The 458168-nt window shown below is 69.0% G+C and carries 392 protein-coding genes, 6 tRNA genes, 1 pseudogene and 1 riboswitch (1 of these 400 running past the window's edge); of the genes and pseudogenes, 203 read left to right on the plus strand and 196 right to left on the minus strand.

Annotation, left to right across the window (positions count from 1 at the left end):
- Window positions 1-965 (plus strand): hypothetical protein (locus ABJF88_09015; protein MEP0547060.1); only part of this gene is annotated, 965 nt, incomplete at its 5' end.
- Window positions 966-1039: 74 nt separating this feature from the next.
- Here ABJF88_09015 and ABJF88_09020 read toward each other — a convergent pair.
- The 4 genes from ABJF88_09020 to ABJF88_09035 all read right to left on the minus strand — a co-directional run bounded on the left by ABJF88_09020 (window position 1040) and on the right by ABJF88_09035 (window position 5102).
- Window positions 1040-1756, minus strand: a complete 717-nt coding sequence (locus ABJF88_09020; protein MEP0547061.1) for a PIG-L family deacetylase — start codon at window positions 1754-1756, stop codon at window positions 1040-1042.
- Window positions 1757-1873: 117 nt separating this feature from the next.
- Window positions 1874-2092 carry a (2Fe-2S)-binding protein gene (locus ABJF88_09025; GenBank protein ID MEP0547062.1) on the minus strand — a complete coding sequence of 73 codons (219 nt, stop codon included), beginning with the start codon at window positions 2090-2092 and terminating at the stop codon, window positions 1874-1876.
- A 9-nt stretch (window positions 2093-2101) separates the two neighbouring features.
- Window positions 2102-3166 carry a hypothetical protein gene (locus tag ABJF88_09030; protein ID MEP0547063.1) on the minus strand — a complete coding sequence of 355 codons (1065 nt, stop codon included), beginning with the start codon at window positions 3164-3166 and terminating at the stop codon, window positions 2102-2104.
- A gap of 10 nt (window positions 3167-3176) precedes the next feature.
- On the minus strand, window positions 3177-5102 hold the full coding sequence (locus ABJF88_09035; protein MEP0547064.1) for a TonB-dependent receptor: 1926 nt from the start codon (window positions 5100-5102) through the stop codon (window positions 3177-3179).
- A 110-nt stretch (window positions 5103-5212) separates the two neighbouring features.
- Window positions 5213-5488, minus strand: a riboswitch (cobalamin riboswitch).
- Window positions 5489-5690: 202 nt separating this feature from the next.
- Between ABJF88_09035 and ABJF88_09040 the strand changes: the two genes are divergently transcribed.
- The 3 genes from ABJF88_09040 to ABJF88_09050 are packed head-to-tail and all read left to right on the plus strand — an operon-like array spanning window position 5691 to window position 8017.
- Complete coding sequence (locus ABJF88_09040; protein ID MEP0547065.1) at window positions 5691-6074, plus strand: response regulator transcription factor; 384 nt, start codon at window positions 5691-5693, stop codon at window positions 6072-6074.
- Window positions 6071-6901 (plus strand): alpha/beta hydrolase, encoded by an 831-nt coding sequence (locus ABJF88_09045; protein ID MEP0547066.1) that lies wholly within the window; start codon window positions 6071-6073, stop codon window positions 6899-6901. Before ABJF88_09040 ends, ABJF88_09045 begins: the two co-directional genes overlap by 4 nt.
- 18 nt (window positions 6902-6919) lie before the next feature.
- The gene (locus ABJF88_09050) at window positions 6920-8017 is read left to right on the plus strand and encodes a HAMP domain-containing sensor histidine kinase (GenBank protein ID MEP0547067.1); all 1098 of its coding nucleotides are present in this window, start codon (window positions 6920-6922) and stop codon (window positions 8015-8017) included.
- 30 nt (window positions 8018-8047) lie between these two features.
- Here the strand turns inward: ABJF88_09050 and ABJF88_09055 are convergent, their stop codons facing one another.
- The 3 genes from ABJF88_09055 to ABJF88_09065 all read right to left on the minus strand — a co-directional run bounded on the left by ABJF88_09055 (window position 8048) and on the right by ABJF88_09065 (window position 11361).
- The gene (locus ABJF88_09055; GenBank protein ID MEP0547068.1) at window positions 8048-9442 is read right to left on the minus strand and encodes an MBL fold metallo-hydrolase; all 1395 of its coding nucleotides are present in this window, start codon (window positions 9440-9442) and stop codon (window positions 8048-8050) included.
- A gap of 147 nt (window positions 9443-9589) precedes the next feature.
- Window positions 9590-9925, minus strand: a complete 336-nt coding sequence (locus ABJF88_09060) for a hypothetical protein (protein ID MEP0547069.1) — start codon at window positions 9923-9925, stop codon at window positions 9590-9592.
- A 65-nt stretch (window positions 9926-9990) separates the two neighbouring features.
- The gene (locus ABJF88_09065) at window positions 9991-11361 is read right to left on the minus strand and encodes an NAD-dependent succinate-semialdehyde dehydrogenase (protein MEP0547070.1); all 1371 of its coding nucleotides are present in this window, start codon (window positions 11359-11361) and stop codon (window positions 9991-9993) included.
- A gap of 95 nt (window positions 11362-11456) precedes the next feature.
- On the opposite strand from ABJF88_09065, the gene rnc reads away from it, so the two are divergent.
- The gene (rnc, locus tag ABJF88_09070; protein MEP0547071.1) at window positions 11457-12356 is read left to right on the plus strand and encodes a ribonuclease III; all 900 of its coding nucleotides are present in this window, start codon (window positions 11457-11459) and stop codon (window positions 12354-12356) included.
- Between the two features lie 78 nt (window positions 12357-12434).
- Window positions 12435-15323 (plus strand): aminomethyl-transferring glycine dehydrogenase, encoded by a 2889-nt coding sequence (gene gcvP / locus ABJF88_09075; GenBank protein MEP0547072.1) that lies wholly within the window; start codon window positions 12435-12437, stop codon window positions 15321-15323.
- A gap of 59 nt (window positions 15324-15382) precedes the next feature.
- Here the strand turns inward: gcvP and ABJF88_09080 are convergent, their stop codons facing one another.
- Genes ABJF88_09080 through ABJF88_09090 form a run of 3 tightly spaced genes read right to left on the minus strand, consistent with a single transcriptional unit; the run spans window position 15383 to window position 16108 of the window.
- Window positions 15383-15505 carry a hypothetical protein gene (locus ABJF88_09080; protein ID MEP0547073.1) on the minus strand — a complete coding sequence of 41 codons (123 nt, stop codon included), beginning with the start codon at window positions 15503-15505 and terminating at the stop codon, window positions 15383-15385.
- Entirely contained in the window at window positions 15481-15930 is a 450-nt protein-coding gene (locus tag ABJF88_09085; protein ID MEP0547074.1) for a hypothetical protein, read from the minus strand. Before ABJF88_09085 ends, ABJF88_09080 begins: the two co-directional genes overlap by 25 nt.
- Entirely contained in the window at window positions 15890-16108 is a 219-nt protein-coding gene (locus tag ABJF88_09090; GenBank protein MEP0547075.1) for a hypothetical protein, read from the minus strand. Before ABJF88_09090 ends, ABJF88_09085 begins: the two co-directional genes overlap by 41 nt.
- A 653-nt stretch (window positions 16109-16761) precedes the next feature.
- Between ABJF88_09090 and ABJF88_09095 the strand changes: the two genes are divergently transcribed.
- The 8 genes from ABJF88_09095 to ABJF88_09130 all read left to right on the plus strand — a co-directional run bounded on the left by ABJF88_09095 (window position 16762) and on the right by ABJF88_09130 (window position 23513).
- On the plus strand, window positions 16762-17268 hold the full coding sequence (locus tag ABJF88_09095; protein MEP0547076.1) for a CsgE family curli-type amyloid fiber assembly protein: 507 nt from the start codon (window positions 16762-16764) through the stop codon (window positions 17266-17268).
- Between the two features lie 28 nt (window positions 17269-17296).
- Entirely contained in the window at window positions 17297-17710 is a 414-nt protein-coding gene (locus ABJF88_09100) for a curli production assembly/transport component CsgF (GenBank protein ID MEP0547077.1), read from the plus strand.
- Between the two features lie 94 nt (window positions 17711-17804).
- On the plus strand, window positions 17805-19211 hold the full coding sequence (locus ABJF88_09105; protein MEP0547078.1) for a CsgG/HfaB family protein: 1407 nt from the start codon (window positions 17805-17807) through the stop codon (window positions 19209-19211).
- Between the two features lie 335 nt (window positions 19212-19546).
- Complete coding sequence (locus ABJF88_09110; GenBank protein MEP0547079.1) at window positions 19547-20527, plus strand: hypothetical protein; 981 nt, start codon at window positions 19547-19549, stop codon at window positions 20525-20527.
- A gap of 130 nt (window positions 20528-20657) precedes the next feature.
- Window positions 20658-21542 carry a hypothetical protein gene (locus ABJF88_09115; GenBank protein ID MEP0547080.1) on the plus strand — a complete coding sequence of 295 codons (885 nt, stop codon included), beginning with the start codon at window positions 20658-20660 and terminating at the stop codon, window positions 21540-21542.
- A 185-nt stretch (window positions 21543-21727) separates the two neighbouring features.
- Complete coding sequence (locus ABJF88_09120; protein MEP0547081.1) at window positions 21728-22363, plus strand: curlin repeat-containing protein; 636 nt, start codon at window positions 21728-21730, stop codon at window positions 22361-22363.
- A gap of 92 nt (window positions 22364-22455) precedes the next feature.
- Window positions 22456-22761, plus strand: coding sequence for a curli-like amyloid fiber formation chaperone CsgH (gene csgH / locus ABJF88_09125; GenBank protein MEP0547082.1), 306 nt, complete (start codon window positions 22456-22458; stop codon window positions 22759-22761).
- A 110-nt stretch (window positions 22762-22871) separates the two neighbouring features.
- Window positions 22872-23513 carry a carboxypeptidase regulatory-like domain-containing protein gene (locus ABJF88_09130; protein ID MEP0547083.1) on the plus strand — a complete coding sequence of 214 codons (642 nt, stop codon included), beginning with the start codon at window positions 22872-22874 and terminating at the stop codon, window positions 23511-23513.
- Window positions 23514-23570: 57 nt separating this feature from the next.
- On the opposite strand, the gene ABJF88_09135 is transcribed toward ABJF88_09130, so the two are convergent.
- Window positions 23571-23780: a hypothetical protein gene (locus ABJF88_09135; GenBank protein MEP0547084.1), complete on the minus strand. Its 210-nt coding sequence runs from the start codon at window positions 23778-23780 to the stop codon at window positions 23571-23573.
- Window positions 23781-24030: 250 nt separating this feature from the next.
- On the opposite strand from ABJF88_09135, the gene ABJF88_09140 reads away from it, so the two are divergent.
- Window positions 24031-24561: a DinB family protein gene (locus ABJF88_09140; GenBank protein ID MEP0547085.1), complete on the plus strand. Its 531-nt coding sequence runs from the start codon at window positions 24031-24033 to the stop codon at window positions 24559-24561.
- A gap of 9 nt (window positions 24562-24570) precedes the next feature.
- On the opposite strand, the gene rpoN is transcribed toward ABJF88_09140, so the two are convergent.
- Window positions 24571-26064 (minus strand): RNA polymerase factor sigma-54, encoded by a 1494-nt coding sequence (gene rpoN / locus ABJF88_09145; GenBank protein MEP0547086.1) that lies wholly within the window; start codon window positions 26062-26064, stop codon window positions 24571-24573.
- A 39-nt stretch (window positions 26065-26103) separates the two neighbouring features.
- Complete coding sequence (locus ABJF88_09150; GenBank protein ID MEP0547087.1) at window positions 26104-26697, minus strand: DUF3109 family protein; 594 nt, start codon at window positions 26695-26697, stop codon at window positions 26104-26106.
- Between the two features lie 283 nt (window positions 26698-26980).
- On the opposite strand from ABJF88_09150, the gene ruvB reads away from it, so the two are divergent.
- A complete protein-coding gene (gene ruvB / locus ABJF88_09155) occupies window positions 26981-28009 on the plus strand; it encodes a Holliday junction branch migration DNA helicase RuvB (protein ID MEP0547088.1) in 1029 nt (342 codons plus the stop codon).
- A gap of 78 nt (window positions 28010-28087) precedes the next feature.
- Here the strand turns inward: ruvB and ABJF88_09160 are convergent, their stop codons facing one another.
- Complete coding sequence (locus tag ABJF88_09160; protein MEP0547089.1) at window positions 28088-28282, minus strand: CsbD family protein; 195 nt, start codon at window positions 28280-28282, stop codon at window positions 28088-28090.
- Window positions 28283-28387: 105 nt separating this feature from the next.
- Entirely contained in the window at window positions 28388-29104 is a 717-nt protein-coding gene (locus ABJF88_09165; protein ID MEP0547090.1) for a hypothetical protein, read from the minus strand.
- Window positions 29105-29289: 185 nt separating this feature from the next.
- On the opposite strand from ABJF88_09165, the gene fdxA reads away from it, so the two are divergent.
- The gene (gene fdxA, locus ABJF88_09170; GenBank protein ID MEP0547091.1) at window positions 29290-29652 is read left to right on the plus strand and encodes a ferredoxin FdxA; all 363 of its coding nucleotides are present in this window, start codon (window positions 29290-29292) and stop codon (window positions 29650-29652) included.
- Between the two features lie 4 nt (window positions 29653-29656).
- Here the strand turns inward: fdxA and ABJF88_09175 are convergent, their stop codons facing one another.
- Window positions 29657-30163: a CIA30 family protein gene (locus ABJF88_09175; GenBank protein ID MEP0547092.1), complete on the minus strand. Its 507-nt coding sequence runs from the start codon at window positions 30161-30163 to the stop codon at window positions 29657-29659.
- Between the two features lie 198 nt (window positions 30164-30361).
- Between ABJF88_09175 and ABJF88_09180 the strand changes: the two genes are divergently transcribed.
- From ABJF88_09180 to ABJF88_09195, 4 genes are all read left to right on the plus strand, one after another.
- Entirely contained in the window at window positions 30362-30721 is a 360-nt protein-coding gene (locus tag ABJF88_09180) for an FKBP-type peptidyl-prolyl cis-trans isomerase (GenBank protein ID MEP0547093.1), read from the plus strand.
- A 69-nt stretch (window positions 30722-30790) separates the two neighbouring features.
- Complete coding sequence (locus ABJF88_09185) at window positions 30791-31717, plus strand: oxidoreductase (GenBank protein ID MEP0547094.1); 927 nt, start codon at window positions 30791-30793, stop codon at window positions 31715-31717.
- A 230-nt stretch (window positions 31718-31947) separates the two neighbouring features.
- Window positions 31948-32505: an ECF-type sigma factor gene (locus ABJF88_09190; GenBank protein MEP0547095.1), complete on the plus strand. Its 558-nt coding sequence runs from the start codon at window positions 31948-31950 to the stop codon at window positions 32503-32505.
- Between the two features lie 36 nt (window positions 32506-32541).
- A complete protein-coding gene (locus tag ABJF88_09195) occupies window positions 32542-35010 on the plus strand; it encodes a serine/threonine-protein kinase (protein ID MEP0547096.1) in 2469 nt (822 codons plus the stop codon).
- Window positions 35011-35167: 157 nt separating this feature from the next.
- Here the strand turns inward: ABJF88_09195 and ABJF88_09200 are convergent, their stop codons facing one another.
- Together ABJF88_09200 and ABJF88_09205 are read right to left on the minus strand one after the other, a co-directional pair.
- Window positions 35168-35641 carry a hypothetical protein gene (locus tag ABJF88_09200; GenBank protein MEP0547097.1) on the minus strand — a complete coding sequence of 158 codons (474 nt, stop codon included), beginning with the start codon at window positions 35639-35641 and terminating at the stop codon, window positions 35168-35170.
- Window positions 35642-35965: 324 nt separating this feature from the next.
- Window positions 35966-37108: an RICIN domain-containing protein gene (locus ABJF88_09205; protein ID MEP0547098.1), complete on the minus strand. Its 1143-nt coding sequence runs from the start codon at window positions 37106-37108 to the stop codon at window positions 35966-35968.
- A gap of 347 nt (window positions 37109-37455) precedes the next feature.
- Here ABJF88_09205 and ABJF88_09210 point away from each other — a divergent pair, with 347 nt between their 5' ends.
- Together ABJF88_09210 and ABJF88_09215 are read left to right on the plus strand one after the other, a co-directional pair.
- A complete protein-coding gene (locus tag ABJF88_09210; protein MEP0547099.1) occupies window positions 37456-38151 on the plus strand; it encodes an ATP-binding cassette domain-containing protein in 696 nt (231 codons plus the stop codon).
- Window positions 38144-38938 (plus strand): ABC transporter permease, encoded by a 795-nt coding sequence (locus ABJF88_09215; GenBank protein ID MEP0547100.1) that lies wholly within the window; start codon window positions 38144-38146, stop codon window positions 38936-38938. The genes ABJF88_09210 and ABJF88_09215 overlap by 8 nt, the downstream gene beginning before the upstream one ends.
- 15 nt (window positions 38939-38953) lie before the next feature.
- Here the strand turns inward: ABJF88_09215 and ABJF88_09220 are convergent, their stop codons facing one another.
- From ABJF88_09220 to metK, 4 genes are all read right to left on the minus strand, one after another.
- Entirely contained in the window at window positions 38954-40546 is a 1593-nt protein-coding gene (locus tag ABJF88_09220; protein MEP0547101.1) for an amidase, read from the minus strand.
- Window positions 40547-40681: 135 nt separating this feature from the next.
- Complete coding sequence (locus tag ABJF88_09225) at window positions 40682-41440, minus strand: creatininase family protein (GenBank protein ID MEP0547102.1); 759 nt, start codon at window positions 41438-41440, stop codon at window positions 40682-40684.
- Between the two features lie 113 nt (window positions 41441-41553).
- Complete coding sequence (locus tag ABJF88_09230) at window positions 41554-42831, minus strand: adenosylhomocysteinase (GenBank protein ID MEP0547103.1); 1278 nt, start codon at window positions 42829-42831, stop codon at window positions 41554-41556.
- A 117-nt stretch (window positions 42832-42948) separates the two neighbouring features.
- Window positions 42949-44133, minus strand: coding sequence for a methionine adenosyltransferase (metK, locus tag ABJF88_09235; GenBank protein ID MEP0547104.1), 1185 nt, complete (start codon window positions 44131-44133; stop codon window positions 42949-42951).
- Between the two features lie 229 nt (window positions 44134-44362).
- Between metK and acpP the strand changes: the two genes are divergently transcribed.
- From acpP to ABJF88_09255, 4 genes are all read left to right on the plus strand, one after another.
- Window positions 44363-44611, plus strand: coding sequence for an acyl carrier protein (gene acpP, locus ABJF88_09240; GenBank protein MEP0547105.1), 249 nt, complete (start codon window positions 44363-44365; stop codon window positions 44609-44611).
- A gap of 207 nt (window positions 44612-44818) precedes the next feature.
- Window positions 44819-46087, plus strand: a complete 1269-nt coding sequence (gene fabF / locus ABJF88_09245; GenBank protein MEP0547106.1) for a beta-ketoacyl-ACP synthase II — start codon at window positions 44819-44821, stop codon at window positions 46085-46087.
- 214 nt (window positions 46088-46301) lie between these two features.
- Complete coding sequence (locus ABJF88_09250; protein MEP0547107.1) at window positions 46302-46889, plus strand: sigma-70 family RNA polymerase sigma factor; 588 nt, start codon at window positions 46302-46304, stop codon at window positions 46887-46889.
- A gap of 46 nt (window positions 46890-46935) precedes the next feature.
- Window positions 46936-49788 (plus strand): serine/threonine-protein kinase, encoded by a 2853-nt coding sequence (locus ABJF88_09255; GenBank protein ID MEP0547108.1) that lies wholly within the window; start codon window positions 46936-46938, stop codon window positions 49786-49788.
- 1 nt (window position 49789) lies between these two features.
- Here the strand turns inward: ABJF88_09255 and ABJF88_09260 are convergent, their stop codons facing one another.
- The 4 genes from ABJF88_09260 to ABJF88_09275 all read right to left on the minus strand — a co-directional run bounded on the left by ABJF88_09260 (window position 49790) and on the right by ABJF88_09275 (window position 52197).
- A complete protein-coding gene (locus ABJF88_09260) occupies window positions 49790-50581 on the minus strand; it encodes a M12 family metallo-peptidase (GenBank protein MEP0547109.1) in 792 nt (263 codons plus the stop codon).
- A gap of 95 nt (window positions 50582-50676) precedes the next feature.
- Window positions 50677-51147 carry a GNAT family N-acetyltransferase gene (locus ABJF88_09265; protein MEP0547110.1) on the minus strand — a complete coding sequence of 157 codons (471 nt, stop codon included), beginning with the start codon at window positions 51145-51147 and terminating at the stop codon, window positions 50677-50679.
- A 187-nt stretch (window positions 51148-51334) separates the two neighbouring features.
- Entirely contained in the window at window positions 51335-51889 is a 555-nt protein-coding gene (locus ABJF88_09270) for a hypothetical protein (protein MEP0547111.1), read from the minus strand.
- A 14-nt stretch (window positions 51890-51903) separates the two neighbouring features.
- Complete coding sequence (locus tag ABJF88_09275; protein MEP0547112.1) at window positions 51904-52197, minus strand: DUF721 domain-containing protein; 294 nt, start codon at window positions 52195-52197, stop codon at window positions 51904-51906.
- A 69-nt stretch (window positions 52198-52266) separates the two neighbouring features.
- On the opposite strand from ABJF88_09275, the gene ABJF88_09280 reads away from it, so the two are divergent.
- From ABJF88_09280 to ABJF88_09290, 3 genes are all read left to right on the plus strand, one after another.
- Window positions 52267-53583, plus strand: coding sequence for a sorbosone dehydrogenase family protein (locus ABJF88_09280; protein ID MEP0547113.1), 1317 nt, complete (start codon window positions 52267-52269; stop codon window positions 53581-53583).
- Window positions 53584-53667: 84 nt separating this feature from the next.
- Complete coding sequence (locus ABJF88_09285) at window positions 53668-55086, plus strand: TolC family protein (GenBank protein MEP0547114.1); 1419 nt, start codon at window positions 53668-53670, stop codon at window positions 55084-55086.
- 64 nt (window positions 55087-55150) lie between these two features.
- Entirely contained in the window at window positions 55151-55750 is a 600-nt protein-coding gene (locus ABJF88_09290; protein ID MEP0547115.1) for an ABC transporter substrate-binding protein, read from the plus strand.
- Window positions 55751-55815: 65 nt separating this feature from the next.
- On the opposite strand, the gene ABJF88_09295 is transcribed toward ABJF88_09290, so the two are convergent.
- On the minus strand, window positions 55816-57480 hold the full coding sequence (locus ABJF88_09295; GenBank protein MEP0547116.1) for a hypothetical protein: 1665 nt from the start codon (window positions 57478-57480) through the stop codon (window positions 55816-55818).
- A 132-nt stretch (window positions 57481-57612) separates the two neighbouring features.
- Here ABJF88_09295 and ABJF88_09300 point away from each other — a divergent pair, with 132 nt between their 5' ends.
- On the plus strand, window positions 57613-59472 hold the full coding sequence (locus ABJF88_09300) for a thioredoxin-like domain-containing protein (protein MEP0547117.1): 1860 nt from the start codon (window positions 57613-57615) through the stop codon (window positions 59470-59472).
- Between the two features lie 2 nt (window positions 59473-59474).
- On the opposite strand, the gene ABJF88_09305 is transcribed toward ABJF88_09300, so the two are convergent.
- The 16 genes from ABJF88_09305 to mraZ form a co-directional block, all read right to left on the minus strand.
- Window positions 59475-60626 carry a pyridoxal phosphate-dependent aminotransferase gene (locus tag ABJF88_09305; GenBank protein ID MEP0547118.1) on the minus strand — a complete coding sequence of 384 codons (1152 nt, stop codon included), beginning with the start codon at window positions 60624-60626 and terminating at the stop codon, window positions 59475-59477.
- Between the two features lie 70 nt (window positions 60627-60696).
- On the minus strand, window positions 60697-62127 hold the full coding sequence (locus tag ABJF88_09310) for a RagB/SusD family nutrient uptake outer membrane protein (protein MEP0547119.1): 1431 nt from the start codon (window positions 62125-62127) through the stop codon (window positions 60697-60699).
- A gap of 74 nt (window positions 62128-62201) precedes the next feature.
- Entirely contained in the window at window positions 62202-65243 is a 3042-nt protein-coding gene (locus ABJF88_09315; protein MEP0547120.1) for a SusC/RagA family TonB-linked outer membrane protein, read from the minus strand.
- Between the two features lie 266 nt (window positions 65244-65509).
- Entirely contained in the window at window positions 65510-66763 is a 1254-nt protein-coding gene (gene ftsZ / locus ABJF88_09320; protein MEP0547121.1) for a cell division protein FtsZ, read from the minus strand.
- A gap of 183 nt (window positions 66764-66946) precedes the next feature.
- Entirely contained in the window at window positions 66947-68188 is a 1242-nt protein-coding gene (ftsA, locus tag ABJF88_09325; GenBank protein MEP0547122.1) for a cell division protein FtsA, read from the minus strand.
- 43 nt (window positions 68189-68231) lie between these two features.
- Entirely contained in the window at window positions 68232-68993 is a 762-nt protein-coding gene (locus ABJF88_09330; protein MEP0547123.1) for an FtsQ-type POTRA domain-containing protein, read from the minus strand.
- Between the two features lie 3 nt (window positions 68994-68996).
- Entirely contained in the window at window positions 68997-70409 is a 1413-nt protein-coding gene (gene murC / locus ABJF88_09335) for a UDP-N-acetylmuramate--L-alanine ligase (GenBank protein MEP0547124.1), read from the minus strand.
- Window positions 70406-71539, minus strand: coding sequence for an undecaprenyldiphospho-muramoylpentapeptide beta-N-acetylglucosaminyltransferase (murG, locus tag ABJF88_09340; protein ID MEP0547125.1), 1134 nt, complete (start codon window positions 71537-71539; stop codon window positions 70406-70408). The genes murC and murG overlap by 4 nt, the downstream gene beginning before the upstream one ends.
- Complete coding sequence (locus ABJF88_09345; protein ID MEP0547126.1) at window positions 71536-72699, minus strand: putative peptidoglycan glycosyltransferase FtsW; 1164 nt, start codon at window positions 72697-72699, stop codon at window positions 71536-71538. Before ABJF88_09345 ends, murG begins: the two co-directional genes overlap by 4 nt.
- Window positions 72700-72799: 100 nt before the next feature.
- The gene (gene murD, locus ABJF88_09350; GenBank protein ID MEP0547127.1) at window positions 72800-74203 is read right to left on the minus strand and encodes a UDP-N-acetylmuramoyl-L-alanine--D-glutamate ligase; all 1404 of its coding nucleotides are present in this window, start codon (window positions 74201-74203) and stop codon (window positions 72800-72802) included.
- A 70-nt stretch (window positions 74204-74273) separates the two neighbouring features.
- Window positions 74274-75428 carry a phospho-N-acetylmuramoyl-pentapeptide-transferase gene (gene mraY / locus ABJF88_09355; GenBank protein ID MEP0547128.1) on the minus strand — a complete coding sequence of 385 codons (1155 nt, stop codon included), beginning with the start codon at window positions 75426-75428 and terminating at the stop codon, window positions 74274-74276.
- Between the two features lie 48 nt (window positions 75429-75476).
- Window positions 75477-76982, minus strand: a complete 1506-nt coding sequence (locus tag ABJF88_09360; protein ID MEP0547129.1) for a UDP-N-acetylmuramoyl-L-alanyl-D-glutamate--2,6-diaminopimelate ligase — start codon at window positions 76980-76982, stop codon at window positions 75477-75479.
- Window positions 76983-76986: 4 nt separating this feature from the next.
- Window positions 76987-79074 (minus strand): penicillin-binding transpeptidase domain-containing protein, encoded by a 2088-nt coding sequence (locus ABJF88_09365; protein ID MEP0547130.1) that lies wholly within the window; start codon window positions 79072-79074, stop codon window positions 76987-76989.
- Window positions 79075-79122: 48 nt separating this feature from the next.
- On the minus strand, window positions 79123-79629 hold the full coding sequence (locus ABJF88_09370; GenBank protein ID MEP0547131.1) for a hypothetical protein: 507 nt from the start codon (window positions 79627-79629) through the stop codon (window positions 79123-79125).
- 42 nt (window positions 79630-79671) lie between these two features.
- Entirely contained in the window at window positions 79672-80679 is a 1008-nt protein-coding gene (rsmH, locus tag ABJF88_09375) for a 16S rRNA (cytosine(1402)-N(4))-methyltransferase RsmH (protein ID MEP0547132.1), read from the minus strand.
- Between the two features lie 14 nt (window positions 80680-80693).
- Window positions 80694-81146, minus strand: a complete 453-nt coding sequence (gene mraZ, locus ABJF88_09380; GenBank protein MEP0547133.1) for a division/cell wall cluster transcriptional repressor MraZ — start codon at window positions 81144-81146, stop codon at window positions 80694-80696.
- Window positions 81147-81448: 302 nt separating this feature from the next.
- On the opposite strand from mraZ, the gene ABJF88_09385 reads away from it, so the two are divergent.
- Complete coding sequence (locus tag ABJF88_09385) at window positions 81449-82096, plus strand: S24 family peptidase (protein ID MEP0547134.1); 648 nt, start codon at window positions 81449-81451, stop codon at window positions 82094-82096.
- A gap of 180 nt (window positions 82097-82276) precedes the next feature.
- Here the strand turns inward: ABJF88_09385 and ABJF88_09390 are convergent, their stop codons facing one another.
- The 8 genes from ABJF88_09390 to ABJF88_09425 all read right to left on the minus strand — a co-directional run bounded on the left by ABJF88_09390 (window position 82277) and on the right by ABJF88_09425 (window position 88116).
- On the minus strand, window positions 82277-82939 hold the full coding sequence (locus ABJF88_09390) for an ABC transporter ATP-binding protein (protein MEP0547135.1): 663 nt from the start codon (window positions 82937-82939) through the stop codon (window positions 82277-82279).
- On the minus strand, window positions 82902-84134 hold the full coding sequence (locus ABJF88_09395; GenBank protein ID MEP0547136.1) for a hypothetical protein: 1233 nt from the start codon (window positions 84132-84134) through the stop codon (window positions 82902-82904). The genes ABJF88_09390 and ABJF88_09395 overlap by 38 nt, the downstream gene beginning before the upstream one ends.
- Window positions 84134-84664 carry an NUDIX hydrolase gene (locus ABJF88_09400; GenBank protein MEP0547137.1) on the minus strand — a complete coding sequence of 177 codons (531 nt, stop codon included), beginning with the start codon at window positions 84662-84664 and terminating at the stop codon, window positions 84134-84136. The genes ABJF88_09395 and ABJF88_09400 overlap by 1 nt, the downstream gene beginning before the upstream one ends.
- 55 nt (window positions 84665-84719) lie before the next feature.
- Complete coding sequence (locus tag ABJF88_09405) at window positions 84720-85247, minus strand: dihydrofolate reductase family protein (GenBank protein ID MEP0547138.1); 528 nt, start codon at window positions 85245-85247, stop codon at window positions 84720-84722.
- Entirely contained in the window at window positions 85244-85546 is a 303-nt protein-coding gene (locus ABJF88_09410; protein MEP0547139.1) for a type II toxin-antitoxin system RelE/ParE family toxin, read from the minus strand. Before ABJF88_09410 ends, ABJF88_09405 begins: the two co-directional genes overlap by 4 nt.
- Complete coding sequence (locus tag ABJF88_09415; protein MEP0547140.1) at window positions 85539-85748, minus strand: hypothetical protein; 210 nt, start codon at window positions 85746-85748, stop codon at window positions 85539-85541. The genes ABJF88_09410 and ABJF88_09415 overlap by 8 nt, the downstream gene beginning before the upstream one ends.
- 93 nt (window positions 85749-85841) lie before the next feature.
- Window positions 85842-86270, minus strand: a complete 429-nt coding sequence (locus tag ABJF88_09420) for a hypothetical protein (GenBank protein ID MEP0547141.1) — start codon at window positions 86268-86270, stop codon at window positions 85842-85844.
- Window positions 86271-86337: 67 nt separating this feature from the next.
- A complete protein-coding gene (locus tag ABJF88_09425; GenBank protein MEP0547142.1) occupies window positions 86338-88116 on the minus strand; it encodes a CTP synthase in 1779 nt (592 codons plus the stop codon).
- A 294-nt stretch (window positions 88117-88410) separates the two neighbouring features.
- On the opposite strand from ABJF88_09425, the gene ABJF88_09430 reads away from it, so the two are divergent.
- From ABJF88_09430 to otsB, 3 genes are all read left to right on the plus strand, one after another.
- Complete coding sequence (locus ABJF88_09430) at window positions 88411-89145, plus strand: lycopene cyclase domain-containing protein (protein MEP0547143.1); 735 nt, start codon at window positions 88411-88413, stop codon at window positions 89143-89145.
- A 136-nt stretch (window positions 89146-89281) separates the two neighbouring features.
- Complete coding sequence (locus tag ABJF88_09435) at window positions 89282-90757, plus strand: trehalose-6-phosphate synthase (protein ID MEP0547144.1); 1476 nt, start codon at window positions 89282-89284, stop codon at window positions 90755-90757.
- Window positions 90754-91464, plus strand: coding sequence for a trehalose-phosphatase (gene otsB, locus ABJF88_09440; protein MEP0547145.1), 711 nt, complete (start codon window positions 90754-90756; stop codon window positions 91462-91464). The genes ABJF88_09435 and otsB overlap by 4 nt, the downstream gene beginning before the upstream one ends.
- Here the strand turns inward: otsB and ABJF88_09445 are convergent.
- The 4 genes from ABJF88_09445 to ABJF88_09460 all read right to left on the minus strand — a co-directional run bounded on the left by ABJF88_09445 (window position 91461) and on the right by ABJF88_09460 (window position 96262).
- Window positions 91461-92327, minus strand: a complete 867-nt coding sequence (locus tag ABJF88_09445) for a class I SAM-dependent methyltransferase (protein ID MEP0547146.1) — start codon at window positions 92325-92327, stop codon at window positions 91461-91463. The genes otsB and ABJF88_09445 overlap by 4 nt on opposite strands.
- A 45-nt stretch (window positions 92328-92372) precedes the next feature.
- A complete protein-coding gene (locus ABJF88_09450) occupies window positions 92373-93512 on the minus strand; it encodes a glycosyltransferase (protein ID MEP0547147.1) in 1140 nt (379 codons plus the stop codon).
- 81 nt (window positions 93513-93593) lie between these two features.
- Entirely contained in the window at window positions 93594-94052 is a 459-nt protein-coding gene (locus ABJF88_09455) for a hypothetical protein (protein ID MEP0547148.1), read from the minus strand.
- A 38-nt stretch (window positions 94053-94090) separates the two neighbouring features.
- Complete coding sequence (locus ABJF88_09460; protein MEP0547149.1) at window positions 94091-96262, minus strand: winged helix-turn-helix domain-containing protein; 2172 nt, start codon at window positions 96260-96262, stop codon at window positions 94091-94093.
- A gap of 224 nt (window positions 96263-96486) precedes the next feature.
- Between ABJF88_09460 and ABJF88_09465 the strand changes: the two genes are divergently transcribed.
- Together ABJF88_09465 and ABJF88_09470 are read left to right on the plus strand one after the other, a co-directional pair.
- Window positions 96487-98319: an FG-GAP-like repeat-containing protein gene (locus ABJF88_09465; GenBank protein ID MEP0547150.1), complete on the plus strand. Its 1833-nt coding sequence runs from the start codon at window positions 96487-96489 to the stop codon at window positions 98317-98319.
- A 78-nt stretch (window positions 98320-98397) separates the two neighbouring features.
- Window positions 98398-98910, plus strand: coding sequence for a hypothetical protein (locus ABJF88_09470; GenBank protein ID MEP0547151.1), 513 nt, complete (start codon window positions 98398-98400; stop codon window positions 98908-98910).
- Between the two features lie 10 nt (window positions 98911-98920).
- Here ABJF88_09470 and ABJF88_09475 read toward each other — a convergent pair whose 3' ends face one another.
- From ABJF88_09475 to ABJF88_09515, 9 genes are all read right to left on the minus strand, one after another.
- A complete protein-coding gene (locus tag ABJF88_09475) occupies window positions 98921-99307 on the minus strand; it encodes an NFACT RNA binding domain-containing protein (protein MEP0547152.1) in 387 nt (128 codons plus the stop codon).
- A gap of 47 nt (window positions 99308-99354) precedes the next feature.
- Window positions 99355-100866 carry a SulP family inorganic anion transporter gene (locus ABJF88_09480; protein ID MEP0547153.1) on the minus strand — a complete coding sequence of 504 codons (1512 nt, stop codon included), beginning with the start codon at window positions 100864-100866 and terminating at the stop codon, window positions 99355-99357.
- Window positions 100867-101204: 338 nt separating this feature from the next.
- Window positions 101205-102200 (minus strand): glycosyltransferase family 2 protein, encoded by a 996-nt coding sequence (locus tag ABJF88_09485; protein ID MEP0547154.1) that lies wholly within the window; start codon window positions 102198-102200, stop codon window positions 101205-101207.
- Between the two features lie 142 nt (window positions 102201-102342).
- Window positions 102343-104340 (minus strand): DNA topoisomerase (ATP-hydrolyzing) subunit B, encoded by a 1998-nt coding sequence (gyrB, locus tag ABJF88_09490; protein ID MEP0547155.1) that lies wholly within the window; start codon window positions 104338-104340, stop codon window positions 102343-102345.
- Window positions 104341-104452: 112 nt separating this feature from the next.
- Window positions 104453-104938 (minus strand): hypothetical protein, encoded by a 486-nt coding sequence (locus ABJF88_09495; GenBank protein MEP0547156.1) that lies wholly within the window; start codon window positions 104936-104938, stop codon window positions 104453-104455.
- A gap of 64 nt (window positions 104939-105002) precedes the next feature.
- Entirely contained in the window at window positions 105003-105674 is a 672-nt protein-coding gene (locus ABJF88_09500; GenBank protein MEP0547157.1) for a CBS domain-containing protein, read from the minus strand.
- A 226-nt stretch (window positions 105675-105900) separates the two neighbouring features.
- The gene (gene hflX, locus ABJF88_09505; protein MEP0547158.1) at window positions 105901-107268 is read right to left on the minus strand and encodes a GTPase HflX; all 1368 of its coding nucleotides are present in this window, start codon (window positions 107266-107268) and stop codon (window positions 105901-105903) included.
- Window positions 107269-107455: 187 nt separating this feature from the next.
- Window positions 107456-109561: a BatA domain-containing protein gene (locus tag ABJF88_09510; protein MEP0547159.1), complete on the minus strand. Its 2106-nt coding sequence runs from the start codon at window positions 109559-109561 to the stop codon at window positions 107456-107458.
- 159 nt (window positions 109562-109720) lie between these two features.
- Window positions 109721-110470, minus strand: a complete 750-nt coding sequence (locus ABJF88_09515) for a CPBP family glutamic-type intramembrane protease (GenBank protein ID MEP0547160.1) — start codon at window positions 110468-110470, stop codon at window positions 109721-109723.
- 165 nt (window positions 110471-110635) lie between these two features.
- Here ABJF88_09515 and uvrA point away from each other — a divergent pair, with 165 nt between their 5' ends.
- From uvrA to ABJF88_09545, 6 genes are all read left to right on the plus strand, one after another.
- Window positions 110636-113590 carry an excinuclease ABC subunit UvrA gene (gene uvrA / locus ABJF88_09520; protein MEP0547161.1) on the plus strand — a complete coding sequence of 985 codons (2955 nt, stop codon included), beginning with the start codon at window positions 110636-110638 and terminating at the stop codon, window positions 113588-113590.
- A 152-nt stretch (window positions 113591-113742) separates the two neighbouring features.
- Window positions 113743-114936: a glycosyltransferase gene (locus ABJF88_09525; protein ID MEP0547162.1), complete on the plus strand. Its 1194-nt coding sequence runs from the start codon at window positions 113743-113745 to the stop codon at window positions 114934-114936.
- A gap of 162 nt (window positions 114937-115098) precedes the next feature.
- Window positions 115099-116346 carry a glycosyltransferase family 1 protein gene (locus ABJF88_09530; protein MEP0547163.1) on the plus strand — a complete coding sequence of 416 codons (1248 nt, stop codon included), beginning with the start codon at window positions 115099-115101 and terminating at the stop codon, window positions 116344-116346.
- 118 nt (window positions 116347-116464) lie between these two features.
- On the plus strand, window positions 116465-118039 hold the full coding sequence (locus ABJF88_09535; GenBank protein MEP0547164.1) for a hypothetical protein: 1575 nt from the start codon (window positions 116465-116467) through the stop codon (window positions 118037-118039).
- A gap of 42 nt (window positions 118040-118081) precedes the next feature.
- Window positions 118082-118726 carry a hypothetical protein gene (locus tag ABJF88_09540; GenBank protein ID MEP0547165.1) on the plus strand — a complete coding sequence of 215 codons (645 nt, stop codon included), beginning with the start codon at window positions 118082-118084 and terminating at the stop codon, window positions 118724-118726.
- 13 nt (window positions 118727-118739) lie between these two features.
- Window positions 118740-119351: a hypothetical protein gene (locus ABJF88_09545; GenBank protein ID MEP0547166.1), complete on the plus strand. Its 612-nt coding sequence runs from the start codon at window positions 118740-118742 to the stop codon at window positions 119349-119351.
- 1 nt (window position 119352) lies between these two features.
- Here the strand turns inward: ABJF88_09545 and ABJF88_09550 are convergent, their stop codons facing one another.
- Both ABJF88_09550 and ABJF88_09555 read right to left on the minus strand, forming a co-directional pair.
- Complete coding sequence (locus tag ABJF88_09550; protein MEP0547167.1) at window positions 119353-120522, minus strand: AI-2E family transporter; 1170 nt, start codon at window positions 120520-120522, stop codon at window positions 119353-119355.
- Between the two features lies 1 nt (window position 120523).
- Entirely contained in the window at window positions 120524-121270 is a 747-nt protein-coding gene (locus ABJF88_09555; GenBank protein ID MEP0547168.1) for a phosphatase PAP2 family protein, read from the minus strand.
- A 248-nt stretch (window positions 121271-121518) separates the two neighbouring features.
- Between ABJF88_09555 and ABJF88_09560 the strand changes: the two genes are divergently transcribed.
- Window positions 121519-122298: a uracil-DNA glycosylase gene (locus ABJF88_09560; protein ID MEP0547169.1), complete on the plus strand. Its 780-nt coding sequence runs from the start codon at window positions 121519-121521 to the stop codon at window positions 122296-122298.
- Window positions 122299-122313: 15 nt separating this feature from the next.
- Window positions 122314-124935, plus strand: a complete 2622-nt coding sequence (gene dnaB, locus ABJF88_09565) for a replicative DNA helicase (GenBank protein MEP0547170.1) — start codon at window positions 122314-122316, stop codon at window positions 124933-124935.
- 97 nt (window positions 124936-125032) lie between these two features.
- Here the strand turns inward: dnaB and ABJF88_09570 are convergent, their stop codons facing one another.
- The 9 genes from ABJF88_09570 to ABJF88_09610 all read right to left on the minus strand — a co-directional run bounded on the left by ABJF88_09570 (window position 125033) and on the right by ABJF88_09610 (window position 135985).
- The gene (locus tag ABJF88_09570; protein MEP0547171.1) at window positions 125033-125641 is read right to left on the minus strand and encodes a hypothetical protein; all 609 of its coding nucleotides are present in this window, start codon (window positions 125639-125641) and stop codon (window positions 125033-125035) included.
- A 92-nt stretch (window positions 125642-125733) separates the two neighbouring features.
- Window positions 125734-128082 (minus strand): TonB-dependent receptor, encoded by a 2349-nt coding sequence (locus ABJF88_09575; GenBank protein ID MEP0547172.1) that lies wholly within the window; start codon window positions 128080-128082, stop codon window positions 125734-125736.
- A gap of 140 nt (window positions 128083-128222) precedes the next feature.
- Window positions 128223-128591: a hypothetical protein gene (locus ABJF88_09580; protein ID MEP0547173.1), complete on the minus strand. Its 369-nt coding sequence runs from the start codon at window positions 128589-128591 to the stop codon at window positions 128223-128225.
- A 97-nt stretch (window positions 128592-128688) separates the two neighbouring features.
- Window positions 128689-129498: a DNA-formamidopyrimidine glycosylase family protein gene (locus ABJF88_09585; protein MEP0547174.1), complete on the minus strand. Its 810-nt coding sequence runs from the start codon at window positions 129496-129498 to the stop codon at window positions 128689-128691.
- Window positions 129491-130600: a phosphoesterase gene (locus ABJF88_09590; GenBank protein ID MEP0547175.1), complete on the minus strand. Its 1110-nt coding sequence runs from the start codon at window positions 130598-130600 to the stop codon at window positions 129491-129493. The genes ABJF88_09585 and ABJF88_09590 overlap by 8 nt, the downstream gene beginning before the upstream one ends.
- Before the next feature lie 216 nt (window positions 130601-130816).
- Window positions 130817-132511, minus strand: coding sequence for an ATP-dependent DNA ligase (locus tag ABJF88_09595; GenBank protein ID MEP0547176.1), 1695 nt, complete (start codon window positions 132509-132511; stop codon window positions 130817-130819).
- Complete coding sequence (locus ABJF88_09600; GenBank protein MEP0547177.1) at window positions 132504-133496, minus strand: DNA-formamidopyrimidine glycosylase family protein; 993 nt, start codon at window positions 133494-133496, stop codon at window positions 132504-132506. The genes ABJF88_09595 and ABJF88_09600 overlap by 8 nt, the downstream gene beginning before the upstream one ends.
- 82 nt (window positions 133497-133578) lie before the next feature.
- Window positions 133579-134223 (minus strand): hypothetical protein, encoded by a 645-nt coding sequence (locus ABJF88_09605; GenBank protein MEP0547178.1) that lies wholly within the window; start codon window positions 134221-134223, stop codon window positions 133579-133581.
- A gap of 109 nt (window positions 134224-134332) precedes the next feature.
- Window positions 134333-135985 carry a DEAD/DEAH box helicase gene (locus ABJF88_09610; GenBank protein ID MEP0547179.1) on the minus strand — a complete coding sequence of 551 codons (1653 nt, stop codon included), beginning with the start codon at window positions 135983-135985 and terminating at the stop codon, window positions 134333-134335.
- Window positions 135986-136351: 366 nt separating this feature from the next.
- On the opposite strand from ABJF88_09610, the gene ABJF88_09615 reads away from it, so the two are divergent.
- Window positions 136352-136858 (plus strand): hypothetical protein, encoded by a 507-nt coding sequence (locus tag ABJF88_09615; protein MEP0547180.1) that lies wholly within the window; start codon window positions 136352-136354, stop codon window positions 136856-136858.
- A 63-nt stretch (window positions 136859-136921) separates the two neighbouring features.
- On the opposite strand, the gene ABJF88_09620 is transcribed toward ABJF88_09615, so the two are convergent.
- The 3 genes from ABJF88_09620 to ABJF88_09630 all read right to left on the minus strand — a co-directional run bounded on the left by ABJF88_09620 (window position 136922) and on the right by ABJF88_09630 (window position 137228).
- Window positions 136922-136995, minus strand: a tRNA-Cys gene (locus ABJF88_09620).
- Window positions 136996-137045: 50 nt separating this feature from the next.
- Window positions 137046-137119, minus strand: a tRNA-Arg gene (locus tag ABJF88_09625).
- Between the two features lie 35 nt (window positions 137120-137154).
- A tRNA-Pro gene (locus ABJF88_09630) sits at window positions 137155-137228 on the minus strand.
- Window positions 137229-137333: 105 nt separating this feature from the next.
- On the opposite strand from ABJF88_09630, the gene ABJF88_09635 reads away from it, so the two are divergent.
- Window positions 137334-137804, plus strand: coding sequence for a hypothetical protein (locus ABJF88_09635; protein ID MEP0547181.1), 471 nt, complete (start codon window positions 137334-137336; stop codon window positions 137802-137804).
- Between the two features lie 74 nt (window positions 137805-137878).
- On the opposite strand, the gene ABJF88_09640 is transcribed toward ABJF88_09635, so the two are convergent.
- The 6 genes from ABJF88_09640 to ABJF88_09665 form a co-directional block, all read right to left on the minus strand.
- On the minus strand, window positions 137879-138052 hold the full coding sequence (locus tag ABJF88_09640) for a hypothetical protein (protein MEP0547182.1): 174 nt from the start codon (window positions 138050-138052) through the stop codon (window positions 137879-137881).
- Between the two features lie 41 nt (window positions 138053-138093).
- Window positions 138094-138264 carry a 50S ribosomal protein L33 gene (rpmG, locus tag ABJF88_09645; GenBank protein MEP0547183.1) on the minus strand — a complete coding sequence of 57 codons (171 nt, stop codon included), beginning with the start codon at window positions 138262-138264 and terminating at the stop codon, window positions 138094-138096.
- 50 nt (window positions 138265-138314) lie between these two features.
- On the minus strand, window positions 138315-138551 hold the full coding sequence (rpmB, locus tag ABJF88_09650; GenBank protein ID MEP0547184.1) for a 50S ribosomal protein L28: 237 nt from the start codon (window positions 138549-138551) through the stop codon (window positions 138315-138317).
- A 139-nt stretch (window positions 138552-138690) separates the two neighbouring features.
- Window positions 138691-139929: a hypothetical protein gene (locus tag ABJF88_09655; protein MEP0547185.1), complete on the minus strand. Its 1239-nt coding sequence runs from the start codon at window positions 139927-139929 to the stop codon at window positions 138691-138693.
- Between the two features lie 161 nt (window positions 139930-140090).
- On the minus strand, window positions 140091-141023 hold the full coding sequence (locus ABJF88_09660) for a tetratricopeptide repeat protein (protein ID MEP0547186.1): 933 nt from the start codon (window positions 141021-141023) through the stop codon (window positions 140091-140093).
- A gap of 147 nt (window positions 141024-141170) precedes the next feature.
- Window positions 141171-142442, minus strand: coding sequence for an ABC transporter permease (locus tag ABJF88_09665; protein MEP0547187.1), 1272 nt, complete (start codon window positions 142440-142442; stop codon window positions 141171-141173).
- 198 nt (window positions 142443-142640) lie between these two features.
- On the opposite strand from ABJF88_09665, the gene ABJF88_09670 reads away from it, so the two are divergent.
- From ABJF88_09670 to ABJF88_09680, 3 genes are all read left to right on the plus strand, one after another.
- Entirely contained in the window at window positions 142641-143357 is a 717-nt protein-coding gene (locus ABJF88_09670) for a hypothetical protein (GenBank protein ID MEP0547188.1), read from the plus strand.
- 304 nt (window positions 143358-143661) lie between these two features.
- Window positions 143662-145695 carry a GMC family oxidoreductase N-terminal domain-containing protein gene (locus tag ABJF88_09675; protein MEP0547189.1) on the plus strand — a complete coding sequence of 678 codons (2034 nt, stop codon included), beginning with the start codon at window positions 143662-143664 and terminating at the stop codon, window positions 145693-145695.
- 107 nt (window positions 145696-145802) lie between these two features.
- A complete protein-coding gene (locus ABJF88_09680) occupies window positions 145803-146177 on the plus strand; it encodes a DUF559 domain-containing protein (protein MEP0547190.1) in 375 nt (124 codons plus the stop codon).
- A gap of 79 nt (window positions 146178-146256) precedes the next feature.
- Here the strand turns inward: ABJF88_09680 and ABJF88_09685 are convergent, their stop codons facing one another.
- From ABJF88_09685 to rplM, 14 genes are all read right to left on the minus strand, one after another.
- Window positions 146257-147921, minus strand: a complete 1665-nt coding sequence (locus ABJF88_09685) for an isovaleryl-CoA dehydrogenase (protein ID MEP0547191.1) — start codon at window positions 147919-147921, stop codon at window positions 146257-146259.
- A 60-nt stretch (window positions 147922-147981) separates the two neighbouring features.
- The gene (locus ABJF88_09690) at window positions 147982-148551 is read right to left on the minus strand and encodes a DinB family protein (GenBank protein MEP0547192.1); all 570 of its coding nucleotides are present in this window, start codon (window positions 148549-148551) and stop codon (window positions 147982-147984) included.
- Between the two features lie 89 nt (window positions 148552-148640).
- Window positions 148641-149294, minus strand: coding sequence for an SGNH/GDSL hydrolase family protein (locus ABJF88_09695; GenBank protein ID MEP0547193.1), 654 nt, complete (start codon window positions 149292-149294; stop codon window positions 148641-148643).
- Between the two features lie 47 nt (window positions 149295-149341).
- Entirely contained in the window at window positions 149342-150643 is a 1302-nt protein-coding gene (coaBC, locus tag ABJF88_09700; GenBank protein MEP0547194.1) for a bifunctional phosphopantothenoylcysteine decarboxylase/phosphopantothenate--cysteine ligase CoaBC, read from the minus strand.
- Between the two features lie 24 nt (window positions 150644-150667).
- Window positions 150668-150970 (minus strand): DNA-directed RNA polymerase subunit omega, encoded by a 303-nt coding sequence (locus ABJF88_09705; protein ID MEP0547195.1) that lies wholly within the window; start codon window positions 150968-150970, stop codon window positions 150668-150670.
- 47 nt (window positions 150971-151017) lie between these two features.
- Window positions 151018-151572: a guanylate kinase gene (gene gmk / locus ABJF88_09710; GenBank protein ID MEP0547196.1), complete on the minus strand. Its 555-nt coding sequence runs from the start codon at window positions 151570-151572 to the stop codon at window positions 151018-151020.
- A gap of 53 nt (window positions 151573-151625) precedes the next feature.
- The gene (locus tag ABJF88_09715; GenBank protein ID MEP0547197.1) at window positions 151626-152501 is read right to left on the minus strand and encodes a YicC/YloC family endoribonuclease; all 876 of its coding nucleotides are present in this window, start codon (window positions 152499-152501) and stop codon (window positions 151626-151628) included.
- A gap of 93 nt (window positions 152502-152594) precedes the next feature.
- Window positions 152595-152682: transfer RNA gene (locus ABJF88_09720), tRNA-Ser, on the minus strand.
- 92 nt (window positions 152683-152774) lie between these two features.
- On the minus strand, window positions 152775-153344 hold the full coding sequence (gene frr / locus ABJF88_09725) for a ribosome recycling factor (GenBank protein ID MEP0547198.1): 570 nt from the start codon (window positions 153342-153344) through the stop codon (window positions 152775-152777).
- On the minus strand, window positions 153341-154138 hold the full coding sequence (pyrH, locus tag ABJF88_09730) for a UMP kinase (protein MEP0547199.1): 798 nt from the start codon (window positions 154136-154138) through the stop codon (window positions 153341-153343). The genes frr and pyrH overlap by 4 nt, the downstream gene beginning before the upstream one ends.
- A gap of 142 nt (window positions 154139-154280) precedes the next feature.
- On the minus strand, window positions 154281-155117 hold the full coding sequence (gene tsf, locus ABJF88_09735) for a translation elongation factor Ts (protein ID MEP0547200.1): 837 nt from the start codon (window positions 155115-155117) through the stop codon (window positions 154281-154283).
- A 178-nt stretch (window positions 155118-155295) separates the two neighbouring features.
- Window positions 155296-156072, minus strand: a complete 777-nt coding sequence (gene rpsB, locus ABJF88_09740) for a 30S ribosomal protein S2 (protein ID MEP0547201.1) — start codon at window positions 156070-156072, stop codon at window positions 155296-155298.
- Window positions 156073-156206: 134 nt separating this feature from the next.
- On the minus strand, window positions 156207-156599 hold the full coding sequence (rpsI, locus tag ABJF88_09745; GenBank protein ID MEP0547202.1) for a 30S ribosomal protein S9: 393 nt from the start codon (window positions 156597-156599) through the stop codon (window positions 156207-156209).
- A 34-nt stretch (window positions 156600-156633) separates the two neighbouring features.
- Window positions 156634-157077, minus strand: a complete 444-nt coding sequence (gene rplM / locus ABJF88_09750; protein ID MEP0547203.1) for a 50S ribosomal protein L13 — start codon at window positions 157075-157077, stop codon at window positions 156634-156636.
- A gap of 257 nt (window positions 157078-157334) precedes the next feature.
- Between rplM and ABJF88_09755 the strand changes: the two genes are divergently transcribed.
- Window positions 157335-157976 (plus strand): sigma-70 family RNA polymerase sigma factor, encoded by a 642-nt coding sequence (locus ABJF88_09755; protein ID MEP0547204.1) that lies wholly within the window; start codon window positions 157335-157337, stop codon window positions 157974-157976.
- Between the two features lie 120 nt (window positions 157977-158096).
- Complete coding sequence (locus ABJF88_09760) at window positions 158097-159113, plus strand: hypothetical protein (protein ID MEP0547205.1); 1017 nt, start codon at window positions 158097-158099, stop codon at window positions 159111-159113.
- Window positions 159114-159194: 81 nt separating this feature from the next.
- Here the strand turns inward: ABJF88_09760 and dnaN are convergent, their stop codons facing one another.
- Window positions 159195-160331, minus strand: coding sequence for a DNA polymerase III subunit beta (gene dnaN, locus ABJF88_09765; protein MEP0547206.1), 1137 nt, complete (start codon window positions 160329-160331; stop codon window positions 159195-159197).
- A gap of 125 nt (window positions 160332-160456) precedes the next feature.
- Entirely contained in the window at window positions 160457-162031 is a 1575-nt protein-coding gene (gene dnaA / locus ABJF88_09770) for a chromosomal replication initiator protein DnaA (protein ID MEP0547207.1), read from the minus strand.
- Window positions 162032-162741: 710 nt separating this feature from the next.
- Here dnaA and ABJF88_09775 point away from each other — a divergent pair.
- From ABJF88_09775 to ABJF88_09830, 12 genes are all read left to right on the plus strand, one after another.
- Complete coding sequence (locus tag ABJF88_09775) at window positions 162742-163200, plus strand: DUF177 domain-containing protein (GenBank protein MEP0547208.1); 459 nt, start codon at window positions 162742-162744, stop codon at window positions 163198-163200.
- A 45-nt stretch (window positions 163201-163245) separates the two neighbouring features.
- Window positions 163246-163434: a 50S ribosomal protein L32 gene (rpmF, locus tag ABJF88_09780; GenBank protein ID MEP0547209.1), complete on the plus strand. Its 189-nt coding sequence runs from the start codon at window positions 163246-163248 to the stop codon at window positions 163432-163434.
- A 206-nt stretch (window positions 163435-163640) separates the two neighbouring features.
- Window positions 163641-164639, plus strand: coding sequence for a phosphate acyltransferase PlsX (plsX, locus tag ABJF88_09785; protein MEP0547210.1), 999 nt, complete (start codon window positions 163641-163643; stop codon window positions 164637-164639).
- A gap of 69 nt (window positions 164640-164708) precedes the next feature.
- Complete coding sequence (locus ABJF88_09790; protein MEP0547211.1) at window positions 164709-165728, plus strand: beta-ketoacyl-ACP synthase III; 1020 nt, start codon at window positions 164709-164711, stop codon at window positions 165726-165728.
- 12 nt (window positions 165729-165740) lie between these two features.
- Complete coding sequence (gene fabD, locus ABJF88_09795; GenBank protein ID MEP0547212.1) at window positions 165741-166682, plus strand: ACP S-malonyltransferase; 942 nt, start codon at window positions 165741-165743, stop codon at window positions 166680-166682.
- 53 nt (window positions 166683-166735) lie between these two features.
- The gene (gene fabG, locus ABJF88_09800) at window positions 166736-167485 is read left to right on the plus strand and encodes a 3-oxoacyl-[acyl-carrier-protein] reductase (protein ID MEP0547213.1); all 750 of its coding nucleotides are present in this window, start codon (window positions 166736-166738) and stop codon (window positions 167483-167485) included.
- Window positions 167486-167622: 137 nt separating this feature from the next.
- On the plus strand, window positions 167623-168060 hold the full coding sequence (locus ABJF88_09805) for a hypothetical protein (GenBank protein MEP0547214.1): 438 nt from the start codon (window positions 167623-167625) through the stop codon (window positions 168058-168060).
- A gap of 100 nt (window positions 168061-168160) precedes the next feature.
- On the plus strand, window positions 168161-169645 hold the full coding sequence (locus tag ABJF88_09810; protein MEP0547215.1) for a DEAD/DEAH box helicase: 1485 nt from the start codon (window positions 168161-168163) through the stop codon (window positions 169643-169645).
- Window positions 169646-169662: 17 nt separating this feature from the next.
- Window positions 169663-170676 carry a ChaN family lipoprotein gene (locus ABJF88_09815; GenBank protein ID MEP0547216.1) on the plus strand — a complete coding sequence of 338 codons (1014 nt, stop codon included), beginning with the start codon at window positions 169663-169665 and terminating at the stop codon, window positions 170674-170676.
- 103 nt (window positions 170677-170779) lie between these two features.
- A complete protein-coding gene (locus ABJF88_09820) occupies window positions 170780-172450 on the plus strand; it encodes a Zn-dependent hydrolase (protein ID MEP0547217.1) in 1671 nt (556 codons plus the stop codon).
- An 81-nt stretch (window positions 172451-172531) separates the two neighbouring features.
- Entirely contained in the window at window positions 172532-173071 is a 540-nt protein-coding gene (locus ABJF88_09825) for a hypothetical protein (protein MEP0547218.1), read from the plus strand.
- A gap of 191 nt (window positions 173072-173262) precedes the next feature.
- A complete protein-coding gene (locus ABJF88_09830; GenBank protein ID MEP0547219.1) occupies window positions 173263-174330 on the plus strand; it encodes an LLM class flavin-dependent oxidoreductase in 1068 nt (355 codons plus the stop codon).
- 106 nt (window positions 174331-174436) lie between these two features.
- On the opposite strand, the gene ABJF88_09835 is transcribed toward ABJF88_09830, so the two are convergent.
- On the minus strand, window positions 174437-174598 hold the full coding sequence (locus tag ABJF88_09835) for a hypothetical protein (GenBank protein ID MEP0547220.1): 162 nt from the start codon (window positions 174596-174598) through the stop codon (window positions 174437-174439).
- Between the two features lie 526 nt (window positions 174599-175124).
- Between ABJF88_09835 and ABJF88_09840 the strand changes: the two genes are divergently transcribed.
- The 9 genes from ABJF88_09840 (at window position 175125) to ABJF88_09880 (ending at window position 185905) form a co-directional block, all read left to right on the plus strand.
- Window positions 175125-179288: a two-component regulator propeller domain-containing protein gene (locus ABJF88_09840; GenBank protein MEP0547221.1), complete on the plus strand. Its 4164-nt coding sequence runs from the start codon at window positions 175125-175127 to the stop codon at window positions 179286-179288.
- Between the two features lie 376 nt (window positions 179289-179664).
- A complete protein-coding gene (locus tag ABJF88_09845) occupies window positions 179665-180042 on the plus strand; it encodes a response regulator (GenBank protein MEP0547222.1) in 378 nt (125 codons plus the stop codon).
- Window positions 180043-180084: 42 nt separating this feature from the next.
- Entirely contained in the window at window positions 180085-181155 is a 1071-nt protein-coding gene (locus ABJF88_09850) for a tetratricopeptide repeat protein (GenBank protein MEP0547223.1), read from the plus strand.
- Between the two features lie 85 nt (window positions 181156-181240).
- Window positions 181241-182344: a tetratricopeptide repeat protein gene (locus ABJF88_09855; protein MEP0547224.1), complete on the plus strand. Its 1104-nt coding sequence runs from the start codon at window positions 181241-181243 to the stop codon at window positions 182342-182344.
- Between the two features lie 70 nt (window positions 182345-182414).
- Window positions 182415-182903 (plus strand): DUF4440 domain-containing protein, encoded by a 489-nt coding sequence (locus ABJF88_09860; GenBank protein MEP0547225.1) that lies wholly within the window; start codon window positions 182415-182417, stop codon window positions 182901-182903.
- A gap of 61 nt (window positions 182904-182964) precedes the next feature.
- Window positions 182965-183636, plus strand: a complete 672-nt coding sequence (locus ABJF88_09865) for a protocatechuate 3,4-dioxygenase (GenBank protein MEP0547226.1) — start codon at window positions 182965-182967, stop codon at window positions 183634-183636.
- A gap of 65 nt (window positions 183637-183701) precedes the next feature.
- On the plus strand, window positions 183702-183983 hold the full coding sequence (locus ABJF88_09870) for a hypothetical protein (protein ID MEP0547227.1): 282 nt from the start codon (window positions 183702-183704) through the stop codon (window positions 183981-183983).
- 150 nt (window positions 183984-184133) lie between these two features.
- Window positions 184134-184529: a Rid family hydrolase gene (locus tag ABJF88_09875; GenBank protein MEP0547228.1), complete on the plus strand. Its 396-nt coding sequence runs from the start codon at window positions 184134-184136 to the stop codon at window positions 184527-184529.
- Window positions 184530-184603: 74 nt separating this feature from the next.
- Window positions 184604-185905 carry an SDR family NAD(P)-dependent oxidoreductase gene (locus tag ABJF88_09880; GenBank protein ID MEP0547229.1) on the plus strand — a complete coding sequence of 434 codons (1302 nt, stop codon included), beginning with the start codon at window positions 184604-184606 and terminating at the stop codon, window positions 185903-185905.
- A gap of 185 nt (window positions 185906-186090) precedes the next feature.
- Here ABJF88_09880 and ABJF88_09885 read toward each other — a convergent pair.
- Together ABJF88_09885 and ABJF88_09890 are read right to left on the minus strand one after the other, a co-directional pair.
- Window positions 186091-186165: transfer RNA gene (locus tag ABJF88_09885), tRNA-Val, on the minus strand.
- Window positions 186166-186206: 41 nt separating this feature from the next.
- Window positions 186207-186282, minus strand: a tRNA-Gly gene (locus tag ABJF88_09890).
- A gap of 204 nt (window positions 186283-186486) precedes the next feature.
- Here ABJF88_09890 and rpmH point away from each other — a divergent pair.
- The 5 genes from rpmH to mnmG all read left to right on the plus strand — a co-directional run bounded on the left by rpmH (window position 186487) and on the right by mnmG (window position 192548).
- The gene (gene rpmH, locus ABJF88_09895) at window positions 186487-186642 is read left to right on the plus strand and encodes a 50S ribosomal protein L34 (protein MEP0547230.1); all 156 of its coding nucleotides are present in this window, start codon (window positions 186487-186489) and stop codon (window positions 186640-186642) included.
- A gap of 20 nt (window positions 186643-186662) precedes the next feature.
- Complete coding sequence (locus ABJF88_09900; protein MEP0547231.1) at window positions 186663-187103, plus strand: ribonuclease P protein component; 441 nt, start codon at window positions 186663-186665, stop codon at window positions 187101-187103.
- Between the two features lie 111 nt (window positions 187104-187214).
- A complete protein-coding gene (yidC, locus tag ABJF88_09905; protein MEP0547232.1) occupies window positions 187215-189035 on the plus strand; it encodes a membrane protein insertase YidC in 1821 nt (606 codons plus the stop codon).
- A 75-nt stretch (window positions 189036-189110) separates the two neighbouring features.
- The gene (gene mnmE, locus ABJF88_09910) at window positions 189111-190526 is read left to right on the plus strand and encodes a tRNA uridine-5-carboxymethylaminomethyl(34) synthesis GTPase MnmE (protein MEP0547233.1); all 1416 of its coding nucleotides are present in this window, start codon (window positions 189111-189113) and stop codon (window positions 190524-190526) included.
- Window positions 190527-190613: 87 nt separating this feature from the next.
- Window positions 190614-192548, plus strand: coding sequence for a tRNA uridine-5-carboxymethylaminomethyl(34) synthesis enzyme MnmG (gene mnmG / locus ABJF88_09915; protein ID MEP0547234.1), 1935 nt, complete (start codon window positions 190614-190616; stop codon window positions 192546-192548).
- Window positions 192549-193212: 664 nt separating this feature from the next.
- On the opposite strand, the gene ABJF88_09920 is transcribed toward mnmG, so the two are convergent.
- On the minus strand, window positions 193213-193866 hold the full coding sequence (locus ABJF88_09920) for a porin family protein (GenBank protein MEP0547235.1): 654 nt from the start codon (window positions 193864-193866) through the stop codon (window positions 193213-193215).
- Between the two features lie 342 nt (window positions 193867-194208).
- On the opposite strand from ABJF88_09920, the gene ABJF88_09925 reads away from it, so the two are divergent.
- From ABJF88_09925 to ABJF88_09935, 3 genes are all read left to right on the plus strand, one after another.
- Window positions 194209-195801 carry a peptide ligase PGM1-related protein gene (locus ABJF88_09925; protein MEP0547236.1) on the plus strand — a complete coding sequence of 531 codons (1593 nt, stop codon included), beginning with the start codon at window positions 194209-194211 and terminating at the stop codon, window positions 195799-195801.
- A gap of 104 nt (window positions 195802-195905) precedes the next feature.
- Window positions 195906-197183 carry an acetyl-CoA hydrolase/transferase C-terminal domain-containing protein gene (locus ABJF88_09930; GenBank protein ID MEP0547237.1) on the plus strand — a complete coding sequence of 426 codons (1278 nt, stop codon included), beginning with the start codon at window positions 195906-195908 and terminating at the stop codon, window positions 197181-197183.
- Window positions 197184-197244: 61 nt separating this feature from the next.
- Window positions 197245-198387 carry a glycosyltransferase gene (locus ABJF88_09935; GenBank protein MEP0547238.1) on the plus strand — a complete coding sequence of 381 codons (1143 nt, stop codon included), beginning with the start codon at window positions 197245-197247 and terminating at the stop codon, window positions 198385-198387.
- Window position 198388: 1 nt separating this feature from the next.
- On the opposite strand, the gene ABJF88_09940 is transcribed toward ABJF88_09935, so the two are convergent.
- Together ABJF88_09940 and ABJF88_09945 are read right to left on the minus strand one after the other, a co-directional pair.
- Window positions 198389-199888 carry an oligosaccharide flippase family protein gene (locus tag ABJF88_09940; protein MEP0547239.1) on the minus strand — a complete coding sequence of 500 codons (1500 nt, stop codon included), beginning with the start codon at window positions 199886-199888 and terminating at the stop codon, window positions 198389-198391.
- Window positions 199889-199894: 6 nt separating this feature from the next.
- Window positions 199895-201028, minus strand: coding sequence for a glycosyltransferase (locus ABJF88_09945; protein ID MEP0547240.1), 1134 nt, complete (start codon window positions 201026-201028; stop codon window positions 199895-199897).
- A gap of 94 nt (window positions 201029-201122) precedes the next feature.
- Here ABJF88_09945 and ABJF88_09950 point away from each other — a divergent pair, with 94 nt between their 5' ends.
- The 3 genes from ABJF88_09950 to ABJF88_09960 all read left to right on the plus strand — a co-directional run bounded on the left by ABJF88_09950 (window position 201123) and on the right by ABJF88_09960 (window position 204490).
- The gene (locus ABJF88_09950) at window positions 201123-202310 is read left to right on the plus strand and encodes a CDP-glycerol glycerophosphotransferase family protein (GenBank protein ID MEP0547241.1); all 1188 of its coding nucleotides are present in this window, start codon (window positions 201123-201125) and stop codon (window positions 202308-202310) included.
- Window positions 202311-202421: 111 nt separating this feature from the next.
- Window positions 202422-203753, plus strand: coding sequence for an inositol-3-phosphate synthase (locus ABJF88_09955; GenBank protein MEP0547242.1), 1332 nt, complete (start codon window positions 202422-202424; stop codon window positions 203751-203753).
- A complete protein-coding gene (locus ABJF88_09960; GenBank protein MEP0547243.1) occupies window positions 203750-204490 on the plus strand; it encodes an NTP transferase domain-containing protein in 741 nt (246 codons plus the stop codon). The genes ABJF88_09955 and ABJF88_09960 overlap by 4 nt, the downstream gene beginning before the upstream one ends.
- A gap of 9 nt (window positions 204491-204499) precedes the next feature.
- On the opposite strand, the gene ABJF88_09965 is transcribed toward ABJF88_09960, so the two are convergent.
- Both ABJF88_09965 and ABJF88_09970 read right to left on the minus strand, forming a co-directional pair.
- On the minus strand, window positions 204500-205576 hold the full coding sequence (locus tag ABJF88_09965; GenBank protein MEP0547244.1) for a hypothetical protein: 1077 nt from the start codon (window positions 205574-205576) through the stop codon (window positions 204500-204502).
- Window positions 205577-205645: 69 nt separating this feature from the next.
- On the minus strand, window positions 205646-208132 hold the full coding sequence (locus ABJF88_09970) for an MMPL family transporter (GenBank protein ID MEP0547245.1): 2487 nt from the start codon (window positions 208130-208132) through the stop codon (window positions 205646-205648).
- 208 nt (window positions 208133-208340) lie between these two features.
- Between ABJF88_09970 and ABJF88_09975 the strand changes: the two genes are divergently transcribed.
- From ABJF88_09975 to ABJF88_09985, 3 genes are read left to right on the plus strand one after another with little or no spacing between them, the layout of a single operon-like run.
- Window positions 208341-208766, plus strand: a complete 426-nt coding sequence (locus ABJF88_09975) for a thiol-disulfide oxidoreductase DCC family protein (GenBank protein ID MEP0547246.1) — start codon at window positions 208341-208343, stop codon at window positions 208764-208766.
- On the plus strand, window positions 208763-209587 hold the full coding sequence (locus tag ABJF88_09980; GenBank protein MEP0547247.1) for a DUF4926 domain-containing protein: 825 nt from the start codon (window positions 208763-208765) through the stop codon (window positions 209585-209587). The genes ABJF88_09975 and ABJF88_09980 overlap by 4 nt, the downstream gene beginning before the upstream one ends.
- A gap of 21 nt (window positions 209588-209608) precedes the next feature.
- On the plus strand, window positions 209609-210034 hold the full coding sequence (locus tag ABJF88_09985) for a MaoC family dehydratase (protein MEP0547248.1): 426 nt from the start codon (window positions 209609-209611) through the stop codon (window positions 210032-210034).
- A gap of 73 nt (window positions 210035-210107) precedes the next feature.
- Here the strand turns inward: ABJF88_09985 and ABJF88_09990 are convergent, their stop codons facing one another.
- Together ABJF88_09990 and recF are read right to left on the minus strand one after the other, a co-directional pair.
- Window positions 210108-211607 carry a M48 family metalloprotease gene (locus ABJF88_09990; GenBank protein MEP0547249.1) on the minus strand — a complete coding sequence of 500 codons (1500 nt, stop codon included), beginning with the start codon at window positions 211605-211607 and terminating at the stop codon, window positions 210108-210110.
- A gap of 48 nt (window positions 211608-211655) precedes the next feature.
- A complete protein-coding gene (gene recF, locus ABJF88_09995) occupies window positions 211656-212813 on the minus strand; it encodes a DNA replication and repair protein RecF (protein MEP0547250.1) in 1158 nt (385 codons plus the stop codon).
- 241 nt (window positions 212814-213054) lie between these two features.
- Here recF and ABJF88_10000 point away from each other — a divergent pair, with 241 nt between their 5' ends.
- The 3 genes from ABJF88_10000 to mfd all read left to right on the plus strand — a co-directional run bounded on the left by ABJF88_10000 (window position 213055) and on the right by mfd (window position 220103).
- Window positions 213055-215685, plus strand: coding sequence for a CHAT domain-containing tetratricopeptide repeat protein (locus ABJF88_10000; protein ID MEP0547251.1), 2631 nt, complete (start codon window positions 213055-213057; stop codon window positions 215683-215685).
- Between the two features lie 7 nt (window positions 215686-215692).
- The gene (gene murQ, locus ABJF88_10005; GenBank protein MEP0547252.1) at window positions 215693-216625 is read left to right on the plus strand and encodes an N-acetylmuramic acid 6-phosphate etherase; all 933 of its coding nucleotides are present in this window, start codon (window positions 215693-215695) and stop codon (window positions 216623-216625) included.
- Between the two features lie 94 nt (window positions 216626-216719).
- Window positions 216720-220103, plus strand: coding sequence for a transcription-repair coupling factor (mfd, locus tag ABJF88_10010; protein MEP0547253.1), 3384 nt, complete (start codon window positions 216720-216722; stop codon window positions 220101-220103).
- A 5-nt stretch (window positions 220104-220108) separates the two neighbouring features.
- Here the strand turns inward: mfd and ABJF88_10015 are convergent, their stop codons facing one another.
- Window positions 220109-221107 carry a YafY family protein gene (locus ABJF88_10015; protein MEP0547254.1) on the minus strand — a complete coding sequence of 333 codons (999 nt, stop codon included), beginning with the start codon at window positions 221105-221107 and terminating at the stop codon, window positions 220109-220111.
- 260 nt (window positions 221108-221367) lie between these two features.
- On the opposite strand from ABJF88_10015, the gene ABJF88_10020 reads away from it, so the two are divergent.
- Window positions 221368-222465: an adenylate/guanylate cyclase domain-containing protein gene (locus ABJF88_10020; protein ID MEP0547255.1), complete on the plus strand. Its 1098-nt coding sequence runs from the start codon at window positions 221368-221370 to the stop codon at window positions 222463-222465.
- On the opposite strand, the gene ABJF88_10025 is transcribed toward ABJF88_10020, so the two are convergent.
- From ABJF88_10025 to ychF, 4 genes are all read right to left on the minus strand, one after another.
- Entirely contained in the window at window positions 222405-223967 is a 1563-nt protein-coding gene (locus tag ABJF88_10025) for an AbgT family transporter (GenBank protein MEP0547256.1), read from the minus strand. The two genes, ABJF88_10020 and ABJF88_10025, sit on opposite strands and share 61 nt — an antisense overlap.
- 347 nt (window positions 223968-224314) lie before the next feature.
- Window positions 224315-225226 carry a glutaminase gene (locus ABJF88_10030; GenBank protein ID MEP0547257.1) on the minus strand — a complete coding sequence of 304 codons (912 nt, stop codon included), beginning with the start codon at window positions 225224-225226 and terminating at the stop codon, window positions 224315-224317.
- 709 nt (window positions 225227-225935) lie between these two features.
- Complete coding sequence (locus ABJF88_10035; protein MEP0547258.1) at window positions 225936-226439, minus strand: hypothetical protein; 504 nt, start codon at window positions 226437-226439, stop codon at window positions 225936-225938.
- A 234-nt stretch (window positions 226440-226673) separates the two neighbouring features.
- On the minus strand, window positions 226674-227771 hold the full coding sequence (ychF, locus tag ABJF88_10040; protein ID MEP0547259.1) for a redox-regulated ATPase YchF: 1098 nt from the start codon (window positions 227769-227771) through the stop codon (window positions 226674-226676).
- Between the two features lie 127 nt (window positions 227772-227898).
- Here ychF and ABJF88_10045 point away from each other — a divergent pair, with 127 nt between their 5' ends.
- Window positions 227899-228420, plus strand: a complete 522-nt coding sequence (locus ABJF88_10045) for a hypothetical protein (protein ID MEP0547260.1) — start codon at window positions 227899-227901, stop codon at window positions 228418-228420.
- Between the two features lie 16 nt (window positions 228421-228436).
- Here ABJF88_10045 and ABJF88_10050 read toward each other — a convergent pair whose 3' ends face one another.
- Both ABJF88_10050 and nusB read right to left on the minus strand, forming a co-directional pair.
- The gene (locus tag ABJF88_10050; GenBank protein MEP0547261.1) at window positions 228437-229105 is read right to left on the minus strand and encodes a metallophosphoesterase family protein; all 669 of its coding nucleotides are present in this window, start codon (window positions 229103-229105) and stop codon (window positions 228437-228439) included.
- Window positions 229106-229153: 48 nt separating this feature from the next.
- Complete coding sequence (gene nusB / locus ABJF88_10055) at window positions 229154-229636, minus strand: transcription antitermination factor NusB (GenBank protein ID MEP0547262.1); 483 nt, start codon at window positions 229634-229636, stop codon at window positions 229154-229156.
- A gap of 166 nt (window positions 229637-229802) precedes the next feature.
- Here nusB and ABJF88_10060 point away from each other — a divergent pair, with 166 nt between their 5' ends.
- Window positions 229803-232289, plus strand: a complete 2487-nt coding sequence (locus ABJF88_10060; protein ID MEP0547263.1) for a DNA internalization-related competence protein ComEC/Rec2 — start codon at window positions 229803-229805, stop codon at window positions 232287-232289.
- Between the two features lie 160 nt (window positions 232290-232449).
- Here the strand turns inward: ABJF88_10060 and ABJF88_10065 are convergent, their stop codons facing one another.
- Window positions 232450-233310: a universal stress protein gene (locus tag ABJF88_10065; protein MEP0547264.1), complete on the minus strand. Its 861-nt coding sequence runs from the start codon at window positions 233308-233310 to the stop codon at window positions 232450-232452.
- Between the two features lie 620 nt (window positions 233311-233930).
- On the opposite strand from ABJF88_10065, the gene ABJF88_10070 reads away from it, so the two are divergent.
- From ABJF88_10070 to ABJF88_10110, 9 genes are all read left to right on the plus strand, one after another.
- Window positions 233931-234608 (plus strand): DUF4159 domain-containing protein, encoded by a 678-nt coding sequence (locus ABJF88_10070; protein ID MEP0547265.1) that lies wholly within the window; start codon window positions 233931-233933, stop codon window positions 234606-234608.
- 29 nt (window positions 234609-234637) lie between these two features.
- Window positions 234638-234964 (plus strand): DUF4359 domain-containing protein, encoded by a 327-nt coding sequence (locus ABJF88_10075; protein ID MEP0547266.1) that lies wholly within the window; start codon window positions 234638-234640, stop codon window positions 234962-234964.
- Between the two features lie 77 nt (window positions 234965-235041).
- The gene (glyA, locus tag ABJF88_10080) at window positions 235042-236352 is read left to right on the plus strand and encodes a serine hydroxymethyltransferase (protein ID MEP0547267.1); all 1311 of its coding nucleotides are present in this window, start codon (window positions 235042-235044) and stop codon (window positions 236350-236352) included.
- A gap of 225 nt (window positions 236353-236577) precedes the next feature.
- Window positions 236578-237186, plus strand: coding sequence for an orotate phosphoribosyltransferase (locus tag ABJF88_10085; protein MEP0547268.1), 609 nt, complete (start codon window positions 236578-236580; stop codon window positions 237184-237186).
- A gap of 108 nt (window positions 237187-237294) precedes the next feature.
- Window positions 237295-238221 carry a twin-arginine translocase subunit TatC gene (gene tatC / locus ABJF88_10090; GenBank protein ID MEP0547269.1) on the plus strand — a complete coding sequence of 309 codons (927 nt, stop codon included), beginning with the start codon at window positions 237295-237297 and terminating at the stop codon, window positions 238219-238221.
- Between the two features lie 87 nt (window positions 238222-238308).
- Window positions 238309-239973: a S41 family peptidase gene (locus ABJF88_10095; protein MEP0547270.1), complete on the plus strand. Its 1665-nt coding sequence runs from the start codon at window positions 238309-238311 to the stop codon at window positions 239971-239973.
- A 38-nt stretch (window positions 239974-240011) separates the two neighbouring features.
- Window positions 240012-240743, plus strand: a complete 732-nt coding sequence (locus tag ABJF88_10100) for a hypothetical protein (GenBank protein ID MEP0547271.1) — start codon at window positions 240012-240014, stop codon at window positions 240741-240743.
- Between the two features lie 95 nt (window positions 240744-240838).
- Entirely contained in the window at window positions 240839-241672 is an 834-nt protein-coding gene (locus ABJF88_10105) for a sulfite exporter TauE/SafE family protein (GenBank protein MEP0547272.1), read from the plus strand.
- A 54-nt stretch (window positions 241673-241726) separates the two neighbouring features.
- Window positions 241727-242992, plus strand: coding sequence for a glycosyltransferase family 87 protein (locus ABJF88_10110; GenBank protein ID MEP0547273.1), 1266 nt, complete (start codon window positions 241727-241729; stop codon window positions 242990-242992).
- 38 nt (window positions 242993-243030) lie between these two features.
- Here ABJF88_10110 and ABJF88_10115 read toward each other — a convergent pair whose 3' ends face one another.
- Window positions 243031-243249, minus strand: a complete 219-nt coding sequence (locus tag ABJF88_10115) for a dodecin family protein (GenBank protein MEP0547274.1) — start codon at window positions 243247-243249, stop codon at window positions 243031-243033.
- 38 nt (window positions 243250-243287) lie between these two features.
- On the opposite strand from ABJF88_10115, the gene ABJF88_10120 reads away from it, so the two are divergent.
- Window positions 243288-243995, plus strand: a complete 708-nt coding sequence (locus tag ABJF88_10120; protein ID MEP0547275.1) for a class I SAM-dependent methyltransferase — start codon at window positions 243288-243290, stop codon at window positions 243993-243995.
- Here ABJF88_10120 and ABJF88_10125 read toward each other — a convergent pair.
- Genes ABJF88_10125 through ABJF88_10135 form a run of 3 tightly spaced genes read right to left on the minus strand, consistent with a single transcriptional unit; the run spans window position 243886 to window position 245919 of the window.
- Window positions 243886-245187: a hypothetical protein gene (locus ABJF88_10125; GenBank protein MEP0547276.1), complete on the minus strand. Its 1302-nt coding sequence runs from the start codon at window positions 245185-245187 to the stop codon at window positions 243886-243888. The two genes, ABJF88_10120 and ABJF88_10125, sit on opposite strands and share 110 nt — an antisense overlap.
- Window positions 245180-245581 carry a group III truncated hemoglobin gene (locus ABJF88_10130; GenBank protein ID MEP0547277.1) on the minus strand — a complete coding sequence of 134 codons (402 nt, stop codon included), beginning with the start codon at window positions 245579-245581 and terminating at the stop codon, window positions 245180-245182. The genes ABJF88_10125 and ABJF88_10130 overlap by 8 nt, the downstream gene beginning before the upstream one ends.
- Window positions 245582-245592: 11 nt before the next feature.
- Window positions 245593-245919: a cupin domain-containing protein gene (locus ABJF88_10135; protein ID MEP0547278.1), complete on the minus strand. Its 327-nt coding sequence runs from the start codon at window positions 245917-245919 to the stop codon at window positions 245593-245595.
- A gap of 227 nt (window positions 245920-246146) precedes the next feature.
- Here ABJF88_10135 and ABJF88_10140 point away from each other — a divergent pair, with 227 nt between their 5' ends.
- A complete protein-coding gene (locus ABJF88_10140; GenBank protein ID MEP0547279.1) occupies window positions 246147-247196 on the plus strand; it encodes a methyltransferase domain-containing protein in 1050 nt (349 codons plus the stop codon).
- 68 nt (window positions 247197-247264) lie between these two features.
- Here the strand turns inward: ABJF88_10140 and ABJF88_10145 are convergent, their stop codons facing one another.
- From ABJF88_10145 to ABJF88_10155, 3 genes are all read right to left on the minus strand, one after another.
- Window positions 247265-247609, minus strand: a complete 345-nt coding sequence (locus ABJF88_10145; GenBank protein MEP0547280.1) for a hypothetical protein — start codon at window positions 247607-247609, stop codon at window positions 247265-247267.
- A gap of 188 nt (window positions 247610-247797) precedes the next feature.
- Window positions 247798-249759, minus strand: a complete 1962-nt coding sequence (locus ABJF88_10150; GenBank protein MEP0547281.1) for a hypothetical protein — start codon at window positions 249757-249759, stop codon at window positions 247798-247800.
- A 64-nt stretch (window positions 249760-249823) separates the two neighbouring features.
- Window positions 249824-250273: an Rrf2 family transcriptional regulator gene (locus tag ABJF88_10155; GenBank protein ID MEP0547282.1), complete on the minus strand. Its 450-nt coding sequence runs from the start codon at window positions 250271-250273 to the stop codon at window positions 249824-249826.
- A 381-nt stretch (window positions 250274-250654) separates the two neighbouring features.
- Between ABJF88_10155 and ABJF88_10160 the strand changes: the two genes are divergently transcribed.
- The 9 genes from ABJF88_10160 (at window position 250655) to ABJF88_10200 (ending at window position 260448) form a co-directional block, all read left to right on the plus strand.
- A complete protein-coding gene (locus ABJF88_10160) occupies window positions 250655-251095 on the plus strand; it encodes a cytochrome c (protein MEP0547283.1) in 441 nt (146 codons plus the stop codon).
- A gap of 126 nt (window positions 251096-251221) precedes the next feature.
- Window positions 251222-253126: a Sec-dependent nitrous-oxide reductase gene (gene nosZ / locus ABJF88_10165; protein ID MEP0547284.1), complete on the plus strand. Its 1905-nt coding sequence runs from the start codon at window positions 251222-251224 to the stop codon at window positions 253124-253126.
- 77 nt (window positions 253127-253203) lie between these two features.
- On the plus strand, window positions 253204-254310 hold the full coding sequence (locus tag ABJF88_10170; GenBank protein MEP0547285.1) for a nitrous oxide reductase accessory protein NosL: 1107 nt from the start codon (window positions 253204-253206) through the stop codon (window positions 254308-254310).
- 35 nt (window positions 254311-254345) lie between these two features.
- Window positions 254346-255584 carry a nitrous oxide reductase family maturation protein NosD gene (locus ABJF88_10175; protein ID MEP0547286.1) on the plus strand — a complete coding sequence of 413 codons (1239 nt, stop codon included), beginning with the start codon at window positions 254346-254348 and terminating at the stop codon, window positions 255582-255584.
- Window positions 255581-256360 carry an ABC transporter ATP-binding protein gene (locus ABJF88_10180; GenBank protein MEP0547287.1) on the plus strand — a complete coding sequence of 260 codons (780 nt, stop codon included), beginning with the start codon at window positions 255581-255583 and terminating at the stop codon, window positions 256358-256360. The genes ABJF88_10175 and ABJF88_10180 overlap by 4 nt, the downstream gene beginning before the upstream one ends.
- Window positions 256357-257163, plus strand: coding sequence for an ABC transporter permease subunit (locus ABJF88_10185; protein MEP0547288.1), 807 nt, complete (start codon window positions 256357-256359; stop codon window positions 257161-257163). Before ABJF88_10180 ends, ABJF88_10185 begins: the two co-directional genes overlap by 4 nt.
- 341 nt (window positions 257164-257504) lie before the next feature.
- Window positions 257505-257951 carry a hypothetical protein gene (locus tag ABJF88_10190; protein ID MEP0547289.1) on the plus strand — a complete coding sequence of 149 codons (447 nt, stop codon included), beginning with the start codon at window positions 257505-257507 and terminating at the stop codon, window positions 257949-257951.
- A gap of 97 nt (window positions 257952-258048) precedes the next feature.
- Window positions 258049-259227, plus strand: coding sequence for a trypsin-like peptidase domain-containing protein (locus ABJF88_10195; GenBank protein MEP0547290.1), 1179 nt, complete (start codon window positions 258049-258051; stop codon window positions 259225-259227).
- A 141-nt stretch (window positions 259228-259368) separates the two neighbouring features.
- Window positions 259369-260448, plus strand: a complete 1080-nt coding sequence (locus ABJF88_10200; GenBank protein MEP0547291.1) for a hypothetical protein — start codon at window positions 259369-259371, stop codon at window positions 260446-260448.
- Here ABJF88_10200 and ABJF88_10205 read toward each other — a convergent pair.
- Entirely contained in the window at window positions 260425-260931 is a 507-nt protein-coding gene (locus tag ABJF88_10205; protein ID MEP0547292.1) for a hypothetical protein, read from the minus strand. The genes ABJF88_10200 and ABJF88_10205 overlap by 24 nt on opposite strands.
- Window positions 260932-261048: 117 nt before the next feature.
- Window positions 261049-264582 (minus strand): NF038122 family metalloprotease, encoded by a 3534-nt coding sequence (locus ABJF88_10210; GenBank protein ID MEP0547293.1) that lies wholly within the window; start codon window positions 264580-264582, stop codon window positions 261049-261051.
- A gap of 228 nt (window positions 264583-264810) precedes the next feature.
- Here ABJF88_10210 and ABJF88_10215 point away from each other — a divergent pair, with 228 nt between their 5' ends.
- From ABJF88_10215 to ABJF88_10225, 3 genes are all read left to right on the plus strand, one after another.
- Window positions 264811-266331: a magnesium chelatase gene (locus ABJF88_10215; GenBank protein ID MEP0547294.1), complete on the plus strand. Its 1521-nt coding sequence runs from the start codon at window positions 264811-264813 to the stop codon at window positions 266329-266331.
- 76 nt (window positions 266332-266407) lie between these two features.
- Window positions 266408-268417, plus strand: a complete 2010-nt coding sequence (locus ABJF88_10220) for an FG-GAP-like repeat-containing protein (protein MEP0547295.1) — start codon at window positions 266408-266410, stop codon at window positions 268415-268417.
- An 84-nt stretch (window positions 268418-268501) separates the two neighbouring features.
- Window positions 268502-269578 carry a transporter substrate-binding domain-containing protein gene (locus ABJF88_10225; protein MEP0547296.1) on the plus strand — a complete coding sequence of 359 codons (1077 nt, stop codon included), beginning with the start codon at window positions 268502-268504 and terminating at the stop codon, window positions 269576-269578.
- A gap of 72 nt (window positions 269579-269650) precedes the next feature.
- On the opposite strand, the gene ABJF88_10230 is transcribed toward ABJF88_10225, so the two are convergent.
- A complete protein-coding gene (locus tag ABJF88_10230) occupies window positions 269651-269797 on the minus strand; it encodes a lmo0937 family membrane protein (GenBank protein MEP0547297.1) in 147 nt (48 codons plus the stop codon).
- Window positions 269798-269894: 97 nt separating this feature from the next.
- Between ABJF88_10230 and ABJF88_10235 the strand changes: the two genes are divergently transcribed.
- Complete coding sequence (locus ABJF88_10235) at window positions 269895-270380, plus strand: GNAT family N-acetyltransferase (protein ID MEP0547298.1); 486 nt, start codon at window positions 269895-269897, stop codon at window positions 270378-270380.
- Window positions 270381-270527: 147 nt separating this feature from the next.
- Here ABJF88_10235 and ABJF88_10240 read toward each other — a convergent pair whose 3' ends face one another.
- Complete coding sequence (locus tag ABJF88_10240; protein MEP0547299.1) at window positions 270528-272315, minus strand: right-handed parallel beta-helix repeat-containing protein; 1788 nt, start codon at window positions 272313-272315, stop codon at window positions 270528-270530.
- Window positions 272316-272454: 139 nt separating this feature from the next.
- On the opposite strand from ABJF88_10240, the gene ABJF88_10245 reads away from it, so the two are divergent.
- From ABJF88_10245 to ABJF88_10265, 5 genes are all read left to right on the plus strand, one after another.
- On the plus strand, window positions 272455-274653 hold the full coding sequence (locus ABJF88_10245; protein MEP0547300.1) for a carboxypeptidase regulatory-like domain-containing protein: 2199 nt from the start codon (window positions 272455-272457) through the stop codon (window positions 274651-274653).
- Window positions 274650-275483: a hypothetical protein gene (locus ABJF88_10250; protein MEP0547301.1), complete on the plus strand. Its 834-nt coding sequence runs from the start codon at window positions 274650-274652 to the stop codon at window positions 275481-275483. Before ABJF88_10245 ends, ABJF88_10250 begins: the two co-directional genes overlap by 4 nt.
- A gap of 62 nt (window positions 275484-275545) precedes the next feature.
- Complete coding sequence (locus ABJF88_10255; protein ID MEP0547302.1) at window positions 275546-276262, plus strand: glycosyltransferase family 2 protein; 717 nt, start codon at window positions 275546-275548, stop codon at window positions 276260-276262.
- A 141-nt stretch (window positions 276263-276403) separates the two neighbouring features.
- Entirely contained in the window at window positions 276404-277342 is a 939-nt protein-coding gene (locus ABJF88_10260; GenBank protein MEP0547303.1) for a branched-chain amino acid transaminase, read from the plus strand.
- Window positions 277343-277523: 181 nt separating this feature from the next.
- Window positions 277524-278426 (plus strand): hypothetical protein, encoded by a 903-nt coding sequence (locus tag ABJF88_10265; GenBank protein ID MEP0547304.1) that lies wholly within the window; start codon window positions 277524-277526, stop codon window positions 278424-278426.
- A 14-nt stretch (window positions 278427-278440) separates the two neighbouring features.
- Here the strand turns inward: ABJF88_10265 and ABJF88_10270 are convergent, their stop codons facing one another.
- From ABJF88_10270 to ruvA, 5 genes are all read right to left on the minus strand, one after another.
- Entirely contained in the window at window positions 278441-278908 is a 468-nt protein-coding gene (locus ABJF88_10270) for a MarR family transcriptional regulator (GenBank protein MEP0547305.1), read from the minus strand.
- Window positions 278909-278997: 89 nt separating this feature from the next.
- On the minus strand, window positions 278998-279774 hold the full coding sequence (locus ABJF88_10275; protein MEP0547306.1) for an IS5 family transposase: 777 nt from the start codon (window positions 279772-279774) through the stop codon (window positions 278998-279000).
- A 97-nt stretch (window positions 279775-279871) separates the two neighbouring features.
- Window positions 279872-280993, minus strand: coding sequence for an ATP-binding protein (locus tag ABJF88_10280; GenBank protein ID MEP0547307.1), 1122 nt, complete (start codon window positions 280991-280993; stop codon window positions 279872-279874).
- Between the two features lie 46 nt (window positions 280994-281039).
- Window positions 281040-281765, minus strand: coding sequence for a response regulator transcription factor (locus ABJF88_10285; GenBank protein ID MEP0547308.1), 726 nt, complete (start codon window positions 281763-281765; stop codon window positions 281040-281042).
- A 288-nt stretch (window positions 281766-282053) separates the two neighbouring features.
- Window positions 282054-282647: a Holliday junction branch migration protein RuvA gene (ruvA, locus tag ABJF88_10290; GenBank protein ID MEP0547309.1), complete on the minus strand. Its 594-nt coding sequence runs from the start codon at window positions 282645-282647 to the stop codon at window positions 282054-282056.
- A 175-nt stretch (window positions 282648-282822) separates the two neighbouring features.
- Here ruvA and ABJF88_10295 point away from each other — a divergent pair, with 175 nt between their 5' ends.
- Window positions 282823-283293, plus strand: a complete 471-nt coding sequence (locus ABJF88_10295; GenBank protein ID MEP0547310.1) for a VOC family protein — start codon at window positions 282823-282825, stop codon at window positions 283291-283293.
- A gap of 154 nt (window positions 283294-283447) precedes the next feature.
- Here the strand turns inward: ABJF88_10295 and ABJF88_10300 are convergent, their stop codons facing one another.
- Entirely contained in the window at window positions 283448-285124 is a 1677-nt protein-coding gene (locus tag ABJF88_10300) for an NAD+ synthase (protein MEP0547311.1), read from the minus strand.
- Between the two features lie 163 nt (window positions 285125-285287).
- Between ABJF88_10300 and ABJF88_10305 the strand changes: the two genes are divergently transcribed.
- From ABJF88_10305 to ABJF88_10330, 6 genes are all read left to right on the plus strand, one after another.
- Window positions 285288-285860 (plus strand): abortive infection system antitoxin AbiGi family protein, encoded by a 573-nt coding sequence (locus ABJF88_10305; protein ID MEP0547312.1) that lies wholly within the window; start codon window positions 285288-285290, stop codon window positions 285858-285860.
- A gap of 227 nt (window positions 285861-286087) precedes the next feature.
- A complete protein-coding gene (locus tag ABJF88_10310) occupies window positions 286088-286297 on the plus strand; it encodes a hypothetical protein (protein MEP0547313.1) in 210 nt (69 codons plus the stop codon).
- The gene (locus tag ABJF88_10315) at window positions 286294-286548 is read left to right on the plus strand and encodes a type II toxin-antitoxin system RelE/ParE family toxin (protein MEP0547314.1); all 255 of its coding nucleotides are present in this window, start codon (window positions 286294-286296) and stop codon (window positions 286546-286548) included. The genes ABJF88_10310 and ABJF88_10315 overlap by 4 nt, the downstream gene beginning before the upstream one ends.
- 257 nt (window positions 286549-286805) lie before the next feature.
- Entirely contained in the window at window positions 286806-287351 is a 546-nt protein-coding gene (locus tag ABJF88_10320) for a DinB family protein (GenBank protein ID MEP0547315.1), read from the plus strand.
- Window positions 287352-287412: 61 nt separating this feature from the next.
- Window positions 287413-289269 carry a Xaa-Pro dipeptidyl-peptidase gene (locus tag ABJF88_10325; GenBank protein ID MEP0547316.1) on the plus strand — a complete coding sequence of 619 codons (1857 nt, stop codon included), beginning with the start codon at window positions 287413-287415 and terminating at the stop codon, window positions 289267-289269.
- 39 nt (window positions 289270-289308) lie between these two features.
- On the plus strand, window positions 289309-289716 hold the full coding sequence (locus tag ABJF88_10330) for a hypothetical protein (GenBank protein ID MEP0547317.1): 408 nt from the start codon (window positions 289309-289311) through the stop codon (window positions 289714-289716).
- A 13-nt stretch (window positions 289717-289729) separates the two neighbouring features.
- Here the strand turns inward: ABJF88_10330 and ABJF88_10335 are convergent, their stop codons facing one another.
- Window positions 289730-291373, minus strand: coding sequence for an aspartate:alanine exchanger family transporter (locus ABJF88_10335; protein MEP0547318.1), 1644 nt, complete (start codon window positions 291371-291373; stop codon window positions 289730-289732).
- A gap of 161 nt (window positions 291374-291534) precedes the next feature.
- Between ABJF88_10335 and ABJF88_10340 the strand changes: the two genes are divergently transcribed.
- The 6 genes from ABJF88_10340 to ABJF88_10365 all read left to right on the plus strand — a co-directional run bounded on the left by ABJF88_10340 (window position 291535) and on the right by ABJF88_10365 (window position 299046).
- Window positions 291535-291921 carry a nuclear transport factor 2 family protein gene (locus ABJF88_10340; GenBank protein MEP0547319.1) on the plus strand — a complete coding sequence of 129 codons (387 nt, stop codon included), beginning with the start codon at window positions 291535-291537 and terminating at the stop codon, window positions 291919-291921.
- A complete protein-coding gene (locus tag ABJF88_10345; protein ID MEP0547320.1) occupies window positions 291918-292634 on the plus strand; it encodes a DUF2993 domain-containing protein in 717 nt (238 codons plus the stop codon). The genes ABJF88_10340 and ABJF88_10345 overlap by 4 nt, the downstream gene beginning before the upstream one ends.
- Before the next feature lie 20 nt (window positions 292635-292654).
- A complete protein-coding gene (locus ABJF88_10350) occupies window positions 292655-293593 on the plus strand; it encodes an aldo/keto reductase (GenBank protein ID MEP0547321.1) in 939 nt (312 codons plus the stop codon).
- A gap of 270 nt (window positions 293594-293863) precedes the next feature.
- Window positions 293864-295576, plus strand: a complete 1713-nt coding sequence (locus ABJF88_10355; protein MEP0547322.1) for a hypothetical protein — start codon at window positions 293864-293866, stop codon at window positions 295574-295576.
- 78 nt (window positions 295577-295654) lie between these two features.
- Window positions 295655-297202, plus strand: coding sequence for an acyl-CoA carboxylase subunit beta (locus tag ABJF88_10360; protein ID MEP0547323.1), 1548 nt, complete (start codon window positions 295655-295657; stop codon window positions 297200-297202).
- Between the two features lie 152 nt (window positions 297203-297354).
- Window positions 297355-299046 (plus strand): transglycosylase SLT domain-containing protein, encoded by a 1692-nt coding sequence (locus ABJF88_10365; protein MEP0547324.1) that lies wholly within the window; start codon window positions 297355-297357, stop codon window positions 299044-299046.
- A gap of 82 nt (window positions 299047-299128) precedes the next feature.
- Here ABJF88_10365 and ABJF88_10370 read toward each other — a convergent pair whose 3' ends face one another.
- The 12 genes from ABJF88_10370 to ABJF88_10425 all read right to left on the minus strand — a co-directional run bounded on the left by ABJF88_10370 (window position 299129) and on the right by ABJF88_10425 (window position 315051).
- Window positions 299129-301870, minus strand: a complete 2742-nt coding sequence (locus ABJF88_10370; GenBank protein ID MEP0547325.1) for a T9SS type A sorting domain-containing protein — start codon at window positions 301868-301870, stop codon at window positions 299129-299131.
- 152 nt (window positions 301871-302022) lie between these two features.
- On the minus strand, window positions 302023-304320 hold the full coding sequence (locus ABJF88_10375) for a TonB-dependent receptor (GenBank protein ID MEP0547326.1): 2298 nt from the start codon (window positions 304318-304320) through the stop codon (window positions 302023-302025).
- 239 nt (window positions 304321-304559) lie between these two features.
- Window positions 304560-304982, minus strand: a complete 423-nt coding sequence (locus ABJF88_10380) for a hypothetical protein (GenBank protein MEP0547327.1) — start codon at window positions 304980-304982, stop codon at window positions 304560-304562.
- A 79-nt stretch (window positions 304983-305061) separates the two neighbouring features.
- The gene (locus tag ABJF88_10385) at window positions 305062-306423 is read right to left on the minus strand and encodes a tetratricopeptide repeat protein (protein ID MEP0547328.1); all 1362 of its coding nucleotides are present in this window, start codon (window positions 306421-306423) and stop codon (window positions 305062-305064) included.
- A gap of 138 nt (window positions 306424-306561) precedes the next feature.
- Window positions 306562-308775 (minus strand): DUF4331 family protein, encoded by a 2214-nt coding sequence (locus tag ABJF88_10390; protein MEP0547329.1) that lies wholly within the window; start codon window positions 308773-308775, stop codon window positions 306562-306564.
- Window positions 308776-309142: 367 nt separating this feature from the next.
- A complete protein-coding gene (locus ABJF88_10395; GenBank protein ID MEP0547330.1) occupies window positions 309143-309697 on the minus strand; it encodes a hypothetical protein in 555 nt (184 codons plus the stop codon).
- Window positions 309687-310067, minus strand: coding sequence for a HEPN domain-containing protein (locus tag ABJF88_10400; GenBank protein ID MEP0547331.1), 381 nt, complete (start codon window positions 310065-310067; stop codon window positions 309687-309689). Before ABJF88_10400 ends, ABJF88_10395 begins: the two co-directional genes overlap by 11 nt.
- 12 nt (window positions 310068-310079) lie before the next feature.
- On the minus strand, window positions 310080-310790 hold the full coding sequence (locus ABJF88_10405; protein MEP0547332.1) for a succinate dehydrogenase iron-sulfur subunit: 711 nt from the start codon (window positions 310788-310790) through the stop codon (window positions 310080-310082).
- Window positions 310791-310873: 83 nt separating this feature from the next.
- A complete protein-coding gene (gene sdhA / locus ABJF88_10410; protein ID MEP0547333.1) occupies window positions 310874-312616 on the minus strand; it encodes a succinate dehydrogenase flavoprotein subunit in 1743 nt (580 codons plus the stop codon).
- A 16-nt stretch (window positions 312617-312632) separates the two neighbouring features.
- Window positions 312633-313217 carry a succinate dehydrogenase gene (locus ABJF88_10415; protein ID MEP0547334.1) on the minus strand — a complete coding sequence of 195 codons (585 nt, stop codon included), beginning with the start codon at window positions 313215-313217 and terminating at the stop codon, window positions 312633-312635.
- Window positions 313218-313291: 74 nt separating this feature from the next.
- Window positions 313292-313693: a succinate dehydrogenase, cytochrome b556 subunit gene (gene sdhC / locus ABJF88_10420; GenBank protein MEP0547335.1), complete on the minus strand. Its 402-nt coding sequence runs from the start codon at window positions 313691-313693 to the stop codon at window positions 313292-313294.
- Window positions 313694-313911: 218 nt separating this feature from the next.
- The gene (locus ABJF88_10425) at window positions 313912-315051 is read right to left on the minus strand and encodes a citrate synthase (GenBank protein ID MEP0547336.1); all 1140 of its coding nucleotides are present in this window, start codon (window positions 315049-315051) and stop codon (window positions 313912-313914) included.
- A gap of 755 nt (window positions 315052-315806) precedes the next feature.
- Between ABJF88_10425 and ABJF88_10430 the strand changes: the two genes are divergently transcribed.
- The 14 genes from ABJF88_10430 to ABJF88_10495 all read left to right on the plus strand — a co-directional run bounded on the left by ABJF88_10430 (window position 315807) and on the right by ABJF88_10495 (window position 331034).
- The gene (locus ABJF88_10430) at window positions 315807-318659 is read left to right on the plus strand and encodes an Rne/Rng family ribonuclease (protein ID MEP0547337.1); all 2853 of its coding nucleotides are present in this window, start codon (window positions 315807-315809) and stop codon (window positions 318657-318659) included.
- 22 nt (window positions 318660-318681) lie between these two features.
- Window positions 318682-318990 (plus strand): hypothetical protein, encoded by a 309-nt coding sequence (locus ABJF88_10435; GenBank protein MEP0547338.1) that lies wholly within the window; start codon window positions 318682-318684, stop codon window positions 318988-318990.
- Window positions 318991-319012: 22 nt separating this feature from the next.
- Complete coding sequence (locus ABJF88_10440; GenBank protein MEP0547339.1) at window positions 319013-319828, plus strand: MBL fold metallo-hydrolase; 816 nt, start codon at window positions 319013-319015, stop codon at window positions 319826-319828.
- A gap of 53 nt (window positions 319829-319881) precedes the next feature.
- Entirely contained in the window at window positions 319882-320310 is a 429-nt protein-coding gene (locus tag ABJF88_10445) for a type II 3-dehydroquinate dehydratase (GenBank protein MEP0547340.1), read from the plus strand.
- Between the two features lie 2 nt (window positions 320311-320312).
- On the plus strand, window positions 320313-320816 hold the full coding sequence (locus ABJF88_10450; GenBank protein ID MEP0547341.1) for a metal-dependent hydrolase: 504 nt from the start codon (window positions 320313-320315) through the stop codon (window positions 320814-320816).
- Window positions 320816-322768, plus strand: coding sequence for a murein biosynthesis integral membrane protein MurJ (murJ, locus tag ABJF88_10455; GenBank protein ID MEP0547342.1), 1953 nt, complete (start codon window positions 320816-320818; stop codon window positions 322766-322768). Before ABJF88_10450 ends, murJ begins: the two co-directional genes overlap by 1 nt.
- A 5-nt stretch (window positions 322769-322773) precedes the next feature.
- Window positions 322774-324075 carry a DUF4147 domain-containing protein gene (locus tag ABJF88_10460; GenBank protein ID MEP0547343.1) on the plus strand — a complete coding sequence of 434 codons (1302 nt, stop codon included), beginning with the start codon at window positions 322774-322776 and terminating at the stop codon, window positions 324073-324075.
- 215 nt (window positions 324076-324290) lie between these two features.
- Window positions 324291-324785, plus strand: coding sequence for a DUF4440 domain-containing protein (locus tag ABJF88_10465; GenBank protein ID MEP0547344.1), 495 nt, complete (start codon window positions 324291-324293; stop codon window positions 324783-324785).
- A gap of 245 nt (window positions 324786-325030) precedes the next feature.
- Window positions 325031-326005 carry a polysaccharide deacetylase family protein gene (locus ABJF88_10470; protein MEP0547345.1) on the plus strand — a complete coding sequence of 325 codons (975 nt, stop codon included), beginning with the start codon at window positions 325031-325033 and terminating at the stop codon, window positions 326003-326005.
- 89 nt (window positions 326006-326094) lie between these two features.
- A complete protein-coding gene (locus ABJF88_10475) occupies window positions 326095-326523 on the plus strand; it encodes a hypothetical protein (protein ID MEP0547346.1) in 429 nt (142 codons plus the stop codon).
- A gap of 76 nt (window positions 326524-326599) precedes the next feature.
- On the plus strand, window positions 326600-327070 hold the full coding sequence (locus tag ABJF88_10480) for a type I restriction enzyme HsdR N-terminal domain-containing protein (GenBank protein MEP0547347.1): 471 nt from the start codon (window positions 326600-326602) through the stop codon (window positions 327068-327070).
- A gap of 103 nt (window positions 327071-327173) precedes the next feature.
- Entirely contained in the window at window positions 327174-327635 is a 462-nt protein-coding gene (locus tag ABJF88_10485) for a copper-binding protein (protein MEP0547348.1), read from the plus strand.
- A 166-nt stretch (window positions 327636-327801) separates the two neighbouring features.
- Window positions 327802-329700 (plus strand): putative nucleotidyltransferase substrate binding domain-containing protein, encoded by a 1899-nt coding sequence (locus ABJF88_10490; protein MEP0547349.1) that lies wholly within the window; start codon window positions 327802-327804, stop codon window positions 329698-329700.
- Window positions 329701-329927: 227 nt separating this feature from the next.
- Entirely contained in the window at window positions 329928-331034 is a 1107-nt protein-coding gene (locus tag ABJF88_10495) for an ATP-binding protein (protein MEP0547350.1), read from the plus strand.
- Between the two features lie 139 nt (window positions 331035-331173).
- On the opposite strand, the gene ABJF88_10500 is transcribed toward ABJF88_10495, so the two are convergent.
- From ABJF88_10500 to ABJF88_10530, 7 genes and pseudogenes are all read right to left on the minus strand, one after another.
- Entirely contained in the window at window positions 331174-331488 is a 315-nt protein-coding gene (locus ABJF88_10500; GenBank protein ID MEP0547351.1) for a GIY-YIG nuclease family protein, read from the minus strand.
- Window positions 331489-331924: 436 nt separating this feature from the next.
- Entirely contained in the window at window positions 331925-332140 is a 216-nt protein-coding gene (locus tag ABJF88_10505) for a DUF2283 domain-containing protein (GenBank protein ID MEP0547352.1), read from the minus strand.
- Window positions 332137-332355, minus strand: a complete 219-nt coding sequence (locus ABJF88_10510) for a type II toxin-antitoxin system HicB family antitoxin (GenBank protein MEP0547353.1) — start codon at window positions 332353-332355, stop codon at window positions 332137-332139. The genes ABJF88_10505 and ABJF88_10510 overlap by 4 nt, the downstream gene beginning before the upstream one ends.
- Window positions 332355-332540, minus strand: a pseudogene (locus ABJF88_10515) (type II toxin-antitoxin system HicA family toxin). Before ABJF88_10515 ends, ABJF88_10510 begins: the two are co-directional and overlap by 1 nt.
- A gap of 206 nt (window positions 332541-332746) precedes the next feature.
- Window positions 332747-333463: a hypothetical protein gene (locus ABJF88_10520; GenBank protein MEP0547354.1), complete on the minus strand. Its 717-nt coding sequence runs from the start codon at window positions 333461-333463 to the stop codon at window positions 332747-332749.
- Between the two features lie 81 nt (window positions 333464-333544).
- On the minus strand, window positions 333545-336547 hold the full coding sequence (locus ABJF88_10525) for a vitamin B12-dependent ribonucleotide reductase (protein ID MEP0547355.1): 3003 nt from the start codon (window positions 336545-336547) through the stop codon (window positions 333545-333547).
- Window positions 336548-336980: 433 nt separating this feature from the next.
- Window positions 336981-337151 carry a hypothetical protein gene (locus ABJF88_10530; GenBank protein MEP0547356.1) on the minus strand — a complete coding sequence of 57 codons (171 nt, stop codon included), beginning with the start codon at window positions 337149-337151 and terminating at the stop codon, window positions 336981-336983.
- 207 nt (window positions 337152-337358) lie between these two features.
- Between ABJF88_10530 and ABJF88_10535 the strand changes: the two genes are divergently transcribed.
- Both ABJF88_10535 and ABJF88_10540 read left to right on the plus strand, forming a co-directional pair.
- Window positions 337359-337757 carry a hypothetical protein gene (locus ABJF88_10535; GenBank protein ID MEP0547357.1) on the plus strand — a complete coding sequence of 133 codons (399 nt, stop codon included), beginning with the start codon at window positions 337359-337361 and terminating at the stop codon, window positions 337755-337757.
- Between the two features lie 175 nt (window positions 337758-337932).
- Window positions 337933-339360, plus strand: coding sequence for an alkaline phosphatase D family protein (locus ABJF88_10540; protein MEP0547358.1), 1428 nt, complete (start codon window positions 337933-337935; stop codon window positions 339358-339360).
- A 10-nt stretch (window positions 339361-339370) separates the two neighbouring features.
- Here the strand turns inward: ABJF88_10540 and ABJF88_10545 are convergent, their stop codons facing one another.
- Window positions 339371-340465 (minus strand): mechanosensitive ion channel family protein, encoded by a 1095-nt coding sequence (locus ABJF88_10545; protein ID MEP0547359.1) that lies wholly within the window; start codon window positions 340463-340465, stop codon window positions 339371-339373.
- A 149-nt stretch (window positions 340466-340614) separates the two neighbouring features.
- Here ABJF88_10545 and ABJF88_10550 point away from each other — a divergent pair, with 149 nt between their 5' ends.
- Window positions 340615-340920, plus strand: coding sequence for a hypothetical protein (locus ABJF88_10550; protein MEP0547360.1), 306 nt, complete (start codon window positions 340615-340617; stop codon window positions 340918-340920).
- 33 nt (window positions 340921-340953) lie between these two features.
- Here ABJF88_10550 and ABJF88_10555 read toward each other — a convergent pair whose 3' ends face one another.
- From ABJF88_10555 to ABJF88_10580, 6 genes are all read right to left on the minus strand, one after another.
- Window positions 340954-343599: a serine/threonine-protein kinase gene (locus ABJF88_10555; GenBank protein MEP0547361.1), complete on the minus strand. Its 2646-nt coding sequence runs from the start codon at window positions 343597-343599 to the stop codon at window positions 340954-340956.
- 37 nt (window positions 343600-343636) lie between these two features.
- Window positions 343637-344173, minus strand: a complete 537-nt coding sequence (locus tag ABJF88_10560; GenBank protein ID MEP0547362.1) for an ECF-type sigma factor — start codon at window positions 344171-344173, stop codon at window positions 343637-343639.
- A gap of 198 nt (window positions 344174-344371) precedes the next feature.
- Window positions 344372-345484 carry an ABC transporter ATP-binding protein gene (locus tag ABJF88_10565; GenBank protein ID MEP0547363.1) on the minus strand — a complete coding sequence of 371 codons (1113 nt, stop codon included), beginning with the start codon at window positions 345482-345484 and terminating at the stop codon, window positions 344372-344374.
- A gap of 61 nt (window positions 345485-345545) precedes the next feature.
- Window positions 345546-347162, minus strand: coding sequence for an iron ABC transporter permease (locus ABJF88_10570; protein ID MEP0547364.1), 1617 nt, complete (start codon window positions 347160-347162; stop codon window positions 345546-345548).
- Between the two features lie 37 nt (window positions 347163-347199).
- Window positions 347200-348261, minus strand: a complete 1062-nt coding sequence (locus ABJF88_10575; GenBank protein MEP0547365.1) for an extracellular solute-binding protein — start codon at window positions 348259-348261, stop codon at window positions 347200-347202.
- Window positions 348262-348493: 232 nt separating this feature from the next.
- Complete coding sequence (locus tag ABJF88_10580; GenBank protein MEP0547366.1) at window positions 348494-349672, minus strand: endonuclease/exonuclease/phosphatase family protein; 1179 nt, start codon at window positions 349670-349672, stop codon at window positions 348494-348496.
- 179 nt (window positions 349673-349851) lie between these two features.
- On the opposite strand from ABJF88_10580, the gene ABJF88_10585 reads away from it, so the two are divergent.
- From ABJF88_10585 to ABJF88_10610, 6 genes are all read left to right on the plus strand, one after another.
- Window positions 349852-351459, plus strand: coding sequence for an HD domain-containing protein (locus tag ABJF88_10585; GenBank protein ID MEP0547367.1), 1608 nt, complete (start codon window positions 349852-349854; stop codon window positions 351457-351459).
- Between the two features lie 70 nt (window positions 351460-351529).
- Window positions 351530-353089, plus strand: a complete 1560-nt coding sequence (locus tag ABJF88_10590; protein MEP0547368.1) for a hypothetical protein — start codon at window positions 351530-351532, stop codon at window positions 353087-353089.
- Between the two features lie 39 nt (window positions 353090-353128).
- On the plus strand, window positions 353129-354706 hold the full coding sequence (locus ABJF88_10595; protein ID MEP0547369.1) for a hypothetical protein: 1578 nt from the start codon (window positions 353129-353131) through the stop codon (window positions 354704-354706).
- 45 nt (window positions 354707-354751) lie between these two features.
- Complete coding sequence (locus ABJF88_10600) at window positions 354752-355315, plus strand: hypothetical protein (protein ID MEP0547370.1); 564 nt, start codon at window positions 354752-354754, stop codon at window positions 355313-355315.
- Entirely contained in the window at window positions 355312-357249 is a 1938-nt protein-coding gene (locus ABJF88_10605) for a hypothetical protein (protein ID MEP0547371.1), read from the plus strand. Before ABJF88_10600 ends, ABJF88_10605 begins: the two co-directional genes overlap by 4 nt.
- Window positions 357250-357411: 162 nt before the next feature.
- Window positions 357412-358539: an ATP-dependent 6-phosphofructokinase gene (locus tag ABJF88_10610; GenBank protein ID MEP0547372.1), complete on the plus strand. Its 1128-nt coding sequence runs from the start codon at window positions 357412-357414 to the stop codon at window positions 358537-358539.
- Between the two features lie 175 nt (window positions 358540-358714).
- On the opposite strand, the gene pfp is transcribed toward ABJF88_10610, so the two are convergent.
- Window positions 358715-360028: a diphosphate--fructose-6-phosphate 1-phosphotransferase gene (gene pfp, locus ABJF88_10615; protein MEP0547373.1), complete on the minus strand. Its 1314-nt coding sequence runs from the start codon at window positions 360026-360028 to the stop codon at window positions 358715-358717.
- Window positions 360029-360229: 201 nt separating this feature from the next.
- On the opposite strand from pfp, the gene ABJF88_10620 reads away from it, so the two are divergent.
- The 4 genes from ABJF88_10620 (at window position 360230) to ABJF88_10635 (ending at window position 365014) form a co-directional block, all read left to right on the plus strand.
- Window positions 360230-361252, plus strand: a complete 1023-nt coding sequence (locus ABJF88_10620) for an NAD-dependent epimerase/dehydratase family protein (protein ID MEP0547374.1) — start codon at window positions 360230-360232, stop codon at window positions 361250-361252.
- Window positions 361253-361316: 64 nt separating this feature from the next.
- Window positions 361317-361913 (plus strand): hypothetical protein, encoded by a 597-nt coding sequence (locus ABJF88_10625; protein ID MEP0547375.1) that lies wholly within the window; start codon window positions 361317-361319, stop codon window positions 361911-361913.
- Window positions 361914-362210: 297 nt separating this feature from the next.
- Window positions 362211-362903, plus strand: a complete 693-nt coding sequence (locus tag ABJF88_10630; protein ID MEP0547376.1) for a deoxynucleoside kinase — start codon at window positions 362211-362213, stop codon at window positions 362901-362903.
- Window positions 362900-365014, plus strand: coding sequence for a hypothetical protein (locus ABJF88_10635; GenBank protein ID MEP0547377.1), 2115 nt, complete (start codon window positions 362900-362902; stop codon window positions 365012-365014). Before ABJF88_10630 ends, ABJF88_10635 begins: the two co-directional genes overlap by 4 nt.
- Window positions 365015-365389: 375 nt before the next feature.
- Here the strand turns inward: ABJF88_10635 and ABJF88_10640 are convergent, their stop codons facing one another.
- From ABJF88_10640 to ABJF88_10655, 4 genes are all read right to left on the minus strand, one after another.
- On the minus strand, window positions 365390-365911 hold the full coding sequence (locus ABJF88_10640) for a GreA/GreB family elongation factor (GenBank protein ID MEP0547378.1): 522 nt from the start codon (window positions 365909-365911) through the stop codon (window positions 365390-365392).
- A gap of 9 nt (window positions 365912-365920) precedes the next feature.
- Window positions 365921-367609, minus strand: a complete 1689-nt coding sequence (locus ABJF88_10645) for a TIGR00341 family protein (GenBank protein MEP0547379.1) — start codon at window positions 367607-367609, stop codon at window positions 365921-365923.
- 63 nt (window positions 367610-367672) lie between these two features.
- Entirely contained in the window at window positions 367673-367960 is a 288-nt protein-coding gene (locus tag ABJF88_10650; protein MEP0547380.1) for a TfoX/Sxy family protein, read from the minus strand.
- Between the two features lie 5 nt (window positions 367961-367965).
- The gene (locus tag ABJF88_10655; GenBank protein ID MEP0547381.1) at window positions 367966-368652 is read right to left on the minus strand and encodes a DNA alkylation repair protein; all 687 of its coding nucleotides are present in this window, start codon (window positions 368650-368652) and stop codon (window positions 367966-367968) included.
- Window positions 368653-368812: 160 nt separating this feature from the next.
- Here ABJF88_10655 and ABJF88_10660 point away from each other — a divergent pair, with 160 nt between their 5' ends.
- From ABJF88_10660 to dinB, 4 genes are all read left to right on the plus strand, one after another.
- A complete protein-coding gene (locus ABJF88_10660; protein MEP0547382.1) occupies window positions 368813-369655 on the plus strand; it encodes a DUF6544 family protein in 843 nt (280 codons plus the stop codon).
- A 200-nt stretch (window positions 369656-369855) separates the two neighbouring features.
- Entirely contained in the window at window positions 369856-370440 is a 585-nt protein-coding gene (locus ABJF88_10665; protein ID MEP0547383.1) for an outer membrane beta-barrel protein, read from the plus strand.
- Window positions 370441-370625: 185 nt separating this feature from the next.
- Window positions 370626-371429, plus strand: a complete 804-nt coding sequence (locus ABJF88_10670; GenBank protein MEP0547384.1) for a DMT family transporter — start codon at window positions 370626-370628, stop codon at window positions 371427-371429.
- 56 nt (window positions 371430-371485) lie between these two features.
- On the plus strand, window positions 371486-372565 hold the full coding sequence (gene dinB, locus ABJF88_10675; GenBank protein ID MEP0547385.1) for a DNA polymerase IV: 1080 nt from the start codon (window positions 371486-371488) through the stop codon (window positions 372563-372565).
- A gap of 74 nt (window positions 372566-372639) precedes the next feature.
- On the opposite strand, the gene ABJF88_10680 is transcribed toward dinB, so the two are convergent.
- Window positions 372640-372849 carry a cold shock domain-containing protein gene (locus ABJF88_10680; GenBank protein MEP0547386.1) on the minus strand — a complete coding sequence of 70 codons (210 nt, stop codon included), beginning with the start codon at window positions 372847-372849 and terminating at the stop codon, window positions 372640-372642.
- 364 nt (window positions 372850-373213) lie between these two features.
- On the opposite strand from ABJF88_10680, the gene ABJF88_10685 reads away from it, so the two are divergent.
- From ABJF88_10685 to ABJF88_10760, 16 genes are all read left to right on the plus strand, one after another.
- Window positions 373214-374227, plus strand: coding sequence for a hypothetical protein (locus tag ABJF88_10685; GenBank protein ID MEP0547387.1), 1014 nt, complete (start codon window positions 373214-373216; stop codon window positions 374225-374227).
- Between the two features lie 21 nt (window positions 374228-374248).
- Window positions 374249-374644: a hypothetical protein gene (locus ABJF88_10690; GenBank protein MEP0547388.1), complete on the plus strand. Its 396-nt coding sequence runs from the start codon at window positions 374249-374251 to the stop codon at window positions 374642-374644.
- The gene (locus tag ABJF88_10695) at window positions 374634-376166 is read left to right on the plus strand and encodes an FAD-binding protein (GenBank protein ID MEP0547389.1); all 1533 of its coding nucleotides are present in this window, start codon (window positions 374634-374636) and stop codon (window positions 376164-376166) included. The genes ABJF88_10690 and ABJF88_10695 overlap by 11 nt, the downstream gene beginning before the upstream one ends.
- Before the next feature lie 88 nt (window positions 376167-376254).
- Entirely contained in the window at window positions 376255-376662 is a 408-nt protein-coding gene (locus ABJF88_10700) for a hypothetical protein (GenBank protein MEP0547390.1), read from the plus strand.
- A 20-nt stretch (window positions 376663-376682) separates the two neighbouring features.
- Window positions 376683-377231 carry a hypothetical protein gene (locus tag ABJF88_10705; protein ID MEP0547391.1) on the plus strand — a complete coding sequence of 183 codons (549 nt, stop codon included), beginning with the start codon at window positions 376683-376685 and terminating at the stop codon, window positions 377229-377231.
- A gap of 26 nt (window positions 377232-377257) precedes the next feature.
- Window positions 377258-377518, plus strand: a complete 261-nt coding sequence (locus ABJF88_10710; protein MEP0547392.1) for a hypothetical protein — start codon at window positions 377258-377260, stop codon at window positions 377516-377518.
- 38 nt (window positions 377519-377556) lie between these two features.
- Window positions 377557-377814 carry an acyl-CoA-binding protein gene (locus ABJF88_10715; GenBank protein MEP0547393.1) on the plus strand — a complete coding sequence of 86 codons (258 nt, stop codon included), beginning with the start codon at window positions 377557-377559 and terminating at the stop codon, window positions 377812-377814.
- Window positions 377815-378038: 224 nt separating this feature from the next.
- Window positions 378039-380153 (plus strand): amino acid permease, encoded by a 2115-nt coding sequence (locus tag ABJF88_10720; protein ID MEP0547394.1) that lies wholly within the window; start codon window positions 378039-378041, stop codon window positions 380151-380153.
- Between the two features lie 66 nt (window positions 380154-380219).
- Complete coding sequence (locus tag ABJF88_10725; GenBank protein MEP0547395.1) at window positions 380220-380837, plus strand: OmpA family protein; 618 nt, start codon at window positions 380220-380222, stop codon at window positions 380835-380837.
- A gap of 60 nt (window positions 380838-380897) precedes the next feature.
- On the plus strand, window positions 380898-381764 hold the full coding sequence (locus ABJF88_10730; GenBank protein MEP0547396.1) for a TIGR02587 family membrane protein: 867 nt from the start codon (window positions 380898-380900) through the stop codon (window positions 381762-381764).
- Complete coding sequence (locus tag ABJF88_10735; GenBank protein MEP0547397.1) at window positions 381761-382135, plus strand: hypothetical protein; 375 nt, start codon at window positions 381761-381763, stop codon at window positions 382133-382135. The genes ABJF88_10730 and ABJF88_10735 overlap by 4 nt, the downstream gene beginning before the upstream one ends.
- Window positions 382136-382234: 99 nt before the next feature.
- Window positions 382235-382945, plus strand: coding sequence for a hypothetical protein (locus tag ABJF88_10740; GenBank protein MEP0547398.1), 711 nt, complete (start codon window positions 382235-382237; stop codon window positions 382943-382945).
- A gap of 87 nt (window positions 382946-383032) precedes the next feature.
- On the plus strand, window positions 383033-383527 hold the full coding sequence (locus ABJF88_10745) for an MgtC/SapB family protein (GenBank protein MEP0547399.1): 495 nt from the start codon (window positions 383033-383035) through the stop codon (window positions 383525-383527).
- On the plus strand, window positions 383524-383871 hold the full coding sequence (locus tag ABJF88_10750; protein ID MEP0547400.1) for a peptide chain release factor-like protein: 348 nt from the start codon (window positions 383524-383526) through the stop codon (window positions 383869-383871). Before ABJF88_10745 ends, ABJF88_10750 begins: the two co-directional genes overlap by 4 nt.
- A 28-nt stretch (window positions 383872-383899) precedes the next feature.
- Window positions 383900-384163, plus strand: coding sequence for a Rho termination factor N-terminal domain-containing protein (locus ABJF88_10755; GenBank protein ID MEP0547401.1), 264 nt, complete (start codon window positions 383900-383902; stop codon window positions 384161-384163).
- Window positions 384164-384229: 66 nt separating this feature from the next.
- Entirely contained in the window at window positions 384230-386578 is a 2349-nt protein-coding gene (locus ABJF88_10760) for an alpha-amylase family glycosyl hydrolase (protein MEP0547402.1), read from the plus strand.
- A gap of 54 nt (window positions 386579-386632) precedes the next feature.
- Here ABJF88_10760 and ABJF88_10765 read toward each other — a convergent pair whose 3' ends face one another.
- Window positions 386633-386914 carry a hypothetical protein gene (locus ABJF88_10765; GenBank protein MEP0547403.1) on the minus strand — a complete coding sequence of 94 codons (282 nt, stop codon included), beginning with the start codon at window positions 386912-386914 and terminating at the stop codon, window positions 386633-386635.
- A gap of 116 nt (window positions 386915-387030) precedes the next feature.
- On the opposite strand from ABJF88_10765, the gene ABJF88_10770 reads away from it, so the two are divergent.
- The 6 genes from ABJF88_10770 to ABJF88_10795 all read left to right on the plus strand — a co-directional run bounded on the left by ABJF88_10770 (window position 387031) and on the right by ABJF88_10795 (window position 392145).
- Entirely contained in the window at window positions 387031-387495 is a 465-nt protein-coding gene (locus tag ABJF88_10770) for a hypothetical protein (protein MEP0547404.1), read from the plus strand.
- Window positions 387462-388646 (plus strand): hypothetical protein, encoded by a 1185-nt coding sequence (locus ABJF88_10775; GenBank protein MEP0547405.1) that lies wholly within the window; start codon window positions 387462-387464, stop codon window positions 388644-388646. Before ABJF88_10770 ends, ABJF88_10775 begins: the two co-directional genes overlap by 34 nt.
- A 91-nt stretch (window positions 388647-388737) precedes the next feature.
- Complete coding sequence (locus ABJF88_10780; GenBank protein MEP0547406.1) at window positions 388738-390015, plus strand: glucose-6-phosphate isomerase; 1278 nt, start codon at window positions 388738-388740, stop codon at window positions 390013-390015.
- A 34-nt stretch (window positions 390016-390049) separates the two neighbouring features.
- A complete protein-coding gene (locus ABJF88_10785; protein MEP0547407.1) occupies window positions 390050-390433 on the plus strand; it encodes a hypothetical protein in 384 nt (127 codons plus the stop codon).
- Window positions 390434-390524: 91 nt separating this feature from the next.
- Window positions 390525-391418 carry an HAD family acid phosphatase gene (locus ABJF88_10790; protein ID MEP0547408.1) on the plus strand — a complete coding sequence of 298 codons (894 nt, stop codon included), beginning with the start codon at window positions 390525-390527 and terminating at the stop codon, window positions 391416-391418.
- 79 nt (window positions 391419-391497) lie between these two features.
- Entirely contained in the window at window positions 391498-392145 is a 648-nt protein-coding gene (locus ABJF88_10795; protein MEP0547409.1) for a DUF2959 domain-containing protein, read from the plus strand.
- A gap of 165 nt (window positions 392146-392310) precedes the next feature.
- Here the strand turns inward: ABJF88_10795 and ABJF88_10800 are convergent, their stop codons facing one another.
- On the minus strand, window positions 392311-392943 hold the full coding sequence (locus ABJF88_10800) for an NUDIX hydrolase (GenBank protein MEP0547410.1): 633 nt from the start codon (window positions 392941-392943) through the stop codon (window positions 392311-392313).
- A gap of 93 nt (window positions 392944-393036) precedes the next feature.
- On the opposite strand from ABJF88_10800, the gene ABJF88_10805 reads away from it, so the two are divergent.
- Window positions 393037-394512 (plus strand): FAD-dependent oxidoreductase, encoded by a 1476-nt coding sequence (locus ABJF88_10805; GenBank protein ID MEP0547411.1) that lies wholly within the window; start codon window positions 393037-393039, stop codon window positions 394510-394512.
- Window positions 394513-394732: 220 nt separating this feature from the next.
- Here ABJF88_10805 and ABJF88_10810 read toward each other — a convergent pair whose 3' ends face one another.
- Both ABJF88_10810 and ABJF88_10815 read right to left on the minus strand, forming a co-directional pair.
- On the minus strand, window positions 394733-394954 hold the full coding sequence (locus ABJF88_10810; GenBank protein ID MEP0547412.1) for a DUF433 domain-containing protein: 222 nt from the start codon (window positions 394952-394954) through the stop codon (window positions 394733-394735).
- Window positions 394955-394991: 37 nt separating this feature from the next.
- Window positions 394992-395354 carry a phosphotyrosine protein phosphatase gene (locus ABJF88_10815; GenBank protein MEP0547413.1) on the minus strand — a complete coding sequence of 121 codons (363 nt, stop codon included), beginning with the start codon at window positions 395352-395354 and terminating at the stop codon, window positions 394992-394994.
- Window positions 395355-395544: 190 nt separating this feature from the next.
- Here ABJF88_10815 and ABJF88_10820 point away from each other — a divergent pair, with 190 nt between their 5' ends.
- The gene (locus ABJF88_10820) at window positions 395545-396564 is read left to right on the plus strand and encodes a DUF2971 domain-containing protein (protein ID MEP0547414.1); all 1020 of its coding nucleotides are present in this window, start codon (window positions 395545-395547) and stop codon (window positions 396562-396564) included.
- An 88-nt stretch (window positions 396565-396652) separates the two neighbouring features.
- Here ABJF88_10820 and smc read toward each other — a convergent pair whose 3' ends face one another.
- Window positions 396653-400189, minus strand: a complete 3537-nt coding sequence (gene smc / locus ABJF88_10825) for a chromosome segregation protein SMC (GenBank protein MEP0547415.1) — start codon at window positions 400187-400189, stop codon at window positions 396653-396655.
- Between the two features lie 157 nt (window positions 400190-400346).
- Window positions 400347-401180, minus strand: coding sequence for a carboxypeptidase regulatory-like domain-containing protein (locus tag ABJF88_10830; GenBank protein ID MEP0547416.1), 834 nt, complete (start codon window positions 401178-401180; stop codon window positions 400347-400349).
- 238 nt (window positions 401181-401418) lie between these two features.
- Between ABJF88_10830 and ABJF88_10835 the strand changes: the two genes are divergently transcribed.
- The gene (locus tag ABJF88_10835; protein ID MEP0547417.1) at window positions 401419-402003 is read left to right on the plus strand and encodes a sigma-70 family RNA polymerase sigma factor; all 585 of its coding nucleotides are present in this window, start codon (window positions 401419-401421) and stop codon (window positions 402001-402003) included.
- A gap of 74 nt (window positions 402004-402077) precedes the next feature.
- Window positions 402078-404801, plus strand: coding sequence for a serine/threonine-protein kinase (locus ABJF88_10840; protein ID MEP0547418.1), 2724 nt, complete (start codon window positions 402078-402080; stop codon window positions 404799-404801).
- Window positions 404802-405325: 524 nt separating this feature from the next.
- Here ABJF88_10840 and ABJF88_10845 read toward each other — a convergent pair.
- The 4 genes from ABJF88_10845 to clpB form a co-directional block, all read right to left on the minus strand.
- On the minus strand, window positions 405326-405601 hold the full coding sequence (locus ABJF88_10845) for a hypothetical protein (protein MEP0547419.1): 276 nt from the start codon (window positions 405599-405601) through the stop codon (window positions 405326-405328).
- A 137-nt stretch (window positions 405602-405738) separates the two neighbouring features.
- Window positions 405739-406209 carry a DUF4440 domain-containing protein gene (locus ABJF88_10850; protein MEP0547420.1) on the minus strand — a complete coding sequence of 157 codons (471 nt, stop codon included), beginning with the start codon at window positions 406207-406209 and terminating at the stop codon, window positions 405739-405741.
- Between the two features lie 97 nt (window positions 406210-406306).
- Complete coding sequence (locus ABJF88_10855; protein ID MEP0547421.1) at window positions 406307-407296, minus strand: hypothetical protein; 990 nt, start codon at window positions 407294-407296, stop codon at window positions 406307-406309.
- Window positions 407297-407484: 188 nt separating this feature from the next.
- Entirely contained in the window at window positions 407485-410151 is a 2667-nt protein-coding gene (clpB, locus tag ABJF88_10860) for an ATP-dependent chaperone ClpB (GenBank protein ID MEP0547422.1), read from the minus strand.
- 342 nt (window positions 410152-410493) lie between these two features.
- Between clpB and ABJF88_10865 the strand changes: the two genes are divergently transcribed.
- Together ABJF88_10865 and ABJF88_10870 are read left to right on the plus strand one after the other, a co-directional pair.
- Window positions 410494-410832 (plus strand): cupin domain-containing protein, encoded by a 339-nt coding sequence (locus tag ABJF88_10865; protein MEP0547423.1) that lies wholly within the window; start codon window positions 410494-410496, stop codon window positions 410830-410832.
- 179 nt (window positions 410833-411011) lie between these two features.
- Window positions 411012-413588: a response regulator gene (locus tag ABJF88_10870; protein MEP0547424.1), complete on the plus strand. Its 2577-nt coding sequence runs from the start codon at window positions 411012-411014 to the stop codon at window positions 413586-413588.
- 75 nt (window positions 413589-413663) lie between these two features.
- Here the strand turns inward: ABJF88_10870 and ABJF88_10875 are convergent, their stop codons facing one another.
- Window positions 413664-414386: a hypothetical protein gene (locus tag ABJF88_10875; GenBank protein ID MEP0547425.1), complete on the minus strand. Its 723-nt coding sequence runs from the start codon at window positions 414384-414386 to the stop codon at window positions 413664-413666.
- Window positions 414387-414501: 115 nt separating this feature from the next.
- Window positions 414502-416814: a CDC48 family AAA ATPase gene (locus ABJF88_10880; GenBank protein ID MEP0547426.1), complete on the minus strand. Its 2313-nt coding sequence runs from the start codon at window positions 416812-416814 to the stop codon at window positions 414502-414504.
- A gap of 128 nt (window positions 416815-416942) precedes the next feature.
- Between ABJF88_10880 and ABJF88_10885 the strand changes: the two genes are divergently transcribed.
- Complete coding sequence (locus ABJF88_10885; GenBank protein MEP0547427.1) at window positions 416943-417878, plus strand: zinc-dependent peptidase; 936 nt, start codon at window positions 416943-416945, stop codon at window positions 417876-417878.
- A 129-nt stretch (window positions 417879-418007) separates the two neighbouring features.
- Here the strand turns inward: ABJF88_10885 and ABJF88_10890 are convergent, their stop codons facing one another.
- The 3 genes from ABJF88_10890 to ABJF88_10900 form a co-directional block, all read right to left on the minus strand.
- Window positions 418008-419939: a M1 family metallopeptidase gene (locus tag ABJF88_10890; GenBank protein MEP0547428.1), complete on the minus strand. Its 1932-nt coding sequence runs from the start codon at window positions 419937-419939 to the stop codon at window positions 418008-418010.
- Between the two features lie 105 nt (window positions 419940-420044).
- Window positions 420045-420224: a hypothetical protein gene (locus tag ABJF88_10895; GenBank protein ID MEP0547429.1), complete on the minus strand. Its 180-nt coding sequence runs from the start codon at window positions 420222-420224 to the stop codon at window positions 420045-420047.
- Window positions 420225-420312: 88 nt separating this feature from the next.
- Window positions 420313-422328, minus strand: coding sequence for a nidogen-like domain-containing protein (locus ABJF88_10900; protein ID MEP0547430.1), 2016 nt, complete (start codon window positions 422326-422328; stop codon window positions 420313-420315).
- A gap of 426 nt (window positions 422329-422754) precedes the next feature.
- On the opposite strand from ABJF88_10900, the gene ABJF88_10905 reads away from it, so the two are divergent.
- Window positions 422755-423705, plus strand: a complete 951-nt coding sequence (locus ABJF88_10905; protein MEP0547431.1) for an alpha/beta fold hydrolase — start codon at window positions 422755-422757, stop codon at window positions 423703-423705.
- A gap of 9 nt (window positions 423706-423714) precedes the next feature.
- Here the strand turns inward: ABJF88_10905 and ABJF88_10910 are convergent, their stop codons facing one another.
- The 5 genes from ABJF88_10910 to ABJF88_10930 all read right to left on the minus strand — a co-directional run bounded on the left by ABJF88_10910 (window position 423715) and on the right by ABJF88_10930 (window position 431214).
- A complete protein-coding gene (locus ABJF88_10910) occupies window positions 423715-425229 on the minus strand; it encodes a T9SS type A sorting domain-containing protein (GenBank protein MEP0547432.1) in 1515 nt (504 codons plus the stop codon).
- Between the two features lie 120 nt (window positions 425230-425349).
- A complete protein-coding gene (locus tag ABJF88_10915; GenBank protein MEP0547433.1) occupies window positions 425350-426060 on the minus strand; it encodes an ABC transporter ATP-binding protein in 711 nt (236 codons plus the stop codon).
- A gap of 52 nt (window positions 426061-426112) precedes the next feature.
- Complete coding sequence (locus ABJF88_10920; GenBank protein ID MEP0547434.1) at window positions 426113-428488, minus strand: ABC transporter permease; 2376 nt, start codon at window positions 428486-428488, stop codon at window positions 426113-426115.
- Between the two features lie 33 nt (window positions 428489-428521).
- Window positions 428522-428800: a hypothetical protein gene (locus tag ABJF88_10925; protein ID MEP0547435.1), complete on the minus strand. Its 279-nt coding sequence runs from the start codon at window positions 428798-428800 to the stop codon at window positions 428522-428524.
- 35 nt (window positions 428801-428835) lie between these two features.
- Window positions 428836-431214 carry an ABC transporter permease gene (locus ABJF88_10930; protein ID MEP0547436.1) on the minus strand — a complete coding sequence of 793 codons (2379 nt, stop codon included), beginning with the start codon at window positions 431212-431214 and terminating at the stop codon, window positions 428836-428838.
- Window positions 431215-431555: 341 nt separating this feature from the next.
- Here ABJF88_10930 and ABJF88_10935 point away from each other — a divergent pair, with 341 nt between their 5' ends.
- Complete coding sequence (locus ABJF88_10935; protein MEP0547437.1) at window positions 431556-432431, plus strand: hypothetical protein; 876 nt, start codon at window positions 431556-431558, stop codon at window positions 432429-432431.
- Window positions 432432-432534: 103 nt separating this feature from the next.
- Here the strand turns inward: ABJF88_10935 and ABJF88_10940 are convergent, their stop codons facing one another.
- Window positions 432535-434907: an ABC transporter permease gene (locus ABJF88_10940; protein MEP0547438.1), complete on the minus strand. Its 2373-nt coding sequence runs from the start codon at window positions 434905-434907 to the stop codon at window positions 432535-432537.
- A 284-nt stretch (window positions 434908-435191) separates the two neighbouring features.
- On the opposite strand from ABJF88_10940, the gene ABJF88_10945 reads away from it, so the two are divergent.
- The 4 genes from ABJF88_10945 to ABJF88_10960 all read left to right on the plus strand — a co-directional run bounded on the left by ABJF88_10945 (window position 435192) and on the right by ABJF88_10960 (window position 440050).
- Window positions 435192-437045 (plus strand): FG-GAP-like repeat-containing protein, encoded by a 1854-nt coding sequence (locus ABJF88_10945; protein MEP0547439.1) that lies wholly within the window; start codon window positions 435192-435194, stop codon window positions 437043-437045.
- 103 nt (window positions 437046-437148) lie between these two features.
- A complete protein-coding gene (locus ABJF88_10950) occupies window positions 437149-437493 on the plus strand; it encodes a PadR family transcriptional regulator (protein ID MEP0547440.1) in 345 nt (114 codons plus the stop codon).
- A gap of 3 nt (window positions 437494-437496) precedes the next feature.
- Window positions 437497-438744 carry an ABC transporter permease gene (locus ABJF88_10955; GenBank protein MEP0547441.1) on the plus strand — a complete coding sequence of 416 codons (1248 nt, stop codon included), beginning with the start codon at window positions 437497-437499 and terminating at the stop codon, window positions 438742-438744.
- A gap of 106 nt (window positions 438745-438850) precedes the next feature.
- Entirely contained in the window at window positions 438851-440050 is a 1200-nt protein-coding gene (locus ABJF88_10960) for a FlgD immunoglobulin-like domain containing protein (protein ID MEP0547442.1), read from the plus strand.
- A gap of 1 nt (window position 440051) precedes the next feature.
- On the opposite strand, the gene ABJF88_10965 is transcribed toward ABJF88_10960, so the two are convergent.
- The 6 genes from ABJF88_10965 to ABJF88_10990 form a co-directional block, all read right to left on the minus strand.
- Complete coding sequence (locus ABJF88_10965; GenBank protein MEP0547443.1) at window positions 440052-442421, minus strand: ABC transporter permease; 2370 nt, start codon at window positions 442419-442421, stop codon at window positions 440052-440054.
- Window positions 442422-442431: 10 nt separating this feature from the next.
- Complete coding sequence (locus ABJF88_10970; GenBank protein MEP0547444.1) at window positions 442432-444801, minus strand: ABC transporter permease; 2370 nt, start codon at window positions 444799-444801, stop codon at window positions 442432-442434.
- 39 nt (window positions 444802-444840) lie between these two features.
- Window positions 444841-447204: an ABC transporter permease gene (locus tag ABJF88_10975; protein MEP0547445.1), complete on the minus strand. Its 2364-nt coding sequence runs from the start codon at window positions 447202-447204 to the stop codon at window positions 444841-444843.
- Window positions 447205-447364: 160 nt separating this feature from the next.
- On the minus strand, window positions 447365-449755 hold the full coding sequence (locus ABJF88_10980; GenBank protein ID MEP0547446.1) for an ABC transporter permease: 2391 nt from the start codon (window positions 449753-449755) through the stop codon (window positions 447365-447367).
- A 38-nt stretch (window positions 449756-449793) separates the two neighbouring features.
- A complete protein-coding gene (locus ABJF88_10985) occupies window positions 449794-452199 on the minus strand; it encodes an ABC transporter permease (protein MEP0547447.1) in 2406 nt (801 codons plus the stop codon).
- Between the two features lie 153 nt (window positions 452200-452352).
- Window positions 452353-454788, minus strand: a complete 2436-nt coding sequence (locus tag ABJF88_10990) for an FtsX-like permease family protein (GenBank protein ID MEP0547448.1) — start codon at window positions 454786-454788, stop codon at window positions 452353-452355.
- A gap of 295 nt (window positions 454789-455083) precedes the next feature.
- Here ABJF88_10990 and ABJF88_10995 point away from each other — a divergent pair, with 295 nt between their 5' ends.
- Window positions 455084-455335 (plus strand): type II toxin-antitoxin system VapB family antitoxin, encoded by a 252-nt coding sequence (locus ABJF88_10995; GenBank protein MEP0547449.1) that lies wholly within the window; start codon window positions 455084-455086, stop codon window positions 455333-455335.
- Window positions 455335-455727, plus strand: coding sequence for a type II toxin-antitoxin system VapC family toxin (locus ABJF88_11000; GenBank protein ID MEP0547450.1), 393 nt, complete (start codon window positions 455335-455337; stop codon window positions 455725-455727). The genes ABJF88_10995 and ABJF88_11000 overlap by 1 nt, the downstream gene beginning before the upstream one ends.
- Window positions 455728-455739: 12 nt before the next feature.
- Here the strand turns inward: ABJF88_11000 and ABJF88_11005 are convergent, their stop codons facing one another.
- On the minus strand, window positions 455740-458168 hold the 3' portion of the coding sequence (locus ABJF88_11005; protein ID MEP0547451.1) for an ABC transporter permease. 55 nt of this gene lie beyond the right edge of the window; the window shows 2429 of its 2484 coding nt (coding positions 56-2484); its start codon lies off the right edge, out of view — the gene reads right to left on this strand; its stop codon occupies window positions 455740-455742.

Raw genomic sequence — 458168 nt, forward strand, 5'->3', positions numbered from 1 at the left:
AAGGCGGCGGCGACGGCTCGTTCGGTGTGGTCGCCGCGGAGGGCGGCGTCGAGGACGCGTTGGCGGAGGTCGAGCGAGAAGGCGCGCATGAGCGAGGAGTTGGGGTCGCCCCAACTTACATCATCCAGAACCCTGCTCTAGCTAGAGCACGACCAACCGATCGTTCCTCGCCATTGCACGGGAGGCGGTCTACATCGTGCGCTTCACCGACCGATGCCTTGAACGGGCACCCTCCACTTCACACCCTTACTCCTGTGCTCGCTGGACACTACGCCACCGCCCTCATCGCCCAACAGCGCATCAAGACGAGTGCGATCCTGTACTTCCTGATTGCGTGTCAATTCCCTGACTTTCTTTGGCTCGGCTTCCACTATCTCGGGCTCGAGCATACGGAGCCTACCGATGCCTTTGCGATGACCCTCGACACGATGCACGTCGAGATGATGTACAGCCATGACGTGCTGCCCACGTTGTTGTGGATGGCCGTGGTCGCGGGCATAGGCATAGCGATCTACCGCAACTGGAAGGTGGGCGCGGTGGGGGCAGGACTGCTCGGTGTGCACGCCGTTGCGGATTACTTCGTCGGCTTCCCTCACGGCGTGTTCGGCCCCGATTCGCCGCGAATCGGCTTCGGGCTGTACGAGACGGCACCCTATGTAGCCGTCACGCTAGAGCTCCTATTCACAGTCGCCGTCCTCGTCTGGTTTTTCCGAACGGATGCGCGCGCTGGAATCGCGTATGCAAGGACGTCCCTGGTCCTGTTTGCGGCCGTGTTCGGAGGCGGGATCGCGTTCATGTACCTCGTTGCGTCCACGACACTCGCCGAACTCCTCGGTCTCGGCGCCGTCGACGTGGGCTTCGGCACGGCGGTCCCCACGTTGATCCTGACGTACGCGGCCATGACCTTCGCCCTGTCGAAAGCCATGCGCGCGAGGAGAAGCACGGACCCACCCGCACACACGTAGCAGCCTCGAACACGTCGAAAAGAAGTCGAGGCCGATTCAGCGCGCCATCGACTGTACGCGCCGCAGGGTACCGCTCAGCCCTCGTCATGGAGGTCGGCGGTGAGGCTGTCGAGCGGGGCGTCGTGCTCCTCCTGAAATAGCACGAAGGGCACGCCGTCAGCGACCTGTCGTAGCGGCCGATGCTTCTCAATCACGTCGGCGTAGGTCTCGTAGCAGGCGAGCGCGGTTTCGGCCTGCTCGCGGTCGGCGTCGGTGAACGGCACGACGGCGCCGAGGTCGGCGCGCGGTACGCCGCGCAGCTTCATCGGGGCGTCCTCGATCTCGCCTTCGACGAGCGTGAAGAACGCGAGCCGGCGCGGGCTCCGCCCGGCGAGTTCGTCGCACACCGCGCAGTACGCCCGCTTCACGACGGCGTGCGTCACGAGGTGGTCCGGGTGCCCGCTGATGCCGTGATGCGCGTACGTCACCACGACGTCGGGCAGCACGGCCTCGATCTTCCGCTCGATGATGTGTTCGAGGTCGCGCGGGTCAAGCCCGGCGAGGCCGCCGTCGGGGAAGTCGAGGACGGTGAGCTCGATGCCGAGCACGTCGGCGACGCATTCCATCTCCTCCTCCCGCCGCGCGCCCATTTCGTCCACCGAAAGGCCGAGGTCGTGCCGGACCTTCGTCGCGCCCCCTTTCGTCAGCGTGAGGAGGTGGACGTCGTGCCCCTCGCGGACCTGCCGGGCGATGGCAGGCGCGGGTCCGAAGGACTCGTCGTCGGGATGGGGGAAGATGTAGAGAATCGTCATGGGAAGAGAGGACGGGCGAAGGAAGGGAAGAGCGAAGAGAAGGAAGAGCGGAGGAGGATCGAGCACCGACCGACGCGCCTGACCTCTTCCGCTCTTTCGGTCTTCCACGCCTCCGTCCTATCCCGGTTCGTCGGCGGCCGTCACGATCTCGTGGAAGACGGCTCGGCCGGTCCGCAGCATCCGCCGGACGTAGGGGTGGCAGAGCTTGCAGTTCTCCCCGAACGCCGCGTGCTCCTGCAGCTCCGTGACGGTCTCCGAGCCCGTTGCGTCGGCGACGGTCTTGAGTTCGGCGAACGTCACGCCGAAGCAGTAGCACCGGTCGATGTGGACGGCCATGCGGCGGCGCTAGTTGGTGGCGCGGAGGAAGGCGATGTGGCTGGGCACGACGCCGACGCCGAACCCGCGCGTCCGCGTACCGTCCGGGGCGAAAACTCCGACGCGGCCTCGGGCGGTGAACGGCGCGTCAGGATGGAGGTACGCCACGTAGAGCGCGCCGTTGATGCCGTCGTACGCGACGGCGTTGATCCCCTCGCCTATCATATTGAGCGTGGCTTCGAGCCGGTTGCGGTCCGTGTCGAACCGGTAGACCAGGCCGCCTTCGGCGTAGGCCGCGACGAGAAGGGCGGCCTCCGGCGAATAGTCGGCGTCCTGCCCCACGCTCGCCGTCCCGACCGGCGTCGGGAAGTCCACGCGAGCGACCTCGTCTCCGTTGGCGCCGTTGAGTACGACGATCGCGCCATTCGTCTGCCCCGTCGGGTTGCCCTCCGTGTCGAACGTCGTCGCACCCGTGCAGACGGCAACGATCTCGCGCTGCGCGTCGGCGAAGAGGAAGCGCGGCCCGTCGCACCCGACGTCGATGCGCTCGATCTCCTCGAAGGTATCGGCGTCGAGGACGGTCACGGTGCGACCCGCGCCGAAGTCGAAGTTGGCAACATAGAGCCGGTTGCCGACGAGCGCGAGGCCGTCGGGGTTACCGCCGAGCGTGACGCGCTCCCCCGCCGTCCCCTCCGCGAGGTCGAGCGCGACGACGCCGCCGTCGCTGAACCCCTCATCGAAGAGGGAGGTGACGAACGCGCGGTCGCCGTCGAACACGAAGTAGCGAGGGTTCGCGACATCGTACTGCCCGACCCGCTCCAACGTCTCGGCGTCGAGCACGTCGACGCCGGTGAGCGTCGCGAGGTAGAGCCGCCCGGCGTGGACAGCGATGCTCTGCACGAAGCGGTCGTTGAACGCCTCCCGCGCCCGATCCGTGGCGGGGTCATACACCGTGAGCCCGCCGTCGTCCGCGCCGAACGCCCCCTGCTCGGCGATGAACACGCCGTCCGTGAATGGGAGCGGACCCGGATCGGTCGTGGAGTCGCAGGCGGTGAGGAGAAGCGGGAGGCAGAGCAGGAGCGCGAAGCGTCGCATGGGGCGTCGTTTAGAAGGAGAGGTGGAGGCGGAGGCGGGCGTGGCGTGGCGGCATCGGGTAGCCGCGCACGACTTCGATCTCGGCGTCGAGCGCGTTCTCAACGGCGAGCGCGAGCGCGGCGGCGAACTGCGGGAAGCGGTGGTGGAGGCGGATCTGGCCGTCGAGCGTGAACGTGGCGGGCAGGTCGAGGCTGCCGTCGGAGCGGACGGGACGGGCACTCGTGAACCGCCCACCGGCATCGAGCCGGAGCTTGGTCGCCGAGCCGAGCGCGAGCGCGGCATCGGCGTGGAGCTTGAATTGATGCCGCGGGACGTAGCGGAGCTGGTGGCCCCACGTCGTCGAGCCCGGCCGCGAGCGGTCGCGGGCGTCGGTGAGCGTGTAGATCAGCCCGCCGCCGAGCACCGTGCGGCCGAGCCGAACGCCCGCCCGCCGGGCCGAGGCTTCGAGCCCGAGCGTGCGCGTCCGGCTGAGATTTTTGGGCGCGTAAAAACCACCCGCCGCTGGCTGCCACACGATCTGATCGCGGAGCCGCGACGCGAAGACGCTCACTTCAGCGCTCGCTCCGCCGCGCTCGACAGCCGCGCCGAGGTCGGCGGTCCATCCGCGTTCGGGGCGGAGGTCGGGGTCGCCGCCGGGCTGCCAGAAGCGGTCGTTGAAGGTGGGGGCGCGGAAGGCGAGACCGGCGCTCGCCTTGAGCCACAGCGGCCACGCGGCGACGGGTTGTGCGTTCACGCCGAGGCGCGGGCTGAGGGCAGCGAGCATCCGCTCGGCCCCGCCGGAGCGGAGGTAGACGTCGGCGCGGAGCGCTGGGTAAAGGAGGATGCGCCCGAGATCGCCCGTCGCGTGGACGAACGCCCCGAGCCGCGTCTCGCGCGCGTCGTCGCGCAGGTTCGGGTGCGACGCCGTCCCGACGCCGCCCGTCACCCCGCCCGCGACGACCCACGCCGGATGCACGAGCGCCCGCGCCTCGATCTCGCCCGAGCCGAGCCACGTTCGCCCCGTGTCGTCGAGCCCGAGTGCGGCGTTACGGTAGCGGAGCGACGCGCGCTGCACGAGGCCGCCCGCTCGGAGCGCGACGGGGCCGAGCCGCGAGGCCACGTCGCCCCACACGCGGAGGTGCCGGTCCCACTGCCGCTCGTCCTGCGACGCGCTGCCGACGCTGCCGGGCAGCCCGCGCTCGGCAGCGCCCACCCACGCCCCGACCTGCCCCCGCGTCGGGCCGTCCGGCGCGAGTTCGACACGAGCGTAGACGGAGTGGAGCACGCGGTCCGCGCCATCGCGGCGAGCCGTTGCCCCGTCGAGCCCGGCGTTCGGATCGAAGAAGGTGAAGTCGCCCTCGGATGTCTGCGTTTCAGCAGCGACGAGGGCGGAGACCGCCCCGCGCGTCCCGGCGGCGAGGCCGCTGAACGACCGCTCGCCCCACGCCCCGGCCATGCTCGCGAGCGTCAGCCGGTCCCGGCCGGGCCGCGCCGTGCGGAGGTCGATCACGCCGCCGACACCATCCGTCCCGTAGAGCGCCGAGCCCGCGCCGTGGAGGATCTCGACGCGCTCCAGCAGCACCGTCGGCAGCAGCCCCACATCGAGTTGGCCGAGCTGCGGATCCGCGATGCGGTGGCCGTCGAGGAGGACGAGCGTCTGGCTCGCACCCGTGCCGCGGAGGGAGAGGCTGGCCAGGCCGCCCGCCCCGTAGCGCCGGACGAAGACGGCCGAGCGTGCGTCAAGCAGGTCCGCCACGGACGAGGCCCCGACCGCTTCCACCGCCTCCGCGTCGAGCACGGTGACGCGCGCCGGGGCGAGCGCTACTGCCGTCTCCGCCCGCGTCGCGACGACACTGACGGCGGGCAGCGTGGTGTCTGCCGGGACGGAGTCCGCACGCTGCGCCGCGACGAGCGGGGTGGCGAGCAGGCTTAGAAAAAGGAGAGCGAGGAGGCGCACGAAAAAACCCGAACCTCAAAAGAGAGGGTCGGGTCGCCGGGCCGGCGGGATACGAGATCGCCGGGCGCGCTCGCAGCGCGCAGCACCTGACCCTCTGATCCCGGAGGTCGCTGGTGAGGACGCGCTCGGGCAGGTCTCCTGGCTCGCGGCGTGGAGGCGCTGCGGGAAGCAGCGGGCCTCGGTCCTCCGGCTCGGCCCGGGCCTTCCCCTCCGGCTCGCGGAAATCGCGGGTGGAAAGTGGCCCGGTGCCTCGGCACCGTCGGACGCGCCGCCTACAGTTGCGGGTACAGCTCCAGCTTCGCGCGGGCACGCCGCGCCGACTGGATTCCCTTTTCATCTGCGCCCGCACCGAAGCGATGCGCAGAACCTGAGGCGTATGGGAAAGAGCGAGCCCGAAGATAAGGCCGTCCATGCGCAGGACCAATCCCCGCGAGCGCCTCCGCTACAAAACCTAACATCCTATTGCCCCCTCATCGATCAACCGTTCGTGGATGAGAACACCCCGAAGCGTACCTTGACATCGCAGCAACACCCTCTGCCGCACTGGATCTCATTCGGTGCCCGCCCCACACTCCGCTGTCGTATCGCATGGACCGCCGCATCTTCATCGTCGAAGACCACTCGTTCGTCCGGGAGATGCAGGCTCGGCTCATCAACCTCCAGCCTGGCATGACGGTGTGCGGCACGGCCGAGAGCATCGAGGCTGCCCTCGCCGACCTCGCGGCCCTTCCCGACGGCGCCGACCTCGTCATCCTCGACCTCTCGCTCTTCGAGACCTCGGGGTTCGACCTCCTCGCCACGATCCGAGAGCGCTGGCCAAATCTGCCCTGCGTCGTGCATTCCGGCAAGCCCGCCATCGAGTTCGAAGCGGCGGCGCTCGAGGCAGGAGCGGTCGGGTACGTGGAAAAGGGGGACGCCATCTCGTTGCTCCACATCATCCGAACCACCCTCGATATCTCAGAATCCCTATGACAGCCGACCTCTCCCGGGAGCGCATCATCGCGCGCAACCACGTGACTGTCAGCGGGCGAGGCGCACAGCCCATCCTGTTCGCCCATGGGTTCGGGTGCGACCAGACCATGTGGCGCTTCGTAGCGCCGGCGTTCGAAGACGACTATCGCGTCGTCCTCTTCGACTACGTCGGCGCGGGCCGCTCCGACCTCAAGGCCTACGATGCCCATCGCTACAGCCATCTCGAGGGGTACGCCCGGGACGTCCTCGACATCTGCGAGGCCCTCGACCTGCGGGACGTCATCTTCGTCGGGCACTCGGTGAGCAGCATGATCGGGGTGCTCGCCGCGCGCAAGGCCCCGGAGCGGTTCGCCCGCCTCATCCTCGTCGGCCCCTCGCCGCACTACCTCAACGACGGGGACTACCTGGGCGGCTTCGAGCGGGCCGATCTGGAGGGGCTCTTCGACCTCATGGACAAGAACTACATCGGCTGGGCGAACTTCCTCGCACCTGTCGTGATGAAAAACGACGAGCGGCCCGAACTGACGGAGGAGCTTCAAGAGAGTTTCTGCTCGACCGACCCCGTGATCGCGCGGCGCTTCGCCGAAGCCACGTTCTTCGCCGACAACCGGGCCGACCTCCCCGGCGTGACCGTGCCCTCCCTCGTCCTCCAGTGCACCGACGATGCGATCGCGCCTGACGCGGTGGGCACGTACGTCCACCACCACATCCCCGGCAGCGCGTTCCACCACCTCGCTGCGACGGGCCACTGCCCCCACATGAGCCATCCGGACGAGACGACCGAGGCCATCCAGGCCTACCTCTCGTCGTCGCCCGCCGCCGCGTAAACCCGACCGCGCGCCCCGATGGCTAAAGCAGGCGCTACCGACCTCCTCCACACGGCGCCGTGCGGCTTCCTCGCCGTCGCCGACGACGGCAGGATCCTCTACGCGAACGTGACCCTCCTCGGGCTCGTCGAGGCCGATGCCCTGTCGGGGCAGCACGTCGATGCGATCCTGACCCCCGGGGCTCGCATCTTCTACCAGACCCACGTCTTCCCCCTCCTCAAGCTGCGCAACCGGGTGGAGGAGGTCTACCTCTCGCTGCGCACCCGCTCCGGCGACGACGTGCCCGTCCTCCTCAACGCCGTCCGCGGTATACGCGACGGGCACCCCGTCAACGACGCCGTCGTGGTCCCGATGCGGCGGCGCAACCAGTTCGAGTCCGAGCTCCTGCAGGCGAAGCACGTCGCCGAGGAGGCCAACCGGGCGCGGGCGCGGTTCCTCTCGATCCTCTCGCACGACCTCCGCGCCCCGCTCAGCGCCATCAACATGGCAGCGACGATCCTTCAAAGCGGGGCCGTCGGGCCCGTCAACGAGATCCAATCTCACGATCTCCGGCGCATCGAAGACGCGAGCAGCTACGTGCTGCGGCTGGTCACGGACTTGCTCAACTTCGCCCGGATGGAAGCGGGCCGTATCGACGTCCGCCTCCGCCCTATCGCCCTGTCCGACGTGCTGGACCGCACGCTCGGCGTGGTGGAGCCCCTCGCATCGGGTGCCGGGCTCACGTACGACGCGGACCTCCACGACCCGGCGTGCGAGATCCTCGCCGATCCCGAACGGCTCCAGCAGGTGCTCCTCAACCTCCTGACGAACGCCGTAAAGTTCACCGACGGGGGGGGCCGCATCACGCTGGCGTCCGAGCGCGTCGGCTCCACCGTCCGCCTGCACGTCCGCGATACCGGGCACGGGATCCCCCCGGACGCGATCGACCGCATTTTCGACCCCTTCGTGCAGCTCGACCGCCCCGACGCGAGCGGGCCGCGCGAGGGCGCCGGGCTCGGGCTCGCCATCAGCCGCGAACTCACGCACGCCATGAAGGGCGAGCTCACCGTGGCGAGCGTATTGGGCGCAGGGACCTCGTTCACGGTGGCCCTCCCCCTGGTCTCACCCGAAGGATGAACGCGCGGAGCGAGACGGCGCCGGGCAGCGTTACAACGTCACCGACTCACCGCGCGCCGGGATCACGACATCGCCGAAGCTCGGAGCCATTGCAGATTTGAGCTTCTCCTGCCGCTCGGGGTCGCCGTGGACGAGGAAGACGGTCTGGAGCCGGTCGCGGCTCTGGGCGCCGAGGAAGTCGAGGAGGCCGGGCTCGTCGGCGTGCGCGGAGAAGTAGTTGAGCACGGCGACCTCGGCCTTGAGCCGGTGCGGCTGGCCGAAGATCTTGACCTCCTCCCGCCGTTCGACGATCCGCTTGCCGAGTGTGTGCTCGGCTTGATAGCCGACGATCATCACCGTGCTGCGCGGGTCTTCGACGTTGTTGCGGAGGTGGTGGAGGATGCGCCCGTGCTCGGCCATCCCGCTCGCCGAGATGATGACCATCGGGACGCGCATGCCGTTGAGCGCCTTCGAGCGCTGGACGTCGCGGACGTATTCGAGCCGCTCGAAGCCGAACGGGTCGGGGTCGGTCAGGATGTAGTCGAGGAGCTTGCGGTCGTAGCACTCGGGATGCGTTTGGAAGACGCCGGTGACGTTAACCGCGAGCGGGCTATCGACGAAGACAGGGATGCGCGGAATCCGCTCCTCGTTCCACAACTGGTCGAGGGCGTAGACGAGCTCCTGCGTCCGGCCGACGGCGAAGGCGGGGATGATGACCTTGCCGCCACGCGCCGCCGTCCGGCTGACGACGTCGGCCAGGGCGTCCTTCGCCTTGCCCGCTGGCTCGTGCGTCTTTCCACCGTACGTCGACTCCGTGATCAGCCAGTCGCAGTCGAGCATCGGCTGCGGATCGCGGAGGATCGGGCGGCCGGGGTTGCCGACGTCGCCGGTGAAGCCGAGCCGTTTCTGCCGACTGCCCTCGGTGACGGTGAGCGTCATCGTCGCCGAGCCGAGGATGTGGCCGGCGTCGCGGTACTCGACCTCGCAGCCGGGGACGGGCTCGAACGGCGCGCGGTAGCCGACGCCGACGAAGAGGTTCAACACGCCCTCGGCGTCGTCTTTCGTGTAGAGCGGCTGCACGGCGGGCTCGCCCTTTTTGCGGAACCGCTTGTTGAAGAAGGCGGCGTCGCTCTCCTGGATGTGCGCGCTGTCCATCAGCATCAGCGCGCAGAGGTCGTAGGTCGCGTGCGTGGCGAAGATGCGCCCCCGGAAGCCGGCTTTGTAGAGTCCCGGCAGCATCCCCGAGTGGTCGATGTGGGCGTGGGAGAGGAGGACGGCGTCGATCTCCCGGGCCTCGGCGGGGAAGGTGCCGTTGATCTCTTTGGCCTCCGCACGACGGCCCTGGAACAGCCCGCAGTCGAGGAGCAGCTTCTCCCCACTGTCGAGCTCGACGAGGTGCATGGAGCCGGTGACGGTGCGGGCGGCGCCCCAGAAGGTGAGCTTCATCGGATGCGGGGGTCGAGGAATAGTAGACACGACACGTCGCGTCTGCGGGATTCAGGGGACGAGCGTCAATCTACACGCCCGGCCCGAAACGCAGCGCGCCCGCTCCACCGAGGCGGAACGGGCGCGGACGGTGCGCACGCGGTCTAGTTACGGCCTGATGCGCCGGGCGAGGCGCTCGGCGCGGTCGGTGGGGCTCTCCTCTACCTCGGCGTCGGGTAGGTCGAGGCGGGCGGCGGCGGCCTCGGGGTTCCGCTGCGCGAGCTCGAACGTCTCCGTCGTCACGATGGCTTCGAGGTTCTGGACGCGCTGCGTGAGCCGCTTGCGGTCGGCCTTCGCGCTCTCGAGTTCGTGGATCACCTCCTGGAGGAGCTGCTGCTGCTCGGAGGAGGGCGCGGCACGGGACGCGCCGCTGGCCCAGTTGCGCGACGCTTGCACGATGGCCCACGCGAGGATGGCGACGATGGCGACGAGAAAGGGACCCATGATCGGTGTCGGTAGTGACGGGGCTGGCTCTCATGATAACCCGGAAGGCCACACGCGTGGTACGCCTACTCGACCCAGAGCGTTTTTGCGTTGACGAACTCGCGGATGCCGAGGCCGGATAGCTCGCGCCCGTACCCGCTGTCTTTCACCCCGCCGAACGGGAGGTGCGGGTGGCTCTTCACGAGCTGGTTGACGAACGCGCAGCCGCACTCCAGCCGCCGGGCGACGGCCTCGCCCTTCGCCCGGACCTCGGTGAAGACGGCCCCGCCGAGTCCGAAGTGGGTGTCATTCGCGAGGTCCACGGCCTCGTCGAGATCGGCGGCGACGATGACGGAGGCGACGGGCCCGAAGATTTCTTCCTCGAACGCGACGGTCCCGCGCTGCACGTTCCCGAGCACGGTCGGGGCGTAGTAGAAGCCAGCCCGGTCCAGCTTCTTGCCGCCGGTGAGGATCTCGGCACCGTCCGCCACGGCGCGCTCGACCTGATCGTGGACCTCGTCGCGGAGGTCCTCCCGTGCCATCGGCCCGACATCGGTGCCGTCGTCCATCGGGTTGCCGACGGCGAGGCTCTCGAAGGCGCGGACGAACCGCTCGGTGAAGGCCTCGGCGACGGACGCCTCGACGATGAACCGCTTGGCGGCGATGCACGACTGCCCGTTGTTCTGCACGCGGGCGTTCACCCCAATCTCGACGGCGCGGTCGAGGTCGGCGTCGGCGAGGACGAGGAACGGGTCGGAGCCGCCGAGTTCGAGCACGGTCGGCTTGAGGTGCTGCCCGGCGGCGGCGGCGATCGCGCGGCCGGCCGCTTCGCTGCCCGTCAGCGTCACGCCGCGCACGCGAGCGTCGGCGATCACGTCCTCGAACCGGTCGTGCGGAACGAGGAGGTTCTGGAAGACGCCCGCGCCGAAGCCAGCCTCGCGGAAGAGGTCTTCCATCGCGTGCGCGCAGCTCTGCACGTTCGAGGCGTGCTTGAGGATGCCGACGTTGCCCGCCATCACGTTCGGCGCGGCGAAGCGGAAGGCCTGCCACAGCGGGAAATTCCACGGCATCACCGCGAGGATCAGCCCGAGTGGCTGATACGCGATCACGCTCTTCGTCGCCTCCGTCTCCACGGGTTCGTCGGCGAGTTGGGCCTCGGCGTGCTCGGCGTAGTAGCGGCAGACCCACGCGCACTTCTGCGCCTCGGCGACAGCCTGCGCGAGCGGCTTCCCCATCTCCCGCGTCATCAGTTCGCCCAACGACTGCTTCCGCTCATCGAGCAGGTCGGCGACGCGGTTCATCATCCGGGCGCGCTCGGCGAACGACGCGGCGCGATGGCGGGGGAACGTGTCAGCGGCGCGCTGGAGAATGGATTCGGTCTCCGTTTCGGAGTGGTAGGGGTAGGTGGCGAGCGTCTCGCCGGTGGCGGGATTGACGCTGGTCGCGGAGGTGGACATGAGGGGGGCGGAGTGAAATCAGAGAGGAGAGGGAGCGGCGCCTTGCGTCCGATGCCGGAAACGGAGACATTGGAGCGGCTTTCCGTCGACGAACCGTGGCACTACCCGAACCAACTCCAACTGACACGAGCGAGCGGGGCATCTTGCTCCGCCTCCGCACCATCATCGCCGCCGTGCGTGCTCGGCTCCGCGCGCTCCAGCACCGTGTCGTCCGCTCGGGCCGCCCCGCGCCGCCGCCCGACATAGCGCAGGAAGTCATGGACGCCGTGACCGCCGCGCGGCAGGCGCAGATCGAGGCGTTCGTCGGCAGGCCCATCGGCGACCTCGCGCTCTACGACCGCGCGCTCCGGCACCGCTCCGTCCTGCGCGGGCAGCCCAACAGCCACCTCCAGAGCAACGAGCGGCTAGAGTTCCTCGGCGACGCCGTGCTCGGCGTCGTCATCGCCGAGCGGCTCTACGTCGACTTCGCCGACCGCGACGAGGGCTTCCTCACGCGGACGCGCGCCAAGCTCGTCAACGGGCCCATCCTCGCCCGCTACGCCGACGCGCTCGGCCTCGGCCCGCTCCTCCTCCTCAGCCCGAACATGGCGCAGGGCGAGGGCCGGCAGAACCCTACGGTCCTCGCCGACGCCTTCGAAGCCATCCTCGGGGCGCTCTACCTCGACCTCGGCTTCGACGCCGCCCGCTCCTTCGTCTTCGACCTCATCGACGAGCACCTCGACCTCGACGAGATCGCCGAGCAGCGGAACAACTTCAAGAGCCTGCTGCTGGAGTACGTGCAGGCGCGGGGGCAGCCGCAGCCCGCTTACCACGTCGTCGCCGAGGAAGGGCCGAGCCACGAGCGCGAGTTCACGATCGAGGTCCGCGTCGAGAAGCGGAGGCTCGGATCGGGCCACGCGCGGTCGAAGAAACAGGCCGAGCAGCAGGCCGCCTGCGAGGCGCTCGACCGCCTCCGAGAAGAAGAGCGAGAGGCCGCCGACGCGGCGAAACAATAGCCCCGGCGTTTGGTTCGGCTCGATGGGGCCCGCGGGCCCCGCCGACCGACGCCCTCCCCCCGACCCTGGACCGCCGCTATGCAAGTCGTCCCCGACGCCCTCGCCCTCCGCCACCCGGACCGCTTCGAGCGCCGCCACAACGGCCCCGCGCCCGATGGCGTCGAGGCCATGCTCGACGCGCTCGGGCTGGACTCGCTCGACGCGCTCGCCACGGCCGCCGTGCCGGACAGCATCCGCACCGACCGGCCGCTCGACCTCCCCGCCCCGCTCACCGAGGCGCAGTTGCTGGAGCGCGCCCGCACGCTCGCCGAGCGGAACAGCGTCTACCGCTCGTACCTCGGGATGGGCTACCACGACACGATCACGCCGCCGGTCATCCTGCGCAACGTGTTCGAGAATCCGGGCTGGTACACGCAGTACACGCCGTATCAGGCCGAGATCGCGCAGGGCCGGCTCGAAGCCCTGCTCAACTTCCAGACCGCCGTCGCCGACCTCACCGGGCTGCCGATCGCGAACGCCTCGCTCCTCGACGAAGGCACGGCCGCCGCCGAGGCGATGAGCATGTTCTTCGGGCAAGCGCGCGGGAAGAAGACGCGGTTCTTCGTCGCCGAGAGCTGTCACCCGCAGACGATCGCCGTGGTGCAGGGCCGCGCCGAGCCGATCGGCGTCGAGGTCGTCGTCGGCGACCCGGCGGACTTCGCGTTCGGTGACGACGTATTCGGCGCCCTCCTGCAGTACCCGACGACGGAGGGCGCGGTCGAGGATTACGCCGACTTCTGCGCTGCCGCGCACGACGCCGGGGCGTACGTCGCCGTCGCCACCGACCTGCTCGCCCTCACCCTCCTCACTCCGCCCGGCGAGTTCGGCGCGGACGTGGCCGTAGGCAACTCGCAGCGCTTCGGGGTGCCGCTCGGCTATGGCGGCCCGCACGCCGCGTTCTTCGCCACGACCGACGAGTTCAAGCGGAAGATCCCCGGCCGCATCATCGGCGTCTCCGTCGATGCGAACGGCGACACCGCGCTGCGGATGGCGTTGCAGACGCGCGAGCAGCACATCCGCCGCGAGAAGGCGACCTCGAACATCTGCACGGCGCAGGTGCTCCTCGCCGTCATCGCGTCGATGTACGCGGTTTACCACGGGCCGGAGGGACTGAAAGCGATTGCCGAGCGCGTCCACGGCTTCACCAAGCTCCTCTCCCGCGGCCTCCGCCGAATCAGCCATGAGGTCGTCCACGACGACTTCTTCGACACGCTCCGCGTCCGCCCCGCCGCTGGCTTCAAGTCCGCCGACATCGCCAAGCGCGCCGCCCACGAGTTCGGCATAAACCTCCGCGCCTTCGGCGACGGCACGCTCGGCATCGCCCTCGATGAGACCGTCGGGATCGACGACGTGAACGACCTGCTGATGGCGTTCTCCGGTACCGCCGCACCCGGCTTCACGGCCGACGAACTCGTGGGCGAGATGGAATCGGGGTACGACGGCGCGCTCGCCCGGACGAGCGACTTCATGACGCACCCGAACTTCCACCGCTACCGGAGCGAGACGCAGATGCTCCGCTACCTCAAGAAGCTGGAGAACCGGGACCTCTCGCTCGCGCACTCGATGATCCCGCTCGGGAGCTGCACGATGAAGCTCAACGCGACGGCCGAGATGATCCCCGTCACGTTCCGCGGCTTCTCGAAGCTACACCCGTTCGCGCCCCTCGCGCAGGCCGCGGGCTACCACGAGATGATGGACGAGCTGCGTGAGTGGCTCAAAGAGATCACCGGCTTCTCCGACGTGAGTTTGCAGCCCAACAGCGGCGCGCAGGGCGAGCTCGCCGGGCTCATGACGATCCGCGCCTACCACCTCCACCGCGGCGACACCGACCGGACGGTCTGCCTCATCCCGTCGTCGGCGCACGGCACGAACCCCGCGAGCGCGGTGATGGCCGGGATGGACGTCGTCGTCGTCAAGTCCGACGAGAAGGGGAACGTGGATATGGACGACCTCCGCGCGAAGGCCGAGCAGCACGCTGACCGCCTCGCCGCGCTGATGATCACGTACCCGAGCACGCACGGCGTCTTCGAGCGGACGATCCGCGAGATCGCCGAGCACGTCCACGCGAATGGCGGGCTCGTCTACATGGACGGCGCGAACATGAACGCCCAGGTCGGGCTGTGCCGGCCGGGCGAGTTCGGGATGGACGTGTGCCACCTCAACCTGCACAAGACGTTCTCGATTCCGCACGGCGGCGGCGGGCCGGGGATGGGGCCGATCTGCGTCAACGACACGCTCGCCCCGTTCCTCCCGGCGCACCCCGTCGTGGACGGCGTCGGTGGGCAGGAAGGTATCGCGCCGATCTCGGCCGCACCCTACGGCAGCGCGTCGATCCTGCTGATCTCGTGGGCGTATATCGCGATGATGGGCGGCCCCGGGCTGACGCGGGCGACGGCGCTCGCCATCCTCAACGCCAACTACATGGCGAAGCGGCTCGAAGGGCATTACGACGTCCTCTTCCGCGGCCCCGTGGGCTACGTCGCCCACGAGTTCATCCTCGACCTCCGCCCGTTCTCCGACGCGGGCATCACCGCCGAGGACGTGGCGAAGCGGCTCATCGACTACGGCTTCCACGCCCCGACGATGAGTTGGCCCGTCGCCGGCACGCTGATGATCGAGCCGACCGAGAGCGAAGCGCAGGACGAGCTCGACCGGTTCTGCGAGGCGATGATCGCGATCCGCTCCGAGATTCAAGAGATCGAACTCGGCGTTGTCGACGTGGAGCAGAGCGCGCTCCGCCACGCCCCGCACACCGCCGCCGTCGTCACCGCTGACGAGTGGGACCGGCCGTACTCGCGGCAGCAGGCGGCGTACCCAGCGGCGTGGACGCGCGAGGCGAAGTTCTGGCCCGCCGTCGGCCGCGTGGACAACGCATGGGGCGACCGCAACCTCGTCTGCTCCTGCCCGCCCATCGAGGAGTATCAGTAAAGCGCAGGGTATCGAACCGACGTAGGGGCGCAGCGTGCTGCGCCCCTACTGTTTTGCCGTCAGCGCGTCTCGCGGTAGAGCGCTTCGAACACGTCGATGAAAGGCTGTCCGAGCGCGTCCGAGAACTCGCCGAGCCATCGCTGGATGTAGTTCACGTCTACCTCGTCCGCTTTGAGCAGCACGCTGCGCGCATCCTCGATGTCGCGCGGCGACGACCTTGTGGATCAGCAGATCCTCCCGCGAGGCGAAGCGCACGTCGGTGCCCGCGATGTCTACGTGCCGCGCGCCGCAGCGCCTCCTGCTCGTAGCCGGAAAAGGAAAAGATGACGTCCACGCGGATACGCGAGTCCGAGTCTTCGCAGAGCAGTACGAGCGTTTCCTCAACGAACGCCGTGTCCACGAGCGCCTGGAAACCGACGCCCGTGAGGGCGGCGAGGACGTCCGGGAGCCGGTCTGGCGCGGCCCCAATCGTCACGCCGATGTCTTGCGTGACACGCGGCTCGCCGTAGAGCAGCACGGCTTGTCCTCCGATCACCCTGTAGGGCAGGCCGACCGCTCCAAACGCCTCAGCGAGGCGGCTCAGGAGGTGGTCGAAGGTTGAAGGCATTGGCGGTTCGGAGGTCGGCCTCTATGCCTCGCAGCGAGGGCGACGGCCACACGCCGAGGGCGAGCGCTTCCTGATAGAGCGCCTCTACGATACGCCGGTTATGCTCGAAGTCCGGCGGGGTCTGGCGGATGCGCTCGCGCTCGAATGCGGCGACGCGCGCGAAGTCGGGGCGAAGCATAGCGGTGCTACGCTCGCCAAGAGAACTGGGTCCACCGACCTGTCGGGAGGGTGTCGTGTCATTCTACGGCGACCGAGGCGAAAGCGGGCGCGCCTGTACCGTCCGCAATGGGAGCCTCGTCTCACCGTGCCAGCCCCCTCTGGTTGGTCACACATGCCGCGCTGCTCCAGGCGTGGATGAGACTCAATAGGAGTCCGGTAGCGAGACTCGACCGACTCAGCTAAGCTATCCGGCGACGAATTGTTGATCGCGGCGCGTGACGCCTCATGGCTCAAAGCAGAGCCTGTAGCTTATGCTTTGGAAGCGATACACTTGCGACGGGGAGCAGGTCGGACCCTTGTGAATTCACCTAGTGCTTTACCTGAGCCGATCGGTGATAAGTCCCTCTGGGCAGCAGGCGGGGATTCCCCCCAACATAACGCACTCCCACCCCCCACTCCGGAGGGTTGACAAGTGGCTCACGAGAGCATAGTATGCGGCCCGACGTAACGCCGCAACTGCTGATTGATCCCGCGTCGGCGTCACACTCAAAAGACGACGCCGTCCTCATGATATCCGGTTCGCGCTGTGTGGTACGATTACTGATCCACATGTCGTCGCCCCTCGTATCCTGACTGCGCTCAGGCTCAACTCGGCGCAGAAGATTTCCGTTTATGAACACCTCCGCCCCCAACTCACGAACCGCTCTTCGCCCCGCCGTCGTGCGGGGGCTCGGCGGTGTCGTCATTGCGGTGCTCGTCGCGCTCGCTCCGGTCGCCGCCGCGCAGGACACCCCTGCGCCAACGGTCCCCGTCCCGTCCACGAGCGAGGCCCCGGCCGACTCGGCGGACACCGACGCCGAGCAGCGCCTCATCCCGCAGTCCTACGGCATCACCGGGCTCGTTGTGGACGAGACGCGCACGACGATCGGCCGCGACTTTTACGACACGTTCTACGAGGCGTGGACGTCGCCCGAGGGCTCGGTCAACTACACCGTCGTCGTAGAGGAGCAACCCGTCCCGGGGCGGGGGACGCGCGTGCTCGTCCGCCTCAACGATGAGGTCGCCTTTGACACGCGGTTGCAGCCGGGCTACGATCGCATCCGGGAAGCCGCGCTCGCCGCCGTAGGTTATACCCGCCGCGCGCTCTCCTCGGCCGCCCCGCTCTCGCGCGGACTCTAGACCGGCCTAACTCTCAACCTCCGTCCCGATGTTACGCTCGCTCGCTCTCGCCCTCGTGGCGCTCGCTTTCACGGCCCGCCCCGCCGCCGCCCAAGAGTTCGTCTACCAGCCGACGAATCCTGCGTTCGGCGGCTCGTACCTCAACTACTCGTGGCTCCTCAGCTCGGCGCAGGCGCAGAACCTGTACCAGAACCAGAGCAGCAGCCGCTTCCAGCGCGACCCCCTCGCCGACTTCGAGCAGAGCCTCCAGCGCCAGATCCTCAGCCAGCTCTCGCGCGAGATCGTCTCCGACCGCTTCGGCGGGATCGACTTCACGCAGGAGGGGCGCTTCGACCTCGGCGACTTCATCATCGAGATCACGCCGGGGCTCAACGGGCTCAACGTTAGCATCTTCAACGTGCTCACGGGCGACGAATCGGTGGTCACGGTCCCGAATCCGTAGCGCCCTTCTCTTCCGTCGCAAATTTTTTTGCTTTGCGTGAGCGATGCCGGTGCCGTTTTACGCATTGCCTATTGCACCCCTTTAACCAGCCTGCATGTCGCGTTTCGTTTCTCCTTTCGCGCTCCTGTTCCTGAGCCTCATCGCGCTCGGCCTGGGCGGCTGCGCGAACTATCTCGCCCCGTTCGAAACCCAGCCCGTGCGGCCTAGCGTCCAGAGCCCGCAGAACGACGAGTTGCGTGCGCTCCCGCGCCCGGCCGACAAAGTCGTCGTGGCCGTCTACCGGTTCCGCGATCAGACGGGGCAGTACAAACCGACGAATGGCGGCTCGTCGTTCTCGACGGCGGTGACGCAGGGCGCGACATCGATCCTCATCCGCTCCCTCGAAGAGTCGGGCTGGTTCATCCCGATTGAGCGCGAGGGCCTCTCGAACCTGCTCAACGAGCGGCAGATCATCCAGACCACGCGCATCCAGAACAGCGCCGCCGACGCGCCGCCTCCTGCCCTCCCGCCGCTCCTCTTCGCCGGCGTGCTGATCGAGGGCGGCATCATCGGCTACGACACGAACGTGATGACGGGCGGCCTCGGCGCGCGCTACCTCGGGATGGGCGCCTCGGGCAAGTTCCGGCAGGACCAGGTGACGGTCTACCTCCGCGCCGTTTCGACGCAGACCGGCCGCGTGCTCAAGACCGTCCACACGACGAAGACGATCCTCTCGCAGCAGCTCGACGGGAGCCTCTTCCGCTTCGTCGATACGAACAAGATTCTAGAGACCGAGGCCGGCTACACCTTCAACGAGCCGAGCGTCGTCGCCGTCACGTCGGCCATCGAAGAGGCGGTGATCGGGCTCGTGATCGAGGGCGTGCGGGACAACCTGTGGACGCTCGTCGATCCGGCTCAATTGACCGAGCAGGAGTTCCGAGCCTACGACGAGCGGGTGAACAACGCTTTCCGCGCCTACGACGCACGGGTGGCCGACAGCGGTCGGCGCGATGCGTTCGGCCGCTCGCTCACGTCATCGAACGGTCGAATCGCGGTGGGTGTGTCGGGCGGGGCGCAGCGCGCCAACAGCGACTTTGCCGACCCGCTCGTGCGACCCGCTGCCGGGCTCGACGTACGCTATGCTCTAACCCCACGTTTCAGCCTCGGCGCGAGTGTATCGGGAGGGGGCGTGGCCGCCGATCGAGCGTTCAGCCGGCTGGGTGCTGGGGCCGAGGCGGCGGCTCGCTACACCGTACTTCCTAACAGTTTTTTAACGCCGTTCCTGACGGTCGGCGCAGGCGCGCTTTTCCTGTTCGACTCCGACGTGGACGTGGACCGATCCGTCCTCCCAACCGTGAGCGCGAGCGGCGGGTTCGAGCTAGCGGTCGCGCCCGACGTGGGACTCACGATCGCCCTAAACCAGTCCTATGCGCTCATTGACGCCATCGACGACATTGAGCGCGGGACCGTCAACGACAACGTGTGGAGCCTCCGCACAGGGGCCACATTCTACTTTCGCTAACAGATTCACGAGGCGCACTCTCGACTGCGCCAAAACTCAGCTTCGGATGCGCCAAAAGCTACAGCCATGTAACCGCTTCCACGAGTAAATTATCGGCGAGTGCTCGCGGTACGATCTGCGATACTCACCGAACACAAAACGGCACCGAAGGGACCGTCTCGTTTGCAGACGAGACATGAGGAACCCCCCGGCGCCGCGGGTACCTCCGGGTAGGGAGGCACTGACAGCATATCCTACCCTTCTGGTACCTCTCTGGGTTCCTCACCCCATCTCCGCCGAGCGGCGGGCATGGATCTATAACCCAACCTTTCACTAACCTCTTAGAGGTACCACACATGAAGAAGCTCCTTCTTCTCGCAGCCTTCGGGCTGTTCGCGAGCCCCGCGTTCGCGCAAACCAACATCAGCAGTGACGTTGACCAAAGCGGTCCTTCCGATAACCAAGCTCAGGTTGACCAGGCTGGTACGAACCTGAGCAGCGATATCGATCAGACCAGTGCAGCTCCTGTGAGCGGGCAGCCCGACAAAGACTTGGTGGCCGATGTCGATCAGGACGGTACTGACTTGACGAGCGACATTGATCAGGTCGGAGCCGGTGGAGCGTTCGCCAAGGTTGACCAAGATGGTAATCTTGATTGGGCCCGCATTGACCAGAATGCTTCTTACTATGTAGACCAGCAGGCCCGAATCTTCCAGACTGGAAACGGAGCCGCGTTGAACAGAGCGGACATTGAGCAGCAGGGTTGGGGCGGCAACCAGATCGCTCGCATCGACCAGATCGGCGAAGACAACGACGCCCGAATCGACCAGGCTCACTTCGGCGTTACCTCGACCGTTGATCAGGACGGTATTTCTCACTTCGCGCGCGTTGAGGCAAATGCCCTCGCCGGTGAGCGCCCTAGCTTTGGCAACCGTGTGCAGTCCACTCAGAGTGTTGAGCAGACTGGTTCGGATGGCATCGGGCATTCCGCTCGTCAGCGCATGGGTGTCGGTGGTACGGATATGGACGGCGGTAACAGCATGCGGATTCGCCAGCTCCTCGGTGACGACAACGATGCTCGTCAGGACATGACGGCTACCGGTGCTGCGGTTGACAAGAACAACACGCAGATCATCGATCAGCTTGGGGGCACGGGTAACTACGCCTTCCAGTCGACTGCAGGTAATGGTGGTCCCTACGAAGGGAACTTCGCACGTGTCGTGCAGGACACGTGCACTGATTGCTCTGCAACGCAGCGGCAGTTTGGCTCGTTCAACGACGCTCGCACTGACCAGTCCGGCAGCAATCACGTCGCCAACGTGACGCAAAGTCAGTAAGAATGTTGGATTGGAGGCTGGGGGTGCTCCGGCACCCCCAGCCCATTTTTTCTCGCGCTGCGCTCTTTACCCCCGCCAGAGCAAGAGCGCCATCACCGAGGCAATGCGAATTACTCTCTTAGCTATAGCTATGCTGTGGCTGTGCGGTACGGCGGTCGCACAGAGCAGTGCTACTGTTTCCCAGACCGGGAACAGCAACGAAGCTACAACCACGCAGACCAACCCGAACGGCCACACCGTCGAGGCCTCCACCACACAGCACGGTGCGGGCAACACGGCAACGCAAACGCAGACGATCGCCGACCGCTTCGACGGCCCCGTCCAACTCAACGCCACGATCCAGCAGCAGCTTGGCGGTAACACCGCCACCCAAGTTCAGACGTTTGATGCAGGCGCGTCGAGCACGACGATGCACGCCGCCGTGACCCAGCAGGGCTCCGGCACGGCGTCGCAAACCCAATCTTTCAACGGCTTCCTCACGGTCAGCGACATCGGCGCCGTCATCGTGCAGGAGAGCGGCACCGGCAACAGCGCCACGCAGACGCAGGCCGGAGCCGGCTTCTTCTTTGTAAACACGGCGCTCTCCGCCGAGATCATACAGCGCGGCACCGGCGGCAACACCGCGACGCAGACGCAGCACGCACTGAGCGGCGCGTCGAACACGGTGCTGAACGCGAACATCGAGCAAACCGGGAGCGGCAACACCGCCTCCCAATCCCAGGCCGGCCTCGCCCTCTTCGGAGAAGCCGAGGTGATGGGATCGATCACGCAAGACGGCGTCGGCAACCTCGCCACGCAGGTGCAGGTGGGCGGCGTCAGCGTGTCGGCCACGGTCTTTCAGGACGGCGCGACGAACCAGTCGTACCAGACCCAGGTCGGCAGCGAGTTGAGCAGCATCGTGTCGCAAGTCGGCGATCTGAACCTGTCGGTCGTGACGCAGACGGGCAGCGGCCACGAGGCCGTCGTCACGCAAAACGGATCAAATAACAGGGCCACGATTACACAGAGCAACTGAATCCTACCCCCCGTCGCTGCTTGCGGTCGCTGCGCTCCCGGCTGCGCGCGACTGTCCCCCTCGTCGAGGGGGACAGCCCCGTGAAGCCTGAGCGCGTCAGGGACGGAGTCCCGGAGCGCGATGCGAACGGGGCGGGGGGTCCGAAAGCGAACCGGCCGCTCTGAAAGTATCAAACCTCCAAGTCCATGCGCACGCTCCTGATCGCCCTCGCCCTTTCGGTCGCGCCCACGCTCGCTGCCCACGCGCAGGATAGCGAGCAGGACGTGACGACGCTGATCGTGCAGGAAGCGGTCACGCAGGGTACAACTGCGAACCCGCTCGCGACGGATGAGGCGTTTGACGCCATCGCGGACTTCGGGCTGCTGAGCGAGGAAGGGCAGGCCCTCGCCGGGTTCTCGCTCGGTGCGCAGGGCAACCTCGCCCTCGTGCGGCAGGCCGCGTTCGACGACCTCCTCGGTGCCGGCAACGACAACGATGCCTCTATCGGGCAGGATGGGGACGGCAACCTCGCCGTGCTCCTCCAGCAGGGCGACGACAACTTCACGTCGACGCTTCAGATCGGCAGTGGGAACGTGATCGGCGTCCGGCTCCGCGGTGTGGGCAACCAGCTCGGCACGCAAGCCACGCCGGGCGTGCTGCAAGCGGGTGCAGATAACCTCTACCTCCTCGACTACACCGGCGATGGCCAGACGATCGCGCCCACGGCGCAGATCGGCGACGGCAATCAGGTCGTGCAGATCGGTGAGATCGACGTGCCTTTCGGCGTCGAGCAGCGGGGCGACGGGATGCGGATGATCATCCGCCACAACGGGGCGCAGTGATGTCCGGCCGTATCGTCCCTATCCTCTGCTTGATCGCGGCGGGCCTCCTGACGCTCCCCGTGGTCGTCTCCGCCTTCAACCGTGTGACCTCTGTGACCCGTCCCGCCTGGATCGAAGTCGTGCGCGAGGGCGATGCGCTGCTGATCCGCAGCCTCTTCGATTCATCCCGCGACACGCCGAAAGGACTCCGCTACCAGCTCGACGTGAGCAAGCGGGGCACCTCAGGCACCTCGACGACGCGGCAGGGGGGGGCGTTCGAGCCGACGCTCTACCGGACGGACACCCTCTCCACTGTCCGTGTCGGCGTGCAGGCGGGCGACACGGTCACAGCCCGGCTCGAAGTCGCGAGCCCCAACGGCCTGCTGGCCGAAGCCAATTTTCGCGAAATCATACGCTGACGCGGGATGGCGCAGCGGCTTTCTGTGGATATTTTCGCGGCCTAGTGCACCAGGGAGTCGCCCTCCTCTGCACCACTACGCTGTCCCTCCCCTGACTTCGACCCGCCCTCATGCTTCGTCGTTTCGCCGCTGCCCTCTTCGTTCTCCTCCCCCTGCTCGTCATCGTCGGCTGCGAGAATGAGCTACTCGAACCCGATCTCCGCGGCGCCATCGAAGGGCAGGTCTTCGACTTCGACACACGGGAACCGCTGAGCGGCGTGAACATCACGACGAACCCGCCGACCGGCTCCCTCATCACCGACGAAGAGGGGCGCTTCCGTCTCGACGACCTCCCCACGGGCAACTACTCGGTGGCGGGGCGGCGCAGCGGGTACGACGCGAACTCGATCACCGTCTCGGTGCTCGACGGGGAGACCCGGACGGCGATCCTCCTCCTCGAGCAAGAGACAGAGGAAGACACCACCTCGAACGGCGCGCGCTTCGACGCCTCCGTACTCAACTTCTCGAACCAATCCCGCCAAGACAGCTCGTTCGTCGTCGTCGAATACCGGGCGCGCAACACGGGCGGGACGCCGATCTCAGCGTACGAGATTTATTTCCAGCTCCTCACGACGGGCCAGACCTACTTCGAGGAGGTCAGCGGGACGAACCTCGGCGTCGGGCAGTCCGACATCGGTGAGTTCGAGCAGTACGTGGGGCGTGACACCGTCATCGCGGTCGAGATCAGCGATGTCTTTTTCGACGGGCAGTAGACCGCCGGGCCGGGACGCTGCAGGGGCTTGCCGGTCGGGAGCGGCAGCCCCCGTCCCTTATGCGCGCGTCGCGGCGAGCACGTCCTCGAGCTCTTTCGGCTTCGGCAGCGTAACCTCGTCGCCGGCGATCGTCGTTTCGAGGTAGAACCGAGCGAAGGCGGCGCGCTCGTCGTCCGAAGCGTCGGCCTCGTCGAAGGCGGCGGAGAACTCGTCCCAGTGCGCCTGCGCTACCTTGCCGGCGACGTAGTGGGCGAACAGCAGGGGCATCGCGGAAGCGGACCGAACGGCGAGAGTCGACATGGTGGTGGAGGGCTTCGAGGGAAGAGGGACGGTGGTGCGGGTCCTCATTCAACTCTTGTGCCAACGGCCCTACCTGCCCCTGGTCGCCGGGAATGGCCGATTTCTCGTCGGGCTCGGGTTCCATAACCCCCCGACTGATTGAACGATTATTCCCTCCGCGTAAGCTTATTAGCTTTGGGCTCGCTTCTCACCCGTTCTATTCTCGACCTCCGGCCCCATGAACGCTCTCGTCACGGACCTCACGGAGCTCCCCCGCCTCTTCCACTACAACGCGTGGGCGAATGCCCGCCTCGTCGACGCGCTCCGCCCTGCGAGTGACCGCGCGCTCGCAATTGCCGCGCACGGATTCACGGCCGAGCGCATCTGGCTGATGCGGTTGCGCGGCGAGACGACAGACGGGGACTCGATCTGGCCCGAGCTTTCCGTGCGCGCCTGCGCGAGCCTCGCCGCCCGCAACGCCTCGGCGCTCGCCGCCTATATCGAGGGGCTCGACAAGCCCGACCTCACGCGGAAGGTCCGCTACCGCAACAGCAAAGGCGTAGCGTACGCGACGGCTGCAGGCGACGTGCTGCGCCACCTCCTCCTCCACAGCGCGTACCACCGGGGCCAGGCCGCCGCTGCCCTGCGCGAGGACGGTGCCGAGCCGCCCGTGACGGACTTTATCGTTTTCGTCCGCGAAAGACACGAAGCGCACCCGAGCACGTCGAGTGAGGGGCAGAGTGCGCCGTCAACGCCGCGCGTGCCGTGAGCGTTTGGCTCACGCCAGCACGATCTCTTTGCGCAGCCGGGCCACCGGCACGCCGAGCTGCTCGCGGTACTTCGTCACGGTGCGGCGAGCGATCTGGAAGCCGCGGTCTTCGAGCATCGTCGCGATCTTCTGGTCCGAGAGCGGCTTCTCCTTGTCCTCGTCGGCGATGATCCGCTCGATGATGGCCTTGACCTCTTTGTTCGAGACCTCTTCGCCGCTGTCCGTCGTGAGGCCCTCGGAGAAGAAGTACTTCAGCTCGTAGACGCCCCACTCGGTCTGGACGTACTTGCCGTTGACCACGCGCGAGATCGTCGAGATGTCCATGTGGATCTTCTCGGCGACGTCCTTGAGGATCATCGGCTTGAGGTTGCCCTCGCCGCCGAGGAAGAACTCCTCCTGTAGCTCGATGATCGCGCCCATCACCTTGATCATCGTCGCGCGGCGCTGGTTGATCGAGTTGATGAACCACCGGGCCGACTCCATTCGGTTCTTGAGGAACTGCTTAGTGTCGGACACCTTGCCGTTGACCCCGCTCTTGGTGACGCCGTTTCGCTTCTTGGCGGAGAGGTCGTTCCACATCTGCTTGTAGTGGCGGTTGATCCGCAGCTCGGGCGCATTCCGCCCGTTGAGCATGATGATGAACTCGCCGTCGACGTATTCCACAGTGAAGTCCGGCGTGACGTAGTTCGTGCTCGCGGCGAACTCCCCCTCGCCCGGCTTCGGGTCGAGGCCCTGGATGATGTCGAACGCCTCTTTGAGCTCCTCCTCGCAGAGGTTCAGCTTGCGCATGATCGTGTCGAAGTGCTTCATCGTGAACGCCTTGTACGTCTCGCGGAGCACGTCGATGGCGTTCTCGCGGCCGTCGACCTCGTCGGGCATGGCTTCGAGCTGGACGAGGAGGCACTCGCGGAGGTCGCGGCTGGCGATGCCGACGGGGTCGAGCCGCTGGAGGCGGAGGAGGACCTCCTCGACGTCGTCCTCGGTCAGCATCAGTCCCTGGCTGAACATGATGTCGTCGACGATCGAATCGATGGGCCGGCGGAGGTAGCCGTCTTCGTCGATCGAACCGATGATCTGCTCGGCGATGACGTCCTGCGTCTCGTCGAAGTCGAGCATCCCGATCTGGTCGCGGAGATACTCGACCATCGAGGACTTGTACGGCATCGGGATCTCGCGCTGCTCCTCCTCGGCGGAGTGGTCCACGCGAGCTTTGTAGCCGTAGAGGTCGTCGGGGCTGTTGATGAACTCGTCCCAGTCGAACTCATCGTCGGAGTCTCCCTCGGGCTCGCGGTCGGAGTCCTCGGCCTGCGTCGGCTCGTCGGCCTCGTTCTGCCCGACCTCCTCTTCCTCGTCCTCGCCCTCTTCGAGGAGCGGGTTGATCTCCATCTCCTCCTTGATCCGCTGCTCGAGCTCGAGCGTGGGGAGCTGCAGCAGCTTGATGTACTGGATCTGCTGCGGCGAGAGCTTCTGCTGGAGGGATTGCTTTTGCTGGAGGTTGAGCATGGCGGGTGGGGCAGGTCAAAGGGCGAGCCGTGGGCGGGCTCAGGTGGCGAAGAGGACTGCGGCGCGTTCGATGCACGCGGCGCGAAAGGCGTCGTACCACTCCGCGCCATACTTGCGCGTGAGCGGGTCGCGGAGGAAGTCGTAGAGTTGGACGCCGGCTCGGCGGCCCTGCGTGACGGCAGGCGCGCAGAGGTCGATCTGCTCGTAGTTCAGCACGTCGGTCCCGCCGATCTCCTCGATGCGGATCGGGAAGAGGTGGCAGGAGATGGGTTTCTCGAAGTCGAGCCGGCCGGCGTGGTACGCCTGCTGCAGCGCGCACTTGGCGACGGGCCGCTTCGCGTCGCCCTCATAGACGACGAAGACGCACTCACGCCCTTCGACGCACGCCGTGCCGTAGCGGCCGGGCCCCTCCTCCACCCACACCCCTTCCTTTTCTATCACGCGCCGCGCTTCGGGCCGGAGGGCAGAGGCAACGACGGGGAGGGCGCGCTCGAGCTCGGAGCGCTCGTCCGGTTCGAGCGGCGCGCCGCGGTCGCCGTGGACGCAGCACGCGCCGAGGCACCGGCCGAGGTGGCAGGCGAACGGCGCGTCGAGGACGGCGTCGGAGACGAGTATTTCGTTGATAGCAAACATAGTACCAATAGACTACGGTCTGAGCCCGACCGTGTCAATGGTATCGGGGAGAGGGCCGGGGTTTTTAAACAGAATCGGGCTGTAAATGTTAGCGTTCATCATTTTGTGCTTCGGGGCATGTGAGGAGGTCAGAATCGCCGCTCCGTCATTTCACGGACGCCTCGCCAATTCCGCACACGCCACCACGGATTCGGGACCGCGCCGGCCTCCCGTGACGCGGGGCTGTCAGCCGACGGACGTACTTTGAGCCGTTCACGCCGCCGCCGCCAGCCCCGCCTCGACCATGAAGGACCGTTCCGTCGTTTCCGCTCAACCTGCGCGGGCGGAGGAGGACTTCGAGAAGAAGCTCCGCCCCCAGTCGCTCGACGAGTTCGTCGGGCAGCAGAAGATCAAAGACAACCTCCGCGTCTTCATCACCGCCGCCCTCCAGCGCGGCGAGTCGCTCGACCACGTGATGCTCTCCGGCCCGCCCGGCCTCGGGAAAACCACCTTGGCAGCGATCATCGCTGAGGAAATGGGCGCGGCTTTCAAGACGACGAGCGGCCCGGCCCTCGACAAGCCCGCGAGCATCGCCGGCATCCTCACGAACCTCGACGAGGGCGACGTCCTCTTCATCGACGAGATCCACCGGCTGAGCCCGATCATCGAGGAGTACCTCTACTCCGCGATGGAGGACTACGCCATCGACATCCTCATCGACTCCGGCCCGTCGGCGCGGAGCGTGCGGATCTCGCTCCCGCCGTTCACGCTTGTCGGCGCGACGACGCGGAAGGGGCTCCTCACCGCCCCGCTCCGCGCCCGCTTCGGGATCGACTTCCGCTACGACTACTACACGGCCGACCTCCTGCGGAAGATCATCCTCCGCTCGGCCGACATTGTGAACGTCGAGATCGAGGAGGACGGAGCGCACGAGATCGCCCGCCGCAGCCGGGGCACGCCGCGCATCGCGAACCGCCTGCTCCGCCGCGCCCGCGACTTCGCCGAGGTGGAAGGCGAGGGCCGGATCACGCGGGCGCTCGCCGACTACGCACTCAACGCGCTCGACGTGGACGAAGCCGGGCTCGACGAGATGGACAGCCGCATCCTCCTCTCCCTCATGGAGAAGTTCGAAGGCGGCCCCGTCGGCGTCTCGACCCTCGCCGTCGCCGTGAGCGAGGACCCGGGCACGATCGAAGAGGTCTACGAGCCGTACCTCATCCAGGAGGGGTTCATGGCCCGGACACCGCGCGGGCGCATCGCTACGCCGCGCGCCTACGACCACTTCGACATCCGCCCCCCGATGAAGCCCGGCGACCTCTTCCCTGAACGCTGACGGAGCGGAGTCCCAAAAACTGAAGCGCCCCGGCTCGTCTTGAGCCGGGGCGCTTTTTCGTTCGAGATGAAACGGCGCTCAGATCTTTTTGCGGAGGTTCTGGCGCGCCTCGCCGACTTTCTGCTTGGCCTTGCCTTTGGCCTCGTCGACTTGGCCTTCGGCGTGCGTCGACTTGTCGTCGGTGATGTCGCCCCAAGCCTGTTTCGCTTTGCCTTTGGCTTCGTCCATCATGCCTTCGCCCTTTTGCTGGGCGGGAGATTTCTTGTCTGCCATGAGAGGTCCTCGTGAGATGTGCGAGTGGGAAGGGAGCAGCCCCACGGAAGGGACTGTGCGTCGTATATGTCCCATCTTCCCCTTGGTCCCCGTCGCCGAACGAATTCACGATCGGCCGTCGCGGGATTCGAGGAAGTCCTTCCGCAGCGTCCGCGTGACGCGGTCGGCGGCGAACTCGGCGAGGCGGGCGAGGCCGCGCTCCATCTCCTCCACGGAGAGCCGGGCGAGCGCACGAGCCGTCACGACGTTCCCGGCCGCGGGGGGCAGCCCGAAGAGCGTGCTCGTGAGCACCTCGCGCTCGCTGAGCTTGTCCTTCCAGATCGTCTCGCGCGTCGCTCCGTCGAGCAGGACCACGTCGGCTTCGACGGCGAAGTAGGTGGCTCCCTCGTACGAGTCGGCGACGAGGCCGTAGTGGTAGACACGGATGTCGAGGACGAAGTCGGACGTGGCGGGGTCGCTGACCGGGCGGAGGTCGAGGGTGGGGGCGCTGCCGGCGAGCGCGCGCCGGGCGATGATGGCCGCTACATCGACGCGGGCCGAGGCCGAGTCGAGCCGGGCCTGCGCCTTGCGGGCCGCCTCCCACTTCTTCGTCGCCGTGCCGACGCGGACGGCCGAGCCGATGGGGTCGCGGAGGTCGACGAACGCCTCGCTCCACGGGCCGCTCGCCACACGCGGGCCGGGCGGGATCGCGGCGATGACGGCCACGCTCCGATCCGCGAAGTCGTAGCTGTGGAGCCGGTTCGAGGGCCCGCAGCCGGCGAGGACGGGGAGCACGGCGAGGGCAAGCGCGAGGGCGGCGAAAAGCCGTGGGGAGGGACGCATCGGTCGGAACCTGGAGTGGGGTCGGGTATTGTTGGGCAGGCGCGTTGTCGCTATCCTTTCAGCCGCACCGTGGTCGGCCCGGGTAACACCCCCGAAGCCAGCTCCCACAGGCTTGACTCTCCGTTCGCGGACCCGTACCCTACCCGGCGCACCGGCTCCCCTCACCTCCCATCTGCCCCGAACTCATGCCCTACGTCGTCGCTGAGCCCTGCATCAACTGCAAGTACACCGACTGCGTCGAGGTCTGCCCCGTGGACTGCTTCTACGAAGGGCCGAACTTCCTCGCCATCCACCCCGACGAGTGCATCGACTGCAACGCCTGCGTCCCGACGTGCCCCGTCGAAGCCATCTACGCCGACGACGAGCTGCCCGCGAAGTGGGAGCACTACACCGAGTGGAACGACTACCTCTCGAAGCAGTGGGCCGAGCTGGGCTACAACATCACCGAGAAGAAGGACGAACTCCCGACGGCCGCCGAGTTCTCGACGGAGCCGCAGCTCACCCAGAAGTCCGAGGAGGACATCCTCACGTGGGAAGGCTCGGCGTGACGCGTTACGATCCGTCGGCGTAGGCGGCCATCCAGTCCACCTCCAACTGGAAAGGGCCCGACACGCCGTCATAGACGAACAGCCCGACCGACCGGGCGCGGGCGGGGTCGAGCCGGCGCTCGGGCAGGGGCCGGCCGTGTGCGGAGGCGCGGAATGAGGTAAACGGCACGCGCGCCTCGTGCCAGCCCTCCCCCTCCACGACGGGCAGCGGCGCGCGGAACGCGACGGGGATGGAGCCGGCGCGCTCGCCCGTGTGCACCTCCACCTCGTACTGCCGCCCGTCCGCGCGGTAGCGCACCGCGAGCCCGTCCGCATCGCCGAGACCGAGGTCGGTCGGCCGTGTGCGGATCGACGAGAACCCGCCGCCGTTCGTGTTCGTGACGCCGCTGAAGACGAGGGTTTCGCCCGTGAACGCGGGGCTGCCTTCGGAGCGGCCGCCCATCACGCCGTCGTTGACGGTGATCCAGCGGTCAGCGGCGTCGGGGTCGGTGAAGTCGAAGAGGAGAGGCACGGGGGACGCGGGTTGAGCGACCGCCATGGCCGCGAGAAGCAGGACGCAGAACGGAGCGAAGCGAAGCATAGCGTTGGGTGACGAGTGGACGGCGTGCAACGGTGAGCGCTCGGGTTGGGTTCGGCTCGACGGGGCGTAGAGCGGTCAGCGTGGTGGTACCTTCCCGCTTTCGTCCTCTCCCGCTCCCGCCTCCTCCACATGCGCCTCCTGTTCGCCCTCTTGCTCGTCGCCCTCCTCTCCCTCGCCGCCTGCGACTCTGACGACGGCGGCGACGGTACTGCCGGGGCTTCCAGCACCGTCACCGTCGCGTACGAAGGCCGGCTCGAAGACGGCACCGTCTTCGACCAGAGCGAGCGCACCACGTTCTCCCTCACCCGCGTCATCCCCGGTTTCCGCGACGGCATCGTGGGCATGCGCGTCGGGGAGACGAAGACGTTCTCTGTCGCGCCGGAGGAGGCGTACGGCGAGGCAGGGGTGACGAACCCGAACACGGGCGAGGTCATCATCCCACCCAACGCCACGCTGATCTTCGAAGTCACCCTCCTCGGAGTCCAGTAGCCGGGCAGAGGCGACGGTTCCCCCTCGTCCGCCCCACTCGCTTTCCTCTTCACCTTCGCCCCCGGTCTCATGGCTCGCCCCTGGTCCACCTCCGACATCCCCGACCTCTCCGGCCGCACGGCCGTCGTCACCGGCGCGAACAGCGGGCTCGGCAAAGCGACCGCGCGTGAGCTGGCGCGTCACGGCGCACGCGTCGTGATGGCCTGCCGTAGCCGGGAGCGCGCCGACGAGGCCCGTGCTGACCTCCTCGCCGACGTGCCCGGCGCCGACCTCCCCATCGAGCTCCTCGACCTCGCGAGCCTCGACAGCGTCGCCGGCTTCGCCGAGCGCTTCACCGCCGAGCACGACCGGCTCGACCTGCTCTACTGCAACGCCGGCATCATGGCGATCCCGCGTGGCGAGACGGCCGACGGCTTCGAGATGCAGTTCGGCGTGAACGTGCTCGGGCACTTCGCGCTCATCGGCCGGCTGCTGCCGGTGCTGACGGCGACGGAGGGCAGCCGCGTCATCACGCTCAGCAGCATGGCCGCGTGGAGCGGGAAGATCCACTTCCACGACCTCGGCCTCGAACGCTCGTACGGCCGGTGGAAGGCGTACAACCAGAGCAAGCTCGCCGACCTCATGCTCGCCTTCGAACTCGACCGGCGCTTGCAGGACCGCGGCGCGACGACGAAGGCCCTCGCCGCCCACCCCGGCCTCTCGAACACCGACCTCCAGACGACGAGCGTGTCGAAGAACGGCTCGAAGGCGGAGGAGCTGTTCTACAGCCTCACGATGGACCGCATCGCCCAGACGCCGGATCAGGGGGCCGAGCCCCAACTCCGCGCCGGCACCGACCCGCTCGCGCGCGGCGGCGCGTTCTACGGGCCGAAGTACTTCCTGCGGGGCCACGCCGTCGAGATCAACCCGCCGCGGGCCGCGCTCGATGCGGCGGCCCGCGCCCGGCTGTGGGAAGCCTGCGAAACGCTCACCGGCGTTGCCTACCTCAGCGACTGAGCCGGCGGCGCACGCCTCGACCGCCTCGATCCGTGCTGGCGTTCTCTTCCTCTTCGGCACGGAGCCGATGAACCCTGACGAAGTTCCTCGGGTAGAGGCCTTCGGGTGGAGGCCTTCGGCCCATATGTGTTAGCTTATGGAATCCCACTCCAGACTCCGCGACCTCCTGCGATTCGGGTATCGGATTACTCCACTTCAGTCTCCGCCACCACGCCCGCCCGAATCGCAGGATGATTTCCCCCTCAACAGAAACTACCGCGCTCCTTTCGGCCGCCCGCAATGGAAGACCGCGTGCAGCCGACCTCCTGTTCGAGCGGGTGTACAACGAGCTGCGGCGGCTCGCCCAGAAGCGCATCGCGGCCGACTCACCCATGGTGACGATCTCCGCCACCGAGCTCGTGCACGAGGCCTACCTCAAGCTCGTTGACGGAAAGGATTGGGAGGACCGGGCGCACTTCATGACGATCGCGGCCCGAGCCATGCGTCAGATCCTGACCGACCGCGCGCGGGCGCGGAGCGCGCACAAGCGGGGGGGCAGCGCGCGTGCGATCACGCTTCAGGACGATCTCGTCGGCACCGCCGGGGACGTCCATGAGCAGATCCTGAATGTGGATGCCGCACTCGACCGCCTAGCGGGGCGGAGTGAGGACCTGGCCCGGCTCGTCGAACTCCGCTTCTTCGGCGGCCTCGGCGTCGGCGAGGCCGCCGAAGTGCTGGGGGTCTCGCCCCGGACGGCCGCCCGTCAGTGGGCCCGCGCCAAGGCGCACCTCCGCGCTGAACTCGCTTAGCTGAACTCGCTCAACAGCCCCACCTCCCTCAGCCCTGTGCCCCCATCCCTCGACTGGAGCGCGCTCGATACAGCGCTCGACCGTGCTCTCGATCTTGAGGGGGAGGAGCGCGCCGCCTTCCTGGCCTCGCTCGACGCGGCCACGCGCGTCGCCCTGGAGCCGCTCCTCCGTGACGCCCTCGCTGACGACCCGCTCCTCGACCACCCCGATTCCGTCCTGAACATGCTGGCGGACGACGAGGCCGATACGTCGTTGGAGGAGGGCGAGCGCGTCGGGCCGTACCTGCTCACGGGCCTCGTCGGCGAGGGCGGCATGGGCCGCGTCTTCCGCGCCCACCGAGCCGACGGGGTGTTCGACCAGACCGTCGCGGTCAAGGTGGTACGCGCATCGCTTACGCTCGCCGGGACCGACGTGGCGGCCCGGCTCCGCCGCGAACGCGCCGTCCTCGCCACGCTCGACCATCCGGGCATCGCCCGCCTCCTCGACGGGGGCCAGACGGACGACGGCGTGCCCTACCTCGTCACCGAGTTCGTCGACGGCGCGCCCATCACGACGTGGGCCGCCGAGCGCGCGCTCGACGTGAAGGCCTGCGTCCGGCTGCTGATCGAGGTGGCCCGGGCCATCGACCACGCCCACCGGCGCTTCGTCGTCCACCGCGACCTCAAGCCCTCGAACGTGCTCGTGACCGAGCGCGACGGCACGCCCCGCCCGGTCGTGCTCGACTTCGGGATTGCCAAGCTGCTCGCCGAGGCTGAGGACGAGGACGCCCACGGATTCCCGCTTACCCGGACCGGGATGCGCTTGATGACGCCCGCCTACGCTGCGCCCGAGCTCTTCGAGCCGGCCGCCACGGTGACTACGGCGGCCGACGTGTACGGCCTCGGCGCGCTGCTCTACGAGTTGCTTTCGGGCCGCCGCCCCCACGACGACGCGGGAACCTCGGGCCCGCCGACGACGGAGGCGACCCGGCCTTCGAAGGCGGTCCTGCTGCCGGCGACCACGACGGGGCTCGACACGTCGCACCGCGCGCGGGCGCTTCAGGGCGATCTCGACACGATCTGCCTGAAGGCGCTCCACCGCGACCCGACGCGGCGCTACGCCTCAGCCTCAGCCCTCGCCGACGACCTGACCCGCTTCCTCGATGGACGGCCCGTCGAGGCGCGGCCGGATTCGGTGTGGTACGTGGCCGGGCGATTTGCGCGGCGGCACCGGGCCACGGTGCTGGCCGCGACCGTGGCGCTGTTCGCGCTCGTAAGCGGGCTCGGTTTTTCGCTCGTCGCGCTGGGCAGTGAACGGGAAGCCCGGGCCGAGGCCGAGGCCTCGGCCGCTCGCGCCGATGCGGCGGCTCAGCTCCTGGGCGGTTTCTTCGCCGCCGCCGATCCCGAGCCGCTACGGGGGCGCCCCTTGACCGCCCGCGAGGCGCTCGATCAGGGCGTCGCCCGCGTTGGCGAGGTGGAGTCCGATGTGCTCCGGGCCTACCTCCTCCGCATCCTCGGCGAGACCTACGTCCAGATCGGCGACCCCGTCCTGGCCGACTCCCTCCTCCAGGCATCGCTCGGGCTCCAAGGCGAGCGGGCAACCGGCGAAGAGGTCACACACACCCGCCTCCTGCTCGCCGCCACCCGCGACGCCCTCGACGATCCCGAGACGGCCCTCGCCTTGGGAGAGCGTGTAGTGCAGGATCACCAGAACGACCCCGACCCCGACCTCGCAGCCTGGGGGCTGTGGGTCGTCGCCCGGGCCCGCATACGCCTCGGCCAGTTCGACCTGGCCCTGCAGACGGCCGAGCGCGCCGAACGGCAGACGCGCCGTGGAGCGAAGGCGGAGCGCCGGGCTTCCATACTCCGGCTCCTCGGCGAGACGTATACGGAGGCTGGGCGTCCCCAAGAGGCCCTCCCTATCCTCGAGAAAGCCTTCGCGTTGTCTAGGGACGAGCACGGGCTTGAGAGTGTCCCCACGGCAAGTGCCCGTCTGCTCCTCGCGAAGGCGAAGATGGGCGTCGGGGCCTTCCGGGAGGCCGAAGCCCTGCTCCGGGAGAGCCAGGCGTACCAGGTTCGAGTATTTGGGAGCGAGACCGTCGGCTACGTGCTGGCGAACATCGCCGAGGCCCGCTTTGGAGCAGGGGACTACTGGGGAGCCGCCGCCGTGTTGGATTCGGCCGTTACCATGATGGAGCCCCGACTGCCGCCCAACCACCGCGACATCGGGGGGTGGTTGACGCGCCAAGCGACGGCTCTCCACCGAGTCGGCGCCTACCGTGAGGCGGAGGGGGCGGCCCGGCGGGCCGTGCGGATTGCAGAAGCCCAGACGGGGCACCCGGTTGAACTAGGGGAGTCGTTGCGCCAGCTCGGCCTCGCACTGAGCGAGCAGGGGCGGAGCAGCGAAGCGGGACCCGTTCTCCGACGCGCCCTGGCGGCGTTCGAGTCGCCCGAGGCGCAGGCGGCGCTCGATGCCGAGGAGGTCGAGGCGGTGCGCACAGCGCTGGCGGCGCTGACCGAGGAGTGAGCGCGTGCCCGGGCGAGGATCGACCACATAGCAAGCGGGGGCCGAGCCGAAGCCCAGCCCCCGCAGAGGTCTCCCGCACGGTAACCCACCACGAATCTCCGCCGGGGATGAGCGAGCCGAGGAGAAATCGGCCCGCTGGACGCACCACGCACTGGGTCTAGTTTGCCTCGGCGATGGTGACGGTGTAGTCGCCGCGTCCACCTTCACTACCGCCAGCGATGATCTGGTAGAGCCCGGGCCCCACGCGAGCGGTGAACGTCGCGGTTCGGTCCTGATCGTCGTCCGGGGAAGCCACCGCGAGTTCGGCGCTCTCGGAGTTGAGGATGATCTCGGGGGCGAACGCCTCCGACGTCATCGTAACGCGGACGGTGGTCGCACCTGTCGCCTTGAAGAAGTGCAGGTCGGAACGCGAAGCCCCGTTGTTGAAGTCGTACTGGCAGTCGTCGTCCGTGATCGTCCCCGAACTGGACCCCGAATTGGAGTACAGGATGACCTCGCAACTGCTCGCCCCTGTAAACGACGACGCGGCGATCTCATCGGCCGTCGGCGTCAGGAGGCTCGTTCCCGTTTCATCGGAGTCGCTGCTGTCGCACGCCGGGAGGACGAGCACGAGCGCCGCCATGGCAATCATGCGTAGCTGGTGGATCGTAGGTAGTGTTTTACAAATCATGACGTAGGGTGGAGGGGAAGGCTGGAGTCGGTTGAGGAGCCCACGACGCCCGGACAGCGGCCCGGGCCGCAGGGCTCTACCCCAACAGCGAGATTCCGCGCGGCCGACTGCCACGGCCGGCTGATTTTTTCTCGACCGTGCGACCGCTCACGGCATGTCCGACGACCGGGACCCGATGACGGCGTGGCCCTCCGTGTCATGGCTCCAGTTGAACCAACGAACGGGGGGCCGAGCCGAAGCCCGGCCCCCCTTATCCACGGAGGAGATTCCGGAAGGCACCGCGACCTAGTAGTCGGACGCGGCCTCGCTAATCGGTCCGTGCGCGTCGAAGCGCCATAGTTGCCCCGTCACGTTCTGGCAGTCGTCCATAAAGGCCGTCCCCCCCATTTGGTCAGATCCCCGACCGTTGGCCTCGAGACACTCGTTCTCGCCCCGGAACATGGACTTCAGGCGATAGAACCCGTTGTCGGCCGACTCAACCTTCCACAGCTGTCCTGATACGTTCTGGCAGTCGTCCATATAGGCCGAGCCACCCATGTAGTCGGATTCCCTGCTGTTGCTCTCGAAGCACTCGCCCTCGCCGCGCTCGCTGCTCTTGAGGCGGTAATAGCCGTTTCCGGCGTCCTGGACCTGCCACAGTTGCCCCGTCTGGCTGCGGCAGGGCGTCATGACAGCGTTGCCGCCGAACTGACCACCGCGACCGTTGCTCTCCAGGCACTCGGCGTCCTCGTGAGACATGGACTTGAGGAGGTACCACGTGCCGGGGGTCGGTGCGCTCTCGGTAGGCGTGCCCTCGTTGGCCGCGATCTCGCTGCCGCCCGCGCCGGGTACAGATCGTACCTGTGCGCTCAGGCCATTGCCGGCCCCGCACACGTCGGCGAGCGTGATGACGATGCGGTTGACGTCGTCGGACTTGAGGTAGGGCGAGAGGTCCACCGTCTTGCTCTCTCGGAGACCAACGAGGTCGGGGACGTTCACCCCGTTGTTGATGCCCTCTTCCCCGGCGAAGACGGTGACGCGCGCGGCATCGTCCACATTCGTGAAGTCGATCGCGAACCCTTCGTCGGGACCGGGGAGCACGAACGTCTCGAAATAGGTGTAGTTGGCTTGCGCGCGGCAGGGCGTTCCGCCCGGGCCGCTCCAGCGGAGGGATTGATCGTTAGACACGTTCGACCACCCGCTATCATTCGAGGCGGGAATCTGCGACCCGCTCAAGAACCCTTCGGTGTCACCATTGGGGATAACCGTGCCGAAGTTGTGGCGGGCAGCGGTTCCTTCATGCACTTGCCAGCCCCCGCTCTGGGCGGTCGCGGTGGCCGCAGCGAGCAGGCCGACGCCGAGGCAGCTCACGACGAGGAGAGCCCTGACGAGGGAGTAGGTTGTATTGATCATGGTATTCTTGATGTGTGGGAATGCCTGCTTAGGCATAGGAGGTTGAGCAGGACCAGCCCAGCAGGCCAGCCGAGCATCCGCTAATAGCGTCGGGTGCTCACTCCGATAGCGAGATTCCGCGCAGCTGTCTGCCATACCCGGCTGATTTTTTTCGTGCGCGCGACCTCTCACGCCGTGACGGCGCCGTCGAGAACGACGCTCCCCCGCCCGCACTGATCGACACCGAGACGAGCCAGGACGGGGCACGGTACCGCGTCTACGTCACGAGGACCCGCCAGAACGCGAGGCATGCCCGAGCGCCTCGGAATCCCGGAGAGGATTGCGGAGATCGGAAAGCGGTACACTGAGCCCATTCTATTCTTCGACCTTGTCGACGCCTCGCCATGTCCCTCCCGGCCCTCCCCTCCGACCCCGTCCTCCGAACGGAGGGCCTCACACACACGGTCGGCGGGCGGGTCCTCGTGGACGGCGTGTCCGTCGAGGTCGCGCGCGGGGACGTCCTCGCCGTCGTCGGGCCGAGCGGGGCCGGGAAGTCGTCGCTCCTCCGCCTCCTCAACCGGCTCGACGAGCCGACGGCAGGGACGGTCTACCTCGACGGGGTGGACTACCGCACGCTGCCACCGCGCACGCTCCGCCAACGGGTCGGGATGGTGATGCAGGCGCCGTACCTCTTCCCCGGAACGGTCGCCGAGAACATCGGCTTCGGGCCGGAGCAGCACGGAAAGCACCTGGCGCGGGAGGACCTCGCCCGGCTGCTGGAGCGCGTCGGGCTCGGGGGATTCGAGGACCGGGATGTGGCGCGGCTCTCGGGGGGAGAGGCACAGCGCGTCTCCGTCGCCCGGACGCTCGCCAACCGGCCCGAGGTGCTCCTGCTCGACGAGCCGACCTCCGCGCTCGACGAGGAGGCCAAGGCCGATGTCGAGGAGCTGCTGGCGGACGTCGTGCGGGACCGGGCGTTGACGGCCGTCCTCGTCACACACGATCCCGGGCAGGCCGCGCGGCTGGCGGACCGCGTCCTCACGCTCGAAGCCGGTCGCGTGGTCGGAATTCAACCCGCCACGGAGGCCTCGCATGCTTAGCGGCCTCTTCGACCACGAACTCACTCTCGGGGCCGTGCAGGCCGTCGTGGCGGCCGTCCTCGCCCTCGCTGTGGCGCTCGTCGCGCGGCGGCAGAAGATCCGGCTGCTCGGCGAGACGGGCATCGCGCTCGCGCGGGGGATCGTGCAGATCGTCGTCGTCGGGGCGCTCCTCGTCGTCGTTTTTCAGGGCCCGCTGTGGACGGGCGTGCTCGTCCTCGCGGCGATGATGGGCGCGGCCGGCGCGATTGCCGGGAAGCGGGCGGAGGGAATTCCCGGCGCGTTCCGCGTCTCGTTCTATGGCATCGTCGGCGGGGCCGGGCTCGTGATCCTGCTGATGACGCTGCTCGGCGCGATCCAGCCGGAGCTGACATCGATGATCCCCGTCGGGAGCATGCTCATCGCCAACAGCATGAACACGGCGGCGCTCTCGCTGGAGCGGTTCCGGAGCGAGGTCACCGCTCACACGGGCTACGTCGAGGCCGCCCTCGCCCTCGGCGCCGACCCGAACGTGGCCGTCCGGCCGTACGCGCAGGCCGCCGTCACCGCCGGCATGATCCCCCGCCTCGACTCGCTCAGCTCGCTCGGCATCGTGTGGATTCCGGGGCTCATGGCCGGGATGATCATCGCGGGCGGGAATCCCATCTACGCGGCGGTCTACCAGTTCGTCGTGATCGCGATGATCTACGCGGCGAGTGGGCTGACAGCGCTCGTGAGCACCCTCCTGCTGCGCCCCGGCGCCTTCACCGCGGCCGAGCAGCTAGCCCTCCGTCCGAGCGGCACCCGCTGACGTGCGGCCCGCGCCTCACTCATCCGGCAGCGTCGGGAGATAGCGCGGCGGTGCACGGTGGCGCGTGGCCTGCTCGTAGGCATAGGCCAGCCGGATCAGCACCGGCTCGCTCCATCGCCGCCCGATGAACGACACGCCGACGGGCAGGCCGTGCACGAGCCCGGCCGGGACGGTCACGTTCGGATAGCCGGACACCGCCGCCGGCTGCGAACTCGACGTGATGAAGTGGTCGCCGTTGACGAGGTCGATCGGCCACGCCGGGCTGCCCGTCGGGGCGACGAGCGCGTCGAGGTCGTGGGCGTCCATCAGGCTGTCGATCCCGGCGCGGGCGCGGCCCCGGCTGCGGGCGAGCGCGCGCTGGTAGGTCGAGTCCGTGAGCGGACCCTTCGCCTGCGCCATCTCCAGAAGCTCCTGCCCGAACCACGGCATCGACGCCTCGGCGTGCGCCTCGTTGAAGGCGATCACGTCGGCGAGCGACCGCACGGGCGCCGTCGGATGGGCGGCGAGGTAGGCGTCGAGGTCGTGCTTGAAGTCGTAGAGGAGGACGGTGAACTCGTCGCCGCGGTAGCCGCCGGGGAGCCCGAGCGAGTCGACGATCACGGCCCCGGCGGCGCGCATCGCCTCGACGGCCTCGCCCGCGATCCGGTCGGTGTCCGGGCTGTCGCCGAAGTGCGACGCCCGGAGCACCCCGAGGCGGGCGCCTTCGAGCCCGGTCGCGTCGAGGAACGCGGTGTAGTCGGCGGCGCGGTGCGGGGCTGCGGCGGCCGTCGTCGTGTCGGCGGGGTCGGCGCCCGCCATCGCCGAAAGCAGGGCCGCCGCGTCGGCGACGGTCCGCGCCATCGGCCCGGCGGTGTCCTGGCTGTGCGAGAGCGGGATGATGCCTGCGCGGCTGACGAGTCCCACCGTCGGCTTGATCCCCACGAGGCCGTTCGCCGACGACGGGCACACGACCGAGCCGTCCGTCTCCGTCCCGACGCCGACGGCGGCGAGGCTCGCCGCAATCGCCGCGCCGGTGCCCGCCGACGAGCCGCAGGGCGAGCGGTCGAGCACGTAAGGGTTCTTCGTCTGCCCCCCGAGCGCGCTCCACCCCGACGACGAGTTCGTCGAGCGGAAGTTGGCCCACTCGCTGAGGTTCGTCTTGCCGAGGACGACCGCCCCGGCCGCGCGCAGCCGCTCGACGATGAACGCGTCCGCCGGGGCGATGACGCCGTCGAGCGCGAGCGCCCCGGCCGTCGTCGGCATCCGGTCGGCCGTGCCCACGTTGTCTTTGAGGAGGACGGGGATGCCGTGGAGCGGCCCGCGCACCGTCCCGGCGACCCGCTCGGCATCGAGCGCGTCGGCGAGCGCGAGGGCGTCGGAGTTGACGGCGAGGACGGAGCGGAGCGTCGGCCCGCTCCGGTCGAGGGCCTCGATCCGGGCGAGGTACGCCTCGGTGATCTGCCGCGCCGAGCAGCGCCCCTCCGTCATCGCCGCCTGCAGCTCCACGACGGAGGCCTCGTCGACGGCGCAGGCCGTTGGCTGGGCGTGCGCCGTCGGAGCGAGACCGAGCGAAAGGGCACTCAGGGCCACCGTGATGAGGAGAGAGCGGACGGCAAGGAGCGGAGGCATGGGCGGCGGCGGATACGGAGCAGAGCCGCAAGATAGCCGCTCGGCCGATGCCCGCACCGGCCGAGTAGTCCGTGTCGTAGGCCACCCGCTCGTCTGCGCGCCCTTCCATAGCTCAGGGTGCCACTCGGAGACGACTCAGAGGTACGGATCGGATGGATCCATGGCGGCAAACTCTTCGATAAACGATGCGATGCGCCCGACCACAGCTTCCACGAACGCCGCTCCTTTCTCGGGGGTCGCAGCGCGTGGATCGCCCACCCCCGTATCGGCCGTCATCCGGCGCCAGTCTCGCGGGGCCCACGCCCAGCCCTCGCTAAGTGCCTGCACGCGGAACCGTCGCTCGGCACCGCTGCCTGCTTCGGAGAGGGGCCGTACGAGGTCGGGGCAGAGGTGCTGCATGGCGCTCGTTTCCAATTCGCCCGCGTGGTCGCCGGGCTCGTCGAAATAGTCGGCGGCAGGCAGGACGCGCCACCAGTCCACAGCCGCGAGGAAGACCTCGGTCTGCGCTTGCAGCTCACGGAGAAGCGGTTTGAAGCCGTTGCCGCCGTGCGCGTTGAGGATCACGAGGCGTGGGATACCGGCCGCTTCCAGGCTGCGCACGATATCGCGCAAGACGTGGGCCTGCGTGCTCGGGCTGAGATCAATCGTCGGGCCGAGGCCGAGTTGCATCGCGTTCGCGCCATACGGTATCGCAGGCAAGACGACCACGCGCGTGCCCGACTCCCATGCACGCCGCGCCGCCTCAGCCGCGACGCCTTCGGCCAGGGTGGTGTCCGTCGCGTACGGGAGGTGGAAGTTGTGCGGCTCTGTCGCGCCCCACGGAAGCACCGCGACGGCGTAGTCAGCGTCTCGGGCCTCAGCCCACGTAACCTCGGCGAGTAGGTAAGGGCGCATACGTTGGGATGCCTTGCTAAGCCAGACAGCGGTGGGGCAGTCGCAAATATAGAAACGGGCCGCCCCGCGCGCTGCGGGACGGCCCTCGGTCGTTCAGCCTCGAACTGCTGCGATCAGGTGCCGGCGGAGTAGTCCGTGGCGTAGGCGACCTGCTCGTCGGTGAGCGTGTCGATCTTCATCCCCATCGTCTCCAGCTTAATCCCGGCGATCTCCTGGTCGAGCTCCACCGGAAGGTCGAGCACCTTGTTCGGCACGTCTTCCCCGGCCTCGTGCGCCTTGATGAGGGCGAGGTGGGCCTGGAACTGGTTGGCGAAGCTCATGTCCATCACCTCGCTCGGGTGCCCCTCGGCGGCGGCGAGGTTGACGAGCCGGCCGTCGGCGAGGACGTAGACCTTCTTCCCGTTCTCGAGGGTGTACTCGCGGTTGTCGGTGCGGATCATCCGGGTGTCCTTCGAGAGCTCGGCGAGCTCCTTCAGGTTCAGCTCCACGTCATAGTGGCCCGTATTGCAGACGATCGCGCCCTCCTTCATTGAGAGGAAGTGCTCGCCGCGGATGATGTCCTTCATGCCCGTCGCGGTCACGAAGATGTCGCCGACTTTGGCGGCCTCTTCCATCGTCATCACGCGCATGCCTTCGAGCGTGGCCTTGAGGGCGGCCGTCGCCAGGACTTCGGTGATGATGACGTTGGCGCCCATGCCCTTCGCGCGCATCGCGACGCCGCGGCCGCAGTGGCCGTAGCCCGCGACGACGAAGTTCTTGCCGGCGAGGAGCACCGACGAGGCGCGGAGGATGCCGTCGAGCGTGGACTGCCCGGTGCCGTAGACGTTGTCGAAGTCCCACTTCGTCTCGGCGTCGTTGACGGCGTAGACGGGGTAGCCGAGCTTGCCGTCGTCGGCCATCGCGCGGAGGCGGTGGACGCCGGTCGTCGTCTCCTCGGAGCCGCCGATGATGTCCTTCATCTTCTCGGGGAACGCGGAGTGGACGCGGAAGATGAGGTCGGCGCCGTCGTCGAGCGTGGTGTCCGGCGTCTTGTCGATCGTCCGGTCGATGGACCAGTAGAATTCCTCGGTGTTCTGGCCGTACCAGGCGTAGATCTCGATGCCCGCCTTGGCGAGGGCCGCGGCGACCTCGTCGTTGGTCGAGAGCGGGTTGCAGCCGCTCCACGACACCTCGGCGCCGCACGCGGCGAGCGTCTCGATGAGGACGGCGGTCTCCTTCGTCACGTGGAGGCAGCCGGTGATCTTGTAGCCCTTGAAGGGCTGCGTCTTGCTGTACTCCTCGCGGAGCCGCATGAGCACGGGCATCCGGCTCTCGGCCCACTCGATGCGCATCCGGCCGGCATCGGCGAGGGAAAGGTCTTTGACTTTGTACGCGCCTTCTTTGTGGTCCATCGGGTTCGGAGTTTGGGGTTCGGGATTCGGAAGAGAAGAGACGCGGGAGGCGGGCGCAAGTTTTAGGATTCGGCCGTCTTAACCCAATACCCAAAACCTGCGCCCGCTAACCCGTACTTACGCATGCTGCGCCGTCGCCTCTTTGAGGGCGGCGACGTGGTCGAGCGCCTCCCACGGGAAGCCGTCGCGGCCGAAGTGGCCGTAGGCGGCGGTCGGGCGGTAGATCGGGCGGAGGAGGTCGAAGCGCTCGACGATGGCGCGGGGGCGGAGGTCGAACGTCTCGCGGATGGCCTCGACGAGCGCGGCGTCGGAGATCGCCCCGGTGCCGTACGTATCGACGGTGATGGAGACGGGCTTGGCGACGCCGATGGCGTAGGCCACCTGCACGAGGACCTCCTCGGCGAGCCCGGCCGCGACGATGTTCTTCGCGACGTGGCGGGCGGCATACGTCGCCGAGCGGTCCACCTTCGAGGGGTCCTTGCCGGAGAACGCGCCGCCGCCGTGGCCGCCCTTCCCGCCGTAGGTGTCGACGATGATCTTGCGGCCGGTCAGCCCGGTGTCGCCGTGCGGCCCGCCGATGACGAAGCGGCCCGTCGGGTTGACGTGGAGGATGACGTCGTCGAGGTCGAGCTTATCGGCGGCGCCGAGATCGTCGAAGACTTGGGGGAGGATGTAGGCGCGGAGGTCCTTCTCGATCTGCTCGCGCGTGGCGTCGGGGTGGTGCTGCGTCGAGACGACGATGGTGTGGACGCGCTTGATGGTGCGGCGGTCCTCCTCGTACTCCACCGTGACCTGGCTCTTGGCGTCGGGCCGGAGGTAGGGCATGTGGTGGCCGGTCTTCCGCATGTCCGCCAGCTTCTTAACGATGCCGTGCGACGCGGCGAGCGCGAGCGGCATGTACTGGTCGGTCTCGGTCGAGGCGTAGCCGAACATCAGCCCCTGGTCGCCCGCGCCCTGGTCCTTATCCACGCCCGCGCCTTCGTCCACGCCCTGCGCGATGTCCGGGCTCTGCGCGTGGAGCGCGGTGAGCACGCCGCACGAGGCCGCGTCGAACTGGAGCGCGGGGTCGGTGTAGCCGATCTCGTGGATGGTCTGGCGGACGACCTCCTGCACGTCGACGTACGCCTCCGTCGTGACCTCACCCGCGACGACGACGAGCCCCGTCGTGCACATCGTCTCGACGGCGACCCGGCTCTTGGGGTCTTTGGCGAGGAAGGCGTCGAGGAGGGCGTCGGAGATCTGGTCGGAGACCTTGTCCGGGTGCCCTTCGGAGACGGACTCGGAGGTGAAGAGGTAGGCCATGAGTGCGGGATGCTGGGGAGGGGGTAGGAAAAGCGGCCCTGAAAATAGGCCCGCATCCCCCCGGCTCCAACTAAGCAACGCCGCCCCCGAGGCCCGGTCGTCCGTTCTAATCGGAACTTCGCACCGTGCGCGCCTTATGCGCACGACGTTGGATTGCTTTCAACGCCCCCCCACCGTAGCTTTTTACGGTTTGACACCCGCCATTCCTCCACCCTACCAGCTCCCCAACATGGCTAACGGAAACGACACCGAAGCCCGCGTCACCTCCATCATCGTCGAGAAACTCGGCGTGGACGAGAGCGAGATCACGCGCGACGCCTCCTTCACCAACGACCTCGGTGCCGACTCGCTCGACACGGTCGAGCTCATCATGGAGCTCGAGAAGGAGTTCGACATGACGATCCCGGACGAGGACGCCGAGAAGATCGCCACCGTCGGCGACGCCGTCGACTACGTCGAGGCCAACCGCACGGCCTAACCCACCCGAGGCACCGTTTCAGTGCCGCGGGGACGCGGAGAGGGCGCGACGGGAGGCCTCGCCTCCGTGCCGCCCCGTCTCCCCGTCCCCGCGCCGTATTGAGGCCCCGTCGCGCGCTGCGCTGTGCGCCACGCCATGCGTCACGCTGCGCGGACGGCCTCCGCTCCACGCCGGACTCCTCCCTACTCCCGGCCCACCTACGCCATTATGCAAGGCACACTTCCACCCGGCCGCCGCGTCGTCGTCACCGGCCTGGGCGCCCTCACCCCCATCGGCCTCACGACGGAATCCTATTGGGAGGCGATGATGCGCGGCGAGAGCGGCGCGGCGCCCATCACCTACTTCGACCCCGAGCCCTTCGCCACGCAGTTCGCGTGCGAGCTCAAGGGGTTCGACGCCGAGGATTTCATCGACAAGAAGGAGGCGCGCCGCATGGACGCCTTCTCGCAGTACGCGATCGTCTCCGCCGACCAGGCCCTCGCCGATGCCGGGCTCGACTCGGCGGCGATGTCGGACGAGGACAAGACCCGCGTCGGCGTCGTCTTCGGCTCCGGCATCGGGGGGATGAAGCTGTTCCAAGACCAGACCCTCGTCTTCGGCGCGGAGGGACCGCGCCGGCTCTCGCCGTTCTTCGTCCCCTACATGATCCTCGATATCGCACCCGGCCTCATCGCCATGCGCCACGGGTTCATGGGGCCGAACTACGCCACGGTCTCCGCCTGCGCCACGAGCAACAACGCCATCGGCGACGCCTTCATGCTCATCCGCAACGGCATGGCGAACACCGTCATCTGCGGCGGGTCCGAAGCCCCCATCACGCAGATCGGCGTCGGCGGCTTCGGCGCGATGCGCGCGCTCTCGACGCGGAACGACAGCCCGGCCACGGCCTCGCGTCCCTTCGACGCCTCGCGTGACGGGTTCGTGATCGGCGAGGGCGCAGGCGCGCTCATCCTCGAAAGCCTGGAGCAGGCGCAGGCGCGGGGCGCCAAGATCTACGCCGAGGTCACCGGCTTCGGCATGAGCGCCGACGCCTACCACCTCACCGCCCCGCACCCCGAGGGCGCGGGCGCCCGCCTCGCCATGAAGATGGCGCTCGAGACGAGCGGGCTGGAGCCCGAGGACGTGGACTACCTCAACATGCACGGCACGAGCACGCCGCTCGGCGACGTGGCCGAGACGCAGGCCATCAAGAAGGTCTTCGGCGACCACGCCTACGAAATGAGCCTCTCGTCCACGAAGTCGATGACGGGCCACCTCCTCGGCGCGGCCGGCGCCGTCGAGGCGATCGCGAGCATCCTCGCCGTGAAGCACGACCGCGTCCCGCCGACGATCAACTTCGAGGTGCCCGACGAGCGGTGCGACCTCGACTACACGTTCAACGAGCCCGCCGAGCGCACCGTCGACGTGGCGATGTCGAACGCGTTCGGCTTCGGCGGCCACAACACGACGGTCGTCTTCAAGAAGTTCGCCGAGTAGCGGCGGCCGGTTCGACGCAGAGAATGGGGGCGGCGCTCAATGCGCCGCCCCTTTTTTTGTCGCTCCCTCCCGCCGCTCCGCGCAGCACGGCCAGCCGCAGGGGCCGGATGGCCACGCACCGTTAATCGGCCGATCCCCTTGTATGGGAGCCGAACATGGCGTAACGTTCCGGTAGTAATGAGTTTCACCCGTGCTGCTACGAAGAGGCGGCCCCATGGAGCAGACCCATATGCAGGGCGAAGTCACCCGGTTATTAGAAACGCTGCGCGGCGGCAAGCGCGACGCCCTCAACGACCTGTTCCCCCTGATCTATCGCGAGCTCCACGCGATGGCCCACCGGCAGCTCGCCGCGCGACGCCCGGGCCAGACCCTCAACTCGACGGCCCTCGTCCACGAGGCCTACCTCAAGATGGTCGGCCAGTCGAACGCCGTCTGGCAGGACCGCAAGCACTTCTTCGCCGTCGCCGCCACGGCCATGCGGCACATCATCGTCGACTACGCGCGCCACCGCCGCGCGCTCAAGCGCGGCGGCAACGTCGTGCCCACGCTCCTCGACGAGGACCGGATGGGGTTGCCGGTGGACGAGCGAGCCCACGAGATCATCGCGCTCGACGACGCCCTCGCGCACCTGAGCACGCTCGACGAGCGGCTCGCCCGCATCGTCGAGCTCCGCTTCTTCGGCGGGCTCTCGGTCGAGGAGACGGCCGAGGTGATGGAGATCTCCGAGCGGACGGTGAAGCGGGACTGGCGCAAGGCGCGCGCCTTCCTCTATCAGGTGCTCAACGAAGATGCTGCCGCCTGAACCGCTGCGCCCCGCTCTGCCGCCCCCCTCTGCTTCTCCCGGTGCCATGCTCGCGATCGATCCCGCCCGCTGGCAGCGCCTTGCCCCGCTGCTCGACGAAGCGCTCGACCTCCCGTCGGACGCCCGCGCGGCCTTCCTCGACGCGGCGTGCCGGATGCCGGACGGGAGCCCCGACCTCGCCCTCCGCCTCGACCTCGAACAGCTCCTCGCCGCCGACGACGAGGCCGGCGACTTCCTCGACGACTCGGCGGCGGACTGGGCGGCGACGCTGATCGAGGATATCGAGCGGGCCACGGCCGAGCCGTCGCTCGAAGCCGGCGCGCCGGTGGGGCCGTACCGCGTCGTCCGCACGCTCGGGCAGGGCGGGATGGGGACGGTCTACCTCGCCGAGCGCGCCGACGGGCAGTTCGAGCAGCGCGTCGCGCTCAAGCTCATCCGGCCCGGCATGGGCCGCCACGAGATCCTCCGCCGCTTCCTCCAGGAGCGCCAGATCCTCGCCCGCCTCCAGCACCCCCACATCGCCCGGCTCCTCGACGGCGGCATCACGGCCGAGGGCCAGCCCTACTTCGCGATGGAGTTCGTCGACGGGCAGCCCATCACCGAATACTGCGACGAGCGCCGCCTCAACCTCGACGAGCGGCTGCGGCTGTTCCGCTCCGTCGCCGAGGCCGTCGCCTACGCCCACCGCAACCTCGTCGTCCACCGCGACATCAAGCCGTCGAACATCCTCGTCACAGCCGAGGGCGTGCCCAAGCTGCTCGACTTCGGCATCGCGAAGCTCCTCCACGAAACGGACTCCGAGGATACCCTCATCGAGACGCAGGCCGGGCTGCAGGTGATGACGCCGGAGTACGCCGCCCCGGAGCAGGTCCGCGGCGACCCCGTGACGACGGCGACGGACATTTACGCCCTCGGCGTGGCGCTCTATGAGCTCCTCACCGGCCACCGGCCGTACTACTTCGAGCGCCGCACGCCCGTCGAGATCGAGCGCGTCGTCTGCGAGCAGGACCCGATCCGCCCGAGCTCCGTCGTCGTCCTCACCCAAGACGTCCGCAAGCCCGACGGCACGGTCGAGACCGTCACGCCGGGCGAGGTCGGGACGGCGCGCGCCGAGCCCGCGAGCCGGCTCCGCCGCCGCCTCAGCGGCGACCTCGACACGATCCTGCTCAAGGCGCTGCGGAAGGAGCCGCACCGGCGCTACGCCTCGGCCGAGGTGATGGTGGAGGACCTCCGCCGCTATCAGGACGGGCACCCGGTGACGGCGCGGAAGGAGACCGTCGGCTACCGCGTGCGGAAGTTCGTCCGCCGCCACCGCCTGGGCGTGGTCGCGGTCACGGCCCTCGTCGTCTTCCTCGCGGCGGGGCTCACGGGCACGCTCATCCAGACCCGCGCGGTCGAGCGCGAGGCGGAGCGGACCGAGGCCGTGAAGGACTTCCTCCTCAGCCTCTTCGAGCTCTCCGACCCGTCGGAGCGGACGGACGGGACGATCTCCGCGCGCGAGCTGCTCGCCCAGGGCGCCGCCCGCGTCGAGGACGAACTCGCCGGGGAGCCCGTGCTCCAGGCCGAGATGATGACCGTGCTCGGCGACATCTACGTCAAGCTCGGCAACTTCGAGCAGGCGCAGTCGCTCTACGAGCGCGCCCTCGCCCTGCGTGAGCCCGTCTTCGGGACGGAGGGCGCCGAAGTCGCGGCGAGCCTCCACGCCCTCGGCGCCCTCGCCCTCGACCGCAGCGACTTCGACGAGGCCGAGCGGCAGAGCCGCGCCGCCCTCGCCATGCGGCGAGAAGCCCTCGGCGCGCGCCACCCCGACGTCGCCGTGACGATGGGCGTGCTCGCGCTCACGCTCCTGCGCAAAGGCGAGCTCGACGAGGCGGAGCCGCTCTTCCGCGAGGCCCTCACCATCAGCCGCGCCTACCACGGCGAGCACCACCGCGAGGTCGCCGCGCTCCTCAACGACTTCGTCCTCCTGCGCCGCGCCCAGGGCGAATACGCCGACGCCGAGCGCCTCGCCCGCGAATCACTCGCGCTCCACCGGATGCTCCTCGGCGACGGCCACCTCATGACGGCGACGGCGAAGAACAACCTCGCCATCGTCCTGCGCGACCAGGACAAGCTCGACGAGGCGGAGGAGCTCTACCGGCAGGTCCTCGCCTTCAACCGGGAGCGGCTCGGCGAGGAGCACCCCTACACCTCCACGGTCACGAACAACCTCGCCGCCATCCTCAAAGAGCGCGGCGCGTACAACGAGGCCGAGCTCCTCCTCCACCGCGTCCTCGCCGCCGACCTCAAGCAGTTCGGCCCGAACCACCGCTACGTCGCCCTCGTCCAGCGTCACCTCGCCGCCGTCAACCTCGCGCAGGGCGACCTCGTCGAGGCCGGGCGGCTGGCGCAGGCCTCGCTCACGCTCAACCGCGAGCTCTTCGGCGAAGCGCACCCGAGCGTCGGCGACGGCTACACCGCCCTCGCCGACATCCTGCAGGCGATGGGCCAGTTCGAGGACGCCGGCCCGCTCTACGAGCAAGGGGTCGCCGTGCTCCGCGCGACGCTCCCGCCGGATCACCCGGACATCGCCGCCGCCCTCCTCGGACAGGGCCAACTCCTGAGCACGCAGGGCCGCCTCGCAGATGCCGAGCCGCTGCTCCGCGAGAGCCTCCGCATCCGCGAGGCCAAGTTCGGCGACGCCGACGTGCGGACGGCCGAGGCCCGCACGGCGCTCGGCATCTGCCTGATGGAGTTCGGCCGTTACGAGGCCGCCCGCCCGCTCCTCGTCTCCGCCTGCGACGTGCTGCTGGAGAAGCGCGGCAGCGGCCACGCCCTCACCCGCCAGGCCCTCGCCGCCCTCAGCAAGCTCAACACGATCGACGCTCGGGCGAGGCCCTCCACCACTGCGGGCGGATGAGTCAGCGGAGGCCGGGGAGCACGGGCCACGTGCCGGGCGGGACGAAGTCTGTCGGCGTCTGCGGGCCGCGGAAGTTGGAGAGGTAGACGGCGGTCTCGCGCAATACGCGGGCGTTGTCGTGGAACGCCGAGTCGCCCAGCACCACGCCGTCGGAGGTCTGCGCGGGGCCGGAGAAGACGGGCACCAACCGGCGGTCGCGCCCGCCCGCCATGATCGTCCGCAGCGAGTCGGTGCGGAAGCCGTGACCGTAAGCGAACGGCGCCAGCTCAGGGTCCTCGTCCGAGGCGTGGCGCGCGCCCTGCAGATGCCCGACCTCGTGCGCGAGCGCGTAGCCGGGCGCCCCGAGCGCCTCCCAGTGGACGATCACGAACGCTGTGCTCGCCTCGGCCATGACGGCGGCGTTGACGGTTGTGCCCGGCCGGTCGGAGACGACCACGACGAGGTCGGCCTCATGGCGGTCGCGGAGCGTGTGCACCTCGTCGAGCACCCCGTCGTCGGTGCGGAGGAGCCGTTCGAGATCGACGAGGCGGTCGTCCGTCCATGCGTACGTGACTCCGGCGAGGTGGACGGGCACCAGACGGAGGTCGATGTCCGAGTTCGCATAGACCGCGTTCGTCTCGTCGAACGCCTGCGCGACGAGCCCCTCCACGTCGTCGACGGCGGCGCGCACGCCCGGCGTGTACGTTACGAGCACCGTGATTGCCGTGCCGGACTCCGGCGGTTCTTCCGAGCCGCTGTCACAGGAGGACAGCGCGAGAACGGCAGCGAGCGAGCAGAGGAGAGAGCGACGCATTGAGGAGCGGTGGATGGTTCTGTGTTGGGCTCGGTGTGGGACGGGGTCGTAACGATACGAGGTGCAGAACCCGTGCGTCGGCGTGCAACGAAGGCTTACGGGGTCAGCGATTTCCGGTAGACCACCTTGTCGTCGCCGGCTCGGTAGTAGTCGCGGATGCGGGCCTCTTCGACGTACCCACACTTCTGGTAAAACGACCGCGTCCGCTCGAACCCCGCCAGCCCCGACGTTTCGATGAGCAGCAGGCGAGCGCCTTGAGCCCCAAGCGTCGCCTCGACGTGGCGGACCAGCGCCGCCCCGCGCCCATCGCCCTGCCGGTCCGGGTGGACGGCGAGCATGTAGAGATTCCAGACGCCGTCAGTAAACGGCTCCGGCGCGTAGTAGGCGACGGCGGCGGGGCCGTCCTCGTCATCGGTGAGCCAGTGGTGGTCGGGGCCGAGGTCGCCGGAGAAGTGCGCGGCGAGCATGCCGCCGACCTCGTCCAACTCGTGCGGCTGGAACAGCCCGCTCGCGTCGGCGATCGCCATCAGGGCATCGGTGTCGTCAGGTCGAGCGGGCCGAATCATAGTCGTCTGGAGAAAAGCAACGCAAGCACTGTTGTCATTGCGAAAAGCGTAGCGACGAAGCAACCTCCTCCGGCCTGCTGACATCGGGAGATGGGCTGCGCCGAGACCTGCGGGGTTGCCACGCGCCCTCCGGTTGCTCGCAATGACGGTGAGGTTGAGAATCGAAGGGCAAGATCCTGCCACACGACTACATACCGTAGCCTCGCCGATACGCAGAGAACGCTGCCACAGCCTCGCCCACACCCGACACGCCGGGCCGGTGTTGGATGAGGTCTGCGAGGTGACCACTTCCCCGCATAAACGCGCTCGCGCGAATCTTCCGCCCGTCTTTCGATTTAAGCGTGAGATAGCCACTCCAGCGCGAGAACCGCGCTTCGCTCACCTCATCCCAGCTGATGCGTGTCGGGGAGCCGCCTACCAGATATCCTTCCAAGCCGTGGGCTCCCACCTTTATGCGGCGACGCCCCTCCACGATGATAGGCACTGTCAGGAGCGCGATCAGCCCCACGAACGCGACGAGAGCGATCAATTCCGATGGAGATTGTATCCCATGCGAGGCCCACAGGAACGCGATTAAACCCAGCCCGATGAGCAGGAGCGCAATCCCTACCCCCCCGACCGCGCCGGGGTAAGCCACGATGACGGAACGGCCCTCTTCCAACTCAGGTGCCTGTGCTGCCGAACGTGCGAAGAGCCAGAGAACCAGGGTGACCAAAACCCCAGTGATGATGCTACCGACCATAGTTCAAAGGAGTGTCAGCGGAAGACGATTTCTTGGATCACGTCGCGCCCGAGTTCGGCGTTGAGGCGGTCGCACCACGCGCGGCGCTGGAGGTGGAGCTGGTGCCGCCACGTCGCTGAGCGGATCTTGACGAACAGCTTGCCGTCGCGGACCCACGCCTGCTCCGTCATCCCGTTGATCTGCGGCCCGGCGAGGTGCGCCCACGTCTCGACCGCCCGCGCCTCGTCGATCTTCTCGCGGAAGCCGAGCCGGTCGATCAGCTCGCGCATCACGGCGCCGAGGGGTTGCGGAGTGTTGGAGGAGGCCATGACCGGAGAACGGGAGCGCGTGCAAGAGCGTTACGAAGCCAAAGATACCCCGCCCTCGCCCCCACCGCCATGCGTCTGCTTCCCCTCGTCGTCCTCGCCCCCCTCCTCGTAGGCTGCACGGCCGACGCGCCCCCGTCGCCCGACGCGTCCGTCCGCCCGACCGCGACGGAGCCGTCCGCGACGCCTTCCGACGATCCGCCGGACGCGATCCGCACGGAGCCGCTCGCGCCGCAGGCGTATACCCTGACGCTCGCCGACCTCCCCGAGCCCTACGCCACCGAGTCGGCGCGGAAGGGGCCGAACGTCGTGGACGTGCCCGCCGACCCCGTCCTCTTCGTGCCCGAGGGCTTCCGCGTCAACGTCTTCGCCGACGGGCTCGACCAGCCACGCTGGCTCGCGCTCACGCCCGAGGGCGACGTGCTCGTCACCGAGACGCGCGAGAACCGCATCCGACGGCTCCGCGACACCGACGGCGACGGCGCGGCCGACGACCGCTCGACGTTCGCCGATGCGGCCAACGGGCTCGACATCCCCTTCGGGATGGCGTTTGCGGATGGCTCGTTCTTCCTCGGCAACTCGGCCGAGGTCCGGCGCTATGCGTACGCGGGCGGCGCGCTCGACGGGCGCGGCGAGCGAATCGCCGAATTGCCGGGCGGCGGCTACAACCAGCACTGGACGCGGAACGTCGTCGCCAGCCCCGACGGCGAGCACCTGTTCGTCTCGATTGGCTCGGCGTCGAACGCGGACCCGGAGCCCCTCCCACGCGCGTCGGTGCAGCGGATGCGGCTCGACGGGAGCGAGCAGACGACGTTCGCCTCCGGCCTCCGCAACCCCGTCGGGCTCGCCTTCCACCCGCAGACGGGCGCGCTCTACACCACCGTCAACGAGCGCGACCGGCTCGGCGACGGCCTCGTACCGGACTACCTCACGCGCATCCAGCAGGACGAATTCTACGGCTGGCCCTACGCCTACCTCACGCCCGACAACCTCGACCCGCGCCTGACCGACGAGGGCCGAAGCCAGCGGCCCGACCTCGCCGCGCAGACCGTCACGCCGGACGTGCTCTTCGAGGCGCACTCGGCCGCGCTCGGCCTCCAGTTTTACGACGGCACGCAGTTTCCCGAGCGGTACCGGCGCGGCGCGTTCGTCGCCCACCGGGGCTCGTGGAATCGGAGTCAGGGCGTGGGCTACAAGCTCGTGTTCGTCCCCTTTGCGGACGGGCGACCGACGGGCGGCTACGAGGACTTCCTCACCGGCTTCCTCACCGACCCGAGCGGGCCGACGACGTGGGGGCGGCCCGTCGGCGTGCTCGTGCTGCCGGACGGGAGCCTGCTCTTCACCGAGGAGATGAACGGGCGGATTTACCGCGTCTCCTTCGGGGAGTAGCGCGCCGAGCGCGGAGTCGCGCGTTACTTCGCGGCGCGGAGCCTCGGCTGCTGTGCCGTCCCGCCGCCTCCGCTATCTTTCCCGATGCGCTTCCCTCCCCGCTCCATGCTCCGCCGGCTCGCTCTCCTCCTCGCTTTTGCCCCCGCCTCCCTCGCCCAGCCAGCGCCCGACACGCTCGTCGTAGACGTGGCCGAGGCGATGCGGCTCGCGCTCGACGGGAGCCCCGAGGTCGCGATCGAGCGGGCGGGGCGCGACTTCGCGGCGGCGCGGGCGAGCCAGGCGCGCGCCGCCCGCTTCCTCACCGAGTTCAACGTCACGACGGGCCACGCGATCGCCCCCGGCCTCGACCGCAACGGCTCGACGCTCCCCGGCGACGCACTCTACCTCGACCCCGGCGTCCGCAACGATTGGGAGGACCCGCGCCCCTACAACGAATTCAAGGCCGAGCTCCTCCAGCCCCTCTTCACGTGGGGCCAGCTCGGCGGAACGATCCGCGCCGCCGAAGCAGGCGTCGCCGTCGAAGACGCCGTCGTCGCGGCGAAGGCGGGCGAGGTCGCCCTCCGCACGGGCGAGCTCTACTACAACGTCCTCCTCACCGACACGCTCGCCGCGATCGCCGTCGAAACGGGAGAGGCGCTCGGCACCGCGCGGGGCGAGTTGGAGCGGCTGCTCGACGAGGGCGACCCCTCGGTCACCGACGCCGACCTCTTCCAGCTCCGCCTCTTCGAACAGGAGTACCTCCGGCGGCGCGCCGAGGTCGGGGAGCAGCAGGCGCTCGCGGGCTCCGGGCTCGGGCGACAGGTGCTGCGGCCGGGCGTCGTCGTGCGCGGCGGGACGCTGGAGCCGGTCCCGTTCGAGGTCGAGGATTTGGCGACGTATCAGGCGCTCGGCCTCGCGAGCCGGCCCGAGCTGCGGCAGGCGGCGGCGGGGCTCCGGGCGCGCGATGCGCTCGTCGACGTCGCCAAGTCAGACTACTACCCCAAGCTGTTCCTCGGGGGGACGGCGACGGGGCGCTACGCCGCAGGCCGCGTCCAGCAAGGCAATCCGTTCATCGGCGACTCGTTCCTCGGCTCCGGCCTGCGCTTCGGGCTCGGCATCCGGCAGGACCTCACGTTTTTGCAGACGCGCGCGAAGGTGGCGCAGGCCGAGGCCGAGCGCAACGAGGTCCGCTTCCAGCAGGAGGCCGCCGAGCAACTCGTCCTCTTCGAGGTCGAGCAGGCGTTCCGCCAGCTCCGCATCGCCGAGGCCGCGCTCGCGGCGCGGGACGAGACCGTCGCCATCACCGGCGAGTGGCTCCGCACCGAGCAGATCAACTTCGACCTCGCCCTCGGCGACGTCGACGACCTCATCGCCGCCGTCCGCGCCGACCTCGAAGGGCGGGCGGCGCGGCTCGACGCCGTGAAGACGTACAACGTCGCCGTGCTCCGGCTCCTCCACGCGGCCGGCGTGCTCGCCGAGCGCGTCGAGCGCGGCACGCTGTTTGAACAAGCAATCGGCGAGTGACCGACCCCGATTCCCACCACCCGGCAGGCCCCGCGCCGCCGTTCCGACAGACACCCTGACCCCGATGCTGAACAGATTGACCCCCGTCCTCCTCGCGCTTCTCGCCTTCGCGTTCGCCGCGGCCCCCGCCTCCGCGCAGTCAGGCGAGATCCAGCAGATGCTCCGCCAGCGCGACGCCGAGATCAAGTCCATCCTCGGCCCGAGCGGCACGCCCACGGCCGCGCAGCGCGAGAAGCTCCGCGACGTCGTCAACGGCGTCATCGACTTCGAGGCGATGGCGAAAGGCGCGCTTGGCCCGTTCTGGAGCGACCTCAGCGTCGCCCAGCGCACCGCCTTCGTCGACGTGTTCGGCGGCGTCGTCCGCGCCCAGTCCCTCGCCGACCTCGACCTCTACCGCGCCCGCGTGACGTACGGCGACGTAGACGTGAACGGCGCCACCGCCCTTGCCCGCACGACGGCCCGCTCCGGCGACGTGAACGCGGCGGTCGACTACGCCCTCGCGAAGAAGGGCAATGCGTGGTACGTCACCGACATCGTGATCGACGGGACCGGCACGGTCGAGGGCTACGCCACCTCGTTCCAGCGCGTGATGAAGCGGCAGGGCGCGGAAGCCGGCTACGAGAAGCTGATGACGAGCCTCCGCAAGCGCCTCGCGCGCTCGTAAACTCTCCGCTCGATATCCGACGACCCGTAGGGGCGACCGGCCGGTCGCCCCTACTTTTTTGTGGCCTACTGCTTCGTGGCGAGGTGCCAGAGGAACGACAGCTCGGGCCGCGCCACGAGGAAAGCCCCGGCGCCGAGCACGAGGGCGAGGACGAGCGGGACGCCCAGCCCGAGCACGAGCGCGCGCGGCATCGGCACCCGCGTCACACGCCCGAAGTCGTAGAGCATCCGCACGCCCGCCACGAGCTCGGCGAAGGCCCATAGCGAGAGCAGGAGCGGCACCCACCGCAGCGTCTCCGCCGACTGCGCCGCGAGCAGCACGGCCCCGACCATCAGCGCCAGCACCTGCCACCGGCTCCACACCGCGAGCGTGAGCGCCTGCGCCGGGCGGATGCGGTGGCGCTTCCCGGCGAGGAGCAGCATCCACACCATGTTGAGCACGAGCCACACCGCGTAGAACAGCCCGATCATCAGGATCGCCGCCCACGGCGTGTCGAGCACGCGCAGCACGCGCGCCTGCGTAATCGGTTGCAGCCCGCTCATCGTCGCCTCAATCACGACGGTCTGCGTCGCGGCCTCCAGCGCCACGGCACCGATGAGCCCCGCGCTGAGCACGACCGCGGCGGCCAACCCGAGGTTCGCCGCGTCCTCCGCCGCCCGGCCGCGCTGGAGCGTCTCGCGGTAGTAGGCGTGGCGTGTGAAGTAGCGCGGGACGATCTGCCGGAACCGCGGCGCCAACCACAACAGCACGGCGAGCAGGATCACGATCGCCCACCCGAGCAGCACGAACGTCGACGCCCCCTCGCGTGCGATCGGCGCGGTGCCCGCGTCGAAGGCGAAGACCCGCTGCCGCCCCGTGTAAAACCCCCGCACGACGTCGTAGGCCGGGCGCCGCGCGTCCTCGCTCGACAGCAGGCCGAACGGGGCCTCGACGCCGTCGCGCCACCGGAACACGAACACGGCGGCGGGCGCCGGCTCCAGCGAGAACAGCGCGCCAAGCCCGTCCTCGATGAACCGCGCCTGCGACGCGGGCGAGCGCGGCGTGCGGTACCCGCCCCGCACCTCGTCGTTCACCGGTGCCCCGAAGAACCCGATCCCGACGGGCGTGTCGTGCCCAGCCCGCCACCGCTCGATGAGGTCGAGCGGGTCGCGCTCGCGCGCGTCGAGGAGGACGAGGTCGACGGTCTCGTCGCAGACGTCGTCCTCGACGAAGCGGGAGACGTAGTACGTCCGAGCGCCCGCCGGGCCGTCCGAGCGGACGAGGTCGGTGAGGGTGCGGAAGTAGGCGCAGGCCTCGGGCGTGCTCGTGTCGGCGAAGCGGGCGAGACCGAAGGCGCGGGCCGAGGGGTGGCCCTGCGCGAGGGCGAGCGCCGCGCCGAGTTCGCGTTGCGCGAACGCGAGCGTGTCGGCGAGGCGGGCCGCCGGCAGGTCGGCGACGGCGAGCTCTTGGTAGACGACGAGGCCGAAGAGGTCGGCGGTGCGGAGGATGGACCCGCGCGTGACGAGGTCCGTCCGCACGGCCGTGATGCCGGCGTCGCGCATCGCCCGGAGGTCGCGCAGCGCGGCGTCGAGGCTGTCCGGTTGGCGCCACACGACGCCGCGTGCCGTCTCGCCGTCGCCGACCGTCATCCGGTCCCCTGCCGAATCGGGCTCCGCCGGGGCGGTCTGCTGCGCCGAAACGGCCGTGGCGACGAGGAGCAGCAGGACGGGGAGCAGACGAGCGAGGCGCATGAACGGTGGAAGCGAGAGAGGGGGGACGCGGCGGGGGCGAGGCCGAGCGGCTCAAGGTACGGCCTCCGACCAACTCGCCGCCGAACCATCGGTTCGCATCCCCGTCTACTCCTCTAGCCCGCCCCCACCCGTATGGCCGTCCGCGCCCCCGACTTCCCACCCGGCCTCGCCTGGTTCAACACCCCCGCGCCGCTCTCGCTCCGCGCCCTGCGCGGCCGGTTCGTCCTCCTCGATTTCTGGACGTATTGCTGTATCAACTGTCTCCACGTCCTCCCCGACCTCGACCGGCTCGAACGGAAGTGGCGCGACGAACTCGTCGTGATCGGCGTCCACTCGGCGAAGTTCGAGCACGAGCGGGGTGCGGAGGCCGTCCGCCACGCCGTCCTCCGCTACGGCATCACGCACCCCGTCGTCTCCGACCCTGACTTCGCGGTGTGGGACGCGTGGAGCGCGAAGGCGTGGCCGACGTTCTTCCTCGTCGACCCGCGCGGCTACATCGTCGCCTCCAAATCTGGCGAGGGCGTCTTCGCGCCCATCGACGCCGCGCTCGAACGCCTCGTCCCCGTGGCGGAACAGGCGGGCGACCTCGTCCGCACTCCGTTCGAGCCCGCGCCCGAGCCCGACACCACGCCCGCGTCGATGCTCCGCTTCCCCGGTAAGGTCTCGGCCGACGCCGCGCACGGCCGCCTCTTCGTCAGCGACTCGAACCACCACCGCCTCCTCGTCACTGATTCAGCGGGCCGCGTGCTCCACGCCGTCGGCTACGGCGATGCCGGGCTCGATGACGGCGCGTTCGACACTGTCGCGTTCCGGCAGCCGCAAGGGACGTGCTACGACCCCGCGACCGACCGTCTCTTCGTCGCCGACACCGGCAACCACGCGCTTCGCGTCGTGGACCTCGGCGCAGGCACGGTCACGACGCTCGCCGGCGACGGGCGGCAGGCGCGCTACGGCGCCCGCGAGGCGGACGGCACGCGCTCGCCGCTGAACTCGCCGTGGGACGTGCTGCTCCACGACGGCGTGCTCTACGTCGCGATGGCCGGGCCGCACCAGCTCTGGGCGTTCGACCCGGCGACGGGGCGGGGCGAAGTCTGGGCGGGCACCGGCGAAGAGAACCTCGTCGACGGCCCCCGGCTCCGCGCCCTCCTCGCCCAGCCGAGCGGGCTCGCGGCGGCCGATGGCTGGCTCTATTTCGTCGACAGCGAGACGAGCAGCCTGCGCCGCGTTCCGCTCAGCGGTGGTCCCGAGGGGGCGGTCGAGACGCTCGTCGGCGAAGGCCTCTTCGTGTTCGGCGACGTGGACGGGAGCTATCCCGAGGCGCGGCTCCAGCACCCGCTCGGCGTCAGCGTCCACGGCGGCGCGGTGCTCATCGCGGACACGTATAACCACAAAATCCGGCGGTACGACCCGGCCACCGGCGCGCTCACGACGTGGCTCGGCACCGGCACCCCCGGCCTCGCGGACGGCCCGCCGGGCATCGCCTCGTTCGACGAGCCGAGCGGGCTGTGCGTGCTCGGCGCCACGCTCTTCGTCGCCGACACGAACAACCACCGCCTGCGCACTGCCGACCTCCGCACCGGGAGCGTCCGCACGCTCACACTCGCCGCGCCGGTGGCCGAGCGCGCCGCGCCGGAGGAGCACGCGCCGATCTCGCTCGTGCCCGGCAACGGCGAACTCCTCGTCGAGATCGCCCTCCCGCCGGGGTTCAAGCCGAACCCGCTCGACCCCGGCGCGCTCCGTCTCACCTCCGACGACGAAGGCATCGCCCGCCCCGACACCGACCGGCCGCAGACGGCCGACTCGCCCCTCCGCCTCCCCCTCACCCTCCGCGATGGCGACACCGCACTCACGCTCGACGGCGCGGTCTACTTCTGCGCCGACGGCGGCGGGACGTGCTACCTCCACCGCATCGCCCTCCGCATCCCGCTCACCGTCGATGCCGACGCTCCCGCCGAAGCAACCGTGCGCATCGCCGTACCGCCGCCCGACTGACGCTACGGTGCGCCGAGTGCCGTTTCGACACGCTCGCGCAACGTCGCCAGCCGCTCCACGGGCTCGTTGCTGAAGACGAGCCGGACAAAGCGGTCGCCGTTCGCCTCGCCCCAATCGCGCATCGGCGTGGCCGCGACGCGCTCGGCCAGCAGCCGCTCCGACGCCTCGAACGACCCGAGCCCGAGCCGCTGCACGTCGAGAAGCTGCGACCAGCCGCCAGCCGCCGGGATCATCGCATAGCCGGCGAGCTGGTCGGTCACTGTATCGCGGCGGCGCTGCCATTCGGCGAGGCACCGGCCGAAGTCTGCTTCGGATTCGGCGAGCGCGGCGAGCGCGCCGGGCTGCGCGATGCCCGTCGGCGTGACGGCGTTGTAGATGTGGACACGGGCGATGTCGTCAATGACGGGGTGCGGGCCGGCGACCCAGCCGACGCGCCACCCGATCATCCGGTACTCCTTCGACACCGAGCCGACGGTAATCGTCCGCTCGGCCATGCCGGGCAGCCCGGCCGGCTGTGTCACCGCCCGCCCGTCGAAGACGATCCGCTCGAATGCCGCGTTGTAGAGCAGCCACACGTCGTGCGCGCGGCACACCTCGGCGACAGCCTCCCATTCTTCGTCGTCGAGGACGGCGCCGGACGGCATCGAGGGGTTCATCAGGAAGAGGACGCGCGTGCGCGGCGTGACGGCGGCGCGGAGCGCGTCGAGGTCGAGCCGCCACGTACCATCGGACTCGACGAAGGGGACGAGCCGCGTCGTGCAGCCCGCTAGGCGGGCGCGGTAGATCATCCCGGCGTACGTCGGATCGGTGAGCACGACCTCGTCGCCGGGGTCCGTGAGGGCGAGGAGGGCGTCGAGCATCCCCTCTGTCGCGCCGCACGTGATCACCACGTTCGCGGCGGTAAAGTCTGTGCCTGCGTCCCGGTTGATGCGTGCGGCTACGGCCTCACGTAACGCGACATTCCCGACGAACGGGAGGTAGCTGTTCGCCTCGTCCGTCCCGATCGCATCGCGCGTGGCGGCGACGGCGGCGGGCGGCGGGGCGAGGTCCGTGTCGAGGTTTTCGAGCCGGAGCACGGAGGCGTCGTCCCCGGCAGCGGCAGCGACGCGGTCGATCGAGAAGCCGGGGATCCCGGCGAGGCGGTGTGAGCCCATGGCGATGGTATACAAAGCGGGGCCGGGCATCACGCCCGGCCCCGCAGTTTATGCTGGAATACCCTTCAGGTTACACGTTCTCGGCGAACGGGATCGGGAACTGCAACCACACGTCGTCCCCCTCACGGTCGATGGGGAAATCGTCGTTGAGGCATCCCCCGCCGTCGAGGAGGGTGGGGTCACAATCGGCGTTGTTGTAGCGGCGAACGTCAACCCAGCGATGACCCTCACCGTAGAGCTCGTAGCGCCGCTGCCGTAGGATTTCTGCGAGCACCCCGCCGAGCGTCGCATCGTCATCTTCTGCGTCGGTACCGAAGTCGTCGAGCCCGGCTGCGCGGCGGATCACATTGATCGCCTCGACGGCCCCACCGAGGTTGCCGGTCTGCGCGAAGGCCTCGGCTTGAAGCAGGATGAGCTCGGCGTTGCGAATGATCGGGATCGGCGCGCTGATCGATTCGTAGCGGACGAAGGTGTAGGCGCTCGTGAGGCCGTCAAGCGAGACAGCAGTCGGCTCCCCTTCGCTGTTGAGGTGGAGCGCGACTTTCGGGTCCGCCCCGAACACCCGCTGATCCTCGGGGTCCGCGTCCGTGACGAAGCTCGGGTGCCCTGCGATGATCTCGCCTGCCGAGGCATCGACGGGGTAGAACATGAGGTTGCCGAGGTCGCCGGCTCCCGTTGAGTAGACGTGGTAGGCCCCCGTGAAGAGGTCACCGTCTGCATCGAAGAAGGACTCCGCGAGGAGGCCCGGGATGGAGCCGAAGTCCCCACGGTAGGCAGCGATGCGAGCGGCGAGGGCGCGGTTGAACTGGCGGAACTCGGATGCAGTATCGAGAGAGATCGAGCCCACGTTATCGACCGTCGTGGAGAACGGGAGTTCAGCGTCCCCGGCGGCAGCGAGGCTAGCCGCCCCCTCATCGAGAATGGCTGCGATGTTCGCAATCGCCGCGTCGTACGGGCTTACGATGGGGCCGAGGTCATCGAGGTCCGCGATGTCGGTGCGGACACCGTTGTTATAGGTGAGGTTGAGGTTGAGTAGGAGCTGGTATGCGATCCACGTCTGGGCGTAGCCCTGCGCCGCCGCCCGTTCCGCCTCGCTGTAGAGCGCGAAGTCCTGAGACGCTTGAGCGAGGACGTAGGCGTTCCGGATGGCGCTGTAGCGAGCCGCCCACGGGCGCGCGATGTAGAACGTGTTGTTGTCGAGTTGGAAGTCCTCCTTGCCGAGAAGCTCCGTCACGAAGCGGGGATCGGAGTTGCTGAAGCGGTAGTACTCGCGGCCGACCACGCCGACGTTGATGAGGTAGAGGCTGAGGTCGGTGCGGGTGCCGGCCTCGATGCCGACGGCGAGGTTGGCGAGCTTGTCGCGCGTGGGGTTCTCAAGGATGTCGCTAAGCGACGGGCCATTGGGGTCCTGAACGTCGTCGATGTCGAGGGCATCACAGCCCGCGAGGGCGAGGCCCAAGACGAAGACGGCCAGGAGGAGAGGAGCGTGTGTTCGGTTCATCACAGAGGAGGCTAGAGTTCGGGGTCGCGCGGCGGCCGGACCGCCCAGCCGCCGCGCACGGAGAGCGACAGGGCCTAGAGGCCGACGCTCACGTGGAAGAGGTACTGCCGCGCGCTTGGGTACGGCGTCACGTCAACGCCCGACGCGACGGGCTGTGAGCCGAAGTTGCTCACCTCAGGATCGTAGCCCGAGTAGCCCGTGATCGTGAAGAGGTTGCGCGCCGAGGCGCCGATGCGGAACGTCCGCAGGCCGAACGCGCCGGTGTACCGATCGAGCAGGCTCTTCGGGAGGTTGTAGTACAAGCCGAGCTCGCGGAGGCGGAAGTACGAGGCGTCCTCGACGAAGCGCTCGGCGCCGGGCGTGCTCGTCCGCTCCTCGAACGAGGACTCGCCGAAGTCCGGGCTCGTCCCCGTGAGGTCGTAGAGGAAGTACGTGAGGTTGATCACGTCGCCGCCCTTCTTCCAGTGGGCGAACACGTTGAGCGTGAGGTTGTCGAAGATCGTGAAGTCGTTCGAGAAGCTCATCTGGAAATCCGGGGCCACGTCGCCGAGTTGGAACTCGCCGTCGGTCCGGCCGTCGCCATCGCGGTCCGCGGTGCCGACGATCTGCGTGGGGCTCTCGCCCTCCTCGATGCGGACGACGCCGAGCGACGAGGCGAACCCGCCGCCGGCAGCGTTGAACGGCTCCACGTTCAGCTCCGTCACTTCAGAGCTGTTCGTCCAGAAGCTCGTCCGCGAGACCCACCGCACGGCGTCCACGTCGACGGGGAGCACGGTCAACCCGACTTCGAGGCCCTGGTTGACAAGCTCACCGCCATTAAAGAACTCGACGCCGAAGCCCGTCGACGGCGGGAGCGCGCGCGTGAGCAGGAGGTCGCTGACGTTCTTGCGGTAGATCGTGAACTCGAGGTTCGCGCGCCCGTCGAGCGCGCTGATGTCGAGGCCGCCCTCGATCTCGTTCGTCCGCTCGGGCAGGATGTCCGCTGCCCCAAGCGTGGCCCCGACGAGTGAGCCGACGGTGCCACCGATGTTGACGGCGTTGAACGAGGTGAACTTCGCCCCGAACGGCGCGATGTTGCCCGTCTGCCCGAACGCCACCCGGAACTTGAACTGGTCGATCTGATCGTAGCTCCAGAAGGGGAACTCGGCCACGTTCACCGCGAGCGACGCCTTCGGGTAGAAGTAGAACTTCTCGACGTCGCCGTTGAGGTTCGAACGGTCGGCGCGGAGACCGAGCGTGGCAACGACACGGTCAGCGTAGTTCGCTTCGGTTTGCCCAAAGAACGCCTGGTTCTCCTCGATAATGCGGAGCTGCCGTGTGGCCGTGAGCGAGGCGGCTTGGTTTACGTTCTGCTGCCCCGGCACGAGGCCGCGCGCGAGGAGGGAGATGCTGTTGCTGTTGTTGTTCGTCCCCGTGATCCCGGCCTGCGTCGTGAAAAAGAGCCGGTTGGCGGGCAGGTTGAACGAGTGGACGAGCGCGCCGCGATAGTTCGTGTTGAGGCTGCTCGTCTCGCCGAGAATCGAGGTACCGATGCTGTTGCCGCCACGGGCCTGCTCGAACTGAAGCTCGCGTGGGGCGAGCACCTCGCTCTCAAGCCCGTAGTAGTCGACGCCTGCCTCGACGACGGCCTGGAGCGCCTGCCGCTCGTCGCGGAGGACGTCGTAGGTAAAGCGGCCCGAAGAGAGCACGCGGTTGACGGTCTCCTCGTTCGTGAGGAGGGCGATCGTCTGAAGCGGATTCGACGAAGCCACGAGGTCGTTGACGGGGAACACCCCGTTCGCGTCCTCGCGGATATCCACGAAGCTCGGCGTCGAGAGGAGCGCGATGCCGAGCGAGGTGCCGGAGTTGTCGTTGCCCGTGATGCCGCGCGCCGTGACGGAGCGGACGTAGTTCGAGGTGACGTCTACCGACGCCCGGTTGGAGAAGCGGTGCGAGAGGTTCGCCCGCACGGACTGCTTGTCGTAGCCCGTCCGCTCGACAATCGCCCCGTCGTTCTTCACCTGGCCCGAGACGAAGAACTGCGTCCGCTCGTTGCCGCCGGAGATCGAGAGATCCGTCGTCGAGAGCACGCCGGTGTTGCCGAAGATCTCGTCCTCGTAATCGATGAACCCGCCGGGGGCGGTATACGAATCGCGGACGTTCTGGACGGCGGCTTCGTAGTCGGCGATGTCTTCCGGCGTCGTTTCGGGGTCGCTCGGGTCCGGCGGCGAGCCGGCAAACGTGGAGATGGCCTCGTCGATGGTGAAACGCCGGACGCCGAGGCGGTTGGCGATCGTCGTCGCGCCGATGGACTGGGAGAAGCGGACGTTCGTACCCGCGCCCGCGCGGCCTTTCTTCGTGCTGATGACGACGACGCCGTTCGAAGCGCGCGACCCATAGATCGCCGCCGCACTCGCGCCTTTGAGCACCTCGACGGACTCGATGTCCTCGGGGTTGATGTCGGCGATGCGGTTGACGGCGTTGTCTTGGCTGCTCGGGGCCTCGCCGCGCGAGGCCGCCGTGAGCGCGTTGATCCCGTTCGGAACCGCGTCATTGTTCACAATCACCCCGTCGACGACGTAGAGCGGCTCCGCACGCCCGGTGATCGTGGAGACGCCGCGGAGGCGGACGGAGAAGCCGCCACCGGGCGCGCCCGAGTTCGAGGTGATGACGGCGCCGGTGATCTTCCCTTGCAGCGCGCCGTCGAGCGTGGAGGGCGTGGTCACCCCCGCGAGCTCGCGCGCCGAGATCGTCTCGACGGAGTTAGCGAGGTTCTGCCGCTTGACGGACGAAGCGAGACCGGTCACGACGACCTCGTCGAGCCCGAGCAGGTCCTCCTCTAGCTGCACGTCGACGACGGCCTGCCCCTCCGGCACGGCGACCTCTTGCGTCCGGTAGCCAACGAACGTGTAGATGAGCGTGCGGTTGTTGATCGGTAGCGCGATCTGATAGCTCCCGTCGACGTTCGTGATCGTGCCGATCTGGGTGGCTTCGACGCGGATGTTGACGCCGGGTAGCGGCTCGCCGCTGTCGGCGTCCGTGACAGTACCGCTGATCTGCGTGGTCTGGGCGAACGCGGCGGGGCCTAGCAGCAAGGCCAGGAGCATCAGCCAGCGTGTGGGGTGGGAAGGCATCATCGTAGCGTGGGGTTTGGGGATGGGATAGCCACGCCAAAAGTAGGCCGCCCCCCGTTACCGAACAAGGGAATAATCCTGTACACGGACGGGGGAAGGCCCTAGTTACCTCACGTACTACGAGAAGTCACCGCTCCGAACACGAAAAGCCCCGCGCACGCCGAGGCGCACGCGGGGCAGGACAACCCTGGCGAGGTCATCCGGAGGGGACGTTGTGAGGGTACGGATCGCCCGTGCCAGCCCTGTGTCACGGGCCACCCACGCCCTCGCTAGTCCATCATCTTCCGCAAGAACGCGGGGATGTCCGTGTCATCCTTGCGGATGCGTTCGTTGCGCCGCTTGAAGTCCTCGGCCTGGAGGCGGCGGACATTTGCAGGGCGCTTCCGCGTGCTCTCCTCGTCGTCGCTCTCCGGCGCCATCGGCGGGGTGCGGCGCTCGAAGGCGGGCGTGTCGAGGTACTTCAGGTTGTCCTCGCCCTTGTAGCCCGGCGTGAGGTCGTCGGCGCCGAGCTTGACGGTGCGGCGGACGCGCTCGGCCTTGCCCCGCGCCGTGTCGAACCCGGTCGCGATGACGGTGACGCGGAGTTCGTCGCCCATGTCGGGGTCGATGACGGTGCCGAAGATGACCTCGGCCTCGTCGCCGGCGTCGCGCTGGATGACGGACGTGGCCTGCGTGGCCTCGCGGATGCCGAGGCTCTGGCCGGCCGTGATGTTCACGAGCACGTTGCGCGCCCCGGCGATCGAGACGCCGTCGAGGAGCGGGCTGGAGATGGCTTCGAGCGCGGCGCGCTCGGCGCGCTTCTCGCCCTGCGCCGTCGCCGAGCCCATGATCGCGGTGCCGCCGTCGGCCATCGTCGTCCGCACGTCCGCGAAGTCGAGGTTGATGAGGCCGTGGACCGTGATGAGGTCGGAGATGCCGCGCGTGGCGTTGTAGAGCACGTCGTCGGCCATCTCGAAGGCGGCCACGAGCGTGGTGTCGTCCTCGGCGATGTCGAGGAGCCGCTCGTTCGGGATGACGATGAGCGTGTCGACGGTCTCTTTGAGGAGGTCGAGGCCCTCGCTCGCGGACGACATCCGCTTGCGGCCCTCGCAGTCGAACGGCTTCGTGACGATGCCGACGGTGAGGATCCCCATCCGCTTGGCGATCGCGGCGACGACGGGCGCGCCGCCGGTGCCGGTGCCGCCACCCATGCCCGCGGTCACGAAGACCATGTCGGAGCCGGCAATCGCTTTCTCGATCTCGGAGCGGCTCTCCTCCGCCGCCTCCGCACCGACGAACGGGCGGGCGCCCGCGCCGAGCCCCTTCGTCAGCTCGCGGCCGACTTGGAGCTTGACGGGCGCTTTGTTCTGGCTCAGCGCCTGCGCGTCGGTGTTGATCGCGACGAACTCGACGCCGGTGATGCCTTTGCCGATCATGTTGTTGACGGCGTTACCGCCGCCGCCGCCGACGCCGACGACGGAAATCTTGGCCTTCTCTTTCGCTTCGGCGTCGAAGGCGAAACGGCTGCTAAAGTTGTTGTTCATAATGTCCCTCCGGGGAGTTTTACGCCAGGTTGTACTGCTGATCGTGTTGGTGAGTGGGGTGTGTGATGCGAGGCGTCGGGTGCCAGGGGCGACGGTGTGCCGCCCATCCCTCGGCCTTCTCCTGCGTTGTGATTACGTGGGTGTAGTGATTACGTGTGCGCAGGGGCGCAGCATGCTGCGCCCTTACAGTTCGTCGAACCAGCTCCGCATGCGGCCGGCGATTTTGGTGACGAGTGAGTCTCCGTCGCCGCCGTGACCGACGGTGAGGAGCGCGGACTCGGTGGTCTGGTGGCGGAGGCCGTAGAGCACGAGGCCCACGGCCGTGGAGTACATCGGGTCGGCGACTTCTTCGACGAGGCCGCCGGCGAGCCCGAGCGGCGTGCCGATCCGGGTCTCGACGCCGAGCACTTCGCTCGCGAGTTCGGCCGTGCCGGGGATGAGCGAGCCGCCGCCGGTGAGCACGACGCCAGCCGAGAGGTGCCGCCCGTAGCCGCTCCGCTTGATCTCGATGCCGACGATCTCCATGATCTCCTCCAGCCGAGGCTGGATGATCTGCGCGAGCGTGCTCTGCCCGATCGCCTTCTCCGGCCGCCCGCCGATGCCGGGGATCGTGATCTCCTGGTCTTCCTCGACGAGGTCGACGAGCGCGACGCCGAACTGCCGCTTCAGCCGCTCGGCCTGGTCGTCGAGGATGCCGAGGCCTTTGCGGAGGTCGTCGGTGACCTTGTTGCCGGCGACGGCGACGACGGCGGTGTGCCGGATCGTCTTGTCTTCGAAGACGGCGATGTCGGTCGTGCCGCCGCCGATGTCCACGAGCGCGACGCCGATCTCCTTCTCGTCGGGGTGGAGCACGGCGTAGGACGAGGCGAGCGGTTCGAGCACGATGTCGGCCACCTCGTACCCGGCCTTCTCGATGCAGCGGTAGACGTTCTTCGCCGCCGAGACGAGGCCTGTGATGATGTGGACGTTCGCTTCGAGCCGGATCCCGCTCATCCCGACGGGGTCGGCCACGCCGTCCTGCCCGTCGACGATGAACTCCTGCGGGATGACGTGGAGGATCCGCCGATCGGCGGGCATCGCGACGTGCTGCGTGTCTTCGAGCAGGCGGTCCACGTCGTGCTGCGTGATCTCGCCGGTGCGCGACGAGATCACGCCGCGGCTCTGGAAGCTCTGGATGTGGTCGCCCGCGATCCCGACGTAGACGCTGTGCGCCTCGACGCCGGCTGCGCGCTCGGCCTCGCCGATGGCCTCCTGCACGGCCGCCACCGTCTTGTCGATGTTCACGACGACCCCGCGGTTCAGCCCTTCGGAGAGCGCCACGCCGACGCCGAGCACGTTAATCCGGTCGAGTTCGTCAGCGGCGGCGACGACCGCGCACACCTTCGTCGTTCCGATGTCTACGCCGACTACGATGCGTTCATTCATGGTTGGATGGGTTGAGGGTCGTCGGGCGGGCGACGACGGATGATTATTCGCTGGTAACAATTTGACCGTCGAACCGGAGGTCGATCCGGCGGACGGGCGTGTCGGGGCGGGGGAGGACGGCCTGGTCCCAGAAAGCTTGGAGCTGGCCGAGCTTTTCGGCGAAGCCGCTGCGGCCGAGCGCAACGGGGATGGACGCGCCGCCGGGCGTGGGCGCCGTCGCGAGCGTGAAGCTGCCGTCCGCTGCCCGCTCGACCGACGAGACGAGCGCGTCGGTGGCGTCGGGCACGGCGGCGAGCACGGCGAGGAGGTCGAGCACGGCGGCGTCTTCGACGGGCTGCGTCGGCTGGTAGGCGGGGAAGCGGCCCTGGAAGAGGGGCACGTCGTAGGCGGCGCCCGCAGCGAGCGGCATCATGAAGCCCGCAGCGTCGAAGAAGTAGCTCGGCCGGCCGGCGCCGTCGAGCACGAGCGCGACCGGCACCCGCTCCGTCACGTCCACCGCGAGCGTGCCCGTCATCCAGCGCGTGACGCTCGCCTCGGCCACCCACGGGTGACGGCGGACGCGGTCGGCGAGGATCTCGGGGTCGAGGCTGAACAGGAACGCGGAGTCCGGCACGGCGGCGAGGTCGAGCACGGCGCTCGTGTCCGCGTGCACCGCGCCCGAGACGGTGACGGCCCGGACCGGCACTGTCGCCTGCCACCGCCATCCGACCACGCCAAGTGCGACGACGGCCCCGAGGCCGAGGAGAACGACGATCCGGCGGACGATCCGGCGGCGGCGCTGTTGCTGTTTCGTGTCGCGTGCCATCGCTCAGCCCTCCCCGTCGTTGAGGGTGGCCAGGAACGCTTCCCCGCTCTTCCAGATGTCGCCCGCGCCCATCGTGATCACGAGGTCGCCGGGCTTCACCACCTGCTGGAGGTATGTCGGCACGTCGGCTTTCTCGGGCACGAACCGCACGTCGCGGTGGCCGTAGCGCGAGGTGAGGTCGGCGAGCATCCGGCCGCTGACGCCGTCGATGGGCTCCTCGCGCGCGCCGTAGATCTCGGTCAGCACGAGCACGTCGGCGTCGAAGAACGCCCGCGCGAAGCCGTCCTGAAAGTCGCGCGTGCGCGAGTAGAGATGCGGCTGGAAGACGGCGACGACGCGGCGGTTCGGCCAGCCCTTCGCCGCGGCGTCGAGCGTCGCCTCGATCTCGGTCGGGTGGTGGGCGTAGTCGTCGATCACGATCACGTCGCCGGCCTCGCCCTTGATCTGGAAGCGCCGGTCGACGCCGGTGAAGCCGGCGAGGGCCTTTTGGATCTTCGCGAACGGGATGTCCAGTTCCAGCCCGACGCAGACGGCGGCGAGCGCGTTCTGCACGTTGTGGAGGCCGGGCACGCCGAGCGTCACCTCGCCGAGCGGCGTCGCCTCGCGGACGACGGTGAACCGCGTCACGGCCCCGTCCTGCACGAGCGACTCGGCGCGGACCTGCGCCTGCCGGCTCGTCCCGTACGTGATCACGCGGCGCTCGACGTCGCCGAGCACCTCGCGCACCTCGGCGTCGTCGAGGCAGAGGATGGCGGCGCCGAAGAAGGGGACGGAGTTGGCGAACTGGATGAAGGCGCCCTTGAGGTCGTCGAGATCCTTATAGATGTCGAGGTGGTCGGCCTCGATGTTCGTGACGACGGCGACAATCGGCGTGAGGCGGAGGAACGTGCGGTCGTACTCGTCGGCCTCGATGATGATGATGTCGCCCTCGCCGCTGACGGCGTTCGAGTCGAACACGGCGACTTTGCCGCCGACGATGATCGTCGGGTCGAACCCGCCCTCGCGCACGACGAGGCCGGTCATGCTCGTCGTCGTCGTCTTCCCGTGCGTGCCGGCGATGCCGACGCCGTACTTCGCGCGCATCAGCTCGCCGAGCATCTCGGCGCGGCGGATGAGCGGGATCCGGCGGCGCTCGGCCTCAACGGTCTCGGGGTTCTGGCCGGGCTTGACGGCGGAGGAGTAGACGACGACGTCGGCGTCGGTCACCTGCTCGGCGGCGTGGCCCTTGTGGATCGTCGCGCCGAGCGATTGGAGCCGCTCGGTGACGGGGCTCGCCTGGAGGTCGGACCCGCTCACGCGGTAGCCGCGCGCGAGGAGGACCTCGGCGATCGACGACATCCCGATCCCGCCGATGCCGACCATGTGGACGTTTTTGATCCGTCCGAAAGAGGCTTGCCTGCGCATCGCGTCGGTCATCGCGTCCCTCCGTGGGGTTGAGCGAGGGCGAGCACGGCCTCGGCGATCTCGCGCGCGGCGTCGGGCCGGCCGGTGGCGAGCGCGGCCCGCTCCATCGCGGCGAGCCGGCCGGCATCGTCGAGCAGGCCTTGCACGGTCGGCAGGAACTCGGCGGCGAGGCGGGGCTCGGGGAGGAGCACGGCGGCGCCGTTGTCGGCGAGAGCGCGGGCGTTTTTAGTCTGGTGGTCGGCCGTCACATTCGGGCTCGGGACGAGCACGGCGGGCGTGCCCGTCACGGCGAGTTCGCTGCACGTGATGGCGCCGGCACGGCAGACGGCGAGGTCGGCGGCGGCGTAGGCGTAGTCCATCCGGTCGAGGTACTGGAGCAGGCGGAGGCGCGGGTGCGCGGGCACCTGCTTTTCGAGTTCGTCGAAGTAGCGGCGGCCCGTCTGCCAGATCACCACGAGGGCTTCGTCGGCGAGGAGCGCGTCGAGGTTCGTGCGGAAGGCGTCGTTGATCGGCCCCGCACCGAGCGAGCCGCCCATCGCGAGGAGCACGCGCTGCCCGTCCGCGATCTCGAAGTGAGCGCGGGCCGCGTCGGCGTCGGCCTGCGTGAGGTCGCCGCGGACGGGGTTGCCGGTGAGGACGGCCTTCCCGGGGGGGAAAGACGAGCGTGCCGCTTCGAAGGCGATGAAGACGTGCTCGGCCCGCTTCGCCAGCAGCTTGTTCGTCGCCCCGGCGTAGGCGTTCTGCTCCTGGATCGCGAGCGGCACGCCGCGCAGCGTCGCCGCGAGGCCGACCGGCCCGGTGACGTAGCCGCCCGTGCCGACGACCACGTCGGGGTCGAAGCCGCCGATGAGCGTCCAGCTATCGCCGAGGCCTTTGGCGATTTTGAAGGGGAACGTGAGCAGCTTCGGCGAGAGCCCGCGCGGGAAGCCGACGGCGGTGACGGCGTGGATCGGATAGCCCGCCTTCGGGACCGCCTCCCACTCCATCCGGTCGCGCGTGCCGGCGAACGCGATCGCGGCGTCGGGCGCGAGGGCACGGACGGCGTCGGCGATCGCGATCGCGGGGTACACATGGCCGCCCGTCCCTCCGCATGCGAAGAGGATACGAGGGCTAGGGGCGGTGGGACGGGGGTCGCTGCTCATCGCTGGCTCGGGTCGGCGTGGCGGGAAACGTTGAGCAGCAGGCCGGCCATCACGCCGGTGGCGAGGAGCGAGGTGCCGCCGTAGGAGACGAACGGCATCGGGAGGCCGGTCACGGGCAGCAGCCCGCTCGCGACGCCCGCGTTGACGAAGCCGTAGAGCACGAGCGTCGCCGTGACGCCAACGGCGAGGAAGAGGCCGAGCGGGTCCGGCGCCTGCCGCGCGATGCGGAGGAACCCGCGGACGAGCACGATCACGAACGCGAAAAGCAGCAGCCCCGCCCCGACGAGCCCGTACTCCTCGGCGACGATCGCGAAGATGAAGTCGTTGTACGGCGCCGGGAGGAAGTCGCGTTGCACGGACTTGCCGGGGCCGACGCCGGTCAGCCCGCCCATCGCGATCGCGATCCGCGCCTGATTCGCCTGATAGCCCTCGTCCTGCGACGAGAAGACGGCGGCCTCTTCGGTGTGGTCGAACAGCTTGACGCCGAGGTACGCTTCGACGCGGGCCGCGCGGTTCGGCGAGGCCATGAGGAAGAGCGTCGCCGCGAGCATCCCGACCGCCGCCACGCCGCCGAGGTGGAGCATCCGCACGCGCCCGATCACCATCATCGCGCCGACCGCCATCGAGAGGATCGCCGCCGTCGAGAGGTCGTCGAGCCCGATGAGCGCGATCGTCGGGACGGTCCAGATCATGAGCGGGACGAAGCCGCGCTCGAACTCCTCGATGTAGGCCTGCTTCCGCGCGAGGAGCACGGCGACGTGGAGGATGAGCGCGACTTTGGCGAAGTCGGACGGCTGGAACGAGACGCCGCCGATCTCCAGCCACCGCTGCGCGCCGCCGAGCACGATCCCGCCGACCTGCACCGCCGCGAGGAGCCCGAGCGCGCCGATGAGGAACCACTTCGACGCCCGCGCCAGCCGCCGGTAGTCGAGCAGCGACACCACGCCGACGGCCGAGAGCGCGAGCCCCGTGCGGATGAGGTGCCGGAAGAGGAAGCTCTCCGTGTCGCCGCCCGACTTCGTCTCGGCCAGGAACGAGATCGCGCTGTAGACCGCAACCACGCCGAGCGCGGCCAGCCCGAGCACCGTCCACACGACGAGCTTGTCGGCGGGCCGGAGCGCGGCGGCGCGGGCTTTGATCTGAGAGGCGACGGTGGACACGGTTCGGGGTACGAGGTATGAGGTTGGGGGTGATGGAAGGTGGAGCGTGGAGTGAAGCAGAGGGTCGAGCCGGGCGGACTCCCGACTCCCGACCCCCGACTCACAACCCGTTCACGAGGCGCTTGAAGGTGTCGCCGCGGTCTTCGTAGTTCTTGTACATGTCGAACGAGGCGCAGGCGGGGCTGAGCAGGACGACGTCGCCCGGCTCGGCCATGAGGCGGGCGAACTGGATCGCCTCCTCCATCGTGTCGGCGCGGGCGGCGGCTTTGGCGAGGTCGCCGAGCTCGCGGAGCACCTTGTCCCCGCTCTCGCCGAGGCCGACGACGCCGCGGCAACGCTCGCGGACGAGGCCCTTGATGGGGCCGTAGTCGTTCCCCTTGTCCCGGCCGCCGGCGATGAGCACGATGGGCTGGTCGAAGCTCTCGAGCGCGTACCACACGGCGTTCACGTTCGTCGCCTTCGAGTCGTTGACGTACTTCACGCCGCTGACGTCGCGGACGGCTTCGAGCCGGTGCGGCACGCCCTCGAACGAAGCGAGGCTCTCGCGGACGACGTCGGACGAGATCTCCATCGCCCGGGCCGAAATCGCGGCGGCGAGCGAGTTGTAGAGATTGTGCCGTCCGCGGAGGGACAGGTCGTGAGTAGGCATGAGCACCTCTTCCATGGGATTCTGGTTGCCGTCGGCGACGGATGAAGTCAGGCGGAGAATGATGGATTCGCAGCCGTCGGGTCCGGTGCGCACGAAGGCGCCCCGGTCGAGCTCGTGCTCGATGCTGAAGGGATAGCCCGCCACGCCATGACGCGCAGCGGCACGCTCGGCGTGCTCGCGCACGAGCTCGTCGTCGTGGTTGTAGACGAGAACGTCACCGGCCCGCTGGTTCTCGAAGATTCGGAATTTGCTCTGCGCGTACTGGTCGAAGTCATGGTCGTACCGGTCCAGGTGATCGGGCGTGACGTTGAGCGAAACGCTAACACGGGGGCGGAACTGGTCGATGTGGTCGAGCTGGAAGCTGGACACCTCCAGCACGACCGTCGTCCCCTCCTCACATTCGCCGACGCGATCGGCGAAGGCGGTGCCGATGTTGCCGGCGACGACGAGGGGCCGCTGGGCTGTGCGAACCACGTGGGCGACGAGCGAGGTCGTGGTGGTCTTCCCGTTGCTCCCGGTGATGGCGACGATCGGCGCATCGCAGAACCACGACGCCACTTCGATCTCGGAGTACACCGCGAGGCCTTTTCCGAGCGCCTGCTGCACGAGGTCCGACTGCGTCGGCACGCCGGGCGAGATCGCGACGAAGTCGGCATCGAGCGCGCGCTCGGTGTGGCCGCCGTCTTCCCACGTCACGCCCGCCGCGTCGAGCGCGGCGCGGGCGTCAGCGTCGATCTCGCCGCGCTCGGTGAGAAACACCGTCGCGCCGCGCGCCGCGAGCAGCTTCGCCACGGCGAGGCCGCTGCGCGCAGCCCCGATCACGGTCACCGTTTTGTTTTGGACGTCGTGGGTCATCGTGGGGGCAACCGTAGAGACGCAGCATGCTGCGTCTGTACACGTCGCGTTTGCCTGTCGAAGGCGGAAGTCATCGGATGCGGAGAACGAGGAGGGTGGCGATCACGAGCATCGCCGTCACGATCCAGAAGCGGACGACGATCTTCGCCTCGTGGACGCCGAGCGCCTCGTAGTGGTGGTGGAGCGGGGCCATCTTGAAGACGCGCTTGCCCTCGCCCGTCGTGCGCTTGGTGTACTTGAAATAGACCGTCTGAATGATCACCGAGAGCGTCTCGACGAAGAAGATGGCGCAGAGCACGGGCAGCAGCAGCTCCTTCTTGATCATGAGGGCGAGCGTCCCGATCGCGGCGCCGAGCGCGAGCGAGCCGGTGTCGCCCATGAAGACCTGCGCGGGGTAGCCGTTGTACCAGAGGAAGCCGAAGCACGCCGCCGCCATCGCCGCGGCGAAGACCGTCAGCTCGCCCGTCTGCGGGAGGTAGATGTCGTTGACGAAGTCGGCGAGGTTCACATTCCCCGTGATGTAGCAGAGCCCGATCAGCCCGATCGCGACGAAGGCGCTCGTCCCCGTCGTCAGCCCGTCGAGCCCGTCGGTGATGTTGACGGCGTTCGAGACGGCGGTGACGATGAATACGACGATCGGGATGTAGATCAGCCAGCCGATGTCGAAGCCGACGATGGGGCTGAGGAAGTCGTAGTCGAACGTGCCGTCGGCGATGAAGGGGAGGCTCGAGAGCGTGTTCGTCTCGCGGAGCGTGGGGAGGAAGTAGAGCATCGCGCCGAGGAAGAGCCCGAGCGTCGTCTGCCCGCCGATCTTGACCCATTCGTTGACGCCCTGCTTGTTCTTCATCACGACCTTGATGTAGTCGTCGGCGAAGCCGATCGCGCCCATCCAGAGGGTCGCGAGGAGGATGAGGAGGATGTAGGGATTCGTGAGGTCGCCCCAGAGCAGCGTCGCGCCGCAGAGCGCGAGGATGATGATGACGCCGCCCATCGTCGGCGTGCCGGCCTTGTGCTCGTGGCTGACGGCGCCGGCGTCGACGCCCTCGCGGATCGTCTCGCCGAGCTGGCGGGCGCGGAGGAAGCGGATGATCTTCTTCCCCGCGAAGAGCGCGATCGCGAGGGCCGTCACCGCCGCGAGCGACGCGCGGACGGTGATGAAGTTGAAGACCTGAAAGCCGGGCGGCTCGTAGGTGACTTCCAGCCACTGAAGAAGGTGATAGAGCATGGGTCGGGGGATCGGGGGTGCGGAGGCGGCGGGCGGAGGATACCGGTGTTAGCCGCCGCCACTGGCGCGGTCGCGGAATCTTTGCCGGACGTGCTCGCGGTCGTCGAAGTCGCGCTTCTCGGTGCCGACGATCTGATAGGTCTCGTGCCCCTTCCCGGCGATCACGATCACGTCGCCCGGCGCGGCCCCGTCGACGGCGCAGCGGATGGCTTCGGCGCGGTCGGGGACGACGGCGGCGGCCTCGGGCGCGGTCATGCCTTCGCGGATCTCGGCGAGGATGGCATCGGGGTCTTCGGTGCGCGGGTTGTCGTTCGTGAGGATCACGCGGTCGGCGAGGGCCTCGGCGATGCGGCCCATGACGGGGCGCTTGGCGCGGTCGCGGTCGCCGCCGCAGCCGACGACGCAGGTGAGCGCGGCGCCGTCGGGCATCATGTCGCGCACGGTGCGGAGCACGTTCTCGAGCGCGTCCGGCGTGTGGGCGTAGTCCACGACGGCGACGGTGCCGTCGTCGGCCCTCGTCGTTTCGAGGCGGCCAGGCGGCGGCGCGGCCTCGGCAAGCGCGTCGAGCACGGCCGCTTTCTCGTAGCCGAGCGCGCGGCCCACGGCGTAGGCGGCGGCGAGGTTGTAGGCGTTGAACGCGCCGGCGACCCGGAAGCGTCGGACCTCGCCGTCGAGCCGGAGGCGGAGCCCGTCGGGCGCGTTCGCTTCGATCTCAAATGGAATGTCGGCGGCGGGACCGGGACCCGAAGCTCCGTAGGTCACGGTCCGCGCCGCCGACCCCTCCACCATCGCCCGCCAGGCCGCGTCGTCCCGGTTGACGATAGCTACGGCGTCTCCGTCGAGGCCGGCGAACAGGGATGCTTTCGCGTCGCGGTAGGCCTCGGCCGAGCCGTGGTAATCGAGGTGGTCGTGGGTGAGGTTCGTGAAGACGGCGGCGGCGAAGCGCTGGCCCCGCACGCGCTGCTGGACGAGCGCGTGGCTCGACACCTCCATCGCGCACGCGGTGCAGCCGTCGCCCGCCATCTCGCGGAGGAGCGCGTTGAGCGCGAGCGCGTCCGGCGTCGTGTGCGTCGCCGGGCGGCGCTCTTCGCCGATGCGGACCTCGACGGTGCCGAGCAGCCCGGCCTTCGCGCCGAGCGTCGTCAGCATGTCGTGGAGCAGGTACGCCGTCGTCGTCTTGCCATTCGTCCCCGTCACCCCGACGAGCTTCAGCTCGTGGCTGGGGTGATCGAAGTAGAAGCCCGCCATCTCGGCGAGGGCCGCCCGCGCGTCCGTGACGGTCACGAGGGCAGCCCCGCCGGGGGGGGGTGTTTCGGGAGGCGACGTGCAGACCACCGCCGTCGCCCCGTGTTGCACAGCCTTGTCAATGAACAGGTGCCCGTCGGCCTGCCCGCCGGCAATCGCGACGAAGCAGGTTCCGGGCTCGACGGCGCGGCTATCGTGCGCCAGGCCGTCGATCGTGATGTCAAGATTTCCCGTGGCCGTCACGAGCAGCCCCGCTTCGCGGAGAGGGGCCAGCAGGCGGCGAAGCGGAAGCGGCTCACGGCGACGCACGGGATTATTGGCAGGCCAGCCACGCGGCGCCGGGGAGGGAGGCCCCCGGCGCAGGCGACTGGTCGGTGACGACGCCCGCACCGCGAACGGTCGCGGGGACGCCGAGGGAGGCGAGCCACGCCGTCGCCTGCCGGGCGCTGAGGCCTTGGAGGTTCGGCATCGTGGGCTCGGACGTCGTGGGAGTCTGCAGATCGGCGGCGAGGCGAACCGTCCGGCGCGGGTCGAGGGGTGTTCCCGCGCTGGGGTGTTGGACGGCCACCTCCCGCCACCCGTCACCTTCCGTGGCGACGGGGAAACCATGCGTGCGAAGCTGCTGGGCGGCGATCTCCTGCGGCAGCCCGGTCACAGCCGGGACCTCCGCCACGACCCGCGCCGGGAGCGTGTCCGCCGCCGCGATCCGGCCGGCGAGCGCAGGCACGACGCCCGTCCACCGCTCCGCCACACGCGCGAAGACCGGGGCCGAGACCGTCCCGCCGTAGTTCCCATTCTTCGGGTGGTGCATGAGGACGATCATCGCCACCTCGGGCGCATCCGCCGGGAACATCCCGACGAACGTCGCGCGGTAGATCGACGTGTAGCCGCCCTGCGTCGCGAGCCGGGCCGTGCCCGTCTTCCCCGCGATCCGCAGCCCCTCGACGACGGCGCGCGGCGCGGTGCCGTCTTTCGAGACGACGCGCTCGAACATCGGCCGCAGCGTCTCGGCGGTCTCGGGGCGGAAGGCGCGGCGGATGGAGTCCTGCGGCGCGGTCCACAGCGTCCGCCCGGCCACGCTCCGCCGCTCAGCGACGAGGTAGGGGTGGACGAGGAGGCCGCCGTTCGCGAGCGCGCAGTACGCGGTGAGGATTTGCAGCGGCGTCGCGTCGACCCCGTAGCCGATGCTCATCGAGGTCTGCGTCGAGCCGCTCCAGCGCTCGGGCTTGCGGAGCGTGCCGCCCGTCTCGCCCGGCAGGTCGATCCACGTCGGCTGGCCGAAGCCGAGGTTGCGCGCGTACTGATAGAAGGTGCCGGGGTCGAGCCGCTGCCCGGTCTTGGCGAGGGCGACGTTGCTCGACTTCGCAATCGCCTCGGCAAACGTGATGGTGCCGTAGGCGTGGGAGTCGCGCATCGTCCGCCCACCGAAGACGGCCCAGCCCGCGCCCGTCTCGATCGAGTCCTCGGGCGTGACGATGCCGCTCTCGAGCGCGGCCACGGCCGTGACGAGCTTGAACGTCGAGCCCGGCTCGAGCTGGTCGGTGATGGCGTGGTTGCGGCGGGCGGCCTCGGAGAACGCGCTCGCGCGGTTGGGGTCGTAGTCGGGCACGTTCGCCATCGCGAGCACGGCGCCGGTCTTCGGGTCCATCGCGATGGCCGTGCCCCACGTCGCGTCGGCCTCTTCGACGCCGCGCACGAGTTCCTCCTGCAGGATCGACTGGAGCACGAGGTCGAGCGTGAGGACGAGCTGCTGCCCGTGCTCGGGCTCGACGACGCTGCCGCCGACGAGCGCCTTGATGAAGCCGCGGCGGTCGCGTTGCACGGCCTGCCGCCCAGCGTGCCCGCTAAGGATCGCGTCGTACTGCATCTCCAGCCCCGCCGTCCCGCGCAGGTCGGTGTCGACGTGGCCGAGCACGTGCGAACCGATGCGGTCGTAGGTGTAGCGGCGGGCGAAGCGCGGCGTGAGGATGACGCCGGGCACGCCCCACTCTTCGAGCTTCTCCTTCTGCGCTTCGCCGAGGCTCCGGTGGAGGAGGACGTACTGCCGGCTCGTGCGGCCCCGCACCTCGCTGCGCACGCTCGCCGCGCTCCGCCCGACGAGGCGGCCGTAGTCTGCGTAAAACGCCTCGGCCCGATCCGCGAAGCCCGGCGCCGTCGGGTCGAGCGCGACTTCGTAGCGGGCCGTGTTGACGGCGAGCGTCCGGCCCGCCCGGTCGAGGATCGCCCCGCGCACGGCCGGGATCGTCACGAAGCTCGACGCCTGCCGCTCGCCCTGCGCCCGCAGCTCCGGCCCGTCGCCGACGTAGATCCGCACGAGCTGCGCGGCGATCGCCACCGGCAGCAGGCACAGCAACGTCAGCACGACGTAGAGGCGGTTGAGGATGGAGGTGCGAGCGTTCACGGGGAGGAAGCGGCAGAGCGCAGCACGCTGCGTCTGTACGAGGGCGGGTTATTCGGTGGAGTTGAGGAGGATCGTCGGGCCGTACTGCGAGCCGGGTTCGAGCCCGAGCGCGGCGGCGCGGTCGAGGATCACCGACGGCGCGGTCATCCGGTCGAACTCGCCCCGGAGCCGGTTGTGTTTGAGGACGAGGCGGAGCTTCTCTTTCTGGAGCTGCTGCACCTCGGCGACGAGGTCCTGCGTGGCGTAGACGTGGCCGACGTAGAGCGTGAAGAGTGCGCACGCCGCCACGAGGAGGACGGCGAAGCGGAGCGTCGGCACGCCGTCGACGAGGCCCGGCTTGGCCTCGCGCTTCTGCTTCACCGTGTTGGCCTTGCTCGCCGAGAGGTCCGACCACGCCGGCAGCTTCGCGACGGGCACGGCCTTCGCCGGGGCCTTCGTCGAAACGCTCCGGCTGCGCCGGCGCGAGACCGACGCCGCCTGCGCGGCGCTCCGCCGGCCGCGCGACTTCTTCGTCGGGCGCGGGAGCGGGGCAGACTTGGTTCGGGAGGAAGCCATCAGGAATCGTGCGTAGGGGCGCAGCATGCTGCGCCCGGAGAATCAGGAAGAGCGAGGGTAGGAGAAGGCCGTGCCGAGCCCCGACGTTTCGGGGTCGCGCTTCGCGGCGATGCGGAGGCGGGCGCTGCGGGCGCGGGGGTTCGCCGCGATCTCGTCGTCGCTCGCCGTGATCGGCTTGCGCGTGACGAGGTCCCAGGGCGTGAGGAGGTTGCCGTAGAAGTCGCGGACGGGCTCGCCCTCGAAGTTGCCGTAGCGGAGGAACTGTTTGGCGCGGCGGTCTTCGAGCGAGTGGTACGCGATGACCGCCATTCGCCCGCCCGTCTTCAGCACCCGCAGCCCGGCGACGAGCGCGCGCTCCAGCACGGCCAACTCGTCGTTGACCGCGATGCGGAGCGCCTGGAACACCCGCGACAGCGTCTTCACTTCCTCGCGCGAGAACACGGCCGAGCGCACCGCGTCGGCGAGCTGCCCCGTCGTCTCGATCGGGCGGGCGTCGAGGATCGCGCGGACGACCTTCGAGGCGCGCGGCTCTTCGCCGTAGGCGCGGAGGATGTGGACGAGCTCGTCGGGCTCGGCGCGGTTGACGAGGTCGGCGGCGGAGAGCGGGGCGTCCGTGTCCATCCGCATGTCGAGTGGGCCGCTCGCGGCGTACGCGAACCCGCGCCCCGCCTCGTCGATCTGGTGCGACGACACGCCGAGGTCGAGCAGCACGCCGTCGACGCTCTCAATCTCTGCATCGGCGAGGAGGCGTTCGAGATCGCCGAAGTTGCCGCGGAGCGTGCGGAAGCGCGTGCCCTCGGCGTCGAGCCGGGCCGTCGCGGCTGCGAGCGCTTCGGGGTCCTGGTCGATCCCGATCACGCACCCGTCCGGACCGAGGCGGTCGAGGAGCGCCGCCGCGTGGCCCCCGCCGCCGAGCGTGCCGTCAACGTAGGTGCCCGCCGGGTCGGTCACGAGCCCGTCGACCACCTCTTTATATAGGACCGGGGCGTGGTACCCCGTCGCGTAGGGCGCGGCGTGCGCGGGATCCCGACGGTCGGCTCGGTCAGTCATGGCGGTAGCAATAGTCATGAGCGCCCCCCCATCACCTGCTGGGCGGCGGTCTTGTACGTGCTGGACTGCTCGGCGAAGTAGGCGTCGAGCTCGTCCGGGTCCCAGACTTCGAGGTGGTCCACGGTGCCGATGACGACGGCGGTGTCGGAGATGCCGGCGAAGTCGCGGAGCTCGGCGGGGATCACGATGCGGCCCTGCTTGTCGAGCGTCACGTCCTCGGCCCACATCGTGATCGTGCGGACGAAGTGGCGGGTCTCCTCGTCGGCGAACTGGTTGAGGCGATCGAACTGCTCCTCCTGCTGCTCCCACACGTCGAGGGGGTAGAGGACGACGCAGTTCTCGATGCCACGCGTGGCGGTGAACGTCTCGTTCGCTTCGGGGCTCATGACGCGCCGCATCTTCGCCGGGATCGCGAGGCGACCCTTTTCGTCGACGGAGTTTTGAGAGCGTCCTTTGAAGCGTGCCATCGTGCGCGGGGCGGTCGGGCGGCAGGGAGGGTTGTGGAGGCGTTCCCCACTTCTCCCCACCGCGCATCAAAGTAGCATGCATATATCTAAAGTCAAGCAAATACGCCCTAAATGAGCCCATTTTGTGGATAAGTAGAGGTGTAATAGAAAATCACACATATACTTTCAGGTGAAATACCCCTCCGATCTCCCGTCCCGCCGCCGAAAGGTGAAAATCATGTCACCCTGCCCTTGGTCGCTACTCAACGAGTGAAAATCATATCACCATACCCTATCTTCCGTCTGCACATACCTCCGCCCCCATGCCCCCAGTCCGTCTTACCGAGCGCCAGAACCGCGTCTTCGAACACATCCGCGCCTACTTTCGCGAGCACAGCAAGCCCCCCACGTTGAAGGAGATCGGCGACGCCCTCTCGATCCGCTCGACGAACGGGGTCTCGAAGCACCTCCACGCGCTCGAACAGAAGGGATACATCCGCCGCATCCCGAACGAAGCCCGCGGCATCGCCCTCGTCGATACCGGCGACGACCCGTTCGCCTTCGACGCCGAGGTGCCGAGCCTCCTCCTCGTCAGCCGCACCGACAGCGCGCAGCCGACGAAGCTCCGTAACCGGCCGAAGGGCGCACTTTACACCGACCCCCTCTTTCTCGGCCGCGCCGACGAGGACGCCTGCCTCCTCGGCCGCGCCGGCGACGACGGGATGAGCGACGTGGGCATCTTCAAAGGCGACTACCTCGTGATCGAAGAGCAGAAGTGGCGCCGGCTCCCCGACGGTGTCGTCGTCGCTGCGCTCGTCGGCGAGGCGCTCCTCGCCCGCACGTTCAGCTTCCTCAACGGTCGCCTCCACTTGCAGCCGGCGAACAAGTCGTACTCGAAGGAGGCGTACCCGCCGCGCGACCCGGCGTGCCACGTCATCGGCCCCGTGCTCAGCGTGATGCGGAAGCTCTGAAGCGAGCAGGCCTGAGGTCGTGCGCCGTTGCCTCCTCTCTGCCCTGCCGGGCATCTCTCCCCCAAAAGGAGAACGTGATTCCTGACCTCTTCGCCCTCTATCTGCTACCCCCGTCGCCGACTACGTCCCCTCGCCCCTCCGGGGAGAAGGACAGGGTGAGGGGCTAGTCCACCTACGGCGCTAGCCGAGGTCGAGTGTCCGATCCACGAGGGCGTCGAGCGCGTCGTGCTGGTGGCTGGAGACGACGACGATCCCGCCCGCCGCTTTGAAGCCGCGTAGCAGGTCGAGCGCCGCCGCGCTACTCGCCGTGTCGAGCCCGCGGAACGGCTCGTCCATCAGCAGCACGGCAGGCGCAGCGACGAGGGCGGCGGCCCACTGCGCCTTCCGCCGCATCCCGCTCGAGTACGTCCCGATCAGGTTCGCCCGCCGCTCGTCGAGCCGTACCGCGTCGAGGAGCGCGGCGATCCGCTCCGGCCCTGCCCCGTCCCACTGCTCCCGCGCGCGGAGCACCCACTCCAGCAGTTCCTCTGCCGAGAGGTATTCCGGCAACCCGGTCCGGTCGTGCACGACGCCGACGTGCTGCAAGTACCGGTGCGGGTGCACGTGCACGTCGAGGTCGCCGTAGCGCACCGCGCCCGAGGTCGGGTACGAGAGCGCAGTCAGCAGGCGGAGCAGCGTCGTCTTGCCCGACCCGTTCGGCCCGACGAGGCCAGTGATGGTGCCCGGCTCGAACGTGGCGGAAAGCCCGTCGAGCACGGGCGTGCCCTGCCCGTAGCGCTTCGTGACACGCTCGACTACGAGCGGCTCAGGCGAAGCGGCGGCGATAGCGAACTTCGGCGGCATAGGTGAACAACCAGGCGGTGAAAAAGGCGAGGCCGACATCGACGCCGACCCACAGCGCGACATCGGCGAGGGTGAAGTCGGCGTCGAAGAGGGCGATGACGGAGAGGGCGAGAGCGAGCGGCAGCGTCCAGCGGAGGTTGACGAAGAAGCGCGTCGCGGTCCACCCCAACGGGCTCTGCTGCGCGAGGCCGAACGCGCGAGGCCCGAGCGTTTCCGTTGCGAGCACACCGACCGCACCGTTCTTCGCCGCGAGGCCGAGTGCGAGCGCAGCGGCGATGACGCCGTCCGCTGCGTCCCGAGCGAAGAGCACCCACAGCCCGATCACGCCGAGCGCGAAGAGACGGCCGAGCGGGAGCCGGCGGTCGAGTTGGACGAGGCCGGCCCATACGTGCGGCCGGAGGCGGCGCGGTGCCCAGTAGACGGCGTCGGGGCGGACCGGCTCGCGCTGCGTCGTGCGCGGGCCGCCCGCCGTGAGCAGCTCGGTGTAGAGCGCGTTCGTGCAGTAGAAGTCGTGGTCGTACCCCGCGGCCCGGCGGGTGAGCGTCGCCGTCGCGACCCCCAGCAGCGCCGCGCCCGGCAGCCACGCGACGGCGACGAGTCCGGCATCCGCGAGTGCCGCCGTCGTCAGAATCACCGCTGCCCCGAGCGCGAACACCCGCGCCGACGCGAGCACCGTCGGCACGAGGCCGAACGGGATGTGCATGCTCGCGCGTTCTTCCTTTTCCACGAGCCGACGATACCAGCCACCCGCAAGGCCCTCCTGCCACGCCTGCGAGTCGGGGCCAATCGCCGTGTAGTGCGCGAAGGCGTACACCCCGACGCCGAGCACAACGAGCGCGACTTCGACGAGCGGCGCGCCCACTGCCCCGCCGATCTCGACGGCCAGCAGCACCGGCGGGACGAGGAACGCGGCGACGATGAAGCCCCACGGTCGCCCCTGCCGAACCAGCAGCGCGCGAGGCGACGGGTTGAGCATCTGCAGAAACGCGGCTGCCGCGTCCGGCAGCAGCACGTGCGGCGGTGCGACGGCGAAGATGCCCACCACGACGAACGCGTAGCGCAGCAGCACCTCGCGCAGCGACCCGCTGCCATCCACCGCGAACGCCGCGAAGAGGTATCCGAGCCCGCCGACGAGCAGGACCGTCCCCACCCGCCGCGCCGCGCTCCGATCCGTGGTCACATTCGGGATCGCCATCAGCGCAGGGTGCCGAGGTAGGTGATGCCATTGGGGAAGCCTGTGCGCGCGTCGGCGGGCAGTCGCTCGGCGAAGCCTTTGGGGTAGATGTTCAACCCCGGTAGCCGCTCGAACGAGACGTAGTCCACGCTACGGATGAGCTGCCGCTCGCCGAGCTCGGGGTCGGCACCCGTGCGGAGCGTGCCGCCGTCGATGGTACAGTGGAAGTAGAACGACACGGCATGGAGCGGCGGGCGGATGAAGTCGAGCACGTAGCGCAGCGGGCCGACGTGGACGCGCAGCCCGGTCTCTTCCTCGACCTCTCGCCGCAGCGCCTCAGGCAGCGCCTCGCCGAAATCGACACCGCCGCCGGGCGCGATCCAGAACGGCGGCGCCTCACCATTCGCGTTCGTGTGCATCGCCGCGTGCTCGACCAGCAGGACGGACGACGGCGCCGCCTCGTCGTCGAACAGCAGCCCGCCGACGCGGACGCGGACGCGGTTGCCGTAGGCTTCGGTGATGTGCGAGTCGGTCGAGGAGCGCGGCTCCATCGGTGGCGGGGGCGGGCGAAAGGGGAGGAAGGTACGGCGGTCCTCGCACGCCGGTTCACCCCGCCGCATACCGGAGTTGGACGACCCCGCTCGCGTACGACTGTGCCCCGACGAGCGGCAGCGCCGTGTGGGGCTGCGCACTCTCGAACAGCGGGATACCCTCGCCGAGCAACACCGGAATCACTGACAGGATGTATGCGTCGATCAGCCCCGCCGCCCGGAACGACGCGACGAGCCCACCCCCACCGACGAGCCACAGATCGCCGTCGATCCGCTCCCGCAGCGACGCCACAACCTCGGCCGGATCGCCCGACACGAACGTCACATTGGGATGCTCCCCTTCCGGCGGCGCGTACGAAAAGACGAACGAAGGCTTGCCCGGATACGGCCAGTCCCCGAAGCCGCGCACCTGCTCGTACGTCGCTCGTCCCATCACGAGCGCCCCGACGGAGGCGTAGAACTCGGCGTAGCCGTAGTCCTCACCGGACTCTGTCGCCACCGCGTCGAGCCAGCCCACGCCGCCGTCCTTGTCTGCGATGAACCCGTCGAGACTGACGGCGATGTAGAGGGCAACGTTCATCATTCCTCGCGGCGCAGCTTCTTCCCGAGGTCCTGCCGCCCGTGCAACACGGTTAGCACCTCGACGACCTCTCCGCCGACGAAATACACGATCCGATATCCGTCCCGCACGATTTCGCGGATGTGGCCCAACTCGGTTTCGGGGACCTGACGCCCCATCAGCGGGAACTCCGCGAGCGCACCGGCCGCTGCGTAGAGCCGTGCGACGAGCGACCGTGCGTACTGCGGCGACGAGCGTTCGAGGTATGCGCCCACCGCGTCGAGATCGCGGAGCGCCTGCGGCGACCACCGGACCTCAGCCACGGGCCTCTGCATCCCCGAGCCACCGGCTCAATCGCCACCCGGCCTCAGCGTGCGAGACGGATTTTCCCGCTTCGACCTCGCGCAACCCCGTCTCGATCTTTTGGAGCACATAGATCTCGTACTGAATCTCCTCGAACGAAGCATCGTCCGACAAGCGCCGGATCATATCGAGGGTCGCTTGCTTGGGCGTGGGATCAGGCATAGAGGCGAAGTAAGGTTCTAGCGTAGATACAACGAGTCGCGGCTTGTGTTCGCGAACGCTGCCATGCAGCCCGAGGTCAGCCTGCGCCACGGCTTATGCTGCCGCTGGTTGCGTGTTTGCCATCTCGATCACATGCCAAACAAGAAAAGAGAGCGCACCTGCGATGAAATAGCCGAACTGCCAACGCATGTACTTAGCTGCCTTGTCGTCGAGAAAATCTGCAGCTTTGCGGTACTCTTCCTCCAGACCCGCCACATAAGTCCTCTCCATGAGCTTCATGACGCCAGAGGCATTCACGCTTAGGGATTCATTGCGGTGCCAGATGCTACGGCATCCGAAAAAGAAGCTCAGGCCCCACAGAGCAACTGCGAAGCCAAGTGGTAGTTGAGAGACGGTTAGTGACTCCCCGCTTGTAATGCTGACTGCGAAGGCAACGGCGGAGGCAGAAGCAGCGAGCAGAAAATACACGTACTTCGTCCAAGCCTCGCGAAGTGTCTGGTGGAGGTACTTAAAGTCCTCCATCGTGTAGTCGTCAGATCCCATTGATAAGGCAGCATAACCGATAATTGAGCGGAATGCCGAGTGGCTTCTATTCCACCTTCGGCGCGGGAGCGGGCGTTCCGGCCTCGCCGTCGCCGCTGCGGAGGACTTTGGCGGAGGCGCGGCGGACCTTGCGGGTCGAGGTCGGCGGGCGCGGCGTCTCCAGCGTCCCCGCCGCCGTCGCGTGCGCCACGGCCGCGCCGACGAACGCCACGAAGAGGGGGTGCGGGTTCTGCACTGTGGACTTGTACTCCGGGTGGAACTGCACGCCGACGAACCACGGGTGCGCCACACCCTCCGGCCCCTCCTGCGGCAGCTCGATGATCTCGACCAGGTCGCGCTCGGGGTTCGTGCCGGTGAAGCACATCCCGTGCTCCTTCAGCTTGTAGCGGAGGTGGTTGTTGACCTCGAAGCGGTGGCGGTGCCGCTCCTGTACCTCGTCCGCGCCGTAGACCTCGCGTGCGAGCGAGCCCTCGGTCAGATGACAGTCGTACTGCCCGAGCCGCATCGTCCCGCCCTTCTCCGTGATCCCCTTCTGCTCCGCCATCAGGTCGATCACCGGGTGCGGCGAGTCGGGTGCGAACTCTGCCGAGTGGGCCTCGGGCCAGCCGCAGACGGTGCGGGCGAACTCGATCACGGCACATTGCATCCCGAGGCAGATCCCGAAGAACGGGACGCCGGTTTCGCGGGCGAACCGCGCCGCCTCGATCTTCCCCTGAATCCCGCGCTCGCCGAAACCGGGCGCGATGAGCACGCCCGACACATCGCCCAGCTTGTCGGCGACGTTCTTCGCCGTGATCCCTTCGGAGTGGACGGAGACGACCTCGACCTGCACACCGTGCGCCGCGCCCGCGATGATGAAGCTCTCCGAAATCGACTTGTACGCGTCCTGGTGCTCGACGTACTTCCCGACGAGCGCGACGCGGACCTTCCCCGTCGGGTCTTTGAGGCGGCGGAGGAACTCGACCCACCGGTCCATCTCCAATTCCCGCAGCGGCTCGCCGTGGGCGGCGGCCTCTTCGGCGAGGCGGAGCCGCTCGATCACGACCTGGTCGATGCCCTGCTCGCGGAGGAGGAGCGGGACTTCGTAGATGCTCTCGGCGTCCATCATCTGCACGACGGCGCGCTGCTCGACGTTGCAGAAGTTGGCGATCTTGCGGCGGATGTCGTCGTCGAGCGGATGCTCGGTGCGGCAGACGAGGGCGTCGGGCTGGAGGCCGTAGCTCTGGAGCGTCTTGACGGAGTGCTGCGTCGGCTTCGTCTTCAGCTCGCCGGCGGCGGCGAGGTAGGGGACGAGCGTGAGATGGACGAGGCACACGTTCGCCCGCCCCTCTTCGAGCGCGAACTGCCGGATGGCTTCGAGGTAGGGCAGGCTCTCGATGTCGCCCGCCGTCCCGCCGACCTCGGTGATGACGACGTCGTAGTCGCCCGTCGCGCCGAGCTTCCGCATCCACCCCTTGATCTCGTCGATGACGTGGGGGACGACCTGCACGGTCTTGCCGAGGTATGCCCCGGCGCGCTCCTTCTCGATCACGCCGGAGTAGACGCGGCCCGTCGTAACGTTGTTGGCCTGCGACATCGGCACGTCGAGGAACCGCTCGTAGTGCCCGAGGTCGAGGTCGGTCTCGGCGCCGTCGTCGGTGACGAAAACCTCGCCGTGCTCGTACGGGTTCATCGTCCCCGCGTCGACGTTGATGTAGGGGTCGAACTTCTGGATCGTGACGCGGAGGCCGCGGGCTTCGAGGATGCGGCCGAGCGAGGCGGAGAAGATGCCCTTGCCGAGGGAGGAGGTCACGCCGCCGGTGACGAAGAGGTACTTGGTCTGCACGGGAGTCCGGGTCTGGAGGCGGGGGATGTTTGCAAAAGGTACGGCCCGGCCGTGGCCCCGTCGCGCAGCCCTCGGCGAAAGCTCCGGCAAAAAGGGCGTGGCGGACCCCCCGCTTTCCTCGGGTCCTACGGGACACGTCCCTACGGACGCCGTCGGAAAGCTGTCCCCCTCGAAGGGGGACAGCCGCGCGTTGTCGTGAACGAACGAAGTGAGTGAACGCGAGCGCGGCAGGGGGTCCGCCCCGGAACCTTCCCTCGCTCTGCGCCTCTATGCTCCGCCCCACCTTCTCTGCCGATGACCTACCTCGCGTTCCACTTCGTCTTCATCCTCCCGCTCATCGCGGTCTTCGCCGTCCTCGTGGCCCGCGTGCGCCGGATGCGTGACCTCCGCCCCGATGCGCTCGCCTACATCGGGCTGATCGCGGGCGTGGCGTTCGTCTACACGATCCCGTGGGACAACTACCTCGTCTACCGCGACGTCTGGTCGTACGGCCCCGATCGCGTGCTCGCCGTCATCGGCTACGTGCCCGTGGAGGAGTACGCGTTCTTCCTGCTCCAGCCCGTGCTGACGGGGCTGTGGTACCTCCTCGTCCGCGACCGGCTCGGCCACGTCGCGGCCCCGGCGACGGGGCGGGCGAAGAGCGTTGGCGTCGCGTTCTTCCTCGCGCTCACGCTCGTCGGGGTCGCGCTCCTCATCGGCGGCGGGCACGGGCTGTACATGGGACTCATCCTCGCGTGGGCCTCGCCCGTCCTCGCCGGGATGTGGGGACTCGCCGGCGAGGCGCTGTGGGCGAACCGCCGTGCGATCACGTGGACCGTCGCCCCGATCACGCTCTGGCTGTGGATTGCCGACCGCATCGCGATCGGGCTCGGCATCTGGGACATCACCGACGCGACGCGCTCCGGCATCGACCTCGTCGGGCTCCCCATCGAAGAGGCGACGTTCTTCCTCATGACGAACCTGCTCGTGGCAAAGGGCCTCCTGCTGCTGAGCCTGCGGCAGACCGCCGCCCCACCCGTTTCGGCGTAGCCGCGACACCCCCGATCCGGCCCGATGGGATCAGATCGTGATGTTCATCGGTGAAATGCCCCTGTGAGCTTCCGCTCCTCTCCCTTCTCGTTTGTCCTCAGAGGCCCCGCCCTCTGACCCCGATCTCCGCTCCGCCATGCCGCTCCCCGTCTCCGCCGGCCCTCCGCCGTGGTCCCACTCCGACCCGGACCGCGATTCCGACCAGCCCCTCCCCGATTCTGCCGCGCCGGTTCCGACGACTGACCTCGGCCGCCTCGTCGTTGTCGCAAACCGGGCGCCGGTGCGGGAAGAGGACGGCGAGTGGCAGCCATCGATCGGCGGGCTCGCGACCGCGCTGCTGCCGGTGCTGGAGCAGCACGGCGGCGTGTGGGTCTCGATGCAGGAGGACGACGCGCCGGAGCACCAGCCCTACCCCGCCGACGAGCCGCAGTTCACGATTCGCCGCGTGCCGATGTCCGAGGACGAGCGCGCCAACTACTACGAGGGCATGGCGAACAGCGTGCTCTGGCCCGTCTCGCACTACCTCCTCCAGCACCTCGCCCTGGAGCGCGCCTTCATCGAGGACTACCGCCGCATCAACCGCCGCTTCGCCGACGCCGTGCTCGATGAGGCCGAGCCCGACGACACGATCTGGGTGCAGGACTACCACCTGATGCTGCTGCCGGGCTACGTGCGCGAGAAGCTCCCCGACGCGCGGATCGCCCACTTCTGGCACATCCCGTGGCCCGCGATGGAGGTCTTCCGCATCCTCCCGTGGGCGCGCGAGCTCGTCCGCGGCCTGCTCGGCTGCGACTTCATCGGCTTCCACGTGCAGGAGTACGTCGACAACTTCCGCGAGACGGCCCGGACCCTCCTCGGCGCCGAGCTGACGGACGGGGGCGTGCGGTGGGAAGGCCGCGAGGTCCGCGTCGAGGCGCATCCTATCGGCATCGACGTGGGGTACTTCGAGGAGACGGCGCGCTCGGAGGAGACGGCACGCCAGGCCGAGCGTCTCCGTGCGGAGTCCACGGCCGAGCTCCTCCTCGTCGGCGTGGACCGGCTCGATTACACGAAAGGCATCCCCGCCAGGCTCCAGGCCTTCGAGCTGTTCCTCGAACGGAATCCGGAGTACCGCGGGCGCGTCAGCCTCTACCAGATCGCCACCCCGAGCCGGACGGGCGTCGAGTCGTACCAGGAGCTCAAGCGCGAGGTGGACGAGGTCGTCGGCCGGATCAACGGAGCGTTCTCCGAGGGGCAGTGGGTGCCGGTCCACTACTACTACCGCTCGTTCGCGCAGGACGAGCTGTGCGCGTACTACCGCGCCGCCGACGCCGCCCTCATCACCCCGCTGCGCGACGGGATGAACCTCGTCGCCCACGAGTTCGTCGCCGCGAACGAGCGGGGTGCCCTTGTCCTCTCCGAGATGGCGGGCGCGGCCTACCTCCTCTCCGGCGCCCTCCTCGTGAACCCGTACGACGAGGACGGCCTCGCCTCGACCATCAAGTCCGCACTCGAGATGGAGCCCGAGGAGAAGCGGCTACGGATGGACGCGCTCAAAGCGCACGTCGCCGACCTCGACGTCCACCGCTGGGCCGACCGATTTCTCGCCTCGTTCGTCGCCCCGTCGTCATGACCCGACCGCCCCACCCCGACCGCCCCCTCCTCTTCCTCGACTACGACGGCACGCTCGCCCCGATCGTGGACGACCCGGCGGCGGCACGCCCCCACCCCGCCATCCCCGCGTTGCTGGCCCGGCTCCACGCGCGCTACCCCGTCGTCGTCGTCACCGGCCGCCACCTCGACGACCTCACCGGGTTCTTCGCCCCTGCCCCATCGCCGATCCGCGCCGTCGGGCTGCACGGGACGCAGGAGGGGCGCCTCGGCGAAACGCCCCGCCACACCCTCTCCGACGAAGCCGCCGCCGCCCTCGCCGCGCTGCGCGAGAAGGTCCCCGCGCTCGACGGGCTCCACGTCGAGGACAAAGGCCCCGCCTTCGCCGTCCACTACCGCGCCGTCGTCGATGAGGCGGCGGCGCTGCACCGGCTGCGTGCGTGGGCCGACGGCGTGCCCGACGCGCTCGAACCGGTGTGGGGAAAGAAGGTCGTCGAGCTCCGGCCCGTGGGAACGAGCAAGGGCGTCGCCGTGCGCCGGATCGCGGCCGAGCACCCGGACCGCACGCCGGTCTACCTCGGCGACGACGTGACGGACGAGGACGCCTTCGCCGTGCTCGACGCGCCCGCCGTCACGGTGAAAGTGGGCGAGGGCGAGACGGCCGCGCGCTACCGCCTGCCCGACGTCGACGCCGTCGTGGACTACCTTCGCGGCTTCCTCGACGGCTAGCGCGCTTGCTGATCGGGGCGGGCGTCGCCGATCCGCCCTTCGGCCGGCTTCCGGGCGACCATGAGCAGGCCGGTGCCGGTCGGGTTCTTGTCGCGGAGGTCGAGCTTGTTGAGGGCGAGGCCGGCGGGAAGCGCGGGGAGGTAATAGAACGGGAGGACGGCGCCGAAGGCGAGGCTCCGGTTCAGCAGTTGGATGGGCCACTTCACGAGGAGCCGCCACGCCGCCGAGCCGTAGCGGCCGTAGGTGTACATCCAATCGGCCACCTCCAGCCCCGCCGTCTCCAGCTTCTCCTGCAGTTCGTCCGGCGGGTAGCCGTCGCGGACGTGCTCGCCGATGAAGCTCTCGTCGCCCTCGTCCGTCACGCCCGAGCCTCCGGCGTCGCTCGGCGTGTTGACGACGGCGTAGCCGCCGGGCCGGAGCACGCGGTGGAAGTTGCGAAAGACGGCGCGGTCGTCCTCGATGTGCTCCATCACGTCGACGGAGAGCGCGAGGTCGTAGACGCCCTCTTCGGCCATCGGCTCGGTGAGGTCGAGCTGGCGGAAGGTGATGCGGGCGGCGTGCGGCGTCTGGTCGAAGAAGGTGCGGGCGCGGGCGAGGTACTCCGCCTTCACGTCCACGGCCGTGACCTCGACGCGGGGGAACGTGTCGAGGAGGAAGTAGGCGTACTGCCCGAAGCCGGTCCCGGCGTCGAGCACGCGGATCGGCCGGTCCGTCGGCATCGTCTCGATGAGGGCTTCGACCTCGCGCTGGACGTACCACGCGCGCAGGAAGACGGTATCGAGCAGCCGGTAGAAGACCTTGTTCATCCGGGGCGAGCGGGTGAACAGGCCGCCGAGACGGTCTTTTACGGGGTCGTAATCCATGATCGGTGATCCGTGGAACTCAAATAGAAACGGTCGTACTCGGGCTCACACGCCCTCGGCCAGCCCTTCGAGCGCTTCGCAGACGTGGCGCCAGTCGGTCGCAGCGCGCACGGCGCGGACGCCCTCAGCGAGGGACGCGGCCATGTCCTCCTCGAAGAACCGCACAGCGGCGGCGGCGAGCGCCCCAGCGTCCTCGGGCGGGACGACGAGCCCGGCCCGCTCGTGCGGCACCGACTCGGCGAGGCCGCCGACGTCCGTCGTGAGGACGGGGCGCTCGAAGTGGAACGCGACCTGAGCGACGCCGCTCTGCGTGGCCGAAAGGTACGGCTGCACCACGAGGTCCGCCGCGCCGAAGTAGGGCGCCACCTGCTCGCTCGGGACGTACTCGTCTTCGAACCGGACGGCGGCGTCGAGCCCGAGCCGGCGGACCTGCTCGCGGTACGGCGCCGCGTCGTCGTAGAACTCGCCGGCCACGACGAGGCAGGCGTCGGGCAGGCGTTCGAGGATGCCCGGCATGGCGTCGAGCAGGACGTGGAGCCCTTTGTAGCGGCGGACGAACCCGAAGAAAAGCAGGACGGGCGCCTCGGCCGGGAGGCCGAGCAGGGCGCGAGCCTCAACGCGCGGGACGGCCTCGCCGAAGAAGTCGTACGTCGGATGCGCCGCCTGCCGGACCGGCACGCCCGGCGCCAGCCGCTCGGCGTCGCGGCGGACGCTGTCGGAGAGGACGAGCAGCCCGTCGCAGGAGCGGAGGAAGTAGCGGCTGAGGGCGCGATCACCCGGGCGGCGCTCGTGCGGGAGCGCGTTGTGGACGACGGCCAGACGCTTCGCCCCATCGCCGAGCCGCCGCCCGATCGTCCCGAGCGCGGGCGCGAAGAACGGCATCCAGTACTGGAACACGACGGCGTCGGGCGCGAGGGCGCGGAGGTGCCGCGCCGTCCGTAGCCACGAGCGCGGCCCGATCGTGTCGATCAAGCGTGGGGCGTCGAGCGCGTCCTCCGCCGGCGTCGTCTCGTACTGCGTGCGGCCGGGGAAGAGCCGCTCCGGGTACTGCCGGGAGAACGTGACGGCGCTGACGCGGTGGCCGCGCGCCTCCAGGCTCCGCCCGAGCGACTGCGTGAAGTGCGCGATCCCGCCCCGATACGGATAGAGCGGGCCGACAAGGACGATGTGTTGAGGCTTCGACACGGACAGGGCGATGACGGGGCGCCGAAGATAACGCCCACCGGCCCCTTCGCCCGAACGGCGCGCGGGGAGGCCCCGCTCGCATCAATGCGATGGCTCCGACACGAACGCCCGCATCGTCACCCCGGGCTCCGCGAAGACACGCATCTCCGCCGACGGGCGCGCGGGCTCGACCCCGACGAACTCCGGAGAGGCGAAGATCGCCGCGAACGTCGCCTCCCGGTCCGCCCACGCCGTGGAGTCGGCGTACTCCGTCATCAGGAGGACGTCCCATCCGCGGACGGAGTCGGGCGACGCTACGAAGGCGCGATACGAGAGGACGGCGCCGCGCGTCCGCGCGAGGCGTCGCGCATTCGCCCAATTCGTTTCAATCGACTGGACGTAGTCCGCCTGCGCCCCCGGCAGCGTCCGAATGAGATCCACCGACCACACCGGCTCGGGGATCGGCGGATCGGCCACCGCGACCATCGGCCGACACGCCGAAAGCCCGCTCGCGACGAGGAGGAACACGGTTAGACTACATAGAATGAAGAGGATTCGCATGAGATACGCTCGGTTGCGCGGCGGCTGACCCGCACCGTTTACTCGAAGGGTTCGACGAGCATCAGGTCGCTCTCGACGCGGTCCACCTGCGCGAAGACGACGCGGCGGCCGTCGGCGGTAGCGGTCAGCCCCGGCTCGGCGGGCATGAACTGGCCGAGGGGGAAGGGCAGCAGGTCGGTCTCGCCCGTGGCCAAGCCGAGCCGCATCACGCGCAGCGTGCCGTCGATCCGCCGTGGGAACAGCACGCCAGCGTCCGTCACCGCCCAACTCGTCGCCGCGGTCGGGGGCAATGCATCGGTGACGAGCCGCTCGGGGCCGCCCGCGACCGGCCGCGCCCACAGCCCGGCCACACCTGGCTTCGCGTACAGCACCTCCGTCCCGTCGGTCGACTCCTCGCCGGTGAACCCGCCCGCGTCGGTCACGCGCACGGCCTCGCCCCCCTCCGCCGGCATCGTCCAGAGCTGCCACGCCCCGTCGCGGTTCGAGCCGAAGTAGAGCCGGCGCCCGTCGCGTGACCAGCGGGGCGCGACGTCGTCGGCGTCGGAAGGGGTGAGGCGGCGCGTCGGGCCGCCGGCGGGGTCGATCACGAAGAGGTCAGCCGTCGTCTCGGGACGGGCCTGAAACGCGATGCGCGTCCCGTCCGGCGACCAGCGCGGGGCTTCGACGGACGCGCCGCCGAAGTCGGTCAGCCGCGCCGGGTTCGCCCCGTCGCCGTCGGCGAGCCAGACCTCGGGCGGGCCGGAGCGGTTGGAGATGAACGCGAGCCGAGCGCCGTCCGCGCGGAGGTGCGGGTGCTTGTCCCACCACGTCGAGACGACGAGCGGCCGGGCTTCGGCGCTGTCCACATCGGCTCCCCACAGGTTGATCTCGAACGCCCACTCCTCGAACACGAGCCGCCCGTCGCCGACCTCGGGCTGGCCGGGATCGCGGGCGACGAGGCCTCGGACCCGCTCCGGCGTGCCCCCGGTCGCCGGCATCCGCCAGAGCTCGTACATCCCCGTCCGACTCGACGAGAACAGCACGTCGCGGCCGTCGTGGCTGAAGGCCGTCCCGGCGAGGCCGCGGTCGTCGTGCGTGAGCCGCTCGGGCGTGCCGTCAGGGAGGGCGAGGCGGTAGAGGTCTTCGCCACCGCCGCTCGTGCGCCGTCGGAAGAGGAGCGCGCCGCCGTCGGGCGCGAACACGGGATCGAGGTCGCCCGCCGACGTCGGCGGTGGATCGGTGAGCGGGCGGTGCGCGCCCGTGGCGAGGTCGAAGAGGGCGAGGCGGACGGGCGAGGCGGACGTGTCGCGGGTGACGAACGCGAGCGCCTGCCCGTCCGGGGCGAACGCGAGGCCCCACGGGAACGCCGGCACGTCGGTGAGGCGGCGAGGCTCGCCGCCGAGCGCGGGGACGGTGAACAGCCCGCAGCCTGCGTCGCCACAGCGGACGAACGCGACGCTCCGGCCGTCGGGTGCCCACGCCGGACTCGCGTCGCCGCCGTCGCCGTCGGTCAGTTGCAGCGGGGCGCCGTCGCCGAGGACGCGGACGAAGAGGCGGCCCCGCTCGCCCGGCTCGGCGTGGACGTAGAGCACGCGCGAGCCGTCGGGCGAGAGCGCGGGCGCGGTCTCCAGTCCGGGCGCGCTCGTGAGCGGGCGCGTGGCGGGCTCGACGGGGAAGTCGCTTCCGCCCCACACGCTGATGGCGACGAGGGCCGCGAGCGCGAGCGCGACGAAGCCCCACGCCAGCCCCATCTGCCACCGGAACGCCGGATCTGTGCCCCCGCCTGGCCCTACCGCCGCCTCCTCTTCCGGCTCGGCGGCCGGCGCAGACCGGGTCACGGAAAGGGCGAAGTCCGACGCCTCCGACGCGACGGGCACGCCATCGCCGAGGTGGTGGACCGGCGCGATCAACCGGTAGCCGACCGTCGGGATCGTCTCGATGACGCGGGGCGTGCGGGGGTCGTCGTCGAAGAGCTTGCGGAGCTGGGAGATGCAGCGGCTGAGGGCGTTCTCGGTGACGTAGACCTCGGGCCAGACGGCTTCGAGCAGTTCGTCCCGCGTGACGGGCTCGCCTGCGTGCGCCGCGAGGAGGGTCAGCACCTGCATCGGCTTCGGCTCGACGTGGACGGTCTCGCCCGGCCGCGTCATCTCGTGCGAGCGCGGCAGCACGGTCCATTCGCCGATGCGGAAGCCGTCGGCGAGGGGCGTGAGGAACGAAGCGTCGTAGGGCATCGGGCGGAGGTGCGGGCTCGGAGAAGCGTAGCGACCGGGCGGGGGATGCGTCAAGGTACTACGCCCGCCCCGGCCGGACCGGCGCTGACGGGCCCGGAACGGCGATCATCACCTCCTCATCAGGTCTCCGAAGGAAACCGTCACGCCGTCCGCAAGCGCGGGGCATCGGCGCGCAGCTAGCATGGCGCACCGGCCCTCGATCCGCCCACTCATCCCCTGCCGCCATGCGCCCCTCTCGCTACGTCCTCCTCTCGCTCGCCATCGTCCTGCTCTATCCGTGCGACGGGTACGGGCAGCCCGTGTTCACCGAAGTCACCGACGGCGACCTCGTCACGGCGGTCCGCTCGTGGGGCGCGAGTTGGGTGGACATCGACGGCGACCTCGACCTCGACCTCTTCGTGAGCCGGCAGGCGACGACGGGCGGCAACCGGCTCTACCTCAACGACGGCGGCACGCTCACCCTCGCCGACGCGGGCGCGCTCACCGACGCCGCCACGCCCGGCTCGCTCGGCCACACCTGGGCCGACTACGACAACGACGACGACCTCGACGTGTACGCTGTCGGCGGGTGGGTTAGCGGGGCCGGCCACCTCTTCCGTAACGACGGCGGCACGTTCGCCCTCGTCGACGCCGCGCCCGTCGCGCCGAGCGACGACAACCGGGGCTGGAGCGCGGCGTGGGGCGACTTCGATGCCGACGGCTTCGTGGATCTCGTCGTGGCCCACCCGGCGGGGTTCGTGGGGGTCTCCCAGCCGAACCACCTCTTCCACAACGAGAGCGGTAGCGCGTTCAGCCGCGTCGCTGACGGTCCTGTCGTCACCGGGCTCGCCCCGTACACCGTCGCCTCGTGGAGCGACTACGACCTCGACGGCGACCTCGACCTCTTCATCGGCAGCGGACCAGCGAACGGGAGCGTGGCGCCGGATTTCTTCTACGAGAACGACGGCGCCGGCGCGTTCAGCCGTCTGGAGACGGAACCGTTCGCCACCGATGCGCGCGACGGGCAGGTGGTAAACTGGATCGATGTCGATAATGACGGCGACCTCGACGTCTACATCACCAACTACACGGGGACGGCGACGAACGACTTCTACCGCAACGACGCGGGCACGTATGTCGCCGTCACCGATGACCCCCTCGCCGATGACACGGGCGGGCTCCGCCTCGCCAACACCTGGGGCGACCTCGACAACGACGGCGACCTCGACGCCTTCATCACGACCGGCGGGAACGCCGCGGACCGGCTCTACAGCAATGACGGCGATGGGACGTTCACGCGCATCGCGTCATCGCCCCTCACGACGCGCGCCGATGCCACCTCCGGCGCCACGCTCGGCGACTACGACGGCGACGGCGACCTCGACCTCGCCGTGACGACGCAGGTGAACGGCGGCGGGCCGGTGCGCCTCTACCGCAACGACACGGACACCGCCAACGGCTGGCTCAAGCTGAACCTCGTCGGGGTCGCCTCGAACCGCGCCGCGATTGGCGCGCAGGTCCGCGCTACGGCGACGATCGGCGGGAGCGCGGTGACGCAGTTCCGCGAGGTCTCGGCGCAGAACACGTTCAACGGGCAGAACGCGCTCACCGTCCACCTCGGGCTGGGCGATGCGGCGGCGGTCGAGACACTCGAAATCACGTGGCCGTCGGGCGCCGTAGATACGTTCGAAGACGTGCCGGCGAACGCCTTTTTCGAAGTAACGGAGGGCGGCGGGCTCATCGCCGTCGCGAATGAATCGGACGGCCTCGGCAGCGTGCCGTCGCTCGGGCTCGATGCGAGCTACCCGAACCCGTTCGCCGAGCGGACGATGATCCCGTACCATCTCGGGCAGGCGGGACCCGTCTCGCTCGCCGTGTACGACCTCCTCGGCCGCCGCGTCCGCACGCTCGTGGACGCCGCGCGGCCCGCCGGCTCCCACACCGCGACGTGGGATGGCCGCGACGCATCGGGCCGCCGGCTGAGCGCGGGCGTCTACCTCTACCGGCTCGAAGTCATAGATCCCGCTCGCGGGGCAGGCGAGCGGGCAGAGACGCGGCGCCTCGTGCTCGTACGCTGAGCGGCCCGGGAGCGCCGCGCCACCGCGAAGGGATGGCGGCGCGGCGCTCCACTCACTTTCTCTCCGACCCTCTCCCCCATGCTCCGCACCGCGCTCGTCGCCCTCTGTCTCTGTCTCGCTCCGCTCGCACATGCCCAAACGCCGTGCCCCTCCGCCGAGGCAGACCAGCTCGATTTCTGGGTCGGCACGTGGGACCTGACGTGGCCCGGCGGGCAAGGCGGCACGCCGGAGGGCGAGACCGGGCGCGGGACGAACACGATCACGCGCGAACTCGACGGCTGCGTCGTCCACGAGCGGTTCACGGCGGAGGGCGGGTTCGAGGGCGAGAGCGTGTCGGTGTTCACGCCGCAGGGCTGGCGGCAGACGTGGGTCGACAACCAGGGCGGCTACCTCCTCTTCACCGGCGGGATGGCGGGCGGCGCGATAGAGCTGCGCACGGCGCCGTTCACGAACCCGCAGGGGCAGGAGGTGGTCAGCCGGATGACGTGGCGCAACGTGACGGCCGACGCGCTCGACTGGCACTGGCAGCGCTCGGCGGACGGCGGCGCGACGTGGGCCGACGTGTGGGTGATCCGCTACGCCCGCCGCTGATGGCCGCGCCTCAGACCACGTCCGGGACGTAGACCTTCACCTCGTCGTGCCGCCGCAGCTGAACGGTGCCGGACTTCGCGCCGCGCGGCTTCCGCACGTCGCAGGCGCGGCACACGCTGACGGTCACTTTCCCGCCCGCCGCCCGCGCCTTCGAGTGGAACGCGGCCAGTTCCGCCGCCCGCTTCACGACCGTCTTCGGCACGTCACCCCCGCCCGGATTCCGCACGACGACGTGGCTACCGGGCACCCCACCGACGTGGAGCCAGAGGTCTTGCGGATCGGCCACGCTGAACGTCAGCCGGTCGTTGTCGCGGGCGCTCGCGCCGACGAGGATCTCGAAACCCTCGGCCTCGAAGGTCTGGTAGTCGGCGGCAGGCGGGCGTTCGGGGCGGGGCATGGGAACGTTCAGAGAGTCGGTGCTCAAAAACTACGGGGGACGCCGGATCAGTGGCCCATCGCCACGTCGAGCGCGCCGGGCTTGTCGTGGATGGCGACGCGGTCGAGGAGCGTCGCGCTCGCCGCGTTGAGGCCGACGACTTCGGCGTGCACGCCGCGCTTGCGGAAGCGGAGCACGGCCTTGTCGATGGCGGCAACCGCCGAGGCGTCCCAGATGTGGCCGTGCGTGAGGTCGATCAGCACGCGGTCCACGTCCTCCTGGAAATCGAAGTGGGCGAGGAAGCCGGTAACGGTGACGAAGAAGAGGTCGCCGTTGAGGACGTAGGTCCGGGTCCGACCGTCGTCGCTGAGCGCGTCCTCCATGAACGCGACGTTCGCCACCTTCCGCGCGAAGAGGAGCGCGCTGAGCACGACGCCGACGAACACGCCGATCGCGAGGTCGTGCGTGTAGACGACGGTGCCGACGGTCACGCCCATCACGAGCGTCTCGCTGAACGGAAGCGCCGTCACCTTCAGCGACGACCAGTCGAACGTGCCGATCGAGACCATGAACATCACGGCCACGAGCGCGCCCATCGGGATCAGCACGAGCCAGTCGGCGAGGACGAGGATGAAGAAGAGCAGGAACGCGCCCGCCGCGAACGTCGAGAGCCGGCCGCGCCCGCCCGACTTCACGTTGATGACGGACTGCCCGATCATCGCGCACCCGGCCATCCCGCCGAAGAAGCCGGTGATGACGTTCGCGATGCCCTGCCCGCGCGCCTCTTTGTTCTTATCGCTCGGCGTGTCCGTCATCTCGTCGACGATCGACGCCGTCAGCAGCGATTCGATCAGCCCGACGAGCGAGAGGGCGATGGCGACGGGGAAGATGATTCGCAGCGTTTCGAGCGAGAACGGCACGGCGGGCAGGCTGAAGAACGGCAGCGTCGTCGGCAGCGCGCCCATGTCGCCGACGCGGCTGAGCCCGCCGCCGGTCGTGAGCGAAACAAGCGTGAGCGCGATGATGGCGACGAGCGGCGAGGGCACCGCCGTCGTCACGCGCGGCAGGAGATAGATGATGGCGAGCGCGCCCGCGACGACGGCATACATCATCCACCCGGCTCCGACGAAGAGCGGGAGCTGCGCCATGAAAATGAGGATAGCGAGCGCGTTGACGAACCCGACCATCACGGGCTTCGGGACGAACTTCATGTAGCGCCCGAGCTTGAACCACCCGAAGACGATCTGTAGCACGCCCGTCAAGATCGTCGTGGCGAAGAGGTAGTCGAGCCCGTAGTCGCGGACGAGCGTGATCATGAGGAGCGCCATCGCGCCCGTCGCGGCGGAGATCATGCCCGGCCGGCCGCCGACGAACGCCGTGATGACGGCGATCGAGAACGAGGCGTAGAGCCCGACTTTGGGGTCGACGCCGGCGATGATCGAGAAGGCGATCGCCTCGGGGATGAGCGCGAGGGCCACGACGACGCCAGCGAGCAGGTCGCCGCGGACGTTCGAGAACCACTCGGCTTTGAGGGTTTTGGTGCTGGGGAGCGAGAGGCCGTAGCGGCGGTCGCCGAGGATGGTACGGAGATTCAAAAGCGTCCTATCGGTGAGGAGGGGGCTCGCCCGGCGGGCGGCGGGAAGCGACGCGAAGCAGCGGCTCGACCCGAAACAAAAAGGACTCGGACACCGCCCGAGCCCCGCGTGAAGTAGCTGACGAACGCAACATACGGGCCACATAACCGCAGGTCCCCGCCCCACGCAGGCTCCCAGCCCTGGAAGCGCTTCTCTTAATCAAATCCAGACCTACCGCCTATGCGCGGCACTCGGTTTGTCCCCCGTCTCCCCTGCACCGCCGCCTTCCCTGTCCCTGTATTGGGGCGATGGGTGTCACATCGAAACACCCTCCGCTGGACCGCTCACGCGCCAGGCTCGACGATCTCCGCTACGCGCGCCTGCGTCCGCGCCGACGGCTCGATGGCGGCGCGGAGGTGGATGTCCTCGGCCCGCTCCATGTGCGGACGGACGATCATCTCGCCGAGGAAGCCCGCGAGGAAGAGCTGCACGCCGAGGATGACGAGCATGATGCCGAGGAAGAACAACGGACGGTTCGCGATCGGCGTCCCCATGAACCACCCGACCGAGAGCCACAGCGAGATCGCGAAGCCGCCGAGGAACGAGAGCGTCCCGAACCCGCCGAAGAAGTGCATCGGCCGTCGCCCGAACCGCGTCACGAAGACGACGGTGATGAGGTCGAGGAAACCACGGATGAAGCGCTCCAGCCCGAACTTCGTGCGGCCGTGCTTGCGGGCGTGGTGCTGCACGGCCTGCTCGGCGATGCGATTGTACCCCTCCCACTTCGCGAGGAGCGGGATGTAGCGGTGTAGCTCGCCGTAGACGCGGACATGCTTGACGACCTCGGCGCGGTACGCCTTCAGCCCACAGTTGAAGTCGTGGAGCGGGATGCCGGAGACGAGGCGCGTGACGCCGTTGAAGAACCGGCTCGGGATCGTCTTCGAGAGTGGGTCGTGGCGGGTCTGCTTCCACCCGGAGACGAGGTCGGCACCGTCCTCCAGCGTACGGATCATCTGCGGGATCTCGGCCGGGTCGTCCTGTAAGTCGGCGTCGAGCGTGACGACGTAGCGCCCGCGCGCGCGCTCGAACCCGACGGCGAGCGCGGCGCTCTTGCCGTAGTTCTTGCGGAAGCGGACCCCGGCAAAGCGCGGATCGGCGCGGTGCAGCCGCTCGATCACGGCCCACGAGTCGTCCGTCGAGCCGTCGTCGATCAGCCATACCTCGAACGATCGGCCGGTCGGCTCGATTGCGGCGCGGATGCGGTCGGCGAGCTCCGGCAGCGACTCCGCTTCGTCGAGGAGCGGGATCACGAGGGAGAGATCGGGGGCGGGCTCGGGCATGGCCTAAAATAAACGCGGGGGCACGACGGCGTCGTACTCCCGCAAACCCTGTCATCGCGAGCGTAGCGAAGCAATCTCCTCCGCAGAGCTTGACCTCAGGAGATTGCCACGTCGCTTCGCTCCTCGCAATGACAATCTCGGCTCAGGTGTCGATCGTGGCGTACTTCGCGTTGCGCTCGATGAACTTGCGGCGGGGCTCGACGGCGTCGCCCATCAGCGTGGAGAAGATGCGATCGGCGGCGGCGGCGTCATCGACGGTCACGACCTGGAGCACGCGCGTCTCGGGGTTCATCGTGGTATCCCATAGCTGCTCGGGGTTCATCTCGCCGAGGCCTTTGTAGCGCTGCACCGAGACGCCACGGTTGCCACCGAAGTCGGTCATGATCTGCGCGAGTTCGGCGTCGGTCCAGCAGTAGTGCTCCTCCTTGCCCTTCTTGGCGCGGTAGAGGGGCGGCTGCGCGATGTAGACGTAGCCCTTCTCGATCAGCGGCCGGAGGTAGCGGTAGACGAGCGTGAGCAGCAGCGTGCGGATGTGTGCGCCGTCCACGTCGGCGTCCGTCATCAGCACGATCTTGTGGTAGCGGAGGTTGTCGGCGTTGAACTCGCCGTTCTCCACGCCCGTCGCGAGGCCCGTCCCGAGCGCGACGACGATGTTCTTGATTTCCTCGTTGTCGAGGATCTTGTCGAGCCGCGCTTTCTCGACGTTGAGAATCTTCCCGCGGAGCGGGAGGATCGCCTGGAAGTGACGGTCGCGGGCCTGCTTCGCCGAGCCGCCGGCGGAGTCGCCCTCGACGAGGAAGACCTCGCTTTCGGCCGGGTCCTTCGAGGCGCAGTCAGCGAGCTTGCCGGGGAGGCCGGCCCCGCCGAACGCGTTCTTGCGCTGGACGAGTTCGCGGGCCTTGCGCGCGGCGGCGCGGGCCTGCGCGGAGAGCGTCACCTTCTGGATGATCCGCTTCGCGTCGTTCGGGTGGTCGTCGAGCCACTCGGCCAGCTTCTCACCGACGAGGCTCTCGACGGCGCCCTGCACCTCGGAGTTGCCGAGCTTCGTCTTCGTCTGCCCCTCGAACTGCGGCTCCTGCACCTTCACCGAGAGCACGGCCGTGAGCCCCTCGCGGAAGTCGTCGCCGGAGAGGTCGATCTTGACGTTCTTGAGCAGGCCGTTCTTGTCGGCGTAGGTCTTGAGCGTGCGTGTGAGGGCGCGGCGGAAACCCGAGATGTGCGTCCCGCCCTCGTGCGTGTTGATGTTGTTGACGAACGAGAGGACGTTCTCGGTGTACGCCGCGTTGTAGCGCATCGCGAGCTCGATCGGCACGTCGCCGTTGTCGCCCTCGATGAAGATGGTGTTCTCGAGGATGGCCTCGCGCGTCTCGTCGAGGTACTCGACGAACTCCTTCAGGCCGCCCTCGGAGTGGTACGTCTCGTTGCCGAGCTCCTCATCCTCCTCGCGCTTGTCCTCGATCGTGATCGTGATGCCACGGTTGAGGTAGGCGAGCTCGCGCATCCGGTCGGCGAGCGTCTCGAAGCGGTACTCGCGAACGAGGAAGATCGAGTCGTCGGGCCAGAAGTGGACGTGGGTACCGGTCACCTCGTCGGGCTCCATCGGGCGGAGCTTGTTGAGCGGCGTGACGGGCGCGCCCTTCTCGTAGGTCTGCTGCCAGACGAAGCCCTCGCGGCGGATCGTCACGGTGAGCGTGTTCGAGAGCGCGTTGACGCAGCTCACGCCGACACCGTGGAGCCCGCCGGAGACCTTGTACGTGTCCTTGTCGAACTTGCCGCCCGCGTGCAGCACCGTCATCACAACCTCGACAGCGGGGCGGTTCTCCTTCTTGTGGATGCCGACGGGGATCCCGCGGCCGTTGTCCCACACCGAGATCGAGTTGTCCTCGTGGATCGTCACCGCGACGCGGTCGCAGTAGCCGGCGAGCGCCTCGTCGATGGAGTTGTCGACGACCTCGTAGACGAGGTGGTGGAGCCCGCGCACGCCGACGTCGCCGATGTACATCGCGGGGCGCTTGCGGACGGCTTCGAGCCCTTCGAGAACCTGGATATTATCGGCCTCGTACTGCCCGGCCACTCTGCCGGAGACCGGCACGCGCACCTCTTCGTCACGACCGTTCAGGTCTAGCGTTTCATCTGCCATACATCCTCGGAATCGGGGGATTCGGTTCTATCATACAGAGCCCCTAAAATACCGCCCTGCGGCACCAAAAAGGGGGCTTCGCCAATCTTTTGTCCTACCCCGGACGGCCAGATTAGTTCGGCGTTTCGAGCACCTCGGCCATCGCTTCGAGGAAGGTGGAAGTGCGGTCCAGCCAGTGCGTCAGCACACGGTCGAACCCGCTCCCGGAGGCGACGGCGAGGCGGGCCGCCTCCTGCTGCCGCAGCCGCGCCTCTTCGACGAGGGCCGGCGGTACGTCGGGATACAAGCTCAGCAGGCGCTGATGGACGACGTGGAGTTCGCGCGCGAGGCGCGCCAGCGTCAGCCGATCCTCGAACGCCTGCACGAACGCTGCCCGCTCGTCCCGCTCCACGGCGAGGCTGACGCGGAGCCGGGAAACCAAGCTGCGCAGCGTCGGCAACGCCTCACGCAGATAGTCCCGGACCGGCTGCACGTCCTCCTGTCCCGAGGGGTCGCGCCCGGCTCGCCGCTCTGCCATCGCGTGGCGAACCTCGGACGCCGTGCGAAGCGTCGAGAGCAAGGCCATCACGTGGAGCTGCTGCGTGTTGGAATCAGGCATAGGGGTAAAAAAGTAGGGGCGACCGGCCGGTCGCCCCTACGGCAAATCGAGAGAGGCGAGACCTTTACACTTCGAGGTAGCGCATGAACTCCTGCACGCGGAGCGAGAGGTCATCCTCCGTCTCCTCCTCGTTGAACACGGCCGTCACGCGGTAGCCGTTGTGCTCCAGGAGGTAGCGGATGCGCGCGGTGTCGATCACGTTCAGCTTGAGCGTCACGCGGACGAGCGCGGGGTCGCCGCCGGTTTCGAGCGGCATCTGCGCCGAGACGGAAAGCGCGCGCCCGCCGCTCTGCTCGATGAAGTGGCTGAGCTGCGTAAGCGAGTAGTCCCGCGTCGGCACGTCGAGCACGATGATGGTGCCGGGCCGCCCGGTGGCGAGCATCGCGGCGAACACCTCGAACACCGTGCTCCGGCGGACGACGCCGAGGTACTCACCATCTTCGACGACAGGCAGCACGCTCAGCCGGTGGATGACGAGGAGGTTCGCCGCCTCGAACACGTGGGCGTCCGCCCCCACGCTGACCGCGCCGAGCCCGGCGACGGTGCTCAACTCCACGCCCGGCGTCGTCAGCTCCACCACTTCCGCCTCGGCGACGAGCGCCGCGAGCCGACCTTCCGCGTCCACGACGGGCAGATGCTTCACGTCGAGCCCGGCGAAGCGGTAGACCGAGTGCCCGACCGTGTCGGTCGGGGCGAGGGGGTCGATGTCGAGGTCGATGTACTGTTGGACGGTCATGGGATCGGGAGGCGAGGTGCGCGGCACCGGAGGCTCCCCTCTAATTTGGCAAACGTCGTGCCACGACGGCTCTCTCCGCTACCGTGTTCCATCGTGCGGCGCTACGGCACGTCTCGGGTAAGCTCGCGCGAAACCGGTCAGCGTGGCAGCGACATTCCTTCCGGGTAGACGCAATAGAAACGCGAAACGTAACGGAGAGGGGTCGAAGCGTACCGTCATCGGTTTCTCACAGCGCCATGCCTGCTTCGCCGTCGGCGGCCCCGTCACCGCCGGGGGCGAGCGTGAACTGCTCGAAGCGGGCCAGCATCCGGTCCAGCTCGGGCGCGTTCTTCCGGGACGTGCGAAAGCGGAGGCGGAGCGCCGGCTGCGGCGCGTCGTCGTACTCCTGCGCGAGCACGGTCTCCTCTTCAAGCACCTCGGCCACGCGGTGGACGTAGGCCCGGCTCTTCGGCTCGGTCACCGGCAGCAGCGCCGTCCGCTCGACGTAGTCAGACTCGATGAGCCCGAGGAGCGATTCTTTTAGCTGCTCCAGCCCGATGCCACGGAGCGCCGAGACAAACACGGCGTGCTCGTACTCCGACTGGAGCGACTGGATCAGTCCGCGCTCCTCCAGCACGTCCATCTTGTTGAAGACCATCAGCGTCGGCTTGTCGCGCGCGCCGAGTTCCTTCAGCGTCTCGTTCACAACGCGGATGTGCTCCTCGAAGTTGGGATGGCTCGCGTCGACGACGTGGAGCAGCACGTCGCTCTCGCGCGTCTCATCGAGCGTGCTCTTGAAGCTCTCGATGAGCTTGTGCGGGAGCTTGCGGATGAACCCGACGGTGTCGGAGAGCAGGATCGGCTTGTTCGTGTCGAGGTAGACCTGCCGCGTCGTCGCGTCGAGCGTGGCGAAGAGGCGGTTCTCGGCGAAGACGGCGGCGTCGGAGAGCGCGTTCATCAGCGTGCTCTTGCCGGCGTTCGTGTAGCCGACGAGGGCGACGCGGGTCTGGTCGCCGCGCCCCTTCCGCTGCGTCTGACGCTGCTTGTCGATCTTGTCGAGTTGGTCCGAGAGCACAGCCATCCGGCGGCCGATGAGGCGGCGGTCCGTCTCGATCTGCGTCTCGCCCGGTCCGCGCATCCCGATGCCGCCCTTCTGACGGGAAAGGTGCGTCCACTGCCGCGTCAGCCGCGTTTTGAGGTAATCGAGCTGCGCGAGTTCGACCTGAGTCTTCGCCGTCGCCGTCTTGGCACGGCGGGCGAAGATGTCGAGGATGAGCCCCGAGCGATCGACGAGCTTGCAGCCGAGCGTCTTCTCGAGGTTGCGGAGTTGGATCGGCGAGAGGTCGTCGTCGAAGATGACCACGTCGGACTTCCGCTTCTCGACGAGGGCCTTCAGCTCCTCGACCTTGCCCTTCCCGATGAACGTCGCGTTGTGGAGCTTCGGGAGCGACTGCGTGACGCGGTCCGTGACGGTCGCGCCCGCCGTGTCGGCGAGCTGCTCGAGCTCGTCGAGCGCGTCGTCGAGCTCGGCCTGCGTGGTGTTCGGTGTGAGGACACCGACGAGGAGCGCGGTTTCGCGGGTGGTGGCGTCGTGGGGAAGCTGGGCTGCGGACAAAGGCGCGTCGGGATGGTGTGGGGGTCCGTTCTAAAGCGGAGAGGTTATATGTGCAATCGGTAAGCCGGTTGCGCAAAAGGGCTGCGGGGATGAGGAAATATCGTGCAGACCGCATGCCGACGGCGTGTCACCGGCGGCGTCCGCAAAAAGTACTACCCGCGTCCTCCCGTCGTGGACTACGTGCCGCCTACGCCGCGACGGCCTCGGGCTTCCACTGCATCGCCACGAGCATCTCGGCGAGGAGGAACGCGAGCGCGAGCGCGAGGAACACGTTCCACAGTTCGACGCCCGTCCGCTCTTCGGTGAGCTGCCGCGCCGCTGCGAGGCCGCGCCCGCCTGCCGCGTCGAGCACGCGGACCTCGGCCCCCGTCGCTTCGGCGAGCCGCCGCTGCGCCTCCTCCGGAGCCAGCACGGCGAGGTCGGACTCGCGCGCGTCGGGGTTGAACGCAACACGGCGGACCAACCGCTCGCCGTCCATCACATCGTACACGCCCGGCTCGGTCACCCCGCTGTCGATCTCCAACAGCACGCCGCCGGGCACGCTCCGCTGCTCGGGCACGAACTCGGCCCCGGCCCCGACGATGCGGAGCCCTTCGGACGCCCCGGCAACGCGGAGCGGCGCGGGCTGCCGGACTTCGAGCGATTCGCCCGCGTCGGCGTCGGCGGCGAGGTAATAGACGGCGCGGTAGAGGAGGGGTACGAAGAGGCCGCGCACGGGGAAATCGCTCCAGCGTGGGTCCGGGGCGACGGCGAAGACGAGGGCCGTGCCGGAGCCGGAGCGGATCTCTTGCAGGAACGGCGCGCCCGTGGAGAGCCCGATGAGCGTGTTCTCATCCCCCGCGCCGGGCTGATACGGCCTCGCGAGCGCGATCGTCGGACTTTCGAGCCGAGGCTGCCCCGCCGCGTCCTCGAAGATCCCCTCGAAAAGCGGGTGCTCCAGGTCGACGCGGCCGAACTGCGCCACCGGCCGCGTCCCGCCGAGTTGGCCGACGGCCGCGCCGAGCCGCCCGCCGCCGAGCGCGGTGAAGAGCGCGTCGTAGTCCGCCGCCTCCGCGCGCTCATTCGGGAAGACCATCAGCCCGCCGCCGCCCTGCACGAACCGGGCGAGCGCCGCCCGCTCCCCGCTCGCGAGGCTCTCCGGCCCCGCGAGCACGACCACGTCGAACGCATCCAAGTCCTGCGCCGCGAGCGCCGATTCCGATACCGTCGTGACCTCGAACCGCGAGCCTTCGCCGCCGAGCCCGAGGGCGAGGTCCACGAGGTCGGCCCGCTGCCCGGCGCCTTCGACGAGGAGGACGCGCCGCGTCTCGGGGACGTGGAGCACGAGGTAGCGCGTGTTGTCCCACTCGAACTCGTCGGGCTCGGTGCGGACCTCACCGCGGAGCCAGCCGCGCCGCTGCGGCGTGGCCGTGAGCCGGACCGTCGCCGGGACGTTCGGGCTGAGGTCGGCCGAGGCCTGCGCGACACGCTCGTCGTCGAGATAGAGGCTCGCCGTGTACCCGTCGATGGGGTCGGTACCGTAGTTCACGAGCGTCGCCTCCACTTCCACCGGCTGCCCGGCCTCGACGATCCGGCTGAGCACGCGGGCGTCCGTCACCGCCACGTTCGTGTGCACCCGCTCGCCAACGGGCAGGAGCGTGAGGCGCACGCCTTCAGGGGCGGGAATGCGCGTCGAGTCGAGGAACGTCGAAGCCTGCAGGTCCGACACGAGGAGCACTTCCCGGTTCAGGTTCTCCGCCCCTTCTAGCAGGGCGAAGGCTCGGCCGACGGCGTTCCCCGCCGTCCCTGCGCCCGACTCCGCTCCCAACTCTGCGACGGCGTCGAGCGCCGGTCCGGCGTTGCGGAACGGCGCGGGCCGCGTCGCTCCCTCCGCCGCTGTGCCGACGACGAACAGCTCGTCCCCCACCTCCGACGCCTCGACCACGGCCGAGGCCAGTTCCTTCGCCTGCGTCATCAGATCGCCCTGCGCGTCACGCACCGTCATCGAGAGCGAGTGGTCCACGACGAGCGCCGTCGAGGTCTGCACCTGCCCGCCGAAGACCGTCGCCCACCCGCTCTGCACCGTCGGCCGGGCGAAGGCTAGGACGAGGCAGGCGATCGCGAGGGTGCGGAGCGCGAGGAGGAGCCACTGCTTGATGCGGACGCGCCGCATCGTGCTCTTCTGCAATTCCTTGAGGAACGCGAGCGACGAGAAGTCCACCGTCCGCGGCTTGCGGAAGTTGAAGAGGTGGATGAGGATGGGGATCGCCGCCGCCGCGAGGCCGAGCAGGACGAGCGGGTTGAGGAAAGCCATAGGGGAGCGTGAACGACGGGGCGGGCGGGAAGATGCGGCCAACGGGCCCGCGATAGCAACGGGCCACGCCGCTCACTTCGTTTCTCACTATCGCTCAGCGCAGCGGTGTCACCCGGCGCATCGCCCCAACGTCCCCGGCCATCGCCGAGCCCCCGCCCGCTACAACTCGTCGACGATCTCCTTCCACGGGTTGCGGTCGAGCACCCAGCGGTAGTACGCCGCGCCGAGCCAGCCGTGGTAGAGCCCGAGCGGCCACACGTTCCGGTGCCGGAGCCAGAGCGGGGCGTAGGCCGCGCCGAGCGCCGTCGTCGCCGCGGTGAGCTTCCAGTTGGGGACGTGGACCGACCCGAACGCGACGGCCGAGAGCGGCGTGACGGCCCACGGCCCGAGCCCGGCGTCGTCGAGGTGGCGCGTGACGAAGCCCTGCACGAGCGTCTGCTGCACGATGCCCCACGCGGGGTAAAGCGCCAAGAGCGGGAGGAGGTCGGCGTCCACCGTCAGCGTCCCCTGCGCCGCGCCGACGACGACCATACCCGTAATCGCGCCCGCCGCGAGAATCGAAGTGTCGCGGAAGGCCGGACCGAGATCACGGCCCGTCAGCCCGAGATCGCCGAGGAAGCCCGGCTCCGTCGCCGCCCGGTAGCCGACGTAACTGCCCCACCCACCGGCCGCGAGCGGGATGAACACGCCCGAGGCGTCGTGCGCCGAGAACACGAGGTGGCCGACACCGGTCAGCGCGACGGCGCCCATCTCCAGCCACGCGCGGGACGAAAGCGGCGGCCTCGCCTCGGCCCGGTTGATCGGGATCGTGAGCACGAACGACGGCGCGAAAGCCGGGCGGTCGAACGCGGGCTGCGAACGGCACGGCAGCGCGAGCGCGAGCAGAAAGAGGACGAGGACGGAGCGCACGCGGCGAGGCGAAGGTAGGGGCGCAACGTACTGCGCCCGGATGGGCGTGAGGTCGAACTCGAAGGTAGCGCCGGCCGCCACTGACACAGAGGTTTCACACGCGGAGCCGCATCTTCAACCCCGCCCGCGCGTTGACGTTTGCTACGCCCACCACGCCCTCCCCCAATGCCGAAAGCGAGCAAGAGCACGAAGAAGAAAGCCCTGAAGACCGCCACGAACGGCACGGCGAAGACCACCGCAAAAGCTGTCGCGAAAGCCGCCGACCGCTTCGCCGGGCGCGACCTCGTCGTGCGCGGGGCGCGGCAGCACAACCTCAAAGGGGTCGACCTCACGATCCCGAAGCGGCAGCTCGTCGTATTCACCGGGCCGTCGGGCAGCGGGAAGTCGTCGCTCGTCTTCGATACGATCTACGCCGAGGGGCAGCGGCGCTACGTCGAGAGCCTGAGCGCGTACGCCCGGCAGTTCCTCGAACGGATGGACAAGCCGGACGTGGACCTCATCACCGGGCTCGCCCCCGCGATCGCGATTGAGCAGCAGACGGGCATCAAGAACCCGCGCTCGACGGTCGCCACGCAGACCGAGGTCTACGACTACCTCCGCCTGCTCTACGCCCGCATTGGGACGACGATCTCGCCCGTCTCCGGCCAGCCCGTCACGAAGGACAGCCCGCGCTCCGTCGCCGAGACCGTGCAGCGCGAGCTGAGCGACGGCGCGCGGTTCTACCTCTGCTTCCCCCTCCCCGAGCACAAGGGCCGCAAGAAAGCCGAGGAGCTCGAAGCGCTCCGCGCGCGCGGTTTCTTCCGCCTCCTCGCCCTCCCCACCGACAAGCAGATCGAAAGCGGCCAGCAGGCCGAGACCATCGACCTCAACGAGACCGAGCCCGCGAAGGTGACGACGCCGAAGAGCCGCCTCCTCGTGCTCGTCGACCGCCTCGCCGTGCGCGCCGGCGACGAGGCGACGACGGGCCGCATCGCCGACTCGGTCGAGCAGGCGTTCCGCGAGGGCGGCGAGCGGGCGCTCGTCGTGACCGCACCGCGCGAGGGGAGTCTGGAGATCCACCCGTTCTCGGCCCTCTTCGAACGCGACGGGATGACATTCGAGGAGCCGACACCGCAGCTCTTCAGCTTCAACTCCCCGCTCGGCGCGTGCCCGACGTGCCAGGGCTTCGGCCGCGTGCCCGGCCTCGACGAAGACCTCGTCATCCCGAACCCCGACCTCTCGATCCGGCAGGGCGCGATCGCCCCGTTCCGCACGGACCAGTGGGGCAAGCACCTTCGCGACCTCGTCCGCGAGGCGGCCCGCGTCCAGTTCCCCATCGACACGCCGTACATCCTCCTCACCGACGAGCAGCAGCGATGGGTGTGGAACGGCGAGGGCAGCTACGTCGGCATCCGCGGCTTCTTCCGCTACCTCGAGAAGAAGTCGTACAAGATGCACTACCGCATCTTCGCCGCGCGCTTCCGCGGTTACACGACGTGCCCCGATTGCCACGGCTACCGGCTCCGGCCCGCCGCGCGCTACGTCCAGATCGGCGGCCCCGACACGGGCGTGCCCGCCCACCACATCGGCGAAGTCTGCGAGTTGACCACGGCCGACGCCAAAGAGCACTTCGACGACCTCCAGCTCACCGAGTATCAGACCGCCGTCGCGGGCCGCGTGATGGAGGAAATCCGCAAGCGGCTCCGCTACCTCGTCGACGTCGGGCTCGACTACCTCACGCTCGACCGGCTCTCGCAGACGCTCTCCGGCGGCGAGTCGCAGCGGATCAACCTCGCCACGAGCCTCGGCTCGTCGCTCGTCGGCTCGCTCTACGTCCTCGACGAGCCGACCGTCGGGCTGCACCCGCGCGACAACGAGCGGCTCATCAAGATCCTCGAAGGGCTCCGCGACATCGGCAACACCGTCCTCGTCGTCGAGCACGACGAGGCGATGATGCGGCGGGCAGACCGGATCGTGGACATCGGGCCGGGCTCGGGCATCCACGGCGGCACCGTCGTCGCCGAGGGCACGTTCGACGAAGTCGTCGCCGATCCGGCCTCGCTAACCGGGCAGTACCTCTCCGGCGCGAAGTCGATTCCCGTCCCCGCGACGCGGCGGCCGGTCGATGCGGAGCGCGTGATCGCGGTCGAGAACGCGCGGCAGAACAACCTCAAGCGGCTCGACGTGGATTTCCCGCTCGGGATGATCGTGTGCGTGACGGGCGTCTCAGGCAGCGGCAAGTCGACGCTCGTGAACCAGACGCTCTACCGCGGGCTCCAGCGGCTGAAGGGCGTCGAGGTGGACGGCAAGATCGGCGCGCACGATGCCATCCGCGGGCACGAACTGATCGACAGCGTGGAGTTGGTGGACCAGAGCCCGATCGGGCGGAGCCCGCGCTCGAATCCGGTGACGTACATCAAAGCGTTCGACGCGATCCGCGCGATCCTCGCCGAAACGCACCAGGCGAAGGTGCGCGGCTACAAGCCCGGCACGTTCTCGTTCAACGTCCCCGGCGGGCGCTGCGAGGTCTGCCAGGGCGATGGCGTCGTCAAAGTCGAGATGCAGTTCCTCGCCGACCTCTACCTCGAATGCGAGGCCTGCGGCGGCAAGCGCTTCAAGCAGGACGTGCTCGAAATCCGCTGGAACGGCAAGAACGTGGACGACATGCTCTCGATGACCGTCGACGAAGCGGTCGAGTTCTTCGCCGACGAGAAGCGAATCGCGAACAAGCTGACGGTGCTCCAAGACGTGGGGCTCGGCTACCTCCAGCTCGGGCAAGCGTCGAACACGCTTTCCGGCGGCGAGGCGCAGCGCGTGAAGCTCGCCGCCCACCTCAGCCGCCCGGCGTCCGACCACACGCTCTACCTCTTCGACGAGCCCACGACGGGCCTCCACTTCGACGACATCGAGAAGCTGCTGCGGGCGTTCAACGCGCTCGTCGCCGAGGGCCACTCCATCGTCCTCATCGAGCACAACCTCGACGTGATCAAGGCCTCGGACTACGTTCTCGACCTCGGGCCGGAGGGCGGGCGGCGCGGCGGGTTCGTCGTGGTGGCCGGGACGCCGGAGGAGATCGCGGCGGTCGAGGAGAGCCACACCGGACGGTTCCTCCGCGATGAGGGGGTCGGCGCCTCGGCGTGACGCCGGGCGGCGGCGTATCACGTCTCTGCTATAACTTGGCAGAACTTCCGGCGCGTTGCGCAGGTAGATGTGTGTTGCGTTTTTTACGGCACGTGCCGCCTGACGCGGCGAAGGCCACCCACGGCCTCCTTCGACTTCCACGCCCTACCCGCATGAGGGTCTGCGACCTCACGCACGCTTACACCGACACCAGCGGCGGCATCCGTACCACGATCGATGCGAAGCGGCGCTACATCTTGGAGCACACGGACCACGAGCACGTCCTGATCGCGCCCGGCGCGCACGACGCCGTCGAGCACGGCGACCGCACGACGACGATCCGTGTGGCGGGCCCCGTCATCCCCGGCGCCGCGCCGTATCGCTTCTTTCTGCGTGCGGACAAGTTGAAGGCCGCCCTCCGCGCCGTGCAGCCGGACCTCATCGAGTTGCACACGTTTTATACGTCGCCGTGGGCGGCGTTCTCATACAGGAACGAGCGCGCGGAGCGGCCCGTCGCCGTCACCGCGTTCTATCACACCGACCTGCCATCGGCGTACGTGCAGCCCGTCGCGGCGAAGCTCGGCGCGGCGGTCGGCGAGCGGGCGAAGAGGTGGGCCGAGGCCTACGTCCGCGCCGTCTTCGATCGGTGCGACCGCGGCTTCGCCGTCTCCGACGCGCTCGTGGGCGTACTCGAACGGATGGGCGTCGCGGTCCCGCTCGCCGCCGTCCCGCTCGGCGTCGACCTCGACACCTTCCACCCGTCGCGCCGCGACCCCGCGCTGCGGGCCAAGCTGGGCGTGGCGGACGACGACCTGCTGCTCGTCTACGCCGGCCGGATGGATTCCGAAAAGCAAGTCCACGTGCTCGCCGACGCCGTCGAGCACGTGGACGCGGCGCTGCACCCACGGCTCGTGCTGGCCGGGCAAGGCCCCCACCGCGCGGCGCTCGAAGCGCGCGCGGCAACGTCGCCTCGACTGACCGTGCTACCCTACCTCGAAGACAAAGCCGCGCTCGCTCGCCTGCTCGCCTCGGCCGACGTGTACGTCACGGCCGGGCCACACGAAACGTTCGCCCTCTCCGTTGTGGAAGCGCAGGCCTCTGGTTTGCCGGTCGTCGGGGTGGAGGCGGGCGCGCTCGTGCACCGCGTGCCGCCGTCGGTCGGGCGGCTGGGTCCGGTCGGCGATGCGGTGGCGTTCGCACGCAACGTGGAAGACGTGGCGGCGCGGCGCGGCGCGCTCGCGGCAGCAGCGCGGTCCCACGTCGAGGCACGGTTTTCGTGGAGCGAAACGTTCCAGCGTCTCTTCCGGGAATACGAAGCGGCCCTATACTCTACGCGCGCGATAGCGTACGCACCGAGCACGCTATGAGCCATTCGCTCCGCCCCGGACCATGCCGAAAAGGCACTAAATGCTTCTTTCCTGTGAATATCTCCTGTGAAAAGGCGATGCCGTCCCGGCCCGTACAAACAAGCGTACCCTCTCGCACGTAGTCACCCCCGTTTCGCACGGCCCCACCTGCCCCGAGCGCTCATGCTCCTCCCTTACCACGCAGCAGCGACGAGCGGCGACAGCGCCGCTCTACCGCTCCGCGTCGCCCTCTTCACCGGCAACTACAACCACATCGCCGACGGCGTCTCGCTGACGCTGAATCGGCTCGTGGCGTTTCTGGAGGCCTACGGCGTGGAGGTGCTCGTCTTCGGGCCGACCGTGGATGAGCCGCCCATGAGCCACGCGGGCACGCTCGTCCCCCTCCCGTCGGTGCCGGCGCCGGGGCGGCCGGAGTACCGGCTCACGACGCGCTTTCCGCGCTCGGTGCAGCGGAAGCTGGAGGCGTTCAACCCCACGCTCGTCCACCTCGCCACGCCGGACTTCGCGGGCTTCCGCGCGCTGAAGTGGGCGAAGAAGCGCGGCATCCCCGTCGTCGCCTCATACCACACCCACTTCTCGTCGTACCTCAAGTACTACAGCATATCGGCGCTGGAGGGGGTGTTCTGGGAGTACGCCCGCTGGTTCTACGGCCAGTGCGAGCACGTCTACGTCCCGAGCCGCTCGATGGCCGCCGTCCTCCGCAGCCACGAGATCTCCGACGACCTCCGGCTGTGGGAGCGCGGCGTCGACACCGACCGTTTCCACCCCCGCCGCCGCGACCCCGCGTGGCGCCGCGCCCTCGGCGTCTCCGACGACGAGGTGCTCGTGACGTTCGTCGGCCGCCTGGTGTGGGAGAAGGGGCTCCACGTCTTCGCCGACGTGGCCGAGGGGCTGGCCGCGCAGGGGCTCCCCGTGCGCCCGCTCATCGTCGGCCACGGCCCGGCCCGCGCCGACCTCGAGGCGCGGCTCCCCGGCACGCTCTTCGCCGGCCACCTCGGCGGCGGCGACCTCCCCCGCGCGTATGCCTCGTCGGACATCTTCCTCTTCCCCTCGGACACGGAGACGTTCGGGAACGTGACGCTCGAAGCGATGGCCTCCGGCCTCCCGACCGTCTGCGCCGACGCGACGGGCTCGAGCGAGCTCGTGCAGCACGGGCGCACGGGCTACCTCGCCCCGCCCAACAGCTCCGCCGCGTTCCTCGACGCCACGGCCCGGCTCGTCCGCGACCCCGAGCTCCGCACGCGGATGGGCGAGCACGCCCTCGACCGCGCCGAGCACTACGGCTGGGCGGCCGTCTTGGAACGGCTGCTCTCGTACTACCACGAGGTCCTCGCCCAGCACGACACCCCGCCCGTGCCGAGTGGCGTCGAGCCTGCGCCCCTGCCTACCGTAGTCCCCGCGATCTCCTGATCGGGAGCGCTGAGCCCGTCCCTCACGTGCCGCCTCGGAGCCGGCTTTTGCGTCGCGTTTCGTAGCTTGCCAGATCCGACACCCCGTCGGGCCTCTCCCCCGCAAGCGCCCCCCTCCGATGCGACGGCTCCGTCTGCTCCCTCTCCTCGCGGCCCTGCTGCTCGCGCCCGCTGCACTCGCCCAGTCGGACTACGGCCAGACCGAGTTTGCCAACTCCGGCGCGGCCGAGGCGCAGACGCCGTTCCTGCGCGGCCTCCTCATGCTGCACAGCTTCGAGTACGAGGACGCGCGCGAGGCCTTCCAGGAAGCGCGGCGGATCGACCCGGACTTCGCGATGGCGGCGTGGGGCGAGGCGCTGACGCACAACCACCCGATCTGGCAGGAGCAGGACGCCGGCGCCGCCCGTGCCGCGCTCGCGGAGCTCGCCGAGACGCCGGAGGGTCGCCTCGCGAAAGCGCCGACGGAGCGCGAAAGGGCATACCTCCGCACGCTCGACGTGCTCTTCGGCGAGGGCTCGAAGGAGGACCGCGACTTCGCCTACGCAGACGCCCTCGCCGACCTCTCCGCTGCCTACCCCGACGACCTCGACGCCGCCGCGTTCTACGCGCTCTCCATCCTCGGCACCGCGCACGAGGGCCGCGACTTCGGGATCTACATGGACGCCGCCGCCGTCGCCGAGGAGGTGTTCGCCGCGAACCCCGAGCACCCCGGCGCGGCGCACTACCTCATCCACGCCTACGACGACCCGATCCACGCCCCCCTCGGCCTCCGCCCCGCCCGCGTCTACGACGACCTCGCGCCCGCCGCCTCGCACGCGCTCCACATGCCGAGCCACATCTACTTCGCCCTCGGGATGTGGGACGAGGGGGCCGAGATGAACGAGCGCTCGTACGCCGCCGCCGCCGCTCGTGCCGAGCGCCGCGGGGAACCCCTCAATGGGCACGGCCGCCACGCCCTTCACTGGCTCCACTACGCCTACCTCCAGCAGGGCCGCTACGACGACGCGGCCGCGCTCATCGATCGCGTCGACGCGATGGCGGCAACGGATGAAACGCAGCGCTTCGCCCACCTTCCCGTTTCGCTCCGCGCCCATTACGTCGTCGAGACCGGCGGGCAGCGCGTGGCGGTGGAGAGCGGGACGATGGACCACCACTCCTCTTCGGTCCTCGTCGGCTTCACGGAGGGCTTGGCAGCGTATTACCGCGGGGACGGGGTCGCCCTCCAGCACGCGCTAGCGACGGTGCAGGCGGCCCTCGCCGCGGAGGACACGGCGAACCGACGGACCGATCCGCTCCGCATCCTCGGCCTCGAACTGGAAGCCCTCGTCGCGCTCGATAATGGCGACGCCGATGCGGCCCGCGCACTGCTCGACGAAGCGACCGACCTCGAAGACACCATGCCCATCGACTTCGGTCCGCCTAACCCGGCGAAGCCGTCGCACGAACTCTACGGCGAGGTGCTCCTCGACCTCGGGGAGCCCGCCGACGCGCGCTACCACTTCGAAGAGACGCTCGCGCGCTACCCGCGCCGGTCCCGCGCCCTCCTCGGCCTCGCCCGCGCCGCCATGCAGTCGGGCGACGAGGCCACGGCCGCCGCCGTCTACGCCGGACTCGCCGATATCTGGCACGACGCCGACGCCGACGCGCTCGCCCTCCCCGAAGTGCAGAAGCACGCCGCGATGGACACCCCCTAGCGACTCGCTTCCCCCACGTTCTCTCACCCAGGCAGAGACGCCATGGAACCCGACTTCGACGCACGCCACGCCGACCCCTACATTCCCAACCTCAGCATCGGCTACCTATTCTCTCGGAGCTGGCCGCGCTTCAAAGACCACCTCTGGCTGCTCGTAGGCACGTTCACCCTCTACGCCCTCCTCATCGGGATCGGCTCGGACACGTGGGACGGGGACCGGACGGGAGGCGGGCTGCTCAATCTCGTCGCGTTCGTCATCACCGGTCCGCTCACGGCCGGGCTCTACTGGATGATGCTCAAGGTCCAGCGCGACGAGCCCATCGAGTTCACCGACCTCTTCGCCGGCTTCGGCGAGTTCGGCCGCGCGTTCGGGGTGTACGCGCTAACGGCGATAGCGACCTTGATCGGGTTCATCCTCCTCATCGTGCCGGGGCTCATCCTCCTCGTCGGGCTGGCGCCGGGGCTCTTCCTCGTGATGGACGACGAGCTAGGCGTGATGGACACGCTGCGGAAGGCGTGGGACATGACGATGGGGCATAAGCTGCAGTTGCTCGCGCTCGGCGTCGTGCTGTTTTTCCTCACGCTCCTCGGCATCCTCGCGTTCATCATCGGGGTGTTCTTCACCGGCGCATTCGCCAGCCTCGTCGTCGCCGCCGCGTACGACGAACTCGCACTCGCGGAACGGTAAGGCGTTCGTATCGATGCTCCGCTGGATCCCCACCTTTACAGGGCTCGTCCTCACCGGGGTCAACCTCCTCCTCGGCGGCTGCGGGCGGGAGCCGGAGCGCCCCGATGCACCGCCGGATTCCACCGCGATGGCGGGCGTCATCATGCCGGACTCCGCCGACGCGCCGCCCGCCCCGCCAATTAACCCGTTCGCCGAGCCAGCCCGGCGCGCCCTCCGCATCGAGCTCGGGCTGGACGACTACCGGACCGTCGACGGCACGTGGGCAGGGGGCGACGCCTCGTCCACGTTCACCGCGTACTTCGCGGGCGACACGCTCCGGTTCATCGAAGAGCGGCTGAGCGCGGGCGCGTACGGGAGCGAATCGAACGTGTACTACTTCGCCGACGGCGTGCCGTTCTACGCCGTGCAGGACGCGGTGCAGGTCCGGCCCGGGCTCGACGGCGCAGCGCGGCGGGATACCGTGCGCCTCCGTGTTGCGCTCACGCCCGAGGGCGACCTCCTCGCCGCCGAGGGGACGGTGAACGGCGAGCGCGAGTCGGTCGACCGCGTGCTCGCCGACGGCGTGCGACAACACGCCGAGGCGCTGCGCGCGCGGGCAGCGGCGGGCGCCCGGCCTGCACTGTAGTTCACCCCTCCGGCGGGCTCTCCTTCCGCACCTCCTCCTCGGGCAGCACCTCGGCGTCCGGCCCCTCGTCCTCCCCATTGTCGAGCCAGTCGAGGTCGGTCGTGATCGTGTCGAGGACGGCTTTGAGCAGGCCCACGACGATGGGGCCGAGCACGATGCCCGGCACGCCGAACGTGTAGACGCCCGCCACGAGCCCGACGAACATCCAGTAGAAGTTGAGGACGTACGACTTCTCGGCGGCCAGCTTCGGGCGGACGATGAGCGAGAGGAAGACGGTGCTGATCCCGAGCCCGAGCACGAGCATCGCGAGCGCCTCCCACGGCGCGTCCTGAAAGACGAGGAGGTAGCCCGCCGCCGGGAGGTAGATCGTCCACGAGCCGACGACGGGGAAGAACCCGATCACGAAGGCGAGGAGCGCGAGCACGACGGGCAGCGGCACACCGAAGACGAGGTTGAGCGCGAGCACGAGCGCGGCCTTCATCGTCTGCGTGAGGAGCGTGCCGTAGACGGCGCCGTAGAGCACGCCCTGCACGTGTGTCTCCATCCGCTCGGCGAGCGCGGCGTAGCGCGGCGGCACCTTCCCCCGGAGATACGCCACGATCGTGTCCGCCCCAGTGAGGACGTAGAACGCCGTAAACAGAAAGACCGACGTGTCGACGGCGAACTCGGAGAGCACGTCCTGCACGCCCGCCGGCATCCCCGTCGCGAGCTCGGCTGCCCGCGCGAGCCCGCGCTCGATCGACGCCTGCGCCTCGACGTTGCCGACGAACGGGAGCCGCTGCACCGCTGCGCTGATCTCGGCGGCGACCTCCGCCGTGTGCGCGGCGAGGTATTCGGCGGCGTCGCGGATTTCGAGGTAGCCGTAGACGAGGAGCGCGAGCGCCGGCACGATCAGCAGCACGAGCGTCACGACGGCCGCCAGCGCCTCCCGCCCCGTCCGCTCCGCGACCCACCGGTGCACCGGCCGGAGGTACGCCGCGAGGATCCCCCCGAGCAAGCCTGCCACCAGCATCTCGTGCACCATCCACAGAAACAGGCTCAGCATGACGAGGAACAGCGCGCCCGTCACGAGCGCGCGGCGGACGTCGAGCGCGGGCACGTCGGCGAGGGCGACGCCGGGGCGGGCCGAGGAGCGAGGGTCCGAGGGACGAGGGGTCGAGCGGTCGGCCATGTTATTCCGGTTGAGGCGAGGGGGCGGCTTCGCCCCGGCGGAGCGCGACGACGAGCACCACGGCCCACACGCTCCCGAGTACGAACGCGGCGAGCACGTCGCTCGGCCAGTGCGCCCCGAGCCGCAGCCGCGCGAGGCCCACGACGCTCGCGAGGGCGAGCACGAGGAGCACGGCGACTCCCCGCTCGACCGTGCTCTCCGACCGCTCGCTCCAGAGGTACGCGAGCAGGCCGTACGCCCCGAGCACGCTGACGACGTGGCCCGACGGGTACGAGTGCAGCCCCATCGAGGCCACGCCGTCAGCGACGAAGTCCGGCCGCGACCGGCTCCACAGAGCCCACGCGGTCTGTGTGAGGAGCTTGCTCCCGAGGTAGGCGAGCGGGAACGACAGCGCGAGGAGCGGGCGCCGCGCCCGTGCCGCGATCACGAGCGCAGCGAGGAGGAGCGCGATGAGGACGACGGAGTTGCCGGGGCTCTCCCACCAGATGCCCCCGTTGAACGACAGCGGCCCGCCGTCCACGACCCGGCGCAGCGCGGCCTCGTCCCACGCCGCCATCCACACCTCCGCCTGACTCTGCCCGATCAGCACGAGCGCCACGGCCACGCCGACGGCCAGCCCCGTCCCGAGCGCGAGCGTGCCGAGCCAGCGCGTCCACGCGCCGGGGGGTAGCGCGTCTGCGCCTTCGCGGAAACGGTGCCACGTCGTGCGAGCGCCCGCCGCGAGCGCCCAGCCGGAAATCGGAGACATAAGGAGGAGCGTGGGAGGAGAAGAGGCCTTAAAGGTAGAGCATCGCGCCCTTCCCGTGCGTGCCGCTCCGTACGCCGTGCCGCTCACCGTCCACCGCGCCGCTCGCCGAGCCGGTCCCGACGACAATTTCACCCCGCCTCACCTTGCCTGCTCCGGGCGGCCCCGTTAGATTGACCGGTCGATGGTTCGCGCCGGGGCCGCCCGACGGCCCGCGGCGCACTGCGTTATCTATTAAACGCTTACATGCCGTGCTCGAACTCCTGCGCGAGGCCCGTTCAGTCCTGAACCTCCAGCGCGCACTCGCCGGCGACTGGCTGCCATCGACGCCCTCTCTCCCCGACGACGACCGCCCTGCCGCCATGTCGCCCGACCTCTTCGGCGATCTCCCCGATCCCTCGCAAGACTCCACGCTCTCGCCCTACGACCGCGTCGAAGCCCTCATCCCCGAGGGCTCGCCGCTGCGCGGGATGGACTCGCTCGGCGAGGTCTTCGACTGGCTCAAAGGCACCGTGCTCGTCCCCATCGACGAGAGCCGCATCAACCCCGTCCTCGGCACCGGCGACCCCGAGGCCGATCTGATGATCGTCGGCGAAGCGCCGGGCGCGGACGAGGACAAGACGGGCGAGCCGTTCGTCGGCCGCGCGGGGCAACTCCTCAACAAGATCCTCGAAGCCATCAACTTCGAGCGCGAGGAGGTCTACATCACGAACATCCTCAAGAGCCGCCCGCCCGGCAACCGCGACCCGCAGCCGGACGAGGTCGTGGCGCACATCCCGATCCTCTACAAGCAGATCGCGCTCGTGCGACCGAAGGTGATCCTTGCCGTCGGCAAGAGCGCGGGGAACGGGCTGCTCGGTAAGACCTCGTCGCTGGCCTCGCTGCGCGGCAAGTTCAACGACTACTACGGCCTCCCGCTCCTCGTGACGTACCACCCGGCCGCGCTCCTGCGCAACCCGCAGTGGAAGCGCCCGACGTGGGAGGACATGAAGCTCCTCCGCACCCGCTACGACCAACTCGTTCAGGCCTAAACCCCACGCTCCCCCATGGCCGAACAGGACGGACCCCAGCAGCGCCCCATCCGCATCGAGGAAGGCGGCACGTTCCCCCTCAGCAAGTTCACGAGCCAGCGCAGCGGCGGCCGGAGCCGCGCGAATGTCGTCGCCCTCCACGAGCAGGCGGGGCGCGTCCCGCCCCAGGCCGTCGACGTCGAGCAGTCCGTCCTCGGCGCGATGCTCATCGAGCGCGAGGCGATCCCGAAGGCCATCGAGATCCTGCCTTCCGAGGCGTTCTACGACGGCCGCCACCAGCGGATCTACCAGGCCATCCTCGGCCTCTTCGAGCGCGGCAACCCCGTCGACCTCATCACGCTGACGGAAGAACTCAAGCGGCGCGGCGACTTCGAGAACATCGGCGGCTACTACCTCTCCGAGCTGACGACGCGCGTCGCGAGCGCCGCCAACGTCGAGTACCACGCCCGCATCATCGCCGAGAAGAGCCTGCTCCGGCAGATGATCGAGACGATGACGACGACCGTCGGCGAGGCCTACGACCCCGGCACCGACGCCTTCGACCTGCTCGACCGCGCCGAGCGCGACATCTTCCAGATCTCCGAGAGCCAGCTCCGCAAGGGCTCGCGCTCGATGAGCGAGGTCGTGATGGAGACGTTCAAGCAGCTCGAAGCGCTCAGCCACCGCGACGGCGGCATCACCGGCGTCCCCTCCGGCTTCCACGCGCTCGACGACATGACCGGCGGCTGGCAGAAGTCCGACCTCATCATCATCGCCGCCCGCCCCTCGATGGGGAAGTGCCTCGGCAAGGGCACGCGCGTTATGATGTTCGACGGGACGATGCAGGCGGTCGAGAACGTGCAGGCAGGCGACCTCCTCATGGGCGACGACTCGACCCCGCGCCGCGTGCTCTCGGTCGCACGGGGGCGCGAGATGATGTATTGGGTCCGCCAGAAGCACGGGATGGACTACCGCGTCAACGAGAGCCACGTCCTCTCGCTCAAGAAGAGCCGCAGCGAAGGGCGTGAGCCGCGCGGGAGCGTCACGAATCTCTCCGTCCGCGACTACCTCGCCCGCTCGGCGAAGTGGCAGAACGATCACAAGGGGTACAAAGTCGCCATCGAGTTCGCCGAGCAGCCGCTCCCCGTCGACCCGTACCTCCTTGGCATTTGGCTCGGCGATGGCAAGTCGGATAACGCACGGATCTACAACACGGACGAAGAGGTCGTCGCATACCTGTACGAATACGCCGAGGCGCAGGGCGTCGGTGTCAGCGTGAGCGATACGGACCGGCCCTGCCCCGCGTATCTCATCACGGGTGGGCGCTCGCTCGCACACCGCGAGACCTCGTTGCAGGCCGCGCTGCGCGAACTCGGCGTGCTCGGCGACAAGCACATCCCCCACGCCTACCTCGCCAACTCGACGACGAACCGGCTCCAACTCCTCGCCGGGCTCGTCGACAGCGATGGGCACTGCAACAAGGGCCACGGCGGGACCTACGAGATCACACAAAAGAGCGAGCGGCTCGCCCAGCAGATCAAGTCGCTCTGCGACACGCTCGGCTATCGGACTTCGCTGAAGTCGAAGACGGCGCGATGCCAGACCGGAGCCGAGAGCACCGTGTGGCGCGTCCGCTTCAACGGCGACGTCGATGCGATCCCCGTGCGCATCGACCGGAAGAAGGCCGAGCCGTGGACGGATCGACGGGACTGGACCGTCACCGGTGTCACCGTCGAGCCCGACGTCATGGACGACTATTACGGGTTCACGCTTGACGGCAACCATCTCTTCCTGCTCGAAGATGGGACCGTCACGCACAACACGGCCTTCAGCCTCGCGACGGCGATGAACGCGGCGACGCACCCGCAGTACGGCGTCGGCGTCGCCATCTTCTCGCTCGAGATGAGCGCGAACCAGCTCGCCCAGCGGATGCTCACGTCCGAGGCGCGGATTGACGCGCAGAAGGCGCGGACGGGGCGGCTGACCGACGAGGACTGGCCGCTCCTCGCCCGCGCCGCCGGCCGGCTCGAAGCGGCGAAGATCTTCGTCGACGACACGCCGGGGCTGGGCATCCTCGAACTCCGGGCGAAGTGCCGGCGGCTCAAGGCCGAGCACGACATCGGCCTCGTGATCGTGGACTACCTCCAGCTCATGCACGGCACGAAGGACTCGCGCAACGCCAACCGCGAGCAGGAGATCGCGCAGATCTCGCGCTCGCTCAAGGCGCTCGCGAAGGAGATCGACGTGCCGGTCATTGCCCTCGCCCAGCTCTCGCGCGCCGTGGAGACGCGCGGCGGCGACAAACGCCCCCAGCTCTCCGACCTCCGCGAGTCCGGCTCGATCGAGCAGGACGCCGACGTGGTCGCGTTCATCTACCGCGCCGAGCGCTACGGCATCACCCAAGATGAGAACGGCAACTCCACCGCGGGCCTCGGCGAGATCATCATCGGCAAGCAGCGCAACGGGCCGATCGGGAACGTCCGCCTCGCCTTCGTGAACCAGTACGCCCGCTTCGAGAACCTCACGACGTACTACGGCAACGACCCGGGCTACGCGTTCAACGCCTCGCCGCCACCGCTCCCCGGCAACCCCGGCGGCTACGGCGCGGGCTACGACGACTACGAGGAACTGCCGCCCCCCGGCGACGCGCCCTTCTGACCTCCCGCGTCCGGCGCGCTCAGCCGCCCGACGACGATACGCGAGAGCCGGTGCTGCCCCCGGACAGCGCCGGCTCTCGTGGTATCAAACCCGTAGCTCAGTCGTCGATGGAGACGGGGAACACGACGTCCACATCCGTATCGACCACGCCCGGCACGTCGGGCGCTGCCGCCGTATCGTTCTGCTTATCGGCGGGGAGGTTGGCGTCCTCCTCGTAGTGCCGGAGTTTGACGCGGAACGTCCCGCTCTCGCCCTCGCTCCCCGCGCTCACGGCAAGACTGAACGTGAGCCCGAGCGGGTCGCCGTTGGGGTCAGTGTCGAGGCCCGAGACCGCGAGGGCGTTGGCCACGTCGCCCTCCGGCACGTAGAAGAAGCGGTGCGCCTCCGGCTCCTCATCGCGGATCTCGGCGGTGATGCTCTCCGGCGGGGTCACGGTCGTGTTCTGGAGGTCGATCGCCACGTCGTAGGTCGTGCCGGCCTGGAGGTTGAGCATCTCGGCATTCTGGAGCACGCCGGCCTCGTCGAACGTCGCGTCGGCGGTAAAGGCCGCGCCCCCGCCCTGCGGGGTGAGGCTGAGGCGGACGAGCGTGATGACTTCGGCCTCGCCGCCGCCGTCGATGGGATCGGGCTCGTTGGAGTCACAGGCGGAGAAGGTCAGGAGCAGGGCGGCCGCGAAGGCCGGGAGGAAGCGGGGGAAACGGTTCATGGCGATGAGGGTTTGGGTGGTTGGTGATGCAGAAGGAGTCATAGGGGCGCAGCGTGCTGCGCTCGTACACGGCGCGATGGACATAGGGCGCGTCACGATCCGCCGAGCGGGACCTGCAGGCGCAGGACCACGTTGCGGCCGGGGTCGTGGGCGAAGTAGCGATACCGGCTGAGGTAGTCGCGGTACGCCGTGTCGAGGAGGTTCTCAACGGTGAGGGAGAAGCGGACGGGCGTGCCCGCGAGCGCGAGCGCGCCCTCGACGCCCACGCGGAAGAGCGCGTAGCCGTCGGGCGGCGGGCGGTAGTCGACAGGCACGACCTCGCCCTCGGCGCTCGTCTGCGTCGGGTAGCGGTCCTGCCGCCGCACTAGCGTCGCGCCAAACTCGACCTCCGCGCCGCGCACCGCGCCGAATGCAGGCAGCCGATACGCCGCCGAAAGCCCGAGCCGGTCGGCGGGCATCTGAAGCAGCGGCTGATCGGCGTCGGTGTCGGTGCCGTGAACGACGGCGGCCGTCGCACCGAATCGGAACCGGCCGAGCGCGTGGCTCGCCGCGCCGTCGAAGCCGAGGAGGCGCGCGTCGGTCTGCGCGTGGCGGAACTCGGGGAAGACGCCGCGCACGGTGACGACGATCTCGCCGGTCGGGTCGAGGTAGAGGTAGTCGACGATCCGCGTTGCGTAGGCGCTGAGCTCGAAGGACGTACGATTCGTCGCGTGGCGCAGCGTCGCATCGAGGCCGAGGCTCGTCTCGGGGCCGAGACCGGGCGTGCCGATCTCGAACTGCGCCGTGCCGTGGTGGATGCCGTAGCTGTAGAGCTCGTTCACGCTCGGCGGGCGCCACGCCGCCGACCCGTTCGCGGCGAGCGACCACGTCGGCGCGAACGCCCAGATCGCCCCGACCGCGCCGGAGGCGCCCGTCCACGTCCGCGTCGTCTCGACGAAGTCGCCGCGGTCGCCGGCAGCGCGGGGATACGCCCGCTGCCAGTGCCCGTCGAGCCGGCCGCCGGTTTCGAGCGTGAGCGGGCCGCGGGCCCACGTCCCGCGCGCCCACGCCCCGCCGGTGTACGAGCGGAAGTTGGGGATGAGGTAGCCGATCGCGGACCGGTTGCCCTGCGTCATCCCGCTCAACCCGACGACGCCGAACGCATCGCCGCCGAACGCACGCCCCGTCCGCGTCTGCACCTTCGTGTCGAGCGTGTGGGTGAGGAGTTCGAGGTCGAATGCGGGCCGGGCCAGCGGGTCGCGCCCGCCGATGCGGTCGGCGTCGAACTCCTTGCGGCGGTTCTGCTGGAAGCCGTACTGCACCTCGGCGCGCGCGCCTTCGCCGAGATCGACCCGGCCGCGGAGCGCGACGATGTCGTGCGCGATCTCCTGCTTCGGCGCGTCGATGGCGTAATCGAACGCGTACTCCACCGGCGGCCGGCCGGCCTCGAACACGGCGTCGAGCGCCTCGAACGTGTTGAAGTGCGCGCCGCGGTACACCCCGAGGTCGGTCCCGAAGTGGCTCGCGTGGGCTTCGAGCTCGACGGCCCCGCGCGTGTAGCCGACGGCGACCTCGGCGCTGCGCTCGAAGAACGCCGTGTTGCCGAGGACGTAGTCCGGCGTCCGGGTGTCGCCCGCGCGGCGGAGGCTGCCCTGCACGCGGACGCCGAGCCCCGGCACGGCCGTCGGGCTGCCTTCGAGTTCGAGCGAACCCGCCGCCTGCGCGCTGCTCGAGAACGCGTTGACGGTCGCCTGCCCGCCCCACCCCGGCTCGACCGGCAGCGCCTCGTCCTCGATCCGCACGACGCCGCCGATCGCGCCCGCGCCGTACTCGACGCCCGCCGCCCCGCGCACGACCTCGATCCGCGCGCCTGAGAACGGGTCGATCTCGGGAGCGTGCTCGGCGCCCCACTGCTGCCCCTCCTGCGGGATCCCATCGTTGACGACGATTACGCGGTCGGAGTGGAGTCCGCGAATCACGGGTTTTTGGATGCTTGGGCCGGTCGAAAGCGTCGTAACGCCCGGCAGCCGTTTGAGCGTCTGCCCGAGCGTTTGCCCGCGCAGGGCGTCTAGCTCCTCGGCTTCGAGCACGGCGACGGACTGCGGTGCCCGGGCGAGGGCTTCGCGCGCCCGGTCCTCCCGCACCGTCACGGCCTCCAGCGCCTCGATGGTCTCGCGCAGCACGACGTCGAGCGCAGCGTCGCCCGCCGTCAGGTCGACCACCCGCTCCGCCCGCTCGTAGCCGACGAAGCTGAACAGGACCGTGAGCGTATCGGCTGGCAAAGCGGGGAGCGCGAACTGTCCGCTCGCGTCCGTGATCGTCCCCCGGTCGAGCGCCGGGACGGCGACGTTGACGCCGGGCAGCGGTGCGCCGCCGGGGTCCGCGACGCGGCCGGTGAGCGTTTGGGCGTGCGCCGCGGGGAGCGCGGCGAGAACGAGAACAAAAAGCAGGGTACTCCGCATGGGGAATGTCCGGGGGTCCGGCACCGCGACCGCGCACTACGGCGCTGCGGAATGCCGGACGTGACCGCACGCGGACGCGCGTGCGAGATCCAGTGACCGTCGGGGCGAGCGCGGCGGCTCGCTGAGGAACGAGGGCGTTCCTACGCGACGGCCGGGGGACCCCGGATGGGGAGTAGCGCGAGGACGACCGTCGCCGGGGCGACGGGGCGCTGCGGCGCGAACGACCGATCGTTTATGAGCCCCGGCAGCGCGTTCGGCACCGGCGCGCGCCAGTGCTTCGTCGGCAGGCACAGCGCACAGGGCACGTGCTCGCCGCCGAGCCCTTCGAGCGAGACGGAGAAGACGGCGACGCCCTCGACGTGGACGTGGTCGGTCTGCGCAGCGATGTGCCGGCGGGTCTCCTCGTGCTCGAGCCCGTGCTCCGCGCGGTGCACCGCAGGGCCGACGAGCCCGCCCGCCGCGAAGGCGAGGAGCGCGAAGACGGCGCTGATGCGGTGGAAACGGCCCATGACGCGGAGCGTGAGGTTCGGGGCTACAACTCTGAAGATACGATCGTGTTGCGCGGCCCTCCGAAGGGCGTCGCGTTTTTGCCACTCGCCGCGGTCGTCACGCTTGGCAACGTGGGCAGAGGTACGTCGCCCGATCGTACGGCGGCAGGCGGACGAGCTCGACTGGGGTAGCGCACGTGACGCACGGCTTCCCCTTCCGCTGGTACACCCACCGCGGGATGCCGCGCTCGCGGAGCTCCAGCGGCGTCGTTTTCGTCCGCCCCCACGTCTCCGTCCCCTCCCACATCAGCGGGATCACGGCGTCCCAGAACCGGTCGAGTTCTTCGCGCGACACGGACGAAGCCGGCCGGCGCGGGTCGATCCCGGCGAGGAAGAGGCCCTCCGATTTGTAGATGTTGCCGACGCCCGCCATCACCCGCTGATCGAGCACGACCGGCCCGATCGGCTTCTCGCCCTCGGCGGCGACGCGGCGCGCGGCCTCGTCGCGGTCGAACGTGGAGTGCTCCGGCGTACCAGCCATCACGTCGGGGCCGAGGCTGTTGAGCCGCTCGTGCATCGCCCGTTCCTCCGGCGTCAGCAGCTCGACGGTCGGGCCGTGGAAGAACACGGCTTCGTGCGCGTCGCTGGCGAGGCGGAGGCGGACGTGCTTCTCCTCTTTCCGCAGGTCGAGCGGGCGCTCGCCGACCTGCCACGAGCCGTATTGCGCGCCGTGGCAGTGCAGCGTCTCCCCCGTCGAGAGGTTGATCAGCAGGTGTTTCCCGTGCGTTTCGATGTCGGCGATCCGCTCGCCGAGGAGCGACTGCGGCCGCTCGCCCCACCGCTTCGGCATTTTGATGTCACGGAGCGGCTCGTCGACGATGGGGTCGAGGCGGCGCTTCCACCGGATCACGGCGTGGCCTTCAGCCATCGGACTCGGGGACGTGCGCCACGGCGGGAAAGCCAAGCGCGTCGAGGAGGTCGTTGAAGACGGGCGGTGGGAGGTGGCCGCCCGAGGCCGCGTCGTGGCCGTGCCCGAAGTCATCGGCGTAGGCGTCGCCCACGTCCACCGACTGGAAGATCTCGGGGAGGATGAGGTCGGCCCGCGCCGTCCGTGTCGAGAACGCCACGAGGCCCGGCCGGTAGCCGGTGTTCGCGGCGATCACGGCGTACTTCGGGAGCCGGCCGCGCCACTGCTGCGCGATGAGCGGGTGGACCTGACAGGCGGAATCGAGCCGGACGAGCGCGAACGGCTCGGTCTCGGAGAAGACCGGCGCGGCCTTCCGCGCCTCAGCCATTTCCGCGTTGACTTCTTTGCGATACACCGCGAGCCGCTCGCTGCCCGGCCCTTCGCTGAGCGCTTTCGGTCCGTCGCCCGTCATCAGCAGGTGCAGCGGCGTCTCGGGGTCGAACGTCGAGGCGCGGCGGGCGGCATTCGTGAGCACGACGGCCTCCTTCAGCCACTTCGCCGTGTAGCGCTTTTTGGCCTCGGCGAGGCGCGGCCACGGGGCGTTGTCGCCGAGGTCGGAGAGCACGCCGATGGCGGCGATCCACAGCAGGTCGTCCACCCCGCCGGAGCGGGGCAGGCTGTCCGTCTCGGCGTCAAGCAGGTCGAAGGCGAGCCACGCCGAGCACGGGATCGGGTCCCACGCGTAGCCGGTGATGACGGCGCCCGCCGGTTCGCCCTCGGGCCGGTGGTGATCGACGTACAGCGTCGGCGCCTCGGGGAGCACGCCGGCGGCGTTCACGCCGAGGTCGGTGACGACGAGCGCGGCGGCGTCGAGCGCCCGCAGTCGGTCCTTCGCCGAATCGGAGAAGAACGCATTCTCGAACCGGCCGGACGGGACGACGTGCACGTCCTCGAACCCGAGTCGCGCGAGCCCGCGCCCGAAGAGCGCACCGGCAGCGAGCCCGTCGGCGTCGAAGTGGCAGAACACGACGAGTCGGGCGGTGCGATCGCGAGCGCTGAGCCATGCGCGAAACGTCGCGCGGGCGGCGGCGAGATGGTCGGCGAAGGTCACGGCGTCCTCCATTCTGCTGTCATTGCGAGAAGCCCGTAGTACTCCGACCGTTCCACTCCGTCATCCTGAGCGGAACGGAGTGGAGTCGAAGAACCCCAAAGGGCTCGGTGAAGCCCATCTGGTCGGGCATGGCTTCGACAGACTGCGGGGCTTCCCCGTAAAGATCCTTCGACTGCGGCCTGTGGCCTTCGCTCAGGATGACAGGGTGTGATGGGCAGCGCATCGTCATCATGCGTCGGCGAGGTGGCGGACGGCGTCGAGCGTGTCGATCTCGTCCACGGGCTTGTCTTCGCGGAGGCGGACGATGCGCGGGAAGCGGAGCGCGTAGCCGCTCTTGTGCCGCTTCGAGACCTGCACCCGGTCGAAGGCCACCTCGATCACGACGCGGGGCTCGACGAGGCGGACGCGGCCGTGCGCGAAGGTTTGCAACGTGTGTTCGCGGAACCACTCGGTGAGGGCGGCGAGTTCGGCGTCGGTCAGTCCGGAGTACGCCTTGCCGACGTTGAGGAGCGTGTCGTCGTCCTCAGCCGCGCGGACGGCAAACGTGAAGTCGGAAAGCAGCTTGTTGCGCCGCCCACTCCCGACCTCGACGGACGTGACGACGCAGTCGAGCGTGCCGAGCGCGCGCTTCACCTTCAGCCAGTCGCGTCCGCGCCGGCCGGGTTTGTACGTCGAGCCGAGCGCCTTCACCATCAGCCCCTCGTTGCCCCGCGCGCGTGCCGCGTCGAAGGCGTCGTCGAGTTGCTCGATGCCATCGAAAATCTGGACGCGGGAGCGGCGGAGCGGGCCGTCGTCCCCGAGCCCGAGGGCGTCGAGCCGGCGCTGCCGCTCTTCGTACGACACGTCGAGGAGGACGTCGCCATCGAAGAAGAGCGCGTCGTAGACGACGTAGGCGACGGGCACCTCGGCCTGCATCGCGGGGCTGACAGTCTTCCGCCCGAGCCGTTTTTGGAGCGCCTGAAACGGCCGGATCGCCGCGCCCTCCGCGTCCACGGGGACGATCTCGCCGTCGAGGATCACCCCGCCGGGCACGGCGTCGGCGAGCGGGCCGACGAGGTCGGGGAACGACGGGGTGACGGCGTCGAGCGTGCGCGAGAAGAGGGCGACGCGCGCAGCACCGTGCGCGACGCCGTGCAGCGAGGCATCGCCCCCTTCGGGCGCGACGTGGGCCTGCGCGCGGATGCCGTCGAACTTGTCCTCGACGGCGAAGCGTTCGGGGAGTTGCCGCGCCACGTCCTCGTTCGTCTCGGCCGCCGTGGCGAGCATGAACCCGAGCGGGTGAAAGAGCCGCATCGCGGCCGTGCCGAGCCGGTCGTGCCGGGCGAGGAGCGCGGTCTCGCCGAGGTCGCCGGTGAGCATGTTCGCCCGCTGCACCGCGCCGACGGTGTGGCCGTAGGCCCGGCCGAGCGCCGATTCGACGCCGCCCTCTTTCAGCCCGATCCGCAGCTCGCCCGCGAGGAGCTTGACGAGGTACTGCGCCTCGGCTGCATCGGCGCGGCGGAGGACGGCTTCGACTTTCGTCGTCTTCGCTTTCGTTCCCCGCGTGCCCGCGAGGTCGGCGAGAAACACCGCCACGTCGTCGAGCGAGAGCCGGGGCTGTGCGGGAGCGCGTTCGGCGAACGCCTCGGCGGCGACATCGCCGGGGTCGCCGAGGCGGACGAGGCGGGGCCGGAGTTCATCGCGCGTCGTGCCCGCGACGGCCGCGACGGCATTTAGCAGCGCCGCGTGGCCGACGTTGACCGTCCGTTGATCGCTGAGCGGGAACGGGCGGGCCGCGATCCACCGGGCCGCGCGGCCGAGGTCGGCGTCGTCGAGCGCGCCGAGGTACGCGCCGAGCCGGTCGGCTTTGTCGTTGCGGCCGGCGAGGGCAGCGATCGCGGCGGCGGTCGCGGCGAAGTCGTGGAACGGGGCGGACTCAGGCATCGGCGTCCTCGGGCTCGGGCTCCTCGGTCCACTCGCTGTCAGGCGGGCGGCGGTCGCGGTGCGGGTTCGGCGGGCGCAGGTCGATCGACGTGCCCTGGCAAGTCGGGCAGAAATAGATGATCCGCTTCTTCTCGACGGTCTCGCCCGTCTCGTCGTCGGTCCACTCGCGCGTGAGCTGGTGCTGCTGACGGACGTAGTCGTCGCAGCGGAGGCACGGGAGGTTCGTACGGCGGAAGACGGCGTGGCGCGTGTTGAAGTCCTTCGCGAACGGGGAGTAGCGGAGGTCGCGGTCCGCCTGCATCTCGGCCTGCTCGGCTTCGGACACCGTCCGCCCGCCCGCTTCGTAGGCGAGGCGGCAGACGCGCGGGACCTCCTCGGCGAGGCACGCGCGCTCGTCCCCGTCGAGTTCGCCGACGAGCCGCCACGGATCGATGCGGCAGGCCCACAGGATCTCGGCGCGGAGGTAGTTCCCGATCCCGGCGGCGACGCTCTGATCGAGGAGCACAGCGCCGAGCGTCCGCTCCAAGTCGGCGTCGAGGCGGAGGAGGAAGTCGGCCGCGTCGAACGGCTCGTCGAGCACGTCGGGCCCGAGGCGGCGGAGGTGCGGGAGCGCATCGTACGGATCGCCCGGTCCGATGTCGAACTTCGGCGCGGAGTAGAGCAGCGCGGCGGCATCAGCGACGACGATCCGCGCTCGCTCGCGCCGGTCGCGGGTCGCGACAGCCTCGTCGCCGGGGTCGACGACGAGCCACCTCCCCCACATCAGGAAGTGCGAGTGGAAGAAGTAGCCACCCTCGATCTCGCCGAGGAGGTGCTTCCCGTGGGCCGTCACGCGCTCGACGCGGCGGCCGACGATCTCGGCCTCGTGCGTTTTCAACCACGCCTTCGCCGCCTTCGTCCGCGCGCCGACGGCTTCGATGGGCTTACCGGCGAGGGCGGCGTGGAGGCGGTCCGCCGCGCGGCGGACTTCGGGACCTTCGGGCATGACGGGAGAGGGGCAGACCGGGAGAGGGGACGGATCGAACCGCCGAACTCGTTGCCGGTTCGGCTAACCGCCGGTGTCCAGCTTATGCTGCCCTCCGCTGCGGACGCTCTGCGAGATCGAGCAGGTGGTCAAGGGCGGCGTCGGTGATCTCGGGCGGCGTCCGCGTATTCGGGACCGAGCCGAAGATGGCGAGGAGGTCGTCCTGCGTGACGACGGCGGGGTCGTGGAGGTCGAGCAGGCGCGGCGTGCAGGCGAGGAGGGTCCCGACGGCCGCGGCACGTTCGATGCAGACGGCGTCCCATGCGTCGTCGTGGAGCCGCCCGTGGTGGAGCGTGAGCGGAACGGGCAGCGGCGGATTCCCATCGACGACGCAGTTGCTCGGCAGGCGGAGCCCCTGCGCCCGGTACCAGGCCGCCGCGTCGGCGTGCGTCTCGAACCGCTCAGCGATTTCGAGCACGGCGACGAGCCGCCAGTGCGGGAACCGGACCTCGCCCCACCGCCCCTTCGTCGTCGTGTAGACGACGGTGTCGCCGGGCCGGAGACGGGGCGCGAAGTTGCGGCCCCGACTGCTCGCCGTGATCGCGGGGACGGGGTGCTCGAAGTCGGGCTCGCGGCGACTGAGGCCGTTGACGAACGGCGGCAGGCTGTATTTCAGCACGGCTTTGCGCCCGCCGGAGGTTTTGCACAGCGGCCAGTACGAGCAGAGGTAGATACGGGCGTCGGACATGCCCGTAAGCTCGCGCCCCGCGCTGCCACCGCTGCGTCAGCGCCGCCGCGACGCGACAGCGCCCACCCCGCGCGCGGCGGAGTGGGCGCTGGACTTAATGACCTTCCGATCAGGCGAGCTCGACGGCGACGACGTGCTTGCCGAAGCGGTAGCCCTCGGTCTGCGCGAGCACTTGCGAGACGAACTGCTCGGGCACGTCGACGAACGTCTGCTTGTGCTGCACGCTGATCTTGCCGATGGCCTTGCCGGGGACGTTCGCCGTGCGCGCGAGCGCGCTCACGACCTGCGAGGGCCGCACGTTCCGGCTCAGCCCGGCGTCGATGGAGAGCCGCACCATTCCGTCCTCGTGCGAGGTCGGCTCGACGGGGCGCGGAGCGCGGTCGGGCCGCTCCTTCCATTCCTTCCGCTTGCCCTTCGGCGCGGCGTTGCGGTGCGATTGGAAATCGGCGGCGGCGATGGTTTCGGGCACGGGCGCTTTCTCGTCGGCGCGGACGAGGGCGAGGGCGGCGGCGGCCACGTCCATCGGGTCCCGGCCCTCGGCGATGAGTGCCGTCACGAGCTTCCGCTCGCGCTCGGTCGCCCCGCTGTCGAGCTGCGCGGTCACGCGCTCGACGAATTGCGCTTCACGCTGCTCGGCGATCTGCTCGGCCGTCGGGAGCGTGCTCGCCGTCATCCGCTGCTTCGTGTACGCCTCGATCTTCTGCAGCTCGCGCCGCTGGCCCGGCGTCACGAGCGAGATCGCCACGCCCGACTTGCCGGCGCGGCCCGTCCGCCCGACGCGGTGGACGTAGACCTCGGGATCGCGCGGGAGGTCGTAGTTGAATACGTGCGAGATGTGGTCGATGTCGAGCCCGCGCGCCGCCACGTCGGTGCCGACGAGGATCGAGAGGCGGCCCTGCCGGAACTTGTCGAGCACGGCCTCACGAGCCGGCTGCGACATCTCGCCGTTGATGGCTTCGGCGGCGTAGCCACGCGCCGCGAGCTGGTTGGCGAGGGTGACCGTCCCGGCCCGCGTCCGGGCGAAGACGAGCGCGCTCTCCACCGTTTCGGCTTCGAGCAGCCGCGCGAGCCCGGCCGTCTTGTCGCCGCCGTGCATCGTGTAGTAGCGCTCCTCGATCTGCGCCGCCGTCTTCTGCTTCGTGCCGACCTCGCACGTCTGCGGGTCGCGCATGTACTGCTTGGCGAGCTTGCGGACGCCGTGGGGCAGCGTGGCCGACATGCACACTGTCTGCCGGTCGGCGGGCGTGGCTTCGAGGATCGCCGCGAGGTCTTCGCTGAAGCCCATCGAGAGCATCTCGTCGGCCTCGTCGAGCACGACCACTTGGACGCCGCTGAGGTCGAGCGCGCCCTGATTGATGAGGTCGAGCAGCCGGCCCGGCGTGCCAACGACGACGTCGACGCCCTTGCGGAGCCGGTTGATCTGGCGGGTGTACGACTGGCCGCCGAAGATGGGCAGCACCTGCACGCCGAGCGTGCGGCCGTAGGTGAACACGGCGCTGGCCACCTGGGTGGCGAGCTCACGCGTCGGAACGAGCACGAGCGCCTGCACGCGACCCGTGCCGACGTCGATGCCGCTGAGGGTGGGGAGGGCGAAGGCGGCGGTTTTGCCGGTGCCCGTCTGGGCCTGCCCGATCACGTCCTGCCCACTGCGCATCACGGGGATGAGCGCGGACTGGATCGGGGTGGGTTGGGTGTAGCCGAGGTCGGCCACGGTCTGCACCACGTTGGGGTGCAGATCGAACTGCGAAAACGAAGAAGTCAAGGGGATACTCGTGGGTACGTGAGGAAACCGGGGCGCGCTCTTCCGAGCGCCGCAATGGCGTAGTCAACAGCCGACCCGTGTTCGCACGCGTGAGTCTCCCTGTTGGAACCAAAACGCCCGACTCATGCGAGCCGGGCGGCCCTGTAATAAGGTGGAGCAGCCTCATCATACCCGCCACGGCCCCCTCGGATGCAGGGCCCATATGACGACTCGTAGAAGAAACGGAGCGCTGACAGTCCCCCGCATCTGTAGCGCCTTCGTGCCAATATGCCGCAGTAGTGGCGCTTTTCCTATCCACACCTTACAGCCTGATTTTACAGGCCGATACGAACGCTACCCCACCCCACTCCCCCAACCGTTCGTCTCATGCACCCCCCCGTGATCTTCCCCAACCGCTTCCCGGTGGTCGCCACGATCGCCCTCCTCGCCTCGATCCTCACGCTTACGGCGTGCGACACGGCGGACCCCGGCCCGAACTACACCCGCGCGCTCCTGACGGAGTACGTGCAGGAGGCCATGCCCTTCGCCGACGACGCCGGCCGCGCCTGGGACGAGACCTCCGGCCCCGACGCCGTCTTTGTTCTCATGGACGCTAACGATCAGGAGGTACGACGGAGCGAGACCTTCGCCGACCTCTCGCGGGCCGACCTACCTCTCCGCTGGAGCTTCCTCCCGCGCCCCGAAGTCACCGACTTCGACGCCTCGTACTACATCGCGCTCTACGACGAGGACGAAAGCGGCCTCACGCCCGTCGCGACGACGTCGCGTTTTACCCTGCGGGAGTTCGCTGCCGCCGGGTTCGCCACGACGTACACGTTCGAGAACATGACCGACACGCTATCCTCGCGCGTCGAGATCCGCTGGGAAGAGTAGAAGCGGTGTCTAGGCTCACAAAGAGAGCCCCGGTGCTAAGCGGCACCGGGGCTCTCTTTATACTGGAGGTGACGGGCGGACTCGAACCGCCGTACGAGGCTTTGCAGGCCTCTGCCTAGCCACTCGGCCACGTCACCAGCGCCTCAAAGATACATCCCCTCTCCGCGAAGGTTCTGCGGAGACTCAGCGCGCCCGGCAGGACTCGAACCTGCGACCGGCGGTTTAGAAGACCGCTGCTCTATCCAGCTGAGCTACGGGCGCCGATGCGTACGCAGGTACGGGCCATGGCCGGAGGGTCGGGGCGGCCGGATTCGAACCGACGACTTCTGCCTCCCAAAGGCAGCGCTCTACCGGGCTGAGCTACGCCCCGAATTCCACCCGTCACACGCGACCGGCGGGCGCGCAATATACACTGCCCCCTCGCCCGGCCCCAACACGCCTCCTTCGCATTTCCGCCCGCACCCTATCTTCCGCCATGGACGCCTCGCCCCCTCCCGACCCGAAGCAATACGCGGCCGACCTCCGCCTCAACCAGATCATCTGGATCGCGCTCGTGACAGGCGTGGCGCTCATGACGGCCGTCATGGGCGGGCTCACCGTCTCCGGCTCCGTCCCGACGGTCACCGACAATGCCGCCGTCTATTTCTACCTCGCGGCTGGCTTCAGCATCGTGGCCCTCATCGTCGCGTTCTCGGTGCAGCGTCGGATGATAGACCGCCTCCCGACGAAAGGGACCTCTCAGGAGGTCGCCGGCGCCGTCCGCACAGCGGGTATCATCTCACTCGCCGTTCTCGAAGCCGCCGCCTTCGTCGCGTGCATCGCAACGTTGCTGACGGGCGAGCTGATCAACCTCCTCTTCGTGGTACCGTTCTTCGGCTTCGCCCTTGTGTTCTTTCCGACAGCAGCCCGGTTCGAAAGCCTGCTGCACATGGCGCGACGGCGGTAGCGGCGGCCGGGCATAACACAAAGGGCCAGCCCCCGACGGAGGCTGACCCTGTAGCGTGGGAGGCGCGGGTACGCTTAGGAGCGAGCGGCCTTCAGCTCGTCCTGGACCTGCGAGGCCTCGACCATCTTCTGGCGGAACTCGTAGTGACCGTTCTGCTTCTTGGACGCCAGGATCACCTTCGCCATGTTGCGGTGGCCGATATCGGCCCCGCGGTTCGTGCGCTGGTTCTTCGATACTTTTTTCGCCATCGGAGGAGTGCGTTAGTAGAGCGCGGAGAGCGCGCTCGGGGTTACTTGATCTCGCGGTGGAGCGTGTGCTTGCGGAGAACCGGGTTGTACTTCTTCAGTTCCATCCGGCCCGTGGTGTTCCGGCGGTTCTTCGTCGTGGAGTAGCGCGAAGTCCCGGGGGCCTCCGTGCACTCGAGCGTGATCTGGTGGCGGACGTCTTTGCCCTTAGCCATGGTTGCTTCTAGTTAAGCGGTGAGCGGGGGCGTTCCCGAGGGACGCGTTCTCAAACGAGCATGCCCTGCTGACGGGCTTCCTTGAGAACGGCCGAGATGCCCTTCTTGTTGATCGTCTTGATCGTCTGCGCCGACACGCGCAGCGTCACCCACCGATCTTCTTCGGGGATGTAGAAGCGCTTCTTCTGGAGGTTCACGTTGAAGCGCCGCCGCACCTTGTTGTTGGAGTGCGAGACGTGGTTGCCCGACATCGGGCCCTTGCCGGTAATCTGATCTTTGCGAGCCATCGTGGAGGTCCCGACGTAGAGTGGTTGTGCGATTGCAGAACAGAAAGGTAGCACATGGCCCGCGGCGTACGCAAACGCCGCGGGCCACGAAAAGCACAGGATCGTGCAGATTTCAGGTTAAGGCGACACGCCTCCGCCGCTAGAACAGCCCGAAGCGGACCTGCACCAGGTGGTTGTAGCGCTCGAGTTGTCCCGGTAGCCGGCCGTCTTCGACGCCGTAGAACACGTAGTCGAGCCGGAAGAACGGCGTCTCGATCCCCGTTCCGAACGTCGGATAGCCCTGGCTGATGCCCGCCCGCAGCGCGACTACGTTCGCGACGACGGCCTGCCCACCGAGGCGGAACTTCGAGAGGAACGGCTGGCTCGATTCCGAGGTGTTGGCGCTCACGTAGTCCAGCGCCGCACCGAGATCGGTGAGGATGGGGAACGTCGCGATCGTCGGCACCCAGTACGACGTGCCGACGCGGAACGTCGGCGTCCCGTCGCGGTCCTCGAAGTCAGCCAGGATCTGCTCGACTTCTTGCATGTCGTCCTCGCCCTCGCCCGTCAACTCGATGGACTCGTAGAGGTCGTAGTCGAAGCTACCGCCGACGACGTCGTAGACGGCGAGGCCGAAGTCGAGCGAGCCGGGCAGCGTGCGCACGGCGTCGGTGTACTGGAGGCCGAGGTCGAAGCTGACCGTGGAGCCGTTGATGATGTAGACCTTCTCGTTGTCGGGGTCGATAGCAAGGAAGTCTTCGTTCTTGTACCCGATGTACCGCCGCGCGTACTTCCCGGCGAGGCCAACGGATAGGTTCGTGTTCGGGATCGTCCCGCCGCCTGCAACCACGGCCATCGCGTCGAGCTGGCTGAAGACGTCGAAGATGGGGATGCCGCTCCCGTTGTCCTCGTATCGGTACTGCGAGGTATTGCTCCCGAAGAGGCCCGCGCCGACGCCGTACGGCCCGAGCGCCACCATCACCGAAGGCAGCAGTACGGCCGCGCCCCCTGCCGTCGGCTGCCGCCCACGTTCGAAGGCGTCTTGGAAGAGGTCACGGTTCTCCGGCGTTAGCGGCAGCTCCACGCCCTCGTCGAAGGCGGGCTCCACGCGGTCGCGGAAGAAGTCGAGGTCGTCGAAGAACTTCGTGCTCAGCTCGCCCCGCACGCCGAGGATCTCGATGCGTGGCCGGATGATGCCGAGTTGGGCGAAGTGCGCCGGGTTGTAGAAGAAAGCCGTTTCTGGCCCGGCAAACGCGACCCCAGCCCCGCCCATCGCGAGCACCTGGGACGACGGGACGATCGTGCGGGCGTATTGCTCGTATCGCTGCGCCTGTGCAGGCGCCCCGAGCATCGCGGCGAGGGTGAGGAGGAGGGCGAGGCGGAGCGCGGCGTTCTTCATGAGGCTGGTCGATTGGGACGGCCGGAGGCGCGGCGGGGTAGAGCGAGAGTCCATCGCGGCCCTGCTACGTGGCTTGTTTATAACAATAAAGTAGGGGCGGCGCCGTCAAATTGCGACACGCCGCCCCCGAATTATCAGCACCCGGAGGTGCAGCCTTTAGCTCAGCCCCCGCAGAAACCGTCGAAGCTGCCCTCGAACGTCGAGTAGAGATCCAGCGCTTCGTCCAGATACACCTGCATCTCGGCATTGCCACCGTTGTAAATGAGCAGGTCGAGCGAGAAGAACGCCTCGGCGATCGCGTCGAGGTTGGTGTGGATGTTCTCCTCGAACGAGACGATGTTCTCGCTGCCCGTGCAGAAGCCGACGCGGGCATCGCCCGACTCCCCGACGAGGAACCAGTCGACGGGGACCTCTGGAGACTCAAAGATGCCGAGATACGCCCCGAGTGTGAGCGCCACGGCGTTCATCGTGAGCGCCGCGTTGACACGGCGGGCGTTACCGCCGAAGTGGTCGTGGAGGTCGGCGAGCAGGGCGTCGCGGTCGTGCGCGAGCGCTCCGCCTTGCACGACCGTGCACGGGTCGAGCTCGCTGAGCCCGGCGGGGAGCACCGGCCGCGACGTCGGCGAGGCCGGGCTGTTGAGGAGGCGGACGACTTCGGCGAGGACCGGCGCGGCGCCAGCGAACTCGTCGTACCCCTCGGCGGCGCGGGGGTTGAAGGGCCGCGTCGGCTCGTCCGAATCCCACGTGCACGTGTCGGCCTGCGCACCGCGCGCCTGCCCGCCCTCGGCCTCGATCGCGTCGAGGAGGTAGCTCGTCACGGCTTCGAGATCGAGCAGGTTGAGCGCCTCGCCCTGCATGAGCGTCGAGGCGAGGTCGAGCCGGACGACGGGGTTCTCCGGCGCCTGCTCGAACGCTTGCCGGAGCAGGGTCTCGGCCCGCTCGAAATCTTGGTTGGTGCGGGCGTGGGCGGCGTCTTCGATCAGGTTCTCGACGCTGCCGCCCTCTTCGTAGGCCGCGTCGAGCACGTTGCAGCCGGCCATGACGAGCGCGGCGGCGAGGCCGGCGACGCCCAGAGCGTGGGGGATTCGTAGCATGATTCTCGGGTAAGGACGGGGGTTCGGTGACCGGAGAGCGGTCCCTCCAGGTATCGAACCCGGAGGCGGGATCCGTAGCCGCTCCCGCTCAGCCTGCCGATTTGTAACGCACTCGTGTCCCGAGCCTACGGCCGGCACCGCCCGCGCTCAGCCGCCGCGCACGGCCTGCGCCGGCTCCACGGCCGAGGCCCGTGCCGCGGGGTAGAGCGCCGCCGCCGCGCACAGCCCGACGGCCACCGCTACGATCAGCACTACGTCCCACGGGCGCACCGCGACGGGGTACGCGTCGATGATGAACGACTCGGCGCCGGCGAGTGGGACGAGGCCAAAGTGCTGCTGCGCAAGGGCGAGCCCGAGCCCGAGCACGAGCCCGAGCCCGCTACCGACGACGCCGACGAGGAGGCCTTCGAGCAAGAAGATCCGCCGGATGTCACCGCGCGACGCGCCCATCGCCTGCAACGCGCCGAGGTCGCGCCGCTTCTCGATCACGATCATCGTCAGGCTCCCGACAATGTTGAACGCAGCGACGACGATGATGAGCGCGAGCACGAACGACGCGCCCCACTTCTCCAATCGCATCACGTCGTAGAGCGAGCGCTGGAGGTCGTACCACGTCTGCACGCGGAGCCGCTCGGGATCGAGTTGCCGTTCGAGCGCGGCTTTGACCGCCTCGGCGTTTTCAAGATCGTCGAGCCGGAGTTCGATGCCGCTGACCTGGCCGGGCATGCGGAAGAGCCGCTGCGCTTCGCCGAGTTCGATGAAGACGTGGCTGGCGTCGTAGACCGGCTCCAGCTCGTAGAGCCCGCGCACGGCGAAGGGCTGGAGCGGCGGCAGCCCGAGCGGCTGCGTCAGCATGCGCTCGATGCCGGGGGCGGAGAGGAGCGCGACGCGGCTGCCCGTCGCGTCGTCGAGGCCGGGGTAGAGCCCGAGCCGCAGCCCGAGGCTCGCGCCGAGCACGATGCCCGCCTGCTCGTCCCGCCGCGCAAGGTCGAACTGGCCTGACGTGGTCGAGGCCGCCGCCCCGCTCTGCCCGAGGCTGTCGGCGAATGCGCTCGCTTCGACGCCCCGCACGACGACGACCTGCGTCTCGTCCGGTGCGCCGGCATACGTCAGGAGGGCCTTCCCCTCGACGTACGCCGCCGCCGACTCGACGTGCTCGAACCCCGCGACGACGCGCAGCAGCGAGTCCGCCTCCGTCAGCCCGCGGCCTTCCACCGACTCGATGCGGACGTGCGGGTCGAACGAGACGAGGAGGTCGCGGACGATGTCGTAAAACCCGTTCATCACGCTCAGCACGACGATCAGCGCCGTCACGCCGAGCGCGACGCCCGCCACCGAGAGCCCGCTGATGACGGAGACGAGCGTGACGCGGCGCGAGGTGGCGAGGTAGCGCCGGGCGATGAGGAAGCGGTAGTCCAACGAGATGGGGGATCGTCAACGGTAGAGACGCGACATGTCGCGTCTGCACGGCACGGCGCGTCCGTACGAAGGCCGAAGCTACGCCAAAGGCTTCCGCGCAACCGTTCTGGCCACCGCCGCGCCGGGGGCGAAACGCCGTGCCGCTCGAACAAAACGCCGTGCCGTCGGGTAGGCCCGGCACCGCTCTCCGCCCTCGGCATGCGCTGCCTCGCCTCGCTCCTTCTTTCCCTCCTCGCCCTCGCGCTGTGTGGCGGGATCGCGCAGGCACAGCCTGTGCTCGACCCTCCGGAACCCGAGGGCCCCGCCCACTACGGCACCGGCGTCGGCGCGACGATCCTGCTCACGAACTACGGGTTCGGGCTCGGCGGCGTCTACCGGCAGGCCCTCGGCGAAACCACGTCGTTCGTCGTCGAGGCCAGCATCGGGTCGGGCAAAGACGAGCGCGAGCAGGAGTTCTTCGTCGGCTTCTTCGGCGACACCGTCGTGCCGTTCAAGCGGAGCAACTTCCTCATGGCCCCGGTCTACGCCGGGCTGGAGCGGCGGCTGTTCCGCGACGCCGTCGAGGACGGCTTCCGCCCGTTCGCGCAACTCCTCGGCGGGCCGGCCCTCGGGTTCCAGTGGCCGTACTTCGACGACGAGAACGGCAACGGCCTCCGCGACACCGACGAGCGGAAGCTCGGCGTGCTCAGCGGGCTCGGCGACGGGAGCTTCCGCGTCGGCGTCGGTGGGACGCTCGCGTTCGGGGCCTACTTCGGCGAGAGCCGCCGCGCCACGCAGGGCGTCCGGATCGGCTACATGGCGGCCTATTTCTTCGAAGCCGTCGAACTGCTGGAGCCGCGGCCCGAAGTCGAGAGCCCGACGCAGCACTTCTTCGGGACGCCCGTCGTCAGCCTCCACCTCGTCCGCCTCTTCTGAGCGGGGCCATCGGACGTTGCCTTGCATTGTTGAGAAGCTCTCCACTTTGTCATCCCGAGCGGAACGGAGTGGAGCCGAGGGATCTCTGCGGACACAGTTGCGACAGTCTGCCGCGGTCTCCCCCGGAAAGATCCTTCGGCTGCGGCCTGTGGCCTCCGCTCAGGATGACACCCATTCGAGCTTCTCAACAGAGCAACGTTACCTCACCTGCTCGATGGGCGCCCGCTCACGGCACCCGTGTGAAGATGTCGTATACTGCCGACGTGGTTAACGGCGTTAACACTCCCCACGACTTCCCTTTGCCATGCCTTTCACCGACGCCCACCTGGAAGCGCTTCGCGCCGCCTGCGACGCCCTCTTCCCCTCGATCCGCCGCGCCGACGACGCCGACGGATTCTGGGCCCGCCGCGCCAGCGACCTCGACGTGGCCGAATCGTTCGCCGCGCTCATCGAGTCGCTCGGTGACGCCGAACGGAAGGAGTTCCGCCAGCTCCTCGACCTGCTGGGCTCGCGGCTCCTCGGCGCCACGTGGCTCGGCCCGCTCAAGCCGATCACCGACCTCACGCCCGAGCAGCGCGAAACGCTCCTGCAGCGGTGGGCGCTCTCGCCGCTGCCGCAGCTCCGCAAGGGCTTCGCCACGCTCAAAGGCGTCGCCGCGATGTTCTTCTACGGCGACTCGGAGCCCGGCATTCCCAATCCGAACTGGGCGGCTATCGGCTATCCCGGCCCGGTCTCGGAGCCGCCCGCGTACGTCCGGCCGATCGAGCCGCTGACGCTGGACCGCGACGTGACGCTGCGGTGCGATACCGTCGTCGTCGGCAGCGGGGCGGGCGGGGGCGTCGTTGCGGGCGAGCTGGCCGAGGCGGGGCACGACGTGATCGTGATCGAGAAGGGGCCGTACGTGGACCGCGACGAGTTCACGCACCGCGAGGCCGAGACGATGGGCCGGCTCTACGAGCAGCAGGGCGCGCTCGCGACGAAGAGCGGCTCCGTCAGCGTGCTCGCCGGGAGCTGCCTCGGCGGTGGCACGACGATCAACTGGGCCGGCTCGTTTCGCACCCCGGAATACATCCTCCGCCAGTGGGCTGACCAGCACGACGCGCCGCACTTCCGCAGCCCGGCGTTCCAGCAGAGCATCGAAACGCTGGAGCAGGCGATGCACGTCGGGGCGGACCGGGGAACGCGACACAACCCGCAGAACCAGGCGCTGTGGGACGGCTGCACGAAGCTCGGCTACCACGTCGGCGAGATTCCGCGCAACCAGCGCCCGCCCGAGAGCGAGGCCGAGTGGAAGCGGATCGGCTTCAGCCCCTTCGGCGACCGCGACGGGCTGAAGCAGGGCATGCTACCGACGTACCTCCAGCGCGCCGTCGCCCACGGCGCCCGTATCCTCGCCGACACCACCGTCGAGCGCGTGACGATAGCGAACGGCCGCGCGACGGGCGTTGTGGGGACGTACGAAGGCGTAGACGGACGGCGCGTGCGCGTGACGGTGCAGGCCGAGCGCGTCGTCGTCGCGGCGGGCTCGATCCACACGCCGGCGCTCCTGCTGCGCAGCGGCATCGAGCACCCCCACCTCGGCCGCCACCTCTTCTTCCACCCCACGGTGGCCGTCGCCGCTCGCTACCCCGACCGGATGGAGCCCTGGTACGGCCCTATGATGTCGGCCGTCTCGAATGAGTTCGCCAAGCTCGACGGCCTCTACGGCCCGAAGCTGGAGACGCCGCCGACGCACGCCGGCCTCCTCGGCCTCGCCCTGCCGTGGCGCTCCGGCGAGCAGCACAAGACGGTGATGCGGCACGCCGCCCACATCGGCTCGTTCATCGTGCTCACGCGCGACCGCGACGGCGGCCGGGTGACGACGAACAAGCAGGGCGGACCGGTGCTCCACTACAGCCTCAGCACGTTCGACCGCGACCACCTGCTGCGGGGCATCGCCGAGGCGTGCCGCATCCACCTCGCTGCCGGTGCCGAGGAGGTCTACTTCCCGCACAACACGGCGCCGACGTACCAGCGTGTCCACGGCGAGGCCGAATTGGAGCGTTTCCTCGCGGACATCCCGAACTGGGGCTGGAAGGCGAACCGCTTCCCGCTCTTCACCGCGCATCAGATGGGGACGTGCCGGATGGGCGGGGACGCGAAGCGCCACCCGATCACGCCCGAGGGCGAGGTCCGCGGCACGAAGAACCTCTACGTCGCCGACGCGAGCTGCTTCCCCGAGTCCAGCGGCGTCAACCCGATGCTCTCGGTGCAGGCGATTGCGCACTACACGGCGCAGGGGCTCAAGGCGCAGACTGCGAGCCCCGCGCCGCGCCGAAAGGCGAGCGCCGCCGTTTAAACTTGCGGCCAACGACGCCCTCCGCCCTCCCGGCACAGCGATGAAGCAAAGTCCCCCTCCTGGACAGGAGGGGACAGGGGTGGTCGACGAAATGAGGCGACACGAGCATGAATCCCGACGAGCGCCACACAAACCGTCCGGACTTGAAGCCGATACGGCGCGATCTCCGCAACAACCCGACGTCGGCCGAGCGTGCGCTGTGGCAGATGCTGAAGGGCCGACGACTCCACGACCGCAAGTTCCGGCGTCAGCACAGCGTCAGTCGATACGTGCTCGACTTCTACTGTCCCGCCGAGAAACTGGCGGTGGAACTGGATGGCGCGGTACACGACGACCCACTTCGACACGAGTACGACACGAAGAGACAGGCTGAGCTGGAAGCACTTGGCATCGCAGTGCTGCGATTCCGAAACCGCGACGTGCTGAAAACGCCGGACACCGTGCTCGCGACTATCTCCGCTCGCTTTAGAGAAGGCAGGTAATCCTCTTCGACCACCCCTGGCCCCTCCTGTCCAGGAGGGGGACTCGGGCTGCGTTCGTCGTGCTAACACCATTGGGCTGCTACACCTGTGGGCGGGAGCGCTCGATGATGGCGCGGAAGTCGGTGTCGGCGGGAAGCGTGCCGAAGGCGAGGCCGCCCCCGGCGAAGCCGTCGCCGAGCCGGGCGGCGCAGAAGGCGTCGGAGACGGCGGCGGGCGCGTGGCGGACGAGGAGCGACGCTTGGAGCGCGAGCGCGAGCCCTTCGACGAGCCGCCGGGCGCGGGCTTCGAGCGCGTGTGAATCGGCGAACGCGGCGTCGAGCCGGTCGATGTGCGCGTCGAGGGCTGGGTTGCTGCCGGAGGCGAGGCGGATCTCGGCGAGCCCCGCGGCGAGCGTTTCGGGGTCGCGCTGCACGGCGCGCAGCACGTCGAGGCACTGCACATTGCCTGAGCCTTCCCAGATCGCGTTGACCGGCACGTCGCGGTAGAGCCTCGGCATACCCGACTCTTCGACGTAGCCATTCCCGCCGAGGCATTCCATCGCCTCGGCTACGCCCGCGACGGCCCGCTTCGTCACCCAGTACTTGCCGACGGCGGTCCCGAGGCGCGTGAACTTCGCCTGCTGCTCGTCTCCAGCCTCGTCGAAGCCGCGGGCGAGGCGGAGGGCGAGGGCCGTCGCCGCTTCGGATTCGAGGCAGAGGTCGGCGAGCACGTTCTGCATGAGCGGCTGATCGATCAGCCGCTTCCCGAAGACGTGGCGGTGCGCGCAGTGGTGCGTCGCCTCGGCAACGGCCCGGCGCAGCGTCGCAGCCGAGCCGAGCGCGCAGTCGAGCCGGGTGTGGCGGACCATCTCGATGATCGTCGCCACGCCGCGCCCCTCTTCGCCGACGAGCCGCGCCCACGCCCCGTCAAATTCGACTTCGGCCGAGGCGTTCGAACGGTTGCCGAGCTTGTCTTTGAGCCGCTGGAAATGAAGCGCATTGACTTCGCCGTCCGGCGTCCAGCGCGGGAGGAGGAAGCACGAGAGCCCGCCCTCGGCCTGCGCGAGGACGAGGAACGCATCGCTCATCGGGGCCGAGCAGAACCACTTGTGGCCGGTGATTGCATATTCCTTTCCCGGCCCGCGCGCACCGATCGGCTCGGCGGCGGTGACGTTCGCGCGGACGTCGGTGCCGCCCTGCCGCTCGGTCATCGCCATGCCGAAGGTGCAGCTGCGCTTCGCGTCCGGCGGGAGGAAGCGCGGGTCGTAGTCGGTGGCGAGCACGCGCGGCTCCCACTCGGCGGCGAGGTCGGGCTGGAGCCGGAGCGAGGGGACGACGGCACACGTCATCGTGATCGGGCAGCTCGTGCCCTCGTCCGCCTGGTGACGGATCATCATGAGCGCACCGCGCGCAACGTGCGCGCCGGCCCGCTCCTCGGTCCACGGCAGACTGTGAAGCCCGTGCTCCACCCCGAGCCGCATCAGGTCGTGGTAGGCCGGGTGATACTCGACGGTGTCGAGCCGATGCCCGTAGCGGTCGTGCGTGCGGAGGACGGGCGGGTGCTCGTTCGCGAGCCGACCCCATTCCAGCACCTCGGCCGAGCCGCAACGCACGCCGAACGCATGCGCGGTTTCGTCGATCCATTCGCCCCCCTCGCGCGTGACCGCCTCGCGGAGCGGCGTGTCGTGCGCGTAGAGGTCGTAGTCTGCGAGCGGCGGCGGCTGATTGAGGACGGCGTGCTTCGGGTCGGGCGTGACGATCTGCATCGGGGCGGCGGCGAGGTCAACGGTGTGCCACCGCTACGATAGCGCGCCGCGCTCCCGCCGTCAAGCCGTGGGGAAGTCGGCGCGCTCGGTCAGCCGCTGCGCCTGTCCGAGGTGCCGCTGCTCGTGACGGACGAGCAGCGTCAGCCCCTCGCCCACGGAGAACCGCACAATGCTCGCGATGGGGGAAGCGAACTTCTCCCCGTTGAGGTCGCGTCCGTCAGCCCGGCGAATCAGGTCGAGGACGGCTGTCTGCTGGTCGAGGAATTGCTCGATCGCGTCGGCATCGGCGGAGGCGGCAGCCGTGGTGGGGCGGACTCCCTTCGGTGCTTTCAGCTTGACGCGCGACGCGGGCGAGGTGAAGTGGATAAAGCTCCGTCCGAAGAGGGAAGGTTTGTAGTCGGCCACGCCCGATCCGGCCCGCTCGATGGCTTCGTCCAACTTGCGCGCGTAGGACTTATCCACTTTCCTCAGGTGCTCGAAGCATTCGGCGACGCTCCAAACGCCGGGTTCAGGCTTCCACGTGCGCTGTGCGTCGGAGAGCGTATCGCGGAGCCGTTCGGCCTCGGCGCGAATGGCCTCAGCGTCGGCGAGCAGGAGGCGGAGGTGGGGATGCTGAAGCGCGGTGGGCATGGGGAGCGGGGTTGGGCGGAGGACGAAACGAGGACGGGGCGAGCCGTTGCCGGGTTGCACCGTCCGAGCGGTTCCGCCGAACAGATCGCTCAGCGCGCGGTGTCCGCCAACGCGTCGAGCGCGACCGGCAGCACGCGCTCGGCCCACCCGATGTACATCGCTCCCGAGGGGTGAAGCCCGTCGCCTGCTACCAGCGACGGGTCGGTGGCGGCGGTGCGCGAGTAGGGCGTAATGTCGACGAAATGCGCGCCCGTCAGCGCCGTTTCCTCGCGCGCTACCTCGTTGAAGGCGTCGATCCGCTCGCCGATTTCCTGCGGACTCCGTACGTCGTCCGCCGCAAACGGCGTCACGCTCCAGTCTGGAATCGACACGACGATGACGTGCCCGGCTTTGCCACCCGCGAAGACGGTGGCGCGACGCAACAGCGCCCGGAACTCCGTGCGGTACACGTCGAGGTTGCCGCCCCGATACTGATTGTTTACGCCGATGAGGAGCGTCACGAGGTCGTAGGGGCCCTGCGGGTCGGCCTTGTCGATGGCGGCGCTGAGTTCGTCCGTCGTCCAGCCCGTCTGCGCAATGATCTCAGGATCGCCGACGGCCGACCCGCGCGCGCGCAGCGAGTCCGCGAGCAGCACCGGCCAGCGCATCTCCGGCGGCACGGCCTCGCCGATCGTGTAGGAGTCGCCGAGGGCGAGGTAGCGGAGGGACCCGTCGGTAGGCGGTGTGAGAGCAGATTGGGTCATGCAACCGGAGCAAGCGAAGACGAAAGCCGCGAGGCAGAGGAGGCGCGTCATACGGTGCGCAGCGTCGGGACGTCCGCGAGCACGCAGTCGAGAATGGCTTCCGCAACGGCCGCCTTCGGCATCTGCGCCAGCTCCGCCGCCGAGCCGTCGCGCCCGAGCACCGTGACGCGGTTCGTGCCGGGGCCGAAGCCGGCGCCTGCCTCGTTCGCGTGGTTGAGCACGATCCAGTCGAGGTTCTTCCGTTCGAGCTTGCCGCGCGCGTGCTCGACGCCGTCATGCGTTTCGAGCGCGAAGCCGACGAGCGTCTGCCCGTCCCGCTTCTGCTCGCCGAGGGCCGCGAGGATATCCGGTGTCCGACGGAGGCGGAGCGTGAGGTCGCCGTCACCTTTCTTGACCTTCCGCTCGCTCGGCTCGACGGGCGTGTAATCGGCAACGGCGGCGGCCATCACCACGAGGTCGGCGTCGGCGTGGCGCTGCACGGCGCCGTGCATCTCGTCGGCGCTCGTCACGTTGATGCGCCGGACGCCGTCGGGCGTCGGGAGGGCCGTCGGACCGCTGATGAGCGTCACGTCGGCGCCCCGCCCCGCGGCGGCGGCGGCGAGAGCATAGCCCATCGTGCCGGTCGAGCCGTTCGTCAGGAAGCGGACGGGGTCGACGGCTTCGTGCGTCGGCCCGGCGGTGACGAGGACGCGCCACCCGGCAAGCGCGCCGGAGGCCCGGACCTCAGCGCGTTCGTCCATTGCCGTCAGCTTTGCTACGACGCGCTCGACGAGCGTAGCGGGCTCCGGCAGTCGCCCGGTCCCGACGAGCCCGCTCGCGAGTTCGCCGTGCTCGGGCTCAATCACCTCGACGCCGTCGGCACGGAGCGTCGCGAGGTTGCGCTGCGTCGCCGGGTGCAGCATCATGTCGTGGTCCATCGCCGGGGCCACGACGAGGGGGCAGCGGGCCGAGAGGGCCACGGCCGTGAGCATCGAGTCGCAGACGCCGGCGGCGAGCTTCGAGAGCGTCGTCGCCGTGGCCGGAGCGACGAGGAAGAGGTCGGCCCAGAGGCCGAGGTGGACGTGCTTCGTCCAGCTTCCGGCTTCGTTCTCGGGGAAGATCTCCGTCAGCACCTCGCGCTCGGAGAGCGTGCCAAGCGTGAGCGGCGGGATGAAGCGGGCAGCGTCCCGCGTCATCAGCACCTGCACCTCGGCGCCGGCCTTTTTCAGCAGGCGGACGAGCTCGGCCGCTTTGTACGCCGCGATCGATCCCGTGACGCCGAGGAGGATGTTCTTGCCGGACAGCGCGGAAGACGGAACGGCCGGCCGAGAAGCCTCGCCATCAATCGTCGGGTGCGCGCGCTCCTCCATCACCGCTCCTCTGATGCCCGCCCCTTACCCCTCTTCCGAGGCGGGGTTACGGTAGTAGATCTCGTCGTTGAGCATCTCTTTGATCGCCGTCTCGGTCGGCTTGGCGCGGCGCTCGTACTCGAGCGATACGCGGAGCTGATCGTCGTTCGGGCGGAGCTCGTCGGTCGGCTCCAGGCCGAAATCCTCGAAGTAGGAGAGCTTCGTGTCGAGCTCGGCCTTCGTGTGCGTCGAGACCTGGCGGGCCCGCTTCGAGAGGATCACCGTGGCCTCGTAGAGGTTGCCGATTTTATGGGCTAGCTCGGCGGTGTTGATGGTTTTGATAGCCATGCGGGGCAGGGTTAATGCGTGGTTCGGAAACGAAAGATAGCAAGACCTCAGCCGCCGAGAAACGTGCGGACTCGGTCCACGGTTTCGACGACGGCCGTTTCGAGGTCATCATTCACGACAATAGCGTCGAAGTCGGCCGCGTACATCATCTCTTGCTCGGCGCGCTCTAGCCGCATCCGCAGCGTGATCTCGCTCTCCGTCTTGCGGTTTTTCAGTCGTTCGGCGAGAGCGGCGAGCGACGGGGGCTGGATGAAGAGCGTGAGCGCGTCGGCGTCGTAGAGACGCTTGACGTTGAGCGCACCGCGCACGTCGATGTCGAGCAGGGCGACGCCTTCGGCGGCGACGCGTTCGAGCTCGCTGCGGAGCGTGCCGTAGAGGTGCCCGGCGTAGGTCTCGAACTCGATGAAGTCCCCCGCCTCGACGCGGCGTCGGAACTCGTCCTCGGTGAGGAAGAAGTAGTCCACACCATCACGCTCGCGCTCGCGCGGGGCGCGCGTTGTGGCCGAGACGGAGAACCGCGTCTGCGGCACGGCCTCGGTGAGGCGGCGCGCGATCGTGGTTTTTCCGGCTCCGCTCGGAGCGGTGAGAGCGACGATTTTCATGGGGCGGGAGTGGAGGGGACTCAGCCGGCGGGGAGGCGCAGCATGCTGCGTCGCTACACGACGTTCTGGACTTGCTCGCGGATTTTCTCCAGCTCCTCCTTCATCGTCACGGCGCGGTGCGCGATGCCGGGGTCGTTGGCTTTCGACGCGATCGTGTTGATCTCGCGGTTGAACTCCTGCGCGAGGAAGTTGAGGCGGCGGCCGACGGGCTCGGCGGCGGCGAGCGCGTCGCGGAAGAGGGCGAGGTGGGAGCGGAGGCGGACGCACTCCTCGTTCACGTCGAGCTTGTCGGCGAGGAGCGCGATCTCCAACTCCAGCCGGTCGCGGTCCAGGCGTTCGTCGCCGAGGAGGTCGGCGATGCGCTCGTGGAGCGCGGCGCGGGCCGCTTCGATGCGGGCGGGGGCGTTGGCCTCAACGGCGTCGAGTTCGGCCTCGATCGCGTCGAGCCGGGCGCGGAGGTCGGCGGCGAGCGCCTCGCCCTCCTGCCGCCGCATCGCCTGCATCGCGTCGAGCGCGTCGGTGAGCGCAGCCTGCGTCGCTTCCCAGACGCCTTCGGTCTCATCGCCTTCTCCCGTCGCCACGAGGACGTCGGGGTACTTGAGAATGTGTTCGATCCCGACCGGCTCCGTGATGCCCGCTGCCGTGCGGACTTCGTCGAGCAGACGGCGGTAGGCCGCCGCAGCGGCGACATCGACACGGAGCGGGGCGGTCCCAGCGGCGCGCTGCACCTGCACGCTCACGTTCACCTTCCCCCGGTCGAGCACGTCCTTCGCCCGATTCTGGATCTCGGCCTCATGCTCGGCGAGGCTGCGCGGAGCGCGGATCGTGACCTCGCAGTACCGGCTGTTGACGGAGCGAAGCTCGACGGTCACGTCGGCGCCTTCGGCACTCGCCGCGCCGCGTCCGAAGCCGGTCATCGAGTAGATCATAGAGCAGGACGGCAGAGGGATGGGGGAACGCGCGAGCCGGTCCGCGCGGAGCAGACCGGCTCGGGACAGCGAGGCAGAGCCTCGGCTGCTCAGCGGAGAGGGAGGGATTCGAACCCTCGGTACCGGAAACCGGCACACGCGCTTTCCAGGCGCGCCCCTTCAGCCACTCGGGCACCTCTCCGGGGAATGCAGGGACGAATATCGGGGCAGATCGCTCGGAAAACCAGCGGCATCACTGGCGCTCGGCATTCGTCACCCGTTATTCGTCGTTCGCTACACCGCCATGATGTCGGTTTCCTTCTTGGCCAGCATCTCGTCCACCTTGCCGACGTACTCGTCGGTGAGCGTCTGCAGGCGCTCCTCGCTCTCGTAGCGCATGTCCTCGCTGAGGCTCTCGGCGTCGGCGGCCTTTTTGATCTCGTCCTTCGAGGCGCGGCGGACGTTGCGGATCGCGATCTTCGCGTCCTCGCCCTGCGCACGGGCCGCCTTCGCGAGCTCCTTCCGGCGTTCCTCGGTGAGCGGCGGGATCGAGATGCGGATGAGGGAGCCGTCGTTCGTCGGGTTCAGTCCGAGGTTGGCGGCCATGATGGCCCGCTCGATCTGCGGGAGCGTGCTCTTGTCCCACGGCTGGATCACGAGGAGGTCGCTCTGCGGCGCGCTCACGCTCGCGACCTGGTTCAGCGGCATCTGCTGGCCGTAGGCGTCCACGCGGACCTCGTCCACCATGCTCGCATTCGCGCGCCCGGTGCGAATGTGGTTGAACTCGTGGGCGAGGTGCTCCAGCGACTTGTGCATGTGCTGGCGCGCGTCGGCGAGGATCTGCTTGAGGGTAGCGTCGATCATGACGTAGCGATAGGGTTCGAGGCGGGGGTGCGGAGTTCGTCGGCGTAGGTGCTCTCGTTCTCGTTCCACTGCACGAGCGTGCCCGCCGGCTCGCCGTGGATGATGCGCAGCAGCGTCCCCGGCTTGTCCATGTTGAAGATGAGAATAGGCAGGCCGGATTCTTGGCAGAGCGTGACCGCCGTGAGGTCCATCACCTTGAGGTTGCGGCGGACGACCTCCATCCCGCTGATCGTGGCGAAGCGCCGGGCATCGGGGTCCTTCTCGGGGTCAGCGGTGAACACACCGTCCACGCGCGTCCCCTTCAGCACGATCTCGGCGTCGACCTCGGCGGCGCGGAGGCTCGCGGCGGTGTCGGTCGTGAAGTATGGGTTGCCCGTGCCCGCCCCGAAGATGACCACGCGGCCCTTTTCGAGGTGGCGGATCGCGCGGCGGCGGATGAACGGCTCGGCGATCTCGTCCATCTCGATGGCGGACATCAGCCGGGTGAACACGCCCTTCTGTTCGAGCGCGTCCTGCAACGCCATCGCGTTGATCATCGTCGCGAGCATGCCCATGTAGTCGGCGTGAGCGCGCGACGAGACGGCGGAGCCTTCGGGCGAGACGCCGCGAAAGATGTTGCCGCCGCCGATGACGAGGGCGATCTCGGCCCCGGCCTCGTGCGCCTCCTTCAGCTCCTCGGCGTAGCGGTCGAGCACGGCGGGGTCGATGCCAAACTCCTTCTCACCGAGGAGCGACTCGCCGCTGAGCTTGATGAGGACGCGGCGGTAGCGGAGAGAGGACGGGGACGCAGCCATAGCCGACGGAGGGACAGGGGAAGAAGGGCGGCCGAAAAGTACGGCGCAAGCGGGGCTCGGCGCAATCGAGCGTTTCGTGCAGATACGACGTAGGGGCGACCGGCCGGTCGCCCCTACGGATGGTCGTGCTGAGTCGACAGGCTTAGCTGCCGAGGGCGTAGCGGACGTAGCGGACGATCTCGAACCCGCTCTTCTTCAGCATCTCCTCGACGGTCATCGAGGAGTCCTTGACGAAGGGCTGGTCGACGAGCACGTTGTCTTTGTAGTACCGCTCCAGCTTGCCTTGCGCGATCCGGTCGAGGATGTGGTCGGGCTTGCCCTCGTTGCGGGCGGCCTCGCGGCCGATCTCGAGCTCCTTCTGCTTGACCTCTTCGGGCACCTCGTCGCGGTTCGCAGCGACCGGGTTCATCGCGGCCACCTGCATCGCCACGTCGCGGCCGGCCTCGGCGGCATCGCCCTCGCCCTTCATCTCGACGAGCACGCCGAGTTTGGCACCGGGGTGGATGTAGGTCACGATCTGGTTGCCGTCGCCGGCTTCGAGGATGGCGAACCGGCTGACTTCGATCTTCTCGCCGATCTTGCCCGTCATGTCGGTGATGGACTCACCGATGGTACGGCCGCCTTCGAAGTCGAGCGCGCGGAGGGCGTCGAGGTCGGCGGGGCGCTCGCGGAGGATGAGCGCGGTGATGCGGTCGGCGTAGCTGGTGAACTCCTCGTTGCGGGCGACGAAGTCGGTCTCGGAGTTGACCTCGGCGATCACGCTGACGGCATGGTCATCGGTGGCGGCCGTCGTGATGACGCCTTCGGAAGCCTCGCGCTCGGCGCGGTTGTCGGCCACCTTCTGGCCCTTCTTGCGGAGGAGTTCGATGGCGGCCTCGAAGTCGCCGTTGGCTTCCTGAAGGGCCTTCTTGCAGTCCATCATCCCGACGCCGGTGGTGTCGCGGAGGCGCTTGACGTCTTTGGCGGAAATCGTGCTCATCGTAGATCGGGTGTTTTGATTCGAAAGTAGAGACGCAGCATGCTGCGTCTGTACGAGGTGCCACGTCTGTACGGGGTAGCGTGGTCGGGGGGCGATTACGCAGCGGCGGCGCAGCCGGGCCGGGGACGAGGTCCGCGATCCCATGCTGCGCCGCGAGTACGGCGAAGCGCGCGCGGGCTCAGCCCTCGGCGGCTTCGGCTTCGGCCTTCTGCGTTTCGGCTTCCTGCTGGCGCTTGTCCTGCTCGGCCTTCTGCGCCTCGCGCTCCATCTCGCCGGCGCGCGAGCCCTCGGCAATCGCGTCGGCGATCGCGCGGGTCACGACCTGGATGGACTTCATCGCGTCGTCGTTGGCAGGGATGCCGTAGTCGACGAGGTCGGGGTCGCAGTTGGTGTCGAGGAGGGCGAAGACGGGGATGTCGAGCTTGCGCGCTTCCTGGACCGCGATGTGCTCGCGGTTGGTGTCGACGACGAAGAGGGCGTTCGGGAGGCGGCCCATGTCGGCGATGCCGCCGAGCGTCTTCTCGAGCTTCTCGCGCTCGCGGGACCGCGTCAGACGCTCCTTCTTCTTAAGCTGGGAGAACGTGCCGTCCTGCTCTTCGCGGGCGAGCTGCTCCATGCGGCGGATCGAGCGGCGGATCGTCTGGAAGTTGGTGAGCATGCCGCCGAGCCACCGCTCGGTGACGTAGGGCATCCCGGCGCGCTCGGCCTCGGTCTTCACGATCTCCTGCGCCTGCTTCTTCGTGCCGACGAAGAGGATCTTCCGGCCCTTCCCGGCGATGCGCCCGGCGGCCTCGGCGGCCTCGTCGAGCATCGCCTTCGACTGCTTGAGGTCGATGATGTGGATGCCGTTGCGCTCCATGAAGATGTAGGGGGCCATCTTCGGGTTCCAACGGCTGGTGAGGTGCCCGAAGTGGGACCCCGCGCGCAACATGTCTTCGATTGACGCTTGTGCCATGTAATAAGGTTGGGTTTAAACCGCCACCGCCGTCGTCTGCGGACGGCGACCCCTGGGGCTGAGCCCCGGGAGCACCCGCCGCCGCATCGGGCAGTGTGTGTGATAGAAAAGCGAGAGGCGTCCGCGGGAGCGGCTTACCGCTTCGAGAACTGGAAGCGTTTGCGCGCCTTGGGCTGCCCGTACTTCTTGCGCTCGACCATGCGCGGGTCGCGCGTCAGAAGGCCGGCGTCGCGGAGCGGCTTGCGGAGCTCCTCGTTGTACTCGAGGAGGGCGCGGGCGATGCCGAGCTGCGTGGCCTCGGCCTGGCCGGTGAGGCCGCCGCCCTTCGCGTTCACGAGCACGTCGAACTGGCCGTCCGTGCCCGTCACCGTGAACGGCGCGCGGAGGGCGCGCTGCCGCGCCTCGGTCGGGAGGTAGGTCGCGAGCGGCTTCTTGTTGATGACGATCTCGCCGCTGCCGGGGCGGAGGTAGACGCGCGCCGTGGCGGTCTTACGCCGGCCGATCGCCTGATACTGGGTCAATGCCATGGGACTGGATTAAACGTGGTGAAGGCGGGGCGTTTTAGAGTTCGAGCGGCTGGGGGCTCTGGGCCTCGTGCGGGTGCTCGGACCCGGCGTAGACCTTGAGCTTCTTCGCCATCGCGCGGCCGAGACGGTTGTGGGGCAGCATGCCCTTCACCGCGTTCTCGATGATGAACGTCGGCTTCTTCGCGCGCATCTCGCGCGGCGTGGCCGTGGAGACGCCGCCGGGGTAGCCGCTGTGGCTGAAGTACTCCTTGTCCGTCTCCTTCTTCCCGGTGAACCGCGCCTTCTCCGCGTTCACGACGACGACGAAGTCGCCCGTGTCGAGGTGCGGCGTGTACGACGGCTTGTGCTTGCCGCGCAGAATCGCGGCCACGCGCGCGGCGAGCCGCCCGACGACTTGGTTCTGGGCGTCGACGACGTGCCACTGCTGGTCGATCTCGTTGACCTTGGCGGGGACGGTCTTGAAGCTGTTGTGGTCCATAACTGAAAGCGTAGAAACGAGGGGCCGCACGATCGCGTGCGCGACGGCGCGGCGGGAGCAGGGCAAGGTAGGGAGAGGAGCGCGTGCGGGAAAGCAAATTTAGAAAGAAGCCGCGCGCCACAATCTCCCCGCGTCCGCGCGCTTCGCCACGCGCCGCAGACCAACGGCACCCTCCCGACGCGGTTCCTGCTTAATCCTTGCTTCGTATCTTCGACCGCGCGCTTGCTCTCCCCTCTTCTTCCCTCCAGTCGCTGCCCATGCCGCTCAAGGCCACCATGCGCTCGCTGGACGAGGTCGCCGCCCACCTCCCCTTCCACGTCGATGACCTGGACGCAGCGAACGCGGCCTTCCAGCGCTGGCAGGAGACCGGGCGCGCCGAAGACCTCGAACTCGTCGAGCTCTGGACGTACTGCTACACCCGGCGTTACTTCATCGCAAAGTTCCTGCGGGATAGCGTCCACGGCCCCACAGCCCTCGACCAGCTCGTCGGCAAGGCGTTCACGAAGGCGCGGAATAATCTGGAGAACGTGCGGCAGCCCGAGCGTTTCGCGAACTGGGTCAGCGTGATCTGTCGCCACACGTTCCTCAACTTCCTCCGCCGCTACCGCGGCGAGCACGCCGTCCTCGACGAAGCGCGCCTCCCCGCTCCCCCGAGGCCCGAGCACTTCGAGCACGACCGCCGCACCACCCGCCGCGCCGTCGAGCACGCCATCGGACGCCTCCCGCCATCGCTGCAGGAGGTGGCTCGTCTGAAGTTTCTGGAGGACCGCCCGTACGAGTACATCGTCGAGGCGACGGGCCGGCCCGCAGCGTCGGTGCGGTCGTACGTCAACAAAGCCGTCGTCCGGCTCCGCGAAGACCCGGAGTTGCTCGCGCTGCTTCACGAGTTCCAGACGTAACAGAGGTTACGGGCGCCGGGCCCTCGGTGTCTATTCGTTCAATCTCCACCCTGACTCCGACTCCCCGCTCGACGGACACGCCGCTCTGCTACTCGATCGGCCCTTTGGTATCGCCTTCTCATGGAAGATCTCGAACACCTCCTCCTGAATTACGACGACTTGCCGGCGGCCGAGCGAGCGCAGGCGGACGCCTACCTCGACGCGCACCCCGGCGCAGCGTCCGTGCTCGCCGAGGGCCGTGCGCTACGTGGCCTGCTCGAACAGGCGGCTCGCGCTGGCGCGGATCTACCCGACGCCGAGTCCATCGCGCACTACGTCGCTGCACGGCACATGGCGCACCACCCCCTGCCCTCCGACCTCGCTGCCCTCGAGCAACGGATCGAAGCCGCCCTCGCTGCGCATCCCGATGTGGAGCGCCAGTTCAGCATGATGCAGGACCGGCTCAGGACGCTCACGGCGGAGGCCGAGTCGCCGCGGGCGCAGTTCGAGCGGCTCACCGGGCGGCGGCTGGGAGGGGCGCAACCGAAGGAGACCGCCAGCCCACTGCCCTTCGCCCCACTCCCGGAGCCTCCTGTAGAGCACCGCAACCCCTCCGAACGCCGCGCCCGTTCGGGCGGGTGGCGGACCTCCGTCGCGGACTACGCCGCGATCCCGTTTTTACAGCGCGTATCGCTGCCTCGACTCGCCTTCGCAGCCTCGTTCGTGCTCGTGTTGGTTTACGGTAGCCTCTTCGTCGCCAGCCGCGCGGGGCAACCGCGTACGGTCCGCCTCGCCGACCTCGGCGCCGTAGAGTCCGAGTTCGCTGGCCTCCGTCTTCGTGGCGCCGACGGCGTGATGGACCCGGCCGCCGACCGCTACGCCGCCGCGCTCGAAACGCTCCACGACGCCCGGACCTCCGTGCTCGGCCTGTTTCCGAGCTACGACGCCGAAGGGCTCGGCGACACGGTGCACCTGCTCGAAGAGACCATCACGCTGGGCGGGGAAGACTCCGCGCTCGGGCTCGAAGCGTGGTTCCTCATCGGCAAGATCCTGCTCTACGAAGGGGAGACCGACGCAGCCCGCGATGCCTTCCGGATCGTCGTTGATCGGCAGGGGCCGAGCGCGCCGGACGCGCAACGCTTCCTCGACCAACTCTGACGCGCACGCGCTTGAACAGGCGACGGGCTGCCAGCCGAGTGCTGGCAGCCCGCCGTCATTTTTTCGCAGCGGGGCACGCCGTTACGCGTACGTGTTGAGCATCACCGGCATGATGAGCATCAGCATGTCCTCGCCGTCGGCCTGCTCGGCGGGCGTCACGACGCCGGCGCGGTTCGGCGACGAGAACTCGAACACGACGTCTTCGCCGCCGACGTTCGAGAGGACTTCAGTGAGGTAGACCGAGTTGAAGCCGATCTCCATCGCCGGCCCCTCGTACTCGCAGAGCACGCGCTCCTTCGCCTCGCTCGCCCGCTCGATGTCCTCGGCCGAGATCGTGAGCTGGTTCGGCTCCATCTTCAGCCGGATCTGGTGCGTCATCGACGACGAGTAGAGCGCGACACGGCGGACGGCGTTGAGGAGCGCGTCGCGGCTCACGCTCAGCCGCTTGTCGTTCTCGACCGGGATGACGGCTTCGTAGTTCGGGTACTGCTCGTCGATCATCCGCCCCATCACTTGCACGTCGCCGAAGTCGAAGCCGACGTAGCCGCCGCCGACGCGGATCGTGCACGCCTCGTCGCCGGCCACGCGGGCGGTCAGGCTCAGCGCCTTCTCCGGCACCACGAAGTCGAGCGGCTCTTCGGCCGACATCGCATCGAGCACGAGCTTCACGAGCCGGTGGCCGTCGGTGGCGACGACGCGGCTGTGCTCGGGGCGGATCTGGAAGTAGATCCCCATCATCGCCGGGCGGAGGGCGTCTTTCGAGACGGCGAAGCCGGTCTTGCTGATGGCGCGCTTGACGAGCCCTCCAGCCGTTTCGATCTCGCGCTCGCCTTCGAGCGACGGGAGCGCCGGGTAGTCCGCGCCGTCGAAGCCGACCATCTTGTAGCGGCCCTGATCTGTCGTCAGCTCCACCTGGAAATCGCCGTCGGAGGAGAAGGTGATGGGGAGCGCCGGGAGGGCGCGCAGCGTGTCGAGCAGTCGTTTCGCGGGGACAGCCACGCGCTCGGTCGGGCCGTCGGACGCGCCGTTCGACTCGAACTGCACGTGGAGGCGCTGGACGATCGAGATCTCGAGGTCGGTCGCGGCGAGGCGGAGCGTGTCGCCCTCCTTCTCGAAGAGGACGCATTCGAGGATGGGGAGCGTGCTCTTGCTCGGGACGGCTCCGTTGACGGCGGTGAGCGCCTTCTGCAGATCGGCGCTGGAGACGGTGAACTTCATGGCGGGACTCGGAGGTGTCGGAGGACGCTAAAGATCGGGTGCGTACGGATGGGGATCTACGATTGCGGCTTGCGGATTGGTCCCGTTCAGCTCCCGGTCCAACATCCGCACCGCGCGATCCCCAATCAGCGGGTGTGGAGTTCGAGCTTGCGGCGGATCTCGTCGATGATCTCGCGGAACTTGTGGTCCGTGTCGATCTGGTTCTCGACGCTCTGGTTCGCATGGATCACCGTCGAGTGGTCGCGCCCGCCGAAGTGGAGGCCGATGGTTTTGAGCGAGTGCTTCGTGAACTGCTTCGCGAAGTACATCGCCACCTGCCGCGCCTGCACGACCTCACGCTTGCGGGTCCGGGCGCGGACGAGGTCCTCGGGGATTTTGAAGTACTCGCAGACGATCTGCTGGATCTGCTCGACGCCGAGCGAGACGCGCGTTTCTTTGATGAGGTCGCGGAGGACTTCGCGGGCGAGTTCAAGGTCGATGTCGCGGCCGTGGAGCGTGGAGTGCGCGAGGAGCCGGATCAGCGAGCCTTCGAGCTCGCGGATGTTGCTCTTCACGTTGTGCGCGACGAACTCGATCACCTCGGGGTCGACTTCAATCCCGTCATCCTCCGCCTTCCGCTGGAGGATCGCGATGCGCGTTTCGAGTTCGGGCTGCTGGACGTCGGCCGAGAGGCCCCACTGGAAGCGGGAGAGCAAGCGCTCCTCGATGCCCTCGATGTCTTTCGGCGGCCGGTCGGCGGAGAGGATGATCTGCTTGCCGGCTTGGTGGAGCGCGTTGAAGATGTGGAAGAACTCCTCCTGCGTCTTCTCCTTCCCCCCGAAGAACTGCACGTCGTCGACGATGAGCAGGTCGATCTGCCGGTAGAACAGGCTGAAGTCGGAGGCGCGGTTGTTCTGGATCGCCTGGACGAACTGCGTCGTGAACCGCTCCGACGAGACGTAGAGGACGGAGTCGCTCTTGTGGTGCTCGCGGACGTAGTTGCCGACGGCCTGGATGAGGTGGGTCTTGCCGAGCCCGACGCCGCCGTAGATCAGGAACGGGTTGAACGCGGTTGAGCCGGGCTGCTGCGCGATGGCCCACGAGGCGCTGCGCGCGAGCCGGTTGCAGTCGCCTTCGATGAAGCTGTCGAAGACGTACGAGGCGTTGAGCTGGCTGTCGACTTTGACTTTCTGAACGCCGGGGATCGCGAAGGGGTTGGCGATGGGCGGCGGTGCGGGCTGGGCGTGCGAGGGCTCGGGAGGGCGACGCGTGGTCCGGGGCCGCTGGCTCTCGGCCGAGCGCGGTGGCGGCGTCTCGCCGCCCGTAGACCGGCCGGGCTGCGCCGGGGGGGCGCCGGGGGCCGTCGGGGGTCGCGCGGGGAGTTGCATCGAGGAACCGCTGTGCTCCCCCTGCTCCTCCTTCTCGATGACGATATCGTAGTAGAGCCGCCCGCCCGGCCCGAGCACCTTCGTCACGGTCTTCCGCAGCAGGCCGAAGTAGTGCTCCTCCAACCACTCGTAGTAGAAGCGGCTGGGGAGTTGGATCGTCAGCTTCGTGATCCCGTCCTCCTGTTCCAGCCCTACGGCTTTCAGCGGCTCAAACCACGTCTTAAAGCTCTGCCGGTTGATGTTGTCCCCGATGATGGCCAGGCAAGCGCTCCACACCGCGTCCGGAGAGGCATCCGTATCGACAGGGCGGGAGGGCTCGGAGGCGTCTTTCATTCGGGGAGCAGCGCGCGGCGTGGGGAGGGGTTAGGAAACTACGTTACAGAACCTTCACAATCGGGAGAGGAGCGGAGACGCGAGCGCGTGACGGCGGAAGCAACCCGGCGCCCAAAATAGTCGGAGAGTTGGAAGCCGTGCAAGGTGGGAGACGGGCCTGCGTCGAGTTATTCACAACCGCCACCCACGGTGCAGGAGTGTGGGACGGGAGGGGGGCCCTCATGCAAGCGGCCTGATCCATTTACCAACATCTTATCCACACTACAAACAACATGCTCAAGGTGATAAATTTCAAATACTTGTATTGCTCGTGTGTATTTCAGGCGCAGGAGACCCGCCCTCCTCCTCAGAAACCCCGGGCTCGCAGCGGCGGGAGCAGCAGCGAGCGTACTGCTTGTCAACAAGTTGTTCACAAGTGCGCCCGCCCGCCCGTACGCCCCCGCCGAACAAAGAGCAAGCCCGGTTCCGATCTTCTCGCGGAGTTTGAGAACGCTACTCTCGCAGACATCCGCCCCCCTCTCTACGGTAGCCCACAAGGCCATTTGCTGTCAAGTCTCTGTTGATGTGGTTTGGTTACAGCTTTGCGCGCGGTCTCGGGCTTGCGGTCGGCAGGGGCGAAAGTGTACCTTTTCGATTCTGCCCTTTTTCCAGACGCACCGCCCCCGATGCTCGGCATCGAAACCGCTCCCCTGCCCCCCGGCCTCCACGAGATGACCCTGACGCCTTCGGCGGAAGAGGTCAACCTCGACCCCGAGATGTTCGACAGCATCACGGTAGAGATCCGGCTGGACCACGAGCAGGAGCGGGATCTCATCGCTTTCACGGCGCGGGCGACGGCGACGCTGGAGTGCGACCGGACCCTCGTGCCGTTCCAGCAGCGGGTCAAAGGTACGTACGCCGTGCTGTTCGTGCTCCCGGAACACCTCGACCGCTACACGACGGCGGAGGGGAGCGACGAGGACGTCCGCCCGCTCCCCGAACCGGGCAACGAACTCGACCTCACCGACCCCGTCCGCGACACGCTCCTCCTCGCCCTCCCGACCCGCCGCGTCGCGCCAGGCGCCGAGGACGAAGACCTGCCCGTGACGTTCGGCGCGCTCACCGACGCGGACGGCAACACGATCGACCCTCGCTGGGACGCCCTCAAGAAGCTCCGCGACTCTCAATAACGCACCCCCTGGCCGATGCCGGCCTTTGAACCATCGACCTGACCCATGGCTAATCCGAAGCGCAAGAACTCGAAGGCCCGCACCGCCAAGCGGCGCTCGCAGTACAAGATCACCTCGACGCCCGAAGTGCACGAGTGCCCCAACTGCGGCAACGCCAAGATGTACCACCGCGCCTGCCCGACCTGCGGCAGCTACCGCGGGCGCACCGTCGTCGAGCGCCCGGATTACGCGTAAGCGCCTGGCGTCTCGGCCCGGAACGGCCTGCGGTATCTCCTCCTAAACGCACGCCCCGCGCGTCGCCGACTCGTCGGACGCTCGCGCGGGGCGTGCGTTTGTCTGGGCGCGCTCCGTATCTTTACGCCCTCCCCGGCCTCGCGCCGCTCCTCCTCTCTCATCGCAACGCAGCCCTCGGGCTGTCAAGCACCCAACGTCGAGATCCAATGGCTGTTCGTGTGGCGGTTGATGCCGTGGGCGGCGATCACGCGCCCGGAGTCGTAGTCGAGGGCGCCGTTCAGGCCCTCCGAGACTCCGATGGGGACCTGCACGTCGTGCTCGTCGGCCCCGAGGAGACGATCCGTGCCGCCCTCGCCGAGCACGACGCCGACGACCTACCGCTCGACGTCCTCGACGCGCCCGAGGTGATCGGGATGGCCGAGTCGCCGGCGACGGCGGTGAAGACCAAGACCCGCTCGTCGATCCACGTCGGGCTCGGCGCGCACAAGCAGGGCGCCGTCGACGCATTCGCCTCGGCGGGCAACACGGGTGCGGTGATGGCCGCGTCGCTCTTCATCCTCGGCCGGCTACCGGGCGTGGCGCGGCCCGCGCTCCCCGGCTACTTCCCGACCACGAAGAGCTACTCGATCGTGATCGACGTGGGCGCGAACGTGGATTCGAAACCCGAGCACCTCGCGCAGTTCGCGCAGATGGGGCAGGTCTACGCCGAAGGCGTGATGCAGCGCGAGAACGCGACGGTCGGCCTGCTGAACGTGGGCGAGGAGCGCGGGAAGGGCAACGAGGCGGCGAAGGCCGCGCACGAGTTGATCGCCGCGCTCGACGGGGTGAACTTCGTCGGCAACATGGAAGGCCGCGACATCATGCACCACGCCGCCGACGTCATCGTGTGCGACGGGTTCGTTGGCAACATCGTGCTCAAGCTCGGCGAGAGCCTCACGACCGTGCTCCCCCAACTGATCGGGGCCGAGATCAAACGGCAGGGCCTCAGCGCCGAGGAGACGGACCTCATCAAGCGCGTCTTCGGGAACGTCACGAAGCCGTTCAACTACGAGGAGTACGGCGGCGTCCCGCTTCTCGGCGTGGACGGGGCGGTGCTGATCGGGCACGGTGGCTCGTCGGCCCGCGCGATCGCCGAGATGATCCGCCGCGCCGCCGCCGGGGCCCGCCACGACGTGCGCGGCGCGATCGCCGCCGCCCTCGCCTGACCCCTCCCCGCTTTACCATCCCGTAGAGGCGCAGCAGGCTGCGCCCCTACGCACGACCTCCCCACCTCTATGCCTCGCGCCGCCATCACCGCCGTCGGTCACTTCCTCCCGGAGGAGCGGATGACGAACGCCGACCTCGAGAAGCTCGTCGACACGAACGACGAGTGGATCCGGTCGCGCACCGGGATCCGTGAGCGGCGCATCCTCCGCGACCCGGAGAAAGCGACCTCGTACATGGCGACGAAGGCGGCGCAGGAGGTCCTCGACCGCCGCGGCATCAGCGCCGACGAGATCGACCTGATCCTCGTAGCGACGGTGACGCCGGACATGATCTACCCGGCGACGGCATGCCTCGTGCAGGAGCAGCTCGGCGCCTCGAAGGCGTGGGGCTTCGACCTCTCGGCGGCGTGCAGCGGCTTCCTCTTCGCCCTCAACGTCGGCGCGCGGTTCATCGAGTCCGGCAAGCACACGAAGGTGCTCGTCATCGGCGCGGACAAGATGAGCGCGATCGTCGACTACACCGACCGCACGACGTGCATCATCTTCGGCGACGGCGCGGGCGCGGTCCTCCTCGAACCGACCGAGGACGGCAACGGCATCGTCGACTCCATCGAGCACGTCGACGGCTCGGGCGGCGACTACCTCCGGCAGAAGGCGGGCGGCAGCCTCCACCCGACCACGCACGAGACGGTGGAGAACCGCGAGCACTTCCTCCACCAAGAGGGGCGGCAGGTGTTCAAGTTCGCCGTCCGCGGCATGGCCGACGTGGCGGCCGAGGTGATGGAGCGCAACGGCCTCGAAGGCGACGACATCCGCTACCTCGTCCCGCACCAAGCCAACCTCCGCATCATCGACGCGACGGCGAACCGGATGGGCGTCGACCGCGATAAGGTGATGATTAACATCGAGCGCTACGGCAACACGACGGCGGCCACGCTCCCGCTCTGCCTCTACGACTGGGAGCACGAACTCCGCCCCGGCGACAACCTCATCCTCGCGGCCTTCGGCGGCGGCTTCACGTGGGGCGCGACCTATCTCCGCTGGGCCTACGACGGCTCCGAGCACGGCGTCCCCCCGACCGACGCGTAACCCCCTCTCCCGATGGCTACTGCCTTTCTCTTCCCCGGCCAGGGCTCCCAATTCGTCGGCATGGGCGCCGATCTGTACGAGCAGTTCCCCGAGGCCCGCGCCGTGATCGACGAGGCCGACCGCCACCTCGACTTCCCGTTGAAGGAGCGGATGTTCGGGAGCGGCGGTGACGGCGACGCCGAGCAGGCCGCGCTGACGCAGACCGACGTGACGCAGCCCGCGCTCTACGTCCACAGCCTCGCCGCCTTCGCCGTGCTGGAAAAGCAGGGACACGTGCCCGATATGACGGCGGGCCACAGCCTCGGCGAGTACAGCGCGCTCGCCGCGGCCGGCGCGCTCGACGTGATCGATGGGCTCCGGCTCGTCCGCCTGCGCGGGCAGCTGATGGCGCAAGCGGGCGACGAGCGGCCCGGCACCATGAGCGCCGTGCTCGGCATCGACCCCGACGCGCTCGAACGGGTCTGCAAAGAGGTGACCGACACGGGCGAAGGCGTCGTGCAGTGCGCCAACTTCAACGCGCCGGGGCAGATCGTCATCTCCGGCGACAACGACGCCGTCGAGCGGGCCGGCGAGGCGGCGAAAGCGGCCGGGGCGAAACGCGTCATCCCCCTCACCGTCGGCGGCGCGTTCCACTCGCCGCTGATGGGCTACGCCCGCGACGGACTGGGCGAGGCGCTCGAACGCGCCGAGATCCGCGCGCCGCGCTGCCCCGTCTACCTCAACGTCACCGCGCAGCCGACGACCGACCCCGACGAGATCCGCCGGCAGTTGCTGGCCCAACTCACCGCCCCCGTCCGCTGGGCACAGACGCTCGAAGCGATGCGCGCCGACGGTGCCGACCGCTTCGTCGAAGTCGGCGCGGGGAACGTGCTCGCCGGCCTCGTCAAGCGCACCCTCGGCCGCGATGTCGAGACGGTCACGGCCGGGAAAGCCGACGAGCTACAGAACCCGTAAACCGTCACCGTAGGGAGCGCAGCGCGCTGCGCCCCTACCTGTACCCCCTCCCCATGCAACTCGATCTCTCTGGCAAAACAGCCCTCGTCACCGGCGGCACGCGTGGCATCGGCCGCGCGATTGTCGAAGCCTTCGCCGACGCGGGCGCGAAGGTAGCCTTCACGTACCGCTCCTCGTCCGACACCGCCGACGCGCTGAAGGCCGAGTTGGAAAGCCGAGGCGTCGAAGCGCTCGCCATCCAGAGCGACGCGGCGGATTTCGACGCGGCACAGGCCGCCGTGCAGTCCGTGCTCGATGCGTGGGGCTCGCTCGACGTGCTCGTCAACAACGCGGGCGTCACGCGCGACAACCTTCTGATTCGGATGAGCGAGGAGGACTGGGACGCCGTGATCGGGACGAACCTGAAGAGCGTGTTCAACCTCTGCAAAGCCGCGTACCGGCCGATGATGAAGCAGCGCGCCGGGCGGATCGTCAACGTGTCGTCGGTCGTTGGGGTGATGGGGAACGCGGGGCAGGCGAACTACGCGGCGAGCAAGGCCGGCATCATCGGGTTCACCAAAAGCCTCGCCCGCGAGCTTGGCGCGCGCGGCGTGACGGCGAACGTCGTCGCCCCCGGCTACGTCGACACCGACATGACGGACGCGCTCAGCGACGCAGCGAAAGAGGCGATGACGAACGGCATCCCGCTTAAGCGGACGGCCACGCCCGAGGACATCGCCCACGCCGTCCTCTTCCTCGCCTCCGACGCGGCGAGCTACATCACCGGCCACACCCTCCACGTCGACGGCGGCCTCGCGATGTGATGTGCCGCCCGCTCCTCATCTGCCTCGTCCTCGCAACGCTCGCTCCTGTAGCGTGGGCGCAGACGCCCCACCAACGCGCTACACCATCCCCCTCTGAACAGGCCCTCATGGGATTGGGAGGGCATTTCGGCGGTGGCTTGCTCGCAACCGGAGGGGTCGGACTCGCCGCGGCGTTCGATGATTCGTTCTCCTCCACCACGGGTATCATCATGGTGCTGACCTTGTATCCGCTTGGGGCAGCCGCAGCGAGCTACGGGGTTGGACAGGTGTCCGGGACGGAGGGGACGTTCGGCGGGACCGTGCGCGGCGCGTACATCGGGGCGGGACTTGGGCTCGTGGTCGGGGTGCCAATCAGCGCTCTTCTGCTCCGCGCAGCGTCCCCGGAAGAAACGCCGAGTTCGATCAATGAAGGAATTGGGACCACGTTCTTGGCCCTCAGCGTCGGCGCAATGATCTACATCGGCGGCACGCTCATCGGGTCGGTTCGCGGTTACAATGCGAGCGTGCAACCGACTGTAGTCCGCAACGTGGATGGCCAGATGGTGCCGGCTGCGCGGTTGACGATCGCGTTCTAGCGCCGCCTTTTCGGTGAAGCAAGCAGCGGTGCGGCGATCTCCCCGGAACCTCCGGCGTGGCGTACTTTTAGAGCACCGACCCAACCCCGGAGAACCCCGCATGGCCTACAAGGCAGTCATCGACCTGACGCAGAAGGCGCAGGACGACAAACGCAAGCAGCAAGCGAAGGAACGATTTCAGGAGCCGGAGCCCGCGCTCCCTCCGATGGACGTGAAGGACCTGCCGCCCGCCCTCCAGGACGGCGTCGAAGGCGTCGGCTGGCCGAGCCTGATGCCGGTGCAGCAGCGCGCGGTCCCGTACATGCTCGCCGGGCAGGACCTCATCGTGCAGGCCCGCACCGGCACCGGCAAGACCGGCGCGTTCCTCCTCCCCCTCCTCGAACTCCTCGACCCGCACAAGAAAGAGATGCAGGCCCTCGTGCTCGGGCCGACGCGCGAGCTCGCGCGGCAGATCCTCAGCGAGTTTGAGCGGATGAACGGCGGCCGGCCCGAAGAGGAGCGGCTCCACGCCGTGGCCGTCTACGGCGGCGTCGGCTACGGGCCCCAGGTGAGCGCGTTCAAAGAGGGCGCCCAGCTCGTCGTCGGCACGCCGGGCCGCGTGCTCGACCACCTCGACAAGGGGACGCTCCGGCTCGACGGGCTCCGCATCCTCATCCTCGACGAGGCCGACGAGATGCTCTCGATGGGGTTCTACCCCGCGATGAAGAAGCTCCAGCGCTTCCTCCCGCGCAACCGCCAGAGCTACATGTTCTCGGCGACGATGCCGTTCAAAGTGCAGCGGATGGGCGAGGAGTTCCTGCAAAAGCCCGGCTTCCTCACGCTCTCCTCCGGCCGCGTCCACGTCGACTCGATGGACCACCGCGCCTACCGCGTGAGCGCGATGGATAAGGACCGCACGCTCGTGCGCCTCATCGAGTTGGAGAACCCCGACGCGGCGATCATCTTCGCCAACACCCGGCGCGAGGTCGAGTACCTCGCCGCGTTCCTCCGCAACTTCGGCCACGACGCCGCCGAGATCTCCAGCGACCTCACGCAGAGCGCCCGCGAAGAGGTCATGGGCCGCCTCCGCAAAGGCGAACTCCGCTTCCTCGTCGCCACCGACGTGGCCGCGCGCGGGATCGACATCTCGGACCTCTCGCACGTGTTCATGTACGACGTGCCGCAGGACCGCGAGTACTACATCCACCGCGCCGGGCGGACGGCCCGCGCCGGCAAGACCGGCGTCGCCATCAGCATCGTCACCGCCGAGACCGAGCGCGTGCTCGACGAGATCGGGCGGAAGTACGACATCGAGTTTGACAAGCCGCCCGTGCCGACGGACGAACAAGTGGCCCAGCGCGTGAGCCAGCGGCTCGTCGTCTTGCTCGAAGAGGAGCTTCGCAACAAGACGCGGATGGAGCGCGAGCGGATGCAGCGGTTCGTCCCGCTCGCCCAGCGCCTCATCGCCGAAGAGGAGCCCGAACTCCTCGCGATGCTGCTCGACGAGTATTACCACGAGAGCCTCCACGCGACCGACGGGGAGGCGGAAGAGCAGGAGCGGCAGGAACGCCGCCCGAGCGACCGCGACCGCGGCTCCAGGAGATAACCCAACCGGACACCCCGATGCGCCCCCTCGGTCTGCTCGCCCTTTCGTTCGCGCTCGCCACCGCGGGCTGCGTCACGGCCCAAACCGCCGGCCCACCGCCGATGGAGTCGATGACAGCGGAATCGATGGAGGCGAAGCCGATGGATGCGGGGATGACCGACGAGATGAGCGCGGACGCGTACCGGCTCTACACCGCCGCCGGCGCTCCGTCCACGTTCGACGACCTCGTCGCCGCGATGCGCGACGCCGATGTCGTGATCCTCGGCGAGACGCACGACGACGCGACGACGCACGCCCTCCAACTCCGGCTGTTTCAGGCCGCGGCTACGCTCGACCGGCCCGTCGCCCTCTCGCTCGAGATGTTCGAACGCGACGTGCAGGGCGTGCTCGACGAGTACCTCGCCGGGACGATCCGCGAGCGCGACTTCCTCGACGCCGCCAGGCCGTGGGGCAACTACGTCACCGACTACCGTCCGCTCGTCGAGTTTGCGCGCGAGCGCGGGCTCCCGGTCGTCGCCGCGAACGCGCCGCAGCGCTACGTCAGCCGCGTCTCCCGACTCGGCCCCGACGCGCTCGACACGCTCCCGAGCGCGGTGCGCACCGTGCTGCCGCCGAATGTCGCCCCCGCTTCCGTAGCGCTCGAAGCGGAGTTCACCGCGCTCATGCAGGGGATGATGGGCCACGGCCATGGCGCCGCCCCCGACTCGACGACCTCGGACGCTGCCGCCGTCCACGGCAGCGCGCCCGACCTCACGAACCTGCTCCACGCGCAGAACCTCCGCGATGCCTCGATGGGCCACACGATCGCGACCTACCTCGACTGGCACCCGGGCCACCGCGTCGTCCACCTCAACGGGACGTTCCACAGCGAGGGCGGGCTCGGCGTGCCGGAGCACCTCCTGCGGTACCGGCCGGAGACCCGCACGCTCGTCGTCACCATGCGGCCCGACGACGCGTTCCCGGCGCTCGACCTCGCCGCGTTCCGGGGCGCCGACGGCTTCTTCGTCGTCGTCGATCCGGCCAGTCGGTAGCGAGCGGTCGGTAGCGAGCGGGCCGCGCGAGGTTGCAGCCTGCGGGGAGGGAATCGGCAGCGCGCCGTATGTTGTGCGCCTTCCTTTACCCACCCCGATGACCATGCGTTTTCTCCTGAGCCTCACCCTGCTCGCCCTCGCCCTCGGCGGCTGCGAGCTCGAAGACACCCGCCGCCCCGACGCCTCAGCGCAGCCCGCGCCCGCCGACTCGGCCGCCTCGACGGCGATGACGATGCAGCAGCGCCTCGACCAGTACACTCCCGTCCGCCTCGGGACGGACATCGAACTGACCGACGCGCAGCAGCAAATGATCCCCCTCCTCATCGACGCAGCCGAGGCGATGGACGAGGTGTTCTGGCTCGAAGCCTACGGCGACCGCGACGCGCTCCTCGCCGGCCTCGACCCGGCGGCCCGGCGCTACGCCGAGATCAACTACGGTCCGTGGGACCGGCTCGACGGCAACGAGCCGTTCCTCCCCGGTGTCGGCCCGAAACCGGCCGGGGCGAACTTCTACCCCGCCGACGTCACGAAGGACGAGCTCGAAGCCGCCGCCGCCGAGGACCCCGCCCTCCTCGACCTCTACACCCTCGTCCGCCGCGACTCCACCGGCGGACTCACCGCGATCCCGTACCACGAGGCCTTCCGCGAGCAGCACGAGCGCGCCGCCGCCAAGCTCCGCGAGGCCGCCGCCCTCGCCGACGAGCCCGGCCTCAAGCGCTACCTCACGCTCCGCGCCGACGCCCTGCTGTCCGGCGAGTACCAGCCCAGCGACCTCGCGTGGATGGACATGAAGGGCAACACGGTGGACTTCGTCGTCGGCCCGATCGAGACGTACGAGGACCAGCTCATGGGCGCGAAGGCGGCGCACTCGGCCTACGTCCTCGTCAAAGACCGCGAGTGGAGCGACCGGCTCGCCCGCTACGCCACGCTCCTGCCCCAGCTCCAGCGCGGCCTCCCCGTCCCCGACGAGTACAAGCAGGAAGAGCCCGGCACCGACGCCGACCTCGGCGCCTACGACGTGATCTACTACGCTGGCGACTCGAACGCCGGCTCCAAAACGATCGCCATCAACCTCCCCAACGACGAGGAGGTCCAGCTCCAAAAGGGCTCGCGCCGGCTCCAACTCAAGAACGCGATGCGCGCCAAGTTCGACCAGATCCTCGAGCCCATCGCCGACGCGCTCATCGTCCCCGCGCAACGCGACAACGTGACCTTCGACGCCTTCTTTGCCAACACGATGTTCCACGAGGTCGCCCACGGCCTCGGCATCAAGACCCTCATTGATGGCAGCGGGACGACGGTCCGCGAGGCGCTGAAGGAGAACGCGAGCGCGCTCGAAGAGGGCAAGGCCGACGTGCTCGGACTCTACATGGTGCAGGCGCTCCACGAGGACGGCGAGATCGGCGGCGAGCTGCTCGACAACTACACCACCTTCCTCTCGTCCATCTTCCGCTCGATCCGCTTCGGCGCCTCGTCCGCGCACGGCCGCGCGAACCTCATCCGGTTCAACTACTTCATGGAGCACGGCGCGTTCACGCGGACCGAGGACGGCCGCTACCGCGTCAACCCCGAGCGAATGGGAGAGGTCGTGGACATGCTCAGCCAGCAGATCCTCCGCTTCCAGGGCGACGGCGACTACGAAGGCGTTCAGCGGTTTGTCGCCGAGTACGCTCAGATCGGCCCCGACCTCCGCGCCGACCTCGACCGGCTCCAGGCCGCGATGATCCCCGTCGATGTGACGTTCGAGCAGGGCACGGGTGTGCTTGGACTTTAGGTCTCCCTTTCCTAACCGATATTGGCGACACTAAATCCAAACACCAACACTCATACCTCCATGTCTCGCAGTCCTGCCCACATGCGTTCCTACCCCGTTACGGGCCTCCTAGTACTGATCCTGTTTATGAGCGGGTGCGTCACCACCAAAATCCAGTCCCAGCGTGACGCCTCCTTCTCTGAAGAGATTCAGCGCGTCTATGTGTACTCCAGCGTACGCATGGATGAGGAGGAGTTGGCGGAGGCCTTTTCTCAAGCCATTGAATCAAAATTTGGCATGCGAGGTGTCGCTGTCATGGGACGGGTGAAGGACCCCTTGGCATTGGAAACCGATGACATGATCACGGAGGACGTCATTGCCTTCGCTCCCACAGTCGTCCTCGTGCTCACCCAGACCGAAGCCTCCACGGTCCGCACGACTCAAGGGGCTGGTATGGGGTTCACGCAATCCGAAGCGGCGGTGTACGATGCGAGCCTTTACCACCCGGAGACGAAGAAGCGGGTGTGGCGAGCAATGATCTCGACCAGCCGGGATTCTTTCATGACATCGCAGGATGCAGCAGCCGAGAAGATTGCCGAGAAGATCGTCAACAAGCTTATCGAAGATGGGCTGCTTGGCTAACCACGATGCCGAGAACGGAGACGTAGTGGCACCGTCCTAACAGATCGCCCCAAATAAGGACGGTTCGCCGAAATCGATTAGCGGCGGTCCTTCTTCGGAGTGGCCGCCGCTTCTCGTGGTGGGGCGAAACCGCGCCCCCCCCCTTTACTTGTTGTAACGAACATTTGTCCCGGCCCCCTACCCCCTCCCCGATGGAACTCGGTCTCTATACCTTCGCTGAAGCGACGCCCGATGCCAGCGGCCACACCATCAGCCCGGCCCAGCGCCTCCGCAACCTCCTCGAAGAGATCGAACTCGCCGACGAGGTCGGCCTCGACGTGTTCGGCGTCGGCGAGCATCACCGGCCGGAGTACGTGGCCTCGGCGCCCGCCGTTGTGCTCGCCGCGGCGGCAGCGCGGACGAAACGGATCCGCCTCACGAGCGCGGTCTCCGTCCTCTCCTCCGCCGATCCCGTCCGCGTCTTCCAGGATTTCGCCACGCTCGACCTCCTCTCCGGCGGCCGCGCCGAGATCATGGCCGGCCGCGGCTCGTTCATCGAGTCGTTCCCCCTCTTCGGCTTCGACCTCGACGACTACGACACGCTCTTCGCCGAGAACCTCGACCTCCTCCTCGCGCTCCGCGACCGTGAGCGGGTGACGTGGTCGGGCACCCACCGCGCACCGATCCGTGACCGCGGCGTCTACCCTCGCCCCGTGCAGGACCCGTTGCCGGTATGGGTCGCCGTCGGCGGGACGCCGCAGTCGGTGGCGCGGGCGGCCGGGCTCGGCCTGCCGATGGCGCTCGCCTTTATCGGTGGCGACGCGGAGCGGTTCGCGCCGCTCTTCGCGTTCTACCGCGAAGCGGCGGAGCGGGCCGGGCACGACCCCGCGCAGTTGCCCGTGAGCATCAACTCCCACGGCTTCATCGCGGACACGTCGCAGCGCGCTGCCGACCTCGCGTTTCCCGCTTTCAAAGGGACGATGGACCGGCTCGGCCGCGAGCGCGGCTGGGCTCCGATGAGCCGCCCGCAGTTCGAGGCGTCGCGGTCGATGCGCGGCGCGAACGCGGTGGGGAGCCCGCAGGAGATCGTCGACAAGGTCCTCGCCCAGCACGAGATTTTCGAGCACGACCGCTACCTCCTGCAGATGACCGTCGGCTCGCTGCCGCACCGCGACGTGCTGCGCTCGATCGAGCTCTTCGGGACCGAGGTGGCGCCGGCCGTGCGGCGGGCGCTCCGCTCGGAGCCCGCGGCGAAGCCATCCACCGAGCCCGCCCGCTGAGCCTCGGCTGACGAGCGGTCGTGCGTTCCCGACGCCTAGCCCATCGCTCGGGGTCCAACGAAAAGCGGCGGCCCCGTTGGCGAGGGGCCGCCGCTGCTGCAAGGGATCACCCCCCGTCGCCGTCGCCGATGTTGAGTTCGACGTCCGGCCCGTCGGGCACGGCGGTGTCACCGCCTCGGAACGCGAAGAAATAGAGCGCGATCGCCGCGATGATGACGAGGACGACGATTGCTACCGTCGCGACGTTGCTGCTGCTGTTGTCTGCCATGAGCGTGCCTGTGTAGAGAGGGGAAGAGAAGGCCTTTGCGATGCCGTGCTACCGTGGCGTTGGCCGCGCAATCCCCGCATAACCACGGATGCAGCCTTTGGTTCTGTCCCGCTTCTATAGCGCCCAGCGCGGAGGGCTCCGCAGTCGTGGGTTAGCCGTCGCCAAACGGTTTGGACGGCTTCGCCTGCGGGACTCTCACACCAGCGAAGGGGCCTAGCCGAAGCTCCGGCGCAGATCGCGCCGCCCGCCGTGAGGCCCCGCATTGGGCGTTTTACCGGAGGAAGGAGGGGCATGGCCAAGGCGTCGGGTGCGAGGCATCATCTGATCCCAATGGGTGTCCGCCTGTATCTTCTTGTTTATCTTCCTGCTAATGACACGGATCGCCCGACACCGCTACCTGATCGGACTGGCTGCGCTCCTTGCCGTTGCGAGCGCTCACGCCCAATCGCCACAGCCGGCGCCGCCCACGGCCGAAGCTGCGAGTGCTCCTGCCCAGCCGTTGGAAACGGGGCTACTCGGAGCGGCTGTGTCGCCCCGTTTCGAGCGGCTGACGATTGAAGACGGCCTCTCGCAAGGCCTGATCGCCGACATTTTTCAGGACCGGCGTGGATTCCTGTGGTTCGCTACCGGCGAGGGGCTCAACCGATACGACGGCCACACCGTGAAGGTGTACGAGCCCGTCCCCTTCGACACCACCTCGCTGGCCGACGGCAACCTCAGCAGCGTCCACGAGGACCGCGCCGGGGCGCTCTGGGTGGCGACGCAGTATGGCGGCCTGGCTCGCCTCGACGCGGACGAGACGTTCACGCACTTCCGCCACGACCCGGCCGACCCCCACAGCCTCAGCCACGACCACACGACGGCGGTCTTCGTAGATCGTCGCGGCATACTCTGGGTGGGGACGGAAGCGGGGCTGAACCGGATGGAGCCCGACCGGCCGGGCCGCTTCACGCAGTTCCGCCACGACCCGACCGACCCGACGAGCCTGAGCCACGACGCCGTCCGCTCGCTCTCCGAGGACGCAACAGGCGCGCTCTGGGTGGCGACGGCCGACGGCCTGAACCGGCTCGACTCCGCCACCGATCGCTTCGCCCGCTACCTCCACGACCCCGATCGCCCCGGCGAGCCCGGCCGTGCCCTCCACCGTCAGTTCGTCGACGCCCGCGCACCGACGGTCCGCTGGATCGGCTCCGACAGCGGCCTCGTCCGCTTCGACGCCGCCGACGGGAGCGCGCGCCGCTACCTCCCGAACCCCCGTGGCGGGGCCGGTCAGAACGTCGTCGTCGATGTCAGCGCTGACCCGTGGGACCCGGGCGTACTCTGGGTACCGGTCCGCGACGTGGGCCTCGCCCGCTTCGACACGACCACGGAGACGTTCACGCTCTACCCCATCGACGCCAACAACCCCCACGGCCTCGTCGAGCACGCCGGCTCCACGGTCTACACCGACCGCTCGGGGACCGTCTGGGTCGGCTCGTCCGGAGGCGGGCTGAACCGGTTCGATCCGGCCGCTATCGGCGTAACTCACATCGGTGCGGCGACGGCCGAGGCGCCGGGGCTGGTAAACCCGAACGTGTGGGGGCTCGGTGTCACCCGCGACGACACCGTCTGGGCCGGCACGAGCGGCGGCGCCCTCCACCGGTTCGACCCGGCCGCCGGGACGGTCCGCGTGTGGGCGTCAGCCAACGGGAGGCTGGACCCAGACCGCCCTTCCGACGAGGCCAACGCCTTCGCCGAAGAGCCCGACGGCACGCTGTGGATTGGGACGATCCGCGGCCTCGACCGCTACGACCCCGCCACGGGCCGGTTCGCGCGTTACCGCCACGATCCCGCCGACTCCACCAGCCTCAGCGACGACAACGTGCTGGCCCTCCACCACGACCGCGACGGCACGCTCTGGGTCGGGACGATCCGCGGCCTCAACCGGTTCGACCGCGGCACCGGCACCTTCACGCGCTACCTCCCCGACCCCGGCGACGGCACTACCCTCGGCGACGACTGGGCGGCGGCCATCTTCGAAGACCGCGCCGGCATGTTGTGGGTGGGGACGCGGAGCACGGTGAGCCGCCTCGACCGCGCCACCGGGCGGTTCACGAACTTCCGCCACGACCGCGCCGATGCCACGACGCCGACGCACGGGCCGTTCGTGTGGCTGCACGAGCGGGAACGAGAGCCGGGCGTGCTCTGGGCCGCGAGCGCCGACGGCGGCGGCCTCGACCGGATCGACACCCGCACCGGCACCGTCGCCCACTTCACGACGACATCGAGCGAGATCCCCGACAACACCGTCTACGCCGTGCTCGAAGATGCCGAGGGACGGCTGTGGCTGAGCACGAACCGCGGCCTCGCCCGCTTCGACCCGGACGAGCCGAAGCCCGGCCACACCTTCCGCCGCTTCGGGCCCGAGAGCGGGCTACCGGGTCTGGAGTTCAACCAGCACGCCGCCGCACGCGGCCCCGACGGCCGCCTCTATTTCGGCGGCGTCGATGGCCTCGTCGCCTTCCACCCGGACGACCTCGTGGGGAATCCCATCCCGCCGCCCGTGGTCCTCACCGGTCTCCGCGTGGGGAACGAGCGCGTCCGCCCCGGCCCCGGCTCGGTTCTGTCGCGCCCTCTCTCCGAGACCCAGACCGTCACGCTCGCTCACGACCAGCGCAACGTCGCGTTCGAGTTCGCCGCGCTCCACTTCAAGGCCCCCGAGCGTAACCGTTACCGCTACCGCCTCGACGGTTTCGACAGCGGCTGGGTGGAGGCCGGGACGCGCCCTGCCGCAACGTACACGAACCTCCCGCCGGGCCGATACACCTTCCACGTCATCGCCTCGAACAGCGACGGCGTCTGGAACGAGGAGGGGGCCGCCCTCGCCCTCACCGTCGTCCCGCCGCCGTGGCAGACGTGGTGGGCGTACCTCGGCTACGGGCTCCTCGCGGTCGGGCTGCTGACGGGGGCGTATCGCGCGCGCCGCCGCCGCCACGAGCTGCGGCACCGGCTGGAGATCGAGCAGATCGAGGCCGAACAGCTCCGCGAACTCGACCGCGCCCGCAGCCGCTTCTTCGCGAACGTCAGCCACGAGTTCAGGACGCCGCTCACGCTCACCCTCGGCCCGCTCGACGACATCAAAGCCGGGCTCTACGGCCCGCTTGACGCGCCGCTCGCCCAGCAGGTCGACCTCGCCCGCCGCAACGCGGGCCGCGTGCTCGACCTCATCAACCAGATCCTCGACGTCGCCCGCCTCGAATCCGGTCGTACGCCGCTCCGCGCGCGTCCGCTCGACCTCGGTGCGTTCGTCGTGGCCGTTGCGCAACCGTTTCAGGCGCTGGCTGCGCGCAAAGCGATAACCTTCGAGGTGGATCGCCCAGCCACGCCGATTGAGGTCTTCGCCGACCCGCTGCAGCTCGAGAAGGCCGTGGCTAACCTGCTCTCGAATGCGCTCAAGTTCACGCCCGAAGGCGGGACCGTCCGCGTGACGGTCGCGGCCGAGGGCGGCATGGTGCACGTGGCCGTCCGCGACAGCGGTCCCGGCATCCCGGCGGCCGACGTGGCCCACGTCCTCGACCGGTTCTACCAGGTCAACGAGTCGAGGCAGACGCAGCTCGGCACGGGCATCGGGCTGGCCCTCGCGAAGGAGGTGGTGGACCTGCACGGCGGCACGCTCGCCGTGGAGAGCGAGGAGGGCTTCGGGAGCACCTTCACCATCACGCTCCCGATTGGACACGCCCACCTCGACCCCGAGCAACTCGTAGCGGACGAGCCGTGGTCGCCGGCGGAGACGCTCCAGGAAGGATCGGCGTTCTTGGCCGTCCCTGGGGGCGATGGGCTCGCGGGCGAGGACACGCCGGCCGCAGAGCCCCCGATCGATGACGACGTGACGACGGTGCTCGTGATCGAGGACCACGCGGAGGTGCGGGCCTACGTCCGTCGCCATCTCGCATCCGCCGCGGAGGGGAGCCCCGCCTACCGCGTCCTCGAAGCGGCCGACGGTGAGGCCGGGCTGGCCCTCGCGAAAGAGTGCCTGCCGGACCTCATCGTCTCCGACGTGATGATGCCGAAGCTCGACGGGCTCGCGCTCTGCCGCGCGCTCAAAGCCGACCCCGAGACGGATTTCATCCCCGTCATCCTCCTCACGGCAAAGGCGGCACCGGAGGACAAGCTCGAAGCGCTCGGCGAGCACTGCGACGACTACCTCACGAAGCCCTTCGACCCGGCCGAACTACGGGCACGGATCGCCAACCTGATCGCCGTACGGACGCGGCTTCGCGAGCGGTTCCGGCTGGAGGGAATCACGGGGGGCGACGACGCGCCTGTCCCGCTACGCCTTCCGGCCCCCCAAGAGATGACCTCGGCCGATGACGCCTTCTTGGAGCGCGTGCGCGAGGCCGTTGAGGCCCGCCTCGGCGACGAGGCGTTCTCCGTGTCGAGTCTCGCCGAGGAGGTGGGGGTGAGCCGGGGGCACCTCCACCGGCAGCTCAAAGCCCTCGCGGGCCAGACACCCACCGACCTGATCCGCACGGCGCGGCTGGAACGGGCGGCGCATCTGCTGGACGGCCGGGCGGGGTCCGTTAGCGAGATCGCGTACGCCGTTGGGTTCAAGAGCGTCGCCTACTTCTCGGACAGCTTCGTGCGCGCCTACGGCTGCCGACCGTCGAGCTACGCCGCTCGCGAGGGGATGACCGAGGACACGACGGGGTAGCGAGGTCGTCGGGAATGTGGGGGGGCTGCTCGTCATCGGGCAGGCGCACCGGCGGTGCGCATACGCTGAGGTCACCATCTCTTCCACTCACGTCGCATGTGACGAGAATAGAAGGGGAGGCGACGCGAGTGGAACGGTGATGTGAGCGCGGCGGGCTATTTAGTGAGCGCCGCCTCGGCTTTTCTGTCGGCGGCTTACGGACCCGGGTGCAACAGCCCCGGAGCTAAGACGGATCGCACGAGCACGGTAGCTGACGAGGGTCCCCCAGCTGCCGGCTGCAGGAGGCGAGGCGCGCTGTGGTGGTCGCGCCCCGCCCCTTGCAGCGATCCCTCTTGCACTCACGACCCTGCTCTCCCCACTCACGGAGACCGCCGCCATGGCCGCTTCGCCACCGCCCATCGCCCTGCAGATCCTCGTCGTTGACGACGACGCGGACATGCGGCTCTACCTCTCGGGCTGCCTCCACAACTGCGGGCTGGCGGCCCTCACCATCACGGAGGCCAGCAGCGGGCGGGAAGCGCTGCTCCTCGCCCACACAGCCGCCTTCGACCTCATCGTCAGTGACCTGGTGATGCCGGGGCTCGACGGGCTCGCACTCTGCCGCGCCCTCAAAGCCGACGCCGCGACCGCCGCCGTCCCGTTCCTCCTCGTCAGCGGTGAGACGCGCGCGCCACCGCCCTGCGCCGACGGCTTCCTCGTGAAGCCCTTCAACGCCGCCGGGCTCCGTGCCCACGTCGAGCGCCTGCTTGCCTAGCCCGCTCGTTCAGTCCTCCCACGTACACCAACCGCTACGATCATGAACCGCTTCTTCCTCCTCGCCGCGGCGCTCCTGCTCTTCGGCGCGCCTTTCGCGCAGGCCCAACGGGTCCCCGCGACTACGACCTCCGACGACGCCCGCGTTCACTACGTCCAGGGCCTCGACGCGCTCGCGAACGCCGACTTCGCCCGCGCTCGCACCCACCTCGACGCTGCCCTCGTGGCCGACCCGGCATTCGCTATCGCCCACATGTACCGCGCCGTCGCCGGGGCGGAGGGCCGTGAGGAGCACATGCGCCAGGCGACGACCCACGGCGCGCGTGCCTCGGAGGCCGAGCGCCAGATGATCGAGTCCTATGCCGCCCATCTCGACGGCGACCACGAGCGGGAGATCGCCCTCGTCAACACGCTCGCCGAGTCCTACCCGGCCGACCCGTACCCGCCCTTCCAGGTCGGCTTCGAGCTCTACGGGATGGAGCGCTACGACGAGGCGGTCGCGGCCTTCCAGCGAGCCATTGCCGCCGACCCGAACTTCGGCGGGGCCTTTAACGGGCTCGGCTACGCCGCGATGGAGGCCGGGGACGACGCCACCGCCGAGCAAGCCTTCCGCGACTACGTCCGCGTGGCACCCAACGAGGCGAACCCGTACGACTCCTACGGCGAGTTCCTGATGAACGCCGGCCGGCTCGACGAGGCCGAGGCGCAGTTCGAGATGGCGCTCACGAAAAACCCGGCGTTCGAGGTCAGCCGCACCAACCTCATGCGCACCGGCATCATGCGGGGGAACCGGGCCTTCGAGGCGGCGGTCGCCCGCGGCGATGCGAAGGGGGTGGCGAGCCTTTACACGGAAGGAGGCATCGCCTATCCGCCCGGCGCGCCGCCCGCCCAGGGGCGCGAGGCCATCGCCGAGCTGTTCGCCGGCTACGTCGCCAACGGCGTCGACGGCGTGACGCTTGAGACGAGTGAGGTGCGCGCGATGGGCGACTACGCCCACGAAATGGGCATCGGGCGGATCAGTGTCGGCGGCGAGAAAGGGGACCCGTTCAACTACAGCGTGCTCTGGATGAAGGACGGGGACGAGTGGCGGCTCCACCGTGACATCTGGAACTAGGAACGCCGAGCAGGAGGCCGGGGCAGCCCGACCTCCGCTCGCAATGCGATCTCATCCTCTGCTTCTCATACCAACCCATACCCTCATGAAACGCCTCCTCCTGCTTTCCCTCACGCTGCTTCTCACCACGGCGACCTTCGCACAGGCGCAGCGGATGCCGATCACCACGACCTCCGACGCCGCCCGCGTCCACTACGTCCAGGGCGAGCACGCCACGGGCAACGTCGACTTCGAGCGCGCCCGCGCGCACTTCGACGCCGCCCTCGCTGCCGACCCCGGCTTCGCGATGGCGCACGTCTACCGCGCCATCCTCTCCGGCGGCGACGAGCGCGACGAGCACGTGCGCCACGCGACGGCCCACGCCGCGCAGGCTTCGGAGGCCGAGCGCCAGATGATCGAGTCCTACGCGGCCAACCTCCGCGAGGACCACGACCGCGAAGCCACGCTCCTCACGACCATTGCGGAGCGCTTCCCGAGCGACCCGATGCCGATGTTCTGGTGGGCCAACACCGAGTCCAACCGGGGCAACCACGCCGAGGCCGTCGCCGCCGCCCGGCGCGCGCTCGCCGCCGATCCGTCATTCGCCCCGGCCTACAACCTCATCGGCTATGCCGAGGTCGCACGCGGCGACCTGGCCGCCGCCGAGCAAGCCTTCCGCGACTACATCCGCCTCGCGCCCGACGAGGCGAACCCCTACGACTCGTTCGGCGAGTTCTACCTCAACCAGGGCAAGCTCGACGAGGCGGAGAAGCAGTACGAGATGGCCCTCACGAAGGACCCGGAGTTCACGAATGCCCGCGCCATGCTCGTCCGCATCGCCGTCATGCAGGCGAGCGAGGACCACATCGCGGCCCTCAACCGCCAAGACACCGACGCCTTCGTGGACTTCTTCACCGCCAGCGCCGTGGAGTCGCCGTCCGACGGCTCGCAGGCGGTCGGGCGCGAGGCGATCCGTGAGAACGTCGCCAACTTCCTCGCCGCCGGCGAGGCGTCCGTTGAGCTCGTGCCTCAGGAAATCCAGCCGATGGGCGACGGCTACGCCTACCAACGCGCCGGTGTCACGATGCGCCTCGACGGAGCCGTCGTGCAGCAGGGCATCATCAGCCGCGTCTGGGTCGAGACGGACGACGGATGGAAGATCGCCCGTGACACGTGGACTTCGGCCCCGGTATCTGCCGGCACTCGCTGACCCAACCTGATCGTGGAGGCCGGGCCCCCTCGCCCCCCTCTCTTCTCACGCCAAGTAAACCCGAAACCCCATGAACCGCTTCCTCCTGTTCCTCTTCGTCCTCACTCTGGGTGCGTGTCAGACACCCGAGACGGAGACCGTCGAGCCGACGGCCGCACCCGTCACGAACGCCTCCGACCCTGCCGACGACCGCGCGGCACTCCAGGCGATGACCGCGACCTACCAGACCGCCATCCGTGCCGGGGACCACGCCGCGATTGCAGCGCTCCACGCCGACGACGCGGTGATCCAGCCCGCGAACAGCCCTGCCGAACGAGGCCGCGCGGCGCTCGACGCCTACTTCGAGGCCACCGACAGCGAGCCCGAAGACCTCACGTTCACGACCGACGACCTCGTGATCGCGGAGTCGGGTGACTTGGCCTACGAGGTCGGCACGACGACCGGGCCGGGCGTGGCAGGCAAGTACCTCACCGTCTTCCGCCGCACGCCCGCCGGCTGGCGCATCGTGGCCGACTCGTGGAGCGACGACACCCCGCCGGCCGGCGGCTCAGACGGCTAAACCCGGTAGGGCCAAGACACATCGCGTCCCTACGCATCGTCCCGACCAAACGAGGTTCCTCATGGCTACGTCCAAGAAAATGAACCGCCGCGCGATGCTCCACGCCAGCCTCGGCGTCGGTGTCGGCGTGCTCGGCGCGGGCTTCATGCCCGGCGCGCGACCCGCGGAAGGCTGCGAGACGCCTGCCCAGACCGAAGGCCCGTTCTTCCCCACGCGCCCACCCATCGACAACGACATCGACCTCACGACGATCCGGGGCCGGGCGGACCGCGCCGAGGGCGTCGTCATCGGCATCAGCGGGCAGGTCCTCGATGAGGGCCTCCAGCCCGTCCCCGGCGCGCTCGTGGACATCTGGCAGGCTAACCGTCACGGCCGCTACGCCCACGAGGCCGACCCCAACCCGGCCCCGCTCGACCCCGCCTTCCAGGGCTCGGCCCAGCTCCGCACCGACGCCGAGGGCCGCTACCGCTTTACGACCATCATCCCCGGCGCGTACCCCGCCGCCGAGGGCTGGATGCGCCCGCCGCACATCCACTTCAAGGTGGCGCGGCGTGGCTTCCACGAACTCATCACGCAGATGTACTTCGCGGGCGAGGCGCTCAACGACGCTGACCGGCTGCTCCAGGCCGTCCCCGAGCGCGAGCGGCTCGTCGTGACACTCATGGATGGAGAACCGCACGACGTGCCGGCCAAGACGGGCGTCTTCAACATCGTGCTCCAACGTGTCGCCTGAGCGCGGTACCGACAGTGCTCAGGCAGAGCGCCACCTTTCACTGACCATGTAAAGAGGTAAATCGAATGGCAACACTCATCGCCTTTCACGAAGTCGAGGACGGAGATCACTGGGTCAACGCCTGGCACGGTGGGGCCGGTAGCCGGCAGGAGATGTTCGGCCAGATCGGCGCGACGGCCCGCATCTTTCGGGACCCGGAGCACCCCCATGTGACGGGGGTCCTCCTCGAGGTGCCGGACATGGACCGGTTCCAAGCCTTCATGGCCACCGACGAGGTCGCGCAGGCCATGAAAGAAGACCGACTGAAGGTCGAGACCGTGCGGGTGCTGGCGGAGGTCGCGCCGTAGCGGACCGGAAATGCGGCTCGCGCTTCTCCCTGCACCGGCAATGCCACGCGCGAGCCGCTCGTGGCTTTCCAGGAGCCGGCCTGATTCGGCGAACCACCGGCGGAGCTCGGTCAGAGTATCGCCGCCCACCCATTTATCAGACGAAATACCATGAGCAAACCGGACTACTTCCACCTGCGACCGGACGTCGAAAAGGCCTACGGCTACGCGCACGCCGTGCGGATCGGCGATGATATCAAGGTCTCCGGCGCGGTCAGCATGGACGACGAGGGGAATCCGACCGCCGTCGGCGACCTGGAGCAGCAGATGCGGAACGTCTACGCCGATCTGCGCAAGGTTCTGGAGCACTACGGCTGCACGTTCGCCGACGTCGTCGTCGAGAACGTCTTCACGACGGACATGGCTCGGTTTCTCGAAGCAGCCTCGTACCGAGGCACGGTCTACACCGAGCAGTTCCCGACCGGAAGCTGGCTCGAGGTGAAAGGGCTCGCCCTGCCCGAATTCCTGATCGAGATCGAGATCGAGGCACACAAGTCCGGAGCGTGAGGCGCACGTGCGCCGCTACCACTCGCCTTCTCCCTTCCACCCACCCTCCCTTTCGCACACACCCCCCCAGAACCATGAACCAGACCATCGTCATCACCGGCTGCAGCTCCGGCTTCGGCTACGACCTCGCCCTAAAGCTCGCCCGCGGCGGCGACCGCGTCTATGCTACGATGCGGGCGCCCGACGGCAAGAACGCCGAGGCCGCCCACTCCCTCAGCGACCTCGCGGGCGCCGAGAACCTCGACCTCCGCATCCTCGACCTCGACGTGACCTCCGACGCCTCCGTGGACGCCGCCGCGGCGACCGTACACGACGAATCCGGCGCGGCCGACGTCGTCGTCAACAACGCCGGGCAGATGTTTGGCGGCTTCACCGAAGCGTTCACCTCCAGCGAACTCGCGCACCAGCTCGACGTCAACGTCGTCGGCGTGCACCGCGTCCACCGGGCCTTCCTGCCCGCGATGCGGAAGGCGGGGTCGGGCCTCGTCGTCAACATCAGCTCGACGGCCGGGCGCGCGGCAATTCCGTTCTTCGGGATCTACCACGCCTCGAAGTGGGGGCTCGAGGGCTACACGCAGGCCCTCCGTGGCGAGCTCGCTTCGTCGGGCGTAGACGTCGTGATCGTGGAGCCGGGGCCGTTCGAAACGGAGTTGTTCCCGAACCTCGTAGCGCCCGAGGACGCGGACGACCGCACGGCGACCTACCCGGCCGTCGTCCACGAGACGTTCGCGGGGATGGGCGAAGCCTTCCAGGGTTTCTTCACCGACCCCGACGTCCCGACCGACCCCGCAATCGTTGTGGACGCGATTGCCGATCTCATTGCGATGGCGCCGGGTACGCGCCCGCTCCGCACGTGCCTCGGCATGGACCTCGGCGTCCGCGAACGGAACGCCGTCCTTGACCCGCTCGACGCCGGATTGCTCGAATCGATGGGCATGGCCGAGTTCGCGACGCTGGCCGTCTCGGCACCCGGCACGAACGGTCAGGACGACGGCCGCGTCACGTTCGTCTTCGAGCAGTCTGCCACGGGGCCGCGCACCTTCGCCGGGACGTTCGAAGCGTCCGGTGCGATCTCGGACACGGGCCGCACGGAGGACACCCTAGACGTGTCCAGTGCAGAGGGGGCCAATCCGATGGTGGCGACGTTCCGCCGGACGGTCACGGGCGAGAAGGGAACCCTCGTCCTCATCGGCGACGCGACGGTAAACCTCGCCAACCCGGCCACCGCCGAGGTGACGGGGTCGTGGCGCGTCGAGAGCGGGACGGGCGCCTATGCCGGCCGGGCGGGCTCGGGTGAGGTCTCCGGCACGGCCGACTTCACGCTCGACCGGCCCCACGGGACCCTCCGCTACCTCGGCGACCTGGAGCCAGCCTGAATGAGATAGGATCTCTGGGAACCCGGTCCGGGATTCATCACCGGCGTGATCCTTTCGCCCGATGACGGCCCGGCGTATCTGACCGGTCTCGGCAACGCGTTGGTCCGACTGCCCCGCTGAGTCAGGGCGATGTGCTTCCTTTCACACACATCTGGCTGCGAGAGCCCCCGCAACCCGCGCGCCTGTGGGCAGTGAGGGACTCGAACCCCCGACCCCCTCGGTGTAAACGAGGTGCTCTAAACCAACTGAGCTAACCGCCCGGAAACGGGAGTGGCGAGCGACGCGATGGTCGCTCGCCACCTGGAGCGGGAAACGGGATTCGAACCCGCGACCCTCAGCTTGGGAAGCTGATGCTCTACCAACTGAGCTATTCCCGCCTGCGAAACGGGGGCAGCACCCCCGCGAAAGGACGACCAACTTAATCGCATTCTCTGCGAAAGTCAACCCGAGCGGCCCCCTCAGCTAGCACCTTGACCTATATTTCTACGCTCTGCCCGCCCCACTGCTACGGCTCTACGCCCGGCTCGTGCGGCGGCGTGTCCAACTTAGTCTTCTGCCTCGCCCAACGCTCGAAAGTTGTCATGAAAAGAACGTATCAGCCGAGCCGCCGCAAGCGCGCCAACAAGCACGGATACCGCGCACGGATGGCCACCAAGAACGGCCGCAAGCTCCTGGCCCGACGCCGCGCCAAAGGCCGCAAGCGCCTCACCATCAGCGACGCGAAGCCGGGCAAGTAGGCCCCGGCCCGCGCGCCCCGATGCCCGCCGACGACCACGCCCGCCGGAACACCCTCCCCCGCTCCCTCCGCCTCAAGCGGCAGCGCCTCATCCGCGCGCTCTTCGACCGCGACCAGAGCGAGGTTCGGTCGGTCCGTTCGGGCGGCCTCGTCGTACGCTACCGTCTCGCACCACACGACGATGTCGGGCAGCGCGTCCCGCTCCAAGCCGGTTTCACGACCGGCCGGCAGATCGGCTCGAAGCCGGTGCGCAACCGGATCAAGCGGGTGATGCGCGAGCATTTCCGCGTCCACCGGCACGCGCTGTCCGACCTCTTCGCGTCCCGGCCCAACACGCTGACGCTGATGTTTCTCTACCGCGGGAAACCGGACGGCGCGGCGGGCGCTATCGCGCGGGACCTCCCTGCGGCGCTCCGCAAAATCGAGGGTGCCTTCGCGCACGCCGATGCACCAGCGGAGTGAGGGCGCGTGAACTTTCCGGGCGAGCGGAACAGCCATTTTGAGGGGCCGTATCGCGCCCGATTCTCCAGAGGTTTTTCGATGCGCACCACGCGCACTTGTTAGCGAGGGATTTTGAATCAGGAACCAGGGCTCGACCGCAGCACCGTCATCGGGATCGTGCTTATCACGATGATCATGGGGGTGTGGCTCGTCTATTTCAGCCCCCAGCCTCCGGCCGAACCGCCGCAAGACGCTCCGGTCGCGACTGAATCACTGGAAGCGGAGGAGCCTGCAGTCATCGGCCCGCAACAGGCGCAGCGCTTCCCGCTCGATTCCTCGTTCGCCGCGGCGTCGCAGGGGAGCGAGGAACTGGTCACGGTCTCGAACGGGCTCTATCGCGCGCAGTTTTCGACGAAGGGCGCGACGCTGCAGTCGTACAAACTCGTCGACTACGACGTCGCCGGGGAGCAGAACGAGCCCGTCGAGATGGTGTCGTCGGAGAACGGCGCGCTCGCGCTCGCCTTCACCCCGCCGCAGGGGCAGTACGTCGATACCCGCTCGCTCTACTACGAGACGCCAGGCTTCGAGGGCGACTCGCTCGTTGTCAGCGAGGAACCGCGTGAGCTTGTGTTCGAAGTGGCCGTGCCCGGCGGCACGCTCCGGCAGGTCTACACGTTTACGCCCGATTCGTACGAGGTCGGGATGCGCGTCGAAGAGGTGGGCACCGACATCCTGACCAGTTCGGGCGGGTACGAAGTGGTATGGGACGGCGGCATCCCCTTCGCCGAGGCCGGCGGAAGCCAAGAAGCGGCAGCGTCCGGAGCCTACGCCCGGAGCGGCGGCGAAGTCGAGGCCATCGACCTGATGAAGGACGCGAGCGGCTCGCAGCGGCTCAACGGGAACGTGGACTGGGTCGCCGTCAAGGACAAGTATTTCATCGCCGTCATCCTCCCCGACGAAGCGACGGAAGGGGCTGAGATCGAAGGCGAACGGTTTGGCGAGGTCGGCGACGCGGAGTTCGCCGAGGACTTCGCGATCCGCCTCCTCATGCCGCCCCCGCGCGGCGAGGCCGACACGTATCGGTTCTACATCGGCCCGATGGAGTTCGACCGGATCGGGGCGTACGACGCCGGGCTCTACGACGTGGTGGACTACGGTTTCGGCTCGTTCATCACGCGGCCGATCGCGCAGTACATCATCTCGCCCTCGTTCCGTTTTCTCGGGTCGATCCTCCCGAACTACGGGCTCGTCATCATCCTCTTCGCCTTCGCCGTGAAGATGCTGCTCTACCCGCTCACGAAGGTGTCGTACAAGAACACGGCCCGGATGCGGGAGCTGCAGCCGAAGATGGACGTCATCAAGGAGAAGTACGCTGACGACCCGCAGAAGCAGCAGGAGGCGATGATGAAGATGTACCGTGAGACGGGCGTGAACCCGCTCGCGGGCTGCCTCCCGCTTCTGCTCCAGTACCCGATCATTATCGCGCTCTGGCGCTATTTCCAGAACTCGATCGTGATCCGGCAGGAGCAGTTCCTGTGGGCGCACGACCTCTCAGCGCCGGACCCCATCCTCAACCTCCCGTTCGAAATCCCGTTCTACGGCAATTTCGTTGCGGGCTTCACGCTCATCATGGGGCTCGCGATGATCGTGCAGATGAAGGTGGCGATGCCCGCTTCGACGAGTGGGGCGCAGGCGAAGATCATGATGTACTTCCTGCCTGGCATCCTGTTCGTCGTCTTCAACCGGCTCGCTTCAGGGCTCAGCCTCTATTACCTGACGTTCAACGTGCTCAGCATCGTCCAGCAGCGGATGATCAACAAGTCGGTGGAGTCGGGCGAGGACAACGTTGAAGCGGACAAGGGAAAGGGTAAGACGGGCCGGAACGGCCGCGCTCGGCAAAACGGACAGGCTTCCGGCAAGCGCTCCCGCCGCCCGAAAGGCACGAAGCCGTAGTCACTGACGCAGGCGCCACCGAACGCCGAACGTCTTCCCTCGCTGCGCGGTGGCCTCCCCTCTCACGATGCGCCCATGCCGCGCTCCGACAGCGAAACGATAGCCGCCATCGCCACGGCGCGGGGCCGCGCTGCGCTCGCGATTGTGCGTGTCTCCGGCCCTGAAGCGGTGCCCCTCGCCGACCGGCTCTTCGACGCGAAGGACCTCCGGGAGCAAGACAGCCACACGGCACACGTCGGGTTCTTCACGACGCCCGCAGGGGATCGGATCGACCAGGTCGTCGTGACGCTGTTCCTCGCTCCCCGCTCGGCGACGGGAGAGGACGTGGTGGAAGTGACTTGCCACGGTGGCGACGTGGCCCCGCAGCTCGTCCTCCAGTCGCTGCTCGATGCAGGTGCACGTCTCGCTCGCCCTGGCGAGTTCACCGAGCGCGCGTTCCTCAACGGAAAGCTCGATCTCGCGCAGGCCGAAGCTGTTGCCGACCTGATCCACGCGCAATCGTCGCTCGCGCACCGTGTCTCGCTCAACCACTTGCAGGGGCACTACTCCGCCGCCGTCGCCGACGTCCGACAGGAGCTGCTACAAACATGCGCGCTCGTCGAACTCGAACTCGACTTCGCTGAGGAAGACGTCGAGTTCGCCGACAAGGCGCGCTTGGTGGGCTTGCTCGACCGGACGGAAACGCTACTCACGCAGTTGCTCGGCTCATACCGATACGGAGCGCTCATCCGAGACGGCGTGCGTGTCGTGATCGGCGGCCGTCCGAACGCGGGTAAGTCCACGCTCCTCAACGTCCTCGTTGGACGCGACCGGGCGATTGTCAGCCCCGAGCCCGGCACCACGCGTGACGAGATCGAAGCGGAAGCGGAGTTGGGCGGTCTGACGTTCCGGTTCGTAGACACGGCCGGCCTCCGCGATGCCGCCGACCTCATCGAGGCGGAAGGGGTGCGCCGTGCCTATTCCGCCATCGACCACAGTGACGCCCTGCTCTACGTCGTCGACTCCACTCGAGGCCTCGACGATGAAGAGCGGGCCTGGCTCGAACGTTTCACCGTGAAACACGATGAGGCGAACACCCGCTCGTCTCGGCCGAGCCTGCCCGTATTGCTGGTCAATAACAAAGAGGATCTCGCCGGTACGGTCACTGCTCTATCTAGCCCGCTCCCGACGCTCTCGCTTTCGGCCGTGAACGCGGCGAGCGACCCCGCTCTGTTGCACCCTCTCCGTTCGTGGCTGGTCAACACCGTCACAGCCGACCTCACAACTCCCGAAGCCTCTCCGGTCGTCGTCAACCAGCGCCATCGCCAGCACCTGGCGCGCGCGCTTGATGCCGTGGAGAATGCGAAGTCGGTTTTGAACTCGGGGTTCGGTGGCGACACACTCGCGCTCGACCTCCGCGCTGCCTTGGTCGAGTTGGGATCCATCACCGGGGAGATCACGAACGAGGACGTGCTGGGCACCATTTTCTCTCAGTTCTGTATTGGGAAGTGAGTTCTCGTTTCACGGTGAAACACGCCGTAGTCCTCTTTTTTAAAGTTAGGAAATTCATCTCCAATACGTCTTTAACGCTGCAACGTTATGGCTGAAATTGATTCGTATGACGTGATCGTGGTGGGCGGTGGACATGCGGGAGCGGAAGCTGCGCACGCTGCCGGCCGAATGGGGGCCCGGACGTTGCTCATTACGATGAGCATCGAAGCGCTCGGGCGCATGTCGTGTAATCCCGCCATCGGAGGGATCGGGAAAGGGCAGATCGTCCGTGAGATCGATGCGCTCGGCGGACTTATGGGACGCGTCACCGATCGTACGGGCATCCAGTTCCGGATGCTGAACCGGAGCAAAGGACCCGCGGTTTGGAGCCCGCGCGCTCAGAGTGACCGCACGGCCTACTCTCTCGCCGTCCGCGAGGAGTTGGAGTCTACCCCTGCGTTGCGCTTTCGTCAGGATATGGTGACCGATGTCCTCGTCGACGACGGACGCGTGACGGGCGTCAGAACGCAGACGGGGCAGACCTTCCATGCTCGCTCAGTCATTCTCACAAGCGGCACGTTTCTCAATGGGACTATCCACATCGGTGAACGACAGCATGGGGGGGGGCGTGCAGGGGAGCGCGCCGCTACGGGTATCAGTGCGAGCCTCGAACGACTCGGTTTCGAAGTCGGCCGTTTAAAAACGGGGACACCACCACGAGTCGACGGCCGCACGATCGACTACACCGGGCTCAGTGAGCAAAAAGGGGACGATGAACTCGTCCCCTTTTCCTACATGACGGATCGCCTCCCGGCAGAACAGCGGTCTTGCTGGCTGACCTACACGAACCCGAAGGTCCATGAACTCCTTCGCACGGGGTTCGACCAGAGTCCCATGTTCGCCGGTCGCATTCAGGGACAGGGCCCCCGATACTGCCCGTCGATCGAAGACAAAATTGACCGCTTCGCTGACAAGGACCAGCACCAACTCTTCCTAGAGCCTGAGGGGTTGAACACGTACGAGATTTACGTCAACGGTTTTTCTACTTCATTGCCGGAAGAGGTCCAGCTAGCTGCGCTTCGCCAGGTCGCAGGGATGGAGCGCGTCCATATGCTTCGGCCGGGATACGCGATCGAGTACGACTATTTCCCGCCGCATCAACTCCGCTATAGCCTCGAAACGAAGCGAGTCGAAGGGTTGTTCTTTGCAGGACAGATCAACGGAACCACGGGGTACGAGGAAGCGGCAGCGCAGGGGCTGCTCGCCGGCATCAACGCCGTTCAGCGACTGCGAGAGGCCGAGCCGATTGTGTTGCAGCGCTCTCAAGCCTACATCGGCGTGCTCGTCGATGACCTGGTCGCGAAAGGCACCGATGAACCATACCGGATGTTTACTTCGCGCGCTGAACACCGCCTGCTTCTCCGCCAGGACAATGCTGATCAACGGTTGACTCCGCTCGGCTACGAGCTTGGTCTTGCTTCGGCGTCACGGAGGGATCGACTCCAGCGCAAGCAGCAGGCTCTCGACGCTACCCTCGAAAACCTTCAAGCCACTACCGTGGCACCGCACGATGTGAACGGCTACCTGGAACACGTAGGCACGACTCCCATCGCCGAGCCCGTGCGTCTCGCGCGGCTCGTAACCCGGCCCCAGGTGCAACTTGATGCGTTGCTCCGCGCTACGGGCCACGAGACACTCGCCCCCCCCTTCGAAAGCGCCGACTCCCTCCTCCATAGCGCCGAGACGATTTTGAAGTATGCAGGATACCTTGACCGAGAATTAGAGATGGTAGAGAAGATGCACCGAATGGAATCGTGGCGCCTTCCCTCGGATGCCATCTACGATGCCATTGACAGCATCACCCTCGAAGCACGAGAGAAGCTGAAGCGCATCCGCCCCGACACCCTCGGTCAGGCCTCACGCATCAGCGGCGTCAGTCCTGCTGACATCTCTGCGCTGATGATCTTACTCAAGAGTGGCCGACTACCCTCTCCCCCCAATTCCGTTTCACGTGAAACGCCCCGCGCGACTCCTTCGAAATGAGTTCATCACCTCCATTCATTACGGCCGACCAACGGCGACAACTCGAGCATCTCTCTTCTCTGGCGCAATCGCTGAACTCGAAAATCAATCTCTACTCAGCCGCGAGTGCTCGAGCCTTTTGGGGTCGGCACATCGAGCACAGCCTCACACTTGCCACTAAGTCATTCCCCCCGCAGGCCCGGGTTGTTGACTGGGGGACAGGAGGCGGAATGCCCGGATTGCCGCTAGCCATCCTTTTCCCTCAGACCAAATTTGTGCTCGTCGACGCTGTGCGCAAGAAGATCCAAGCTGTCGAGACCATGGCACGGCGCCTAAGCCTCCAAAATGTCGAGACGTGGCACGGACGAGCAGAAGCGTGGGAGGGAAGCGCGACCCATAGTGTTTCACGTGCAACAGCGCCGCTGATAACGTTGTGGGAGTGGCACGAACGTGTTGCGACCGAGCACGCTGTCGGAAGCCTACACGTGTGGCGACCCGGATTGATCTGTTTAAAAGGTGGAGACTTACATCAGGAGATCGCCGACCTGACGAAGGTCCACGAAGGAGTAGAGATCGTTACGACGCCACTGGCGGACACAAGGGCTCGGGACGACTTCGAGGAGAAGGTCATCGTAGAGGTTTATAGACACTAGCGAGGAGCAAACCGTAAAGGATGAGTACCCTGTCAACGTAGATGAACCCCTACAAACAGGACAAACGACTGATTGTAGATGCTTCTACTTTCAGATCCGCTTACCTCTCGATTTAGCACGTTACCAAGCCCCCGATTGTATCGGACTCCAACGAGACCTTCCGTTCCAGCGAGGGAGCCTGTAATATCACTCCCTAATGTGAACCCGTACTCCGGCGATCCAAACTGATCAGATTCCTGAGACCCTTGAAGCCCATCGATCACGATGCGCTCTGACAACTCGAAGCTGATCGTCGGACCCAAATAGAAGGACAGAGACGCTTGCGATGTGAATGAGAGGGTGTACTTGATGAGAACGGGCACATCGAGGTAAGTCAGTTCCAAGCGTGCGGAAACGAGATCTCCATCGCCAGGCTCGTCGGCAATGGCGACAGCGGCACGCTCCGTGGTGAAGCCCTTCTGCGCATAAAGGAGCTCGGGCTGCACCGAAAGGCTGTGACGAAGCGGGATCGTACCGAACAGGCCAGCGGCGAAACCTACGCGAGACCCGAAATCGTCTTCAGCACGAATGTCGCCACCGATGTTAGCTACGCTCAGGCCGATACGAAACCCTACCACATCCTGAGCCTCACTGACCGAGGTGAATGCTAAGAACGCGAAGCAGAACGTCAGGAAGCGGCAAATCATAGGAGAACGGGAGGCGTGCGCTTTGCGTCATCGCCAGGGAGGAAGAGGCGAGTCGCAGACGTGGCTATGTGAGAAAACAGAGCGTGAATGGTGGATGCGCGCTTGGATAGCACAAGGGTACTGGAGAAGGCCGAAACGAGTAAGTCAAAAAAACGCACCTGACTGCGTCGCCGACGGCACACACGGCTAGCAAAATGACCGGGGGTAGCGTCTCTAAGGGGAGAAACGCTGTAGGGGATTGACCGACACCGGGAGAGGGGAGCAGAGGGCGAGGCCCAAGATGCGGAGGGACTATGTTGTTTTCATAGTGGTTTCTGCCTTTCCCACCTTGCCTTGCCGACCATGCTACGGCCTCACATCTCCCTTGAGTGCCTCAACGTCGGGGTGCAAAAACTCATTACTGAGTGGCCGCGACCCGGCTCACCGTCGGAACGGCAACGATTCGCGCAGTTGCAGGAGGCGTTCCCGAAACAGTTCCAAGAGGTCTTCCCCGATCCACACAGGGCACGGACCGTCGTCGTCATCCCAAGCCTCTCGTTGCCGCCGGAGGAGTTGAAAAAGATATCTGGGGTGAATCATTACGAAGAGCGAATGCTCTTCACGCTCATGCTGCTCCGCATGCCGCGGACGCGGCTGATCTTCATCACGAGCGAGCCCATCGCCCCCGGCATCATCGACTATTACCTCCAGCTTCTCCCCGGCGTGCCGAGCGTGCATGCGCAAGAACGACTCACCTTCTGGGCATGCCACGACGCATCGCCGATTCCGCTCGCGCAAAAAGTGCTCGACCGGCCCCGCCTGATTCAGCGGATCCGTCACGGTATCGTAGACCCCAGCGCGGCACACCTCACCTGCTTCAACGCAACGGAGAGGGAGCGAACGCTCGCTGTCCGGCTCGGCATCCCGCTATACGCCTGCGACCCCGACCTCCATCACCTCGGAACGAAGAGTGGGAGCCGCGAGGTTTTTCGGGAAGCGGGGATCCCCTTCCCCGACGGGTTCGAAAACCTCCGAGACCTAGCCGATGTGACAGACGCACTGACGGAATTGAAACGCCGGCACCCTGCACTCCGACGCGCGGTGGTAAAGCTGGACGAAGGGTTCAGCGGCGAGGGCAATGCCGTCTTCACGTACGGCGACGATGCGCCAGAGGGGGCCGCGCTCCACGCGTGGGTACAGGATCGGCTCCCAGAACGGCTTCGTTTCGAGGCCGCCAGCGAAACGATAGAACGATACGGGAGCGCCTTCGAGGAGATGGGCGGCGTCGTGGAGCTATTCGTAGAGGGTGCCGTGAAAGCCTCCCCTTCGGCGCAGTGCCGCGTGGACCCGCTGCACAAACCCGTCGTGATCTCGACGCACGACCAGGTTCTCGGCGGGCCGACGGGACAGGTTTTCCTCGGCTGCACCTTCCCCGCTGCCGAACCCTACAGGATGGAGGTTCAACACTATGGGTGCCGCGTTGCAGAAATTCTAGCGCGCCGAGGGGCCTTAGGACGCTTCAGTGTGGACTTTGTCTCTGTCGAGAGCCAAGAGGGATGGGACCATTACGCTATCGAGATCAATCTCCGCAAGGGAGGGACAACGCATCCCTACCTCATGTTGGAGTTTCTCACGGACGGGCACTACGATGCGGACACCGGGTGCTTCCTCACCCTCGACGATCAACCCCGTTACTACTACGCCTCCGACAACCTCGTGAGTGAGCGCTACCGTGGGTTGATCCCGCGCGACCTCGTCGAGATCGCGGTCTACCATGGCCTCCACTTCCACGGGGCGATGCAACAGGGCGTCGTGTTCCACCTCATCGGCGCGCTCTCGGAGTTCGGGAAGCTCGGCGTGCTGTGCATCGGCGACAGCCCGGAGACGGCCCGGCGGTACTACGACGACACGGTCCGCGTGCTCGACCTGGAGACGAGCGGGAACGCCCCGCCGTAATGGAAGGGATTCCCCGGCACAGGGCCGACGCGGAGGGACGATACTTTCCGTGCCCGTAGGGGATGCAGCACGCCCCACTTTCCCACCCGACTCTTCCGTTCGCTATGCGCATCGTTCAGGCCGCCGAAGCCGTCTCCGTCATCAAGTCCCGCGACCGCGTCTTCATCCACACCGCGGTCGCCGCGCCGCAAAGGCTAATCGAGGCCATGACGGCGCGCGCCTCGGAGCTCCGCAGCGTCGAGGTCGTCCACCTCCACACGGAAGGCCCCGCGCCCTACGCCGCGCCGGAGCTAGGGACGAGCTTCCGCACGCGGGCGTTCTTCATCGGGGCGAACGTGCGCGACGCAATCGCGAACGGCGAAGCCGACTACATCCCCGTCTTCCTCAGCGAGGTCCCGAACCTGTTCAAGCACGGCATCCTCCCCCTCGACGTGGCCCTCGTGCAGGTCTCCCCGCCGGACTCCCACGGCTTCTGCACGCTCGGCGTGTCAGTGGACGCCTCCCACGAAGCCGTGAAGCAGGCCCCGCTCGTCATCGCCGAGATCAACCCGAACATGCCGCGCACGCACGGCGACGGCTTCGTGCACGTGGACGACATCGACTACGCCGTCGAGGTGGACTACCCGCTCCCCGAGCACGCCCGGCCCGAACTGTCCGACGCCGAAATCGCCATCGGCCGCCACTGCGCCGGGCTCGTCGAGGACGGCGCCACGCTGCAGATGGGCATCGGCGCGATCCCCGACGCCGTGCTCGCCGCGCTGACGAGCCACCGCGACCTCGGCATCCACACGGAGATGTTCTCCGACGGCGTGATCGACCTCGTCGAACGCGGCGTGGTGACGGGCGCGAAGAAGCGCGTGCACCCCGGCAAGCTGGTCTCCTCGTTCCTCATGGGCACGCGCAAGCTCTACGACTTCGTCGATGACAACCCGCAGGTGGTGATGCTAGGCGCGGACTACGTCAACGACACCGCCGTCATCCGCCGCAATCCGAAGGTGACGGCCATCAACAGCGCCATCGAAGTGGATCTCACCGGGCAGGTCGTGGCCGATTCGATTGGAACGCGGATGTTCTCCGGCGTCGGTGGACAGATGGACTTCATCCGTGGCGCCTCGCTCTCGCCCGGCGGCAAGCCGATCATCGCTCTCCCCTCGACGACAAACAAGGGCCACACGCGGATCACAGCGATGCTCCACCCCGGCGGCGGCGTGGTGACGACGCGGGCGCACGTCCACTACGTCGTTACCGAGTACGGCGTGGCGAACCTCTACGGGAAGAGCCTCCGCGAGCGAGCCCGTGCGCTCATCAGCATCGCGGACCCGGCGCACCGCGAGGCGCTCGAAGAAGCTGCCATCGAGCGGTTCAAGCACCTGCCGGACTGAGGATTCATGCGGGACGGATGACGAGCGGCGTAGCTTCCGACGTCACGCCGCCCCGTCTCGCATGCACATCGCCTACGCCACTGACCAACTCTTGCCGCGCACTGCGACGGACGCAGAGCAGCTGATGGCGACGGTCTCCGCGCTCGGCCGGTGCGGCGCGGTGGTGGAGGTACTCATGCCTGCCCACGCGTGGCGCCCTCCCCCGACGCCCGAGGTTCTCGCCCAGTTTTACGAGGTCACGCCGAGCTTCGCCGTCGCGCCGATTCGGGGTGCGGTTCCCACGTTTCGCGGGCTCGAAAAGGTGGTGCACGGTGCCGCTGCGGTGCGCAGCCAATCGGCGAGTGCGGCCGACGTGCTCTACACCCGCAACCTCCCGACCGTCCACGCCGCACTGCGCTGGGGACGCGCGCCCGTCGTTTATGAGACGTACCGTCCGTGGCCGGACCAGCGCCCGCGTAGCGCCCCCTCGTTCCGCCGGATGTTCGAGCACCCGCGTTTCCTCGGTGCCGTGCTCCACTCCGACCTCGCTGCCGAGAGCTACCGGCGGATCGGCGCGACCGACGACCAGTTGCTCGTCGCGCACAACGGGTACGATCCAGCCCGGATCGAGCCCATCCTCAGCCGAGCGGAGGCGCGAGCGCAAACGGGCCTGCCTCCCGACCGGCCGACGGTCACGTATGCCGGGCACATCTCGCTCGACAAAGGGCTCGGCCTCGTGCTCGATCTCGCCGAAGCCCTGTCTGGCGTGCAATTCGTCCTCGTCGGGTCGAAGGGCGAGGGGCCGGTGGAGCGCCGCGCCGCTGCGATGGGGAATGTGACCGTTGTGGCGTGGCAGCGGTTCTCGGAGACGGTGCCGTACCTCTACGCCGCCGACGTACTCCTCATTCCCCCGACGCGCGGCCCGCTCGAAGCCGTCGGCAACACCGTGCTGCCGATGAAGACGTTCCTCTACATGGCGACGGAGCGACCCATCCTCGGCCCCGCCACGCGCGACCTCACCGAAGTGCTGGCCGACGGAGTGTCCGCCCGCCTCCTCCCCCCCGACGACGTTGGCTCCGCCATCGCTGCCCTCCGCGATCTCCTGTCGGACGACGCCCTCCAGCGCCGGCTCGCGGCGGCGGCGAGGGCGAACGTGCAGACGTGGGACGAACGCGCCGCGCGCGTGCTCGCGTTCGTCGAGGCGCGGCTGAAGACCCCAGCGTAGCTCACGGCTCGGCGGCCGGCTCCGCCGCAGGCGGCGGGCCGACGGGCGGCCCGGCCCGGCCCGGCAGCGCCCACAGCACGAGGCCATAGGCCGCCACGCTCGCTAGCCCGATTCCGATCCGCGCAGCCGGTGCGAGATCGTTGAAAGGCAGCGCAGACCCAGCCGCGAGCACCACGCCGAGCCCAACGAGCCCGGCCACATGGGGACGATACACCTCGCGGAGTTGCATCGGCACGCCGACGATCCGGCTGGCCTGCGTGACCTCTAAGGCGGCGAGCGCGAGGGCACCGAGCGCCGAGGCCGCCGCCGCCCCAGCCATCCCGAAACGGGGGATGAGGACGAAGTTCATCCCTACGTTCACGACGCCGATCGTGGCGCTGTTGATCAGGTTGAGCCGGGAGTGCCCCGTCATCACGACCACGTTCCCCGCCAGCCCGAACCCGTTGATGAGGTACGGAACGGGTAGCAACCACAGCATGAACGCCACCGTCCCGTCGTAGCCGGGGTAAAAGATGCGGAGGAGATCCGCGTGAAGCGTGGCGACGAGGAGGATGGCCGGGACGGCGAGCGTGGCGGTCCACCGCGCCGTCGAGGAGTAGACACGACCCAACGTCGCTAGATCGCCCTGCGCATAGAGCCGTGAGATCTGTGGGGCGAGCGCCCCGGAGAACGCGAGCTTGACCTGCCGGAGTTCGCGGACAACGCCCGATCCCGCCCCATACACCCCGACAGCGGCCGCGCTCGCCCCGAGCGCGCCGAGCATCAGCACGTCGATCCCGGTCAGGAATCGGTTCAGCGTCATGTTCAGATTTTGCGGGAGGGCGAACCCCAGCAGTTCGCGGTTGAGCCGGAAGCGCCGGAGCGCGCGGCCGAGCGGGCGCCATTCGAACTCTCGCCCGTAGATCCCGATCGCTGCGAGGCCGGACAGCACCTGCGACAGCACCCACGCGATCACAAGCCCCTCGACGGTCGGCAGCGTGCTGTGGATCAGGAAGGCCGCGCCGAAAAGGGTGAGCGGCTTGAGCCCGCCGGCGATGAACGCGTCGTACCGCATGATGCGGAGCCCCTGCGTAGCGGCGAGCACGACGCGCTCGAAGGCCATCAGGGGCAGCACGAGGGCCATCACGCGCACGGCTGGTGCGAGCTCGGCCCCGAAGTCGTACGTAGCCTGGAGAGCCGGAGCCCCCAGCGCCTGCGCCCCGGCCACGATCACGAGCGCGCCGCCCAGGCTGAAACCAAACGCGTTCGCGAGGGCGTCGTATAGCTTCTCTCGATCCTCTTCCGCGTAGCGTGCGACGTAGCGCACCGCCGCATCGCGGAAGCCCGACGTCAGCAGCGCCACGGCGATCTCGACGAGCGCCGCCGCCGATACGTACACCCCAAACACCTCGGCCCCGTAGAGCCGTGTAACGACGAGGAGAAACGCCGGGCCCGCGATCTTCCCCGCGATCCCGAGGAAGTTGACGAGCGCGCCCCGCTGGAGCTCCTTCTCGATGCTCATCGCCCGTCAGCGCCGGACGGCGTCGTAGTGCGCTTCCAGTTCCGCCACCTGCTTGTGGAGGTCAAACTCGCGCTCCATCTTCGCACGCCCCGCCTTGCCCATCGCACGACGAAGCTCGGCATCGTCGAGGAGGGCGATGAGCCGGTCGGCGAGGGCGGGTACGTTGCGTTCGGGCACGAGGAACCCGGTCTCGCCGTCCTCGACGAGTTGGGGGATGCCGGCGTGGACGGTGCTCAGCACGGGGAGCTCGGACGCGCTCGCCTCCCGAATCGTGATCGGGCTCCCCTCGCGGTCGTGATCGCGTGCGACGACGCTCGGTGCCATCAGCACATCGGCCGTTCGCATGAGGGCGGCGACCTCCGCCGCCGCGAGCACCCCGGGAAAATCGACGTCTGCTCCCAAGCCCGCCTCCGCGACGAATCGGTGCAGCATGGATTTCAACTCGCCCCCGCCCGCGACCGTCAGACGCGCCGCGCGCCCCTGGCGGCGCGCTTCGGCGAACGCGCGGAGGCCGTAGATCAACCCCTTCTTCTCGGTGAACCGCCCGACCATCACGACGTGAGGCGGACCAACGCTCCGCTCACCCCCCCCGTCGAACTTCGTGAGGTCGATGCCGAGGTGGTGCAGCTTCACAGCCTGAGGCCGACCGCTGAGGTCGGCGAGCAACTCCTGCAACTCCAGGCTGACGGCGAGCATGAGATCGGCCTGCTGGAAGATGGAGGGCGCGCGGAGCACGTAGCGCCAGCGCCGGGGCTCGTAGCGTTGGCTCCCGAGGAGCGCGGCCACATCGTTCCCGTGGAACGTTACGACGAGGGGGAGCTTGTGCCTCCGCGCGTAGGGCAGCGCATAGACGGCGCCGGTACCGAAGTGGGCGTGGATCAGCGCGTAGTCGTGCTGTTCGAAGTGGCGGTGGAAGGGCGGCCACGTCCCGAGCCGCTCGTAAAGCCCGCTTTGGACCGGCCCGCCGGGCGTGTGGATGCGCGCGGGGTCGTACGGGAAGCGATCCGCGTTCAGCCGCTCCTTACAGAAGACGTCAGCGACGTAGCGCGTGTGCGCGCAGACCTCGTCGTGGACGAACGTCTGCGAGTACGGGAGGAACGAGGTCGAAAAAAGGGCGAACGGCGTGGGAGGGACGGCCATAAGTTCGATCTGCCATGAGGTCTGGCGGAGCCATCAAGCTACCGCCACCAGCAAAGCCTCTCAAATGAAGGTTTGACCGCAGCCGCGCCGCCGTATGAACGTCCTCGTCTGGGCCACGACCTTCGGTGCCGACCTCTGGAGCCTCGCCCGATACCTCGACCAGCGGCCCGACTGCACCGTCCGCGTCGTCCTCGACGACCCGGCGACGTTCCGGCGCGAAGGCGTGGCGCACCTCTTCCCACTCGACCGTACGAAGCTCATCAAGCGGCGTCCGTGGCACCGATTCGTCGGGGTGCCGGGGTTCCGGCCAGACATCACGGTGATGGATAACCGCGTGCCGCTGCGTGCGCCCTCCCCCGCCGGGCTGATGCTGTGGCACGGCTTCGGCTGGCGCGGCCCGAACAACGCCGACGGGGACTTCGCATGGCTCCACCACTCCATCCGCTCGGCCTTCGGCGATGCGCGCGTTCCGAACCCGCGCTTCCGCTGGCAGTGCTTCGGGCCGTGGGATCTGGGGCACCGCACGGCCGTCAGCGGCTTCGCGCCCGAGAACTGCCGGCTCATCGGCGCCGTCAGCCATGACGACCTCCGCATCCCGCTCGACCGCGCGCTCGCGCAGCCGTTTTACCCCTTCGATCTGAAGCGCAAAACGGTCCTCCTCGCGCCGACGTGGCACTACGGCGAGGTCTTCGCCCACTGGGGCACCGACGCCGACCTCTTCGACCGTCTGCTCGCCCACCTCCACCGCCGCGAAGCGAACGTCATCCTCCGCCTCCACGACTCGTTCCGCTTCCCCCGTCCGTACCGTCGGTTTCTGGACGACCTCGCGCGGCGCTATCCGAACGTCCTCCTCAAGTTCAAAGACCGTCATCCCGACAACTTCCTCGACCTGCAGGTCGCCGACGTGCTCGTCACCAACTTCTCGTCGATCGCGAACCTGTTCTACGCCACGCTACGGCCGACCGTCCACGTCTACCCCGTCGCGAGCGCAGACGAAGCGTTCATGGAGCGGCAGTACACCGTGTTCGGCGTCCGCGAGAAGCCCGTCGAATCTGCCCGTTTCATCTGGAAGCTGCCGCCGGAGGACAACGGCGGCCTCCTCGCCCACGACTTCGACGAGATGATGACGCAGATCGACCGGGGGCTCGACGAGCCGGACTGCTGCCGCGACCGCGCGCAGGACTTCCTCGACCGGCACATGCTCGGCGCAGACGGAGGGAATGCCGAGCGCGCGTGGGCCGTGATGCAAGAGGTGGTGACCACGGCACAGGCCGCCCGGTAAGCGACGTCGTGAGGATGGGCTGAATTGCACACGCGGCGGGATACCCCTTTCGCGACACCGGTATATTCGGCCGATTTACCCCACGGCATTCTCTCTCCAACCGCTGCCTCCGTGCCCAACACCCTCCCCGCCCACGACGGCAAACTCCTCGTCCTCCTCCCCGGAATGGGCGCCGTCGCCACCACGTTCATCGCCGGCGTCGAAGCCGTGCGGCGTGGCACCGCGCAGCCCTTCGGCTCGCTCTCGCAGATGCAGACGATCCGCCTCGGCAAGCGCTCCGAGAACCGGAACCCGCTCATCCGCGACTTCCTCCCCCTCGCCCCGCTCGACGACCTCGTCTTCGCTGGGTGGGACCCGATCCCGGACGACGTGTACGACGCCGCCGTGCGCGCCGGCGTGCTCGACGACCGCGACCTCGCCGAGATGGCGGACTTCCTCCACGGCATCGAGCCGATGACCGCGGCGTTCGACCAGCAGTACGTCAAGCGGCTCGACGGTACGCACGTCAAGCAGGGCGAGACGAAGTGGGACCTCGCCGAGCAGCTCCGCGCCGACATCCGGGCGAAGAAAGAGGAGACCGGTGCCACGCGCGCCGTGATGGTGTGGTGCGGCTCGACGGAGGTCTACCTCTCCCCCGCTCCCTGCCACATGAGCCCCGAGGCCTTCGAGCAGGGCATGAAGGACAACGACCCGGCGATCGCGCCGAGCCAGCTCTACGCCTACGCCGCGATCATGGAGGACGTGCCGTACGCGAACGGCGCCCCCAACCTTTCGGCCGATTTCCCCGCGCTCGAACAGCTCGCGGAGCAGCGCGGCGTGCCGATCACGGGCAAGGACTTCAAGACCGGGCAGACGATGATGAAGACGATCCTCGCCCCCGGCCTCAAAGCCCGCATGCTCGGCGTCAACGGCTGGTTCTCGACCAACATCCTCGGCAACCGCGATGGCGAAATCCTCGACGACGTGGACTCGTTCCGCTCCAAAGAGGTCACGAAGGCCGGCGTGCTCGACACCATCTTCCAGCCCGAAACCTACCCCTCGCTCTACGGCGACCTCTACCACAAAGTCCGCATCAACTACTACCCGCCGCACGGCGACGCGAAGGAGGGCTGGGACAACATCGACATCTTCGGCTGGCTCGGCTACAAGATGCAGATCAAGGTCAACTTCCTCTGCCGCGACTCGATCCTCGCCGCGCCGATCGTGCTCGACCTCGCGCTCTTCCTCGACCTCGCGGGTCGCGCCGGCCGCTCGGGCATCCAAGAGTGGCTCTCGTTCTACTTCAAGAGCCCGCACACGCCCTCCGGCCACGTGCAGGAGCACGACCTCTTCATCCAGCACTTCCGGCTGAAGAACACGCTCCGCGTGATGGGCGGCGAAGAGCCGATCACCCACCTCTCCGAGCACTTCGAGGAGCACACCGAGATTGAGGAAGCAGAGTGACGGCCGGAGCGGGACGCACCGCCGTCGTCCTCGCCGCGGGCTTCGGCTCGCGGCTGGCGGGGACGAGCGATGCGACAGCACTCAAGCCGCTGACGCCCGTCGCCGGCGTCCCGCTCCTGCTCCGTACGTTCCGCAGCCTCGAAGCCGCGGGCTGCGACCGGATCGTCGTCGTCGTCGGGCACGGGGCAGACGAGGTGCGGGAGGCCGCCGAGTCCGTGTATGAAGGCGGCGCCGACGTGCGCTTCGTCGTCAACGAGCGCTACGACCTCGCAAATGGCGTCTCCGTCCTCGCCGCGCGTGACGAGGTGGACGGAGACTTCCTCCTCACGATGGCCGACCACGTCTTCAGCGACGACGTGATGCGGCTCGCGGGGGCGCACACGCCGCCCGCGCACGGCGCGACCCTCCTCGTGGACTACGACATCGCCGGCGTCTTCGACCTCGACGACGCGACGAAGGTGCGCGAACGAGACGGCCACATCATCTCCATCGGCAAGCAGATCACCGACTACAACTGCATCGACACCGGTCTCTTCGTTTGCTCCCCCGCGCTGATGACCGCACTCGCCGAGGTTTACGCCGAGCGCGGCGACGCCTCGCTCTCCGACGGGATCCAGCGTTTCGCCGCTGCCGGCCGGATGAGCGTACTCGACATCGGCGACGGCTTCTGGCAGGATGTGGACACCCCCGAGATGCTCGCCGAGGCAGAACGTCGACTCCGTGCGGTCGAGGGGTAGTGTGCTACCTCACTTCACGAGGAAGTAGTCGTAGACAATGCGCCCGCGCTGGTTCGTCGTGCCGCGCCCGCGGAAGACGACAACCTCGCCGCCGATGTACCGCTTGACGACGGCTTTCTGGATGCCACCGAGCTCTTCGAGCGCGGAGAACGTCTGCTGGTCGCGCTCGCGGTTGAGGATCGTCTGCCCGCCGCCATCGTAACGAACCGCGAGTTGGTTCGGCACCGCCACGCCGAGGCTCCGCCGCGTCGAGACGACCTGCAGCGATTCAGGCTTGCGGAGTTGGAAGCGGCCGTTCTTCCGCACGGCGGCGAACCCGATAACCCGGTCCTGGTAGCGCGACGCCGGCGTGATGAAGTGGCCCACCTCCATGTCGCCGCTGTGCTGCACGAACCGGTACGCGCTGCGCACGAGCTTCGTCGGGAAGTCGCTCTGGAACGTGTGGTCCATGTAGGCGGTGCCCGATACCCGTTTCGCCACGCCATCGATCGTCACGGTGCCGGCGACGCGGGCGTACGGAATGTGGATGAACATCCCGATCCGATCCGAGCCGAGCCGGAATATGCCATCGCCCCACGTCAGTCCAGACGCGATGTCGGAGAAGGTGAGGTCCACGGCGTACTCGACGCCTTCCTTCCCGGCCTCGAAATGGACGCGGTGGCGCTGCGGGAGTGCGCCTTCGGCGTAGATGTTCGGGTGGACCTGCAGCCTGCTCGTGCCGGGCGAGAATTTTAGGTCCGCCGCGTCGTACTGCTTCGGGGCGCGGTACGTCCGGCCGTCGAAACCGGAGATCGAAAACTCGGCGCCGGAGACGGGAGACATGAGGCTCCCGAGGTACGCCTGCGAGAGACTCATCGTCGCCTGCATCCCATCGTTCAAGAGGAAGGTGTACGACCACACTTCGTTGTAAGCACTGCCCTCGGCGCGGTGCGGACGGAAGTCATCCACCGTCACCGCGCGCACCCCGCCCTCCGGCACCGCGACGCGCTCGTCGACGGGTGTTGGAGCAGCTAACGGGCTTTGCGGGATCGCAAGCAAGGCAAACAGCAGACAAACCACTACACCCAATGCGTTGTACTTATTCATTCTACCCATTTTGCTTGACGAGATCTTAACAGTCATTAGCTCGGGTCTGTGTGATTTCAAATCACGTTTTCAAGGAGTCGTTGCTGGCTCAACCGCCTCACGATCTTCCATCCACTGCAGCAAGGCCGGGAGGAAGAGGAGCGCGGCGAGGAGCGTCGCGCCGATCCCGATGAGGGCGAGGAGTCCGATCGAGCGGAGGCCGGGGTGGAACGAGAGCAGGAGGCCGGAGAACCCGATCATCGTCGTGAGCGCTCCCATCGTGACATGCTCGCCGGTGGAGCGGAGGACGTAGCGGAGCGAGCCCGGCCCCTCCTCCCGATAACGGTGGACGAGGTGCACCCCGCAGTCGTTGCCGATGCCGAGCACGGCCGGGAGCACGACGAGGTTGTAGAACGTGAGGGAGACGCCGGCTAGTACCATCAGCCCGAGCATCCAGAGGACGCCGACGACGAGCGGCACGAGCGCGAGGAGCGCCCACTTGACGGAGCGGAAGACGAGGAACATGAGCAGCGCGATCAGTGCAAAGGTGATGCCGACCATCAGCGGCGCCTCGGCGAGCATCAGCCGCAGCATCTCTGCCGCGACGATCGACGTCGACCCGGCGTAGTACGTCTCTCCCTCCACCTCCACGACGCCGACCTCGTCGGAGAAGGCCATCGAGAGGCGGGCGTCTTCGGAGAGCGAGCCGCGCGGGTACACGATGACGAAGTTGCCGACCTCGCCCGACTTCGACGTGAACGTCTGCTTGAGTTCGTCGGGTACGTCGGCGAGGGCAATCGGCGCGGTCGTGCTCGCGGCGCGGCGGACGCGAGCGATCTCGCCGGTCGTGTCCGCCGCGAGGAACGGGTCGTCCGTGAGTTCGCGGATCTCGGCGATCCAGTCGAGCTTGGCGCGGGCGGCCTCCGGCGTCGTCGGAAACCGCTCCTGCAGGCTCTCGACGGCGAGGATCAGCGTGTCCTCGCCGGCCCGGCGCCGCAGTTCCACGACGAGCGGCTCCACGTCGGACGCGTCGTCCACGACGATGTACGCCGGGTTGCGACGGTTGCTCGACGGGTAGACGCCGGAGAGCCGGTCGGCGCGGTCGTAGTAGTCGCGGTACTCGGGCTCCAAACTGCTGAAGTTGTACTCGAACCGCTCCTGCGGCAGCGCGAAGAGCGACAGCACGACGGCGACGAGGCTCGCGGCGAGGATCGTCCGCGCGGCCGGGAACGGCCGCGGATCGGCCGCCACGACGGGCTCGTCGTCGTGCGCTTCGAGGCGGAGCAGCCCGAACCGCTCGCTGAGGATGAGGAGCGCCGGGAGGACGAGCAGCATCGCGAAGAGGGCGAACACGATCCCGAGGCCGCCGATGAACCCGAACTCGCTGAAGCCACGGAAGTCAGCGATCGTGAGCGCGAAGAGGGCGATCGCCGTCGTCGCGGCGCTGACGGCGACGGCCTGCCCGGTCGAGACGAACGTCATTTCGGCGGCGTCGGCGGGGCTCAGCCCGTGCCCGCGCTCTTCCGTATAGCGCGCGTAGAAGTGGATGCCGTAGTCGATTCCGAGCCCGAAGAGGACGAGCGCGAGTGTCGACGTCATCAGGTTCAGCGCGCCGAACACGGCGCCCGCGATCCCGAACGTCCACGCCAGACTCATCAGGAGGGGGATGCCGATGAGCCCCGCCGTCACCGGCAGCCGGGCGAGTTCGCTGAGTACGACGCGCCGCGTCCGTCCGCGAACCTGGAGCGCTTTGTACAGGAAGTAGAGCACGACGAAGAGCAGCACGGCGGCGGCACCGAGCCCGAAGCTGCTCTGCACGTCGTTCGTGATCGCCTCGATTTCGATCTGCTGCCGGAGGAGGCGGCCGGCCGTCGTGACCTCCATCTGCGGATCGAACTGCGCGGGCTGCACCGCTGCCACGAGCGAGTCGAGCTGCCGGTACGTGTCGCGAATGAAGCCGATGTTGGTCTGCGCGCCGCTCGGATAGAACCGGAGGGCGAGCACGGTCGAGTCGGGCGAGACGGCATACTCGCGCGGCTGCAGGTCGCGGAGGCCTTCCAACCCTCCCGCGTCCGACTCCTCTTCGTCGAGCCCGAGGTCGTCGTCGAGGTCGACGAAGAACGGATTGGCTTCGAGCCGCGCCTCCTCGGCCGTGTCTTCGAGGAAATACTGGAGCTGGTCCAATTCCTCGTCGGAGGCGAAATAGAGCGCGTTCTGCGCGAGGAATGTCGTGTCCTTCCGAAAGTCGACGCGGGTGAAGACGGGCTCGCCGCGCCACTGAAGGGCAAGGGCCTGCGGGATTAGCGCCTCGGCGAAGCGCTTGTTCGCCGCGAACGACGGGCTTTCGATGGCGACGTCGACGGGCGTTTCCGAGCCGACGGTGGCGCGGAGCCGCTCGAGCGCCTGCACGCTCACGTAGTCGTCGGGCAGCAGGTTCGCGAGGTCCGTGTCGATCTTCAGCCGCGTCGCGGACACGAGCCCGAGCGCGGCGAGCACGAGCGCGACGGCGACGACGGCGAACGGGCTCCGCACGATCGCGTGGATGAGGGGGCGGAGGGACTCGAAAAGACGTTCCACGAAGGCAGGGGCGGGATCGGGGGTGAGGGAAGCGTAACGTAGCCGACGCCGAGGCGCGCGAGGTCACATGAAACGATAGCGAACGCGAGGGTAACGGGGCACATCCGGCGCGGATTCCCCGCACGGCGCCTGCCCGCCGCGCTCCGTGAACCGGCCGCGCGGCGAAGGGTACACGGCTCCCAACGCCCTTCGCCCCCTCCGAGTCCCGATGTCCACACCCGAATCCGACCCCGCCGGCCCGATCGTGCTGTTCGACGGCGTGTGCAATCTCTGCGACGCAGCCGTCACCTTCATCATCGACCGCGACGCCGACGCCGTCTTCCGGTTCGCCTCGCTCCAATCGGAGGTCGGGCAGCGGCTGACGCAGCGATTCGGCATCGAAAACGAGGACACCGTCGTGCTCGTCGAAGACGGCCGGTGCTACGTCCGCTCGACGGCGGCGCTGCGCATCGCCCGGCGGCTCGACGGGGCGTGGCCGCTCCTCGCGGCCCTGCTCGCCATGCCGAGGCCGCTGCGGGACGCGGCGTACCGATTCATCGCGCGCCACCGCTACCGCTGGTTCGGCACCCACGACGCCTGTCGCGTCCCGACCCCCGCATTGCGCTCCCGATTCCTCGAGTACGATCTACCATGACGCACCGCTCGGACCGTGTTGTTCTGCTGCGCGACGCGCCGAAGGAAGGCGTGTGGGAGGGAGACGTCGGAACCGTCGTCCGGCGCACCGACGAGCGTATCGACGTCGAGTTCATCGACCGGGAGGGCGAAGCTGTGATCCTGTCTCTCGGACTGGAGGACGTGCAAACCGTCGCCGGCGCCCGGCTCAGTAAAATGATAGGGATAGGGATCGCTCTCGGGCTGTTGGTTCTGTGGCTCTCATTGCCCCTCCTATTCCCTGGAGACACGTTCTACCGGATTTTGTACACGTCACTCATAGCAGTCGTTGTCGTGATGCTGGCCGTCCTGTTGGTCTGGCAACCCATCCGAGCACTGCGTCGACGTCGCTTGCTACGCGACGGCCAAGAGCAGATCGACCCCTCGCTCCGCGCTTACGTCACGTCCGACCTCTCGTGGGAGAACGCCGCTATGGCTCCCGCCCCTGTCTCCGACGCGCTTTCGTCCTTCCGATTCCTCGTCGATGACGAGGGGTTCGATCCTGCTCTGATCGAACCAGACGCACAATCACTCCATTTCCGACGGCGCGAGATCGCCGTCAACGTAGGGGCCTTGCTGGGGCCGGAAGGCATAGAGGCGGGCATCCAGATCGTGCTCTTCCACTCGCCGCACTCGTACCGGCCTGTCGCGGCGAGAGTGTTCGGAAGTCTGAGCGACGAGTTGGGGGACGGGTTCCGCGGTGCCGCCTTCTTCCTCCGAATGAATCTCGACCGGCTCATCGGGGAGCTCCACGAGGAAGCCGCTTCAGCGCAGCCGGAGTATCTTTCTAAACGCGAACGCTGACCCCTTCCTCCGAGCTTATCCATGCCCAAGCACACCTACGACTCCATCCAAGTCGGCGACACGTTCGAGTGGAGCCGCACCGTCAGCGCCGACGACGTGCGCGCCTTCGCCGACGTTTCCGGCGACGACAACCCCCTCCACCTCGACCCCGAATACGCCGCCACGACGCCGTTCGGGCAGCCCATCGTCCACGGCGCGTTCCTGCTCGGGATCGTATCGAAAGTGCTCGGCCGGGACTATCCGGGCCCCGGCAGCGTCGCCGTCGCGCTCTCTGCGAAGTTCCTACGCCCCATCCCCGTCGGCTCCGAGATCAAGCTGGAAGTGAAGGTTGCCGAGAAGATCGAGCGGTACGGGCACGTCCGCGCGAAGGTGTACGTCTACAACGAAGCGGGGAAGATGGCGCTCGGCGGCGAGGCCGTGATCATCCCGCCGAAGGGCGAGGGCTAAACCGAAGAACGGAAGAGCCGAGGAGACGAAGCGGTGCTTTCCTCGTCTCCTCGGCTCATAGCCTCCCCGTCTCCTAATTCCGCGGCAGCTTCAACGCCGTGCCCGCCGGAATCGTCTCGTTGAGTTGGACGTTGTTCATAATCGCGAGCGTGTTCTCGTCGAGCCCGATGGGCGAGGGACGGCCGCGCAGGAATGACTGGAACGACCCCGCCCGATCTACCTGCACCACGTCGAGCCGGACGGGCTGGCGGTTGAGGTACTCCCGATTCGTGAGGCGCTCGAAGCTGCGGAATGTCGAGAGGAACTCGTCGCGGTACTGGCTGAAGGTGTTCGCGCCGGTGAGGCCCATGAAGCGATAGACGGTGCCGCCATACTCGATGAAGTAGGCCGCGATCGCGAGTTCGCCCTGCTGCGTGTTGGCCGTTCCGCTGATGGCGTAGGCCTGGTTGCCGTTCACCGTCGTCGCCTCCTGGCTCGACAGGTTAAAGCCTTGCTGGCCGGCGAAGGCGCGCGCCGCGGCCTGCGGCGAGTCCTCCGGCGCGAACGTGAACTCCATCACCGCCCGTCCGTTCGGCTCGGCGATCTGCACCGCCGCCGCGCCGTTCAGGACCTGCCAGCCGTTCGGGTAGTCGAACGAGAAGGCGAGGTCGGGGTGGTAGAACATCCCGTTCTCGGTGAAGCCCTGCCGTGGATTGCTGCCGAGCACGATGCCCTCGATCTGCTGGAGGTAGGGCTGGGCGTTGACTTCGGTGCCCTGCGGATCGTACTGCGCGGCGAGTTGGGGGATCGTCTGCTCGCGCTCGCCGGGATCGGGATGGGTGGAGAGGAAGGACGGGAGGCTGCCGCCGCTCTGCTCGCCGAGCCGGCTTAGCGAGCGGAAAAACTTGGCTCCTTCGGCGGCGTCGTACCCGGCGAACTCGGAATAGGCGACGCCCGCACGGTCGGCCTCGCGCTCGGCGTCGCGGCTGTAGCTGAGCGTGAGGAGCTGGAGCCCGGTGCCGCCGTAGTTGAGGATGCCCTCAGCCACGTTCCCGCCGCCGACGACCCCGCCGAGCACGGCGGCCCCGAGGAGCCCGAGCTGGCCGAGCTGGGCATTCGCCGCACGCTGCGACGAGTGCCGGGCGAGCACGTGCCCCGCCTCGTGCCCGAGCACGACAGCGAGTTGGGCCTCGTTTTCGAGAAACGCCAGCAGCCCGCGCGTGACGTAGGTGTAGCCGCCCGGGAGGGCGAACGCATTCACCACGTCACTGTCGAGCACCTGGAAATAAAACGGGGTGTTGCGGATCTCGGCGGGCGTGCTCGCCTCGCCGTAGGCGCTCGTCCGCAGCACGGCCTGCCCGATGCGGTCGACGTAGGCCGCGAGCTGCGGGTCGTCGTAGAGCCCGTACTGCGCGATGATCTGCTGGTTAGCGTCGGTGCCGAGCTGCACCTCTTCCTGCCAGCTGTACGCCCCGCGCGTCGTCTCGCCGGTGACGAGGTTCGTGGTCTGCGTGCCGCAGCCGGAGAGGGAGAAGCCGAGCGGGCTCAGCAGGAACAGCGCGAGGAGGGAGAAAACGCGGTAATGTGGGAGCATGGTCGTCGTAAGAGATGGGATCGGAGAAGGGAGGGCGAGGCGGGCTCGCTACAGCGCCGCGTGGTCGGCGGGCTCGGATATGGTACCGTGTACGACGTAGAGCGCCGCGTGCTCCGGCTCGGTGAAATCGACGGCCGCGTCGAACGGTTCGCGGCGCGCGGCGGTGACGAGGCTCTGCCCGATCGTGTCGGACTGGAGGAGACGGAGGAAGACGTCGGAGCGGTGCGGGTCAAGGTCGCCGAAGACGTCGTCGAGCAGGAGGAGCGGCGTCTCGCTCAGCCGGTCGCGGAGGTAGAAGTACTTCGCCAGCTTGAGCGCCATCCCGAACGTGCGGTGCTGGCCCTGCGAAGCGTAGGGGCGGACTTCGAAGTCGTTGAGCCGGAAGACGAGTTCGTCGCGGTGCGGGCCGGCGAGCGTTCGCCCGCGCTCGCGTTCGCGGCGGGCGAGGCGGGCGAGCACCTGCCGGAACGCCTCGGCGATGTCGGCCTCCGTCATCCCCTCCTCCAGCGCCACGGCCGTCTCGTATTCGATGCTCGGCCGCTCGCCGACGGCTTCCATGCTGGCGTAAGCCTCGGCCAGAAACGCGTCGAAGTCGTGGATGAAGCGGCGGCGGCGCTCGATGATCCGCGCGCCGAGCCCGATCAGTTCCTCGTCCCACGCCTGCTGCGAGGCGGGGTCCACGGGCGAGCGCGCGCGGCGCTGCGCGAAGAGGAGCGCGTTGCGCTGCTTCAGCGCGCGGCGGTACTTGAGCAGGTCGTCGAGGTAGACCGGCTTCGCCTGGCTCAGCGTGTTGTCGAGAAACTTGCGGCGTTCGTCCGGCCCGCCCGCCGTGAGCGCCCCGTCGGCCGGCGAGAACACGACGACGGGCAGCATCCCGACGACCTCGGACAGCCGCTCCAGCGGGGCCTTGTTGACGAAGATCCGCTTGCCCTCCTCGGGGACGTAGACGAGCCGCCCCGTCAGTTCCGGCCGCTGCTCGCCCTCGAACCGGCCCTCGACCTCGAAGAACGGGCAGCCCTGCCGGAGCGCGTGCGTGTCCTGCGACGTGAGGAAGCTCTTGCTGAGGCAGAGGTAATGGATCGCTTCGAGCAGGTTCGTCTTGCCCGACCCGTTGGGCCCGTAGATCAGGTTCACGCCGGGCGCGAACGCGACCTCCGTCTCGGAGTGGGCGCGGAAGGAGAGCAGACGGAGCGAGCGGAGGCGCATGCGGAAGGCAGGAGTCGGAGCGAGAAGCGTAGCTGATACCGCCGCTCCCGCGCCCGGTTCGGACAAGCACGAATAGCGCGCGGAGGCGGGTCACCCGGCTTGACGGGTAATGCATTTCGACGCATTTTGCGTCGGCTGAGCAGTGCATACGTCTATCGAGACGGACCACCAAGCGGCGCGATTCGGGATCACAGAGTTAAACGGAGGAGATATGCGGTGCCTGTGGCTCATCGGTTTGCTGATGTCGTTCCTACCCGCTCAGGCGCAGCCCTCCTGCGAGGCCCTCTTCGGGCGCGCCCAGCAAGCGCTCGAATCCTTCCAGCCCCGTTCGGCTGACTCCGCTGCCACGGCCACAATGCGGGCGACGTTGCAGCGGGCGCGCGCCTGCTTCGCCGCCCACCCCGCGCTCGACAGCACGGCCGCGAACCACTTCGCCCAGACCTATGGGCTCGACGTGCGGGTCCTCTGGGAGACGGGCCGCCCCGACGAGGCCGCCGCCCTAACCGAAGTGTTCCTCGGCGGTCCCCACCTGCGGGCCGACTCGGCCGGCGTCCGCTACATGCTTCAGTGGCGCGGCTTCCTCCTCGACCAGCGTGGCGACTTTGAGGCGGGAGCGCAGACCTGGGCTCAACTCCTCGACTACATGCCTTCCGCCTCTGCGTCCAAACGCACTGAGCTCTGGCTGACGCTGGCGTCGAACTATAGCTGGCTCGGCTGGTGGGACGATGCCCTCGCTATCTACCAATCGGTGCAGCAGGAACTGGGCGGCACGCCCGATCTCGGACCCGACCTGCGCGCCCACCTGGGCCGTGCGTTCTCGAATGAAGCGAAGCTGCGACTCCAGCAGCGCCACCTCCCCGGCAACCTCGCGCGCGGGCTCGACGCGGCTCGCGAAGCCACACGGTTGCTCCAGTTGGGCGAGTCGTCGCGGGAGCAGCACCACCGCGTGTTCGCCTACAACACGCTCTCCGAGGCATTTCTCGCTGATGGGCGGCTCGATTCTGCGCTCGTAGCGGCCCGGATGGCGACTGACCTCGCGGGTCGGCTGGAGCGGCCCACGCCGAGCGCCGAGATTGCCAGCTGGGAAGCTGTCGGCCGCGTCCTGTTGCGGCAGGAGCGCTACCCCGAGGCGCGGGCGGCCTTCGAGCGAGCCCTCGCTATCAGCGACGAGACGGACGTGGGCGGGACGCGCATGGCGGTGCTCGACGGCCTGACGACCACGGCCATGCACGCCGGCAACTACGAGCGCGCCGACTCCCTCTCCGCCCAAGTGCTGCACCTCGTCGAGGCAGACCGGACGGTAACGGGAAGAGGAACAGGGAAGAGCCGCGCGAACATCTGGTATCCGTACTACCTATCGCGCGTGGGCCTTCTCCTCCGCCAGCAGCGGAACGAAGAGGCGTTTCTCACCCTCGACAACGCGCGAGCACGTGGCCTCCGCGACCTCCGCCGCCGGCGGTTCAGCGAGCTTTCCCCCGCCGTCCACCCGGTGGCCGATAGTCTGGCCTCGGTACTCGCGGACCTGCATGACCAACTCGCCGAGCCGGGGCTCCGCCAGGCCGATATCGTGCGACTCCGGGGTCGTGTGAGCGATGTAGAAGCGCAGAAGACGGCGCTTTATGGCGAGGCCCCCATCTCCGAGCATCCGAGTCTCGCTCCGATCCAATCCACGCTCGCAGAGCGGGAGCAGGTGCTCGTGACCTACTACCTCGGCTCCCCGCCGCACGCTTTCGTGCTGCGCCCCGACACCCTCCTCGCCGTCCCGCTCGACCCGTCGCTCGACGCCGACCGCATCCGATCGCTGATGCAGGCGGTGAGCCCGCAGTGGAACCAGGCCGCCGGGCCGATCGAACTGGCGAACGCCTCGTTCGAGCTCGCGCCGCTGAAGACGCTCTACGACCTCCTCTTCGCCCCGATCGCGCCGCACATTCCCGAGGGCGCCGCGCTCGTCGTCGTGCCCGAGGGGCCGCTCGCGCAGTTCCCCTTCGGCCTCCTCCTGGAGCGCGACCCCGGCCGCTTCCAGTTCAGCGACGCCCCGTTCCTCCTCTGCCGCCACCCCATCTCGACGGAGCTCGCCGCGGCCCTCCTCCTCGACGAAGCGAACCCCGCGACCGCGTCCGACCTCGTCGCGTTCGGGCGCAGCGTGTTCGGCGGCATCGATCTGGAGTCGCCGCTCCGCTCGGTGTACGAGAGCGCACCGCCGCCCGACCTCCCGAGCGTGGAGCGCGAGCTGCACCACTTCGGACGCCGCTTCCCCTCTGCCCTCGTTGCCCTCGACGGCGCGGCGACGGAGTCCAGCCTGTACCGCTCGCTCGGCAGCGCGCGGCTGCTCCACCTCGCTTCCCACGCCTTCGTCGCCGAGAGCGACCCGCTCAACAGCTACATCCAGCTCACCGCCGATCCCGACAGCACGGAGGACGGGCGGCTCTACCTCTACGAGCTGCTGAGCCGACCGCTCAATGCCTCCCTCGTCGTGCTGAGCGGGTGCCGGACGGCGCGGGGGCGCGACCTCAGCGGCGAGGGCTCGCTCGGGCTCCACTACGCCGTCCGCGCCGCCGGAGCGAGCAGCAGCCTCGGCACGCTCTGGCGCGTCGACGACGCCGCAACGGTCGAGCTCATGGACCTTTTCTACGACCACCTCGCGCGCGGCGAGCGCAAAGACGTCGCCCTCCAGCGCGCGCAGATCGACTATCTTGACCAGCACGACGGGCTCCGCAACAGCCCGTTCTTCTGGGCCGCGCCCGTGCTCTACGGCAACCCCGCGCCCATCGACCTCCCCTCCTCCCCCTCTTCGTGGTGGTGGCTCGCCGGCGGAGGCCTGCTCCTCCTCGCCCTTCTGCTGCCGCGCTTGCGGCGCGCTGCCTCGCCCTGACTTCCCCATGGCCGAATCCGATCTCTTCCGCGAACTCCAATCGTTGACCACGGAAAAGCGGAACCCGCGCTCGATGCGGATCGATGCGGCCTCGACCGAGGAGATCCTCCGCATCATCAACGACGAAGACGCCGGTGTCGTCCCCGCCGTTCGCGCCGAGTTGGAGTACATCGCCGAGGCCGTCGAGATCGTGGTCGACGCGTTCAAAAAGGGCGGAAGGCTGATCTACGTCGGGGCTGGGACGAGCGGCCGGCTCGGCGTGCTCGACGCCGCCGAGTGCCCGCCGACGTTCGGCTCGCCGCCGGAACTCGTGCAGGGGCTGATCGCGGGCGGGAAGGCCGCGATGTTCCGCGCGCAGGAAGGCGCCGAGGACCACGAGTCGAACGGGCGCGAGGCGCTCATCGAAGCCGGCGTGACGGCGGACGACGTGGTGTGTGGGATCGCGGCGAGCCGGCGGACGCCGTACGTCGTCGGCGCGGTGAAGTACGCTCGTGAGATCGGGTGCAAGACCCTCTTCGTCACCTGCAACCCGCGCGACCAGTTCGACCTCCACGAGTACGTGGACGTGGCGATCTGCGCGGCGGTCGGGCCGGAAGTCATCATGGGCTCGACGCGGATGAAGAGCGGGACGGCGCAGAAGCTCGTGCTCAACATGATTACGACGGCGGCGTTCGTGCGGATGGGGAAGGTTTACGAGAACATGATGATCGACCTCCAGATGACGAACGAGAAGCTGAAGGAGCGCTCGAAGAAGATCGTCATGACGGCGACGGGCGTCGACTACGTCGAGGCGCAGCGTGCGCTCGACGCGGCGGACGGGCACGTCAAGACCGCCCTCGTGATCCTCCTCGCGGATGTGGACGCTGACGCAGCGCGGGAGCGGCTCGAACGCGCGGGCGGCTTCGTGCGTCAGGCTATCGCTGGGGAAACAGCACCTTAGCAAACGCCTCGGTTTCACGTGAAACCGATACGGACGCGCGGACCCGTCGGCGCGTGACGACGTTCATCGGAGACGCCACAGGGGCGCACATTCCGTGCGCCCCTCCCCTCTCTATTCCGCACCGCTGCCCGTGTCGCTCCTCACGCTCCGTTCGCGCGTCGCCGCCGCGCCGTTCTTCCTGCAACTCCGCAAAGAGGCCGCCGCCCTCGCCCCCGGCGACCGGCTCCGGCTCAAAGGCACCGTCGGCTCCCTCCCCGCCTTCGCCCTCGCCGACCTCGTCGAGCACGGCGCGACGCCGCTGTGCTGCCTCCTCGCCGAGCCGGAGTCGGCGGCGTACCTCCAGAGCGACCTCGAACAGCTCCTCGGCGAAGACCGCGAAGTGCTGCTGTTTCCGCCGAGCGGGCAGAAGCCGTATGACCGCGAGCAGATGGCCGAGAACGCCGCGCTGATCCAGCGCGCGGATGCGCTGCAAAGGCTCGAAGAGGGGTTCAATGGCATCGTCGTGACGAGCGTGACGGCGGTGGCCGAACTCGTCGCGCCGCCCGAGACCGTGGCGCAGGAGACGCTGACGGTGCGCGTCGGCGACGAAGTCGGGCCGGAGGCGCTGATGGAGCGGTTCATAGAGCAGGGATTCGAGGCCGTCGAGTTCGTCGCGCTCCCGGGCGAGCTCGCGCTCCGCGGTGGCATCCTCGACATCTACCCCTTCGCCGGCGACTACCCCGTCCGCATCGAGTTCTTCGGCGACGAGATCGACTCCATCCGCGAGTTCGACCCGCAGACGCAGCGCTCGGTGAGCCGGATGACATCCGCGCGCGTCGTCCCCAACCTCGGCGCAGCGGCGTACGACGACGTGGCCCACGTCGCCCTCCTCGACTACTTCCCCGATTCGACCCTCTTCGCTCTCTTCGACGAGGCTCGCCTCGACGACCGCGCCGACACGTTTCACACCGAAGCGACGGAGGCCTTCGCCACGCTCGACGACCCCGACGCGCCCGAGCCGGACCGGCTTTACCTCGCCGGCGATCAGCTCCGCGAGCGGCTCGCCCGCCGTCCGCGCCTCCTTTTCGGCACGTTCTCGCACGATGCCGAGCGGGCGCTGTCGCTCGAAGCGCAGCCGCAGCCCGACTTCAACAGCGATGTCCGCCGGCTCCGCACCCACCTCGCCGAACTGAAAGAGCGGGGCTTCGAAGCGTACATCCTCTGCGACAGCCAGGGCCAGCGCGCCCGCCTCCGCGAGCTACTCGGCGACGAAGACCACGAGCCCGACGCCGTGCTCACCGTCGAGTCGATGCACGAGGGGTTCGTCCTCCCCGAAGAGCGGCTCGCGGTCTACACCGACCACCAGGTCTTCCACCGCTACCACCGGCCGACGGCGAGGAAGCGCCGCCGCGTCAAAGGCGGCCTCTCCCTCCGCGACATCGCCGGCCTCACGCCGGGCGACTTCGTCGTCCACGTCGACTACGGCATCGGGAAGTTCGCCGGGCTCAACAAGATCACTGTCCGCGACAAAAAGCAGGAGGCCGTCCGCGTGCTGTTTCTCGGCGGCGACGAGCTGTTCGTCAACGTCAACGCGCTCCACAAGCTGCACAAGTACACCGGCAAAGAGGGCCACCAGCCGAAGCTCACGAAGCTCGGCAGCGGGCAGTGGGAGCGCGCGAAGGGCCGGACGAAGAAGCGCGTCAAAGACATCGCCCGTGACCTCGTGCAGATCTACGCGAAGCGGAAGGCGAGCTCGGGCTACGGCTTCGCGCCCGACTCGGTGTGGCAGCGCGAGATGGAGGCGTCGTTCCGGTGGGAGGACACGCCCGACCAGGCCCTCGCCGCGAGCGCGGTGAAGGAGGACATGGAGCAGCCGATCCCGATGGACCGGCTCGTCTGCGGCGACGTCGGCTTCGGCAAGACGGAGATCGCGATCCGCGCTGCGTTCAAGGCCGTGCAGGACGGCAAGCAGGTCGCCGTGCTCGTCCCGACGACGATCCTCGCGCTCCAGCACTTCGAGACGTTCACCGAGCGGCTTGCCCGGTTTCCGGTCAAAATCTCCCAGCTTTCGCGGTTCGTCCCGGCCGCCGAGCAGAAGGAGGTGCTCGCCGGGATGAAGAGCGGCGACGTGGACATCGTGATCGGGACACAGCGGCTCGCCGGCAAAAAGGTCGAGTTCAAGCGCCTCGGCCTGCTCGTAATCGACGAGGAGCAGCGGTTCGGGGTCGCGGTGAAGGAGCGGCTGCGGAAGATGCGCTCCGAAGTCGACACGCTCACGCTGACGGCCACGCCGATCCCGCGCACGCTCCAGTTCTCACTCCTCGGCGTCCGCGACCTCTCGACGATCAACACGCCGCCACCGAACCGGCAGCCCGTCGTCACCGAGATCCACACGTTCGACCGCGACCTCATCCGCGACGCGATCCTCTACGAGTTCAACCGCGGCGGGCAGGTCTTCTTCGTCCACAACCGCGTCCGCACGATCGAGGAGATGGCGATGATGATCCGCGCGATCGTGCCCGACGTGCGCGTCAAAGTCGCCCACGGGCAGATGAAGCCGACCGAGCTCGAAAACGTGATGCACGACTTCATCCAGCACAAGTTCGACGTGCTCGTCGCCACGAGCATCGTCGAGAGCGGGATCGACGTGGCAAACGCGAATACGATGATCATCGACCGCGCCGACCGCTTCGGGCTCTCCGACCTCCACCAGCTACGCGGGCGCGTCGGGCGGAGCGACCGGAAGGCGTTCTGCTACCTCATGGTGCCGTCGGTCCACACGCTCACGCGCGAGGCGCGGATGCGGCTCCAGGCCGTCGAGGAGTTCTCCGAGCTCGGCAGCGGTTTCAACATCGCCATGCGTGACCTCGACATCCGCGGCGCCGGGGCGATGCTCGGGGCCGAGCAGAGCGGGTTCATCGAGGATCTAGGCTACGAGACCTACCACCGGATTCTGGAGGAGGCCGTGCAGGAGCTCCGCCACGAGGAGTTCAGCGACCTGTTCAAGGGCGAGGCCGCCCCGCCCGCTGGCGAGTCGACGGTCGATGTGGAGGAAGACGCACTCATCCCCGGCCACTACGTCTCGAACAACACCGAGCGGATGAACCTCTACCGCCGCCTCGCCGACCTCGGCGAGCCCGACGAACTCGCCGCGTTCCGGCAGGAATTGGGCGACCGCTTCGGTCCGATCCCGCCTGAGGTGGACACCCTCCTGATGGCGGCTGAGATCAAAACGGCGGCGCAGGCCCTCCGCCTCCCCCGCGTCCAGTTCAAAAACCAGCGCCTCTTTCTCGACGTGCCCTCGCAGGACGCCGACCCGTACTTCTACGAGACGGCCTTCCACCCCCTGCTCGAACGCCTCGCCGCGCTCGACCGGCGCTACGTGCTCAAAGAGACAAAAGGCGGCCGGCTCCGCGCGATCGTGCAGGACGTCCCCGACCTCCCGACGGCGAAGCGGCTGCTGGAACAGCTCCGGCCGCTCGAAGCCATCGCCGCCTGACACGCTCACGCTTCGAGCGGGACCTCATCGTAATGCCGGGCGATGCTTTCGGCGCGCTCGCGGAGGTTGTCGCGCAGTGCCGGCGGCTCTAGGGCTTCTGCGTCGGTGCCGTAGCGGAGCAGCCAGCGCGCGATGTAATCGACGTTCTCGAAGTAGAACGTGACCTGCACGCCGTCGTCCGTCTGGATCTCTTCCTCGATCTCGGCCGGGATGCTGCGCTTCGCCCAGCGGTAGGTGCGCGGGTGGAAACGGAGGACGATCCGCTCGTTACGCGGATTCGAGCCCTTCTCCTTCAGGTACGCTTCGAGGTCGAAGTCGGCCGGCCGTTTGAACGTGTCAGTCATCATCCGCATCTTCCGAATCCGGTCCAGCCGGAAGTTGCGCACGTCTTTGCGGAGGTGGTCGTAGGCGATCAGGTTCCACGAGTCGGAGTAATACACGAGCCCGAGCGGGTCCACCTTCCGCTTCGTGAGTTCGTCGCGGCTGGCGACGTAGTACTGCATGAAGATACTCTGCTGCTTCGCCACGGCCTCGCTGAGGTCGTACCACCGCCCCTCCTCGTCGTGTCCCCCCTGCCCCGGATCGAGGTTGCGGATGTACGGCGCGATCACCGTGTTGTCCTGCAGCCGGTCGATGTAGTCGCGGACGGACTCGGGGAGGACGGAGCGGATCTTCAGGCCCACCTCGTCGGCGTCGGCGCGAAGCGAGAGGTCGGGCTGGAGCTTAGTGAAGGCCGTCCCCACGAGGAGCGTCGCCGCTTCGCGAGCGGTGAACATCAGGGGCGGGAGCTGATACCCCTCGAGGATCTCGTACCCCCCGCCTTCCGCGTACGTCAGCGGGACGCCGGACTCGCCGAGGGTGCGGAGGTCGCGGAAGATCGTGCGCCGGCTGACCACAAAGTGCTCGGCGAGGTCGCGCGAGGTCATGTTGGGGCGGTTCTGCAGAAGGAGAACCAGCGCGAACAGCCGTTCGGTTTTGTTGAGCGTGCGGTCGGCTTGGGACATGCGGCAGCGTAGGTTTCCGGGGTGGGGTGACAGAGATATGTCAACGCTTGAGCCCAGCGGCAGTTCGCCTACATCGAGCGATCACGTGCACTTTTTCGCGCGCGATGCTCGACCGCCGCCGCTCAGCAGATTGGTGCGGAAGCTCCCTCTGCAATCTCCCCGTTCGTAGACTCTACGGAACAGGACTCTCTCCCCTCCCCGTGCGGTTGCGACTCTCCCCTAAATCCCGACGCAACATCCTCCGGATCGTTCCCTTCGGAGTGATCTGGTTCGCCACGGACCAGGTGTTTCTGATCTCGAACTACGCCGCCACTGAAAGCTTCAACGATGTCCCGGACACCGCTATCAAGCTCGACATCGGGATCTACGTCTTCGCCAGCCTCGCCGTCGCCGCTGTGGGGTGCCTCGTCGGTGCCGTCGAGTTGCTCTACCTCAACCGGCGGCTGAGCACGCTGAGCCTGGGTGCGAAGCTCATCGCCAAAACGCTGTTCTACGCTGTACTCCTGACGGCGGTCATCCTCATCACCTTCCCCATTGCCGCGGCGATGGAGATGGATACGAGCCTGAGTGACCCCCGTGTCTGGGAGCGGCTCCAGGGCTTCCTCATCAGCAAGGCGAGCCTGAGCACGGGCGTGCAACTCACCGCCTCCCTCGTGGCGTCGCTGTTCTACGCTGAGATCAGCGAGCACATGGGACCGCACGTGCTGAGGAACTTCCTGACGGGCCGCTACCACACTCCCAAAGAGGAGCGGCGGGTATTCCTCTTCTCCGACATGAAGTCGTCGACACGCATCGCCGAGCGGCTTGGGCACGCCCGCTACTTCGTGCTGCTCCGGGCCTACTACGACGCTCTCGGCGACGCGATTGTCGAGCACGGCGGCGAGGTCTACCAGTACATCGGGGACGAGATCGTCGTGTCGTGGCCCGAAGAGATCGGGCTCAGCGATGGCAATTGCATCCGCTGCGTCCTGCAGATGAAGCGGGATCTGCACGAGCGAGCCGACTGGTTCGAAGAGCGCTTCGGGGTCGTCCCGGATTTCAAGGCCGGCCTGCAGGTCGGCGACGTGACGACGGGGGAAATCGGGGCGCTCAAAAAGGAGATCGTGTTCACCGGCGACGTGCTGAATCAGACCGCCCGGATCCAGGCGCTGTGCACCAAGCACGGCGTCGACGTGCTCGTGGGCGACGCGCTGAGAGCCCGCCTCGACGCCGACGACGCGTGGGCCTTCCGCTCGTTGGGGGAGCAGGTCCTGCGCGGCAAGGCACGCCCCGTGGAACTGTTTGCTTTAGAGCCGGACTACGGCGCGGGGTACGCGTACGAGGCCCCCAGCCCGAGCGGGATGCCGAGCGTCCAGTAGAGGATCAGGAACGCCGACCACACCACGAGGAACGCGATGCTGTACGGGATCATCAGCGACGTCAACGTCCCGATGCCCGTCCCCTTCACGTAGCGCTGGCAGTAGACCACGACGAGCGGGAAGTACGGCATCAGCGGCGTGATGATGTTCGACGACGAGTCGCCGACGCGGTAGGCCGCCTGCGTGAGGTCCGGCGAGATCCCGACCTGCATCAGGACGGGCACGAAGATCGGCGCGAGGAGGGCCCACTTCGCGCTCGCCGAGCCGACGAAGAGGTTCACGAACGCCGTCAGGAAGATGATGCCGACAACCGTCACGCCGCCCGGCAGCGAGAGCGCCTGCAACGCCGCCGCGCCCTTGACCGCGAGGAGCGCTCCGATGTTCGACGTGCCGAAGGCGTGGACGAAGAGGGCGCAGAAGAACGCCATCACGATGTAGTAGCCCATCCCCTGCATCGCCTTCGTCATCGCGTCCACCATGTCCTTCGAGGTGCGGAAGACGCCCGCGATCACGCCGTAGACCACGCCCGGAATCAGGAAGAGGAGGAAGATCAGCGGCACGATCGACTGCATGATCGGCGCGCGGAACGAGTTGAGCGAGCCCGTCTCGTCGCGGAACGGGGAGTCCGCCGGCAGCAGCGCGAGCGTGAGCAGGCCGAGCCCGAGCACGAGGACGGCCGTCGCCCACCAGAACGCCTTCCGCTCCCTCGTGTCGATCGTATCCATGTCCGGCGACTTCTCGGCGTCGGCATCGACCGGATTGCTGGCTTTGAGCCGCGGCTCGATGATCTTGTCGGTGATGAACCAGCCGAGCGCGACGATGAGCAGGCTGGAGGTCGCCGTGAAGAAGTAGTTGTTGAGCGGGTTGAGCAGGAGGCCCGGCGCAACCATCTGCGCGGCGGGCTGCGTAAAGCCCATCAGGAGCGGATCGAGCGCGGAGGGGACGGGGTTCGCGCTGAACCCGCCGGAGACACCCGCGAACGCCGCTGCGATCCCCGCCAGCGGATGCCGGCCGGCCGCGTAGAAGATGATCCCCCCGAGCGGGATCACGAGCACGTACCCCGCATCGATCGCGCTGTGGCTGATGAGCCCGACGAGTACGACGACCGGCGTCAGCAGCGCCGTCGAGGTTTTTCCGAGGAGGAGCTTGATGCTCGTGTTGAAGTACCCCGCCTCGTCGGCCACGCCCACCCCGAGCATCGCCACGAGCACGACGCCGAGCGGCGCGAAGCTCGTGAAGATCGTCACCATGTTCGCGAGGAACGTAGCGAGGGCCGTCCCGGTCAGCAGGTTGAGGACGCGGATCGGCTCGCCCGTGCGCGGGTCGAGGTCGGCGAACTCGACGCCCGCCAGGAGGGCCGAGAGCGCCCAGACCACGAAGAGCGAGATGAGGAACAGCATCGCCGGGTCCGGCAGCTTGTTGCCCACGGTCTCGATCCCGCCGAGCAATCGGTTGACGAACGAAGGCGGGGACGCGGAGGCGTCGGTGCGGGGCGGTTCCATCGGCGCGGGGGTTGGGTGAGGCCGCGAATGTAGCGACGGCCTTCCCACACCTGAAAGCCCCACCCGCCTGTTTCCGCTCGTCCTGTCCCGAACGACCCTTCCAAAACCGATCAGAAGCCGCTCTGCGTGGCACGCCGCGGAGGCACCGTGACGCTACCGGGGCAGGTAGGCGGCGAAGCCCGGCGTCAGCGTGAAGCGCCGGGTTCAGGCCCAGAGCCGCTGACGCGCCGCGCGGGCTTCCCAGGACCCGAATACGAATAAGACATCGAACAAGAGCAGGAACCGCATGGCGTTGAGCGCCACTTCTGCACCGTACGCTCCTTGCTTTGCTCCGTAACGCGCCCGCCTCAGAAGATCGACGTGCCGGTCTTGGTGGTCAGCAGTTCGAGAGCCATCGTGCCGGCGAGCGAGTTCCCCTTCGTTCCCAACCCGGGCGACCACACGGCCGCAACGAAGGAGCCGGGCAGCACGGCGACGATCCCACCGCCGACGCCGCTCTTCGCAGGAAGGCCCACGCGGTACGCGAAGTCGCCAGCCTCGTCGTACACGCCACAGGTGAGCATGACGGCGTTGAGGCGCTTGACTTGGCGCGGCGCCACGATCAGCACCCCGTCGGGGGAATGCCCGCCCGTGGCGAGGAACGTGAAGGCCCGGCACAGCGCGGTGGTGCTCATGGTCAGGGAGCACAGCAGGCAGTAAGCCTCCATCACGCGCTCGGGATCCTCGCGCAGCACCCCGAACGACTTCAGGAAGTAGGCGAGCGCCCGGTTGCCATCGCCGCTCGCGTATTCGGCCTCCGCCACGGCGTGGTCGTAGTCGAGCGACGGATCGGCCGCGGCCTCGCGGACGAAGGCAAGGAAGGGGTCGGTGCCGGTCGGGACCGCGTCGAGGACGGTATCGACCACCACGAGCGCGCCCGCGTTGATCATCGGGTTGCGCGGGCGGCCCCGTTCAGCTTCGAGTTGGACGAGCGAGTTAAAGGCCGTGCCGGAGGGCTCGCGCCCCACCCGCTCCCAGACCGCATCGCCGACGAGCCGCATCGCGAGGCCGAGGCTGAGCACCTTCGCGATGCTCTGGATAGAGAACGACCGGTCGGCGTCGCCGACGGCGTGCACGGCCCCGCCGACCGTGCGCAGCGTCATGCCGAAGCGCTCGCGGGGCACCGCCGCGAGGGGGGCGATGTAGTCCGCCACCCGGCCCTCAGTTAGCAGCGGGCGGCACTCCTCCTCGATCTCGGCCAGGATCCGCGCGTAGTCCATGGGCACTCGCTCACCTCCGTGTTGGGGTACGCAAGGTACCTACGCCTAGCAACGGAGTGGCGCTTCAGCCGCGCCGGGACGGAAGGGTTCTGCCGCCCGCTATGGATGGAGCACGTAGACCCGCCGACTTGTGCCTGCACCGATCAGCGCGCCCCATATCGCCGACATGGCCGAAATGCCCACCACATACTGAGCCCCGCTATCGGGGCTGAGTATCGAATCATCCCCCTCGGACAGGGCCGCTACCGCTAAGAGGCCTCCGATTCCAGCACCAAGAACTGCTCCCTTGAGGACGCCCCCAGCCCCCTCGTGCCGCGTAACCCGGACGACTTCGCTCGTCGGCACCGCGCGGCGAGCGGGCGGGCTGTGCCACGCGGTCGAGTCGGACCGAACGAACAACACCCGCCCCTCCTCGCGTGTGCCGTCGGCGAGTTCTACCGTGGCGTGGCGCCCGCGGAGTTGCTCGTCGAGGTGGTCGAAATCGCTGGGCACCGCGCGGCTAACGCTATGCGTAGCGGCGCAGCCTGAAATGAGAAGGGCTAGGAGCAGAAGGAAGCCGAGTCTCATGCAAGCGTAAGGCAGCAGAACAGAGTTGCCGTTCAGCCGCCGACGCGGCGAGACGGTGGAGCGGGCAAAGTAGAAGCTGCCGGTGAGGGAGGCAAGGTCGTGGAGCGGCAGGTCGGCCTGCGACGGCGGGTTCTGCCGCGCTTCACCCTTCCGTGAGCGGCGCCCACTCTAGCCCTTGAGGGACACGCAACGGGGCCACGTGGTAGGGGTCGAAATAGAGCCGCAGGGTGTCACTCGTCCCAACGGGCGTGAGCAGGTACGAATCCACGATGACGACGCCCTCCGGTCTTGGGGGGCCCTGAGGTGCGGGCTGTGCCGAGGAGGAGTCCGGGGCTACGGTATACATCGATGTTCGCGTCACCACTTCTAGCGGCTGACCGTCCTTCCGAAGGCGCGCGATCATCTCCGAGGAGGCCTGTATCCCTTTGAAAGGGCCGTAGCGCCCGATCCGGATGGCGTCCTCAGGCTTGCGTCCGTAGGCCTCGTTCTGCGCGGGCTCTACGTCAGCGAAGAGTTCGGCGTACTCCGTAAGTGTAAGAGGCTCCCTCGGCCAATCGAACCCGCCCTGCGACGCTGAGCACGCCGCGAGCAGAAGGAAGGCGAGGAGCAGGGATTGCTTCACGAAGTCGATCCGGACGGGAGGCATGCGGCAGAACTACTACTTCAGGGGAGTGGACGCCGCATAATACACCGGGACGGGGACTCCTCCTGCAACCCCGTCGCCTAATCCCCCCTCCCGGACATTATCCTACACCGCCGTCGCGTAAACGACGGGGTACGGCGCTTTCCGTGCGTAGTTGAACGGAGCGGCCCGATCCTCGGCCTTCCTCCTCGACAACGTTCGGTCAACGCGCTCACGCTCACCTGTTCCGCCTACCACTCAGACGTTAAAGCGAAATAGCAGCACGTCGCCGTCGGCCACGACGTACTCTTTGCCCTCGCTCCGCAGCGCGCCCGCCTCGCGCACGGCGGCCTCCGTGCCGTGCTTGTCGTAGTCGGCGAACTTGATGGTCTCGGCGCGGATGAAGCCCTTCTCGAAGTCGGTGTGGATGACGCCGGCGGCCTGTGGCGCCTTCGTCCCGCGCGCGATCGTCCACGCCCTCGACTCCTTCGGCCCGGCGGTGAAGTACGTGATGAGCCCGAGGAGGTCGTACGCCTCGCGGATCAGCCGGTGGAGGCCCGGCTCGGTCTGCCCGGCCTCGGACAGAAACTCCGCCCGCTCCTCCGGGTCGAGCTCGGCGAGCTGCGCCTCGAACTCGGCCGAGACGACGACGACGCCGGCCCCCTCGGCCGCTGCGATCTCGCGGACCGTGTCGACGTAGGCGTTCCCGTCAGGCAATTCGTGCTCGCCGACGTTCGCGGCGTAGAGCACGGGTTTGGCCGTGAGCAGAAAGACGTCGCGCAGCATCCGCGCCTCGTCGTCGTTCTGCAGTTCGAGCGTGCGTGCGGGCTTGCCGTCGCCGATGTGCTGGTGCAGACGCTGGTAAAACACGACCTCCTTCTGCGCATCTTTGTTGCCCGTCTTCGCCATCTTCTGCGAACGCTCGACCCGCTTCTCGGCCGTATCCAAATCCTTCAGCAGCAGTTCCGTCTCGATGATCTCGATGTCACGCGCCGGATCGACCGAGCCCGCGACGTGGACGACGTTCGGGTCCTCGAAGCAGCGGACGACGTGGGCGATCGCGTCGACTTCGCGGATGTGGGCGAGGAACTGGTTGCCGAGCCCCTCCCCCTTCGACGCACCGGCGACGAGGCCCGCAATGTCGACGAACTCGATCGTCGCCGGGAGCGTCTGCGCGGACTTCGCCAGCTCGGCCAGCCGGTCCAGCCGCGGGTCCGGCACGCCGACGACGCCGACGTTCGGCTCGATCGTGCAGAAGGGGTAGTTGGCGGCCTCGGCGCCGGCCTCGCTGAGCGCGTTGAACAGCGTGGACTTGCCGACGTTGGGGAGGCCGACGATGCCGACTCGGAGCGCCATGGGGATGCGGGGTGGGGAGAATAAATCGGGACGGGAATCTGCACGATGCAGCCCGCAGTCTACGGCGCGATGCGCGGCGGTGTCCCGCCCGCCGCTATCTTCAACCATTCCTCAGACACTGCCCCCTATGCCCGCCCGCTCCGCCGTTCTCGCCGCTGCGCTCGTCCTCGCCTTCGCGGCCGAGATTCCGGCGGCGCACGCCCAGTTCGCGACGCCGACGTTGCCCTTCGTCCAGGTCGGAGTGGGTGGCACGCCGGGCGTGGGCGTGCAGGCCGGGTTCGCGAGCCCCGCGCTCACCGTGCTCACGCAGGAAGCCTCGTTCTACGCCGACTACGCGCCGCGCTTCGTGGGCTCGGACGGGCGGCTGCTCGTGGCCCTCGGGCTCGGCGGGAGCGTCCGCGTCCTCCGCGTGCTCACCGTCGTGACGGACCTCGACGCGGGGCCGTACGACCTCGACGTGGGCTTCCGCTTCGGGCCGAGCTTCTTCTTCTCGTTCTTCGAGGAGACGGCGGCCAGCAAAGCGCGCTCGTTCCGCCTCTTCGCCGAGCCGTTCGCCCGCGGCTCCATCCGGTTCGACCGCCGCGTCGTCTACGTCGAGATCGGCACGCAACCGTCGCACCTCCGCGCTGGCCTGCTCCTCGGGCTGTGACGACGCGGAGCGCCCGTCACCCCACGTAGTCGACCTGCACGAAGTCGCGCTCGGGGAGGACTACGGCCGTCAGCTTGCCGAATTCTGGGTGGCTGGCGTAGACGCAGCCCGTGTCGATGCAGATCAGGTCCGGCTCGTCGACGGGCGACGGCTGCGGGGTGTGGCCGCAGACGACGGGCTTCTCCCAATCGCGGTCGCGGACGGCGAGGTGCTCGCGGGTCCAGAGGAACGTCTCGGCCGTCTCGTGCTGGAGGTTGTACGCGACGGGGTAGTACGGCTTGAGCCCGGCGTGGACGAAGCAGAAATCCGCCGTGTCGAGGTAGAGCCGGGTCCGTCGGAGGAACGCGTGGTGCGAGGCCGGGATGATGTGCTCGCCGTTCTCGTAGCTCGCGAGCGTTTCGAGCCCGCCGTTGATCCGCCACAGCTGGATGTCGCCCCGGTCGATGAAGTCGAGCATCATCTGATCGTGGTTGCCGCGCAGGAACGAGCAGCGCGGGCCGGTCTCGTCGGTGCTCGCCGTCTCCATCTCGATGAGGCGGTCGATGACGCCCTTCGAGTCCGGCCCGCGGTCGGTGTAGTCGCCGACGAAGATCAGGTGGTCGTCCAGCGTCGGCGCGAGGCGCTCCAGAAGCGCTTCGAGGGAACGGACGCAGCCGTGGATGTCACCGATGGCAATGAGGCTCATACGGGCGTAGCGAGAGGCCGGTGGAGTCGAGGATACGAAGGCCGCGCCTTACACCGACGGGGCGTGGGAAGACCCGGACGGCGGCGTGATGTCAACGAGGCCTCGGCCCGTCTTGCGCAGCCGCCCCTCGTCCTTGAGCGTCGTGAGCACCGCATCGAGGATGCCGTTGAGGAACGTCCCGCTTTGCTCGGTGCTGAACTGCTTCGCCACTTCGATGGCTTCGTTGATCGACACCTTCGGCGGGATATCCTCGAAGTAGAGCAGTTCCGTAATCGCCTGCCGCAGCGTCAACCGGTCGACCGTCGCGATGCGGTTGAGCCCCCAGTTCTTGGCATGCGCCTCGATGAGTTCGTCGGTCTCCTCCTCGTGGTCGAGCGTGGCGAGGAACAGCCGCTCGGCGAAGCGGAGCGCGGGCCCTTCGAAGTGCGGCTGGAGCAGGTGCTTGACGATGTGCCCGACGCCGTCCCCGCTCAATTCGCGGGCGTACAACGCCTGCATGACTCGGGCTCGGACTTCGCGGCGGCTGCTCATGGTTAGAGAAAGAACGGGGGGATGGATTGGAATAGCTCATGCTACGACGCATTTATCGGCTAGTGCCGCCGCAGCCTTTCAATTCGCTCAAGCTACACAAGCCCTTCCCTAGTTACGAACACGCGGGCCGCCGGGTCTATCCCGAACACACGCCGCCCCGCCCGCCATGCCGCCGCCCCCTCGCCCCGACCGACCGATCCGCTGGCGTGCTCGGCCGGCGCTCCTCGTGGCGGGCTGCTTCGCAGCGGGGATCGTAGCGGCCCGCTTCGCCCCGGCCGTCGGGTTTTGGGAATGGGTCGGGGTCGCCGGAGCCGCGGCGCTCGTGACCGTGGTCGCCACGGTGGGGAGCCGGGCGCGACTCGTGTCGCTCGCTGGGCTGATCGCGACGGTCGGTCTCGGCGTGGCGATTACGGCGCTGGGCGGGGCGCATCTCGCCGCGTGGCAGCAGCTTCCGAGCGATCACGTCGCCCACCTCGCCGCCCGTGTTGCCGACCCCGTCGTGCTCACCGGCACTGTCGCCGACCACCCCGTCGTGACCGAGCGCGGCGTCCGCTTCACGCTCGCCGCCGACTCCGCCGCGCCGACGGACGTGCTCTATCCCGTCCGAGGCCGCGTGCAGGTCTCCCTCTGGCACCCACGCCGCGACGACGAGCCTCGGATCGACTACCCGCTCGTCCGCGCCGGCTACCGCGTCGAGGTTGCCGGCGCGCTCCGCCCCCTCGCGCCCCGCCGTAATCCGGCCGACTTCGACTACGGCGCATATCTCGCCCGGCGCGGCACACACGCCACGCTCGCCGGCTACGACTCGACGACGCTCACCATACTTGCCGCCGATCCCGGCCCGCTCGACCGCACCGCGAACGCCGTCCGCGCCCACGTCGAAGTCACCCTCGCCCGCCACATCCGGGACGACGAGCCGCGCGCCGTCCTCTCCGCCCTCCTCCTCGCCGACCGCAGCGAGATCGACCGCGCCACCCGCGATGCGTTCGCGCTGACTGGGCTGATGCATCTGCTCGCGATCTCCGGCCTCCACGTCCTCCTCGTCGGGATGGCGCTCTACGCATTCCTCAAGCCGACGCTCCACCGGCTCCGCTGGTCGTGGCGGCGGGTCGAGATCGTGCGGACCGCGCTGACGCTCGGGTTGCTCGGGCTCTACGTCCTCACGACGGGCGCGCCGCCGTCGGCCGTGCGAGCCCTCGTGATGGCCGCGCTGCTCATCGTCGGGGCTGCGACGGAGCGGGCACCGAACACGCTCAACGCGCTCGGCGTGGCTGCCCTCGTGCTCCTGTTCGTGCGGCCGACGTTCCTGTTCGACGTCGGCTTCCAACTCTCGTTCGCCGCCGTCGGGGCGATCGTGACGCTGGTGCCGGTGCTCGAAAGCTGGCTACCGGCCGTGTGGACGGGAGGGAGAATCCGGCGATGGACCGTAAACATGACGCTCGTCTCGCTCGCCGCCACGCTCGGGACGATGCCGGTCCTCCTCTTCCACTTCGGCCGCGTCCCCCTCGCCGGACTCCTGCTCAACCTCGCCGCAATCCCGGCGACGACGCTCACGCTCGGCGGCGGGCTCTTCACCGTCCTCGCCTCCCCCCTCCCGCCCCTCGCCGATGTCTTCGGCGCGGCGGCTGAGGGCGGCGCTCTCGTGCTCCTCTGGCTCAGCCGGACCGGTGCCGAGTGGCTGGCGTGGACGAGCGTCGGCGGCTTCGTCCGCAACGCGTGGTTCATCAGCGCCCTCGCGGCGGGGCTCGCCGCGCTCGCCCTCTGGCCGCGGCCCCGTCCCCGCTGGCGCCTCGTCGCCGTTGCCGGCGCGCTTACGGTCATCGGTGTGTGGCAACCCGTGTGGAGCGGCGCGACGCAGCCGCGACTGGATGTGTTGTTCTTCGACGTCGGGCAGGGCGACGCCGCGCTCCTCACGCTTCCCAACGGACGCCGCGTGCTCGTCGATGCCGGGCTCCGCGACCCGTACACGGACCAGGGCGAGCGGACGATCCTCCCCCACCTCGTCCGCGAAAACATCGACCGACTCGACGCCGTGATCGTGACGCATCCGCACGCGGACCACCTCGGCGGGCTTCCGGCGATCCTGCGCGCGATCCCTACTGCACAGGTTGTCCACAACGGGCATAACTATTCCTCGGAGCTGTATGCCGAGACCGTCGCCCTCGTGGCCGAACGCGGCGTCCGCAGCCGCGCCGTCACGTCCGGCGATACGCTCGCGCTCGATCCGACAGTACGCCTCCAGATCCTTGGCCCCTCCGCCTCGCCCGGACCCGGCGACGAAGCGAACGAAGGCTCGGTCGTGCTCCGCGTGAGCTACGGTGCCACGTCGTTCCTCCTCACCGGCGACGCCGAAGCGGATGCCGAAGCCGACCTCCTCGCCCGCTACGGCGACCTGCTGCAAAGCGACGTGGTGAAAGTCGGCCACCACGGGAGCCGGACGAGCAGCACGGCCCCGTTCGTGACGGCCGTGGTCGGCGGGCAGACGCCGCTCGCCGTCGTGTCGGTCGCCGAGCGCAACGTCTACGGGCTCCCCAACGCCGAGGTGCTGGACCGCTGGGAGCACGCCGGGGCGACGGTGCTGCAAACGTCGAAAGAAGGTGCCGTCTGGCTCCGCTCCGATGGGAAGACCGTCAAGCGCTTGGACTGGCGCTGACCGCGTCGGTGCCCTGCAGCAAAGCTCAAGGAAGTGTCATCCTGAGCGAATGCGAAGGATCTTGACGCTACCCCCCTCGCTGTCTGTGCTCGTCGCGGACCCCCACGTGTCCTCCCCCTCCGAGGGGGAGGGACTCATCCTCTAGCGTTTCTGCACCGCCTCAGTGGTAGAGGAAGAGCGGGATCTCGGCGTTGTCGATCAGCCCGCTCGCCGTCGAGCCGAAGAGGAATTCTTTCAGGCCGGACTGCGAGTGGGCGCCCGCCACGATGAGGTCGGCGCGGCTGCGGGTGGCGTGGTCGAGCAGCCGACTCTTCGCCTGCCCGCCGGGCAGGCTCGTCCCCTCGACGGAGGTGAACCCGTGGGCTTGGAGGTAGGACTTCGCGAGCGAGAGCATCAGTTCGGACTCGGCCGTCGCCTCCTCCCCATCGCCCTCGCGCACGTTGACGACCTCGACGGCGAGGTGCTCCGTGTCGAACGGGCTCAGCTCGGCGAACTTCTGCATCGCGCGCGCCGCGCTCACGCTCCGGTCGTAGGCGACGAGCACGCGACGGATCGGGCGGTACTCGGACTCGACGACGAGCGTGGCGGCGGCGCCTTTCTCCACGACCTCGTCCATCGTCCGCGTTCGCTTGTCGCGCTGCGGATAAAAGAAGTGCGACTCGTGCCCGGCAATCAGCAGGTCGTGGTACTTCATGTCCTCGACGATCCGCTCGAACGGGACGCCCTCCTCGACGTGGTCGGCCCCGTGGGGGATGCCTTCGCGGTCGAGCTCCTCAGCGAAGCGGCGGAGGAGGTGGTGCGCTTGAGCGCGGGCCTCGTCCGAGAGTGCGTGTTGGAGCTTCTCTGCATAATACATCGCGCCCACGCCAGCGCCGGAAGCCTGGGAGCGGATCCCTTCGCGGTCGACGATGGCGAGGCCCGTCACCGACGCGCCGGAGCGGTGAGCGATCTCGATCGCGTAGCGGGTTGCGACGGAGGTGTCGGTGTCGAAGTCGAGGGCGACGAGGATGCGCTTGAGCATAAGGAAGAGGAGGCAAGATGTGGGCGGACGACTAAAGGTACATCGGGGGCATCAGAGACACTATGCCACCGATTGGTATAGGCTGATATAAGAGGAGCCCCTCGTTCATCCACACTGCCTAATTAAATAAAGTATTGAATAAGTAAAAAGGTATAGTAGTAGAGGCTGTGGACATGTGGACAAGCCGGTCGGAAGAGGCCGTTGTGGATAGACGTGCATAAGCGCCGAGTTATCCGCGGTACTGTCCACAAACGGCCCGCCGGCCGAAGCCGCGACAGTCCCCGTCCGGTGCGATCTCGCGACGTTGTCCACTTCTCCACGCCTGTCCACAACTAGGGGAATCCCCTACCCACACCCCGTCCACAACCCGGAGCCTGTGGACGACGGTTGGATAACCCGTGGAGAGATCGTCCTTGACAGCGTGGCGATTTTGACAGGGCGGAGCGGCGTCGGCGTTGTCCCCGACGCGTCCACGGTTGTCCACACCGTTCTCCACACGGTGGAAAAAGTCCCCGTTTTGCACACCACGCGCTGCCGAAGCCGCGTTCGGTCGGAAGGGGAAAACCCTCGCCCGATCAGTCCGTTGAACTCCGCCCCCGTCCCTCGATGCCGATTCGTTGATGCCGACTCGTTTCATGCGCACCGTGCTCTGCCTGCTCCTCGTCCTCGCGTTCGCTGCCGAGGCGCCCGCTCAGTCCAGCCGTCACGACGTCACGATCGCCCGCGTGAAGTACGGCGGCGGCGGTGACTGGTACAGCGGCGAGGGGTCGCTCCCCAACCTCCTCGCCTTCGTGCGGACGAACACGCTGCTCGACGTGGCACCCGAAGAAGACATCGTCGAACTGACGAGCGACAAGCTCTTCCAGTACCCGTACCTCTATCTCAACGGGCACGGCACGGTCCGCTTCACCGCGCGTGAGGCCGAGCGGCTTCGGCGCTACCTCGTCGGCGGCGGCTTCCTCCACATCAACGACGACTACGGGCTCGATCAGACGATCCGGCAGGAGATGAAGAAAGTCTTCCCCGAGCAGGAGTTCGTCGCCGTCCCGTTCGAGCATGAGGTCTACCACGCGCACTTCCAGTTCCCCAACGGCCTCCCCAAAGTGCACGAGCACGACGGCAAGCCGGCGCAGGGACTCGGGTTGTTCCACGAGGGGCGGCTAGTCGTGTTCTATTCGTACGAGAGCGACATCGGCGACGGGTGGGAGCCGGAGGGCGTGCATAACAACCCACCCGAGAAGCGGCAGGCGGCGCTCCGGATGGGAACGAACCTGCTCGTTTACGCGATGACACGCTAGCAACTCCCCTGCCTCTCTCCTTCTCCCCTATGCGTTTGATTCTCTTCGTTGCCCTCGTCGTCGTGCTCGCCGTCACGAACCCCGGCCCGGACGAGTTCGCCGAGTTCGCCGAAGACAACGTCGCCGAGCAGATCGGGACGATGGCGGAGGCGATGCCCGCAGGTGGACTCCTCGGCGACCTCGGAGCGATGGCGGCCGGTCGCCTCGTCCGCCGCTTCGCCGACCGCGACAACTACCTCGTCGCGAGCGTGTATACCTTAGACTTCGACGGGCGCGCGCGCGAAGGCGAGGAGTGGAAGTTCATCGGCATCGCCACCCTCTTCTTCGAGATCCAACGCCCCGCCAGCCTCGACTGATCGCGCCCCGGTCCCCAACGCGCCTGTACAGACGCGACACGCCGCGTCTCTACCTACCACTTCGCTCTTCGCTCTCCATGCACGACGACCTCCGCACGCAAGACCCCGACCTCTACTCCATCATCCAGCGCGAAATCGACCGGCAGAACGACGGGCTCGAACTCATCGCCTCGGAGAACTTCGTCTCGCTCGCCGTGCTGCAGGCGATGGGCACGCCGCTGACGAACAAGTACGCCGAAGGCCGGCCCGGCAAGCGCTACTACGGCGGGTGTGAGATCGTCGACGAGGCCGAAGTGCTCGCGCAGGAGCGAGCGAAGAAGCTCTTCGGCGCCGACTGGGTGAACGTGCAGCCGCACTCCGGCGCCACGGCCAACCACGCCATCTACCTCGCCCTCATGGAGCCCGGCGACCGCCTCCTCGGGCTCGACCTCGCCCACGGCGGCCACCTCACGCACGGCTCCCCCGTCAACTTCTCCGGCATCCTCTACGACGCCCACTTCTACGGCGTCGAGCGCGATGGCGAGCTCGCCGGACGGATCGATATGGAGAAGGTGCGGGCGAAAGCGCGCGACGTGCAGCCGAAGATGATCTCCGTCGGTGCCAGCGCTTACAGCCGTGACTTCGACTATCCGGCGTTCCGCGCGATCGCCGACGAGGTGGGCGCGATCCTGTGGGTGGACATGGCCCACACCGCCGGCCTCATCGCCGTCGACCTGCTGAGCGACCCGCTCCCCCACGCCCACGTCGTCTCGACGACGACGCACAAGACGCTGCGCGGGCCGCGCGGCGGGATGCTTCTCGTCGGGAAGGACGCCGAGAACCCGCTCGGGAAGACGTGGAAGAGCGGGAAGCCGAAGATGATGAGTGAACTGCTCGACTCGGCCGTCTTCCCCGGCGTGATCGGCGGGCCGCTGATGCACGTGATCGCGTCGAAAGCCGTTGCCTTCGGCGAGGCGCTCGAACCGTCGTTCAAAGACTACGGCCGGCGCGTGATCGCGAACGCCGCGGCGATGGCCGACGCCTTCGTCGAGCGCGGCTACGACGTCGTCAGCGGCGGCACCGACAACCACCTCCTCCTCATCGACCTGCGCAGCAAGGGGCTCACCGGCAAAGAGGCCGAGGCTCTCCTCGGTGAGGCCGACATCACCGTCAACAAGAATATGGTCCCGTTCGACCCGGAGAGCCCGTTCGTCACGAGCGGCATCCGGCTCGGCACGCCGGCCGTCACCACGCGCGGGCTCGGGCCCGACGCCGTGCGCGAGGTCGTCGGGCTCATCGACCGCGTCCTCTCGAAGCGGGAGAGTGAGGGCACGCGCGAGATGGTCCGCCGCGAGGTGTTCGTGATGAGCGAGCGGTTCCCGCTCTACGGCCACAGCGTGCTGGCGTGATTTGTGATGCGGTCCAGGCGGGAAGAGGAAGTCCTTCCCACTCGGTGTTTGGCGGCGGGCGGTGCTCCGCTGTACGTTCCATTCGGAGCCGCTCGTTTTCAGAATCTCTCGGCGTAGGCTGTTGGAACGAATGCCGGGGGGGACGGTTTTTTACGAGCGCCCCCCGCGCGTGCTTAGTTTGTGCTCTTTGTGATTCCGGCTCGGGCCGGCGTTCTCTTCCCTCCCATGGCAAACGATTTTAGCTCGGTCCCGGAATCGGCCCTCGCGCGGCTGGGGCACCAGCTCTACCAGCGGGCCCTCGTCCGGCGCGACCAGGAGCCGATCACCGACCCGCGCGGGCAGCCCATCGGCTGGCTGCTCGACACGCGCATCCCGATGCTGGAGGGAGAGATCTTCGATGAGATCGGCGAGGTCCTCGCCGAGCGGCTCCAGTCCCGCTCCGTCTTCCAGGTCGCCGGCTTCGGCTACGGCTCGTTCCCGATCGTGTGCTCCGTGCTCGGCGCGGACACCGAGGCGACGTTCCGGGGCGGGTTCATCCGCGAGCGGCGGAAGGCGTACGGCCGCCGCCGCCTCGTCGAAGGCCCCCTCGACCGCAGCGAGCCCGTCGTGCTCGTGGACGACATCCTCAACAGCGGGCGCAGCGCGGCCCGCGCGATCGCCCTCCTCCGCAGCGACGGGTTCGAAGTGCCCGGCGTGCTGACCCTCTTCAACTTCACGTGGAGCGGCGGCAAGAGCCGGCTCGAAGGCGAGGGGCTGTGGGTGGAGAGCCTGCTGGAGCTCAACCTCCGCGAGAGCGCCCGCGCCGCGGCCTCCTCCGGCGACGCACGCCGCTGAGTTATTAGGAGCGGAAGAGCGGAGGAGAGAAAGAGCGGAGGAGGTCTGAGATCGACCGCCGCCATCTTCCGATCTTCCCCCTTCCGTTCTTCCTCACCCTGGACCCCCTTGCTCGACCTCAAATCCAAGCTGACGCGCTTCCGCAAGCCCGGCCTTCCGTCCGGCGACGGAGCCCCGGCCCACGGCGTCGCCGACGGCATCGCCGCCGAGATGGGCTTCCTCGACCACCTCGAGGAAATGCGCTGGCGGATCTTCAAGGCGCTCGGCGCCCTGATCGTCACCTCCATCCTCTGCCTGTTCTTCGCCGATTGGGTGATCGACTCGCTCCTGATGGCGCCGACGCGCGTGGACTTCTTCATGTACCGGCTCTTCGGCGTGGACGCGACGGAGTTGGTGTTGCAAAACCGGACGATCACCGGGCAGTTCTTCGCCTATTTCGGGACCGTCCTCGCCGTCGGCTTCATCCTCGCGATGCCGCTCGTGCTCTACCAAGTCTGGGCGTTCGTCGAGCCGGGGCTCTACGCGCACGAGAAGCAAGGGCTGCGGTTCATCGCCGTCTTCGCCACGTTCTTCTTCGTGCTCGGCGTGTCGTTCGGCTACCTCATCCTCACGCCGCTCGCGCTCCAGTTCTTCGCGAACTTCCAGATCTCCGAGCAGATCATCAACGAGTTCGACATCACGAAGTACTTCTCGATGGTGCTGATGTGGACGTTCGGCGCGGGCGCGCTCTTCGAGATGCCCGTCGTGGTGTACTTCCTCGCCAGCCTCGGGATCGTGACGGCGGCGAAGATGCGGGCCTACCGGAAGTACGCCCTCATCATCATCCTCATCGTCGCCGCCTTCTTCACGCCGCCGGACCCGATGAGCCAGCTCATCATGGCGTTCCCCCTCCTCGGGCTCTACGAGGCGTCGATCTTCATCACCGCCGTCGTCGAGCGGCGGCGGCTGAAGGAGGAGGCGAAGCGCCGCCGCCAGGAGGAGAAGGAGGAGGCGGAGCGCGTCCGCGCGGAGGCGAAGAAGCGCCTTGACGGGTGAGCGCCGATGTCGTTTCGTGTATACGCCGGCGCGCCCCCGCCGCGTTCGTTCTGAGTCGCCGAACCTAAGAAGCCGAAGAGGTCCCGCATGAAACGCTCGCTCCGCACCGCCGCCCCTGCCGTCATCGTCGCCCTCGGGCTCGGCCTGCTCGCGGGCTTCTTCATGCCGCGCGACGACGACTTCTTCGCCCTCAAGAAGAACTTCACCATCTTTGGCAAGCTCTACGAGGAGCTCGCTACGGGCTACGTCGACGACCTCGACTCCGAGCAGCTCATGCGGACGGGCATCGACGCGATGCTCCAGACGCTCGACCCGTACACCGTCTTCATCGACGAGGCGGACAATGAGGACATCGAGATCCTCACGCGCGGGCGCTACGGCGGCGTCGGCCTCACGGTGGGGCAGCGCGGCGGGAAGACCGTCGTGCTCCAGCCCGTCGAGGGCGCGAGCGCGTTCGAGCAGGGCGTCCGCACCGGCGACGTCATTACGAACATCGCCGGCATTCCGACCGACGACCTCGAGTCGGACGAGATCCGTGACCTCCTCCGTGGCGACCCCGGCACGACGGTTGAGATCCGCGTCGAGCGCGAGGGCGAGCCAGAGCCGCTCGACTTCCGCCTCACGCGCTCCGAGGTCCAGCTCAAAAATGTCACGTACGCGGAGTACGTCGGCAATCCCGCCGACGGCGTCGGCTACGTCAAGCTCGAACGGTTCTCGCGCGACGCGGCCGAGGAAGTCGCGGCGGCGATCCAAAAGCTCTACAGCGAGGGCCCGCTGAACGCGCTCGTGCTCGACCTCCGCGGCAACCCCGGCGGCTTGCTCGAAGCGGCCGTCGACATCTCCGGCCACTTCCTCCCGCAGGGCTCCGTCATCGTCTCGACGCGTGGCCGGCAGCCCGAGAGCGAGCGGGTCTACCGTAGCCGCGCCGCCCCCGTCGCGCTCGACGTCCCCCTCGCCGTCCTCGTCGACGGCGGCAGCGCCTCGGCCTCGGAGATCGTCGCCGGTGCGATTCAGGACCACGACCGCGGCATCGTCGTCGGCGAGCGGACGTTCGGGAAGGGGCTCGTGCAGATCATCCGCGGCCTCCCGTACCACACCTCGCTCAAGATGACGACGGCGAAGTACTACACCCCGAGCGGCCGGTGCATCCAGGCCGTCGAGTACTCCCGCGACGAGGTCGGCGGCCGCGCCGTCGAAGTCGCCGACTCGCTGCGCCGCGCGTACACGACGGTCGGCGGCCGGCCGGTCTACGACGGTAAGGGGATCGAGCCGGACATCGAAGCCAGCCTCGGCGAGATGAGCGAGCTGGAGGCGGCGCTCGTCCGGCAGGCCGCGTTCTTCCTCTTCGCCAACCGCTACGCGGCCACGCACGAGGCCGAGGGCGACGCGTTCTCCGTCAGCGACGCCGACCTCCGCGCGTTCCACGACTGGCTCGCCACGCAGGACTTCACGTACCGCACGCGGGCCGAGCAGGCGCTCGACGGCCTCGCCGAGAACCTCGACGGCGCGGGCTACGACGAGACCGCCGACGAGATCGAGGAGCTCCGCCGCGAGCTGTGGGAGGAGAAGGAACTCGACTTCGAGCGGCACGCGCCCCGGTTGAAAGAGCGGCTCCGCCGCGAGATCCTCGCCCGCTACCTCGGCGAGAGCGCGCAGATCGAGGCCTCGTTCCGCGACGACTACCAGTTCAACCGCGCTAGAGAACTGCTCGCCGATGCCTCGTCGTATCGCGGCGTGCTGAGCGCCGAGTGAGGGCGGTGCCCGCCCCTCCACCGATCACGAGCGGAGCTATGCGAACCGTCTGGGTGGGGCTCGCGCTGCTGATTCTCGTCCCGGTCCTGAGCGGGTGCAAGGCGCTGCTCTACACTCCGAGCACGCACGTCGTGCCAATGTTCGAGCGGAGCGGTCAGGTTCAGGCTGCGGTCAGCCTCAAGCAGGACGCAGGCTTCGACGTTCAGGTCGCAGGTTCGCCGCTGCCCCACATCGTACTGTTTACTACCGGCACCGCCGCCCTCAACGTGCTTGATAGATACCAGCAGCGCTATGGAGAGCTTGGCGGTGGATTCTATGCCGTGATCCCGTACGAGATGACGCTCGAACTCTTGGCTGGGAAGGGGCGGGGACGGGCGAGGGGGCAGGGGGAGCAGTTGGTGTCGTCCGATGACATTTTCCCGGTGATCGAGTCCTACTCGTACGAAGCAGCGTACCGACGGACGTTTGCCCAGGTCAACATCGGCAAGCGAACCGATGGTGGAGCCCTGCTCGTGGGTGGTGCGCTCCGCTTTTCGTGGGTGCACTTCGACGATTTCGAGACGGATCCGGAAGACCTCGTCCGGGAGGTGCGCGCGGTCTACGCCGAACCGGCCCTGTTCTTTCGAGCGCGCGTGAACCGGTTCGTGGATTTGGAAGGGCAGCTCGGTTCCAGCTATGCCCTGCGAGAGGAGGAACAGGCACTGTTCGGGAAAGTGGAGCGGTACGGCAGTGTCGGCATCCGGCTTCATCTCGGGCGGCCGTCGATCTAGTCCCGCTGACGGCGGACACCGTATCTTCGCACCCGGTAGGGGCGCAGCGCGCTGCGCCCCTACGTTTTTTTCGAGCCGCATCACCTCCGTACCACATGGACCCGGTCAATATCCTGATTCTCGGCACGGCGGGGCTCGTCGGCGGGTTCGTGGCGGGGCTGCTCGGCGTGGGCGGCGGGATCATCTTCGCGCCCGTTCTGCTCTTCTTCTACCAGGCGACGGGCGTCCCGGCCGACCTCGTGGTGCCGCTCACGGCAGGGTCGAGCCTGTTCTGCACCCTCATGGCAGCGCTCTCGGGGACGTACTCACAGGTCAAGCTCGGCATGGTGCGGACCCGCGTGGTATGGATCGCGGGGCTCTTCGCCGCCGTCGCCGTTACACTGACGACCCTCTTCGTGACGACGCAGCCGTGGTACGACCAGCAGGTCTTCGGGCTCGTGTTGGCGGTGATCCTGCTGCTGGCCGTCGTGCGGATGCTGCGGAAGCGGACGACGGGTGGTGAGCCCATCGAGATGCGCGGCGAGGCGGACCGGGTGCCAGTGCCCGCGCTTGCGGTGGCAGGTGCGGCGGCGGGCACCGTAGCGAGCGCGGCGGGCGTCGGCGGTGGCATCGTGATGGTCCCGGTCTACAACCAACTCCTCCGCCTCCCGCTCAAAGAAGCCGCTGCCACCTCGATGGCGACGATCGTGCTGATCTCGCTGAGTGGCGTGGCGATTTATGTGCTCAGCGGGCTCGGCGCAGGCACGCCCACGACGGCGCTGGGCTACGTCGATTTCGGGCAGGCCGTGTGGCTGGCCCTCCCCGCGATCCTGACGGCCCGGCTGGGCGTGAAGGTCGCCTCGCGCGTCAACGTGCTGGCGATCCGCTGGGGGTTCGCGGCCCTGGCCACCGTCGTCGCGGTGCGGCTGATCTGGCGCGCGATCGGCTGATCGCTGCCACGTAGATTCCCCGCCGAACGCTCCCTCCGATATAGAACTCCGCCCGTGCGCCCGCTGCTCGCTACCTGGAAACGGTACCCGTTCATCGGCCTGCTCGCCGCGCTCAGCGTGGCGGTGATTCCGGCTTCGCTGGCGTGGACGACGGCGCGCGTCTTCGTCCTCGTCGTGACGGGCGAGATGGGATTCGTCACCGACTTCTCGTATTACTACGAAGCGGCGGAGCGCTTCGTCCGCGACCCGCTCACGCTCTACCCTGACCCGTTCGGATTCATGTACCCGCCGCTGAGCGTGCTGCTGTTCCTGCCGCTCCTCGCGCTCCCGGTGCCCGCGTCGTTCCTGCTCTCGGTCGTCGGGATCGCCGTGCTCGCGGCGGCGTGCGTCGAGCTTACGATTCGGCTCTACGAACGGGCCCGGGACGAGCGCATCGGCACCCCGCTCCGGGTGACGCTGCTGCTGATCGGGTTCGCGACGGCGCCGGTGTTCCACAACCTGAAGTACGGGCAGGTGAACGTGCTCGTGCTCTTCCTCGGCCTCGTCTTTCTGTGGCTGCTGCAGCGGGACCGCCCGCTCGCGGCGGCGCTCGTGCTCAGCGTCGGGTTCTGGCTCAAGCTGTATCCCCTCGCGCTCTGCCTCATCGGGCTCCGGCGCGGGTGGGCCGCACGCGGCGCGGTCGGACTCGTGCTCGGCATCGTCGTGGCGCCGCTCGTGCTGCTGCCGTTCGTGCCGGCGGAGCTATACCGACAGTACGTGTTCGACCTCCTCCCGTACTGGTCGGGCGTGACGAACACGCACGCGCTCAATCAGTCCATCACCGGAGTGCTGGAGCACATCCAGCTTCCGCTCGATACCTATCTCCTCTCGCGGGACACGCCGGTCGGGGGATTTGCGAACGCGGTCAATGCGGTCGTTCTCCTGGGCGGGCTCGGCGGGCTCTACGGGGCGTACTTCCTCGGGCGGCTGCGCTACGAAGTGGTGGGCGTCGCCGTCCTCGCGGTGCTGCCCGTCGTGTCGGCGCTCGGGTGGGAGCATACCTACGTCCTCGCGCTCCCGCTCTACCTCTACGCGCTGCTCGAAGTCCGGGATCGCGGGCCGGCAGCACAGGCGTTCGTCGCGCTTGCCGTATTGGTTTTTATGATCCCGAAGCCGCCGGAGCCAGCGATGGTGTGGACGTTTGCGCACTGGCCCCGCCTGCTCGTGGACGTGTTCTACGCCCGTTTCCTGATCGTCACACTCGTGCTGCTCGGCGTGGTGCCGGTGTGGATGCGGACGCGGCGCGCGACGGCCGAAACGCAGCGCGCCCCGGCAGCCTGAGCCGCCGGGGCGCGGAGCAACGGAGTCGGCAAGAGCGGTTAGCTCATGTCGCCGGAGTTGCGCACGATGAACGTGACCTTGCAGTTCGTGCGGTAGAGGTAGGAACCGTCGTCCTGCACAAAGATCTCCATATCCTTGATCCAGACGTGCTTGACGTCCTTGACGGTCTTGGCGACTTCCTTGATCGCGTTGAGCGCAGCGTCGTCGAAGCTCGTCTTCGATTCGGAGCTGATTTCGATTACTTTGGCGATAGCCATGAGGGGTGCGGGTTGAAATGAGTGAACGGAGAAAGGCGGTGAGGAGCGACGCCGGCGCAGAGCAACGGGCACGGCATCCTCGGAATAGACCTTCTACGACCGAGGCTCGCGCCGGGGTCCGCGCCGGGCTCGCCGCGCGGTGGTTCGCGTGGCTCCTCTCGCACGGCGAGGGGTTCGACCGCGACCTCTACGGCGAAAGGAAACGCGCCCTCCTCGGCGGGCTGAGCGGCACCGTCGTCGAGATCGGGCCGGGCGCGGGCGTGAACCTGCCGTACTACGCGGCCGGCGTTCGCTGGATCGGCGTCGAGCCGAACGTCCACTTCCACGAGCGACTGCGCCGGGCGGCGGAACGTCACGGAATCGAAGCCGATGTGCTCGGCGGCGTCGCCGAGCATCTCCCGGTGCCGGACGCGAGCGCCGACGCCGTCGTCTCGACCCTCGTGCTCTGTTCAGTGACGGACCTCGACGCCGCGCTCGCCGAAGTCCGGCGCGTGCTGAAGCCGGGCGGGCGGTTCGTCTTCGTCGAGCACGTCGCCGCGCCGGAGGGCTCCCTCCTCCGTCGCGTGCAGCGCATCGTCAAGCCCGCGTGGGGCGTCATCGCCGACGGCTGCCGACCGGACCGCGAGACGGGCCACGTCATCGAACGGGCCGGCTTCGCCGACGTGCAGATCGAGCGGTTCGACGCGGCGATGCCGCTGCCGGTCGTCCGTCCGCACATCGCGGGGACGGCGCGGCGGGCGGGGTAGGCCGCCGCGCGACGAGCATGCGGAGGACGGCGAGGATTGGGCCGAACGCGAGGAGCGCGGCGAGGCTCCACACCCACGCGCCGCCCCACGGCGCCGGCCACAGCGGCGTGAGCGGGACGAGCGAAGCGAGGAGGGCCGCGACGGCAAAAGCGAACGCCCGGCGTCCGCGCGTGACGCCGCCGCCCCACGTCGCCCGCGCCGCCGCGACGAGCCCGACGCTGACGAATCCGAGCAGCCCGAGGTGGAGGTAGAGAATCCGAAACGCCGGCACTGCCGTCCAGCCCGCCCCCACGAGGCTCGCCGCGCCGAGGCCGAGCGCTTTGAGCGCGAGCGCGCCCAGCGCGAACCGCCACAGCCCATCCGCCCCTCGCCACAGCGCCGCGACGAGCAGCCCGAGCCCCGCGCTCAGCAACAGCCCGCCCGCCCGCGCCAGCAACTCGACGGTTGGGGGAACGAGCGACGGCGCCATCCCGAGCGCGAACGTGAACGGCACGCCGACCGCGACGAGCCGAATCCCCCACATCGCCCGTCGATCGTCGGACTTCGCCTCCGCCGCCGCGAGGCCGAGCACGCCGAGGCCGAACCAGCCCTCGGAGAACACGTCGAGGAAAAGGTGCGTGAGCGCCGCCTTCAGGGCGTGGCTCTCGACGCCCGTCGCCTGGAGGAGCGGCAGGCCCCACGCGCCGAGCGTGGCGAAGACGAGAAAGAAGAGGGCGAGGTCGAACAGCCGGAGCGCGAGGGACGACGGGGCGCCGCGCCGCGCCCGCACGTAGAGCACGACGAAGCCGTACCACGCCAGCACGTTGAAGCCCGCTGCCATCACCGAGAGCGGCAGCCGCATTCCGCCCACGAACGCCGGCGCGTAGCCGAACAGCAGGAACGGCGGATACGCCACGAGCGCCGTCGCGAACGCCGCGCCCACGGCGATGCCTGCGCCCCGCATCGGCCGCGCGCCGAGGCTCGGGAGCCGGTGCGCGATGAGCGCCATCAGCGCCGGCGTCACCCAGCCGAAGTACATCGCGTGCGAGTGTGCGTGCCGCACGTTCCCGAGATCGAGCCCGAACACGACGCCGTGGGCGACGGCGAAGCGGAAGAACGCGCCCGTCAGCCCGGCGAGGACGAAGAACGCGAGCGCCCCGCGCCACGCCCACCGGAGCGAATACCCCTCGGCCGGGCGCTCGGCGTCACGCATCGGACCGGGCCGAGCGGGCCGATGCGTCGGACGCGCCCCAGAGCCCGAGCTTCACCTGAAAAATCGTCGCGATCTGCGTCGCCTTCGCCTTCATCGTGTCGGCGTGCGGGCCGTGGAAGTAGGCGTCGATGGTGGCGTGGAAGCGCTCGACCCAGCGCGTGAAGTGGTACTCGGTTAGCCCCTCCAGCCGGAGGTGGGCGTCGAACGGCCGGCCCCGGTACGTCCCCGTCTGAAACACGACGGACGACCAGAAGGCGTACATCTTCGGGAGATGCGCCGGCATGTCGAGCCCTTCGAAGAACCGGCCGAGCCAGAGGTCGCGGTCGATGGCATCGTAGAACGCATCGACGACGACGCGCACGTCCTGTTCGGTCTGGATGTCGGGAAGCTGCATGGCGGCGTGGCCTAGGCGCGAAGCATGACGAGGAGGAGGCGCACGTTGGCGGGCGCGTGGACGGCGTGGGGGACATTCGCCGGCAGCCGGATCGTCGCGCCGGCACCGACCGTGTGCGCTTCGCCGTCGATTGTGATGCGCGCCGTCCCATCGGTCACGACGATGAGCGCATCGAACGGCGCCGTGTGCTCGCTCAGCCCCTCGCCCTCGGCGAAGGCGAAGAGCGTGACGGAACCGGCTTTGTTCTTGAGCAGCATCCGGCTGACGATGCTACCCGGCTGGAACACGGCGAGGTCGGCGAGCGGCTGGGCGGTGGGAGTGTCGGCGAGGGCAGGCATGGATATGAACGCTTATTGAGACTTGTTGGTCCTAAATGTAGAATCGCTTCGCCCGCCGCGCAAGCGCCGATCCCGACCTCGCGCGCGCTTCACGATCCCTGTGCGCCTCGTTCACAGTCGGCACGGCAGCGTGGATATGACCGAAAGGGGAGAGCCATGCGTTGCTCCAAACGGAAACGAGGCGTATCGTAGCGCTCCTCTCCGTGCTCGTCACAACGACTAATTCTATGGAAGCCCCCACCGTCCGCACCCAGGTCAAGGACTACTACGGCCAGACGTTGCAGTCCACCGCCGACCTCCGCACGAGCGCATGCTGCACGGACGAGGCCCTGCCCGCCCACCACAAAGCCATCCTCGCCGACATCGCCGACGAAGTCCTCGCACGGTTTTACGGCTGCGGCTCGCCCCTCCCGCCTGCGCTCGACGGCTGCACCGTGCTTGACCTCGGCTGCGGGACGGGCCGCGACGCGTTCCTCGCCGCCGCGCTTGTCGGGCCGGCGGGCCGCGTGATCGGGATCGACATGACGGAGGAACAGCTCGCCGTGGCGCAGCGCTACGAGGCGGAGCAGGCCGCGCAGTTCGGCTTCGACGCGCCGAACACGTCGTTCCGGCTCGGCGACATCGAGGACCTCACCGCGGCAGGCATCGAAGACGAGAGCGTGGACGTGGTGATCTCGAACTGCGTCATCAACCTCGCGACGGACAAGCAGGCCGTGTTCGCCGAGATCTTCCGCGTGCTCAAGCCCGGCGGCGAGCTCTACTTCTCGGACGTCTTCGCCGACCGCCGCATCCCCTCCGATGTCGCGGCCGACCCCGTGCTCTACGGCGAATGCCTCGGCGGCGCGCTCTACATCGAGGACTTCCGCCGGATGATGCAGGCCGTCGGCTGTGCCGATTACCGCGTCGTCACGCAGCGCCCGCTCACCGTCGACGACCCGGCGCTTGCCGCGAAGCTCGGCAACATCCGGTTCTCGTCGGTCACGGTGCGGGCGTTCAAGCTCGCCTCGCTCGAAGACCGCTGTGAGGACTTCGGGCAGGTGGCGACCTACGACGGCACGATCCCCGAGCACCCCCACGCCTTCGCGCTCGACGATCACCACGTCTTCGAGACCGGGCGGCCGATGCTCATCTGCGGCAACTCTGCGGCGATGGTGGAGGAGACCCGCTACGGCCGCCACTTCCGCGTCGTCGGCGACCGCTCGGTCCACTACGGCCTGTTCGACTGTGCCCCGGCCCCGGCGAGCGTGGCCGGCGAGGCCTCCGGCGGGTGCTGCTAAACCGGCCGCTCGCGCGCCAGCCGCCAGTACATCAGCACGGCCATGACGAGGACGAGCGGGGCGATGCGCTACGCGAGGGCGATGCGGTCGTCCATTTCGTCGGCGATGCGCTCGGTGAGGTCGCGGTACTTCCGGGGGACGCGGAGCGCGATCTCGGTGGCGTGGTCGCCGGGGATGGTCTTCAGGAGCTCGACTTTCTCGGGCTTGATGCGGAGGCGATCGCGGAAGAGCCCCCGCGTGAAGCGCACCGACTCCAGCGCCGACGGCGCCACCTTCACGGTCTGCCGGTCGCGGTCCGTGAGGCCGAGGACGGCCGACTCTACTTCGATGATGAGGAACTCGTCGTCGAGGTACGCGAAGCCCTTGACTTCGCGCAGCCCGACGTCAGGCAGGCTGAACGGGATGCGGTTCATAAAGCGAGGGGAAGGAGCAGGAGGGGCGCACAGCAACGGACGATTTTCGGCTTGCCGAGTTGCAGCCAGGAGCGCTACATCCGTCTATAACGAACGCCAAAACATACGCATGCCGTCCTCCCTCGGTACGCTACCGAAAGAGGACGGCGTAGGGCTGCCCCCCGGACAGGGTAGGCGGGATGCAGGGGCTAGCGGACGAGGTGGAGGCGGAGGCGGAGCAGTCGGCCCGGCTCGTAGACCGGGAGCCCGGCCGAGAACGGATCGCGGCGGTACGCGAGGTGTTGGTAGTACAGCGCGTCGGTGAGGTTGACGGCTTCGAGCGCGAGCGTGACCCCGCCGACCTCGTACGTGAGCCCGGCGTCGAACCGCAGCCACGCCGGGGACGCCGTCTCGCCGACGGCACTCGCCACGCGGTTCTGCGTGGTGGCGGCCTCCGCCGAGACGGACGCGGTGAGGCCGAGCCAGCGCGGGCTCGTCGCCGTCGCGCCGACGGTGAGCGGCAGCATCTCCGCGAGCGGCTCGTCGCGGTCGAGGTTGTGGCCCCACGTCGTCGAGGCGTCGAGGGCGAGGTGCGCCCACTCGGCGCGGGCGTCGAAGCCTACGAGGAGGGCCTCCGCGTTCGCGTACGTGACGAAGCGGTCCATGCCGAGCGATGAGGGAACGAGGGTGACGGCGTCGTGAACGTACGCGGCGAAGGCGTTGAGGCGCAGCCGTCGGGTGGTGAGCGCGCTGCGGACGGCCGCCTTCACCGGCTGCGCGAGCGTGGGGTTGGCGCTCCACGAGGGCGTCCCCATCGCCCGCCGGACGCCGACGAAGAGCCGTTCCGGCGCGGGCGCTTCCGACGCGACCTCCGCTGTCAGCCCGGCCGTGGCGTTACGGCCGAGCGGCGCGGCGTAGCCCGCGCTCAGCCCGAAGGGGATCGCCCAGCGAACGGCTACGGCGTTGGGGTAGAGCACGCGGAAAAAGGCGAGGCGCTCGGCATCTCCGACGGCGGTGCGGGTGAGCCCGAGCTTCGCGCCGAACGCGAGCCGGCCGACCTCGACCTCGTGCGCGAGTGCGACGGCCGCGAGGCGGACGTCCGGGACGATGTGCTGCTGCATCGGCATCGCCATCCCATCGCCCATCGGCGGCATCGTCATGGTGTTCCACGCATCCCAGCGGCGGACGTACGCCTCATACGTCGTCGCGCCGTCGTGCCCGTCGCCGATGAGGCCGATCGTGAGGTTGGTGGCGTCGGTCTCCATCGGCATCCTTTCCGAAGCCGTGCGGAGGCCGTTGTCCATGAGGTGGCGCGTCCGGTTCACGTAGAGCTTGTGCCCGCGCCATCCGAGGTGCGCGCTCGCCATCCGGTTGTCGCGCTCGTCCATCATGAGGAAGGGGAACGGGAGGTCGCGCGTGAGCGCGAGCGACGCCCCGTAGCGCCAGTCCCCACGCTCGCCCTGTGCCGACGCCTCGGCGAGGGTGTAGGCGATATCGGCGTCGGCGTAGCCGTAGCGCGCACCGAACGAGCGGCCGGCTCCGTCGGAGTAGGACTGGGCGCGGACGAGGCGAGCCGTGGCGCGGTGGCCGGCCCGCTCCGCCGAGAGCGCGGCGTCGGTGTTCATCCCGTCGGCGCCGGTCTGGGTGAGGCCGAAGCGTAGTCGCCCCGCCTCCGACGGCCGGGCGCGCGTAAACGACACGGACCCACCGAGCCCGCCCTGCACCGTCGCCGTGCTTCGGTCCACGCGGACATCGGCTACTTCGAGCGGGTTCACGCGGGAAGCGGGCGGGTCCATCCGGTTCGGGCACGAGCTCGGATACCGCTCACCATCGACGACGACCGCCACGTCGGCCCCGGCGAATCCGTCGAGGACGAAGTCACCGCCGAGCGGGACGCCCCGGCGGACGAGGCGCAGCCCGCCCCTCCGAAGGGCATCGTGGAGCGCCGTCTTCTCCACCGCGGCGTCGGTCTCGCTCAGCCGGAGCCGCTCGACCCCGACCGAGAGCGGGGCGAGCTGGTACGTCCACCCGGCCTCTTCGAAGAGGGTGGTGTCCACGCCCGCTGCGCCGGACGCCGGGCGGACGACGAAGAGGGTGTCGTGCTGGGCTGCGGCCGGCGCGGCCACGGCGAGAAGTCCGAGGAGGGCGGCGAGGAAGCGGGGGTGAGTCATGGTGTTGGGGACATTTTTGTCCTAAATAAGAAGGGGCCGAGTCCGGTGGCACGGCGAAGGGGGATCACGCGAGGTCGGAGCGGAGCAGGGCGAGGCGGAAGTCGCCCTCGCTCATCCGCTCGGCCATCTCGGCGAGGCTCACGTGGTCGAACATCCGGTGGATGCGGTCGCGGGCCGGCGCCCACTGTTCGTGGAGCGGGCACGGCTTCCGTTCGCCGCAGCCCGGCAGTCCGAGCACGCACTCGGTAAAGATGTCCGTGCCGTCAATCGCGACGACGATCTCTTTGAGCTTGATCTGCGACGCCGGGCGGGCCAGCGCTACGCCCCCGCTTGGCCCCCGCGACGACGTGAGGACGTCGGCCTGCGCGAGGGTCTGGACGATCTTCGCGAGGAAGTGGTAGGGGATGCCGAGCGCGTCGCTGATGGAGCGGATGGGGACGTAGGCCCCGGTCCCGTCCTTCGTGAGGTAGAGGACCGAACGGATTCCGTATTCGCAGGCTTTCGAGAGCAACATGGCAGCGGGGGCAGGGGGTGGTTCATTATAAGACATTTGGGTCCTAATAGGGCAACCCCCTGTTCGTGCAGTTGTGGCGAAGGTGGGAGGGTGCCGTGTGAAGAGGGAGTGAGGTCGGTCGGGAGGGTGGATCCGGAAAGGGGGATTCTTATATTAGGACCAGTTGGTCTTTAATAGATGGCTGAGATAACCACGACGGGCTCGTCTCATCTGTTAATAGGACAAATAAATCCTTAATACGTGCCGGGCTTCCCCCTACATCCTCCACCAGAGCTACACCACCGGGCGAAGCGCCGGCTGCTGCCACCGACCGGCCGCCTCCGTGCCGTCCTTTACCGGACGGCCTCGGCCCACCCCTCCACCCACCCTCACCTTGCCCCCATGAAGTCCTCCTTCCTCCCGGTGCTCGCGCTGCTCTTCGCCCTCGGCCTCGCGGCCTGCGGCGGCTCCGACGCGCCGGACTCCGCCGCATCCCCCACGCCTGCGTCCCCAGCGGTCGAACTCCCCGTCTCCTCCGTCGACGTCGGCCCGATCGACGCGGCGCTTGCCACGGAAGGGCAGGGCATTTACGAGACGCGCTGCACGACATGCCACAAGATGGACAGCCGATACATCGGCCCCCCGCTCGGTGACGTCGCCGCGCGCCGCGAGCCGGAGTGGATCATGAACATGATCCTCGCCCCAGAGAAAATGCTCCAGAGCGACGCCGACGCGCAGGCCCTCCTCGCCGAATACAGCGTCCCGATGACGAACCAGAACCTCTCCGAAGACGAAGCCCGCGCCATCCTCGAGTACCTCCGGCAGGTCCACGAAGGCGCATAATCCGGCCTGAGGGCGCGTAACGCCCCGCCCGTTCACCCACCCGCGACTCAACCTCGCAACGCCATGAAAAACGTCAAGCCCCTCCTCCTCACGCTCGCCGTCATCGTCGGCCTCGGTGCCCTCGTGATGGCCTGCCGCACGACCGAAACCACCGCCATCGACGCCGACGTGGCGCAGGCCGTCTACGTCGCCCCCGGCGAGTACGACGAGTTCTACGGGTTCATGTCCGGCGGCTACAGCGGGCAGCTCTCCGTCTACGGCATCCCGTCCGGCCGCCTCCTCCGCGTCATCCCCGTGTTCTCGCAGGACCCGGAGAAGGCCTACGGCTACTCCGAGGAGACCAAGCCGATGCTGATGACGACGCACGGCTTCATCCCGTGGGACGACGCCCACCACCCCGAGCTCTCGATGACCGACGGCGTGCCCGACGGCCGGTGGATCTTCATCAACGGTAACAACACGCCGCGCGTCGCCCGGATCGACCTCGACAGCTTCATCACCGATGAGATCGTCGAGATCCCGAACTCGTCGGGCAACCACGCCTCGCCGTTCGTGACGCCGAACAACGAGTACGTCGTCGCCGCGACGCGCTTCGCCGTGCCCGTCCCGAACGTGGACGTGGCGCTCTCCGAGCTTTCCGAGGCCCTCAGCGGTACGCTCACGTTCATCCGCGCCGACGTCGCCGACGAGATGGAGATCGCCTTCCAGATCATCGTGCCCGGCTTCAACTATGACCTCGCGCACAGTGGCAAGGGCGTCTCCGACGGGTGGGCCTTCTTCACGAGCTACAACACCGAGAAAGCCACGACCCTCCTCGAAGTCAACGCCTCGCGCAACGACAAGGACTTCATTGCCGCCGTCAACTGGCGCCTCGCCGAGGAGTGCGTGGCGGGCGGCGCGGGCCGCGACGTGCCGGGTGCGTACTACCACAACTATATGGACGACCGCCACGTCGCCGTCTCCGAGGTGAAGGAGGGGACGCGGATGATCACGCCCGAGGACTGCCCCGGCATGGTCTTCTTCCTCCCCACGCCGAAGAGCCCCCACGGCGTCGACGTGGACCCGACAGGCGAGTACATCGTCGGCGGCGGGAAGCTGGCGACGGTGATCCCGGTCCACTCGTTCACGAAGATGATCGCGGCGATCGAGAACGAGGCGTTCGAGACGATCATCGACGGTATCCCCGTGCTCGACTACGAGGCCGTGCTCTACGGCGAGGTCGAGAACCCCGGCCTCGGCCCGCTCCACACCGAGTTCGACGGGCGCGGCAATGCCTACACGACGGCGTTCATCTCGTCCGAGATCGTGAAGTGGGACATCGAGTCCACGACGGTCCTCGACCGGATCCCCGTCTACTACAGCGTCGGCCACCTCATGATTCCGGGCGGCGACAGCCGGCAGCCCTACGGGAAGTACCTCATCGCGCTCAACAAGATCACGAAGGATCGCTACCTCCCGACCGGGCCGGAGCTCGCCCACGCCGCGCAGCTCATCGACATCAGCGGCGAGAAGATGCGGCTCCTCCTCGACTTCCCGACGATCGGCGAGCCGCACTACGCGCAGGCCATCCCCGCCGAGATGCTGATCGACGATCAGGTGCGGATCTACGAGATCGGCGAGAACACGAACCCGCACGCGGCGAAGTCCGAGGCCGAGGCCCGCATCGAGCGCGACGGCAACGAGGTCCACGTCTACATGACGATGATCCGGAGCCACTTCGCGCCCGACAACATCGAGGGCATCAAGGTCGGCGACGACGTGTACTTCCACCTCACGAACCTCGAGCAGGACTGGGACGTGCCGCACGGCTTCGCCGCGATGGGGATGCAGAACGCCGAACTCCTCGTGATGCCGGGCGAGACGCGGACGATCCGCTGGACGCCGCAGCGCGAGGGCATCATCCCGTTCTACTGCACGGACTTCTGCTCGGCGCTCCACCAGGAGATGCAGGGCTACATCCGCGTCTCCCCGGCGGGCTCCGACGTCCCGCTCGCCTACGGCACGGCCGGCGAACTGACGACGGTTCCGTAGCTGAGGCAGCCGGAGGCCGGCGGGACCCACCACCCCCGCCGGCCCTCTGCGGCTTTTCTCTCTGAATGGACAGACCCATGACTACGCGCTCCCGCCTCCTCGTCGCCTTCGCGGCCGTCCTGCTCGGGCTGCTTTACGTCCTCCCGATCTGGCGCATCACGCTCGAAGCCCCGCAGTACCCCGAGGGCATCGGGATGCTGATCTGGGTGGACACGGTGACGGGGATGAAGCCGCACGACCTCCAGAACATCAATGGGCTCAACCACTACATCGGGATGAAGGAGATCGTGCCCGACGCGATCCCCGAGCTGAAGATCATGCCGTGGATCTTCGGCTTCCTCATCGCGCTCGGCCTCGGCGCTGCCGCGACGGGGAAGCGCTGGATGCTCAACGTCTGGGTCGGGCTCTTCGCCGTCGTCGCCGTGGCGGGGATGGTGGACTTCTACCTCTGGGAGTACGACTACGGCCATGACCTCAACCCCGACGCGGCCATCAAGGTGCCGGGGATGACGTACCAGCCGCCGCTGATCGGCTCGAAGCAGATGCTCAACATCACGGCACATTCGTGGCCGGGGATGGGGATGATCGCGGCATTCGTGTCGTTGATGCTCGGAGCGTGGGTAGCGTTCATGGAGTTCCGCCGAGCCCGCACGGCGCGCACGACTGAATCCGCTGCGACGCCGTCCGTCGCGTCCGCGCTCGCCGTGTTCGCCGCCGCCACGCTCCTCGTCGGCTGCCAGGTCGATCCGCAGCCGATCCGCTACGGCGAGGACGTCTGCGCCCACTGCCGGATGACGGTCTCCGACGCCCGCTTCGGCGCGGAGCTGCTCACGACGACGGGGAAAGCCTACCCCTTCGACTCGGTCGAATGCCTCGCGAGCTACGTCCACGACCGCCCCGAGGCCGAGGCGCAGACGCACTCGCTCTGGGTCACGTCGTTCGACGCGCCCGGCGAGCTGATCCCGCTCGCCGACGCCTTCGTCGTCCACAGCCCGGCGCTCCGCAGTCCGATGGGCGGCGGCCTCGCCGCCTTCGGCCCCCAGTCCGACCAAGCCGACGCGCTCGCCCGATTCGACGGCGGCGACGTGCTCGCGTGGGCCGACGTGCTCGCGCTCGCCGACAGCCCGATGCCTCGGGGCGCGAGCACGCCCGGCGATGCGCCGCAGCACACATCCACCCACTGAACCTCCCGCGCACGGTGCGCTCCGCCACATCCCCGATGCCTCGTCTCGCCGCCCTCCTCGCCGTCGTCCTGCTCGCCTGCGCGCCTGCGTGGGCGCAGCGGACGGTCACAGTGAGTCCGGGGACCTCGGCGCATCCCATCGCCGACGCCCTCGACCGCGCCCGCCCCGGCGACCGCCTCCTGGTCGCGGCGGGCACCTACCGCGAGTCCGGGCTCGTGGTGGACAAGTCCGTCGAACTGATTGCTCAGGGTGAAGCGATCCTCGACGGCGGCGGCGAGCCGATCCTCCGCATCGAGGCGGACAGTGTGACTGTGCGCGGGTTTACGTTCCGCAACGTCGCCCCCTCGTTCGTCGAGGACCGGGCGGCCGTGCTCGTCGAGAAAGCGGCAGGCTGCGTGATCGACGGCAACCGGTTTGAGGACACGTTCTTCGGGGTCTACCTCGCCGAGACGAGCGGCTGCGTCGTCACCGGCAACACGCTCCGCGGGCGCGACGTCGGCGAGTCGAAGGCGGGCAACGGGATCCACCTGTGGTACAGCCGGCACGTCACCGTGCGCGGCAACACGATCCGCGGGCACCGCGACGGGATCTACTTCGAGTTCGTCGAGGACGGCGTGGTCGAGGACAACGTGAGCGAGGGCAACCTCCGCTACGGGCTCCACTTCATGTTCTCGGACCGGTGTCGCTACGCGCGCAACGCCTTCCTCGCGAACGGCGCGGGCGTGGCCGTGATGTACACGAAGCACGTCGAGATGGTCGAGAACCGGTTCGAGGACAACTGGGGGCCGGCATCGTTCGGGCTCCTGCTCAAAGACATCACCGACAGCACGATCAGCCGCAACGTCTTCGCGCGCAACACGGTCGGGCTCTACGCCGAGGGCTCGAACCGCGTCGAGATCGCGGAGAACACCTTCGACCGGAACGGCTGGGCCGTGAAGGTCATGGCCGACGCCTACGAGAACGTGTTCACCCGCAACAACTTCGTCGCCAACTCCTTCGATGTCGGGACGAACAGCCGGCAGAGCTACAGCACGTTCTCGGGCAACTACTGGGACGGCTACGAGGGCTACGACCTCGACCGCGACGGCGTGGGCGACGTGCCGTTCCGCCCGGTCCGCCTCTTCGCGCTCCTCGTGGAGCGGAACGAGCCGGCGCTGTTGCTGATGCGGAGCCTGTTCGTCCAACTCCTCGACGTGGCGGAGCGCGTCGCGCCCGTCCTCACCCCGGCGACGCTCGTGGACGAGCGCCCGGCCATGCGCCCCCTCCCGCTATGAACGCTTCCGCTCTCGCTCCGATGCCCGCTGCCGCGCCGGTCCCGCACATCCACCGCATGACGCCGCTCGTGGAAGTGACGGGGTTGGAAAAATCCTTCGGCGCGCTCCGCGTGCTCGACGGCGTCGACCTCCGGCTGCGGCCGGGCCGCGTCACTGCCGTCGTCGGCCCCAACGGGTCGGGGAAGACGACGCTCATCAAGTCGATCCTCGGGCTCGTCCGGCCGGACGGCGGACGCGTCGTGTTCGACGGCGAGGAGGTTGGGCGGGACGAGGCGTACCGGCGGCGGATCGGCTACATGCCGCAGGCGGCGCGCTTCCCCGAGAACCTCACCGCGCGCGAGGTTCTCACGATGCTCCGCGATCTCCGCGGCAACCCGACGGCGACGGACGACGACCTCATCGGCGCGCTACGGCTGGAGCCCGAGCTCGACAAGCCGCTGCGGACGCTCTCCGGCGGGACGCGGCAGAAGGTCAACGCCGCCGTCGCCTTCCTCTTCCGCCCCGACCTCGTCATCCTCGACGAGCCGACGGCCGGGCTCGACCCCGTCGCCTCGTCCGCGCTCAAGGACAAGGTCCGCGCCGCGCAGGCGACCGGGACCACGTTCCTCCTCACCTCCCACATCATGAGCGAGCTCGAAGAACTCGCCGACGACGTGGCGTTCCTGCTCGACGGCCGCGTCCGCTTCCAGGGCACCGCCGACGAACTCAAAGCGCGCGGCGGCCACGACCGGCTCGAACGCGCCCTCGCTCACCTCATGACCGAGAACGACCGATGACCACGCTCTTCGCCCCCGCCGTGGGCAAAGTCCTCAAGTACGAGCTCAGCGACGTCGTTCGGAGCAAGTGGATCGCGGCCTACGCCCTCTTCTTCCTCGTCGTGACGGACGCGCTGTTCCGGTTCGGCGGCGGGAGCGCGCACGTCGTGCTGAGCCTGATGAACGTGGTGCTCGTGCTGATCCCGCTCGTCAGCCTGATCTTCGGGACGATCTATCTCTACAGCGCTCGCGAGTTCACGGAGCTGATGTTGGCGCAGCCGGTCCGGCGCGGGCACCTCTTCGCCGGGCTCTACGGCGGGCTCGTCCTCCCGCTCGCGGCCGCGTTCGCGCTCGGCGTGACCCTGCCGTTCCTGTGGCACGGCGGCGCGGCCGGGGCCGCGGGCGACACGCTCGCGCTCCTCGTGCTCGTCGGCGTGCTGTTGACGGCAGCGTTCCTCGCGCTCGCCCTCCTCATCGCCGTCCGCTTCGACGACCGGATGAAGGGGCTCGCGGCGGCGCTCGTCGCGTGGCTGTTCTTCGCCGTCGTCTACGACGGGCTCGTGCTCGTCGCCGTCCACGCTTTCAGCGCGTACCCGCTCGAACGGCCGCTCCTCGCGCTCACGCTCCTCAACCCCGTCGATCTCGGGCGCGTCTTGCTGCTGCTCAACGTGGACGTTGCCGCGCTCCTCGGCTACACCGGGGCTGTGTTCGAGCAGTTCTTCGGGACCGGGCTCGGGTTCGGCGTCGCCCTCCTCGCGCTCGGGGCGTGGTGCGCCGTCCCGCTTGCGCTCGCCCATCGGCTCTTCACTCGGAAGGATTTCTGATACGGAGCGTGTGGGAGGATGGGAGTACGGGCGTGTGGGAGTAGCTCCGGCCTGGAACACGAAACCCTCCCGAACTCTCGTATCCCCGCACGTGCTCTGAACTGATCTCGCTCTGTTGAGAAGAGAAGCTCAAATGGACATCATCCTGAGCGGAGGCCGCAGGCCGCAGCCGAAGGATCGTTCCGGGGAAGCTCACAGCAGACTATCGAAACCGTGCCCGCAGAGAGCCCTCGGCTCCACTTCGTTACGCTCGGGATGACAAAGCGGAGAGCTTCTCAATAGAGCAAACTGATCTCATTTCTAACCCCGAGGGCCTCGCGCCCTCCCCATCCCCGACCGCCATGCTACGCCGACTGCTGTTCCTCCTGCCGACCCTCGCCTTCGCCTTCATCGGGTGCGTCGATACCGACGTGGAGCCCGCCGACTCCGACCTCGACATGACGGAGGGCGCCGACGAACTCGATATGCGTGAGGAGGTCATGGCCGACCAACTCGCCGAGATGCCGCCGCTCCGCCGCGCGCTCCGCGGCGATTGGCGCGACGAGATCCACACGGCGCTCCTCGATTTCGAAGGCGGCCGGTACGAAGGCGTCGTCCCCTACGGCGGCGACCGCGGCTACGAGCGCGTCGAGGGCGACCTCCGCGTGCTCGACGAGGGCGATGACTACGTCACGTTCGAGGTCGACGGCGCGCACACACTCACGGCGCGGCAGATCGACGATGACCAGATCATCATCACGGCCGAGGGCGCGGACGAGCCCGAGGGCGTAACGCTGCGCCGGCGGTAGCAGGTTGCTCGGGCCGAGCGCGCCACGTCGCGCCCCGCCGCAGAAACAGCGGGGCGCGACTCTCGTATGCCCTCGCGTTCCCCAAGCGCCCGAGCCCATGCCCCGCCCTGCGATCCGTCTGTCCACCGTCCTCCTCACCTTTCTCGTATTTGCCGGGTGCCGCCAGCCTGCGCAGTCGCAGATCCCGCCGGGCACCGACATGCCGCCGCCGCAGCGCGTCGAGCCTCCAGCTGCGCCGGGCGTGGTGACGGACGGGATCTACCAGCAGCGGCAGACGGCGATCACGCGCGCCGTCGAGCACGTCGCGCCCGCCGTCGTGTCGATCAACGTGATCGAGGTGCGGCAGGTGCGCGTCCGCGATCCGTTCTCGAACGACCCGTTTTTCGAATACTTCTTCGGGCAACGGCAGAGCCGCGTGCAGCAGCAGCAGGTGCAGGGCGTCGGCAGCGGCTTCGTGATCTCGCCCGACGGTTACATCGTCACGAACGACCACGTCGCGGGGAATGCGACGCGGATCACCGTCAGCTTCCCCGACGGGCGCGAACTCGACGGGCGGCTCGTCGGGACCGATCCTGAGAGCGACGTGGCGCTCATCAAGGTCGAGCCCGACGCGCCGCTCGCCTACCTCGCCTTCACGGAGAGCGAGAACCTCTACGTCGGCGAATGGGCGATCGCGCTCGGCAACCCGTTCGGGCTCTTCGAAGCGGCCGAGCCAACCGTGACGGTCGGCGTCATCAGCGCGGTCGGGCGGGACTTCGCGCCGCAGGAGGGCCGCGTCTTCCGCGACATGATCCAGACCGACGCCGCCATCAACCGGGGCAACTCGGGCGGCCCGCTCGTGAACGCGCTCGGCGAGGTGATCGGTGTCAACACGTTCATCTTCTCGCGCTCGGGCGGCTCGGTCGGCATCGGGTTCGCGACGCCGGCGTGGCGCGTCCGCCGCATCGTCGACGAGATCCGCGAGACGGGGCGTGTGGCGCGGCCTGCGCCGCCCGGGCTCAACGTCCGCGCGCTCAACGCCCGCGCCGCCCGGATGCTCGACCTCGACGTGGACGCCGGACTCCTCGTGATCAGCGTCGACCCGGACTCGCCCGCCGAGGCTGCCGGGATTCAGCCCTACGACGTGATCCTCGCCGTCGATGGGCAGGGCACGCCGGACTCGGCGACGGCGAGCGCGCTCCTCCGCAGCCGCCGCCCCGGCGAGACGGTCCAGCTCCGCGTGCTCCGCGACGGCGAGGAGCGCGAGGTGGCCCTCGTGCTCGCGGCGACGCCGTGACGGGCGGGAGAATAGAGGGTTGAGAATGGGGGCGGGCTCGCCGTCGCCCCGTGCCATCCGCTATCCTCTGTGCTCCCCCGCACCGACCCGCCTCCGATGCATTGCTCCCACCACCCGTCCCGACGCAGCACGAGACGCAGCATGCTGCGTCTCTACGCCCTCTCGCCGCTCCTCGCCGCCGTGCTGCTCGCCGGCTGCCTCCCGTCGTCGAACCAGCGCAAGCTGAACCGGGAGCTGTTCGCCAGCGACTCGCTCTCGCGCACGATCGCCGAGGCGGTACCCGTCGACACGCTCGCGTTCGTGCGCCGCGTCGTCCCGCCGCCGGAGGCGATCCTCGAATTCCCGACGAGCTTCGCCCTCCTCCCCGACGGCCGGATCGTCGTTGCTGAGACGCGGCGCGGCGCGCTCGTCTATTTCGACACCGAGGGCGTGTACCGCAGCGCGTTCCAGTGGGAGTCGTTCAGCTTCCCGTTCCTCGCCGGGACGCGGGGCGACACCGTCGCCGTGCTGAACCGGGGGAGCTACCGCGTGGACCTCGTCGTGGGCGACGACGTGGTGCGGAGCGTGGCGGTGCCGGAGGAGCGGAACGGGAACGCGCTCCTGACCGAGCGCGGGCTGTTCTACAAAACGGCGCCCGAGGACGAGGGCGCGCGGCTCTACCACTTCGGGCCCGACGGCGACGAGCGGGCGCGCTACGACCTCGCCGGGCCGTTCTGGCGGCACCTCGGCTTTCTCCGCTCGTGGGGCGACTCGCTCCTCGTGCTTTCCGGCTACCGCCCCGTCGTCGACGTGCTCACGCCGGAGACAGCGCCGGGTGCGGTCCTCGATACGCTCACCCTCGCCGGGTTCGACTCGCCGCAGCTTGAGCGGAGCCGGCTCTGGGCCGTCGGCGACGTGGACGAGCCGCCGCTGCTCTCGCCCGCCGCCGCCGCCGTCGGCGACCGCCTCTTCGTGCTCAACGCCCGTCCCGGCTGGGTCCACATCGATGTCTTCCGCCGTGACGCCGGGCCGGACGGGCCGCGCCTCCTCTTGGAGCGGAGCCTGATGCAGCCCGACCCCCGCGTCGACAACGACTTCTACGCCGTCGACCTCGCCGCGCGCCGCGTCGCCGGGGGCATCGAGTTCGTCGTCCTCACGACGAAGCCGGCGCCGGGACTGACGTTCCTCCGCTGGACGCCGGACGGGGACGCCGCGGCCTCACTCGATCGTGTCACCCGATAGGTAGGGATACGAGGTGTAGCCGTCGCCTTGGGAGACGTGGACGGTGACGGCATCGGCGCGGGCGTTCACGAGCGTGCGAAAGGCGTCGGCGTCGAGGTGGTAGCTCGCCTGATCTACGACGGCGCCCTCCGGTTCGGTGAACCGTGCCGGGCCTGCCGTCAAGGGCACGGTGAGGGTGTCGCCGTCCACGACGAGGAGCAGCGGAGCGTCGCCGCTGACCGCCACGCCAGTGTCCGAGCGGAACGTGAGGTTCGCCGTCGCCCCGTCGCCCTCGCGGAACGTGGTGAGCGTTGGGGGCGAGGAGGCACGTGTGGCCGGTGCAGTGCTGGGCTCGGCCGGGTCGGGCTCGCTATGGCTCATCTCAGCGGGCGTTTCGGTTTCCGCGCTGGGAGCGGGCGGATCTTCGGACGCGCCGGGCTCCGGCACGCGCGCGCACGCGGCCACGGTGAGCCCGAGCAGCAAGACGTACGATAGGAGAGGCACGGGGCGAAGGAGACGAGGGCGCATAGGGGCGGAGGGTAGATACATGGCGACGGCGACGGCCCCGAGGAGCCGCCGCCGTCTGAAATGCCGTAGGCACGTCGAAGTGCCGCGGGACTGTTAGTTCACGACGGTGATCCGTCGAGCCCCGACGAAGGCGTCGGCCTCGACCCGCAGGAGGTAGGTCCCGCTCGCCAGGCTCCGCGCGTCGAAGTCGACGGTGTGGGCGCCGGCTTCGAGCGTCTCATCGTCGAGGAGGACGGCCACGCGTTGCCCGAGCACGTTGAACACCGTCACCGTCGCCCGCGCCGCGCTCGGGAGGTCGAACCGCACCGTGGTGCGGGCCGCGAACGGGTTCGGGTAGTTCTGGTGGACGGCGAAGGCGGTCGGGAGCGTGGCGCCCGCCTCGGCCGGCGTCCCCATCTCCACGATGATGTCGACGGTGGTCAGGGCGATGCGGATGTCGGGGTTGTTCGTGAGGAACGCCACCGATTCGGTGTAGCTCCCCGGCTCCAGCCCGCGCGGCGAGACGACGAGGTCGAACGCCTCGCTGTCGCCGGGGTCGAAGCCGACCCCGTAGAGCGGCTCGCCGGCCTCGACGATCGCCCGGGTGTAGACCGGGAGGTCCGTCGGGTCCACGCCGACGACGCGGACCTCGCCGCCGCCCGGCCGCGTGAGGTAGTAGAACACGCCGTCGGGGTCCCGCGTGCTGCGGAGGAAGCCGTTGATCCGCTGCGACCCACCGAGGCGGGTGAGCGGGACCTCCACCTCCTCGCTCTCGGCGAAGAGCCGGCCGAACTGGTCGACCTGGGTGTAGAGCCGGTTATCGGTGAGGACTTCGAGCACGCCGTCCGTCACCGTGATGCCGGGGACGACGCCGCCGCGGCTCGGGGTCTCGACGGGGTAGCCCGGGAGCACCTCGCCGTCGCTATCGACGGCGTAGACGAGCGTGGACTGCCGCTGCGCGATGAAGAAGGCGTCGAGCTCGGGGCTGTAGGCGATGCTGCCCGCGGAGAAGTCCACGGTGAACGAGCGCCCCGTCGGCTCGATCGTCGCGCCGAAGGTGGCTTCGAAGACCTCGCCGCCGGAGGTGGCGTACCACAGGGTTTCGTTCTTGTCATCGTACGTGAGCCCGAGGACCTGGCCGCTGGCGCCGCTGTCTACGAACCCGTCGAGGACGGCGTCGATGGCGCTGAGGTCGGAGCGGATGACGTAGGTCGGCCCGTCGTTAGCGTCGGCGACGAGGAGGGGGCCGTCGGGGATCAGCGCGATGGCTGCGGCGGTGGAACTGGCGTCGGGAAGTACGATCGCGAAGAGCGAGTCCCCGACAGCACCGCGAGCGGCGCTCTTCGTCCCTCGCGCCGCGTTAGTCGCGCGGAGGAAGTCGGAGAGGTCCGTGGGGGCCGCGTCGGCTCCAGCCAGCGCGTCGGCGGAACGGGGGATGGGGATCGTGAAGCTGCTCAGCGCCGGCTCCAGCACGCGAACGAACGTCAGCGGGGCCTGGCCCGTGTTCTCGACGGTGAGCTCCGTGGGGGCCGTCCGGTCGGCGGGAACGGAGACCGGGGCGGGATCGTCCGTGACCGCGAGGATCGGCGGCAGCGGGTCGCCGACGGTGAGCGTGAACGGCAACGTCTCGACCACCTGGATGACCCGGTTGCCCTCGCTGTCGGTGAACCCGCGCGGGACGCCGGCCGCCGAGAACTCCAGCGAGTTCGTGACGATCTCGACCTCGCCGCGGTAGAACCCCTGCGCGAGCAGGCCGCCCTCCACGGTGACGGTGATCTCCTGCGAGGCGTCCGCGTCGAGCGAGCCGGACGAGGGCGTGACGAAGATGGGGTCGCCGCTGCCGCTGAACCCGTTTGAGGGGTCGAAGGGGAAGGGGTTGCCGTCCGTCTCGAGGGAGATGTTCACCTCGTAATCGAGGACGAGGCCACCGTCGTTCGTGAGCGTGATGAGGGGCCGGCTCTCACCCGCGTCGTCGTCGAAGTCGCCGAGGTCGCCGATCGTCTCCGACGAGAGGGCGAGGAGGGGCGGCGTGGCGCCGCCGACGGAGTACGTGAAGGGCACCTCGAAGAGGAGTACGCCGTCGATGTTGGTCTCCACGCGGAGCGTGCCGTAGAAGACGCCCGGCTGCGAAGCGCCGGCCGACAGCGTGATCGTCTCGCTGGCGCCCGGGGCGACGTCGCCGCCCGTCGAGCTCAGCACGAGGGACTGCAGGGCGTCGGCCGGGAACGACACCGCGACCTCGACCTCAGCGGAGTAGTCGAGCGTCTCGCCGGTGCTGGTGTTCGTGAGCCCGACCTCGAGGTCGACCGAGCCGCCGGGAGCGGCGTCACCGAGGTCGAGGTAGACGAGGGAGTCGGGGAGTTGGACGTCGTAGGGCACGCCGTTGACGGTGACGTCCGCAGTGACGAGCGGCACGTCAAAGGTCACCTGATAGCCCATCGTCTGGAAGGCGCGGAGGTCGTTGTCGTTGTAATCCCCGACCGTCCCGGAGGCGAAGTCCGGGTCCATGATCCCGATGTAAGGCGTGCCGAGCGAGTTGTTGCGCCAGTGCGAGGCCTGCTCGCCGTCGCCACCTTGCCGCCCGCCCGTAGCCGTCGAGAGGGGGAGCTCCTGGTTCCCATCGAAGAAGACCTGGACGACGTCGGGGCTCGGCGGGCCCGGCGTGACGACGCGCGGGGCCACTTCCCACCCGAGCCCGTCATCGAGGGGCTCGCCCGGCGTGACGGCGTCGGGGCGCACGCGGAAGAGGTCGAACACAGCGAAGCGGTTCTGCGGCGGGCCGCCCTGGCCGATGATGCTGCGGAACCCGAGGGAGTGGCCCATCTCGTGCACGGCGACGGCCTCGAAGTCGAACTGCCCGGTCGTGACGCCGTCGGTGGGGTCGAAGTCCCACGTGAACGCGGCGTTGAACCCGATCGTCGGGAACTCGCCGAAGGGGTTTGCGACGGGGTCGGGGTCGGCCTCGGCGGGGAGGTACCCGAACGCCTGCGCGATGGGGCGCGCGACGACGGCCGTCTGGAGGGCGGGGCCGGCCGTGGACGGCGTCGGGAGGGGGATGCCGTTGTAGAGGGCGGCGAGTTGAGGGTCGCTGCCGTTCTGCGCGAGGAGCGCGTCCACGATCTGGGCCGGGCCGATGCCGGCGAACGTCCGCTCCGCCGTCGTCGCACTCGCGAGGACGTTTTCGGGGAAGGGGCCCCCGCTGAACCGATTCAGGCCGAAGTCGACGTCGATCACCGTGGTGATGGGGGTCGAGATCGCGCGCTCCCACCGGGCCGCGGCGCGGCGGAAGGCGAGGAGGGCGGCGGGGAACTCGAGGATCTGGTCCGTCCCGCGGAGGAGGATGCGCATCCCCGTGATGTCGCGCTCTTCGTTCGTCGAGGTGAAGACGGTGAAGTTCGGCGAGGCGGCGGCGCGGCTGAGGGCAGCGACCTCGGTCTCCGTCGCGCTCTCGCAGACGAGGTTGCCGTCGGGGCCGGCCTTGAGGACGAACGTGCTGCCCTCGACGTGTTCGGCGGCGCTGTGACCGTTGTGGGGCGCGCTCTGCGCGAAAGCGGGCGCGCCGAAGAGTGCGAGCCCGAGGAGGACTGCGGCTACCTGAGCCAGCCGGCGGCGGAAGTCAAGCCTGGTTGGGAGAAGCGAAAGCGACATGGCGGAATCGAGCGAGTGGTAGAGGCGGGCGGGGCGGAGCCGGGCGGCCCCGATGACGTTCGTGTGAACGAGTATGCCGGGGATAATACTCCCTCGGATGCCTGCTGTCAAAACCATGTGTCTGACCTAAATGCCGGTGGCGATAGTCCGGGGCGCAGCGGACGGAACAGCCTCGGTTGCGTCGCGTGGTAGCGGTGACGTTTTCAACCCGCCTTGAAAGATTGCCGTATGGCTTCCCCTCCCGACCTCTCGACCCTCGGCGCGCTCCGTGAATCCGGCTACCGGAGCCGCTCCGTCAAAGACGAACTCCGCGGCAACCTGATCGCGAAGCTGCGCGCGGGCGAGGACGTATTCCCCGGTGTCCTCGGCTACGACCGCAGCGTGATCCCCCAGGTGCAGAACGCCCTCCTCGCCCGGCACGACATGATCCTGCTCGGCCTGCGCGGCCAGGCCAAGAGCCGGATCGTCCGCCTCCTCGCGAACCTGATGGACGAGTGGCTCCCCATCGTCGCCGGCTCCGAGATCCACGACGACCCGTTCGCGCCCGTCTCGAAGTTTGCCCGCGAGCGCGTGGCGGAGGCCGGCGACGACACGCCGATCGCGTGGGTCGACCGGCACGCCCGCTACGGCGAGAAGCTCGCTACGCCCGACACGAGCATCGCCGACCTCATCGGCGACATCGACCCGATCAAGGCGGCGACGCAGAAGCTGACGTACGCCGACGAGGAGGTGATCCACTTCGGCATCATCCCCCGCACGAACCGCGGCCTCTTCGCCATCAACGAGCTGCCGGACCTCCAGCCCCGCATCCAGGTCGGCCTCCTCAACATCATGGAGGAGCAGGACATCCAGATCCGCGGCTTCAACGTCCGCATCCCGCTCGACCTCGCGATGGTGTTCACGGCGAACCCGGAGGACTACACGAACCGCGGCAACATCATCACCCCGCTCAAGGACCGGATCGACAGCCAGATCATCACGCACTACCCGCGTACGATCGAGATCGGTGTGGCGATCACGAAGCAGGAGGCGTGGCAGGAGCGCGGCGACGACGCCGTGACGGTCCACGTCCCGCACTATTTCCGCGAGATCGTCGAGCAGATCGCCTTCGAGGCCCGGGAGAGCGAGTTCATCGACCAGAAGTCCGGCGTGTCGGCGCGGCTGACGCGGGCCGCGCTCGAAGACCTCATCTCGGCCGCCGAGCGCCGCGCGCTCCTCAGCGACGAGGCCGAGACGACGGTCCGCATCGGCGACCTCGTCGCCGTCGAGCCCGCGATCACAGGGAAGGTCGAACTCGTCTACGAGGGCGAGCAGGAGGGGGCGCAGAGCGTCGCGCAGCTCCTCATCGGCAAGGCCGTCAGCTCGATCTTTACCCGCTACTTCCCCGATCCGGCGGACAAGGAGCAGGGGCGACAGAGCTACCAGCCCGTGCTCGGGTGGTTCTCGAAGGGGAACACGCTCGACCTCGGGCCGGAGATGCCGTTCGACGCCTACGCGAAGGCGCTCGACGCCGTCGACGGGCTGCGCGAGATCGTAAAGAAGCAGACGAACCCGACGACGCCGGCCGAGACGGCGAGCGCGATGGAGTTCGTCGTCGAGGCGCTGCACCAGCAGTCGCTCATCGGGAAGGACCGCGTGGACGCGCGGCTGAAATACGCCGACATCATGGGCTCCGTCCTCGGCTCCATCGGCCGCTTCGACGACGATGACGACGACTTCGAGGACTACCGCCGCCGCTTCGGCGGGTGAGGCGGAGGCACGGTAGAATGCCCTTGCACATGAGGGGTGGCTAACCGTTCTTGGAGCACACCTTCCGCGCTCCGCTATGTCGCCTCGCCTGCTCGTCTGCGCGCTCGTCGCGTTCGCTACGACGCTCCCGGTATCGGCTCAGACCTTTACGAATGCCTCGAATCTCTTGCCCGACGGGCTGGTCAGTGGAGGCTTTGGGGGAGGGGCCGTCGTAGATGTTGACGGCGACGGGCGGACGGACCTCGCGAACACGCACACGTTGCTGCTCCAGCGCGACGGAGGCTTCGAGCCCGTCGCGTTCGACGGGGCGTTCCCGCTCGGTTCCATCCATGGGGATGTGGACGGGGACGGGCTCCTCGATGTGCTCGTGCTCGAGGCCCAGGAGCCGGAGATTTACCGGTACACCCCGGCCCACGAGGCGCTCCGGCCCTTCACAGGCCGAGGAGGGCTGAACATTTCGATCCCTCTCGTGCAGGGGTCCGTCTTGCTCGACTACGACCGCGACGGCACGCTCGACGTCCTCCTCGGCAACGATGTCGGCATCGATTTCCTGCTCCGGGGGCTCGGGGACGGGGCATTCGCCGACGTTAGTAGCGAGGCGCTCCCCCAGCTCAATCGAGGCGATTACGGGATGATGGCGGCCGATTACGACCGCGACGGGGACACCGATGTGTACGTGGGACTGTGCGCGGGGACGACGGAGAACCTCCTGTATCGGAACGACGACGGCGTTTTCAGTGAGGTCGCTCCGGCAGCCGACGTGGACGATGCGCGCGCGACGTGGGGCGTCGCATGGCTCGACTACGACAACGACGGCTGGCTCGACCTCTTCGCGAGCAACATGCCGAGCCACCTGGCAGGGACGAATGGTCTCTTCCACAACAACGCCGATGGCACCTTCACCGACGTAGCAACGGAGGCCGGCGTGGCTGGACCGACGGAAGACAACAGTTGGACCGTCACCGCGTCCGACTTCGACAACGACGGCTGGGTCGACCTCTTCGTCGTCAACGACCCGGAAGGCTCGCGGCTCTTCCGCAATAACGCGGACGGTACGTTCACCGACATCACCACGGCGGCGCGGATTCCCTCCCTCGTCGGGCTACCCGTAGCCTCGGGCGATGTGGACGGCGACGGCTGGTCGGACCTCTACATGCCCGCCGCGAGGGATAACCGGGGGCAAACCTTTGACGCGCTTCTCCTCAACGACGGCGGGACGAACGGCTGGCTCACCGTCGATCTCACCGGCGTCGCCTCCAACCGCGATGGTGTCGGCGCGCGTGTCGAGGTCGCGGCAGGCGATCTCTCGATGGTCCGCGAGATCACGGCGGGCGACGGGTTCATGGCGCAGAGCCACGGCCTCCGTGCCCACTTCGGCCTCGGCACGGCGACCACGGCTGACGTGACGATCCGCTGGCCGAGTGGCACCGTCGAGACGATCTCGGGCGTCGCCGCCAATCAGGCGATCACGGTCGTCGAAGGGCTCGGCCTCAACGGGCCACCCGCGATGTTCGGCCTCACGAGTCCGGCGAATGGAGCCGCGGTCCCGCTCGGCGAAGCGGTGACGCTCGCCTGGGACGCCGCGACCGATCCCGAGGCCGGTGCGGTGAGCTACACGGTCCATCTCGCCTCGCCCGACGGCGCGGACACGACATTTGAGACGGCGGAGCCGACGCTCACGGTGCCCGCCACGATGCTCTCGCCCGAGGGGGAATATCGATGGGCCGTGGTGGCGAGCGACGGGCACACGCCGCGCACGAGCCTCGACCCGTTCCGCTTCACGAACAATCCGGACGTGGCGAGCCAAGCCGGACCGGAGAGGGACGCGCTCTCGCTAGAGGTGTGGCCGAATCCGGCACGCACGGAAGCGACGGTAGCCTTCGAGCTAGAAACCACCGAGTCGGTGTGGCTGGAGGTCTACGATGCGCTCGGGCGGCGCGTGGAGCGGTCTGCGCTCGGTGTGCGCGGTGCGGGCGCTCACGCGGCACAACTCGATCTCGGCCGATACCCTGCCGGGATGTACGTGCTCCGGCTGTTCGGGGGCCGAGGCGAGGTGGCCACCGTGCGTATGATGCGCATGGACTGAGTCGGGAAAGCGGGGCGGAGAGAGAACGGGAGCGGGGGCGGAACGTAGGTTAGACCGGCCCCTCTCCATTCGCCCTTCTCCCCGATGCGCCTCCTCCTCGCCGCCGTGGCTTGCTGCGGCCTCGTCCTCCCTGTCGTCGCTCAGCCCACGGACTCGGTTGCTACGCCTGTTGCGCAACGCCTCGTGGCTGCCGTGCACGAGGCCCCACCGTTCGCCATCAAAAACGACGATGGGACGTGGGATGGCATCGCCGTCGAGCTGTGGCGCGAGATCGGACGGGCCGAGGGGTTCGAGGCCGCGCTCGACGAGGTGCCCGACGGCGGCGTGCTCGACGCCGTCGCGAGCGGGCGCGCCGATGTCGGGCTGACGGCCCCGGCCTCGGCCGAGGCCGAGCGCCGCGTGGACTTCACGCTCCCGTACTACACCGCCACCCTCGGCATCGCCGAACCACGGGCGGACGGCGCGTGGGCCGTCGCCAAGCGGCTGTTCTCGCCGACGTTTCTCAAGTTCGCACTCGGCATCGCCGTCCTCCTCCTCCTCGTCGGCGTCATCGCGTGGCTCGTCGAGCGGAGCGACAACGAGGACGATTTCCGGCAGAGCATCGGCGGCGTGTGGGACGGGTTCTACTGGGCGGGCGTCACGATGTCGACGATCGGCTACGGCGACAAAGCGCCGAAGACGACGGGCGGGCGGGCGCTCGCCCTCGTGTGGATGCTGATCTCGATGGCGGTGACGGCCGCGCTCACCGCCGCGCTCGTCTCCGCGCTCGGGCTGAAGTCGGGCTCGGCGTCAGCCTCGCTCCCGGCCGATGTGCGGGGGCAGACGGTCGGCGTCGTCGAGCGCACCGTCGCCGCGGACTTCCTCGACGCGGAGCGCGTGCGGGTCCGCCCGTTCCCCACGCTCGCCGCTGCGCTCGACGCGCTCGACCGCGACAGCATCGACGTGGTTGTGGACGCGACGCCGGTGTTGGAGAACGCGATCAGCGAACGGGGGATGCAGTCGCTGAAGGTGTCGGCGACGAAGGCGGAGCCGCAGCAGTGGGCCCTCGCCGTGCCCGCGGGCTCGCCGCTGCGCGAGCGCTTCAGCCGCGCCGTGCTCGAACGCATCGACGGCCCCGCGTGGCAGGCGACCCTCGACCGCTACCTGCAGGGCGCGCGATAGCGCCGGCGACGAAAAAAACGGGCGCCCCGAAGCCGGGACGCCCGCGCGGAAGACGGGGGGCGGTGGATCGGACTACACCGCCTTACGTCCCGTGACGAGGTTGTAGATCAGCACGATAAGCGCGATGACGAGCAAGAGGTGGATGAGGCTACCACCGACGCCGCCGAGGAAGCCGAGCAGCCACAGGATGATGAGGATGACGAGGATCGTCCACAACATGCGCAAACCTCCAGAGGAAGAGAAAGGAGAAGGGGATGTCGGTTCGTATGCTGCACGGAGTCCGACATTTTTGAGAGACTAACCTTTAAAGTCGCATATGCCGGTTCGTTCCGCCACGCCCGACGACGCCCCGCTCCTGCGCTCGCTCATCCTCGCGCTCGCGGCGTACGAAAAGCTCCTCCCTGAAGCCGAGGCCGGCTGTCGTGAGGACGCCCTCAGCGCCCACCTCCGGCCCGACGCTAATCCCCGGCTCGACGGCTTCATCGCCGAGACCGACGACGGCGAGCCGGCCGGCTTCGCCCTCTCCTTCCCGGTCTACTCCACGTTCCACACGAACTGGGGCGTCCACCTCGAAGACCTCTTCGTGCGGCCCGAGCACCGGGGCGCGGGGTTCGGCCTCGCCCTCATGCGGGCGGTCGCGGCGGAGGCCGTGCGGCGCGGGTGCGTGCGGATGGAGTGGGCCGTGCTCGACTGGAACGCGCCCGCCATCGCCTTTTACGAACGCCTCGGCGCGCAGGCGATGGACGAGTGGACGACGATGCGCCTCACCGGCGACGCGCTCGCTTCCCTCGCGGCCGACTGACTCCTCAGGTCCGGACGGCCCCACCCTTCCTGTCATTGCGAGCGGAGCGAAGCAATCTCCACAGGGCTAGCAGACCGGAGGAGATGGGCTGCGCCGAGCCCTGCGGGGTTGCCACGTCGCTGCGCTCCTCGCAATGACAGGGCGAGGTTAACGCACGGTGGTCACGCGCTGCGCTGCGCTGAAGCCGTCGCCGATGGCGCGGATGAGGTAGAGCCCGGCCCCAAGCCGCGACGCGTCGAACGCCAGCGCGTGGTGGCCTGCGGCGAGCGGGCCGTCGTGGAGCCGCGCTACCCGGCGACCGAGCACGTCGTAGACCGTGACCTCCACCCGCTGCGACCGACCGAGCGCGAGCGACACGCTGACCGGGCCGCGCGCCGGGTTCGGGTAGGCGCCGAGTGTGACGGCATCTGGGCCTGCAAGCTCTGACTCGGCGGCGACCGGGGCCGGGCGCTCGTAGGCCCCGAGGTCCACCGACGCGCCGACCACGCGCGCCTCGCCAGCCAGGTCGAGCGGCAACGGCTCGGCGGTGTTGCCGTCGCCGTCGAGGTCGAAGGCGTCGGACGGGAGGAAGCTCGTGAGGCCGAAGTCAATCGCCGGACTGTCGTCTCGGAGGCGGAGGTCGCCGTAGTCGTCGTCGGCCGTGCCCCACGCGCCGTCAGGGCCGGGGTCGGGCACACGCACGAAGCGCGGGTCGGCGTCGAGGAGGGCTTCGCACGTCGCCTCCGGTGGGCAGCCGCCTGCGACGAGGACGTGGCGGAGGGTGGAGGTTCCGGCCACTTCAGCGATCTCGTCGCCGTTGCCCCAGAGTACGGAGTTCCGCAGGAGGAGGTCGGACCCGCTGGAGATGCGGACGGCCCCGCCCTCAACGAGGGCCTCGTTCGCGGCGAACGTGACGTTCGTGAGGAGGTAGCCGTCGTTCCCCCCGGCCGAGAGCCCCGCCGCCTTCTCAGCCATGTTGCCGACGAACGTCACGTTCGTCGCCGTGAGGGGGCCGGAACTGTTCACGCCCGCCCCGAGGCTCAGGCCGAAGGCGCCGCCGGGCTCGGCCACGTTCCCGTAGAACCCGGCGTTGAGGAGGTGCGTGCTCCCGATGAGGACGGAGATCCCGCCTCCCCCGCGATCCGCCACGTTCCGAACGAAGGACGTCCCGACGACGGTCAGCGTGGATTGGTTGCTGTTGATCCCGCCGCCGGAGTCGGCCGTGTTCTCCACGAAGGCGGCGTCGACGACGACGGCGTCCACGCCCTCGAACAGCCACAGGCCGCCCCCGAGCGCCCCGTCGTTCCGCTCGAACGCCACCCGCTCGAACCTAGGCGTCCCCCCGCTCCCGAAGAACGCGCCGCCCCCACCGCCCTCGCCGTCGGTCTGCACGACGCGGTTCTCGATGATCCGGCAGTCGCGCACGACGAGGCTGCTGTTCTCGGCGTAGATCCCCCCGCCGCGGTTGCGTGGGCTCGCCCCGTTCCCGTTGCCGCCCGTCACGGTGAACCCGTCGAGCACCGTGCTCTCATCTACGCCGCTCGCCACGACGACGTGATAGGCGTTGTCGCTGAGATCATCGGGCACGCCGAGGTCGCCCGATAGAATCGTCACGTTCACTTCAGGGTCCCGCTCGTCGCGGGCGCCTTCAGTGCCGTCGAACCCGCCGTAGAGCGCGGTGCCGGAGACGAGCACGAACGAGGCGTCGCGGTCGACCACGCCGCCCTCGGCCGGGAGGTAGGTGCCCTCGGCCACCCACACCTCGTCGCCGGCTGCGGCCACGGCGAGCGCTTGCTGGAGGTCGGGGAAGGCGTCGGCCCACGAGGAGCCGTCGGCCGTGCCGGTGGCGTCGGCGTCCACGAAGAGGACGGAACCGATGGGTTGAGCGACGGCGGCGGGACCGCCCGCGACGGCGAGCAGCGCGGCGAGAGCACAGGCGAGGCGACGGAGCAACAAACGGTCAGAGGTCGGGTGGCGTCGCAACATACACCGGTCCTCGCACTCTCGGCAGGGCACGGCGCGGGGCCCTGCGAAGCGGATGGGGCGTGGCGAGGGCGCGTGCTATCTTTGGGGCCGCTTTTCGATCATCGCCCCGATGCGCCTCCTGCTCCCTGCTCTCCTGCTGTGCTGTGCCGCCGTGTGGGGCCCCGCCGCGTTCGGGCAGCGGGCGGCGGTGGTGGGCGTCGTCGCGGACGCCGAGAGCGGCGAGGGGCTCGCGGGCGTCAACGTGGTCGTCGAGAGCGAGGACGGGCGGCAGTTCGGGCGGGCGACGGACCGGGACGGCGGCTTCGCGTTCGCGGGCCTGCTGCCGGGGCGCTACACGCTCGCGGCGACGTTCCTCGGCTACGAACCGTTCGCGGACACGCTCGCGGTGGACTTCGGGGACCGGGTCGAGCTGGCGATCACGCTGAGCCCCGACGAGGCCGAGCTGGCGGCCGTCACTGTCGAAAGCGAGGGCCTCGCGCCGACGGCCTCGCCCGCCGGACTGATCCGCGTCCGCCCGGCCGATATCGCACTCATCCCCTCGCCCGACCTCAGCGCCGACCTCGCGAGCTTCCTCACCGTGCAGCCCGGCATCGTCACCGTCGGCGACCGCGGCGGGCAGCTCTACGTCCGCGGCGGCACGCCGACGGAGAACCTCGTGCTCGTCGACGGGATGCGGCTGTTCCAGCCGTTCCACATCGTCGGGTTCTATTCCGCGTTTCCGGCCGAGATCGTGCAGACGGCCGACGTCTACGCCGGTGGCTTCGGCGCGCGCTACGGCGGGCGGATCTCGTCGGTGATCGACGTGCAGACGCGGAATGGCGACAAGCAGCGCTTCGGCGGGGCGGCGTCGGTGGCCCCGTTCCTGACTTCGATCCGCGTCGAGGGGCCGGTCGTCCGCGACGAGGCGTCGTTCGTGGTGAGCGTGCGCGAGTCCGTCGTCGAGCGCGTGGCGGAGGAGGTCCTGGGAGAGCCGCTCCCGTACCGCTTCGGCGATGCCTTCGCCAAGTTCCACGCCTTCACCGGGCCGGCCTCGTTCGTCACCTTCTCCGGTCTCCGCACGACGGATTCGGGCGACATCAGCGGTTCCGCCGACGAGCGGACCCGCGTCGACTGGACGAACGAGGCCGCCGGCGCCCGCTTCTTCTACCTCCCGACCTCGCTCGCGGCCGCGCTCGACGTGACGGTGAACTACTCGGCCTACCGCTCGTCGTTCGAGCCCGAGCGCGCCCCGGCCCGCGACGCCGACGTGAAGAGCTTCGGCGGGACGTTCGGCCTCGCCTACTTCCTCGACCGCGCCGACGTCCGCCTCGGCTTCGGCGGGCAGACGCTGAACTTCGACTACACCTTCGACCGCGCCGGCCGCCCGGCGGCGGAGAACACGACGGAGGGCCACGCCTTCATCGAGGCCGATTTCGACCTCGGGCGCGGGGTGCGCGTCGAGCCGGGGCTGCGGATGCAGTCGTTCCCCGCGCAGCGGCGGTCCGTCTCGCTGGAGCCGCGCCTCCGCGCCTCGTGGGCGGCGAGCCCGGCGACGACGCTCAGCGCCGCGTTCGGCGTCTACCGGCAGGAGATCATCGGGCTCACGAACGAGCGCGACATCGGCGACGTGTTCCTCGCGTGGGCCTCGATCCCCCAGGGTGCGCCGACGCCGCGCGCGCTCCACGCGATCCTCGGCGTCGAGACGCGGCCCGTGGCGGGGCTGGAGCTGAGCGCCGAGGGCTACGCCAAGCAACTCGCCGACGTGCAGGTGCTCCTTGGCGACCGCGGGCTCGTGCGCTCGCACGGCGAGGTCTACGGGCTCGACCTGCGGGCGACGTGGCGCCGCGCCCCGCTCTACCTCTACGCCGGCTACGGCCTCTCCGCCTCCGAATACCGCAACGCGCGCGAGGACTACCGCCCGCCGCACGACCGCCGCCACCGCTTCAACCTCGTCGGCGAGTGGACGCGCGGGGCGTGGCGGCTGGCGGCGCGCTGGCAGCTCACGTCCGGCCGCCCGTTCACCCGCCTCCTCGGCGTTTACGACGACCTCGGGACGGTCGAGCAGAGCGGCGGCTTCGTCACCGAGCCCGGCGCGCCGACCGTCCTGACCGAAGCGGCGCCGTTCCGCGGCCTCACGCCCGCGTACTACCGGCTCGACCTCTCGCTGGAGCGGGACTTCGCCTTCCGCGCCGCCCTCCTCACGCTGCAGGCCAGCGTCATCAACGCCACCGACCGCGCCAACTTCTTCTACTACGACACCTTCCGCGCCGACCGCGTCGACCAGTTCCCGCTCATCCCCTCGCTCGGCCTCCGCGTCGAAGTCCGATGAGCGCTGACCGCCTGCGCCCCTTCCCCGCGCTCGTCCTCCTCGCTGCCCTCCTCGCCGCCGGGTGCAGCGACGCCTTCGACCCGTTCGTGGAAGCGGAGCCGGCGTTCGCGCTTTACGGCTTCCTCGACGCGCGGCGGGACACGCAGTTCGTCCGCGTACAGCCCGTCACCGACTTGGATACGAACCGCGTCACGGCCCGCGTGACCTCGACGGCGCTGGGGACGGGAGAGCGGATCGCGTGGCGGGACTCGCTCGTGCTGCTCGATGACGGGACGCTCGGGACCGTGTTCTACGCCCCGTTCCGCCCCGAGCCGGGCGTGCGGTACCGGGTCGAAGCCGCGCTGCCGGGTGTGCCCGGCGTGGGGAGCGCCGCCGAGATCACGGTTCCCGCGGAGGCGGATCTCCGCGTCCCCGCGCCGAGTGTGGTCGACGGGATCGTGACGCAGGGGCTGGTGCTGGAGGGCGACCTGCGGCCCCGCGACGTGCGCGTCACGTACACGGTGCAGCGGGTCAGCGGCGGCGAGCCCGTCCCGTTCAGCTTCGAGTACGTCTCCCGCTCGGTCCCGTCGGCGGGGGGCTTCGAGGTCGTCGTGAACCTCCTGCGCGATGCGCGGGCGATCCGCACGGTGCTCGGCGTCGAGCCGGGGGACGGGCAGAGCGTCGCCCTCGTGGACCTCCAATTGAATTACGACCTCGTCGACGAGCGCGGCGGCGTCGTGTCGAGCGGGCTGGGCGCGTTCGGCGCGGCGGCCTGCTTTGAGACCGGGTGGACGCTCGCGCCGGCGGCGGTCGAGGCCATCGGCTTCGTGGACGCGCAGGGCGGGGCGTGAGGGCATCGCGAGGAACGGCGGCCCGCTGTGCGGTAGCTTGCGGCTCCCGATCCCCCGACCCCATGCGCACGCTCGTCATCATCCCCGCCTTCAACGAGGCCCGCTCGATTGGCCGCGTCATCGGCGACATCCCCGACCACGTCGCCGAAGTCGTCGTCGTCAACAACGCGTCGACGGACGAGACGGAGCGGAACGCGGCGGCGGCCGGTGCGACCGTCCTCCGCGAAGACCGGCAGGGCTACGGCTGGGCCTGCCTCCGCGGCATCGATTACGCCCGCACCCGTACCCCCGACGTCGTCGTCTTCCTCGACGGCGACTACAGCGACCACCCCGACGAACTCGACCTCCTCCTCGCCCCGATCCGCCGCGGCGAGGCCGATTTCGTCGTCGGCTCCCGCGTGACGGGGGAGCGGGAGCCGGGCGCGATGCTGCCGCAGGCGCTCGTCGGCAACCGGCTCGCGTGCGCGCTGATGCGCTGGCTGTGGGGCGCGCGCTTCACCGACCTCGGCCCGTTCCGCGCCATTCGATTCGCCGACCTCCTCGCGCTCGGGATGCAGGACACGACGTATGGCTGGACCGTCGAGATGCAGATCAAAGCGGTGCGGGCGGGGCTGCGCTGCGCCGAGGTGCCGGTGTCGTACCGCCGCCGCATCGGCGTCTCGAAGATCACGGGCACGCTCGCCGGCACGGCGAAAGCGTCGGCCAAGATTCTGTGGACGATCGGGCGCTACGCCGTCGCCCCGGCGCCCGGGCGTCGCGTGCCGGGCGCCGGGCGCTGAAAAGGGCTGTCGGGGGTGGCGCGACGGCGACGGAGGCGTTATCCTATGGAAGCGCTTCCGAAACTTTGGGTCGCCCCGATGCTTCTGTATCTTGGCGGGCCCGGCCCCGTCCCATCGCTCATCTTACCTGACCCCGCGTACATGAAGTATAAGATCTGGTTCAACGGCGAACTCGTCGCCTACGAAGACGCGACCATCCACGTCCTTTCCCACGTCGTCCACTACGGCTCCTCCGTGTTCGAGGGGATCCGCTGTTACAACACCGAGAACGGCCCCGCCATCTTCCGCCTTCGTGAGCACATGAAGCGGCTCGTGGACTCGGCGAAGATCCACCGGATGGAGATCCCGTATTCGCTGGACGAGCTCTGCGACGCCTGCGTCGCGACCGTGGCCGAGAGCGAGCTGAAGGCGTGCTACCTCCGGCCGATCGTCTTCCGCGGGCACGGGCCGATGGGCGTGAACCCGCTGAACAACCCGGTCGAAACGGTGATCGCGGTGTGGGAGTGGGGGAAGTACCTCGGCCCCGAAGCCCTCGAGCAGGGCGTCGACGTGCAGGTGTCGTCGTGGAGCCGGAACGCGCCGAACACGACGCCGTCGTTAGCGAAGGCGGGCGCGAACTACCTCAACGCCTCGCTCATCAAGATGGAGGCGATCAAGAACGGGTATTCCGAAGGCATCGCCCTCTCCGTGGACGGCCTGCTCTCGGAGGGCAGCGGCGAGAACCTGTTCATCGTCAAGAGCGGCAAGCTCTACACGCCGCCGACCGGCCTCTCCGTGCTGCCGGGCATCACGCGGGACACCATCATCACGCTCGCGAAGGAGCGCGGCTATTCGGTCGAGGAGAAGCTGATCCCGCGCGAGGCGCTCTACATCGCCGACGAGCTGTTCTTCACCGGCACCGCCGCTGAGGTCACGCCCGTCCGCTCGGTCGATCAGATCACCGTCGGCGCGGGCCGGCGTGGGCCGATCACGGCGGAGCTGCAGGCCGCGTACCTCGACGTCGTCGAGGGCCGCTCCGAGCACACCGAGTGGCTGCAGGTCGTCGAGCCGAAGGCGAAGGCCGAAGAGATCACGGCCTGAGCGCCGCCGGCAAGCGCCGAAGGCAGCAAGCGTTTCGAGGGCGGACCGGGGCATCCCGGTCCGCCCTCCGTCGTGTCTGGCGGCGCAGCGGATCCGGCAAACGCTGTTGTTTTTTAAGGATTGAGTGGAGTAGGTTGATACTTTCCAGCGTCGCGTCGACCCTCCCCTATCCGGTACTCCCATGCTGAAGCGTGCGCTCGCCCTGCTCGTCTGCCTCCCCGTTCTCGCACTTCCGGCGCTGGCCCAGCCCGACATCGGCGCGGCCCCGCTCTACGGGACGGCCAACCTCAGCGCGGGCTTCTCCCCGGACCCGTTCGTGACGCAGGTGGTGGCCGGCGGCAACAGCCAGAACCCAATCAGCGGGACGGGCTGCGTCGGTTACCTCAACATGGTGCAGCCCGACATCGACCTCAACTACACGGCGGGGAGCTACCCGCTCACGATCTCGGCTGACTCGGCGACCGATACGGCCCTCCTCATCAACCAGCCCGACGGGACGTGGGTCTGCGACGACGACAGCGGCGACGGCTCGAACCCGAGCGTCCGGTTCACGAGCCCGCAGAGCGGCAACTACAACATCTGGGTGACGACGTACAACGCGAACGCGCAGGCCCCCGCGACCGTCCGCATCACCGAGCAGAACACGGCCGCCGTTACCCCGACCGCGACTACGTCGAGCCAGCCGAACATCGGAGCCACGCCGCTCTACGGCACGGTGAACCTCGCGGCCGGCTTCAACCCCGACCCGCAGATCACGAACGTACAGGCGGGCGGCAGCGATGCGAACCCGATCTCCGGGGCGGGGTGCGCGGGCTACATCAACGCCTCGCAGCCGGACATCGACGTGAACTACTCGGCGGGCTCGTACCCACTCTACATCTACGTGCGGGCCTCGTCCGACACGACCCTCCTCGTGAACCTCCCCGACGGCTCGTGGGTGTGCAGCGATGACGCGAGCGGGCGCGATCCGGTGATCCACCTCGCGCAGCCGCAGTCGGGCAACTACAACGTGTGGGTCGGGACGTACAGCGCGGGGACGACGCAGCAGGCCGGGATCTACCTTTCCGAAGTGGCGCCGAAGTAGCGCCACAGCGAGCGCTACACCGCCTCCGAGCTGCGGAGCTTCTCCAGCAGGTCCGAGAGCGTGCGGTGCTCCTCCTCGGTGAGGGTGGCGGTGAGGTGGCGCGTCACCTCGCCGACCGGCCGGTCAGCTTTCTTCAGTCGCTGCAACCCCTCATCGGTGATGCAGACCTCGACGATGCGGCGGTCGTGCGCGGCGCGGCGACGGTCGATGAGGCCGGCGCGTTGGAGGCGGTTGAGCAGGCGCGTCACATCGGGCGTCCGGTCCAGCAGGCGCTCGCCGATGTAGCTGCACGTGGCGCGGTCGGGGTGCCGCCCGCGCAGGATGCGGAGGACGTTGTACTGCGCCGGCGTGAGGTCGACGTCGGAGAGGGCCGCGGCGAGCTCGCCCATGAGCCACGGGTACGTCACCATCACGTTGAGCATCGCCTCTTGTGCGGGCGATTCGAAGTGGTCCTGCTTGATGAGGTCGGACAGCGTGCTCACGGCGTCGGCGTCGGATGGGGGAGGGGGCCCTGTGGAGCGCGGAAGATACATGATTGTTCCGACGACTAGTGGTTAGAAGCTGTTTGGGATTAGCGGATGCGGTTGAGCATCAGCCGCGTCATGGCGAGTTGGATCATCGCTTCGCTCGTCGCGCAGAGCCGCTCGTGATCCTTCGAGAGCCGGCGATACCCCTCCAGCCAAGCGAACGTCCGCTCTACGACCCACCGCTTCTCGAGCACGGAGAACCCCCGGCGCCCCGGCTCCCGCTCGACGACGTGCCACAGCCACCCGAACACGCGCCAGACCAACCCCGGCGGCGTGCCCCGGTAGCCCGCATCGGCGAAGACGACCTCCAGGCGCGGCACTCGCCCTTGTATCCGGTCGAGCACGCGCGGGGCGTACTGGCTGTCGTTCCCGCCGGCCTCGTGGACGAGCACCGCCAAGAGCAACCCGAGCGTGTCGGTGACGATGTGGCGCTTGCGCCCCTTGACGAGCTTGCCGCCGTCGAAGCCGCGCTCGCCCCCTTGCAGCGTCGTCTTCACCGACTGGCTGTCGATGATCACGGCCGAAGGGCTCGCCTCACGCCCTGCACGCCGGCGAGTGAGGCGTCGCATCCGCTCGTGGATGGCGGCGATCACCCCGGCGTCTCGCCAACGGCGGAAGTGGTAGTAGACGCTCTGCCAGGGCGGGAACGGCTCGGGGAGCATGCGCCACTGGCACCCGGTCTTCGTGAGGTAGAACACGGCGTCGAGGACGAGGCGGAGGTCGTGCTTGCGTCGGCGTTGGGTATCGAGCAGCGGAGCGATAGCTTCCCACTGAGCGTCCGTCAGGTCGGAGCTAAAGCGCCGCCGTGGAGGGCGGGGCATGGCTTCGGGCGTCGTGTGAGGGGGAACTCACAGGACGCCTGGCGGGCGCTCAGGGTCAAAGTCAAAACAGCTTCTTAGCGTCGCACATCGACCGACGTCACGGCGTGTCTTCGGCCGAGCCCTCGGTCGCGGCCTCGGTCACCCCGACAGCCCGCGTCTTCCCGACGGGCAGCTCGAACGAGAACGACGAGCCGTAGCCCGGCCGGCTCTCAATGCGGAGCCGGTGCCCGTGCGCTTCGAGGATGTGCTTCACGATCGCGAGGCCGAGCCCGGTGCCGCCCTGCGCCCGGCTCCGGCTCCGGTCCACGCGGTAGAAGCGCTCCGTCAGCCGAGGGATCTCCTCCGCCGGAATCCCGATCCCGTCGTCCACGACCGCGACGCGGACGGCGCCGTCCCCCGTCATGCGTGCGGTGATCTCGACGCGCCCACCGTCGCGGTTGTACTTGATGGCGTTGTCGATGAGGTTGACGAGCACCTGCCGGAGTTGGTCGCGGTCGCCCGCGACGGGGGGGAGGTCCGGCGGGAGACGTGGCACGACGGCGACGCCCTGCGCCTCGGCGATCGGCTCCAGCGCCTCGGCGACGTCTTCGATGAGGAGGCGCAGGCTGAAGGGCACGAACGTCATCCGCAGCTCGCCGCTCTCGATCCGCGAGATCGCGAGGAGGTCGCGGGAGAGGGTGTCGAGCCGGGTCGCGTTGCGCCCGATCTTCTCCACGAACCGGCGGTTGACGGCGGGGTCGTCGAGCGCGCCGCCGAGGAGCTGTTCGGCGAAGCCGGAGATGACGAAGATGGGCGTCTTCAGCTCGTGCGAGACGTTGCCGAGGAAGTCGCGGCGGTAGTTCTCCAGTTGCTCCAGCCGCTCGATCTCTTTCTGGAGGACGCGGGCGGCGCGGTAGACCTGCCACAGCAGCTCGTCGAGCTCGTCGCGGGCCTCGGCGGCGCGGATCTGGCCGAGGGCATCGAAGCGCCGTTTCCGCGCCTGCCGCAGCGTCGCCCGCGCCAGCTCCAGCCGCCGCGCCACAAGCGTGTGCACCGCGCCGTACGCCGCGAGCCCGGCCGCGAGCCCAACGATCGGTGCCGCGATCCACCCCGAGGGCTCCACCACGAAGAGGGCGAGGAGGGCCGCGACCGTCGTCGCCGTGGCGGTGAGCACCGCCGTTCGGAAAGCGAGCCGATTGAGCCGGCGCGCCGGGAGCGGGGCAGGGAGGGCGTCGGGCATAGCGGAGGGCGAGCGCAGGATGAGGCCAAGCTACGACGCCCGCTCCCTACGCCATCGACTCGTTGAGCTTGTAGCCGACGCCTTTCACGGTCTCGATGTAGTCGCTCCCAATCTTCTCCCGGATCTTGCGGACGTGCACGTCGACGGTCCGGTCCACGACGTAGACGTCCGGCCCCCAGACCTGGTTGAGCAGGTCCTCGCGCGTGAACACCTTGCCGGGGTGCGAGGCGAGGAAGTAGAGCAGCTCGAACTCCTTGCGCGGCAGGCGGAACGTCTCCTCGGCGTCGGTTCCCGGCTCGCGCGTGACGAGGTAACGGTCGCGGTCGACGACGAGGTCGTGGACGCGGAGCTGGCTCGTGGTGGCGGCCTCGGTGCGCTCGGTGCGGCGGAGGAGCGCGCGGACGTGGGAGACGAGGAGGTTCGGCGAGGTCGGCTTCGTGAGGTAGTCGTCGGCGCCGGCGTCGAGGCCGAGGATCTCGTCGCGCTCGTCGCTCCGGGCGGTGAGCATGAGGATGGGCGTGAGGCGGAGGTTCGCGTCCTCGCGCAGGCGCTGGCACGTCTCGAGCCCGTCCATCTTCGGCATCATGATGTCGAGCACGACGACGTCCGGCCGCTCGGCGCGGGCGATGCGGAGGCCTTCGGCGCCGTCCTGCGCGGTGAGCACGTCGAAGCCCTCACGCCGGAGCGCATACGAGAGCAGCTCCAGCAGGTCCTCTTCGTCGTCGACGAGGAGGATCGTACCGGAGGTGAGGTCGAACGAGGGGTCGGCCACAGCGGTGGGAGTTGGACGGCACAGAACCGCAAAGTACTCGCCGGTCCGTTCGCCCACTTTACCGCAGCGTTAAGAGAAGAGGGCGGGGAGGGGAGAAGGAGGGAAAGGAGAGAGGGGAGGGGACGAGCGCGACCGACGGCGGCTAGCTTCCGTCCACACGTCCACACGTCCACACGTCCACACGTCCACACGTCCACACGTCCACACGTCCACACGTCCACACGTCCACACGTCCACACGTCCACACGTCCACACGTCCACACGTCCACACGTCCACACGTCCACACGTCAGCGCAGCGCGAGGCGGATCAGCTCCTCGGCCGTGACGGCGCCGTCGTGGTCGCGGAGCGCGGTGCGGATGCGCTTCTCCGCGTCGGCCCGGCTGAAGCCGAGCGATTCGAGCGCGGACCGCGCGTCGGCCCGCACCGACGCCGTCTCGCCGGAGCCGCCGACGGCCGTCGCCCCCTCGAACCCGTCGAGGGTGGCGAGCCGGTCCCGCAGCTCGACGACGAGCCGCTCGGCCGTCTTCTTGCCCACGCCGGGGATGCGCGTGAGCACGCTCGCGTCGCCTTCGAGGATGTGGTCGCGGAGCGTCTCCGGCGGCATCGCCGAGAGCGCCGCGAGGGCGAGCTTCGGCCCCACGCCCGAGACGCCGACGAGGGTGCGAAAGAGCGTGCGCTCCGCCTCCGTCGCGAAGCCGAAGAGCGTGACGGCGTCCTCGCGGACGTAGTGGTGCGTGAGCAGCTTGACGTTCTTGCCCGTCGCGGGAAGCTTCTCGTACGACGAGGCGGGGATGAGCAGTTCGTACCCGAGCCCCTGCACGTCGATGACGGCGTCGGTGGGGGACTTGTGGGCGAGGGTGCCGGAAACGTACGTGATCACAGGAATCGCGGTGGAGACGCGACGCGTCGCGCCGGTCTGTACGGGAGGGAGAGTCGGGAAAAGGTACCATCGGCGGGTGACAGCGGGCAGTCATCGCAGAGCCGGTCTCGGGCTCCGAACCGTGGCTGAGGCTACGCATTCCACTCGTCCGCCCCGCTCCTCTCTCCCTTCCGCTATGCCTGCCCGCCTCGGCCACCTCCGCCTCGACGTCGACGACCTCGACCACGCCACCGCCTTTTACACCGACGTCCTCGGCCTCGCCGTGAGGGAACGCGCCACCGACGACGCGAGCCACTACGCCTTCCTCACCGACGACCTGGAGGACGGGATGCACCACCGCCTCGTCCTCCGTCAGTCCCGCGATACGTCGAAGCGTGACCTCGGCGAGACGACGCGGCTCGACCACTTCGCGTGGGAGGTCGACAGTGCCGAGGAGTGGATCGAGATCGTGGAGAACCTCGAAGCGCGCGGGCTGGAGCTGGAGTTTGGCGAGGCCGGGATCGCGTGGCAGGTCTACTTCCACGACCCCGAAGGCGTCAAGCTCGAAGTCTACCTCGACCGCCGCGACGCGCCGGGCGGACGCGCCCTCTGGCACGGCAAGCAGGAAACGCTCGACCCCGAGACGGTCCGCGAGGCAACAGGCTGACCCCCCGCCGCGCTTGCGGTCGCTCTGACTCTGCGAGTCTGTGCTCCCAGCAACACGCGGCTGTCCCCCTTGAAGGGGGACAGCTTTTCGGTCCCTGAGCGTAGGGACGCAGTCCCGTAGCGATGGATCGGAAAGCGGGGGGTCCCGACGGGGGTCAGCCCGTCGCCTCCGTCACCACGTCATCGCGCGTGCGCTTCATCACGATCGGGATGCGGCGGCCGTGGCCGAACGCCTTCGGCGAGACGCGGATGCCGGGCGCGGCCTGTCGGCGCTTGTATTCGTTCCGGTCCACCATCTTCAGAATCCGGGCGACGAGCTGCGGCGACTCACCGGTGCGGTGGACGATCTCGCGGAGGTCGAGCAGCTCCTCGATGTAGAGCTTAAGGATCACGTCGAGCACGTCATAAGGCGGGAGCGAGTCGGAGTCCTGCTGCCCCGGCCGGAGCTCGGCACTCGGCGGCTTCGTGATCGTGTTCTCGGGGATGAGCGGGCGGCCGGCGCGGGCGTTGATGAAGCGGGCGAGGGCGTAGACCTGCTGTTTGAACACGTCGGAGAGCACGGCGAGGCCGCCGCTCATGTCGCCGTAGAGCGTGGCGTAGCCGACGGCCATCTCGCTCTTGTTGCCCGTCGTGAGGAGGAGGTAGTTGAACTTGTTCGAGACCGCCATCAGCGTCACGCCGCGGCTCCGGGCTTGAATGTTCTCCTCGGCCACGCCTTCGTCCATCCCTTCGAAGAGCGGCGCGAGCATCGTCTCGAAGGCGCTCACGGCGGGGACGATCGGTATTTCGTGGAAGTCGATCCCGAGGTTGTCGGCGAGCAGGCGGGAGTCGTCCACCGAGCCCGACGACGAGTACTTCGACGGCATCGTGATCCCGACGACGCGCTCCGCGCCGAGCGCTTCGACGGCGAGCGCGCACGTCACCGCCGAGTCGATCCCGCCGCTGAGGCCGACGAGCGACTTGGCGAACGCGCCGGTCTTCTCGAAGTAGTCGCGGATGCCGAGGACGAGCGCGTCGTGGAGGTCGGCCGTCGTCTCGTGCTTCATCGGGCACGGACCGGAATCCGCCTCCGTATCCCAGATCAGTAGCGCCTCTTCGAAGCTCGGCGCGCAGAGGATGCGCGTGCCGTCGGCGGCGTGGACGCGGCTGTCGCCGTCGAACACGATCTCGGTGTTCGCGCCGACCTGATTGACGAGGACGAACGGGAGGCCATGCTCGCGGCAGCTCTCGGCGATCACCGCGTTGCGCATGGTGTGCTTGCCGAGGGCGAACGGGCTGGCCGAGATGTTGACGTAGAGCTCGGCCCCGGCCTCGGCGAGCGCGTCGATGGGGTTGGCGTCGTAGAGGTGGACCTCGGCCTGCTCCTCGTTATTCCACATGTCCTCGCAGACGTGCAGCCCGAGCCGGACGCCGCGGAAGTCGAGCGGGCGGCACACGTCGCCGGGCTCGAAGTAACGGTACTCGTCGAACACGTCGTACGTCGGGAGGAGGACTTTGTGCACCTCGCCGACCTTCCGGCCGCGGTGGAAGAGCAGCGCCGCGTTGAAGAGCCGCTTGCCGACGCGGTCCGGGTTCCGCACGGGGGCTCCGATGATGACGCCGATCTCGGCCGGCACCTCGGCGGCGATGCGTTCCACCGTCGTCTCCACGTCGTCGATGAAGGCCGAGCTTTCCAGCAAGTCGAGCGGCGGGTAGCCCACGACGCATAGCTCGGGGAAGACGGCGAGGTCGGCGCCCTGCGCGGCGGCGCGGCGGGCGAAGTCCACGATCTTCGCGTGATTCCCGGCGAGGTCGCCGACGGTGGGGTTGATCTGGCAGAGGGCGATCTTCATGGGCGCGGTCGGTTTCGCGGAGGGCTACGCCGGACACGCCGCACGCGCCGGGCCGTTCCACCTGCGCATATCACTCACGTCTCAACCATCGGAGAAAATAGCGGACGGTGTACGTTGTGAAAGCGCAAGCCTTTCACATCAGCAAGTCAACTTGGGAAATACTATGCCTGGAGACTCCAATTATTTAGCTCACTTCACGAAGGGGGGTGACGCGTGTGCCAACTTAGTATCCATACTTCAAGAACAGGTAATTCGAGCCGGGAGACTTCCCTGGACTAATCGTCCCGCCGTCTGCTTCACCGAGTGTCCCTGGTCCAGCTTGTTAAATCATGCGCGGAATTATTCCCCCTACGGTGTCGGCTTTGGGAAGCATCACGTCTTTGCCGCAGGCGGTGGACCAGCTTACTACGTTAGAGCCGATCATTTTAACGCGCAGCGGTGGGCAGAGGAAGTGTACCCCTTCATCACCCCCTTCTGGCCGGGCTACCGCCCTGATAATCTTCGGACAGACGATCACCTCGGAGGAAGAACAGTTGACTACGCGCATGAGCGAGAGTGGCGCGTCCCACACAACTTCACTTTTGACAGGAACCGGACAGCGTTTGTTATTCTTGACACGTACGAGGACATGGCTCGCTTCCCCACGGACCTGAAAGACGACATCGGGAGAGACAACTTTATACTAATGGACGTGTACAGGAAAATCGAAGAACTATGGCCTACACACGTATTGTAGAGAGGGAATCAGGAACAAGTCATGCGTCCAACAGGATATCTGAGCGGATCCGGCCGAATGTATAATTTGCCTCTACTGCCCGGTGATTCGGTCCCGGACCTACCGCTCTGAGGAAGCCACGATTGAAACGAGGATGATAGGAATGAAGCCGCTTCCCGAAGAGGGCTGGCCGTCCAGACCGGAACGCTCCGCCTCGCTCGGACGTGGGACGCAGAAACGCTAGGGCCATGACGACTACGGAAACTCAGTTCGTGACGGATGACCGAGGTGAGCGTATCGGCGTTCTCATCGGCCTCGACCGGTATCGCCAGCTTCTCGACGCGGCCGAAGAAATCGAGGCGATCCGCGCCTACGACGAAGCAAAAGCGAGCGGCGATGAGGCCATCCCGTTCGACGAGGCCGTGCGGGAAATCGAGCGCGACCGGGAAGCCGGGTGAACTACCGCGTCGAGATCCTCCGGCGTGCGGCGAAGGCCCTCGCGAAGCTGCCGGGGCGGGACTACGAGCGGGTCCGTGACGCCATCCGCGCGCTGGAGTCAGAGCCTCGCCCGCCGGGATGCAAGAAGTTGGTCGGACGGGATGGTTGGCGCCTCCGCGTCGGTCGCTACCGCGTGATCTACGAAGTCGCCGATGTGATCCGCGTGGTCACGGTGCTCGATGTCGGCCACCGCAAAGACATCTACGAGTAGCCGCCCTCGACGGATGAAGGACTCCGGGCTGGATCGACGCGCTCGGGCTGGAGCCGCTGTCCGAAGAGGGCGGCTGATACCAAAAGGTCTGAGGCCTACCGCGCCGCTACGTGCCTCGTGCCGTTCCTCGAGCGCGAAGCTCTCATTCGGCTGTTGTTGTGATTCGTCGGGCCCCACGGTTCGGAGGGCAACGGTACCTTGCGGGCGAGCCGCTGCGCTCTCCTTTCGTCTCCAATCCGACCGCCGAGGTCTTGCTCATGCATCCGTCCCGACTCTGTACCCTCCTGCTCCTCCTCATCTCCGGCGCGGCCCTGGCCCAAGATGACATGATGGTCGAGAAAGCGATCGCTGAGCCTGTCACGCGCAGCCTCGAAGGCATCCACAAGATGACGTCGGGTACCATCGTGCAGACGGCCGAGATGCTGGACGACGCGATGTACGCCTACCGGCCCACCGAGGACGTGCGCACGGCCGGGCAGATGCTCGCGCATATCGCGAATGCTCAGTACTTCTTCTGCTCGACGGCGGCCGGCGAGCCCAGCCCGAACGAGGTGAACATCGAGGAGACGGCCACGACGAAGGATGAGATCGTCTCGTCGCTCAAAGAGGCCTTCGCCTACTGCGACGGCGTCTACGCCGCCATGACCGACGCGCAGGGCGCCGAAGCGCGCAGCATGTTCGGCAACGATCTGACCACGTCGGGTGTGCTGGCCTTCAATACGACCCACAACTACGAGCACTACGGCAACCTCGTGACCTACATGCGGATGAACGGGATCGTGCCGCCGTCGTCGCAGCAGTAGCGTCGCCGAGGCGGCGCGCGGCGTAGCTTTAAGCACCGCCCCACTTTCGACCCCACTCCCGATGCGCCGACTGACCGCCCCGCTCGCTCTCTTCTTCCTGCTGATCGGCGTGCCCGATGCCGCGCACGGCCAAGCCGCGCCGCGCTTCGAGGACGGGCAGGCGCAGGTGGTGCCGGAGTTCGAGGATGCCGAGGCGTGGATCCGCGAGGAGCTGTGGGTGGAGACCGAGTTCGACTCCGACGGCGACGGGATGCCCGACCGCGTGCACGTCGCCGTGGTGCGGCCCGCGCAGACGGAGACGGAGGGACTCAAGGTGCCCGTGATCTACGCGACCAGCCCCTACTTCGCGGGCACGGCGGGGGACGAGCCCGGCCTCTTCTGGAACGTGGAGCACGAGATCGGGGCCACGCCGCCGCCGCGCAACGCCGGCCCCGAGGTGACGCTCCGCCTCCAGCCCGGCATCTCCAAGAGCGAGGTGGACCGGTGGGTGCCGCGCGGGTTCGCCGTCGTGCACTCGTCGTCGCCGGGCACGGGGCTCTCGGAGGGTTGCCCGACGGTCGGCGGGCCGAACGAGTCGCTCGCGCCGAAGGCCGTCATCGACTGGCTCAACGGGCGGGCGCAGGGCTACACGGCCGTGCGCGGCGGTGACGAGGTGACGGCTGACTGGAGCACGGGCAAGGTGGGGATGACGGGCACGTCATACAACGGCACCCTCCCCCTCGCCGCCGCGACGACGGGCGTCGAGGGCCTGGAGGCGATCATCCCGATCGCGCCGAACACGTCGTACTACCACTACTACCGCGAGAACGGCCTCGTCCGGCACCCCGGCGGCTACCTCGGCGAAGACATCGACGTGCTCTACGACTTCATCCACAGCCGCGATTCCGACCGCCGCGCCTACTGCGACGCCACCGTCCGCGACGGCGAGATGGCCGGCGGACAGGACCGCCTCAGCGGCGATTACAACGCCTTCTGGGCGGGCCGCGACTACCTCAACGAGGTGGACGGCGTCCGCGCCGCGACGCTCATGGCGCACGCGTTCAACGACTGGAACGTGATGCCCTTCCACAGCTTCCGCATTTCGGAGGCGCTCAAGGCGCGCGGCGTGCCCGTGCAGGTCTACTACCACCACGGCGGCCACGGCGGCCCGCCGCCGCTGGAGCGCATGAACCGCTGGTTCACCCGCTACCTCTACGGCGTCGAAAACGGCGTCGAGGACGACCCGAAGGCCTGGATCGTCCGCGAAGGCGACGAGCTCGATGCGCCCACGCCGTATGCCGATTACCCCAACCCCGAGGCCGCGCCGGTGATGCTCCACCCCATCGCTGGGGAGGCGAAGGACGGGCGGCACGGCGTCGGCACGCTCGCGCTCACGGCGGCCCCGCAGCAGGGCACCGCAACCGTGGTCGACAACGTCTCGTTCGGCGGGCAGGCGCTCGCGGGGGCGGAGTGGACCGAGCACCGGCTGCTCTTCGTGACGCCGCCCCTCGCCGCGCCGCTGCACCTCTCCGGCGAAGCGCGCATCCGGCTCCGTGTGGCGTCCGACAAGCCCGCCGTCAACCTCTCCGTGTGGGTGGTGTCGCTGCCGTGGACGGAGGGCCGCGGCGCGCAGGGCGGCATCGTCACGCGCGGCTGGGCCGATCCGCAGAATTACGTCACCTCTGCCGAGGGGACGCTCACCGAGAGCGCGCCGCTGGAGCCGGGCACGTTCTACGACCTCGCCTTCGACCTCCAGCCCGACGATCAGATCCTCCCGGCGGGCCAGCGCCTCGGCCTGATGGTCTTCGCCAGCGACCGCGACTTCACCCTCTGGCCCGCGCCCGGCACCGCGCTCCTCGTGGACCTCGACGCGGCCGCGCTGGAACTGCCCGTAGTGGGTGGCGCGGACGCGCTACAAGCGGCGCTGGGCGGCGAATAGGCCGGGCAACGCAAACGACGTTCACGTCTGGGGCTCGCCATGAACGACCTGCTCGATCTCGCCACGTTCCGCTCCGGCCGGTTCGCGCCGGTGCTCCCCGAAGACAGCCAGGTCAACCCCGGCTGCTACGGGGCCGAACTGGCCTACTGGCTCTGCCTCCGGCTCGCCGAGCGCGGCGTCGTCACGAGCTATCCCGACGCCGAGGATTGGGGCTGGATGCTTGGCTATGCGACGGACGCGGGCGACGAGTTCGCCCTGCTCTGCGGCAACGTGGACGGGGTGAACGACGCGTGGGTGCTCGCGCTCCGGCGTTTCGGCCGCAAGCTGTTCGGCCGCGACAAGCCGCCGTTCGCCCACGCCGAGCCGCTGATTCTCGCGTTGCGCGCCGTGCTCGACGCGGAGGAGACGATCACTGCGCTCGAATGGCAGATCCCGACGGCCTCGTGACGGGCATTCCGGCTCACACCAGGAGGACGAGCAGGAGTTGGGCGAAGAGGATCTTGGCGATCGTGGCGATCGGGAAGACCGTCGCGTAGCCGATGTTCGGCAGCTCGTTCCGGCTCTGGTCGAGGGCGTAGCTGAGCACGGCGGGCTGGGTGTGGAGCCCGGCCAGCATCCCCACCAGCAGGCCCATCGGGATGCGGAACAGCTTGTAGCCGAGCCACAGCATGAGCAGGGCGGTCGTACACGTGATGACGGCGCCCGCCGCGAAGACGGCGAGGCCGCCGCCCTGCGAGAGCGTCGAGAAGAACGCGTAGCCCGCGCGCGTCCCGACCCCGGCGAAGAAGAGCACGAGCCCGAGCTGCCGCAGTAAGAGGTTGGCGCTGTACGGGAGATACCACGCCAGCGGCCCCGTCCGCCCGAGCCGGCCGAGCACGAGCCCCGCGATGAGCGGGCCGCCCGCCAGCCCGAGCCGGAACGTGATCCCGCCCGGCAGCGGGAGGGGGATCATCCCGACAAGCAGGCCCGCGAGCAGCCCGAGGCTCAGCGTCAGCAGGTTCACCTCGCTCAGCGCCTTGTAGGAGTCGCCGAACTGCTTGCTGATGGCGGCCATGTCCTCCGGCCGCGCGACGACGCGGACGCGGTCGCCCGGCTCCAGCACGGTGTCGCCGTCGACGAGCCACTCGACGTCGCCGCGGCGGACGCGCGTGATGATGGCGTCGTAGGACTTCAGGACGCGGAGGCTCCGCACCGGCCGCCCCGTCACGCCGGATTTGGAGACGAAGATGCGGCGGAAGTCGTACTGGCTCCGGTCGGACTCGAGCCGCTCGCTCGCCGGCTCGCCGAGGTACGCGACGACGGGGCCGAAATCTTCCTCGGCCGCGACGACGCTGACGAGGTCGCCCACCCGCAACCGCGTGTCGGCCTCGACGAGCGCCTGCGCGCCGTCGCCGTGTTGGACGCGGCCGAAGCGGACGTCCCACCCCTCGCCCTCGACGAGGTCCTGCACGGTGCGGGCCGCCGCGTCCGGCCGCGTCACGCGGATCGAGTAGCTCTTCAGCGCCTGCCCCGACGGGCCTACGTCGTGGAGTGCCGCGGCCTCGGCGGCGTAGTCGACCTTCCACAGCCGCTGCGTGAAAAAGATGGCGGCGATCACCCCAACGACGCCAACGGGATACGCGATCGAATAGCCGATGACGGGCTCGTCGATCACCGCCTGCACAAGCTCCGGCGGCAGCGTCGCACGGACGTACTCCAGCAGGCCGGCGAGCGCAGGCGTGTTCGTCAAGCTCCCCGCGTAGAGCCCCGCCGCGACGGCCGCCTCCAAATCGAGCACGTACCACGCCGCGATCGTCAGCCCGAATGCGAGCGTGAGGACGCCGAGGACGAGGAGGTTGTCGCGCAGCCCCTTCCGCCGAAACGAGGCGAAGAAGCCGGGCCCGCTGCTCAGCCCGACGGCGTAGACGAAGAGGACGAGGCCGAGGAGCGTCGTGAACTCGGGCAGCTTCAGCGCGGGGTCGAGCGCGCCCACGGCGAGCCCGGCGAAGAGCACGCCCGCCACGCCGAGGCTGCTGCCCTTGACCTTCACCTGGCCGATCAGATACCCGAACGCGGCCACGACCACGAGCAGGAGCAACTGGTTGTCGATGAGCAGTTGCAGCATGGCGGCGGGGCAGGGAAAGGGAGGAGACGGCAAGGTAGAAGTGCGGCCCGTGGCGTGCGCTCCGGGGCGCGTGCAGAAGTGGAGGAAAACGAGCGGCCTCGCCTTGCCTCGCCCCGGCTGGCCCGCTACTTTGCGGCCCCTCTTCCCCAATCCCGTCGCCCATGTCCGATCCCCTCGCCCGCTGGCACCGCGTCGTCGCGAGCCAAGACCCTCGGTGGATCGCTCCCCTGCTCGCCGATGAGGTCGTGTTCCACTCGCCCGTCGTGCACACGCCGCAGGTCGGCCGGGCGATCACGGCGATGTATCTCACGGGGGCCCTCCACGTGTTCTCCGCCGGCTCGTTCCGCTACGTCCGCGAGATCATCGGCGAGCGGGACGCCGCGCTGGAGTTCGAGGTCGAGATCGACGGCATCCACATCAACGGCATCGACCTCATCACGTGGGACGCCGACGGGCAGATCGTCGATTTCAAGGTGATGATCCGCCCGCTGAAGGCCGTCAACCTCATCCACGAGAAGATGGCGGCGCTGCTGCGCGCGAGACAATGACTCGCCTTCTCCGCTCGCTCCGTCTGTCGCCCGTCCTCGCCCTCCTGCTCTGCGCGGGCTGCGTCCCCACGGGGCAAGTCGAGCGGGGGCTCGAACGCGAACTGCCGAAGCTCCTCGGCCCGGCCGACCGCTACGACGTAGAGATCGACGGGCTGCGGGCGCGTTCGGGCGAGGCCGAGCACGTCACCGTCGTCGGCGAGCGGGTGCGGGCTGAGGGCGCGCCCGTCGTGGACCGACTCGAACTCGACCTGCGCGGCGTGGTCTATGACCGGGACGAGGAGCGGCTGGAGCGCGTCGACAGCGCCCACGCGACGGCGCGGATTACGGCTCTGGATCTCGCCGACTTTCTGGAGACGCAGCGCAACGTGCGCGATGCCGAGATCACGTTTCGCGCGCCCGACGAGGCGACGATCCGCGTCCGGCCCGAGTTCGGCGGCGTGGCGCTTCCGCGCGGCGTCGCGGCTGTGGTGACAGGACGACTCGAAATTGTCGACGGCCGGGTGTATTTCGCCGTGGAAGAGGTGAAAGCGGCCGGATTCGACCTCGGCGCGGCCGTGGCGCGGCGGCTCTCCGAGTCCATCAACCCGCTCGTCGACCTGACCGATATGGCGGCGGGCCTGCGGGTCACCGACGTCCGCGTCGAAGACGGTGTCGTCCGGCTCGATGCGGCGGGCGACATCACCGGGCTGCGGCTGCGGAAAGACGATTCGTAATTCCAAAAACCCCGAACACGATGATGGACACGCTCCGGCTCGGCGACGACATCGAAGCCTCGCGCATCGCCTACGGCTGCATGACGCTCGGCGGGCTGGACCGGCAGGCAGACGCCGACGCCGCTGTCGGCGCGGCACTCGACGGCGGCATCACGCTCTTCGACCACGCCGATATCTACGGGCGCGGCCGGTCCGAAGAGGTGTTCGGCCGCGTCCTCGCCGACCGCCCCGGCCTCCGCGATCGCATCGTGCTCCAGTCGAAGTGCGGCATCCGCTTCGCCGACGACCCGGCGGGCGCACCCGCGCGGTACGACCTCAGCTACGATCACATCGTCAGCTCCGTCGAGGGGAGCCTCCGGCGGCTCGGCACCGACCGGCTCGACGTGTTCCTGCTCCACCGGCCGGACCCGCTCATGGATCCGGCCGAGGTGGCGCGCGCCTTCGCCGACCTCCACGCCGCCGGGAAAGTCCGCGCGTTCGGCGTCAGCAACTGCTCCGTCGCCCAAGTGGATCTCCTGCAGGCCGCGCTCGACCGGCCACTCGTGGCGAACCAAGTCCAGCTCAGCCTGCTCCACCTCGGGCCGATCGACGCCGGGGTCGAGGTCAACCGGCCCGGCGGGGCGACGCACGCGGCGGGGCTCGTGGAATCGTGCTGGCAGCGCGGCCTCCGCGTCCAGGCCTGGGCGCCGACGGCGGGCGGCGCGCTCTCGCGAGCGGAGCCGGACCCGGCGCACCGCGCCCTCGCCGAGCACGTCCGCGCCGTCGCCGACCGCTTCGGGGCGTCGCCCCTCGCCGTCGTCATCGCGTGGCTGCTCCGGCACCCGGCCGGGATTCAGCCTGTCGTCGGCACGACGAACCCGGACCGGATCGCGGCGGCGTGCGCGGCCACCGAGGTCACGCTCTCGCGAGACGACTGGTACGGGTTGTTCATCGCTGCGCGCGGACGGCCGCTCCCCTGAGGAGATCGTCTGTGAAGTCTGAGAAGGAGCCCCCCTCCTGGTCAGGAGGGGACAGGGGTGGTCGAAAAAGGGGTGATGCCACGCCGGGTCTACCCCCTCCCCCTCCGGGACACGTCCCTCCGGGGACTCCCCCTGTCCAGGGGGAGGACTCCCAATAAGCCTCCGTACACCTTCGCAGGCATACTCTGAAACCGCCGCGCATACGAACGAAATCCGGCTTTCGCTGCGTTGATCGGTCGTAAATTCAAGCCCCCATCGCACGCCGCCGCCATGTCCCTCGATCTCTCCGCCGCGCTCCGCCGCCACCTCCTCCAGCGCTTTCCCCCCACCCGCGACTACCCCCGCGCCGCCCTCCGCGCCGCCGGGATGCCCCCGCTCATCGGCGGCTTCCTCGACCGGACGCTCGACCGCTGGGTCGAGATCGAGCGGGCGCAGATCCACTCCGACTGGTTCGACTTCGCGATCGCCGACGTGGCCGAGGCCGAGGAGCGCTTCTTCGGCGCGCTCTCCCGCACCGCCCGCGTCCCGGCCGCGGCGTGGAAAGGCACGCTCGGCGGCACCGTCGACCTCGTCGTGCGCTACCTCACGACGCCGGCCCGCGCCCTCACCGACGCCATCTTCGAAGGCTCGGCCGACCCGCTGCCCGCCGACGCCGTCCGCGCCCGGCTCCCGATGTTCGACGCGTATCCCTACTTCGCCGACATCGGCGGGGCGTACCTCGAACGGAAGCGGACGGAGACGCTCGAACCCCCGGACCTCTTCGGCCTCCTCGACCGGATCGACCGGCGCTTCGTGAGCGAGTTCGGCCCCGACGAATGGGTCGACCTCCTCGCCCCGCTCTTCGCCCTCGCCCGGCAGGTGCCCGAGTTCGACGGCGTGCCTGCGTCCTTGCTCAAGCGGTTCTTCGAGATGAAGGGTGAGCCCGACCTCGCGATGCCGCTCGGCAAGCTCGCCGGCACGGCGCTCGACGAGGCCGCGCTCCACGCCCTCATCGCCGACGTACTCGACGAAGACCCCGTCGGCGTCGCCCCGGTCCGTACGAACGGCCACGCCCATGCCTCGGCCCCCGCTCCCGAGCCCGCTGCCGAGGAGGCAGAGGAGATCGACGACGAGCCGCTAGCGGCCGACGCGGAGGAAACGGTCGGTGAAGGGCAGGCAGAAGCCGACGAGCCCGATGCCGACGAAGTGGAAGCCGTCGAGATGAAGTCGGAGGTGCCCGAGTCGGACGAGCTAGAGTTGGAGGAGCTAGAATTGGACGAGCCGGAAGCGAGCGACGAAGCGCTCGGAGTAGCGAGCGAGGATTTAGAGCCCGAGCCCGAGGCCTACCTCGTCGAGCCCGACCTTTCCGAGCCCGACCTCCACGCGCCCGACCTCACCGAACCGGAGCTGTCGCTTGCGGACGCGGACGACGAGGCGCCCGTCGCCGACGAGCGTCTCGCCGATGAGGGCGCGGCCGAAGCGGAGGTCGAAGACGCCGTCCCCCTCTGGCAGCGCTTCGCCGCGAGCGGCGACGCGAACGTCAACGCCCAGTTCAGCGACGATCTCGCCGAGGCCCCGGCCGATGTGGACGAGCCCGAAGCGGAACCCGACGCCGCTCCGCTGTGGAAACGGTTCTTCGGCCGCCCCGACGAGCGGCCGGCCGCGCCCCCGCTGCCGGCCCGTTCCGACTCCGTATCGCCCGATCTCGTGCCGCAGGAACCTGCTCGGCCCGAGCGCCCGGCTCGCGCGTCGTCGCTGGAGGAGCTGGAGCGGCGCGTGCTCGGCGCTTCCACGTCCGGGCAGCGCACGCGCTTCGTCAAGCACCTCTTCGCCGGGGACGCCGGGAAATACGCCACCGTCCTCCACACCCTCGACGATGTCGATACGTGGACGGAGGCGTCGCAGGTCATCGCCCGCGACGTGTTCCGCCCGTTCCGCGTCAACATCTACAGCGAGCACGCCGTCGCCTTCACCGACGCCGTCGAAGCGCGGTTCAGGGCCTAGCCTACAGCGCGGTTCGGTAGCCCTTCGTTACACTCCGCGACGCGCCCCATCGCTCTCGTCATTCCAACACCCCGATCCATGTCGCACGACCTCATCGAAGACCTGCATCAGCGCCGCGCCGAGGCCCAACTCGGCGGCGGCGAGGCCCGCATCGCAAAGCAGCACGAGAAGGGGAAGCTCACCGCCCGCGAGCGGCTCGACCTCCTCCTCGACCCCGGCTCATTCCAAGAGCTCGGCGCGTTCGTCCGCCACCGCCGCACCGACTTCGGGCTGGAGAACAACCGGCCCTACGGCGACGGCGTCGTGACGGGGTGGGGGACGGTCAACGGACGGCTCGTCTACGTCTTCAGCCAGGACTTCACCGTCTTCGGCGGCTCGCTCGCCGAGGCCCACGCCGAAAAAATCCAGAAGGTGATGGAGCTCGCGCTCGAGAACGGCGCGCCCATCATCGGGCTCAACGACAGCGGCGGCGCGCGCATCCAAGAAGGCGTCGACTCGCTCGGCGGCTACGCTGACATCTTCCTCCTCAACACGCTCGCGAGCGGCGTCGTCCCGCAGATCTCCGCGATTATGGGCCCCTGCGCGGGCGGCGCAGTCTACTCGCCCGCCATCACCGACTTCGTGTTCATGGTCGAGGGGACGAGCTACATGTTCGTCACCGGCCCGAACGTCGTCAAAACAGTGACGAACGAGGAGGTCACGCAGGAAGAGCTCGGCGGCGCGGCGGCGCACGCTGAGAAGAGCGGCGTCTGCCACGTCGTCGCCCGCAACGACGCCGACTGCCTGCTCCGCATCCGCGACCTCCTCGCCTACCTCCCGCAGAACTGTGAGGACGGCGCGCCCGACCGCCCCACCGACGATCCGGCGGACCGCGAGGACGAAGCGCTCGACACACTTGTCCCGGAGAACCCGAACAAGCCCTACGACATGCACGACGTGATCACGCGCATCGTCGACGAGGGCCGTTTCTACGAGATCCACAAAGACTACGCGCAGAACCTCATCGTTGGCTTCGCCCACCTCGGGGGCCGCTCGGTCGGGATCGTGGCGAACCAGCCGGCCGTGCTCGCGGGCGTGCTCGACCTCAACACGTCGATCAAAGGCGCGCGGTTCGTGCGGTTCTGCGACGCGTTCGGGATCCCGCTCGTCGTGTTCGAGGACGTGCCCGGCTTCCTTCCGGGGACCGACCAGGAGTGGCGCGGGGTGATCCGCCACGGGGCTAAGTTGCTCTACGCGTTCTGCGAAGCCACCGTCCCCAAAGTCACCGTCATCACGCGGAAGGCCTACGGCGGGGCCTACGACGTGATGAACTCGAAGCACATCCGGGGCGACCTCAACGTCGCGTGGCCGACGGCCGAGATCGCCGTGATGGGGCCGAAAGGGGCCGTCGAGATCATTTACCGCAACCAGATCGCCGAGGCCGACGACCCGGCCGAGGCCGAGGCCCGCTTCACGGAGGAGTACCGCGAGAAGTTCGCCAACCCCTATGTCGCCGCCGGGCGCGGCTTCATCGATGACGTAATCGAGCCTAGAATGACACGAAAAACGTTGATTCGGGCGCTTAATATGCTCCGTAACAAAGTCGATACCAACCCGCGCAAGAAGCACGGAAACATTCCGTTGTAACGTGCCCGGGAGGTGGATGGGGAATACCCTGAGCCCTCTGTAACGGCGGCTCAGAGAAAAACTATAACTTTCTACGTGGGTGGACTTGAGCCGCCTCGCTTCAAGTTATAGTTTAAGGGGGTCGCTCCCGCACCCCCTTTTCCCACAGCCTTATGCCGCGCTCGATCCTCCTCCTCGCCCTGGTCTGCCTCCTGCCTCAGCTCGCGCTCGCGCAGAGTCCGGCAGACGACGCGAAGCTCTCGGCCCGCCCCGCCGAACTCCTCCCGCCGACCCCGGCCGGGCAATGGATCGAGGACAACCTCACCGAGAACGGCGCCCTCGTCGACGGCGACTCCCTCTCGGCACCGGATCTGGCCCGCCGCGTGGCCCGGCTCTACGCCAACCAGTCCGAGATGCTCGTCGCTGAGGTGGAGGGCGACATCGACCGCTACGAGGACCTCCTCGACGCGACGATGCGGGACCTCCGCCAGCTCGCCCAGCGGCCCGGCGTGCTCGAGCAGCCGCGCTTTCGCGAGCTCTACCGCTCCGTGATGACGGAGCACGAGCAGTACTACGGCCCCGACACCGACCTCGCGCTCGAGCGCGGCGACATCTTCGCGATCCGCGCCGCCATGTTCGCCGCACTCGACAGCGTCGACGAGCCGCTCCTCGAAGACGTCGAGCTCCCGACCTCGGTGATGGCGACGTTCCCGATGGAGATCAACCGCGCCGTCGAGAGCCACATCCAGTTCCTCCTCCGCAAGACGGGCCACCTCCGCGCCGTCCGCAGCCGGGCCGAGACGTACTTCCCGATGATCGAGCAGATCCTCGCCGAAGAGGGCGTGCCGGACGAGCTGAAGTACCTCGCCGTGATCGAGAGCGCGCTCAACCCCCGCGCCCACAGCTGGGCCGGCGCCTCGGGCATGTGGCAGTTCATCCCGGCGACGGGCCGCCACTCCGGCCTCACCGTCACGCGGGAGTACGACGAGCGGCTGAACCCGGAGAAGGCCACGCGCGCCGCCGCCCGCCACCTCAAAGAGCTCTACGCCATGTTCGGCGACTGGCAGCTCGCCATCTCGGGCTACAACTGCAACCCGGCCAAGATCCGCCGCGAGCTGGCCCGCGCCGAAGCCCGCCTCGGCCGGAAGGCGACGTTCTGGGACATCTACAACAACATCCCGCGCGAGACGCGCGGCTACGTCCCGGCCTTCATCGCGACGGCCCTGATCATGTCGAACCCGGACGCGTTCCACCTCCCGGACGTCGAGGCCGGCCCGCGCTACGAGTTCGACCTCGTCCCCGTCCGCGGCGGCACGACGCTCGCGACCGTCGCCGAGCACGCCGGGACCGACCTCCGCACGCTGCAGGCGCTGAACCCGGCGTACCGCCGCTCCCTCGTCCCGCAGTCCGCCGGCACGCAGATGGTCCGCATCCCCGCCGGCCACTACACCCGCCACGCGAGCCGCGTCGACCGCCTCGCGGGCCGCTCGAACACCACGGCGCCGCGCACCGTCGCCTACCACGGCAGCAACCGCCGCATCATCGCCTTCGCCTCGGCGCAGGACAACGCCCGGCTCAGCGCGTCCGGCCCGTCGGCCCCGATGATCCCCGTCAGCGAGGTGGCCGCGAACGTGCGCGGCGACCGCTCCGCCACGCCGAGCCGCTCTACGGCCTCCACGCGGTCGGCGGCCCCGACGACGCAGCGCATCCGCTACCGCGTCCGGCGCGGCGACACGCTCACCAAAATCGCCCGCCGCTACGACGTCACGCTGAGCCAACTCCGCGACTGGAACAGCATCCGGGGGTCGAAAATCCGCATCGGCCAGCAGCTGACGATCCACCAGCCCCGCAGCACGCGCGGCTAAGCACGACGGTCAGGGGAGAGGTAAACACGGCGCGGGCGCTCTCGACGGAGCGCCCGCGCTTTCTCGTGCTAAGTCGACGGACTCAGCGGACGAGGAGCACTTTCGTCGCCTGCCGCTGCCCGTCCGCGTCGAGCACGACGAAGTAGACGCCCGTCGCGAGGCGCGAGCCGTCGAGCGTCGCCCGGTGCGGACCGGCGGCCACGTCACCGTCGACGAGCGTCGCTACCCGCCGTCCGAGCACGTCGAAGACGGAGAGCCGGACCGAGCCCGCGCGCTCGACCTCGAACGGCACCGTCGCCGTCGCGGCGAACGGGTTGGGGAACGCGGACCCGAGCCGGAACGCCTGCGGGGCCGCCGGCGCGTCGCCCTCGGCGTCGACGAAGAGCCGGTCGTTCGAGACGAAACGGATCGTGGTGCCGGGGGGCGGCGTGGTGCCGTCGCCGGCGAGGTCGGCGAGGACGATCCCTTCGAGCCCGCCAACCGGGGCGACGATGCGGTTGCTGTTGCCCCGGTAGCAGAAGTCGGCGTAGAAGTTCTGGCTGCGGCAGTCGCTCCCGTCAGCCGGGTTCGGGTCGATCTGCTCGTCGCCGTCGGTCGCGGGGTCGTAGGTCGCGCCCGGCCCGCCGAAGCCATTCGCGGCGGCTTCGAAGAGGGCGTAGCCGTTCGGGCGGTCCGGCATCAGTCCGAGCACGCGGTTCGTCACGGGGAGCATGAGGGTGTCCTCGCCTGCGATCACGTCTTGCTCGGCGGGGAACGTGTCGGCCCATTCCGCGACAGGCTCGGTGCCGGTGAGGGCACGGAGGAGCGGGATCATGCGGACGTCGTCGGCCGCGTCGTCGCTCTCGCGCAGGCCGCGCCGGACGTTCCACAGCTCGAAGGGCACGCTCGTGATGAGGTTCGCGTCGGCGAGCGGGAACCAGTACGTGCCGAGGCAGGCCCCGGGCGTGGCGCACGCTTCGGTGAAGCGGATCTCGAAGTCGTCGTCGTCGACCACCTCCACGTCGCGAAGGAGGTCGGCGAGGTCGTTGTCGGGGGTCGTGAGGACGTAATCGGAGGTGCTGTTCGGATCGCGCCAGACGGTGTTGCCGGGGGCGCGCTCGTCGGCGCAGCCGGGGTCGTCGGGCGCGTCGGCGCAGACGTCCGTGACGGCGGGGTGCGCGGTCTCGACGATCCGCTGGCCTGCCTCGCCGAAGTACTCCGGGGCGAACTGGTAGATCGTGTACGAGCGGGCCTCGGAGGGGAAGCTCTGCTCCAGCCCGGCGACAGCCTGCACGCGCCAGTAGTACGTCACGACTTCGTTCGGGGTGGGCGTCGTGGCTCCGGCTTGACCGCTGCCGTTGCCGTACCACGTCGTCCGGTCGGAGAAGTCGGGCTCGGTGGCGAAGTCGACGCGGTAATACTCTGCGCCCGGCACCTCCGTCCACTGCAGGTTCGCGTTGCCGACGATGAACGCGCCGTCCTCGGGCGCGAGCAGTTCCGGCGTGGCGAGTGTGCCGGGCGGGGCGGGTTCGAGCGGGCTCGGCGCGAAGAGGTCGCCTGCGTCGTAGCGCGCCTGCACGGCGTCGGAGATCGCTTGCAGCTCCGCGACGGAGTCGAGGTTGTCCTCGCCCTGCGCGAAGAGGAGCGCGAAGTCGAACGTGCGGGATTCGCCCGGCGCGAGCGTGAAGGCAGGCGAGGCGATCGTGTGGCGGCGGTCGCCTGGCGGATTGCTGTTCCCCTCGCTATTGATGTTCAGCTCGCTCCAAAAAGCTTCGGTGACAGGGTCGCCGGGGTAAGCCCATGTGAGGACAGGGCCGCCGCCGCCGTAACCATCGCCTCCCTCCGTCAGCGGCACTCCGTCCCGCCAGCGCGCATTCATTGAGAAGTAGATCTCTTCGCCGTTGTTCGGGTCCGAATTGGGAGTGCCGGGTGCGCTTATAAAGAACATCGACACCTCGCCTCCCGAAAGAAAGTCATAGCCGAACGCAGGTGGAGAATCCCCGTAGCCGCCGCTGAGCCCTCCATTGTCGTCGTTATCAGCGTTGTAGACGAACGCCATGCTCCGCGTCGAGTCACTCCCGACGTAGTCGTCGGCGGGGTCGCCGAGGTCGGAGTCCATGAAGAGCCCGAACCGCGCGGCTTCGAATGGCTGGCTGTTCCGGTTCACGACCTCGTAGCGGTAGAACGTGTGCTGGTCGAGCCCGGCCTCCAGCGACGTGAACGCCGTCACGCGGACTTCCAGCCCGATCGGCTCCGTCAGCGAGTTGCGGTGCTCGTTCCCCACGTCGTTCATCACCCAGAACGCCGTCTGATGTCCGTAGACCTCGGGCCGGTCGCCGCCCGCGAGGTTGTAGTTCCCCTCGACGCCGTCGCCGTCGATGACGGGCGCGCCGAGGTCGACGGGCCAGTTCAACAGATCGCCCGTCGCCTCGCCCGTCGCGTCGTACAGCGCGAGGTCGAAGGGGTCGACGAGCCAGAAGCGGTCGAAGGTGGAGCAGTCGTCGGGATTCGGGAGCGAGCCGTCCTCGTCGAGGGGGCCGGGCCAGAACTCGAAATCGTTGTACGTGGCCGCTGCCACGCGCACGTCGCCGCCGATGAGACCGCCGATCCAGATCCCGGCGGCGAAGACGGGCGATGTGCCTTCGTTTTTCGGGACGAGGTAGCCGTCACCGCTGACGGTGGTATTCCCGAAGAAGAGGCTGCCGGTGTTGAAAAGGCGGGCCAGGACGTCCGAGATCGCGAGGTCGAGTTCGGCCGAGCCGGTCTCGCAGGTGCCGGGCGTTTGCGCGAGGCCGGGCGCGGCGCAGAGGCCGCAGAGGACGAGGACGAGCGTAGCGAGGCGCATGACGAAGAGCGGTGAATGAGCAGGACCCTCAACGTAAAACCCCGCCCATTAGGAAGTAGTCCAATCTTCCGTGCCCAATCCGTCCGCTCTGCCCGTGACCCGTCGCCGCGCCGGAGCGTTCAGCGCGGCGACGGGCGAGCCGGGAGCCTCGGTCAAAATCGCCAGGTGACGGAGAGTCGAGCGGTGCGGGGGATGACCGGGTGGAAGTGCACGTCCTCGACACCGTCGGCCGATTCGCCCGGCAGCCGCGATGCGTAGAAGTAGCTGACGTCGGCATCGGCGGCGTCGGTGAGGTTGAGCACGTCGAGGGCTACGGCGACGCGGCGGAATCGGTAGGCGGCTTTCACGTTCAGCAGCGTCGTCGCCTCGGCTTCGATCCGTCCGTCGGCCGTGAGCGGGCGCGGGCCGAAGTGCCGAAGCTGCACGCTCCCGAGCCACCCCGTCGCCCGGCCGACGTAGACGCCGCCGCTGACGATGCGCCCGATCGAGTTCTCGATCTCCGTGCCTTCCCCGTCGTCTTCGGTGAAGCGGGACTCGGTGAGCGCCACGTCGAGCGTGAGGTCCAGCCAGTCCGTCACGTCGTAATGGTTGGTCCACTCGGCGCCGTAGTGCTCGCTCGCGCCGCTCGGCTCAGTGCCGCCGGCGTCGCCGACGAAGACGAGTTCGGACTCCAGTCCGATGGTCCAGAGCGCGAGCGTGGACTGGAGTCCCGAGATCGCCGCCGTCCGCACGCCGACTTCGGCGCCCCGCGTCCGCACGAGCGGATCGACCCGGTCCACCGCGTCCCCCGTCGCCGGATCGACGCGGATCGTCGTGCCGCGCGCGTCGTTGCTGTGGTAGCCGAGGCCGAGGTTGACATAGACCTCGGTGTCGCGCCACGGACCGAGGGCGAGGCTGGCCTTTGGGCTGGCGATAAACGCCGTCTCCACCCCGGAGTTGACCTCGCGGTCGCTCGCCACGTCGAACCGGAACACGTCGCCGCGCACGCCGAGCGTCGTGCGCAGCCAGCCGCTCCACCGGGTCTCGTTTTCGAGGTACGCGCCCACGCTCGTCTCGGCGACTTCGTCGTCGCGCACCGTGCCGATGCGCGCGCGGCTGCGGGTGTTGAACAGCCCGACGCCGAAGATCTGGTCGTGCCGCAGCGCCGCGCCGACGGTGTTCGTGTTTTGCTGGCCGAACCACCGTGAGAACCACGCGTGCGAGACGTTCGCCCCGGCGTAGAGCCGGCGGTCGGCCTGCTCGAACTGGTCGCCGTCGGTGGGGTTGTCGAGGAAGTAGGTGAAGTTGGAGAACAGGTTGAGGTGGTAGTACGCGGCGTAGGCATTCGCCCGCGTCCGCCCGCTCCCCGGCGTCGTCTGCTGCCACGCGCCGACGAGCGTGTAGCGGCCCGTCGTCCCGCCGTTGCTCGGGTCGAGCGTGCCGAGGCGCGAGACTTGGCCGCGTTCGACGGCGCGGCGGGCGATCTGATCGGTGGCGTCCCACACGTGGTGGTAGCCCATCGCCGCGAGGGAATAGCCGTCGGACGCCGTGCCGGCGGAGTACTTCACGACGCCGCTGACGAGGCCGCTGTTCTCCGGGTTGATCCACGGCCCGTCGTAGTAGCGGCCCCGCACGGCGAAGAGCAGATCACCGCCGCCGAGCGGAGACGAGTCGGCGATCAGGCCGCCGTAGTAATCGTCGATCCCGCTCTCGGCCTTCGCGATGCCCACGTCGAGCCGTCGCGCGAGCCGGATCTGCGCGCGTCCGGCCGTAGCGAAGTCGCCTGCCGCTACGTCCTGCGGCCCCTTCGCGAAGGCGACCTCCTCGATCAGCTCGGGAATCAGCCAGTTCAAGTCGAGGTAGCCCTGTCCGTGGGCGTGCGTCGGGAGGTTGATCGGCACGCCCTCGACGGAGGCGGCGAAGTCGGTGCCGTGGTCGAGGTTGAAGCCGCGGAGGAAGAACTGGTTGGCCTTGCCCGATCCGCTGTGCTGCGTCACGATCATCCCCGGCACGGTCTCCAGCACTTCGCCGACACGGAGCAGGGGCCGCGCCGCGAGTTGCGCCTGCCCGACGCGCCCTTCCGACGCCGCCCCGGCGGTGCCAACGAGGTTCGCCGCCCGGCCTTCGACGACGACCTCGCGGAGACTCGTGCTGCGCGGGGTCAGGGCCAGGCTCGCGCGCGTGGCTTCACCGGGCCGTACCGCGACGGACTGCGCAACGGTCTCGTACCCGATGAAGCTGGCCTGGAGCACGTACGTGCCCGGAGCGACGCCGAGGAGTTCGAACCGCCCGTCCGGTCCGGTGACGGTGCCGCGCTCCGTCGGCAGCAGCGCGACGTTGACGCCTGGAAGCGGCGATCCATCGTCGGCGTCGCGGACGGTGCCTTCCACCGCGCCGGTGGGTTGGGCGTGAGTGAGAGGGGCGATGCCGACGAACAGCATCCAAAGGAAAAGTGGAGGTAGGGTCTTCATGGGGATTCTCTTCTCGCGTAGTCAGAGGGGGCAGGCCGCTCGCGGAGCGCGCCGCGTGGACGCACCGATTCCGCATCACGGACCGATCTGGGCGTGCGGTGCCGACATGCACCGCGCGACCACGGCCTCGGCGTGCCCGGACGGAGGGGTCCGAGGGCAGCCGAAACCGGGCTGAGGTCAGGCACGCCGCGTCCGCGGCCGAGACGGCGTCTCGTGATTCGGCGTGCGGCGGGGTGGTGTCAGCTCAGTGCGCGAGGAGGCAGCACTTCGACGGGAGGTGCCGTGGAGAAAAGGGCCGCCGTGGGACGGACGTCGTCCCGGTCCCGGACTGGAAGTGGGGGAAGTGCCGCGCCCGAGAACAGGCAGTGTTTGTCGAGCGAGACCGTCAGCACGGCCGGAGCGTCCGGGTCGGCGTCGCGGTCGCGCTCGTGGGTGTGTGTGCGGCCGTCGTGCTCGTGCGGTGCGTCACCGTGCGCATGGTTGCCGTGCGCGTGTCCGGAGCCGGGGTGTGCATGCGGAGACGCCGCGTACGCGGCAACCGACTCGGCCTCGTGGCGCTCGGTCACGAGGTGCACGAGCAGGCTCCACCCATGCCCGGCGGACGAGCCCGCGAGCACGAGCGCGTACCCGACGAGTACGAGCACGGCGAGTGCGCGCTGCACGGACAGGCGCGTGAGACGAAAGGAATACGTGCATCGTCGAGGCATCGTAGGAGGCGCAAAGACACGCTACGTCGGTTCGCTACTCTCCGATCGCGGCTTGCTGAACCGTCCCAGCCGCGCCGTCGAGCGATGCCAGCACGGTTTGCGCTTCCGCTGCTGCCGTCGGGCTCTCGACGCGGAGGTGGTTGGCGAGGGAGAGTTGGAGGTGGCGTGCGGCCTCTGCCCGGTCGCCGGCGGCTTCGTAGATCCGCGCCGCGCGGTAGTGCACCATCGCGTCGCCCGTGTCGAGCCGCATCGCCCGCTCGATGTACGGAATCGCCTCGCGCGAGCGCCCGTTGTGGTGGAGCGCCCACGCATACGTCTCGTTCGCGTGGAGGTGGCCGGGCCGCCGCGCCTGCTGCTGTCGCGCCATTTCGAGCGCCTGCTCGACCTCGATGCCGTTGTCGAGCATGAAGTCGGCCTCTTCCATATCCACGATCTCTCCGAAGGCGCGGACGGCGGCGAAGTCTTTGCGGACGCCGTCGAGCGCCTTGTTCGCGGCCCGCTCGTCGCCGGCGGCGGCGAGGGCCTCGGCGAGCCCTTCGAGGTACTCGGCGCGCGGGGCCATGCCGTGCGCGGTGCGGTACTGCTCGGCGGCCCGCTCGTAATCGCCCGTGGCGAGGGCGGCGTGGCCGAGCCCGGCGACGGCGTAGGCGTAGTCCGGCCGTTCCGCGAGAATGCCCTTGAAGATGAACGCGGCGGTGTCGGGCTTGGCGTCGGCGAGGTAGAGCGTGCCGAGGGTGTAGAGCGCCCACGCGCGGTCGGCGTGTCCGCTCGCGCCGGCGTCGGCAGCGAGGCGCATCGCGGCGATCGCGCCGTCGGTGTCGCCGTGGAGCTCGCGGAGGTACGAAGCGCGGGAGTATGACGCGAGGCTAGGCTTGATGGCGAGCATCGCGTCAGACGCGGCGATCGCGGCGTCGTACTCCCCGAGTTCGACGAGGGCGTCGGCGAGGATGCCGTGGGCGTACGCATTCTGCGGATGCTGCGCGATCAGCCGCTCGGCGAGGTCGCGTCCGTCCTCGAACCGGTGGAGCTTGTTGAAGAGCGTGCCCTGCAACAGGAGGGCGTGGTAGTTATTGGGTTCCTGCCGGAGCGCGGCGGCGAGGGCCTCGCGGGCGGCGGGGATGTACTCGGCCTCGCGGCCCGTCGCGTTCGCCTGCTGGAGCAGGGCCTGCGCGAGCGCGACCCGACTCTGGACGTCGCGGGGCTCGCGGCGGAGCTTCTCGCGGTAGTAGGCGATGGACGCCTCGGCGTTGATGAACTCGGACGAGGGGAGGACCTCGCGCGGGCCTTCGGGGAGATCGGCAACGGGGGCCTGCTGGGCGTCCCAGAGCGAGTAGCCGGCGAAAGCCGCTGCCGCGACGAGCGCGACGAGGAGGAGGGAGCGGAGAGGGGATTTCATCACAGAAGGGGTGCGTGCAGAAGAGTGGGTGCGTCAGGTCACAACAACGAGCGAGCCGCCGCCCCTTCGATCCGGGGGAATCAGGGGCGGCGGCTCGTCGGTCCCCGTAGCCACAGCGTGCGCTACAGGAGAGGGAGGCTACCGGATGACGGTGGCCTTTTTCGTCGAGACGGGGCGGCCGTCCACGGCGAGGCGGTAGAAGTACGTCCCGCTCGCGAAGCGGCTCGCGTCCCACTCCACCTCGTAGGTGCCCTGCGGACGCGCGTCATCGACGAGCGTGTCCACGAGCCGGCCGCGGATGTCGTAGACGGCGAGCTGCACCGTGCCGGGCGAGGAGACGTGGTACTCCACGGTCGTCCGCGCGCCGAACGGGTTCGGGTAGTTCTGGTCGAGGATGAACCCCTGCGGCACGCCGACGCCGATGCCAGGCTCGGCGTTGACCGGGAACGGCGGCGCGTCGGCCGTCACGTCGCGGACGTAGTCGAAGCCGCGCTGCGGATTCGCGAGGTACGGGAAGTCGTCGCGGAGCGCGATGTCGTTCTTCGTCGGCCCGGCCACGAACGTCAGCTCGCTCACGAGCTGCGGCGAGGCGAGGTCGGAGTAGTCCCCGGCCGTCGCGTCGTCTTCCGGCAGCCCGACGGCGGCGAGCACGAGCCCGGCCACGGCCTGCAGTTCGATCGTCGTCACGTCATCCTCGAGGCGGCGGCCGTTCGGGAAGCCGTCCATGTGCGGGATGAACTCGAGCATCTCGCTCTCGTTGAACGGCGCGGCGGTGAGGCCGAGCGCGGCGGCGCGGATGAGGCCCTGGAAGGCGTACGTGCCGAACTCCTCCGTGCCGCGGTCGGTCGTCGGCGTGGCCATGTTGAGGCGGAGCATGTCGCCGCCCCAGAGCCCGCCGTCGGGCGTCTGCGTGATCGGGAGGAAGTTGTGGATGAATGGCTTGCCCGTCGAGAGCGGCCCGCCGTCTTTGCCCGTCGCGAGCTGGTACGGGACGGCGTTCGGGACGCCGAAGTAGAAGATGGGGAAGATGTCCACGAGGCGCGGCTTGCCGGGGGCGGCGAGCGCCGTCGGGCTGCCGTCGAACGTCGGCCGCGTCGGCACGGCGAAGGCCGTCCCGCTGAGGTCCACGCCCGCTGCGGCGACTTCCCACACGCCGTCGGCGCCGTTCGTGAAGTCGAGCCCGTTGTCGCCGTCGCCGTCGAGGTCACCGACCGCGGGGTACGAGTTCGTCTGGATCTCGAGGGCGTTGCTGAGGCCGGGCACGGCCGGGCCGAACTGCCCGTTGCCCATGTAGAGCCCGAGCTCGGGGTTCGCGAAGTACGTCACGAAATCCTGCTCGTCGGCGTCGTACGGGGAGATCGAGTTCCATCGGTCCTTCTCGCCGATCGGGACGATGACCTCGTTCGTCAGCGGCATCCCGAGGCGGGAGACCTGCACCCACGGCCCGGAGTACGTCGGCGCCGAGCCGTCAGACTGGAGCGTCCGAATCTGCGGGCGGCTGGCCGAGGCCCACACGCCGATCACGAAGTTCGGGTCGAGGATGTTCTCGGCCTGATCCACGCCGAGCCCGTCTTTCTGGAGGCTGGAGATCGGGAGGCGCAGGACGATGGCGTGCGTGTTGAAGCCGGCCACCTCGTCGCGGGCGTTGTTCGGGTTCGACGGGTCGTCGCCGAAGTCGCTGCGGAAGTTGCCCACGTCGAAGACGCCGCCGAGGTCGACGAAGAACGGGTCGTCGCGCGGACCGACGAAGACGCTGCCGCCATCGGCGGCGGTGACAGCCTGCTGCGTGAGGGCCTCGTACGACGTCCCGAGCCCGACCGTCCCGTCCTCGATCGACCGGGGGCCGATGTTGACCGGGGGCACGTAGCCGTCGGTGACGACGGTCTGGAAGGAGATCCCGCCGTCCGTGCTCTTTTCCATCGTGTACGTCGCCTTCAGGTTCTCCGCGCCGAGGCGGATCTTGAAGAACGTGGACGGGTCCTCGTTCTCGAGCTCGAACGTGAAGCGGTACGTGATGTCGTCAGTGGCGCTGCCGAGCGGACCGGCGGACGTCTGGTTCTTGACGTGGATCTCGTAGCGGACGTTCTCGCCGAAGTTGTGGTAGTTCGGCCCGCCGGACGGCAGTTCGAGCGGGATGTAGTTGGCGACGATGACGACGCTGTTGGCGTCGTTGGGGTCGCGGAAGGCGTAAACGTCGGTGTTGTCCGCGAGCGGGTCGCTGGAGATCAGCGGGGCTTCGCGGTGGCTGGAGGCGTCGGTGAAGCTCGGCGCGGCGAGGCCGACGGCGAGGAGCCCGACGATGGCGGCCACGAGGGCGAGCGCAGACCGTCGAGCGGAGGTAGCGGTAGACATGGGGAGTGGGGCAAGTGAGAGGTGCGGGAGCGTTCAGAGGGAGACTCGTTCGCGCTATGTCCCAAGAAACCAGGCGCTCGGCGGCCCCACAAGACCAACCGTTGTTCAACCTCTGCTCACCCCGCGCCCGCACTGCTCAGCGACTGCTCACGCAGGCAGCCTCGTCCCCACGACCTCCGTGGCCGGTCACCGTAGTCCCTAAAAACGCCTCCGCCGCGACCGGAGACTCCGGCGCGGCGGGACGTGCAAGCAGTGAGGAAGGATTTTCGTGTCGCTCGGTGTCGAGCGTGTCCCGAAGGACGGTCTCAATATACCGCGGCGGGGCGGTCGGTTCCCGATCAGTACCGCATCGTGACGGACTTCCGCTTCAACCGTCCGCTTCCGGTGGGTAGAGGCGGGTGCGATCAGAATGCCGGCCGCTCGCATGGTACGGGTGCTCCCAGAATATCTTTACTTCGTCGAGCACTCCCAGATTCTCCAGCAAGCTTGCGATTTCGTTGCGAGCGAAGTCAAGGTCTCGTAGTCGACACGTCAGCGATGGAGAGCTGAGATTTCCGAAGCTGATGCTTCCCATCTGTCCGGCTTCCTGCGTTTGGATGAGTTCCTCGATTGCAGCAGAGATCCCTAAATACTCCTGTCGAGCGCGCGAACGGGCTGCGTGAAACTCGATCCACACCTCGTACAGTCCCGACACGACGATGATGTAGACGCCCGTCTCTAAAAGGATCTCTGTGGCACGCTCGGCGGCAAACTCTGCGAAAGCTTCCTCTCGCTCGTCGTCACCAGGCAGGATGACGCTCACGACGGTCAGGTTGTCCGTTTCAGGGCTTGGCCCGATCCCCACCAATTCCACGTCCGGGTACCGTTCGCACACCTCGTTGAACAGCTCCTCCGCAGCTTGGTATCGCTCGTCAACGATCATTTCTCAACTCCTCGTGGATAGCGGTTACAAACGCTTCAGCTTTCCGTACACCTCGGGCTGCTTGCTTGGCAGTGACGCTCTCTGCTCTGTAGTCCGCCTTGTGTCTCAACGTCATCAAATCGAGCAGCGCGCCTTGCTTGCCGGGATATACTTTGCGTCGGTTAACAAGTTCTTCGGCGAAAGCAGCCTGAACTCGGTCGTGCTTGTCCTCACCGCGACCGATGCCCAATAACGCCGCACGCGCCGCCAAGTATGCAGCGTAGTAAGCGCGACTGACCGCGGCATCGTACAGCTCCTGTTTTAATAGAAGCTGTGCTGCCCGGAAGTTTTGGAGCGCTTTTGCGAGAAGCAGAGGTTGGTCGGAAGACACGAGCGGGATCGTCTAATACCGCATCGTGACGGACTTTCGCTTGAGCGCGCTCAGCCAGCGCGTGATGTCGATCCCCTTCGGGCAGGCCTGGACGCAGTTGAAGATGGTGTAGCACTTCCACAGCCCATCCTTCGAGTCCACGATCTCCAGCCGCTCCTCGGTCCCCTGGTCGCGGGAGTCGAAGGTGTAGCGGTAGGCCTTGAGCATGGCAGCGGGGCCGAGGTAGTCGGGATCGGCCCAGGTGCTCGGGCACGAGTGCGTGCAGGCGCCGCACATGATGCACTTCGTGGCCTCCTCGATGACGGCGTGCTGCGCGGGGCTCTGCTGGCGCTCCTTCTCCGGCGGCGGCGTGTGGTTGACGAGCCACGGCATCACCGCGCGGTACTTGTCGAAGAACCGCGTCTGGTCGACGACGAGGTCTTTGATGACGGGCGCGGCGGGGAGCGGCGCGAACGAGATCGTCCCGCCCTTCGCGCCGACGAGGTCCTGCACGAGGATGGAGCAGGCGAGCTTGTTCTCGCCGTTGATCTGCATGGCGTCGGAGCCGCAGATGCCGTGGGCGCAGCTCTTGCGGAACGTCAGCGTTCCGTCCACGCTCCACTTGATGTGGTTGAGGAGGTCGAGCGCCCGGTCCATCGGGTCGGCCTCGAGCTTGTACTCCTCCCAGTGCGGCTCCGTGTCCAACTCCGGGTTGTAGCGCTGAATCTTGACGGTGAGGTCCATGTACGAGGTGGGGCTGTGTGGACGTATGGAGGTGTGGAAGCAGAGGCGCGCGACCGCACGTCCCTACTCCCACACGTCCACACTTAATACTTGCGGACTTTCGGCTCGAAGCGGGTGATGACGACGCTCTTGTAGTCGAAGCGGTAGTCGCCGTTGTCGGCCCAGTAGAGCGTGTGTTTCAGCCAGTCATCGTCGAGGCGGTCGGTGTAGTCCTCGCGGAGGTGGGCGCCGCGGCTCTCGGTCCGGTGGTGCGCGCTCGCCGCGATCGACTCGGCGTAGTCCACCATGAACCCGATCTCGACGGCGTCCATGAGGTCCGTGTTGAACTTCACCCCCTTGTCGCCGACGACGACGTTCGCGGCGCGCTTCCGAAGCTCCTTCAGGTCAGCGAGGGCCGTCGAGAGCGTCTCGTCGTTGCGGAAGACGGAGACGTTCGTCATCATCGTCTCCTGCAGGTCGGTGCGGACGGTGACGGCCTTCTCGCCCGTCGTCCGCGCGAGGAGGTCGTCGAGCATCTTCCGCGTCGTGGCCTCGGGGTTCTCGGGGAGCGGGCGCTTCTTCTTCCCGTCGCGCCCGATCTCCTCCGCCATCGCGATCCCGGCGCGGCGGCCGAACACGACGAGGTCGAGGAGGGAGTTCGTCCCGAGCCGGTTGGCGCCGTGGACGCTGACGCACGCGCACTCGCCGACGGCGTAGAAGCCGGGGACGGCGTCGTTCTCGCGGTCCGGCCCGGCGACGACCTGGCCGTCGGCGTTCGTCGGGATCCCGCCCATCGCGTAGTGGCACGTCGGCGCGACCGGGATCGGCGTCTTGATCGGGTCGACGCCGAGGTAGACGCGGCTGAACTCGGTGATCTCAGGCAGCTTGTGTTCGAGCACGTCGCGGCCGACGTGGGTCATGTCGAGCACGACGTGGTCTTTGCCGTTGATGCCACGGCCCTCGCGGATCTCTTTATAGATGCACTGCGAGACCATGTCGCGCGGGGCGAGGTCCTTCACGGTCGGCGCGTAGCGCTCCATGAAGCGCTCGCCCTTGGAGTTGCGGAGGATGCCGCCCTCGCCGCGTGCGCCCTCGGTGATGAGGATGCCGAGCCGGTAGAGCCCCGTCGGGTGGAACTGCACGAACTCCATGTCCTCGAGCGGGAAGCCCCGGCGAAGCGCGATCGCGAAGCCGTCGCCGGTGCCGGCGTGCGCGTTCGAGGTCGTCTTGAAAGCCCGGCCGTAGCCGCCCGTAGCGAAGCAGACGATCTTCGCGTGGAAGGTGTGGACCTCGCCTGTGAGGATCTCATACGCCACGATCCCGACGACGGCCCCGTCCTCGTCCTTGATGAGGTCGAGCATCTGGAACTCGTCGTAGAACTTGACCTCCTTCTCGGTGCAGCGGTCGTAGAGCGTGTGGAGGATCGTGTGGCCGGTGCGGTCGGCGGCGTGGCAGGCGCGGCGGACGGGGGCCTCGCCGAAGTTGCGCGTGTGCCCGCCGAAGCGGCGCTGCGAGATCTTGCCCTCCGCCGTGCGCGAGAACGGGACGCCATAGTGCTCGAGCTCGATGATCGTCCGGGGCGCGTCCTGGCACATCTGCTCGATGGCGTCCTGGTCGCCGAGGTAGTCCGAGCCCTTCGTCGTGTCGAAGGCGTGCCACAGCCACGAGTCCTCCTCCTCGTTGCCGAGGGCCGCGCCGATGCCGCCCTGCGCCGCGCCGGTGTGGCTACGGAGCGGGTGGAGCTTCGAGACCACGGCCACGTCGGCCCCACCTTCGCGGGCGTAGAGCGCCGCCATCAGGCCCGCGCCCCCCGCACCGACGATCACGATGTCATGGGTAAAAGTCATGGCGTTGTCCGTTCAATCAGAGGTTCAGTCCCGCGACCGTCACCGAGTACGTCCCGATGACGAAGAGCACGAGCGCGACGCCCCACGAGAGCGTGATCGCCGCGGCACGGACCATGTCGTTACGGATGTAGTCCGTGAGGATGTTGTTGAGCCCGTAGAAGCCGTGGTGGAGGGCGAAGAGGAGGAAGAGGATGTTGAAGCCCTTCCAGAGCACGGCGTAGACGGGGTCCGCGAGGCGGAGCATGAGGATGTCGTAGGGCGTCGCGCCGCTGGCCTCGGCCGGCGGGTGCGTGGGGCCGGGGATGTCCTCGCCGTCGGGCTGCTGCGTCGGGATCACTCGGTTCTGGTCCGGGACGAGCTGGCGCGCCGCCTGCTTCCGGGCGCGGACGGCCGCGTTCGCCTCGTCAGAGTAGCGCGGGAGCACGCCCTCCTCGGCCTGCTCGGCCGAGACCACGTCGTGCGAGATGCTCGCCGTCGTGCGGTCGTAGTGCTGCACCCAGAAGTGGGTGATGAGGAGGAAGACGAGGAACGTGCCGGTGATCCGGTGGAGGAACCACTGGAAGGCGCTGGACCGGGCCGACTTTCCGTATTTGCTGGGCATAGTGGGTTGGATGTTGTGGGCTCGGGGTTGGGGGTAGTCACTCACAACCTCCCACCCCAAACCTCAAACCGACGCTACGAACCGAAGTACGAGACGAGGGCCGCGATGCTGGGGTAGCCGCCGACGATGAACAGGAGGGCGGCCACGCCGCCGAGCGTCCAGAACAGCTTCTGCTGGTTCGGGCTCCACCCGAGGAAGTCGATCAGCACGATGCGCAGGCCGTTGAGCGCGTGGTACACCACGGCCCCGAGGAGCAGGAACTCGCCGACCTTGAAGATGGGCGCGTGGTACTCCGTGATGAGGGCGTTGTACGCCGCCGGGTTCGTGATCGCCTTCAGCCCCCACACGTGGATCGCGAGGTAGCCGACGAGGGCGAGGCCGGTGAGGCGGTGGAGGATCCACGCGAACATCCCCGTGCGGATCTTGTAGCGGGTGAACGCCTTGGGCCGGTACTCTTGGACGGTGGAGGTGGGCATGGCGGGTAGCAGATTGGACGGAGCAACGCGGCGAGCAGGGACCACAGCCTGCTTTCACTTATTCCTGAAAGTAGGCTCAAACGTTCCTGCCGGGGTCGAAGTTACGGCGAAAGCCGGGACCCCGGAAGGTACGCGGTAGCCGCTCGCCGCGCCACATAAAGAGAGGGTGTGCCACCGGGCTGACCGGCAGCACACCCTCCGCAGCGAGACCCCAACAGCTAGCGGTCAGCGATCGGCGTGACGGTCTTGTCGCGCGGGCCGACGTACTCGGCGCGCGGGCGGATGAGCCGGTTCTCGGACCACTGCTCGAGCAGGTGCGCCGTCCAGCCCGTGATCCGGCTGATCGCGAAGATCGGCGTGAAGAGGTCGGGCGCGATGCCGAGGAGGTAGTAGACCGAGGCGCTGAAGAAGTCCACGTTCGGGTAGAGCCCCTTCGCGTCCTGCACCTGGTCCATCATCGTCTTCGACGTCTCGTACCAGTAGCGGTCGCCCTTTTCGTCGGAGAGGTCTTCGAGCATGTCGCGGAGGATGATGGCGCGCGGGTCGTACGTTTTGTAGACGCGGTGACCGAAGCCCATGATCTTCTCCTTCGCGTCGAGCTTCTCCTGCACGTAGACGGCCGGCGTCTTCCCGCTGGACTTGATGTCCTGCAATGTCTGCATCACCTTCACGTTCGCGCCGCCGTGGAGCGGGCCTTTCAGCGCACCGATGGCGCCGGTGACGGCGGAGTACATGTCCGAGAGCGTGGAGCCGATAACGCGGGCGGTGAACGTGCTCGCGTTCAGCCCGTGCTCGGCGTGGAGGACGAGTGCGGCGTCCATGATCGCCTCGGCGGCCTGGCCGGGCTCCTCGTCGTTGAGCATGTAGAGGAAGTCGAAGGCCATGCTGCCCTCGCCCTTCGGCGCGACGGGCTCCTTGCCCTGCCGGATGCGGTCGAACGCGGCGACGATCGTCGGCATCTTCGCCGTGAGGCGGATCGCGTTACGGTAGTTGGCGTCGGCGTCCTGGGACTCGGTGTCGGCGTCGAAGTCGGCGAGCATGCTCGTGGCCGTGCGGAGGGCCGACATCGGGTTGGCGTCCTTCGGCGTGTGGTGCCGGAGGTGCTCGATGACGGCGTCGGGGACGGCGCGCTCGGCGCGGAGCTGGGCGTTGAGTTCGTCGAGCTGGTGCTGGTTGGGGAGCTCGCCGTTCCAGAGGAGGTAGGCGACCTCCTCGAACGAGGCGTTCTTCGCGAGGTCCTTGATGTCGTAGCCACGGTAGAGCAGCTCGCCCTCCTGGCCGTTGATGTACGAGAGTTCGGTATCGAGCGCGACGACGCCTTCGAGGCCGCGGGCTTTGACGGGAGCAGAGTCTGCCATGAGGGGGATCAGCGTGTATCGGTGGACGGAGGCGACAGGAGCAGGCGGCGGAGCGACGGCGGGCGATCGCTGGCACGAAAAACATCGCTTCCTGAGTGCGTGTTTTAAGGGTAGAATATACGCGGGGGGTCCTGCCGGTCCGGGGAATTATGATTAAAAGGAAGCGCTTTCGGAGCGGCCGAACCGCGTCGAGGACACCGGAGGCGGGATCGCGCGTAGATGGCGCGAAGGCGGGGCGTCACGCCGACCGCTCGCGGTTGCGGACGGGCCTGCCGCGGGCGTAGCTTCCCGTGCTATCTCCCCCGAACAGATCGGCGGGAGATGACCCTTTTCCCGCGCTGCGTACGCGCCGCGCCGGACGTTCGGTTGAGCGCCCCGGCCCCCGCAGCCCCGCGCCGAGCCCGACGGCTGACCATCGCCGTGCTGGTTGCACCTCGGCAGGCCCTGGCGCACCACCCTCTTTTGCTCTGCTGAAGCTCCTCTCGTTTTGCTGACGCACCGCGTTTTTCAACTGTTCGCACGCCTGATCGGGACCGCGCTGGCCCGGCTCAGCCGCCTCGGCTCCGGCCGTGCCGGCTCGCCCCGCCGCGCGCGGCCGTCCCCCGTGCTCCCCGCGCTCCCCCCGACGCTGTCGGCGGTGGCCCCGGAGCCCGGTGCGGGACGGCACCGCCGTATCGGGCTGGCCCGCTCGGACCGGCGCTCGAGAGCGCCCTCCCGGCTCCCCGCCTCGCGGCGTGCGCCCACACCCACTTTTTATGTCCAAGGAAATCATCATCAACGTGACGGGAGAGCACTCCCGCATCGCCATTGTGGAAGACGGGGAGCTGGTGGAGCTCTACATCGAGAACCCCGAGAACGTCCGCACCATCGGTGACATCTACCTCGGCAAGGTGCGCCGCATCCTGCCCGGGATCAAGGCCGCCTTCGTCGATATCGGCCAGAAGCAGGACGCGTTCCTCCACTTCTCCGACCTCTCGGACAACCTCCAGGACCTCCTCGAACTCTCCGACGGGAAGGTGCTCGACTGGGCCTCGAAGCCGCTGACGAAGGCTCCGAAGCAGGACGAGTCCGGCGGCTCGGACCTCGAACTCGAAACGCCTGAGGAGCAGCGCGCCGCCCGCCGCCGCCGCGACCTCAACCGGACCCACGGCAAGGGCCGACGCGGCCGGGGTCGGAAGCAGGACGCGAAGCCCGAAGCGGATGCGAAGCCTGAAACCGAGGCGTCCGTCCCGTCGGAGCCGGCGAAGGCGCAGGATGCGAAGCGGTCGGAGGCGAAGCCCGAGAAGACGGGGCAGCGCCGGGCCGAGCGCGAGCGCTCCGAGTCCCGCCGGGGGCAGAGCCACGCCGAGCAGAGCCGGCACATGGACGTGGCCCCGCCGGAGCCGCCCACGAGCGTGGACCTGCCGGGCGCGCCGCCGCCGCTCCTCCCGCCCGACGCCGTCACGCCGCCGCCGCAGGACGCGCCCGCCGAAGTGCCCGCCGCCGAAGCGCCTGCCGCCGAGACCCGTTCCGAGACCGACGAGCAGCCCGCCCGCCCGAAGAAGCGCCGGGGACGGCGCGGTGGCCGCGGCCGCAACCGGGAGCGCGCGCAGCGCGATGAGCAGCAGCGTGACGACACGCAGCAGCAGGACTCGCCCACCGAGACGCAGAGCGAGGCGCAGGACGCCGACGCGACCTCCGCCGAGGCGGACGCCGAGCAGCGCTCGACGAAGCCGTCGCGCAGCCGAGGCGGACGCTCGCGAGGCCGGAAATCCACCGACCGCGACGACGCATCCCGTGACGAGCCCAACGACGGTGCCGAGGCGCAGGAGCCGGCTTCCGAGGAGTCCTCGCCCCGCCGGTCCACACCAGCCCGGCAGGAGAAGCGTTCGCGTCAGCCCGAAGCCGAGCGCGTGCCGGAGGCGAAAGCCGACGAGCCGAAGCCGAAGAAGAAGCAGAAAGCGGCGAGCACTCCGTCCCGCTCCTCGCGCTTCGTAATCGATCTCACCTCGAAGCCCGCCTCAAAGTCGCGCCGCGTCGACCGCGACGACATCGAGGAGGAAGAGGAGGAGGAAGAGAACAAGTCCTCCCGCAACCGCCGCCGCAGTGGGCGCCGCCGGAGTGGCCGCGGGCGCAGCGGCGCGTCCGCGAAGAAGTCCGACGGCGGAACCTCCGACAGCGGGAAATCCAGCGACGACGGTGCGGGCGGCGACGGGTCCTCGTCGAAGGGCCGCAGCAGCCGGTCGGGTCGCGACCGGGGCGGCCGGAGCGGCCGCTCGTCGTCGAACGGGAGCTCCGGCGGTAGCCGTCCCGAGACGTACCTCAAGCAGGACCAGAAGCTCGTCGTCAAGATCACGAAGGAGCCGATCTCGTCGAAGGGGCCGCGCGTCTCGACCGACGTGTCGCTCGCGGGCCGCTTCCTCGTCCTCATCCCGCAGGCCGACTACGTCGCCGTGTCGAAGAAGATCGAGTCGGCGAAGGAGCGGCGGCGGCTGCGCGCCCTCGCCCGGTCGCTGTTGCCCGAGGGCTTCGGCCTCATCGTCCGCACCGTCGCCGAGGAGCGCGACGCGAAGGCGCTCGACACCGACCTCCGGCTACTCCTCGAGAAGTGGCGGAAGATCGAGGACCAGCTCAAGGAGAAGCCGAAGCCGCCGAAGCCGCTCTACGAGGACGTCAACATGGTGTCCTCCATCATCCGCGACCTCTTCTCCGAGGACTACGACCGCATCGTCGTGGACGACCCGAAGGTGCACCGCAACGTGAAGAACTACGTGCAGGCCGTGGCCCCGCAGATGGCGGCGAACGTCGTGCTGCACAAGAGCAAGGAGCACGTCTTCCGCACGTACAAGATCGAGCGCGACGTCCGCGCCGCCTTCGAGACGCGCGTGCCGCTGCCCGGTGGCGGCTACCTCTTCATCGAGCACACCGAGGCGATGCACGTCGTCGACGTGAACTCGGGCCGCGCCGGGCGCGGGCTCTCGCAGGAGGAGAACTCGCTCCGCGTCAACCTCGAATCCGCCAAAGAGATCGCCAAGCAGCTCCGGCTCCGCGACCTCGGCGGGATCATCTGCGTCGACTTCATCGACATGCGCAGCCACAGCGCGCGGCAGAAGGTCTACGACGAGCTGAAGAAGCAATTCCGGAAGGACCGCGCCGTCACGAAGCTGCTCCCGATGTCGGACTTCGGCGTCGTCGAGATCACGCGGCAGCGGCTCCGTCCGAGCATCACGACCACGACGAACGTCGACGACCTCCCGCCGCTCGAAGACCTCCCGCTCCCCGAGCCGCAGCAGGCCGCCGCGCCCGCCGCCTCGGCCGAGCCCGCCGGTCCGGCGCCGACGGCCACCGAGGTGATGGAGAAGCTGGAGCGCTGGCTGTCCACGTACCGGGCCGAGGTGCAGGAGCAGCACCGGAAGCGGCCGATCCTCCTCCGCGTCCACCCCTTCCTCGCGGCGTACCTCGACCGCGGCATCCCGAGCACGCTCACGCGTTGGCGCTTCCGCACCCGCCTCAAGTTCCGGCTCGACGTGGACGAGGCGGCCGACCCCCTCGGCTTCGCCGTCCTCGACGAGAAGTCGGGCAAGAACCTCACGCGGAAGTACGACGTGGACGGGCGGGCGGAGGCATAGCGACGAGCGAACGCGAGGGGCGATGAAAGCGGGCCAGATCGTACAGGCGATGGAGGAAGCCGTGCAGCAGCTCGGCGTGGAGGTCCGCCGCGAGCGCGGCAACTTCCGCGGCGGGCTCTGCACGGTCGGCGACGCGACGGTCGTGGTGCTGAACAAGCGGCGCCCCGTCGAGGCCCACCTCGCCATCCTCGCCGACGCGCTCCGCGCGCTCCCCGTGGACGAGGTCTACCTCCGCCCCGCCGTCCGCGACGCGCTCGAAGCGGCGTGGGCCGCGCGCGACGCCGGGCTCTCGGACGACTTCGACGTGGAGCGGGGGGCCGATGGAGACTGATCCGTCGCCGCCCGCTCCCGCCGTGTCTCTGGCCCTCCGCGTCACCCTCCTCGGCACCGGCACCTCGACGGGCGTCCCCGTCATCGGCTGCCGCTGCCGCGTCTGCACCTCGGAGGACCCCCGCGACACGCGGACGCGCTGCGCGGCCCACGTCGAGGTCGAGACCCCGGGCGGCCCGCTCCACTTCGTGATCGACACCGGGCCGGACTTCCGGCAGCAGGCGCTCCGCCACGCGATCCCCCGCGTCGACGCCGTGCTCTTCACGCACCATCACTTCGACCACGTCGTCGGCATCGACGACCTCCGGCCGTACTTCTTCGAGAACCGCGCGCCGATCCCGTGCTACGCCGACGCGGGCACGGCCGACACGCTCCGCCGGATGTTCCAGTACATCTTCGACCGGACGTATCCCGGCGCGTCGCTGCTGGAACTGCACGAAGTCGACGGGCCGTTCACCGTGCGCGGCCGGTACGACGCGGCGGCGGCGGTCGAGGTCGTCCCGCTGCAGGCGTTCCACGGGAAGCTCCCGATCCTCGGGTACCGCATCGGCGGGTTCGCGTACCTCACCGACGTCAGCCGCGTGCCCGACGAGACGCTCGCGCACCTCGGCGGGCTCGACGTGCTCGTGCTCGACGCGCTCCGCCGCACGCCGCACCCGACCCACCTCAGCATCGACGAGGCCGTGGCCTTGGCCGACCGCGTCGGCGCGCGGCAGACGTACTTTACGCACATGACCCACAGCGTCCTCCACGCCGAGGAGGACGCCTTGCTCGAACGCGAACCCGGACCCACCGTCGCCCTCGGCTTCGACGGGCTGACGTTCGAAGCGGGCCTGTAGCCTGATCCTGCCCGTACCGACGCCCCGCTGGGGCGCCTCCACCTCTGCCTCTCGTGAAGCTGCTCATCCTCAACGGTCCCAACCTGAACCTGCTCGGCCGGCGCGAGCCCGAGGTCTACGGATCGGCCACGCTCGCCGATGTCGAGGCCGACCTGCGCGCGGCGTTCCCCGACCTCGACCTCGCGTTCGCGCAGCACAACGGCGAGGGCGCGCTCATCGACGCGCTGCACGCTGCCGCTGCCGATGGGACCGACGGCGTCGTGTTCAACCCCGGCGGCTACGCCCACACATCCGTGGCGCTGCACGACGCGGTGGCGGCGATCGACGTGCCCGTCGTGGAGGTGCACATCTCGAACGTGCACGCGCGCGAGCCCTTCCGCCACCGGCTGCTGATCACGCCGGCCGTCGCCGGGTTCATCGGCGGCTTCGGCGTGGCGGGGTACCGGCTGGCGGTTCAGCACTTCGTCGACTCGCGGGCGTAATCGTGGCTGGATACAAAGGACACCTCGCCGGCGCGATGGCCTTCTTCGGGGTCTACTTCGCGGGACTCGTCTTCGTCTTCTCCGTCGACCAGGCGTACCAGCGTTTCAGCGAGCTGGAGCTGATCGGCGTGCCGGCCGTGCTCTTCGGGCTGTGCCTGATGTTCGGGCTGTGGCCGGACGTGGACACGAACTCGAAGGGGCAGAACCTCTTCTACTCCATCTTCTTCACGATCGACGTCGTGCTCATCGTGATGCGGGAGTTCCAGTGGGCGGCGTACCTCGGGCTCTTCGCGATTCTCCCGGTCCTCGGCAAGCACCGCGGGTGGACGCACACATACTGGGCGATGCTGCTGATTCCGTCGCCGCTCCTCGTCCTGCCCTACCTTCTCTTCCCCGAGCGGCCGTTCGCCGGGCTCCCGTTCTACGGGGCCGCCGTCGTCGGCTACTTCTCGCACCTCTTCATGGACGGCCTCGTGATCCCCTTCCCCCGCCGTGCCCGCCGCTGATGCCCCGCCCACCTGACGAGCGCCTCCCCGACGACCTCCCCGACGATCCGCCGCGCCGCTCGCCCGGTGGTGACGAGCTGGAGCCCGCGGCGTCGCCCAGTGCTGACGCCACGCCGGAGGGCGCGTCCGAGGCAGCGTTCGAAGCCGAGGCGTCGCTAATCGCGGAGGGGAAGGCGCCGGGCACCGAGCAGATGTCCGAAGCGGAGCGCAGCGAGAGCGCGGCCGGCCTCGTCGCCGGCGGCATCTTCCTCAGCCGGATCATCGGGTTCGTCCGCGAGCGCGCGATCGGCTACTTCTTCGGCGTCGGCGCCCACGCCGACGTGTTCCGCGTGGCCCTCCGCGCGCCGAACCTGCTGCAGAACCTCCTCGGGGAGGGGACGATCTCGGCGGCGTTCATCCCGATCTACAGCCGGATGCTGGAAGAGGGACGGCCCGAGGATGCGGGGCGCTTCGCCGGGGCGGTGCTCGGCTTGCTGACGGCGCTCGTCGCCGTGCTCGTGGCGGCAGGTATCCTGCTGGCCGAGCCGCTGACGGCCCTCCTCCAGCCGGGCTGGCTCACGGATGCCGAGAAGGTGATCGCCGGCGAGCTGTCGGTCAACCGGTTCGACCTCGCCGTGAGCGCTATCCGCATCACGTTCCCGATGACAGGCGTGCTCGTGCTCAGCGCGTGGGCGCTCGGCGTGCTCAACAGCCACCGCCGGTTCTTCTTGCCCTACTTCGCCCCCGTGCTGTGGAACGTCGCGATCGTCGTGTCGATGGTCTTCGTCGGGTTCACCGTGTTCGAGGACCCGTTCGGCCTCGCCGAACTCGACGTGGTGCCGGTTCCGGCGCTGAACCGGCTGCTCTTCGCCGGCCTCATCGGCGCGGCCGTGGGCGGCGTGTTGCAGTTCGGCGTCCAAATCCCAGCCGTCCTCAACGTGATCCGCGGCTTCCGCTTTTCCGTGTCGACGAAGGTGGAGGGGGTGAAGCAGAGCTTCCGCGCGTTCCTCCCCGTGCTCGCCGGCCGCGGCGTCTACCAGATCTCGGGCTACATCGACCTCTTGCTCGCGGGCTTCCTCGCCGCCGGCGCGATCGCCGCGCTGACGAGCGCCCAAGTGCTCTACATGCTGCCGATCTCGCTTTTCGCAATGAGCGTTGCCGCGAGCGAATTGCCCGAGCTCTCCCGCCTCTCCGGCGAGCGCCGCGACGTGTTCCTCCAGCGGATCGACCGCTCCGTCCGGCAGATCCTCTACATGGTCATCGCGACGGCCGTCGCCTACCTCGGCTTCGGCTTCCTCGTCGTCGCCACGCTCTACCAGACGGGCCGGTTCGGGCTCGAAGACACGTGGCTCGTCTACTTCGTCCTCGCCGCCTTCACCCCCGGCCTCGTCGCGACGACGATGGGGCGCCTGCTGCAGAACGCGTTCTACGCCCTCGACGACACGAAGACGCCCGCGAAGGTCGCCGTCGTCCGCGTCGTCGTCTCGATCGTGCTCGGCGCGTCGCTGATGTTCGCGCTCGAACCGTCGGCGCTCGCCGACCTCCTCTCGGCCGTCTTCGGCGGCAGCTACGACGGCCTCCGGCCGGACGACCCGCTGACGGTGCCGGGCTTCGTCGGGATCGCGCAGGAGGGGCGCCCGCTACTCTTCGGCGCCGTCGGCCTCGCGCTCGGGGCGAGCGTGGCGGCGTGGGTGGAGCTGTGGCAGCTCGTCCGCGCGCTCCGCCGCCGCGTGCCCCAGTTCGGGCTGCCGTGGGGGCGGATGCTGCAGATGCTCGGCCTCGCCGGGCTCGCCGCGATCCCCGCCGTCCTGCTACGCTGGCTCGTCCCGGCCGAGCCCTTCCCGGTCTGGCTCTACGGCCCCGCGATCCTCGGCGTCTTCGGCGTCGGGTACCTCGCGCTCGGCCACGTCCTCGGCTTCGAGGAGGGCGAGTCGTGGGTCGGCAAGTTCACGCGGCGCTTCAAGAAGGGGTAGCGGCGATGAGCGCACTCGCTGCCGATGCCCGCGCGATCTTCGGTGCCGCCGTCGCGGGTGTCCAGCCTGCCGCGCTGCTCGGTCGAGTGAACATCGGCGCGCTCACCGACCGGCCGCTCGGCGCGTACCGCCGCGTCGTGCTCGTCGGGGCCGGCAAGGCGGCGATGGCGATGGCGGGCGCGCTCGAAGCTCGGCTCGGCGCTCGGCTCGATGAGGGGCTCGTCGTCGTGCCGCACGGATACCGCGCGACGTTTTCGGCGGGGCAGCCCGCGCCTGAGCGGGTCGAGGTCGTCGAAGCCGGACATCCGGTGCCGGACCAGGCGGGTGTGCGAGCCGCACGCCGAACCCTCGACCTCGTCGCCGAACTCAACGCGGACGACCTCCTCCTCGTCGCGCTCTCGGGCGGCGGCTCCGCGCTCTGGCCCGCCTTCGCCGAAGGAATTTCGCTCGGGGCCGCGCAGGAGACCTTCGATGCCCTGCTCCACTCCGGCACGCCCATCCACGCGTTCAACACCGTGCGACGGCACCTCTCTCGCATCGGCGGTGGTAAGCTCGCGGACACGGCCGCGCCCGCGCATGTCCTTAGTCTCATCCTCTCCGATGTTGTCGGGGATGACCTCGCGACCATTGCCAGCGGCCCCACGGTCCCGGACCCGACGACGTTTGCCGACGCCCTGGACGTGCTCTACCGGAGCCGTTGGTTCCTACGGAAACCGGTGTGGGAGCACCTCCAGCGTGGGGCCGCCGTCGAGTCGGACACCGCGAGGGAAGAAGTCAAACGGCTCCACGTCCGATCCGTGCTCGTCGGCTCGAACCGGGACGCGCTCGCGGCGGCACGCGCCGAAGCCGAGCGGCGCGGCTACACCGTGCATCTCCACGCGGAGCCCGTCACCGGCGAAGCCCGCGAGGCCGGGCGACGGCTGGCCGCAGAGGCGTTGGCCGTGGACGCGGACGGGCCGACATGCCTGCTCTGGGGCGGGGAGACGACCGTGACGGTCACCGGCGACGGGCGCGGCGGGCGGAATCAGGAAGTCGCCCTCGCCGCCGCGCTCGAACTGGATGGAGCGGGCCGCGACGTCCTCCTCCTCAGCGGCGGCACCGACGGCATCGACGGGCCGACGGACGCGGCCGGGGCGTGGGCGACACCGCAGACCGTTACCCGCGCCCGCGCGCTCGGGCTCGACCCGGAAGACTATCTCGCCCGCAACGACGCGTATCCGCTCTTCGACGCGCTCGGCCAGTTGCTCAAGCCGGGGCCGACGCACACGAACGTGATGGACGTGCAGGTCGCGCTCATCCGGCCATGAGCGGGCCGATGCGCCTCGTGGTGCGGATCACACTATCCCCCATATGGGGGATAGTAAACATAAAATCAACGCATTAGGTTGGCCTTGTGCCCGGTGGACGTGGGACCATCGCGGAGTGCGGCGGGGTGCGATCGGTCCAGTTCGATACCTCGCCTCAATCCGGTGTTGGCACACAGTGGGCTCTCTCCTCATCCTCCTTATACCTCTTCATCCCTATGCGCCGTCTCCTCGTAGTCCTCGCCCTCGTCGCTCTCGCCCTCCCCGTCCGCGCGCAGTCGCGGGACGCCGAGCGAGCCATCGCCGCCTCCAACGAGCGGTTCGAGAGCACCTTCGCCGTCGGTGATGCTGCCGGGATGGCCGCGTTCTACACCGCCGACGGGGAGATCCTCGCGCCGAACCTCCCGATCTTCGTGGGGCAGGGCGCCATCCAAGCGTTCTGGCAGGCCGGCTTCAACCAGGGCCTCTCCGGGATCGACCTCACGACGGAGGACGTGAACGCCGTCGGCAACTACGCCATCGAGCGCGGCACCTACGCGCTCATGGTCCCCGGGCTGACCGTTGACCAGGGGAAGTACATCGTCGTGTGGCAGAAGGTGCGCGGAGCGTGGAAGATGCACCAGGACATCTTCAACTCGGACCTGCCGCTCCCCGCTCCGGCGCGGTCTGAAGCCGCTCCCGATTCGAAGTCGCGGCGGCCCGTCTTCCAGTGAGGCATCTCGACCGTCGGCGAGGTGCCGACGTGAGCTTCACGTCAGTTGCAGCAGCCCGGCCATGGACTCAAAAAGTAAGTAGCAGCAACGCATAGAGGCGGCGGCTCCTCCGGGGAGCCGCCGCTGCTGGTTATGTGCCTCAGGGTGAGCGGGCCACCTGCTCAAGCCGGGTCCGACCACACGAGCGTGATGGACGTGCAGGTCGCGCTCGTGCGGCCGTAGCTTTTAGGCAAACCCCGTCGCCGATGCCTGTCCGTCTCTTCGCCGTCCTCCTTTTCGGCCTCGCCGCCTGCACCGATACGCCGCCCGATTCTCTGCCTGAGGCCGTCCCCGTCGCGGTCGCTGCCGACACGCTCGACCGCCGCGTGGCCGTCACGTTCGATGACCTGCCGGCCGTCGCCCTCCCGAGCGGGATGCACTGCGACCGGGCCGCGCTCGACGCCTTCACCGACACGCTGCTCGCCGAGATCGGCGAGGTGCCGACGACCGGCTTCGTCGTGGAAGGGCACGGCTGCGACGATGAGGGCCTGCTCCCCGGGCTGTTGACGGCGTGGCTCGACGCGGGGCACGAGTTGGGCAACCACACGGCCTCGCACCCCGACCTCAACGACCTCACCGTCGCCGAGTATACGGCCGACATCGTGCGCGGCGAGACGGTGACGAAGCCGCTCGTGGAGGCGCGCGGGCAACGGCTCCGCTACTTCCGTTACCCGTACCTCCACGCGGGCGACACCGCCGAGAAGAAAGCCGCCGTCGAGGCGTTCCTCGCCGAGCGCGGCTACACGAACGCACCCGTCACGCTCGACAACGATGAGTGGATCTTCGCCCGCGCCTACGCCCTCGCCGCCGAGCGCGGCGACGCCGAGTTGAAGCAGCGGATCGGCGCGGCCTACGTCGACTTCATGGAGGCCGTTACGGTGCACTTCGAGGGCTGGTCGGTGGAGGTGCTCGGGTACGAGCCGCCGCAGGTGCTGCTCGTCCACGCGAACCTCCTCAACGCCGACACCTTCGGCGAGGTCGCGGCGATGCTGGCGCGGCGCGGCTACCGCTTCGTGTCGCTGGAGGAAGCGCTGGAGGACCCGGCGTACGCCCGGCCGGACCCGTACGTCGGGCCGTACGGCATCTCGTGGCTGCACCGCTGGGCGCTCGACGAAGGGCTGGAGCGGCGGTGGGAGCCCGACGCGCCGGAGTGGGTGACGGCGATCTACGAAGAGGGATGAGCGGCGGGCCGTCGCCGAGGTGCCCGGTCCGGCGTTACCTTCCCGCCGTCCCACCCCGAACGTCCCGATCGTCAACCCGAAATCGGCAGATGGGCCGCATCACGAATACCGGCGAGACGCCGGCCAAGAAGCGCCACGCGCACGTCCGCTCGTGCGCCGAGACGCTCCGCCTCCTCGCGCAGAAAGACCTCGCCCGCTTCGACGCCGAGGCGCAGGACATGACGGCGTTCCTCGTCTTCCACCTCCGCGGGATCTACGAGACGATCGACGAGAGCGCGCACGCGTGGGACGACCGGAACTACTGGAAGAAGGCCGAGGCGCTGCGCGAGACGTGGCGCTGGAGCCGGACGGCCGCCCGCGAGCTCGAAGCGCTCGTCGTCGCCGACCGCTGGAGCGAGGTGCCGCCCGTGCTCGTCGGGCTCATCCCGCACTTCAGCGGGGTGACGATCACCCAGCTCACCCGCGACGCCGACTGGTGGTGCGGCGCGCTCCGGGCGCTGAAACGGCAAGCCGCCTGACCCCTTCCTTCCGTTTCCGCGAACGCATCACCCCGTACAGACGCAGCATGCTGCGTCTCTACCCCCATACCCAACTGTGGAGCCGCTCAACTTCCCACCCAGCGCCCCGTTCGACGTCCGCCGCCACGAGGGGCGGCTCGTGATCCGCGACGAGGTCCGGCGGAAGTACGTCCGGCTGACGCCCGAGGAGTGGGTCCGGCAGCACCTCATCCGCACGCTCACCGAGGCGCTCGGCTACCCGCTCGGGCTGCTCGCCGTCGAGAAGAAGCTCGACGCCGTCGGCGGCCCGCGCCGCGCCGACCTCGTGGTGTGGGGCCGGGGCGCGGCGGGGCTGCACCGGCCGCTCCTCATCGCCGAGTGCAAGGCGCCGTCGGTGAAGCTCGGGCAGGCCGTGTTCGACCAGGTCTCGCGCTACAACACCGTCGCGCTCGCGCCGCACCTCGTCGTGACGAACGGTCGCGCGCACTACTGCTGGACCGTGGACCGCGCCGCCGGCACGTTCCGTTTTCTCGACACGATCCCACCGTTCCGCGACCTCACGGGTTGACGGGAAGAGCCGGGCTGCGAAAAAACGGCGGGCGGAAACGGATCGGGCGTCTGCGCTTATCTCTCGCCGCCCCTCCTTTCCCCTCGCTCTCCTCCGGCCGACCATGTCGCTCCGCCTCCTCCTCGCCCTCGCGCCCTGCCTGCTCCTCGCCGCCTGCTCCGACGACGCGGACTCGTCGCTCGACGCCACGCCGCCGCCGTCCATCGAGCCCGGCACGGCGCCCGTGGCGGGTCCCGACGCGATCCCGAATTCCTTCGACGTGCGCGGGCTCTACCTCGGCACCGCGTTCGACAGCGCGGCGGCCGTCATCAGCCACGAGGAGATCGAGGGGTTCATGGGGGCGATGCGGATGCAGCTCCGCGTCGCCGACCGCTCCGAGCTGCGCGGGCTCCGCGAGGGCGACAAGATCCGCTTCCGCCTCGCCGACCCCGGCGGGAACGGCTACCAGATAAGCCAGATCGAGAAGCTCCCTCCGGACACCCCGCTGGAACTCGCCGACTACGGAGCGGACGGCGTGCCGCCCGAGGCGTCGATCCAGCTCCCCGACAGCTCGGACGGCTCGTGAGCGACGGCCGGCCCGCCGCTCGGCGCCACCGCTCGGCCCGTCGCGCGAACCGACGGGCGGTGCGTTCGTTGACGGTCGGCTCGCTATCTTCCGAGCGGATCCCCGCTTGCCCGTCCCGCGTCCCACGCCCGCCCTTCTCCGTTTCTCTCTCCCTGACGGCTCCTCCATGAGTTCTATCACCGAGCGCCTCGCCGCCCTCCTCGAGCACACGCCCCCCTTCGACCACTTCACACCCGCCGAGCGCCAGAGCCTCATCGGCGACATGACGCTGGAGATCTACGAGCCGGGCGAGGTCATCCGCGAGCAGGGCTCCGACATCCACCGCGCGCTCTACGTCGTCGAGTCCGGGCTCGTCCGGCTCTACGACGCGAACCAGAACAAGCTGATCAACATGGTCGGCGAGGGGTCCATCTTCGGGTCGTACGGGATGCTCCAGGGCGGCATCCTCCCGTACGAGGCGAAGGCCGTCGAGCCGACCGTCTGCGCGCTGCTCTCGGCCGAGCACTTCCAGCACCTCTACAAGGACGACCCGACATTCGCGGCCTACTTCGACGAGGACCTCAAGCAGTACGTCCGCACGCTCGACACGGAGATGGACGCGAGCGGCGCGTTCCTCCTCTTCGACACGAGCCTCGCGAACGTGCTCTACCACGATCCGCTTACGGTGGGGCCGGACGCGACGGTGCGCGACGCCGCCCAGCTCATGCGCGACCACGAGGGCGACACGGTCCTCGTCGTGCAGGACGGGAGCGCGATGGGGCTCATCACCGAGGGCGACCTCGTCAACCGGATCATCGCCGACGGCGCCGCGCCGACGACGCCGGTGATGGAGCTCGTCGAGCGCCCGCCGATCACGCTCAGCGGTTCGTCGCGCCTCTTCGACGCCGTCCGCGTGATGATGGAGTACCGCATCCGCCGCGTCGTGGTGACGAGCGACAAGGAGGGCGCGAACCCCATCCTCGGCGTGATCTCGGCCGAGGACATCGCCCACTTCCGCGGGCTCGACCCGGTGGCGACGGTGGAGCGGCTGGAGAAGGCCCGCTCGGTCGGCGAGCTGGCTACGATCCGCAGCGAGTCGAACCGCCGGTTCTTCCGGCTCTACCAGCAGGGCGTCCAGAGCGAGTCGCTCCTCGAAGTCGTGGCCGAGATGGACGACCAGCTCAAGACGCGGCTGCTCTACCTCGTCGAGCGCGAGGCGCGCGAGGCGCAGCCGGAGCTGGCCGTGGACCTGCCGTGGGCGTGGATCGCCTTCGGCGCGCCGGGCCGCCGCGAGGCCGCGCTCTACACGAGCCAGTCCAACGGGCTCGTCTACGCCGACCCCTCCAGCGACGACGAGGCCGGGCGCGCGGCCGAGTGGTTCGCCTACCTCACCGAGCGCGCCGTGGCCGCCCTCGCCGAGTGCGGCATCCAGCCCAGCGCCTCGGGCATCCTCGCCTCCGAAGAGGCCTTCCGCCAGCCGCTCGCCCAGTGGGTCGCGGCCTATGACCAGTGGATTGCCGGGGCCGACCCCAACGCCTCGCTCCGCGCCGCCCTCTGCTTCGACCTCCGCGCCATCCACGGCGACGACGACCTCGTGGATACCCTCCGCGACGAGATCCGCACGCGGCTCGACGGCGCCCGCCGCTTCTTCGCTCTCCTCATGCGCGAGGCCACGAAGAACCGCCCGCCGATCTCGTGGCTCGGCCGCTTCGAGCTGGAGTCGGAGGGCGGCGCCGAGGGCCTCAACCTCCGCGAGCGCGGGCTGAACCCGATCGTCGACATCGCCCGCGTGCTCGCCCTCGAGACGGGCTACCTCCGCAGCACGAACACGTTCGACCGGCTCCGCCACCTCCGCGAGGCGCGGCCGGACCTGGAGCGCGAGGAGAAGGCCCTCCTCGGCGCGTTCGCCACGCTCTCGGACATGCACCTCCGCGCGCAGATGCAGGCCGCCGAGACCGGCGTGACGCCGAGCGACCTCATCGACCCGAACGGCCTCCACAAGAGCCAGCAGAACCTGCTGAAGGAGACGTTCAAGAAGGTCGACAAGGTGCAGCAGACGCTGCAGGACCGCTACGAGCGCGGGTAGCCGCCGCGTCGCCCGCGCGGCGTCGGCCAGGACGCCAGCCGACCCCGCACGGACAGCAGGCGAGGACGAGCGCGAGGGGTATCGAGACCGCCTCGCCGCCGAGGCTCGCGCCGCCCGAACGGGCCGGCGGCGTCGGGGTAGCTATATAATCGGCGAGTAGTTACCTTGGGTCGGACTGATAGGTGGCTTGTGTTATGCCGGGTACGGATCACGATAGGGCTCGTTTCTTGGAAACTGGTGGAGCGACAGGGACCAACCGCGAGATCTCGCACGCCGTCCTCAAGCGCACGCTCCTCACGATGAACAACCTCGCGCTCTTGACGGACCCGCGCCTCCCGGGCAACCCCATCGTGTGGGTGAACGACTTCTTCTGCGCGTTCACGGGGTACGAACGCCGCGAAGTTCTCGGCCGGAACTGCCGCTTCCTCCAGGGCGACGACCGCGACCAGCCGGGGCGCCACCGCCTCCGCGCCGCTGTCCGTGCCGCCGAGCCGTGCAACGTCGTGCTGCGGAACTACAAGAAGGACGGGACCCTCTTCTACAACCACCTCTACCTGAGCCCGGTCGTGGAGGGGGGAGCGGTGGTGTACTTCGTCGGTCTCCAGCACGATGCCACCGACCGCGAGCATGCGGTCCGGCTCCAGCGCGACCGGGAGGTCCACGAGGCGGCCGAGCGCGAGCGCGAGCGGTTCGGGATGGACCTCCACGACGGCCTCGGGCAGGAGCTGGCGGGGATCGCTTTCTTCACGGGCGCGCTCTGCCAGCGGCTGGCCGCGGACGGCTCCGCCTACGCGAAGGACGTGCGCCAGCTCCTGGAGTACATCCAGTCGGCGCAGGGCGCGGCGTGGGACCTCGCTCGCGGGCTGAGCCCGGTGGACGCGTCGCCCCACGGCCTCGGCGATGCGATCGCGCGGTTGTGCCGGCAGGTGGCGGAGATCCACCCGGAGGTCGTGAGCCGGTGCGACGTGGAGGCCTTCGCTTTCGCGGAGGGACGGGAAGCGCGCTACCTGTTTCGGATCGCTCAGGAGGCGGTCAACAACGCGGTGAAGCACGCGGCGGCGTCGGAGATCTCCGTCTCGCTCCACCGCTCGGAAGGCGAGGTGGTCCTCGAGATCGTAGATGACGGGGTCGGCGTGCCGCACCACGTGCTCGACGCCGACTTTAGCCTGACCGGCTCCCACAGCGCGGAGGCGACCGCCGAGCGGACGCGGCACGGGATGGGGCTCTACGGGATGCGCTACCGCGCCGAACTCATCGGCGCGCGGCTGGCGATCTGGCCGCGCGAGTCGGGCGGCACCGTCGTGCGCTGCGTGCTCCCGGTCGACGAGGCGTAGCGGAGCGGCGAAGACAGCCACCCCTCGAACGACGGTGGGATGGGGAGGGGCCGCATCGCCGCCCGGTGCCTCACAGGATCGGTGGGTAAGGCACTGGTGGGAAAACGGGAGGCGGTTATGTCACGGCACGAGGGTCTGCCTACCGAGCCGAACGCCCCGATGATTTATCGCCTGCCGTCAGGTCCCGCCAGGTTGGATTCGCAGCGTTGATGAGGGCGACCTTCTTCTTCTCGCGCCGCCACGCTTTGAGTTGCCGCTCCCGTTGCGTGGCGTCCCGCGCCGAGTCGTAGGGCTCGGCGTAGATCAGCCGGTCCATCGCGTAGCGCGCAGTGAAGGCGTTCGGGAAGTGCCCCGCCCGGTGCTCCGCGATCCGCCGTTCCAGGTCGCTCGTCATGCCGACGTACAGCGTCCCCAAGCGGTTGGTGAGGATGTAGACCCAGTACATTTTCGCCATGGAGGAGGCCGGTCACGTCCTCATGCTGTGCCTGCTGCTGCGTCTGTGCTGCCACCCGAAGGGTACGACGTTCCTGTCATTCCACGCCCCGCGCTCCGGAGTGCCTACGCTCTCCCACATGCCCCAGAGTGCCGCCGCTTCCCCGTTTCACGTCATCCCGAGCGAAGTCGAGGGATCTCTACGGAAATGCGGTGCGAGTCCGGCGCGTCGTGCCGCGAAAGATCCCTCGGCTCCGGCCTACGGCCTCCGCTCGGGATGACAAGAGAGGGTGTGGTCTCCGCCTTTCCCGCGCCCGTCATGGCGAGGAGCGCAGCGACGCGGCCATCTCCTCCGGTCTGCCGATCCGGGGAGATTGCTTCGCTCCGCTCGCAATGACGACGGGGCCTGTGAGCGCAGATGGGCTCACGCAACCGAGGCCAGCGCTGGGATCTACACGCTAGGCGCCGAGTGTCACGGCCAGCGGCTGACCGGTCGGCATGCTGGCTTTGAGGATGGAGAAGCCGATGACGTGCCCGTCCGTGTCCACGCGCTCCATCACGGCGTCGTGGTCCGTCTCGCGGAAGTAGCCGGGCTTCTGCTCGAACAGCACCTCCAGGTAGTCGCCTTCGTGGTCGTAGTAGACGGTCACGGCGCGCTCGGGTCGTTGCTTCATGCGGCGCTCGCGACTTCGACGTAGGCAGAGCGCGTGGTCGGCTCGGGCACGGGGTAGCTTTCGAGGCGGAGCCCTTCGACGTGGAATGCCATCGCCTCCCGCATCTCCCGCTCTACTTCTTCCTCCGTTGCTCCTGTAGCTACGCAGCCGGGGAGGTCCGGGGAATAGGCCGAGAACCCAGTGTTGGTTGGCTCGATGACGACGAGGTATTTCATCATTTAAGACCGGCTTGCTTGAGGATGCTACTGGCGGTGCCGGGTGCGAGGTCGTCGCTGGGCTTTCCCGGTACGGTCACGAGGCCCGGCTTCGCGTCGCGTTTGAACTGGCGGTGGCTGCCTCAGGTCCGGGCGAGAACCCACCCGTCCTTCTTGATGAGCTTGAGCATCTCGCGGACCTTCATAGCGCCAAGATACGCGGTGTGTCACGCAGCCCCACCGCCCCCGCGCCTGTCATGGCGAGGCGCGCAGCGATGCGGCCATCTCCTGCGGTCTGCTGATGCAGGGAGATTGCTTCGCTCCGCTCGCAATGACAACTGCTTAGTGCATGTATGATTGAGATAAGAGGCTTGCCGTGACATCAATCCTTTCCAAATTTAGCATTCGGTTGTCACTTGGTTCCTTCTGAATATTTCAGGATTGAGATACGAAGAGGTTCTAAGAACGACATCCAATATTTTAAGTCTAAGTCGTATACATCGTATTCCATCGTTTTCAGGCGTGTAATGTCTGCTCCGTGCTCCACATCATATGCATTTCCATCAGCATGTCCTAGCATACTATTCCTGATAGACTGTAGGCGTTCACAAAAATCATTAAATTCGACCTTTTCATCTTCGTCATAAAATACTAGTTCAAGTATCTGATCCCAGTGCTCCTTCCGAAAGGATTTTGTATTTGCAGCAACTTTCCCAGGGTCTCGGTAGCCGCTATTAAATATCTGACAAAATGCTATTGCTGCCATTGAGATACAAGCTTGATGTATCCAATAGCATTCTATAAATGTGGGGAAAGGTCGCTTGTAATTAGCGTCGAATGAGCGCATATGCTCGCCCTCTATGACTTTCTCTTCATAATCGGACTGCTGTTTTCTGTACTCGTTCAACTCTGCAAAATATTGATCTTGTTCTTTGCGAATGTTCTCTTGGGTCTTCGCTTGATGCGCTCTGTTCCCTGTATGTACGTGAGTAATAGTTGTAGCGACAGCTTGGTGCCAGAGGAGTAGTCTTCCTCTGATCTCGCGCTTAATCTCATCTACTTCTTCTATATCCGAGAACGAAAGGACCCTGCCGCCATCACTCTGGCTTAGGATATAATTTCCAGCCATGTCTACCTCACGGATCGGGAGCGCCCAATTGGACCGAGTGGTGAAGCTAGCTAGTCCAACTCCACCACTCGGCGTCTTGAATCAACCACAACCTGTGCTCGCTCCGCAATTAACGCAGGAATAGCAGCTACCTGCGCGGACTGTGATGCTGCCGCAGTTCGGACAGGCGGGGGCGTCCTCCTGGTTGCGGAACGTCGAGGTCGCCGCCGGGGTGCGGGCGTCCTGCACCTGCATGAACGCCTCCACCGTCTGCCCGACGAGCGAATCGACCGTCCCCGTCGGCGCGTCGAACATCCCGATCTGTGACTCGTCGGAGGCCGGGCCGCTGCGGAGTGCTTCGTCCGCAACGGCCTGCTTAGGGTTTACCGGGTCCTCGACGGGCTCGGGCGTCGTGTGCCCGAGGAATTTGATCGAGAGGTAGCGGAAGATGTAGTCCATGATGGACTTCGCGATCGGGATCTGCTGGTTGTTCGTGAACCCCGCCGGCTCGAACCGCATGTGGGAGAACTTCGAGCAGAGGTCTTCGAGCGGCACGCCGTACTGGAACGCGAGCGAGATCGCGGTCGCGAAGGCGTCCATCATGCCCGAGACCGTCGAGCCCTGCTTCGCCATCGTGATGAAGATCTCGCCGGGCAGGCTCGTGTCGGGGTAGAGCCCGATGTGGAGGTAGCCCTCGTGCCCGGCGATCGAGAACTTGTGCGTGATGCTCGGGCGCTCGTCGGGCAGCCGCTTGCGGATCGGCTTGTAGACGACCTTCTCCACGATCTGCGGGTCCGTGAGGCCCGCTTCGAGCGCGGCTCCGTCGCCCGCGTGCTCGGCGACGGCGGCCTCTTTGTTCTTCGTGTTGCCGCCTTCCTTCGTCGAGAGCGGCTGGCTGCGCTTCGAGTTCTCGCGGTAGATCGCGACGGCCTTGAGGCCGAGCTTCCAGCCCTGCATGTAGGCGTCGGCGATGTCCTCGGGCGTCGCGTGCTCGGGGAGGTTGACGGTCTTCGAGATCGCGCCGGAGATGAACGGCTGGCACGCCGCCATCATCTGGATGTGGCCGAGGTGGCCGATGGAGCGCTCGCCGTTGAACGGCTTGAACGCGCAGTCGAAGACCGGCAGGTGCTCGTCGCGGAGCCCCGGCGCGCCCTCGATCGTGTCGTGCTCGTCGATGTAGTCGAGGATGGTTTGCGTCTCGGCGGCGGTGTAGCCGAGCTGCTCCAGCGCCTCGGGCACGGTCTGGTTGACGATCTTCATCAGCCCGTCGCCCTTGCCCGCGAGGAGCTTGTACTTCACGAGCGCGATGTCGGGCTCGATCCCCGTCGTGTCGCAGTCCATCATGAACCCAATCGTGCCGGTCGGGGCGAGGACGGTGGCCTGGGCGTTGCGGTAGCCGTACTGCTCGCCGAGTTCGACCATCCGGTCGGCCGACTCCTTGGCGGCGGCGCGGAGGTAGTCCGGGCACGACGGGTGGATCTCAGCGACGGCGTCGCGGTGCATCCGCATCACGTGGAGGAACGGCTCGCGGTTCTTGTCGAACCCGTTGAACGGGCCGATCCGCTCGTTAGCTGCGATCTCGGCGCTCCGGGCGTAGCCCTCGCAGTGCTCCATCGCCATGATCGCGGCGGCGACGGCGCGTCCCTCATCGGAATCGTACGGTAGCCCCATTGCCATCAGGAGCGCGCCGAGATTCGCGAAGCCGAGCCCGAGCGGGCGGTAGTCGTGCGAGTTCTTCGCGATCGACGCCGACGGGTAGCCGGCGTTGTCGACGAGGATCTCCTGCGCGGTGAGGAAGATGCGCGCGGCGGCGCGGAAGCGGTCCACGTCGAAGCGGCCGCTGCCCGTCTGGAACTTGCGGAGGTTCAGGCTTGCGAGGTTGCACGCGCTGTTGTCCAAGAACATGTACTCCGAGCAGGGATTGCTGGAGTTGATCGCGTCCGTGTTCGGGCACGTGTGCCATTTCTGGATCGTGTCCTCGTACTGGAGGCCGGGGTCGCCGCACAGGTGCGTGCCCTCGGCGATGCCGTCGAGGATGCTCCGCGCCGGGACGGAGTCGACCACCTCGCCACTCGTGACGGCCTTGAGGTCGTAGAGCCCGTCCGCTTCGACGGCCTGCATGAGGGCGTCGTCCACGCGGACCGACTGGTTCACGTTCTGAAAGGCGACGCTGCCGTAGGCCGGGCCGTTGAACGAGCCGTCGTAGCCCTGCTCGATGAGCGCCCACGCCTTCTTCTCCTCCGTCATCTTGGCCTCGACGAACTCCATGATGTCGGGGTGCCACGACTTCAGCGTCTGCATGATCGCCGCGCGGCGCGTCTTCCCGCCGGACTTGATCGTGCCGCCCGTCGCGTCCTGCACCTTCATGAACGAGACGGGGCCGCTCGGCTGCCCGCCGCCCGAGAGCTTCTCCCGGGAGGAGCGGAGCTTGCTCCAGTCTGCGCCCACGCCGGAGCCGAACTTGAAGAGCCGCGCGCTCTCCTCCATCAGCTTCCAGATGTCGTCGACGGAGTCGTTGACGGCGATGATGAAGCACGCGCTCGCCTGCGGCCGCTCGTAGGGGTCGACGGACTTGATGGTGTCGGTCTCGGGGTCCCAGCCGTAGATCGTCTTCCCGCCGGAGTCGCGGACGCCGTACTGGTGGTTGAGCCCGACGTTGAACCACACGGGCGAGTTGAACGCGCCGTGCTGGTTCACGCAGAGCCACGTCAGCTCGTCGTAGAACGCGTCGGCGTCGGCGTCGGAGGCGAAGTAGTGCTGCGCCTGGCCCCAGTCGGTGATCGTCCGGGTGACGCGGTGGATGAGCTGGCGGAGGCTGTGCTCGCGCTGCCCGTCTTTCGGCGAGCCGTTGCCCGAGGCGAGGTCGCCGTAGAAATACTTGGAGGCGACGACGTTCGTGGCGAGCTGGCTCCACGAGGTCGGGAACTCGACGTCTTTCTGCTCGAAGATGAACGCCCCCGTGTGGTTCTTGATGGCGGCGTCGCGCGTGCCCCACTCGACGCTGTCGAAGGGGTCGGCGCCGGCGCTGGAGAACGTGCGGTCGATCGTCAGGCCGCGAGCGAGGGCGTCGGAGGCGGGCGTCGGGGGTGTGGTCTTCTTCGGCATCTAGGCGTCAGTTGTGGCGGTTGGGGAGGGGTGGCGGTGGGAGCCGTTCGTACCCCGTAAGTAACTCGGAAGGGCGGGCGCTCTGCAAGTCGAGTTGCCCACACGATATCTACAGCGTGGGGCCGGCGCGTGCGATGGCTTGTCCACACCGCCCGGTCGGGGCCGATCCGCCCGGAGGCGACGCAGGCCGCGATCGGATATCCGTTATGCGCAGTACTGCACACCGATCGCGGCCGTGTGGACAAGCCGGGCGGGGCGAGGCGGGTCCCGACGGGGACCAATAACGGAGTGCTGGGGGGATGCATAACGGATCCCCCGGCTTTCCCGTAACCCCTCGATGACGCAGCATCTGCGGGCGGAGGGCAGGAACGAGACCGGGGGCGGCAGAACCCCGCCGCCCCCGGTTCGATGCTACGCAGAACGGCGACGGCGGCTAGAAGTCGTCGTCGTCGAAGTCATCGTCGTCGAAGTCGTCTTCTTCGAAGTCGTCATCGAGGTCGTCGTCGAGATCATCATCGAGATCGTCGTCGGTGTCGAAGTCGTCGTCGATGAGATCGTCGTCGGTTTCGTAGGCGAGAGGCGTCGCTAGGGATAGAGCGTCCATGGCGTCGACAGGGGTGCGGTGAGAGAGAGAAAAAGAGGGGACAAAATAGGCACGGAGACCCGGTTCCCCAGGCGGGCGTCGCCCTCGCCCGTTCCCGATCGAGAAACTTCGAGCGGTTTTGGTACGGGAGGCGGCCGGCCCGGTAGTAGTTTACGAAGCTCCGCCCACTCCGCAACGCAGCACTAGAAAAACGCTCGACGCCCCCTTATGTACGACTCCGAACGCAGTGCCTACCCGCACCCCGATGACTTCAAGGTGATGCGGCCCGAGTACGTCGACATCGAAGACGAGGACGAGGTGCAGGCCGTCATCACGATCGCGCCGTTCCGCGTCACCGGCCGGAGCGTGACGCGCCCCGGCGCCCGCCGCGCCGCGCTCTACGAGGCCGAGAAGACGTACCGCAACTACCACCCCTCGCACCGCATCGCGAGCCCGTACCCCGACGAGTTCACGGACAACGAGGGGACGAAGTGGACCCGCGTCCGCGCCAGCCAGCGCGCCGACCTCGGCGACTACGCGTTCCTGCTCGACGGCGAGGACGAGGAGGACTACGCCGACATCGAGCAGATGCTGGCGTGGGACGTCCGCGTCGCCGGCGAGGAGTGAGTCCCGCCTGTCCCGTATGACCGCGCGCCCCGCTCCGCTTCGTCGGTAGCGGGGCGCGCGGCGTTAAGCGCGTGCGTCTTTCACCGGTTCTGAACGCAACGCTGGGCCGAGTGGGACGGCGTGTGCCCTATCCTCTCGCCTGCCCGACCCGTCCTCCCGCTCCTCCCGCACTCGCATGCTCCGCTGCTTCCCGCTCCTGCTCGTCCTCCTCTCCGGCTGCACGATGCTGCAGGCGGATGTCGTAGCGGTAGACACCCCGCGCGACGTTGCCGCGCCGCCGCCTGTCGCCGTCGCGCAAGGGGCCGAGGCGTTGCGGGCCGGCCCTATGCTCGGCTACGCCACGCACCGCGAAGTGGCCGTGTGGGTGCAGACGACGCGGCCGGCCGACGTGCAACTCCGCTACGCGCCGACGGAGAACGGGCACGCCGCGCCCGCCAGGCCGGGCGTGACGGAAGTCCTCCGCGCGACGGCCGAGACCGACCACATCGCCACGTTCCACATCGCCGACCTCGAGCCCGGCACGCGCTACCGCTACGACGTGCTCATCGACGGCGTCGCGGCGATGCGGCCCTACCCGACGCAGTTCCAGACGCAGGCGCTCTGGGAGTGGCGCACCGACCCGCCGGACTTCACCGTCGCCGTGGGCTCGTGCTTCTACGTCAACGATACGATCTACGACCGGCCCGGCAACCCCTACGGCGGCGACTACCGCATCCTCTCGTCGATCCGCGCTCGGCGGCCCGACCTCATGCTCTGGCTCGGCGACAACACGTACCTCCGCGAGGTCGACTGGTGGAGCGAGCGGGGGATGCGCTACCGCTACAGCCACTCCCGCAGCCTCGCCGAACTCCAGCCGCTCCTCGCCTCCACGGCCAACTACGCCACGTGGGACGACCACGACTACGGCCCGAACGACTCCGACCGATCGTACGTCCTCAAGGGCGCGGCGCTCGACGTCTTCCAGGATTACTGGCCGAACGTCTCGTACGGCCTCCCCGATGTGCCCGGGGTGTTCACCCACTTCCAGTGGGCCGACGCTGAGTTCTTCCTCCTCGACGACCGCTACCACCGCACGCCGAACGCCGAGCCCGACTGGGAGGACCGGCAGGTGCTCGGTGACGCCCAGCTCGAATGGCTGCTCGAAGCCCTCACGGCGAGCCGCGCGCCGTTCAAGATCGTCGCGCTCGGCGGGCAGGTGCTCAACCCGACGCAGATCTACGAGACGTACGCGAACGTCGCGCCCGAGGAACGGGAGCGGCTCCTCGCGGGCATCGTCGCGCGGCGGATCGAGGGCGTCGTCTTCCTCTCCGGCGACCGCCACCACACCGAGGTCATCCGTCTCCAGCCCGAGGGGTTCTACCCGCTCTACGACTTCACGAGCTCGCCGCTCACCGCCGGCGCCGCCACGCCCGAGCGCGAGTTCGACAACCCGGCGCGCGTGCCGGGCACCCTCGTCTCCGGCAAACGCAACTTCGGGACGCTCTCGTTCTACGGGCCGCGCCGCGACCGCACCCTCGTCATGCGGACCTACGACACCGACGGCGCGCTGCTGTGGGAGCTCGCCGTGAACGCGAGCGACCTCCAGCTCCCGCGCGGGCGCTGAGTCCGCCGGCTCACGCCTCGGCCCCGGGCTCGGCCGCACCGTCCGCCGACGCGATGCGGGCGCGCACTGTCGGGAGGGCGTCGGGATACTGAGCTTGGAGGAACGCCGTCAGCCGCTCGCGGACGTCGCAGCGGAGGTTGAAGGCGTCGCCCGAGTTCGCCGCGCTCATGAGGGCGCGGAGCTGCACCGTCCGCTCGGTGAGGTCCGTCACCTGCAGCGCCCACGCCTCGCCGTCCCACCACTCCGACGACTGGAGCACGCGGTGGAGCTCCTCCCGCACGGCTTCGACCGGGACCGAGTAGTCGACGTAGAAGAACGCCGTGCCGAGGAGGTTCGCCGCGGTCCGCGTCCAGTTCGTGAACGGCTTCTCGATGAAGTAGCCGATCGGCACGACGAGCCGGCGGAGGTCCCAGATCCGCACGACGACGTAGGTCAGCGTGATCTCCTCGATCCGCCCCCACTCCCCCTCGATCACGACCACGTCCTCGATGCGGATCGGCTGCGTGATGGCGATCTGGATGCCCGCGATGAGGTTGCCGAGCGTCCGCTGCGCCGCGAAGCCGAGCACGATCCCCGCGATGCCCGCCGAGGCGAGGAGCCCGGCGCCGATCTCGCGGAAGCCCTCGAACCGGAGGAGCACCGCCGCCGCCGTCAGCAGGACGATCCCGACGATGACGAGCCGGCGGAGGATGCCGACCTGCGTTGTGCGGCGGCGCGCGGCGAGGTTGTCCGCCGCGCCGATGTCGAGGTCGCGCGTGAGCGCGTACTGCGTCACGTCCACGAGGCGAACGAGCAGCCAGCCCACGGCGAGGACGAACACGACGTACAGCACGGCGGCCCCGCTCGCGAGCCACTCCGGCGGCAGGCCGCGTTCGGCGAGCGGGAAAGCAGCGCGCATCGTGAGGAGGGGGACGATCAGCCGCATCGGCGCGCGTGACTTCCCGAGGAGCACGCCGTCGAGCGGGAGCCAGGCTGGCCGGCGGTGGCCGAGCGCAGCGACGGCCCGATACGCGACGAAGTGGAGGACGAGCCCGAGGGCGGCGGCGGCGGCGAGGAGCAGGCCCGAGCGGGCGACGGGCTCCCAGCCGGAGAGGAGGGCTTCCATGGAGGATAGGGCGAGGGGGGAAGAGGGGCACTGGGAGAGGAATCTCGCAGTGCGTGACAGGTTTCGGGTTAGGTCTACGCATTGCAGGTAGCTATCCCTCGTGGCACCGTGGGTGTTTCGGGGGACCTCCGCCGCCCGCTCCCACGGTCATGCCCCCCACCCCGAGCACTCCCACGCCCAAGATCGCCCCGTTCATTGTATACGTCGCTGCCGTGCTGACGGTCGCGATGGTCTTGTTTCCACCGTTCACGAGCCTGGGCGGGACGGAGTACGCCTTCGCGCTGACCGGCCCTGAGTGGGCGCGTGCGATGGGGGACGTAGGCGCCGACCTGGGCCTCGGCGCCCGGCTCTACTGGCCGCTCCTCGTCGTCCAACTCGCCGCCCTGTGGGCGATCGCTCTCGGCGCGAAGCGGCTCCTCGCTCCCCATCCCGAAGGGCTCCACGGCGTGAGGTAACGGGCGGCGCTCTCTCCTCCGCTCATCAGGACGTTACCCTTCGCCTGCCCCGCGTCCCTCGGCTGCCACTACAAGCTCGGCGCGGTAACGATCGGCGTCATCCGGTCGGCCTGCGGCTTCGTAGAGCTCGATGAGGCGGCGGGCGGCTTCTCGGGTGTCGGGATGGTCGGCGCCGCGGGCTGTGCCGATTCCTTCGAAGCTGGCGAGCAGGAGCGGCTCGGCCTCGGCGAAGCGCCCTTGCTCGAGGAGGAGGAGGCCGAACCGGCCCTCGTTGTGGGCGATGGTCTGGTGCCCCGCCGGGAGTGCGCCGCGCAGCACGGCCAGGCCTTCGCGGTACGCCGCTTCCGCTGCCTCGGGCTCGCCCCGGAGGTGGAAGAGACGGCCGAGGTTGCACCGCGCCGCGCCGGTGTACCAGTGGTCATCGCCCAAGCCCATACGGTACGCCTCCAGCACGCGGCGGAAGAGGGTATCGGCGGTGGCGTAGTCGCCCTGCTCCTGGAGGGCGGCGGCGAAGTGGCTGCGCGTCGTCGCCGTGCTGATGTGGTCGGGGCCGAGGAGCTGCTCACGCGTGGCGAGGGCCTCGCGGAGGTACGGCGTGGCGCGGTCGGGTTGGCCCGCGCGCTGGAGCAGGCCGCCGAGCTGGCTCAGGCTGAGCGCGGTTTCGTAGTGGCCCGCCCCGAGGGCGGCGCGGCGGATGCGGAGGGCTTCGGTGAGGAGGCCCTCGGCGGCGGCGTAGTCGCCGCGCTCCTCGAAGAGCTTGCCGAGGTTGGCGAGGCCGGTGGCGACGCTCGGGTGGTCGGGGCCGAAGACCACGCGGTCCACGGCGATCGACTCGCGGTAGTAGGCCTCGGCCGCGTCGTAGTCGCCCTGTCGATAGAGGTTGACAGCGAGGTTGTTGAGGCTGTTGCTGAGGTCCTCGTGGGGCCTGTCGTAGAGGTTACGGCGGATCGTGAGGGCGAGGCGGTAGAGCGCTCCGGCGGCGGCGTAGTCGCCCTGGCGACTGAGGATGACGCCGAGGTTGTCGAGCGTCGCGGCGAGATCGGGGTGGCCGGGCGGGAGGTGGCGCTCGTGGAGGGCGAGGGCCTCGCGCGTGACGACCTCGGCGCTGTCGTAGGCGCCAGCGTAGATGTGAAGCTCGCCGAGGTTCACGAGGCTCTCGGCGAGGTCGAGTGGGTCGCCCTCGCGGCGGAGGTCGACGGCGCGGTGGAGGAGGGCGGCGGCGCGGTCGTACTGGCTGAGGAGGAGGTAGACCCGGCCCAGCACGTCGAGCATCTGCGCTTGCACGGCGGGCTGATCCTCTAGCGCCTCGGCCTGCTCCACGCCCTGTTCCAGGAGGGCGCGGACGCTGAGACTGTCGGCGGCGTAGGGGTCGCCGGCTTCGAAGAGACTGAGGAGGTAGTCGCTCACCTGCTCGGCCTTCGCCGCCTCGGCGAGCGCGGCGTCGCGGGCGTCGGCGAGGCGGAGCGTGTAGAACCCGACGAGGGCGACGATGAGGGCAACGACGAGGGCGGACGCCGTGATCACCTCCCGGTGCCGCCGCAGGAACTTGCCCGCGCGGTAGCCCAGCGAGTCGGGTTGAGCTTCGAGCGGCCTCCCGTCGCGGAAGCGGTCGAGGTCGCGGAGGAGCGCGTCGATCGTGCCGTAGCGCCGGGCCGGGTCCTCGTGCATCGCCGTCAGGCAGAGCACGTCGAGGTCGGCCCACGCGCGGCGGGGGATGGGGCCGGGCACACCGCCGTCGCACAACCGGGCCGAGGGGCGCTCGGGGGGCTGCTCCAGGATCAGCGCCTCGGCCTGGCCCGGCGTCAGGCCGTCGAGGTCGAACGGCAGGCAGCCGGCGAGGAGCTCATAGAGCACGACGCCGAGGGCGTAGACGTCGGTGTACGTCCCGACGGGCTCGCCGCGGATCTGCTCGGGCGCGGCGTAGGCCGGCGTCATCAACCGGAGCCCGGTCTGCGTTTGCGCGGCCGGTGCGCCGAGGCCCTCGATGGGCTTCGCGATGCCGAAGTCGAGGAGCTTCACCGCGCCGTCTGCCGTGACGAAGATGTTCGACGGCTTGAGGTCGCGGTGGATGATGGCCTGCTGGTGGGCGTAGCACACGGCGTCGCACACGTCGCGGAACAGCCGGAGCCGCTCGCCGAGGGTGCTCTCGTGTGCCGCGCAGTAGTCGGTGATCGGCTGGCCGTCGACGGCCTCCATCACGAAGTACGGTGTGCCGTCGGCGAGGACGTCGGCGCTGTAGAGCCGGGCGATCGCGGGGTGCGTGAGCGCGGCGAGCGTCTGCTCCTCGCGCGCGAACCGCTCGCGCCGGGCGGGCGAGAGGGCCGCGTCGCGGAGGACTTTAACGGCGACGCGGTGGCCGAGCCGCTCGCGCTCGGCGAGGTAGACGACGCCCATCCCGCCCTGCCCGAGTACGCCGAGCACGCGGTACGGACCGACGCGCCGGAGCGCAGGGACGGAGCCGTCGAGCACGTCGTGGGCGAGGTCGGCGAGGTCCCGGCCTTCTAACAGCGGGGCTCCGTCCGCACCAGCCGCGTCCTCCGCCAGGAGAGCCTCCACTTCCGCGACGAGGTCGGCGTCGCCGCCGCTCGCGGCGTCGAGGAACGCCAGTCGCTCGGGCTCCGGCAGGGCGAGGGCGTCGTCGAAGAGGGCCTGTACGCGTTCCCATCGGGCCGTGTCCATGTCGGCGAGGCGAGGTTCGGTGGGCGGGAAACGTCGGTTATGCAGGCGAGCGGAGTTCGCGTGCGAGCCACGCCTTCGCCAGCCGCCAGTCCCGCGCGACGGTCGATTCGGAGATGCCCATGATCTCGGCGGCCTCGGCGGCGTCGAGGCCGCCGAAGAAACGGAGTTCCACGAGCTCCGCCTGCCGCGGGCTGAAGCGGGCGAGGCGTTCGAGTGCAGCGTCGAGGGTCAGCACCTCGTCGCACTCCGTTACGGCCCCGTCGGTCCCTTCGTCGAACGTGACGAAGGCGTAGTCGCCGCCGCGTTTGAGCGCGTTGCGGCGACGCGCCGCCTCGATCAGCACCTGCCGCATGGCGCGGGCCGCGATCCGCTTGAAGTGGAGCCGCGACGAGGGGGCGAGCCGAAGCGAGGCCGCGAGCTTGAGGTAGGCCTCGTTGACGAGCGCCGTGGGGTTGAGCGTCTCACTCGCATCCCCGCTCTTCACCGTCGTGGCGAGGCGGCGCAGCTCTTCGTAGGCCGCGCTGAAGAGCCGGTCGAGGGGGACGCTGGCGTCGGGCGAGGGGCGGGCGTGCACGTGGAGGGAGAGGGGACGCGGCGAAGAAGGATTATCCGTAACGAAGAGACAATAAAGAAAGGGCTTGGGTAAATAGCAAGGGGTTCTCCCGCCGAAAGCTCGCGACGCGCAAGAGCAGGGGGCGTTCTCGTCTGCTTCCCCAGTGGGACGCGGCCGGCGCAGCACGAGGCGGTGCGCCTGATGCGGGGCCGCGGCGGCTCAGCCCACGGCCGGCTCGCCGACCTTTTCGAGCACGACGGCGGGTTCGAGCGCGCGGACCCACACGGCGTCGCCCGGCGCGAAGCGCGTGCGGCTGTCGCAGTGGACGAGGCAGTCGACGGGGCCGAGCTGGACGCGGTACGTGATGTCGTGGCCCTTGTACTCGCGGGCGAGCACGACGCCTTCGAGGCTGTCGGCGGCGTCGGGCTCGGCGGTGAGGGCGAGGTGCTCGGGGCGGATCGAGACGAGGACGGGGCCGCTCGCGGCGCGGTTGAGCTGGAGCCGGCCGAGTACGGTGTCGGCCGCGTCGCCGTCGGCCTGCGTCAGGAGGAGGTTCGTGCGGCCGAGGAACTGGGCGACGAAGAGCGTGCGCGGCGTGGTGTAAATGGCTTCCGGCGTGCCGATCTGGTCGATCCGCCCGTTCTGCATCACGGCCACGCGGTCGGCGAAGGAGAGGGCCTCTTCCTGATCGTGGGTGACGAGGAGCGCCGTCATGCCCTCGGCTTTGAGGAGGTCGCGGACGCGCTCGCGCATCTCCTGCCGGAGGAGCGCGTCGAGGTTCGAGAACGGCTCGTCGAGGAGGACGAGGCGCGGGCGCGGTGCAATCGCGCGGGCGAGGGCGACGCGCTGCTGCTGTCCGCCCGAGAGCGCGTGCGGCTTCCGCGCCTCGAACCCGCCGAGCCCGACGAGCCGGATGACATCGGCGACGCGCTGCTCGCGCTCCGCCTTCCCCATCGCCCGCAGCCCGAAGCCCACGTTGTCGCGGACCGAGAGGTGGGGGAAGAGGGCGTAATCCTGAAACACGAACCCGATCCCGCGCCGCTCTGGCGGCACCGACACGCCGTCGCCGACGAGCGTCCGCCCCCCGAGCATCACCGTCCCACCGTCGGGCCGCTCGAACCCGGCGATGCAGCGGAGCGCCGTCGTCTTCCCGCACCCGCTCGGCCCGAGGAGGGCGAACGTCTCGCCCTCGGCGACCTCGAACGAGAGGCCGTTCACGACGGGCAGCGCGCCGTCGGCGAACTGCTTCGAGAGGCAGGAGACGGTGAGGAGCACTGGATTTTGGATTTCAGATTGCGGATTGGAAAACGAGAACGGCGGAGGTAGTAGCATCGCGCCCCGCCACGGGCACCCGTAGAGACGCAACATGTTGCGTCTGGAGGGATGGCACGCCCTACGTCTTACGCTCCGCCAATAGCAGACCGACGAGCACGGTCGAGGTCAGGATCAGGACGAGGGCATAGGGCGCGGCGACGCTGAAGAGCGATTCGCTGGCCGCGCTCCACATCCGCGTCGCGAGCGACTGGAAGCCGAGGGGGGAAAGCAGGAACGTGATCGGGAGTTCCTTTAGCGCCGAGAGGAACACGAACGCGACGCTCACGACGAGCCCACGCCGCAGGAGGGGGAACGTCGCCGTGAAGAACGCCCGGAGCGGGCCGAGGCCGAGCGACCGCGCGGCCTCTTCCGTCTGCGGCGGGGCCTGGTAGAGCGCGCTCCGCAGCGGCCCGATGGCTTCGGCGAGGAAGTGGAGGGCGTAGGCGACGACGAGCAGCCCGAGCGTCTGGTACGCCCACGGCACGGCGCGGAGCGAGAAGAACACGAGCGCGAGGGCGAAGGCGAGCGGCGGCGTGGCGTAGCCGAGGTACGCGATGCGCTCGAAGGCTCGCGTCGCGCCCGACGGTTTCCGCACGCCGAGGTACGCGACCGGCAGCGCGAGGGCACCCGCAAGGATCGCTGCCGGCGCGCTCGCGCTGCACGAGTCCCACAGCGCCGCGCCGAGGTCGCCCCACGTCCCGTGGTCGGTGCTGCGCCCGAGCCAATAGAGCACCGTCACGACGGGCAGCCCGACGGAGGCGAGCCCGAGTCCGCCCGCGAAGCCGTACGCCGGAATCCGCCACCGCCCGAGCGCTGCCGGCTTCGGGCGGCGGGCGAGGCCCTGTCCGGCGCGGTGGAACCGCTGCCCGCGCAGCAGCCGCGCCTCGCCGAGCAGGAGCGCGCCCGTCAGCGCGAGCAGCATCAGCGCCAGCCACGCCGCGTACACCCGGTCGTACGAGGCGGCGTACTGGAGGTAGATCGCGTAGCTGAACGTCTCGAACCGCATCAGCGACACGACGCCGAAGTCGCCGAGCACATGCAGCGCGATGAGGAGGCCGCCCGAGAGGAACGCCGGGCGGAGCTGCGGCAGCACGACGGAGCGCACGACTTCGCCCCGGCCCACGCCGAGCGACCGCGCCGACTCCTCCAGCGCCGGGTCGAGCCCGAGGAGGGCCGAGCGGAGGCCGAGGAAGAGGTACGGGAAGGTGTAGAGGCTCAGCGCCAGCCACGCCCCGACGAACCCGCTCGGCCGCGGCACGACGAGGCCGGTGAGGCTCGCGAGCGTCCCGTTCGGCCCGGCCGTGGCGAGCAGGGCGTACGCCATGACGTAGCCCGGCACCGCGAGCGGGAGCACGCCGAGGAGCGTGAACGCCCGCCGCGCTCGCAGATCCGTCCGCGTCACGAGCCACGCGAGTGGGAGCGCGAGCGCCGTCGCGAGCGCGAGCACGGCCGCCGCGAGCGCCACCGTGTTCCCAAGCAGCCGGAGGTTCCGCATCCGGAAGACGAGCGACGCCAGCTCGCCCGCGTCGGCTCCGAACGCCCGCACCACGAGATACCCGAGCGGCACCACGACGCCCACGACGACGAGCGCCGCCGGCAGCCACAGGTACCACCGGGCGACGAGCGACGAACGGCGGGCGGCAAGCGTCGGCATCGTCACCCCCTCATCCTGGACCTCGCCGTAGAGACGCAGCATGCTGCGTCTCTACCTCGGCCCGATTCGCAGGCCCTGCTCACAGCAGGTCTTCGTCGCGCAGGAGCCGGAGCGTCCCGTCCATGTCGCGCAGCCGCTCGAAGTCGAGGTCAGGGCCGAGTTGGAGAGCTTCGTCAAAGGGCATGAAGTAGGCCGGGAGGCGGGCGCTTCGCACGACGGGGTACTCGAAGACGGTCTCGGCCGCCGCCGTTTGCGTCTCGGCGGAGAGCAGATAGTTCAGAAACAGGAGGGCGTTATCGCGGTGCGTCGCCGTCGCGAGGACGCCGGCGCCGGTCACGAGCGCGAGGTTGCCGACGTCGCCGGGCGCGAAGCGGTGAATGGCCACGGGCGCGTCGCTGCCTTCCATCTCCTCACCCTCCTCGCCGCCGTGCAGCACGCGGAGGACGTAGTAGTGGTTCGTCAGCGCCACGTCGATCTCGCCGGCGGCGAGGGCTTCGAGCATCGGCGTGTTCGAGCTGTACGCCTTCGGCTCCAGGTCCTTCATCCCTTCGAGCCACGTCCGCGTCGTGTCGGTGCCGTACGTGATCTCCATCGCCGTGACGAAGTCCTGGAAGCTGGAGTAGGTCGGCGTCCAGCCGATCCGTCCGCGCAGCGCGTCCAATTCGGGGAGGTCCAGCACCGAAGCGGGAAGCGAGGCCGCGTCGACGCGCTGCGGGTGGTAGGCGAGCACGCGGAAGCGCGTCGTCACCGGCACCCAGAGCCCGCTCGACGGGACGAAGGCAGCGGGCATCCCGAGGAGGCTGTCGGGCAACTGAGTGAGGAGCCCCGCGGTGTTCGCCGCGCCGAGTGCGCCGGACGTGTTCGCCCAGAACAGATCGGCCGCGCTCCGGTCACCCTCTTCTTCGAGCGCCGCGAGCAGCTCGGCGTCGCGGCCGTAGCGGACCTGCACGTCGATGCCGGTCTCCTCGCGGAAGCGGTCCACGATGGGCTCGACGAGGGCCTGGCTGCGGCCTGCGTAAACGACGAGTTCGCCCGGCGCGGCAGTTTCGCCGTCAGCGGGAGCGGGCTGCTCCTCGCTGCCGCACGCGGCGAGGGCGAGGAGGAGAAATAGGGTGAGGGAGGGGGCGAGGAAGCGGCGCATCGGGGTGTGGTCTTGTTTAGATCGGATCAAAATAAGGTAGCCAACACCTCCGGGCGCGAGTTCGAGAACACCGTGAAATGCCGGGGGCCGCACAGACCCCTTCGGCCGCATTCGCCTGCCAGATCCGTAGGGGCGGACCCACGTGTCCGCCCGGCTCAAAAGAAACCGGCTCAAAAGAAAAGGGCCCCGGCGATGCGTCGCCGGGGCCCTGGAGAAAAGCGCGGAGATGTGGTTACGGGACGTGGATGAGCCGCCGCGTCGCCGTCTGGCTCCCCGCCGTCAGCCGGACGAGGTAAAGCCCGGGCGGGAGGTCGCGCGCGGCGAACGTCACCTCGTGCGTGCCGGCCGGTCGCGTGCCCTCGGCGACCGTCGCCACCCGACGGCCGAGCGCGTCGAAGACTTCGAGGCGGATCTCGGTCGGGGCGGGGAGGGCGAACGCCAGCGTCGTCGCGTCGCGGAACGGGTTCGGGAACGGCGCGTCGAGCGCGAAGGCGCGAGGCGCCGTCTCGTCGTCGTTCGCCGTCGGGAGCGGGGCGAAGTCGAACTGCGCGTAGACCGGGAGGTGGTCCGAGGTCGTGTTGACGTAGTTGGGAATCGCGGCGAGGAGCGCGTCGTAGCGGCGGGCCGAGCCGGCGACGAAGCTCGTCGCGAGGGGGCGCGTGACGAGGAGGTGGTCGAGCGTCGAGCCCGACGTGCACGACTGGTTCGAGCAGAATGTCGCCACGTTCGCGAGGTCGAGCGGGTAGGTGGCGAAGGTGTAGTCGTCCTCGTCGTCGCGGAAGTTCTGATACGGGGACGTCTCGCCGTTAAAGATCGAGTTGCGCAGCTCGTCGTTGAGGTCGCCGAGGACGATCACCGGGGCGTCGATCGCGAGGAAGTTGTCGACGTAGTTCTTCAGTGCGGCCGAGGCGTCGACGCGGCGGTTGTAGCTCTGGGAGTCGCCGCAGCACTTGGCGTGGACGTCGATGAAGCGGACGTTCGCGACGGTCGTATCCGGCAGCGTAATGTCGGCGCGGAGCAGGAGCGGGGGCCGCGAGGCGAACTCGAACGAGAAGTCGTTGAGGATGGTCGTCGCTTGCAGGAGGTTGACCACGTCGGTGCGGTAGATGAACCCGTAGCCGAGGGAGCCCGTCCCGTTCGTCCACGTGCCGGCCCAGCCGTCGCCGAGGCGCTCCACGATCTCGTCGAAGGCGAACCGATCGTTCACCTCTTGCAGAGCCCAGAGGTCGATCTCGGCCTGTTGAAGGACGGCGAGGACGTTGTCGATCTGCGTCTGGCCACCCTCGTCGAAGCGCTCGATGTTCCACGTCGCCACGTCGAACGTGGCGGGCGTGCCGACGGCGGGGACGTCCTGCGCGGCGGCGGAGCCGAGGGTGAGGAGGAGCGTGAGGAGGAGTAACATGGGGCGCATAAGCAAGGGCGGGGTGAGAACGGCCTAGTTCCTTTCAACTTGCGTGCCGGGGCGCGGGTCCCTGCAGAACGCGTCAAAACGGAGCGAAGACGCGAAGATAGGCCGCGCCGGTGCCCTCTCCCGTGAACAGTCGTTTAGCTTTGTACCGACGCTAGTCCCATTCGCACGACCCGATTCGCATGAGCACCGAGAGCCCGCTCGCCCACGAACCCGTCCTCCGCACCGTCGGCGCCGTCGCCGACCGCCTCGGGATCGAGGCCTACGCCGTCGGCGGCGCCGTCCGCGACGGCTTCCTCGGCCGCCCGACAACCGACCTCGACTTCGTCTCGATCGGCCCCGGGAGCGGGATCAAGCTGGCCGAGGCGGTCGCGGAAGAGATGGGCGGGCGCTCGGTCCACGTCTACGAGCGCTTCGGCACGGCCGCGATTCGTCTGCCGGAGAAGGAGGGGGGGCTCGTGCTCGAGTTCGTCGGCGCGCGGAAGGAGAGCTACCGGAAGGACTCGCGCAAGCCGCTCGTCGAGGACGGGACGCTGGAGGAGGACCAGAGCCGGCGCGACTTCACGATCAACGCCCTCGCCGTCGCCCTCAACGCCGAGCGCTTCGGGAACGTGCTCGACCCGTTCGGCGGCGTGATCGACCTCGTCGGCAAGAAGCTCCGCACGCCGCGCGACCCGCGCGAGACGTTCGAGGACGACCCGCTGCGGATGCTCCGCGCCGCCCGCTTCGCCGCTCAACTCGGCTTCACCGTCGACACCGAGGCGCTCCGGGCGATGCTGGAGAAAGCGCGCCGCGTCGAGATCGTGAGCCAGGAACGGATCACCGACGAGCTGCAGAAGATCGTCGCGTCGCCGCGCCCGTCCGTCGGGTTCAAGATCCTTCACACCGCCGGCATCCTCCGCCTCGTCTTCCCCGACCTCACCGCGCTCGAAGGCGTCGAGACCGTCGGCGGGCAGTCGCACAAGGACAACTTCTACCACACGCTCGAAGTGCTCGACAACGTGGCCGAGGCGACGGCGGACTGGGAGCCCGAGCGGGCACTGTGGCTGCGGTGGGCCGCGCTCCTCCACGACATCGCTAAGCCCGAGACGAAGCGGTTCACGAAGGAGTCCGGCTGGACCTTCCACGGCCACGAGGACCGCGGCGCGCGCAAGGTGCCCGGCCTCTTCCGCGACCTCAAGCTCCCGCTCGACGAGCGCATGGCGTACGTCCAGCAGCTCGTCGCGCTCCACCACCGCCCCGTCGCCCTCGTCGACGACACGGTGACGGATTCCGCCGTCCGCCGCCTCCTCTTCGACGCCGGCGACGCCATCGACGACCTCATGCTGCTCGTCCGCGCGGACATCACCTCGAAGAACCCGCAGCGTGTCCGCCGCTACCTCAATGCCTTCGACCGTGTGGAAGAGAAGTTCGTCGAGGTCGAGGAGAAGGATCAGCTACGCCACTTCCAGCCGCCCGTCGACGGGCACGAGATCATGGAGGTGCTCGGCGTGGAGGAGGGCGTCGCCGTCGGGATCGTGAAGGAGTGGACGCGCGAGGCGATCCTCGAGGGCGAGATCCCAAACGAGCACGACGCGGCGTACGCCTACCTCGTGGAGCGGAAGGACGAAGCCCTCCGCCGCGCCGACCTCTTCGACGAGGTCGTGCGCTCGCTGGAGGGGCCGGAGCGCGCGGCGACGGGCGCCATCAAAGAGGCCGTGTTCTGGGGCGAGGTCCCCGCCGAGCACGCCGCCGCGCTCGTCTACCTCGGCGAAGTAAAAGCGGGCGCGCTGCAGAACGGCGAGGCGTAACGGGGCGGAGTTGCAACTCTGGAGCGAGGTGCCTATCCTCCCGCGCTCCCGTTCAGCCTCCGGTCCGCTCATGTCGATTCGTCCCCGCTTATTCCTCAGCGCCCTCGTCGCGCTGTGCGTATCCACCGCTGCCGCCGCGCAGCCCGCGACGTCGCCGTACGTATTCAGCGAGCGCGTCGGCCCGGAGATCGACGCGGCGGAGCGGACGTACTTCGGGCTCTTCCCCGGAGCCGGAGCCGGCGCCTCGGCTCGGGCGTACGCCGCGGGCGACAGCGTGGAGGTCGTCGTCGCGGACGCCGGGGAGCCGGAGATGCGGGTGACGATGTCGCGCGGGACGGCGGAGGCGCTGGGCCGGTTCATCGAGACGTTCGAGCAGGCCGAAGCGGCGTTCTACAACCCGAACTGGCAACGCGTCTCCCGCCTCGTCCGCCCCGACGTGCCCGTTCCGTACGTCGAGCCGCGCCGTGACGTGGACCTCGATGTCGGGGAGCGGCGCTACAGCGGGGCGGTGCTCGCCGTCTCGGATTCCCTCGTGCTGATCCAGCCGGGGGAGGCTCCGTACGACTGGCGGCTCCGCAACGCGCTCGCTGTTCGGAGCGCCGACATCGAGCGGGTCGCGTTCGGGCCGAGGGGGATCGAGCGTTACGGTAAGGTCGCGCCGCTGGTGGGTGGGGGAGCGGGCGCGCTGGTGGGGATCGCCAGTGTCGCTGTCACAAGCAACGATCTGGGATCGTCGCGCGGGGTGTTCGCCATCCCACTGCTGGCCGTGCTCGGCCACGAACTGACCCGGAAGCTGTGGCCCCGCCCGGCCTCGCCCGGAGCGTTGGAGGAGCGGCGGGGAGCCCTGGCTGAGCGGGCACAGTTCGGAGCGGGGCGGCAACCGTACGACCTGCCTCGCCTCACCTCGCTCGAAGGGCAACAGGGGTACGAGTACGAACCGGTGCCCGACCCCTCACGTCTGTCGCCGTTCCGTCGGTGGTATCAGCAGTACGGCGTGCTCAGCGTGGGATTCATGGGCGTCGGCACAGTGGCGACGAGTCCCGAAAGCTCGGTCTACACCGAGTTCGTCCGAGGCATCGGGGAGCGGGAGCAGTCCAACCTCCGGAACGACCTCGGCGTCGTCGGCGGCGTGGACGTGTCGTTGCGCCCGGTGCCGTGGGTACGGGTCGGCGGGACGTGGTTGTCGCGGGATGACACGGACGTGGCGGAAATCGGTGCGGAGGTGGTCAACGTGCAGCCGGCGTCCTTGCGCGGGTATGCCGAGGCGGTGCTTCCGCTGCCGTCGTTCGCAGGGGTGCGGGTGGATATTGCAGCGGGGATGGGAAGAGAAGGGAGCGAGATGGTGGTAGAGCGGGCGGTCGCGCCCGGCACTAACCCACGAGTGGCATACCGGGCAGAGCAAAGTTGGAGCAACACGTTCTGGCAGGGCACCGCCGAGGTGTTCACGTCGCGGCGGGCGTCGTTCTTCGTGCGGCTTACCTACCGCTCCTTCTCCCAGACGGTCCCCGTGGAGGAGATCGAAATCCAGGTGATGAGCCTGCCGGGCACGACGTCGTACCGGCTGGACGCTCACGACGTGCGGTTCGAGGGGTTCACGGAGGTGATGTGGGGGACCCGCCTCCACCTGTAACTGGTCCGCCTACTCCGATCGTCAACGCTCTGTCCTCCTATGCCCGCCCGTTCCCACGCCCGCCGCGGCTCGCTCCTCGCGCTGCTCGCCCTCGCATTCACCGTTGCCGCCTCGGCGCAGCCCGCAACTTCACCGTACGTGTTCAGCGAGCGCGTCGGCCCGGAGATCGACGCGGCGGAGCGGACGTACTTCGGGCTCTTCCCCGGAGCCGGCGCCGGTGCCTCGGCGCGGGCGTTCGTCGACGGGGAGCGCGTGCGCGTGGTGATCGCGCGGCCGGGCGGCGACTCGACGCTGACGGTGACGCGCGGGGCGGCTGAAGCGCTGGGTCGGTTTATCGAGACGTTCGAGCAGGCGGAGACGGCGTTCTACAACCCGAACTGGCAGCTCGTCTCGTCCTTCGTGCGCGCGGACGTGCCCGTCCCGTACGCCGGGCCGGCGCGCGCCGCTACGTTCTTCGTGGACGGCGGGCGGTACCGGGGGCACGCGACGTACGCGAGCGACGAGGTGCTGCTGATCGACCAGAGCGGGACGCCGTTCGATTGGCGCACGTACGGCGGCCGGTCGGACCTCGCGCTGCGCGCGTCGGAGGTGGAGCGCGTCCAATTCGCGCCGGGTTGGATCGCGCGGCCGTACGTCGTGCTGGCGGGCGTGCCGCTCGGCATCGCAGTGAACGAGTGGCTGATGGGGTTCGACGCGCGCGGCCCGGACAACGTGCTCGAACGGCGCATCTTCGCGGCGGCGTTCGGGGCGGCGGCGGTCAAGGTGTTCTCTATCGTCTACGCCCGCACGCGGTCCTACGAGCGGGCGCTCCCGGCGCTGGAGGCGGCGGCGTGGTTCACGCGCGACGAGCCCGTGCTCGAGTTGCCAGCGGAGTCAGTGCTCCTCCGGCAGACGGAGGCGGACCGGCCCGCGCCGACGCCGGTGTGGAGGGGGAGCTTCGGCTGGCTCAGCGTGGGGACGGGGAGCGCACCGCTCGGCGAGAACAGGCAGACGTACGACTTCTTCTCCGGCTTCGACCCGGACGCCGATCCCGAGCGCGAGGTGCGCTACGAGAACGCGGGCGCTCGGCTGGAAGCCGCCGCCGCCGTCCGCCCCCTCGCGTGGCTCGACATCGGCGCGGGCGTCTACATCACGTCGGCGGAGCGGCCCGATCCTGTCGGATCCCGCGCCGTCCCGTACGCCGAACTCGAAGAGGTCGCCTACAGCCAGCCGTTCTTCCGCGTGTTCGCCGATGTGGACGTGCTGCGGCTCGCGCTGGGCCAGAGCCGGTTCGGGCTCGAAGTCGGCGGCGGCCTGCTCCGCTCGGAATCGGCGGTCGCCTTCGACGTGTCGAACGTGATCGGGCGAGCGGACCGACGGTTCACGTACGAGCCGGCCGGGTATGACCTGACGGAGGCCGGGTTCACCCCGTTCTATCAGACGACGCTGAGCGTCGGGCTGGCGCGGGAGACGTCGGCGTACGCGAGTATCATCGCCCACAGCGCGCCCGACGTCGACGTGCCGTTGTTCGAAGCCGGGCTCGACTTCGACCCGGAGGTGACGGTGTTCCGCGTCGAGCCCCATACGGTCTCGTTCGACTACGTCACGGTGAGCGCCGGCGTCCGGCTCGGCTTCTAGCGGGCCGAGGCGTCGTAGCTTCGGCCCCTCACGTCCCCGATGCCGATGCCCCTCCGCCTCCTCCCGCTTTTCCTGCTCGCCCCGCTGGCGGCGGCGCAGCCCGCGCCGTTCGAGACCCTCGCGCTGAGCGCCAGCGGCGTGAGCACGCTCGCCGGGGCGCCGTACACGGATTTCTGGGACCCCGGCCTCGGCGTCGAGCTCCGCGTCGCGACGCCGTTCTACCTCGGCCGGGTGGCGGGCGGCGTCGTGGTGGCGCCGCACGAGACGTTCGACGCGGCGATCCCGGACTACCTCGCGCTCTACTTCTTCGGCGCGTGGAGCACCGAGATCCCTCTGCCCGGCGGACTCCGGCTCGCGCCCGGCGTGCAGGCCGGCCTCTTCCGCATGCAGTTCGACGCGGACGACGCGGCGTCCGTCAACAACGAGGCCGAGTTGGCGGCGGGGCCGGAGGTCTGGCTGAGCGTGCCCGTCGCGCGCGGCTGGCGCGTGCAGGCGGGCGCGGGCGCCGTCCGCCTCTTCACCAACGAGCGGATCGACCTCGGCTTCGCGCGACTCGGCGTGAGCCGGACGGTGCTGACGCCGGGCTGGCTCCGGGACTTCCTCCGATGACGCCCGCCCTCCTCCTCGCCCTGCTGCTCGCCATCGCCCCCGCCGACACGACGGACGGGCCGAGTGCGCCGCCCGATCCCGCGCGGCAGGTCGTCACGCGCGCCGAGATCGAGGCGGCCGGGCTCTACCGCCTGCCCTACCTCTACCGCCTCATCGACGGCGTCCGCACAGCGACGATCGATGGCTTCGCGTGGCGCGCAGACTTCGGCGGCGGCGACCCGTTCGGTGCCGAGGCGTGGACGCTCCTCGTGGACGGCGAGCGCGTCGACATGGCGATCTTCGGCGAGCAGAACCTCTCGCTCGTGCCTGTCGCCATCACGCAGGTCGATTCGGTCGAGGTCTGGCGGGTGCCGCGCGTCGTGGCGGGAACGTTCGCGCACGGCGGCGTGCTGCACATCCACACGAACCGCGTACCGCACGGCGTGACGGCGCGCGGCGGTTTCGGGATCGGCAACGAGGTCGGCGACCCCGGCCCGTACCGCTATATCCCCGAGCGAACCTCGCGCAACGTGGACAAGTTCGGCGGCGACTACGAGGCGCTCGCGAGCGTCGGCGGGGCGGACGTGCGGGGGCAGGCGCGGTTCAAGCTGCTCCGGTTCTACGCCACCGACTTCGCCTCCGTAGCGCGCAATCAGGCGGCGATCGGCGGCGACAATCCGGCGCTCCGGCTCTTCGCCCCGGCGCTCCGCGTCGAGGCCGACGCGCTCGGCGGGACGCACGCGCTCGGCCTGCTCGGCGGCGGGGCGACGGACCTGTGGTTCTTCCAACCCTTCGGCCGCGAACTGCCGGTGCGTCGGCTCTACGGGCAAGCCGGGCTCCACGGGTTCGTGCCTGTCGCGCCGCGCGCGACCCTCGGTTACCGGCTGTCAGTTGCCGAGAACCGGCTCGACGAGTGGGACCGCTCGGCGCTCGACCTCGACCCTCGCTGGCAGGCGCGGACCGTGCGCGGCGGGCTCGACGGGCGCTGGCAGGGCCGGACGTTTGCCGCGACGCTCGGCGGTGAGGTCGAGCGCGTGGATGCCGGCGGGGTCGACGGGTTCACGCTGGGCACCCTCACGGGCACGCTCGCGCGGACGGCGCCGGGGCAGCAGCAACGCCTCGACGCGGCGCTCGCGTCGGCGGGCGGCGATCTCGCGGCGAGCGCGGTGCTCGGCACGCGGCACGCGCTCCGGCCCGGCCTCACGCTCGGCGCGACGGCGGCGCTCACGCAGCGGCTCCCGGAGCAGACGGGCCGCTTCGCCTTCTGGCAGGCGCGCGGCTACGCCGCCTTCGATCCCGAGCTGACCGTCGAGCGGCGGGCCGAACTGACGACGACGACGGAGGCGCTGCTGCGCGTCGACGCGGCGGCGGCGCTCACGCCCTCGGTCACGCTCGAAGCCGATGTGGGGGTGCGGAACGTGCGCGGCCTCGCGCTCGAAACGCAGCCGGCGGCGCCGGACCCGGACGTGCGGGCGCAGGCGCGGGTGCTCGTCGTGGAGCCGGATGCGTCGGGACAGGTGGCGAGCGGTCGGGTGGCGGTGCGCACGGCGCGGGGCCGGTGGCGGGCGCGGGCCTTTTACGACGGCCGCGTGCCCCTCGGCGGCGACGCCGCGTTCGAGCGGGCGTGGGAGGCCGTGCCCCGGCACCATGCGGGCGTGGAGGCCGTCGTCTCGCCCGACGCCGGGTTCACGCTCTCCGGCTCGCTCGTCCACCGCTCCGGCGCGCGGTGGCCCGCCTACGCCGCGCTCGGCAGCGGGAACGACGGGCTCTACGACGCGGAGATTCCGGCGGTGTGGCTGCTCGACGCCGCGCTCGAAAAAGACCTCTGGCAGCGGCGGCTCCGGCTCAGTCTGCTCTTCCGCAACCTGCTCAACCAGGAGGAGCGCTATCACCCCGTCGGCGCCGCGCTCGACCTCCGGTTCTATCTCCGGCTGGAGCTGCGGCTCGGCGCGTGAGGCGGCACCGAACGGGGAGGCCCGGTGAAATCCTTCCGAAACGATACGGGAAGCGGCCGACGCAGACGATACGGCGTGTCGGCGGGCGGGCGTCGGTCCCCTCGGGCCGGGTCCCGTCCGTAGCTTTCCCTGCTCCCTCCATACCACCTCTTCCGAACTGTCATGGCTCCTCCGCTCCGCGTCGGCATCCTCACCGGCGGCGGCGACTGCCCCGGCCTCAACGCCGTCATCCGCGCCGTCACCAAGAGCCTCATCACGCGGTGCCAGGCCGACGTGATCGGCTTCGAGGACGGCTTCCTCGGCCTCATCGAGCGCCGCTCGCGCCGGCTCCACTTCTCCGACGTCTCCGGCATCCTCACCGCCGGCGGCACGATCCTCGGCACCTCGAACAAGGCGAACCCCTTCGGCTTCTACAAAGAGGGCGGCGCCGACGTCTCGGACCGCGTCGCGCAGTACGTCGAGGACCTCGGGCTCACCGCGATCGTCGCGATCGGCGGGGACGGGACGATGTCGATCGCGCACGGGCTCCAGGAGAAGGGCGTCAACATCGTCGGCGTGCCGAAGACGATCGACAACGACCTCGTCGGGACGAGCCGGACGTTCGGGTTCGACACGGCGGTCTCGATCGCCACCGAGGCGCTCGACCGGCTCCACTCGACGGCCCAGAGCCACCACCGCGTGATCGTGCTCGAGACGATGGGCCGCTACGCCGGGTGGATCGCGCTCTACAGCGGCGTGGCCTCCGGCGCCGACATCATCCTCATCCCCGAGTTCGAGTACGACGTGGAGGAGGTGGCGCGCGTCTGCCGCCGCCGCCAGCACGGCGGGCAGAAGTTCACGATCATCGTCGTGGCCGAGGGCGCGAAGCCGAAGGGCGGCGAACTCGCCATCCAGCAGCTCATCGCCGACAGCCCGGACCCCATCCGCCTCGGCGGCGCCTGCAACGTCCTCGCCTCCCAGCTCCAGCCGCTCGTCGAGAGCGAGATCCGCACGACGATCCTCGGCCACGTCCAGCGCGGCGGCACGCCGACATCGTACGACCGCACGCTCGCCACGGCCTTCGGCTCCTACGCCGCCGCCATGGTCGAGGACCGGAAGTTCGGGCGCATGGTGGCGCTCTACGAGAACCGCCTCCGCAGCGTCCCCTTCATCGAGGTCGCCAACAAGACGCGGACGGTGCGGCCGGACTCGCCGATGGTGGCGGCGGCGATCGCCGTCGGGACCTCGTTCGGCGTGCCCGACCTCGACGTAGCGCTCGAAGGCGACGCCGTCTCCGGCGCCGTCTCGTAGAGCGGCTCCGCCCGCTTTCCTGTCATCCTGCGCGGAGCGAAGGATCTCTCCAATTACTAACCCTGAGGGCCAGCGCGCAGCGTTGTGCTAGACCAGCGCGCTGCACCCGGGAGAGGTCCTTCGACTCGCGGCGCTCGCTCAGGATGACAAGAGCGAAGGTGGAGACTGTGCGGGCTCAGGGGACGGCCTCGGCGGGCAGCGCCTTCGGGGCGTCGGCCCCGTTGCGGTAGAGCATGTCCCGGTCGAGGAGGTAGGCGAACCCCTCGCGGAAGGCCTCGACGGACGTGCTCGCCGTGGCCGCGAACTTCGCCAGCTCGTGCGGGTCCTCGAAGTCCTCGCGGCTGAGCCGGAGCATGTAGCTCCGCGCGATGTGGTAGCTCTCGCCGGTGACGTCGACGGTGCGGACCTGCGCGCGGCCCGTTGCCGGGTCGAGGATCTCCTGGAACGGGAGCGGGACGAAGCGGCCGCCCTGCATCGAGACCATCGCGGCGTTGCCCCCGCCGAGGAGGAATTGCGCGGCGGAGTAGCCGAGGTCGCGGGTGTACTCCATGTCGAACGGGATGGGGTCGGAGCAGCGGAGTTCGTAGCCGATGTTCTTCGCGATGATCGTCGCCTTGAGCCCGAACTCGGCGAGGCGCTCCTGCACGCGGTACTTCACGATCTCGCCGAACGAGACCTCGGCGAGCCGGATGTTGCCGTGGGCGTCGCGCTCGACGGATTCGAGGATTTCGAGGTCGGACGGGTCGAGCTGCGCGAGGAGCCCTTCGGCGAGGATCGCCACGCCGTCGGTGCGGCCGTACGAGAGCCGCTTGACGATCGCGCCGACGAGGATGTCGACGACGTGTTCGAGCCGGATCACGTCCTCGGGGAACTCCTCGGGGATGAGTGTGATCGTGGCGCCGGCGGCCTTCCCGATGCCGAGGGCGAGGTGGCCCGCCGAGCGGCCCATCGTGACCACGAAGTACCACCGGCTCGTCGTCCGCGCGTCGACCATGAGGTTCTCGACGAGTTCGACGCCCATGTGCCGCGCCGTGTTGAACCCGAACGTCGGCGTCCCGTGCGGGAGCGCGAGGTCGTTGTCAATCGTCTTGGGGACGTGGACGACGCGGATCCGCCCGGCGGCGCGCTCCTCGACCTTCATCGCGCTGTAGGCCGTGTCGTCGCCGCCGATCGTGATGAGCTTGTCGACGTTGAGGCGGAGCAGGCTTGTGACGGCGTTCTCGAGGTGGTCGGGCTGCTTCGTCGGGTTGTCGCGGGCGATGCCGATGTAGGAGCCGCCGCGGAAGTGGATCCGGCTGACTTCCTCCACGGTCAGGTTCTCGACGTGGTCGATGTCGCCGCGCATGATCCACTTGAACCCGTCGCGCACGCCGACGACCTCGACGCCGTCCTGGATGGCGCGGATCGTGGCCGCGCCGATGACGCTGTTGATGCCGGGGGCGGGGCCGCCGCCGACGAGGATGGCGAGCTTCTTGGGCGCTTTGGACATGGCGATGCGGGGTGGGCGAGACGGGAGGCCAACGCAACGTAAACGGTGGCGAGGCGGCACGTTGCCGGGAAATCCCGCGCACCGCCGCCGGGGCCCCCGCCACCCGAGGAGCGTCCCGCGTGGTCGGCGCATCGGAGCGTGATCCTCCGGCGCGCTCGCGCGTACAACGGCCGCCTCTCCGCTCACCCACGCCCCTCCCCGATGCACGTCTTCCTCACCGGCGCCACCGGCTTCGTCGGCCACCACGTCCTCCGCGCGCTCCTCGAACGCGGCCACAGCGTCCGCTGCCTCCTCCGCGAGGGCTCGCGCGACCAGCTCGAAACGGGCGAGGCCGCCGTCGTCGAGGTCGACTCGTCGAAGGACTCCGTCGTGGAGGAGATGGAGCACGGCGCGGCGGCGGGCGAGGCCGGGGCGAATCCCACCGCCGCCCCCGTCGAGATCGTCTACGGCGACGTCACGGACCTCGACACGATCGAGGGCGACCTGCGCGGGTGCGACGCCGTCGTCCACCTCGTCGGGATCATCGAGGAGAACAAGCCGAAGGGCGTCACCTTCGAGCGCATCCACGTCAAGGGCACGCGGACGGTCGTCGAGCAGGCGAAAGCCGCCGGGGTCAGCCGGTTCATCCACATGAGCGCGAACGGCGCGCGCGAGGACGGCCCCTCGGCGTACCAGCGGACGAAGTGGCAGGCCGAGGAGATCGTCCGCGCCGCCGGGTTCGACACCCACGTCATCTTCCGCCCGTCGATCATCTTCGGCGACCCCGGCGCCGAGCGCGTCGAGTTCGCGAGCCGCCTCGCCGACACGCTCGTCGGCCCGTTCCCCATCCTCCCGATCCTCGGCGACGGGCAGTACCGGCTCCAGCCGGTCCACGTCACCGCCGTCGCCGCCGCCTTCGCCGAGGCCGTCACGATGGCGCTCCCGGATGGGCACGCGGCGTACTGCGTCGCCGGGCAGGAGGAGGTCACGTTCGACGAGACCGTGGACCGCATCGCGCGCGGGATGGGCAAGCGCCCGAAGCCGAAGCTCCACCAGCCGATGTGGCTCGCCCGGACGCTCGTGAGCACGGCCGGCGAGGTCGGGCTCCTGCCGATCTCCCCGGCGCAGTTCGAGATGCTCGTCGCGGGCAACACGTGCGACGCCTCCGCCTTCTGGGCCGACTTCGACGTGACCCCGATCCCGTTCACGCCCGAGCACCTCGGCTACCTCCGCGACGAGGCGTAGCGGCGAGCCCTGCCGTCGCCGTCGTACCTTGAACGCTCCCCCAACCCTCCAGACTTCCCCGCTCATGTTCTGCCGTTCGTGCCTCGCCCTCGCTCTCGTCCTGACCCTCTCGCTCACCGCCTGCGGCACGGACGAGTCCACGCAGGAGCCGCCCGAGTCCGTCCAAGAGACTCCCGCCGAAGCCGCCGTCTCGACGGAAGCCGTCGCCGGGACGTACCGGCTCGTCGCCGTCGATGACGTCCCGCTGCCCGCCCGCGCCGGCGCCGTTGACGAGTGCGAGGTGCAGCTCTCCGAGGGCCGCCTCACCCTCACCGCCGACGCCGAGTACGACCTCGACGTGCTCGCCCGCGCCGTGTGCGACGCGGAGGAGGACGAGGAGGCGCAGATGATGGACCGCGCCACGAGCGAGGGCGTCTACACCGTCCAGGGCTTCGAGCTCCGCTTCGGCCCCGCCGTCACGCCCGTCGAGGAAGGCGCCTACGAGGACCGCCTCGCCGAGGAACTCGTGGAGGACGACCTCGAAGAGGCGATGGAGGACGCCGACGCCACGCCCGATCTCTACGACGCGGGGCAGTTCGCCGGCGTCGGCGTGCTCCGCGACAGCCTCCTCACCGTCCGCCTCGACGACGAGCCCACGACGCTCTCATTCGTGAAGGAGTAGGACGGCCGTGAGAGTAGGGCTCCAACCGTCCCATGCTGTCATCCTGAGCGGAACGGAGTGGAGTCGAAGGATCTCTGCGGGCGAAGCATCGCCAGCCTGCTGAAACCATGCCCGGACAGATCCTTCGACTGCGGCCTGCGGCCTTCGCTCAGGATGACGAAATGAGGTGAGGCGGTCACGATAGCAGGGTCGTTCGTGAAAGAGGAGTGCAGCGTGGGCGGCGGGCGGCCCCGGCCCCCGCGCGGCCCCGCGCCGCGCCTATCTTCCCGCGTCCCCCACGCCCACCGCTCCCCCTCGATGCAGGAAGACTCCACGCCCCCGGCGGACGCCGCCCCGGAACCGCTCGTCCTCTCGGAAAAGAAGTACGTCGCTATCGCCGGCAACATCGGCGCGGGCAAGAGCTCGCTCACACGCGTCCTCTCCAGCTACTTCAAGTGGGAGGCGTTCTACGAGCGCGTCGACGACAACCCGTACCTCTCGGATTTCTACGACGACATGCGGCGCTGGAGCTTCAACCTCCAGGTGTTCTTCCTCTCCAGCCGCTTCGCCCACCAGCGCGACATCGAGGCCGCCCCACACTCGATCGTGCAGGACCGCTCGATCTACGAGGATGTCGAGATCTTCGCCCGCAACCTCTACGAGATGGGGCTGATGGACGGGCGTGACTTCGAGAACTACCAGGAGCTCTTCGCCCTCATGACGAGCTACCTCCGCCCGCCGGACCTCCTGATCTACCTCCGCGCGAGCGTCCCCACACTCGTCCGCCAGATCCAGTCCCGCGGCCGCGACTTCGAGTCGAACATCCGCATCGACTACCTCGAACGGCTCAACACGCACTACGAGGACTGGGTCAGCCGCTACGACCTCGGCCCGAAGCTGATCGTGGAGACGGACGAGCTCGACTTCGTGAACGCCGACCCCGACCGGTTCGAGATCCTGAGCCGCGTCGAGAGCCGGCTCTACGGGCTGTTTCCCGAGCTGACGGGATGAAGGGGGACGAACGGAAGCGGGGACGGGCGGAAGCGGGAAACAACCGAGGCGGCGGTCGGGACGAGGGTCTTCCGCTCTTCCATACCTCCGCTCTTCCGCTCCTCGCCCTCCTCGCCCTCCTCGCCCTCTCGACGCCGGCTCGCGCGCAGGTGCTAGACTCGGCGGCCGTCGCCGACTCGCTCGTCGTGCCGGCTGACACGCTCGTTGCCCCCGTCGATTCGCTGGGCGTGCCTGCCGACACGACGGCGCGGCGGCGGCCGAGCCCGCTCCCCGTCGGCTTCGCGGGGCCGGAGCCGGGGCTCGTCGCGGGCAGCATCCCGGCGCGGGCGCCGGTGTTCCACGCGGCGGCGCTCCTCGGCGAGCGGCCGGGCGCGTTCCACTACGACCTCGGCGTGCCGGGCTGGGCCGACGGCGTCGCTTTCGGCGGCCTCGCCCCGCGCCGCACGGCGCTCTCGCTCGACGGCGTCCCGGCGACGGACCTGTTCTCCGGCCGCCCGGCGTTCGAGCTCCTCCCGCTCGACGTGCTCGCACCGCTCCGGCTCGGCCCGCGCTACGGGTCGCCGGTGGGGGTGGCGATGAACCTCCGCGCTTACGCCGCCGCCGTGCCGGTGACGGAGCTTCGGTACCGCACGGGCGGCGACGGGCTCCAGTTCATCTCGGCCACGCACGCGCAGACGCGCCGCCCCGGCTGGGTCCGGCGCCTCGGCGGCGACCGCGCCCGGCTCCAGGCCCTCTTCCACGTCAGCGGGCGCGAGTCCGACCGCGACTTCGCGGGCTTCGACGGGAACGGATGGCAGGCGCTCGGCCGCATCGGCATTGCGCTCCCGGCGTTCTCGTTCGAAGTCACCGAGCGCCACGGCCGCGACCGCGTCGGCGCGCCGGGCGGCACCGCGCCTACCGGCGGCGACTTCGACACCGCGCTCGACCCCGACCTCGCGACCGTCCTCGACCCGAGCGCCGAGCGCGAGACGATCCGCAACGACCTCGCCGCGACGCTTCGCCTCCCGCTCCTCGCCGACCCGCTCACCGCGACGGCATTCTGGACCGCCGAGACGTTCCGGTACATCGACCCCACGAGCCCGACGGACACGCTCGAAACGCGGGGCGACCGGACGGGCCTCCGCGTCGTGCAGCCGCTCCGAATCGGGTTGCACCGGCTGCGGGTGCAGGCCGAGGGCTGGGTCGAGGAGGTTGACCCCGGCGCCGCGTTCACCGACGAGTCCGCGCAGTCGACGCTCCACCTCACCGTGCAGGACTCGCTCGCTGTCGCCGGGTTCGACCTCGACGCCGAAGCGGGGCTGCACACGGGGGCGGAGGCGTCGTTCCCCTCGCTCGGGCTCCGCGTCGAGCGGGCGGGCGGCGCGGCGCGGGCGTTCGCGTCGGCGCGCTACGGCGGGGCGACGGTCGGGCGGATCGAGCGCGTCGGCTTCGGCGACGTCGTGCGGGCGGCCGGGACGGGGGGCGACGAGCGGACATGGATCGCCGCCGCCGGATTTGACGCCGTGCTCGGCGCGTTCGACCTCGGATTCGAAGCCGAACTCGTGCAGCGGACCGACCCGCGGTTGCTGCTGGCCGAGGGCGACACGGCGGCGGTCTTCGTGACGGCGCCGGGCACGTTCCGCCGTGCCACCGCTACGCTCCGATTCGGGTGGCGGGACCGCGCCGCGCGCGGCCTCTACCTCAGAGCGCAGGCGAGTGCGCAGACCGCGCTCAACGAGGCCGACTCCGACCTCCACCGCCGCGAGGCCGAGGTGATCCCGCCGCTGTGGGGCACCGCCCGTCTCGGCGTCCGCGCGCTCGACCTGTTCGACGGTGCGCTCGACCTCGACCTCGCCCTGCGTGGGCGTGGGTGGACGGCATTCCGAGGCCGTCGCTTCCACGCGCCGACGGCCCTCTTCGCCCTCGCCGAGCTTGACGACCGACCCGTCGACGCCTCGGGCACGCTCGACGTGCTCGCCGAAGCCGGCATCGGCGGTGGGCGGGCGACGGTCTTCGTGGCATACGAGAACGCGCTCGCGACCCGCGCCTACGCCGGGGCGTACGTCGTCCCCGTTTATCCGCTTCCGGGGCCGCGCCTCCGCTTCGGCGTGTTCTGGCTGCTGCCGAACTAGCGGGCGCGACGCGGGAGGTTGGCCGAACGATGCCCGCCCGGCGGTGCGCCCGCTCAGCGGTGAACCACCGGGCTCACAGGCCGAACGACGCTAAGAACGCCTAACAAAACCCAACAACGCTGTCATTGCGAGGAGCGCAGGGACTCGTCCCGTAGCGACGCGGCAACCCCGAAGGGCTCAGCGGAGCTAGTCTCCCTCGGTCTGCTGGAATCGGGAGATTGCCGCGCTCCTTTCAGTCGCTCGCAATGACGGCATGGGGTTTTGTTAGAGCCTCTAAAGCGCCCTGTGCCAAACCCCAGCGGGAAAGCCCCAGAGGGGCTTCAGCCATGAGCCGGGGGCTTTAGACCCCGGTGGCGGTCGAGCCTACTCCCCGAACTAGCCCGGCTCGTCGCCCGCTTCGTACGTGATCGCGGTGACCGTCAGCGACTCCTCGCCGCGCGGCGTGCGGAGCGTGACGACATCGCCCACGCGCTTGCCCACGACGGCTCGCGCGATCGGGGCGAAGAAGGCGACGCGGTCGGGTGCCGTCGCCGCCTCGTCCACGCCGACGATCGTGAACCGACGTTCCTCACCGTCGCTCGTCTGCAACGCCACCGTCGCGCCGAAGCGGACTTCGTCGGGCGGCTGCGTGCTCGGGTCGAGGACGCGGGCACTCGCGAGGCGGGCCGCGAGGTCGGCGAGGCGGCCAGCGACGACGGCGCGCTGCCGCTTCGTCTCGTCGCCCTCGCCCTGCTCGTGGAGGCGCGTGCGCTCCGCGTCGAGCTCGGCCTGCTCGGCGCGGAGGAGGGCGAGGCCGCGCGGCGTCACGTAGTTCGTCGCGCCCGGCGGCAGCGGTGGGCGTGGCGGGACGAAGACGGGATCGCTCGGGGCTTCTTCTTTCGTAAAGGCTCGGCTCATGGGCGTGCGCTACGGCGCGTCATCGGGCGGATCGTCGGGGAGGACGAGGTGGATGCGGGGCGGGGCGCCCACGCGGGCGATGACCTGGTCGTCCGGTGTCCCGCCGGCGAGGAGCGCGCGGCGCACGCTGTCGGCCGTCGCCGAGTCGGCGGTGACGACGAGGCGGAGCCGGGGGAAGCGGCCGAGGAGGTCGCGCCACGCGGCCGTCCGCGCCGAGTCCACGGGGAGCGCATACGGGCGGGTGGCGACGGCCTCGGTCGCCACGGCGTCGGCGTCGAGCCGGAGCGCTGCCGCGGCCTGCCGCGCGATCATGGTCTCGGCCTCGGCGGAGAGCGGGCGCGCGGCGGCGTACGTCACGAGGAGGCGGGCCGGCCCACTGCCCACGACGACCTCGGCCCCGAGCGGCTCCACGCCGTCGGGGAGGGCGAGGTTGCGGAGCGCGTTCGTCACCTGCCGGTCGAGCCGGTCGAGCGTGGCGGCCGGCGAGGGGTCGATGGACGAGGACGCGGAAGAGGAGACGGGGTCGGTGAGGGACGGGAGGTCGCCGTTCGAGGCGATGAGCTGGTCGAGCGCGAGCGTGATCGGCTCGCCGGCCGCTGCCGAAGCGTCGCGCTCGATCCGCACGCGGTCGCGCTCGCCGATCCACTCCGACGCGGCGATGCGGAACTGCACGCGCGACGTAGTCTCGCCGATCCTCACGCTGCGCGAGAGGACCGCCGCGTCGCCATCGGCCTGGAGGGCGGAGGCCGCGGCGTCGAGGGCGCGGGTGATGCGGGCCTCGCGGAGCACCTGCGTGAGCGACGAGGTGAGGGGGAAGGCGACGGCGGCGACGAACGCGAACACGAGGGCGACGCGCATCCACGGCGAGTCGAACACGCGAAGGCCGGAGAATAGCCGCATCCGGCTGATCCGCCCGGCGAGCCCCGGCAGGTCGGCCTCGCGGTGCCACCGCCGCGCGCGGTCGAGCACGTCGTCGCGGTGCATCCCCACGAGGAGGAACGCGGCCATCCCGCTGAGCACGATGCCGCCGAGGTTGGCGCCGAAGAGGAGGAGGCTCCCGTGGACGAGCGACCACTGCCACCCCGTCCCGATCCCGAACCCCGCCACGCCGAGCGGCGGGATCAGCGCCACGGCGATCGCCACGCCCGGGATCGAGGCCGAGAGCCGCCGCTCGCGCGAGACGGTCACGACGGCGCCCGCGAGCCCGGAGAACACGGCGATGCCGAGGTCGAGCGTCGTCGGCCGCGTCCGCGAGGCGATCTCGGGCGTGACCTCCTGAAAGGGGAGGAGGACGGTGAGGAGCGCCGCCACCGCGATCACGCCGACCGCACCGAGGAAGATCGTCAGCCCTGTCTGGACCGCCAGCCGCCCGTCGCCGACGGCGAGGGCGAGGCTGAGCCCGAGGAGCGGCCCCATCAGCGGCGCCACGAGCATCGCCCCGATCACGACGGCCGTCGCGTCGAGCGCGAGCCCGAGTGTCGCGATCGCGCCGGAGAGCATGAGCACCATCCAGAACGGGAGGTCCGTGTCCGTCGCCGCCTCCGCCGTCTCGACGTAGAGCGCCGGCCGGTCCCAGCGCCGCAGCCCGAACTTCTCTCGCGCCGCCTCCTCGATGGCAGACTCCTCGTTGGCGTCCTCTGCCTCAACGGCGGAATCCACGGCGGCAGGGTCCACGGTGGGGTCGGGCGATGCGGGCATAGGGCGTGGGAGACGGGAGGGTGCCTCCACTGACGCGAGGCGAGAGGGGAAGTTCTCCGCCGCTCACCCCGCCCCGACCACGAGGTCGCCCGCTGCCTCGGCGCGCAGCCGCGCCTTCGTCGCCGGGTGGAGGGCGTTCCAGTGCGTGTCCGTCAACGCGCCGTGGAGGGCGAAGAGGAGGAGCGCGTTCGTCGCGGGGAAGCGGTGCCGCACGATCCGGTACGCCATCACCGCGCCCACGCGCCGCAGCTCGGCCGCCGACGTGATCCCACACGCGCAGAGCCAGCCGACGCTCGTCGGGCCGAGGTTCTTGAGTGTGCCGAGGTCGGAGGTCGTCGCGGGCTTCGCCACAGGCGTCAGCGTTTCGCGGCGCGGGCGCGCTGCCGGGCACGCGTCTTCGCGATGTACGCCGCCGCATCCGGCGTCGTGCAGTTCGTCGCGCCGTGGTTCACCTCCACCGTTCCGATCCGCTCGGCGGCGGCCGTCGCTTGCGCCGCGAGCGCGTCGTTCCTCGTGCCGACGGCGATGAGCGCGTTGTTCATCGCGTGGCGGACGCGGTTCTTCTGGTCGTGGACCGTCCGCTCGATCCGGGCGAGGTACGGCGCGAAGAACGCGTCCGGGCGGCCGTCGTCGCGGAGGGCGTCGCGGGCGAGGAGGTTCCAGCCCGCCGCCTCGGTCCACTCGCCGTCGCTGTCGATCCACGCGTCGCGCTTGCGCTGCGCCCAGCCCGTCTGCGCGGCGAACTCCGAGAACGCATCGGTGAGGACGTAGCTGTCGAGGTCGGCGGCCCAGGCGTCGAGGAGGGCGTCGTCGGCGAGCGGGGGGTGGGCGACGCGGGTGGCGAGGACGCGGGCGTCGTGGTTGCCCGAGGCCCAGAGCGAGCGGGCGAGCGCGTGGTCGCGGCCGATCCGTTTGGCGAGCGTGCGGAGGTTGGCGTAGCTGACGCCGAACTGCGCGCCACCGACGCCGTGGCGGCGGTAGACCTTGCGGTTCTGCTCGGTCCCGAGCGCTTCGAGTTCGGCGAGTACGTCGTCGGTGGTCATAGCGGGGGCGAGGGGCATGGCAGAAAATACGACGCGTAAGGCGAGCCCCGGCATCGGCATCGGAGACGGCGCCATAGCTACGGGCAGCGCCGCCCCGGCAGCGCGCCGCCTCCGTCAATCCGAGGTTGCCCTATCCACCGCTCTCCTCCCTCCCGTCGCAATGCGCCACCCCGTGCTCTGGACGCTCACCGCTGCCGCCGCGCTCGGCGTCGCCGGCCTCGGCACGCGCCGCGTCCGCTCCGACCGACGCGCTGCCCACATCGAGGCCGATCTCCTCGCCGGGCCGTCCGCTCCCGGTGTGTTCTCGTCGGACACTATCGTCGGGCTGCCCGAGCCGGCGCAGCGCTACCTCCGCCACGCGATCGCGCCCGGTACGCCGCTCGTGCCCGCCGTCCGGTTGGAGATGACGGGCACGATGACGCCCACGCCCGACGCCGCCCGCGTTGCACTCCGCGCTGTCGAAGTGCTCGCGCCGCGTCGCGGGTTTGTGTGGACGGCCGAGGCACGGATGGTCCGCGTGCCGGTCCGCGTTCGCGATCACTATTTCGAGGGCGAAGGCGGCGTTCACGTCGCGCTCCTCGGCCTCGTCCCGCTGCCGTTCTCCGGCGCGCCCGAGGACCTCGCGCGGTCGGCGCGCGGGCGGCTCGTCGGCGAAGCCGTGTGGTGCCCGACGGCGCTCGTCGGGCCGGGCGTGCTGTGGGAGGCCGTCGATGCGGACCGCGCCCGATTCACGCTCGCGGTGGACGGCGTGCCCATCTGTGTGACGATTCGCGTCGGGCCGGACGGCGCGCTCCGCGAAGTCACGCTGGACCGGTGGGGCGATGTCGGCGTCGCGGGCTTCCGTCCGATCCCGTACGGCTTTGCCGTGGAGGCCGAGGCGACGTTCGGTGGCGTCACGATCCCGACCCGCATCCGGGGCGGGTGGTGGTTCGGCACCGACCGGTTCGACCCCGCCACGGCCGCGACGTTCACGGTGGCAAGCGCTCGGTTCGGTGCTCCCTGAAGCGAAGCCTGTAGGGGAAGGCCTGAGCGTGGGGCGAACCGTGAGCGCGCGCCTTACGCCCCGTGCCAGCGAAGGCTGAGGGATCACTCCATCCGCCCCTCGCACCGGAGGCGCGTGCGCGGTCGTACGCTCAGGTGGTGCGTGAGCCTCAGCCGGCCCGCACCGGATTCCGTCCACCAACGCATTCTGGAGGCACCGCCATGCGACACGCACTGGCATTCACACTCGCACTCCTCGTCCTCTCGTCCTCGGCGTTCGCCCAAGACCGCGTGCTGACGCACGACCGCTTCAGCGTCGAGATCGGCGGCGACGCCGCGTTCGCCACGCAAGACCTCGGCGCGGCCGACCTCGGCACCGGCTTCGGGTTCGACGTGGCGGTGGCGTACCGCTTCATGCCGCACCTCTCGGCCTACGGCGGCTGGGGCTGGCACCACTTCGGCGCCGATGGTCTTTTCACGGGGATGGACATGGACGCGGAGGAGACCGGCTACACGTTCGGCCTCCTCTTCGCGCACCCGCTGGGCTCGTCGCCCCTCGGCTACTTCGTCCGCGCCGGCGGCGTCTACGACCACATCGAGTTCGAAGGCGACCTCACGGCCGACACCGGGCACGGACTGGGCTGGCAAGTCGGCGCCGGGCTCGTCGTCCCCGTCGGGTCGAAGTGGCAACTGATGCCGGGCGTCCGGTATCGCTCGCTCTCGCGTGACCTCGACGTCGGCGACATCACGACGAACCTCGACCTGACCTACGTCACGGTCCACGTGGGCTTCGCGCGGACGTTCTGAACGGGCGGCGCGGGGCAGAGCCGTCCGGGTTCGGTCCCGCGCCTCCTTCCATAGCTGGAGGGGCAGCTGGCGTTGGCGTGGCGGGAGCCGGTCTATCTTGGCGCTCCCCACGCCGAAATCCGTTGAACCCGCCCGCTGCCGTTCCGCTCCGCCGTCCCGTCCTCTACGCCCTCACGGCGCTGACGATGGCGGCCTTCGCCGCGAACTCGGTGCTGTGCCGGCTCGCGTTGCAGACGACGGACGTGGACGCGGCGACGTTTACGTCGGTACGGCTCGCGGCGGGCGCCCTCGCGCTGTGGCTCGTCGTCCGCCTGCGCGGGCGAGGGGTGGCGGGCGGAAGCTGGGCGTCGGCGGCGGCGCTCTTCGTCTACGCGGCGGCGTTCTCGTTCGCGTACCTCTCGCTCACGACGGGGACGGGCGCGCTGCTCCTCTTCGGGGCCGTGCAGCTCACGATGATCGGGTGGGGGCTGGCGCACGGCGAGCGGCTCGGCGGCCGGCAGACGGTGGGCGTGGCGGCGGCGCTCGGCGGGCTCGTCTACCTCGTGTTGCCCGGACTCGAAGCGCCGCCGCTCGGCGCGGCGCTGCTCATGGCGGCGTCGGGCGTGGGGTGGGGCGCGTATTCGCTGCGGGGGCGCGGTTCGCGGAGCCCGGCGGCGGACTCGGCGGGCAACTTCGCTCGGGCGGTGCCGCTAGCGCTCGGGCTCAGCTTCGTCCTCTTCGCGCTGCCAGGAGTGGCGGTGCGGCTCGACGGGTTGGGCATTGCGTATGCCGTGCTCTCGGGCGCGTTCACGTCGGGGCTCGGCTACGTCGTGTGGTACGCCGTGCTGCCGTCGCTGCGGGCGGCGAGCGCGGCGACGGTTCAACTCAGCGTGCCCATCCTCGCCGCGCTCGGCGGGGTGGCGCTCGTCGGCGAGGCGATCACGCTGAGGCTCGCCCTCGCGTCGCTCCTCACGCTCGGCGGCATCGCGCTCGTGCTGCGGGCGCGGTGACGGGCGCGGTCTCGATGGCGTAGGTTTCCGGCTTCGTCCCGATCCGCCCGCCTGCCGTGCTCCGCAAAATCCTTCACATCGACATGGACGCCTTTTATGCGTCGGTCGAGCAGCGCGACGACCCGGCGCTGCGCGGGCGGCCCGTCGTCGTGGGCGGGCGGAGCGAGCGGGGCGTCGTCGCGGCGGCGAGCTATGAGGCGCGGCCGTTCGGGATCCGCAGCGCGATGCCGATGATGTGGGCGCGGCGGCGGTGCCCGGACCTCGTCGTCGTCCCGCCCCGGTTCGACGTGTACAAGGCCGTCAGCGCCGAGGTCCGCGCCGTCTTCCACCGCTACACCGACCTCATGGAGCCGCTCTCACTCGACGAGGCGTACCTCGACGTGACGGAGCCGAAGCTCGGTCCGGCGTCGGGCACGCTCCTCGCCACGCGCATCCGCGAAGAGATCCGCGCGGCGACGGGGCTGAGCGCGAGCGCGGGCGTTTCATTCGGGAAGTTCTTCGCCAAGACGGCGAGCGGCCTCGCCAAGCCCGACGGCCTCCGCGTCGTCACACCCGACGAGGCGCCGGCCCTCGTCGCGTCCCTCGCCGTCGAGGACTTCCACGGCGTCGGGCCGGCGACGGCGAAGCGGCTCCGCGCCCTCGGCATCTGCACGGGCGCGGACGTGCAGGCACGGAGCGAGGACGAACTGCGAGCGCACCTCGGCAAAGTGGGAGGGTGGCTTGCGCGCATCGCCCGGTGCGAGGACGACCGGCCCGTCCGCCCCGACCGCGAGCGGAAGTCGGTCGGCGTCGAGCGGACGTTCGCCTACGACGTGCGCGGGGCGGACGGTCTGCTGCACCAACTCGGCCCGCTCGCCGCCGAGCTCGCCCGCCGGCTCGCCCGGCACGGCGTGGCAGGGCGGACGCTCACGCTCAAGCTCAAAAGCGCCGCCTTCGCCAACTCGTCGCGCAGCACGACGCTGAGCGCGCCCGTCCACGCCGAGCACGACCTGCTCGCGCTCGGCGCCGCGCTCCTCGACCGCCCCGCACCGCCGACGGAGCCGATTCGGCTGCTCGGCCTCACCGCGTCGGGCCTCGTGCCCGCCGACAGCCCGCGCCAACTCGCCCTCCCGCTTCACTCTCCGAACGGGGGATAGACGCAAAAAAGGGCTGCCCCGTTGCCGGAGCAGCCCCTCAGAAGTCGGTGCCTCACGGGGAGGCGGAGACTCGCTTAGCCGAGGCGGGTAACGTTCTCGGCGGCCGGGCCCTTCTGGCCCTGCGTGATCTCGAACTCGACGCGCTCGCCCTCTTGGAGGGTCTTGAAGCCTTCGCCGTTGATCTCGGAGTGGTGGACGAAGCAGTCCTTCGAGCCGTCTTCGGGAGTGACGAAACCGAAGCCTTTGGCGTCGTTGAACCACTTAACTGTTCCTGTCGTGCGCATACTACTGTACCTAAACTTGTTGTGTGCCGGGCGCCTCGGCTCGGTGAATCCGTATCCGCCGGCGGCCCGTCTGAAACGCGAGTCCTGCGCCCCTCGCGATGGGCGTGAGCACAAAAAAAGGACCCAGGTCGATGATCCAGGTCCTTGCAACGCTGGTGCTGCCACTCCGAGGAGTGCGATCTGCTCGATGGGTCATGCTACGAAAAATCCGGCATAAGGTCCCGCGTTCACACCATATTCTTGAATATCGCGGCGGAAGCGCGAGACGGGCTGCCCGCTCTCGCCCGAGGCCGGGCCGTGCGGAGATGGTGGAGCGGCATCCTATATTATTCCAGCCACTTCGCCACCGAACCAGCGCCGTCGCATGTGGACTCAATACGTCATCTCGTTCGGGCTCCTCCTCGGTGCGTGGTCGGGGAGCGCCGCTGCGCAGGATACGAACCGGGGGAACGTGTACCGCTTCATCCTCGGCGTCGACGTGCCGGCCGAGCCCGCGTTCGTCGCCCTCGACCTCGCGCCGACGCGCGTGCTGCGCGGGAGCGCGCCGAAGCCGCTCTCGGCGACGGTGACGGGGACGTTCGCGGATGACACGATGCCTGCGGGGGTAGCGGTCAGCGTTGCGCCGTATTTCCTCGCGGGCGGCGGGATCCGTACGATGGAATCCTATCGCTCCCGCTCCGTCGGCGGCCGGCTGCTGCGAGTATTCACTAAAACCGTCGTGTCGTTCGGCGCTGCGCAGGCGCGCGGCGATCCGTCGGCGACGCTCGTCGGGCTTGCGGTCCGCTCGACGTTCCACGACCCGCACGACCCCGCGCTGAACTCGTCGCTGCCGGAAGATGTGGCGGCGCTCGTTGGCCACGACGTCCCCGCTGCGGAGGAAGACGTGGGCGGGTACGGTTCCGACCTCACGGTGGCGTACGCCCGCGCCCGTCGCGCGATGCGGGCGCGGAGCGGCGGCGGCGATCCGCAGGTCTCAGGCGGTTGGGGGATGGCAGGCCGGCTGGGCGGCGGCGTCTGGGGCCGCGACAGCCTCGGCACGCTCCGGCACACGTTCTGGCTCGGCGCCCAGGTCACGCTCAACCGCCGGTTCGACGTGCTCGGGACGGTCCACCTCCGCGATGCCTTCGGGTCGGAATACGCCCTCGTCGGAGCGGCGCTGCTGCGGAAGACGACGGCGCTGGACCTCATCGCCGAAGTCGTCTACGACACGGCGAGCCAGAGCCTGCATCCCAGCCTCGCGCTCGGCGCCCGCGTCCTCCCTAACGTCGGCGTCACGGCTGCGCTGACGACGCAGGTCCCGTTTGATGACCCCCGCGACGGACCACGTACGCTCGGTTTCCGAGCCTCCGTCCAGTGGTTTTACGCCTCCGACCGTTGATTCACCGACCTCCGAATCGCCATGACGCACGTCCGCCAACTCCGCCCGCTCCTCTTCGTTCTCGTCCTCACGACGCTCGCCGGTTGCTACTCTCACCGCGTCTCGGTCATCGGCACGAACCCCGGCGGGACGACTCCGCCCGCCACCGACTACGAGGGCACGATCGCGTGGTCGTTCCTGTGGGGCGTCGCCGAAAAAGTGCCGATCCCTTCGAACTGCCAGGGCCAGCCGCTCACCGAAGTCAAGGCGTCGTCGAACCTCGCCTTCGACCTGCTCACCGTCGCCACGCTCGGCGCCGTCGCGCCGGTCCGGCTCGATTGGCTCTGCGCGCGGCCGACGCCCGCCGAGGGCGAATTCCCGATCCCGTCCGACACGCCGCCCGATAATCTGCCCGAGAGGTCGCCCGATGCCCCCTGATCTCGACCCCATCATCCACACCGTCAAAAACCGGAAGTGGGAGAACTTCCACCGGACGGTGAATCAGAAGGTCGCCCGGCTCGTGGACGTGTGGAACGCCCGGCCGAACGTGGCCTCGTTCCCGGCCTACAACGCCACGACGGTCGCGTTGCAAGGGCTCATCGGCGAGGCGATCGCCGAGGGGCTGCGGCTGCGCGCGCTCGGCGGCGGGTGGTCGTTCACGCCCGTCGCGTTCACCGAGGGCGTCCTCGTCAACACGCGCCCGCTGAACTACCAGTTCAGGCTGGCCGACCAGAACCTCCACCCGGACTGCGGGCTCTCGGCGGACCACCTCGTCTTCGCGCAGTGCGGCGTGTCGGTCGCCGAGCTGAACACGAACCTGCGGGCGCGCGGCAAGTCGCTCCGCACGTCGGGCGCGAGCAACGGGCAGACGATCGCCGGCGCGCTCTCGACGGGCACGCACGGCTCGGCGCTCGGGGTGGGCGGGATGCAGGACTCCGTCGTCGCGCTGCACCTCATCACGTCGCCGGACCGTGATGTGTGGCTCGAACGGGCGTCGGCCCCCGTGCTCGGTGATGCGAGCGTGCAGTTCCTCGGCGCCGAGGTCGTGCGCGACGATGCGCTCTTCGAGGCGGCGCTCGTGAGCTTCGGCAGCTTCGGGATCCTCCACGGCGTCGTGCTCGAAGTCGACGACCTCTTCTACCTCCAGCAGTACCGCCGCCAACACCCGGAATCGCCCGCGACGTGGGCCGCCATTGAGCACCTCGACTTCTCCGGGCTCCAGCACCTCGGCCGTGATCCGAGCGTCCGCCCATACTTCTTCCAGGCCGTCTACAACCCGTACGACCGCGCCGACGGTCCGTACTTCACGATGATGTACCGCGAGGCCGCGCGACCCGCCGACTGCGTCCCCCGCAGCCGCGCCGGCGCGTGGCGCCCCGGCGACAGCGCCGCCGACGTGATCGCCCGGCTCACCGACGTCAGCCCCGAGCTGTCGCCCGCGCTCGTCAACGCCCTGCTCCCGCAGCAGTACGGCGACGTCGAGGGCGTGTGCGGGACGTGGGGCGAGATGTTCTGGGATACGTCGACGCGGGGCCGCGTGGCGAGCACGGCGATGGGGCTCCCGCTCGACCGCGTGCGCGAAGGGCTCGACGCCCTCTTCGAACTGAATGCGACGCACACCGTCCCCGCGCTCTTCGCCGTCCGCTACGTCCGCGCCTCGCCCGCGCCACTCGCCTTCACCTGCCACCCCGAGCACACCGCCGTCCTCGAGATCGACGGGCCGCACTCGAAGCGGATGTTGAAATTCTACGACGCGGTGTGGGAGCGGCTGCGCGATCTCGGCATCCCCGTCACGTTCCACTGGGGCAAGCTGCTCCCGCTCGACGCGACGGCCACCGACGGCTACGGCGCGGCCCGCGTCGAGGCGTGGCGCGACGCCCGCCACACGCTGCTCCCGACGCCCGAACTGCGGGCGGCGTTCACGAACGAGATGCTCGAACAGATCGGCCTCGACGGGTGAGGATCGCTGGACGAAGGCGAGGCGCACGGCGAACAAATCCGACGGCGCAGGGTCCAACGGATCCGCTCTCGATCTCTGCCCCTCCGTTATGTCCCGTCTCCCGCTCTGCCTCGCGCTCGCGCTCGCCGCGATGCTGTGGGCCGGTTGCCGCACCACCCTCCCCAACACGCCACCCGCCGTCCCGCCCGAGGCCACGACGCTCATCCTCACCGACGACGAGATGCCGCGCGTGCTCTACGCCTCCGCGTGGGGCGCCTTCGCCGAAGCCGGCTGGGATGTGACGGAGTATGACTCCGACGTGCTCCGGTTCGTGGCGCGGCGCGGGGGGATGGACGGCGAGGCCGAGGTCAACATCGAGTCGAACGCGCCGCGCGGGATTGCCGAGCAGGGGCGGATCGTGGTGAGCGTGGACCCCGCCGATTCGGACGCGCACGCCGTCCTGCTCGCCGCCGCCCGCGCGCTCGCCACCGTGCCCGGCCGCCTCTCCTTCCGCTGACCGTCTCCCCCGAGGGTGCCATGCCCCGCTCGCTCCGCCCCGCGCTCCTGCTCGTCGTGCTCGCCGCCGGGTGCGGCCCGACGCGGATCCCGCCGCCGCCCGCCACCTTCGACACGATCGTGCTGACGAGCGACTTCGCCGCGAACAAGCTCTACGCCGACGCTCTCGCGGCGTTCGTCCGCAACAACTGGGAATCGGTCCCCGACGAGACCGGCGGGCTGACGCTGCTGATCCTCCCCGACGGCGCCTCGGTCGACCCCGGCAAGCCCGATCTCCTACTTCGCGTCCTCGTGCAGCCGCTCGACCCCGAGACGGGCGAGCCCGTGCCCGACGACCTCGCCGAGTTGGAATACGGCGGCCCTGACCTCGCCCGGCGCGAGCTCGAAGACCGGCTCCTCGAGCAGAACGACGTCGACAGCCTCCGTGCCCTCGCCCGGCTCGACCCGACGAACGTCGGCAGCGCCGTGCTGACGGCGACGGTGGACGAGGTGAGCCCGGCGACGCGGGACGTGCTCGTCCGCGCCGCCAAGATCCTCGCCAGCGTCTCGGGCACGATCACGTACCGCTAGCGCGCCACCTCTTTTCTCCTCTCTCGATGGACTGGATCGACCTCCTGCAGTGGCCCGCGATGGCCGTCACCGTCGTTGCCACGGGGCTCGTCGGCACGCAGCGGCCCGGCTGGCGCGAGGCTGGCTTCTGGCTGTTCCTCGCCTCGAACGCGCTCTGGATCGCGTGGGGCTGGCACGACGCGGCGTGGGCGCTCGTCGTGCTCCAAGTGGTGCTCATCGGGTTCAACGTGCGCGGCGCGTACTCGAATGAGGAGGAGCGCGAGGAGGAGCAGGACGACGAGGCGTAGCCTACTTTACGATCTCCCGTCACCAATCCCTTCGCCCGATGGACGACCTCCAGACCCGCTTCGACGAAGCCGCCGACGCCGCGCAGAACCTCGACGAGCGGCCCGATAACGCCACGCTCCTCCGGCTCTACGCCCTCTACAAGCAGGCCACGGCCGGCGATGTGGAGGGCAAGCGCCCCGGCTTCACCGACTTCGCCGGCCGCGCCAAGTACGACGCCTGGGCCGAGCTCGAAGGGACCGACCCCGACGAGGCGAAGCGGGACTACGTCGTGCTCGTGGAGGAGCTCACCGGCTGAGCGATGCCGGGCCGGCGGGGTTATCTTCGGGCCGCCCTGCTGCCGCCGCTCTCCCACCGCCTGGACGCACGGACGTCTCCTCCTCGGCATCGCCGAGGGGCGCGGGCTCGGCTGCGCCGAGCCTCCGCACGTGAGCGCCTCGCCCGCCCAGGGCCGACGTTGAGGCGGGCCGCATCCACGCCGACCGCTCGCTGTCTCCTTCGGCTTCGCCCAACGCCCACCGTATGCCCCCGCCCTCCGAGAAGCTCCAGCGCACACTGACGCTGTTCGACGTCTACGCCATCAGCACGGGCGCGATGTTCAGCTCGGGGTTCTTCCTCCTCCCCGGCCTCGCCACGGCAAAGGCGGGGCCGGCCGCCATCCTCGCCTACTTCCTCGCCGGCGTGCTCGTGCTGCCGGCCATGTTCAGCCAGGCCGAACTCGCGACGGCGATGCCGAAGGCGGGGGGGACGTACTACTTCCTCGACCGCAGCCTCGGCCCGGTCGCGGGCACGGTCGGCGGGCTGGGGACGTGGCTCGCGCTCATCTTCAAGAGCGCCTTCGCGCTGATCGGGATGGGAGCGTACCTCGTCCTCTTCCTCGACCTCCCCATCAAGCCGGTCGCCCTCGCCCTGACCGCGGCCTTCACGGTGCTGAACATCTTCGGGGCGAAGGAGACGAGCGGGCTCCAGCGCATCCTCGTGGTGACGATCGTCGGCGTGCTGGCCTTCTTCGTGGCGCAGGGGCTCTTGGAGATCTTTTCGGGCGACGTGGCAGCGACGCACCGCCTCCAGTTCGAGCCGTTCCTGCCGTTCGGCACCGGCAGCCTCGTCGCGACGATCGGCCTCGTGTTTGTCTCCTACGCCGGGCTGACGAAGGTGGCGAGCGTGGCCGAGGAGGTGCAGGACCCCGACCGCAACATCCCGCTCGGGATGTTCCTCTCGCTCGCGACGGCGACGCTGCTCTACGTCGTCGGCGTCTACATCATGGTCGCCGTCCTCGACCCGGTCGAGCTCCGCGCGGACCTCACGCCGGTGGCTACGGCGGCCGAGGCGTTCTTCGACTGGTTCCCGGAGCCGGTCGGGCTCATCCTCATCGTGGCTGCGGCGATCGCGGCGTTCGCCTCCACGGCGAACGCGGGCATCCTCTCCGCCTCGCGTTACCCCCTCGCGATGGGGCGGGACCACCTCGTGACGCCGCGGTTCGCACACATCGGGAAGACGGGGACGCCGGTCCTCTCCATCCTCGTCACGTCCGCGCTGATGGTCCTCATCATCGTGGCGTTCTCGGCCGAGGGCGTCGCCAAGCTCGCGAGCGCGTTCAACCTCCTCGTCTTCGGCCTCCTCAACCTCAGCGTGATCGTGATGCGCGAGAGCCGGATCCCGTCGTACGTGCCGGGCTACCGCTCGCCGCTCTACCCGTGGATGCAGATCGCGGGCATCGTCACCGCCGCCGTCCTCATCACGACGATGGGCGCGCTCTCGATCGGGTTCACGCTCGCCGTGATCGTCGTCGGCATCGCGTGGTACTTCTACTACGCCAGCGCCCACGTCGAGCGCGAGGGGGCGATTTACCACTTGTTCGAGCGGCTCGGGCGGCGGCGCGACGAGGGGCTCGACAGCGAACTGCGGACGATCCTGAAAGAGAAGGGGATGCGCGACGAGGCCCCGTTCGAGAGCCTCGTCACCCGCGCCGCCGTGCTCGACCTCGACGCATCGGTGCCGTACGAAGCGCTCATCGACCGGAGCGCGGCCGTGCTCGCCGACCGCCTCGGTGTGCCCGCCGAGCGGCTCCGGCAGGGGTTCATCGACGCGTCGAGCTACGGGGCGACGCCCGTCGTGGCGGGCGCGGCGCTGCCGCACCTCCGCCTGCCCGACATCGCGCAGGCGGAGCTCGCGCTCGTCCGCTGCCGCGCGGGCATCCGGCTCGAAACGGTCGCCGAGGAGGCGGACGGCACGCGCGCGGCGTCGGAGGCGGTCTACGCCATCTTCTTCCTCGTCAGCCCGGCCGGCCATCCCGGCACGCACCTCCGCATGCTCGCCGGCCTCGCGAGCCGGCTCGACGAGGAGCACTTCATGGAGGAGTGGCAGGCGGCGACGAACGAGAAGGAGCTGAAGGAGGCGCTCCTCCACCACGAGCGCTACCTCTCGCTCCACCTCGACCCCGGCACGGCCGCCGCGGATTTCGTCGGGAAGGCGCTGCGCGAGCTCCGGCTCCCGCCCGGCAACCTCGTCGCGCTCGTCCGGCGGCGCGGCCGGCTCCTCGTGCCGAGCGGCAGCACCGTGCTCGAAGAGGGCGATCAGATCACGCTCATCGGGAATCCCGAGGGCATCGCCCGGCTCTACGAGACGTACGGCTGAGCCAGGCCCGGGCGTACCTTTCGTTCCCTCTCCCCGCCATCCGATCTCCGTCATCCGAACCATCCCATGCGCCCGCTCCCGTTCCGCCCGCTCGTCGCCCTCGTCCTGCTCGCCGCCCTCACCCTCGGCGGCTGCTCCAGCCGCGCCGCCCTCGACGAGGGGCCGAGCGAGATCGAGCTGCTCCGCGAAGACCTCAACGCGGCCTACGCCGAGATCGACCGCTTGAAGGCGCAGAATGCGTCAATGGAGCGGCAGCTCCGCGAGGCGATGGACCGCGCCGCTGGCGGGGCCAGCAACGGCGAGCGCGGCGAGACGGTCGCCGTGCTCCCGACGGACATCCTCTTCGCCTCCGGCAGCGCCGAGCTCACGCCGGAGGGTGTCGCCGAGCTCGCCAACGTCGCCGCCCGCCTCCGGGCCGAGTATCCCGGCCGCGAAGTCCGCATCGAAGGCTCGACCGACGACAAGCCGATCGGGCCGAACCTGCAGTCGAAGTACCCGAGCAACTGGGAGCTCTCGGCCGCGCGCGCGAGCATGGTCGCCCGCCACCTCCAGTGGACCCACAACCTCGAGGGGACGGACATGGAAGTCGTCGGGCTGGCGCAGTACCACCCGCTGACGTCGAACGCGACGCCGGAAGGGCGGCAGCAGAACCGCCGCGTCCGCATCGCGGTGATGGGCGAATAAGCGAACCCTCTGGGCGAGCGAGCCCGGTGCGTCCGAGAAACGTGCCGCGCCCCACCTGCCATGGCCCCATCGAACGCCGCGCCGACGCGCCCCGTCGCGGAGACCCTCACGGAGTACGGCCGCGGGCTGGCCGGGGGCCTCCTGTTCAGCCTCCCCCTCCTCTACACGATGGAGGTCTGGTGGCAGGGGCACCTCGCGCCGCCGGGCCGGCAACTCGCCTACGTCGTCGGGATGTTTGGCCTGCTGGTGGCCTACACCCACGTTGTCGGATTGAGACAGGATCGGAGCCTGCAGGAGAACCTCCACGAGGCGCTCGAAGCCGTCGCGCTGGGCCTGTTCGCCGCGGCCGTCGTCCTGACATTGGCGGGCCGGCTGTCGCTGGAAGGCATCTCGGCCGTGACCTTGGGGAAGCTGACGATGGAGGGGATGGTGACTGCCATCGGCGTGGCCGTCGGGACGACCCAGCTTGGGGCGAGCGAGGGGGAACAGGACTCGGGCGAGGAGAGGGACGAGCCGGAGCCGCGCGGCCTGCTGGCCGAGGTGGCCTTCGCCCTGCTCGGGGCCGTGCTCGTCGCATCGAACGTGGCACCGACCGAGGAGATCTTGCTCATCGCGGTCGAGACACACACGGTATCGCTGCTGCTGATCGTCGTGCTGTCGCTCGGGTTCGCGCTGGGCATGGTGCGGTACGCGGGGTTCCGGGGAGCCGGCCGGCTGGAGGACGACCCGCTGGCCGGGCACCCACTCTGGGGTAGCGTGGTCACGTACGCCGCCGCCCTCGCGGCCTCGGCGGCGATGCTATGGGCGTTCGGCCGGTTCGACGGGGCGGGGTGGTCCGAAGTGGTGCGGCAGATCGTCGTGCTCGGGTTGCCGGCCGTCCTCGGCGCGGCGGCCGGCCGGCTTCTGCTCGGGGGGGAACCGTCATGAGCGACGAAAAGCAACGGGCCAACGTGCTGGAGAAGATCGTCGCCGGACTCGGGGCGCTGCTGCTCCTCGCCGTCGTCGCACTCCTCGTGCTCGATCTCGCGAGCCACGCGGGCGAGCCGGCCGATCTCCGGGTGGCGCTCGGGGCGCCGGTCTCTCGAAGCGGACAGGTGTTCGTGCCGGTGCGCGTGCGGAACGTGGGCGGGCACACAGCGGAGGAAGCGGTGATCGAAGTCTGCGCGAGTAGCTCGAATTGCGCCACGGTGTCCTTCTCGTATGTCCCCCGCGGCTCGGCGCGCGAGGGAGTAGTCGGCTTACGGGCTCCGCTGGAGGCAGCGCCCACGGCCCGTGTGACGAGCTACCGTACGCCGTGAGGGGGAGGCGCCCGCGTCGCGGGCTCGTCAGCGTGGAGAGGCCCGGAGCCCGACGCGCGCTGATGGGTTAGACCCGGGCGCCGTCACGCTCTTCCGACCATGCTCGTCCCCTTCCTCGCCGCGCTCTTCCTCGCCACCGTCCACGTCTTCGCGGGCAAGCTCCGCTTCCTCGACGCCGTCCCGCGCTCGGTGTGGCTCTCGGGGGCGGGCGGGGCGAGCGTGGCGTACGTCTTCCTCCACCTCCTCCCCGAACTCGCCCACGGGCAGGAGACGCTCGCCGAGGCGATGGGCGAGGCGCTCCACTTCCTCGACGCGCACGTGTGGATCCTGGCGCTCGTCGGGCTCTCCGCGTTCTACGGGCTCGACAAAGCGGCGCGGGAGAGCGAGGGCGAAGGCGAGCACGTCGAGCGCGGCGTGTTCTGGCTCCACGTCGTCTCGTTCGGGCTCTACAACGCGATCATCGGCTACCTCTTGCTCCACCGCGAGGACCCGACGCCCGCCGCCCTCGCGACGTACACCACCGCGATGGCGCTCCACTTCGTCGTCAACGACTACGGGCTGCGGCAGAACCACCCGCGCCTCTACCACCGCATCGGGCGGTGGCTGCTCGGCGCGGCGGTCGTCGCGGGCTGGGTCGTGGCGGCGCTCGTCCGGTTACCCGAGCCGGTCGTCGTGGGCGCGGTGGCGTTCCTCGGCGGCGGCGTGATCCTCAACGTGATGAAGGAGGAACTCCCCGAGGACCGGAAGAGCCGGTTCCTCCCGTTCGCTGTCGGCGCGACGCTCTACGCCGCGCTCCTCGCCGTCACCTGAGCCCTGCCCGTTCCGCGTGCCGAACGCTGTGGATCGAACGCCGCGCGGGCTCGCGCGTTCTGCTTCTTCTCTCACCTCTCCCCTCCCATGTTCGACACCGCGAACGAAGACCTCGTCATCCTCGCCGAGATCGCCCTCGCCCTCGTATGCGGCGGCGCGATCGGGCTCGAACGCGAGCTCGCCGGCAAGTGGGCCGGCCTCCGCACGAACATGCTCGTCTGCTTCGGCGCCGCCCTCTTCGTGAAGACGAGCCAGATCATCGTGCTCACGACGGTCCCGCTCTGGGAGAGCTCCGGCCTCTCCGACTCCGCCTTCAGCGCCGACCCCGTCCGCATCGTGCAGGCCATCGTCGTCGGCGTCTCGTTCGTCGGTGCGGGGGCCGTCTTCCGCGACCCGGACAAGAACGTCGCGCGCGGGATGACGACGGCGGCGACGCTCCTCGTCGTCGCGCCCATCGGGATCGCCGTGGCCGAGGGGCGCTACCTCCTCGCCGTCGGCGCGACGGTCCTCGTCATCCTCGTCCTCCGCGTGCTCGACTGGGTCGAAGAGCGCTTCATTCCCGACCGCACCGACGCCTCGTGATCCCCATCCCCGACACCGACGACGCCCTGCTCGCCGAGTGCGACGTGGACACGTTCCGCTCCGGCGGGAAGGGCGGCCAGCACGCGAACAAGACGGAGTCCGCCGTCCGGCTCCGCCACCGCCCGAGCGGCCTCGTCGTGACGAGCCAGCAGGAGCGGAGCCAGCACCGGAACAAGCAGATCGCGCTCGACGAGCTCCGCCTCCGCCTCGTGCGGCTGAACTTCAAGCCGCCCCGCCGCGTCAAAACCAAGCCGACGAAAGCGTCGAAACGCCGTCGGGTCGAGGCCAAGCGCAAGCGCTCGGAGAAGAAAAAGCTCCGCCGCCCGCCCCGTCTCGGCGACTGATTCCCCTCTCCCCTCATCCGATTCTGTCATGGCGAAGAACCACGGACCGAGCGTCAAAAAAGACGACACCTACGAAGAACTCCGCGATAAGGGCTACTCCAAAGAGAAGTCCGCCCGCATCGCGAACGCGCAGGCGAACGGCGGGCAGCACCCGTCGAAGAAGGGCGGCCACGCGAAAAAGTACGAGGATCGCACGAAGGACGAACTCTACGAGCAGGCGAAGCAGGTTGGCATCGAGGGCCGCTCGAAGATGAGCAAGAGCGAGCTGATCGACGCGCTCCGCAACCACTGAGTGATCGCGGAGTGTTCCGGTGGGGGCGGGAGGTGGTAGGTTTGGCTTCTCCCAACGCCCCTGCCGATGAAGCGCTCGCTCGTCCTCGTCCTCCTTGCCGTCGCCCTCGCGACGGCGGCCACGGCCCAACCGGACCGGCCCTTACGCCCGGTCCCCCTCGTCGCTGGGCAACCCGATACCGTCCTCGTCGCCGATCTCTTCCCGGACTCCGACGGTCTTTCGTTCGGGGCGAGCGACGAGGTCGAGGCGCGCTACGATGCCGCAGTGGGCACGCTCGCCCTCACGGCGCGGAGCGACTTCGAAGGGCTCGCGCTCGTCCCGTTCCGCCAGCGCGGCGAGGCCTTCGTGCTGCCCGTCCGCTCGCGCGTCCTGACGCCGCATCGCTTCACGTTCCGCGCCACCGCGCCGGTCAGTGAGGTGTTCGTCATCGGCCAGTTCAACGACTGGAGCCGGAGCGCGACGCCGCTCGCCGATCCCGACGGCCACGGCGTGTGGGAGACGACGGTGCCGCTCGAGCCGGGCCGCTACGAGTACAAGTTCACCGCCGACGGCGCCGAGGTCCTCGACCCCGATAACCCGGCGCGCGTGCCGAACGGGCTCGGCGGGACGAACAACGTGCTCACGATCCCGCCGCGCCACACCGCCTCGGTCGATCTCCTCACGCTGTCCGCCACCGACGACCACCTCCGCTTCGCTTTCCTGCGCGACGGCGCGCCCGCGCCCGTGCGCCCCAGCGACGTGGTCGCGCTCGTCGGGAATCGGCCGGTGGCGAGCGAGGCCGTTTCCGTCGAGGGGCACGAGGTCCGTGTGCGCCGCATGCCTGAGATGGACGGCGAAACCGCCCGCGTGGCGGTTCGGCAGGGCGGCCAGGCGACACGCTTCGCGACGGTAACGCTCGGCGACGACTTCGCGTGGCGCGACGCCGTGCTCTACCAGATCCTCGTCGACCGCTGGGCCGACGGCGACCCGGCGAACTCCGTCCCCGTTCCGCACGACTCGGTCGCCGCGCGGGCGAACTACCACGGCGGCGATTTGCAGGGCATCCTCGACAAGATGAACGAGGGCTACTTCGACTCGCTCGGCGTGAACGTGCTCTGGCTCTCGCCCGTCGTCGAGAACACGGACCGGGCGTACCGCGAGTACCCGCCGCCGCACCGCTATTACACCGGCTACCACGGCTACTGGCCGACCGACCCCGAGGCCGTCGAGGGGCGCTTCGGAGATATGGACCTGCTGCGCGACGTCGTCGACGCGGCGCACGCGCGGGGGATGAAGGTGCTGCTCGACTACGTCGCCAACCACACCCACGAGGAGCACCCGTACTTCCAGCAGCACCGCGACTGGTTCGGCGTGCTCGATCTCCCCGATGGGCGGAAGAACCTCCGGCTCTGGGACGAGCACCGCCTCACGACGTGGTTCGAGCCCTACCTCCCCAGCTTCGACTTCGAGGGCTCGGAGGAGGCCTTGCAGGTGATGACCGACAACGCCGTGTGGTGGATCGAGACGAGCGGGGCCGACGGCTTCCGCCACGACGCCGTGAAGCACATCCCCAACCGCTTCTGGCGCACGCTGACGCGGAAGCTCCGCGCCGTCGACTCCGTCCGCGTCGCGGAGGGCGAGCCGCCGCTCTACCAGATCGGCGAGACGTTCGGCTCGTACGACCTCATCGCCAGCTACGTCACTCCCGGCCAGCTCGATGCGCAGTTCAATTTCAACCTCTACGACACGGCGAAGTACGTCTTCCTCGACCCCGACGCCGACTTCGCCGTGCTCGACGCCGAGATGCAGAAGACGCTCGACGTTTACGGGCCGGACCACGTCATGGGTACCCTCATGGACTCCCACGACAAAGCCCGCTTCCTCGCCTACGCCGACGGCGACCTCGCCCGCGACGCCGCCGACGACAAAGAGATCGGCTGGCTGACGGACATCGCCGTGGACGACCCGGCGAGCTACCGCCGCGCCGAGCTCTACCTCGCCTACCTCCTCACCACGCCCGGCGTCCCGACGATCTACTACGGCGACGAGATCGGGATGACGGGCGCGAACGACCCCGACAACCGCCGCCCGATGCGCTTCGGCGACGACGTCACGCCAGACGAGCGGGCGCTGAAGGAAGACGTGGCCGCCCTCGTACGCCTCCGCCGCGAGCGCGAATCGCTACGGCGCGGCGGCTTCCACACGCTCCGCGCCGAGGGCGACTTGTGGGCGTATCTCCGCGCCGGGGCCGAGGGCCGCACGCTCGTCGTGCTCAACAAAGGCGATGCGCCCGAAACCTTTGCGCTCGATCTCCCCGCGCCGCTCGCGTCCCGCGCCGCGCGGGACGCGCTCACCGGCGAGGCCGTGTCCGTCGCGGGCCGGCGCGTTACGCTCGCCGTTCCCTCGGTCGGCTACCGCGTCGTGGACCTCGACTAAACAGCGAAGGGCGACCGTGAGGCCGCCCTTCTTGCAGCATCGCGCAATGTAATGCTACGGCTTCTCGAGCGCCACGAAGTCCGCGCGCTCGCCGATGCCGGCGGAGACGGTGTTGACGACGTTCACGTTGAACGTCTCGACGCGCTCGCGCGTGCGGTCGTAGATGGTCCCGGTGAACTCGACCTCTTCCTGCCCCTCGGCCACCTCGATGGCCTTCTCGTTCTCGGCAAAGAAAACGCCTTTGTATTCCTTGCCACGGAAGGTCTTAACGGGGTAGGCGTACCCTTGCCCCTCGACCCCGTTGAGTTCCGCTTCCTTCAGCGTGTAAATAGCCACAGTGACCTCTCTCTGTTGATCCGACGAACACGTCACTCGCCCGCCGGGTGTGTGCGTTCGGCAGCGAGCCTTTAGTTTATCGCTTACGGGTTTCCCCCACGCTTGTTCTCGCCGCCATGCTCCACGCTGTTCCCACCTCCTGGCTCTCGTCCAAATTCCGAATCGAAGACGGAGGTCGGGACGTCGGGCAGCTCGACCTGGCGGCTATCCGTGAGCGCGCCACGTTCACCGTCAAAGACGTGGAGTTCGCGTTGTATCGCGAGGGGTTGGTGAGCGGCGATTTCGTGCTGGACTTCCACGGCAGCGCGATCGCCGTCGCGCAAAAGCCGAGTGCGTTCCGGCAGCGCTTCACCCTGTCGTTCGACGAGCGGCACTACACGTTGGAGGCGGCATCTGTCATGGGGCGAACCTTCGTGCTGCGCGAGGGCGACGTGGAGGCGGGGCGCGTCAGCCCGGTCGACTGGTTCAGCAGGAAAGCAGAGATCGACCTCCCCGAGTCCGTGCCACTGCCGATTCAGGTGTTCTGCTTCTGGCTCGTGCTGATTCTGTGGAAGCGTGCCGCGGCGGCGGCTTCGGGATGATGCGCTCCGTCCTCCGCCGCGTTCCACCTCAGGCGTTGCTGCTCGCCATCGTCGGACTCGCCGTGGCGCTGCGGGTCGGCGTCGTGGCGGCGAGCGGTGGGGGACTAAGGACGACGGATAGCGGGTACTTTTTCGGATATGCAGAAGACATTCTGTCTGGCGCGCCTACGGCGGACCGGTCGAACGGGTATCCGCTGCTCATTGCCCTACTCTCTCTGGCGCTGCCGGGTGCGTGGGTTTCGATGGCGCTCGTGACGCTGAATGTCGTGGCGTCGGGGGCGGTCGTTGCGCTCGTCGGGTGGATCGGGAGGAGGGTGGGCGGGTGGGATGTCGGACTGCTCGCAGCGCTGGGAACGGCGGTGTACCCGAACCAACTCAACTACGTCCGCTACCTCCTCACCGAGGCGCCGGCGACGTTCCTGCTCGTGGCGGCGGTCTGGCTCCTGCTGCGCCGCCGCGCGCCGATATCGAGTGCGGTCGTAGCGGGCGGATGCCTCGGCCTCGGCGTGCTGTTGCGTTCGTCGCTGCTAGGCGTAGGCGTCTTCCTGCTCGTCGTGCTCGTCGCGTATCGCCGGCCCTGGCGAGAGGTCGCGGGGCTAGCGGTGGGCGGGGGGCTCATCCTCGCGCTCAACCTCGCGCTCATCGCGAGCGGCACGATCGCGCCGACGCGGCACACCGGGCCGAACATGCTGATGGCGATCCAATCCTCGTCGACGGAGGGCATCGTGTTTTCCATCGAGGCATTTTCCGAGGAGGAGCAGGCGCGTCCGCTCGCGACCTACCTCCGTTTTGCCGCCGAGCGGCCCGCGACGTTCGTCCGGCAGCGGGCCTCGGCGCTGTGGGAGCTGTGGGGGCCGTGGCCTGAACCTGGCGACCCCGACGATCCGAGGACCGTGCCGGTGCGGCTGCTCATCGGGCTACGCTTCGTGCTCATCGTGCTTGCGGCGGCGGGGCTCGCGCAGCACGTCCGCGACGAGCGGGCGTGGCTGCTCGCCGCCCCGATCCTCGCCATCACCGCGATCCACGTCGTGTTCTTCGCGGTGCCGCGGTTCACATACGTCGTAGAGCCGCTCGCGGCCGTGCTCGCGGCGTGGTTCGTGGCGGACCTCGCCGCGCGGCACCGACGCGCGGGCTCTAGGGGCGTGCGCTGAGACACCGGGGGTTCGTGTTTGTTTTGCATTCGTTTATATCCCGGCACGCCCTACCTTGAACGTCTGCCCTCCTCACCCAACCGCTGCGACTATGCTCCGCCTCGACCGCCGCCACATCGCCCCGTTTATCGACGACGCCACCCGCGACCGCGTGCAGCCCCGCGTCGAAGCCGCCCACCGCGCGGTGCTCGACGGCTCGGGCGCGGGCGGCGACATGCTCGGCTGGCGCCCGCTCGTCCTCGAGCCCGACACGGACCTGCTCGATGAGATCGTCGAGACGGCGGAGGAGATCCGCGAACGCGCCGACGTGCTCGTCTGCATCGGGATCGGCGGTTCGTACCTCGGCCCGCAGGCCATCATCGAGGCGCTCACGCCCGCGTTCTCCAACAGCGACGGGCCAGAGATCGTCTTCGCCGGGCACCACCTCTCGCCGGGCTACCACGAGGCGCTCCTCGACTACCTGAAGGGGAAGAGCGTCTACGCGAACGTGATCTCGAAGAGCGGGAGCACGCTCGAACCCGCCCTCGCCTTCCGCTTCATCCGCCGTTTCCTCGAAGACAATTTCGACGACGCGCAGCGCCGGATCATCGTCACGACGGGGCCGGACGGCGGGCTGCTCAACCCGCTGCGCGATGAGAAGGGCTACCGCAAGTTCATCATCCCCGACGGCGTGGGTGGGCGGTTCTCCGTCCTCACGCCCGTCGGCCTCCTCCCGATCGCAGCGGCGGGCCACAACATCCGCGGGCTGATGCGGGGCGCGGGCGATGCCACGGCCGAGCTCGAAGAGGTCGCCGGCAACCCCGCGCTCGACTACGCCGCCGACCGGTTCCTCCTCCACGAGCAAGGCTACAAGACCGAACTGCTCGCCGTGATGGAGCCCCGGCTGCGCGACTTCGGCTCGTGGTGGCAGCAGCTCTTCGGCGAGAGCGAGGGGAAGGAGGGCAAGGGGCTGTTCCCGTCCGTCGCGCAGTACACCTCCGACCTCCACTCGCTCGGGCAGTACGTGCAGCAGGGGCAGCGCTCGCTCGTCGAGAGCTTCCTCCTCGTCGACGCCGCCGGCGCCGGGCCGACGGTGCCGGAAGAGGACGGCAACCCGGATCAGTTGAACTACCTCGCCGGGAAGACGTTTGCTGAGATCGACCAGAGCGCGTACGAAGCCACGGCCGCGGCCCACGCGGAGGGCGGCGTCCCGAACTGGACGCTCACGCTCCCCCGGCTCAACGCCCGCGCCCTCGGCGAAGCCATCGCGTTCTACGAGCACGCCGTCGCCGTCGGTGGCTACCTCCTCGACGTGAACCCGTTCGACCAGCCCGGCGTGGAGAACTACAAGCAGAAGATGTTCAAGCTCCTCGGCCGCGACGGGTCGTAGACGGAGCCGAGCCGATTCTCAACAAGACGATCCGATGCCCTTCGACTGCCGCATGGAGCCAGACCGGCGACGCGGCATCTTGACGCTGCGCGGCCGAGTCGACGCGGTGGATTTCATCGCCGCCATGCGTGCCCTCTACGGGCATCCCGAGTGGCAGCCCGATTTCGACGCGCTCTGGGACGCCGGCGGTATCACGCAACTCGTCATCGAACCGGCCGACCTGGGGCCGATTTCGGAGGGGTATCGGAACGTGGAGACGCGGATGGGCTCGGGGCGTGCGGCCTTCGTCGCGTCGCGCGACGTCGTCCACGTCATCACCCAGCTTTTGCTCCACCGGCTGCGCAACCCGAACCGGGAACGCCGGACGTTTGTCCGCCTCGACGACGCGGTGGCGTGGTTGAACGAGCGTGAGGCCTGATTCGGGAGGGCGCCGGTTGGTGACCGACGAAAACTCCCGGCTGCCTCTGCCGTTGAAGCCGTCCTTCACTCTCTCACTCCCCGTCTGCTCGATGCCGCTCCGCCTGCTCTTCCTCGCTTTCGCCCTCACCGTTTCCGCCTGCGCGCCGACGGGCATCTCCGTGCCCGACACGTCCGAGGTCCCCGTGGGCCCCGTCGTCGTGGAGACCGACGACTACGAGAACGAGAACCTCCACGCCGTGCTGTGGACGCAGACGGCGCCCGAGTTCCGCGCGCTCACGCTGCAGACGTTCGCCGCCGCCCGCGCCGCGCTCCCGCGAGCGCTCGCCGATACGTCGTGGACCGCCGCGCCCGAGCAGCGGGCGATGGGCGGCTACGGCATGCTCCCGCCCGCCGTCGTCCTCGACGTGGACGAGACGGTGCTCGACAACGCGGCGTATCAGGCCCGGCTCGTGCAGACCGACGGCGTCTACTCCCGCGAGTCGTGGCAGGCGTGGGTGGACGAGGCGGCGGCCCCGCCCGTGCCCGGCGTCCTCGCCTTCACGCGCGCCGCCGACAGCCTCGGCATCGCTGTGGTCTACCTCACGAACCGCCGGGCGAGCGAGGAGGAGGCGACGCGGCGCAACCTGCTCGCCGAGGGCTTCCCCGTCCGCGACGACTTCGACGCCGTCATCACGCGGGGCGAGCGGCCCGAGTTCGAGCCCGGCGACAAAGGCCCGCGTCGCCGTGCCGTCGCCGAGCAGTTCCGCGTCCTCGCGCTCCTCGGTGACAACCTCGGCGACTTCCTCTCGGACGTGGACACGTCGGTGGAGGAGCGTGACCGGCTCGCCGCGCCCTACGCCGGGTGGTGGGGCGAGCGGTGGTTCATGCTGCCGAACCCGCAGTACGGCTCGTGGGAGAGCGCGCTCTTCGACAACGACTACAGCCTGACCCGGGAGGAGCGGTTGGAGCGGAAGGCGGCGCAGCTCCGCACCGGCCGGGAATAAGAGGCGGCGCGCAGGCTTTGCGAAACGCGCGTCGGACGGCGGCGTTTATGCGGTTCCTCTCTCCACCTGCCTATCTCCGATGCCCCGCTCCGCCACGCTGCTCGTCGTCCTGCTCGCGCTCTCGCTCACCGGCTGTCAGCGGGCCTATTTCAACGCGCTCGAACGGATCGGCATCGAGAAGCGCGACGTGCTCGTGGACCGCGTCGAGGAGGCGCGGGACAGCCAGAACGAGGCGAAGGAGCAGTTCCGCGACGCGCTCGACGAGTTCTCCGCCCTCGTGAACTTCGACGGCGGCGATCTCGAAGACATGTACAACAAGCTGAGCCGCGAGTACGAGCGGAGCGAGGACCGCGCCGACGAGGTCCGCGACCGGATGGACGCCGTGCACGCCGTCGCCACGGCGCTCTTCGACGAGTGGGAGAGCGAACTCGACGCCTACTCTGATCGGAGCCTCCGGCGCGAGAGCGAGCGGCAGCTCCGGGAGACGCGCGCCCGTTACGAGGAGATGCTCGCGGCGATGGAGCGGGCCGAGCGCAAGATGGCGCCCGTGCTCGAAGCCTTCCAGGACCAGGTGCTCTTCCTCAAGCACAACCTCAACGCCCGTGCCGTCGCCTCGCTCGAAGGGACCGTAGACGAACTCGAAACCGACGTGGACGTGCTCATCCGCGACATGGAAGCCTCGATCGCCGAGGCGAATGCGTTCATCGAGCAGATGCAGGCGGGCTGACGGAGCGCTGTGCGCGGGGCCTGCGGAGTTGGGCGGAGGAGCGGGAGCCGGTGCCGGACGCGCCGGCCGAGGTGGTGTAGCACCTACCGAACTCCCGCTCTCCTGTGGTCGCATGATACGGCCGCGCATGCGGACAACCGGCGTGTCCATCCATATAGTTTTGGATCACTTATGCGGTGGATCGAGCGAGGCCATGTGCCGGCGCAGGCTCTCATACCCGAGCCGTTGCTCGGCCTCGGCCCACGGCACCCATTCGACCTGCTCGATCCCCTCCCGCTCCTCCGGTGTGAAGTCGCGCTCGGGCGTCTCCATGAAGTACCAGTGCGTCGTTTTGACGAGGTAGCGCCCGCCTTCGGGGTAGCCGTGAACCGTCGTCCCGGCCGGCGCGACGATCCGCAGGTCGTCGATGCCGACCTCTTCGCGCACTTCGCGGACGGCGCACTCCTTTACCGTCTCGCCGGGGTCGAGCTTGCCTTTGGGGAGGTCCCACGCCCCGCGCCGGTAGATCAGCAGGAGCAGCGTCGCGTCGCCGTCGCGGCGGACGACGTAGCCGCCGGCCGCCGTCACGGGCGCGGGCGGGAGGTATGGATCGCGGTTCGGGATCGTCCCGTCGCCTTCGACCACGAGGACGCACTCGCCGTCAGCGCACGCCTTTTCGGCGTCGGCGAGGGTCGCGTGCAGGTGGAACCCGGTATCCTGCGGTGAGATCTTGTGCGCGTCGGCCGCGTCTATGGCCTCGGCCGCGACGCACGCGAACCGCAGCGCGGTCCCTTCCAGCGATGCTCGGTCGTTTCCCATGGGCTCGTCGTTCGTGAGAGGGGAGAGGGGAGCCGGAGTGTACCGCCTCCCCCTCTCCCTTACGGGCCCCGCCCCCATTTTATCCCCCCCCTCATGAGCAGCTACGAATACGACGTGATCGTCATCGGTGGCGGCGCGGCCGGGCTCACGGCCTCGGGCCTCGCCGCGTCCTTCGGCGCGAAGACGATGATGATCGAGCGCGCCCGCCTCGGCGGCGACTGCACGTGGACGGGCTGCGTGCCGAGCAAGACGCTCATCAAGGCCGCGAAGGTCGCCCACCACGCCCGCGCCGCCCACCGCTTCGGCCTCACCGACATGGCGCCGGAGATCCCGTTCGCACGCGTGATGGAATACGTCCGCACGGTCCGCGACGAGGTCTACCACGAGGCCGACCGGCCGGAGATCTACGAAGACCTCGGCATCGACGTGCACTTCGGCGCGGCCCGGCTCGCCGACCCGCACACGGTCGTGATTGAGGGCGACGCGACGGCGCGGGTGACGGCGCGGAAGATCGTCCTCGCCACCGGTGGCCGCGCTGCCGTCCCGCCGATCCCGGGGCTCGACAGGGTCCCGCATCTCACGAACGAATCGCTCTTCGAGATCGACGCGCAGCCCGGCGCGATCATCGTCGTCGGCGGTGGGCCGATTGGGATCGAGATGGCGCAGGCGTTCCAGCGGCTCGGGACCGACGTGACGGTTGTCGACATGGCCGACCGCATCCTCGGGCGCGACGATGCCGAGCACGCCGAAATCCTGAAGGGCGTGCTCGAAGGCGAAGGCGTGCAGTTCGTCCTCGGCGCGGGCGTCGAGCGTGTCGAGCAGGCCGACGGGCAGATCGCCGTCTACGTCAGCATCGGCGACGAACAGCGGACGCTCCGAGCCGATCAGCTCCTCCTCGCCACGGGCCGGCGGCCGAACATCGAAGACCTCGGGCTCGCCGAGGCGGGCGTCGTTTTCACCAAAAAAGGCATCCAGGTCGACGACACGTGCCAGACCTCGCAGGACCACATCTACGCCGTGGGCGACTGCACGGGGGAGTACCAGCTGACCCACATGAGCGAGCACATGGCGAAGGTGGCGATGTCGAACGCCGTCCTCCACGTGCCCTCGAAGATCGACCGCGCGCACGTCCCGTGGTGCACCTTCGCCGACCCCGAAGTCGGCCAGCTCGGGGCGACGGAGCAGGAGTTGATCGAGCGCGGCGAGGACTACGAGGTCTACCAGTTCCCGTACTCGAAGGTCGACCGCGCCATCACCGAGAGCGAGACGACGGGCAACATCAAGGTCTTCGCGACGACGTGGCGCGGCAAGATCCTCGGCGCGAGCGTGCTCGGCGACCGCGCGGGCGAGCTGATCTCGCTCTACGCCGTGGCGATGAAGAACGGCGTCACGCTCCGCCAGATCTCCGACACGATTCATCCGTACCCGACCTACGGCCTCGCCGCCCGCCGCGCCGCCGACCAGTGGTACGCGCGGAAGCAGTTCCCCGTCGTCATCAAGACCGTGCAGAAGCTCTTCGGCTACCGCGGCCCCGAGCCGAAAGAGATCGACCCCGACCGGATCGTGTGACCGAGCCCGCGTTTAGTCGGGCTCGGCGGTGCGGGCGGACTCGACCGCTTCCTCTGAGGGAACGTAGCCGAGGAGCAGTCCCCCTCCTGGACAGGAGGGGCCAGGGGTGGTCGAACGAGGGCTGATGCCATGCCTCGTCTACCCCCTCCCCCTACGGGGACTCCCCCTGTCCAGGGGGAGGGCTTCCTGAGGAGCACTTGGGCAGCTTCACAGACGTGCTCTACGTCAGTACGTTCGCCGTCCGCTCCCGCTCGGCGGCGTAGCTCAGAGCCGCGAGCACGTCTTGCCGTGTCAGGTACGGGAAGTCGGCCAGTACCTCTTCGACGCTCATCCCCGACGCGAGGTAGCTCAGCACGTCGTAGACCGTGATCCGTATCTCGCGAATGCAGGGCTTGCCGCCCCGCGTGCCGGGCTCGATGGTGATGAGGTCTTGGTAATCCATAGCGCTCGGTAGGCGATCTATCGGCGGGCGGGATGCGTCAATGTAACCGCCGGCCCTCTCGTCGGTTCGCGCCGACCGTCCCGAGGTGCGGCGGCACGACCGCTTCGAGGCGTCGGACGAGGGCCGGGTCCATGTAGGCGTAGTCGTCGGGGATGCCGAGGCAGATCACGCGCTGGCCGTTCAGGTGCTTCCGAAACACCGTCCTCAGTTTGCGCGCGTGCGCCTGTTCCATCACGAAGATGATGTCGGCCCATGCCACGAGTTCCGACGTGAGCCGCTCCTCCGCGTCGTTGGCGAGCCCGGCCGAGGCGACCACGATGCCGGGGTGGGCGGCGAAGACCGCTGCGGCCGTCGGGCTGCGGAGGCGGTTCCTGCTACAGACGAAGAGGATGTGCTTCATTCCATCATGCGTGCTGTAACACGGGGCTGCTCACCGGCGCAGGGCGAGGACCGCTGACAGTGGCTCAGAGTGCAGGATACGCCGCCGGACGGACAACGCGAACACGCTGGTACTCTTCATCAGCGTGCAGTCGCGATTTCGGCGACCTTGTGGCTGGCAACTCGTTAGCTATGAGATAGTTGAAGCACACATGGCGTACCGCTCCCAACCGCTCTATTTGCTGAAGCCCGCGTACAACACGCCGGAGATCGAGAACGCGATGAACGGCTTCATCGCTAGCTGGCTGGACCTGCATCAGCTATCGGACGCGCAGAGACTTTACCACTACACAGACTTGGCAGGTCTCAGGGGAATCCTAGCGAGCCGGAGTCTTTGGTTCAGTCACGCCACTTCGCTAAATGACCCTCTTGAGATCCAATATGGTCAGGATCTGATAGCCGATGCGCTGAACAGCGCGATGGCGGCTGAGAGCAACGACGAAGCGAGAACGTTCCTGCGACAGATCACCGTTCAGGTGCAGGCATTCGGGAGGGCTCTGTTCCATTCGTTCGTCGCCTGCTTCTGCGAGGATGATGACTTGCTGAGCCAGTGGCGCGGCTATGCCGACCGTGGAGGCGGCTACTGCATAGGGTTTGAATTCTCGGATGCAACCAGGACAACCTCTAGCCTCGACAGCCTTGATAAGGGACGGTCTCCGTTTCTGAGAAAGGTGATCTATGACGAGGATGGCCAGCGCAAGCTGGCTTCGGATTACATCCAACAAGTGACGGACGCAGCGAAGGCGGCGCTCGCAACAGGGATCTCAAAAGCCTATGGCAGCATGCCTGGATACGTCCCGTCGGTGATGGCGATGCAAGCGGCGAACGTGCTGCTCGACATGATGCTGGTTTTCAAGCACCGGGCCTTCCGGGAGGAGAAAGAGTGGCGGCTCATCCGGGTCACTATGGACAACCACGAGCCGGAAAGCATCCAGTTTCGTGAAGCATATGGAGGGCTCGCCCCATTTCGCCCGACTCACGTCTACGATCTCGGCGCGGAGGATGCCGCATCGTTCCCACTACGCGCTATCAGCTTCGGACCGTCGCTGGAACCACTTCGAACGCGAGCAGCACTAGAACTTCTTGTCCACCATACGGGCTCTGATGAGAGTCCAATCGGCTTGACCCCTCACCTTGTCCAGATCAAAGGACCTGGTTACAGCTTGCGGTAGGCACATGGGGAGATGTCTGCCGCATGGTTAGGCAGCCTAGGCGTGTTTAAGCGTACCCATTGGCGGCATAAGCAACGGCTTGCGCTTGCTACGCCGCCTCGTCGAGCACCTCGTCGAAGGTTACGCCGACGAGCTTGCTCACGCCCTCCTCCTGCATCGTCACGCCGTACATCCGGTCGGCCGCCTCCATCGTGAGCTTGTTGTGGGTCACGAGGATGAACTGCGTGCTCGCCGAGAAGGAGCGGATGAGGCCCATGAACCGCTCCACGTTCGAGTCGTCGAGCGGGGCGTCGACTTCGTCGAGGATGCAGAACGGGCTCGGTTTGACGAGGTAGATCGCGAAGAGGAGCGCGATCGCCGTGAGCGTCTTCTCGCCGCCGGAGAGCTGGGCGATCCCGCTCGGCTTCTTCCCCTTCGGCCGCGCGCGGATCTCGACGGGGCTTTCGAGCGGGTCGTCGCCGGCGAGCACGAGGTCGGCACTCGCGTTCTCGCCGAAGAGGTCGACGAAGAGGCGCTGGAACTCGCGGCGGACGGCCTGGAACGTCTCGTCGAAGCGGGCGGAGGCGGTGGCGTTGATCTCGCGGATCGTCGAGCGGAGCGAGGCCTCGGCCTGTTCGAGGTCGGCCTGCTGGGCGCGGAGGAAGTCGAGCCGCTCTTTCTCCTCCTCGTAGGATTCGAGGGCGAGCTCGTTGACGGCGCCGAGCCCGCGCAGCTTCTCGCGGAGGCCGGGGACCTCGCGCCGCGCGGCGTCGGCGTCGAAGTCGGGCGCGGGCGGGTCGACCTCGCCGAGGGCGACGCCGTACTCGTCCCACACGCGCTCGGCGACGGCCTCCATGCGGGTGCCGATCTCGCCGAGGCGGACGGCTCCGGCGGCCTGCCGCTGCTGCGCGTCCTCCCGCAATCGGCGGACGTCGCGGAGGAGCACGTCGGTGTCGGAGATCGCGGAGCGGGCGTCGGAGACGGCGGTCTCGGCCTGCTTCACGGCGGTGTCGAGGTCGGCGCGGGCGTCGCGGAGGCGCGTGGCGCGGGCCTCTTGCGTGGCCTTGAGCCCGGCGGCCTCCTCGCGCTGGACGCGGACGCGCTCGGCCTCGGTCTGGCGGGCCGTCTCGCGCTCGGCGAGCTCGCGGATCGTCCGCTCGGCGCGGTCGCGGTCACGGCGGAGGGCGTCGAGCTGGTTGCGGGCCTGGACGGTGGCGAGGTGCGCGTCGCTGAAGCGGGCGAGGGCGTCGCGCCCGGCGGCGTCGGCGGCGGCGAAGGCGGCCTCGGCATCGGTGCGGGCCTGCTGGGCGTCGGCGTGCGCGTGCTGGGCGTCGGCGAGGGCGGCTTCCTGCGCGTCCGTCGCCTCGGCAGCGTCGCGCTCGGCGCGGAGTTCGGCGCGCCGCGCGTCGAGCCCGGCCTGGCGCTGCGTCTGGGCGTCGACGTCGTACGCGATCTGGCTCGCTTCTCGGTCGGCGTCGGCGAGGGCGCGTTCGGCTTCGCGGAGCGCGGTCCGGCGGGTGTCGAGGGCGAGGGTGTCGCGCTCGGCGCGGAGTGCCCGGTCCTTCGTTTCGAGCGATGCCACTTCAGACGTCGCGGCGTCGACCTCAGCGCGGGCGGCGTCCAGCCGTTCCCGCTGTCCGAGCCGCTCGGCCCCGGCCGACTGCGCCGCGCCGCCCGCGTGGAGGACGCCGCGCGCGCTCGTCCACTCGCCCTCCGGCGTGACAAACCGGGCGAAGGGGTGCGGGCCGTGCAGCGCCTCGGCCTCGGCGAGCGACGCGGCGAGGAACGTGTCGCGGAGCAGGAGACGCGCGAGCGGCCGGTACGCTGCGTCAGTTCTGACCACGTCGGCGACGGCGACGGTGCCGTCGGGTGCGGAGTGCTCGGCGTCGGGCGCGTCGGGCAGCCGGTCGAGCACGACGAAGGTGGCGCGGCCCGCGTCGTCGGCGCGCAGCCGCTCGATGCCCGCGTGGGCCTCGGCTTCGGTCTCGACGACGAGGCACGACGCGAACGGCCCGAGCGCGGCGTCGACGGCGGGGCGGTGCTCGGGGTCGCACGCGAGGAGGTCGGCGACGGTGCGCGGCGCGGCGGCCCAATCGGGCTGCGTGAGGAGCGTCTGCACGGCGTCGGAGAACCCCTCGTAGCTGTCAAGCAGGCTCTGGAGCACGCCCGCCTCGGCCGCCGAGGCGTCGAGCCGCCGGTGCGCCTCGCGCAGGTCACGCCCGACGGCTTCGAGCTGGGCGTCGAGGTCGGCGCGTTGACTTTCGGCATCGCGCAATGCAGCTTCGGCAACGTCGCGGGCGGACTGGGCTTCGGCGCGCGCGGTCTCGGCGGCGTCGGTTCTGCCGGCGGCAGCGGCGAGCGTTTGGTCGATCTCGCGCCGTGCCGTCTCGATGCGGTCGATCTCGGCCTCCAAAAAGGCCTGACGGTTCCGCTGCGTGTCGAGCGCGGCGCGGGCGGTCGCGACGGCGTCGGCGGCGCGGCGGGCCTCGGCTTGCGCTGCGCTGGCGCGCTCGCGGGCGGTCCGGGTAGCGGCCTCGGCGCGGTCGCGCTCGGCGGCGCGCTCGGCCTGCGCCTGCTCGGCGTCGGCGCGGGCTGCGTCGGCGTCGGCGATCTGTGCTTCGAGGGTTTCGGCTTCGGCGCGGAGCGCGTCGGCGCGGGCGGTGTCGGCGTCGCGCTCGCGGTCGATCCGGTCGAGCGCGGCGGCGGCGGCGGCGCGGCGCTCGTCGGCGAGGCGGGCCTCGGCCTCGGCCGCGCGGAGCTGCTCGGCGTGGGCGTTGAGCGCGCGCTGGTGCTCGGCGAGGACGCACTCGCGGTCGAGCAGGGTGGCGCGGAGCGCTTCGCCCTCGGCCTCGCGGCGCTGGAGTTGGGTCGTCCGTTCCTCCACGGCGTCCCGAAGTGTCGCGGCTTCGGTTTCGAGCGTCCGGCGCTCGTCGGCGAGGCGGGCGTAGTCGGCGGCGGCGAGGGCGAGTTCGAGCTTGCGGAGGCGCTCGCTGAGGGTCTGGTGGCGCTGCGCTTTATTGGCCTGCCGCGAGAGGCTGCGGACGTTCTTCTCGATCTCGTCCGTGAGGTCGGCGAGGCGCGTGAGGTCGGCCTGCGTTGTGTCGAGGCGGCGGAGGGCCTGGCCACGGCGGAGCTTGTACTTCGTGATGCCGGCGGCCTCCTCGAAGAGGCGGCGGCGGTCGTCGGCGTTCTCCGAGAGGATGTCCTCGATCATCTTCAGCTCGATGACGGAGTACGCGCCCGCACCCATCCCCGTGTCCATGAACAGGTCGAGGATGTCCTTGAGGCGGCAGACGGTCCCGTTGAGGAGGTACTCCGACTCGCCCGAGCGGTAGAGCCGGCGGCTGATCGTGACGTCGGTGTACTCGGTCGGGAGGACGTTGCGGGTGTTCTCGATGGATAGGGACACCTCGGAGAGCCCCAGGGCGCGGCGCGTGGCGGTCCCGTTGAAGATCACGTTCTCCATCTTCTCCGAGCGCAGCAGCCGCGCCCGCTGCTCGCCGAGCACCCACCGCACGGCGTCGATGATGTTCGACTTCCCGCACCCGTTCGGGCCGACGATCGCGGTCACGCCGGGGTCGAAGTGGATGGACGTTTTGTCGGCGAAGCTCTTGAAGCCGTGGAGCTCGATGCTGCTGAGGTACATGCGGAGGCGGCGGGGCGGCGCGGTGGGAGTCGTTCGGAAGATAGCCTACACTGACCCCCGCTGCCGCCGCCCGCACCGTCGTGTGGACCGAACGCGAAACGCCCCGCCTCGCACGGAGCGAAGGCGGGGCGTCGGAGCCGCAGCGATGTGCGCCGCTTTATTTGGCCGGCATGCGGAAGGCCTCGATGTCGCCCGAGCCGTTGGCGTCGACGTACGTGTTCACGTCGGTGATCGTCGCGTTGCCGTTCACGGCGTTCATCTCGAAGACGCGCCACGTATCCCCCGGCGTCGCGGCCGGTGCGCGGTACTCGCGGACGAGGCCCTGGTCGTTGTAGACCTGGACGCGTGCTGGAATATCCTGGTCGTTGAGCGTCCCGGCGATGCCCTGTGAGCCGTTCACGCTCTGGTCCGAGAAGTTGTGCACCGAGTAGCGATACATCCCGTCGTTGCTGGGCGTGACCGTGATGGTTTCAGGCCCCTCTCCACTCGTGTCGTCGGTGTCGAGGTTGGCTACGGTGCCGAAGACTTCGTCGGCGTAATAGACGTGGAAGCGGCCGTCCTCGCCGTCAGGCCCGGTGAGGTGCGAGTCGAGGTCGCGGGGCTGCGTGCCCCACGAGAGGACGATGCGGAAGGCGCCGGCGGGCGGGGCGACCGTCGCCACCGTCTGCGGGAGCGTGTTCGCGCCGTCGGTGATCTCCACGTTCGTGAGGACTACGTCGAGGAAGCCGTTGGCGCGGATCGTGACGGTGTACGTGCCCGTCGCGATGCCGTCGATCGTGAACGTGCCGGTCGAGTCGGTCGTGGCTTCGGCGGAGGCGCTGCCACGGACGAACCGGACGAGGGCGCCCGCGATGGGATCGCCCTCTTGGGAGTCGACGATGACGCCGGTGATGGTGGCGTCGCCGTCGATGTCGTCGTCTTCAGCGGAGTCGCACCCGATGCCGGCAATCAACAGGAGGGCGAGGAGGGAGAGGGAGAGCAGACGTTGCATGGTAGTAGCTAGGGAAAGGAGAAATTCCGTGGGTGGTGCGCTAGGGAGGTGGGCGGCGCTGAGGGGCCCCGCGGCCTCCCCATGCATCACGATGTTAGACGATGGGGGAGGTCAATAGTTCGTGTGAGGAGGAGCGAATAGCTTCCAATTTTGCCTGCACCTACCCGCTCGGCCCGCTAGCATCGTGAGGGGGGGCGCGGTATGTTTGCAGCCCCGGCCACCCCCTCCCTCCTGCGCGATGCCCTCTACTTCCGGCGACGTGACCCGCCTCCTCGACGCGATGCGCAGTGACGCCGACGGTGAAGCGTTCGGCGAGCTGTTCGGGCTCGTGTACGACGAGCTCCACCGGCAAGCGCACCGCCAGCGCGCGGGCTGGCACAACGCCCGCACCCTCAACACGACGGCCCTCGTCCACGAGGCCTACGCCAAGCTCGTCGACGGGGCCGACGTGCCGTTCGAGAGCCGGTCGCACCTCCTCGCCGTGGCGGCGAAGGCGATGCGGCAGATCCTCCTCGACTACGTCAAGGCGCAGCGCGCCCAGAAGCGCGGCGGCGACCGCGACCGCGTCACGCTCGAAGACGGGCTCGCGATCGCCGAGGACGAGACCGTCCGTCTCCTCGCCCTCGACCAGGCCCTCGACACCCTCCACGCGATGAGCCCCGAGGCCGCGCGCATCGTGGAGTGCCGGTTCTTCGGCGGGATGAGCGTCGAGGAGACGGCCGAGGCCCTCGGCATCTCGGACTCGACGGTGAAGCGGCGCTGGCGGACGGCCCGCGCGTGGCTCCACCGCGAGCTGAAGGACGCCCCGCTGACGGACGAGTGAGCACGGCGCGCGTGAGCCCTGCGGCCACCGCACGTCGTGAGTAGGTACGAGCCCCTCCCGCATTCCCCCGACCGATGGACGCCGCCCGCTGGACCCGCATCGAGGCCCTCTTCGACCACGCCGCCGCGCTGGAGCCGGACGCCCGCGCGGCATTCCTCGACGCGGAGACTGCGGACGACCCCGCCCTGCGGGAGGAGGTCGAAGCGCTGCTCGCCGCCGACGCCGACGCCGACGACTATCTCGGCCGGCTCAACCTCAAGTTCGTGGGCCCCGCGCTCGAATCGGCCCTCGCGCAGCGCGATGCGCTCATCGGCTCCGAGGTCGGGCCGTACCGCGTGCTGCGGATGCTCGGGCAGGGCGGCATGGGCGCCGTCTACCTCGCCGAGCGCGCCGACGGGGCGTTCGCGCAGACCGTCGCGCTCAAGCTCGTCCGCCCCGGCCTCGCGCCCGACCTCACGACGCGCTTCCTCGCCGAGCGCCGCATCCTCGCCCGGCTCGAACACCCGAACATCGCCCGCCTCATCGACGGCGGCGTGACGGCCGACGGCCGGCCGTGGCTCGCGATGGAGTACGCCGCCGGCGAGCCGATCACGGACTACTGCGACCGCAAGCAACTCAGCGTGAACGAGCGGCTCGCCCTCTTCGAAGAGGTCTGCGAGGCCGTCACGTTCGCCCACCGCAACCTCGTCGTCCACCGCGACCTCAAGCCGTCGAACATCCTCGTCGCCGAGTCCGGCTCGGGCAGCACGGTGAAGCTGCTCGACTTCGGGATCGCGAAGCTGATGGAGGACGACGACGCCTTCGCCGTGGCCGAGACGCGGACGGGGATGCGCGTGATGACGCCGGAGTACGCCGCGCCCGAGCAGGTCCGCGGCGAGCCGGTCTCGACGGCGACGGACGTCTACGCCCTCGGCGTCCTCCTCTACGAGTTGCTGACGGGCCGCCGCCCGTACCGCCTCGCGAGCCGGGTCCGCCACGAGGTCGAGCGCGCCATCCTCGAAGACGAGCCGACGCGCCCGAGCACGGCCGTCGGGGAGCCCCTGCCGGAGACGGAGCGGACGACGACGCCAGACACGCTCAGCCAGGCCCGCCGCGCCGATACCGCCGCGCTCCGCCGCCGCCTCTCGGGCGACCTCGACCAGATCGTGCTGACGGCGCTGCGCAAAGAGCCCGACCGGCGCTACGGCTCCGCCGAGGCGTTCGCCGACGACGTGCGGCGGCACCTCCACGGGCAGCCGGTGAAGGCGCAGCCGGACACGGCCGGGTACCGGGCGCGGAAGTTCGTGCGGCGCCACCGCGGCAGCGTCGCGGCGGCGGCCCTCGTGTTCGTCGCGTTGGCCGCTGGCCTCGGCACCGCGCTCTGGCAGGCGGACCGCGCCGAGGCCGAGGCCGTCCGAGCGCAGACCGAGGCGGCGAAGGCCCGCGAGGTGACGACGTTCCTCATCGACCTGTTCGAGACGAACAACCCCAATGAGTCTCGCGGTGACGCGATCCCCGTGCGCGACGTGCTGGAGCGCGGGGCCGTGCGCGTCCTCGAAGACCTCGATGGCGAGCCCGACGTGCAGGCGGCGCTCCTCAGCGCCATCGGTGAGGTCTACCGCAAGCTCGGTAACTACGAGCGTGCCGACTCGCTTTTGCGCATCGCGGTGGCGTCGCGCCGCACCCTCGCCGCCTCAGACCCCGACGTCCGGCGCGGGCTCGGCGAAAGCCTCCTCTACCTCGGCTCCGTCCGCCGCGAAGAGGGCGCCTACGCTGAGGCGCTGACGCTCGTGCGCGAGGCCGACTCCCTCACCACCCTCGTCCTCGGCCCCCGCCACCCGACCACGCTCGCGGTGCGGAACGAACTCGCGATGGTCCTGCAGCAGAACGGGCAGCCGGATCAAGCCGCCGCCCTCCTCCGCGAGATCATCGCCGTGGGCGAGGAGGAGCTAGACCCGGACGGCGACGAACTGGCCACGTACCGGGTTAACCTCGGCGGGATGCTGGCCGAAGTGGGCGAGCTCGACGAAGCGCGCCCGCCACTGGAGCAAGGCATCCGCACGTTCCGCACCGTCTTCGGACCCGACGACCCGCGGACGGTCGCCGCCACGTCGAGTCTCGCCTATGTGCTAAAAAGCACCGGGGCGTTCAATGAGGCGGAGGAAGCGTACCGTCAGGTCATAGCATCGCTCGCCGTGAGCTACGGGCCGAAGCACCCCGCCGTCAGCTTCGTGACGAACAACCTCGCCTCCCTCCTCAAAGAGCGCGGGGAGTACGACGAGGCCGACTCGCTCTACACGCGAGCCGTGACCAACATCCGCGAAGCGATGGGCCCGGAGCACCCGGCCGTGCTCGTCCTCGAATTCAACAGGGCAGACCTCGCGCGCCGTCGCGGCGACCTCGATGCGGCGGAGACCGGGCACCGCGCCGTGTTGGAAGCTCGGCAGCGCGTGCTCGGGCCCGATCACCCCGACGTGGCCGGGAGCTACTACGAGATCGCACAACTCCACCTCGCCCGAGAGGATGCCGAGGGGGCCGAGCCGCTGCTCCGGCAAGCCATCGCCATCTACGAGCCGCAGATGGGCACCGACAACGTCGCGACGGCCGAGGCATACCGCGCGCTTGGCGAGCTCCTCAGCCGACGAGGGAGCTATGCGGAGGCCGACCCGCTCTTGTTATCGGCACACGAAACCTTCCTCCTCAAGCGAGGACGCGACCACGAGGAAACCCGAGAGGCTGCGTCTACCCTGTCGACGCACTACCGACGGTGGAACAAGCCCGAAGACGCCGCCCGTTATCAGCCGATGGCGGCGGAGTGAGGAAGCGCTGGGGACAAACCGGGAGCCGAAGGCTCACTGTGGGCGCGGCGGGGCGGAGTGAACGATCGCGCGGAGAATGCGGAGCAGGTCCGCGCTCGTCCACGTCGAGGACTCCGACACACTGTAGCAGTACACCCCCTCGCACGCCGGCGTGACGGTGAGGGTGGCCGGAGCGATGTCAGACCACGCGGGGGCGGGGGCAGGTATCGACGCGACGTGGACTTCCCTGTCACCGTGCCTGTGCGGGGTGCGAGGCATAAGGGCGTAACTCATGGTCGTGGCGGTGGCGCGTGATACGGGAGCGAGCGTGGGGAGACGACGGATCCACTCCTTGAGCCGGGCAGGAGGTGATTGGCTTCCTTCAGCAATACGTAGGCTCGCGCCGAGAGGGGCCACGGGATATGTAAAAAAATTCGACGCGCTAGATTTTGCAGATCGAATCGCTGCAACAAGTGGATAGGTAGCCCTCGGATAAGGCGGCCTCGCCCATCAATTTGGGTGAGGCCGCCGAACTGTACGACGTGCTACTCTGCGTCTTTCTCCACGCGATCTGCGTCGTCGATGCGCGGGTTGTCTTTGAGCGCGTCGCTCATCTGGCGACCGGTGTACGTGTTGCCCGCTTCGCCCTGCCGCTTGTCCTCGGGATCGGGCGTGCGGACTTCCGACCCAGTGTCGGCGTCCTTTTCGAGTCGGTCATCGTGGAGGTCGGCGGCGGTGTCTTTCGAGAGGTTCTGCGCAGGCGCGTCGTCGCGGTTCGTGACGTTATGGTTGTCCGGGGTATGCTGATCGGGGTGGCCCATAGCGGAGAGGAAGCGTCAGATGGAGAGGGGCGAGAGGAGGTGGCAGGGGAGCCGCAAGAACGGCGAAGATTGCTGCCGAACGTTAAACCTACCGGGCGGATGGAGGGTCCCTTCCATCGACGTTTGATGGCGGAGCGTTACTCCGACGGTAGCGAGTTCCACATGTCGTGCGCGATGCGCCACCGGCCGTCGGTCTCGCGTTGCCAGACGATGAGGTACTTGCCCCGGAACGGCGGCCGGTCCTCGCCGTCCTGCGTCACGGCGCCCTCGTAATACCCCCAGTCGTAGGCGAGATCCCCCGCGACGTGTAGCTCGACGGGCCGCGCCGCGTGGTGCGTGATGACGCGGCCTTCGGGGAGCGCCCAGAGGTCGCGGAGCGCCTGGTGCCCGCGCACGAAGTCGCGCCCGCCCGGTGCGGCGATCCCGCCCTCTGCGTAGACGGAGACGAGGGCATTAATGTCGCCGCGCACGTAAGCAGTCGAGAGCGCGAGCGACTGGTGGAGGATGGCCTCCACGTCATCCGCATTTCCGCTCGTGACCGGGTCCGACTGAGCGAGGGCGACCGAACTGAGGAGCAGGCAGAGCGCAAAGGCGGGGGAGCGGCGCATGGGAAGGTGGAATGTCAGCAGGAACGGGGCTTTATACGACGAGAGGCCGCCCCGATGGTTGCGGGGCGGCCTCTGCATTCAGGCAGGGGAGGTCGATCTACCGGCTCGTACCGAAGAGGCCCTTCCGCGCCGGGGCGGGCCGCGCCGGCCACGGTCGCGCGCTCGGGCGGTCACCGCGGGCGCTCGCTCCGTCGCTGGGGACAGCGCGGTTGGACGACGCCCGCGTCAGCGAGATGCTTTCTTCGTAACGCACCCGTGTGAGGGAGCCTTCTTCGAGGAGGTACTCCTGTTCAACATAGTCGAGGCATTCCGCTTCGCCCTCGCAATCATCGTCGGTAAAGCTCATGCTCAACGTGTTGCCGTCAATGTCGTACGACACCAGAATTGTGTCATCGTCGTCGTCATCGAACGTCAGGCGGAGCCGGTCGCCGACCTTCTCCCACGTACCCCGCTCCGTGCCGTCGTCGTCGCGGATAAGGAGATCCCCGTCTGCTTCGAACTCGAGCTGGAAATCTTCCTCAGCGTCTCTGTACGAATCGATCTCCGTCTCCTGGTTGGCCGGCACCGAGCGCGTAGCGAACGTGAGCGAGCCATCCACCGTGACCTCCTCGCTGCCATTCGTGAGGGTGACGTCGTTCACGGTCAGCACGTTGTTCGAGAACGAGTAGGAGGAGGCTGCATTAGAGAAGTACGTTTGCCCGCTGTCGTCTTCGCTCGTGTAGTACCTCAGAGAGAGGGAATTGGAATCGAGGAAAAGCTCGAACTGGGGGTATGGCGCGTCGAAGTTCTGATAATTGTGCGAGCCTACGTAGAACGCTAGGTCATCGCCGTCGCGGTAAGCGTAGCCGAAGTAGCGGAGCGTGCCGGAGAGGTCGCCGGTGACCTGGATACCGCCCTGGCCGGGCTGCGAGCGGTCGATGACTTGTTGCGCCTGGCTAACGGTAATGAGTGTACGGGATGCCTCCTCGTTGACGTTCCAGCGGCCGACGAGGGCGTCGACATCGTCTTCGTCGTTGGAGTCGCAGGCGACGAGGGTCAAGCTGAGGCTGAACGCCAAGAGCACACGCGCGAAAAGGGAACGGTTCATATAGGTGTATCGGGAGTCTTGAGGGCTGGTTGGGGGACATGTTCGTCCAATGGGCAGATGATACAGCAGTCAAAAGACTTACCCATTAGGCGCGGATAAATATTCTTGCCCGAGCCGTCGCCCCATTCGCACTCGGAGGCCGCCCCGCAGGATACGGGGCGGCCTCCGAGTGCGAATGGGCGATGCGCTCAGGCCTCGGCGGTGTGCCCGTTCGACGGCACGGCACCCTCGATCGGAGCCGACGCGTCGGTCGAGAGGGTGAGGCCGGTGCCGTCGGGCGTCACGTCTACCTCCACCGTGTCACCCTCGCGGGCAAACCCGCCGAGGATCTGCTCGGCCAGCCGGTTGGCGACCTCGCGCTGGATTACGCGCTTGAGCGGGCGCGCGCCGTAGATCGGGTCGTAGCCCTTGCGCGCGAGGTAGTCGGACGCGGCGTCGGTGAGGGCGAGCGTGATGTGGTGGTTCCGCGCGGCGAGCCGCTGGATGCCCGCGAACTGGATCGCGACGATCTTGCGGATCTGCTCGCGGCCGAGCGGGCGGAACACGATGATCTCGTCGATCCGGTTGAGGAACTCGGGCCGGAGCGTCTGCCGGAGCATGCCCAGCATGTCGGCCTGCAGCCCGTCCATCTGCTCGTCGGAGAGCGACTCGTCGCCCGCCATCTCCATCCGGCGCTTGATGAGGTCGCTGCCGAGGTTGCTCGTCATGATGACGATCGTGTTCGTGAAGTCGACGGTGTGGCCCTGGTTGTCGGTGAGGCGCCCGTCGTCGAGCACTTGGAGGAGGACGTTGAACACCTCGGGGTGCGCCTTCTCGAACTCGTCGAGGAGCACGACGGAATACGGGCGGCGGCGGACGGCTTCGGTGAGCTGCCCGCCCTCGTCGTAGCCGACGTACCCGGGCGGCGCGCCGATGAGCCGGCTGACGGCGTGGCGCTCCTGGTACTCCGACATGTCGATGCGGACGACCGCGCCCTCGTCGTCGAAGAGTTGCTCGGCGAGGGCTTTCGCGAGTTCGGTCTTGCCGACGCCCGTCGTGCCGAGGAAGATGAACGAGCCAATCGGGCGGCTCGCTTCCTGCAAGCCCGCCCGCCCGCGCCGGACGGCGTTCGCGACGGCTTCGATCGCTTCGGGCTGGCCGATCACGCGGCGCTCCAACTCGGCCTCCATCCCGAGCAACTTCTCCTTCTCCGCTTCGAGCATCTTATTCACCGGGATGCCCGTCGCCCGGCTGATCACCTCGGCGATGTCCTCGGCGCCGACCTCCTCTTTGAGGAGCGCGCCGTCGGCCTGCAACTCGTCGAGCCGCGCGTTCGTGTTTTCGATCTGCGCTTCGAGCCCCGGGATCTGGCCGTAGCGGATCTCGGCGACGCCGCCGAAATCGCCCTGCCGCTCTAGTTCTTCGGCCTCGACTTTCAGCGCGTCGATCTCTTCCTTCGCGGACTGGACTTCTTGGATCAGCGACTTCTCCTGCTCCCACCGCGCGCGCAGCCGGTCGCGCTCCTCTTCGAGGTTGGCAAGCTCCTCGGTGATGGCCTCGACCTGCGCCGTGTCGCCCTCACGCTTGACGGCCTCGCGGGCGATCTCCTGTTGCCGGATCTCGCGCTCCAATTGATCCAATTCCTCCGGCATCGAGTCGATCTCGATGCGGAGGCGGGACGCAGCCTCATCGATGAGGTCGATGGCTTTGTCGGGCAGGAAGCGGTTCGTGACGTAGCGGTCGCTCAACTCGGCGGCGGCGACGATCGCGCCGTCGGTGATGCGGACGCCGTGATGCATCTCGTAGCGGTCCTTGATCCCGCGCAGGATCGCGACGGTGTCCTCGACCGACGGCTCGCCGACGAGGACCATCTGGAAGCGCCGTTCGAGCGCCTTGTCCTTCTCGAAGTACTTGCGGAACTCGTCGAGCGTCGTCGCGCCGATCGCCCTCAGCTCGCCGCGCGCGAGGGCCGGCTTGAGGATGTTGGCGGCGTCCATCGCGCCCTCGGCCGCGCCCGCGCCGACGAGTGTGTGGATCTCGTCGATGAACAGGATGATCTCGCCGTCGGCGTCGGCGACTTCTTTGACGACGGCTTTGAGCCGGTCCTCGAACTCGCCTCGGTACTTCGCCCCGGCGATGAGCGCGCCCATGTCGAGCGCGAGGATCCGCTTCGACTTCAGCCCTTCGGGCACGTCGCCCTGCACGATGCGGATCGCGAGGCCCTCGGCAATCGCGGTCTTGCCGACGCCGGGCTCGCCGACGAGCACGGGGTTGTTCTTCGTCCGACGGCTGAGGATTTGCAGCACGCGGCGGATCTCCTCGTCGCGCCCGATCACGGGGTCGACTTTGCCTTTGCGGGCGAGCTCGTTGAGGTCGCGGGCGTAGCGGTTCAGCGCCTCGTACTTCGCCTCGGCGTAGGGATCGGTCACGCGCTGGCCGCCGCGCATCTGTTTCATCGCATCGAGCACGCGCTCCTTCGTCACGTTCTGCTCCTTCAGCGCCCGGCCGATCGCGTCGTTGCTCTCCGCGAGGGCGAGCAGCAGGTGCTCGGTGGCGACGTACTCGTCCCCGAGCCCCTCGGCCTCTTTCAGCGCGCGGTCGAAGACCTGGTTCAAGTCGTTGCCGACGTACTGGCCGCTGACGCTCGCGCCGGAGACCTTGGGCAGCTTGTCGAGTGCCTGCTCAGTCTTCGTCGCAATGAAGTCGAGGTTGGCGTTGAGGCGCGAGAGGAGCGTCCGTACGACGGAGCCCTCGTCGGCGAGGAACGCCTTCATCACGTGCGCCGGCTCGACGCCCTGATGGCTCCGCCCGGCGGCGATCTCGAGCGCCGATTGGACGGCTTCCTGGGCTTTGACGGTAAACTTTTGGAGGTTCATTTCAGCTACGTGTTCATCGTGTGACTCAGAGCGGGAGGCCGGCCCCGGCTGCCAATCCTACGTCGGCCCTCGGGGCCACGGCTCCCTCGAAATGCAGATCGAATACCGTACCACGCGGCGCCCTGTGCCAGGATGACAGGCTGCAAGCCGCAGGGGCGAACGGCGTTCGCCCGGTCGAGGCCGGTAGCCTTCCCGGGCAGGGCGCAGCACGCTACGCCCCTACGTTCCACGCGGCCTCCCGCCACGAGGCCTCGCGCGAGACATCAGCTGTGATCGAAACAGCCGCGCGGCTTCGCCATTCAATCCCCTCCCTTCTCTCTCACCTCTTCCGCACCTCCCGACATGGCAGACACCTCCGTTAAAAAAGTCGACTCCTCCCACTCCCCGTCCGGCGACCTCGGGCAGACCTACCTCGCCTCCGGCACCCGCCTCGCGATGCGGCTGTGGGACATCGCCCCGACCGACGGCCTCGGCAAGCACGCACGCCCGTACGAGACCGTCGGCTACGCGATCGAGGGCAAGGCCGTGCTCCACCTCGGCGATCAGAAAGTGACGCTCGAAGCGGGCGACTCGTGGGTCGTGCCCGAAGGGGCCGAGCACCAGTACGTCATCCACGAGCACTTCAAGGCCGTTGAGGCCACCGCGCCGCCCGCCCGCGTCGACGATCGCGACGACGGCTGATCGCTCGCGCAAGCTCTTGTACGTGTAGGATTAGTGGCCCCCGTCGACCTCAGCGGGGGCCGCGCTGCATCGTGGCACCTCCTCGATTTATCTATAGATCGGGGCTGTCGGGCCGATAATCACGGGACTCCCCCGCCGCCGTTGCCCCACCCGGCGTCTGCTTAACACGGCCCGATCTTATGCCCCGTCTGGACCCCGAACAGCCTTCCGGCCTCGACAATCACGACGTCATCCGTGCGTACCGCTCGCTCGGCATCGTCGGGGCCGTCGCGATCTTTGCGATGGGGTTGGCCCACCACGTGCTGGACCCGGAGGCGTTCGACCCCCTCGGTCTCCGCGCGGCCATGGCGGCCCTCCCGCTCGCCGCGTCCATCGGATCCTGGATGAGCGAGACGGTGCGGCGCCACCTCCCCGTCATCGGCAACGCCATCATCTACATCCTCGCGGCGTACATCTCGTGGCTGTGGGTGCAGAACCCCGCCGATCCCAACTACGCGGTCGGGTTGTGCTTCGCCATCTTCGCGTGTGCGCTCGGGCTCACGTTCGACGCCCGCACCGTCTGGGGGATCGCGCTCCACCTCGTCGCGCTCGTAGCCCTCAGCGGGTCCTTCCTCCTCGCCGCCCCCGACGCCTCGGTCAGCCCCGTCGAGCTGCTCTCGACGCTCTCGGGCGTGGGAGGGATCATGTTCGTCACGGCCGCGGCCCGGCTCCGCATCCTCGAAGCGCTCCGCCAGAGCAAGGCCCACCTCGCCGCCGCGAAGGCCGAAGCCGTCCAGGCGAAAGACCAGGCCGAGGCCGCGACGCGGGCCAAGAGCGAGTTCCTCGCGAACATGAGCCACGAGATCCGCACGCCCATGAACGGCGTGATCGGGATGACGAGCCTCCTCCTCGATACCGACCTCGACGCCGAGCAACGCGACTTCGTCGAGACCGTTCGGACCTCGGGCGACGCCCTCCTCACGCTCATCAACGACATCCTCGACTTCTCGAAGATCGAGGCCGGCCGCCTCGACCTGGAACTCCACCCCTTCGAGGTGCGCACGTGCGTCGAGGAAGCGCTCGACCTCGTCGCTGGCCGCGCGGCGGGGAACGGGATCGAAGTCGCCTATATGATCGAGGACGGCACACCCCGCACGGTTGTGGGCGACGCGACGCGCGTGCGGCAGGTCCTCGTGAACCTGCTGGGAAACGCCGTGAAGTTCACCGAGCAGGGCAGCATCTGCGTCACGGTTACGGCCGCGCCCGAGGACGTCGAGGCGCCGGGCCGGTGTGAGATCCGCTTCGCCGTCGAGGACACCGGCATCGGGATTCCGGCCGACAAGCTCGACTCGATCTTCGAGAGCTTCAGCCAGGCCGATGCCTCGACGACGCGGAAGCACGGGGGGACCGGGCTCGGCCTCGCCATCAGCAAGCGGCTCGTCGCGCTCATGGACGGGACGATCGGCGTCACGAGCGAGGTGGGAGCTGGCTCGACGTTCACGTTCAGCGTGAGCGTGGAGGTGGCCGAGAGCACGAGGCGCGTCTTCCTCCGCCCGAACCCGCCGGCGCTCGCCGGCCGCCACGTCCTCGTCATCGACGACAACGCGGTGAACCGGAAGATCCTCCGCCACTTCGCCGAGCGGTGGGGGATGCGCGTGACCGTCGCCGCCTCCGGGCCGGAGGGGCTCGCGCTCGCCGCCGCGCACCCCTTCGACCTCGTCCTCCTCGACATGCAGATGCCGGAGATGGATGGGCTCTCCGTCGCCAAGGCGCTGTCGGAGACCCCCCGCCCGCCCGTCGTCGTCATGCTCACGTCGATCCACCGGGACGGTGCGATCCGCGAGGCCGCCGATCGTTACGGCGTGAGCGCGATGCTGTACAAGCCGATCAAACCGGCGAAGCTCTACGACACCCTCGTCGACGTGTTCGGGCACGTGGAGCAGGACGAGGACGAGGCCGCCGAGCAGAAGGCCGTCCCGTCCGTCGCGCGTGTCGAGCCGGGGAGCGCCGCGCTCCGCGTGCTCCTCGCCGAGGACAACGTGGTCAACCAGAAGGTCGCCCTCCGCATGCTCGAACGCCTCGGGTACCGCGCCGACGTGGCCGCCAACGGTATCGAAGTGCTCCAGTCGCTCCAGCGCCAGCCCTACGACATCATCCTGATGGACGTGCAGATGCCGGAGATGGATGGGCTCGAAGCTACGCGGCGGATCCGCGCGACGCTCGGCGCCGAGGAGCAGCCGCACATCATCGCGCTCACGGCGAACGCGATGCAAGGAGATCGGGAGCGGTGCCTCGATGCCGGCGCGGACGCGTACCTCGCGAAACCCGTGGACGTCCACGCGCTCGGCGAGACCCTCGGGCGGTACGCCGCCGAACCGCTCCGCCGGGACGATGCGGCCTCCGAAGCCGAGGTGCGAAGCGCACGCACGGCACTCATCGCTTGCATCGGCGAGGACGACCCGGACTTCATCCGCGAGATCACGGGCAGCTACCTGACCAGCACCGAGGACCTCTTGAGCCGCGCCCGGTCCAGCTTCGCCGACCGCGACGTGACCGGCGCTGCCGAGACCGCGCACACCCTGAAATCGAGCAGCGCCCTCCTCGGGTTCACGGCGATGGCGAGCCTCTGCGAAGCGCTCGAGACCCACGCGCTGGGCGGTGAGATCGGCGCGGTCGCCGCGTTGTTGGACGAGGTCGAGCGAGAGTACGAGCGCATCCGGCCCATCGCGCAGGCCCTCCTCGGCGATTCCGAGGAGCTCCTCAGCGTGGCGTCGTAGCCACCCGTTTCCTTCGTCGGCGCGCGGGCGGGGGCGCCGCCCCCGCCCGAACCGATCGCGCGTTCGCTCGATGCCTCAGAACCGGACCGTCACGCCGAGCTGCGGGAGGAGGAGGTCGGTGCGGGACCGGGTCACGTCGAACGTCAGGTTGCCGTCGCGGTCCGTGTCGATGCTGCCCTCGCGGAGGTAGTCGGCCTCGCCACCGAAGAGGTAGCGCACGCGGGCGTCGACGAAGACGGAGATCGCGCGGCCGGTGCCTTCGGGCCGCCCGCTGTAGACCTGCGCCATCACGCCGCCGCCGATGCCGTACGAGAACGCGCCGTCGTCGAAGTTCGTCGAGGAGGCGATGTCGCGGTCATCGTTGAAGTCCACGTCTTCGATCCGGCTCTCGGTGAAGAGGTAGCTGAAGCCGACGAGGGCGTCGGCATAGGGACGGAACGCGCCGATCGGCGGCTGGAGCCGGACGAAGGCGTGGCCGAGCGCGATGTTGTTCGTCGTCACGACGTCGACGTCGACGCGGCCGAGCGCGCCGCCGCCGAAGCGTTCGCGGATCGTCTCCTGCCCATAGACGACGAACGTGCCGGCGAGGCCGAAGCCGACGGGCGTGTTCGGGACGTGGACCACGAACTCGGCACCGAGGCCGTAGCCGACGCCGTCAATGCGGTCGGCGAAGGCGCCCTGCGGGATCGCGAGGACGAGGCCGGCGCCGCCGCTGCCGTACTGAGCGTGGGCCGAGGTGGGGACGAGGAGGGCGAGGAGGGCGGCACCGAGAAGGGCCGTGCGATACGAGGTAGGCATAGTCGGGGTGATCTGTGGGTGAGGGCGTTGAGCGCGCTACGGGAAGAGCCGCCCCTCAGGTGCACAAAGCAACCCGGCAACGTGTGAAGAGTCGCTGAGATAGGGCGAGGACCCGCTACTCGATCCCGTTGCCGATCGCGAAGCCGATGCGCTCGCCGCGCGGGCTCTCCTGCTTCAGCTTCTCCGCGAGCTTACGGTACTCCTTCTCCATCTCCGGCGTCACGCTCGCCCGCGTGTCCTCGAGTGCCTGCTCGAACTGCGCGGCCGTCACCGCCGCCTCGCCGTCCTCCATCACGCCGTCCTTGAGCGCCTCGCGGAGGGCGAGGAGCCCGGCGCGGCGGACGAGGTTCTCGAGGTCGGCCCCGGTGTAGCCCTCGGCCTGCTCGGCGATCGCGCCGAGGTCCACGTCGGCGGTGAGCGGCATCGTGGCGGTGTGGATCCGGAGGATCGTCCGCCGGCCCTCGGCCTCGGGGACGGGCACGTAGATCAGCTCGTCGAAGCGGCCCGGCCGGAGGAGCGCCGGGTCGAGGAGCGTCGGTCGGTTCGTGGCGCCGATCACGACGACGCCCTGCATCTCTTCGAGCCCGTCCATCTCGGCCAGGAGGGTGTTCACGACGCGCTCCGTCGCCGCCGGCTCACCCAGCCCGCCGCCGCGTTGGGGCGCGAGGGCGTCGATCTCGTCGAAGAAGATCACCGTCGGGGCGACCTGCCGGGCGCGGGCGAAGAGCCGGCTCACCTGCTTCTCGCTCTCGCCGTACCACTTCGAGAGGAGGTCGCTCGACTTCATGGCGACGAAGTTGGCCTCGGCCTCGCGGGCGACGGCTTTCGCGAGGAGGGTCTTCCCCGTGCCGGGCGGGCCGTAGAGGAGGAACCCCTTCGCGGGGCGGATGCCGATCTTCCGGAACGCCTCGGGGTTCTTCAGCGGCAGCTCGATCCCCTCGCGCAGCGCCTCCTTCGTCTCGTCGAGCCCGCCGATGTCGTCCCAGCCGACGTTCGGGACCTGGATCATGATCTCGCGGAGGGCGGAGGGCTGCACGTTTTTGACCGCCTCCATGAAGTCGTGCCGCGTGACGATGAGCTTGTCGAGCACCTCGGGCGGGATCTCGCGCTGCTCGAGGTCGATCTCGGGGAGGTGGCGGCGGAGCGCTTCGATCGCGGCCTCGCGCGCGAGCGCCGAGAGGTCGGCGCCGACGAAGCCGTAGGCCATCCGCGCGATCTCGTCGAGGCGGACGTCGTCGGCGAGCGGCATCCCGCGCGTGTGGATGTTGAGGATCTCGCGGCGGCCCGGGAGGTCCGGCACGCCGATGACGATCTCGCGGTCGAACCGGCCCGGCCGGCGCAGCGCCTCGTCGATCGCGTCGACGCGGTTGGTGGCGGCGATGACGACGACGTTCTGGCGCGGCTCCAGCCCGTCCATCAGCGTGAGGAGCTGGGCGACGACGCGGCGCTCGACCTCGCCCGTCTCGCCGCGGCTCGGCGCGATCGAGTCGATCTCGTCGATGAAGATGATCGACGGCGCGTTCTTCTGCGCGTCCTCGAAGATCTCCCGCAGCCGCCCCTCGCTCTCGCCGTAGTACTTGCCCATGATCTCGGGCCCGGCGATGTGGAAGAATTGCGCGTCGCTCTCGGCGGCGACGGCGCGCGCGAGGAGTGTCTTGCCCGTGCCGGGCGGGCCGTAGAGGAGGACGCCCTTCGGCGGGTCGATGCCGAGGCGGGAGAACAGCTCGGGGTGCTTGAGCGGGAGCTCGACCATCTCGCGCACCTGGTCGATCGTCTTGCCGAGCCCGCCGACGTCGTCGTAGGTGATGCCGAGCTGCATGGCCTCCTCGGGCTCGGCGAACTGCGGGAGCAGCTCGATCTCGGTCTCCTGCGTGACCTGGACGATGCCGCGCGGGCTCGTCGAGATCACCGTGAGGCGGATCTCCTGCAGGCCGAAGGCGCGTTGCTGGAAGAACGCGCGCATGACCTCCTCGGGGAACTGACCGCCGTCCATCCCCGGCTGCTTGCGGTAGACGCTCGTCGAGATCACGTCGCCGGCGGTGAGCGGGCGGCCGAGGAGCGTCCGCATCAGCGCCTCGCCCGGCCCGGTGAGCTGGATGTTCTTCTGCGCCGGGGCGACGGTGACTTTCTTCGCCGGCCGGATCTCGGCCTTCCGAATCTCGACGTGGTCGCCGAGGCCGACCTGCACGTTCATCCGCTGGAGCCCGTCGAGCCGGATGATGCCGAGCCCCTCGTCCTGCGGGTACGGCGGGAGCGCGACGGCGGCCGTCGTCCGCTTGGCGAGGATCTCGATGATGCCGCCCTGCCCGAGCCCGAGCGTGTCGAGGGCGTCCTGGCTGATGCGGGCTGCGCCTTTCCCCACGTCGGGGTTCTGGGCCCCGGCGACTTGGAGGCGGACGGTGTCGGTGGCGGTCGGCTGGTCGGGCATGGTCGGAGGGGAGAGAGGCGGCGAACGAGGAGGCGAGATGAGACGGATTTCCCCCGCCGAGGTTCGCGTGGAACGGGACGCTTCGTGGTTCTTTCGATAGCTTGCCCGCTCCGCACCCTCCCGCACCTATGCGCGTCGCTCATCCCTCGTCCGTCGGCTTTCCCCTCGCGCTCGCGCTCCTGCTCGGCGGCGGCGTGGCCGCAATCGCCGTGCAGTCGGCGGCGTTCGGGCCGTGGGGCGTGCTGCTCGGGGTCGTCGCGGCCGTGCTCGTGCTGTGGTTCGGGCTGCGCGGGGCCGTGCGCCGGTGGCGGGCCGTCCGCCGTCCGCTCGCCGAGGCGCGGCGCGACTGGCTGCGGCGCCACGTCCCGCTCTACGCCCGGCTCGACGACGACAGTGCGCGCCGCCGCTTCGAGCGCGACGTGCAGATCGCGCTCGCCGAGGCGCGCTTCGAGGGCGTTGGCGGGGTGGAGGTGACGGACGACCTCCGGCTCGGCGTCGCGGCCGGCGTCGCGCTCCTCCTCCACGGCCGGCCGGACTGGGATCTCCGCCTCGACCGGACCTTCCTCTTCTACCCCGGCCACTTCGGCGACGATTACACCGGGCTCGACCCTGCGTACGACGGGATGGTCCACCCGCAGGGGCCGGTGATCCTCTCCGCCCCCGCCGTGCGCCGGAGTTGGGAGCGGCCCGAGGAGGGCTCGAACGTCGTCCTCCACGAGCTCGCCCACCTCTTCGACTACGACGACCTCTATGCCGACGGCGTCCCATCCCTGCTCGACCCCGGCTCGGTGGAGCCGTGGACGGCGCTCGTCCGCCGCGAGACGGCGCTCATCGAGCGAGGCCAATCGATGCTCCGTCGCTACGCGGCGACGAACGCCGCCGAGTTCTTCGCGGTGACGACGGAGGTGTTCTTCGAGCGGCCCGCCGCCCTCGCCGAGCGCCACCCCGAGCTGTTCGAGACGATGACGGCGCTCTACGGCCTCGACCCGCGCCCGCCCGAGGGGGCCGTCTCCACGGAGCCCGAGGGACCGACGGAGTCGCTCATGGCGCGGCGCTGGCGGTGATACCAGGCAGCGGAGCCGAAGAGCCTGAAGGCTCGGCGAAGCCCATCTCTCATGCTGCGAGGCGGAGACCCGAGAGATCCCTCGACGAGCTCGGGATGACACGGGGCAGAGTGGGAGGCTGAACGGGTCTCACTCGCCTCCCGTCCAGCCGACGACGGGGTCGATGGAGTTGGTCGAGACGGAGTGGTAGCCGGGGCGGGCTTCGCGGTAGATCTCCTGCGCCATCGTTTGCCCCCAGTCCGTCGCCATCAGGTCTTCGTAGAGCGGCTTGACGAACTTCCGCCGGCCTTGCCGGGTGAGGAAGCTCTTGAGCGCGGGGAACGCGGGCTCGTAGCGATTCGCGATCGCCGTGCGCAGCCACGCGAAGAGGATCTCGCTGTTGCCCGTCGCCGTCAACCCGAACGCGGCGTCGAGCGCGGCGAGCTGGTCCGGGCTGAGTTCGTCGGGGAGGGCGTCGAGGAAGTGGAGCCACTCGTGCGTGGTCCAGTCGTGGGTGTCGAGCTCGTCCGGCGCGGTGCCGCTCGTGAACGCCTCGGCCTGGGCCTCGACGCGGGCGAAGGCTTCGGAGGCGACGGGCGCGGCGTTCGGGGGCAGGCCGGGGCCGAAGACCCACGCCTCGGGCTGGATCTGCGCCCGCAGCTCGGCGTCGCCCTGGATCAGGTTCGCGTCGAGGTAGGCGAGGAACCGCTCCGTCGTCATCGGCCGGAAGGCGAACTCGTCGAAGTACTGCCGCAGGAACGCGTCGAAGCGCTCTCGGCCGACGGCCATTTCGATCGTGCGGAGGAAGGCGGCGCCTTTGTCGTAGGCGATCGCCGTCATGCCGTCGTCGGGGTCGCGGCCTTTGAGGTCGAGGTAGAGGTGCTGGTCGGCCTCGGGGAGTTCGCCGAGCTCGTCGGCGAGGCCGCGGCGGCTGAGCGATTCGAGCATCCGGGCGTACTCGGCGCCGTAGACCTCCTCCATGATGCGGTTCTCGAAGTACGACGTGAAGCCCTCGTTGAGCCAGAAGTCGCTCCACGTCGCGTTCGTGACGAGGTTGCCGGACCACGAGTGGGCGAGCTCGTGCGCGATGAGGCTCACGAGCGAGCGGTCGCCCGCGAGGATCGTCGGCGTGGCGAACGTGAGGCGGGGGTTCTCCATCCCGCCGAACGGGAACGACGAGGGGAGGACGATGACGTCGTAGCGGCCCCAGCGGTACGGCCCGTAAAGCCCTTCGGCCGCGTCCATCATCTCCTCCATATCGGCGAACTCGTACGCCGCGGCGTCGACGACGGCGGGCTCGGCCCAGACGCCCGTGCGCGGCCCGACGGCCTCGAACTCGAGGTCGCCAATCGCGAGGGCGATGAGGTAAGGCGGGATCGGCTCGCGCATGCGGAAGCGGTACGTCGTGCCGGTGCCGTCGTCGGTGGGGGTGCCCTCGGGCGTGAGCATCTCGGCGCTCATCACGGCCACGAGCGGCTCGGGCACGGTGATCTCAGCGGAGTAGGTCTGGCGGATGCCGGGGCTGTCCTGCGTCGGCACCCACGTCCGGGTGAGGATGGCCTGGCCCTGCGTGAAGAGGAAGGGGTAGTCGCCGCCCGTCGTCTGCGCGGGGCTCAGCCACTGCACGGCCGCCGCGGCGTCGGGCGCCGTGCGGTAGCGGACGACGACCTGGTCGCCGGCCTCGGGGAGCGCCACGCGCAGGGGCTGGCCGAGAAAGGGGTCGGCTGTGCCGAGCGCGAAGTCCAGCGGGGTGCCATCGACCGTCGTGACGGCCTCGATCGTGAGGTCGCGCGTGTCGAGGATGACCTCCTCGGCGTCGGGCGCGCGGTCGACGGTGAGGGTGGCGGTGCCGTGGAGCTGCTTCGCGTCGAAGTCCGCCGTGAGGGCGAGCGCGACGTCGGTGACGCGGGCCTCCGCGGGATTCGCGTAGGAGTGGACGTCGTGCGGCAGCGCGAGCCGGGTGGCGAGGACCGTGGGAGCCGGCGGCTCGATGGCGTTGACGGAGACCGTCGTGACGGGCTCAGTGCGGGCGCAGCCGGCGAGGGCGACGAGCAGGCAGAGGAGGGCGAGGCGAGCGAGCATGGGCGAGAGCGGTCGTAGTTGAAGATCGCCGAATATACCCTACACGGCGGCGGGCGCTCCCCCGAAGAGGAGCGCCCGCCGCACTAGCCAACCCGAGCGTGCAGCTTAGGAGGGATCGTCGCTCGGATCGCCGCCCATCTGGAAGATGACCGCGTCCTGCGTTCCCGTCATCCCCGGGCCCCGCGTCACTGAGGCGAGCGCGCCGAGCCGCTCGAGTGACGGCGGCGCGAACGGTTTGCGGAGGGGAGCGGGGGAGGCCTGCGGGGTCTGCGTGTGGTCGTTCATAGGAGTGCTCTGTCGAGTGTCGGAAAAGGAAAGTAGGGGAGAGGTGCCGCGCCCGGGCCCCGGAGGGCGGCCCGGGCGCGGCCCTCGGTTAGCGGACGACGGTCACGCGCTGCGTCGCCACGGCCGAGTCCGCCGCGAGCCGGACGAGGTACGTCCCCGGCGCCAGCGACGCCGCGTCGAGCGACACCTCGTAGCGCCCCGCCTCGACGGCCTCGTCGAGAAGCGTCGCCACGGCGCGGCCGAGCACGTCGTAGACGACGACACGGACCGAAGCGGCTTCGGGCACGTCGACGGTGAGCGAGCCGCGCTCCGTCATCGGGTTGGGGTACGCCGCCGAGAGGCCGAACGCCGTCGGGAGTGCCGCGCCCTCCACCGCCGTCGCGCCGCGCTCGGCCGTGAACATGGCCTCCGTGAGGTCAGCGTGGGTGATCGCCACGGGGCCGTCGCCGTCGCCGCGGGCAAGCGCGGCGCACTGGCTCTGGGCGAAGGGGTGGTATCGCATCGGGGAGAAGTCATCGCACTGCGCTTGGAAGATCGCCTCGTTGCGGTGGAAGAACCCGTAGATGACATCGTTCCCGAGGTAGACGAGCGAGGCGATGATGTTGGGCTGGATGGCCGGAATCGACGTTCCCGTCATGACCGCGTCGCGGTCGAGGATGGCGAGGCCGCCGAAGACGCTGCGGATCTGCCCAAAGTCCGAGTAGACGGTCTCCTCGCCCGAGGCTAGGTCTCCAAAGAGATCGAAGGAGACGTAGACGTTCTGGTAGGTTGCGGCGAGCGAGCACCCGGAGGCGTCGAGGTCGATGGAGCCGAGGCCGGTGTTGCGGATGGCGATGGCGTTGCCGTCGCCGGCAGCAGCGACGTCCGAGAGGATGAGATCCTCGCACGTGGCTTCGGGCTCGTCACCTTCCACGATGATATCGACCTCCACGGTCGTCGACCGTTGGGGCATTCCATCGTCAGTGGCTTCCACGTCGATGGTGTACATACCCCCCGCGGCGATGGAGCCGGAGCAGGTGACGGTGGTCACGCCGCCGGCCGGGCCGAACGTCGTTTCGCATTCGACATCGCCCGCATCCGAGGTCGTAACCGAAGCGATGGTCTGATCGACTTCCGGCGGGATGAACTGGACCGTGAAGTTGATCGGGTCGCCCGCAGCTACCATGATGGGCGAGTCGGGCTCGGAGAGGACGACCGGCGGGATGTTGCTGGACCCTTCGCCCCCCGTGTCGAAGCAGACCTGGCCGTTGTCGAGGAAGTCGACGCCGTCGTTGTTACCGCCGGGGCCGTCGTACGCCGTACCGTCCTCGTTGAAGCGGCCGTACTGGAAGAAGTCAACGCCGTTTCCACGGTTCGCGCCGACGGTAGCGGGGCTACCGCCCAAGCCACCGGAACCGCCCGATGCGCCGCCGGTGGTCCAGTCCATGTTGCCGTAGCTGAAGCAGACGTTGTTGCCACCGGGGAGCGTCGGGCCGTCGGCGATGACGACCTGGAAGGTGTTGCGCAGGTCGTTGGTGGGAGCGAAGTACGACACGTTCTCCCAGTGGGCTACGAAGACGGTTTGCCCATCGAGCGTCGTCTGCTTATAAGCGACTTCCCCGCCGTTCCTCGTATCCACATCACCCCAGAATGGAGCGACCATGACGAGCCCGGCGAGCGGGAACCCGGACGGGGTGAACCCGCCGAAGCAAGTGTCGAACGTGACGTTGCCGTTGTTGTTGAGACAGACGTTGTTGTAGGTGCTCCCGTAGAGTTCGAAGGTGAACGGGAGGGGGAAGAACCCGGTCGAGCCGTCGTCGTTGGCCGGGAAGAGGGTCCAGGACCCATCGTTCATGTACGGAACGAGGAGGCCGCCGCCATGCGCGGCCACATCGTCCGATGCGTCACGAGCGGACGGTGCGGCGGGGGCCTGCAGGCTGGAGGTCTCGGCGGTCCGAGACTGGCTCAGCTTCCAGATCTCGTAGCCCTCCGGATCCGTATTCGGATCGGGCGCCTGCTGGGCCTGCGCTGGGAGCGCGAGGAACACGCTCGCGAGGAGCGCGAGCATGGTGAGGAGCAGGGGGAGCCGAAAGAGCTGCCCACCTAGACTGTGACGTTGGTTCATAGCGAATACCCTCGTTAGAGGTCAGGGTGAAAGAGTCTGGAAGAGATCGTCCGCGTGGTGGGTGGCGCGGAGCGCACGCTCTCTGAAGTCCGGGTGAGTCAGGGACAGCCATATCGGCGACTGCACCATCGTCTGGGGAGGTGGGATGCTTGGTGAAGATCGATTACATCCACCTAGTTATTTATCACGCGCCTGCTCACATGGTCAAGAGAGTCGGGGCATAGAGATAGGGTAGTTGTGGCGCGTACACTATGCGCCATCCGTACGCTCCCTCATCTCCCGTAGAGATAACAACCAGCCTTCGTTATGCCGGCACGTGGTCGTGGGCGTTCAGTCGTCGATCTAATAACGAAAACATTACGCTCTGGGGATCATAGGCGAAGTCCCTCACCCATCACGTCCCAACACCGCCCATCGCGTTCTGCCATGCCCCTGCTCGCCTCCGCATACTCGGCGCCCCTCGGTTTCTCCAACCCGCACCTTCAGACCGTCTTCGCCGGCCGCCTCCGCCGCGTCGACGGGCCGGGCTACGAGCGCGAGCGGATCGCCACGCCCGACGGTGACTTCCTCGACCTCGACTGGACGCGCGTCGGGGCGGACCGCCTCGTCGTGATCTCGCACGGGCTCGAGGGCAGTGCTGACCGGGCCTACGTCCGGGGCATGGCGCGGGCGCTGAACCGCCACGGGTGGGACGCGCTCGCGTGGAACCTCCGCGGGTGCAGCGGCGAGCCGAACCGCCAGCTCCGCCTCTACCACAGCGGGGCCACCGACGACCTCGACGCCGTCATGCAGCACGCGCTTCAGCGCTACGACGAGGTCGCGCTCGTCGGCTTCTCGCTCGGCGGCAACCTCACGCTGAAGTACCTCGGCGAGCAGGGCGAGGCCGCGCCCGTCGCCCGCGCCGTCGCGTTCTCCGTGCCCGTCGATCTCGCGGCCTCGTCGGTGGCGCTGGGGCGGTGGGCGAACGGGCTCTACATGCGCTACTTCCTCCGCAGCCTGAGCGGGAAGGTCCGCGCGAAGGCCGAGCAGTTCCCCGACGCGGTCAGCACCGACGGGCTCGGCGGCATCCGCGACTTCCGCGGCTTCGACGACCGCTACACCGCGCCGCTGCACGGTTTCGACGACGCGGCCGACTACTGGCACCGGAGTTCGAGCCAGCACTTCCTCGACGCCATCCGCGTCCCGACGCTCCTCGTCAACGCCGCCGACGATCCGTTCCTCGCGCCGTCGTGCTACCCCACGGAGGCGGCCCGGCAGAGCGAGCACCTTACGCTGGAGGTGCCCACGCACGGCGGCCACGTCGGCTTCGTGCGCTTCGGCGCGGACGGAGAATACTGGTCCGAGCAGCGCGCCGCCGAGTTCCTCGACGCGGCGTGAGCCTCGGCGTTATCGGATGACGAGCACCTTACGCGTGGCCGTGCGCTCGCCGTCGGTGAGGCGAACGAAGTAGACCCCGGCGGGCAGGCCGCGCGTGGCCCACGTGACGGAGCCGGAGCCGGCCGGCCGGCGGCCCGCGTCCAGCACGGCGACCTCGCGCCCGAGCACATCGAACGCCGTGAGGGCCACGTCCCCGGCGTCGTCAAGCGTGTACGGAATCGTGGCGATCGAGCGGACAGGGTTCGGGAACGGCACGCCGAGGCCGAACGCGTCGGGCGCGGTGTCGTCCTCGGCCGCCGTCGTCGTGAGGGCGAAGACGAAGGCGGCGCCGGTGTCCTCGGCGTCGCCGTCGGCGTCGGGGCTGCCGACGACGGTGAGGCCGTCGCGGAGGGCGACGTCGTTGCCGAAGAGCGCGGTCTCCTCCAGCCCGGCGACGCTCAGCCGGTTCTCCGGGGCCCAGACGCCGTTCTCACGGTCGAACGTGTAGACGGCCCCGGCCGCCACGTCCGTGCCGTCGAGCGGGGCGCCCACCGCCGCGCGGTCGCCCTCCACGCTGACCGACGTGCCGAACTGCGCGTTGTCCTGCGGGGCGACGGAGATGAGCCGGAAGGCCTGCACCCACGGGGTCGCGCCTGCCCCCGTGCGCTCGAAGACGTACGCTGCGCCCTGCTCGTTGGGCGTCGAGAGCGGGGCGCCGACGAAGATCGCCGTCCCGTCCGTGGCGACGTCGAAGCCGAAGCGGTCGTTGGGCTCGACGGCGTCGGGCGAGAGCTTCTGGACTTGCTGCCACGTGCCGTCCCCGTCGCGCTCGAAGACGTACGCCGCGCCGGGGCTGTCGGGCACGATCTCGTTGAAGAGGCCGACGACGAGCACGTCGCCGCGGAGCGCAACGGAGAAGCCGAAGCGCTCGCCGGGGCCGGCGTCGGCGGCGGTGAGCTGCTGGGCGAAGCTCCACGCGCCGGAGGCGTCGCGCGTGTAGAGGAAGACGGCCCCCGCCTCGTCCCCAGCGGCGTCGTTTGCGAAGGCTCCGACGGCGGCGGTGGCGTCGCTGATCGCGACGGCTGCGCCGAACTGCTCTTCGAGCGCCGGCGTCGGCGCCTTCAGCTTGGCGACGTCGAGCCAGTCGCCCATCGCATCGTCCCGGCGGAAGACGTAGGCCGCGCCGCTGTTGATCTCCCCCTCGCTCTCATACGGCGCCCCGATGAGGACCTCGGTCCCATCGAAGTCGGTGGCGGCACCGAAGGCGGGGTCGAACTCGCCGCCCGTTTCGAGGCTGCTCGGGACGAGCTGCTCGTCGAGCGTCCACGTGTCCGCGCCGGCCTCGCGGACGAAGACGAACGCCCGCCCAATCGCCCCGGCCTCGCCGGGCTCGCCGACGACGATGTAGTCGCCGCTGAGCGCGACGGCGCTGCCGAACTGGCTGCCGGGCGTGGGGTTCGGGTCGGTCAGCGTCTGGAGGAGGGCGGGCTGGCCGAGCGCGGGCGCGGCGGCGAACAGGACGAGGAGCGCGAGGAGGCGGGACATGGTCGCGACGGTCTGGCGAGAAGGGAGAGGGGACGCGCGAGAGGTGCGGGAGATGCGCGCCCGCCTCTAACCGCCCCGAAAGCCGCTTCGTTCCGCCCGTTCGTCCTCACGCGCGCGTGCTCACCCCGCGCTGCCCGCCGAGTCGACGGGAGTCTCGATGAGCCGGTCGGCGTCCACCCACCCGTCGTGGAGCTCGATCAGGCGGCTGCCGTAAGCCGTCCACCGCTCGGAGTGGGTGACCTGGATCACCGTCACGCCGTCGTCCTCATTGAGGATGCGGAACGCCTCCATCACCTCCTCGCCCTGCGAGCTGTGGAGGTTGCCCGTCGGCTCGTCGGCGAGGATGAGCCGGGGCCGGATGATGAGCGCGCGGGCGACGCCGACGAGCTGCTGTTGCCCGCCCGAGAGCTGGTGCGGGAAGAGGTCGCGCTTAGCGACGATGCCGAAGCGGTCGAGCATCTCGGCCACGCGGGCCTGCCGCTCGGCCTTGGGCACCTTCGTGTAGAGCAGCGGCGTCTCGAGGTTCTCGTACACCGTCAGCTCGTCGATGAGGTGGTAGGCCTGGAACACGAACCCGATGTGCTCGCGGTGGAGCGCCGTCCGCTGCCGCTCGCTGAGCTGGTGGACGGGCTCGCCCTCGAAGAGGTACGCGCCCTCGCTCGGCTCCTCCAGCATCCCGATGATGTTCATGAGCGTGGACTTCCCCGCACCGCTCGGGCCCTGGATCGTCACGAACTCGCCCTCGCGCACGGTGAGGTCCACGTTGCGGAGGACGTACGTTTTCTGGAGGCCTTGCTTAAAAAACTTGCTGATGCCGCGGAGCTCGATCATGGGAGTTGGAGTTTGGACTTCTGATTTCGGATAGGGGAGCGATCATGCCGTGCTACTGATCCCGCAGCACGTCCGCTGGCTTCACCTTCACGAGCCGGTGAGTCTGCATCGAAAGCATCATCGTCGCCAGGAGGAAAACGAGGACGTTGGAGAGGACGAAGGGCGCAGCGCCGAGTGATATCTCCACCGGCGCGAGGAACAGCACCGTGCGGAGGCCCAGGTAACACAGGGGCGTGGCGATCAGCGTAGCGAGGCCTAACATGACCAGGAACTCGCGGTTGACCAGCAAGACGATCTGCCCCGCTGGGGCACCCAGCGCCTTGCGCACGCCGACCTCCTTGATTCGGCCCGCGGCGCGTTGCGAGGCGATGCCGAACAACCCCATGCAGGAGATGAGGAGGGCGAAGAGCGCGAGGTACGCGATCAGGACAGAGAGGCCCTTCAAGGACTGGGGCGTGAAGACCTCGGCCTGAGCGAAGGCGTCGAACGGGGTGCCCGGGAACGCGCGCTCCCACCGATCGCGGAGGGTGGCGGCCACCGGGTCCGTGGCCCCGGTCTCGACCCGGATCACCATGAATCGGTGCTGCGAGACGTCGGCCAGCCCCATCACGACCGGGACGGCCGTGCCCATCAGCGGGGCCAGCAAGAAGTCGTCTACGACGCCGACCACCGCGAAGGCTGAGCCGCCGATCCGCACGGACTCCCCGACGGGGTCGGCCCACCCCTGCTCCGCGGCGAAGGTCTGGTTGACCACGACCGACCGCGCGCTGTCTGCCCCGAACATAGAGCCGAACGCCCGCCCGGCCGCCACACCGAGGCCCACGGTCGCCAGGTAGTCGGGTCCGACTCCGAAGTGGACCACCTCCCGGTCGGCGTCCGCCACCTGGACGGTGAGGCGTCGGCGCGTGGCACCGATGTGATGGGCGGCCCCCGCGACCTGACGCACCTGGCTCATCGCGGAGGCCTCGCGGCGGAGCCAGGCGTGCTGCTCCGGGCTCTGGGTCGGGACCACGAGAAGGGAGGATGGGTCGTAGCCCCAGTCACCGCCGAGGAGCTTGTCGTCGAGCGAGGCCGTGAACACGGCGAGGCAGATCGTGATGAACGCCAGCACGAACTGCACGGTCGTCAGGGTGCGGGTGAGGCCCTTCTTCTCCGCCAGCTTCAGCTTCCCGCGCAGGACCTCGATGGGCTGGAAGGCGGAGATGTAAAAGGCGGGATAGGCCCCGGACACCAGGCCGATGAAGGCGAGCAGCCCGACCAGGAACACCCAGAACCCGGGGGCACCCAGGAGGTCGAGGGGGATCGGCCGGGCGAGCCGCGCATTCATGAACGGGAGGGTCACGGTCCAGGCCAGCAGGATCCCGCCCAGCAAGGCCAGCAGGCAGAGCACCACGTTCTCCGTGAGGAACTGCGTGATGAGTTGCCTCCGCTCCGCGCCCAGCGTCTTGCGGATCCCGATCTCTTTGAGGCGGCGTGCGGCGGTCCCCAGCGAGATGGTGACGTAGTTGAAACACGCGACGAGCAGCATCAGCACGGCGATCACGCCTAGCATCAGCGACTCCCACACCAGCGGTTCCTGCATGGCCCGGGCCTCGATGGTCCAGGCTGTCAGCCAGTCCGGGTGCCGGACGCTGTCGAGGAAGAACGACGTTGCCTGCCGGACCTCACCGGCGGCGTTTTGGACAGGCACGTAGCGGTCGAGTTGCGCTGCGACGGAGCGGGCATCGTCCGGTTGCCGAAGCAGAAGGAAGGTCGCCTCCGTGAAAGCCGCCCAGTCCCCTGAGTCGGCGAGGCCGAGCGCACGTTGCTTCTCGTAGCCTACCAAGAGATCGAAACGGAAGCTGGCGTTGCGTGGGAAGGGGGCCGCGACGCCCGCCACGGTTAGCGTCTCGGCCGTGCCGTCTCCGCCGGTCGTCTCCCCGAACCGAACGTCGAGCGTCTGGCCCACCACATCGTACCTGCCGAAATACTTCATCGCCATCTCCGCGCTCAGGATCACGGCGTCGGGATCGGCTAGGGCCGCCCCGCGCCCGTGAAGCAAGGGGAAGGTGAGCACCTCGAAGAACCCCACGTCGGCGAAAGACACCGTCTCGTGAAAGGCGTCACCGTCGGTCCGCACCATCGCCGGGTGGTGGGCGACGCGGACGGCGCGCTCGACCTGGGGAATGTCGGCGACGAGGGCCGGGCCGAGGGGGGCGGGAGCGGTACCCCAGCGTTGCGGTCCGGCGTCGCGGTCCACCGTGTGCCCGACGAGGAAGAGGCGCTCGCCGTTCGCGTGGAAGTCGTCGTTGACGTTGATCACACGCACGATGAGGAACAGCGTGATCGCGCACGCCACGGCGGCTGACAGGCCGACGAGGTTGATCAGTGAAGCCACCTTGTTCTTCTGCACGTTGCGGAAGCCCAACAGCAGGTAGTTCTTGAGCATGAGGGTTGGTCTGTAATCAGGGTTGGTTCGTAATCAGGGTTGGGCGGGCGTCGGCGCTTCGCGCTGCGTGCGGAGCCGGAACATCACAGGCACGCGGTCGGCCGTCGGCGTGCCGATCTGGACGAGCAGCCACTCGTCGCCGTGGGCGGCGATGAACGCGCGGAGCGCGTCGACCCGCGAGTCCATCTCTTCGGGCCACTCCAGCGTCTCGACGCGGTACTGCAAGCGCTGCTTCTCCCCGTCGATCATCACGTCGAGGTCGATGGTCTGGGTTTGGTCGATCGGGGGGATCGGGACGCAGATCTGGCTCATGGGAAGGCCGAGGTTAGGAGGCAGAGGGCACGGAGCTATTCGTAGCGGAGCGCTTTGACGGGGTCGGTCGTCGCCGCGCGGAGGGCCTGGTAGCTCACGGTGAGGAGCGCCACGGCGAGGGCGAGGCCGCCGGCGAAGAGGAAGACGCCGGGCCCGAGCGCGATGCGGTAGGCGAAGTCGGCCAGCCAGTCCCGCATCACGAAATACGCCAGCGGCGCCGCGATCACGAACGCTACACCGACGAGCGCGAGGAACTCCTTCGACAGCAGCGCCACGAGGCCGGGCACGCTCGCGCCGAGCACCTTCCGCACGCCGATCTCCTTCCGCCGCTGCTCGGCCGTGAACGTCGCGAGCCCGAAGAGTCCGAGGCAGGCGATGACGATCGCGAGGACGGTGAAGCCGCGCGAGAGGCGCGCGAAGTTGGCCTCTTCCTGATACTGCCGCGCGAACTCCTGGTCGAGGAAGCTGTACTCGAACGGGTAATCCGGGTTGACCGCGCGCCACGCGACTTCGACGGCAGCGAGCGTCCCGGTCACGTCGGCGGGGCGGAGCTTGACGGCGAGCAGCGGGTTCTGCGCCGGCTGGTAGAGCATCATCAGCGGCTCCACCTGGTGCCGCACCGAGGCGTAGTGGAAGTCCTTGACCACGCCGACGACGGTCCGCTCGGTCTCGCCGAACGTAAGGTGCTTGCCGACGGCGTCCGTCCACCCGAACGCCCGCACGGCCGCTTCGTTGAGGAGCACGGCCTCCGTCGTGTCGGTGCCGAAGGCGGGGGAGAAGTTGCGCCCGGCGGCGAGTTCCATGCCCATCGTCGGGAGGAACTGGTCGTCGATGCCGAGGGCGCTGATGATCCAGACGTCCTCCTCGCTCGCACCCTCGGGGAGCACGCCGCGCCGGCCGAGCTGGCGGCCCGGCATCGACGTCGCGCCCGCGATTCCGGCGACGGAGGGCGCGCGGCGGAGCGCTGCTTCGAGCGCGTCGGCGTTGCGCTGGAGCTGAGCGTCGCCGAGTTCGAGCACGAGGACCTGGTCGCGCTGGTAGCCCATGTTCTTGTCCATGATGAACCCGAGCTGCTCTGACACCACGAGCGCCCCGACGATCATCACGACCGACGCGGCGAACTGCGTCACGACGAGCGCGCGCCGCAGCAGCCCGCCCCGCGCGCTCCCGCCGAACGACCCCTTGAGGACGGCCGCCGGCTGGAACTGCGAGAGGACGAACGCGGGGTACGCCCCGGCGAGGAGCGCGACGAACAGCATCACGCCAACCAGCAGCAGCGCGAACGTCGGGTCGGCGAGCACGCCGAGCGCGAGCTGCTTGCCGAGCGCCGCGTTGACGACGGGCAGCGAGGCCGCGACGAGGCCGAGCGCGACAGCGAACGCGAGCACGCACAGCAGCAGCGACTCGCCGAGGTGCTGCCACACGAGCTGCGAGCGGTTCGCCCCCATCGACTTGCGCAGCCCGACCTCGCGCGCCCGCTCCGCCGACCGCGCCGTCGCGAGGTTCATGAAGTTGAAGCACGCGATGAGGAGCACGAACACGGCCACGGCCGAGAGCCCGACGACGTAGCCCTGATCGCTCTTGCCCGTGCTCTCGTCGAAGAGGATGTCGGACGAGCGGAGGTGGACGTCGGCGAGCGGCTGGAGCGTCACCGAGAAGTTATCGCCGACCTCGTTCCGGCGGATGATCTCCTCCATTCGAGGGAGCACAGACGCCGCCGCGGCCGGGTCGCGGAGGACGACGTAGGTCGTCAGGCTGATGCTGTTCCACGAGTCGAGGAACTGCCGGAAGCCGTCCTCGTCGGGCCCCGGCACGAGCGACTGGAGGAGGTCGAACTGGAGGCTCGACGCGACGGGTGGATCGGCGGCGACGCCCGTCACCCGCACGTCCGTGTCGTGGTTGAGCGTGATCGTCTGCCCGAGCGCCTCGTCGTCGCCGAAGAGGCGTCGGGCCGTGGACTCGGTGAGGACGACGGTGTTCGGCTCGGCGAGGGCCGTCGCCGCGTCGCCCGCGCGGAGCGGGAAGTCAAAGACGACGAAGAACGACGGCTCGGCGAGGACCGTCGCCTCAGCGTAGAGGTCCGTGTCCCCGACGGTCATCAGCTGCCGCCCGACGCCGTTGAGCCGGACCGATTCCTCGACCTCGGGCAGTTCCGCCTCCATCGTCGGGCCGAGTGCCGGGAGCGTGATGCCGACGCGCGTGCTCGTGACGCCGAGCGCCTCGTCGATCGTCAGCACGCGGAAGATCCGGTCCGCCTTCGCGTGGCCCCGGTCGAAGGCGAGGTCCTGGCGGACGCTCAAGAAGATGAGCAGGGCACACGCCATCCCGATGGCGAGGCCGGCGATGTTGATGAACGAGAAAGCCTTCCGCTTGGCGAGGTTGCGGAGGGCGATTTTGAGGTAGTTCGTCAGCATCGGCGGTAGCGGCGAAGGGGCTGGACTCCCCATTACAAGCGATATGCCAGCCGCGTCACCCGGCCTAAACGCGAGCACGACGCGGGTGCGGCGGCGGCCGGTGTGCGCCAGCGCCCACCCGCTGTGCGCCAGCGCGCAACGCGTGCCGACCGGCGCGGGAGGCGCCACGCGGACGGTGCGACGGTTCGATGAACGGCGGGGGAGTCGGAATGGGATGAATAGGTTGCGGGTTGCTAGTATTTGATTCCTTTGGTTTAAAGCAAGCGCGCTAACCCGCTGCCGACTACCTTGAAAGCGGCTTCGGCCCGACCTGCTCCGATCACCTCAACCCCCGTTGCGCTATGCGATACGTTTCTCTCCTGCTCCTCGCAGGCTTCCTCTCCCCCGTGATCTCCCCCGCTGCCGCGCAAGACGGTCCCGTGTTCTACATGACCCAGCACAAAATCCATCAGGCTCGGGTGGACAGCCTCACCGCGCTCACGGAGAAGTACGACATCCCGTGGCACAACTTCGTCGCAGACAACGTGGAGGGCTACGAGCGGTGGCACATGCGCCACGACACCGGCAACGAGTACAACTTCATGACCGTGACGATGTACCCCGACTGGGATATGGTCCGCGGCGATGAGATTCCGTTCGACGACTTCGGTCCGGGGTTCGCCGCTTCGATGGGCATGACCGTGGAGGAAATGGAGGCCGAGGACGGCATGGTCAATACGGCGTTCGAATGGGCCTATGACGGCTCCGAACACATAGACCAGATCTGGCGACCCATCGCGCGGGCTATCCGGAGTGGGAACGAAGACGGCGACATGAAGCCGGACATGGTGGCGTACATGACGCAGTTCAAGATCAAGCCTTCGCGCATGGATAGCCTCGTCGCCCTCATCCAGACCTACGACGTCCCGTGGCACACCTTCGTCGCGGAGAACGTCGAGGGGTACGAGCGCTTCTGGATGCGCCACGACACCGGCAACGAGTACAACTTCATGGTGGTCACGAACTATCCGAACTGGGACATGATGGACAGCGTCCCGTACGACGAGCTCTTCCCGAAATTCGCCGCCTCGCAAGGCATGACGATGGAGGAGGCCGAGGGGATGGGCGTAGAGGAGAAGTTCAACTGGGCTTACGAAGGGGCCGAGCACATGGACCAGATCTGGCGGCCCATCGTGGCGGCGGACATGGGCATGGAGAAGATGGACGAGATGGAGTAGAACGGGCGTCTCTCGCCGTTCGCTGAACGCCACGCGGCCCGCCGGTTCTCCGGTCGGGCCGCGTGTGCTTGGGGCCGACGACTCGGCACGAGCGCGCCGATCTCTACTCGGTGCGTAGGGCCTTGACCGGGTCGGCGGTGGCGGCGCGGAAGGCCTGCGTGCTCACCGTCACCAGGGCAATCGCGAAGAGGAGTGCACCAGCGATGAGGAATGGTCCCGGCCCGAGCCCGATGCGATAGGCGAAGCCGTCGAGCCACGCGTCCATCCCGAGCCACGCTAGCGGCACCGCTATGACGAACGCCACGCCGACGAGCAGCACGAAGTCGCGGGCGAGGAGCAGCACGAGATTCGCCACGCTCGCGCCGAGCACCTTTCGCACGCCGACCTCGCGCGTCCGACGCTCCGCCGTGAACGAAGCCAGCCCGAACAGCCCGAGGCACGCCACGAAGACGGCGAGGAACGCGAACACGCTCACGATCTGCCCCGTCCGCCGCTCGTTCCGGTAGAGCCGGTCGTACACGTCGTCGAGGAAGCGGTACGAGAACGGGCGGTGTGCAGCGAACTGGCCCCAGACGGTCTCGACGTGGTCCAGCCCGGCGCGCGTCTCGCCCGGCGCGAGGCGGATAGCGAGGTTGAACACGTTGCCCGGATCGTACCAGATGGAGAGGGGCTCGATCGTCTCGTGGAGCGAGCGGAAATGGAAGTCCTCGACGACGCCGAGCACCTCGCCCCACCGGCTGTCCACGGCCACGCGCCGTCCCACCGCTTCCTCCGGGGTCCAGCCGAGCCTGGCGACGGTCGTCTCGTTGAGGATGTGCAGATAGTTTGCCGAGTCCGGCTCCGGCGGGTCTGCCGGGAAGCCGCGCCCGGCGACGAGCTGCAGCCCGAGCCCATCCACGACGGTGGCCTGTGCGGGGAGGCCTTTGATCAGAAACTCGTCTTCCTCAGCGAGGCCTTCCGCGTGGAAGCCGGAGGTCCAGCCGAGCTGGCCGGGAATCTGGTTGATGCCCGCCGTCGCCACGATGCCGGGGTGCTGGCGCAACGCCACCTCCATCGCCGGGTATTTCTCCAGCAGGATCTGGTCGTTGAGCGGGAGCACGACGAGGTGCTCCTTGTCGAACCCGAGCGCCTGATCACCCATGAAGCGGAGCTGGCTGAGGACGACGAGCGTCCCCGCGATCAGGAACGCCGAGATCCCGAACTGGAGCACGACGAGCCCCTTGCGCAGCCACGTCGCGCCGCCGCCCGCGATGGCTCGGCTGCGGAGCACGCGCGCGGGGTGGAACGCCGAGAGGTAGAACGCCGGATAGCTCCCGGCTACCAAGCTCACGACGAGGAACGTCCCGGCGATGAGGGCCACGACCCCCGGCTCGCCGAGCGCCGCGAACCCCAGCGCCTTGCCGCTGAGCGCGTTGAACGCCGGCAGCCCGAGCCCGACGATCCCGAGCGCGAGCAGCACCCCGCCGAGCGTGAGGAGGGCCGACTCGCTATAGAACTGCCCGACGAGTTGTCCCCGGTACGCCCCGAGCGACTTCCGCAGCCCGACCTCTTTGGCTCGCTGCCCGGCGCGCGCCGTCGCGAGATTCATGTAGTTGATGCACGCGATCAGCAGGATCAGCAGCGCCACCGTCGCGAACCCGTAGACCGCCGTGCGGTCGCCCGTCGCGTCGAGGTCGTACGCGATGTCGGTGCGGAGGTGGATATCGGTCAGCGGTTGGAGCGCGAGGATGCGGACGTTCTCCTCGTTCTCGGCCCGGAGCCGCTCGGTGAGTGCATCGATCTTCGTCTGGAGCGGCGCGGCGGCCTCGGCGTCTGGGAGGCGGAGGAAGGTGAAGAAGTTGGCCGAGCCCCACTGCTCGTTCTTCGCCCAGTTCTCCCGAGAGGCAAAGGATGCGAGGAAGTCGAACGAGAAGTGCGAGGTCGCGGGTACGTCCTCCATCACGCCTGTCACCTCGAACGCCTGATCGTTATTACGGACGATCGTCTGCCCGAGCGGGCTCGCGTCGCCGAAAAACTTCTCGGCCGTCGACGCCGTGAGCACGGCCGTGTTGGGACGATTCAGTGCCGTCGCCGCGTTGCCTGCGAGGAGGGTGAACCCGTCGAAGACGTCGAAGAACGTCGAGTCGGCGAAGTAGAAGTGGTTGTCGTCGAAGATCCGCTCCCCCGCGCGGACCACGCCGCCGTGGGCCTCGATGCGGGTGGCGGCGAGCACCTCGGGAAACTCCCGCCTCAGGAGGGGCGCGACGATGTTGGGACTGATCGCGATCGTCGCGTCGAGCTGTGGGACCTCCACGTTGACGCGGTAGACCGACTCGGCGCTGGGGTGGAAGCGGTCGTAGCTCAACTCCTCGCGCACGAAGAGGAGCAGGAACAGGCAGCACGCGAGGCCGACCGCGAGGCCGACGATGTTGAGCGCGGCGTACCCGGGCTGACGGCGGAGATTCCGGAGGGCGATGCGGAGGTAGTTCGTCAGCATGAGCGGGCGGAGGCTGAGTGTGCTGGGGACCAGCACAAGCGATATGCCAGCGTCCCCCGAGTCGCTCAAATAAGAGCGATGGGCGCGTGCGCGGCCGGTCGGTGTGCGCCAGCGCCCACCGGCTGTGCGGCAGCGCGCAGGTCGTCGCTATATGCCTAGGCATTCAGGGTATGAGGAAGTGCCTTGGCCGGCGAGGCTTGGCTCCCCTAGAATATCTGGGTATACGAGGTCGAGGCTGCCGCTCCGGCATCCTCTTCCCGTCCTCGACCCTAGCCTGCCCAGCTATGCCTCCTCGCTACGCGCTGTCCTTCGCCCTCTTCGCTCTCGTCTTCACGCTCGCACCGACGCTCCACGCGCAGTCGTTCACCCGCGTGACCACCGGCCCCGTTGCCACCCACAGCGATAACAGCCTCGGCGTCGCGTGGGGCGACTACGACGACGACGGCGACCCGGACCTCTTCGTGGCGAACGGCGGCCAGCCGAGCCGACTTTACCGCAACGACGGCGACGGCACGTTCTCGGCCGTCGCCAACGGCCCGGTCGTCACGACGCTCGGCGATTCGCGCGGTAGCGTCTGGGCCGACTACGACAACGACGGCGATCTCGACCTCTACGTCAGCAACCGGGGCGGGAACGTGCCGCCGCCCGTCACGCAGCCTGCGCAGGCGAACTTCCTCTACCGCAACGACGGCCCGCCGACCTTCGGCTTCACCCGCGTCAACGACATGCCGCCCGCGACGGAAGCCAATTTCACGTGGAGCAGCAGCTGGGTCGATTACGACAACGACGGTGACCTCGACCTCCACGTGCCCGACAACCTCCACGCGGCCGACGACTTCTTCTACGAGAACGACGGCAGCGGGCAGTTCACGTCGGTGACGCCCACGTTCGTCGAGCCCGGCTCCGAGCCGAGCACGGGCGTCGCGAGCTGGATCGACTTCGACGGCGACGGCGATCAGGACCTGCTCCTCGCCAAGAGTGGGCGCTTCCTGCCGGGCCAGGCCGAGAACCACCGCCTCTTCCGCGGCCTCCTTGCGGACACCGGCACGCTCGGGTTCGAGGAGGTCACCACGGGCGGCGTCGTGACCCATTTCGACAACGACTTCCAGGCGAGTTGGGGCGACTATGACAACGACGGCGATCCCGACCTCTTCCTCGGCCACGCCGGCGGGCCGCGCGGCGTCTCGAACTACCTCTACCGCAACGACGGTGACGGCGTGTTCACCGCCATCACGAGCGGCCCCGTCGTGACCGACACCGACGGCACGCTCGGCAGCGGCTGGGGCGACTACGACAATGACGGTGACCTCGACCTGCTCGTCGCGAACGGCGGACTCGACAAGCTCTACCGCAACGACGGGGACGGCACGTTCACCTCGATGACATCGGCCGACGTAGGGTCCATCGTCTCGACCTCGGGCAACTCCTGGGGCGCGGCGTGGGCCGACTACGACAACGACGGATTCCTCGACGCCGTCGTCGTCAACGCGGCCACGGGGCCGGGTGGCAACTCGAACGCTCTCTACCGCAACACCGCCACGAACGGCAACCACTGGATCAACATCCGCGTGGTCGGTACCACGTCGAACCGCTCCGGCATCGGGGCCGTCGTCCGCGTGAAGGCGACGATCTCGGATGCGCCGACGTGGCAGACCCGCTACATCATGGGCAGTCCGACGGGCGACCGCAGCCAGGACGACCTCCGCGCGCACTTCGGTCTCGGCGATGCCACAGAGATCGACTCGGTCGTCGTCGCGTGGCCGTCGGGGGCGGAAGACGTGTACGAGGCTGTGGGGAGCAACGCGTTCTTCCGCGCCGTCGAAGGCGGCGACCTCCTGCCGGTCGCGAGCGAAGATGCTTCCGTACCGAGTGGCGACGAGGCGGGGCTTCGGCTCGACCTCCACCCGAATCCGGCGCGGGACCGGGCGGCGCTGTCGTTCACGCTCGCGCGACCGGGCGTAGTGCGGGTGCGGATCTACGACGTGCTCGGGCGGATCGTACGGACACCTCCGGCAGAGCAGCACGCGGCCGGTGAGCAGCAGGTGACGCTGGACGTGGCGGGCCTGCCCGCCGGCGTCTACCTCATCGCGGTCGAGGCGGGCGGGCAGCGGCGGGTGGAGCGGATGGTGCGGTTGTGAGCGAGGATGCCGACGGAGAGTAGAGACAGGCTTTTCCCCTTGACACACAAGGGGTGGATCCCTACGTTTCGGGCCTCTCCCCTGCTCTCCGACCGCCGCTCCGATGCCCCGCAAACCCGGCGAGCTGCTGCAAGGCACGCTCGACATGCTGATCCTGAAGACGCTCACCGCCGGGCCGATGCACGGCTACGCCATCGTGCGTCGCCTGCAACAGGTCTCCGACGAGGCACTCGTCGTCGAGGAGGGCTCGCTCTACCCGGCGCTCTACCGCATGGCGGCGAAGGGCTGGATCGAGGCCGAGTGGGGCACGTCGGAGAACAACCGCCGGGCGAAATTCTATCGACTCACGTCGGCGGGAAAGCGCCAGCTCGATGAGGAGGTCGCGTTCTGGGAACGGTTCACGACCGCCACGGCAAAGGTGCTTCAGTTCGCGCCGACGGAGGGCTGAGCCATGCCTGCCCGCTGGCCCCGCCCGCTGACGCCGCACCGCCGCCGCGCCCTCGCTTGTGAGATCGAGGAGGAACTGCGGACGCACCTCGCGCTGCGGGCCGACGACAACCGCCGCGCGGGGATGGCCCCCGCCGAGGCCGAGGCTGACGCGCTCGACCGCTTCGGCGACGTGGAGCACATCGCGGCGGCCTGCCTCTGGGCCGAGCAGACGCATCCGTTGCGCGAGGTGCAGCGGCTTGTCGTGACCGGGCTCGTGTTCGCCGTCGGGTTCGGGGCGTTCGCCGCCGCGTTCTCGCTCGCCGTCGCCGTCTTCGTCCGCCCGCTCCGTTTCGACGACGCCGACAGGCTCGTCCGGTCCGGGGCGGGCTGGGAGGACGCGCTCGTCCCGCCGGACGTCGTCGCGCGGTGGCAGGCGGAGGGCACCAGCTTCGAGCGCCTGACGGCGTTCAACGCGCTGGATTTGGCCCTCGGCGGTGACGCGCCCGACGAGCGGGTCGAGGTGATGCTCATCAGCGACGACTACTTCCGTGTCTTCCGCGTCGCGCCCATCGTGGGTCGCACCCTCAGCCACGGCGAGCGCGAGGAGATTCTGATCAGCGACGGACTCTGGGAGCGACGGTTCCAGCGGAGCCGTTCGGCGCTCGGCGCGACGCTCGACCTCGACGGGCAGCCGCACACGGTCGTCGGGGTGATGCCCGAGGCGGCCCAGCTCTCGCACCGCGTCGACCTGTGGCACCGGCTCCCGGCGTCGTGGCCGGCCGACCGGGGGCTCTACGTCGTCGGCCGGCTCCGCGAGGGCGTGACGCTGGCGGAGGTCCGCGCCGAAGTCGCGCCGCTGACGATCGCGCAGGCCCCCACGCTCCACCCGCTGAAGCAGCTCTATGCTGACCCCGTTCGTCCCATGGCTTGGCGAGCGTTCGGCCTGTCGGCCCTCGTGCTGCTGGCGCTGGCGTTCGCGGCGCTGCGGCACGCGCATGGTCGCGCGCGTCGGGCCGCACTCTACGGCGGCGACGACGCCGACCCGGCGGTGCAGATCGGGATGGCGGTGGGGGCCGCGCTCGCCGGCCTCGTCCTCGCGCATGCCACGCAGGCGCTGGTCTACGACGACCTCCTCGGCCGGTGGGGCCCGATGTTCGACCGCGGGCTCGACGGACCCGTCGTGCTCGGCGTGCTTGGGGTCGGGCTCGCCGTGGGGGTGTTGCTCGTGGCGGGCTCACAGCAGAGAGGGGGGGTGCGGCACCGGGCATGAGGCGCGCAACCCGGGTCGGAGGATGGGGCACGATCATTCCCCTTGATAGACTAGGTGTGGGTTCCTATTCTACCCTAGACTCTCTAGGCAACAGACCCCTCGCTTCATGCGCATCGCTACGCTCGGCCTCCTCCTCCTCGGTTTCACAGGGGCCGTCTCGGCCCAGACCGTGACCACGTTCACCGAACCGTTCACCGCGAGCGGTGGCGTCTCCGTCGGTCCGGACGGCGACATCTACGTCGCCGATTTCGGGCGCTTCCTCAACCAGAACGGCGGCACGACGGTCTACCGCGTCACGCCGGAGGGCGACGTCTCCGTCTTCGCCACGGGCTTCGCCGGAGCGTCGGGCAACGCGTTCGACGCCGAAGGCAACCTCTTCCAGTCGAACATCGGCGGCAACCGGATCTCGAAGATCACACCCGACGGAACGGTGACGACATACGCGACGGAAGGTATCGTCGCGCCCGTCGGCGTCGCCGTTGATGCCGCGGGGAACGTGTACAACACGAACTGCCAGTCGCCGGGCCGCATCTCGAAGACGACGCCCGACGGCACCACGACGACGTTCGCGTCGAGCCCGCTGATGAGCTGCCCCAACGGCCTCACGATCGATGACGACGGCAACCTCTACACGGCCAACTTCAACAACGGCCGCATCGTCAAGATCACGCCGGACGGGGCGGCGAGCGAACTCGTTTCGCTCTCGAATGCGCCGATCGGCAACGGGCACCTCACGTTCGCGAACGGACGGCTCTACGTCTGCAACTGGGGCGGCTTCATCTACGAGGTGACGCTCGGCGGCGTCGCGCGCGTGCTCGCCGGCTCGGGCACCGGCCTCGCCGACGGCCCGGCGGCCGAGGCGCAGTTCTTCCGTCCGAACGGCATCTCGGCGAGCATGACGGGTGATACGCTGTACCTCAACCAGACGGCCGAACTCGTCGCGCTCCCGCAGATCCACCCGAACACGGTGCGGATGATCACAGGCGTACGGCAGACGGTGGACGCCGCCGACGAAGCACCGGACGCCGACGGTCTCGGCCTCGCTCCGAGCGCGCCGAACCCGTTCCGCTCGGCCACGCGGATCGCGTACACGCTGCCGCATCCGATGCCGGTCTCGCTCCGCGTGTACGACGTGCTCGGGCGCCCCGTCCGCACGCTCGTCGAGCGGGTCGAGGCGGGGGGCACGCACGAGGTGCGGTGGGACGGGCGGAGCGACGGTGGGCAGCGGCTCGCCGCGGGCCTGTACCTCTACGCGCTCGCCGGGCTCGACCGCCGCGTCGTGCAGCGGGTGACGCTGTTGCGGTGAGCTATTCGTAACGGAGAGACTCGACGGGGTCGGCCGAGGCGGCGCGGAGGGCCTGGGCGCTGACGGCGACGAGCGCAATCGCGAGGGCCGCGAGCCCGGCGGCGACGAACACGCCGAGCCCGAGGTCGATCCGGTACGCGAACCCGTCGAGCCACCGGCTCACGACGAGGTAGGCGAGCGGCACGGCCACCACGAACGCGACGCCGACAAAGCGGAGGAAGTCCTTCGAGAGCAGCGCGAGGATCGACGACACGCTCGCGCCGAGCACCTTGCGGATGCCGATCTCTTTCGTCCGCTGCTGCACCGCAAAGGCGACGAGCCCGAACAGTCCCATGGCTGCAATCGCAAGCGCGAGGAGGGTGAAGAACGACACGGCCCGCCCGAGCATCCGCTCCTGCGCCGCGAGCGCCGCGAAGTTGTCGTCGAGGAAGCGGGTGCGGAGGGGCTCGTCCGGCGCGAAGCCCTGCCAGAGTGTTTGCATCCGGTCGAGGAAGTCGGCCGTGTCCGCGCCGCCGAAGCGCACGATCAGCTGGCTCCCTCCGGGGGCGTACTGTACGACGGTCGGCTCGATCCGCTCGCGCAGCGACCGGAAGTGGAAGTCGCTCACGACGCCGACCACGACCTCATCCTCGTTGACGACCTGCCCGATGGGGTCCGCGCCGAGGCCGAGCACCGCTACGGCGGCCTCGTTGAGGATGAGCGCGCTGCTGTCCGAGGCGAGGTCGCTGGAGAAGGGGCGCCCGGCGACGAGGCGCATCCCGAGGGCGGAGAGGTAGTGCTCGTCGCCCCGGAAGGTCTGAAGCGTCAGCGCCTCCTCCATCGTCGGGGTCTGGTAGGTGTACATCATCACGCCCGAGCCGGTCGGAACGCGCCCGGCGAGGCTGGTCTCCTCGACGTGGGGCAGCGCGTCGAGCGACCGCCGGAACGCTTCGCCCCGGTCGCCGAGCACGCCCATATTCTCGACGAAAACCACGCCGTCCGGCGCGAGCCCTTTGTCGACGCGCTGCATGAACGTGAGCTGCTGGTAGACCACGAGGCTCCCCACGACGAGCACGATCGCGATGGCGAACTGCCCGACGACGAGCGCGCCGCGCAGCCGGTGGTTGCCGCCCCCGCTCAGCCCGCCTTTGAGGATCACCGCGGGCCGGAAGCGGGCGAGGTAGAACGCCGGATACAGCCCAGCGAGGACGCCCACGGCGAGCGAGAAGCCGAGGAGGGCGAGCGCGTACTGGCCGTCGGCGAGCACGCTGTCCATGAGCGGCGTGCCGGTCACGAACGCGAACGCCGCGAGCATCCCCTCGGCGAGCACCACGGCTACGGCCGCGGCGACGAGGCTGAACACGACCGTCTCGGCGATGAACTGCCGGACGAGCGAGCCTTGCGTCGCTCCCATCGTCTTTTTGACGCCGACCTCGCGGGCGCGGACCGTCGAGCGCGCCGTCGTGAGGTTGACGTAGTTCACCCCGGCGATGAGGAGGATGAACAGCCCGACAATGCCGAGGGCGTAGACCTGCGCCGGGTTGCCGCCAGGTCGAAGCTCGAAGTTAAAGTCGGAATGGAGGTAGATGTCGTGGAGCGGCTGGACGAAGAACTGCACCGCCAGCGGGGCGGCAGCCCACGCGCCGAACGACCCCTCGAAGTCACTGGCGGGGTACGCGTGGTTGCGGAGGATGCGGTCGAGCCCGCGCTCGAGGTCCGCCTGCGCAGCGTCGGGGCGCAGCTTGACGTAGTTGTAGTACGCGACGTTCGTCCACCCCGCGGGTGTCTCCTCGCGCACGAGCGGGAGCCACAGGGCGGCCCCGAGATGCGTCGGCCCCGGTGGCGGGGCGACGACGCCGGTGACGCGGTGGGGCACCTGTTCCTTGCCGACGAGCACGGTCTGCCCCATCGCCGAGGCGTCGCCGAAGAAGCGGGCGGCGGCCTGCTCGGTCAGCACGAGGCCGTCGGGTGCCCGGAGCGCGGCCTCGGCGCTGCCCGCAACAAACGGGAACGCGAACACCTGGAAGAACGCCGTGTCGGCCCAGACCACATCCGGCTCCTCGAAGCGCGTGTCGCCCACGAGGAACGGCGTCGACCGCTGCGAGCCGCTGAGCCGTGTCGTCGCCTCGATCACCGTCGTCTCCGTCGGCAGCACGTCGAGGAGCTGCTCCTGGCTGTTGGCGAAGCCGCCCATCTGATAGAAGTCCGTCGCGATGCGGTAGACACGCTCGGCGTCGGGCACGGCGCGGTCGGAGGTCAGCTCCTGCCGGACGTAGAGCCCGAGCACGAACGCGGCGGCGATGCCGAGGGCGAGGCCGCCCACGTTGAGGAGCGTGTAGCCGGGGGACTTAGCGAGGTGGCGCCAAGCGAGGCGGACGAAGCTTGTCAGCATGGGAGCGAGGTTATTCCGTGCGGAGCGAGCGGACGGGGTCGGCCGAGGCCGCGCGGAGGGCCTGCCCGCTCACGGCGGCGAGGGCGATGACGAGCGCGATCCCGCCGGCAAGGACGAAGACGCCCGGCCCCATCCCGACGCGGTAGGCGAAGTCGGCCAGCCATCGGTCCATCGCCCACCACGCCAGCGGCACGGCGACGACGAAGCCGACGAGCACGAGGCGGGCGAACTCCCCCGCGAGGAGCGCGACGATCTGGGACACGCTGGCGCCGAGCACCTTCCGCACGCCGATCTCTTTGCGCCGCCGCTCCGCCGTGTAGGCGGCCAGCCCGAAGAGGCCGAGGCAGGCGATGAAGATGGCGACGCCCGCGAAGAAGGCGAAGAGCTGGCCGAGCCGCGCCTCGTCCCGGTAGAGCCGGTCGAAGTCGGCGTCGAGGAACGTGTAGTCGAAGGCGTAGCCGGGGGCGAACCGCTCCCACGTCGCGCGGAGATGGTCGAGGGTGCCGGGGAGGTCGCCCGGCGCCACGCGCATCGACACGATCCCGAACCACGGGATGTAGTTCATCACGAGCGGCTGCACCTCCTGGTGGAGCGACTGGAAGTGGAAGTCCTCGGTCACGCCGATGATCTGGCCCATCGGCCGGTCCCACGCACGGAACGGTGCGCCGACGGCTTCCTCCGGCGTCAGCCCGAGCTGCCGCACGGCCGTCTCGTTGAGCACGTACGTGTCGAGCGTGTCGGTCGTGATCTCGTCGGAGAAGAAGCGCCCGGCGAGGAGGTCGATGCCGAGCACGTCGAGGTAGCCCGGGCCAGCGGGGATCGTCCAGAAGCTGTCGCCCTGCTCGTCGGCCCCGACCTGGCCGGGCCAGTTGTAGCCGCGGTTCGTGCCGGTCCGCCCCGGCAGGCCGCCGGACTGCGCGACGGCGAGCATGCGCGGATCGGCCCCGACCTCGTCGGTGAACGTGTCGATCTGCTGCCAGACGGGCGGCGGCGGGGTGAGGAAGAGCACCTGCTCCTTCTCGAAGCCGAGGTCGCGCCCCTGCATGAACCGGAGCTGGTCGTAGACTGTCAGCGTGGCGACGATGAGGAAGGCAGAGACGGCGAACTGGAAGACGATGAGCCCCTTGCGCAGTGCCACGCCGCCACCGCTGTGCTCCACCTCGCCCTTGAGCACGCGCGCCGGCAGGAACGCGGAGAGGTAGAACGCGGGGTAACTCCCCGCCACGAGCCCCGCGCCGAGCCCGATCCCGACGAGGCCGAGGACGGTCAGCGTCTGGCCGAAGTCGAGCCGCGCCGCCGTACCTATAGCGTCGTTGAAGAACGGGAGCGCGAGCGCCGCGAGCCCGATCCCGACGCCGACGGCGAGCACGCTCAGCCCCACCGACTCGACGAGGAACTGCCCGACGAGCTGCTGCTTGTGCGCCCCGACCGCCTTCCGCACGCCGACCTCTTTGGCGCGCTGCGTGGCCCGCGCGGTGGCGAGGTTCATGAAGTTGACGCACGCGATGAGGAGGATCAGCAGCCCGATCGCGCCGAAGGTCCAGAGCGTGCCCACGTCGCGGTGCGGGCCGGTGTCGTAGGTGAGCCCGGTGTTGAAGTAGACGTCGTCGAGCGGCTGGAGGAGCGCCGCGTAGTCGCTCTCGCCGTCGTCGCCGAAGCGCTCGCGGGCGAGCGCGGTCATCTTCGCGGCGAGCGCTTCGGCGTCGGTGCCGGGACGGAGGAGGAGGTAGGTGTAGTAGTTGAGGTTCGTGAAGTCGGTGAGGGCTTCTTCCCCGTGGAATGCCGCGAGAAGCGGGAATGCGGCGATGGCGCTGAGTCGGATCGTCGAGTTCGCGGGCACGTCGGCCATCACGCCCGTCACGGTCAGCGTCTGCCCGTCGTAGTCCACGGTCTGCCCGACGGGGTCGGCGTCGCCGAAGAGCGATGCGGCGGCGGCCTCACTCAGCACGAGGTCGAAGGGGCTGTCGAGGACCGTCGCCGCGTCGCCGCGCAAGAGGGGGAAGGAGAAGGTCTCGAAGAAGGCCTCGTCGGCGAGGGCGAGCCCTTCGAGCCGGCGGACCGTCCCGTCGGGGAGGCGGAGGAACGGGCGGCGGTCGAGGTCGAGGCGGACGGCGTGCTCGACCTCGGGGAACGCCTCGGCGAGGAGCGGCGCGAAGCCGGCGGCGGAGTTGGCGTACTGCGCGTCGCCGCGGGTGTACGTCAGCCGGACGATCCGCTCGCCGTGCTCGTGGAAGCCGTCGAAGCTCCGCTCGTGCTGGATGAAGAGCACGATGAGGAAGGAGCACGCCAGCCCGAGCCCGAGCCCGCCGACGTTGATGAGGGTCGTGCCGGGCCGCTTGCGCAGCGTGCGGAGCGCGATGAGGAGGTAGTTCTTGAGCATGGCGGTGGGGTTGGTGTAGGGGCGCAGCGTGCTGCGCCCTCACTCGTAACGGAGCGACTCGACGGGGTCGGCGGTGGCGGCGCGGAGGGCCTGCCCGCTGACGGCGGCGAGCGCGATCACGAGCGCGGCCGCGCCGGCGACGAGGAACACGCCCGCCCCGAGATCGACGCGGTAGGCGAAGCCGTCGAGCCATCGGTTCATGAGCCACCACGCGAGCGGTGCGGCGAGCGCGAACCCGATGAGCACGAGGCGGACGAAGTCGCGCGACAGCAGCGTCACCACGCCGCCGACGCTCGCGCCGAGCACCTTCCGCACGCCGATCTCTTTGCGCCGCCGCTCGGCCGTGTAGGCCGCGAGCCCGAACAGCCCGAGGCACGCAATCGAGATGGCCACGCCCGCGAAGAAGTTGGCGAGGGTGCCCACCACGAGCTCGCCCTGGTACATCCGCTCGTATTCCTCGTCGAGGAACGTGGTCTCGAAGGGGTAGCCGGGGTTGAACCGGGCGTAGACCGCCTCCAGGCTCGCGAGCGCGGCGGCCGTCTCGCCCGCCGCCGTGCGGACGTAAAGGAAGTCGGAGTATTCCGGTTCGAGGCGGAGGATCGTCGGCTCGATGGGCGCGTAGAGCGAGCGTATGTGGAAGTCCTTGACGACGCCGACGATCTGCCCCTCGCGGCCCCAGAGCGCGAGGTCCTGCCCGAGGGGGTTCTCCATGCCCATCGCCTCGGCGGCGCGCTCGTTGATGATGACGTTGGCCGAGTCGGCGGCGAAGTCGCGCGAGAACGTCCGGCCCGCCACCAGCTCCATGTCCATCGTCTCCACGAAGCCGTGCCGCGTGTTGATGACGTAGAAGAGAGTGTTGTCGTCCTCGGGCTTGCCCGCCCACGTCGGGTCCGTCGTGGAGTTGCCCACGTTGAGGGGGTTCTGGTTCGACGCCGTCACGGACGCGATGCCGGGGCGCCCGAGCAGCTCCTGCCGAAACGACTCGAACTGGTCCCGCGCCGGCCCTTCCAGCGTCATCGATACGACGTTCTCGCGGTCGAGGCCGAGGTTCTTCTCGCGGACGTAGTCCATCTGGAGGTAGACCGTGAGCGTGCCCACGATGAGGAGCGTCGAGAGGGCGAACTGGAACACGACGAGGCCCTCGCGGAAGCGCACCTCGCCCCGCCCCTGCCGGAACGTCCCGCGCAGGACCGCCACAGGGCTGAACGACGAGAGGTAGAGCGCGGGGTAGCTCCCGGCGACGAGCCCCGTCACGATGGCGATGCCCACGCCGATGAGGTAGTAGCTCGGCGGGAGGTCGCCGAGGGCGAGGTCACTCCGCACGAGGTCGTTGAAGGCGGGGAGCAGCGTGGCGACGAGGCCGAGCGCGAGCGCGAAGGCGACGAGCGCCAGCACGACCGTCTCGACGAGGAACTGCCGCACGAGCGAGCTCTTGCCCGCCCCGAGCGCCTTGCGCACGCCGATCTCGCGGGCGCGCTGCGCGCTCCGCGCCGTGGCGAGGTTCATGAAGTTGATGGCCGCGATGAGCAGCAGGAAGACGGCCACGACGCCGAGGATGCGGACGTACTCGATCCGCCCCCCTGCGAGCTCGCCGTCCTCGTAGAGCCCCCAGAGGCGCATGTCCGCGACCGGCTGTAGGAACGGCGTCGCGTTCGCCGCGTCGTTGTGCTCGTTGATGACGTCGGCGATCTTCGCGTCGAGCGCGGCGGCCGAGGTGCCCTCCCTCAACTCGACGTAGATCTCCAGCCCGGCGTTGCCCCAGTGCTCCGTCCACTCGTTGCGCGCGGTGTAGTCCTCCACCGGGAGGATGAAGTCGAACCGGAAGACGGTGGGCTCGGTCACGGCGGCGGAGATGCCGGTGATGCGGAAGTCCTTCCGGTGCTCGACGGTGAGCGTCTGTCCGAGGACCTCGTCGGCCGTCCAGTCCGCCCCGAACACCTTCGCGGCGAGCGTCTCCGAAATCACGACCGACGACGGGTCATCGAGCACCGTCGCGGGGTCGCCCGCGAGGAGCGGGAACGAGAACATCTCGAAAAAGGCGGGGCCCGCGTAGTAGCCCTCCCCGCGATGGATCGCGTCGCCGCGCGTGAAGAGGGGGCTCACCGGCCACGAGAGCAACGTCGCGTGCTCGACCTCGGGGTAATCCGCCTCCAGCACCTCGGCCAGCGGCGTCGGCACGGCGTGCCAGGTCTGGACCTCGCCGCCGAACTCGGCGTGGCGCATCACGCGGTAGAGGTTGTCGCCGTTCTCGTGGAAGCGCTCGTAGCGGACCTCGCTCGTGATCCAGAGCAGGATGAAGAACGCGCACGCGAGCCCGACGGAGAGGCCGACGACATTCAGCGCGGCGTAGCCCTTCTGCCGGTGGAGACTGCGGAGGGCGACGACGAGGTAGTTCTTGAGCATGAGACCGGGGGTAGAGGGAGGACGTTGCCCGCTCTTGCAAGCGATATGCCACCCCACGTTTGCGGCCCGGAATCGCCGCAGCGCCGCATTTGGGCCGATTCTCTGCCGGGCCGTGTGCGCTGGCGCACAGCCGCTGTGCGCCAGCGCGCAGCCCGCCCCGTTAGTCGTGCCGGAGGGCCTGCACGGGATCGGTCGAGGCCGCGCGGAGGGCCTGCACGCTGACGGCGGCGAGCGCCACCGCGAGCGCCACGAGCCCGGCCCCGACGAACACGCCGGCCCCGAGGTCGACGCGGTAGGCGAAGCCGTCGAGCCACCGGTCCATCGCCCACCACGCGAGCGGCACGGCGGCGACGAAGCCGACGAGCACGAGCGCGGCGAAATCCTTCGTCAAGAGCGCTACGATCTGGCCGATGCTCGCGCCGAGCACCTTCCGCACGCCGATCTCTTTGCGCCGCTGCTGCGCGGCGTACGCGGCGAGCCCGAGCAGCCCGAGGCACGCGATGAAGACGGCGAGCCCGGCGAAGACGGTGACGAGCGTGCCGAGCCGCTCCTCCGCCCGGTATGCCGCGTCGAAGGCCGCGTCGGTGAAGCGGTACTCGAAGAGCGCGCCGGGCCGCGCCTCGGCCCACGCCGACCGCAGCGCCGCGACGGTGGCCGTCGCCTCGCCGGGTCCGACGCGCACGAGCGCGACGTCGAACCGGTCCGGCCGGAGGATGAACCGCACGGGCTCGACGGCCTCGTGCAGCGTCGCCATGTTGAAGTCCTCGACGACGCCGAGGATGGGGACGAGCGCGCCGCCCCGGCTCAGCGGCGCGTTCACGAGCACCTCCGTCCCGATCAAGTCGGCGATGTCGCCGGCCGCTCGATCTTCGGACTTGGCGAGGAGGAGCCGCGCGGCCGTCTCGTTGAGCACGACCGCGCTGGAGTCCGGCGCGGAGCCGGGCACGAACCCGCGCCCGGCCTCGAACCCGACCCCGAGCACGTCGAAGAAGTCGGGGCTGACGGCGACGGTGCGGACGCCGACGAACGCGTCGATCTCCGTCGCGTCGCGGAAGGCGAGTCCGTCGCCGTCGAGGAGCTCGCTCGGGAACGAGGTCGAGGCTGCCGCGGCGGCGACCACCTCCGGCCGTCGGGCGAGTGCGGCGAGGAAGGCGTCGGGCGGCTCCTCCTGCAGGTCCACGCTGACGAGCCGGGCCTTGTCGAACCCGAGGCTCGCGCTGCGGAGGAAGCCGAGCTGGCCGTAGACGACGAACGTGCCGACGAGGAGCGCGACGGTGATCGCGAACTGGAACACGACGAGCCCTTTGCGGAGGACCACGCCGCGCCCGCTCGTCGCGAACGCCCCCTTCAGCACCTCGGCCGGGCGGAAGCCCGAGAGCACGAGCGCCGGGTAGCTCCCGGCGACCAGGCCGACGGCGAGCGTGAGCCCGAGTGCCGCCAGCACGGCCAGCACCGCCGCCCCCGCGTCCACGACGAGCGCGCGGTCGGCGAGCGTGCGGAAGAGGGGGAGGGCGAGGGCGACGAGCGCGAGCGCGACGCCGAGCGCGAGCCCGGCGAGGAGGAGGGCCTCGGTGAGGAACTGCCGGGCGAGCTGGCCGCGCTGCGCGCCGACGCTCTTGCGCACGCCGACCTCGCGGGCGCGCTCCACGCTCCGCGCCGTGGCGAGGTTCATGAAGTTGACGCACGCCAGGAGGAGGATGAAGAGGGCCACGGCGCCGAAGAGCCAGACGGCTGAGGCGCGGCCGTTCGCCTCCAACTCCATGTTGTGGTGCGAGTGGAGGTGGATGCTCGCGAGGGGCTGGAGCGTCAGCGCCGCCCCGTTCCAGTTCTCGCCGGCGTGGCGCTCGGCGATGGCGGGCAGCGCGGCTTCGAGCGTCGCGGCGTCCATCCCGTCGGGCAAGAGGACGTACGTGTAGACGCTGTTGCTGCCCCACCCGAACTGGTCGAGGTAGCCGAGCGCGCCCAGCGTCTCCCACGACACGACGAACTCGGGGTTGAAGTGCGACGAGCCGCCGAGCGGGGCGAGCACGCCGGTGACGGTGACGTCGACGCCGCCGTAGAGCGTGAGCGTCTCGCCGAGCGGGTCGGCATCGCCGAAGTATTTCCGCGCCGCCGCTTCGGAGAGGACGGCGGTGTACGGCTCGGCGAGGGCGTCCGCCGGGTCGCCGCTCGCGAGGGCGAACGAGAACACGTCGAAGAGCGTGGGGTCGGCGTAGAAGATCTCCGGCTCGCGGAGGTGCTGCTCGCCCCGGCGCACGGCCCCGCCGTAGCGCAGCAGCGTCGCGACCTCAAGCTCGGGGTAGTCGGCGCGGAGGGCCTGCACGAACGGCCAGTTCGTGGACGGCACGCTGAAGTCGCCCCAGTCGCTGGCGACGCGGACGATTCGGTCGGCGTTTTCGTGGAAGCGGTCGTAGCTCAGCTCTTCGCGGACGAAGAGCGCGATGAGCAGGCAGCACGCGAGCCCGACGCCGAGCCCGGCGACGTGGATGAGCGTGTAGCCCGCGCGGCGCTTCAGGCTGCGGAGGGCGATCGTGAGGTAGTTCTTTAGCATGACAGTAGGGGCTCGGAGGGGCACAATGCATCGTGCCCTTACTCAGTGCGGAGCGCTTCGACCGGATCGGCGGTGGCCGCGCGGAGCGTGTGGACCGTGATCGTGAGGAGCGCGACGACGAGCGCCAGCCCGCCCGCGAGGGCGAAGGCGCCCGGCCCGACCTCGATGCGGTACGCGAAGTCGTCGAGCCACTGCCCGACCAGCACGTACGCCAGCGGGGCCGCGACGACGAAGGCGACGCCGACGAGCGTGGCGAGGTCTTTCGAGAGCAGCAGCACGAGGTCCGGCACGCTCGCGCCGAGCACCTTCCGCACGCCGATCTCTTTGCGCCGCTGCGTCGCCACGAGCGCGGCGAGGCCGAACAGCCCGAGGCACGCGATCAGCACGGCCAGCCCACTCGCGATGCCGACGATCCGCCCGAGCCGCTCCTCGGCCCGGTACTGCTGGTCGAGCGCGTCGTCGAGGAAGACGTAGTCGAAGGGGCGGTCGGGGGCGGTCGCGGTCCACACGCGCTCCAGTGCCGCCATCGCCGCCGGGAGCGGGCCGGGGCCGAGCCGGACGAGCACGTCGAGGTCGGGCGAGGTAGCGAAGCCGACGTTCTCCAGTCCCTGGAAGAGCGGCTGGGCTTCGGTCACGAGCAGGAGCGGCTCGACGGCCGTGTGGAGCGAGGCGTAGTGGAAGTCCTCGGTGACCCCGGCGACGGTGTACGCCGCGAACGGCTCCGGCAACGGCTGCCCGACGACGACGCCGTCAAAGGCTTCGGCGAACGCCTGGTTGACGACGACCTGCTGCGCCGCGAGCGCGGGCGCTGGGGCGAAGCCGGTGCCCTCAAGCAGGGCGATCTGCATCGTCGTCAGGAAGTCCGGGGCGACGGCGTTGAAGCGGAACGTGCGGTAGCGGTCGGCGGCGTCGGTGAAGCCGCCTTCCGCCCACGCCGGGTCGCCGAACGAGAAAGCGCCCGCGCTCACGGCGCTCACGGCGCTCTCCTGCCCGAGCGCGCCGAGGAGCGGGGCGAGCGGCTCCAGCCCGGCCCGGAAGTCGGAGGCGTTGGGGAGGGCGACGACGCGGTCGGCGGCGTAGCCGAGGTTCGTCGACTGGAGGTAGCGGAGCTGCTGCGCGATGACGAGCGTGCCCGCGAGCAGCCCGATCGAGAGGGCGAACTGGAGGGCGACGAGGCCGCGCTGGACGCCCGAGCGCGTCCCGAGCCCGAGCCGCCCACGCAGCACCTCGGCCGGGCGCGAGCGCGAGAGTACGACGGCCGGGTAGCTCCCCGCCACGAGCGCGACGATTCCGGTGAGGGCGAGCGCGGCGAGCACGAGCCCCGCGTCGGGCCGGAGCGAGAGCGTGCGCCCGGCGATGTCGTTGAACGTCGGCAGCGCCATGACGGCGAGGCTGAATCCGGCGACGAGCGCGAGGCCGGTCATCAGCGCGGCCTCACCCCAGAACTGCCCCATGAGCTGGCTCCGGTGCGCGCCCATCGCCTTGCGCACGCCGACCTCGCGCGTCCGCTCGACGCTCCGCCCGACGGCGAGCGTCGTGAAGTTGATGCAGGCGATGAGGAGCACGAGGAGCGCGATCACGCCCAGCGTGACGGCGTAGCGCGGATCGCTCACCGCCGCGATGCCGGTTGGCAGGTCCGGGTTGAGGTGGATGTCACGGATCGGCTGAAGCCCGACTGTGTACGTTCCCTCGAAATCGGGCCCGAGCGCCGTCGCGATGACGGGCGGCAGCGTTGCTTCGACCTCGGCGGGCGTCGCCCCGTCACGCAGGAGCACATACGTCTCGGCGCTGACGTTGAACCAGCTCTGGAGCTGCCGCTCGCTCACCACCCCGTCGACCTGGCTGAAGGGGAGGAGCGCGCCGAACTGCACGCTGGAGGTCGTCGGCGGATCGGCGGCGACGGCGGCCACGGTGAACGTCCGCTCCGCGTCGTCCAGCCGCAGCGTGAGCGCCTGCCCGACGGGGTCTGCCTCGCCGAAGTAGCGCTGCGCGGTCGTCTCGGTGAGCACGACGGCGTCGTGTCGGGCGAGCGGGTCGGCGCTGCCGGACACGAGCGGGAACGAGAAGAGGTCGAAGAACGCCGGGTCCACGAGGAGGGCGCTCTCGTTCGCCGCCTCGGCCCCGCGCACGACGGTGACCGTGAAGGGCAGCGTCCGCGTGAACGCCTCGACCTCCGGCACCTCAGCGGCCAGCGTCGGTCCGAGCGGGAGCGGCGTGACGGTGTTCGTGAACTGCTCGTCCGGCCCGTACTCCTCATGGACCCACGGCCGCACGATCCGCTCGGACTTCTCGTGGAAGCGGTCGAAGCTCAGTTCGCTGCGGACGAATAGCCCGGCGAGGAGGCAGACGGCGATCCCGACGGCGAGGCCGAAGACGTTGATGAACGCATAGCCCTTCTGACGACGGAGCGAGCGGAGGGCGACGACGAGGTAATTCTTGAGCATGGCGGCGAGGAGTCGTGGTGCTTCCGCCTGCGCAAGGGGTATGCCGCCGCTCGCCGACCGCTGAAATGGGGAGTCACGCCGTGCTCGATCCCTCGGCGGTGTGCGCCAGCGCACAGGCCGTGTGCGGCAGCGCGCACCGCCGGGGGCCGCGCGTCACTCGGCGCGGAGCGTCGAGGTCGGGTTCGCGGTGGCGGCGCGGACGGCGTGGAAGCTCACCGTTGCGAGCGCGATGCCGAGCGCGAGGACGCCCGCGATCAGGAACGGGCTCGGCCCCACCGGCACCTGATACGCGAACGCGCCGAGCCACTGCTGCGCGGCGAAGTACGTCACCGGCGCGGCCACGACGAAGGCGACGAGCACGAGCCGCACGAAGTCTTTCGACAGCAGCGCGATGAGGCCCGGCACGCTCGCGCCGAGCACTTTGCGGATGCCGATCTCCTTCTTCCGCTGCTCCGCCGCGTACGCCGCGAGCGCGAACACGCCGAGGCACGCGATCAGGATCGCGAGGATCGAGAACGCCCCGGCGACGCGGCTCAGGTTCTCCTCGGCGCGGTAGAGCTGGTCGAGCTCCTGGTCCACGAAGAGGTACTCGAACGGGCGGTCCGGGAGGAACGTGGTCCACGTCCGCTCGATGTCGGCGAGCGTGCCGCGCACGTCGTCGGGCGTGATGCGGACGGCGAGGTAGCGGCCGAAGAAGTTCGCCATCCCGTCGTTCATCCGGTCGAAGACGAACGGCGCGATCGGCTGGTGGAGCGAGGCGAAGTGGACGTCCTCCGTGACGCCGACGATGCGGCGTTGCAGCTCCCCGTTCTGCCCGGCCGGACCCATGCTCCGCCCGACGGCATCTTGCGGCGACTCCCAGCCGAGGCGCTCCACCATCGCCTCGTTGATGATGACGCCGGGGCCGGGGTCGCGGCCGAGCTGGTAGTCCCGCCCGGCCACCATGCGGATGCCGAACGTCTTCGCGAAGTCGTCGTGGACGAGCATGCGGGGGAACTGGACGGGGTCGGCGAAGCCCTCGGGCAGGTAGGTGTTCGTCTGGTACTTGCTGCCGAGCACGTCCTCGGAGATCGTCACGGCCTGGACGCCGCGGTGTTCGAGGAGCGCGCCTTTGATGGCGTCGTACTGCTGGATGGCGGGCGTGCGGAGGATCGGCACCATCACCACCTGCTCGGCGTCGAAGCCGAGGCGGGCGCTGCGGAGGTAGTCGAGCTGGTTCGCGGCGACGAACGTCCCGGCGATGAGCGCGATCGAGATGCCGAACTGCGCGACGACGAGCCCGCGCCGCAGCACCTCCGACGCGCCGCCGCCCGTGCCCGTCCGCCCCGACGCCTTGAGCACGTGCGCCGGCTCGTGCCGCGAGAGCACGAACGCCGGATACAGCCCGGACAGCGCGCCCACGCCGAGGGCGACGACGGCGAGGAGGGGCCACAGCCACGGCACGGCGAACGGGTTGAGCGTGATCGCCTTGTCCGCCATCGCGTTCATCACCGGCAGCAGCGCCCACACGAGCGGCAGCGCCACGACGAGCGAGATCGTGCTCAGCAGGATCGACTCGCTCAGGAACTGCCCGATGAGCTGGCCTTTCTGCGCGCCGATCGCCTTCCGCATCCCGACTTCCTTCGCCCGGCTCATCGAGCGCGCCGTCGAGAGGTTCATGAAGTTGATGCACGCCGTGAGGAGGACGAACACGGCGATGAGCGAGAAGACGTAGACGTAGAGGTCGTCGCTGTTAGGGCGGATCTCGAAGTCGAGGTTCGACTTCAGGTGGATGTCGGCGAGCGGCTGGAGGTAGAGGTGCGACTGCTCCTTGATCTGATCGGGCCAGTTCTGGGCGATGAAGTCGGGGAACTGCGCCTCGAGGGCGTCGGGCGCGGCGCCCTCGCGGAGAAGGACGTAGGTCCACGCCGGATTCCAGTACCAGTTGAAGTCGAGGATGCCGGGGTTCTGGGCGTAGACCGACGAGCGGAGCGTGGAGAACGAGGCGAGGAAGTCGAACGTGAAGTGCGACGTGGCAGGCACTTCGGCGAGCACGCCCGTCACTTCGAGCGGGTGCTGCTCCTCGAACAGCAGCGTCTTGCCGACCGGATCGGCGTCGCCGAAGTAGCGCTGCGCCGCCGCCTCGGTGAGGACGACCGTGTTCGGCCGGTCGAGCGCGGTCGCGCGGTCGCCGCGCACGAGGGCGAAGTCGAACACGTCGAAGACGGTCGAGTCGGCGAAGAAGAACTTCGCCTCGTTGAAGGCGCGGGCCGGGCCGCCGGCGGGCTCGTACGAGAGCGCGAGCGTCGGGGCTTGGAGGTTGAAGAACCGCACGGCCGCCTCGACGAACTGCGGGTACGTCTCGGCGATCGCCGCGCCCACCGGGAGGGGGTTGCTCGCCGACTCCTCCGCGCCCTCGATGATCTCGACCATGCGGTAGATCCGGTCCGCCTTCGCGTGGTAGCGGTCGTAGCTCAGCTCGTCGCGCACGAAGAGCGCGATGAGTACGAAGCAGGCGAGCCCGACGGCGAGGCCGAATACGTTGATCGCCGCGTAGCCCTTCCAGCGGCGGAGATTCCGAACGGCGACCTTGAGGTAGTTCTTCAGCATGGACGGCGCGGCTACGTGGAGCAGAAGGCGACGAGCGGGCGGGTCTCCGCAGGGCGCTAATTTTTTAGCATGATGGCGGTACGGGACCTCGCCCTCGAAAGGTGCAGTCGGTGTTGCGAAAAGGGCGGGGGACGAAACGAAGCGCCTGCCTCGGTGCGCAGCGACGCGACGGAGTCGGCTGTGGCGAGGGCGGTGGACGCCCATGACGGCAGGGTTACGAGGAACCGGAAGGGAGAGTGGAGGTAGAATTTCGGCCTTTTTCTACCTCGCTTTTTATCATCACAGCCGCCCTCCGATGGCCCTCAGCATCAAGCATCCCGAGGCCGACCGCCTCGCGCGGGAGCTGGCCCGCACGACCGGCGAGAGCCTGACCGAAGCCGTCCTGACGGCGATCCGCGAGCGCCTCATCCGCGAGACCGGCTGGAGCCCCGACGGCGCGCGGGCCGAGATCGAACGGATCGTGGCTGAGCTCGCACAGGCCCCCATCCTCGACGACCGGACTCCCGACGAGATCATCGGGTACGACGAGCACGGGCTCCCGACCTGATGGTGATCGACACGTCGGCCCTCGTCGCCATCTTGCAGGACGAGCCAGAGAGGCGAGCCCTCACGGACGCCATCCTCACAGCCTCGTCTCCCCGCATGTCGGCGGCGACGCTCGTCGAGGCGGGGATCGTGATGCAGGGGCGGCATGGAGACGTGGGAAGTCGTGACCTCGATGTGCTCCTCTCGCAGACCCGCGTCGAGGTCGTCCCGCTGACGGCCGCGCACGCGGACTTTGCGCGCGACGCCTTCCGCCGCTTCGGCAAGGGGCGGCACCCGGCCGGGCTCAACTACGGCGACTGCTTCGCCTACGCGCTCGCCACGGCCCTCGCCGAGCCGCTGCTCTTCGTCGGCTCCGACTTCGACCAGACCGACGTGGCGGCGGCGGTGTATTGAGGGGGGCGTGGCTTATTCGTAGCGGAGGGCGTCCGTCGGGTTCTTCCGCGCCGCGCGCAGCGCCTGCCCGCTGACGGTGAGGAGGGCGACGACGAGCGCCCCTGCGCCCACGCCGAGGAACAGCACGGGCCCGACCTCGACGCGGTACGCGAAGGCATCGAGCCAGCGGTCCATCGCGAGCCACGCGAGCGGCGCAGCCACGGCCGCCGCGATCCCGACGAGCAGGAGGAAGTCTTTCGAGAGCAGCGCGACGAGGTCCGCCACGCCCGCGCCGAGCACCTTCCGCACGCCGATCTCTTTGGTCCGTCGCTCGGCCGCGTACGCGGCGAGCCCGAACAGCCCGAGGCACGCGATCACGACGCCGAAGAGCGCGAACGCCGCGATGATCGTCCCCGTGCGCCGCTCGGCGCGGTAGCGCGCGTCGAGGTCGTCGTCGAGGAACGCGGCCTCGAACGTGCGCTCGGGGTGGACCTCGGCGTAGGCCGCGCCGAGCGCCGCCATCGTCTGGGCCGCGTCGCCCGGCCGCACTTTGACGAAGGCGTACTGCGCGAGCGAGCCGATCTCGCCGGGCATCCGCGTCGAGCTGAAGATCGCGGGCTCGATCTCGTACTGGAACGGCGCGGCGTGGAAGTCGCGCGCGACGCCGACGACGGTCCCGCGATGGTCCATGTACGTCTTCTCGTTCTCGTAGTAGTACATCCGGAGCTCGCGGCCGAGCGCCTCCTCCGGCGTCCAGCCCTGCGCCGCCGCGAACGACGCGTTGACTACGAGCGCCCGCCCGTCGAACGCGCTGTTGCCGAAGTTCTCCGGCCGCTCCGTCGCCGTGCCGAGGTCGGCCGCGTCGTCGGAGAACGCGCGCCCGGCGAGGAGGTCGATCTCGAACAGGTCGAAGTAGCCGGGGCCGACCTGCTGGTGGCTGAGGCGGTCACCCTCGCCGTCGATCTGCTCGACGGGGGTGTACGGCGGGAACTCGACCTGGGGCGAGCCGCCGAAGCCGAAGCCGGGCGCCCGCTGCGACACCGTCACGCCGACGACGTTCGGGTCCTGCGCCAGCCGCGCGGCGAGCACGTCGAGGTCGGCCCCTTTGCGCTGGATCACGACGACGTGGTCTTCCTCGAATCCGAGGTCGGCCGTCTGCAAAAACTGGAGTTGCTGCCACGCGATCGCGGTCGCGGCGAGGAGCGCGATGGAGAGCGTGAACTGGAAGAGCACGAGGCCCTGGCGGAGCCGCGCGCCTCCGCGCCCGCCGCTGCGCCCGCCGGCGAGCACGTGCGCCGGGCGGAACCGCGAGAGGTAGAGCGCGGGGTAGCTCCCGGCCAGCAGCCCCGTCGCGAGCGTCGTCCCGAGCACCCAGCCCCACAGCCCGACGTCGCCGACGCCGAAGGTCAGCGTGCGCCCGGCGAGGTCGCTGAAGAACGGGAGGAGGAACTGGGCCAGCCCGAGCGCGAGGGCGAGCGCGCCGAGGCTCAGCACGAGCGACTCGCCGAAGAACTGCGCGACGAGCTGCCCCCGCCGCGCGCCGACCGTCTTCCGCACGCCGACCTCCTTGGCGCGCTCGGTCGCCCGCGCCGTGGCGAGGTTCATGAAGTTGACGCACGCGAGCAGGAGCACGAAGACCGCGATGAGCGAGAACACCGCGACGGTCGTCGCGTCGCCGCCCGCTTGCCACTCGCCGCCGAGGGCGGAGCGGAGGTGGATGTCGGGGAGCGGCTGGAGCGCGGGGACGTAGAGCGCCGCCTCGGCGGGCTCGCGGTGGCGGGCGATGAAGGCCGGCAGCTCGGCGGCGACGGCCTCGGCCGAGGCGGCGGCACGGAGCTTGACGTAGGTGTAGGCGTTCGGCCACCAGTAGCTCGTGAACGCGCTCTCGGCCGAGCCCCACTGCTCCAGCTTGAACGTGTCGAGCGAGGTCATGAGCCCGAACGGGAGGTGCGACGTGGCCGGCGGGTCTTCGAGCACGCCGCCCACCGTCAGCGCGCGATCACTCACCCAGATCTGCCGCCCGACGGGATCGGCGTCGCCGAAGTATTTCTCCGCCGTCGTCTCCGTGAGGAGCACGGTGTCGGGCGTGTCGAGCGCCGCCGCGTCGCCCGTGACGAGCGGCAGCGTGAGCACGTCGAAGACGGACGGGTCGGCGTAGACGAAGCGCGATTCCTCGAAGCTGCGCCGCTCTTTCCCGTCGCGGAGCTCGACGAGCGTGGTGCTGCGGACGAGTCGGGCGAGCGCCTCGATCTGCGGGAAGTCCTCGCGCAGCGCGTTCCCCATCGCCCCGCCGACCCACGCCATCCCCTCGGACCCGTCGGCGCTCGTGTGCTGGACGACGCGGTAGACCCGCTCGGCGTCGGCGTGGTGCTCGTCGTAGCTCAGCTCGTGGCGGACGTAGAGCCCGATCAGCAGGCAGCACGCGAGGCCGAGCGCGAGGCCGAAGAGGTTGATGAACGCGT

Source organism: Rhodothermales bacterium (assembly GCA_039944855.1).
Classification (GTDB): Bacteria; Bacteroidota; Rhodothermia; order Rhodothermales; family JANQRZ01; genus JBBSMX01.

What these genes read in the sequence shown, in the direction of transcription:
- ABJF88_09020 (MEP0547061.1), bottom strand. Translation starts at nt 1,756, where the DNA reads ATGACGATTCTCTACATCTTCCCCCATCCCGACGACGAGTCCTTCGGA.
- ABJF88_09025 (MEP0547062.1), bottom strand. Translation starts at nt 2,092, where the DNA reads ATGGCCGTCCACATCGACCGGTGCTACTGCTTCGGCGTGACGTTCGCC.
- ABJF88_09030 (MEP0547063.1), bottom strand. Translation starts at nt 3,166, where the DNA reads ATGCGACGCTTCGCGCTCCTGCTCTGCCTCCCGCTTCTCCTCACCGCC.
- ABJF88_09040 (MEP0547065.1), top strand. Translation starts at nt 5,691, where the DNA reads ATGGACCGCCGCATCTTCATCGTCGAAGACCACTCGTTCGTCCGGGAG.
- ABJF88_09045 (MEP0547066.1), top strand. Translation starts at nt 6,071, where the DNA reads ATGACAGCCGACCTCTCCCGGGAGCGCATCATCGCGCGCAACCACGTG.
- ABJF88_09050 (MEP0547067.1), top strand. Translation starts at nt 6,920, where the DNA reads ATGGCTAAAGCAGGCGCTACCGACCTCCTCCACACGGCGCCGTGCGGC.
- ABJF88_09055 (MEP0547068.1), bottom strand. Translation starts at nt 9,442, where the DNA reads ATGAAGCTCACCTTCTGGGGCGCCGCCCGCACCGTCACCGGCTCCATG.
- ABJF88_09060 (MEP0547069.1), bottom strand. Translation starts at nt 9,925, where the DNA reads ATGGGTCCCTTTCTCGTCGCCATCGTCGCCATCCTCGCGTGGGCCATC.
- ABJF88_09065 (MEP0547070.1), bottom strand. Translation starts at nt 11,361, where the DNA reads ATGTCCACCTCCGCGACCAGCGTCAATCCCGCCACCGGCGAGACGCTC.
- gcvP (MEP0547072.1), top strand. Translation starts at nt 12,435, where the DNA reads ATGCAAGTCGTCCCCGACGCCCTCGCCCTCCGCCACCCGGACCGCTTC.
- ABJF88_09085 (MEP0547074.1), bottom strand. Translation starts at nt 15,930, where the DNA reads ATGCCTTCAACCTTCGACCACCTCCTGAGCCGCCTCGCTGAGGCGTTT.
- ABJF88_09090 (MEP0547075.1), bottom strand. Translation starts at nt 16,108, where the DNA reads ATGCTTCGCCCCGACTTCGCGCGCGTCGCCGCATTCGAGCGCGAGCGC.
- ABJF88_09095 (MEP0547076.1), top strand. Translation starts at nt 16,762, where the DNA reads ATGAACACCTCCGCCCCCAACTCACGAACCGCTCTTCGCCCCGCCGTC.
- ABJF88_09100 (MEP0547077.1), top strand. Translation starts at nt 17,297, where the DNA reads ATGTTACGCTCGCTCGCTCTCGCCCTCGTGGCGCTCGCTTTCACGGCC.
- ABJF88_09105 (MEP0547078.1), top strand. Translation starts at nt 17,805, where the DNA reads ATGTCGCGTTTCGTTTCTCCTTTCGCGCTCCTGTTCCTGAGCCTCATC.
- ABJF88_09110 (MEP0547079.1), top strand. Translation starts at nt 19,547, where the DNA reads ATGAAGAAGCTCCTTCTTCTCGCAGCCTTCGGGCTGTTCGCGAGCCCC.
- ABJF88_09115 (MEP0547080.1), top strand. Translation starts at nt 20,658, where the DNA reads ATGCTGTGGCTGTGCGGTACGGCGGTCGCACAGAGCAGTGCTACTGTT.
- ABJF88_09120 (MEP0547081.1), top strand. Translation starts at nt 21,728, where the DNA reads ATGCGCACGCTCCTGATCGCCCTCGCCCTTTCGGTCGCGCCCACGCTC.
- ABJF88_09130 (MEP0547083.1), top strand. Translation starts at nt 22,872, where the DNA reads ATGCTTCGTCGTTTCGCCGCTGCCCTCTTCGTTCTCCTCCCCCTGCTC.
- ABJF88_09135 (MEP0547084.1), bottom strand. Translation starts at nt 23,780, where the DNA reads ATGCCCCTGCTGTTCGCCCACTACGTCGCCGGCAAGGTAGCGCAGGCG.
- ABJF88_09140 (MEP0547085.1), top strand. Translation starts at nt 24,031, where the DNA reads ATGAACGCTCTCGTCACGGACCTCACGGAGCTCCCCCGCCTCTTCCAC.
- rpoN (MEP0547086.1), bottom strand. Translation starts at nt 26,064, where the DNA reads ATGCTCAACCTCCAGCAAAAGCAATCCCTCCAGCAGAAGCTCTCGCCG.
- ABJF88_09150 (MEP0547087.1), bottom strand. Translation starts at nt 26,697, where the DNA reads ATGTTTGCTATCAACGAAATACTCGTCTCCGACGCCGTCCTCGACGCG.
- ruvB (MEP0547088.1), top strand. Translation starts at nt 26,981, where the DNA reads ATGAAGGACCGTTCCGTCGTTTCCGCTCAACCTGCGCGGGCGGAGGAG.
- ABJF88_09160 (MEP0547089.1), bottom strand. Translation starts at nt 28,282, where the DNA reads ATGGCAGACAAGAAATCTCCCGCCCAGCAAAAGGGCGAAGGCATGATG.
- ABJF88_09165 (MEP0547090.1), bottom strand. Translation starts at nt 29,104, where the DNA reads ATGCGTCCCTCCCCACGGCTTTTCGCCGCCCTCGCGCTTGCCCTCGCC.
- fdxA (MEP0547091.1), top strand. Translation starts at nt 29,290, where the DNA reads ATGCCCTACGTCGTCGCTGAGCCCTGCATCAACTGCAAGTACACCGAC.
- ABJF88_09180 (MEP0547093.1), top strand. Translation starts at nt 30,362, where the DNA reads ATGCGCCTCCTGTTCGCCCTCTTGCTCGTCGCCCTCCTCTCCCTCGCC.
- ABJF88_09185 (MEP0547094.1), top strand. Translation starts at nt 30,791, where the DNA reads ATGGCTCGCCCCTGGTCCACCTCCGACATCCCCGACCTCTCCGGCCGC.
- ABJF88_09190 (MEP0547095.1), top strand. Translation starts at nt 31,948, where the DNA reads ATGATTTCCCCCTCAACAGAAACTACCGCGCTCCTTTCGGCCGCCCGC.
- ABJF88_09200 (MEP0547097.1), bottom strand. Translation starts at nt 35,641, where the DNA reads ATGATTGCCATGGCGGCGCTCGTGCTCGTCCTCCCGGCGTGCGACAGC.
- ABJF88_09205 (MEP0547098.1), bottom strand. Translation starts at nt 37,108, where the DNA reads ATGCCTAAGCAGGCATTCCCACACATCAAGAATACCATGATCAATACA.
- ABJF88_09210 (MEP0547099.1), top strand. Translation starts at nt 37,456, where the DNA reads ATGTCCCTCCCGGCCCTCCCCTCCGACCCCGTCCTCCGAACGGAGGGC.
- ABJF88_09215 (MEP0547100.1), top strand. Translation starts at nt 38,144, where the DNA reads ATGCTTAGCGGCCTCTTCGACCACGAACTCACTCTCGGGGCCGTGCAG.
- ABJF88_09220 (MEP0547101.1), bottom strand. Translation starts at nt 40,546, where the DNA reads ATGCCTCCGCTCCTTGCCGTCCGCTCTCTCCTCATCACGGTGGCCCTG.
- ABJF88_09225 (MEP0547102.1), bottom strand. Translation starts at nt 41,440, where the DNA reads ATGCGCCCTTACCTACTCGCCGAGGTTACGTGGGCTGAGGCCCGAGAC.
- ABJF88_09230 (MEP0547103.1), bottom strand. Translation starts at nt 42,831, where the DNA reads ATGGACCACAAAGAAGGCGCGTACAAAGTCAAAGACCTTTCCCTCGCC.
- metK (MEP0547104.1), bottom strand. Translation starts at nt 44,133, where the DNA reads ATGGCCTACCTCTTCACCTCCGAGTCCGTCTCCGAAGGGCACCCGGAC.
- acpP (MEP0547105.1), top strand. Translation starts at nt 44,363, where the DNA reads ATGGCTAACGGAAACGACACCGAAGCCCGCGTCACCTCCATCATCGTC.
- fabF (MEP0547106.1), top strand. Translation starts at nt 44,819, where the DNA reads ATGCAAGGCACACTTCCACCCGGCCGCCGCGTCGTCGTCACCGGCCTG.
- ABJF88_09250 (MEP0547107.1), top strand. Translation starts at nt 46,302, where the DNA reads ATGGAGCAGACCCATATGCAGGGCGAAGTCACCCGGTTATTAGAAACG.
- ABJF88_09255 (MEP0547108.1), top strand. Translation starts at nt 46,936, where the DNA reads ATGCTCGCGATCGATCCCGCCCGCTGGCAGCGCCTTGCCCCGCTGCTC.
- ABJF88_09260 (MEP0547109.1), bottom strand. Translation starts at nt 50,581, where the DNA reads ATGCGTCGCTCTCTCCTCTGCTCGCTCGCTGCCGTTCTCGCGCTGTCC.
- ABJF88_09265 (MEP0547110.1), bottom strand. Translation starts at nt 51,147, where the DNA reads ATGATTCGGCCCGCTCGACCTGACGACACCGATGCCCTGATGGCGATC.
- ABJF88_09270 (MEP0547111.1), bottom strand. Translation starts at nt 51,889, where the DNA reads ATGGTCGGTAGCATCATCACTGGGGTTTTGGTCACCCTGGTTCTCTGG.
- ABJF88_09275 (MEP0547112.1), bottom strand. Translation starts at nt 52,197, where the DNA reads ATGGCCTCCTCCAACACTCCGCAACCCCTCGGCGCCGTGATGCGCGAG.
- ABJF88_09280 (MEP0547113.1), top strand. Translation starts at nt 52,267, where the DNA reads ATGCGTCTGCTTCCCCTCGTCGTCCTCGCCCCCCTCCTCGTAGGCTGC.
- ABJF88_09285 (MEP0547114.1), top strand. Translation starts at nt 53,668, where the DNA reads ATGCGCTTCCCTCCCCGCTCCATGCTCCGCCGGCTCGCTCTCCTCCTC.
- ABJF88_09290 (MEP0547115.1), top strand. Translation starts at nt 55,151, where the DNA reads ATGCTGAACAGATTGACCCCCGTCCTCCTCGCGCTTCTCGCCTTCGCG.
- ABJF88_09295 (MEP0547116.1), bottom strand. Translation starts at nt 57,480, where the DNA reads ATGCGCCTCGCTCGTCTGCTCCCCGTCCTGCTGCTCCTCGTCGCCACG.
- ABJF88_09300 (MEP0547117.1), top strand. Translation starts at nt 57,613, where the DNA reads ATGGCCGTCCGCGCCCCCGACTTCCCACCCGGCCTCGCCTGGTTCAAC.
- ABJF88_09305 (MEP0547118.1), bottom strand. Translation starts at nt 60,626, where the DNA reads ATGGGCTCACACCGCCTCGCCGGGATCCCCGGCTTCTCGATCGACCGC.
- ABJF88_09310 (MEP0547119.1), bottom strand. Translation starts at nt 62,127, where the DNA reads ATGAACCGAACACACGCTCCTCTCCTCCTGGCCGTCTTCGTCTTGGGC.
- ABJF88_09315 (MEP0547120.1), bottom strand. Translation starts at nt 65,243, where the DNA reads ATGATGCCTTCCCACCCCACACGCTGGCTGATGCTCCTGGCCTTGCTG.
- ftsZ (MEP0547121.1), bottom strand. Translation starts at nt 66,763, where the DNA reads ATGAACAACAACTTTAGCAGCCGTTTCGCCTTCGACGCCGAAGCGAAA.
- ftsA (MEP0547122.1), bottom strand. Translation starts at nt 68,188, where the DNA reads ATGAATGAACGCATCGTAGTCGGCGTAGACATCGGAACGACGAAGGTG.
- ABJF88_09330 (MEP0547123.1), bottom strand. Translation starts at nt 68,993, where the DNA reads ATGGCACGCGACACGAAACAGCAACAGCGCCGCCGCCGGATCGTCCGC.
- murC (MEP0547124.1), bottom strand. Translation starts at nt 70,409, where the DNA reads ATGACCGACGCGATGCGCAGGCAAGCCTCTTTCGGACGGATCAAAAAC.
- murG (MEP0547125.1), bottom strand. Translation starts at nt 71,539, where the DNA reads ATGAGCAGCGACCCCCGTCCCACCGCCCCTAGCCCTCGTATCCTCTTC.
- murD (MEP0547127.1), bottom strand. Translation starts at nt 74,203, where the DNA reads ATGACCCACGACGTCCAAAACAAAACGGTGACCGTGATCGGGGCTGCG.
- mraY (MEP0547128.1), bottom strand. Translation starts at nt 75,428, where the DNA reads ATGCTCTATCACCTTCTTCAGTGGCTGGAAGTCACCTACGAGCCGCCC.
- ABJF88_09370 (MEP0547131.1), bottom strand. Translation starts at nt 79,629, where the DNA reads ATGGCTTCCTCCCGAACCAAGTCTGCCCCGCTCCCGCGCCCGACGAAG.
- rsmH (MEP0547132.1), bottom strand. Translation starts at nt 80,679, where the DNA reads ATGACTGACCGAGCCGACCGTCGGGATCCCGCGCACGCCGCGCCCTAC.
- mraZ (MEP0547133.1), bottom strand. Translation starts at nt 81,146, where the DNA reads ATGGCACGCTTCAAAGGACGCTCTCAAAACTCCGTCGACGAAAAGGGT.
- ABJF88_09385 (MEP0547134.1), top strand. Translation starts at nt 81,449, where the DNA reads ATGCCCCCAGTCCGTCTTACCGAGCGCCAGAACCGCGTCTTCGAACAC.
- ABJF88_09390 (MEP0547135.1), bottom strand. Translation starts at nt 82,939, where the DNA reads ATGCCGCCGAAGTTCGCTATCGCCGCCGCTTCGCCTGAGCCGCTCGTA.
- ABJF88_09395 (MEP0547136.1), bottom strand. Translation starts at nt 84,134, where the DNA reads ATGGCGATCCCGAATGTGACCACGGATCGGAGCGCGGCGCGGCGGGTG.
- ABJF88_09400 (MEP0547137.1), bottom strand. Translation starts at nt 84,664, where the DNA reads ATGGAGCCGCGCTCCTCGACCGACTCGCACATCACCGAAGCCTACGGC.
- ABJF88_09405 (MEP0547138.1), bottom strand. Translation starts at nt 85,247, where the DNA reads ATGATGAACGTTGCCCTCTACATCGCCGTCAGTCTCGACGGGTTCATC.
- ABJF88_09415 (MEP0547140.1), bottom strand. Translation starts at nt 85,748, where the DNA reads ATGCCTGATCCCACGCCCAAGCAAGCGACCCTCGATATGATCCGGCGC.
- ABJF88_09420 (MEP0547141.1), bottom strand. Translation starts at nt 86,270, where the DNA reads ATGGAGGACTTTAAGTACCTCCACCAGACACTTCGCGAGGCTTGGACG.
- ABJF88_09430 (MEP0547143.1), top strand. Translation starts at nt 88,411, where the DNA reads ATGACCTACCTCGCGTTCCACTTCGTCTTCATCCTCCCGCTCATCGCG.
- ABJF88_09435 (MEP0547144.1), top strand. Translation starts at nt 89,282, where the DNA reads ATGCCGCTCCCCGTCTCCGCCGGCCCTCCGCCGTGGTCCCACTCCGAC.
- otsB (MEP0547145.1), top strand. Translation starts at nt 90,754, where the DNA reads ATGACCCGACCGCCCCACCCCGACCGCCCCCTCCTCTTCCTCGACTAC.
- ABJF88_09445 (MEP0547146.1), bottom strand. Translation starts at nt 92,327, where the DNA reads ATGGATTACGACCCCGTAAAAGACCGTCTCGGCGGCCTGTTCACCCGC.
- ABJF88_09455 (MEP0547148.1), bottom strand. Translation starts at nt 94,052, where the DNA reads ATGCGAATCCTCTTCATTCTATGTAGTCTAACCGTGTTCCTCCTCGTC.
- ABJF88_09460 (MEP0547149.1), bottom strand. Translation starts at nt 96,262, where the DNA reads ATGCCCTACGACGCTTCGTTCCTCACGCCCCTCGCCGACGGCTTCCGC.
- ABJF88_09465 (MEP0547150.1), top strand. Translation starts at nt 96,487, where the DNA reads ATGCGCCCCTCTCGCTACGTCCTCCTCTCGCTCGCCATCGTCCTGCTC.
- ABJF88_09470 (MEP0547151.1), top strand. Translation starts at nt 98,398, where the DNA reads ATGCTCCGCACCGCGCTCGTCGCCCTCTGTCTCTGTCTCGCTCCGCTC.
- ABJF88_09475 (MEP0547152.1), bottom strand. Translation starts at nt 99,307, where the DNA reads ATGCCCCGCCCCGAACGCCCGCCTGCCGCCGACTACCAGACCTTCGAG.
- ABJF88_09485 (MEP0547154.1), bottom strand. Translation starts at nt 102,200, where the DNA reads ATGCCCGAGCCCGCCCCCGATCTCTCCCTCGTGATCCCGCTCCTCGAC.
- gyrB (MEP0547155.1), bottom strand. Translation starts at nt 104,340, where the DNA reads ATGGCAGATGAAACGCTAGACCTGAACGGTCGTGACGAAGAGGTGCGC.
- ABJF88_09495 (MEP0547156.1), bottom strand. Translation starts at nt 104,938, where the DNA reads ATGCCTGATTCCAACACGCAGCAGCTCCACGTGATGGCCTTGCTCTCG.
- ABJF88_09500 (MEP0547157.1), bottom strand. Translation starts at nt 105,674, where the DNA reads ATGACCGTCCAACAGTACATCGACCTCGACATCGACCCCCTCGCCCCG.
- ABJF88_09510 (MEP0547159.1), bottom strand. Translation starts at nt 109,561, where the DNA reads ATGGCTTTCCTCAACCCGCTCGTCCTGCTCGGCCTCGCGGCGGCGGCG.
- uvrA (MEP0547161.1), top strand. Translation starts at nt 110,636, where the DNA reads ATGCCGAAAGCGAGCAAGAGCACGAAGAAGAAAGCCCTGAAGACCGCC.
- ABJF88_09525 (MEP0547162.1), top strand. Translation starts at nt 113,743, where the DNA reads ATGAGGGTCTGCGACCTCACGCACGCTTACACCGACACCAGCGGCGGC.
- ABJF88_09530 (MEP0547163.1), top strand. Translation starts at nt 115,099, where the DNA reads ATGCTCCTCCCTTACCACGCAGCAGCGACGAGCGGCGACAGCGCCGCT.
- ABJF88_09535 (MEP0547164.1), top strand. Translation starts at nt 116,465, where the DNA reads ATGCGACGGCTCCGTCTGCTCCCTCTCCTCGCGGCCCTGCTGCTCGCG.
- ABJF88_09540 (MEP0547165.1), top strand. Translation starts at nt 118,082, where the DNA reads ATGGAACCCGACTTCGACGCACGCCACGCCGACCCCTACATTCCCAAC.
- ABJF88_09545 (MEP0547166.1), top strand. Translation starts at nt 118,740, where the DNA reads ATGCTCCGCTGGATCCCCACCTTTACAGGGCTCGTCCTCACCGGGGTC.
- ABJF88_09550 (MEP0547167.1), bottom strand. Translation starts at nt 120,522, where the DNA reads ATGGCCGACCGCTCGACCCCTCGTCCCTCGGACCCTCGCTCCTCGGCC.
- ABJF88_09555 (MEP0547168.1), bottom strand. Translation starts at nt 121,270, where the DNA reads ATGTCTCCGATTTCCGGCTGGGCGCTCGCGGCGGGCGCTCGCACGACG.
- dnaB (MEP0547170.1), top strand. Translation starts at nt 122,314, where the DNA reads ATGGCCGAACAGGACGGACCCCAGCAGCGCCCCATCCGCATCGAGGAA.
- ABJF88_09570 (MEP0547171.1), bottom strand. Translation starts at nt 125,641, where the DNA reads ATGAACCGTTTCCCCCGCTTCCTCCCGGCCTTCGCGGCCGCCCTGCTC.
- ABJF88_09575 (MEP0547172.1), bottom strand. Translation starts at nt 128,082, where the DNA reads ATGCGGAGTACCCTGCTTTTTGTTCTCGTTCTCGCCGCGCTCCCCGCG.
- ABJF88_09580 (MEP0547173.1), bottom strand. Translation starts at nt 128,591, where the DNA reads ATGGGCCGTTTCCACCGCATCAGCGCCGTCTTCGCGCTCCTCGCCTTC.
- ABJF88_09585 (MEP0547174.1), bottom strand. Translation starts at nt 129,498, where the DNA reads ATGGCTGAAGGCCACGCCGTGATCCGGTGGAAGCGCCGCCTCGACCCC.
- ABJF88_09590 (MEP0547175.1), bottom strand. Translation starts at nt 130,600, where the DNA reads ATGGAGGACGCCGTGACCTTCGCCGACCATCTCGCCGCCGCCCGCGCG.
- ABJF88_09595 (MEP0547176.1), bottom strand. Translation starts at nt 132,511, where the DNA reads ATGCCTGAGTCCGCCCCGTTCCACGACTTCGCCGCGACCGCCGCCGCG.
- ABJF88_09600 (MEP0547177.1), bottom strand. Translation starts at nt 133,496, where the DNA reads ATGCCCGAAGGTCCCGAAGTCCGCCGCGCGGCGGACCGCCTCCACGCC.
- ABJF88_09605 (MEP0547178.1), bottom strand. Translation starts at nt 134,223, where the DNA reads ATGTCCGACGCCCGTATCTACCTCTGCTCGTACTGGCCGCTGTGCAAA.
- ABJF88_09615 (MEP0547180.1), top strand. Translation starts at nt 136,352, where the DNA reads ATGCACCCCCCCGTGATCTTCCCCAACCGCTTCCCGGTGGTCGCCACG.
- ABJF88_09635 (MEP0547181.1), top strand. Translation starts at nt 137,334, where the DNA reads ATGGACGCCTCGCCCCCTCCCGACCCGAAGCAATACGCGGCCGACCTC.
- ABJF88_09640 (MEP0547182.1), bottom strand. Translation starts at nt 138,052, where the DNA reads ATGGCGAAAAAAGTATCGAAGAACCAGCGCACGAACCGCGGGGCCGAT.
- rpmG (MEP0547183.1), bottom strand. Translation starts at nt 138,264, where the DNA reads ATGGCTAAGGGCAAAGACGTCCGCCACCAGATCACGCTCGAGTGCACG.
- rpmB (MEP0547184.1), bottom strand. Translation starts at nt 138,551, where the DNA reads ATGGCTCGCAAAGATCAGATTACCGGCAAGGGCCCGATGTCGGGCAAC.
- ABJF88_09655 (MEP0547185.1), bottom strand. Translation starts at nt 139,929, where the DNA reads ATGAAGAACGCCGCGCTCCGCCTCGCCCTCCTCCTCACCCTCGCCGCG.
- ABJF88_09660 (MEP0547186.1), bottom strand. Translation starts at nt 141,023, where the DNA reads ATGCTACGAATCCCCCACGCTCTGGGCGTCGCCGGCCTCGCCGCCGCG.
- ABJF88_09670 (MEP0547188.1), top strand. Translation starts at nt 142,641, where the DNA reads ATGCGCTGCCTCGCCTCGCTCCTTCTTTCCCTCCTCGCCCTCGCGCTG.
- ABJF88_09675 (MEP0547189.1), top strand. Translation starts at nt 143,662, where the DNA reads ATGCCTTTCACCGACGCCCACCTGGAAGCGCTTCGCGCCGCCTGCGAC.
- ABJF88_09680 (MEP0547190.1), top strand. Translation starts at nt 145,803, where the DNA reads ATGAATCCCGACGAGCGCCACACAAACCGTCCGGACTTGAAGCCGATA.
- ABJF88_09685 (MEP0547191.1), bottom strand. Translation starts at nt 147,921, where the DNA reads ATGCAGATCGTCACGCCCGACCCGAAGCACGCCGTCCTCAATCAGCCG.
- ABJF88_09690 (MEP0547192.1), bottom strand. Translation starts at nt 148,551, where the DNA reads ATGCCCACCGCGCTTCAGCATCCCCACCTCCGCCTCCTGCTCGCCGAC.
- ABJF88_09695 (MEP0547193.1), bottom strand. Translation starts at nt 149,294, where the DNA reads ATGACCCAATCTGCTCTCACACCGCCTACCGACGGGTCCCTCCGCTAC.
- coaBC (MEP0547194.1), bottom strand. Translation starts at nt 150,643, where the DNA reads ATGGAGGAGCGCGCGCACCCGACGATTGATGGCGAGGCTTCTCGGCCG.
- ABJF88_09705 (MEP0547195.1), bottom strand. Translation starts at nt 150,970, where the DNA reads ATGGCTATCAAAACCATCAACACCGCCGAGCTAGCCCATAAAATCGGC.
- gmk (MEP0547196.1), bottom strand. Translation starts at nt 151,572, where the DNA reads ATGAAAATCGTCGCTCTCACCGCTCCGAGCGGAGCCGGAAAAACCACG.
- ABJF88_09715 (MEP0547197.1), bottom strand. Translation starts at nt 152,501, where the DNA reads ATGATCTACTCGATGACCGGCTTCGGACGCGGCGCGGCGAGTGCCGAA.
- frr (MEP0547198.1), bottom strand. Translation starts at nt 153,344, where the DNA reads ATGATCGACGCTACCCTCAAGCAGATCCTCGCCGACGCGCGCCAGCAC.
- pyrH (MEP0547199.1), bottom strand. Translation starts at nt 154,138, where the DNA reads ATGGCTGCGTCCCCGTCCTCTCTCCGCTACCGCCGCGTCCTCATCAAG.
- tsf (MEP0547200.1), bottom strand. Translation starts at nt 155,117, where the DNA reads ATGAGCACGATTTCCGCCAAAGACGTCAAGCGCCTCCGCGACACCACC.
- rpsB (MEP0547201.1), bottom strand. Translation starts at nt 156,072, where the DNA reads ATGGCACAAGCGTCAATCGAAGACATGTTGCGCGCGGGGTCCCACTTC.
- rpsI (MEP0547202.1), bottom strand. Translation starts at nt 156,599, where the DNA reads ATGGCATTGACCCAGTATCAGGCGATCGGCCGGCGTAAGACCGCCACG.
- rplM (MEP0547203.1), bottom strand. Translation starts at nt 157,077, where the DNA reads ATGGACCACAACAGCTTCAAGACCGTCCCCGCCAAGGTCAACGAGATC.
- ABJF88_09755 (MEP0547204.1), top strand. Translation starts at nt 157,335, where the DNA reads ATGCCGCTCAAGGCCACCATGCGCTCGCTGGACGAGGTCGCCGCCCAC.
- ABJF88_09760 (MEP0547205.1), top strand. Translation starts at nt 158,097, where the DNA reads ATGGAAGATCTCGAACACCTCCTCCTGAATTACGACGACTTGCCGGCG.
- dnaN (MEP0547206.1), bottom strand. Translation starts at nt 160,331, where the DNA reads ATGAAGTTCACCGTCTCCAGCGCCGATCTGCAGAAGGCGCTCACCGCC.
- dnaA (MEP0547207.1), bottom strand. Translation starts at nt 162,031, where the DNA reads ATGAAAGACGCCTCCGAGCCCTCCCGCCCTGTCGATACGGATGCCTCT.
- ABJF88_09775 (MEP0547208.1), top strand. Translation starts at nt 162,742, where the DNA reads ATGACCCTGACGCCTTCGGCGGAAGAGGTCAACCTCGACCCCGAGATG.
- rpmF (MEP0547209.1), top strand. Translation starts at nt 163,246, where the DNA reads ATGGCTAATCCGAAGCGCAAGAACTCGAAGGCCCGCACCGCCAAGCGG.
- plsX (MEP0547210.1), top strand. Translation starts at nt 163,641, where the DNA reads ATGGCTGTTCGTGTGGCGGTTGATGCCGTGGGCGGCGATCACGCGCCC.
- ABJF88_09790 (MEP0547211.1), top strand. Translation starts at nt 164,709, where the DNA reads ATGCCTCGCGCCGCCATCACCGCCGTCGGTCACTTCCTCCCGGAGGAG.
- fabD (MEP0547212.1), top strand. Translation starts at nt 165,741, where the DNA reads ATGGCTACTGCCTTTCTCTTCCCCGGCCAGGGCTCCCAATTCGTCGGC.
- fabG (MEP0547213.1), top strand. Translation starts at nt 166,736, where the DNA reads ATGCAACTCGATCTCTCTGGCAAAACAGCCCTCGTCACCGGCGGCACG.
- ABJF88_09810 (MEP0547215.1), top strand. Translation starts at nt 168,161, where the DNA reads ATGGCCTACAAGGCAGTCATCGACCTGACGCAGAAGGCGCAGGACGAC.
- ABJF88_09815 (MEP0547216.1), top strand. Translation starts at nt 169,663, where the DNA reads ATGCGCCCCCTCGGTCTGCTCGCCCTTTCGTTCGCGCTCGCCACCGCG.
- ABJF88_09820 (MEP0547217.1), top strand. Translation starts at nt 170,780, where the DNA reads ATGCGTTTTCTCCTGAGCCTCACCCTGCTCGCCCTCGCCCTCGGCGGC.
- ABJF88_09825 (MEP0547218.1), top strand. Translation starts at nt 172,532, where the DNA reads ATGCGTTCCTACCCCGTTACGGGCCTCCTAGTACTGATCCTGTTTATG.
- ABJF88_09830 (MEP0547219.1), top strand. Translation starts at nt 173,263, where the DNA reads ATGGAACTCGGTCTCTATACCTTCGCTGAAGCGACGCCCGATGCCAGC.
- ABJF88_09835 (MEP0547220.1), bottom strand. Translation starts at nt 174,598, where the DNA reads ATGGCAGACAACAGCAGCAGCAACGTCGCGACGGTAGCAATCGTCGTC.
- ABJF88_09845 (MEP0547222.1), top strand. Translation starts at nt 179,665, where the DNA reads ATGGCCGCTTCGCCACCGCCCATCGCCCTGCAGATCCTCGTCGTTGAC.
- ABJF88_09850 (MEP0547223.1), top strand. Translation starts at nt 180,085, where the DNA reads ATGAACCGCTTCTTCCTCCTCGCCGCGGCGCTCCTGCTCTTCGGCGCG.
- ABJF88_09855 (MEP0547224.1), top strand. Translation starts at nt 181,241, where the DNA reads ATGAAACGCCTCCTCCTGCTTTCCCTCACGCTGCTTCTCACCACGGCG.
- ABJF88_09860 (MEP0547225.1), top strand. Translation starts at nt 182,415, where the DNA reads ATGAACCGCTTCCTCCTGTTCCTCTTCGTCCTCACTCTGGGTGCGTGT.
- ABJF88_09865 (MEP0547226.1), top strand. Translation starts at nt 182,965, where the DNA reads ATGGCTACGTCCAAGAAAATGAACCGCCGCGCGATGCTCCACGCCAGC.
- ABJF88_09870 (MEP0547227.1), top strand. Translation starts at nt 183,702, where the DNA reads ATGGCAACACTCATCGCCTTTCACGAAGTCGAGGACGGAGATCACTGG.
- ABJF88_09875 (MEP0547228.1), top strand. Translation starts at nt 184,134, where the DNA reads ATGAGCAAACCGGACTACTTCCACCTGCGACCGGACGTCGAAAAGGCC.
- ABJF88_09880 (MEP0547229.1), top strand. Translation starts at nt 184,604, where the DNA reads ATGAACCAGACCATCGTCATCACCGGCTGCAGCTCCGGCTTCGGCTAC.
- rpmH (MEP0547230.1), top strand. Translation starts at nt 186,487, where the DNA reads ATGAAAAGAACGTATCAGCCGAGCCGCCGCAAGCGCGCCAACAAGCAC.
- ABJF88_09900 (MEP0547231.1), top strand. Translation starts at nt 186,663, where the DNA reads ATGCCCGCCGACGACCACGCCCGCCGGAACACCCTCCCCCGCTCCCTC.
- mnmE (MEP0547233.1), top strand. Translation starts at nt 189,111, where the DNA reads ATGCCGCGCTCCGACAGCGAAACGATAGCCGCCATCGCCACGGCGCGG.
- mnmG (MEP0547234.1), top strand. Translation starts at nt 190,614, where the DNA reads ATGGCTGAAATTGATTCGTATGACGTGATCGTGGTGGGCGGTGGACAT.
- ABJF88_09920 (MEP0547235.1), bottom strand. Translation starts at nt 193,866, where the DNA reads ATGATTTGCCGCTTCCTGACGTTCTGCTTCGCGTTCTTAGCATTCACC.
- ABJF88_09925 (MEP0547236.1), top strand. Translation starts at nt 194,209, where the DNA reads ATGCTACGGCCTCACATCTCCCTTGAGTGCCTCAACGTCGGGGTGCAA.
- ABJF88_09930 (MEP0547237.1), top strand. Translation starts at nt 195,906, where the DNA reads ATGCGCATCGTTCAGGCCGCCGAAGCCGTCTCCGTCATCAAGTCCCGC.
- ABJF88_09935 (MEP0547238.1), top strand. Translation starts at nt 197,245, where the DNA reads ATGCACATCGCCTACGCCACTGACCAACTCTTGCCGCGCACTGCGACG.
- ABJF88_09940 (MEP0547239.1), bottom strand. Translation starts at nt 199,888, where the DNA reads ATGAGCATCGAGAAGGAGCTCCAGCGGGGCGCGCTCGTCAACTTCCTC.
- ABJF88_09945 (MEP0547240.1), bottom strand. Translation starts at nt 201,028, where the DNA reads ATGGCCGTCCCTCCCACGCCGTTCGCCCTTTTTTCGACCTCGTTCCTC.
- ABJF88_09950 (MEP0547241.1), top strand. Translation starts at nt 201,123, where the DNA reads ATGAACGTCCTCGTCTGGGCCACGACCTTCGGTGCCGACCTCTGGAGC.
- ABJF88_09965 (MEP0547244.1), bottom strand. Translation starts at nt 205,576, where the DNA reads ATGAATAAGTACAACGCATTGGGTGTAGTGGTTTGTCTGCTGTTTGCC.
- ABJF88_09975 (MEP0547246.1), top strand. Translation starts at nt 208,341, where the DNA reads ATGTCCACACCCGAATCCGACCCCGCCGGCCCGATCGTGCTGTTCGAC.
- ABJF88_09980 (MEP0547247.1), top strand. Translation starts at nt 208,763, where the DNA reads ATGACGCACCGCTCGGACCGTGTTGTTCTGCTGCGCGACGCGCCGAAG.
- ABJF88_09985 (MEP0547248.1), top strand. Translation starts at nt 209,609, where the DNA reads ATGCCCAAGCACACCTACGACTCCATCCAAGTCGGCGACACGTTCGAG.
- ABJF88_09990 (MEP0547249.1), bottom strand. Translation starts at nt 211,607, where the DNA reads ATGCTCCCACATTACCGCGTTTTCTCCCTCCTCGCGCTGTTCCTGCTG.
- recF (MEP0547250.1), bottom strand. Translation starts at nt 212,813, where the DNA reads ATGCGCCTCCGCTCGCTCCGTCTGCTCTCCTTCCGCGCCCACTCCGAG.
- ABJF88_10000 (MEP0547251.1), top strand. Translation starts at nt 213,055, where the DNA reads ATGTCGTTCCTACCCGCTCAGGCGCAGCCCTCCTGCGAGGCCCTCTTC.
- murQ (MEP0547252.1), top strand. Translation starts at nt 215,693, where the DNA reads ATGGCCGAATCCGATCTCTTCCGCGAACTCCAATCGTTGACCACGGAA.
- ABJF88_10015 (MEP0547254.1), bottom strand. Translation starts at nt 221,107, where the DNA reads ATGTCCCAAGCCGACCGCACGCTCAACAAAACCGAACGGCTGTTCGCG.
- ABJF88_10025 (MEP0547256.1), bottom strand. Translation starts at nt 223,967, where the DNA reads ATGGAACCGCCCCGCACCGACGCCTCCGCGTCCCCGCCTTCGTTCGTC.
- ABJF88_10030 (MEP0547257.1), bottom strand. Translation starts at nt 225,226, where the DNA reads ATGGACTACGCGCGGATCCTGGCCGAGATCGAGGAGGAGTGCCGCCCG.
- ABJF88_10035 (MEP0547258.1), bottom strand. Translation starts at nt 226,439, where the DNA reads ATGCCTCCCGTCCGGATCGACTTCGTGAAGCAATCCCTGCTCCTCGCC.
- ychF (MEP0547259.1), bottom strand. Translation starts at nt 227,771, where the DNA reads ATGGCGCTCCGAGTCGGCATCGTCGGCCTCCCCAACGTCGGCAAGTCC.
- ABJF88_10045 (MEP0547260.1), top strand. Translation starts at nt 227,899, where the DNA reads ATGCCCGCCCGCTCCGCCGTTCTCGCCGCTGCGCTCGTCCTCGCCTTC.
- ABJF88_10050 (MEP0547261.1), bottom strand. Translation starts at nt 229,105, where the DNA reads ATGAGCCTCATTGCCATCGGTGACATCCACGGCTGCGTCCGTTCCCTC.
- nusB (MEP0547262.1), bottom strand. Translation starts at nt 229,636, where the DNA reads ATGAGCAGCCGCCGCGAAGTCCGAGCCCGAGTCATGCAGGCGTTGTAC.
- ABJF88_10060 (MEP0547263.1), top strand. Translation starts at nt 229,803, where the DNA reads ATGCCGCCGCCCCCTCGCCCCGACCGACCGATCCGCTGGCGTGCTCGG.
- ABJF88_10065 (MEP0547264.1), bottom strand. Translation starts at nt 233,310, where the DNA reads ATGCTCAAGCGCATCCTCGTCGCCCTCGACTTCGACACCGACACCTCC.
- ABJF88_10070 (MEP0547265.1), top strand. Translation starts at nt 233,931, where the DNA reads ATGCCGACTCGTTTCATGCGCACCGTGCTCTGCCTGCTCCTCGTCCTC.
- ABJF88_10075 (MEP0547266.1), top strand. Translation starts at nt 234,638, where the DNA reads ATGCGTTTGATTCTCTTCGTTGCCCTCGTCGTCGTGCTCGCCGTCACG.
- glyA (MEP0547267.1), top strand. Translation starts at nt 235,042, where the DNA reads ATGCACGACGACCTCCGCACGCAAGACCCCGACCTCTACTCCATCATC.
- ABJF88_10085 (MEP0547268.1), top strand. Translation starts at nt 236,578, where the DNA reads ATGGCAAACGATTTTAGCTCGGTCCCGGAATCGGCCCTCGCGCGGCTG.
- ABJF88_10095 (MEP0547270.1), top strand. Translation starts at nt 238,309, where the DNA reads ATGAAACGCTCGCTCCGCACCGCCGCCCCTGCCGTCATCGTCGCCCTC.
- ABJF88_10100 (MEP0547271.1), top strand. Translation starts at nt 240,012, where the DNA reads ATGCGAACCGTCTGGGTGGGGCTCGCGCTGCTGATTCTCGTCCCGGTC.
- ABJF88_10105 (MEP0547272.1), top strand. Translation starts at nt 240,839, where the DNA reads ATGGACCCGGTCAATATCCTGATTCTCGGCACGGCGGGGCTCGTCGGC.
- ABJF88_10115 (MEP0547274.1), bottom strand. Translation starts at nt 243,249, where the DNA reads ATGGCTATCGCCAAAGTAATCGAAATCAGCTCCGAATCGAAGACGAGC.
- ABJF88_10125 (MEP0547276.1), bottom strand. Translation starts at nt 245,187, where the DNA reads ATGCGTGACGCCGAGCGCCCGGCCGAGGGGTATTCGCTCCGGTGGGCG.
- ABJF88_10130 (MEP0547277.1), bottom strand. Translation starts at nt 245,581, where the DNA reads ATGCAGCTTCCCGACATCCAGACCGAACAGGACGTGCGCGTCGTCGTC.
- ABJF88_10135 (MEP0547278.1), bottom strand. Translation starts at nt 245,919, where the DNA reads ATGCCTGCCCTCGCCGACACTCCCACCGCCCAGCCGCTCGCCGACCTC.
- ABJF88_10140 (MEP0547279.1), top strand. Translation starts at nt 246,147, where the DNA reads ATGGAAGCCCCCACCGTCCGCACCCAGGTCAAGGACTACTACGGCCAG.
- ABJF88_10145 (MEP0547280.1), bottom strand. Translation starts at nt 247,609, where the DNA reads ATGAACCGCATCCCGTTCAGCCTGCCTGACGTCGGGCTGCGCGAAGTC.
- ABJF88_10150 (MEP0547281.1), bottom strand. Translation starts at nt 249,759, where the DNA reads ATGACTCACCCCCGCTTCCTCGCCGCCCTCCTCGGACTTCTCGCCGTG.
- ABJF88_10155 (MEP0547282.1), bottom strand. Translation starts at nt 250,273, where the DNA reads ATGTTGCTCTCGAAAGCCTGCGAATACGGAATCCGTTCGGTCCTCTAC.
- ABJF88_10160 (MEP0547283.1), top strand. Translation starts at nt 250,655, where the DNA reads ATGAAGTCCTCCTTCCTCCCGGTGCTCGCGCTGCTCTTCGCCCTCGGC.
- nosZ (MEP0547284.1), top strand. Translation starts at nt 251,222, where the DNA reads ATGGCCTGCCGCACGACCGAAACCACCGCCATCGACGCCGACGTGGCG.
- ABJF88_10170 (MEP0547285.1), top strand. Translation starts at nt 253,204, where the DNA reads ATGACTACGCGCTCCCGCCTCCTCGTCGCCTTCGCGGCCGTCCTGCTC.
- ABJF88_10175 (MEP0547286.1), top strand. Translation starts at nt 254,346, where the DNA reads ATGCCTCGTCTCGCCGCCCTCCTCGCCGTCGTCCTGCTCGCCTGCGCG.
- ABJF88_10180 (MEP0547287.1), top strand. Translation starts at nt 255,581, where the DNA reads ATGAACGCTTCCGCTCTCGCTCCGATGCCCGCTGCCGCGCCGGTCCCG.
- ABJF88_10185 (MEP0547288.1), top strand. Translation starts at nt 256,357, where the DNA reads ATGACCACGCTCTTCGCCCCCGCCGTGGGCAAAGTCCTCAAGTACGAG.
- ABJF88_10190 (MEP0547289.1), top strand. Translation starts at nt 257,505, where the DNA reads ATGCTACGCCGACTGCTGTTCCTCCTGCCGACCCTCGCCTTCGCCTTC.
- ABJF88_10195 (MEP0547290.1), top strand. Translation starts at nt 258,049, where the DNA reads ATGCCCCGCCCTGCGATCCGTCTGTCCACCGTCCTCCTCACCTTTCTC.
- ABJF88_10200 (MEP0547291.1), top strand. Translation starts at nt 259,369, where the DNA reads ATGCTGCGTCTCTACGCCCTCTCGCCGCTCCTCGCCGCCGTGCTGCTC.
- ABJF88_10210 (MEP0547293.1), bottom strand. Translation starts at nt 264,582, where the DNA reads ATGTCGCTTTCGCTTCTCCCAACCAGGCTTGACTTCCGCCGCCGGCTG.
- ABJF88_10215 (MEP0547294.1), top strand. Translation starts at nt 264,811, where the DNA reads ATGGCTTCCCCTCCCGACCTCTCGACCCTCGGCGCGCTCCGTGAATCC.
- ABJF88_10220 (MEP0547295.1), top strand. Translation starts at nt 266,408, where the DNA reads ATGTCGCCTCGCCTGCTCGTCTGCGCGCTCGTCGCGTTCGCTACGACG.
- ABJF88_10225 (MEP0547296.1), top strand. Translation starts at nt 268,502, where the DNA reads ATGCGCCTCCTCCTCGCCGCCGTGGCTTGCTGCGGCCTCGTCCTCCCT.
- ABJF88_10230 (MEP0547297.1), bottom strand. Translation starts at nt 269,797, where the DNA reads ATGTTGTGGACGATCCTCGTCATCCTCATCATCCTGTGGCTGCTCGGC.
- ABJF88_10235 (MEP0547298.1), top strand. Translation starts at nt 269,895, where the DNA reads ATGCCGGTTCGTTCCGCCACGCCCGACGACGCCCCGCTCCTGCGCTCG.
- ABJF88_10245 (MEP0547300.1), top strand. Translation starts at nt 272,455, where the DNA reads ATGCGCCTCCTGCTCCCTGCTCTCCTGCTGTGCTGTGCCGCCGTGTGG.
- ABJF88_10250 (MEP0547301.1), top strand. Translation starts at nt 274,650, where the DNA reads ATGAGCGCTGACCGCCTGCGCCCCTTCCCCGCGCTCGTCCTCCTCGCT.
- ABJF88_10255 (MEP0547302.1), top strand. Translation starts at nt 275,546, where the DNA reads ATGCGCACGCTCGTCATCATCCCCGCCTTCAACGAGGCCCGCTCGATT.
- ABJF88_10260 (MEP0547303.1), top strand. Translation starts at nt 276,404, where the DNA reads ATGAAGTATAAGATCTGGTTCAACGGCGAACTCGTCGCCTACGAAGAC.
- ABJF88_10265 (MEP0547304.1), top strand. Translation starts at nt 277,524, where the DNA reads ATGCTGAAGCGTGCGCTCGCCCTGCTCGTCTGCCTCCCCGTTCTCGCA.
- ABJF88_10275 (MEP0547306.1), bottom strand. Translation starts at nt 279,774, where the DNA reads ATGCCCCGCCCTCCACGGCGGCGCTTTAGCTCCGACCTGACGGACGCT.
- ABJF88_10280 (MEP0547307.1), bottom strand. Translation starts at nt 280,993, where the DNA reads ATGCCCGACGCCCTCCCTGCCCCGCTCCCGGCGCGCCGGCTCAATCGG.
- ABJF88_10295 (MEP0547310.1), top strand. Translation starts at nt 282,823, where the DNA reads ATGCCTGCCCGCCTCGGCCACCTCCGCCTCGACGTCGACGACCTCGAC.
- ABJF88_10300 (MEP0547311.1), bottom strand. Translation starts at nt 285,124, where the DNA reads ATGAAGATCGCCCTCTGCCAGATCAACCCCACCGTCGGCGACCTCGCC.
- ABJF88_10305 (MEP0547312.1), top strand. Translation starts at nt 285,288, where the DNA reads ATGCCTGGAGACTCCAATTATTTAGCTCACTTCACGAAGGGGGGTGAC.
- ABJF88_10310 (MEP0547313.1), top strand. Translation starts at nt 286,088, where the DNA reads ATGACGACTACGGAAACTCAGTTCGTGACGGATGACCGAGGTGAGCGT.
- ABJF88_10320 (MEP0547315.1), top strand. Translation starts at nt 286,806, where the DNA reads ATGCATCCGTCCCGACTCTGTACCCTCCTGCTCCTCCTCATCTCCGGC.
- ABJF88_10325 (MEP0547316.1), top strand. Translation starts at nt 287,413, where the DNA reads ATGCGCCGACTGACCGCCCCGCTCGCTCTCTTCTTCCTGCTGATCGGC.
- ABJF88_10330 (MEP0547317.1), top strand. Translation starts at nt 289,309, where the DNA reads ATGAACGACCTGCTCGATCTCGCCACGTTCCGCTCCGGCCGGTTCGCG.
- ABJF88_10335 (MEP0547318.1), bottom strand. Translation starts at nt 291,373, where the DNA reads ATGCTGCAACTGCTCATCGACAACCAGTTGCTCCTGCTCGTGGTCGTG.
- ABJF88_10340 (MEP0547319.1), top strand. Translation starts at nt 291,535, where the DNA reads ATGTCCGATCCCCTCGCCCGCTGGCACCGCGTCGTCGCGAGCCAAGAC.
- ABJF88_10345 (MEP0547320.1), top strand. Translation starts at nt 291,918, where the DNA reads ATGACTCGCCTTCTCCGCTCGCTCCGTCTGTCGCCCGTCCTCGCCCTC.
- ABJF88_10350 (MEP0547321.1), top strand. Translation starts at nt 292,655, where the DNA reads ATGATGGACACGCTCCGGCTCGGCGACGACATCGAAGCCTCGCGCATC.
- ABJF88_10355 (MEP0547322.1), top strand. Translation starts at nt 293,864, where the DNA reads ATGTCCCTCGATCTCTCCGCCGCGCTCCGCCGCCACCTCCTCCAGCGC.
- ABJF88_10360 (MEP0547323.1), top strand. Translation starts at nt 295,655, where the DNA reads ATGTCGCACGACCTCATCGAAGACCTGCATCAGCGCCGCGCCGAGGCC.
- ABJF88_10365 (MEP0547324.1), top strand. Translation starts at nt 297,355, where the DNA reads ATGCCGCGCTCGATCCTCCTCCTCGCCCTGGTCTGCCTCCTGCCTCAG.
- ABJF88_10370 (MEP0547325.1), bottom strand. Translation starts at nt 301,870, where the DNA reads ATGCGCCTCGCTACGCTCGTCCTCGTCCTCTGCGGCCTCTGCGCCGCG.
- ABJF88_10375 (MEP0547326.1), bottom strand. Translation starts at nt 304,320, where the DNA reads ATGAAGACCCTACCTCCACTTTTCCTTTGGATGCTGTTCGTCGGCATC.
- ABJF88_10385 (MEP0547328.1), bottom strand. Translation starts at nt 306,423, where the DNA reads ATGAAATCCCCTCTCCGCTCCCTCCTCCTCGTCGCGCTCGTCGCGGCA.
- ABJF88_10390 (MEP0547329.1), bottom strand. Translation starts at nt 308,775, where the DNA reads ATGTCTACCGCTACCTCCGCTCGACGGTCTGCGCTCGCCCTCGTGGCC.
- ABJF88_10395 (MEP0547330.1), bottom strand. Translation starts at nt 309,697, where the DNA reads ATGATCGTTGACGAGCGATACCAAGCTGCGGAGGAGCTGTTCAACGAG.
- ABJF88_10405 (MEP0547332.1), bottom strand. Translation starts at nt 310,790, where the DNA reads ATGGACCTCACCGTCAAGATTCAGCGCTACAACCCGGAGTTGGACACG.
- sdhA (MEP0547333.1), bottom strand. Translation starts at nt 312,616, where the DNA reads ATGACTTTTACCCATGACATCGTGATCGTCGGTGCGGGGGGCGCGGGC.
- ABJF88_10415 (MEP0547334.1), bottom strand. Translation starts at nt 313,217, where the DNA reads ATGCCCAGCAAATACGGAAAGTCGGCCCGGTCCAGCGCCTTCCAGTGG.
- sdhC (MEP0547335.1), bottom strand. Translation starts at nt 313,693, where the DNA reads ATGCCCACCTCCACCGTCCAAGAGTACCGGCCCAAGGCGTTCACCCGC.
- ABJF88_10425 (MEP0547336.1), bottom strand. Translation starts at nt 315,051, where the DNA reads ATGGCAGACTCTGCTCCCGTCAAAGCCCGCGGCCTCGAAGGCGTCGTC.
- ABJF88_10430 (MEP0547337.1), top strand. Translation starts at nt 315,807, where the DNA reads ATGTCCAAGGAAATCATCATCAACGTGACGGGAGAGCACTCCCGCATC.
- ABJF88_10435 (MEP0547338.1), top strand. Translation starts at nt 318,682, where the DNA reads ATGAAAGCGGGCCAGATCGTACAGGCGATGGAGGAAGCCGTGCAGCAG.
- murJ (MEP0547342.1), top strand. Translation starts at nt 320,816, where the DNA reads ATGCCCCGCCCACCTGACGAGCGCCTCCCCGACGACCTCCCCGACGAT.
- ABJF88_10460 (MEP0547343.1), top strand. Translation starts at nt 322,774, where the DNA reads ATGAGCGCACTCGCTGCCGATGCCCGCGCGATCTTCGGTGCCGCCGTC.
- ABJF88_10465 (MEP0547344.1), top strand. Translation starts at nt 324,291, where the DNA reads ATGCGCCGTCTCCTCGTAGTCCTCGCCCTCGTCGCTCTCGCCCTCCCC.
- ABJF88_10470 (MEP0547345.1), top strand. Translation starts at nt 325,031, where the DNA reads ATGCCTGTCCGTCTCTTCGCCGTCCTCCTTTTCGGCCTCGCCGCCTGC.
- ABJF88_10475 (MEP0547346.1), top strand. Translation starts at nt 326,095, where the DNA reads ATGGGCCGCATCACGAATACCGGCGAGACGCCGGCCAAGAAGCGCCAC.
- ABJF88_10485 (MEP0547348.1), top strand. Translation starts at nt 327,174, where the DNA reads ATGTCGCTCCGCCTCCTCCTCGCCCTCGCGCCCTGCCTGCTCCTCGCC.
- ABJF88_10490 (MEP0547349.1), top strand. Translation starts at nt 327,802, where the DNA reads ATGAGTTCTATCACCGAGCGCCTCGCCGCCCTCCTCGAGCACACGCCC.
- ABJF88_10500 (MEP0547351.1), bottom strand. Translation starts at nt 331,488, where the DNA reads ATGGCGAAAATGTACTGGGTCTACATCCTCACCAACCGCTTGGGGACG.
- ABJF88_10505 (MEP0547352.1), bottom strand. Translation starts at nt 332,140, where the DNA reads ATGAAGCAACGACCCGAGCGCGCCGTGACCGTCTACTACGACCACGAA.
- ABJF88_10510 (MEP0547353.1), bottom strand. Translation starts at nt 332,355, where the DNA reads ATGAAATACCTCGTCGTCATCGAGCCAACCAACACTGGGTTCTCGGCC.
- ABJF88_10520 (MEP0547354.1), bottom strand. Translation starts at nt 333,463, where the DNA reads ATGGCTGGAAATTATATCCTAAGCCAGAGTGATGGCGGCAGGGTCCTT.
- ABJF88_10525 (MEP0547355.1), bottom strand. Translation starts at nt 336,547, where the DNA reads ATGCCGAAGAAGACCACACCCCCGACGCCCGCCTCCGACGCCCTCGCT.
- ABJF88_10530 (MEP0547356.1), bottom strand. Translation starts at nt 337,151, where the DNA reads ATGGACGCTCTATCCCTAGCGACGCCTCTCGCCTACGAAACCGACGAC.
- ABJF88_10535 (MEP0547357.1), top strand. Translation starts at nt 337,359, where the DNA reads ATGTACGACTCCGAACGCAGTGCCTACCCGCACCCCGATGACTTCAAG.
- ABJF88_10540 (MEP0547358.1), top strand. Translation starts at nt 337,933, where the DNA reads ATGCTCCGCTGCTTCCCGCTCCTGCTCGTCCTCCTCTCCGGCTGCACG.
- ABJF88_10545 (MEP0547359.1), bottom strand. Translation starts at nt 340,465, where the DNA reads ATGGAAGCCCTCCTCTCCGGCTGGGAGCCCGTCGCCCGCTCGGGCCTG.
- ABJF88_10550 (MEP0547360.1), top strand. Translation starts at nt 340,615, where the DNA reads ATGCCCCCCACCCCGAGCACTCCCACGCCCAAGATCGCCCCGTTCATT.
- ABJF88_10555 (MEP0547361.1), bottom strand. Translation starts at nt 343,599, where the DNA reads ATGGACACGGCCCGATGGGAACGCGTACAGGCCCTCTTCGACGACGCC.
- ABJF88_10565 (MEP0547363.1), bottom strand. Translation starts at nt 345,484, where the DNA reads ATGCTACTACCTCCGCCGTTCTCGTTTTCCAATCCGCAATCTGAAATC.
- ABJF88_10570 (MEP0547364.1), bottom strand. Translation starts at nt 347,162, where the DNA reads ATGCTGCGTCTCTACGGCGAGGTCCAGGATGAGGGGGTGACGATGCCG.
- ABJF88_10575 (MEP0547365.1), bottom strand. Translation starts at nt 348,261, where the DNA reads ATGCGCCGCTTCCTCGCCCCCTCCCTCACCCTATTTCTCCTCCTCGCC.
- ABJF88_10580 (MEP0547366.1), bottom strand. Translation starts at nt 349,672, where the DNA reads ATGCGCCCCATGTTACTCCTCCTCACGCTCCTCCTCACCCTCGGCTCC.
- ABJF88_10585 (MEP0547367.1), top strand. Translation starts at nt 349,852, where the DNA reads ATGAGCACCGAGAGCCCGCTCGCCCACGAACCCGTCCTCCGCACCGTC.
- ABJF88_10590 (MEP0547368.1), top strand. Translation starts at nt 351,530, where the DNA reads ATGTCGATTCGTCCCCGCTTATTCCTCAGCGCCCTCGTCGCGCTGTGC.
- ABJF88_10595 (MEP0547369.1), top strand. Translation starts at nt 353,129, where the DNA reads ATGCCCGCCCGTTCCCACGCCCGCCGCGGCTCGCTCCTCGCGCTGCTC.
- ABJF88_10600 (MEP0547370.1), top strand. Translation starts at nt 354,752, where the DNA reads ATGCCCCTCCGCCTCCTCCCGCTTTTCCTGCTCGCCCCGCTGGCGGCG.
- ABJF88_10605 (MEP0547371.1), top strand. Translation starts at nt 355,312, where the DNA reads ATGACGCCCGCCCTCCTCCTCGCCCTGCTGCTCGCCATCGCCCCCGCC.
- ABJF88_10610 (MEP0547372.1), top strand. Translation starts at nt 357,412, where the DNA reads ATGGCTCCTCCGCTCCGCGTCGGCATCCTCACCGGCGGCGGCGACTGC.
- pfp (MEP0547373.1), bottom strand. Translation starts at nt 360,028, where the DNA reads ATGTCCAAAGCGCCCAAGAAGCTCGCCATCCTCGTCGGCGGCGGCCCC.
- ABJF88_10620 (MEP0547374.1), top strand. Translation starts at nt 360,230, where the DNA reads ATGCACGTCTTCCTCACCGGCGCCACCGGCTTCGTCGGCCACCACGTC.
- ABJF88_10625 (MEP0547375.1), top strand. Translation starts at nt 361,317, where the DNA reads ATGTTCTGCCGTTCGTGCCTCGCCCTCGCTCTCGTCCTGACCCTCTCG.
- ABJF88_10630 (MEP0547376.1), top strand. Translation starts at nt 362,211, where the DNA reads ATGCAGGAAGACTCCACGCCCCCGGCGGACGCCGCCCCGGAACCGCTC.
- ABJF88_10635 (MEP0547377.1), top strand. Translation starts at nt 362,900, where the DNA reads ATGAAGGGGGACGAACGGAAGCGGGGACGGGCGGAAGCGGGAAACAAC.
- ABJF88_10640 (MEP0547378.1), bottom strand. Translation starts at nt 365,911, where the DNA reads ATGAGCCGAGCCTTTACGAAAGAAGAAGCCCCGAGCGATCCCGTCTTC.
- ABJF88_10645 (MEP0547379.1), bottom strand. Translation starts at nt 367,609, where the DNA reads ATGCCCGCATCGCCCGACCCCACCGTGGACCCTGCCGCCGTGGATTCC.
- ABJF88_10655 (MEP0547381.1), bottom strand. Translation starts at nt 368,652, where the DNA reads ATGACCACCGACGACGTACTCGCCGAACTCGAAGCGCTCGGGACCGAG.
- ABJF88_10660 (MEP0547382.1), top strand. Translation starts at nt 368,813, where the DNA reads ATGCGCCACCCCGTGCTCTGGACGCTCACCGCTGCCGCCGCGCTCGGC.
- ABJF88_10665 (MEP0547383.1), top strand. Translation starts at nt 369,856, where the DNA reads ATGCGACACGCACTGGCATTCACACTCGCACTCCTCGTCCTCTCGTCC.
- ABJF88_10670 (MEP0547384.1), top strand. Translation starts at nt 370,626, where the DNA reads ATGGCGGCCTTCGCCGCGAACTCGGTGCTGTGCCGGCTCGCGTTGCAG.
- ABJF88_10680 (MEP0547386.1), bottom strand. Translation starts at nt 372,849, where the DNA reads ATGCGCACGACAGGAACAGTTAAGTGGTTCAACGACGCCAAAGGCTTC.
- ABJF88_10685 (MEP0547387.1), top strand. Translation starts at nt 373,214, where the DNA reads ATGTGGACTCAATACGTCATCTCGTTCGGGCTCCTCCTCGGTGCGTGG.
- ABJF88_10690 (MEP0547388.1), top strand. Translation starts at nt 374,249, where the DNA reads ATGACGCACGTCCGCCAACTCCGCCCGCTCCTCTTCGTTCTCGTCCTC.
- ABJF88_10695 (MEP0547389.1), top strand. Translation starts at nt 374,634, where the DNA reads ATGCCCCCTGATCTCGACCCCATCATCCACACCGTCAAAAACCGGAAG.
- ABJF88_10700 (MEP0547390.1), top strand. Translation starts at nt 376,255, where the DNA reads ATGTCCCGTCTCCCGCTCTGCCTCGCGCTCGCGCTCGCCGCGATGCTG.
- ABJF88_10705 (MEP0547391.1), top strand. Translation starts at nt 376,683, where the DNA reads ATGCCCCGCTCGCTCCGCCCCGCGCTCCTGCTCGTCGTGCTCGCCGCC.
- ABJF88_10710 (MEP0547392.1), top strand. Translation starts at nt 377,258, where the DNA reads ATGGACTGGATCGACCTCCTGCAGTGGCCCGCGATGGCCGTCACCGTC.
- ABJF88_10715 (MEP0547393.1), top strand. Translation starts at nt 377,557, where the DNA reads ATGGACGACCTCCAGACCCGCTTCGACGAAGCCGCCGACGCCGCGCAG.
- ABJF88_10720 (MEP0547394.1), top strand. Translation starts at nt 378,039, where the DNA reads ATGCCCCCGCCCTCCGAGAAGCTCCAGCGCACACTGACGCTGTTCGAC.
- ABJF88_10725 (MEP0547395.1), top strand. Translation starts at nt 380,220, where the DNA reads ATGCGCCCGCTCCCGTTCCGCCCGCTCGTCGCCCTCGTCCTGCTCGCC.
- ABJF88_10730 (MEP0547396.1), top strand. Translation starts at nt 380,898, where the DNA reads ATGGCCCCATCGAACGCCGCGCCGACGCGCCCCGTCGCGGAGACCCTC.
- ABJF88_10735 (MEP0547397.1), top strand. Translation starts at nt 381,761, where the DNA reads ATGAGCGACGAAAAGCAACGGGCCAACGTGCTGGAGAAGATCGTCGCC.
- ABJF88_10740 (MEP0547398.1), top strand. Translation starts at nt 382,235, where the DNA reads ATGCTCGTCCCCTTCCTCGCCGCGCTCTTCCTCGCCACCGTCCACGTC.
- ABJF88_10745 (MEP0547399.1), top strand. Translation starts at nt 383,033, where the DNA reads ATGTTCGACACCGCGAACGAAGACCTCGTCATCCTCGCCGAGATCGCC.
- ABJF88_10755 (MEP0547401.1), top strand. Translation starts at nt 383,900, where the DNA reads ATGGCGAAGAACCACGGACCGAGCGTCAAAAAAGACGACACCTACGAA.
- ABJF88_10760 (MEP0547402.1), top strand. Translation starts at nt 384,230, where the DNA reads ATGAAGCGCTCGCTCGTCCTCGTCCTCCTTGCCGTCGCCCTCGCGACG.
- ABJF88_10770 (MEP0547404.1), top strand. Translation starts at nt 387,031, where the DNA reads ATGCTCCACGCTGTTCCCACCTCCTGGCTCTCGTCCAAATTCCGAATC.
- ABJF88_10780 (MEP0547406.1), top strand. Translation starts at nt 388,738, where the DNA reads ATGCTCCGCCTCGACCGCCGCCACATCGCCCCGTTTATCGACGACGCC.
- ABJF88_10785 (MEP0547407.1), top strand. Translation starts at nt 390,050, where the DNA reads ATGCCCTTCGACTGCCGCATGGAGCCAGACCGGCGACGCGGCATCTTG.
- ABJF88_10790 (MEP0547408.1), top strand. Translation starts at nt 390,525, where the DNA reads ATGCCGCTCCGCCTGCTCTTCCTCGCTTTCGCCCTCACCGTTTCCGCC.
- ABJF88_10795 (MEP0547409.1), top strand. Translation starts at nt 391,498, where the DNA reads ATGCCCCGCTCCGCCACGCTGCTCGTCGTCCTGCTCGCGCTCTCGCTC.
- ABJF88_10800 (MEP0547410.1), bottom strand. Translation starts at nt 392,943, where the DNA reads ATGGGAAACGACCGAGCATCGCTGGAAGGGACCGCGCTGCGGTTCGCG.
- ABJF88_10805 (MEP0547411.1), top strand. Translation starts at nt 393,037, where the DNA reads ATGAGCAGCTACGAATACGACGTGATCGTCATCGGTGGCGGCGCGGCC.
- ABJF88_10810 (MEP0547412.1), bottom strand. Translation starts at nt 394,954, where the DNA reads ATGGATTACCAAGACCTCATCACCATCGAGCCCGGCACGCGGGGCGGC.
- ABJF88_10815 (MEP0547413.1), bottom strand. Translation starts at nt 395,354, where the DNA reads ATGAAGCACATCCTCTTCGTCTGTAGCAGGAACCGCCTCCGCAGCCCG.
- ABJF88_10820 (MEP0547414.1), top strand. Translation starts at nt 395,545, where the DNA reads ATGGCGTACCGCTCCCAACCGCTCTATTTGCTGAAGCCCGCGTACAAC.
- smc (MEP0547415.1), bottom strand. Translation starts at nt 400,189, where the DNA reads ATGTACCTCAGCAGCATCGAGCTCCACGGCTTCAAGAGCTTCGCCGAC.
- ABJF88_10830 (MEP0547416.1), bottom strand. Translation starts at nt 401,180, where the DNA reads ATGCAACGTCTGCTCTCCCTCTCCCTCCTCGCCCTCCTGTTGATTGCC.
- ABJF88_10835 (MEP0547417.1), top strand. Translation starts at nt 401,419, where the DNA reads ATGCCCTCTACTTCCGGCGACGTGACCCGCCTCCTCGACGCGATGCGC.
- ABJF88_10840 (MEP0547418.1), top strand. Translation starts at nt 402,078, where the DNA reads ATGGACGCCGCCCGCTGGACCCGCATCGAGGCCCTCTTCGACCACGCC.
- ABJF88_10845 (MEP0547419.1), bottom strand. Translation starts at nt 405,601, where the DNA reads ATGGGCCACCCCGATCAGCATACCCCGGACAACCATAACGTCACGAAC.
- ABJF88_10850 (MEP0547420.1), bottom strand. Translation starts at nt 406,209, where the DNA reads ATGCGCCGCTCCCCCGCCTTTGCGCTCTGCCTGCTCCTCAGTTCGGTC.
- ABJF88_10855 (MEP0547421.1), bottom strand. Translation starts at nt 407,296, where the DNA reads ATGAACCGTTCCCTTTTCGCGCGTGTGCTCTTGGCGTTCAGCCTCAGC.
- clpB (MEP0547422.1), bottom strand. Translation starts at nt 410,151, where the DNA reads ATGAACCTCCAAAAGTTTACCGTCAAAGCCCAGGAAGCCGTCCAATCG.
- ABJF88_10865 (MEP0547423.1), top strand. Translation starts at nt 410,494, where the DNA reads ATGGCAGACACCTCCGTTAAAAAAGTCGACTCCTCCCACTCCCCGTCC.
- ABJF88_10870 (MEP0547424.1), top strand. Translation starts at nt 411,012, where the DNA reads ATGCCCCGTCTGGACCCCGAACAGCCTTCCGGCCTCGACAATCACGAC.
- ABJF88_10875 (MEP0547425.1), bottom strand. Translation starts at nt 414,386, where the DNA reads ATGCCTACCTCGTATCGCACGGCCCTTCTCGGTGCCGCCCTCCTCGCC.
- ABJF88_10880 (MEP0547426.1), bottom strand. Translation starts at nt 416,814, where the DNA reads ATGCCCGACCAGCCGACCGCCACCGACACCGTCCGCCTCCAAGTCGCC.
- ABJF88_10885 (MEP0547427.1), top strand. Translation starts at nt 416,943, where the DNA reads ATGCGCGTCGCTCATCCCTCGTCCGTCGGCTTTCCCCTCGCGCTCGCG.
- ABJF88_10890 (MEP0547428.1), bottom strand. Translation starts at nt 419,939, where the DNA reads ATGCTCGCTCGCCTCGCCCTCCTCTGCCTGCTCGTCGCCCTCGCCGGC.
- ABJF88_10895 (MEP0547429.1), bottom strand. Translation starts at nt 420,224, where the DNA reads ATGAACGACCACACGCAGACCCCGCAGGCCTCCCCCGCTCCCCTCCGC.
- ABJF88_10900 (MEP0547430.1), bottom strand. Translation starts at nt 422,328, where the DNA reads ATGAACCAACGTCACAGTCTAGGTGGGCAGCTCTTTCGGCTCCCCCTG.
- ABJF88_10905 (MEP0547431.1), top strand. Translation starts at nt 422,755, where the DNA reads ATGCCCCTGCTCGCCTCCGCATACTCGGCGCCCCTCGGTTTCTCCAAC.
- ABJF88_10910 (MEP0547432.1), bottom strand. Translation starts at nt 425,229, where the DNA reads ATGTCCCGCCTCCTCGCGCTCCTCGTCCTGTTCGCCGCCGCGCCCGCG.
- ABJF88_10915 (MEP0547433.1), bottom strand. Translation starts at nt 426,060, where the DNA reads ATGATCGAGCTCCGCGGCATCAGCAAGTTTTTTAAGCAAGGCCTCCAG.
- ABJF88_10920 (MEP0547434.1), bottom strand. Translation starts at nt 428,488, where the DNA reads ATGCTCAAGAACTACCTGCTGTTGGGCTTCCGCAACGTGCAGAAGAAC.
- ABJF88_10925 (MEP0547435.1), bottom strand. Translation starts at nt 428,800, where the DNA reads ATGAGCCAGATCTGCGTCCCGATCCCCCCGATCGACCAAACCCAGACC.
- ABJF88_10930 (MEP0547436.1), bottom strand. Translation starts at nt 431,214, where the DNA reads ATGCTGACGAACTACCTCAAAATCGCCCTCCGCAACCTCGCCAAGCGG.
- ABJF88_10935 (MEP0547437.1), top strand. Translation starts at nt 431,556, where the DNA reads ATGCGATACGTTTCTCTCCTGCTCCTCGCAGGCTTCCTCTCCCCCGTG.
- ABJF88_10940 (MEP0547438.1), bottom strand. Translation starts at nt 434,907, where the DNA reads ATGCTGACGAACTACCTCCGCATCGCCCTCCGGAATCTCCGCCGTCAG.
- ABJF88_10945 (MEP0547439.1), top strand. Translation starts at nt 435,192, where the DNA reads ATGCCTCCTCGCTACGCGCTGTCCTTCGCCCTCTTCGCTCTCGTCTTC.
- ABJF88_10950 (MEP0547440.1), top strand. Translation starts at nt 437,149, where the DNA reads ATGCCCCGCAAACCCGGCGAGCTGCTGCAAGGCACGCTCGACATGCTG.
- ABJF88_10955 (MEP0547441.1), top strand. Translation starts at nt 437,497, where the DNA reads ATGCCTGCCCGCTGGCCCCGCCCGCTGACGCCGCACCGCCGCCGCGCC.
- ABJF88_10960 (MEP0547442.1), top strand. Translation starts at nt 438,851, where the DNA reads ATGCGCATCGCTACGCTCGGCCTCCTCCTCCTCGGTTTCACAGGGGCC.
- ABJF88_10965 (MEP0547443.1), bottom strand. Translation starts at nt 442,421, where the DNA reads ATGCTGACAAGCTTCGTCCGCCTCGCTTGGCGCCACCTCGCTAAGTCC.
- ABJF88_10970 (MEP0547444.1), bottom strand. Translation starts at nt 444,801, where the DNA reads ATGCTCAAGAACTACCTCCTCATCGCGCTCCGCACGCTGCGCAAGCGG.
- ABJF88_10975 (MEP0547445.1), bottom strand. Translation starts at nt 447,204, where the DNA reads ATGCTCAAGAACTACCTCGTCGTCGCCCTCCGCAGTCTCCACCGGCAG.
- ABJF88_10980 (MEP0547446.1), bottom strand. Translation starts at nt 449,755, where the DNA reads ATGCTAAAGAACTACCTCACGATCGCCCTCCGCAGCCTGAAGCGCCGC.
- ABJF88_10985 (MEP0547447.1), bottom strand. Translation starts at nt 452,199, where the DNA reads ATGCTCAAGAATTACCTCGTCGTCGCCCTCCGCTCGCTCCGTCGTCAG.
- ABJF88_10990 (MEP0547448.1), bottom strand. Translation starts at nt 454,788, where the DNA reads ATGCTGAAGAACTACCTCAAGGTCGCCGTTCGGAATCTCCGCCGCTGG.
- ABJF88_10995 (MEP0547449.1), top strand. Translation starts at nt 455,084, where the DNA reads ATGGCCCTCAGCATCAAGCATCCCGAGGCCGACCGCCTCGCGCGGGAG.
- ABJF88_11000 (MEP0547450.1), top strand. Translation starts at nt 455,335, where the DNA reads ATGGTGATCGACACGTCGGCCCTCGTCGCCATCTTGCAGGACGAGCCA.